Here is a 420089-nt window from a genome sequence, read left to right as displayed (position 1 = left end):
GCTTGACAGCCGTAGCCGCGCCGGTGGCTGGGGCATCTCAGGCATGGCTGCTCATCCAGGTGTCGCTCGGACTGATCTCGTGCATAACACGCTTGGTCGGCGAAGCTGGGAAGGGCTCGCAAGGACATTCATGGGGTTCCTGCTGCAGCCAGCATCACAGGGCGCGCTGCCTTCATTGTATGCGGCAACGTCTGTTCACGCGGTTGGAGGTGGCTACTACGGTCCCGACAGGCTCCGTGAAACCCGTGGGCACCCACACCCCGCGCGCATTCCCGCACAAGCACTCGATCTTGTTGCCAGGCAGAGGTTATGGGAAATATCGGAACGAATGACCCGGGCAGCGTTCTGAAGATCGTCGTCGCTAACAGCGAAAGCCAAACTCTAGCGGTCTTCAATTGGTGTCTGCTTAAGGCAACAGCCGCAACGTCAGGGGTCTGGATGGAAGGACACAATAACGCCGCAGGAGAGTTTGTGGCGTTAAACTGCTAGAGGGCGTCGAGAAACGACAACAGCTTGTCGTCAGCTTTAAACCTGCGGAAGGGCTGCTCATTAAGCGGCCCCACCTTCGCTAAGGCCGCCTCCTTTATCGCAAGATGTGCATGAAGGTACGCCTGGGTGGAACGGGAGGATTCGTGGCCTAGCCATAGCGAAATCACCGTGCTGTCGACGCCGGCATCCAGCAATTCCATAGCCGCGCTGTGACGACGGCAAGGACGATAGCCGGTGGCTCTTGACCGTCGGGACGGCCTGCGCGAGATCGAGTTCTATAACTCCCGCATTCCAGCAAAACTGCAGAAAGACCCGAAGTCTCGATGAAATGATCTTGGACGTCGCGGCTGTGTGGCGTTCGAATTGGCTGGCTAGATAGTCGCGAATATCATTGTTCTGGAGGTGAGCTATGCCTGACCCGTCGATCCATGAGGCGCGCAGAAATTGCTTGCTATACCTGATGTGCGCCGAAATCGTCGGTGCAGCGTAGCCTCTGCGACGGAGCTCAATGGCAAAACGGCCTGTCAGGTCATCGATTGGGTGAACGGCCGACGGTGCTTTGTATACCACGCCTGCCTCTATGAGTTTCGCCCTTAGATGCTGGATTGAACGGCGCTCTCCGTGTCGTAACGTGGCCGCAGCACGGCATTCGATAAGGCGGTCGATATCATCGTAGAGGACCACTGTCGGCTCGCCGTTCCGGCAATCCTTCTTCCACTCGACAAAGGCTGAAATGGTCTGGATCGTTGATCGAATGCTTTTGGCACTATAGCCTTGATCCATTATCATGTTGACGACGCATCGGGCGCAGTCCTGATGAGGCCAATCGTTGATAATTTGCGGGAGAATCGTGTTCTCCACCGGCAACGTCGTCATGCTCGTCTCCGCTTAATTGTAACAGCGGAGACTGGACATTATGCGGAGCTCGCCGTGCGACTTCACCTGAAATCCCGTGCTTTAGGAAACGGGCTCGGCATAGTATCCGGCTCGGGATAAGCTTGCGATCTGCTCAAATATCGTAGCTGAGCCCCGAATTCAGCGTCGAGATGAATTGTTTCGTCCGCTCCTGCGCGGGGTTGGAAAAGACGTTGCGCGACGAACCGGTCTCGACGATGTCGCCCGCTTCCAGGAAGACCACATTGTTGGCGATCTTCGAGGCCAAGCGCAGGTCGTGCGTTGCCATGACCATAGTCGTGCCCTCATTGGCGAGCTTGCCCAGCACGTCGACCACTTCGGCCGCCAGCTCCGGATCGAGCGCCGAAGTGGGCTCGTCGCAGAGCAGCACGCGCGGCGAAGGGGCAAGTGCCCGGGCGATGGCGACGCGCTGCTGCTGGCCGCCCGAAAGCGTCGAGGGCCAGGCATCCATTTTGTGCGCCATGCCGACCTTGGTCAAAAGCTCGACGGCGCGGGCGCGGGCCTTCTCCGCCGGCCAGCGCAGCACGGTCGTCAGGCCCTCCATGACGTTCTCGATGGCAGTGCGATGCGGGAAGAGCTGGAAATTCTGGAAGACCATGCCGGTCTGGCGGCGGATTTTCTGGATATCCTGCCATGCGGCGCGCTTGTTGGGCGTAAAGGAGACGGATTCCCCGCCGATGCGGATCGTTCCGGCGGTCGGGATTTCCAGAAGGTTGATGCAGCGCAAAAGCGTGCTCTTGCCGCCTCCCGAAGGACCGACGAGCGCCGTCACCGTTCCCTCCGGGATCATCAGGCTGATATCCTTGAGGATGACGTTGTCGCCGAAGCGCTTTTCGATGTGCGACAACTCGATCATGTCCGCGCCTCCAGCGTGCCGCCATAGCGGGCAAAGCGGCGTTCGAGGGAGCCCTGCAGCGTCGACAGGACGGTACTGAGCAAGAGATAGATCAGCGCCGCCTCGACATAGAGGATCAGCGGCTCATAGGTCGTTGCCACGATGCGCTGCGCGGCCTGGAACAGCTCCGGCACGGTAATGGCGGCGGCAAGCGATGTATCCTTGACCAGCGAGATGAAGGTGTTCGACAGCGGCGGCACGGCGACGCGGGCTGCCTGCGGCAGGATGGTGCGGCTCATGGCCTGGCGCCAGTTCATGCCGATCGAATAGGCGGCTTCCCACTGGCCCTTCGGCACGGAAGAGATGACAGCGCGGATGATCTCGGACGTATAGGCGCCGACGCTGAGGGTGAAGCCGATCACGGCGGCCGGAAACGCATCGAGCAGGATGCCGAGGCTCGGCAGGCCATAGAAAATGACGAAGAGCTGCACCAGCAGTGGCGTGCCCCGGATCACCCAGACATAGAAGCGGGCGACGGCCACCAGCGGCGGCGGACCGAACAGGCGCGTGACGGCGGTGAGCAGTCCAAGCAGGAGGCCGAGGACGAAGGTAATCAAGGTGAGCGGGATGGTGAAGACGAGCCCGGCCCAAAGCAGCGTGCCCAGTGACTCCCACATCAGTTGCAACCAATGCTGCACAGAGAAGCCTTTCGATAAGAGAATGCGTCCGGAAGTGACCCCGGACGCATCTTTTTCACAGTTTTATGTCGCTGCCTATGCCCTCTTACTTCGAAACATCCTGTCCGAAGTATTTCTTGGAGATCTTGTCATAGGTGCCGTCGGCCTTGATATCGGCCAGCGCCTTGTTGATCGCATCAAGCAGTTCCGGCTCGCCCTTGCGGATGATGACGGCGGAGAAATCGGCATTGGCCTGCTGCGCGACGATCTTCACCGGCGCATCGGGCTTGTGCTTCTTGAAATCGAGGAAGGAGAGGCTGTCGTTGATGGTGGCGTCGGCGCGGCCGGTCAGCACGAGCTGGATCGACTGGTCGAAACCGTCGGTGCCGACGAGATCGGCGCCAGCCTCGGTCGCGAGCTTGCCGAAGTTGCTGGTCAGCGATTGTGCCGCCTTCTTGCCCTTGAGACCGGGGAAATCCTTGATGTCGGTGTTGCTGTCCTTGACGATCAGCACGGCCTTGGAGGCGATATAGGGCTCGGAGAAGTCATACTTCTTCTTGCGGGCTTCGGTGACGCCGACTTCGTTGATGACGGCATCGTAGCGATTGGCATCGAGACCGGCGATCAGGCCGTCCCACTTGCCTTCCAGAAACTGCGCCTTGACGCCGAGCTTGCCGGCGATCGCTTCGGCGATCTCGACGTCGAAGCCGGTCAGCTTGCCGCTTTCGTCATGAAAGGTGAAGGGCGCGTAGGTGCCTTCCGTGCCGACCTTGAATATGCCGGCCGACTGGATCGCCTTGAGGTTTTCGCCGGCATGGGCGGGGAGCAGGAATGCAGCCTGCACGAGGGCGGCGGCCGCAACAGTCTTCAACCAGTTCATCGTTTTCTTCCGTTTCTGGAGCGTTCATTTAATGTTGCATACATCGCAGAAAAATCGCAGCGCGAAAGCGTAGAAAACTGCGAAAGAATCGGGCAATTGCGAATATTTTTCTCAAGAAATTGCGATCGGGCTGCTGAGAGAGCCGTCCACTTCCGTTCTCGGCAATAATTGCTGCTCGATGGTGCAGTGCGGCATAGTGACAATTCACAATGCTGCCCTATTTGTCCCAATGTTGCTCCATTTCTCTCAATGTTGCCGTAATGCGTCATGTGATTGTTGATTGGTGCAGCAGCGTTCGCGCAGGGCGTGCGCGCCATTATGTGTCCTGGTGGTTTGCCGGGAGATAAGGGCGGCAATCAAACTGCGATTCTACTTGAAAATTTATAGTGCAAAAATTGATCTGACGCAGCCCGAAGAGGTGATGAATTGCCCATCATTGCGCGCCGCCGGTCTTGGCCGGTCATGAGGTTTGATGTCGCGATTGCGTCTCTCTTTCTAGCTTTATGTACATTCATGCCGAGCTTCGCGGCGGAAACGATCGAGCGGCCGTCGAAATGGCTCGGCCGCGTTGCTGCCAGCGATGCGGCTTTCGGCTGGCCCGGCAGCGGCTTTGCGCTGCGTTTCGAAGGCATGTCGCTTTCGGTTACCCTCGTTGATATAGGGAAAAACAGCCTTGAGGTCGAGCTGGACGGCGTTCCCCAGCGCCTTGATCTGCAAGCGGGGCAGCACCGATACCAGCTTGCCGATGCTGTGCCGCAAGGCGCCCACGAGGTTCGCGTAACGCGTCGCACCGAGGGGTGGATCGGCGATACGATATTCGTTTCCGCCGAAACCGATGGGTCGTTCCTTCCCGCGGAAGTACCGACCGCAAAGCTGGTGGCAATCGGAGACTCCATTACCGCAGGCTATGGCCTCGAGGGTGCCGGTCCCGGATGTAAATTCAGCCCCGGAACGGAAAATCAATACCTGACATATGCCGCGGTCGCGGCACGCAGCCTCGGGCTGGAACTTACGACGCTGGCCGTTTCGGGAATCGGCCTTTCGCGTGCCGGCAAGAACGCGAAAACCATGCTTGATGTCATCGACAGCGTGACGCCGTTGAGAAAGGGCGCGCCTGCTCTTCCTGACGAGCGTGTTTCCGCAGTGGTCGTCAATCTGGGGACGAATGACTTTTCGGACAACAGGAATCCCAGCGATTTCATCGACGAATACGTCAAGCTCATCTTCAGGCTCAGACATCAGTTTCCAAAGGCGTATCTGTACGCCGCACTCGGTCCGATGATGTCCCAGAAGGACTTCGACGTGGCCGAGAAAGCAATCGAGGCCGTCGTCCAGGCGAGCGCCGCGAAAGGGGAAACTCGCCTGCGATATCTGAATTTACGCGTCAAACCGAAGGATTTCGGATGCGACTGGCATCCAAGCCGCAGCACCAATGCGGCAATGGCAACCTTGTTGGAACAAGCTATCAGAGCGGATTGGGGCCCCCATGACTAACGAGCAGATGCTTCCCATTCGGCGGTCAAACTCGAAACAATTGGATTCTCTCCAGTTTCTCCGGTTCGTGGCCGCTTTTTCCGTCCTTCTCTTCCATTTCGGAAGCGGCCTTGCGATCGAATACCATCTCGATCGCAATTATTTCTTCATGGGCGCGGCCGGCGTCGACGTTTTCTTCGTTCTCAGCGGCTTCATCATCAGCTACTCCTCCAATCCGGCGCGGGGACTCGTGTATTTCGCACGCAAGCGGATTGCCAGAATCGTTCCGCTCTACTGGCTGCTGACATTCGTGGTCGTCTTGATTGCGCTTGTGAAACCCAGCCTGCTCAATTCGACGATCGTGACCGTGGAGACGATCGTCAAATCTCTTCTTTTCGTCCCCTATCAGAAAAGCGGCGGCGCCGTGCAGCCGATCCTTTTCCTGGGTTGGACGCTTTGTTACGAGGTGTTCTTCTACATAATTTATGGCGCATGCCTGATCTTTGGCGCCAGGGCAACCTGGTTCGCCTCCGCGGCCGTCCTCTTCCTGATCGCGCTGCATGAGATTTGGCCGGAGGGATCCGTCGAATGGCGTTTCTATACAAATCCCATATTGATCGAATTCGTGCTCGGCATGATGCTTCATAAAGCCTACTCGGCATACAGTGCCTTCAGGAACGGATCGAATATCGCCGCCGCTCTGCTCGTTCTTCTGGCCTGCGGGGCTCATTTTTTCATCGTGACATTCGTCGGCCCCAGCCTTTTCGCCTCAAGCCTGCTTGCCGTCCTGCTCGTCTCGAGCTTCCTGCTCATGCGGGTGCCGTCCGGGAAAGCGTGGGCTATCCTGGTTCTCCTGGGAGACGCATCCTACTCTCTTTACCTCATCCACCCCTATACGCTGCAGCTTCCGCTCAAATTGCTGGGCAAGCACCTCTCCCTACCCGTTTTGACGGGAATATTGGCGGTGGTCGCGCTGTGCACGATCGGGATCTCGGTGCTGCTTCTCAAGTTCTTCGAGCGGCCGATGCAGGCTCTTCTGATGCGGCAGCCGAAACCCATCGAACCGACCGCCGCTCCGGTGGGGTAAAATTCAACGCCGTGGTACGGGCCGGAAGGATCGCTCGCCGGCCGGTTTGCGCTTGTGTCTGCGGGAAACGCATGGATCCGACTCAAGCCGCCGCCGGCCGCCGCTTCATCCGTTCGCTGATAATGATGATGAAACCCGCGCTCAGGATCAGGATGGCGCCGATGAAGGTGTTGGCGCCGGGGATGTCGCCCCAGATCAGGTAGCCGAGCAGGAAGGCCCAGACGAGAGACGTATATTCGAATGGCGCCAGCACCGAGACGGGCGCCTGGCGCATGCCTTCGAAAAGAGCGAGCTGGCCGGCGCCGGCAATGATGCCGGTGAGCGCGAGCAGGACGATCTGGAACGGTGTCGGCGTGTGCCAGTGAGCGATCGCCATGCCGGCGGTCAGGATGATGAACAAGATATTGGAGACGGCCATCTGGATATGGCTCTTCTCATGCAGCGCTGTCTTCCGCAACAGGACCATGCCGCTCGCCCAGAGGACGGCGGCCTGCAGCGCCAGGTAGACCGGCCAGGAGATCGACAGGCCGACGGGATTGGAAGCGATGACGACGCCGCAGAAGCCGACGCCGACCGCCATCCAGCGGGCGACGGTGACCTTTTCGCGCAGCACGATGGTCGCCAGGATAGTGCCGACGATCGGTGCGGCGTAATAGAGCGTCGTCACCTCGGCGAGCTGCAGATAGGAAGCCGCCGAATAATAGGAAATCCAGGCGATCAGGATGATGATGCTGCGCAGGATCATCGGCTTGATGATCGGCGAGCGCGCCACCTTGCGGACGAGCGAGGGGCCTTCGAAGACGAAACAGCCGGCAAGGATGGTGCAGCTTCGGATGAACAGAACCTGCCAGACGGGAATGGAGGCGACGAGCAGCTTCACCGCCGAATCGTGGGCGGTGAACAGCATGTAGGCAAACACCGTAAGCAGGATGCCATAGCTGATGGAGTTTTTCACGGGGATGCACCAGAGGATGACCCGACTTGGGCCGGCTGAAGAATCTTTCAGGCTTCAAGCGATAGGAGCCTGTTTTTTCGCCGTCAATAGGCCTTCTCGCCGGTGACGTATGGTCACGAATTATTTATTCGGGGTTGTGGCGTCTTTGCCTCCGTTCTACAGCGCCGCGCGTCATATATGACGCGCAAAGGTCGCTGTAGCACTTTAAAGCTGCTGCATAATTTTATCCTTAAATCGAGCTCGATTTAAGGAATTATGCAGTAACAGATGGAGACGAAATGTGACCGTTTCGGTTGTTTTCGATCGTTGCGATTTCAATCGATTTAAATAGACTGCGGCCACTGATTTGGAGGAATTTTCATGGACGATATGACGAGATTGGAGGGTCTTGAGGCGAAAAGGAGCGGATTCTTCACAAAACCGCGCGCGGCTGTCTCGTTGATGTTCCTGCTGAACGGCTTCATGGTCGGCTGCTGGGCGCCGAAAATTCCTGAGTTCGTCGAGCGGCTGCAGCTGACGAAATTCGAGCTCGGCCTGATGATCCTCGTCTTCGGCGTCGGCTCGCTCGTCATGATGCCGCTCGCCGGCGCGCAGATCGCGGTGCGCGGCTCGCGCATCGTCGTGCGGGCCTTTGCGGTGTTGCTGCTGCCGATGATTCTGGCGCTGACGCTGGCGCCGAATGTCTGGACGGCGGCGATCGCACTCTTCCTCTTCGGCGGCTTCATCGGCGCCATGGATGTGGCCATGAACGCCAATGCCGTCTCGGTCGAAAAATCCATGCGCCGGGCGATCATGTCCTCCTGCCATGCCTTCTGGAGCCTCGGCGGCCTCTTAGGCTCGGCGATCGGCGGGCTTCTGATCTTGCGCTGGGGCATTCTCGGCCATGCCGAGGCCTCCACCGCTATCGCCGTTCTTTTCCTGGTCGTTGCATGGCCGATGGTGCTTGGCGACCAGCCGCATCCGGACGAGGCCAAGCCGAAGGCGAAGCTGCCGATGATTCCGCTTCCTTGGCTACTCGGCATGGTCGCGCTGTTCTGTATGGTGCCGGAAGGCGCCGTGCTCGACTGGAGCGCGCTTTATCTCAGCCAGGAAAAGGGCGCGTCCGTCGTGCTTTCGGGCTTCGGCTTTGCCGCTTTCTCGGCCACCATGGCGACGATGCGTTTTGCCGGCGATTTCGTCCGAGACTGGCTCGGCGCCATCAAGACGCTGCGCGTCTGCACGGTCTTTGCCATCGTCGGCATGCTGACTGCCGCACTTGCGCCCAACGCGGAGATTGCGATCCTCGGTTTTGCGCTTTGCGGCATCGGCATTTCCAACATGGTGCCGATCGCCTTTTCCGCCGCCGGCAATATTCCGGGGCTGCAGCCCGGTATCGGCATCTCGGTCGTCACGACGCTTGGCTATTCCGGCATGCTGGTCGCGCCGTCGGCCATCGGCTTTGCCGCCGAGCATGTCGGCTTCTCGCCGGTCCTGATGGCGCTGCCGGTGCTGCTGCTCGTCGTGCTGGCCTTCTCGTCGCTTGCGCGTTACGCTGACGGCATCGGTGGGGGCGAGCATTAATTTCGTCGCTTTTGCTCGCTAACGGGTAGGTCCCGTCCGATCAAAAGAGATTGCCGCAGCGGTTGACAACGACCGTTTCGTGATCCACCTGAAAGGCACCCATTTTCGAGGCCTGCGAGAGCTTTCCATGTCGTCCGCCACCGATTTCGATCCAAAACCGCGCCGTTCCTCCGTTGCCGTCGATGTCGGCGGCGTGATTGTCGGCGGCGGTGCTCCCGTCGTCGTGCAGTCCATGACCAATACCGACACGGCCGATATCGATTCGACCGTGGCGCAAGTGGCGGCTCTTTACAAAGCTGGCTCGGAACTCGTGCGCATCACCGTCGATCGCGATGAAAGCGCAGCCGCCGTGCCGAAGATCCGCGAGCGGCTGCTGCGTCTCGGCATGGACGTGCCTCTGATCGGCGATTTCCACTATATCGGCCACAAGCTGCTGGCCGACCATCCCGCCTGCGCCGAGGCGCTAGCGAAATACCGCATCAATCCCGGCAATGTCGGCTTCAAGGACAAGAAGGACAAGCAGTTCGCCGAAATCATCGAGATGGCGATCCGCTATGACAAGCCGGTGCGCATCGGCGTCAACTGGGGTTCTCTCGATCAGGATCTCCTGACCGCGCTAATGGACAAGAACGCGGCCGAAGGCTCGCCGCTCTCGGCCCGGCAGGTGACGCGCGAGACCATCGTGCAGTCGGCGCTGATCTCGGCCGATCTTGCCGAGGAAATCGGCCTGCCGCGCAACCGCATCATTCTCTCGGCCAAGGTCAGCCAGGTGCAGGATCTGATTGCCGTCTATTCCATGCTGTCGGAACGCTCCGACCATGCGCTGCATCTCGGTCTCACCGAAGCCGGCATGGGCTCCAAGGGCATTGTCGCCTCGTCCGCCGCCATGGGCTATGTGTTGCAGCACGGCATCGGCGACACGATCCGCGTTTCCCTGACGCCGGAGCCGAATGGCGATCGCACGCGCGAAGTGCAGGTGGCGCAGGAACTGCTGCAGGTCATGGGCTTCCGCCAGTTCATCCCGGTTGTCGCTGCTTGTCCCGGCTGCGGCCGAACGACGTCGACGGTCTTTCAGGAGCTGGCGCAGAACATTCAGAACGACATCCGCAAGAACATGCCGCTCTGGCGCGAGAAATATCCGGGCGTCGAGGCGCTGAACGTTGCCGTCATGGGCTGCATCGTCAACGGTCCGGGCGAAAGCAAGCATGCCGATATCGGCATTTCGTTGCCCGGCACTGGCGAAACGCCGGCCGCCCCGGTCTTCATCGATGGCCAGAAGGCCATGACGCTGCGCGGCCCGAACATCGCCTCCGATTTCGAGGCGCTGGTAACCGACTATATCGAAAAGCGATTTGGCCAAAAGACCGTCGCGGCGGAGTGATCCGCCGCTCGAGCTAAGGCCGGATTATATATTGCTCGTCAGCAGCTTGATGCCGGCGAAGCAATAGAAGCCGGCCATGGCGCCCTCGATCCAGCGGCGCGCATTGCGATAGATTTTCAGCGCATGCGGCGTCGAAAACAGGATCGCATAGCCCATGAATACCACGAAACCGGTCACGCCGCAGACCGTGATGATCAGCATCGCGACCGAGCCCGGCGCGCCCTGCGGCATGCCAAGCGCGATGATGGCGAGCCAGGCGAAGATGGCCTTCGGGTTGGTGACGTGGATGCCGTAGCCGCGCAGGACCAGCGATTTGAAGCTGGGCGTTTTCGGGCCTTCGGCGGCCGTCGGCAGTTCTCCATTCGAGCGCACGGCGCGGAATGCCTTGTAGGCGAGATAAAGCAGATAGAGGCCACCGAAGATCTTCAGAACCTCCAGCGCCATCGCATAGGTCTGCAGCAGCGTGGCGAGACCCGCCGCTGCGGCAATCGCCCAGGTCAGCGAGCCGCCGAAGATGCCGAGCGCCAGGGTCATGCCGGCCTTGCGGCCATGGGTCATCGAGGTGCCGATGATGGCCATGATGGCGGGGCCGGGACTGATGACGGCAACGATGTAAGCGATATAGGCCGGCAGGATGTGTGGCAGATAGGAAAGCATTTCGCGCATTGAGAAGTTCCCGAAGGGATTGGCGGGGCCGCGGAGAATTCCGCGGCAACAGGCCAATACGGCACGGGAATGTGTCACAGAATGCAGGGGAAATCACCCGGCGACGCCATGGATTCTTGTGATGGTGACATTCCCGAACTGAATGGATAGCGGGCGTACGTCGCTATCCCGGCTGGATGGGTTTTTTTAGCACCATGAGCCGATGCGCAGCGGAAGATAAGCCGCCAGCGATCAGGCGACACCCTACCCGGTTACGCGGAACTCAGCTCTTGCGGTTTGCGACGAAGCGGGCGGTTTCCGTCAGGACGCTTGCCTTGTCGCCATAGCCGGACAGCAGGTCGGAGGCTTCCTTCACCAGCGTTGCGAGCGTCACTTCCGCCCATTCCTGGCCGTGGAGAGCCACCAGCGTGCCCTTGCCGCGGGCGGCATCCTTGCCGGTTGCCTTGCCCATGGTGGCGGCGTCGGCCGTCAGGTCGAGCAGATCATCGGCGAGCTGGAAGGCGAGGCCGATCTTTTCACCGAATGTCCGGAGGCGTTTGCGGTCTTCGACTGGGGCGCCTGAAATAATGGCGCCGGCCTCGCAGGCAAAGCGGATCAGCGCACCCGTCTTCATCGCCTGTAGCGTGGTGATGCCGTGTTCATCCGGCGCCTCCTTCTCCGCGGCGAGATCGAGCGCCTGCCCACCGGCCATACCGCCGATGCCGGCTGCGCGCGACAGCGCCAGCACGAGCGCCATTTTCCGGTCCGCCGGCAGCGCGGTTTCCGGGGCCGCGATGACGTCGAAGGCATAGGTCAGCAGGCTGTCGCCCGCCAGGATGGCCGTTGCGTAGTCGAAGGCGATATGCACCGTCGGCTGGCCGCGGCGCAGGTCGTCGTCGTCCATAGCGGGCAGATCGTCATGGACGAGGGAATAGCAGTGCACGCATTCGAGCGCGGCGCCGACCCTGAGCGCCGCCTCAGCATCGCCGCCGAGAAGGGCTGCGGATTCCATGACGAGGAAGGGCCGCAACCGCTTGCCACCATTTAGCACGCCGTGACGCATCGCGCTCAGGAGCCGCGCAGGGCGGACGATCTCGTCATTGAGGCTGGCATCGACCAGAAGCCCGTTCAACATGGCTTCGATCTTGCCGGCATTGTCCTTGAGACGGTGCTCGAATGAGGAATGGGTGCTGTCCATGGCCGCTGTTTGGCATGAGAGGCGGTTGCTGGCAACGAGAATTGTCAACAGCCGGGTGGGGAATGGCGCCGCGCTCTGGTCATCGCTTTGCGTAGACGGTATGACGGGTGCAGCATCAGAGCGTTTCCCGGATACATTAAGGGGTGTACCGGGATGGAGCGGCCGTGGACGTCAGACATTTGGACATATCGACGGACAATGAGGGGGAGGAAGCCGAGGTGCCGCAACGCTCCTCCCTGTTGGCGCGCTTCAGAGACCGTCCGTTCTGGCAGCGCATCGTCCTCGTCCTAATCGGCCTCTTGCTGCTGCCCTATTTCTTCATCGTCGCCTATGTGCTGCCGTTCATCCACCCCGTTTCCACTCTGATGATAGGCGATGCCGTCACTCTTCAGGGATATGACCGTCGCTGGGTGCCGCTGGACAAAATCGCGCCGGTGCTGGTGAAATCCGTCATGGTCTCCGAGGACGGACAATTCTGTTATCACGGTGGTGTCGATTGGGGCGAGATGCGGGTGCTGGTCCAGGAAACGCTGCGCGGCAAGTCCACGCGCGGCGGCAGCACGATCCCGATGCAGACGGTGAAGAACCTGTTTTTATGGAACAGCCGTTCCTTCGTCCGCAAGACGCTGGAATTGCCTTTGGCGGTCTCCGCCTCCGCCGTGTGGTCGAAGCGCCGGATGATCGAAATCTATCTGAATGTCGCCGAATGGGGGCCGGGCATCTACGGCATCGAAGCCGCGGCGCGCTACCATTTTAAGGTGCCGGCCTCCAAGCTCACGGCGCGTCAGGCGGCCCTTCTCGCCGTCTCGCTTCCCAATCCGATCGATCGGGTGGCGAGTAAGCCGGGGCGGGGGCTTGGCCAGCTTGCCTCGCTGATCCAGCGCCGCGCGAGGAATGCCGACGCATATATCAAATGCCTTTATGAATGAGATCAGAACTTGTCGTTCGATCGGCTTGTCGTCATCTGGCATTCTTGGCCGTGACATATGGCGGATGACCTGCCGATGACGATCGGACCGCCGGCCTCCCGCGCGTTCGAGGACATGAACCATTTCGAGGAACTCTTCCCCTTCGAGTTCCGACGCTAAAAAGGGAACTAGATCGTGAGCAAGCTGACCCTCTATATCGGCAACAAGAATTATTCCTCCTGGTCGTTCCGGCCGTGGATCGCGCTCGAAGGCTGCGGCATAGCTTTCGAAGAGGTGCTGATCCCCTTCGATTTTCCGGCGGGCAATCCAAACATTCGCGAGGTTTCGCCGACGGGCAGGGTGCCGATGCTGGTGCATGACGGCTTCAAGGTGTGGGAATCGCTTGCCATCATCGAATATGTGGCCGAGCTTTTCCCCGATGCCGGTCTTCTGCCCAGGGATCGGCAGGATCGCGCGCTGGCGCGATCCTATAGCATGGAGATGCTTTCGGGCTTCGGCGCCTTGCGCAATGCCTGCCCGATGCACATGCGTCGCCCCGTGAGCTCCCTCAACCTGCCGGAGGGGGTGATGGAAGACGTGGCGCGCATCGAAGCCATCTGGCGCGAGGCGCGTTCCCGCTCCGGCGGTCCCTTCCTGTTCGGGGCATTCTCCGGAGCCGATGCCATGTTCGCTCCGGTCGTCAGCCGCCTGGAACGGTATGATATTGCCGTCTCCGCCGATTCGAAGGACTACATGGCCGTCATGAAAGCCCTGCCTGCCTGGAAGAAATGGGAGGAAGCCGCGCTGAGGGAAACGTGGACGGTGCCGGAGGGCGAGGCCTGACCGCCTAATTCGGCGTCGATATGTCCGAATCAAGCGCGCCGGGAAAAAATGATACTAGGGACTGGTCAAAGCCCGGTAAGCCATGTATAAGCCGGCCCAATTTCCGAAATTGATGCATGTCTGTTTCGGCCGCCTTGCTGGCCGCGGATATGTTTAGTCCGTACATGGAGTAACGAGAATGGCTGTACCGAAGAGAAAAACGAGCCCGTCCAAGCGCGGTATGCGCCGCTCTGCTGACGCCCTGAAGGCTTCGACCTACGTCGAAGACAAGAACTCCGGCGAACTGCGTCGCCCGCATCACATCGACCTGAAGACCGGCATGTATCGCGGTCGCCAGGTTCTGACGCCGAAGGAAAGCGCATAATTTCAGCGCTGCCTTGGTGGCATGAATTAAAGGCTGGCGTTTCGCCGGCCTTTTTTCGTTGTGATCGGGGGGATGTGTGTGTTGGGTGAGTGAAAAGCCGACCGCTCGTCTGCCCGGACCTCTGATACCCCCTTGTGGGGGAGATGTCACGTCAGTGACAGAGGGGGGTAAATACTCTCGGCAAACTCATGGGCGCTTTCGTCCGCCGTCTTACCTCATAAGCTATCCAGCTTGCTCTGCATGGCGCGGAGCTGTTCCTTCAGCTCGTCGATATCCTTGGCTTCGGCCTTGCGGCTCTCCTTGGCCGGCGGCTTCATGAAGGGCGAGAACATCTGCATGGCCTGCTGGAACATTTCGGTGTTGCGGCGAACCTGCTCCTCGACCATCTGGATCGGCAGCTGAAGATTCTTGCCGAGCGGCGTTTCGCCGAAGGCGCGATTGATCTGCTCGCGCATCTGCGTCTGCTGCTCGGTGAAGGCGCGCATGGAATGCTCGAGGAAGCTCGGCACGACCATCTGCATCTGGTCGCCGTAATAGCCGATAAGCTGCCGTAGGAAGGAAATCGGCAACAGTGTGTTGCCGGTCTTTGATTCCTGCTCGAAAATGATTTGCGTCAGGACAGAATGCGTAATGTCTTCACCGCTCTTGGCATCCTGGACAGTGAATTCTTCGCCCTTTTTCACCATCTCCGCCAGGTCGTCCAGCGTCACATAGGTGCTGGTGCCGGTATTGTATAGGCGGCGATTCGCATATTTCTTGATTACGATCTGGCCCTCATTCTTTGCCATTATCAGTCTCCTGGCCCCGTCTGATTGTATGGAATACTCCTCCACCGCTGAGTGTAGACGCAAAAGAAGCTCGGTGACAATCGCTTTGTGCGATGCGGCAAGCCCAATCCTTTGATTGGATTTCTCACGGGCAATGACGGCTTCGTGAAATCTGTACGCGGGAAATTCTTGCAATTTGACTCCGGCGCAAAGCTTTGACAGTTTCGCCTCATATACGTTCATTTCCCGAGGAGGCTTCCATGAGCAGTTCATCCATCGTCGTCGCCAGCGCGGCCCGCACCGCCGTTGGCTCGTTCAACGGCGCTTTTGCGACCGTTCCGGCTCATGAGCTTGGCGCCACCGCCATCAAGGGTGCGCTGGAGCGCGCCGGCGTCGATGCCAAGGAAGTCGACGAAGTGATCCTCGGCCAGGTGCTCCAGGCTGGCGAAGGGCAGAACCCGGCCCGTCAGGCCGCGATGAAGGCCGGCATTCCGCAGGAAGCGACCGCCTGGGGCGTCAACCAGCTTTGCGGCTCCGGCCTGCGCGCCGTGGCGCTCGGCCTGCAGCAGATCGCAACCGGCGATGCGAAGATCATCGTCGCCGGCGGCCAGGAATCCATGTCGATGGCGCCGCATGCGGCAAACCTTCGCTCCGGCACCAAGATGGGCGACATGAAGATGATCGACACCATGATCAAGGATGGCCTGATGGATGCCTTCTACGGCTATCACATGGGCATCACGGCCGAAAACATCGCGCGGCAATGGCAGCTTTCGCGCGAGGAACAGGATCAGTTCGCCGTTGCCTCGCAGAACAAGGCGGAAGCCGCGCAGAAGGCCGGCCGGTTCACCAACGAGATCGTTCCCTTCACCATCCAGACGCGCAAGGGCGACGTCACGGTCGATGCCGACGAATATATCCGCCATGGCGCGACGCTGGACGGCATGGCGAAGCTGCGCCCGGCCTTCGACAAGGAAGGCACGGTCACGGCCGGCAATGCTTCCGGCCTCAATGACGGCGCGGCTGCCGCCGTGCTGATGACCGAGGCGGAAGCCTCGCGCCGCGGCATTCAGCCGCTTGCCCGCATCGTTTCCTGGGCAACAGCCGGCGTCGATCCGCAGATCATGGGCACAGGGCCGATCCCGGCCTCGCGCAAGGCACTGGAAAAGGCCGGATGGTCCGTCGCCGATCTCGATCTCGTCGAAGCCAACGAAGCTTTTGCCGCCCAGGCTTGCGCCGTCAACAAGGATCTCGGCTGGGATACCTCGATCGTCAACGTCAACGGCGGCGCGATCGCCATCGGCCACCCCATCGGCGCCTCCGGCGCCCGCGTCCTCAATACGCTGCTGTTCGAAATGAAGCGCCGCGGCGCCCGCAAGGGGCTCGCCACGCTGTGCATCGGTGGCGGCATGGGCGTCGCCATGTGCTTCGAGGCGCTCTAGAATCAAAGAAGTAGAGCATGATGTTGTCCGAAAACCGCTCACACTTTTCGGCATCATGCTCCAGGGCGTCTTGAAAGGAATTTTCCAGAAAAAGTGGTGAAAGCGAGCGGGCGACCCGACCTTCGGGCGTTACGCCTCCGCAGCAAAAAAGGGGAGTGGCACATGAGCAGAGTGGCATTGGTAACCGGGGGCACGCGCGGCATCGGCGCGGCTATTTCGATGGCACTGCACAATGCGGGTTACAAGGTGGCGGCGACCTATGCCGGCAACGACGAGAAGGCCCGCGCTTTCCACGATGTGACCGGTATCGCCGTTCATAAATGGGATGTCACCGATTACGAAGCCTGCGGCAAAGGCATAGCCAAGGTCGAGCACGATCTCGGCCATGTCGATGTCCTGGTCAACAATGCCGGCATTACCCGCGACGCCATGTTCCACAAGATGACGCCGCAACAGTGGCACGAGGTCGTCAATACCAACCTCACCGGCCTGTTCAATATGACGCACCAGGTCTGGCAGGGCATGCGCGACCGCAGCTTCGGCCGCGTGATCAATATCTCTTCGATCAATGGTCAGAAGGGGCAGATGGGGCAGGCGAATTACTCCGCCGCCAAGGCCGGCGATCTCGGCTTCACCAAGGCGCTTGCCCAGGAGGGCGCCGCCAAGAACATCACGGTCAACGCCATTTGCCCGGGCTATATCGGCACGGAAATGGTGCTGGCGGTGCCGGAAAAGGTGTTGAACGAGCGCATCATTCCGCAGATCCCGGTGGGGCGCCTGGGCGAGCCCGAGGAAATTGCCCGCATCGCGGTTTTCCTTGCCAGCGATGATGCCGGTTTCATTACGGGATCGACGATAACAGCCAATGGCGGCCAGTTTTTCGTCTAAAGGGATTCCAGAGCGGCTCAGCTTTTCACGGAAGTTCTGAACCGCTCCTGGCCTGAATTTGCCTGCTGTCGCTGTCGTGGCTTGAATTCCAGGATCACGGCTTCCAACGCCACCTGCCGTTTTTTCTCTTTGTCCCGCGCTCTTGCCGCGCTTCCAAGCGCGTAAAAAGTGGTGCCGATGAGCGCGAGTGCTGCAATGCTTGCGATGATTGCGGCCATGGTGCCGTTCCTTTCTCAAAACACTGCTCCCTTCCCGCGACCGATCGCGCGGGAAGAGGATTCTCTCAGAAACTCAGGCTTCAGGAGCCTGCCTCGAGGGCCGGATGTTCGCGACCGAGCCGCCGAAGCGGCCGGTCACAAGCGTTCAAGCCTTAGCGGCAACGAGCCTCGTAGCGATTGCCGTAGCGGTCGCGATAGATGCAATAGCCGCGGCGCTCATGGGAGCGTCCGATAAGATTGCCGACCACGCCGCCGGCAACAGCGCCGACTGCCGCGCCGCCCCAGCTATGGGTGGCCACGCCGCCGATCAGGGCGCCGGTGCCGGCACCGATGGCAGTCCCTTTTTCCGTTGCCGTGCACGACGCTAAAGCGCCGACAAGGGCGATCGCGACGATGATCTTCTTCATGGTGTTAGCTCCCTGGTGTTGTGAAGTTTGAACATTGACCCGCGGATCAGATCCGCCCCATCAATAATAAAATGAGGACAATGACAAGAACAAGCCCGAGACCGCCCGATGGACCGTACCCCCATGCCCGGCTGTAACCCCAGCTGGGCAGTGCGCCGATCAGCAGCAGAATCAGTATGACAAGCAATACGGTACCAAGCATGATGTGTCTCCTCCATGTCCATCGCTTGAATAGCGCCGGCAATCTCGCTCAATCCGGCACTACGCTCCAGCGGCTCCAGCTCGAATCGGTTTCCTAGTGGGCGGAGTTCCTCAATTCTGCAGATAGAAACTTGCGTCGCCGAAAATTGTTCCGGCTAAGAAATAAAAATGCCGGGATGCCGGCTACGGCGCATTCAGCCAGATGTTAACGCGACGGCGCGATGCGGGCATGGAAGGGAGAGGTCGCGACTTGCTCCTATGGTTAAAATACCGTTACAATACAATATGTTGCGGTGAACGAAACGAGAAAAGAAGCATGTCCGTGATTCGTCGGCGATTCGTTCTGCCTTTGGGCTTTGGTTAACGTTGGGGCCTTTCTATAGGTTGCCGACATGCAGTGGGAGCGAAGTTGAGTGGAAGGCAGATGTGCGGAGGAAGGCGCCTTCATGCGCCATTCGGTTCGCGTGGGATTGGCCTGCGAAGAGGTTCTGCCCTTGCCGCTTCCCATATTCCGATGCTGTCCTGGCGAAATACAAATATGTAGCCATGAAATCCCATTTGCGCCGGCCCCGGCCGATGTGCCGATAATCACATCTTTTGCGTGTGTTTACTGAATTATTATATTTGCGCTCGCTAAAAGATTGATCGCAATTCCTGATTCGGCCGGAATTTCGGGTTCAACCATTCAGAGTCCTGTATGTCTTGAATGCGGAAACGCTAGATATCGTATGGAACAAAAGCGGAATCGTGCGGAATTAGTGATTCGTCGCCGATTCGTTCCGGCTTTGACCCAGATCTTAACGAAAAAGATGCTGCTCAAAAAAATTGCATGATTTACAAATAATTAACCATAAAAAGTGTCGATTTTCGCCGGCTTCGGATTCACCACTCGACTCCTTTTCTCGTGGAAAAGACGCGGAAATGAGATTCAGCATTTGGTGTGAATCTTTTCATAGAAATCCATATGTTGTAGTGAACAAAAAAAGAACGACAGCGAGTAAGCGATTCGTCGCCGATTCGTTCTCAAGCTGTTCCCCAATCGTCGGGACTCGCATGAGGTGCAGGATTAATGTAGCTTACGGTTGAGGCCACCAATAATGAAATCGATTGTTGCCGTGGCTGTTTTTTTATTCAGGCCTTGCGTTTGTCGCATATGGTCGTCATCTCTTCGTTTCCTCCTTGGGGAACTTGCTGATCGAAAGACGGTGGTTTCTCGCCCATGCACGGACCAATGACACAGACTTCGCAGCCCATGATCCTGAGCGGACGCGGCGTGACCGCGGTGCTCGGACCGACCAATACCGGCAAGACCCATTATGCCATCGAACGCATGGTGGCGCACGGCAGTGGCGTGATCGGCCTGCCGCTGCGGCTGCTGGCGCGCGAGGTCTATACGCGCGTCGTCGAAAAGGTCGGGGCCCAGCATGTCGCGCTTGTCACGGGCGAGGAAAAAATATCGCCGCCCAATGCCCGCTTTTCCGTTTGCACCGTCGAAGCCATGCCGCGCGAGACGCGCGCCTCCTTCGTCGCCATCGATGAGGTCCAGCTTGCCGGCGATCTCGAGCGCGGCCATATCTTCACGGACCGCATCCTGCATCTGCGCGGTCGCGATGAGACGCTGTTATTGGGTGCCGGCACGATGCGGCCCATCCTCGAACAGCTTTTGCCCGGGATCACCGTCCTGGAGCGGCCGCGGCTGTCACACCTTTTCTATGCCGGACAGAAGAAGATCACGCGCTTGCCGCAGCGCACCGCGATCGTGGCTTTTTCCGCCGATGAGGTCTATGCGATCGCTGAGCTCATCCGCCGCCAGCGTGGCGGTGCTGCCGTCGTGCTTGGGGCGCTCAGCCCGCGTACCCGCAATGCGCAGGTAGCTCTCTACCAGGCCGGCGATGTCGAATATCTGGTCGCGACCGATGCGATCGGCATGGGCCTCAATCTCGATGTCGACCATGTCGCCTTCGCCCAGGACCGCAAGTTCGACGGTTATCAGTTCCGCAACCTCAATCCCGCCGAGCTCGGCCAGATCGCCGGCCGAGCCGGCCGCCACCTGAAGGACGGCACCTTCGGGGTGACTGGACAGGTCGATCCTTTCGACGACGAGCTGGTGCGCCGGATCGAGGGACACGAATTCGACATGGTCAAGGTGCTGCAGTGGCGCAGCAAGACTTTGAATTTTTCCTCGATCGCGGCGCTGCGCGCCAGTTTGGAAGACGCGCCGCGCGTGCAGGGGTTGACGCGGGCGCTGCCTGCGGTAGACCAGCAGGCGTTGGAATATTTGTCACGCGATCTGGAGATAGTCGATCTAGCCAGCAACCCGGCTCGGGTTGAGAAATTATGGGAGGCCTGCGCGCTTCCCGACTATCGGCGCATTACGCCTGCCCAGCACGCCGATCTCATTGCCGCCCTCTTTTCCGACCTGGTGCGCTATGGCACGGTGAAAGAGGACTTTCTGGCCGAACAGGTGCATCGCGCCGATCGGACGGATGGCGAGATCGACACGCTTTCGGCGCGAATCGCGCAGATAAGGACTTGGACCTATGTGTCGAACCGGCCCGGCTGGCTTGCCGATCCGACACACTGGCAAGAAAAGACGCGGGAAATCGAAGATCGATTGTCCGACGCGTTACATGAGAGGTTGACGAAACGCTTTGTTGATCGCAGGACATCTGTGCTCATGAAGCGCCTGAGAGAGAATGCGATGCTGGAAGCTGAAATCAGTGTGAATGGGGATGTCTTCGTCGAAGGGCATCATGTGGGACAGTTGACCGGTTTCCGGTTCACGCCTGTTGCGGGCACCGAGGGGCCGGATGCGAAGGCCGTCCAGACAGCCTCCCAGAAGGCGCTGTCGCTGGAATTCGAGGCGCGCGCCGCGCGTCTGCATGCGGCTGGCAACAGCGATCTTGCGATCAGCGCCGATGGCCTCGTGCGCTGGGTCGGCGATCCCGTGGCGCGCCTGTCGGGGAGCGATCATGTCATGCGTCCGCGCGTCATCCTGCTTGCCGACGAGCAGCTGGCGGGCAATGCGCGCGATCATGTCGCCTCGCGCATCGAGCGCTTCGTGAACCATCACATCAGCACGATCCTGAAGCCGCTCGACGATCTCCAGCGCGCCGAGGATCTGCAGGGCCTTGCCAAGGGGCTGGCTTTCCAGCTGGTGGAGAATCTCGGCGTTCTGTTCCGCCGCGACGTTACCGAAGAGGTGAAGTCGCTGGATCAGGATGCGCGCGCCTCCATGCGCCGCTACGGCGTCCGCTTCGGCGCTTATCATATTTTCGTGCCCGCATTGCTGAAGCCGGCTCCCGCCGAACTCATCACGCTGCTCTGGGCCCTGAGGAACGACGGCCTGGATAAGCCGGGCTATGGCGATCTGATCCCCGTTCTTGCCGCCGGCCGCACCTCGGTCGTCACCGATCCGGGCTATGAGCGCATGTTCTACAAGCTTGCGGGCTTCCGTTTCCTCGGAAAGCGCGCGGTCCGCATCGATATTCTCGAGCGCCTGGCGGATCTCATCCGTCCGCTCTTGCAATGGAAGCCCGGCCAGGCTTCGCGCCCGGAAGGCGCCTATGACGGCCGCCGCTTCACCACGACGACTGCCATGCTCTCCATCCTCGGCGCGACGCTCGAGGACATGGAGGAAATCCTTAAGGGTCTTGGCTATCGCGCCGATTCGGTGAAGGCCGAGGAGGCCACGGCCTTCCTTGCCCAGCAGGATGTGGCTGCGACACCAGCAGCTCCGGCTGCGGAAGCCACGGCCGAGAAGGCCGATCATGACGACGCCGATACTGCGGGCGACGAGCCGGCTAAGGAAACGGAAGCCGTCGCGCAAGAAGCAGCTCCCGCCGCCGACGCCTCGGCTGAACCGGTAGCGGTGGCGGCGGGAGCTGCCGAGACTGTCGACGCTGAAGCCGTTGCCGCGGAACCTGCCGAGCCGAAGCCAGTTCTGCTCTGGCGCCTGGGCGGCCGCAGCGACAATCAGCAGCGCCAGGGTGGCCGTGGTCATGGTGACCGTCGCGGCCAGCAGGGCGAGGGTCGTGGTCAGCAGGGCAATCGCCGTGGTGGTGGCGAGCAGCAGGCAAACGGTGGCGAAGGCAATCGCGAGGGACGCGACCGCCGCGATGGCCGTGACAACCGCAGCGGTGACAAGGGGCCGCGCAGCAACCGCGAGGGCGGCCGTCCGCAGCATCAGGGCAACCGTGGTGAGCGGGGTGACCGTCAGGAGCGTGGCGAACGCAACGACCGGAACGATCGCAACAATCGCGGTGCATCGCAGCCATTACGCTTCGAGGCCAAGCCGCCGCGCAAGGAAAAGCCGATCGATCCCGATTCTCCCTTCGCCAAGCTTGCTGCTCTCAAGGAGCAGATGAAGAAATAGCCCATGACGGATGAGAAACAGCCATTTTCCGGTTCGCGCCAGCGCATCGACAAATGGCTGTTCTTTGCCCGCATGGTGAAATCCCGCTCGCTGGCGCAGCTCTACGTTCAGAACGGCGGCGTGCGGGTGAATGGCGAGCGGATCGCGCAGCCGAGTTTCGGCGTCAAGGCCGGCGACCGTATCGAGCTCTCGCTGGAGCGCCGGGATGTCGTCCTCATCGTGCGTGCCCCCGGCGAGCGCAGAGGCCCTTTCGAGGAAGCCAGGCTGCTCTATGAGGACCTGACGCCGCCGCCGGATGAGACAAAACGCCTCACCCCATTCGAGCAGGCGTTGCGGGCGCCAGGGAGCGGAAGGCCCACGAAGCGCGATCGCCGTGCAATCGATCGCCTGATCCCGGACGACGATTAGAAAACTCTGCCTGTCTCAGGCTGCTTTCCAGATTGTTTGTCCTTGAAATTGGCGGATAAAGTCGATACCTCACCATCAACCTGCCGGTAACCAGCCGGGCGGCACGTTTGTGCGTGATGCATACGTTTGCCCGTTCGGCTCCGCGGGATGGTGCGACGTTCCAGGTTGCGCATCCGCGGAAGCTAGAGACATTCCTGGAGTGCTTCATGACATATGTCGTGACCGATAATTGCGTCCGCTGCAAATATACCGATTGCGTGGAAGTCTGCCCTGTCGACTGCTTCTACGAGGGCGAGAACTTCCTCGTCATCCATCCCGACGAATGCATCGATTGCGGCGTCTGCGAACCGGAATGTCCCGCCGAGGCGATCAAGCCCGACACGGAGCCGGGCCTCGACAAGTGGCTGAAGATCAATACCGAATATGCCGCCATCTGGCCCAACATCACGGTCAAGCGCGACCCGTTGCCGGAAGCCAAGGAGATGGATGGCGAAGAAGGAAAGTTCGAGAAGTATTTCTCGGCGAATCCCGGAAGCGGCGACTGATCGACGGCCGTGACAGGCCGTCGATAAAGGTGTAGTCGATATCGCAGAAAGCGAATCATTGCCGTTGGGTCGCATGGCGGTCAACGTGGCCTTTTTGGCGCGCGCGCAGCAAATTATTGATTTCCTCAGATTTTTGTGATAGGTTCCTCACACTGATCCACAGCGGCATTACGCATGCCCAAAACCATCACGAAAGCAAATCACCAATCCGTACGCGGTTTCCTTGACATATCAACCGTTTGTGTTGTCGGGTCCTAGATCGCGATGGGTGGGTTTCTGTTTGCATAAGTCTGGCTGGACCAGGATGAAGTGACCCGACGGTACGTCCGTCTCATCCGGGCCTGACTGACCCGGCACCCGGCCCAACCGGGCGCGTAACAGGGAGTTTTTGAAAAGAATGACGACCCAGCAGAAAAAACCTTCAGCAGCACGCCATGGCTTCAAGACTGGTGAAGCGATTGTTTATCCGGCCCACGGTGTCGGCACGATCACTGCCATCGAAGAACAAGAAGTCGCAGGCATGAAGCTCGAGCTGTTCGTAATCGACTTCGAGAAAGACAAGATGCGCCTGAAGGTACCGGTGGCCAAGGCCATGAGCATCGGCATGCGCAAGCTTTCCGAGACGGATTTCGTCGAGCGGGCGCTGAAGGTCGTGCAGGGCAAAGCCCGCGTGAAGCGTACCATGTGGTCGCGTCGCGCCCAGGAATATGATGCCAAGATCAATTCCGGCGATCTGCTTTCCATCGCTGAAGTGGTTCGCGATCTTTATCGCGCCGAGAACCAGCCGGAGCAGTCCTATTCCGAACGTCAGCTTTATGAAGCTGCGCTCGATCGCATGGCGCGCGAAATTGCAGCCGTCAACAAGATGTCGGAAACCGAAGCCGTTCGCCTTGTCGAGGTCAATCTCAACAAGGGTCCCAAGCGCGGCAAGGTCGTCGAGGAAGACGATTCCCAGGACGAAGCCGCATAAGGCCAGCGCGCAAATTCCAGCTTCAAAAAACCCGGCCTTCGTGCCGGGTTTTTTCTTTGGAACCTTTTTGCTTCTGCCGCGTTTAAGCCTCGTGTTAGCGGTCGGTGTGGGTGCTCTCCTGTGGGGAGGGGTTTCCAAGCAGGCCGTGTTTATCGACATTCACGAGGACCGGCCTATGCGTTTTCATCCGAAGCCCCCCGGCGATCTGAACATGCTTCAATCGCGAGATCCATTCGCTGAGACCGAACAAGACTAGTCATCGATTATCCGGCGAACCGGATATCGGTTTCCAATTTGAATTTCATTCATTGATTTCCATCCGAACAGCGATGTTCGGAAACGATGCTTGCTGCCCTTTTCGTCGACCGCGGCACTAAAGACGATTTGAGGCCGAACCTAGGAGATGCGTATGACGAACATGTCTGCAGATCGACGCATGATCAAAGTTGCGATGGCTGCTCCCTATCTCGCTCGCGACGAAGAGCATGATCTTGCCATACGCTGGAAGGATCACGATGATCGCGGCGCCCGCAACCAGATAGCAACCGCGCATATGCGCCTCGTCATTTCCATGGCGGGCAAATTCCGCAATTTCGGACTGCCGATGAGCGATCTCGTACAGGAGGGCTATGTCGGCCTCCTCGAGGCCGCCGCCCGTTTCGAACCGGAACGGGAAGTTCGCTTCTCGACCTATGCAAGCTGGTGGATCCGCGCTTCGATCCAGGACTATATTCTGCGCAATTGGTCGATCGTGCGCGGTGGCACGAGTTCAGCGCAGAAGGCGTTGTTCTTCAATCTTCGCCGCCTGCGCGCCAAACTCGCCCGCAGCAATTCGAGCGTTACCGTCCAGTCCATCCATGAGGAAATCGCGGTTGCGCTCGGTGTCAGCCTTTCCGACGTGCAGACCATGGATGCGCGCCTTTCCAGCAGCGATACGTCCCTGCAGGCGCCGTCGATATCGGGCGATTCCGAAAGTGCTGAGCGTATCGATTTTCTCATCAGCGACGAGCCGCTTCCGGACGAGCAGGTTTCCGACATGATCGACGGTGAGCGCCGTCGCATCTGGCTTGCCTCGGCGCTGAAGCATCTCAACGAACGCGAGATGAAGATCATCCAGGCACGCCGCCTCGTCGAAGACGGAGCGACGCTCGAGGAGCTCGGCGCCGATCTCGGAATTTCCAAGGAGCGTGTGCGTCAGATCGAAAGCCGCGCAATGGACAAGCTCCGCAACGCGCTGGTGGATGCCGACCCCCGCATGGCGAGCTATGCTTGAGACAGGTCTTCTCCCGTCCGGGAGAAGATAGGCCGATTGCTATTCCGAAATAATCTTGACTTTGTCGCCTGGCGCAATCGTTGCCCCGGTCGGTAGGGCGTTGATCAATTTGAACAGATCGAGCTTGCGGTCGGTGCCCATCATGCGGGCGGCAAGCGTCGTGATCGTGTCACCGGGCTTGACGGTGACGACGCGGACCCTGAGCGGCTTCAGCGAGGCCGCCTCATCCGGCGTCATGTGCCGGAAACTCGAGCGCAGCACGTCCGCCGTCTGGTTGAGCTGGGCGATGTTCCCCTTCGGTACGGCCGTCAGGAAACGGAAGATCTGCGTACGGTCGCGGATGACCGTGACATCGAAATCCCAGCGATCGGCGGAAGCGCGCGCGGTAGCGGCCGGCATGCCGTTGACGGTGATCGACTGGATCGAGGAGGGATCGAGGCCTGTCACCCAGCCGCTGGAAATATAGTTCGTCAGGTTCTGGTTCTGGCTGTCGGCAACGCCGTCGAAGCGGATGGCGATATCGCCGGGGCCGGTCGCCATGACGGCCTCGACCTTGTTGTCGATGCGGAAATCGGGCGGCACGTCGAAGCGGATGCCGAGACCGCCATGCAGGAAGGTCTGGCCGCGCACATAGCCTTCCTCGGGGCTGTCGCCATAGAGCAGGCCATCGATGCCGTTCAGGTAATAATCGCGGCCGATGTCGCCGACCTTGCCTTCCTCGCCGAATTCGCGGGCATGCGCCTTGGCGAGATCGATGCGCTGCGGCGTGCTCGGGTGGCTCGAAAGGAAGTCCAGGCTCTGGTCGGCATCGGAATTGGCCGACATAAAGCGGCTGTAGTCTTCCATGGCGTTCAGGAAGCGGGCGGCGGCATAGGGATCGTAGCCGGCCTGGCCGAGCGTGCGGATGCCGATCTCGTCGGCCTGGAGCTCCTGCTGGCGCGAGAAGGCGGCGAGGCGCAGCTTGCCGCGCGCGAGCGCCTGCTTGCCGGCAAGATCGCTCGACAGGACTTCCGAGACGACGCGGCTGGCGATGACTTCGGCTTCCTCCCGTTTCTGCCGCTCGATGCCGTGATTGGCTGTCACGTGCGCCATCTCGTGCGAGAGCACGGCAGCGACTTCGGAAGCATCATTGGCAAGCGCCAGAAGGCCGCGCGTGACGTAGAGATAGCCGCCCGGAAGCGCAAACGCGTTGATCGAGGGCGAATTGAGGATGGTGATGCGATAGGACTGCTGCGGATTTTCCGACACGCTGGTCAAGGCCCCGGCGATGCGGGCAACGAGGCGCTCGGTCTTGGCGTCCTTGTATTCGCCGCCATAGCTTGCGAGGATGCGAGGATGCTCGCGTGCACCCATTTGCGCGCGCGGATCGTTTTTCTGCACCTCGGAGACGATCTGCGGATTGGCGGAAGGCGAAACGCTCGGCTGGTAGGATTGGTCCATCACCGTCTGGCAGCTGTCCAGCACCATGGCGGCGACAAGGAGCGGGGCAAGGCGGCGCAAACGGGCTGCGACGGTCACGCTGATCCTTCGTTCTGCTCGTTCGCTCTGCTTCAGTACCAGTGTCCCACTCATTTCGCTGCCATGCCGGCTCGGCGCCAAATCCGGTTGATCGTTACCGGGCTGATCATCGCCGCGCGCCGATAGAGGTTGCTTGCATCCCTATCGATCCGCATCTGCCCGGACGGTCTCCAACCCTTGCTGTAGCCGATTTTGGCATCGGTTGCATAGCGAGACTCCGCTTAAATGTGGCGGCGTTGTATTTTAGCAAGCATTTCCCAGGACTTTCAGCCGCTTCGCACGACGAAATTAAGGCAAAGCCGACGCCGAGATGCTGCGGCGCAATCAATGCTGCAGAAATGTAGTCAATGCCGGAATGTCGCCCACCTTCAGGAAGGTCTCGATGGAGGCGGCAAGCCTGATCGCGCCGCCGTCGACGAAGACGGCATGGTCGGCAAGACGCCGCACCTCGGCGGGATCGTGCGAGACGATCAGCACCGTATTGCCGCTCTCGCTATGCAGGGTTTTCAAAAGTTCGACCATGCCGGAGCGCAGGCCAGGATCGAGGGCGGCGAAGGGTTCGTCCAGCAGCAGGATCGGCTTGTCGCGCACCAGCGCCCTTGCGAAAGCGGCGCGCTGCCGTTCGCCGCCGGAGAGCGTCCCCGGCTTGCGCTTCTCGAAGCCGGGCAGCCCGACGCGCGCCAGGGCGTCCGAGACCCTTTGCCGGTCCTGTACCGAAAGCTTCAATGAAGGGCTGATGCCGAGGCCGACATTGGTGAAGAGATCGAGATGGGCAAAGAGGTTGTTGTCCTGGAAGACGAGTGAGACCGGCCGTTCGGCGGGATGCAGGCCGGTCACGTCCTGTCCGGCAAGCAGGATGCGGCCGCGGTCCGGCTGTTCGAAGCCGGCCAATAAATTGAGAAAGGTCGATTTACCAGATCCCGACGGTCCGGCGATGGCGATGATCTTGCCCTGCGGCAACGCGCAATCGAAGCGAAAATCATGCGTGCCGAGGTGCAGCTCGACGCCGGCCATGGCAATGCCTTGTTCTTTCATGTCGTGGCCGTCAGTCATTTCCCTGGCTTTCATGATCGCGCATGCCCTGGCCGGCCGTACCGGCGATGGTCAAAAGAAGGCAGACCAGGCCAAGGATCAAGGCATATCCATCGGCGTCGTTGGTGCGATAGCTGCCAAGCTTGCTGTAGACCAGCCAGGGCAGGGTCATCAGGCTGTCCGAGCCGAAGAGCGCCACCGCGCCGAGATCGCCGAGCGACAGCGCCATGGCGAAGGAGAGCGCTGTGAAGAACGGCTTGCGCAGACCCGGCCAATCGACGAGGCGCAGGCGGGCAATGCCGTGAAGGCCGAGGCTCGCCGCCAGCCGTTCGGTGCGGCTGACATGGACCGCATAGGCCGGTTCGATGACGCGAATGACGAAGGGCAGAGCCATCAGCGCATTGATAACAACGATGAGGATGGCGGCGAAACGGCTGGGATCGCCCAATGGTCTCAGCGCCAGAAACCAGCCGGTTGCCAGTACGATCGGCGGGACCAGCAGGATCAGCGACGAGCTTCCGCTCAAGGCGAGCGCCAGGCCACGCAGGCTGAGGGTTCTGCGGCGATCCGCCGATATCGCCGATCGGGCGCGAATGATCGCAAAAGATATCAAGACCGCCAGAAGGCCGGCGGCGAGCGCGATTGCCAGGCTCGTCGCGGCCGCTTGCAGAAAGATCGGCTGGCTGGCGAGCTTCGGAAGGTTTGCCTCGAGGCCGGTCACGACGACGGAAGCGAGCGGCAGGCCGAGAAAGAGCATAGCGGCCGATAGCAGTGCGGCGTCGATCCATCGTGCGGCGGGCATCCGCCCATCGATGCGGTGAAGCGCGCGGCCGCTGGTCAACCCATGATCGTCAGGCGCGCGAAACAGCGTCATGGCGCCGAGGACGACGAGGGTGACGGCGATCTGCAGCAGCGACAGCATCACGGCGCGGCCGGGATCGAAATCGAAGCGGAGCGCCTGATAGATCGCCACTTCCAGCGTCGTTGCGGCCGGACCACCGCCAAGAATCAGGACCAGCGTGAAGCTGGTGGCACAGAGCATGAAGATCAGGCCGGCAATACCGGGTATGAGGCCGCGCAGGATGGGCCATTCGATGAAGCGAAAGACCGAGGCGGGCCGCATGCCGAGCCCGCCGGCCACAAGCCAATATTCCGCCGGCACGCGCTCCAGTCCGGCCAGCGTCAGCCGGCAGGCGAGCGGCATATTGAAGAAGACATGCGCCAAGAGGATGCCAGCGAGGCCGTAAATGCTGACGGGCTGCGACAGGCCAAGCGCCATAAGCGTCTGATTGATAAGCCCCTGCCGACCCCAGATGCCGAGCAGGCCGAGCGCGCCGATCAGCACGGGCAGGCCCATCGGGACGGCCATCAGCCGGAGCAGCCATAGCCTGCCGGAAAAATGGGGCTGTCGCGCCAAGGCGCGGGCGACAGGTATGGCGAGCACGACCGATAGCAGGGTCGAGAGTACCGCCTGCAGCAGCGTGAAGCGCAGGACGCGCAGCAAATAGGGATCTGTCAGGGGATTGTTGCCGCCGGATTCGATGCCGGCGGCCAAAAGGACGAGGACGGCGATCCCGACGAAGAGCGCGATGCCGGCGAGGCTGAGCGCCCCGCCGGAAATGGCGCGTCGTCTTTCGGGTGCCGTGAGCATGATCGGGGCGTCAATTGCCGCTGGTTGCGGCCAGCCATTCGTCGATCCAGGCCTTACGGTTCTTGTCGACGTCGGCGGGGCTCATCAGGAAGGTCTTCGACGGCACTACGAGCTTGCTGAAGGCGTCCGGCAGCGGCTCGGAAGTGGCCGAGGCAGGCATCATCCAGTTGCTTGTGGGAATGATATCCTGGAAGCCGGGGGAGATCATGAACCTCAGGAAATCGCGGGCAAGCTCCTTGTTCGGCGAGGACTTGATCAGGCCGGCGACCTCGATCTGGATATAGTGCCCTTCCGAAAAGGCGGCGGCCTGGTAGCGGTCGGTCTTGTCCTCGATGATGTGATAGGCCGGCGACGTCGTATAGGAAAGCACCATCGGCGCCTCGCCCTTGGTGAAGAGGTCGTAGGCTTCCGACCAGCCAGGCGTCACCGTCAGGATGCGGCCCTTGAGCTTCGTCCAGGCATCGGCGGACTTGTCGCCATAGATCGACTTGACCCAGAGCAGCAGGCCGAGACCCGGCGTCGAAGTCCGCGGATCCTCGATCACGATCTTCTGCGCGGGATCGCCCTCGACGAGATCCTTCATGCTCTTCGGCGGGTTCTTGACCGTCTGGCTATCGTAGACCACGGCGAAATGGCCGTAGTCATAGGGCACGAAGACGTCATCCTTGAAATCTCCGGGAACCTTGAGGGCCGAGGTGTCGACGCCGCTTGCATCGAAGAGGCCGGTATCCTTGGCTTCGTCGACGAGATTGGTGTCGAGGCCGAGAACGACATCGGCCTTGGTGCTGGCGCCTTCCAGCTTCAGGCGGGAGAGAAGCGCGACGCCATCAGTGACGCTGACATAATTGATTGTGCAGCCGCAGGTCTTCTCGAAGGCGGCCTTGACCTTGGCGCCGGGACCCCAATCGGCGGTGAAGCTCTCATAGGTGTAGATGGTCAGGGTCTTGTCGGCTGCCTCGGCCGTCTGGGCAGCAAAAGACGTTGCGCCGACGGCAAGAGCCAGTCCGGCGAAGAATGACAATAGCGATCGGTTTTGCACGACAGCGCCTCCTCCTAAGAGCCGGATGATTTTAGGTCTATCGACCTAAAATCAGAATCCGCTCTGAAATCAAATAATTAGAGCATGATGTCGCCCGAAAACCGTTTACACTTTTCGGCATCATGCTCTGGGTTTCGTCTTGAAGGGGAAAAGGGCGCTATGATTTCGTCACGCGTCTAATCCCTCCGCCGGTGTTAGCCGGATCAGGTTCCGCGGGTTGGCCGGTGAAAGCCTCTCAGCCAGATATCCTAGAGGACATCAGGCACCCCGTTAGAGCGTCGGCAGATTTAGCCTTGTGACGAAGGGATGACAAGGGAAATGATTCCCTTGCCGATTGTGGACGGAGACAGGTTACTCGGCGGCCTGCGCGGCCGCCGTCGTGTTGTTGTCGAATTTCTTCGCGGCACCCGGAAGCTGCACGTTCTTCAGCGTCAGTGCGGTCAGCAAACCGATGAAACAGATGCCCGCGGCCGTCATGAACAGCGGGCTGAAGGCGCTCGCATAGGCATTGGCGACAGCCTGGCGGGTTGCTTCCGGCAATGCGGCCATCATCTTCGGCGTCAGCTGCTCGATATCGGATACGCCTGATATCGAGATCCCGACATTGCCGAGCTTGGCGGCGATAATGGCACCGTAGATGGAGATGGCGATCGAGGCGCCGCCCATGCGCGAGAGCGTGACGGCTCCGGTCGCTGCGCCGACATCGCGGGCTGCCGCCGCGTTCTGCACGCCGATGACGGGAACCTGCTGCGCAAGGCCGATACCGATGCCGTGCAGCAGCATCAGCCCGCCGATGACGACGATGGGCGTGCCGGCTGGTAGGAAGGCAAGCGCGCCGAATGCGATGGCGCTGCAGGCAGCGCTCGCGACGGCGAAGGGCTTGTAGCGCCCTCTGGCTGCAATGAGCCTGCCGGCCGACAGCGAACCGCAGACGATGCCGCCGGTCAGGAGAATGAACAGCAGCCCGGCCATCGAGGGCGAAAGGCCCGTCGTCGTCTGCAGGAAGAGCGCGAAATAATTGACCATGCCGATGGCGACGGCACCGCTGGTAATCGAGATGATCAGCAGGAGGCCGAATGTCGGATTGCGGAACAGCGTCATCGGCACGATCGGCTCGGGGGCGCGGCGTTCGATGAAGACCCAGGCGATGGCGCAGATCGCGCCGAAGGCAATGATGCCGAGGCATTGCGGCGACAGCAGCGATCCGAAGAGTTCGGTGCCGTCGGCGGCCAGCACGATGCTCGTCGTCGTCAGCGCGAGAACGATCGCGCCGGCATAGTCGATCTTCGGCCGGCGGGCCGGCTTGCGGTAGGGGAGCATAGTGGCGAGACCCGCCAGCACGACAAAGCCGATCGGCACATTGACGAGAAAGATGGAGCGCCAGCCGAAGAGATCGCTCATCGTACCGCCGAGAACGGGGCCGATGGCGCCCGACGCCATCAGCACCAGGCTGGAATAGCTCTGGTAGCGGGCGCGCTCCCTCGGCTCGAACAAGTCCGCATTGACGGCAAAGATCGATACAAGGATGCCGCCGCCCCCGAGGCCCTGAAGGACGCGTGCGGCGATCAGCGTATCCATCGAGACGGCAAGGCCGCAGACAGCGGAGCCGATGGTGAAGATCGCGATCGCCGTCATCATCACATATTTGCGGCCGAAGAGATCGCCGAGCTTGCCGTAAACGGGCATGACGGCGGAGAGCGAGAGAAGATAGGCCGATCCAATCCAACCGAAGCGCTCCAGATGCCCGAATTCGCCGACGATCGTCGGAAGCGCCGTCGAGACGATCTGGTTGTCGAGCGTTGCCATGAACATGGCGGTCATCAGAAACAGGAAGAGGATAAGCCGCCGCTTATGATCCGCCACGAGCGGCGCGAACGTTGTCTGCATGTCCATGGGGCAAAAAATCCGAGCTTGGCCGAAACGCTGCGCGGTCGATCGAATGCGCGGGACGCCCCGGTTTTCATAGGTGATACATATGTGCCGTTAGCATATAAATGTCAACGACAGGTGAATGCTGTTTGCATGTTTTATTTCTTTGCCGCCTCTGGTATGGTGGAAAGATGACATCTGCGACGAATACACGTGAAATTGAAGCCCAGGCCCTGACCGACGACGCGAATCTCCTGCGTATCGGCCATGCGATGACGCGTATGCGTCTGTTGACAGGTCGCCGCATGATCGGCAGGCTTGCCATCCTGAGCGTTGCGCCGGGGCTCGAGCTTTCACATCTCGACGTGCTCGATGTCGTGCGGCGTGCAGAGTTGACGGGCGAAGTCACCGTCGGCACGATTGCCGAGATGCTGCGGATCGATCCGTCGCGAGCGAGCCGCATCGTTGCCGACATGGTGACGCGCGGCGTGTTGCGGCGCAAGGCATCGCAGGCGGATGCGCGGCGCATCGTGGTGATACTGACCACGCTCGGGCAGAGATTGCTGTCGGAGATCCAGGCGCAGAAATATTCCGTCATCGGCAGCATCTTCGCCGACTGGACGCAGGAGGAGATCGAGAGCTTCTCGCTACTGTTTGATCGTTATGTCAGCGGCTACGAGCAGGTTTTCCAGGCGCGCCTCAAGGAAACGGACGACTGAGCCGTCGTCGCGGCCGTTCTTGCCTATGCTGCTCTTCCCTAGGGACATGACTTTGCGCTATGGGCTTGCCTCATGAGCCAGTCCACTACCTTCACCATCCTGCTCGGCGGCGAGCTTCGCCTGACGGAGCGGTTGCGCGCCGCCATTTCCGGCAGCCGTTTCATCGCAGCCGATGGCGGCATGCGCCATGCGATCGCGCTCGGAGTGGAGCCGGAGCTGTGGGTCGGCGATTTCGATTCCACGCCCGCCGATTTGCAAGCTGCGTTTCCCGATGTGCCCAAGCAGCCCTATCCGACGGCGAAGGCGGCGACCGACGGCGAGATTGCCGTTTCGGAAGCGATTGGCCGCGGCGCTGTGCGGCTAATCCTTGCCGGCGCCATGGGTGGTGAGCGCTCCGATCATGCCATCCAGCACCTGCTTTATGGCATCCGCTTGGCCGAGAAAGGCTTCGATGTCCTGCTCACGTCCGGTGATGAGGAGGCGGTGCCGCTTCCGCCCGGCGATCTCACGCTGGCGCTGCCGGCCGGCTCGCTGTTCTCCGTCCTTGGGTTCAGCGATCTGACAGGCCTGTTCATTGAGAATGCCCGCTACCCCTTGCGCGATTTCCGTTTGCCCTTCGGCGCATCGCGCACCATTTCCAATGTTGCGGAAGGCGACGTGCGCTTCTCGCTCGGCAGCGGCAGGGCGATCGTTCTTGCCCGCCCTTATGATCTCAGCGGAGTCTGATCTTGGCCCCTCCCATTCTGAAACTCGACGACATCTTTCTGAGCTTTGGCGGCGCGCCATTGCTCGCCGGTGCCGCGCTGCAGGTGGAGCCGGGCGACAAGATCTGCCTTGTCGGTCGTAACGGTTCGGGTAAATCGACGTTGCTGAAGATCGCCGCCGGCCTTGTCGAAGCGCAATCCGGCGAGGTATTCCGCCATCCGTCTTCGACCGTGCGCTACCTCGAGCAGGCCCCGGATTTCGCCGGTTACAAGACGGTCGCGGCCTATGCCGAAGCCGGCCTTGGACCTGGCGATGATCCCTATCGCGTTACCTATCTTTTGTCCCATCTCGGCCTGACAGGCGAGGAAGATCCGAACAACCTCTCGGGCGGCGAGGCGCGCCGCGCGGCTCTGGCGCGCGTCATGGCGCCGGAACCGGATATCCTGCTGCTCGACGAGCCGACGAACCATCTCGACCTGCCGACCATCGAATGGCTGGAAGGCGAGTTGCAGAAGAGCCGTAGCGCGCTCGTGCTGATCTCGCACGACCGGCGCTTTCTCGAAAAGGTTTCGACCGCGACCGTCTGGCTCGATCGCGGTACTTCGCGCCGTCTGGACAGGGGATTCGCTCATTTCGAAGCCTGGCGCGACCAGGTGCTGGAAGCCGAAGAGCTGGAGCAGCACAAGCTCGGCAAGCAGATCGAGCGCGAAGAGCATTGGCTGCGTTACGGCGTGACGGCCAGACGCAAGCGCAACATGCGCCGGCTCGGCGAGCTGCAGGACATGCGCTCGCGCTATCGCGGCCACAAGGGCGCTTTGGGCACGGTGCAGGCGGCGGCTTCCGATGCGCAGGAAAGCGGCAAACTGGTGATCGAGGCAGACAAGATCACCAAGACCTATAATGAGCGTACCATCGTTGCGCCGTTTTCGATCCGCGTGCATCGCGGCGATTGCATCGGTCTCGTCGGCCCGAACGGTGCCGGCAAGACCACGCTGCTGAAGATGCTGACCGGTCAGCTGGAGCCGGATAGCGGCACGGTGAAGCTCGGCACAAATCTGGAAATCGCGACACTTGATCAGAAGCGCGAGGAACTCAACCCCGAAGACACGCTCGCCAACTATTTGACCGACGGTCGCGGCGAGAACCTGCTTGTTAATGGCGAGCAGCGGCATGTGACCGGCTATATGAAGGAATTCCTGTTCCAGCCGGAGCAGGCGCGCACGCCGATCAAGAATCTTTCCGGCGGCGAGCGTGCCCGGCTGATGCTGGCGCGCATCCTGTCGCGGCCGACCAATCTCCTAATCCTCGACGAACCGACGAACGATCTCGACATCGAGACGCTCGACCTGCTGCAGGAAATCGTGTCCGGTTTTTCCGGCACAGTCATCCTCGTCAGCCACGATCGCGACTTTCTCGACCGTACCGTGACCTCGACGATCGCGCCCGCCAATCCGGAAGAGCCTGATGGCCGCTGGATCGAATATGCCGGCGGTTATTCCGACATGCTCGCCCAGCGCAAGGGGGCGATCGAGGAGCGCAAGCGGGCGGAAAAGACGGCCGAAAAGCCGAAATCAGCCGAAGCTGCATCGCCGGCCGGCGAAGGCTCGAAGGGCAAGGGCAAGCTTTCCTACAAGCAGAAATTCGCGCTGGAAAATCTGCCGAAGGAAATGGCGAAAGCCGAAGCCGAGATTGTCGCCCGCGAGAAGAAGATGGCCGATCCGAACCTCTTTTCCAAGGATCCCGCAGCCTTCAATCGCCTTGCGGCGGAGATGGAAAAGCTGCGCGAAAGCCTTGTCAGCATGGAAGAGGAGTGGCTCGAGCTTGAAATGCTGCGCGAGGAGCTGGAGGGCTGATCACCTCGGCCAGCTCATCTTATGGGCGTCCTTCCATATAATGAAAACAAAAGGTTGCGTTTGGTCGCGACTGCTCCATTCCCTGTTGTCCAATTCGATAAACCGTTTATACATGAACGCGTGATGCCGGCCCCGATGGCTGGATGATACCCGGGCCCATGCGGGCCCGAGGCGCATGTTGGGGAAGTCCGAAGAGACCTGATTGCATTGCGCCTGATGGCGAGGGTCCTTCGCGGAAAGTTGCAGGCAAATTTTGTGAGCGCATACCGTGATAACGGCGCCTCTTGCCGTATGCGGTTTTTCGAAGGGGGCTTCATGCCGATGCTGCCGCGTGCCGTTTTGTTCAGCTGTGTTTTTGCCGTTTTCTCTGGCGCCCAGGCGCTGGCGCAGGGTGCGCCGCCGGCCGCGCCTGTGACGGTTGCCAAGCCTATCGTTCGCGATGTCGTCGACAGCGACGAGTTCATCGGGCGCTTCCAGGCGGTTGATGAAGTTTCCGTGCGCTCGCGGGTGGGCGGCTATCTGCAGGAAGTGCATTTCAAGGATGGCGCCATCGTCAAGCAGGGCGATCTGCTTTTCGTCATCGACCAAAGGCCGTTCATCACAACGCTGAACGAATCAACGGCCTCGCTCGAGGTGGCGAAATCTTCGCTGACGCTAGCCGATGCACAATTCAAGCGGACGGAATCCCTGTCGACGACGGGCAGCCAGTCGGCCTCGACCCTGGATGACCGCCGTCGCGACCTCCTTTCCGCGCAGGCGAATGTGCGTGGTGCGCAGGCAGCCGTCGATCGCGCTAATCTCGACATGGATTTCACCCGGATCACCGCACCGCTCGGCGGCCGCATCGACCGGCGGCTGATTTCGGTCGGCAACCTCGTGCAGGCCGATCAGACCGTGCTGACCACCATCGTCTCGCTCGACCCCATCGATTTCTATTTCGACGTCGATGAGCGCCGGCTGCTTTCCTATGCCGATGAGGCTCGTAAGAACGGTAGCGCCCTACAGCAGGGCGGCGGCGGGCTCGACGTGACCGTGACGATTGCCGATCAGCGGCAGAAGCCGTTTAAGGGCAAGCTCGACTTCGCCGAAAACCGCGTCGACAACGAGACAGGTACGATCCGCGTCCGCGCCCGCTTCCCGAATCCCGATCTCACCCTGCAGCCCGGCCTGTTCGGACGCGTTCAGGTGCAAGGCTCGAACAGTTATAAGGCGATCCTGGTTCCCGACGAAGCCATCGGCTCCGACCAGAATCAGCGTGTCGTCTATGTCGCCGATACAGCCGGCAATATCACGCCGAAGCCGGTGCGCCTCGGGCCGAAGCTCTATGGCTATCGCGTCATCCGCGACGGCATGACCGGTGACGAGACAATCGTCGTCAACGGGCTGATGCGCATCCGGCCGGGCGCCAAGGTGACGCCGCAGCTGATCGAACTGCCGCAGCAGGCGACGAATGACGAGCCGCCGGCCCAGGCCGATGTACAGGGAACGAACCAATGAGGTTTTCCCATTTCTTCGTCGATCGACCGATTTTCGCATCGGTTCTATCCATCGTGCTACTGATCGTCGGCGGCATCGCCTATTTCCAGCTGCCGGTGGCGCAATATCCCGAGGTTGCGCCTCCCACAATCGTAATTCGCACCTCCTATCCCGGCGCCGATGCGCAGACCATTGCCGATACGGTGGCGACTCCGATCGAGCAGGAAATCAACGGCGTCGAGGACATGCTCTACATGTCTTCCTATTCCAGTGCCGATGGCTCGATGTCGCTGACGATTACGTTCAAGCTCGGCACCGATCTCGACAAGGCACAGGTGCTGGTGCAGAATCGCGTCGCCATTGCAGAGCCGCGTCTGCCCGACGATGTCCGCCGCATCGGCATCACCACGGTCAAGAGCTCGCCCGACCTGATGATGGTCGTGCATCTCCTGTCGCCGAACAATCGCTACGACCAGCTCTACATCTCCAACTATGCGCGCACGCGCATCAGAGATATTCTCGTCCGACTGGACGGGGTCGGCGATGTGCAGCTCTTCGGCGAGCGGCAATATTCGCTGCGCATCTGGCTCGATCCGGAAAAGCTCGCGGCCTACGGCATGACCGCAGGCGATATCGTGCAGGCGCTTCGGGACCAGAACGTGCAGGTTTCGGGCGGTGCGATCGGCGGGCCGCCGGTTTCGGGCACCAATGCCTTCCAATACACGGTAACGACGCAAGGGCGCTTTTCCGATGCGCGGCAATTCCGCTACGTCATCGTCAAGGCGACAGGCAATGGCCGCCTCGTGCAGCTGCAGGATGTCGCCCGCATCGAGCTCGGCGCACAGGACTACGTCACCAATAGCTATCTGAACGGCAGCCCGGCGGTCGCACTCGGCGTCTTCGCCCGGCCCGGCACCAACGCGCTCGCCGCCGCTGCCGATATCCAGAAGACGATGGAGAGCCTGGCGCAGGATTTCCCGCAGGGGCTCGAATACCGCATCATCTATAATCCGACCGAGTTCATCGCCGAATCGATCCACGAAGTCTACAAGACCATCTTCGAGGCGGCGATTCTCGTCGCGATCGTGGTGTTGGTCTTCCTGCAATCGTGGCGGACGGCGATCATCCCGATCGTTGCCATCCCTGTCTCACTGATCGGCACCTTCGCCTTCCTGCTCGCCTTCGGCTTCTCGCTGAACATGCTGACGCTGTTCGGCCTCGTGCTCGCGATCGGCATCGTCGTCGACGATGCGATCGTGGTGGTCGAGAATGTCGAGCGCAACCTCGCGCTCGGCATGACGCCGAAGGAAGCGTCGCATGTGACGATGAACGAGGTGGGCACCGCCGTTCTGGCAATTTCGCTGGTGCTCATCGCCGTCTTCGTGCCGACCGCCTTCATTCCAGGCATCTCCGGGCAATTCTATCGGCAGTTCGCGGTGACGATTTCGGTCGCGACGGCGATCTCCTGCCTGAATTCGCTGACGCTCTCGCCGGCGATCGCCGCGATCGTGCTGCGTCCGCACAGCCACGAGAAATCCAACAATATCTTCGCGCGGTTCGGCCGTGCCTTGGGTGACGGGTTCAACCGGGGTTTCGAGCGGATGAGCCGCGGCTACTCCTGGATCGTCCGCCACCTCGTGACGACATGGGCGGCGCTCGCCTGCGCGCTTCTCGTTTTTGCCGGGCTTCTGGCGGGGACGTGGTACATGGGCCGGGTCGTGCCGCAGGGCTTCGTTCCCACAATGGACCAGGGCTATGCCATCGTCGTCGTCCAATTGCCTGATGGGGCCTCGCTTGCGCGCACCAATGCGGTCATCCAGAAGGCGACCGATATCATCAGCAAGACGCCTGGTATCGCCAATGCCGTCGCCTTTGCCGGCTTCAACGGCGCGACTTTTACCAATGCCTCGAATTCGGGCGTCATCTTCACGCCGTTCAAGCCGTTCGAAGAGCGGTTGAAAACCGGGGACTCGGCGACAAAGATCATCGGCCAACTCTTCGGCAACTTGCAGGGCATCCAGGAGGCCTTCATCATCGCCATTCCGCCGCCCTCGATCCGAGGCATCGGTAATTCGGGCGGTTTCAAGATGCAGATCATGGACCGGGAAAATCCGGACATGCGCCGCATTCTGCCGCTCGCCTACCAGATGATGGGCGTCGCGGCGCAGAACAAGGGCGTCAGCGGCGTCTTCACCACCTTCTCCGCCAACAGCCCGCAATATTTCCTGGCGATCGATCGCGACAAGGCGCGGGCGCTCAATGTGCCGATCCCGAATATCTTCGAGACCCTGTCGATCAATCTCGGCACGTCCTACGTCAACGACTTCAATGCCTTTGGCCGCGTCTACCAGGTGCGGGCGCAGGCCGATCAGCAATATCGCATGGATCGCGAGGACATTCTGGCGCTGAAGGTGCGCTCGGCGACCGGGGCCTTGGTGCCGCTCGGCACGCTGGTCGATATCCGGGATACGACCGGACCGACACTCGTGCAGCGCTACAACATGTATGTCTCGGTCCCCCTGCAGGGCAATCCGGGGCCGGGCGTTTCCACCGGTTCGGCCCTCGACATCATGGAGGGGTTGGCGAAGAACCTCTTGCCTTCGGGCACGACCTTCGAATGGACGGAACTCGCCTATCAGGAGAAGCATACCGGCAATACGGCGGTCTATATCTTCGCCCTGTCGGTCATCTTCGTCTTCCTGGCGCTGTCGGCGCAGTATGAGAGCTGGGTCCTGCCGCTTGCGATCATCCTCATCGTGCCGCTGGCGGTTCTGGCGGCGCTGATCGGCGTGTATCTGCGAGGGATGGACAACAATATCCTGACGCAGATCGGGCTCATCGTGCTGATCGGCCTTGCGGCCAAGAACGCGATCCTGATCGTCGAATTTGCGCGGCAGGCGCAGCTGGAGGGAAAAAACGCTGTCGAAGCAGCGATCGAGGCGAGCCATCTGCGCCTGCGTCCGATCCTGATGACGGCCTTCGCCTTCATTTTCGGTGTCGTGCCGCTGATGATCGCCACCGGCCCGGGCGCGGAAATGCGCCAGTCGCTCGGCACGGCCGTCTTTTCCGGCATGCTCGGCGTGACGCTGTTCGGCCTGTTCCTGACGCCGGTCTTCTACGTCGTCCTGCGGCGCCGACGCCGGCAGGCGGAGGCTGCTGCACAGGAGTCCTCGGCCACGGATGCGGCGGCACAGTGATGCCCAATAGAGCGGCCGAGCGTTTCACGGGAAACGCTCGGCCGATCCATTTTCCGCTTTTGCGTAATTAAATACGAAAAGCCGCCAAATACTTTAGAGATGCGGATTGCGCGGCCGGTATTTCTTGACCAGCCGCTGGTTGGTCTCCTTGGCGCCCGGCATGTTGGCGCTGAGGTAGACCGGCGGATCGCCATCCTTGCAGAGTTCGGCGGCGACGTCGGCGAAGATGGCGTTCAGCACAGTAGCGCCGACCGCCGTCGATGCCGGGCCGACTTTCAGGCCGGTGCCCGGCAGGTCGATCATGGCATCGCCCGGCGGCAGGCCGTTATCCAGCACGATATCGGCGATATCGGCGAGCTTCCTGCGCCCGTTGGCAATGGCGGCCGAATAGGCCAGCGAGGTGATGGCGATGACGGTGGCGCCGATTTCGCGGCCATAATCCGCTGCCTCGAGCGGCGCGGCGTTGACGCCGGAGTTGGAGGCGATGATCAGCACATCGCCCGGCTGCATGCCGTAACGCTCGAAGATCGGCCGGATGAGGCCTTCGGTGCGCTCATAGACCGAGCTGATGACGGCGCCTTCATGCAGCATGGCGGATCCCACGAGCACGGGGATGGTGAAGGCGAGACCTCCGGCGCGATAATGCACTTCTTCCGCCAGCATGTGCGAATGGCCGGTGCCGAAGACATAGACGCGGCGGTCGGCGCGGGCGGCTATGCAAATGGCGGCGGAAGCCTTGGACATGGGTTCGGCAAGCACCTCGCGCAGGGTTTCCAACCGGCCGATGAGGGCGGAGAAATAGCTGTCCGTGACTGCGCTCATGCCGCGCTTCCTCTTTGCGTGGTTCAGGCCGAAGGCTCGCCGGAGATCCAGGTTTCGGTGACTTCGATGCCGTCGTCGATGTGAACGAGATCGGCGCGCATTCCCGGCGTCAGGTGGCCGCGATCGGCAAGCCGAAGGAAGCGGGCGGGATAGGAGGTCGCCATGCGCAGGGCCTTGGCCAAAGGCAGCTCGAGGATATTGACGCCATAGCGGATCGTTGAGGCCATATCGACATCGGAGCCAGCCAGCGTGCCGTCGTCGAGCGTCAGCTTGGAGCAATAGCCGCCCTTGGTGCGATAGACCGTGCGGCCGTTCAGCGTGAAGCTCGGAAGATCGGTGCCGACGAGCGACATGGCATCGGTGACGAAGAACAGCCGGCCTTCACCGCGCTTGGCGCGCAGCGCGACCCTGAGCGCAATCGGCTCGACGTGATGGCCATCGGCGATGATGCCGCACCAGGGTGTGGGATGGTCGATCGCCGCGCCGACGAGACCGGGTGCCCGATGGCCCATCTGGCTCATGGCGTTGAAAAGATGGGTGACACCGCGCGCACCGGCATCGAACCGCGCATTGGCTGCTTCCGCCGTGCAATCGCTGTGGCCGATGCTGACGATGACGCCGCCTTCGCTGAGTGCCTGCACCTGCCGCTCCGTCACCTGTTCGGCCGCGATGGTGACAAGCAGCGTGCCGATCGCCTCGCGGGCGCGGATGAGGGTTCTGACGTCGCTGTCCTCGACCGGACGCATCAGCTCGGCGAGATGCGCGCCTTTGCGGGCCGGCGCCAGATGCGGACCTTCGAGATGCAGGCCGGCGACGCCGCGATTGGTCTTCACGGCCTCGACGGCCGCTTCGATCGCCGCCGTGGTCGTGGCTGCGACATCGGTGATGAGGGTCGGCAGAAGTGATGTCGTACCGTAGGGGCGATGTCCTGCGGCGATCATATACATGGATTTGGGCGAGGGCTCGTCGTTCAGCATGCGGCCGCCGCCGCCGTTCACCTGTGCATCGATGAAGCCTGGGGAGAGCACACCGCCCTTCAGCTGGATCGTTTCGGCGTTATCGGGCACATCGTTGACACCGGTGACGGCATGGATGCGGCCACTGCCGATGACAAGCGCGCTGTCTTCATGAAAGCGGTCGCCATCGAAGATGCGGGCACCGGTAAAGACCTTGTAGTCCATCACATGGTCTCCGTTACCTTGAGAAGATTAGCCGGCTTATCCGGGTCGAAGCCCTTGCGCCGCGTTACGGACTCGACGAGGCGATAGTAGCACAGCAGCGATACCAGCGGGTCGAGAAGGCCGTTGCCGGTGCTCGGCATGCGCAGGTTTATGCCGGCAAGCGGCGCGGTCGAGAAGGAGACGGCGGTCGCGCCGAGCTTCTGCAGGCGCTCCAGCGCCTGGGCATTGTTGGCGAAGGCGGCATCGTCGGGGGAGAAAGCGACGATCGGGAAGCCCGGCTGCACGAGGCGCATCGGGCCATGCATGAGTTCGGCCAGCGAAAAGGCTTCCGCATGCAGGCCGGCGGTTTCCTTGGCCTTCAGTGCCGCTTCGAGCGCGATGGCAAAGGCGGGGCCGCGGCCACCGGTATAGAGCGAGGAAGCGTTGAAAAGCACGTCCTCGGCAGCCTTGCTGTCGATGCCCGAGGTTGCGGCAAGCGCTTCCGGCAGCTTCGCGAGGCCGGCAGACAGCGCCTTATCCTGCGAAATCGTTGCGGTGACGCCAGCGAGCGCGGCGACGGAAGCGATGAAGGATTTCGTGGCCGCAACGCTCTTTTCCGGGCCGGCATTGAGGCCGAGCACGATATCGGCTTCATTGGCGAGCGGGCTGTCGGTGACGTTGACGACGGCGATCGTGGTTGCGCCGCCCTTCTTGGCAGCGGCCTGCAGCGCGATGATATCCGGGCTGCCGCCGGATTGGGATACCGTGAAGTGGATGCCACCGTTCAGATGAAGAGGCGCGCCATAGACGGAGGCGATCGACGGGCCGACGGAGGCGACCGGGATGCCGCAGGAGATTTCAAAGAGATATTTGAAGAAGGTGGCGGCATGGTCGGAAGAGCCACGCGCCGCCGTCGTGATCAGCGACGGGCGGCCCGAGGCGAAAAGCTTCGCAATCTCGGTAAAAGCGGGCTTTTCCTTTTCAAGCAGGGTCGCGACCACCTCCGGCGATTGTCCGGCTTCCGTCAGCATCAGGGATTGGGTCTCGCTCATTGGTCATCTCCAATTCTCAATTCAGCAACAAAATCATAGGCATCGCCGCGATAATGCGAGCGTGTGTATTCAACGACGCGCTGGTCCGCGAGGCGGGAGACGCGTTCGATCAGCAGCGCCGGCGCCCCGGCCTTGACGGTCAGGATCGATGCGGATGTCGGGTCTAGCGTCACGGCCGTCAACCTCTGCTGGGCGCGCACGGGCTTGAAGCCCCTGGCGGCCAGCGCATCGTAGAGCGATCCTTCGGATATGGCTTCTTCGCCAAGGAATTTGATGGGAACGACGGCGCGCTCGATGGCAAGCGGCTGGCCGTCGGCCAGGCGCAGCCGGTCGAGCCGCAGCACGGGCTCGTCGAGGCCGAGGCCGAGCAGGAAGGATTCCTCCGGCGCGGGTGCGCTGACGGTGCGCGAAAGAATGCGCGCTGCCGGTTCGCGGCCGCGCGAGCGCATATCGGCGGAGAAGGAAGAGAGGCGCCAGAGCGGCTGCTCGATGCGTTCGACATGCTGCGAGACAAAGGTGCCGCTGCCGTGACGAGATTCGATGACGCCCGAGGTGAGCAGGTCGCGATAGGCGGTGCGTACCGTGACACGGCCGATCTGCAGGGCGCCGGCGAGATCGCGCTCGCCCGGAAGCGCCGTTCCGGCCTTGAGCAGCCCTTCCTGGATGAGACCGGTCAGCGCCTGCGCCAGCCGCTTGTAAAGCGGCCCGCTCCCGGTCCCGTCGCTGAGGCCGCGGGTGTTCAATTCGGCGATCAAACTGGTTCTATCCATAGCTATCATATAGAACCTATTTAGAACCAATTCACAAGGTGAATCTGGTAGCAGGCAAAAAAGAATCGGCCGGGCGCTTTGGGCGCCCGGCCGACTTTTCAAGGGAGCAGGACATACCCTGCTCAATTCTTGGTGAAGATATAATCCGTTTCCTGCCGCAATACCTCGCCCGGGCGGAGCACGGCATTGGGGAAACCTTCGTGGTTGATGGCATCGGGCCAGATTTGCGTTTCCAGGCAAAAGCCGGCGAAGGGGCCGATCTTGCGGCCATCATGGCCCGGAACCGGCACGTCCAGCTTGAAGCCGGCATAGAACTGCACGCCCGGTTCGGTGGTGCGTACCTCCAGCGAGACGCCGGAATTGACGCTGCGGGCAAGCACGACGGAGCGCTTGGCTGTGCGCTCGCTCGACAGGCAGAAATTGTGATCGTAGAGCGCCTGCTCGCTTCCCTCGAAGCGCTTCATCGGCGCCATCTCGCGGAAATCGAAGACCGTACCTTCGACGGAGCGGATTTCCCCTGTCGGTATCTGCTTGTCATCCGTTGGAGTGTAGTGATCGGCGGCGATCATGATGTCATGGCCGAGAGCATCGTCGCGGCCGTCGAGGTTGAAATAGGCGTGCTGGCAGACATTGGCGAGTGTCGGCTGGTCGGTGGTCGATTCGTAGGTCACCGAGAGTTCGCCATTGCCATGCACCCGATAGGTCGCGTGGATGGTGCAATTGCCGGGATAGCCGGCACGGCCATCGGGATCGACGATCTTCAGGACGACGCGGTCGGTATCGTGTTCGACGATGGTCCAATTGCGCTTGGCGATATTGTCCTTGCCGCCATGCAGGTGGGTGACGCCCTTCTCGTTGAGCTCCAACTGGTACTGCTCACCGTCGAGCGTGAAGCGGCCAGCACCGATGCGGTTGGCACAGCGGCCGGGCGTGGCGCCGAAATAGGAGGAGTGAAGGGGATAATCGGCAAAATTGTCGAAGCCGAGCAGAAGCGAAGGCTCGTGGCCGTCAAGGCGCAGATCCTGGATGACCGCGCCCCAGGACATGATATGCGCCGTCAGGCCGCCACCGACGATCTTGACGCGATAGACGGTCTCTCCATCGGCCGTCGTCCCAAAATGTTCCCGCTGTAAATTGCTTTCCGTCATATCAGCTCATTCACTCCCTATCGAAATGCGAGGCCAGACCCTGCCCCCATTCGCCGCGATCCGCAACCGGTTCGATGGCGAAATTTAGGGGCGGGCAGAGGGGGATCAAGGCTCCGTCTGGCTATCGAGGCGCTACGCTGCACCGGAAGTATGCAATGCCTGTGACAGAACGGTCGATTCTGTAACGGCCCCTCACCCCAGCCCTCTCCCCGCAATGCGGGGAGAGGGCTGGGGTGAGGGGCCTGGTATGAAGATGCAGCAGGACAATGGTGTGAAAAATCCAGGTTAATCCGCTCAGCGCGACAATTCCTTTGTCGCCTTTTCCAGCCCGCCGAGCGTCAGGGAATACACGCGATCGGTCATCAGGCGGCGGATGACGGAGATGGAGGTCCTATAACTCCAATGGTTTTCCTGAACGGGGGTGGCCAGACGCATTTGCGTAGGTGCTTTGGTGTAGCGTGCCTTCACTGGAGGCACCGTGCTGCCAAGACTATTGTAGCTTACGCAGCGTGGCTTCGGCCTCTTTTTTCACATTCGGAGCGATGAACTGATCAGGAAAGGCGAGGGCGGCGTTATAGTCTGCTATCGCCTTCTTTGTGTTGCCAATTTTTGCAAAAGCACTCCCGCGAGCGGTCAGGCACTCGGGGCAGATCGGTCGAGTGGAGAGGGCAAGATCATATTGAGAAAATGCCGAATCGGTCATGTTTTTCTTCAAATATGCATTGCCAATCCCGATCATCGCATAAACATTATCTGGCTGCAGCTTAAGGCAATCTTGGTAGTCTTGGATCGCGCGATCTGGTTCGCCTCTGGTCAACAGGAGGTCAGCTCGTACACGCAGGGTGAGCGGCTTTACGAATTTGTCTTTCATCGCTTTGTCGAAATCCGCAAACGCCTCTTTGTCTTTGTTCAAAGCGGCGTAGGCCTGTCCTCGACTGACAAAATCCGTGCTGAGTTTTGGGTTTAAATCCAATGCCTTTGTATAGTCCTCAATCGCTAGCTCATATTTATTCATAGCAAAATATACATCGGCTCTGTTTTGGTAATATGTGGGGAGCATAACGCCGTCGGGTTCGGTGAGCTGTATGGCGCTAGCGTAATCGGCTACAGCCTTGTCATATTGCATCGCAAAGCCATATGCTCGCGCCCGGTTACTGAAAGCGTCTGACGATTTCTGCTTAGCGAGTTCAGCAGTGCATAGGGCAATCGCCTGTTCACCCCTTGCTGAAAAACACGTCGCTTCCGCCTCGGTTGTAGTGAGCGTAAGGCTGGAAGCAAACGTCATGTCCGGCCAGGTAGATAGCGCCAACATCATGATTATTGCTGTGAAAGCGTTGGTATTAACTTGCATTTGCCTGTTCGCTTTTTTCAAATTTCGTATCTAGCAGATAACGAAAGATCATCTTGATGAGACAGGATCAAGTTGGATAGGTTATGTAAGCTCAATTTTCCGCTGTTATATTGCGTCAATTTATGACGCTCAGCGCGACAATTCCCGTGTCGCCTTCTCCAATCCGCCGAGCGTCAGGGGATACATGCGATCGGTCATCAGGCGGCGGATGATGGAGATGGAGGTCGTATGGCCCCAATAGTTTTCCGGCACGGGGTTGATCCAGATGCATTTGCGGAAATGGCCGGTCATACGGGCGAGCCAGGTCTCGCCAGCCTCCTTGTTCCAATGCTCCACCGAGCCGCCGGGTTGAGTGATTTCGTAGGGGCTCATGGAGGCGTCGCCGACGAAGACGACGCGGTAGTCGGGGCCGAAGGTGCGGATCAGGTCCGTCGTCGCCGTGATATCGACACGCCTGCGGCGATTGTCCTTCCACACGCCCTCGTAAATGCAGTTGTGAAAGTAGAAATACTCCATGTGGCGGAACTCCGCGCGGGCGGCGGAGAAGAGTTCTTCGACGACGCGGATATGATCGTCCATCGAGCCGCCGACATCGAAGAACATCAGGAGTTTGACGGCGTTGCGGCGCTCGGGCCGCGTCTGGACATCGAGATAGCCATGCTCAGCGGTGGAGCGGATGGTGCCGGAGAGATCCAGCTCTTCCGCCGCGCCCTCGCGCACCCAGCGGCGCAGGCGCTTCAGCGCCACCTTGATGTTGCGGGTGCCGAGTTCGACGCCATCATCGAGGTTCCTGAAGTCGCGCCGATCCCAGACCTTGACGGCGCGGCGATAGCGCGAGGTTTCCTGGCCGATGCGCACGCCTTCGGGGTTATAGCCATAGGCGCCGAAGGGCGAGGTGCCCGCCGTGCCGATCCATTTCGAGCCGCCCTGATGCCGGCCCTTCTGTTCGGCCAGCCGCTCGCGCAGCGTCTCCATCAGCTTGTCGAAGCCGCCTAACGCCTCGATCTCTCGTCTTTCCTCTTCGGTCAGGTGCCGCTCGGCAAGTTTGCGCAGCCATTCGTCGGGAATGGCGGTCGGCTCCACCGCTTCTCCATCGGCATTGCCGCTAATCGCCTCGACACCGCGGAAATAATCGGCGAAGACCTGGTCGAACCGGTCGATGAAGCGCTCGTCCTTGATCAGCGTCGTGCGCGCCAGATAATAGAAGGCCTCGACGTCATAGTCGGCAATCCCTTCTTCCATTCCCTCAAGCAGCGAGAGGAATTCCCGGAGCGTTACCGGCACCTTCGCTTGCCTCAGCTTCAGGAAGAAGGGAATGAACAAGCCTCAAGTCCTTTCCTGGCCGATCTCCTCCAGATCATACGGCGTGGTCTGGTAGATCTCGTTGATCCAGTTGCCGAAGAACAGGTGCGCGTGGCTGCGCCACCGGTTCTGCGGGGGGATTTCCGGGTCGTTATGCGGGAAGTAATTGTGCGGCATCTTGATCGGCACGCCCGCATTCACATCGCGGAAATACTCGTCCGCCAGCGAGGTGGAATCATACTCCACGTGATTGAACATGTAGAGCCGGTTGCAGGCCTGTTCGTGCACGAGGCAGACGCCCATCTCGCTCGAATCCATCAGAATCTGCAGGCCGGGCACTTTTTCGATGTCGGCGCGCTTCACCTCTGTCCAGCGCGAGACCGGAATGGCGAAATCGTCGGAGAAGCCGTTGAGATAGACTGAGGAGGGCTTCAGGTTCTGGTGGCGATAGACGCCGAACGCCTTCTCCGTCAGCGTATATTTCGGCACCTTGTGGAAATGGTAGATCGCCGCCATCGCGCCCCAGCAGACGTTCAGCGTCGAATGGACATTGGTGGCCGTCCAGTCGAAGATCTGCTGCATCTCCTCCCAGTAGGTGACATCTTCGTATTCGAGCAGTTCGATCGGCGCGCCCGTTATGATGAAGCCGTCGAACTTGCGGTGCTTCACCTCTTCCCAGGTCTCATAGAAGGCGAGGAGATGCTCTTCGGAGGTGTTCTTGGCCTTGTGGGCGCCGATGCGCACCAGAGAAAATTCCACCTGCAGCGGCGATGCGCCGACCAGGCGCGCCATCTGGACCTCGGTCTTGATCTTGTTCGGCATGAGGTTGAGAAGCCCGATCTGAAGGGGGCGGATATCCTGACGGAACGCCACCGTTTCGGTCATCACCCGCACGCCCTCGTCCTGGAGGGTTTCAAACGCGGGTAGCGTATCGGGAATCTTGATGGGCATTGTTTTCACTCGACCAAATACAAAAAAACCGGCCGCGATCATGAATCGCTACCGGTCCGCACGCGGCCCTTTAGCGACTTATTTAACGTGGCTGCAAGCCGGCCGGCCAAATCACCACAAGGGAAATTTCATAAACCTGCTGATGCGACGGGTCAATGGGCTAACTCCAGGCGCAGGGGCTGCCTCGCCCTTCGAGGCCCTGGCCTTTGCGCTGACGCTTCAACGCCAGGGCACCTCAGGGTGAGGCGGAGAGGATTCGAGCCGAGGCGCAGCAGATCAGACCTCACTCTGAGGTGCGGAGGCTGAAAGCCGGAGCCTCGAAAGGCGAGGGCGGGTGGCCGGCCTATTTGTCATTTCGGAGAAAGGGCGATTGCATTCCCATATTCCAGCAAGTGGCACAGGTTATCTTGTTTGCCCGCGCGCCAAGAAGGCCAACCGTTCGAAAAGGTGCACGTCCTGCTCGTTTTTCAGCAGCGCGCCGTGCAGCTTCGGCAGTGCGCTCTTTGCATCGGCGCGCAACGTTTCGGGATCGACGTCGTCGGCGACCAGCAGGCGGATCCAATCGAGGGCTTCGGAGGTGGACGGCTTCTTCTTCAGCCCTGGCACGTCGCGGATCTCGAAGAATTGCGTCAGCGCCGCATGGACGAGCGCCTGCTTGATGCCGGGGTAATGAACCTCGACGATGCGCGCCAGCGTCTCCATGTCGGGAAAGCGGATATAGTGGAAGAAGCAGCGGCGCAGGAAGGCATCCGGCAGTTCCTTCTCGTTGTTCGAGGTGATGATGACGATCGGGCGGACGGCGGCCCGGATGGGCTCGCCGGTCTCATAGACATGGAACTCCATGCGGTCGAGTTCCTGCAGTAGGTCGTTCGGGAATTCGATATCGGCCTTGTCGATTTCGTCGATCAGCAGCACGCATTTTTGCGTTGCAGTGAAGGCCTGCCAGAGCTTGCCTTGCCTGATATAGTTGCGGACATCGTGCACCCGCTCGTCGCCGAGCTGGCTGTCGCGCAGGCGCGATACGGCGTCATATTCGTAAAGCCCCTGCTGGGCCTTCGTCGTCGATTTGACGTTCCATTCGATGAGGTCGAGCCCGAGGGCCGCGGCCACCTGACGGGCAAGCTCGGTCTTGCCCGTGCCGGGTTCGCCCTTTACCAGAAGAGGGCGCTCCAGCCTTATGGCGGCGTTGACGGCGACCATCAGATCCTTGTCGGCGATGTAGTCCGCAGTTCCTTGAAATTGCATCGGAGGGCTCTCTCAATCTTTCAAGGGCAAGCTAGTTGCAGACCTAATTCGGTTCAAGGCGCGAAACCGTGTATATACGAACGTGATCGCACTGATCTATTGCAAGGATGGACATGGGGGCGGGTGATGGTTAATTGACGGGATGTGCGTCGCAGGGAAGTGCTGATGGCAGTTGAAACGCAAGCCAAGCCGAATATCCAGGGGAACGAGCAGGTCGGATACGATTTGAGCCTCTTCTTTCGGCTGAGGATGATGTTTTCCGCTTTCTGGAATTCGCCCGTCCGCATCAAGATCATTTCGCTTACCGTCGCGCTCTTCGTGATCATCCTGGTCACGGCCTATGTCCAGGTTCTGCTCAACAGCTGGAACGCGCCCTTCTACGATTCTCTGGCAAGGCGTGATATCACCGCCTTCTTCCATCAGCTCGGCGTCTTCGGCATCATCGCCGGCTCGCTTCTGTTCCTCAATGTCGTCCAGGCCTGGCTCAACCAGATGACCGCGCTCTACATGCGCGAGGGCCTGGCGCGGGATCTGGTCAATCAATGGCTGCAGGCCAAGCGCGCGCTTCGGCTCGCCTCTTCCGGGCTGATCGGCGTCAATCCCGATCAGCGCCTGCATGAAGATGCCCGCAATCTCGCCGAAAGCACGACAGGGCTTGCCATCGGCCTGGTGCAGGCGACGATCCTGCTCTTGAGCTTCATCGGCGTGCTGTGGGAACTGTCCAGCGGCATGGTGTTCAAGGTCAACGGCGCAAGCTTTGCGATCCCCGGCTACATGGTCTGGGCGGCGATCCTTTATGCCGGCTCGGCCTCGTTTCTCAGCCAGTTCGTCGGCCGCCGGCTGGTGCGATTGAATGCGGACCGCTATTCGAAGGAGGCCGAGCTGCGCTTTGCGCTCATGCATGCCAACGAGCATATGGCGGCGATCACCATTGCCGGTGGCGAAGAGAACGAGCGGCGGCGGATCAATCTCGATATATCAGCCGTGCTTGGCGTCATCCGCCAGCTTGCCATCGCCAATACCAATCTGACCTGGGTCTCGGCAGGCTATGGCTGGCTGGTGCTGATCATTCCGATCCTCGTTGCCGCCCCCGCCTATTTTTCCGGCGGCCTGACCTTCGGTCAGCTCATGGTGGCCGTCGGTGCCTTCAATCAGGTCAATTCGGCATTGCGCTGGTATGTCGCCAATTTCGGCCCGATCGCCGAATGGCGCGCCACGCTGATGCGCGTCACCGATTTCCGCAAGGCGCTGACGGAAATGGACGACAAGACGCCAATGCCGCATACGCTCGTCTTCGCCAAGGCGGCGCCCGGCACAATGGTGTGGACCGATCTGGAAGTTTCCACCAAGACCAGTGATGAGGCCACGGAGAACGGTTTCTCGATTGCCGAGGGCACCGTCACCATCCATGCCGGCGAGCATGTTATGATCAACGGCGATCACGGCGTGAACCGCAGGCTGCTGTTCGAGGTGCTGGCGCATCAATGGTACAGCGGTTCCGGCACGGTGAGCTTGCCACCGATGGACGATATGCTGTTCATGCCGCATACGCCCTACGTTCCAAGCGGCACGTTGAGAGAGGCGATCTGCTTTCCCGAGGATCGCGACGCCTATGATGATGCCGCCGTCAACGCCGTCATGGAAAGGGTGGGTCTCGGTCGCCTCAAGAGTCGCCTCGACACGCAGGCCCGCTGGGATCGGTTGCTGGATACCGAAGAGCAGAAAGCCATTGGCTTTGCGCATCTGCTGCTGGCAAAGCCGAAATGGGTCATCCTGGATGATGCCCTGGAAGGGCTGGAGGCCGAAGTTCAGGTCAAGGCCTGTGCCTTGCTGGCCGAATTACCCGATGCGACCTTGATCTATATCGGCCGCTCTGAGGCCTTCATACAGGCCATGTCGCCGCGCCTCCTGCATTTGCAGACTTTGGCCCCGCATGAGCATAGCACCGATATGCAAACGCCTCCCGAAACTGCCAGTGTGGTGCAGAAGAATCAGAAAAAGGCCAGTGCGCCATAACGCGAACTTGTAATGTCGCGTCTTTACGAGTTCGATTTGATTTCCATCCGCCCGAAATGCAAAACGCCCCGTCGCGAGGACGAGGCGTTTTCTCATGCGATGATGCGGCTGACCGCTCAGTCCTTGGCACGCTCGACGTAGGAATTGTCTTCCGTGGCGATGACGACGCGGGTGCCGGCGTTGATGTGCGGCGGCACCATGGTGCGTACGCCGTTCGACAGCATGGCGGGCTTGTAGGAGGACGATGCCGTTTGGCCCTTGACGACCGGTTCGGTCTCGGTGATCTCGAGCGTGACGTGGCGCGGCAGTTCGAGCGCCAGCGGAATGCCTTCGTGGATCGATAGGACGCAGGTCATGCCTTCCTGCAGATAGGCCTTCTGGTCGCCCATGGTGTCGACGTCGACGACGACCTGATCGTAGTTGGACGGGTTCATGAAGTGGAAGCCTTCACCGTCTTCATAGAGGTACTGGAAGTTCACGTCTTCGACGAAAGCGCGCTCGACCTGCTCGGTGGTGCGCCAGCGCTCGGAGACCTTCACGCCGTCGACGATGCGGCGCATGTCGACCTGGGTGACCGGCGTACCCTTGCCCGGATGAAAGTTCGCGGCGGTAAGAACGACATAGAGCTTGCCGTCGACGTCGAGAACGTTGCCCTTGCGGACGGAAGAGGCGATGACCTTGACCATAAGACTTCCTTGTAACGCTGCGTTTTGCGTCGTAGAGGGACTGTCGAAATGCTCTCCGAGACGCAGCAATTGTTTGCTTGGGGGCGCAACTACCCTAAATTAATGGAAATTGCCACCCCTAAGGCGGCTGGTGTCCTGAAGAAAGCTAGGAATGAAACCGAAGACGAGCAAAGCGTCCCCCTGGTGGACCCGCAATGTCCATGCGGACCGGCGGCCGTTCCTCATCGGCCGCAATGCCATCCAGGCGGCGTTGCGGGCTTTCTTCGCGCGCAACGACTTCATCGAGGTGGATACGGCAACGCTGCAGGTGTCGCCTGGCAACGAGGCGCATCTGCATGCCTTCGGGACCGAGGCCCTGACGACCGACGGCAGGGCGTCGCCTCTTTATCTGCATACATCGCCGGAATTCGCCTGCAAGAAGCTCTTGGCAGCCGGTGAGAAGCGCATCGCCTGCTTCGCCCATGTCTACCGCAATCGCGAGCGCGGCCCGCTTCACCATCCGGAATTCACCATGCTCGAATGGTACCGGGCAGGCGAAAGCTACGAGATCCTGATGGCCGATTGCGCCGAGGTGCTGGGGCTTGCAGCCGAGGCGGTCGGGGCGAAGAAATTCAGCTATCGCGGCGCGGAGACCGACCCGTTCCTGACACCGGAGCGCATCAGCGTCGCGGCCGCTTTCGAACGTTATGCCGGCATCGATCTCTTTGCCTCCATCGGCCTTGACGGATCGACGGATCGCGAGCGCCTGGCGGCGGATATGCGCCGGGCGGGCATTCGCGTTGCCGCTGACGATCTGTGGCAGGATCTCTTCAGCCGGGTGCTGGTCGAGAAGATCGAACCCAATCTCGGCTTCGGCCGCGTCACGATCCTCGACGAATATCCTGTTTCCGAGGCAGCCCTTGCCCGGCCTTCGGCCAGGGATCATCGCGTCGCCGAGCGTTTCGAGCTCTATGCCTGCGGTGTCGAGCTTGCCAATGCTTTCGGCGAGCTCACCAATGCCGAAGAGCAGCGCCGGCGGTTCGAGATCGAAATGGCGGAGAAACAGCGCGTCTATGGCGAGACCTATCCGTTGGATGAGGAGTTTCTGGAGGCGCTTGCCGTCATGCCTGACGCGAGCGGCATTGCGCTCGGCTTCGACCGGCTTGTCATCCTGGCAACCGGCGCTTCGCGGATCGAGCAGGTGCTGTGGGCACCGGTCGCGGAGTATGACGCATGAATGTGATGCGTCCGATCCGGACCATTGGGGAGCTTGAGCGTGCCGGGCTGGTCGACGCCGATCAGGCGATGGCGCTCGAAGCGGTGGCGGAGCGCTATGCTGTTGCTCTGACGCCATCGGTCATGCGCCTGGTCGATCCGGCCGACCCAGCGGATCCCATCGCCCGGCAGTTCGTGCCTGATGCGGCCGAATTGCGCGTCATGCCCGAAGAGCGCGCCGATCCGATCGGCGATCACGCGCATAGTCCGGTCGAGGGCATTGTGCATCGCTATCCGGACCGCGTGCTCCTGAAAGCCGTGCATGTGTGCCCGGTCTATTGCCGTTTCTGCTTCCGGCGCGAGATGGTGGGGCCGCAAGGGCTCGGCACGCTGGATGGGGATGCGCTCGGTGGCGCCTTTGCCTATATCCGCGACCATAAGGAGATCTGGGAGGTCATTCTGACGGGCGGCGATCCGCTGGTGCTTTCTGCGCGCCGGCTGGAAGAGATTCTCAGGCAGCTTGCCGATATCGATCACGTGAAGATCGTCCGTTTCCACACCCGTATTCCGGTCGTCGATCCCTTGAAGGTCGATGCGGCGCTGATCGCGGCGCTGAAGGCGAGCGGCAAGACCATCTATGTGGCGCTGCATGCCAATCATCCGCGGGAGATGACGGAGGAGGCGCGCGCCGCCTGTGCCCGCCTGGTCGATGCCGGGATCGTGCTCGTCAGCCAGTCGGTTCTGCTGAAGGGCGTCAACGACGATCCGGAGGTGCTTGCGGCATTGATGAAGGCTTTCGTCGAAACGCGGGTGAAGCCTTATTACCTGCACCATCCTGACCTTGCGCCCGGCACCAGCCATTTCCGCCTGACGATCGACGAGGGGCAAGCGATCGTCGCGGCCCTGCGCGGCCGTATTTCCGGTCTCTGCCAGCCGACCTACATCCTCGATATTCCCGGCGGCTACGGCAAGGCGGATATCGGCAGAGGCTCGGTTCGTGCGCTGGGGGAAGGCTGTTATTCGATTTCGGACTATCGCGGCGGCGAGCACATCTATCCGCCGGAAGGCTAAAGCGCATTCCTGCAATCTTATACTTTTACTGACGCTCTGATTGTTATGACGTTTTTCGAATAAAACGTGGTGGCGAATTTTGGTACGTTAACCTTCTTTCACGTCTCAACATTCCAAAGATCGCCATTCCTTAATATTAGTGATTTTAGATATTTATGCTTGAGCCGCGAGTTAGATGGCTTACGCATGGTAAATTTCAATCAGGTAAGTATCGAATACAGCAATTTTCCATGAAGTATAAGTCGGTTGTATTTACCACGTCGCTTAGCGGAATGTTCTATTTTACCTGTTACTTCTTGGCCAACGATAAGACGGCATGACTTCGGTTGTGCTTGCCATTGCCAGAAGGGACTAGACTATGAACCAGACGATTCGCGATTTGCTGGCCAAGTTCGGCGCGCTTCCCGTTGCTGTCGACCAGATCGAAGACGATGCTGATCTTTATGCGACGGGATTGTCCTCCTTCGCTTCCGTGCAGTTGATGCTCGGCATCGAGGAAGCCTTCGACATCGAATTCCCTGACAACCTGCTGAATCGCAAGTCCTTTGCCAGCATCGCCGCGATCGAAAGAACCGTCGGCATGATCCTGGACGGCAGAAAGGTCGCGTAATGAGCGTGGCGGTCGCTTTACTCGAGGTTGGTACGGGTGACGGAGCGGCGGTGCGGGCCGCGCGCGTCGCAGCGATCGCCAGCCAATACGCCGATGCCGTCGATGCCGAAGGCCGGTTCCCGCGCGAGGCTGTCGACGCGATGCGCGCCGAGAAGCTGCTCTCCATTCAGATTCCCGTCGATCTCGGCGGCGAGGGCACGTCAATCACCGAGATTGCCGAGCTCTGCTCAATCCTCGCTCAGGCCTGTGCCGCCAGCGCCATGGTCTTCGCCATGCACCAGATCAAGCTTTCGAGCCTGGTCGAGCACGGCGCCGATAGTGAATGGCACCGCGACTTCATGCGCCGCATCGCTAGGGAACAGCTGCTGCTCGCTTCGGCGACGACCGAAGGCGGGATCGGCGGCAATCTGCGTAACAGCATCTGCGCCATCAAGATCGAAGGCGATACATGCACCCTCGAAAAGGATGCGACCGTCATTTCCTACGGCGCCCATGCCGACGCCATTCTGATTACCTCGCGCAGCCATGCCGAGGCGGCGTCTTCCGATCAGGTGCTGACCTGCTTCCTTAGGGATCAATACGATATCGAGCGCACGGTCGAGTGGAACACGCTCGGCATGCGCGGCACCTGCTCCGATGGTTTCCTGTTCAAGGGCGAGGCTCCGGCCAAGCAGATCCTGCCGAAGCCGTTTGCCGAAATTGCCGCACAATCGATGCTGGCAAGCTCGCATCTGCTCTGGAGCGGTGTGTGGTACGGCATTGCCGCCGACGCTGTTTCCCGCGCACAGGCTTTCGTTCGTGCCGCCGCCCGCAAGTCTCCCGGCGCACCGCCACCCGGCGCGCTGCGTCTGGCCGAAGCCTCCAGCATGCTGCAGATGGTGAAGTCCAACGTCGTCGCCGGGCTCAAAGCCTATGAAGAGGCGAAGCTCGATGCCGATCGCCTGTCGTCGATGGCTTTTGCCGTGGCGATGAACAACGTCAAGATCGCATCCTCGGAGATGATCCTGCCGATCATCAACCATGCAATGCTGATCTGCGGCATCATGGGCTACAAGAACGGTACGCCCTATAGCCTCGGCCGCCACCTGCGCGACGCGCACTCGGCGCAATTGATGATCTCGAACGACCGCATCCTCGGCAATACGTCGACCATGCTGCTCGTCCACAAACAAGATACCAGCCTGTTGGGGTAATCGTCATGGATATGCAGACCTCGTTTCTCGACCGTCTTTTCGAATCCGGTCTTCTGATCGACACCGGCGTTGACGGCCTCTATGGCCGCAGCGGCCAGTTCGAAGACGTCATTTCGGCCTTCGAGCGGCTGATCGATAAGTTCGGCGGCGCCGATGGTGCCGAAGCCATCCGCTTTCCGCCCGGCATGAACCGCGCCTTCTTTGAGACGAGCGGCTATATGAAGAGCTTCCCGCAGCTCGCCGGCACGGTGCACAGCTTCTGCGGTAATGAGCTCGACCATATGAGCCTGCTGAAGTGCATGGAAGTCGGCGACGACTGGACGAAGGATCAGCAGGCGACGGATATCGTTCTGACGCCGGCCGCCTGCTATCCGCTCTATCCGACGGTTGCCAAGCGCGGCGCCATTCCGGAAAACGGCGCGCTCTACGACCTGCAATCCTACTGCTTCCGCCACGAGCCCTCCAAGGATCCGGCCCGCCAGCAGCTCTTCCGCATGCGCGAATATGTCTGCATGGGCAGCGAAAAGCATGTGACGGATTTCCGCCAGAGCTGGATGGACCGCGGTGTAGAGATGATGAAGGCCGTCGGCCTCGACGTGACAATCGACGTTGCCAACGACCCGTTCTTCGGCCGCGCCGGCAAGATGCTTGCCAACAACCAGCGCGACCAGAACCTGAAGTTCGAGCTGCTGATCCCGATCACGTCCGCCGCCAAGCCGACCGCCTGCATGAGCTTCAACTATCACCAGGATGCCTTCGGCACGAAGTGGGGCCTGAACTTTGCCGACGGCAGCGTCGTGCACACGGCCTGCGTCGGCTTCGGCCTGGAGCGCATCGCACTGGCGCTGTTCCACACCCATGGTCTCGACGTCAGGGAATGGCCCGAGAGCGTGCGCAAGACGTTGTGGGGCTGATCGCTTCCATGGCTGCCGTGTTTCAGGGACTGGATCCCGCCGCCTACAAGCCACATGCGCTGCACGACAGCGAGCGCATGTGGCCCGAGACGAACTGCTATATCGATCTCTGGATCGAGGTGCTTTCGACCCTGAAGCTGCCACCGGAAGCCATGCTCGGCTTCACGGTGACACAGGATTTCGAGGGCGATCAGTTCACCTTCTTCAAAGTGCCGCTCGAGGACCTGGAAGCGCTCTACGGCGTGCGCTGCACCGAGCTTGCGATCTACGACAAGGTGCAGAACCACGTCGTCGGGCAGATCGGCCGCGGCCGGCTCTGCCTGGTCGAGATGGATTCCTTCTTCATGCCGGACACGCAGGGCGTCGGCTATCGCCGCGAACACGGTAAGACGACGGTGGCGATCAACCGGCTCGACATGGAAGGCCGCTCGGTCGAATACTTCCACAATGGCGGGTTTTTCAGCCTGTCCGGCGAGGATTTCGACGGGCTCTTCCAGCTGCACCTGACGGATGAGGACCTGCCCTTCCTGCCTTACACCGAATTTGCGAAATTCCCGGAGAAGGCGCCGAGCGAGGCTGCGATCCGTCAGACGGCGCGGCAACTTCTGTCTTTCCATTTTCGCCGTCGTCCGAAGGCCAATCCTATCCGTGCCTTCGCCGAGATTTTCCCCGTGCAGGTGGAAGCGGTCGCCGAGCGGCCCTTCGGTTTCTTCCATAAATATGCCTTCAACACGCTGCGTCAGCTCGGTGCCAATTTCGAACTGGCCGGCAGCCATTTCGACTGGCTTTCGGCCGATTTGTCCGATGCGGCGACAGAGGCGCGGAAAATTTCCGAGGCAGCGAAATCGGTGCAGTTCCAGCTCGCCCGCGCCATCACGCGCAAGAAATTCGAGCCGTTGCGCACTGCGCTTGATCCCGCCGCCGATGCATGGGATTCCATGATGAGCGAGCTTGAACGGAAGCTTTGACCGGCTTCCGTTCAAGCTCGATACGGCTGGGTCATTTCTGAAAATATTGGGGCGGGGTAATCCCCCGGAAGATGTCATGGGCGGGCGCTTGGCGGATCTCGGTGGCGGAATGCGGCTGAGCGAAGGTTGGAATCTGGTATTGACGGATGCAGGCACCTGCATCTCGCCATCCGATGTGCCGCTGACCTCTGGCTTCATCCCCGCGCCCGTGCCGGGCACCGTGGCGGAAGCCTTGGAAAAAGCCGGGCGTTTCGACCGGACGAAGCCGCAGCCTCTCCACGACCGCGATGCCTGGTATATCTGCCGTCTGGTGGATGCCGAGGCGGGTGACGCAGTTTTGCGGCTGGAAGGGCTGGCGACACTTTGCGAAGTCTTCCTGAACGGCCAGCAGATCCTTGTGTCCGAAAGCATGTTCGAGGCCCATGACGTCGACGTCACCCTGCTTGGCGGTGATGAGCTGGCGCTCTGTTTCCGCGCCCTGGAGCCGAAGCTTTCGGAACCTGGGCCGCGCGCCCGCTGGCGGCCGCAGATGATCACGCCGCAGGGCCTGCGGATGGTGCGCACGACGCTGCTCGGCCACATGCCCGGCTGGTGCCCCGAGATTCAGGCCGTCGGTCCATGGCGGCCGGTTTCGCTGCTGCGGCCGAGTGCGCCGGTCATCCGTGATCTCTCCTTGCGGCCGGACCTGCTCGAAAATGGCGAGGGCCGGCTCTATGCCTCGCTTTCGATCGAGGGCGATGTAGCAGAGCTAGTGTTGAAGTGCGGGGAGGCGGAACAGGCTTTCGAGAGGGCCGGTGCCGGCCGCTATACGGCCATCTTGAAAATGCCCGATGTGGTGCCGTGGTGGCCGCATACGCATGGTATGCCGCAGCTCCATGATGTCACGCTTGTCGTCGATGGCGTCGAGCATGCGCTCGGGCAGACCGGTTTTCGCCGGCTGTCGGTCGATCGTGCCGCCGATGGGCAGGATTTCGCTGTTATCGTCAATGGCGAGCGGGTTTTTTGCCGGGGTGCCGTGTGGACCACGGCCGATATCGCACGCTTGCCCGGCGGCCGGGAGGATTACGAGCGCTGGCTGCGGCTGGCGGCCGCGGCCGGCATGAACATGATCCGCATCGGCGGAACCATGGCTTATGAGACACCGGAATTCTTCCGCCTCTGCGACGAACTCGGCCTGATGGTCTGGCAGGATTTCATGTTCGCCAATTTCGACTATCCGAAGAACGAGAAGGCGTTCAATGCCCATGTCGAAACGGAGGTTTCGCAGTTTCTGAGCCGCACGCGCCTGTCGCCGTCGCTGGCTGTTCTTTGCGGCGGCAGCGAGATCCATCAGCAAGCGGCCATGATGGGCCTGCCCGAACAGTTCTGGAAAAGCCCGGTTGTCGAGGAGATCATTCCGCCGCTGGTGCAATCGCTTCGTTCGGATGTGCCCTATGTGGTCAATTCGCCCTCCGGCGGGCCGATGCCGTTTTCTCCGAATGCTGGCGTCACGCATTATTACGGCGTCGGCGCCTATATGCGCCCGCTCGCCGATGCGCGCCGCGCCGACGTTCGCTTTGCCGCCGAGAGTCTCGCTTTCGCGCATGTGCCGCAAGCCCGCACGCTCGGCCAGCATCTGCCGGTTCCTGCTGTCCATAGCCCGCTATGGAAGGAGCGCGTGCCGCGCGATCGCGGCGCATCCTGGGATTTCGAGGACGTGCGCGATCATTATCTTCAGGAGCTTTATGGCTTCGAGCCCAACCGGCTGCGACGGGAAGATCCCGATCTTTATCTCAACCTTTCGCGCGCCGTGACCGGCGAAGTCGCCGAAGAGATCTATGCCGAGTGGCGCCGCCATGGCTCCGGCTGCAACGGTGCGCTCGTCTGGACGCTGCAGGACCTGCTTCCTGGCGCCGGCTGGGGTGTGATCGATTCGACCGCGGAGCCGAAGCCGGTCTGGTACGGCCTGCGCCGCGCCTTCCGGCCAGTGCAGGTGCTGCTGATGGATGAGGGCACCAATGGTCTCGACGTGCATGTCATCAACGAGAGCGACGCGGCGCTAGACGTGACCGTCGAGATCTCCTGTCTGCGCGACGGCCGGCAGATCGTCGTCGGCGGTGGCCGTGATCTGGTGGTCGAGGCGCGCGGCAAACAAAAGATAGCCTGCACTGATCTTTTCGGAGCCTTCTTCGATACGACTTACGCCTTCCGCTTCGGACCGCCGTCGCATGATGTTACGGTCGCGCGGTTGACGGCATCGGCGACCGGCTCTGTCATCGCCCAGGCTTTTTACTTTCCGCTTGGACGCACTAAGGCGTTCCATGATGCCGAGGTCACGGCGTCTGCGGTGCAGGAGGGCGAAGACTGGTTCCTTGATCTCAGCACCGACCGGCTGGCGCAATCGGTGCAGATCGATCTGGAAGCCTACCGGGCCGAGGATGACTGGTTCCATCTTGCGCCCGGCAGCAGGCGGCTTCGGCTGCATCGGCGGGAGGGCGTTCCGGCCGATGTCATTCCATCAGGCCAGATCCGCACGATCGGCAGCCGCCGGATCGTTGAGGTTTGATTGGAGTGGCGGCAAATGCGGAGACCTATCTCGCCCCCTGGCGGGCGAGAAAGCAATTTCATTGGTTTAGGAATTGCGACATTGGAGGTTCGGCATGTCCAAAAGCTTAGCGCAATTTCTAAGCCATTGAAATTGCAAGAGAGGGGGTCCTTTTCTTGTGCCAATGAACCGGAGGCTGATTGCGTCCATGCCCACCCCCGCTCTTGTAAAAACTAAGAATTAGACGAGGGATGAACCCTCGCCTAATCCTAAGTTTTTACTTTCTCGCCCGCCAAGGCGAGATAGGCCCCACCTACGCTAGCCCCAACTACAAAGTCACACCATCCGGACCAAACAAATGGCAGCGCTCGGGATCGATGTGGATGCTGACCGTTTCGCCGGCGCGGATGCTTTGCTGATCCTCCAGCGCAACCGTCAGTGCCTGGCCGCCATGCAGCGTGACATAGAGGATCGTCTGGCCGCCGAGGTGTTCGACGAGATCGACGCGGGCATTGCCGAGCCCCAGACCACGATCGCCGACGTTCAGATGTTCCGGGCGGGCGCCGAGGGTGACGGGCTGTCCAGGCTGGAGACCGCCCAGCCGGCGTGGCAGCCGTACCGTCTGGCCGGCCAGATCGATGACGGCGGAGCCGTCGTCGGAGGCGACGATCTTCGCGTCGAGGAAGTTCATTTTCGGCGAGCCGATGAAGCCGGCGACGAACTTGTTCTTCGGCTTGTTGTAGAGCTCAAGCGGTGCGCCGACCTGCTCGATCTTGCCGCCGTTGAGCACGACGATCTTGTCGGCCATGGTCATGGCTTCGGTCTGGTCGTGGGTGACGTAGATCATGGTGTTGCCGAGCCGCTGGTGCAGGCGGGCGATCTCGACGCGCATCTGCACGCGCAATTCGGCATCGAGATTCGAGAGCGGCTCGTCGAAGAGGAAGATGTTGGGTTCGCGCACGATGGCGCGGCCGATCGCGACGCGCTGGCGCTGGCCGCCGGACAGCTGTTTCGGCTTGCGCTGCAGCAGCTGCTTGATCTGCAGGATTTCGGCCGCTTTTTCGACACGCGGCTGGATATCCTGCTTCTTCATGCCAGCGGTTTCAAGGCCGAAGGCTAGGTTCTTATAGACGGTCATATGCGGATAGAGCGCATAGGACTGGAAGACCATGGCGATGCCGCGCTTGGAGGCGGGGACATCGTTCATGCGGCTGCCGTCGAGATAGAGCCCGCCGCCGGAAATCGGCTCCAGCCCGGCGATCATGCGCAGGAGCGTGGACTTGCCGCAGCCGGAGGGACCGACGAAGACGGTGAATTCTCCCGGCTCGATTTCCAGATCGATCCCGTGAACCACCTGAAGCTCGCCATAGCGCTTGATAACCTTCTGCAGCGATACGCTTGTCGCCATGGGCGCTTCCTCCTTCTTGGTCCTGATGGCTCGCGGGGCAACGTTCATGACGGCCTCCAGCTCTTGTATTTCTTGGCTTCCGGCCCGACGGGAAAGCGGACTTCGGTGCGGGTTTCCGACGATTCATAGAAGGCCGTGACCAGCTCCAGCGCCTGGCGGGCATCGGCCGTCGTCACCGGCAGCGGTCCGCCCGACACCAGTGCGTCGTGGAACAGCCTCATCTGCGTGTTGAAACGGTTGGGGATCGGCGACCAGTTGGCCAGCAGCGCATCGATCTTCGCGCCGATCTCGTCATTGGCGGGGACGATCTTCCAGGGATCCTGGCCGGGGCTGTAGGGCTCGTGGTTGCTTTCGATCAGGACGTTTTCAAAGGCGAGGCGCAGGCGGCTGATCTGCTCCTGCGAGCCGAGCGTGGCGCTGATGGTGGCGAGCGCGCCATTTTCCATCAGCAGGCTGGCGCTGGCGCAATCCTCGACTTCGATATCGTTGACGCGGGTGGCAACGCGGCCGAAGAGACCGGCGATCGGTCCCATCAGATAGGTCAGCATGTCGTGCAGATGGATGGAATGCGTCATCAGCACGCCGCCGAGTTCGGTATCCCACTTGCCGCGCCAGGGGACTGCATAATAATCGGCGCCGCGCACCCAATGCGTCTCCGACGTGGCGACATAGGGCTTGCCGGCAATGCCTGAAGCGATGATGCGCTTGGCCTTTTGGATGCCGTCGCCATAGCGATACTGGAAGATCGGCATCAGCCGGCCCTTGGCCGTTTTCTCGGCAGCGATGACGGCGTCGACATCGGCGAGCGATCCGACGAGCGGCTTTTCGCAAACCACATGCTTGCCGGCGGCAAGTGCCTGCATGATGAGCTGGAAATGCGAGCCGGGCGGCGTGCAGATGTCGATGATGTCGATATCGGGCATGTTCAGGACTTCGGAGAAATCCTTGAGGCGCTTTTCGATGCCGAATTCGTCGCCGACCGCGTTCAGGCGTTCCTCGTTGAGATCGCAAAGGGCCGCAACTTCGTAGCGATTGGCGTGCGGCAGATAGCCTTCGGTGATGTGGGAGCGGCCGATGCCGAGGCCGATGATCGCGACTTTCTTGATGTCGGACATATCGCAATTACCTCTGAATGCTGTTGAGCGATGTAGCCTCGGCGAGCGCCTGCGCCTTCAGCGCCAACTCCATGGCCTTGAAGCAATGTTCCTGACCCATCGCCGTTTCGGTGCGGTCTCTTATGTCGGCGACAAGCTGGCGGCCGTAGGGCAGCTCAACTCCGCTGCAGTCGATATGCTGCATGCCCTTGCGGTCGGTGAGGAAGAGATGATCGGTGCCGGGGCGGCCGGCGACGTCGATATATTTGCGCAGCTCGATCGTGCCTTCGGTGCCCAGAATGAAGAGGCGGCCGTCGCCCCAGGTGGAGAGACCATCCGGCGTGAACCAGTCGACGCGGATGTAGCCGGTGACGTCAGGTGTCCTCACATGGAAATCGCCATAGTCCTGCAGGCCCGGTGTTTCCGGATTGGCGCGGTTGGACACCGTCGCCGACAGAACCTCTGCTTCGAGCGAGTCGGCGAAGAACAGGAACTGCTCGCATTGATGCGAAGCGATGTCGGCGATGATGCCGCCATAGCGCTTGCGGTCGAAGAACCAGTCCGGCCGGGTCGGCTTGCGCAGCCGGTGCGGGCCGAGGCCCGTCGTGTGGATGACCTTGCCGATGGCGCCGGCCTTTACCAACTCGCCGGCCTTGACCGTCGATGCCGTCTCGAAATGCTCGGAATAAAGAATGGAGACGATGCGCGTGGTCTCGGCCTGTACCTTTTTGACTTCTGCAAGCTGGTCCAGCGTCACCATGCCGGGCTTGTCGAGCATCACGTCCTTGCCGTGGCGCATGGCCTCGATGGCAAGGCCCGCTCGCTCGCTGGAGATTGCGGCGCTGACGATCAGCGCGATAGAATTGTCCTCGAGGATTTCTCTTCTGTCGGCGACGCGTTTAGCCTGCGGGAAGCGGCCGGCGAAGACGGCGGCGAGATCGTCCTCCTCGGCGTGAAAGGCGACGAGTTCGGCGCCGGCCCGCAGCATAACGTTGACCTGGCCGTAGATGTGATCGTGATTGAGGCCGATGGCGGCAAAGCGCAGCGCGCTCATGCGACATTTCCTTTCATAGGTTTGTTGGTTCGCAGCCCCGAATCTTGGGTATTCGGGACCGCGGGGTTCATAATCAACGCTTGAGGCCGGCGGTCGCGATGCCGTCGATCAGCAGCCTCTGGAAGAAGAGGAAGATCAGGAAGACCGGGATCAGCGACAGGCTCGACATGGCGAACAGGCTGCTCCAGTCGGAACTTCCGGTGGAATCCACGAAGGAGCGCAAGCCGAGCTGCACCGTGTAGGTGTTAATGTCGGAGAGGTAGATCAGCGGCCCGAAGAAATCGTCCCAGGTCCAGATGAAGGAGAAGATGGCGGCCGTCGCCAGAACGGGAAGCGACAGCGGCAGCATGATGCGCCAGTAGATGCGCCACGGGCTGCAGCCGTCCATCATGGCGGCCTCATCCAGTTCGCGTGGAATGCCGCGGAAGAACTGCACCATCAGGAAGATGAAGAAGGCGTCGACCGCGAGGAATTTCGGCACGACCAGCGGCAGCATCGTCTTCACCCAGCCGAGCTTCAGGAAGAGGATATATTGCGGGATCAGCGTGACGTGATAGGGCAGCATCAGCGTGCCCAGCATCAGGGCGAACCAGAAATTCTTGCCCCAGAAGTTCAGCCGCGCGAAGGCGTAAGCCGCCAGCGAGCAGGAAATCACGTTGCCGATGACCGAAAGCACGGCAATGACGGCCGAGTTCCAGACGAATTTGCCGAAGGTCACCTGGCCGCCGAACCAGCCGCGGGCATAAGAGCTGAAATCGAAGTGCGAGGGGATCAGCGATGCCGTGCCGAAAATCTCGTTCTGGTCCTTGATCGAGCCCGAGAGCATCCACAGCAGCGGATAGAGCATCACGATCGACGCGGCGACGAGCGCGACATGAATGAGGACGGAGAAGAACCAGGGGCGCTCGCGCGGCGGCTTCATGTCTTCGGCAAAATGGGTGAGCTTCGCGTCAGTCATCGTAATGGACCCAATAACGAGCGGAGAGGAAGGAGAAGGCGGTGAAGATCGCGATGATGATTACCAGGATCCAGGCCAGCGCCGAGGCATAGCCCATGCGGAAATAGCCGAAGGCTTCCTGGTAGAGGTAGAGCGTGTAGAACAGCGTCGAATCGATCGGGCCGCCGGTGCCGGATGAAATCACATAGGCCGGCGTGAAGGCCTTGAAGGCGTCGATCGTCTGGACCACCGCGTTGAAGAAAATGACAGGCGTCAGAAGCGGCAGGGTGATCTTAAAGAAGATTCGCGCCTTGGAGGCGCCGTCGAGGCTGGCGGCTTCATAGAGATCGGTCGGGATCTGGCGCAGGCCGGCGAGGAAGATGATCATCGGCGAGCCGAACTGCCAGATGGCCAGGATAATGAGCGTATAGAGCGAATAGTCGGGATTGGAGATCCAGCTTGGCCCGTTGATGCCGAAGGCGTACCAGAGCAGGGTGTTGACGATGCCGTCGGCATCGAAGATCTGCCGCCACAGCACCGCAATCGCGACGCTGGAGCCGAGTAGCGACGGCAGGTAGAAGATGGCGCGGTAGACCGGCAGGCCCTTGATGCCGCGGTTGAGCAGCAGCGCCACCAGCAGCGCGAAGGCGAGCTTCAGTGGCACGGAACAGACGACGTAGAACAGCGTCACCTTCATCGACGACAGGAACTTATCGTCCGCCGTGGCGATCCGCACGTAATTGTCCAGCCCGACCATGTTCGGCGCCTGGAGCAGATTATAGTCGGTAAAGGACAAATAGAGCGAGGCAATCGCCGGCCCGAGGGTCAGTCCGAAGAAGCCGATGAACCACGGCAGAAGGAAGAGATAGCCGGGTGCGTTGCGCGAAAACGCGCTCGGCGCCTTATAGGCGGTTTCCACGCGCAACGGCGCGCGCGCGCCGACGGCCAAGCCGCCGGCAACGCTCTTGCTGTTTGTACCCACGGTATCAGCCTCGCGTAATGTTTGCTGCTGCCTGTTCGGTGAATTTTGTGCCAGCGTCCTGTGTGCTGGATTTGCCGAAAGCGGCTTCCTCGGCGATCTTTTTCAGCAGGAATGCGTTCTCGCCGGCGCCATTCGGCGGAGACGGCGGCAGCGCTCCGACACGCGGCGTCAGCCGGCCGATGTAATCGACCACCTTCTTGCTCGTTTCATCCAGAGCCGGGGTCAGCAGATCGCGGATCTTCGGCGAGGCGGGAACGCCGCGCTCGACGCCGAGCGTCTTTGCGCCGTCCGGGTCTTCCACCAGGTAATTGATGAAGGCGACGGCGGCATCCTTGTTCGCGGATGTTGCCGAAACCGACATCAGCATCGAGGGTTTCAGGTACTGGCCGGGCTTGCCGCCGGCGTCGACCGGATAGGAGACGAGATCGATCTTCTCCTTGACCAGGCCCTGAATAGCGACGAACTGGTTGGAATGGGCGTAGCTGACGGCTGCCTTCTTGGTCACGAGCATGTCGGTTTCAAGGGTCTGCTGATCTAGCGCCTGGACGTCGGCCGGCACGCAGGCGCCGATCTTGCGCATATGGCCCCAGAAATCGAACCATTCGGCTGCATCCTTGGCCTCGAAGGCGAGCTTGCCGTCGGCCGTATAGAGCGCCTTGCCGCGCTGGCGCAGCCAGCATTCGAAAGCGGGCTCGCTAGCGCTTGCATCCGCCGTGCCGTAGAATCCGCGACGTTTCTTGGCGGCCGTGACCTTAGCACAGGCGTCGCCGAGCTGCTCCCAGCTCATGCCGTCTTGCGGCGGCTCGACGCCGGCTTCATTCCAGGCAGCCGTATTGACCACGACCATGGAGGAATTCACGCCGAGGCTGACGCCGTAGATCTTGTTGTCGACCTTGCCGGAATCGATGTTGGCATTACCGAAATCCTCGATCGCCAGGCTCTTGCCGAGATAGGGCGTCATGTCGAGCAGCGCGCCGCGGCGGGCATATTCGAAGATGTAGCGATAATCCATCTGGATGAGGTCAGGCGCGTTGCCGCCTCCGGTCTGCGTTGCCAGACGCGTCCAGTAGCTGTCCCAGCCGAAGGATTCGCCGGCGATGGTGATATCCGGGTTCTTCGCCTGATAGGCTTTCACGGCTGCAAACGTACGGTCGCTCCGCTCCTTCGATCCCCACCAAAGAAGGCGCATCGCGGTTGCCGCATTGGCGCGTGAAAGTCCCATACCGCTGAAGGCGAGTGTGGCTGCCATGCCGGCTAGCAACTGCCGGCGGTCGATCGTCAACGTCATCCTGGTCTCCTCCCCAGTGAACCGATGATTTACGAACTGCTTTGCATGATATAACTATTTGGTTACAAGTTGGATAGAAACGCGACCGCTGTCAAGCGCCAATCGCGTCACGATCAAAACGGGCCTATGCGCGGCGGTGGCATCCATTGCTGCAGCCCCGATCGGGAAGGAGATCGTCCATGGCGGCCAGGGCGCGGCAACAGACTGAAAATAAAGCAGAAGCCGACGCCGACAAGACCGAAAGGATGCGGTCGACGAAGGTATCGCGCAATCCGCAACGCACCCATGCCGCGATCCTGGAAGCGGCGACGGAGGAATTTGCCGCGCATGGTTTCGGCGGCGCCCGGGTGGATGCGATCGCGGCGCGGGCGCAGACCAACAAGCGGATGCTCTATCATTATTTCGGCGACAAGGAGGGGCTCTATCTCGCCGTGCTTGAGGCGACCTACGCGACGATCCGCGATGCCGAGAAGCAACTCGACCTCGCGCGTCGCCGTCCGGAGGAGGGAATGCGGGAACTCGCCTTGTTCACCTGGCGGCATTTTCTCGCGCATCCCGAGTTCCTAAGCCTGCTTGCCACCGAAAATCTGCATCACGCTCACTACCTGCAACGGTCCGAGAAGGTGTCGGTCATGCATTCGCACCTTATCGACGAACTTTCGGATGTGTTGCACCGAGGCGAGGCGGCCGGCATCTTCCGGCCGGCGGTCGATCCCATTTCCGTCTATCTCACGATCGCGGCGCTCGGTTTCTTCTATCTGTCGAACAGGCACACGCTGTCGACAATTTTTGCACGCAAGCTGACGGCGCCGGATGCGCTCAATGCCTGGGGTGAGCATATCGTTGCCGTCACGCTTGCTTCGATCCGGGTGTAGGTGATCCTGACGTGATGGTTTGAAGAAATTTTCAAAAGGCGATTGACAAGGCTGACGACAACGCGCGATCTTGTAACCATATGGTTACATTGCTTAGGTGGCCAAACATTTGCTTTTCCTGGTTCTGGAGGGAATCAGGCATGGAGGAAAATCATGAAGTCTGTCGTACCGACACGATCTATACCCTGCCAGAGGGCGATGCGATTGGCTGACGGTAAACTGCTTCTGCAATGAACTGAATAGCCCCTCACCCCGGCCCTCTCCCCGTTGAATCGGGGAGAGGGAGCGACAGAGCAAGCCAACTCGCTATCTGAATTTCGGGCTGGACATAGGCTGGAAGACTCCCTCGCCCCGCCTGCGGGGAGAGGGCTGGGGTGAGGGGCCATGCACGCTGGCACGCTATGCAAACAGACTAGCCTGACAATCATAGGAGCCGCCCAACATCATGACCGATCCATTGAAAATCAGGCTTGTCGAGGCCGAAGCGTTCGAGCGCCCGGTCAAATTGCGGCTTCCATTCCGTTTCGGGGCGGCGACCTTGCGGGAGGCGCGGCAGATTTTCCTGCGTGTGCGCATCGTGGATGAGCAAGGACGCTCGGCTGAGGGCATGGCCGCCGAGCTGATGGTGCCGAAATGGTTCGACAAATCGCCCGAGCTTTCCAATGCCGACAATGAAAACCAGCTGCGTCGCTCTCTGGCTCTGGCGCTTGAGGGGTTGAGGAATGCGGGCTCTGCGACGGCTTTCGGACTGCATGCAGCCGTCGAGGCCTCGCATCATGCCCGCGCGGCGGCGGAGAAGCTGAATGGCCTGGTCGCCTCCTTCGGTTTGGCGCTCGCCAATCGAGCTGTTCTCGATGCCCTCTGCCGGTTGGAGGGGCTGACTGTCGCGCAGGCGATCAAGGCGAACCGCCCCGGCATCGATGCTTCCACAGCGCGCGATCTCTCGGGCTTCGATCTCCCCGGCTTCTTGTCGACTTTGGAGCCGGCGGCACGCCTTGCCGCTCGCCATACGGTCGGCCTGGTCGATGCCATCGTGACCGGCGATATTCCGGCAAATGAGCGTTTGAACGATGGCCTGCCGGAGAGTTTCGAGGAGGCGATCGGCGCCTATGGCCTGACCTTCTTCAAGGTCAAGGTTTCTGGCGCGCTGGAGGCCGATATCGATCGTCTCTGCCGTGTCGCCGCTATCATCGATGCCAAGGTTCCCAATTACTCGGTGACGCTTGATGGCAACGAGCAATTTGCCTCCGCCGAGGCGGTGGCCGATCTGCTTGCCCGGGTGAAGGCGGAGCCGAGGCTCGAACGGTTTGCGGCATCGATCCTGTTCGTCGAGCAGCCGATCGCCCGTGCGCATGCCTTCGAGAAACCGGTGAAGGCGCTTGCCGCCTTCAAGCCGGTGGAGATCGACGAATCCGACGCCGACATCGATACCTTCGTCACGGCCAGAGGGCTCGGCTATACCGGCATCTCCTCGAAATCCTGCAAGGGTTTCTATCGCTCGCTATTGAACCGGGCACGCGTCGCCAAATGGAGTGCCGAGGACGGCATCCCCTATTTCATGTCGGCGGAGGATCTGACCACGCAGGGCGGCCTTGCCGTGCAGCAGGATCTGGCGCTAGCCTCGCTGATCGGCATGACGCATATCGAGCGCAATGGCCATCACTATGTCGACGGCATGGCGGGAGCGCCGGAGGCGGAGCAGGCAGCCTTCGCCGAGGCGCATTCCGATCTCTACCGTGTCAGCAATGGCCGTACGCGGCTGCGGATCGAGGCGGGGCAGCTTGCGATAGGCTCCGTTATCGCCGCTATCGGGCTTGGTTCGTCGGTCGAGCCGGATTGGGCGGCGATGGAGAGGTCGCGGACGTAGTATTTGGCCATGGTCATGAGGGTTTCACGTGGGCGCCCCGTCCTCGTGCCTGGCCCCTCACCCTAGCCCTCTCCCCGCGCGCGGGGAGAGGGGACGACGGAGCAAGGCATTTGAATTTGCCGCTTAGATTGCGCCACGGATTTGGCAAAGAAAGCACCCTCTCCCCGCGAGCGGGGAGAGGGTTGGGGTGAGGGGCCTTTGCCGAAGTAAATGAAGGCCGCCGAGGCCTCATTATCGTTGTTTGCAGATTGTGGAGGAGCAGATGCAGTCATCGAAGAAACGCTACGTTCTGGTCGGCACAGGAAACCGCGGCGTGACCATGTGGGGCAAGGATCTGGTCGAGCGCTGGAGCGACGAGGTCGAGCTTGTGGCGGTGTGTGATCTCAATGCCATGCGTGCGAAGCGGGCGCTTGAGTATATCGGCGCATCGGTGCCTGTTTATACCGACTTCGATGAGCTGTTGCGCGTCGAGAAGCCGGATCTCGTCATCGTCTGCACCCGCGATTCCACCCATGACGATCTGATCGTCAAGGCGATGGAGGCCGGTGCCAATGTCATCAGCGAGAAGCCGATGACGACGACAGTCGATAAGATCAAGCGCATCCTCAATGCCGAGGCGCGCACCGGCAAGCGGCTTGATGTCTCCTTCAACTACCGCTTTGCGCCGACGGCTGCGAAGATCAAGGAACTGATCAATTCCGGCGTCATCGGCGAGGTCACGTCGGTCGACTTCCATTGGTATCTCGACACCAGCCATGGTGCCGATTACTTCCGCCGCTGGCATGCTTACGTCGAGAATTCCGGCAGTCTCTTCGTTCATAAGGCGACGCATCATTTCGACCTTCTGAACTGGTATCTGGATTCCGATCCGGAAACGGTGGCAGCCTTCGCCGATCTCAAGCATTACGGCCGTAAAGGCCCGTTCCGCGGCGAGCGCTGTCGCACCTGTCGGTACAAGGACGAGTGCAACTATTATCTCGACATCAGCGAGACGCCGCTGCTCGAAAGCCTTTACGAGGAGCCTTCCACCGTCGATGGTTATGTCCGCGACGCCTGCGTTTTCCGCGAGGACATCGATATCCCTGATACGATGGTCGCTTCGATCCGCTATCGCAGCGGCGTCAACGTCTCCTATTCCCTGAATACTTACATGCCGATCGAAGGCCATCACATCGCCTTCAACGGCCACAAGGGCCGCATCGAGCTGCGCCAATACGAGAAGCAGAACTGGACGACGCCGCCGGCGGACGAGATAGTCGTCATGAAGAATTTCGGCGATGTCGAGCGCATATGGGTGCCGCATTCGTCCGGCGGGCACTATGGCGGCGACGACCGGCTGCGCAACATGATTTTGCGCTCCGGCCCGAACGACGAGCTGAAGCAGCGTGCCGGTTCGCGCGCGGGGGCAATGTCCGTTCTCTGCGGTATCGCAGCATTGCAAAGCAGCCGCACGGGCCAGCAGGTATCGGTTGCCGATATCTGGGGCGAGGATGGCGGGTTGAACTTGCTGGAGCCGCGGCCTTAGGGCCGCAGCGTTAAGCCTTCCGGTTTCGAGATCAGCTGCAGCTCGGCAGCTGCTGGGCGTAGATCCGCGTCATGCCGTTAAAGCGCTTGGCGCCGGCAAGAGCGGTTCCATTGCCGCGCCATGATCCCTGCAGATAGCCCTTGGCGCCGGAATAATAGGCGAGATAGAGATCGTAGGAATCGTTCAGCGCGATGCCGGTCTGCAGGTGAGTCTGGTAGTGATACCAGCCGACGAAGTCGATGGCGTCAGAGAAGTTGGTACGGCTTGCCGTCCAGTTGCCCGTCTCGCGCTTGTACTTATCCCAAGTGCCGTCGAGTGCCTGCGAATAGCCATAGGCGGTCGTCGGGCGCTTCCAGGGAATGAAGCCGAGCAGATAGCGTCGCGGCGGGCGTGCGCGCGGCCGGAAGCCGGATTCGGTGTAGATCGTCGCCATCAGGATCGGCACCGGCACGCCGTATTTGCGTTCCGTGCGTTCCGCTGCCCGCTGCCAGTTGTTGAACCAGCCGTCGCGCTGGTCGAAGATCGCGCAGATGTTGCGGGTGCGCGATGGTGCCGTGGCGCAGCCTGCCAGCACGCCAAGCAGCATAACGGCCAGAATGGAAAGGACGCGGGTACGCATTACTAGAACCTCTTCATTGCTGCGCCGCGCGTCTTCCAGGCGCGCAAAGGACGCAGCAACAACTTTGTTGGCGCATGATCCTTTGCAAAAATTCGAAGCCGGACTTTTGCGGTCATGCACATAGAGATTGCTAGCGGGGAATGATTAAAAACGAGTTGTTCGCTTGTGCCGAAATGGGGCGATTTCAGGGTGTTTTCATGGATTTGCTGCGTCGCGTCATGCCATCAGCGCCATGTCTTCGCGGCGGATCTCATAGAGCAGTGGCTTGCCTTCGATGAAGCGGATTGCCTCGTCGACTGCCATCTCGCCGAGGCGGGTCCGTTCCAGCCCGACGGCACCGGCGATATGCGGTGTCAGGAAGACGTTCGGCAGGTCATAGAAGGCCGATGCCGCCTCCGGAATTTCCGGATCGGTGACGTCGATGATTGCGTCGATGCGGCCGGTTTTCAGCACGGCAATCAGGGCCGTCTCATCGACCAGCGCGCCACGCGCGGTGTTGATGAAGGTTGCTCCGTCTTTCATCAGCGCAAGGCGTTGGGCATCGATCATGTGCCGCGTCGCCGGCAGCGAAGGCGCATGCAGCGAGACGATATCGGCTGATGCCATCAGGGCGTCCAACTTGGTTTTCTCTACGCCCAGCGTGGCCGCCTCGGCATCGCCGATCATGGGGTCATACAGCACGATGCGGTAATCGAAGGGCGAAAGCAGCTCGATCACGCGCCTTCCTATGCGAGAAGCGCCGATGATGCCGACGGTGCGGCCGTAATTGCCGATGGCCTCAGCCTGGATCGGCTGCGTCCGCTTGCGATTGCGATCGGCAACATAAAGATCACGAAACTGAAAGATCTTCTTGCCGGCGAAGATGATGGCGGCAAGCGTGAATTCGGCGACCGGCAGGGCATTGGCCTGGGCGGCATGACTGACGAAGATACCGCGATCGAACAGGCTGTCCCCCAGTAGACCCTTCACCGTGCCGGCGGCGTGGACCACCAGCCTCAGATGCGGCGCCTGCGCCAGTGCGGCGGCGTTGATCGTCGGCGACCCCCAGCCAGTGATCAGGATTTCGGTTTCCGCCAGCAGCTTGGCCGCGCGCGCGTCGTCGAAGCGCTGCATCGGCGCTGCATCGAGCACGTTACCGATTGCCCCAAGGCGCTGAATGAGCGCGTCCGGCAGCACATGCTGGGTGCGCGACGGCAGCATGGCAAAGGCGATGGCCGGGCGATCGGAAAAAGATTGCGTCATGGTAGGCGACCTGGCGCCTCGATGGCACTCACCCTGATGCCCTTGTCCTTTACGAGGGCGCGCAGAGCATCGATATCGGGCCTGGCAGGCGGCTTCGTCCAGGCGTGATCGACGGCGGACGTGTCCTTCTCTGCGAGCACGGCCGAGACGAGAATGGTCTCGCCCGCCGGAATCGTGCCACGCAACTGTGGCACCAAGGTCTTCGAGGCGATAAGATTGGTGTTCGGCGGCGCTTTCTGCGCGACACCTTCGCGCGTGATCGTCGAGCCGAGGTCGAGAATGCCGCTGAAATCCTCTTCGCCGATCGCATAAGCGGCACCGGTTACGGATGAAAGCGTGTCTGCTTCGAAATCACGTCTTGCGATGGCGAAGCCGCCTTCGGCCGTCTGCAACGGCCGTGGCGTGGTGATCTTGTGCAGGCGGACATGCCAGGGCGACGAGGGGATGAGCCATGTCTCTACCGACACGTCCGGGTAGGGCGACCATTTGGCGTAGAGCGTCTCGCCGGCGAGCTTTGCCTCTTCATTGGTCTCGCGCACGCGATAGTGCAGGCCGTCATCGGCGAAGGCGAGCATGCTGTCGAAGGCCCCGCCGGTAAAGATGCGCTCATCGCTTTCGACGCTGAAGCCGTAGCGGGCGGAATAGGCGAATTTCGAGTATTTCTCCGCGCCGAAGCGCATCTGCTGGTTTTCCTGGCCGCAGGAGAGAGCGACGACATCGGCCCTGCTGCGCATCATCACCATGCCGGGATGCTTTTGCGGGATGATAGCTGGCTCACTGTCTGGCAGCTTTTCTTCCGCTACCCAGAAGGGATGGGTTTCAGGCAGCGCCAGCGGCAGGAAGGCCTTGAAGGCCCAATAGGGAGAGCCGGCGGAATTATAGTTCTCCGACATCAAGAGGTTGGGATAGGCAAAGCCGATCGGCAGGGTTCCGTCGCGATGAGCAATCGGCTTGTCGGCCCACCAGCGCAGGTGACGGAGGCACAGGCCCTTGATTTCGCCCCATGGCAGCGCCTCGACATCGGCGAAGGCGAGCGCCGACCAGAAGCCGGCGCAGGCGAAGCGATAGGTCAGGCTGCGGCCGAAGGGAATAGTAGCGCCATCGGGCGTGAACCAATGGCGGAAATCCCTGGCGAAGAGGATTGCGCGTTCGCGATAGCGCTTGGCGCGATCGTCATCCACGAGCTTGGAGTAGATCAGCCCATAGAAATGCATGGCGAAGGGAATGTAGTGATCGATGCGGCGGACATTGCCGTCGCGATACCAGCCGTCAGCGATGTAGAAGCCGTCCAGCTCGTTCAGATAGGTTTCGGTCAAGCTGTGGTCGAAGGAGGCGCCGAGCCGGTCAAGCGCGATATCGACGAAGATGCGGAAGAATTTCCAGTTGTTGTCAGCGTAATCGAAGGTGCGCGCATGCTTGAGATAGGCGATCAGATTGTCGCGGGCGCGTTGATCGAGCGGCTCCCAGATCTTTTCCGGCACGAGGGCTAGCGCAAAGCCCAGGGCTGCCAGCTCGACCATGCGCTGGTCGCGGCCGTTGACCGTACCCCAATATTCCGGGTGCTGAGGATCGACACCGTTGGCGAGGCCTTCTGCATAGCGATCCCAATGGCGGAAATCGCCGCCGCCGGCGCCGAGCGGCGCCAGGCCCCAGAGCGGGCGGGCAAAACCTTCGAGATCGGCGGCGGCGCGATCAAAATGCGCGCCGGCGGCGTCGATGCGGACGCGGGCATTGCCTTCCGAAAAATAGGGCAGCAGCGGATCGAACAGGTCGGTCAGCGCGCGGCGCATGTCTGGGAGGGTCTTCAGCGAGTTGCCGGCGAGCGGATTGGTGCTGGCGGGGTCATAGATCATCGGTTGGCCTTCTCGATCGTTTCCGCGGCGGGATTGAGCTTCAGGTTTCGGGTGGCAGCGTGCCCCCGACGATCGGCGGGACGCCGTGGCAGATCTGACGCGCCGGCGCATCGCGGTCGCGGAAGCGCGCGATCATCAGGCCGATGGCTTCCCGGCCGAGCGCTGCGCGGTCGACGCGCATGGTTGCCAGCCGGGGGTTGGTCATCAGGGCGCAGGGCAGGTCGTCGAAGCCGACTATAGCGAAATCTTCCGGCACGCGCAGGCCGGCTTCGGTCACGGCGTCGAGCACGCCGACGGCAATGAAATCATTCATGCAGAAGGCGGCGGTGTAGCCGCTTTTCTCGGCGAGAATCGTAGTCGTGGTGTCATGGGCTTCCTGGCTGGAGCTGCCGCGAAAGTTCATCGGTACGATGCGGCCTTCTGCGCCCTCCACGGAAGCGATCGCCGCCTCGAAGCCACGGATGCGCTCGCGGATCGTCTGGCGATGCGAGCCGGTCAAATGCAGAATGCGGCGGTGGCCGGCATCGAGCAGGCGCTGGGTTGCATTGTAGGCACCGAAGAAATTCGAGGGCGAAACGCCGTCGAAGCGTAGCTTCGGGTCGGTGCCGTTGACGAGCACGGTCGGCGTGCTGCTTGCCTCAAGCCAGCGGCATAGCTCTTCCGAAGGGTCGATGCCGACGAGAAAGAGGCCTTCGGCGCCGGCGGCCTGAAGATATTCCTTCACCAGTTCCGGCTCGGTCCTCGCCTCGCGGACGAGGCGGATGTCGAAGCGCATGCCGCGCTCGGCGGCACCGGCGCGCAGGCCCTCCAGAATGCCTTCGTAGAAAACGCTCAAGCCCCCGGTGACGCTATCGCTCGCAATCAGCGCCAGTCCGCCTGCGGTCGTCTCGGCTGTTGTCTTCAGCGGATAGCCGAGATCGCTCGCGACCTTGAATATATGCTGGCGGATCGTCTCGCTGATGCCGGGTTCGTTGGTGAGGACCCGCGACACCGTCGACACGGAGACGCCGGCGGCAGTGGCAATGTCCGCCTGCCTGATGCGTTTGGAGCGAATATCGTTCATGGCGCAAACGCTATGCAAAATTATGCAAATTTGCAATAGAAAGATTTTTTATTGTGCAGTGCAAAGAAGTTGCATATCCTCGATCCACCTTGTCCGCGAAGGCGTCGGGGAGATCGCCGCGGATGACAACGCAAGAGAAGGAGGAATCTCATGCGCATGAATCGCCGTTCATTCATGGTCGGAGCTGCCGGAACCGCGGCGGGGCTTGCCTTCGGCGGGGGAGCGATGCCGGCATTTGCCGATGCGACGCAGCTCAGGGCAATGTGGTGGGGTTCGCCCGATCGCGGCAAGCGCACGGTCGCGGTGGCAGAACTGTTCCACGGCAAGAATCCGGATATCTCCGTCGTCGGCGAGAGCATCAGCGGCGAGGGCTATTGGGCCAAGCTCGCGACGGGAATGGCGAGCCAGAACATCGCGGACGTTTTCCAGCTCGAGCCGAGCACGATCTCGGACTATTCGAAACGCGGCGCCTGCATGCCGCTCGACCAGTTCGTGCCTTCGACGCTGGATATCGACAGTTTCGGCAAGGACGTGTTGAAGCTGACCACGGTCGACGGCAAGCTTTATGGCGTCGGCCTCGGCCTTAACTCCTTCGCGATGTTCTATGACGAGGACATGTTCAAGAAGACCGGCCTGACGCCGCCCGGTCCGACCACGACATGGGCCGAATATGCCGATCTTGCGGTGGAAATGACCAAGGCTGCCGGCAAGCGCGGCTATTGGGGTGGCCCTTATGGCGCGCGCTACAATTATGTGCTCGACGTCTGGCTGCGCCAGCGCGGCAAGAGCCTCTTTACGGAGGAGGGCGGGCTCGGCTTCGGTGTCGACGATGCCAAGGAGTGGTATAGCTACTGGGAAGACCTGCGCAAACGCGGCGGCACTGTCTCTGCCGATGTCCAGACGCTCGACCAGAACGTCATCGAGAGCAACTGCCTGGCGCTCGGAAAATCGGCGATCGGCATGGCCTATTCCAACCAGCTCGTCGGCTATCAGCTTGTGGTCAAGAGCAAGCTCGCCGTCACGACGTTGCCACGCGAGAAGAAGGACGGCCCCTCCGGCCACTACTATCGTCCTGCGCTGATCTGGAGCGTCGGTGCCACCAGCAAGAACGGTGAAGCGGCGGCGAAATTCATCAATTTCTTCGTCAACGATGTCGACGCCGGCAAGATCCTCGGCGTCGAGCGCGGCGTGCCGATGTCGCCCGCGGTGCGTGCCGCCATCCTGCCGACGCTCAATCCGGTAGAGCAGCAGACGGTGCAATATATCGAGCTGTTGAAGGATCAGGTCGGCACCTATCCCGTGCCGGCGCCGCTCGGCTCTCAGGAATTTGACGCGAACGTCGCGCGCCCCGTCGCCGACCAGCTCGCCTTCGGCAAGATCACGGTCGCCGAGGCGGCGAAGCGGCTGGTGGAGGAAGGTGCGACGAAATTGAAGCGGAAGGGTTGATTAATAGCTGGCTATGTGGATGACGGTCAGGCCAGTTCGGTTCTGCCTTGATTTTGTGCCTGGCCCCTCACCCCAACCCTCTCCCCGCAAGCGGGGCGAGGGGGTTATCGTGCCTCACTTAGCTTCAGTCTCTTTGACGATTGGCGGTTTCGCGATCGTCCCTTCTCCCCGCTTGCGGGGAGAAGGCTAGGATGAGGGGCCAGGCACAAAGGTCCCACGGACTTGAGCGCGCCTGACAATCACCCTCGAAAGACGTCTACTTCCCATCCCAGGGCTTCAGCGCATCCTGCTTCATCTTGCGCTGTTCTTCCGGCGGCAGCTTATAGTCCCCCTTGTAGGGTGCGCTTTCGAATGAGCCATAGGTCGGGTTGGCGACGGCGATCCAGTCGTGGCCGAAATGCGCCTTGTTGGCTTCGAAGACCTTCTGGCGCTCCTCGACGCTACCCTTGTAGTCGTCGGTGAAGTCGCCGAAATTATCGCCAAACATCAGCAGAACGCGGTAGTTCTTGGCGATGAAGGCGCGGCGCGTGCCCTTGGCCGAACCCCAGTCCGGTTGTTCCTTAGCGCTCAGGAAGGTATCGACATTGTCGCCCATTGGAAAACCGAAGCGCTTCATTTCCTCGACGGTCGGGCCTTCCTCATCGGCTGTACGATTGGTGACATAGAAGACCTTCACGCCTTTCGAAGCGGCATATTGGGTAAATTCTACCGCACCTGCGATCGGCTTGTCCTGCTGCGCATTAACATATTGCGTCCAGCTCTGCGGCGTGAAGCCGGTGCCGGCCGTGATATTGTGCGCCTGGTAGGACGAGGTGTTGAGGATGGTGTCATCGACATCGAGGATGATAGCAGGCGGAAAATCTTGGAAATTGCCCGTCTGCTCCACCGGTGCGGCGGTCCAGTTCTTGTCGGCCAATGCTTCGTCGAGCCTGATGCGGCCGAGCGTATAGGCGCCGAGCGCGTTAGCCTGCGCCTCGACCGATGTCTGGTCCCATAGAACGGCATTGAGATTGTCGTCTGGCAATGGTGCCGGCAGATCGGCACTGAGAGCCGGCAGGGCGGCGACAAGGCCAATGGCGGTGATGAGCGTCCTGCGCCCAAAATATCCGTTTCTCACGCTGTTCTCCTTATGCAGAAATCCATGAAATATATCAATGGGTTCTGATGTGTGTCGACATCATGATCCGGGTAAGGATAGTTCGTGCTCGCGAGAAATGTGTCAAGCCTGTGACAGTCATCGCAGCGTTATTTTTGCAAGACTTTCATCCGGACGAAAAATGCCGGAGCTCTTTCGAGCTCCGGCACCCATATAGCATCATGAACCTGGCTTATTTCTTCGCGTCGGCCCAGCTCTTGACCAGCTCGTCGTAGTTGACGGTGACTGGCTTTTCCTTCTCGTTGGCGATCTTCAGCTGTGGAGCGAGATGACCGTTCTTGACGGCGTCGGCGTTCCAATAGGCAAGATCGTGCTCTTCGGCGAGCTTCGGGCCGATATCGCCCTGAACGCCCGCGCGTTCGATGCGCTGCATTACCTTTTCCTGATCGGCGCAGAGCGCATCCATCGCTCCTTGAGCATCCTTGGCACCCGATGCGGCATCGCCGATCGCCTGCCACCACAGCTGAGCCAGCTTCGGATAGTCAGGAACGTTGGTGCCGGTCGGCGACCACTGCACGCGGGCCGGCGAGCGATAGAACTCGATCAAGCCGCCGAGTTCCGGTGCGCGCTTGGTGAAGCTCTTGTCGCGGATGGTGGATTCGCGGATGAAGGTGAGGCCGACATGGCTCTTCTTCACGTCCACCGTCTTCGAGGTCACGAACTGCGCATAAAGCCATGCGGCCTTGGCGCGATCGACCGGAGTCGATTTCATCAGCGTCCAGGAGCCGACGTCCTGGTAGCCAAGCTTCATGCCGTCTTTCCAGTAGACGCCGTGCGGCGACGGCGCCATGCGCCACTTCGGCGTGCCGTCGGAATTCATGACCGCAAGGCCGGGCTTGACCATATCGGCAGTGAAGGCCGTGTACCAGAAGATCTGCTGGGCGATATTGCCCTGCGATGGAACCGGGCCTGATTCCGAGAAGGTCATGCCCTGTGCTTCCGCCGGAGCATAAGCCTTCAGCCAATCGAGATATTTCTGGATCGAGTAGACGGCGGCCGGTCCGTTGGTATCGCCGCCACGCGCGACGCAGGAGCCGACAGGACGGGAGTTGGCATCGACCTTGATGCCCCATTCGTCGACCGGCAGGCCGTTCGGCAGGCCCTTGTCGCCGTTGCCGGCCATGGAGAGCCAGGCGTCGGTGAAGCGCCAGCCGAGCGACGGGTCCTTCTTGCCGTAGTCCATATGGCCGAAGACCTTCTTGCCATCGACATCGCGGCCGGTGAAGAATTGGGCAATATCTTCATAGGCCGACCAGTTGACCGGCACGCCGAGCTCGTAGCCGTATTTGGCCTTGAAGTCGGCCTTGTTCTTCGGGTCGTTGAACCAGTCGTAGCGGAACCAATAGAGATTGGCGAATTGCTGATCGGGAAGCTGATAAAGCTTCTTGTCCGGAGCGGTGGTGAAGCTGGTGCCGATGAAATCGGCGACATCGAGATTGGGATTGGTGACGTCCTTGCCCTCGCCAGCCATCCAATCCGTCAGGTTGCGCACCTGCTTGTAGCGCCAATGCGTGCCGATCAGGTCGGAATCGTTGACCCAGCCGTCATAGAGGTTCTGGCCGGTCTGCATCTGCGTCTGGATCTTTTCGACGACGTCGCCTTCCTGGATGACGTCGTGGGTGACCTTGATGCCGGTGATGGCGGTGAAGGCAGGTGCCAGAACCTGCGATTCATACTGGTGCGTGGTCAGCGTTTCCGAAGCGACCTTGATTTCCATGCCCTGGAAAGGCTTGGTCGCATCGACGAACCATTGCATTTCCTTTTCCTGCTCGGCGCGCGAGAGCGTCGAAAGATCACCGATCTCCTTGTCCAGGAACGCCTTGGCTTCACTCATGCCGGCGTTGGCCGTGCCGGCCAGGGCCAGCAGGGCGACAGCCGTCGTCGTCAAGAGATGTCTTCGCATATATTCCTCCCTACAGGTTGCGAATGCATTTCGGAACGGCCGGACCGCCGGCCGCCGTATCGGTTTGCTTCAGACCAGACGGAAGACGCCGACGGCGTAGACCACGGAAAGAGCAAGAGCCCACCACAGGCTGGGGCCTCCCAGGCCCAGCCAAGCGAGATGGATGAAGGCGGCGCCCAGCAGCGAGATGAACAGCCGGTCGCCGCGTGTCGTTTCGAAGCGCAGGATGCCGAGGCGCGGATTGCCGCCCGGCGAAAAATACTCCCAAACCGCCATGCCGATCAGCAAAAGCAGGATCGTCGCAAAGAACAGTACCGTCGGCAGCGTCCAGGCCATCCAGGAAAAGTCTGTATTCATGGCGGTTTTCCTTTAGACGCGGCCGAGCGCGAAGCCCTTGGCGATGTAGTTGCGGACGAAATAGATGACGAGTGCGCCGGGAACCAAGGTCAGCACGCCGGCGGCGGCAAGCAGGCCCCAGTCCATGCCGGCGGCCGAAACCGTGCGCGTCATGATGGCGGCGATCGGCTTGGCGTCGGTCGTGGTCAAGGTGCGGGCGATCAGCAGTTCCACCCAGGAGAACATGAAGCAGAAGAAGGCGGCGACGCCGATGCCGCTTGCGATCAGCGGAATGAAGATCTTGATGAAGAAGCGTGGGAATGAATAGCCGTCGATATAGGCCGTCTCGTCGATCTCCTTCGGCACGCCCGACATGAAGCCTTCGAGGATCCAGACCGCCAGCGGCACGTTGAACAGGCAGTGCGCCAGCGCCACGGCGATATGGGTGTCGATTAGGCCGAAGGCCGAATAGAGCTGGAAGAAGGGCAGAGCAAAGACCGCCGGTGGCGCCATACGGTTCGTCAGCAACCAGAAGAACACATGCTTGTCGCCGAGGAAGCGGTAGCGCGAGAAGGCGTAGGCGGCAGGCAGGGCGCAGGCGACCGAGATCACCATGTTCATGACGACATAGGTGATGGAGTTGATGTAGCCCTTGTACCAGGACGGATCGGTGAAGATGATCGTGTAGTTGCGCAGCGTCGGCTGGTGCGGATAGAGCGTCAGGCCGCTGACGATCTCCTCGTTGGTCTTGAAGCTCATATTGACGAGCCAATAGATCGGCAGCAGCAGGAAGACGATATAGATCGTCGGCACCAGCCAGGACCAGCGACCTTTTTCGCCATGGCGGCGGCTGACCCGCGCGCCCGTCGCCGTAACGGCATTTGCGGCGGCATTGGACGCTGCCATCTTGTGCATCGCGGCGTCATCGGCCGTGGTGGAGAAGGGTTTGCCGCTCATCGGCTTTCTCCCGCATCGTAATTGGTCATGACGGTGTAGAAGACCCAGGACAGCAGGAGCACGATCAGGAAGTAGATCAGCGACATGGCTGCTGCCGGGCCGAGGTCGAACTGGCCGAGCGCCACCTTCACGAGATCGATCGACAGGAAGGTCGTCGAATTGCCGGGGCCGCCGCCAGTCACGACGAAGGGTTCGGTATAGATCATGAAACTATCCATGAAGCGCAGCAGCACGGCGATCAGCAGGACGCGGTTCATCTTCGGCAGCTGGATATAGCGGAAGACGGACCAGCGGGAGGCGCCGTCGATCTTAGCGGCCTGGTAGAAGGCATCGGGGATGGAGGCGAGGCCGGCATAGCAGAGCAGCACGACGAGGCTCGTCCAGTGCCAGACGTCCATGACGATGATCGTCGCCCAGGCATCGGCGGGATCGGAGACATAGTTGTAGTCGATGCCGAGATTGACCAGCACATAGCCCATCAGCCCGATATCGCTGCGGCCGAAGACCTGCCAGATCGTACCGACGACGTTCCAGGGGATCAGCAGCGGCAAGGCCATCAGAACCAGGCAGACGGGAACGCCGATGCCCTTCTTCGGCATGTTGAGGGCGATGAAAATGCCGAGCGGCACTTCGATCGCCAGGATGACGAAGGAGAAGATCAGGTTGCGGATCATCGAATCCCAGAAGCGGCCGGAATGGAGGATCTCTTCAAACCACTGCGTGCCCGCCCAGAAGAAGACGTTGTTGCCGAACGTGTCCTGTACCGAATAGTTCACCACCGTCATCAGCGGAATGACGGCGGAAAAGCCGACGAGCAGCAGAACCGGAATGAGCATGAACCAAGCTTTGTTGTTCCAGGTCTTCTCCATCGTCAGGCTCCCATCTCGATGCGCCAGGAGTCGGCGTAGATATTGATGCCGGCCGGATCGAAGGCGATGTGCGGCTCGGCCGGCACCGTCTGGTCCTCGCCGATCACGGCGACGATATCCTGGCCGTCGAGCTTGGCGCGGACCACCTTGCGGCGGCCGAGATCCTCAACCTGGGTGACGGTGGCGGGCATGCCCTCGCGGCCGATGCGGACGAATTCGGGGCGGATGCCGAGCTCGGAACGGCCCGCGCGTCTTTCCAGCGGCGCGCCGGGCAGCGCGATCGTGCGGTTGCCTATGCGCGCGCTGCTGCCTTCGATTTCGACGGGCATGACGTTCATGCCGGGCGAGCCGATGAAATAGCCAACGAAAGTATGGCGCGGGCGCTCGAACAAATCGTTCGGCGTGCCGATCTGCACCACTTCGCCATTGTACATGACCACCACCTTATCGGCGAAGGTCAGCGCCTCCGTCTGGTCGTGGGTCACGTAGACCATGGTGAAGCCGAAGCGGCGGTGGAGCTGCTTCAGCTGCGAGCGCAGCACCCACTTCATATGCGGGTCGATGACCGTCAGCGGTTCATCGAACAGGATGGCGTTGACATCGGAGCGCACGAGGCCGCGGCCGAGCGAGATCTTCTGCTTGGCATCGGCTGTCAGCCCGCGAGCCTTGCGGTGGGCACTGTCGGAAAGACCGATCATCTCGATGATCTCATCGACCTTGCGCTTGACGTCGGCTTCCGGAACATGCCGGTTGCGCAGCGGGAAGGCGAGATTGTCGTAGACGGTCATCGTGTCGTAGACGACCGGGAACTGGAAGACCTGCGCGATGTTGCGCTCCTGGGTCGACAGCCGGGTTACGTCCTTGCCGTTGAAGAGGATACGGCCCTCGGAAGCCTGCACCAGGCCGGAGACGATGTTAAGCAGCGTGGTCTTGCCGCAGCCTGAGGGACCGAGCAGGGCATAGGCGCTGCCGTCTTCCCAGCTATGGTTCACTTCCTTCAGCGCATAGTCGGCGTCGGATTTCGGGTGGTCGTTGTAAGCGTGCCTGATGTGGTCAAGATCGATGCGGGCCATTGTCCCTCCTCAGGCGGCTTGTTGCAGGGCGGGAGTGACGGCGGCGCCTTCGATATCGAAGACCATGATGTGGCGCGGATCGATATAGACATCGATCATATCATCGACATCGATATCCTGCACGCCCTGGGTCAGCATCACCCAGCGCTGGCCGGAAACATCGATATGGATGAAGCTTTCCGAACCGGTGATCTCGGAGACGCTCACTGTTGCCGACGCGGCGACAGCTTCCGGCGTTTGCGGCGCCAGCGCCAAATGATGCGGCTGGAAAGCGATCGTGTAACGGCCATCCGGCCGGTCCTGAAGATCCTTCGGCACGGGCAGGCGGATATTGCCGTCGCGCACGAATTCGCTGTCGCGCTTGTCGAGCATGATCGTGTTCAGCGGTGGATCGGCGAAAGTGGTGGCGGTGATCAGGTCCTTCGGGTTGCGGAAGACCTCGATCGTCGGTCCGAACTGGGTGATGCGGCCTTCCGCCAAGGTTGCGGTATTGCCGCCGAGGAGCAGGGCCTCGGATGGCTCTGTCGTGGCATAGACGAAGATGGCGCCGGATTCGGCGAAGATTTTCGGCAATTCGGCGCGCAGCTCCTCACGCAGCTTGTAGTCGAGATTGGCGAGCGGCTCGTCGAGCAGCACCAGCCCCGCGTTCTTGACGATGGCGCGGGCAAGCGCCGTGCGCTGCTGCTGACCGCCGGAAAGGCTCAAGGGGAGGCGATCGAGAAAAGGGCCAAGGCGCAGAAGATCGGCTGCCTTCTTCACTTCCTTGTCGATGGTCGCGGCGCTTTTGCCGCTCAGTCGCATCGGCGAGGCGATGTTGTCGTAGACGGTCATGGCGGGATAATTGATGAATTGCTGGTAGACCATCGCGACGTTGCGGCGCTGCACCGGCTGACCGGTGACGTCGACGCCATCGACATGGATCGTTCCTGCGTTTGGCTTGTCGAGCCCGGCCATTAGCCGCATCAGCGACGTCTTGCCCGAAAGCGTCGGTCCCAACAGCACATTCAGCGTGCCGCGCTGCAGCGTCAGGTTCGTTTCTGCGATATGCGTCTCGCCGCCGACCGACTTCGATACGCCTCTAAGTTCAAGCACGATAAATTCCTTCCATGCGTCGCATATCGATGCTGCCGCGAGGATCGCGAAGAGACTAATCCGTCCGGAAATGCCGTCGCCGGGCGGTGTCTTTTGCTGAGATTATGGTTGTCGGGAGGTGGATTGTGCCGATCTGCCTGCGGAAACATCGCGTCGGCGAGAGTTGCGCCGCACGATGTCAGTGGCGGCGCGGCCGATGCCGCAAACCATGCCGTTTTCCGTATTGATCTGATTTTCGGACAATTATTCCTCCCCTTGTTTCGATTTGCATCCCTCACGCGAAAACCGAAACAAGAATGACGATAAATGAAGATAAAGGAATGTCAAACGAAAACTGGTCGCGTTTCAGCTTCGCTTCATGAATCTCGTCAGAGGCCTATTTTAGGGATAAATAACAAAACCGGTAACCGATTGATCGGCATTGGAAATGAAGCCAGGCGAGCCTTCCGTCGCGGCCCTGCCGTTCGGCCGGTCGAGGCGCATGACTGCTCCTCCGCGTCTGCGGCGCGCGTGTTCTGGCTCAGAGTTAGCCGCTGGGGGCGAGGCTGATAGTTTGGAATGTCTGGGAATGGGCTGAAAAGGGGGCTCGAAAGAACGAATGTCGTACGGTGTTTTCGCGAATGATTATCGCGGCGCTTGTCCGGTCTGCTCCGACTGCGATTTGCTCGAAGCAATGAGGCTGCGGCTGGCCGAGCCTCATAAGGATGCTTGCGCAGAGCCGCCCCTCAAAGGATGTGAGGAGCGGCTTTTTCGAAAGGGGCAGCGCTCAGCGTGCCGCCCAGTTGGCGCCGCGGCGGAAGATGGTTTTCATCTGCGGCACATCGAATTCCTTGGCCTGGTGGCCGAGCGAAGAATAGAAGACGCGGCCCTTGCCGTATTTGCGCTTCCAGGCGACGGGCATGACGACGCCGTCGATCCAGTAGGCATGGTCACCGGTAAAGGTCGTGGTCGCCAGCACCTCGTTCGATGGGTCGACATGCATGTAGTATTGCTCCGACGTGTAGGGGAAATCGGTGATCCCCTCCATGATCGGGTCGTCCGGCCGTGTGATGTTGACCGTATAGTCGATGATGTTGCCGGGATGGGCGACCCATTGGCCGCCGATGATGAACTGGTACTCGACGCTTTCGCGGAACGAGTCGCCTGCGCCGCCATGATAGCCGGCGATGCCGACGCCGCTTTCGATCGCGGCGGCAAGGTTCTTCACCTCTTCCTTCTCGATCTTCGACATGGTGACGATCGGCACGATCAGACTGAGATCGTGGATCGAGGGATCGGCGAAGGCTTCGGTGCTGTTTTCGAGGTAGACCTTGAAGCCGTCCTCTTCCAGCATGTCGCGGATGATGTGGGCGCATTCCTGCGGTTCGTGGCCGCTCCAGCCGCCCCAGACGATAAGTGCTTCACGCATGATAATCCTCCTGAAATTACTTGGTTAGCGGCCGATCTGCCCATCCACCAGAGATTCGGACAGCGGGGCCGGACGCTCCGTTTGCGTCGTGATGGTGACCGTGCGCCCGCTGTCGGAGGCCGCCTGAAAGGCTTCCATGACTTCGAGCACGTGCAGTGCGAGGCTGCCATTGGCGCGGTGCGGCCGGTTCGAGCGGATAGCGTGCGCCATGTCGGCGACGCCCAGCGAGCGGTAATTGCCGTCGGCATAGGGAGCGGTGATTTCGCGCTCGGCGAATTCGCCGCCCTTCTTCAGGAACTCCACAGGGCCGCCGAAACGGTTGGGATCGGGCACGATCAGCGTGCCTTCGGTGCCGTAGACTTCGAGCGGCACGTGCTTGTGGCCGGCAACATCGAAGCTCATGCCGATCTGGACGACGGCGCCATTGGCAAAGGCCATGACGCCAGCGACATGCGTGGGCACATGGACGAGGATGTATTCGCCGTTGCGCGGCTCGCTGGTGATGATGCGCTCCTTGCGCGGGGTAACGGCAAAGCCGGCAACCTGCGAAACCGGGCCGAGCAGGTTGACGAGATCGGTGATGTAATAGGGACCCATGTCGAGCATCGGGCCGCCGCCGACTTCATAATAGAAAACCGGATTCGGATGCCAGCGCTCATGTCCCGGACACATGAAGGTGGCGGTGCCGCCGACCGGGATGCCGATCGCGCCCTCGTCGATGATAGCACGCGCCGTCTGGTGGCCGCCGCCGAGGAAGGTGTCGGGGGCTGCGCCGATGCGCAGGCCCTTGGCGGCCGCGGCATCCGCAAGCGTCTTGCCTTCGGCGAAATTGATGCCGAGCGGCTTTTCCGAATAGGTATGTTTGCCGGCGTCCAGCGCCTGCAGGCCGACGGCGACATGCGCCTTCGGGATGGTCAGGTTGACGATGATCTCGATCGAGGGGTCAGCGAGCAGGGTGGCGATATCGACCGCCTTCAGGCCGAATTCGGCGGCCTTCGCCTCCGCGAGCTCGCGATTGAGGTCGGCCACGCCTTTGATATCGAGGATGGGAAAGGATTTCATGGCGGTGAGATAGGCGCCGGAGATGTTTCCGCAGCCGATTATGCCGATGCCGACCTTGTTCATAGATTTCCTCCAGATGAATTGTCTTTGCTGTCCCTGCGAAATCAGAGGGCCGGTGCCGGTCCCGTCGTTCCCCAGGGCGATTCGTAGAGTTCGCGCAGCGCGACGACCGCGGCGCCCTGCGCCCAGGTCTCGTCGGTCGACTGGTCGAAAACAAGTTCGGTCACGCCCTTGATCGATGGCGGGATCGCCAACGAATAGGCCTCCCGCAGGCTGTCGAGGAAGGGCTGGCCGAGCGCCAGGCTCGATCCGACAAGAATGACGCGCGGCGGGGCAAACAGGGTGACGATGTTGGCGAGCGCCGTGCCGCAGGCTTCGCCGGCACGGATTGCCGCGCTGATCAGCGAGATGTCTTCGGCATCGATCAGAGTCTTGGCATGCGCCATTCCCCGGCCGAGGCGGATGGCTTCGGCGAAGCGGCCGCCGCCTGGCTGATCGCCAAGAATGGCGCTTTCGCCGGCAAGGCTCGCCAATCTGACAGTGCCTTGCGGGCCAATGCCAAGCACGAGGTCGCCGAGATTATGGCTAAGGCCGCCGGCGCCGCGAAACAGCTGGCCGCCATGCAGAACACCGAGCCCCAGCGTCTGTTCCAGCGACACGAGCACCATGTCGTCCAAATCTCTCGCCTTGCCGAACCAGTGGTGCGCCAGTGTGATGGCATGTGCATCGCTTTCAACGATGGTGGTCACGCCCAGCCGCTCGGACATTTCCTTGGCGAAATCGACGCCCGCCTCGCGGAAGATCGGACTGGTGCGGACATGGCCGGTGCGGTGCTCGATGACACCAGGCAGGCCGAGGCAGACGGAATCGATCTCGTCGAGGGCCAGGTTGGCATCGACGACGCAGCGGCGCACGCCATCCTCGATCAGATCGGCAATGACGCCGATCGGCTGTCGGTCGACGCGCAGCGCCAGCGTCAGCGTAGAGAGAACCTCGCCGCGAAAGTCCGTGACGACGAAGACCATGCGGTTAGCGGCGATTTTCGCGCCGACGACGCGCGCGGCATCCGGATTGAGTTCCAGCATGACGCGGGGCCGGCCTCGTGCGGCCGCCTCGCGCAGGTCGCCTTCCGTGCGCGCCAGGATCAACCCGTCATCCAGCAGCGATGCCGTGATCGCCGACACGGTGGTGGTCGAAAGCTGGGTGCGGTCGCTGATTTCGATGCGCGCGATGGAGCCCGCCCGCCGGATCGTATCCAGCACATTGAAGCGGTTTATCGCCCGCATAAGCTCGGGATCTGCTGTTTTCATGAGAATGGCGCCGAATGATGGACCCGCTCGGCTGCGGCCTGGTATTTTTAACGGAATGCGAATTAAATAACCTATGGCCTTTGCCCAATGTCAAGCCATTTCGCGGGCAATCTGCCGAAAATTTAGCGATAGTGGTTGACATTTCGGCAAAGCTCCGTTGAATTATTCCGCATAAGGGAAAAAATATTGAGGCTCTTGGTTCCCTTGGGAGGAGAAAATCATGATCCATCTACGTGGGGCCAAGGCCCTTCGCATCGCAGCCGTTGCTGCGACGACCGGCTTGGCGATCCTGGCCGGCGCGACGGGCGCTGCCGCCGATACCGTCGTCAAATGGCTGCATCTGGAAACCGATCCGAACTATGTTGCCGTCTGGCGCAAGATCGCGGATCAGTACGAGGCCAAGCACCCCGGCACGAAAATCGAGATGCAGTTCCTGGCCAACGAGGCGTTCAAGGCGAAGCTGCCGACGCTCTTGCAATCGAAGGACGCTCCCGATTTCTTCTTCAGCTGGGGCGGCGGTGTCTTGAAGCAGCAGCAGCAGACCGGCACGCTGCTCGACCTGACCGCGGCGATGAACGCCAAGGATAGTGCCTGGCTGAAGAGCTACAATCAGGCGGCGGTGAAAGGCCTGACCTTCGACAACAAGATCAGCGCCGTACCCTACAAGCTCGGCACTGTTTCCTTCTTCTATAACAAGGCGCTGTTCGCCAAGGCCGGCGTCGATGCGAGCGTCATCAAGACCTGGGACGATTATCTGGCCGCGGTCAAGAAGATCAAGGCGGCCGGTATTGCGCCGATCGCCGGCGGCGGCGGCGAAAAGTGGCCAATTCACTTCTACTGGAGCTATCTGGTGATGCGCGACGGCGGTCAGCAGGTCTTCAACGACGCGAAGAACGGCAAGGGCAACGGCTTCAACGATCCCGCCATCATCAAGGCCGGCGAACAGCTAGCCGAGCTCGGCAAGCTCGAACCCTTCCAGCCCGGCTATCTCGGCACCACCTGGCCGCAGGCGCTCGGCGTCTTCGGTGACGGCAAGGCTGCGATGATCCTCGGCTTCGAAAATACGGTTGCCAACCAGCGCACCAATTCCGGTGACGGCAAGGGACTGGCGGCTGACAATATCGGCCGCTTCGCTTTTCCGGCCGTGACCGGCGGTACTGGCCTTGCCACAGATACGCTCGGCGGGCTGAACGGCTGGGCCGTCACCAAGAAGGCCCCGCCCGAGGCGCTCGATTTCCTCGCCTATCTGACCAATGCTGAAAACGAGCGCGCCATGGCGCAGGCCGGGATGATCATTCCGGTCGCCGTCGGCGCGGAAGACGGCGTCAAGGGTCCGCTGATGCATGACGCCGCCGACCAGCTGGCGCATTCGACCTGGCACCAGAATTTCTTTGACCAGGATCTCGGCCCTTCGGTCGGCCGCGTCGTCAACGATGTGGCCGTCGGTATCGTCTCCGGCCAGATTTCGCCAAAGGATGGCGCGCAGCAGGTCCAGGACGCCTTCGAACAGGACCAGCTCTAGCGGCATCCGGCGCCGGCCACTCCCTTGTGCCGGCGCCGGTTTTTCCTTGAATTGCAATCGTCGAGACCGCCCATGACCGATGTCAGCGCCACGACCGCCATGCCTTCCGTCGCAAGAGTAAGGCCCGTTGCGAAACGAAAATCGCCGGCCGCGCGCGGCCGCCTGCCCGTCATTCTGCTGTTCCTGCCGCCGGCGCTGCTGCTCTTTACCATCTTCGTCATCCTGCCGATGGGGGAAGCTGCCTGGTATAGCCTTTATCGCTGGAACGGCTACGGCCCGCCGACCGAGTTCGTGGGCTTGCGCAATTTCCAGGTTCTCTTCAAGAACGGCGCCTTCCTGACGTCGCTGAAGAACAATGCGCTCATCATCCTGGTGTCGATCGCCATTCAGGTGCCGCTTGCCATTTGGCTCGCGACGATGCTGGCGCACCGCATTCGCGGCGTCGTGCTCTTCCGGCTGATCTTCTTCCTGCCCTATGTGCTGGCCGAAGTGGCCGCCGGCCTGATCTGGCGCTTCGTCTATGACGGCGATTACGGCCTGTTTGCCGCAATCGCGCATTTCCTCGGCACCCCGACGCCCTATGTTCTCGCCGACAAGGATCTCGCGATGTATGCCGTGCTCGGCGTGATCGTGTGGAAATATTTCGGCTTCCACATGATGCTGTTCATCGCCGGCATGCAATCCCTAGACAAGAGTGTGCTGGAGGCAGCCGAGATCGATGGCGCCACGGGCTGGCAGAAATTCCGCTATGTGACGCTGCCGCTGCTGGGCTCGACGCTGCGTCTTTCCGTCTTCTTCGCCGTTGTCGGATCGCTGCAGCTCTTTGACATGATCATGCCGCTCACCGGCGGCGGCCCGTTCAATTCGACCCAGACGATGGTGACCTTCCTCTACAATTTCGGCGTTACCCGCATGCAGGTCGGCCTCGGCAGCGCCGTCGGCGTCGTGCTGTTCGTGATCTGCGTTACCCTCGCCTTCGGCTACAAACGGATATTTATGCGCAATGACTGATCTGGCTTCATCCGTTCGACTGACCACCGGCACGAAGATCTATCTCTACGTGGCGCTGACCGTCATCGCCGCCATCGTGCTGATCCCGCTGCTGACGACCGCGCTCGGCGGCTTCAAGACGCTCGGCGATCTCCGCACCAATCCCTTCGGCCTGCCGGCCGAGTGGCATTTCGAGAATTATACCGGTATCCTGTTCGGCGACCGCTACTGGCGGCAGATGATGAATTCCCTGATCATCGCCGTGCTGACGGTGTTCCTGACGCTGTCGGTCTCGGCCATGGCGGCCTTCGCCTTCGCGCATGTGAAGTTCTTCGGCTCGAACTTCTTGCTCAACTATTTCCTCATCGGCCTGATGTTTCCGGCCGCCACCGCCATCTTGCCGCTCTTCATCCGCATCCGCGATCTCGGCCTGCTCAATACCTATTGGGGTGTGGTGCTGCCGCAGGTGGCTTTCGGCCTCGGCATGAGCATCCTGCTCTTCCGGAATTATTTTCGAAACCTTCCGGAAGAATTGTTCCAGGCCGCCTTTGTCGATGGCTGCGGCTATATCCGCTTCTTCTGGCATATATCGCTGCCGCTTTCGCGGCCGATCATCGCGACCGTCAGCATCATCTCCTTCGTTGGCAGCTGGAACAGCTACATCCTGCCGTTGATCATGCTGAATTCGGACTCGATCTATCCCTGGCCGCTCGGCATGATGGTCTATAGCGGCGAATTCGGCACCGAATGGGAGCTGGTGCTCGCCTTCATCACGCTCACCATCCTGCCTACCGTCATCGTCTTCTTCCTGGCGCAGAAGCATATCATCGCCGGCCTTACCGCCGGTGCCGTGAAATCCTGAGCCTAGAGCGGTTCAGCTTTTCATGGAAACTCTGAACCGCTCTATCTTTTTGTTTTGACGCAATTCCGGACGGAAAACCGCTTCGCACTTTTCCTGGAATTGCTCTCATCGGAGCAAACAACATGGCATCCGTCGAACTGCACAACATCCACAAGGCCTATGGGGCGCTGACCGTCATCCACGATATCTCGCTTTCGATCGAGGACGGCGAATTCATCGCGCTCGTCGGCCCCTCGGGCTGCGGCAAGTCCACGCTGCTGCGGATGATCGCGGGGTTAGAAGAAATCACCGATGGCGACGTGTCGATCGGCGGGCAGGTGGTCAACGCCATGACGCCGCGCGAGCGCAACATCGCCATGGTCTTCCAGTCCTACGCGCTCTATCCGCATATGACAGTCGCCGAGAACATGGGTTTCAACCTGAAGCTCTCGGGCGAAACCAAGCCGGTCATCGAACAGCGGGTCAACGAGGCCGCGCGCATGCTCGATCTCACCAAGCTGCTCGACCGCAAGCCGGCGCAGCTCTCCGGCGGCCAGCGCCAGCGTGTCGCCATGGGCCGCGCCATCGTGCGCAATCCCGCCGTCTTCCTGTTCGACGAGCCGCTTTCCAACCTCGATGCGAAGCTGCGCGTGCAGATGCGCTCCGAAATCAAGGCGCTGCATCAGAAGGTGCAGACCACCTCGATCTATGTGACGCACGATCAGATCGAGGCGATGACGCTTGCCGACCGTATTGTGGTGCTGAACCAGGGCCGGATCGAACAGCAGGGCACGCCGATCGAGCTTTACCGCAAGCCGGCCAATCTCTTCGTTGCTGGCTTCATCGGCTCGCCGGCAATGAATTTCCTTGACGGCGTGGTCGAAGGCGTCGAGGGCGTTCCTGCCGTGCGGCTGAAGGACAGCACGCCGGTGCGCATTGCTGGGGAACGCAAGGTGAAGGCGGGCCAGAGCGTGACGATCGGCCTCAGGCCCGAGCATCTGAGCCTTGCCAGCGGCGGCTCACCGCTCACCGGCCAGACATTGCTGGTCGAGCCGACAGGCGCGCAGACGCATGTGCTGTTCGACCTTGCCGGCGAGCAGGTGACGGCTGTGGTCGATGGCGAAGCGCCGGTACGCTATGGCCAATCGTTGAATGTCTCGGTGAGCCCGGAGCAGGTCTACGTCTTCGATGCGTCGAGCGGCCTTGCCCTTTAAGCCTTCACGTTGATGGAATCGACACGATCCGGATAGAAGGCCATGTGGTCCTTGATCCGGCCGACGGATGCATATGGATTTTCATAGCTCCAGATGGCGTTCACGGAACGCTCGCCACCGGCGGGGATGCTGTAGTAGGAGCATTCGCCCTTGTAGGGGCAGTAGGTCTCGTGATTGGTCTTTTGCAGCAGGGATATGTCGACATCCTTGCGGGGAATGTAGAGCACGGCCGGATAGGATGCTTCCTTGAGCGATAGCGCATGATGCGTATCGGCAATCACCTTGCCGGCGACGGAGACGGTGACATGGGCATGCTTTTCCTCGATCGTGATGGGATGATCCGGACCGGGAATTTTAACTGGCCTTTCGGACATTCTTGCTCTCCTCAGCTTTGGTGAATCTCAGGTGGGTTTGGTTCTGTCGCAACCACATTAGCTGCGGCAGAACCAAACTCGCCTGACGATCTCAGTTCAAAGATATAGGAAGCATCCTTCCGATTATCAGGCCCCTTGTGGCCTCTGCATTTTCGGAGCACCCCAGCGCAATCCATCCATCAACAGGCGCACAAGACGCCGAGCGCGATCGTGCCATTCCGGCGAATTGGGCATGGAATAGGCCCCCGAGAGGGCATGCAGCACGTCCGTGCTGTCGACATCGGCGCGGATCGAGCCGGCGGTGACCGCTCTTTCGATCAGGCCGGCAAGTGCGATGGGCACCTTGCCGTAGCTGTCGGCGAAGAGCTTGGAGTTGCTGCTGACGAGAATGCGCAGGCTGTCGGCCATGCCGCGCTTGGTGGCGAGATATCCGACGAAGCGATGCATCCATTCCTCGAGGGCCTGATCGGGGGCAAGTTCGCCGGAGAGCGTCTCGGCCGCAGCACATAGCGCCTCGACTTCGTGACGATAGACCACTTCCACGAGATGCTCCCGGCTGGGGAAATGGCGATAGAGCGTTCCGATCCCGACATTCGCCCGCCGTGCTATATCCTCCAGCGAGGCGGCGGTGCCGTGGCTGGCGAAGGCCTGCGCCGCGACTTCGATCAGCGTGTCGCGGTTGCGCTGCGCATCGGCGCGCAGGCGCCTGCTTTCGCCTGGCAGCGTATCCTTCGGTTCCGGCAACGGCTTGCGCGCCAAAGTCTGCTCCTTGCGGATTGCCGTGGGACGATTTCGGCGTGCCTATTCACACGGCGCGGCGATATCGTCTCCATTGGCGATGTATCGGAGAATTGTTATCGCATTCGGCGCGGAGGCGCCATGACCAGCCCGCGCGGATTGCAAATGACCACGCAGGTTTCGGCTTACGGCGCGCCGAAATGGTTCGGCCCGAAGCTTGGTCCTAAATTCGGCCCCTGATCGAAGCTGGCGAAGGGCGTAGGCGAATTGTCGCGGGCCGGCGGAACGTCGAGGTAGCTCATGATGTTCTCGACGTGGCTGACCTGCGAGCGCAGGCTGTCGAGCGACTTGCCGGTGAGATTCGTGCCGGCCGGCAATTGCGCCGTCAGCGGGTTTTCATAACGGCCGTTGACGCGCAATTCGTAATAGAGATGCGGGCCGGTGGAGTAGCCCGTCGATCCGACATAGGCGATGATCTGCCCCTGCGTGACGCGCTGGCCGACACGCAGAGACTGCGGCGTTGCGGAGATATGGGCATAGGTGGTCTCGTAGCCGCCGTCATGACGAATGCGGACATATTTGCCGTAGCCGGTTTCCCAGGAAATCTTCTCGACGACGCCGTCGCCGGCCGCCTGAATGGGGCTACCCATCGGCGCGCGGAAATCGACGCCGTTGTGGAATTTCTTCACGCCGAGAATGGGATGGATGCGCCAGGCAAAACCATCGCCGAGCGTTCCGTTCGGCACGGGGCGGTGCACCAGCGACTTGGCGATCGAATGGCCGCTTTCATCGTAGAATTCCGAGGAGCCTTCGCTTCCGTCCTTATGCAGGTAGAAGCGATGCGTGTCGCCATCGGCGTGGAATTCGATGAACATCAGCTCGTTGCGGCCGTCATCGGACTTTCGGAAGAGAAGGTCGACGCTGTCGGGAGCATCCTCGAGGCTGGTCAGCGAAACGCCTTTGGCCTTGGCGAGCTTGATGAGTTGCAAGGCATATTCCTTGCTCAGGCCGGATCTCTCCAGCTTGGCGCTGACCGCAGCCTCGTCATTGCCGTCGACGTTTCTGAAATCGACCGCGGCTACTTCCGAAGAGGACGGCGCTTCGGCCTGGCTTTCGCTATAGAGCGTCGAAAACAGCCTGTCGTTGGCCATCGGCACAAAGCCGTTGGCATCGTCGCGGGCAACGACCCGCTCCGGCGTCTTGTCGCCGCTGAGACGGGCCATGATCAGTTTCGGGCGGGCGTTCGGTCCCGTCTTCTCGAGCAGCAGTTCCAGGCTGTCGCCGGGCGAAACCGTATCGGTCTCCAGGGCGCGCTGCAACTCGTCGCCGGCGTCGCTGCCGAGGCCCGCGGAAGCCAGGATGTCCTGCAGTTCCTGCTTGTCCTTGGGCATGGAGACCAGCCGGTGGAATTCACGGCCCTGCTCGCTGGTCGTCGCCCTCGATACGCTGACGTTCAGCGGTACGCCGCGAATGGGGAAGCGGGAGCGTCTGACGGCATCATAATGCGTGGTTTGCGGATAGATGCCGTTGCGGATATCCGAAAGCGACGGTGGTGAGAACACCAAATTGTCGGCACGCTCGCCGCCATAGGCGACATTGATGGCCTCGGCGCTGTTGCGCGCACTTCCGGCCTCGTCGGATTTGAAGACCAGTGTCGTGCGGTGATAGGTGAAGATGCGGGTTTCCCCGCTGGAGAGCTTTTCCGCGACCTGAGCGAAGCGGGCGCCGTCGAAACGCTGCTTTGCCGCCAACCGGCTGCTCTTGTGCATTGCAGGTTGTGGCCGCGCCAGCTCGGCCGTGCGCACAGGCACGGCTTGTTCGATCGTATGACGCGCCAGCAGCGGATAGAGCACAGTTGCCAGAAGGCCGAAGGATGCGGTGCCCGCCAGGCCGATCGCGATCAGGTGGCGCAGATGGGCAGAACGCGGCAAAAACGGAATGTGAAAATCATGATGCGGCCGCGCCTGCATGGCAGCCTCTGCAGGAAATTGAACGCGCAATGGACTTTCGGCCATGAAGTGAGGAACCCTGCAGATAGCGGTGGGCCCAAACTAGGGCAAATCGTGGCGAAATCTAGGCAAATATTACGAGTCGGTTAATTGTCGTGATCATCCACAGATCCAGATTCGCGCGTTCAAAATGATTCGTCAACCGAAGATGGTGTCGTAGAGCAGCTTGAAGTTCAGCAGCAGGATGATGGCCGCAACCGCCCAGGAAAGGATGGCAATGTTTCGGGATACGGTGAAACTGCCCATTTTCTCGCGATTCGTCACGAACTGAACCAGCGGGATGACCGCGAAAGGCAGCTGCATGGACAGGACAACCTGGCTCAGCACCAGCAGATTCGCCGTGCCTTTTTCACCATAGATGGCGGTTACGAACACAACCGGAATAATTGCGAGGCCGCGGGTCAAAAGCCGCCTTGCCCAATGCGGAATCCGCAGCCGGAGAAAGCCTTCCATGACGATCTGGCCGGCAAGCGTCGCGGTAACCGTCGAATTGAGGCCGGAGGCGAGCAGCGCCACCGCAAACAGCGTCGAGGCGATGCCGAGGCCGAGCAGCGGCGACAGCAATTCATACGCCTGGCCGATCTCGGCGACATCGGAGTGGCCGGTGGTGTGGAAGGCGGCGGCAGCGACGATCAGGATCGCGGCGTTGACGAACAGCGCCAGCATCAGTGCGACGGTGCTGTCGATGGTTGCCCATTTGATGGCGTCGCGACGTCCTTCTTCCGTGCGCTTGTAGGCCCGTGTCTGCACGATCGAGGAGTGCAGGTAGAGGTTATGCGGCATGACCGTCGCGCCGATGATGCCCATGGCGATGTAGAGCATTTCGTGATTGGTGACGATCGCTGGCGAAGGGATGAAGCCGTGTAGGATCGCGGCGACCGGCGGAGAGGCGGCGGCAATCTGGATGGCAAAACAGGTGGCGATGACGATCAGCAGCGCGATAACGAAGGCCTCGAGGTAGCGGAAGCCCTTGTTCATCAGGAGCAGCAGCAGGAAGGCGTCGAGCGCGGTGATCAGCGCGCCGCCGATCAGCGGAATTCCGAAAAGCAGCTGCAGCGCGATTGCCGTGCCGATGACTTCCGCGAGGTCGCAGGCGATGATCGCGAGTTCGCAGGCGAACCAGAGCGCCAGATTGACGGGTCGGGGATAATGATCGCGACAGGCCTGGGCGAGGTCGCGGCCGGTGGCAATGCCGAGCCTTGCCGACAGCGCCTGCAGCAGGATCGCCATCAGATTCGACAGCATGATGACGGTAAGCAGCGTATAGCCGAACTGCGCTCCGCCGGCGAGATCCGTCGCCCAGTTGCCCGGATCCATGTATCCGACGGAGATCATATAGCCTGGGCCGAGGAAAGCGATCAGGCGCCGGATCCAGCTGCCGGCATGGGGAACCTTAACGGTCGAATTGACTTCCGGAAGGCTGGGGCGGTCGTCCTCGTCATGGCTCGCGAACTTCCATGCGCGTTCTTGCGCGGCGGCTTCCTGAATTTGCGTCATGCGGGGCTCCGGGGAGGATCGGATTTTGAAGTTACTAAATAAATATGCCACATAACAAATTTATGCAATAGGCTATATTTCATGGTTTTTGCATCTCATGAGCTGAAATCGCGGCTTCATGCCGCCTTTCGGGAAGGCGCCATCGGTTTCCCGGCGCCGGAAGCGATCGGGTGATTTGCTTGATGAGAGAGGAGTATTGCGGATTTGACCGTTACGACCAGGAAGAAGATGTCCCCGTCGACCTGTGCGCCCATCGATTGCAGGCCGCATGCCCGGAAGGGACCGCGATCGCGACGCCCTTGGCGGCGTTTGCCAGGTGGGTGGAGGCTATCCAGCAGCCCAGGCCCGCAAAAGGCCCCCGCTGAAATCGGCGGCAGCGGAGGGCAGTTTCCAGTCAGCGCCTATTCGGCAGCGTCGTGGTTGGAAATGGAATCGCGGACGATGCCATATTCGCTGCCCCAGCGATCGGTCATCTCGGCGCGGATGTCCCAGAGGTCGGGAAAGAAGCGATGGCGGGTGCCGGCCTGCAGCAGTTCGACCGGGCGGCCTTTCAGCGATTTCGAGCCGAGCCCGATGGAGCGCTGGATCAGGTAGATATGGTTGGCGCGGAATTTCTGGAACAGCTCATCATATTCCACCAGCGCCTCGGCGACCACGTAGCTGTCGCCGTGATCATATTTCCCGTCATAAATGTCTGCGACCGTCAGGCCGGCGGCATCGAGATAGTTCGCCTTGAAGGCATGCCAGATGTCCGGCGGCATACGCAGCAGGAATTTGAAGCCGGGCGATTCCTGGCCGCTGCCATTGCCGAGCTGTAGGCGGATTTGCTGATATTCCTTCGGCGACATGGTTTCCAGGAGATCGAGCTGCGCGGTCATCATGCGCATGATCCGGTGCACGCGGCCCATCAGCGTGACGACGCGATGGGTGTTGCGCTCCTCCATGAAGGCGATGACATCGACCAGTGAGTAGGCCATGAGCTTCATCCAGAGCTCTTCGACCTGATGCACGATCTGGAACTGCAATTCGTCGCCATTGACCATGCCGCCAAGCGGCTTCTGGCAGGCAAGAAGCTTGTCGCATTGCAGGTAAACGCCGTAGTCGCGCATTTCGGGCGCTTCGATGCGCGCGTAATAGTCTTTCTTCTGCATCCTCGTTCCCTTTGTTCCGGTTCTCGGCCGTCAAGCATGTTTGCTCTTTCTGCAGAATACGAAATTTCGGCTCGAACATTGTTTCTATTTGTCATCCAAAATCGCAGAAATAGAGTACGATCGATAAATTTTTCTGCTATGGAGAGAACGATGGAATTGGACGCCCTGGATCACAAGATCATCGCCGCCCTCGAAGCCGATGCCCGCATCTCGTTTGCGGTCCTTGCCGATCTCGCCGGCCTCAGCAAGACGCCATGCTGGAAGCGCGTAAAGGCGCTGGAGGAAGCTGGCGTGATCAGGGGATACAGGACACTTCTCGATCCCGCCCGCCTCGGCTTCGGCCTGGAGGCTTTCGTGCAGGTCTCCATCGATGTCGAGCGCTTCGATGCTTTCGAAGCGGCCGTGCGCCGGCATCCGCTGATCTGGCGCTGCCATGCGACGACGGGGGAGGCGGACTATCTCCTCCATATCCTGGCCACCGACATGGCTGCTCTAGACTGGCTGTTGCGGCAGGAACTGAACAGGCTGCCCGGCGTCAGGCATACGGTGACCTCGATGTCGACGCGGGAAATCAAGTCGGACATTTCGCTGGCCGAGGCCATGCGGCATGCGAGCGCCTAATGAGCGGTTTCATCGTGCATGGAGCGGCGTCGTGCGGCTGGCGATCAGCAGCGGTGCAGGTTCGGCGAGCCGCCATGCCATCGGCACCGGCGTTATCGTCGGCATGCTGGCGGCAACCTTCATCGCCACCTTCTTCATCCCGATGTTCTACCGGCTGATCGCCTGGAAGCAGCCGAAGCCGGTTGAGGACGAAGCGATCGATCATCGTCCGCATGCACAGGCGGCGGAATAGGGTTTCCGTGTCACTTCAAGTTTCCGACGGGCTGATGAGCGTGACCGATTTGAAATAGGTCCGGAAGCGCTTCGTATCGCGTGTCAAAAGAGACAGACCGCTGACGGCTGCATGAGCGCCAATGAAGAAATCGGGTAGGACGCCGCCGCGCGTTCCGCCCGATTTTCTATATTGAGCGAAAACCTTGGCGGCGAGGAAAAGTGCTGCCCGCGGAATCGGCTCGATGCGAAGACCGGTCTCGGCAAGCATGTCGTCGAGATCCTCGACCCTGTCGTAACGGACAGAAACTTCGGCATAGACGATATCGTTGATGCACAAGGGGCCGAGAAGGCTTGCGGCATCGAGTTGCGCGAGCGACCAGTCGTACCACACCGGATCATTCGTAAGGATATCCAGCAATATGTTGGAATCGACGAAAATCACGTCAGTCGTCGCCGCGCGTCAACGCCATGATCTCGTCCGTGGTCATTCCTCTTCCGGCATGACCACGGAATTTGCTGAATCGGCTAACCTGCTCCTGCGCGTCCAACGGGACGACGACGATACTGCCATCAGGCATCCGGCGAAAATCGACCTGGCTTCCGGGGCGGATCCCAAGCATGTCGCGAACAGCCTTGGGAATCGTAACCTGTCCTTTTGCTGTTACCGTCGTGCTCATCCGTTCCTCGGTAATAACATTTCAATAAGAGGTATTACTTTTGGAGGTCGAGTTCAAGGCCGCGAGGCTGCTCGCAGCTCTCGCGGTTATCACATCGGCGGCACGGTGCCATTGAGGCCGACGGCGATGCGGTCGGCAGAGACTGTGGAATCGGCGTTGCGCTCGCCTGTGATGAAGACGCCGGCACCGGGCTTCAGATCGGCTTTCGTCGCCGATGTCAGCGTGACGATGGGCGTGCCCTTGGGGATGCTGATCTTGCGTTCGCCGCCCTTGTAGGTGAGCGTCAATGTCGGACCGTCGACGGAGGTCACGGCATTGGCGACCGTGGCGTTGGTCATCGAGCTGTTCGGCGCCGAATCCCAGGGGCGATCGCCTTCGCCGGTTCCCTTCATCGAGGCCGGAAAGATGACTACTTCCAGAGCGCCATTGATGCCGCTGTCGGTTGGCTGCGAGGCTATGCCGACGAAATCGCCCGGCTTGATGTCGCTGACGGCGGCCTGGACGACGCCGCCGACGTTCCGGTCGGATTTCAGCGCGACAGTCACGTCGCTGCCATCTCGGGACTTGACCTTAAGCGTATCGCCGTCGAGGCTTTCCACGGTGCCGCGCACTTTCACGAGCTCGGCGGCATCAGCGTTTTGCAGCGCGGCAAGCATGGCGACGGAAAGCGTCAGCGCAGCCGTGATCAGACGTTTGCGATGCATAGGCATTAACTCCCTTGATATACGGGCCGAGCGATCTATCGGTCGTCTTTGACATGGAGGATATGGAGGGTTGAAATTGATCGGCAGCAGGCCGCGCAATGCGTTTGCGCCATCTGCATCCCGATCCTAGGCGCCGCTTTCATCACTCGCTACTCAAACAAGCGTGAGATGATCGTGTCGTCCGGTACGGCCAGAAATTCTTGGAAAAGGCCTATTATTTCCCAGAACATCAAACAATGCTTAACTTTTACCGTTAGACTGCGCTGGTTATCTCGAATTCCCTATCGCGCTTTTGCGCTGGGCTGGGGAGATTGGAGAACGAAATGACCGCGATTCGTCCGCTTTTGATCGGAATCCTCCTGATTCTGGCATTGGTTCTGATTGCGCTCAGTATCCTGCTGGTCGATCCCGCCCAGCCTGTCCGTCAATCCGAAAGCCTCATTCCGCCGCCGACCGAGTCCCCGCAGCGCCCGTAAGAGCAATGCCGGGAAAAAACGGTCAGCTTGCCGGTGTAAAACGGGCGACTAGGCTGTGGCGATCCCCAGGATAGGTCAGGCGGACATGCGTGATCGGGCCGGCCGCGCTCCAAGTGCGTCGTTCGACCACGAGGCAGGCCGTGCCTTTCTGAACGTCGAGGTTGGCGGCAGTATCGCCCTCGACCGATACAGCGCGGATCTGGTGTTCGGCGGTGCTCCACGGCACCTGGTTGAGCAGCCAGGGGCCGGGCGGCAAGGTCTCGAAATCGGCCGTGGCCGCCTCCGGCACGGCAGAAAGATTGATGACGCGATCTTCCAGGCAGAAGGGGCGCGGGCCGGCATAATGGATGCAGGTGATCTCCACCACCGAGACCGAGCCGACGAATTGCAGCCGGTGCGCATCTTCAGGCCGTCCGCGCCGCTCCGCAAGCTTTATCAGCCTGTGTGAATAAGGCAGGTTGAGGGACAGGACCTCCGACTTGATGTCGTGGATCTCAAGCACGGCGGATTGCGCTTGCGGATGCGTGACGAAACTGCCCGAGCGCTTTCGCCGTTCGATCAGGCCGGCGCGCGCAAGCTGGGTCAGCGCCTTGTTCACCGTCATGCGCGAGCAATCATATTGATCCGCCAATTCCATCTCGAATGGAATGCGGTGCCCCGGCGGCCAGGCGCCGGAGACGATCTGGCCCTCGATATCGGTGAGGATGCGCTGATGCAGGGTTGCATCTTTGCTCGTGGTCATACCGCCCATCTGTTCCGTGTGAGACATGGAATTTCCCGCAAGTTATTTAGGGGCCAATCAATGGGAGGAAAAGCGATATTTAAGCAATGAGTTCAGCCATCGCCTTGCGGAATCGCACCGAGATTGCCTCCCGCTTGATGTGACGACCGCCTTCGACTTGCTTGCGGCCAAGCGCCCAGACTCCGTCAACCTTGACGCCGCCGGCAAATGTCCAGTGATCGAGAATGCGGTCGCCGGAGAGGTAGGGTGCCGCGCTGGTGTCGAGCGAAACGAGGTCGGCATGGTTGCCGACGGCAAGGCCCGCCGGTGCCTTAAGAGCCGCGCCGCCGCCTGCCAGTGCGCCGTCGAACAGCATACGGGCGGTGGAGCCGCCGGTCGCGGCGATGACGTTGCGGGCGCGCAGCGCCAGGCGCTGCGAATATTCAAGCTGCCGCAACTCCTCAGGTACCGAAATCAGGATGTTGGAATCCGAGCCGACGCCGTAACGGCCGCCTTCCTCCAGGAAGAGCGGCGCTGCGAAGACGCCATCGCCAAGATTGGCTTCGGTGATCGGGCAGAGGCCGCCAATCGCGCCGCTCCTTGCCATGCGCCGAGTTTCGTCCTCAGTCATGTGCGTGGCATGGATCAGGCACCAGCGATCGTTCGTCGGGGCGTTATCGAGCAGCCATTGCACCGGGCGGGCACCCGACCAGGCAATGCAGTCTTCCACTTCCTTCACCTGCTCGGCGACGTGGATATGGATCGGCCCGTCGCCGGCGATCGGCACGAGCTTTGCCAGTTCCTCCGGGGTCACGGCGCGCAGACTGTGCGGCGCGATGCCGAGTTCGGCGCCGGCAAGGCGGCTGGTGATCGTGCGGCAGCCGGCCATCAGCGCTTCGAAGCTCTCGATCGAATTGATGAAGCGGCGCTGGCCCTCGATAGGTGCGGCGCCGCCAAAGCCGGAATGGGCGTAGAAGACGGGCAGTAGCGTTAAGGCGATGCCGGTTTCGTCGCTGGCGGCGCCAATGCGCTCGGCCAGTTCGGCGATATTGGCATAATGGCTGCCGTCCTTGTCGTGGTGCAGGTAGTGGAATTCGCCGACGCGAGAGAAGCCGGCTTCCAGCATCTCCATATAGAGCTGTGCGGCAACAGCCTCGACATGATCGGGGGTCATCGACAGGGCGAACTTGTACATGACGGTGCGCCAGCTCCAGAAGCTGTCGTTCGCCGGGCCGCGGACTTCGGCTAGGCCTGCCATGGCGCGCTGGAAGGCGTGGCTGTGCAGGTTCGGCATTGCGGGAACGAGGATATCCTGTCGGTCATCGCCGCTTTCCGCCGCAACATCCGTTGCGATCTCAGCAATGCGACCGCCTTCGAGGGTCAATCGCACATTCTCGTGCCATCCGTCGCCAAGCAAAGCCGTGCGTGCATGAAGTATCGTCATGGTCTCACCCTTTCCTTTCGGACACGGAGTCCAAAATCCCTCTTGTCAGCCTTTCGATTATGTATATACATTATGAGCCAACGAGGAAAGGCGTAAAGCTGATGGGTGGGAACAATTTTTCCGAAGATGGCCTCAAAGATGGCAAGGAAAACGGCGCGGCAAGCCGCCTGTGGCGCAATGCGCGTCTCGCGACCTTGAAAGAGGGTGAGGCGCGGCTCGGCACGATCGAGAAGGGCGCGATCCTGACAAAGGGTGGCCGTATCGTCTTTGCCGGCAGCGAAGCCGATCTGCCCGATACCTCCGGCGCAGAAACGATCGATCTCGAAGGACGCTGGGTGACGCCCGGGCTGGTCGATTGCCATACGCACATCGTCTATGGCGGCAATCGCGCCCGTGAATTTGAGATGCGGCTGGAAGGCGCGAGCTACGAAGAAATCGCCCGCGCCGGCGGCGGCATCGTCTCCTCCGTCAATGCGACCCGCGCTCTCTCTGTCGATGAACTCGTTGCCGTCGCGCTGCCGCGGCTCGATACGCTGCTCGCCGAGGGTGTTACCACCATGGAAGTGAAGTCCGGTTATGGCCTGAGCATCGAATCCGAACTGAAAATGTTGCGCGCCGCGCGCAAACTGGCGCAAGTTCGTCCGGTACGCGTTGTCACGTCCTATCTCGGCGCGCATGCCACGCCGGCCGACTACAAGGGTCGCAATGGCGATTATATTACTGACGTCGTGCTGCCGGGCCTTAGCCAAGCCCATGCCGAAGGGCTCGTCGATGCGGTCGATGGCTTCTGCGAGGGCATCGCTTTTTCGACGGCCGAAATCGCCCGCGTCTTCGATCTTGCCAAATCGCTCGGCATTCCGATGAAGCTGCATGCGGAACAGCTCTCCAATCTCGGTGGCGCGAAGCTTGCCGCCTCCTATGGCGCGCTTTCTGCCGATCACGTCGAATATCTGGGTGAGGACGGCGTCAGGGCAATGGCCGCCTCCGGCACCGTTGCCGTGCTTCTCCCCGGCGCCTTCTATGCCATCCACGAAAAACAGAAGCCGCCGGTTCAGGCGCTGCGCGATGCCGGCGTGCCGATCGCGATCGCTACCGACTGCAATCCCGGCACGTCGCCGCTGACTTCGATGCTGCTGACCATGAACATGGCCGCAACGCTCTTTGGCCTCACCGTAGAAGAATGCATTGCCGGCGCGACGCGCGAAGGCGCCCGCGCGCTCGGACTGCTTGCCGAGACGGGTACGCTGGAGGCCGGCAAGTCGGCCGATTTTGCCATCTGGAATGTCGAAAGCCTGGCGGAGCTCGTCTACCGCATCGGCTTCAATCCCCTCCATGCCCATGTCTTCAAGGGAAAAAGGTTCAACCGATGACTATCGTTCTCCATCCCGGCTCCGTGTCGCTGCAGCAACTGGCGACAATCTACTGGACTGGTGAGCCGGCTAAACTTGACGCTTCTTTCGATGCGGGCATCGCCAAGGCGGCCGCGCGTATCGCCGAAATCGCCGCTGGCAATGCGCCGGTCTATGGTATCAATACCGGCTTCGGCAAACTGGCATCCATCAAGATTGACAGCGCCGATGTCGCGACGCTTCAGCGCAATCTCATCCTCTCGCATTGCTGCGGCGTCGGCCAGCCGCTGCCTGAGAACGTCGTTCGCCTCATCATGGCGCTGAAGCTGGTTTCGCTCGGACGCGGCGCGTCCGGCGTGCGGCTGGAGCTGGTGCGGCTGATCGAAGGCATGCTTGAAAAGGGCGTCGTGCCCGTCATCCCCGAAAAGGGCTCCGTCGGCGCATCGGGCGATCTTGCGCCACTCGCTCATATGACCGCCGTCATGATGGGCCATGGTGAAGCCTTTTATGCCGGCGAGCAGCTTTCCGGCGTGGCAGCGCTTGAAAAGGCCGGCCTGAAGCCGGTCATCCTCGCTGCCAAGGAAGGGCTGGCGCTCATCAACGGCACCCAGGTTTCGACGGCGCTGGCACTTGCCGGTCTTTTCCGCGCCCATCGTGCCGCCCAGTCCGCCCTCATCACCGGCGCCATGTCGACGGATGCGGCCATGGGCTCCTCGGCGCCATTCCATCCCGATATCCATACGCTGCGCGGCCATAAGGGCCAGATCGATACCGCCGCCGCCCTTCGCGGCCTGCTCGCCGGTTCCGTAATCCGCCAGAGCCATATCGAGGGCGACGAGCGCGTGCAGGATCCCTATTGCATCCGCTGCCAGCCGCAGGTGGATGGCGCTTGCCTCGACCTTCTGCGTTCCGTCGGCCGTACCCTCGAAATCGAGGCTAATGCCGTCACCGATAATCCGCTCGTGCTCTCGGACAATTCCGTCGTTTCCGGCGGCAACTTCCACGCCGAGCCTGTCGCCTTCGCCGCCGACCAGATCGCCATCGCCGTCTGCGAGATCGGCGCGATCGCGCAGCGCCGCATCGCGCTGCTCGTCGACCCCGCGCTGAGCTACGGCCTCCCCGCCTTCCTCGCCAAGAAGCCGGGCCTGAATTCCGGCCTGATGATTGCCGAAGTGACCTCGGCTGCGCTGATGTCGGAAAACAAGCAGATGTCGCATCCAGCCTCCGTCGACTCGACGCCGACCTCGGCCAACCAGGAGGACCATGTCTCCATGGCCTGCCATGGTGCCCGCCGCCTGCTTCAAATGACCGAAAACCTCTTCGGCATCATCGGCATCGAGGCGCTGACGGCCGCTCAGGGCATCGAGCTGCGCGCACCGCTGACGACCAGCCCGGAACTGACCCTTGCCATTGCTTCGATCCGCGCCGCCGTGCCTTCGCTGGAAGAGGACCGCTACATGGCAAACGACCTGAAAGCTGCCAGCGAGCTCATCGGCTCCGGCACCCTCAATGCCTCGATTTCAACCGACATCCTGCCCTCCTTGGAGATGTGACATGACCAACCCACGCCATAATATTCGCGAAATCCGCGCGCCTCGTGGTCCGGAGCTCAACGCCAAGAGCTGGCTGACCGAAGCGCCGCTGCGCATGCTGATGAACAACCTCGATCCGGACGTTGCCGAGAACCCGAACGAGCTGGTCGTCTATGGCGGCATCGGCCGCGCCGCCCGCACTTGGGACGATTTCGACCGTATCGCCGCGACGCTGAAGACGCTGAACGAAGACGAGACGCTGCTGGTGCAGTCCGGCAAGCCGGTCGCCGTGTTCCGCACCCACAAGGATGCGCCGCGCGTGTTGATTGCCAACTCCAACCTCGTGCCGCACTGGGCAACCTGGGATCACTTCAACGAGCTGGATAAGAAGGGCCTTGCCATGTACGGCCAGATGACGGCCGGCTCATGGATCTACATCGGCACGCAAGGCATCGTACAGGGCACCTACGAGACCTTCGTCGAAGCCGGTCGCCAGCACTATAACGGCAACCTGAAGGGCAAGTGGATCCTGACCGGCGGTCTCGGCGGCATGGGCGGTGCACAGCCGCTGGCGGCCGTCATGGCCGGCGCCTGCTGCCTCGCCGTCGAATCCGACGAAACCCGCATCGATTTCCGCCTGCGCACCCGTTACGTCGACGAGAAGGCATCGAGCCTCGATGAAGCGCTTGCTTTGATCGACAAGTGGACGAAGGCTGGCGAGGCCAAGTCGGTCGGCCTGCTCGGCAATGCCGCTGAAATCTTCCCGGAACTGGTCAAGCGCATGAAGGCCGGCGGCCCGCGCCCGGATATCGTCACCGACCAGACCTCGGCGCACGACCCGCTGAACGGCTACCTGCCGATCGGCTGGACGGTTGCCGAACACAAGGCCAAGCGCGAGAGCGATCCGAAAGCCGTCGAAGCTGCCGCCCGCGCTTCGATGAAGGTGCATGTCGAAGCCATGGTCGCCTTCTGGGATGCCGGCGTGCCGACGCTCGATTACGGCAACAACATCCGCCAGGTCGCCAAGGAGGAAGGTTTCGAAAACGCCTTCGCCTTCCCCGGCTTCGTGCCGGCCTATATCCGCCCACTCTTCTGCCGCGGCATCGGTCCGTTCCGTTGGGCTGCTCTCTCGGGCGATGCGGAAGATATCTACAAGACCGACGCCAAGGTGAAGGAACTCACCCCCGGCAACACCCATCTGCACAACTGGCTGGACATGGCGCGCGAGCGCATCGCCTTCCAGGGCCTGCCGGCACGTATTTGCTGGGTCGGTCTCGGCGATCGTCACCGCCTTGGCCTCGCCTTCAACGAAATGGTCAGGAATGGCGAGCTGAAGGCGCCTGTCGTCATCGGCCGCGACCATCTCGACTCCGGCTCGGTCGCTTCGCCGAACCGCGAAACCGAAGCGATGAAGGACGGCTCGGATGCCGTTTCCGACTGGCCGCTGCTCAACGCTCTGCTCAACACCGCATCGGGTGCCACCTGGGTGTCGCTGCATCACGGCGGCGGTGTCGGCATGGGCTTCAGCCAGCACTCCGGCATGGTCATCTGCGCCGACGGCACGGATGATGCCGCCAAGCGCCTAGAGCGCGTTCTCTGGAACGACCCTGCCACCGGCGTCATGCGCCATGCCGATGCCGGTTACGACATCGCGCTTGATTGGGCCAAGAAGCAGGGCCTGCGCCTGCCGGCCATCCTGGGGAACTAAGGCCTAGAGCGGTCCAGCGTTTCACGGAAATCTCTGAACCGCTCTATCTCTTTGTTGTCTCGCAATTCCGGACGAAAAACCGCTACGCACTTTTCCTGGAATTGCTTTAGACCAGCCGCACAAGACCGCCGTAGCTTGCGACGGTCTTGTCGGCGGTGATCAGGGAAATGCCTTCAACGAAGGCTTGAGCGATAAGAATGCGGTCGAAAGGATCTTTGTGAATATCGGGCAGATCAGCGACCGCGGCCGCGTGCTGTCCGAAAACCGGTAATTCTTCATATCCGTTTTCGAGCAGATTTTCGTAGAGCCTGCGGGCATTGACCGCAAAGTCGGGCCGCGCCAACCCTGCCTTGATCGCCACCTCCCATATGCTGGCGGTCGAAAATGCAATCGTATTGTCGAGGTCTTCAATCAAGTCGCGGGCTTTTTCCGGCAGTTGCTGGGAAGCGACCGTCGCCCAGAGCAGAATATGCGTGTCCAGGAGAAATCTCATCGATCTTTGATGCTTTTGAAATCATTGAGATTACCGTGAAACATCTCTTCGATTTCATCGGCCATCATGGTGTCGAAATCTTCGGGAACCATGATCTCGCCATCCATGAAACCAATGCGGCGCTTCTTTGGTGCTTCTTTCTCCTCAAGGGGAACAACTTTCACCATCGGCTTGCCCGCCTTGGCGATGATGAAAGCTTCGCCCTTGGCGGCCTTTTCGATCAGTCGCGACAAATGGGTCTTCGCCTCATGAATATTGACGGTTTCCATAGCAGGCTCCGAATGGACTTAGTCCACTAAACTTAGTCTACTGCGAATCGAATTGCAATGATGGGACAGGAATAGATGACAACGCCGAAAATCACGCTTCTCCGCCGCGATAGTCACCGTCGCATGCCCTGGAAAAACGGTGGCGGGGAAACGGTGGAGATCGCCGTTTCGCCTGATGGCGCCGGGCTTGCCGACTTCGACTGGCGCGTCAGTATGGCGACCGTTGCGACGGACGGGCCGTTCTCGGTCTTTCCGGGCATCGATCGCACGCTATCTATTCTCGATGGCGAGGGCATGACCCTCTTCATCGAGGGGCGCGCGCCGGAACGCCTGACGCAGGCAAGCGAGCCGCTTCCCTTTGCCGCCGACACGCCGACCTCAGCGACATTGATCGATGGCACGATTACGGATCTCAATGTCATGACGCGGCGGGGCAGTCATGCGCACAAGGTCACGCGAAATATTGTCGGCGACCACATGGAACTGCAGCTGGCCGCAGATACCACGCTGCTCCTTTGTGATGATGACAGGGGTCTTCGTATCGACGACGGAGACCTGAGCCTTGCGCTTTTCGCTCAGGATTGCGCCGTCATGAATGGTCCGAGGGGAAGGCGCATAAGACTTTCTGGCCCGGCGCGATTTTTCCTGATCGAAATCACAGCAATCTAGGCCGGAATGGGCTGCTCGGAGCTATTCTCGGCATTCCTCGCCCCCGGCTTGTAGGCGCGATAATAGAGATCGACCGCAACAGCAATATTCTTGAACTGCGTATCGAACTGGCCGCGGCGGATCAAAACCGGCCGCGGACGCTTCGATCTCTTCCAGATTTTTGCGACCAGGCCATCGCTCAGACTGCTCTTGCTTTCTGCGTTGACGAATATGGTCGCGGCCTTTGCCGTTCTTGGGTCCATGGTGGCGAAGATCACGCCATCCATATGCTCCCAAGGAATAAAACCGGTGGCAATCCGGATGTCCTGAATGCCCTGGGGACCGATGGTTATCACCGGAGTCATGAAGTCGCGGCGAAAATATTCGTACGCCGCAAAGGCGATGAAGAAAATCAACATCGGCAGCAGGATCATTGCAAGGAAGCGCGCCGGGCCTTCCTTGACCAGCATGGCTGCGAGCGCCGCTGCAAGGAAGCAATAGATCACCAAAATGATTCTGAAGCTGGATTTCGAGTACCTGATTTCGCGAACGGCTGTGATATCGGTATTCAAGCTTACCCCCTCGGCATGTTTGCCGAGCCATAGCATTGTGCTTGCTAAGATGCCATCGGTCGATAGATCAGTGCCCCGCCTTGACACCCACCCGGCTCCGCTATCCTATTTCCACTCCGCAGAGAGGATACCTGCATGAGCGACGACCAGATCCCCGCCGATAGCAAGCTTACGACCTCCAAGCGCCGCTGGGCGGAGGAGGGCAAGTTTCTGACGGGGCGTGTCAGCCGACCGGAGACGGAGCGGCTGCCGCCGGGGCAGCATCTCGTCAGGAACTGGCCGGTGCTCGATCTCGGCGTGCAGCCGCAGGTGTCCTTGTCGAGCTGGCGGCTCGATGTGATCGGCTTCGTGGAGACGCGGCTCAGCCTCGATTGGGCCGCTTTCCAGGCAATTGAGCAAAGCACCCGCGTCAGCGATATCCATTGCGTGACGACCTGGTCGCGCTACGACAATCGCTGGGAAGGGGTCTCGACACGCGATCTCCTTGATCTCGCCATGCCGACGCCCGAGGCGCATCATGTGCTGCTGACGAGCTATGACGGTTATACCACCAACCTGCCGCTATCAGATTTCGCGGCCGAAGATGCGATCCTTGCCACTACATGGGAAGGTCAGCCGCTGACGCGTGAGCATGGCGGCCCGATGCGTCTCGTCGTGCCGCATCTTTACTTCTGGAAGAGCGCCAAATGGTTGAACCGCATCGAGCTCATCGGTGCCGACAGGGCCGGATTCTGGGAGAAAAACGGCTATCACATGTATGGCGATCCCTGGCGCGAGCAGCGCTATTCGGACGATTGACGCCTGCAAGATGCTACCAAAGCAAATCCGGCGGAGATCGCGATTTCTTAATGTCGCCGTGCCAATTTTTGATGGCTCCGGCGCGGGTTTACGGCTTTGCAAGCCGCCATGATAGGCGTATTCAATGATCGTATGATTGCTGCCGGGAAGGCCCGGCTTCCCTTGAACGCCATTCTCCGAAATTTCTTGTCATGACCGTTGCCCGGACCACAGAAGAGCCTTCCGAAGCAAGCTTTGGCCGGCAGTCCCGCATCATCGCCCTGGTGGTTGCCGTCTCCTTTTTCATGCAGATCCTGGACGGCACCATCGTCACCACGTCGCTGCCGCAGATGGCGATAACTTTCGGCGTCGAGCCGGTGTCGATGAGCATCGGTATCACGGTCTATCTGCTCACCATGGCCGCCTTCGTGCCGCTGGCCGGCTGGGCGGGCGATCGCTACGGCGCGCGGCGGGTGTTCCTGGCGTCGATCGCCATCTTTACCGTGGCGTCGCTGTTTTGCGGTCTCTCGGGCAACTTGACCGAGTTCATCATTGCCCGCGCCGTCCAGGGCGTCGGCAGTGCGCTGATGACGCCTGTGGGGCGCATCATCGTGCTGAAGAACGCGCGCAAATCCGATCTGGTGCATGCCGTGTCGATGATCACCTGGCCGGCGCTAACGGCCCCGGTCATCGGCCCGGTGCTCGGCAGCTTCATCACCACCTATCTCAGCTGGCACTGGAACTTCCTGATCAATATCCCGATTGGCATTATCGGCCTCGGTCTCGTCCTGCGCTTCGTGCCGGATCAACGGGAGGAAAAGGTCGCGCGGCTCGATTTCATCGGTTTCCTGCAATCGGCGGCAGGGCTGACCTTTCTGCTCGCCGGTCTGGAATTGGTGGTGCAGGGGACGACGGGATTGGCGCCGAGCATTGCACTCATTGCTGCCGGCGTGGTCTTCTCAGTCATCGCCACCCGGCATTTCATGAAGGCCGATGCGCCCTTGCTCGATCTCTCCGCCTTCAAGGTGCAGACCTTCGCCATGTCGACGCTTTCGGCCGGCACGGCAAGCCGCGTCGCGATCAACGCCACGCCCTTTCTAATTCCCTTGCTCTTTCAGGTCGGTTTCGGGCGCACGGCGATCGATGCCGGCACCTATCTGCTGTTTTATTTCGCCGGCAATCTCGGCATGAAGGCGATCACGACGCAGATACTGAAGGTCTTCGGCTTCCGCAATGTGCTCGTCGTCAATGGCCTGATCTCGTCAGCCAGCATCGGCGGCTGTGCGTTCCTGTCGCCGGCGACGCCGGATCTGTTGATATATTGCCTGCTATTCATCGCCGGCCTTTCGCGATCGATGAACTTCACGGCGCTGAATACGCTCGGCTTTGCCGATATTCATGCCGCGCAGCGCAGTTCCGCCTCGACATTGTCAAGCATGCTGCAGCAGGTTTCGCTGCTGCTCGGCGTTGCCGTCGCTGCCGCCGTTCTTAATCTCTCGCGCATGATTCATGGTGGGGAAACACTCTCGCTCGTCGATTTTCGCTGGGCTTTCCTTGTCGTTGGGCTTATCGGTGCCATCTCCGCATTGCGTTTTGTCAGCCTGCCGCACGACGCCGGCGCAGAGGTATCCCGCCATAAAGTGAAGACCTGATCAAAACCTTCAAATTCTTAACGATATTGAGACGCAAGCCGCTGTAAAAATGGCTCGTCCGTTCCCATATGAATGTCGCTTCAACTCCCATAGGAGGCAGTCTTATGCTGCTCAGAACCCTCGCCATCTCCGCTCTCGTCCTCGGCATGTCCAGCGCCGCCATGGCGGAACAGGCCCATAAGCATCATCCCAAGCGCGTCAATGTCGAGGCGTTCCAGGCCGATGTCGGCAATGTCGATCATTCCAAGGACGCAATTCTCCCGGATGGCACGATCAATACCGACCCGTCGGTGACCGGCCCGATTCGCGCCGGCGACTCCATCTCCCGCCTGCAATGCGCCGCTGCCCCTAACTCCGTCGGCGCTCGTTCGAGCACGTATAGTGCAGGCTCCGCCTCGCTTTGCCCGTAACGGCTTGATGGCTCAAGCTGGCCTGAAGCGCGTCGCGATCTTTCAGATTCGCTTTTCACGCTTTAGGTCTTTGATTTTATGCATGTCGTTGTCGCAAAACCGCTGCACACTTTTACGCGACATGCTCTAGGCCAACTCGATATCCGTCTGCTTGAACTGGTCACTTTTCGACAATAGCGGCTGGCGATAATAACGAGCGCAGGCATAGGTCATGCAATCGTCAAGGCTAAGGCGCGCTGGATGGTCGCCTTGGCCATAACGCTCATAAGCTTCGGTCGTCAGGATGGCGGCGCGGGGCGGCACGGCAAGCAGCTGAATGTTCATGAGCTGCAGAAACGTGCGGACAGCTTCGCCGGCCTCGGTCGGCGACAATCCCAAGGTGTCGGAGAGCAGGATTGCGGCATTCGCTGCAACAAGCGGCGAGGTCATTCGCGCCGTTGCCGGCTGCATGCGGATGGCGAAGGCGCGGGCCTCCTCCTCGTCGGTCATCATCGCCGACAGCACCGAAGCATCGATAAACATCAGGCCTCTCCCGCCGTGCCGGCACTTGCACCTTTGTTGGTCGCTTTCTGCTTGAGATTGCGGCAGAAGGCGACGGCGACATCGGCCAAGGCCGGCTTGGTCAACTCCTCATCCAGTGCCTTCTGCAGCGCCAGCCGCACCGCCTCGGTTTTGGTGGGGGCCTTGGTCAGCGCCTGATAGCGTCGCGCCAGCCGGTCGATGGCATCGTCCTTGATGTAAAGCGGCATAGAATATCCTTTTCAGTTTTGTGGATATCCTTAGGGCGTATCCGTCATCAGAGCAATCGCGTCCCGCAGACCACTTTGCGCTCTTCCTTCACGATATTTAGATGACGAGCATCATCTAACATGATAGCAATGACAAACGAGGATACCGTTTGCTGACCGCGAGGAGATGTCATGCCCGCTATCGATCCCGTCGTTATCGTTTCCGCCACACGCACGCCGCTTGGCCGTTTCCAGGGAGAACTCTCGTCATTGCAGGCGCCAGAACTCGGCGCGCATGTCATCCGTGCAGCTTTGGAGCGTGCCGGTCTTTCGGCAGAAAGGGTGGATGAGGTTCTGTTCGGCTGCGTGCTGCCAGCGGGACAGGGACAGGCACCCGCCCGGCAGGCCGCCCGCGGAGCTGGCTTGCCGGATGCCGTCGGTGCCACCACCGTCAACAAGGTCTGCGGTTCCGGCATGAAGGCGACCATGCTGGCGCATGACCTGCTTCTCGCTGGTTCGGCCTCCATCGCAGTTGCGGGCGGCATGGAATCCATGTCGAATGCGCCCTATCTGCTTGCCAAGGCGCGGGGCGGCTATCGCATGGGCCATGACCGCATCTTCGATCATATGATGCTCGACGGGCTCGAGGATGCCTATGAGAAAGGCCGCTCGATGGGCGATTTCGGCGAGATGGCGGTCGAGGCCTATCAGTTCAGTCGCGACGATCAGGATGCCTATGCCGTGGAGACCCTGTCTCGCGCCCGCAAGGCGCTTGAGACGGGCGCTTTCGAGGCCGAAATCACCCCGGTTTCGGTGATGGCCAAAGGCGGTCCGGTGACGGTTGCCAAGGATGAACATCCGCAGAAGGTTTTGCCCGAAAAGATCCCGACGCTCAAGCCCGCCTTCCGCAAGGATGGTACGATTACGGCTGCCAGCGCCTCGGCCAATGCCGATGGCGCCGCGGCCCTGATCCTGACGCGCCGCTCGGTTGCCGAGCGTGAGGGATTGCCCATCCTTGCCGAGATCAAGGCGCATGCCACGCACTCCCAGGAGCCAGCCTGGTATACCACCGCGCCGATTCCGGCGATCCGCAAGGTGCTCGATAAGACCGGATGGAGGATCGGCGATGTCGATCTCTTCGAGATCAACGAGGCCTTCGCCGTCGTCGCCATGGCGGCGGCAAAGGAACTCGGCATTGCGCGCGATCGGCTCAATATCAATGGCGGTGCCTGTGCCCTCGGCCATCCGATCGGCGCCACGGGGGCGCGGCTGATCGTGACGTTGCTGCATGCGCTGGAGCGCCAGGGCGCGAAACGGGGGGTCGCAGCGCTTTGCATCGGTGGCGGCGAGGCGACGGCGATTGCTGTGGAGCGAATTGGCTGACTGGAGCGATAGAGAGGCTGGTCAGGCACGCCTATCGATATCGCGGTTGTGAGCATGGCCCCTCATTCTAGCCTTCTCCCCGCTCATGCGGGGAGAAGGGACGACCGCGCAAAACAACCAGCCTCTTCATTTTTCTCGAGGACTGTACAGGGCACTTTGAGAGCTCCCTCGCCCCGCTTGCGGGGAGAGGGCTGGGGTGAGGGGCCATGCACATCGTTCCGGCATCAAGGCATTCGCCTGACCTGCCGAAACAGCAACCTCACCCCTCCGACAATTCCTCCAAAATCGGGCAGTCCGGCCGCTCGTTGCCATGGCAGGCGTGGACGAGATGTTCCAGCGTGCGGCGTAGTTCCGTCAATTCCCGGATCTTGCGGTCGATCTCGGTGAGTTTCGTGGTGGCGATGTCCTTGACGTCGGCGCTGGCGCGGCTCTTGTCCTCGTAGAGTGCCAGCAACTGCCGGCACTCCTCCACCGAGAAGCCGAGGCTGCGCGAGCGGTGCAGGAAGCGCAGCTTGTGCACGTCATCGGCGCCATAATCGCGGTAGCCGTTGTCGCCGCGGTCGGGGCGGATAAGGCCTATATCCTCGTAGTAGCGGATGGTCTTGGCCGGCAGGCCGGAACGGCCCGATGCTTCGCCGATATTCATCTCTGTTCTCCCTATTTCGCCAGCCGCAGCCTCAGCGCATTGCCGATGACCGAGACCGAGGACAGGCTCATGGCGGCCGCCGCGATCATCGGCGACAGAAGCAGGCCGAAGACCGGGTAGAGCACGCCGGCTGCAAGCGGCACACCGAGCGCATTGTAGCCAAAGGCGAAGGCGAGGTTCTGCTTGATGTTGCGGATGGTCGCTTCCGACAGGCGGCGTGCACGGACGATGCCGTTGAGATCGCCCTTCACCAGCGTGATGCCGGCGCTTTCCATGGCGACGTCGGCGCCCGTGCCCATGGCGATGCCGACATCGGCTGATGCAAGCGCCGGTGCATCGTTGACGCCATCGCCAGCCATGGCAACGACGCGGCCCTTGGCCCGCAGTTCGTCGATCAGCGCCTTCTTGCCTTCCGGCAGCATGTCGGCGCGCACCTCGTCGATGCCGAGTTCTGCCGCGACGGCAGCGGCAGTCTTGCCGTTATCGCCCGTCGCCATGACGATCCTCAGGCCGCTTTCATGCAGCGCCTTGATGGCGGCGGCCGTGGTCGGCTTGATCCGGTCGGCGACGGCGACAAGGCCGGCCAGTTTCTTGTCGATGGCGACGAACATCACGGTCTTGCCTTCGCCGCGCAGACGCTCCGTCTCGGCCCTCAAGGCATCGGCCGCAACGCCAACATCGGCCATCATCGCAGCGTTGCCGAGGGCGATCGCGGTCTCGCCGACATGGCCTTCCACGCCCTTACCCGTTGCCGCCGCGAAACCGGAGATGTCGACGAATTGCGCTCCGCGTTCTTTGGCGCCCGTAACGATGGCTTCGGCGAGCGGGTGTTCGGAGCCGCGCTCTAGGCTGGCGGCGAGCGAGAGCAGCCGTGCCTCATCGACGCCCGTCGCGACAACGACGTCTGTGAGGTTCGGCTTGCCTTCGGTCAGCGTGCCTGTTTTGTCGACGATCAGCGTATCCACTTTCGCAAAGCGTTCCAGCGCCTCGGCATCGCGCACTAGCACGCCCTCGTGGGCGCCGCGGCCGGTGGCAATCATGATGGACATCGGCGTTGCCAGGCCAAGCGCGCAGGGGCAGGCGATGATCAGTACGGCGACGGCGGCAAGCAGCGCATGCGCCAGCCGTGGCTCCGGCCCGACGAAGGCCCAGACGGCAAAGGCGACGATGGCGGCCGCGACGACGGCGGGTACGAAGACGGCGGAGACGCGGTCGACCATCGTCTGGATCGGTGCGCGCGAGCGCTGCGCCTTGGCAACGAGCTCGACGATGCGCGACAGCGTCGTCTCGGCGCCGACCTTTTCGGCCTGCATGACGAGCGTGCCGTTCCTGTTGATCGTACCACCGGTCAAGGCGTCGCCCTTGGCTTTTTCGACCGGCAGGGGCTCACCCGTAATCATGGATTCGTCAATCGTGGATTGCCCTTCGACGACGGAGCCGTCCACGGGTACGCGTTCACCTGGACGCACGCGCAGCCGGTCGCCGGCCTGGATGTCGTCGACAGGTACATCGGTCTCGCTGCCGTCGGCGCCGATGCGCCGCGCCGTCTTCGGTGCAAGGTCGAGAAGCGCGCGGATGGCAGAGCCGGTACGTTCGCGGGCCTTCAATTCCAGCACCTGACCGACGAAGACCAGCGCGACGATGACGGAAGCCGCCTCGAAATAGACGGGCACGTTCTCGCCGTGCCCTCGGAAGCTCATGGGGAAAAGGCCGGGGGCAAGCGTGGCGATGACGCTGTAGAGATAGGCGGTGCCGACGCCGAGGCCGATCAGCGTCCACATGTTCGGGCTTCTGTTGATGAGCGAGTTCCAGGCACGGCGGAAGAAGGGCAGGGCCGCCCAAAGCACGACCGGCGTCGCAAGCACGAATTCGAGCCATGTGGCGATCGGTTCGCCGATCCAATCACGAATGGGCAGGCCGAGCATTGGACCCATGCTGGTGACAAGCAGCGGCAGCGACAGCGCGGCGCTGATCCAGAGCCGGCGCGTGAAATCGATCAGTTCCGGGTTCGGGCCTTCGTCGGCAGCGGGCACGCCCATGGGTTCCAGCGCCATGCCGCATTTCGGGCAATCGCCGGGATGGTCGCTGATCACTTCGGGGTGCATCGGGCAGGTATAGAGCGTACCCTTTGGTACCGGCTTCGGCGTGGGCTTATTGCCATTGAGGTAGGCCGATGGATCCGCCTCGAACTTGGCCTTGCAGCCGGCCGAGCAGAAATAGAATTTCTCGCCCTCGTGCTTCAGGAAATGGCGCGCGGTGGCGCGGTCGACCGGCATGCCGCAGGTGGGATCCTCGGCGGTGAGATAGCTTTCCGGCGCGGCCTCGAACTTCGTGCGGCAGCCATTGCAGCAGAAATGGAAAGTGCGGCCCTGATAGTCCAGCGATGGTTTGCCGGCGTTCGGATCGATCGTCATGCCGCAAACGGGATCGCGTGTCACTGCCTCCTGCGAGTGATCGTGATGATGATGACCATGGCCGTGATGGCCGTGATCATGTTCGTCATGCAATGTCATATCAAACTCCATTGCCCGGAATCAGGCGTTGGAAAGGTTTATGAACCTTCCCGTTACTGGAAGGTCAAGATAAAAAATAGTGATTGTCGTCCACAGTTCACAGAGCTCCTTTCCTATCGCATCACGCGGGGCGGTGATAAGTTCCGTAAGGCCGATTCAATGAAGCGATTCCAATGCGATATGATTTGACCACACTCCCGATACCGACGCTTCTGCCCGCCGTGGTCAAGGCGGAGGACATGCTGGCACGTCTGGACGAGCGTGTTCTGCGGCATGCCGTGGCGGACGGTTTTCGCGAGCGCGGGCATTTCTTCGATGCCGCGGGTGCCCTTTGGGTCAGCGGCGAGCTGGTGCATGTGGAAGATCTGGTCCTGCACGATGCGCGCATGGATACGCGCACGCCGACCCATGAGCTGACCATCGCTCACGCCGTGCTGCGGACGAGGCGGCGCCTTTGGACCGCCAATCCTTCCTGGGGGCTGGAGGCGACCGGCCTCGCGGTCCTGCGTGGCGACGTGGGGGAGGCTGAAGAGGCGATCGTGGTGCGCCCGACACCTACCGAAGCATCTGAGCCCGATGTGGGAGAGGATGAGGACGACGATTTCGGCGTCGATTTCGCCGAGATCGACGCCATCCTCGCCCGATCCGACAAAGTCCTGAATGGCGGTGTCCCGGAAGCCCGGCCGGCGACGGTCGATGTCCATGATCCGCTTGCACTCGTTCGCGACGAGGATTGGAATGAGGACGAGCGCCTGGAACGCTGGCGCGCCTCCATTCGCGATGCGGATCAGCTGCCGCCGGTTCTTGGCGCCGCCGTGCTTTTCGACGCCTGGGAGCGGATCGAACCGCTGCGCCGGCAGCACTGGCTCGGCGGTTTGCTGGTGAGTGCCTATCTGCGCAGCCGCGGCAAGATCACCTCGCATCTCTTCTGTTTGAATGTCGGCCTGAAAGCGGTCCGGCACGATCGGCGGCGCGCGTCGGACCGCATCACGCGCCTGACGGCCTTCCTGGAGGCCATGGCGCTTTCGGCCGAATCAGGCCTGAAGGAACTCGACCGGTTGTCGCTCGCCAAGCTGCAGATGGAATTGAGGCTCAAGGATCGGCGTTCCAACAGCAGCCTGCCCGAGGTCATCGATATCGTGCTGTCGCGGCCGATCGTTTCGGCGAAGATGATTGCGCGGCATGTCGGCGTTACCTCGAGAGGCGCGCTCAATCTGGTGGCCGAACTCGGCCTGCGCGAGATGACAGGTCGCGGGCGTTATCGCGGTTGGGGTGTGCTTTGACCCGGTCCATCGGCCAACACGCGAGCATATCTTATCTTTGCAGCTACAACCCTAGTTTTTGTCCAATGTAACAGTTTGTTACGCTAAGTCGCGCTAAAATGGACAAAATTTAATGGCCATACCAAATTCCTAAGCGGCTCGATGCAAGCTAGAGTCGCGCCATCGTTATCGGCGATCGCAGATCGCCGAAGGCTCTGAAGGAAGGTGTGTTGATGGCTCGGACGTTTCGGGTCGTAGTGTGGTTGGCGGTCATCGGCGCGGTTGGGTATGGCGCTTATGCGGCCCGCGACCGCTGGCTTGGCCCGGCGGAGAAGCTGCTCGGCTATCAGAATGCCGCAGCGCCTGCCGAGCAGGCGCAAGGCGAACGTCGTGGCGGCGGACGAGGTCAAGGCGGTGGCGGCGGGGGACGGCGTAGCCTTTCGCAGTTCAGCGGCCCCGTTCCGGTGCTGGCCGCCGACGCCAAGACCGCCGATGTGCCCGTCTATATCGATGGCGTGGGTTCGGTAAAGGCGTTGAACACCGTCACCGTGCGGGCGCAGGTCAGCGGCAAGATCGTCGAAATCGACTTCGTGGAAGGCCAGGATATCAAAAAGGGCGATGTGATCGCCCGCATCGACGACGGGGTCTATAAGGCACAGCGCGATCAGGCGGTTGCCAAGAAGGCGCAGGACGAAGCGCTGCTTGCCGGCGCTCAACGCGATCTCGCCCGCTTTCAGTTGATGGTGAAGAGCGCGTCCGGCACGCAGCAGCAGGTCGACACCCAGATCTCGCTGGTGGCGCAATATACGGCGCAGGTCCAGGTCGATGTGGCAGCCATCGAAAGCGCGCAGGCAACGCTCGACTATACGACGATCAAGGCGCCCATCGACGGGCGCACCGGCATCCGCAACGTCGATATCGGCAACCTCGTCAGCTCGTCGGATGCGACCGGCATCGTGACGCTGTCGCAGATCAAACCGATCTCCGTGCTGTTTTCCATTCCGCAGCAGCAGCTTGCCCGCATCAATGCGGCAAGCGCGGCCGGAACGCTCGCCGTGCAGGCCATGGGAAGCGATGGCCAGACGGTGGTCGACAACGGCACGCTGGCGGTGGTCGACAACCAGGTCGACCCGACCACCGGCACGGTCAAGCTGAAGGCGAATTTCCCGAACGATAAGCTGGCGCTGTGGCCGGGAGCCTTCGTCAATGCCCGCCTGCTGGTGGAGACGCTGAAGGGCGTTACCGTCATTCCGAGCGGCGCGGTGCAGCGCGGGCCGAACGGCACATTCGTCTATATCGTCAGCCAGGGCGAGACCGTTGCCATGAAGCCGGTCAAGGTGCGTCAGCAGGATGACACGCAGGCCGTCATCGCCGATGGCATATCGCCGGGCGACAAGGTGGTGACCACGGGCTTCGCACGGCTGCAGGACGGTTCGAAAGTGCAGATTTCGGCCAATCCGGATCAGGTGACGCCGAACGCACCGTCAACGGGCAATGGCGGGCAGCCGGTTGCGGAGAATGAGACGCAGAAGAGCCAGGACAAAGCCAATGGCGGCGAGCGGCCGCACCGTCGGCACAACGGCCAAGGTGGTCAAAGCGGCCATCGCGGCCAGGATGGTCAGCCTGCCGCGGGTGAGGGGCAGGGTGCGGATACGAGCGGCAATTCCGCATCCAACAATCCATCCGCCGCGCCGACGCAGCAACAATGAACGTTTCGTCACTCTTCATCTCCAGGCCCATTGCCACCTCGCTTCTCGGGGTCGCGGTACTGCTGGGCGGCATTCTCGGCTTTCTCTTCCTGCCGGTCGCGCCACTGCCGCAGGTGGATTTTCCGACGATCCAGGTGACGACGCAGCTTCCGGGAGCCGATCCCGATACGATGGCGGCGCTGGTGACCGCGCCATTGGAGCGGCCGCTCGGCCAGATCCCGTCGCTCGCCTCCATGACCTCATCGAGCGCCTTCGGCATCAGCCAGATCACGCTGCAATTCGATCTCGGCCGCGATATCGATGGCGCCGCGCAGGATGTCCAGGCGGCGATCAATGCCGCCGGCTCGACCCTGCCGCGCACGCTTCCCTATCCGCCGACCTATTCGAAGGTGAACCCGGCTGATACGCCGATCGTGACGCTCGCCCTGCGCTCCAACAGCTACTCGATCCGCGAGCTCAGCGATTTCGCCGATACGATGATGGCGCAGCGCCTGAGCGAAGTCTCGGGCGTTGGCGACGTCAATATCCAGGGCGGCGTCAAGCCCGCCATCCGCATCCAGGTGGATCTGCCGCGTCTCGCCTCCTATGGCCTGGCGCTCGAGGATATCCGCACCGCCATCACCAATGCCAGCGTCGCCGGCGCCAAGGGTGCGCTCGACGGCACGCAGCAGAGCTTCACGCTTGCCGCCAACGACCAGATCGTCGATCCCAACGTCTATAAATCCGTCATCGTCGCCTACCGCAATAGCGCGCCGGTGCAGTTGAAGGACGTCGCAACCGTTGTCGAGGGGCTGGAAAACAATCGCGTCGGCGCCTGGTATCAGGGGCAGCCCGCGGTCATACTCGACATCATGCGCCAGCCGGGCGCCAACGTCATTCAGACGGTCGAGAACGTGCTGAAGCAGCTTCCGAAGCTGAAGCAGGCGATGCCGGCCGGTATTTCGCTCGATATCGTCAATGACCGCACCGAGACCATCCGGGCTTCGATCCATGACGTGCAATGGACACTGGTCATCAGTATCGGTCTCGTCATCCTCGTGGTTCTGCTGTTCCTGCGGACGATGACCGCAACCTTCATTGCGGGCGTCGCGCTGCCGCTGTCGCTGATCGCGACCTTCGGCGTCATGTGGTTCGCCGGCTTCAGCCTCGACAATCTCTCGCTGATGGCGCTGACCATCGGCACCGGCTTTGTAGTCGACGACGCCATCGTGATGATCGAGAACATCGCCCGCCACATCGAGGAAGGCGAGAACCCGATGCAAGCGGCATTGAAGGGCGCCGGCGAGATAGGCTTCACCATTATTTCGCTCACCGTCTCGCTGGTTGCCGTCTTTATTCCGCTGCTGTTCATGACCGGGATCGTCGGGCGCATGTTCCGCGAATTCGCGCTGACGCTGACCATTGCCGTCGTCGTGTCAGCCGTGGTTTCGCTGACGCTGACGCCGATGATGTGCGCGCGCATCCTGCGCAAGCCCAAGGAGCGGCAAGGCGGTTTCCTGGCCGGCGCCGATCGCTTTACCGAGCGGCTGATCGAAGGCTATCGGCGCAGCCTCGTTTGGGCCGTGGATCGCAGCAGTCTCATGCTGCTGGTGACGGTGGTGACGCTGGCCGCGACGATCGCACTCTATGTCGTCATCCCCAAGGGCTTCCTGCCGGCTCAGGATACAGGGCTGATCACCGCTGTCATCGAGGCCGAGCCGACCACGTCCTTCGAAACGATGAAGCAGATACAGGCCGATGTCGCCGGCCGGCTGCGCAAGGATCCCGATGTCAGCGGCGTCGTCTCCGTCATCGGCACCAGCGCCAGCAATCTGACGCTGAACACGGGCAATCTCAGCCTCGTATTGAAGCCGAGAAACCGGCGTGAGGCTTCCGCCGATCAGATCATCGACCGCATGCGCGACGAGGTCGCCGGCATGCCGGGCATCCACGTCACCTTCCAGAGCGTGCGCGATATCTCGATCAGCACCCGGGCTAGCCGCGCGCCCTATCAGTACACGTTGACGGCGACGGATACGGCGACCGTGGTCGATTGGGCCGCAAAGCTGGCGCAGCGTCTGCAGCAGAGCCCGAAGCTCATCGATGTCTCCTCCGAGGTCGAAATGGGGGGAGGCCGCATTTTCGTCGATGTCGATCGCGAAACTGCTTCGCGCCTCGGCGTGTCGATGCAGGCTATCGGCGATACTTTGAACGATGCCTTCGGCCAGCGGCAGATCGCGACGATCTACGGCCAGGCCAACCAGTATCGCGTCATCCTGGAGGCTGCACCGCAATATCAGTCGGATCCGAAATCGCTCGACAAGCTCTATGTCGCCGGCGCCAGCGATACGCAGGTGCCGCTCAACGCCTTCACGACGGCGAGTTTCACGACCGCGCCGCTGGTCATCAGCCATGACGAGCAGTTTCCCGCCGTGACGCTCAGCTTCGATCTCGCCAAGGGCGCGTCGCTGAGCGATGCCGTGGCCGAGATCAAGGCGGCGGAGCTGGACATCGGCATACCAGACAATATCCAGCGCAAATATTCCGGCGATGCCGAGGAATTCGCCTCGTCGCTTGCGGGCGAGCCCTGGCTGATCCTGGCGGCTGTCGTGACGATCTACATCGTGCTCGGCCTGCTCTATGAGAGCGCCGTTCATCCGGTGACCATTCTTTCGACGCTGCCTTCCGCCGGTGTCGGCGCGCTGCTGGCGTTGATGCTGTTCGGGCAGGATCTATCGATCATCGCGCTGATCGGCATCGTGCTCTTGATGGGCATCGTGAAGAAGAACGCGATCATGATGATCGACTTCGCGCTGGAGGCGGAGCGCAAGGAAGGTCTCGAGCCGCGCGAGGCCATCCTCAAGGCCTCGATCCTGCGTTTCCGGCCGATCATGATGACGACGCTGGCGGCGCTCTTCGGCGCCTTGCCGCTGGCACTGGCTGAGGGTACGGGCGCCGAGCTGCGCATTCCGCTTGGGATCACCATCATTGGCGGGCTGGTGCTTTCGCAGCTCCTGACGCTCTATACGACGCCGGTGATCTATCTGGCTTTCGAACGCCTGCGTGCCCGGATCGTCGGCCGCACCAGCGGCATGCCAAGCACTGAAATGAACGAATTGGCGGGTGACGAGACATGAATATCTCCGAGCCGTTCGTCAAACGCCCGGTCGGGACGACGCTTCTGGCGATCGGGCTGATGATCCTCGGGATCGTCGCCTATCGCTTTCTGCCCGTCGCAAGCCTGCCGACCGTGGACCTGCCGACCATCGTCGTTTCCGCCAGCCGTCCCGGCGCCGATCCCGCCAGCATGGCGGCGAGCGTTGCAGCGCCCCTCGAGCGCCATCTCGGCACCATTGCCGGCGTCACGCAATTGACATCGGTCAGCTCGCTCGGATCGAGCACCATCATCGCGCAATTCGACCTCTCGCGCAGCGTCGATGGCGCCGCCCAGGACGTGCAGGCGGCGCTGAATGCGGCGGCGACCGACCTGCCGGGCGATCTGCCGACCTTGCCCTCGTTCCGCAAGATCAATCCGGCGGCAGCGCCCGTCCTGATCCTAGCGCTGACGTCGGACAATGTCCCTGCAAGCGCCATCTATGATGCAGCCGACACGGTGGTCCTGCAGCGCATCTCGCAGGTGGATGGTGTCGGCGGCGTTACCGTCAGCGGCGCCGACCAGCCGGCCATCCGCGTCAGGCTCGATCCCGACCGGCTCGCGGCCATGGGCCTTTCGCTCGACAGCGTCCGCACGGCAATCGTCAACGCCAATGTGCTCGGTCCCTTCGGTTCGATCGATGGAGCGGGCGGCGCCTTCTCCGTTGCCATGAACAGCCAGCTTCGCACGCCGGAAGCCTATGGAAGGATGATCGTGCAGAGCGGCGACGGGACAGCGGTGCGCCTCTCCGATATCGCCACGGTCGAAGCGGGTGTGCGCAACAGCCGTTCCGATGCCTGGTATGACGGCAAGCCGGCGGTGCTGCTCAATATCACCAAGCAAGCGGACGCAAATGTCATCGCCACCGTCGATGGCGTCAAGCAGCTGATCCCCGAGCTGCAGCGGCTCATCCCTGCCGGGGTGAAAATATCAATCCTTTCCGACCGCACCACGACGATCCATGCCAGCGTCAACGACATGCAATGGACGCTGCTTGCCACCATCTGCCTGGTCATGGCGGTGGTCTTTATCTTCCTGCGGCGCGCCACGCCGACCTTTGCCGCCGGCGTCACCGTGCCTCTGTCGCTTGCCGGAACCTTTGCTGCGATGTGGCTCTTCGGACTGTCGATCGACAATCTCTCCCTCATGGCGCTCGCCGTCTCCGTCGGCTTCGTCGTCGATGACGCCATCGTCATGATCGAGAACATCTATGCCAATCTGGAAACCGGCATGAAGCCCATGCGGGCGGCACTCGAAGGCGCGAAGCAGATCGGCTTCACGGTCATCTCGATCAGCCTGTCGCTGCTTGCCGCCTTCATCCCGCTGTTCTTCATGGGCGGCATCGTCGGCCGCTTCTTTCAGACCTTTTCGCTGACGCTCGGTTTTACGATCGTCGTTTCGACGCTGGTGTCGCTGACGCTGACGCCGATGATCTGCGGCCATCGCCTGCGCCCGCATGATATCGACGCGAAGCCTGGTCCATTCGGCCGCCTCGTCGAGGGCACATTGGGCGCGATTATCGGATTTTACGGCCGCACGCTGAAAGCCGTGCTGCACCATCGGATGCTTTCCGTACTTGTCATCATCGCCTGCGTCGTCATGTCGGGCTATCTCTACGTCAAAGTGCCGAAGGGCTTCATTCCGCAGGACGATACGGGTTTCATTCAGGGCGGAACCGAGGCGGCGACCGATATTTCCTATCCGGCCATGGTGAAGCTGCAACAGCAGGCGGCGGATATCGCCGCGAAAGATCCGGCGGTTTCCGGCATTGGCTCTTCCGTGGGTGGGGGAGGGTTCTCCAGCTCCATCAATCGCGGGCAGCTCTTTATCTCGCTGAAACCGGAAGCGGAGCGTGCGCCGACGGCCGAGGTCATCGAGCGGCTTCGCAAGCAGCTGATGGCTGTTCCGGGGCTCAGCACCTTCCTATTTTCGCCGGGCGATATCCGCGCCGGCGCGCGCCAGTCGCAATCGCAATATCAGTTCACGGTCTGGGGCGCGAACTATGACGAGCTGGTCGAATGGGCGCCCAAGGTGATGCAGCGCCTGCAGACCCTTCACGAGCTGACCGATGTCGCGACCGACAGGCAGCCCAATGGCTTGCAGGCGACCGTCAATATCGACCGCAGCATGGCCTCGCAGCTCGGCGTCAACATCCAGTCGATCGATGCGGCCCTGAACAACGCTTTCGCGCAGCGGCAGATCTCGACGATCTATACGCAGCGCAACCAGTATCGCGTCGTGCTGGAAGCGGATCCGAACTATGCGCTCGACCCCCATGATATTTCCAGGCTCTATGTGCCGGCCTCCGGCGGCAAACAGGTGCCGCTGAGCGCTGTCGCATCGATCGATCGAACGCTTGCGCCGCTGGTGGTCAACCATCAGGGTCAGTATCCGGCGGTGACCATTTCCTACAATCTGGCGCTCAATACGCCGCTGCAGGTGGCGAACGATGCCATCCAGAAAGCGGTGCTGGACATGCACCTACCCGATACGCTGCATGCGGATTTTGCCGGCGATGCCGCAAGCGTCACGCAATCGTCCGGCAGCCAGCCGCTGCTGCTTCTGGCGGCGCTGCTGACGGTCTACATCGTTCTCGGCATTCTCTATGAAAGTCTGGCGCATCCGCTGACGATCATCTCGACGCTGCCGTCGGCCGGTCTCGGTGCACTGCTGGCGCTTGCTATCAGCGGCACGGAGCTGACGCTGATCGCCTTCATCGGCATCATCCTCCTGATCGGCATCGTCAAGAAGAACGGCATCATGATGGTGGACTTCGCCCTGCAGGGCGAGCGCACTCTCGGCCTGTCTTCGGAGGAAGCCATCTATCAGGCATGCCTCAAGCGTTTTCGGCCGATCCTGATGACGACGCTCGCGGCGCTGATGGGCGCGATCCCGCTGATCATCGCCACCGGCCCGGGCTCGGAGCTGCGCCGCCCGCTCGGCATCACCATCGTCGGCGGCCTTGTCGTGTCGCAGGTATTGACGCTCTATACCACGCCGATCATCTACCTGATGCTTGCCAGGCTGCATGCAAGATGGTCGCCGAAGGCGCAGACTGCGGCGCCGGTTCCGGCTTCGTCGAGCTGACGAACGGATCGCGGATTGCGATCTCCAAAACGACTGGCCCCTTATCCGACCTCCTGAGCTTGTCGAAGGGTGGGCCACCTTCTCACCGAGGGGCAGGGCCATCCCATATGGAATGAGGCTGTTGCCGCATCCCCCTTCTCCCCTCGGGGAGAAGGTGCCGCCAGGCGGATGAGGGGTGCCTGCCAAGAGCACGAAAACTCCCGTATTCAAATCGGTCAGCCCCTCATCCGACCCTTCGGGCCACCTTCTCCCCGAGGAGAGAAGGAACTTGCGGCACCGACGTGCCTCGTATGCGATTGCCCTGCCAAGGGGAGAGGGAACTTATAATGCCAAAGGGCTCCCGCTTATCACGGGAGCCCTTTGATTCAATCGCGAGCGGGCAACCCGCTCGTTAGTGCGTGGCGCTGCCGCTGTCGGTTGCCGCCGCTTCTGGCGCCGTCGGCACGACCTTGCCCTTGAAGATGCGGCGCACCGAGACAAAGAGCAGCGGGATGAAGAAGATGCCGAGCACGGTTGCCGAGATCATGCCGCCCATGACGCCGATGCCGATCGAGTTCTGGCTACCGGAACCGGCCCCGTTGGCGATCGCCAGCGGCATGACGCCGAGGATAAAGGCGAGCGAGGTCATGAGGATCGGCCGCAGGCGCTGGCGCGATGCTTCCAGCGTGGCGTCGATCAGGCTCTTGCCCTGGTTCTGCTGCTCGATGGCGAATTCGACAATCAGGATGGCGTTCTTCGCCGCCAGACCTATGGTCGTCAAAAGGCCGACCTTGAAGTAGACGTCGTTCGACTGGCCAAACAGGGTTGCAGCCAAGAGCGCGCCGAAGATGCCGATCGGAACCGACAGCATGACGGCGAGCGGAATCGACCAGCTCTCATAGAGGGCGGCAAGCGCCAGGAACACCACCAGGATGGAGATGGCGTAGAGCTGGGTCGCCTGGTTGCCCGAGAGCTTTTCCTGGGCCGAGAGGCTCGTCCATTCGTGGCTGAAGCCCGGCGGCAGGGTCGCCATGATCTTGTCGATCTCGTTCATGGCGTCGCCCGAGGAAACGCCCGGCGCTGCTGAGCCCTGGATTTCGACGGCGGAGGAGCCGTTATAGCGCTCCAGGCGCGGCGAACCGTAACTCCATTCGCCGTTCGAGAAGGCCGAGAAGGGCACCATGTCGCCGCTGGAATTGCGCACGTACCAGCGACCGAAATCCTCGGGCTGCATGCGGAAATCCTTGTTAGCCTGTACGTAAACCTTCTTCACGCGACCGCGGTCGATGAAGTCGTTGACATAGGTGCCACCCCAGGCCGCCGACAAGGTCGTGTCGATGTCGGAGAGGGTGATGTTCAGTGCGCTCGCCTTTTCCTGGTCGATATTGACCGAATATTGCGGTGTGTCTTCCTGGCCGTTCGGACGGGTGCCGAAGAGCTTCGGATTCTTGCCGGCGGCCCCGAGCAACTGGTTGCGGGCGGCGATCAGTGCCGCGTGACCGGCACCGTTGATATCCTTGATGAAGAAGTCGAAGCCGCTCGAGCTGCCGAAGCCGGGGATGGCCGGCGGCGCCAGCGCGAAGACGCTGCCGTCCTTGATTTTCGAGAAGGCACCCATGGCGCGGCCGGCAATTGCCTGCGCCTTGGATTGCGGCGTCTTGCGTTGGTCGAAGTCCTTCAGCCGGACGAAGACGATACCGACATTCTGGCCCTGACCGCTGAAGCCGAAGCCGGCGACAGCGAATGCGCCTTCGACATAGTCCTTCTCGGTGTTGAGATAATAGTTCCTCACCTGATCGAGCACGGCCTTGGTGCGTAAATCCGTGGCGCCCGGCGGCAGCTGAATGGCGGTCAGCAGGATGCCCTGGTCTTCATCCGGCAGGAAGGAGCTCGGCAGGCGGTTGAACAGAGCAGCAACGGCACCGCCGATGAGGACGAATACCAGCAGGAAGACGATGCTGAGGCGGATCATGCCGTGCACGCCACGCTGATAGCGATGCGTCGCCCGCTCGAAGTTGCGATTGAACCAGCCAAACAGACCGCGCTCTCTGGCGCCATGCTTGGGCTTTCTCAAAATGGTGGCGCAAAGGGCGGGCGTCAGGATGAGAGCAACGATGACGGACAGCACCATCGCGGAGACGATCGTCACCGAGAATTGCCGGTAGATGACGCCCACCGAACCCGAGAAGAAGGCCATCGGGATGAAAACGGCCGAAAGCACGGTTGCGATGCCGATCAGCGCGCCGGTGATTTCCTGCATCGACTTGATCGTCGCCTCGCGCGGCGACAATCCCTCTTCCTCCATCACGCGCTCGACATTCTCGACGACGACGATGGCATCGTCGACAAGCAGGCCGATGGCGAGCACCATGCCGAACATGGTCAATGTATTGATCGAGTAGCCGAACAGCGCCAGCACGCCGAAGGTGCCGAGAAGCACGACCGGGACGGCGAGCGTCGGGATGAGCGTGGCGCGGATGTTCTGCAGGAAGACGAACATGACGATGAAGACGAGCACGATGGCTTCGAAGAGCGTCTTGACCACGTCCTCAATCGACAGCTTCACGAAGGGCGTCGTATCGTAGGGATAGACAATCTCTACGTTCGGCGGCAGCGTCTGGCTGAGATTGTTGATGGTCGTGCGGACGGCTTCCGCCGTATTGATGGCATTGGCGCCCGAGGCCAGCATCACGGCCAGGCCGGCTGAGGGATGGCCGTTATAGGTGCTCGACGTCGTATAGCTTTCGGCACCGAGCTCGACGGTCGCGACATCGTTGAGGCGAACCAGCGAGCCATTGGACTGGCTCTTGAGGATGATGTTGTTGAACTGCTCAGGCGTCTGCAGGCGGCTCTTGGCCGTGACGGTCGCGTTGAGCTGCTGACCCTTGCGCTGTGGCAGGGCACCGATCTGACCGGCCGAAACTTGCGAATTCTGCGACTCGATCGCGCTGGTGACGTCGCTCACCATCAGCTGATATTTGGCGAGTTTGTCGGGATCCACCCAGATGCGCATCGCATAGCCGGAACCGAAGATCTGCGTATTGCCAACGCCTTCGATGCGCTTCAGCGTGTCGTTGAGCGTGCTGGAAACATAGTCGGCGAGGTCATTCGAGTTAAGCTTGCCGTCGGTCGACACGAAGCCCACGACCATCAGGAAGTTCGACGTCGACTTGGAAACGGTGATGCCCGTGGATTGCACGGTCTGCGGCAGCTGTGCTGTGACGAGCTGCAGCTTGTTCTGCACCTGCATCTGCGCGACGTCGGCATCGGCCTTGTTGGTGAAGGTCAACGAGATCGAGGCCTGGCCCGTCGAGGTCGAGGTCGAGGTCATGTAGTCGAGGTTGTCGATACCCGTCATGCCCTGCTCGATGACCTTGGTCACCGAGTTTTCGACGGTCGCCGCGTCAGCCCCGGAATAGGTGGCGCTGATGCTGACCGTCGTCGGCGCGATTTGCGGATATTGCGAGATCGACAGGGTGAAGATCGACAGCGCACCCGCCAGCATGATGACGATGGCGATAACCCAGGCAAAGATCGGCCGGTCAATGAAGAAACGAGACATTGAACCACCTCACTTCTGAGCGCCGGAGGCGGCTTTGGTATCGGTCTTTTCCAGACCAGCCTGCTCCGTTGACGGCTTGCTGTCGGCGGCAGCCTGCTTTACCTCGCCGGTGGCATCGTCGATCGTCACCGGAGAAACCGTGACTTCCTGCCCGTCGCGGACGCGCTGGATGCCTTCGACGATGACACGATCACCATCCTTGACGCCTTCGGCGATAAGCCAGCTGTTGCCGATGCTGCGCTGAACTTTCAGCACCCGCTGCTGTACCTTGCCGTCGGTGGTCACGAACATGGCGATCGGTTCGCCCTTCGTGTTGCGGGTCACGGCGCGCTGCGGCACCACGAAGCTGTTTTCGGCAATGCCTTCCTGAATGGTGGCGCGAACATACATGCCCGGCAGCAGGATGCGATCCGGATTGGGGAAGACAGCGCGCACCGTGATGGTGCCGACGGTTTCAGCGACGGAGGATTCCGCAAATTCCAGCCTGCCGGTTTCCTTGTACTGGCTGCCGTCTTCGAGCGTCAGATGTACGGAGACATTGTCGCCGCTGGTCTTCAGCCGACCGTCGGCAATGGCACGACGGAATTCGAGCAGGTTGGTGCTCGACTGCGTGACGTCGACATTGATCGGATCGAGCTGACGAATGGTGGTCAGTGCTGTCGTTTGCTCGGCGGTGACGAGGGCGCCGACGGTGACTGCCGAAGCGTCGACGCGGCCGCCGATCGGCGCGCGCATCTTGGTGTAGTCGAGATTGATGCGTGCTGTTTCAAGGGCCGCTCTTGCGGACGCCACGTCGGCGTTCGCCTGAGCCAAAGTGGAAAGCGCGTCATCCAGATTTTGCTTGCTGACCGCGTCCTGCGCCGTCAGGCTCTTATAGCGATCTACCTTCGACTGTGCGCTCGGAACGGCCCCTTCCGCCTTCTGCAGGGATGCGGTGGCGCTGTCATAGGATGCCTGGTAGGAGGCAGGATCGATTTCATAGAGCACATCGCCCGCTTTGACCTCGCTGCCTTCCTTGAAATTGCGGCTGCGAATGATGCCGCCGACCTGCGGCCGCACTTCGGCAACGAGATAGGCGCTGGTGCGGCCCGGCAGTTCGGCGGTAATTGCGACAGATTGCGGATGCAGCGACATCGCGCTGACTTCGGTCTTGACGGCCGGCGCGTTGTTCTGGGCGGCTTTCTGCTCGTTGCAGCCGGCAAGCAGCACCGTCGCGGCGACACCTGCAGCGACTATCGCGACGCGGGTGGCCGGAAAACGGGAGGATACACTTGTGTATGCGGATGCGGAGGTGAGGGAGGCAAGCTTTCGCACGTTGCTATTTCCTGTTGCCTTATTTATAGTACCAACTCGTACAGAAAATATTTATACTGCTTCAAATGTCAATCGCATTCGGCTGTTGGGGTCGAGATGGAAGTGCTGACAAAAGAACGAGCAGGCAAGGCGGATCAGGCCGCCAAGCGACGACCGCGTGGCCGCCCGAAAACGGCGAATGACGACGCGCGCCGCGCGGAGATCGTCGGGGTGGCGCGCACTACTTTCTATGAACTTGGTTACGGCCGTACGACGATGGATCTCGTTGCCGCCAGATGCAGGATTTCAAAACAGACCCTCTACAAGTTGTTTCCGAGCAAGGCCGACTTGTTCACGGCGATCATTGCCGAACACCGAGCATCCATGCTGGCCCTCCCGCGCGATCCCGACGAGAATCTACCCCTTGCCGAGGCGCTTGAGCAGATCTTCATGATCGATATGGATGAAGGCCAGGAGCGCGAACGCGAAGTTTTCATCCATCTTGCCATCAGCGAAGCGCAGCAATCCCCGGAGATTGCGATGCTGTTGCACACCTATGGCGCCAAGCAATCGCAGCAAATGCTTGCCGACTGGCTCAGTCAGCAGCAAAGACGTGGCCTGATCGAGATTGCCGATGTGGCCAGCGGCGCGCGTATGCTGATGAACATGATCTTCGGTGCCATGCTTTCCAAGCCGGGTCATCCGAGCGACTGGCCGGACCGTGAAACGCGGCTGCGCCATCTGCGCCAATGCATCTCGATTTTTGTTGCGGGCGTGCAGCCGCGCAAGGACGCTCGGTAGCCCGTCTGTACGGTAATCTTCCTACACAAAATAACAATGCCGACATGGCGGGTTGAAACCATGTCGGCATCGTTCGAGATCCCGGCGGGAGCCGGAAGGGATTAGAGCGGTTCAGCTTTTCACGGAACATCTGAACCGCTCTATCGCTTTGTTGTCTCGCAATTTCGGGCGGAAAACCGCTATGTACTTTTCCTGAAATTGCTTTAGCTCAGTGTGCCACCACGTTTGCCATGTCCGTACCCTCGTCGAACGAGGGATTCGGCAAGCCATTCGCATACATTTCCTGCAGCACGGCCCCCAGCGCCAGATCCAGGCACCAGACCGGGAATTCCGCATTCAGGGTCTTGGCGCTCTGCCTTGCATAGGTGATGAGCCGAGCGATTGATGCCAGTTCCTTGAGCGAGTCTGGATCCTGGTGCGCTGCTCCGATCGAAAGTACTGCTGTCATTTCATGCCCTCTATTGCCCCGTTCCCGGCGGACGAATCGTGCCCCGTCCGGGAACATGAGCAAACCGTAACGGATGTTTTGCAGCTTGGCGCGTGACATGCAGCGTGACACGAGGCCTGATTGCGGCAAAATCTTGTCTTTGCAATTTCAGGGCGTGAAACGGTTTAAAACGCGAGCGGCGAAAGGGAAGGGCAAGAAATATCCCGGCGCCGGATGCCTGGCCCGATATGGCCTCGGCTGCCGCTGCCGTCCGCAGGACGGTTCGGCACCGGGCCAGAATGTCGGGCCTCACGGCGTGTTTCGGGCTGGCGCAGGTACTATGCCCGTGGCCCTTTTGTCAGGAGGCCGGAGCTCAGTTGCGAAGGCTTGCCGAGATGTTCGCTGTCTGAGGTATATGGTCTGTCAGGGAATCGGACGCATTTGCCAGCGACTTCACCAACATCAGCACAGACTGGCGAACGCTGGGATCGTTGATCTTCATGAACGCCTTGTTGAGGTTCAGGCCCTCTTTCGAGGTCAGGAAGTCCGACAGATCCTCGAGGCCGTTGATCGCGCCGAGGCCGTCCGTGTTCAGCGGCTGTGTATTGTCCTGCTGGAAGAAGAAGGCAACCGGCACGGCCAGCACGCCAGCGATCGCCTGCAGCCGGCTGGCACCGATGCGATTGGTGCCTTTTTCGTATTTCTGTACCTGCTGAAAGGTGACGCCAATCTGCTCAGCGAGCCGCTCCTGACTCATGCCGAGCATAAGTCGACGCGTGCGCACGCGAGAGCCAACATAGGCATCGATCGGGTTAGGTACTTTTGCACTCACTGCGCAATCTCCTCATCAAATAGGGGACCTAGCGGATATGACCTCACCCCAGAGACTCGGGAGTAAGATTCGGGTGCTCTATCTGCCCGCAAAATGTGCGCTAAATGTGGGTAGAATTCAACCAAGAGTCATTTTCTGTAATATTTTGTAATCCCATCGTCATATACCCACAGAAAAATCCGATGCGCATCAATGCGTATCAGCGCGCTAATGCGGATTGAAAATGGAAGACGATTTGCAGTTACGCACCGGGCAGAGGGGATTGTCTTTCGTCGGGATGGAGGCGCGTGCGGCATAGCCGCCCAAGCCACATTGGCCGTCGTCGGCGACGTACCGGTCATACAGCACGCTACGGCCGTCTCGCGAAGGATAGCGAAATATTGCGGCGCGCTCGCCGGCGATTAGCTGCTGCACGGACGCGCAAGTTTTGCCCGACGACTCGTAGCGCGAGATGGCCGATGCGGGTCCGGCCATCGAGATGGTCGCCAGAACTAAGGCTGTGGCAATGATCCTCATGGATGGTCCCCCGGTGAAAGCACTCAATCCAAAATAGTCGCGCTAAGGGAAATGCCAAGATGGGGCGACGCTTCTCGCTGTACGATGATCCGGCTTCTCGTTCGCAGATGTTCCCGTGCGGTTTGTGGATAGGGAAGGCTGCTTTCAGCTCAATGAAAGGTTGGATGTGCATGTCTTTCACGCTTCAGGAGGAAGCCCGCGCTGTATTGTCATCAATCGGCGCCGGTACACAATGGAGAGGAGGACTTCATGCGTGCATCAAGCATTCTTAAATATTCGACGGCGTTGTCCCTTGCGATAGCTGCGGCCGCGCTTGCGGCAACGGCGGCACAGGCGGCAGACAAGATTTCGATCATGGTGGGCGGTTACGAAAAGCAGATCTACCTGCCGGCCAAGCTCGCCGAAGGGCTCGGCTATTTCAAGGACGAGGGTCTGAACGTCGAGCTTCTCAATGAGCCTGCCGGCGTCGATGCCGAGAACGAAATGCTCGCCGGCGCCGTCCAGGGCGTCGTCGGCTTTTACGATCACTGCATAGACCTTCAGGGCAAAGGCAAGTTCGTCGAATCCGTCGTGCAGTTTAGCCAGGCGCCGGGTGAGGTCGAACTGGTGTCGGCCAAGCATCCGGAGATCAAGTCCCCCGCCGACTTCAAGGGCAAGAACCTCGGCGTCACCGGCCTCGGTTCCTCGACCAACTTCCTGACGCAGTATCTGGCCATCAAGGCCGGCCTGAAGCTCGGGGAATTCACCTCCGTTCCGGTCGGTGCCGGTCAGACATTTATCGCCGCCATGCAGCAGGACGCCATCCAGGCCGGCATGACGACGGAGCCGACGGTCTCTCGTCTCCTGAAGACCGGTGAGGCCAAGGTTCTGATCGACATGCGCACGATGGATGGAACAAGAGCCGCTCTGGGCGGGACTTATCCTGCCGCATCACTTTACATGCAGGAGTCGTGGGTCAAGAATCACAAGGAAGATGTGCAGAAGCTTGCGAATGCTTTCGTCAAGACGCTGCATTTCATCAACACCCATTCGGCCGCCGAGATTGCCGACAAGATGCCGAAAGACTTCTATGTCGGTGATAAGGAAGGCTACGTGAAGGCGCTCGAAAACGGCAAGGCCATGTTCACGCCTGACGGTGTGATGCCGGAGGATGGCCCCAAAACCGTCCTCGCCGTTCTCTCCGAGTTTTCCAAGAACGTCCAGGGCAAGTCGATCGACCTGTCGAAGACTTATACGACTGAGTTCGTCAAGAACGCTAAATAGCGCGTAGTATTGTTCCCGGCATTGACCGGGCGCTTCGGGTTTCTCGTCCGATCCCGAAGGTGAAGACAAGCACCGGCAGCCATATTTGTGCTGCCGGTGCCGATGAAATAAAATTGCAATGTCGCCTTATGGAGATCGTGCGCTGAAAGCTGACTGAAAGGTTGCCCACGTTAGGCTCGCTGAGCTTCGTGGAGGAAGCGCCTTTCTAAAGCGTCATGTGGCGCAAGAATTAAAACAGGAGGAGACATTGATGCGTCCATCGCGCGCGTTTTTTCATACCGTAGCCCTTTCCCTCGTCATGACAGCTGCTTCCCTTGCAGCCACGGCCGCCAATGCCGCCGACAAGATTTCCATCATGGTGGGCGGTTACGAAAAGCAGATCTATCTGCCGGCCAAGCTCGCCGAATCTCTCGGCTACTTCAAGGACGAAGGCCTCGACGTCGAGCTTCTCAACGAATCCGCCGGCGTCGACGCCGAAAACCAGCTGCTGGCAGGCGCCGTCCAAGGCGTCGTCGGCTTCTACGATCACTGCGTCGACCTGCAGGCCAAGGGCAAGTTCATCAAGTCCGTCGTGCAGTTCAGCCAGGCACCGGGCGAAGTCGAGCTGGTTTCGGCCAAATATCCGGACATCAAGTCTTTCGCCGACCTCAAGGGCAAGCGCGCCGGCGTCACCGGCCTCGGCTCGTCCACCAACTTCCTGACGCTCTATATGGCGTCGAAAGCCGGCCTGTCGCCGGCCGACGTCACGCCTGTTCCGGTCGGCGCCGGCCAGACCTTCATCGCCGCCATGCAGCAGGATGCCATCCAGGTGGGCATGACCACCGAACCGACGATCTCGCGCCTGCTGAAGACGGGCGAAGCCAAGATCCTCGTCGATCTGCGTACGCTGAAAGGCACCGAGGAAGCGCTCGGCGGCACCTATCCGGCCGCTTCTCTCTATATGGATGCCGCATGGGTCGACGCCCATAAGGAAGAAGTGCAGAAGCTTGCGAACGCCTTCGTCAAGACGCTGCGCTTCATCAACACCCATTCCGGTGCCGAGATCGCCGACAAAATGCCGAAGGATTTCTACGTCGGCGACAAGGACGGCTACATCAAGGCTCTCGACGCCGGCAAGGAAATGTTCACGGCCGATGGCGTGATGCCGGAAGATGGCCCGAAGACGGTTCTCGCCGTGCTCTCGCAGTTCTCCAAGAACGTCAAGGGCAAGACGATCGACCTGTCGAAGACCTACACGACCGAGTTCGTCAAGAACGTCAAGTAAGCAGTCATAACGCCGCTTCCGGCCGGTTCCGGAAGCGGCAGTCCACCGGGCTTTGCGTGCACGCCCCGAAGGCACGCGTCAGGATCAGCACCATGCAACAGGATGAACGCCGCACCCCGGCGATCGAGCTCATCAATGTCAGCCGCCGTTTCGTATCGCCGACGGGCAAGTCGCTGACCGCACTGCGCGATTTCAACATGACGGTCGAGCGCGGCGAATTCGTCGCCGTTGTCGGACCGACGGGCTGCGGCAAATCCACGACGCTCAATCTCGTCACCGGCCTTGCCAAGCCCAGTGCCGGCGAAGTCCGCCTGATGGGTGGACCGGTCAACGGCATCGACAGGCGTGTCGGCTTCGCCTTCCAGACGGATGCGCTCTTCCCCTGGAAGAATGTGATCGAAAACGTGATGTCCGGCCCGCTGTTCCGCGGCAAGTCGAAGGCCGAAGCGGAAAAGATGGCCAAGGACTGGCTTGCCCGCGTCGGCCTTTCGAAGTTCCTGCATCACTATCCGCATCAGCTTTCGGGTGGCATGCGCAAGCGCGTTTCTCTCGCGCAGACCTTTATCAACGAGCCGGAAATCCTGCTGATGGACGAGCCCTTCTCGGCGCTCGACGTGCAGACCCGCACGGTCATGCATGAAGAACTGCTGAAGCTCTGGGCCGAACGCCAGGCCTCCGTCGTCTTCGTGACGCACGATCTCGAAGAAGCGGTCGCGCTCGCAGACAAGGTTTACGTGCTGACCGCCGGCCCGGCCACGGTGAAATCGGTTTATACGATCGACCTGCCGCGCCCGCGCGTCGTCTCGGAAATCCGGTACGAGCAGAACTTCATCGATTATTGCAAGACGATCTGGGACGACCTTCGCGAAGAGGTCGAAACCAGCTATCGCCGTGCCGCGGAAGCGGCATAAGGGAGGATTGATCATGGCAAACACAGCTCTTGAAGCAGGCAATGCCCCGATCTTCCGCGCCGGCACCTCGGACGCGGAAATCGAAGCCGCAGCGCTGAAGGCGCTCACCCGCCGCAAGTATGTCGTCGTGGCCTGGCAGATCGGCATTCTGCTTGCCATCCTTGGCCTCTGGCAGCTCGCTTCCGACCTGCACTGGATCGATCCGTTCTTCTATTCCAGCCCCTATGGCATTGCACTGCGCCTCTGGGACTGGATCACCGAGGGCACCGAGAGCGGCTCTCTCTGGTACCATCTCGGCGTCACAATGGAAGAAGCGCTGATCGGCTTCGTCATCGGCTCGGTGACCGGCGTTCTCGTCGGCGTGGCGCTTGGCCGCAACAAGCTGGCTTCTGATATCCTGTCGATCTACATCAAGGCGATCAACTCGATCCCGCGCGTCGTTCTCGCGCCGATCTTCGTGATGATCATGGGCCTCGGCCTTGCCTCCAAGGTGGCGCTTGCCTTCATCATGGTATTCTTCGTCGTGTTCGCCAATGCCTTCCAGGGCGTCCGCGAGGCCGACCGCAACATGATCGCCAATGCCCGCATTCTCGGCGCGTCCAATTGGAAGGTGACCCGCAACGTGATCCTGCCCTCGGCAATGAGCTGGATTTTTGCAAGCCTGCACATCTCCTTCTCCTTCGCCATCATCGGCGCCATCGTCGGCGAGTTCGTCGGATCGCTGGCCGGTATCGGCTACCTGATCTCGATCGCCAAGGGCACCTATGACGCCGCCGGCCTCTATGCCGCGATCATCCTGGTGATGGTGGTGACGCTCGGCGCCGAATACGTGATGACGCTCATCGAGAACCGCATCACCCGCTGGCGTCCGCAGCAGAGCCTCGATACGCATTAAGCGTTGGTTTTCTGGCACCTCCCAAGGCCAGGGGCCGGGCGTTTTGCCCGGCCTTTTTTGTTTACCGGTAGAAGAAGCTCCCTCTCCCCGCAAGCGGGGAGAGGGCTGGGGTGAGGGGCCGCGGACTATCGATTTGAGGATGAGTAGCGATTGGTTTTGCATGGAAGCGTCGCGGGCAAGATGCTTCTATAAGTTTCGCGAATAGCCCCTCACCCTAACCCTCTCCCCGCTTGCGGGGAGAGGGGACTATCCCGCAACTGCCGCACTCGACAACCAAAGACAGTGACTTAACTTCGCCCTTCAAACAGCCGGCAGACGCACGCTGACCAGCAGCCCGCCACCGGTCGCCTCGCCAAGCGTGACCGAGCCGCCGGCGCCGTCGACAACTTCGCGGACGATGGCAAGCCCCAGGCCGCTGCCTTCCGGCTCCGTGCCCATGATGCGATAGAAGCGCTCGAAGACCTGGGCGCGTTCCGCTTCGGGAATGCCGGGGCCGTTGTCCTCGACCCATAGTAGCGCCGTATCGTCGTCGCGGCCGACGCCGACCGTCACGCGCCCGCCCGCCTGGGTGTAGCGCAGCGCATTGTCTACGAGATTGACCAGCATCTCGCGCAGCATGGTGCCGTCGCCTTCGATATGGACCGGCGTCTCAGCGGCCTCGAGCCCGAGGTCGATATTGCGGCGCAGAGCTTCTTCAGCGAGCGTTTCCAGCACACGGCGGGCGGTTTCCGCGAGATCGATCGTATCGTTTCGCGGTCGGCGGCTGCCGGGCTCGGCGCGCGAAAGCGTCAGGAGCTGGCTTGCAAGACGCGTCACCTGCCGCGTGCTGGAACGCAATGCGGTCAATGCCTCGTCGCGCCTGGCGTTATCGGCTTCGCGCGCCGCCACGCTCGCCTGCGTCGAAATCAGCGCAAGCGGCGTGCGCAGCTGATGGGCGGCGTTCGAGACGAAGCGGCGCTGCGCCGCCATCTGGTTCTGCACCCGCTCCATGTGGTCGTTCAGCGCATGGACGAGCGGGCGAAGCTCGTTCTGCACCATATGGGGATCCAGCGGATCCAGGCGCTGACGGCCGCGTGCGCGCACCGCGTCACGCAGCCGAAGCACGGGCGCCAGGCCCCGCTGCAGGCCGATAATGGTCACCACGCCGGCAAGAAGGACGAGGGCGAGCTGTTTGGTGAAGTCCGAGAGCCACAGCCTGCGACGCATCGCATATTGGCTGTTGTGCGTGACGGCGACTGCCACGGAGATCGTGCTGTCCCGATCGAGGCCGACGACGGGATGGCTCAACATGAGCACGCGGACGCCGTCGGTGCGAAACGTCCTGTCCTCGCCGATCAGATCCCGCTTCGGCCGCGGCAGGTCGGGAAAGCCGGCGACGAGATTTCCCCATGCGGTCACGACCTGATAGAAGACGCGGTCGCCATAGCCGGTGTCGAACATTTCCAAGGCTGCGGGCGGAATGTCGATCTGCACCGTGCCGCTGGCATCGACATGCACGGCCTCCGCGATCACACGGGCCGAGGCAAGCAGCGTGCGATCGGTGACGAGATCGGCTGTCGCATTGGCCGAACGGAAGCTGAGATAAAGGTTGATGCAGATGGCGCCGATCAGCGTCAGCACCACCCAGGCGAACAATTGCGCCCGAAGGCTTGTTGTCAGCGCGCCGGCGACACGACCCAGGATTCCTTTAGGCAGGGAAGCTTTATCACTGCGCATGGCGAAGAAGATAACCCAGGCCGCGCAGCGTCGCGATCTGTACCGTGCTGCCTTCGAGTTTCTTGCGCACGCGATGCACATAGATTTCGATGGCGCTGGTATCGGCGAGGTCGTCGAAGCCGAAGACGCTCTCAGACAGCGTGGTCTTGGTAACGGTCGTGCCGGCCTTCATGATGAGATGTTCGAGCACGGCATGTTCTCGCGGCGTCAGAGCCAGGGATTCTCCGGCCAGATAGAACTGCCGCGTTCCGCCATCGAACAGCAGGTCGCCGACGGCGATTTCGGGAGCGGCACGGTCATGACCGCGGCGAACGGCCGCCCGGATGCGTGCCTCGAGCTCAGCAATCTCGAAAGGCTTGGCGAGATAATCATCAGCGCCGCTGTCGAGCCCGGCGACCCGCCCATCGAGGCTGGCATTGGCCGTCAAAATGATGACCGGCACCTTGTTGCCGCTCTGGCGCAGGCGTTTCAGCAGCGTCAAACCATCCATCTTCGGCAGCGACAGATCCAGAATGACGACGGCATAGCCCGCAACCTTCAGCATATGCTCGGCATCCTCGCCGTCATAGGCGATGTCGACGGCATATTGCGCCTGACGCAGCGCTTTGCCGAGCCAGGACGCCAGTTCGCGGTTGTCTTCGACGATCAGGAGCCTCATGAAGCGACTATACAGTAAGTATCGGACGGGGTGCGAGCATTTCCGGCGGCTTTCCAGTCAGCGCGTTCGAGTCGGATGATTTTAGATCGAAACGACCTAAAATCTGAATCCGCTCTAAAATCAAAGAAGTAGAGCATGATGTCGTCCGAAAACCGTTCACACTTTTCGGCATCATGCTCTAGCGGCTGCCGAGCCGCAAACCCATCTCGCGGACCTCTCTCAGATAGACCTTGCGCGCATAGGGCGGGGTCAGGTTGTGGTCCGCTTCGGGAATGATGGTCAGGCGTATGTCCGGGAAGTATTTCAAGCCGGCGCCGTTCTCGCCGAACTGATCATGCAGATGATCGAGGCCGATATCATGGGCGCTGTAGATCAGCGACATGTCGACACCACGTTTGGCGAGTGTGCGGAAGCCGCCCAACACGGGTCCTTGCGCGGCGGCGAACAAGGGAAAGGCACCGAGCAGCCGGCGGCCCGCTCGCGCTACGCGCCGGCCGAGGCCCGTCGCCATGTTGAGGATGGCGCTTTTCGCATCGATCTGGCCGCCGAAGAGCCGCTTCAGCGTCTCCATCTGCAGGAGCTTTCGGCCATAGGTTTCCAGCGACCGGGGCGCGAAGCGCAGCGCTTCGTCGACCGATCGGCTCTCATCCCAATGGAAGCTGTAGGGATTGACGGTGATCAGGCCCCGGCACCGCGCTTCGCGCAGTGCCGCCTGGAAGGCAAGATAGCCGCCGCTGCAACGTCCCACGACATAGGCCGGCAGCAGATTCCGCTGCTCCAGAAGGTCCAGTGCCTCCTCGACATCCCGGTGCTGCTCGCGGGAATAGAGCACCTGCTCGGGAGCGCCGGAAAGCGGCGGGCTGTCGCCGACATTGGCCGTATCGAAACGCAGCGAGGCGATGCCGTCGCGAGCGAGCGCACGCGCCATGGTGACCGACATCCGGCCCCAGCCGGCATGCCTGTCATAGGCTGTTGTCAGCAGCAGTGCGGTCGCGCCGGCGCGGGCACCTTCGGGTTCGCAGAGAATGCCGAATAGGCGGTTTCCCTTGCCGAAACGCAGCGGCGTTTCATGAAAGCCGTCGCCGATGAGAGGTTCCGCGAGAGGCGAGGCGAGATCAGCCGATGCAGCCGTGCCCGGCTGCGTTGCGATCGACTGCACCCAGGCGACGATTTTTCGGCCGGCTGCGGTCGGCATGACGGCGATGGTGGGGTTCGATACGAGATCGTCATAGCCGTCATAGGCGGACTGCTCTACATCAGCGCCAAGCGTCTCGAGATGGCGCGCGAAGTCCGCATCTCCCGGGCGGCCAGGTCGTGCCAGCACAAGGCAGTTCGGCGTGGCGAGCCGGCCGAGCGTCATCAGGTTCAGCTTCTTGACCGCATCGGCGGCGCTGTCAGGCATGCGCAGGCTAGCGACGGTGACGCCTTCGGTCTGGCGCTGTGCTTCGGGCAGCCCCATGCTTTCGTCGATCATCTTCGACCAGACCGTCAGTTCGCGAAGATAGGCGCGGCCGGAGATAACGGGTGCAAGGAAGGCGATGCCGTCGATGCTGGGCAGGTGTTCGGCAAGCGTGGCGGCGATGGTGCCGCCAAGGCCCTGGCTGACGAGGATCAGGTGCTCGCAGCCGGAAAGCGCTCTCAGTTTCACGGCGGCGGCAAGCGCGGTTTCCTGCCACGGCGTCAGGCCATCGCCTTCTTCGGTGATATCAAGCGCGTCGCCGGTGCCGGCATAGTCGAAACGCAGGCTTGATATGCCGATGTCGGCGAGATCTTCCGCCAGAATGCGCCAGAACTTGCGGACGCACATTTCCTCGAAACCCCAGGGACTAAGAAACAGCACCGCGGTATTGCACGAGGATGCAACGGCCGGCGTAAACAGGCCGACCGTGCCGGCGAATGTTACCGGTGTCGCTGCCGATCTTATATGCTTGCCTTCATTCTCTTCTTCTTCGGCGGCTCCCCAACCAGCCATGATAGTCTCCTCACATCCGGCGTGGCGCCAATAGAGCCAAAGCCTGAGTGGCAATCGGATTGACACGGGCAGGCAGCCGCGCCGCGATCTTCTGCAACACCTCGATATCCTCGGCTGGAACGGCTTTCAGCAATCTGAGCGCAATGCCATAGGCCAGCGCGCCGGCAATGATGGCGCTTACAAGGCCTGCGACGCCGGTCAACGCCTGAACAAAACCATAGGCTGCAATCGCGCACAGAATGGCAGCAACCGTAACTTTTGCAAGGTTGATGAGCATCCCCCGCGTCGATCCTTCGAATTCCATGCGGCGCACCATCAGAAGGCACATGGCTGTAAAAGCCAGGAAGCGCACCAGCGCCGCACCTTCACCTCCGTAAAGGGGCACTGCGACCAGGCAGCCGATGACCATGACAAAGCTGGCAATGACGCCGATGACGGTGCGCTCGCGCACGCGATCGAGCGAATAGAGATATTGCGTGCAGATCTGCATGAAGACGTATGGTGCCGCGGTCAGGGACAGCAACGCCACCATGCCGCCGCTCGGAGCGAAGGGCTGGCCGAAGATCGTCACGACAAGCTCGGGCGCGATCGCCGCAAGGCCGAAGCTCATCGGCAGCGTGATATAGGCTATGCTGCGCGCCACGCCGGCGAAGACTTCGACGGGCAGCTTGTCCGATGCGCGCGCGTGCATCTGTTCGGAATAATAGGGCAGCAGGCTGCCGCTCAATTGTACGGGCAACTGCAGCGCCAGATTGGCGAGCGACAGGCCGACGGCATAAAAGCCGACCGCTTCTATGCCCCAGTAACGCTGCAGGAACAGCAGCTCGATGCGGTTGAGGAAGATCGAGCTGTTGATGAGTTCGATCGAGAGAACGAGCGACGAGCTGATGAGCGCGGAAAGGCCGACGCCGCAGCTGTTCTTGCGTGCGATCGCGATCCTGAGCGTTGCGATGAACATCGGCAGCTGGCCGATCGCATAGCCGGCAAGTGCACCGCTGACGCCGAAGAAAATGGCGCCCACGAGGACGGTCGCAAGCTGCAGCACCGAACTTGCCACCGTGATGCGCAGGAAGGCGCCGACCTGCTGCTCGCCGATCAGATAGTTCTTGCTGTAGGCGCCGAGAGATTGAAGTACGAAAAATACGCCTGTTATGGCAATGACTTCAGACGCATCGCCCGCCCAATGCAACCGCTCCGCATCCCAATAATAGGCGGCATAGCCGGCGAGCAGGATCACGGTTGCGAGGATCGTCGGCTGCAGGAGATAAGCGGCAAAGCCACGCCGTTCTTCGGCCGAATAGCCGTTTCCCTTCAATTGCGGCAGGATGCGCAGCAGGGTGACGCCGGCGCCAAGCTCGGCAATCAGCGCGCCCGTCGTCGTCAGCCACAAAGAGAAGGCGATGATGCCGTTGGCCTCCGGGCCGAGCAGCCGTGCGGCGATGATCGAACAGGCAAAGCCGGTGGCGAGCAGGGTCAATCCCGCCGCCGCGTTCAAAACCGAATTTGCCATTATGCTCTTCGTCATGAAGACTGACCGTTCCTCAAATTGCCGGAACCTATCGCATATATCCGGCTCTTCGTGGGGATACCGTCAGCTCTATTTCATATGCCTTAATATTTAGGGTTTAATGCTGCCCTAAGTTCATTTTTTACTTCGGCTAATATTCATTCCTTCTGATGTTGGTCGCCTGGGGCTTGTCCGGAGGGTTTCATTGTTCAGCCTCATCGTCTGTACGGTCGATCGCTTTGATCAGCTTGAGCGGCTGTTCCGTTCGCTGGTCGGGCAACGTCACCGCGATTTCGAGGTCGTCGTCGTCGATCAGAACGCGGACGATCGGCTGTGCGCGCTCATCGACAGCTTTTCTTCATCCTTCCCGATCCGTCATATCCGGTCGCCAAAAGGGCTTTCGCGGGCACGCAACAACGGCATCGCGGCTGCCGGGGGCGATTATGTCTGCTTTCCCGATGATGATTGCTGGTACGAGCCCGATACGCTTTCGACGGCTGCGGCGCTGTTTTCAGTCCATCCCGAACTGGCGATCGTCACGGGGCGCACGCTCGATGCCGAAGGTCTTGCCTCGGTCAGCCCGACGGGCGAGACGCGGCTGGCGCTGACGCGCTGGAATTATCTGAAATGCGGCAATTCCAACGGCATCTTTGTGCGCCGTGCGGCGCTTTCCGATATCGGCGGTTTCGACGAAGATCTTGGCGTCGGTTCGGAGTCACCCTTTCAGAGCGGGGAGGAGGCGGATTTTCTGCTGCGCGCGCTTGGCGTCGACAGACAAGCGATGTTCTTTCCCGACCTCATCGTCCATCACGATCAGGTCACCAGCGAATATGGCCCGCGGCAGGTGGAGCGCGCACGCAAATATGGGCGCGGCTTCGGCGCGCTGATGCGCAAGCAGGCCTTTCCTCTATATTATGTCTGTTATCGTCTACTGCGGCCGGTCGCCGGCTGGCTGGCGGCGCTGGCGCGCTTCAACCGCGATGCGGCTCGCTACAAGCGGGCCTGGCTCATGGGCATTCTGGAAGGTTATGCCACCTGGCCGCGCTGGCGCAGGAACTGAGGCGACTTGCCTTTCGGGGTCAGGGTTTCGGCATAGACATCCATGTAGCGCTGGGCCACTTCGTCCCACGCGTAAGCGCGGGCATCGCGCAGCAGCTCCTGCCGCAAGGTCAGATCGTCGGCCTCGAGGCGGTCGAACGCCGCGGTCAGCGTGTCGGCGGCCGCTTCCGGATCGGAAAAATCCGAGAGCATGAGAGCCGGATGGGTCTCCGCCATCGCTTTATAGGCCTCGTTGGCGTTCAGCACCGGCAGCAGGCCGGCGCTCATGGCTTCGATCGCCACTAGGCCGAAGCCCTCATATTCGGAGGCCGAGGCAAAGAGCGAGGCGCGCGCGATGATGTTGCGGATCGAGCCGTCGTCGATCGAGACATGCAGCGCGACATTGTGTTCGAGGTCGCGAGCGGCGATTTCCTTTTCCAGCGTCGCGCGATCGAGATCCGATTCGGCGCCGATGATATCGAGATGCCACTCTGTATCGCGGGCTGTCAGCACGATCATGGCGTCGAGCAGATGGTCGAGCCGCTTGTTGACCGAGAAGCGGCCGATGGTGACGATGCGGCGTCGCGCTTCCAGCGCAGCGCAGTTGGAAAATTTGCCGACGTCGGCGCCGTTTTCGATCAGCCGCACGCGGCTGTCGGCGATCTGCGAAAAGAGCCGCGCGTCGGACTGGCTGCAGCAGATAAGATAGTTGTAACCGAGAGCCGAAAGCCGCGTTGCCGTATTGAACCAGACCTTCTTGATGGCGGCATATTTCTGCGTGTGGAAGAAGCCGCCATGCGTGGTGGCAACCATGGGACGCCCATGCATCAGCTTGCCCCAGGCGAGTGCGTCGAAGAAGAAATCGATGGCGTGGACGTGAACGAGGTCGGCATCGGCCAGATGGCGGAAGACCTTGGGTGCCAGCGGATAGCGGCTGGAACCGGACCAGGGAATGCGCACGATCTCGATACCATCGATGGTTTCGCTTGCCGGGAGTTCGCGGCCGGGATCGGAAAACAGGCTGTTGCAGGTAACGACGCGCACGCGATAGCCGCGGGTGACCAGCTGGCGGCAGAGATTGGCAACGACGTCTTCCAGGCCGCCCTTGTTCGGCAGGAACTGGCGCACGACATGCACGATCAGCGGCCCGGCCTGCTTGTTTGGCTGAATATCCGCAACAGCCGATGTCATCGATCCACCTTCGACCCCTATGCCGCGCCACGCACCGGCAATCCGGCGCTGCAGCGCGCCGCTTGTTGATCAGTCGGCAAAGCAGATCATCGGGTCGGTTAAAAAGGGTTTAACTGCGGGCGGAAAGCCCAGCCGTTTCGGGCAAGAGGGTTAACGTCGGGGCGATATGCGAAGGGGGATGAGCTTGTCAGGGGAGTGTGGTGATGCTGGATCATTGTGCCATGCCCCTCACCCTAACCCTCTCCCCGCGCGCGGGGAGAGGGGACTGATTCGGTGTCTGCGGCGCGCTCGTGTCCATGCCACTAAACTCAATGAACCCCCTCTCCCCGTCAAAACGGGGCGAGGGCTGGGGTGAGGGGCAATTCCGAAAGAGATGATGTATTCCAGCCCGAAATCCGGATCTCTCAAAACGCCCGGAAGGTCAGCGTCGTCAGCGAGCGGACGATGCCAGGGATGTTGGCGATGTGGTCGTTGATGAACTTGCCGATATCCTGCTCTTCGGCGATGTAGACCTTCATCAGCAGGTCGTAATCGCCGCTGGTGGAATACAGCTCCGAAACCAGCTCCGTCTGGTAGATGGCGTCGGCGACCTCGTAGGTCTTGCCGGGGGCGCATTGGAGCTGAACGAAAATAGGCTTCATGAGAGTATCCTGCTTCTGTCCGCAGCCGCGGTGACGGCGTGCTTTTATTTTTCGGCCATGATCGCGGCCGGTCTTGTGCTCTATAATGGTCGAAAGCACCGCCGCCATGCAAGTTTTTCTCCAGAGCGGATGATTTTAGGTCTGTTCGACCTAAAATCTGAATCCGCTCTGGAACCAAAGACGTGGAGCATGATGTCGTCCGAAAACCGATCACACTTTTCGGCATCATGCTCTGTCCACCGGATGTCGCTGTAGCCGCTTCCGCAATTTCGAGCATGGCGCTAGATTGGCGTGATTATCTCTGTCGATTGGACCGATTTCATGCTGAATGACCCACGTTCCCATGGTCTTTGGGAAAAGACCGCTCCCCCGCCGCCGGCAACGACGCCGCTTTCCGGTGATGTCTATGCCGATGTCGTGGTGGTCGGCGGCGGCTATACCGGTCTTTCGACAGCGCTGCATCTGGCGCAAGCCGGTACCAGGGTGGTGCTGCTGGAAGCCAATGAAGTCGGCTTCGGCGGCGCCGGCCGCAATGTCGGCCTCATCAATGCCGGCATGTGGGTGATGCCGGATGATCTTCCCGGCGAACTTGGTCCGGTTCATGGCGAACGGCTTCTCGATCTGCTCGGCAATGGGCCGAAGCTTGTCATGGAGCTGATCGACGAGCACGGCATCGCCTGCGAGCTCGAGCGCAATGGCACGCTGCATTGTGCCGTCGGGCCGGAAGGGTTGAAGGAAATCGAGGAGCGCGCTCGGCAGTGGGGAAAACGCGGCGCGCCGGTCACGGTGCTCGACGCGCGGGAGACGGAGCGCCGGGTCGGCAGCTCGGCTTATGCGGGGGCGCTGCTCGACATGCGCGCCGGCACGCTGCAGCCGCTTGCCTATGCGCGTGGCCTTGCCCATGCCGTGGTGAAAGCCGGCGTTACCATTTATACCGGCAGCCGCGTGATATCGACGGAAAGAAGCGGGGCGAAATGGGTGGTTTCGACCGAGGGCGGCAAGGCCAGCGCCGATTGGATCGTGGTGGCCACGGATGCCTATAGCACCGGTCCCTGGGAGATGGTGCGAAACGAACAGGTGCATCTGCCCTATTTCAATTTCGCCACCGTGCCGCTCGGCGACAACTTACGCAAATCCGTTCTGCCAGGGCGGGAGGGGGCCTGGGATACAAAGGAAGTGCTCTCGTCCTTCCGCATGGATCAGGCTGGCCGGCTCGTCTTCGGCAGCGTCGGCGCGTTGCGTAACACCGGCCTTGCCATCCACAAGAACTGGGCGCGGCGGGCGATCAAAAAGCTCTTTCCGCAGCTCGGCGACATTCCCTTCGAATGCGAATGGTATGGCAAGATCGGCATGACTGACAATGCCCTGCCGCGCTTCCACAAGCTGGCGCAGAATGTCGTCGGTTTCTCCGGTTACAATGGCCGCGGCATCGCGCCGGGCACCGTGTTCGGCAAGGTGCTTGCCGGCCATATTCTCGGGCAGATCTCCGAGGCCGATCTGCCGTTGCCGGTGAGCGATATCGTCGAGCCGAGCTTCAGGGCAGCGAAGGAAATGTGGTATGAGGCGGGCGCCCAGGCCGCGCATTTTGTCGGCGCCAGAGTCTAAAGCAATTCGGGGAACCCGCATTCCGGGAAGAGGAAACAAGATGACCACGACATCAGATCTTGCTGCCGAAACCAAGGCCATACTGAGTGAAATCGGCGTATCGGCCGATCGCTACACCGGCGGAACGCTTACGGTCACCTCTCCGGTGACCGGCGCCGAAATCGGTCGGCTCAAGGAGCGCTCGGCCGAAGAGGCGAAGGCCGCGATCGCGGCGGCGCATGAGGCGTTTCTCTCCTGGCGTAATGTGCCGGCACCGAAGCGCGGCGAGCTGATCCGCCTGCTGGGCGAGGAATTGCGCGCCGGCAAGGCAGCCCTTGGCCGTCTCGTTTCGATCGAAGTGGGCAAGATCACCTCGGAAGGTCTTGGCGAAGTGCAGGAGATGATCGATATCTGCGATTTCGCTGTGGGACTCTCGCGCCAGCTTTATGGCCTGACCATTGCCACCGAGCGCTCCGAGCACCGGATGATGGAAAGCTGGCATCCGCTGGGTGCCATCGGCATCATCTCGGCCTTCAATTTCCCCGTTGCCGTCTGGTCGTGGAACGCAGCGCTTGCCATCGTCTGCGGCAATTCCACCATCTGGAAGCCGTCGGAAAAGACGCCGCTGACGGCGCTTGCCGTGCAGGCATTGTTTGAGAAGGCGCTGAAGCGCTACCTCACTGAGGGCGGCGAAGCGCCGGCAAATCTTTCGACACTGTTGATTGGCGGCCGCGATCTCGGCGAGCTGCTGGTCGATCATCCGCAGGTGCCGCTGGTTTCGGCGACAGGCTCGACCGCCATGGGCCGTGCGGTCGGTCCGCGTCTTGCCGGCCGGTTCGCCCGCGCCATTCTCGAGCTCGGCGGCAACAATGCCGCCATCGTCTGCCCGACGGCCGATCTCGACCTCACCTTGCGTGGCGTCGCCTTTTCCGCGATGGGCACGGCCGGCCAGCGCTGTACGACGCTACGCCGCCTCTTCGTTCACGAAAGCGTCTACGACCAGCTCGTTCCGCGTTTGCAGAAGGCCTATGGCTCAGTGACAATAGGCAATCCGCTTGAAGCCGGAACCCTCGTCGGCCCGCTGATCGACCGGCAGGCCTTTGACCGGATGCAGGCGGCTCTTGCCGCCGCGAAAGCGGCGGGTGGCAAGATCACTGGCGGCGAGCGCGTCGAAAACGGCTCTGCCGGGGCCTTCTATGTTCGCCCGGCTCTCGTCGAAATGCCCGCGCAGACCGGCCCTGTCGAGCAGGAGACCTTCGCGCCGATCCTCTATGTGATGAAGTACAGCGATTTCGACAGGGCGCTGGCGCTGCACAATGCCGTGCCGCAGGGCCTGTCGTCTTCGATCTTCACCAATGACATGCGTGAGGCCGAGACGTTCGTATCTGCGCGCGGTTCGGATTGCGGCATCGCCAACGTCAATCTCGGTCCCTCCGGAGCCGAGATCGGCGGTGCATTCGGCGGCGAGAAGGAAACGGGCGGCGGACGCGAATCCGGGTCTGATGCCTGGAAGGCCTATATGCGCCGGGCGACCAATACGATCAATTACGGCCGCACGCTGCCTCTGGCCCAGGGTGTCAAGTTCGACGTGGCATAGCGTCGAGATGAGCAAAGCAGCTTTGAGGCTCTGAGGTGATGTTGTCGGGTGAGTGCGTGTTTGCCGCTTTCACATACGGCCCCTCACCCCAACCCTCTCCCCGCAAGCGGGGCGAGGGAGTTATGGCGCAAAACAAGCCGCTACACGGATGAGAGGCTAGTTGGTTGACTCGATCGTCCCCTCGCCCCGCTTGCGGGGAGAGGGCTAGGGTGAGGGGCTAAGCGCGCGCCCCTACTACTCATGTTCGAGGTGCACCCGTGATCTTCAAATCACGCGATAGCGGGCGTGTCGTTCAGCCAGCCGCCGGTGAAGCCGGCGCGTTCCAGGCCGCCGCGGAGAATCGGCGACTTCCGCATCAGATCCCAGATCATGCCCGTGCGGGCGTTTTCGATCATCATGACCAGCAGGCCCTGGTCGATGGCGACCGAGCGGTCGTCCACCCAGCCTTCGGGGCCGGACCCCTTGATGTTCGGATTGAAGCCGCCGGGGAAACGGCCGTCGAGCAGCAGGTTGGGGTAGGTTGACAGCAGTGCCCTCGTGCCGTCGAGCGCGGCCTGACGGTCGAAAGCCAGGCAAGACAGTGGTCCCCAGGGGGCGATGGTGCCGTCATCGGGGCCGAGCGGAGCGCCGCGGGCGGCATAGCCGAAGACCTTTGGGGCATAGCGAAGGCTATGTTTGGTGCCTGAGGGGTTTGGACCATCGCAGGCAGAAAGACCCCAGATATCCTTCGTATAGCCGGTGAAATGGCCGGGATTGCGTTCCGTGTAATCGCGCTGCACTGATATCGCCGTCTGCGTATTGCGGAAGTAATCGGTATCCTTGTCGGCCACATGCTTGTCGCGGATGCCGCGGAAATCGATCCAGGCATGTGAGAAAAGATGGATGAACAGCGGCCCCGCATAGAGAAAGGGCGTCTCTTTGAACATCATCCAGGTATAGGTCGAGGCGAAGGCATCGTAGCTCGAGGACGGGATCGCATGCTTAGGCGAGGCGAGTGCCAGCACATAGAGGAAGATCGCCTCGTCATAGCCCTGATAGCGCCAGCGCAGGAAGCCGCTCGCGGGCTTCCAGCCCATGCTGATGGTCTGGCCCTTGTTCAGTGCCCAATGCCAGTCGCAACGTTCGTAAAGAAATTTCGCCTGCTTGCGGATATCGCGTTCGGCCTGGCTGGCACCATCGAAATAAGCGGCAGCCGTCAGGACGCCGAGCAGCAGCAGACCGGTGTCGATGGTCGAAAGCTCGCTGTTCCACGCGCGCTTGCCGGTCTCCATGTAGAGGAAGTGATAATAGAAACCGCGATGGCCGGTGGCACCGCGCTCGGTGCCCTGCTGGCTGTTGGCGAAGAAATCCAGGGCGGTCAGCACCCGTTTGGCGGCGTCGGCGCGGCTGATCCAGCCGCGCTCGACGGCGACCGGGTAGCTCGACAGCGCAAAGCCGACCGCGGCAATGCTGCAATGGCTCGTCTTGATGGAGGTATCCGCCACCAGTCCGTTTTCCGGATTGGTGTAGAGCATGAAATAGTCGAACGCCGAACGTTGCAGTTGATCGATCAGCGCATCGTCGATGTCGTGTACCTGTTGCAGCATCTTCTATCCGTCTCCTCGGCGCTCCCGTTCCCTGCTGAACATAGGAGCTTGGATAGTTGCAAATCAAACATGATTAACAATGCCACTCTTTTATGGAGGATTGTTTAAGAGATGGCGAAATGGTCACACCCATCGTTCGGCTACTACCGCCAGGGAGGTTGCTGGCGGTAGCGCGGTGGACTCGTCCCGGTGAGGAAGGAGGGCGTTCGATTTCAGACCTGAGCCTGGCCACCGTCGACGAAGAGCTCGGTGCCCGTGATGAAGCTTGAATCGTCGGAGGCGAGAAAGACGGCGGCCTTGGCGATTTCGTCCGGCTCGCCGACACGGCCGAGCGGCACCTGCGTGGCGAGATAGTCAAGCAGGCCTTGCTGGTTGACCGCGTCCGGGCCGGCGAGATCGACGAGGCCGGGTGTTTTCGTCGGGCCAGGGCTTAGCGTGTTGACGCGGATCTTGCGGTCCTTGAGATCCAGAATCCAGTTGCGCACGAGATTGCGGCTGGCCGCCTTCGAGGCTGCATAAACACTGAAGGCCGGCATCGCCGTGCTGCCGGCGGTCGAGCCGGTGACAATGATGGAAGCGCCATCGGAAAGCAGCGGCAGCGCTTTCTGCACGGTAAAGAGCACGCCTTTGACATTGCGATTGAACGTATCGTCATACTGTTCTTCGGTGATTGCGCCAAGCGGCAGCATCGATCCGCCTCCGGCATTGGCGACGAGCACATCGATCCGGCGTTTCTCAGCCTTCACCCTGGCATAGAGGTCGTCGAGATCGGAAAGGCTGGCCGAGTCGGCCTGGATGCTGGTCGCCTGCGAGCCGATGGCGGCAACGGCGGCGTCCAGCTCCGGCTTGCGGCGGCCGGTGATGATGACTTCTGCGCCTTCCCTGGCAAAACGCTTGGCGATGGCGAGGCCGATGCCGGTGGTGGCACCAGTGATGACGGCGATTTTTCCTTCGAGCTTAAGGGACATCTTCTTTCCAGTTCTCCTGTGTTCGGTTGGGCGGAGTGCCGAACGAAGAGGTATGGACGCCACCATCGTTTCGAAATAGAAAGAAACGCAAACTATCGTTGCAGGTTTGCCGATGTCGAAACGACCGGATTTCGAAGGACTGGCGATGTTCGCCAAGGTAGCCGAGGAGCGCTCTTTCGCGGGTGCCGCCCGAGCGATGAATATTTCCGTCGCCACCGTCTCGCGCGGAGTCAGTCGGCTGGAGGATAGTCTCGGCGTTAGGCTTTTGAACCGCACCTCCCGCCAGCTCTCGTTGACGGATGCCGGGCGGACGCTTGCCGAGCACGCCAGTCAGATCTATTGCGAGGCGGAAAAGGCGGAAAACGAGGCCCGTGATATGGCCGGCACGCCGCGCGGGCTCATCCGCTTTGCCGTGTCGATGTCTTTCGGATTGCACTGGCTGGCGCCGATATTGCCGGATTTTTTCAAGGCCTATCCGGATGTCTCGATCGACCTGCATCTGAGCGACGCTGTGGTCGATCTGGTCGCGGAAGGGTTCGATGCGGCATTGAGGATCGCGGTGTCGCTCCCGGACTCGTCATTGGCGATGCGCAAACTCACCGCTGTCTCCCGCTTCGTCGTCGCCTCGCCGGACTATATCGCCCGCCATGGACGTCCGGCGCATCCCAACGATCTGAACGAGCGTCATTGTCTTGGCTATGCCTATCGCCCCCGCCAGGACGTCTGGCGGCTCTTCAATGCCGATGGGGACGAGAAGGCGGTGACGCCGCGCGGGCATTTGAAAGCCACCAATGTCGACGCCTTGATCCCGATGGCGCTCTCGGGGCTCAGCATCGCGGAACTGCCGGAGTTCGTCGCTGCAGAGTATCTTGCCGACGGAAGACTGGAGCGGCTTTTGCCTGATTGGTCGTTTAGAGGCGGTGGTCTCTATTTCGTTACGCCATCGACTCGAGCGCGACCGGCGAAGATCGAGGCATTGGCGGAATTCCTGACCAAGAGCCTGTCGCAGCCATCCTGGCGCTGGCCGTGTTAACGCACCAGCGCAGCCTCCACGCGCTTCTTCAGCCTCTCCAGCATTCGCCCGAAAATCGTCTCGTCCCCCAGCGCCCTGGCGAGCGTCAACGCGCCCTGGATACCGACAACCGCTTCCTCGGCAAGCGCGCGTGCCTCGAGGCGCGGCAGGCCGGCCCTCTTCAGCGCGCCGGCGAGCGCTTCGATCCAGCGGTGAAAATAGCTCCGGATGGCGCTCGAAAAGCGATCGCGCGTCTCATCCAATGCGAAGGCACCGATCAGGCAGACGCGGCGGCCGGAGCGGAAATAGCTGTCCGTCGTCTCCCACATATTGAGAATGGCGGCGCGAGGTTCACCTTCCTCGAGTGGCTGGAACATTTCCGTGACGAACCAGCTGTCGATATGGGCCATGATCTCGGCCGCCATATCCTCCTTGCCGCCGGGGAAGAAGTGATAGAGGCTGCCTTTCGACAGTTTCGTGCGGGCGGTGATTTCGCTCATCGACGCCCCTTCGTAGCCAAGCTCGCGAAAGACCTCGGCGACAAGGGCAATGGCATCGGGTTTTTCGAAGACGGTGCGCACCATCTCAAAGGCCGAGTTCGGAGAGGCCCGGATGGTCGTCCGGCCGGCGGCCGAGCGGCCAATGGAATTTCCGGTCTTCCGCCTTGATCGGCATGTCGTTGATAGAGGCAAAGCGGCGCTGCATCAGGCCTTCGGCATCGAACTCCCAGTTCTCGTTGCCGTAGGAGCGGAACCAGTGGCCGCTATCGTCGCGCCATTCATAGGCGAAGCGCACCGCGATGCGATTGCCCTCGAAGGCCCAGAGCTCCTTGATCAGCCGATAGTCCAGTTCCCTTGCCCATTTGCGCGTCAGGAATTCGACGATCTCTTTGCGCCCGTGTGGGAATTCGGCGCGGTTCCGCCATTGGCTATCTTCCGTATAGACCTTGGAAACACGCTCCGGATCGCGGCTGTTCCAGCCGTCCTCGGCCATGCGGACCTTGGCGATGGCGGTTTCGCGGGTGAAAGGCGGGACGAGAGGGGTTGGCATGACGGGCTCCTTATAAACCGATTGGTTTCTAATAGACCGATCGGTTTATAAGGTCAAGCGGCAAGGCTTTTGCTCGGCTTGATGGCTCAGCGCGCGAATTTTCGGGCACCGGCGACACAGCCGACGACGGCGATCGTGACGGCGAGCATCGACCAGCTGACGCTTTCCTTGAGCAGTGCCGCCGCAAGCGCGAATCCGAAAAAAGGTTGCAGGAATTGCAGCTGGCCGACGGCCGCGATGCCGCCCTGCGCCAATCCTCGGTACCAGAAGACGAAGCCGATCAGCATGCTGAAGAGCGAGACATAGGTAAGACCGAGCCAGGCCGGGCGGCCGATGCCGTCGATGCTGTGCGGCATGGTCACGACGCAGAGCGCGATGGTAACAGGCAGGGACAGGACCAGCGCCCAGCAGATAACCTGCCAGCCGCCGAGCCGACGAGAGAGCACCGCGCCTTCGGCATAGCCAAGGCCGCAGACGAGAACGGCTGCAAGCATCAGGAGATCGCCGACCGGCGAGGCCGACACGCCCTGTGCCAGGGCATAGCCGCTGACGAGTGCGCTGCCGAGAGCGGAGAATATCCAGAAAGCCGGCCGTGGCCGCTCGCCGCCGCGCAGCACGCCGAAGATTGCCGTTGCCAGCGGCAGCAGGCCGATGAAGACGATCGAATGCGCCGAGGTGACGTGCTTCAGCGCCAGTGCGGTCAGCAGAGGAAAGCCGACCACGCAGCCGAGGGCGACGATGGCGAGCGCGGTGATATCGCCGCGAGCCGGGCGCTTCTCACGAAAGGCGAGCAGGAGGCAAAGACCCAGCAGGCCGGCGATCACGGCGCGCGCGACGGTCAGGAATAGCGGATCGAAATCCATGACGGCCACCCGCGTCGCCGGCAGCGAGCCGCTGAAGATGACCACTCCCGTCAAACCGTAGATCCATCCCGTTGTCGTTTTGTCCATCGCACATGCTCCTTCTTGATGTTCGCGGGTATCGGCGCATTTGCCTGCTCAATCCAGAGACGGTACAGTACAATTCGCGCGAACTGTTATGGTTGAAGGTGCAGTACGGATGGACAATATCTCGACAGCCGGCATTGGCGGAAGTACGCGGATCGAAGGGGTGATGGCGGCGATTTCCGACCGGATCGCCAGCCGCAGCCTGGCGCCGGGTGCGCGGCTCCCCTCCGTGCGTGGTTTCGCCAAGACGATGCAGGTTTCGGTTTCCACCGTGGTCGAGGCCTATGAGCGGCTCGCCGCAGAGGGCACGATCCGTTCGCGCCCGGGCTCGGGTTTTTACGTCTGCGGACCATTACCGCCGTTGTCGCTCACCGAGACCGGGACAAGATCGGATCGTAATGTCGATCCGCTTTGGATCTCGCGGCAATCGCTCGAGGTCGGCGACGATGCTTTGAAGCCGGGCTGTGGCTGGCTTCCCCCATCCTGGCTGCCGCAGACGGCCTTGCGCCGCGCGATGCGGACACTGGCGCGCGGCGATATGGGGGCGCTTGCCAATTATGGGACGCCGCTCGGCCTGCCGCCGTTGCGGCAGCTGCTCGCCAGGCGTCTCGGCGAACATGGCATAATCGCGCCTCCGGACCAGATCATGTTGACGGAGTCCGGCACGCAGGCGATCGATCTCCTCTGCCGCTTTCTGCTCGAGCCCGGCGATACCGTGCTGGTGGACGATCCCTGCTATTTCAATTTTCATGCGCTGCTGCGGGCGCATCGCGCCAATGTCGTCTCGGTGCCGTTCACCCCCACGGGGCCGGATATCGAGCTGTTCGGTCAGGCCCTCGAACGACATAAGCCCCGGCTCTACATCACCAATTCAGCCATTCATAACCCGACCGGTGCAGCACTTTCGCCCGTGACGGCGCATCGGCTGCTGAAGCTTGCGGATGCTTTTGGGCTGATCATCATCGAGGACGATATCTTCGCCGATTTCGAGACTGTTCCGGCGCCGCGTCTCGCCGCCTATGACGGGCTCGACAGGGTGATTCATATCGGCAGTTTTTCGAAGACCCTTTCGGCCTCCGTGCGCTGCGGCTTTATCGCCACCAAACCGGACTGGATCGACGGCCTCGTCGATCTCAAGGTCGCCAGCAGTTTCAGTTGCGGGCAATTGTCGGCGGAACTCGTTTATCTGGCATTGAAGGACGGCAGTTATCGCAAGCATGTCGAAGCCCTGCGGGTCCGGCTTGCAAGGACCATGGCCGAGGTGGCGGCACGCCTTGAGGCCATCGGCATCGTTCCCTGGCTCAAGCCGCAGGCGGGCATGTTTCTCTGGTGCCGGCTGCCCGAAGACCTGGATGCGGCCGATGTCGCTCGCGCCTGCCTTGCCGAGGGCATCATTCTAGCGCCTGGCAATGCCTTCAGCGTTTCCGACACAGCGAGCCGTTTCATGCGCTTCAATGTAGCGCAGGCGACCGATGCACGGATCTTCGCCGTGCTGGAGGCGGCCATGGGCAAGCTGAGGATGCGCGATCGGGCCGTCGATGCTATTGGTTCGACCGGGGTCTAGGCAACCAATAGGGGATATGGGCATCGCGCCGTGCCAAGGCCAGGGATGCCCATATCGCAAGCGCTGTGTGTCTATTTGGCAAACAAGCTGTTGATGTCGGCAAAGGCCTTCATCTCGATGGCGTTGCCGCTCGGATCCTTGAAGAACATGGTCGCCTGCTCTCCGGGCTCGCCGCGGAATCGGATATAGGGCTTGATGACGAAATCGATGTTGGCCTTCGTCAGCTTCTCGGCCGCCGCTTCCCATTCCTCCATAGACAGAACCACGCCGAAATGGCGGACGGGAACGCCGTGACCATCGACGGCATTCGCGGCCACTTCCCCGGTTTCGGCCGGCGCCAAATGGGCGACGATCTGGTGGCCGTAGAAATTGAAATCGATCCAGTCGGGCGAGCTTCGGCCTTCGGGGCAGCCGAGAAGGCCGCTGTAGAAAGTACGCGCCGCGGCAAGATCGTTGACGGGGAAAGCAAGATGAAACGGATGGAGGGGTGCTGCGCTCATGATCGTCTCCTGACGTGCGAACTTGATGCAGCAAAGGTAAGATACATTTTTTCTATGAAAAACTGTATATAGTGATGCTGAGGCATAGGAAAAATTATGAATCATGATTCCGGAACTTAAAACCTTGGTCGCGGTCGCCCGCTTTGGGACATTTGCCGCCGCGGGGGAGCGGATCGGACTCACCCAGGCTGCGGTCAGCGGCCAGATGAAACGGCTTGAGGAAAGGCTTGGCGTGACGTTGTTCGAGCGGACAGGCCGTTCCGCGATGTTGAACGCTGCCGGCTCGAGAACACTCGAGCGGGCCAAAACCATTATCGCGATGTTCGACCATATCGCCGATCCCGCCGATGACACGTCCGGTGGTCAACTCCGTATCGGCGCCATCGCCTCGGTTCAGTCCGCGATCCTTGCGCGATCCCTCGTGCCGTTTCGGCAGCGGTTTGCGAACACCCGCATTCGTATCGTTCCCGGCGTTTCTCTTCATTTGCTCGATTTGATCGATGCGGGCGAGCTCGATCTGGCGGTCCTCATCGAGCCGCCTTTCGGCCTGCCGAAGAACCTCGCATGGCAGCCTCTGCTGCGTGAGCCTTATGTACTGGCGGTTCCAGAATCGCTGGAGGGCGACGATTGGCGGACATTGTTGAGAGAACAGCCCTTCATCCGTTATGACCGCGGCTCCTTTGGAGGGCGGCAAGTCGATCGGTTTCTGCGGGCACACTCGATCGATCCCAACGAGGCGATCGAGATTGACGATATAGCCGGGATGTCGGCTCTGGTCGCATGCGGGTTGGGCGTGGCGCTCCTGCCGATCGTTGATGGCAGCCCGCCTCCTGCCGCGCCGGTGCGCGTGGTGTCGCTCGCCGGAGAAACCTTCTATCGCGAGATCGGCATATTGCAGTCGCCCGATCGAAATCCGGCCAAAATGCACCTCGCCGAATGCCTGATCGATGCACGGCTTTGACGTTGCCGGCAGGGTGATTTCGCCCTTCTGGCTTGCCGGCGCGTCGTCCGATGGGCCGACGGGCTTTTCTCGCGGCTCTTGCCAGGTGGAAATGATCCGTCATAGCTTTGCCACATGGCCGCTTCATTGCGGCTCACATCGGCTATGAAATTCGCTAAATGAGGTTGGTCGTGCGGGTTCTGCTTGTTGAAGACGACAATATCCTCGGATCATCGCTCAAGAAGGCCTTGGAAAAGCATGCCTACGGCGTCGACTGGATGCGCGACGGCGAGTCCGGGCTGGAGGCGGCGGAGAATTCGCATTTCGCGGCGATCGTCCTCGATATCAATCTGCCGCAGCTCAGTGGCATGGAAGTGTTGCGGCGCATCCGGCAGCGGGGGAATTCCGTGCCCGTACTGCTGCTGACGGCGATGGATTCCGTGCGCCAGAAGGTCGAGGGTCTCGACGAGGGCGCCGACGACTATCTGGTCAAACCCTTCGATCTCGATGAGCTGCTGGCGCGCCTGCGCGCGCTCATCCGCCGGCGCGACGGGCGCACCGAAAGCGTCATCCGGTGCGGCGAGGTGGAGGTCGATCCGTCGGCCATGGTCGCCCGCAAGGGTAGTGTTCAGGTACATACCACGGCCAAGGAATTCCATTTGCTGAAGCTGCTGATGGAGCGCAGCGGCCGCTACGTGACGAAGAACGATATCGAATATGCGCTTTACGACGCCGAAAATACCGTCGAGAGCAACACGATCGAAGTAACGATCTACAATCTGCGCAAGAAGCTCGGCACCGATTTCATCAAGTCGATCCGCGGCGTCGGCTACATGATCGAGCGATGAACAATTCCACGCTTACCCGCAAACTGTTTCTGCGCATCGCGCCCGTCGTCGTGGTGACGATCGTCGTGATCGCCGCCTTCGCCTTCAACAGCGCGACGCGGGAAATCGACAATATCTACGATGCCCAGCTGATCGACGATGCCAATGTGATCTGGAGCCTGCTGCGCCGGCCGTTGGAGAAAAATCCGAGCCACGCGGCAAAGCAGATCGACGACATCGACTTCAACATGGATAATCAGCTGGCTTTCAACGAAGACGCCGACGATTATGCGGATGCCCACATGTTTCGGGCCTGGGTCGACGGCAGCATCCGTTTCTACAGCAGCACGGCCTTCCTGTCCGACGTCCCGCAGCAGAAGGTCGGGTTCACGACCCTGACCTATGGCGGCGACGAGTGGCGCGTCTATTCGCTGCCGATCCCGAACACCACCATCGTGATCGAGCTTGGCGAGAAGATCGCGCTTCGCGAAACGCTCGTCTCCAACATCCTGCTCAATCTCTTCTTTCCGCTGCTGATGCTGGTGCCCGTCATCGCCTTTCTCATCTGGCTCGGCATCAACAGCGGCCTGCGCACGATCCACGGGCTCGTGCGGCAGATCCGCACGCGGTCGCCGGACGATCTCTCGGCCATTCCCGTGGAAGGCCTGCCGCGCGATCTGCTGCCGCTCGGCCGCTCGATCAACCAGCTGTTGGAAAAACTCGGCCAGTCGCTGACGTTGGAGCGCCGTTTCTCCGATCTTGCCGCGCATCAGCTGCGTACGCCGCAGGCAAGCGTGAAGCTTCTGCTGCGCATGCTCGAAAATAGCGACAGCGACCACGAGCGGCAGGCGATCATTTCCGATCTCGTCGCCAGCAACAACCGCACCATCCACCTGATCGAGCAGTTGCTTCGGCTTGCCAGGGTCAGCCATCATCCCCTCAATCTGACCTCCGTGACGCTTTACCATTGGGTCGCGTCGCTGATCGCCGAATTCGGCAATATCATCACGGACCGAGAGCTCGACGTGGTGTTGGAGGGGGACGAAAAGGTCCAGGTCAGGACCGATGAATCGCTGATGCGCATGATGGTGACGAATCTGCTTGATAACGCCATCAAATACACGCCCGTCGGCGGGGAGATCAGAGTTTCGATTTCATCGGAGGAGAGTTTTGGCCGCATCTCCATCAGCGACAGCGGTTCCGGCATTCCGCCGCATGAGAGGGAGGCCGTGTTCCAGCGCTTCTATCGGCTCAACACGCTTCATACGGAAGGGGCCGGGCTCGGCCTTGCCATCGTCGCGGATACGGCCGACCGCCTCTCAGCTGCGGTGGAGCTTTCCACGCCGCGTTGGGGGAATGGCCTTCAGGTCGATCTAAGATTGCCGTTGAGCTAAAAGCCAACACAACCCCGATTTTCATTTTCGCATCATTTTCCCCTCATGCACGGCTCATCTGAGGTTGTTAGACGCAACTCAGGATACGGCGAAAGGGTATTTCATGCGGGTGTTTTGCGATTTTGATGGAACCATATCCATCGAAGACGCGACGGATATGGTTTTGTCCAGTTTCGCCGGTGCCGAGTGGGAAGACATAGAGCGGCTGTGGAAACAGGGATTGATCGGCTCCGGCGAATGCATGCGCCGGCAGATCGCCCTCATCGACGCCACCAGATCCGAGCTCGACCAGTTTCTCGACACGCTGTCGATCGATCCGGGTTTCGAAGGCTTCCTGTCCTTTTGCCGCCGTAGCGACCTGCCCGTTACCGTCGTCAGTGACGGCGTCGATTATTTCATCCGACGCATCCTGGCACGCCACGGCGTAGACGGCCTGCCGGTCATCGCCAACGTACTCACCTGTAGCGTCTCCCAGGGCCGCGAATCCTATTCGCTGTTTCCGCCGTTTACGGCAACCGGCTGCGTGTCCGGTGCCGGTGTCTGCAAATGCCGCGTTGTCGATAGCAACGACCTGCAGGTCTACATCGGCGACGGGCGCAGCGACTTCTGCGTTTCCGACAAGGTCGACCTCGTTTTCGCCAAGGCCAAGCTTGTCGATTACTGCAAGGAAAACGGCATTCCCTATGTCGGTTTCGACGATTTTTCCGACCTGCTTCCAAAGATGGAAGCCGTTCTCCCGAGCGTCGAGCGACGCTCCCGTGCACTGCCGCATTTCAAGACGGCGTGAAACAGACCGAGAGGCATTGAATGAAAACGAATCTAGCCGAAGTCCTCAGCGGCGAGGCCGAGTCCGTCCGCTCCGAAGAAGAATTGCGCGCCCTCGAGGAGGCCTATTGCTCCCATGGCGATACGGTTCACTACACGGACAAGCCCAAGTTCTTCGAGGAATGCGAAGGTTCCTACGTCTACGATCGGACCGGCACCCCGTTCCTCGATCTGCAGATGTGGTACTCCGCCGTCAATTTCGGCTATCGCAACGAGCGCCTGAACGAGGCCGCGCATCGCCAGCTCGACCGTCTCCCGCAGGTCGCCTCGCAGTATCTGCATCGTGAAAAGGTCGAGCTTGCCGCGATGATCGCCCAGGACGCCGAGCGCAAATTCGGCCGCAAGGGCCGCGTCCATTTCAACGTCGGCGGTTCTCAGGCCGTCGAGGATTCACTGAAGCTCGTGCGCAATTACACCGGCGGCAAGAGCCTGATGTTCGCCTTCGAGGGCGGCTATCACGGCCGTACCCTCGGCGCCTCGGCGATCACGTCGAGCTATCGCTACCGCCGCCGCTACGGTCATTTCGGCGACCGGGCACAGTTCGTCGAATTTCCCTACTACTTCCGCGGCCCGAAGGGCATGTCGAAGGAAGAATACGGGCACTATTGCGTCCAGAAGTTCGCCCGCCTGTTCGAAAGCGAATATAACGGCGTCTGGGACCCGAAGGCCGGCAAGTCCGAATATGCAGCCTTCTATATCGAGCCGATCCAGGGCACCGGCGGCTACGTCATTCCGCCGATGAACTTCTTCGTCGAACTCAAGAAGGTGCTTGATGATCACGGCATCCTTCTCATCGTCGATGAAATCCAGATGGGCGTCTACCGCACCGGCAAGCTCTGGTCGATCGAGCATTTCGGCGTTTCGCCGGATGCGCTGATCTTCGGCAAGGCGATCACCAACGGTCTCAATCCGCTTTCCGGCGTCTGGGCCCGCGAAGAGATGATCAATCCGGAGATCTTCCCGCCTGGCTCTACGCATTCGACCTTCGCCAGCAACCCGATGGGGACCGCCGTCGCGCTCGAAACGATGAAGATGCTGGAAGAGCAGGATTTCGGCGCCGCGATCATGGAGAAGGGCGCGCATTTCCTCGACGGGCTGAAGCAGCTGCAGAAGCGCCACGCCATCGTCGGCGAAGTCGATGGTCTCGGCCTCGCGCTGCGGATGGAAATCTGCAAGGACGACAGCTATACGCCCGACAAGGCGACGATGGACTGGATGTGCGACGAGGGCATGAAGGGCGACATGCAGGTCGGCTCCAGGACCTACGGCCTCGTGCTCGATGTCGGCGGCTACCACAAGAACGTCATCACCTTCGCACCCAACCTGCTTATCACCCGCGAGGAGATCGATCTGGCGCTTGCGCTTCTCGACCAGCTCCTGACGCGCGCGGCCCGGAGATAAGACGGTGCAACTGCTGCTTCTTCATCTCGATGATGCTTTGGAGTTGCAGCCCGACTTCGTACGCGCGTGCAAATTCGCAGGCGCGTACCAGTACTTCGGCAAGAATGCCGGCCAGCAGGTTCGGCTGTGGGGCAGGCAGAGCGCCCTTGACGACCTCAGCCGGGAGATCGTCAAAAATGGACCGGCGATGCGCAAGGATCCGCAGCTGTGCTTCATGGGATCAGGCGATTTCCATCACATCACGGCATTGCTGCTGGAGGGCGCGCTGGAGCGTCACCCCGGCCCGGCGACGCTGATCCATTTCGACAACCATCCGGATTGGGTGAAATTCGATGGCGGCATGCATTGCGGCTCCTGGGTCAACAGGGCGCTTGCCAATCGCAATATCCAGAAGGTCATCACGATCGGCGTCTGCAGCAGCGATCTCCGCAGCCCGGAGCGCAAGGGCGCGAACCTGCATTGGCTCGGCGAAGGCAAGCTGGAACTCTACCCTTACGAACATCCGCCGAGCCGCGTGCTGGCCGATTACGGCAACGGCGCCAGCTATCAGCAGGAAAAGGGCGCGCTGCACTGGAAATCGATCGCCGAGATCGGCGAGGAGAATTTCATCGACCGCATGCTCAGCCGTATTCGCACCGAAGCGGTCTACGTGACGATCGACAAGGACGTGCTGGCCGCCGACGATGCCGTTACCAATTGGGATCAGGGCCGCATGCGATTGCCCTATCTCCTCTCCCTCATCAGCGAAATCGGCAGCCGTCACCGCATCATCGGCGCCGATGTGATCGGGGATTATTCGACCCCGAGTTATGCTGGCAGTCTTCGGACGCAGTTCATGAAGCGCGCGGAGATCTTCATCGATCAGCCGCGTATGCGTCAGGGCGCCGAAACGATGAGAAACATCAACAGCGCAGCCAATCATGCGCTGCTGGAGGTGCTGGCGGAGTACATGGAATGACTGGCAGCCTGACACTTCCCATGCTGGGACTGATCCTATTCTGCATACTCGCGGAGACGGCCCGCGAAGTTTGCTTCAAGCAGACGGCCGGCGAAGGCACCCTGCTTTCGGCGCTGGCCAAGCCGATCACCTGGCTCGGCATTCTGTTCTGGGCCGTGGAGCTTTTTGCTTGGACGGCCGTTCTGGAGCGCGTCCCCCTGACAATCGCCTTCCCGCTGATGGCGCTGAGCTATGTCGTCATCGTGCTCGCCGGCGCCGTCATCTTCAAGGAAAACATCAACCTGCGCCACGCGACGGGCGTGTTCCTCGTCACCGCCGGCGTGGCTTGTGTGGGAGTTACGGGACTATGAAAATCTTTGCGCACACCCGATGGGATCTCGCGCCGGTTCTGGCGGCCGTCGCTCATCTCGCCTTCGATGTCTATCTGATCGTCGGCTTCGAAAGCCGGCCGCTTTGGCTCTCGGCCGTTCTCGGCTGCCTTTATGCCGTTTCGATCTCCTGGAACATCAACAGCATATCGCACAATTTCATCCATACGCCCTATTTCAAGCCGCGCTGGATGAACTACGGCTTCAGCCTACTGGAGTCGGTCGCGATCGGCTTCTCGCAGACCTATTACCACTGGGTGCACATGCGCCATCATTCCGGCAACAGCGACCGGCCGGACGAGAAAGGCGATACTATCGATCTGCTATCGATCTATCGCCATGGCCGCGACGGCGAGCCGGAAAACGTCTGGTCCTACACGTTCCTGAGCTTCTTTCGCGACAGCCTCGGCGACATTCACAAAGCCATTGCCCGCAACCGTCCGTTCGACGCGGCCTGGGGTCGGTTCGAGCTTTACTTCTTCCTCGGTCTTGCGGCGCTTGCGCTGCTTTATGATTGGAAGGCGGTGCTGTTCTTCGTGCCCTTCTATTATATCGGCAACTGCCTGTCGTCGCTGAACGGCTATTACGAGCATCTGAACGGCGATCCGGACGAGCCGATCGCCTGGGGCGTTTCCAGCCACAAGTCCTTCTACAACTGGCTCTGGTTCGGCAACGGCTATCATGCGGAACATCATTATCGGCCGCGCACGCACTGGACGAAGCTGCAGGCGCTGCACGAACAGATCAAGGACGAGCAGGAGAAGAACGGTACGCATGTGATCAGCACCTGCCATGCGCTTGGCTTCATGGCCAAGGAAAACCGGCAGTCGGAGCTCACTCATGAAGCATGACGAATTGAGCTTCTTCATGGAGGGCTCAAACGGCAAAGGCGTTCTTCTCATTCACGGTCTGACGGGAGCGCCGGCCGAAATGAAGCTGGTTGCCCGTCACCTCAACCGCAGGGGCTACAGTATCTATGCACCGTTGCTCGCCGGCCATGGCGTCGATGCGAAGACCCTGCGCGGAACGCACTGGGAAGACTGGCTGGACTCCGTCGTCAGCGCATCGGAGTTTCTTGCGTCCAGAACGCAGGAAGTCTTCGCGGCCGGCATCTGCGTCGGCGGCAAGCTGGCGATGCTTGCTGCCGAACGGAAGCAAGCGATCAGTGCCGTGGCGATTTACTCTCCCTGCTTCAGTTATGATGGGTGGGACGTTCCCTTCTACTATCCGCTGCTGGCGTCACAGATCGGCTGGCTGTCGCGCATTCCCTTCCTCGACCGTCTGAGCTTCAGCGAGACAACGTCGCTGGGGATCAAGGACGAGCGGATGCGCCGGCTTGTCGAGGGCATGGCGGGCGAGGGCATTCTGGAAAAATTCCCAGGCAAAGGCCTGGTCGAAATGCATCGGCTGGGCCAGACCCTTCGCGGCATGCTGCCGAAAATGCAGACGCCGACGCTGATCCTGCATGCGGAGGAGGACGATCTCGCCAGTCCGAAACATGCCCGTTACATTTCCGAGCATATCGGCGCTCCGCACGAGTTGAAGTGGATCAAGGACAGCTATCACATGATCCATGTCGACCGGCAGCATCGCCAGGTGGCCGATTTCACCGCAGATTTCTTCGAGGCGCGCCATGTCGCAGCCGCTGCTTAAAGTGATGCCACAGCCGGCCGGCAAGCCGGTGGCCGAGGTTCATTTCAGCATCCGCGCCATCGGCCGGGATGCATGGAATGCCTGCTTCCAGGGCCACGTCGAGGACTATGACTGCCTGCTCGCCATCGAAGAGGCTGGTCTCGAAGGCTTCGAATGGCGCTACATCACCATCGTCGAAGATGGACGGGTCAGTGCCGCCATGCCGGCCTTTCTCTGCCTCTATGCGCTCGATACGACGCTGGAGGAGGGGGCTCTGCGGAGATCGGTGCGCAAGGTCCAGCGCTATTTTCCGAAGTTCCTGAAGCTGCGCCTTGCCTGCCTCGGGTCGCCGTGCACGGAAACCGGCGCGATCGGCTTTCATCCCTATGTCGAAGGCGAGCACCGCAGCGCCTTGCTGGCGGAGATGCTGTCCTTTTTCGAGCAGGTCGCCGCGACGGAGCATTGCGGGCTGATCGGCCTCAAGGACATTCCCGAGCCGACATCAGCCGAATTCGGCGCGTTGTTCGCCGCCCGCGGCTATGCCTCGATCGGCGGCCTTCCGACGGCCTGGCTCGATATCGATTTCAAGACGATCGACGAATATCTCGCCGGGCTTTCCTCCGGCACCCGCAAGGACATGCGCCGCAAGATGAAATCCTTCGAGCAGGTGAGGGTGGAGATCCGCACGGATTTCGGCGAGTTCTTGCCTGATGTCATGGCGCTTTATCACGATACGCGCAATCGCAGCGAATGGCAGTTCGAAGAGCTGACGCCGGACTATTTCCAGGGCATTCTCAGCGGCATGAACGGCCGCTCCTTCTGCGCCTTTTACTTCGTCGAAGACAGATTGCTGGCCGCCAATCTCATCGTCCACGACGAGCGCGTGGCGATCGACAAGTTCTTCTGCATGGATGGAGAAAAAGGTCGACCCTACAATCTCTATTTCCTGAGCTGGTTCACCAATCTGCGCTATTGCCTGGCTAACAACCTGAGCCGTTACCAGAGCGGCCAGGCCTATTATGAGAACAAGGTGCGTCTCGGCAGCAAGCTGACCGCCAATGCGATGTATTTCCGCCATCGCAATCCCTTCCTCCAGGGATTGCTGCGGCTGGTGTCGCCGATGTTCTCGACAGACGAGGCGGATGCGTGATGTCGATGCGCTTTTCCTGGCTTGCCGTGCCTGTGCTCAACACGCTCTTCCAATTCTTCATCAAGCATGGGGCGGAGCAACTCAGCGACGGCAGCGTCGAGGGTTGGCTCTGGCAGGCGCTCTCGTCCTACTGGATTCTGGCGGCCATCGCCGTCGAGATCGCCTGTTTCTTCATCTGGATGAACGTGCTTGCCGAGCTCGACCTCAGCCGCGCCTTTCCGCTTTCCGGCGTCAGCTATGTGCTGATCATCGCGACGGGCTGGTTCGTCTTCGGCGAGCGGATCATTGCCCTGCAGGTGATCGGCAGCGGCTTGATCCTCCTGGGGGTCTGGCTGATTGCAGGCGCCAATGTGGCGCCGGGAGAGCAGGATGACTGGCACGTTAAGCGCGATGGTCTGCATAGTGGTGTCGGCAAGGATGGATGATGCCCGGTTCTCACGCTGAAAATCGCCCCAGGGGCAATGCTGCTTTCTCCGGCCTGGCGGACTGGTGCGTGAAGCGCGCGCTGTCGTCGATCGTCACGCGGGGCACCCTGACCGTAATGACGGCGAGTGGCCGGGTGCTGGCATTCGGTGATGGCACCGGCGAGCCTGTTCGCGTCCGCTTCGCCGACGACCGTGCGCAATGGGCATTCCTTATCGATGCCGATATGCGGCTTGGTGAGCTCTATATGGACGAGCGCTTCATCGTCGAGCGGGGTACGCTCTACGATTTCGTGGCGCTGATGCTGCGCGAGGCACAGAACAGCACTCACCCGCTGATCGCCCGCATCATCGATCACGCCCGAACGAAGCTGCGGATCTTCCGCCATCGCAATCTGCCGGGACGTTCCAAGTCCAATGTCGCCCATCACTATGATCTCGATGGCCGGCTCTACGAACTCTTCCTCGATCCGGACCGGCAATATTCCTGCGCCTATTTCGAACATGCCGATCAATCGCTTGATGATGCGCAGGTTGCCAAGAAGCGGCATCTCGCCGCCAAACTCCAGATCAAGCCGAACAACAGCATCCTCGACATCGGCTGCGGCTGGGGCGGGCTGGCACTGCATATGGCCGAGCAGGCGCCGGGCGGCTATGTGCTTGGCGTCACCCTCTCCGAGGAGCAGCACGAATATGCCTCGAAGCGCTTGGCCGACAAGATCGGGGGAACGCCGGCGGAGGTTCAATTCGCGCTAAGGGACTACCGCAGCCTCACCGGCCTTTTCGACAGGATCGTCTCCGTCGGCATGTTCGAGCATGTCGGGCTGGCATCCTATCGCACCTTCTTCCGCAAATGCGCTGAATTGCTCGAGGATGACGGCATCATGGTGCTGCATACCATCGGCTGTTCGGCGACGCCCGGCTTCACGACGCCGTGGCTCGACAAGTATATCTTCCCCGGTGGCTATATTCCGGCACTGTCCGAAATCGTGCCCGAGATCGAGGCGGCCGGGCTCGCCATCACCGATGTCGAGGTGCTCAGGCTGCATTACGCAATGACGCTGGAGAACTGGCGGGCCCGATTCATGGCGCGCTGGGACGATGCCGCCAAGCTTTACGACGAACGCTTTTGCCGGATGTGGGAATATTATCTTTCGACGGCGGAAGCCGCCTTCCGCTTTGAGGATCTTGTCGTCTTCCAGATCCAGATGACCAAGCGAAACGACATCATTCCGCTGACGCGCAACTATATTGCCGAAAGCGAAGCGCACAGCGCCTCAGAAGTTGACGTTGAAGGTTCGGTTCAGCGTAAAGCCGATGATGTTCTGATTGGGTGAGCCGAAGCGCGAGGTGATCGGGCTATCGGCGGCATCGCCGACCAGGCGATTATATTTCTCATAGACCTGGACGCTCCAGGCGGGGGAGATCGTATAGGTCGCCGCCACGGTGAAACCGAGCGACTTCACACCGGCGCCAGCATCGAACGCGCTGATATGGCCATGTCTCGCAGCCTCACCCTCCGAGATGCCGAAATTGGTGCGCATATAGATGTCGTTTGCCATCGACAGCCGAGGTCCGGCCGACAAGAGCCATTTGTCGCCGACAGGCTGAAACCAGTCGAGGGCGAAATCGCCGACCAGGCCGTCTCCGCCCCAAAGCGACTGGCGCAGCTCCGTGCGAAACCGCAGCTTGTTTTCCATCAGCCAATATTGGGCGAAACCGCCGGCATCGAAATTCCAGCGCACTTTTCGCTGGCTCTGCAGGTGCAGGTCGTTGAGATCGAAGCGGTCATCGCGCAGGCCCACCACGGGACCGATTTCGAGGCCGCCGAGATCGAACAGCTGATAGTCGAAATTATCATCCGGAGCGCTGTATTCCTGGGCCTCCCCGAGGCGGTGGATATCGAAGGAAGGCAGTGCGCCGAAGGAATAGCGCTTCGATCCCTCATAATTGGGACCATATTCCACCGTCGCCCCAAGAGTCACGACCCATGTATCGGATGAGGATTTCGCGGCGTCTTCCGCCCTGGATGATGCCGGAAAAGCGCCGACTATGGACGCGGCCAGCAGCCCCATTCCAGCCAGCGTCGACAAGCGAGCGGAGAAAGATGTCCCAACACTTAACACTCTGACAACACCCGATCTCTGATCGCCCTGCCGCAGTACTAGCACAGCTCAAGCTTCCGAAAACAGCAAAAATTAACGAGCAATTATCGCGCTCAGCTTGCGGCCCTAGGACTTTTGCACCGCTTGTGCAAGCGTGGGTGCTGCGCTCCTTCGACCCCGCTGCCGCGTGAGCGAGACATACTGGCTGGGATAGATGAAAAACATGTCATGAACCTGAAGCGCTTGCCGCGCCAAACGCACGACGTTCGTTTTCAGCAAGGTTGGAAGCGACGAATTTTATTCCTAGATAGGCTTTGTCCCATTTTGGACTTTGACCCGTGAAAGAGGCGATGTGAAAGCACGACAGGCAGGTTTCAGCGCATGAAGAATCGGCCATTTGACACGTCGGGCATACCTGAATGGTTGAACCGCCACGAGCCTTTTCTGCTCTTAATGTTTGCTGCCCTTTCGGGCGGAATTCTCCTGTTCATCTATCTGACGGGCGAAGTTCTCGAAGGAAGCACGAGGGGGTTCGACGAGGCGATATTGCTGGCGCTTCGTCAGCCCGCGAACCTTTCCGTGCCGATCGGGCCGGGATGGCTCACCCATGCCGTCAAGGACATCACGAGCCTCGGCGGCACGACCGTGTTGGCGCTGATGACGGCTTTGGTGACGATCTATCTGCTGCTGGACCGCCAGCGGGCGATCGCCATCTTCATCCTCGCTTCGGTGCTTGGCGGATGGGCATTGAGCACGGCCTTGAAGTTCGGTATCGCGCGGCCTCGGCCCGACATCGTGCCGCATCTGGTCGAGGTGCAGGACCTGAGCTTTCCAAGCGGCCATGCGATGGTTTCGGCGGTGACCTATCTGACCCTTGCCGCGCTGATCTCAAGCACGCGCAGCTATCGGTCGACGCGCATCTTCACCGTCGCGGCCGGCATCCTGCTGACATTGATGATCGGCGCCAGCCGGGTCTATCTCGGCGTGCATTATCCGTCTGATGTTCTCGGCGGCTGGTGCGCCGGCGCGACCTGGGCGCTCGGCTGCTGGATCATCGCCCGCCGCTCCATAATGCTCTCGCAAAACGGTGAGGGTTTGCGAAACGATGCTCCGCCTTCAGAGTGAGGGACGGCGCCAGTTCCAGCGCGCCCAACGCAGGATCAGCAATCGACCTCCAGCCGTGTCGCCACGAGCAGCGAATAATCCGTGCCTTTCGGATCGCTGAAGAACATGCTTGTCAGCGCGGCCTGGTTCTCCGCCATGACTTCCTTGGGATTGGGCCTCACCACCTTGCGCTTGCAGCGGCCGAGAGCCGATCCCGAGACGACCATGTCGTTGTCAGTGGCGAAATCGACCGCTGTATAGAGCGTCTTGTCGTAGATTCCGAAGATCGTCGTTCCCTTGAGGAAGGTCTTCTCTTCCGGCTTCAGCGAAAAGGTGAGGATCAGCGAGCCATCCTTGTAGCTGGCCTCAATCGCCTCCGGCTTGGCCATCGGCACCGGTTTGCCGTTGCTGGTGACGTTCGTATAGTAAGCGTATTGCGCGAGTGAATCCCGGACCGTCTTGCCCACGGCCTTGAGTTCGCTCGCCGTGAGCGTCTGGTTGCCGCCCTTGTCGTAATCCAGAAGCACGGAAGAGGAGAATACCTCGTCGAAGTTCCAGACGTTGCGCAATTCGCTGATCGAGCCGTCGGGTGCTGAGACGACCTCGAATTTGGCGTCGATGAAAATATGCGGATGGGCAAGCACAGGCGCCGGCAGAAGCGACAGCATCGCAACCAGCAGGGAAATCTTTGTTTTCATGCGAGCAGCTACCGCGTTTCGTCCGTTTATCCGTTGCGCAGACCTGAACGTCAAATGGGACTGATTTGAGACCCAAGACGTGTTGGGAAAGCCATAGATGCCGGGGAAGAAAACAGGAATATGGAAAGTCGGCTTTTCAGCCAAAATCCAGCCTCCGGCTTGAGCCGTGGCTTCTTCCTATCAGAAAACAACTGAAAACTGGAGCGGGCGAAGGGATTCGAACCCTCGACCCCAACCTTGGCAAGGTTGTGCTCTACCCCTGAGCTACACCCGCTCATTCCCGTCGCGATCCGGGGTAGTGTGTTGGACCGCTGGGCGTCGTCTTGCGGCGACGGGCGCTATATGGCCTAACCGTTTTTCAAATGCAACAGGGAAATGACGAGTTCGCGAAGAAAAATTTCAGCACCCTTGCTGTGATTGGCGGAAAGCCCGGAAACGCCGGGCTTTGTCGTCTCAAAGATTGCAATGAAATTGTGGGCGACGTATCAGGGGCGAACCATTTTCGATTGCGAGACGTCATGACCGAGACCAGCCCGAAAACCCGCGACGATCTTTTCCGATTCCTGGATGGGCTCGGCATTGCCCATGCGACCAAGGACCATGCTCCGGTCTTCACCGTCGCCGAATCGGTGTCGCTGCGCGACGAGATCCCCGGCGGCCATACGAAGAACCTGTTCGTGAAAGACAAGAAGGACAATTTCTTCCTGCTGACCGTCGAGGAAAACGCGACCGTCGATCTCAAGACCGTGCACACGCTGATCGGTGCCGCGAGCAAGGTATCCTTCGGCAAGCCGGAAAAGCTGATGGAATATCTCGGCGTCGTTCCGGGCTCGGTGACGGCCTTCGGCGCGATCAACGATACAGCCAGCAACGTTACCTTCGTCCTCGATGCCGATTTGATGGCGTATGACATCGTCAATTGCCATCCCCTGTCGAACGATGCGACGACGTCGATTGCCAGCGCCGATCTCATTCGCTTCATGGAGGCGACGGGTCATGCGCCGCTAGTCTTGAAAGTCACGAGTTAAGGTACGATTTTAGCGCTAAGATATGGCAGGCGGCTTCTCTTTGGGCTGTCCGCGTGCTTTGACCATTCCATTCGGCGTGCCGCCAGGCGGACTTCATCGGTTCGTTTGGAAAGCATGCTCCTCACAAGACTAAGGATGCCGGCAGGCGGGAGACACTCATGAGCGGTCCGAACAATCCCTATAACGCTTCCTTCGGCGGACAGATGTCGGCCACGGCATCCTACGGCGGCGCGCCGGCCGCGGGCGGCGCTTCGCCGATCAAGGACACGACGACGGCGACTTTCGCCAAGGACGTTATCGAAGAATCGCGCAAGCAGCCGGTGCTCGTCGATTTCTGGGCGCCGTGGTGCGGTCCATGCAAGCAGCTGACGCCGGTTCTCGAAAAGGTTGTCACCGAAGCCCAGGGCCGCGTCAAGCTGGTCAAGATGAACATCGACGACCATCCGTCGATCGCCGGCCAGCTCGGCATCCAGTCGATCCCGGCTGTTATCGCTTTCGTCGACGGCCGCCCCGCCGACGGCTTCATGGGTGCGGTTCCCGAAAGCCAGGTTCGCCAGTTCATCGATCGTCTCGGCGGTCCCGCCGGCGGTGCCGACGATCAGGCGGCCGAGATCGCTGCCGTTCTCGAAGAGGCGAGCGGCCTGCTCGCCGCCGGTGACGTCAATGGCGCGGCCGAACTCTTCGGCGCGGTGCTGCAGGCCGATCCGGAAAATGCCAAGGCGCTTGCCGGCATGGCGGAATGCATGATCGCCGCCGGCCAGAGCCAGCGCGCCCGTGAAGCGCTTGCCGATCTGCCGGAGACACTCGCCAACGATGCCGGCATCCAGGCCGTGGTCAAGAAACTCGACCAGATCGACGAGGCCCGCAAGCTCGGCGATCCTGTCGCCATCGAGCAAGAACTGGCTGGCAATCCCGACAATCACGAGCAGCGCGTCAAGCTCGCCAAGATCCGCAATGTCGAAGGCAAGCGCGAGGAGGCGGCAGATCATCTTCTGACCATCATGCGCAAGGACCGCAGCTTCGACGACGACGGCGCCCGCCGCCAGCTCCTGGAATTCTTCGAGGTGTGGGGCCCGAAGGATCCGGCCACGATCGCGGCCCGCCGCAAGCTGTCTTCGATCCTCTTTTCCTGACGGGCCTGTTTCCCTGGTCGACCTGACGATCGTGCGAAACCTTCCGCGCGATCGGTTGTTAGACGATAGCTGCGGACGGCCGGAAGCATGAGGCATCGGCACCTGGCCACAATGTTCTTGTGTTTTCGGCAGATGAGCCCACATTGTCTGATAACGCGGCGCGGGATAGGCGCGACCGCGAGTGTGTCGTTCCTGTGCGGCCCACTGCGGCCGGCAGCGCGGTGATCTAGCGGGATGGAAAAGATGCAAGTCGGTAATGCCAGATATTTGAAGCCGGGCGATCTGCCCGAATCGGTGGTTGTCTTCCCCCTGTCCGGTGCGCTGTTGCTGCCCGGCGCGCAGCTTCCCCTCAATATCTTCGAGCCGCGCTATCTTGCCATGTTCGATGCTGCCATCGCCGGCAACAGGCTGATTGGCATGGTGCAGCCCGCTCTTTCCGAACCGGCCGAATCCTCCAATCTCTCGCATGTCGGCTGCCTTGGGCGCATCACGTCCATCGCCGAAACCGGAGACGGGCGCTATATCGCCGCGCTAACAGGCATATGCCGCTTCCGGCTGATGGATGAAATCACCGGACATCAGCCCTATCGCACATTCCGCATCACGCCCTTCATCTCCGACCTCAAATCCCATCATGAGGAAGGTACGGTGGATCGAACGGCACTACTTTCGGCTTTCCGGGCCTATCTGGAAGCCAACAAGCTCGAGGCGGATTGGGAAAGCGTCGAACGGGCCGACAATATGATGCTGGTCAATTCGCTGTCGATCATGGCGCCCTTCGATCCGGCTGAAAAGCAGGCTCTCCTCGAAGCGCCTGATCTGAAGACCCGCGCCGAAACCTTCATCGCCATCGTCAAGATCGTGCTGGCCGGCGCCGGCGACACCGATTCCATGATGCAATAGGAGCTTTCTCATGGATATCACCGTCAGCAAGGTGGATCCCAAACTGCTCGAACTGCTCGTCTGCCCGCTTACCAAGGGGCGGTTGAGCTATGACCGGGAAAAGAACGAGCTGATCTCGGAAAAGGGCCGCCTTGCCTATCCGATCCGCGACGGCATTCCGATCATGCTGATTTCGGAAGCGAGACGTATCGAGGATTGAGGCTGGTTCAGTTCGGGATGGTGGAGTAGGGGTAGGGGCCGGCCGTTCCTCTCGGGGATCAATGGAGTGGCAACTTTGCGTCTCCTTCTCGGACAATCGCTTATAAATCGCTAAATCCCGATAGCTGCCATCCAGGCGCCAGCGGTGTTGCACCCTGGCTCCGTCAAATTGTTCGACAAGATCCTGTCCGGTTCTTAAGGGACTGCTCCACAGCCGCGCTTTCGGTCTTCAAATCTTCATGTGCTTTCTTAAGACGTGGATGAATGAGGCGACCTTGGGTTTTCGAAAGGCCGATGGCAACTGGACGGCTTGAATCGCGATCGTTCTTGACGGAAAAGGGATGAGAAGTTGGACCAGCCTTTCCTCCCTGAAGTCGTCAGTTAGAAAGACGTCGGGGCAGATGAAGATACCCTTTCCCGCGCGCGCGGGCACAAGGCATGCAGGAGGGCTATTGGAGATGAAGGGACCAGTCACCGGGACGTGAATCTGCTTTCCTTCAACTAGGAAGGGCCAACGGTTAGGGTCAGGATTGTTTGCATCGCGAATGCAAATGTGACTGGACAATTCGGCAGGATGTTCGGGTTTACCGTGGCGTTGAATATAGGATGGAGCGGCGACAACCAAAAGCTTTGCCTCTCCCAGCTTTCGAGTCATCAAGCTTGAGTCTTTCAACGTGCCGATGCGCACGGCCAGATCGAAACCTTTTTCAGCAAGGTTGACGTATTCATCGGACAAATCCAGCTCGACCGTGACATCAGGATGGGTCACCATGAAATCGAGAGCGGCGGCAGCGACGACCGTTTCGCCAAAAGTCAGCGGCGCCGCGACACGCAACGTGCCCTTCAGGCCGCTTGATGCCTCAAGGGTCATGTCCAGCAAATCGAGTTCGTTTAAAACGCGCCGGCATCCCTCAAGATAGATACGACCATCATGCGTCAATGACATAGATCGGGTAGTGCGATGAAGCAAACTCATTCCCAAGTCGGCTTCGAGTTTTGCGATGTACTTACTGACGAGTTTGCCAGAAATGCCCAGACGAACGCTCGCGGCCGCAAATGATCCCGACTCGACCGCAGCGACAAAGGTTCGCATCCCGTCAATTTTATCCATCCCAATTGCCTCCATTTTGGCGAGACTGAGACGCCATAATCGCCGTTTCGGCGGATAATCGCCAGTGCTAAATTCTGAGAGCAATTAGTTCTGAAGTGCCGCTTTTCGATAGAGGGAGTGCTCCCGGTGGCAAGCAACTCCGATGGCCTATCGATTTTCTTGGAGCGATTTCATCGGCTCTTTGCCGAGTTGTCGTTGGCGTGAACTCCACAGTTTCTATGGCGAGTTCCCGCGCCACCTAGCGCTTACCCAATGAAAGGAATTCGAAATGAGCCCAAAAGAAATAGTGCAGAGCGCAGTAGTGGCGCTGTTCACAGACTTTGATCCACAAGCCGCAGGTCACCTTCTCAAAGAAAACTACATTCAGCACAACCCCGCTGTACCGACAGGTGCCGCTCCTATCCTCGGGTTCCTGCCCGCGCTGAAGGAAACTGGCCTGACCGCTACTACCCACCGTATCCTGGCAGAAGGAAATTTGGTGGTTCTGCATTCGACCTACGACAATGCACAGGCCTTCGGGGGCCAAACCATGGTCGCATTTGACGTGTTCCGTGTCGAAAACGGCAAGGTCGCTGAACACTGGGACAATCTGCAAGCCGCCGTGCCGGCGTCGAAAACGGCAAGTGGCAATTCGATGACAGACGGCGCGACCGACATCCGGGACCTCGCTAAAACCGCCGCAAACCGTGCGCTCGTCGAAAACTTTGTTCATGACGTGCTCATCGGCACGGCGCCGCAGAAGATCACAGATTATGTCTCGACCGAGACCTATATCCAGCACAATCCGATGGTGGGCAACGGATTGGAAGGTTTGGGCGCGGCGCTGAAGGCAATGGCTGCTGCCGGCCAGTCAATGGCTTACACCGAGGCGCATTTGATCGTTGCCGAGGGCAACTTCGTGTTCACCGCTTCGGAGGGCAGCTTGGGTGAAACGCCAACCGCCTTCTTCGACCTCTTCCGCATAGAGAATGGGAAAATTGTCGAGCATTGGGATACGATTTCCGCAATCCCGGCTCAGATGGCCCATAACAACGGAAAGTTCTAGGGAGGGTGCGATGAAATTCCTTCTGTCCATTTCCTTCTTATTTCTGCTTTCAATGTCTGGTGTTGTAATGGCTCAAGAGAAGCATGTCGTCGAAGTGGTGACGATGAACTTGAAGGATGGCGTGTCAGCGGACACGTTCGCGAAAGTCGACAAAGCCATCGAAGATCAGCATGTCAGTAAGCAGCCCGGTTTCATTTCGCGGGAAGTCGCGATAAACGGCCGTCAATGGCTCGTGATCGTGCATTGGAAATCCGCCGAAGCGGCACAAGCATCCATGGACACCTTCGCAACTGCACCCGCAGCATCGCAGTTCATGGGAATGATCGACGCGTCAACAATGACGATGACTCGTTATGACATCGTGAAGCGCTGAACTCGTCGCCCAGACGCGGCTCACCCAACGACTGTTGGGTCGGCCGGTCAGCGTCGTGTTATATCTGGTCGCAGATTTTCTGACACAGCTGGGATCACAAATTGCGGTGTCTGTGAACCACTGTCCTTGGGCACTTTCACCCGGCATTTTCGCGAAGCCTTCGGCGTTGCTGTCTATTCCTATGCTTAGGGGCTGCGCCTCGATCGGGCTTGGCACTTAGTCCAAAACCTTTCCGTACCGCTTGCGCAGGTGGCGGTATCATGCGGATTTGCCGATCAGGCACATCTAACACGGCAGTTCGCTCGCCGCTTTGGCGGCACGCTCGGTCAATTTCGGCGGCAGCTCGTTTGAACATGTCTCGTCGGCCCCCGTTGACAAGCACAATTCTAAAGCCTGCTATCGACAGTCCTTTCGCCAACAGCCGCCATTCCGCTTCCGGCCCTTTCGCAGACATCTGCGGCGAACTACACTCCTCCCATTTTCCCGCACTCAAATCGCCTCGCCAGCCAGCAGCCGCGGATTATCCCTAGCGGTCGTGCCGGCAGCCTGGCCGATGAAGAAGGATTTGAGGTTTGGCAGGCGGTCGACGATCCCAAGCCCGAAGTCGCGGGCGATGCGAAGCGGCGTATTGTCATTGGAGAACAGCCGGTTCAGCACGTCGGTCGTCACCCCCATGCGGAAGGTGTCGAAGCGGCGCCAGGTCTGGTAGCGCTCGAGGATATTGATCGAGCCGATATCGAGGCCGAGGCGATCCGCCTCGACGATGGTTTCGGCGAGCGCCGCCACATCCTTGAAGCCGAGATTGAGGCCCTGGCCGGAGATCGGGTGGATGCCGTGGGCGGCGTCGCCCGCCAGCGCGAAGCGCGGCGCGACGAAGGCGCGGGCAAGCGTCAGGCCGAGCGGGAAGGCGCGGCGCTCGCCGACGGCGTGCAGTGCGCCGAGCTTGTGGCCGAAGCGGCGTTCCAGTTCCTCTTCGAAGAGCAGGTCGTCGGAGGCGACCAGCCGTTCGGCGTCAGGGGTGCGCTCCGTCCAGACGAGCGAGGAGCGGTTGTTCTTCAGCGGCAGGATGGCGAAAGGGCCGGAGGGCAGGAAATGCTCCTCGGCGCAGCCGCCATGCGGCCGCTCGTGCTCGACGGTGACGACGATGCCGGACTGGCCGTAGTCCCAGTTGACCGTCTTGATACCGGCCATGTCGCGCAGCCTGGAACGCACGCCGTCGCAGGCGACCAGGAGCCGCGTTTCCAGCGTGCTGCCATCCGAGAGGGTGAGGGTTGTCTTGGCGTCGTCAGTGACGAATCCGGTGGCGCTGAGGCCATGCTTGATCGTGATGCCGAGACGCTCGCAAGCGCCGCGGAGCGCCCCGACCATGGTCAGATTCGGCACCATATGGGCGAAGGGCTGGCCTTCGGCGACTTCGCCGTCGAAGGTGAGGAAGACGGGGCGCACGGGATCGCTGGTGCGCGAATCGGTGACGATCATGCGGGTGATCGGCTCGGCCTCCGGCGCGATCTCGTCCCAGATGCCCAGGACATCGAGCATCTTCGAGGCGGCCGCGATGACCGCCGATGCCCGCATGTCCTTCTTCCATGCGGTTTCGGGCGCCGCTTCCACGATCATGACGTCGAGGTGGGGAGCTGCCTGCTTGACTGCGACCGCTGCGGCAAGACCCACATATCCGCCACCCACTACCAGCATGTCCAACATAATACTTCCCCGTGTCTTACTGTCACTTCCTGCTCTATATAGAACATCCTGTTCGTGGTTCCTACCATTGGAGTTCAAGCAAAATGTCGCGAGAGACCGAGAAGCTCACCCCGATGGAAACCGTGCTTGCGACGCTTGATCTGGAAACGATCGAGATGAACCTGTTTCGCGGCAACAGCCCGCAGGTCGGCTGGCAGCGCGTCTTCGGCGGGCAGGTCATCGGCCAGGCGCTGATGGCGGCGCAGAGAACCGTGGATGGCGATCGCTTCGCGCATTCGCTGCATGCCTATTTCATGCTGCCAGGCGACCCCTCGGTTCCAATCCTCTATCAGGTCGACCGCCTGCGCGATGGCTCCAGCTTCAACACGCGGCGGGTGCTCGCAGTCCAGCACGGCAAGGCGATTTTTGCGCTGACGGCATCCTTCCAGCTCGACGAGCCGGGCTTCGATCATCAGGGCGACATGCCTGATGTGCCGATGCCGGAGGAGCTGATGGACGAGGAGCAGGTCAAGCAGCGTTATCTCGCCCACGCGCCGGAGAATGTGCGCCGCTACTGGGAACGCAAACGGGCGATCGAAATCAGGCCCGTTTCGATCGAGAGCTATTTTTCCCGCTCGCAGCCAAGCCAGCGGCAGAATATCTGGATCCGCCTGACCGGGCCGGTGCCGGACGACCGGCTCTACCAGAATGCCGTGCTTGCCTATCTCTCCGACATGACGCTGCTCGATGTTGCCCTCAATGCGCATGGCACATCGGTTCTCGACCCAAACGTCCAGGTGGCGAGCCTCGACCATGCCATGTGGTTCCATCGCCCGTTCAAGCTCGACGACTGGCTGCTCTATAGCCAGGAAAGCCCCAGCGCTTCCGGCGCACGCGGATTTACCCGCGGCAGCCTGTTTACGCGATCCGGTGTCCTGATTGCGTCCGTGGCGCAGGAAGGCCTGATTCGTAAAAAGGCAAATGATTAAATAAAGTGCAAATTTGTAAATTTGCACTTTATTTATGCGACAACCGCGCCGCGAGCTGCCGCTTTATTGGCTTCCTGTAATAAATCCGTTATATTTCAATATCTTATAAATGTGTCACGAATCTGGCACGCCCCTTGAATGTGTATACCCGGTCGCTGCTGAAACAATCGTCGGCGGCAAGGAGAGTCGGCTCCATGCCGAGGGTAAACAAAGGATGGGAAACCAGATGAAAATTGTGATGGCCATTATCAAGCCGTTCAAGCTCGATGAGGTCCGTGAGGCCCTCACGGCTGTCGGCATCCAGGGCCTGACTGTGACCGAGGTGAAAGGCTACGGGCGCCAGAAAGGGCATACCGAGATCTATCGCGGCACCGAATACGCCGTCAGCTTCCTGCCGAAGCTCAAGATCGAGGTCGCGGTCGCATCCGAAATCGTCGACAAGGCCGTCGAGGCCATCGCGGCGGCTGCCAAGACCGGCCAGATCGGCGACGGCAAGATCTTTGTCTATTCGATTGACCATGCCGTGCGCATCCGTACCGGCGAAACCGATTCCGAAGCTCTGTAAGACACGGCTGATCAGGGAGTTATTTGCATGTCATTTTCCAAGCTTTCCTCCACCTTGACACGGGTGGGCGCTCTTTCTGCGGCCTTGCTCGCGCCGGCGATCGCGTTTGCGCAGGAGGCCGCTCCGGCCGCAGCCGCTGCGACCGCTGCCGCTCCGGTTCCGGATAAGGGCGACACCGCCTTTATGTTCATTTCCACCATTCTGGTGCTCTTCATGCTCGTCCCGGGTCTGGCGCTGTTTTACGGCGGTCTCGTCCGCGCGAAGAACATGCTCTCCGTGCTGATGCAGTGCACGATGATCGGCGCGGTCGTGATGATCATCTGGGTCCTCTACGGCTACTCTTTTGCCTTCGGCGGCGGCACCAGCCCTTATTGGGGCGGCACGGCCAAGATGTTCCTGTCGGGCGTCTCGACCTCGACGACGGCTGCGACCTTCTCCAAGGGCGTCGTCATCCCTGAATTCATCTTCATGCTGTTCCAGATGACCTTTGCCGCCATCACGCCGGCCCTGATCATCGGCGCCTTCGCCGAGCGCATCAAGTTTGGCGCGGCCGTGCTCTTCTGCGCACTGTGGGCGACCTTCGTCTACTTCCCGATCGCTCACATGGTCTGGGATTCCAACGGCATGCTCTTCAAGATGGGCGCTCTCGACTTCGCAGGCGGCACCGTCGTTCACATCAATGCCGGTATCGCAGGCATCGTCGGCGCCATTCTCGTCGGCAAGCGCGTCGGCTTCGGCAAGGACATGATGGCTCCGCACTCCATGACGCTGACCATGGTCGGCGCATCCATGCTCTGGGTCGGCTGGTTCGGCTTCAACGCCGGCTCGAACCTCGAAGCATCCGGCGGCGCAATGCTCGCAACCGTCAACACCTTCATCGCAACCGCGGCCGCCATCATCTCTTGGTCGCTGGTCGAAACCTTCACCCGCGGCAAAGCCTCCATGCTCGGTGGCGCTTCGGGCATGGTCGCTGGCCTCGTCGCCATCACGCCTGCCGCCGGCATCGCCGGCCCGATGGGCGCGATCGTCATGGGCCTCATCGTTTCGCCGCTTTGCTACTTCTTCGTCTCGGTCGTGAAGAACAAGTTCGGCTATGACGATACGGCTGATGTCTTCGGCGTACACTGCATCGGCGGCATCTTCGGCGCCATCGCAACCGGCATCTTCGCCAGCGCCTCGCTCGGCGGCGTCGGCTATGCCGAAGGTGTCACCATGAGCAGCCAGGTCATCGTGCAGCTGACCGCCGTCGTCACCACCATCCTGTGGTGCGGCATCGGCTCCGCCATCCTCTACAAGGTCGTCGACGTCATCATCGGCCTGCGGGTTGCTCCGGAAGCAGAGCGCGAAGGTCTCGACCTCGCCTCCCACGGCGAAGCCGCATACCACAATTCCTGATCGGAGCTTGCGATGCCGGGGCAAGGCCTCCGGCATCGCTGAACGTCCCGTCGCGACCTGTTTCATTGCAAATAGGCCGCTTTTGGCCCGAACCCCGGTTCGGGCCCTTTTTGTTTGTACAGCTCAGCGCGCCGTAAAAATCGGCGATTCGTAGGCTCGGGGCGCATGGTTAACATGCCATTAACTCTCCTCTGATTAGGTAGAGCTAACCTGCCGGCGAGTGGGCATAGACCGATTCGCTTGCGCTATCGACAAGGAACGGGGCTGGATATCATGGGCAGAAGCAATTCGGCGGCGTTGAGCGGTCGGCCAGACCGTTTATCGCTATCGAGTGTCGTTTGGCGTCAGGTCAAGGGCCTGACGGGCTTCGCATTGCTGTTCCTATTGGCGCTCGCCGTGGCGGCGCTGGCGACCTGGAACGTCATGGATCCCAGCTATTCCTACGCAACCGCCAATGCGCCGACCAATCTTCTCGGTTTTCCTGGTGCTGCCTTTGCCGACATCATGATGCAGTCGCTCGGCCTTGCCTCGGTGCTGGCGCTGCTGCCGATCGTCGCCTGGGCCTTCGCGCTGATTTCCAATCGCAAGCTTCATCGCGTGCCCTCACGGCTCGGCGCCTGGTTCGGCGGCTGCGTCGTCGCGGCCGGCTCGATCGCCTGTTTTCCGGCGCCGCCGACCTGGCCGATCCCGAACGGCATCGGCGGCGTGGTCGGCGATCTTCTCCTGCGCTTTCCCGCCTTGTTCATCGGCACCTATCCGAGCGGCGTCGTGGCCACCATCATCGGCTCGCTTCTTGCCATTCCGGCCATCTGGCTCATGCTCTTCGCCTCCGGCGTAATCGGCGAAAGCCTGGTCGAGGATGAAGAGGGAGAGGAGGATTACGAGGAAACGCGTAGCCGCGCGCGCCGGGTGGGCGATGAAGACGAGGATGACGACTGCGGCGGCTTCCTTAGCAATTTCCTCGCCTTCGGTGCCGTCATGCATGCTTGGTACAATGCCCAGGCCCGCCTTCGCCGCTTGTTCGGCATGGGTCCGCGCAAGCGCCGCGACCACGCATTCGATGCGCCCTATGATTTCAACGACGACGAATTCGGAACCCTGAACGAACCTGTGCGCGCCAAGGCGCCGGTTGCTCGCGGCGATCGTCTCGAGCCCTCCATGGATGGTGCTGCAGCGCGCCGCGTGGTGTCTGCGCCATCGATCAGCCTCAGCGATGACGAGGATGAAGACGAGGATTCGATCTATGAACGAGATCCGCCGCGCCCGGCCGGCATCCTGCCCGATGACGAAGACGATGACTGGCCGTTGACCGCCACCTCACCGAGGGGAGCGGCTGCCGGCCATCGCGTCACCCCGGCCGCGCCGCGCCCGAAGCCTGGCGCGCGGGCCGAACGCGAGGCGCAAACCTCCTTCATCCGCCCCTATGGCTTCCAGCTTCCGGCCGTCCACCTGCTGGCCGAGCCGAAGGCCGTCGCCCGCGATGCGACACTCTCGGCCGACGCGCTGGAGCAGAATGCCCGCATGCTCGAAGGCGTGCTGGAGGATTTCGGCGTCAAGGGCGAGATCATCCATGTCCGTCCCGGCCCGGTCGTGACGCTTTACGAACTGGAGCCGGCGCCCGGCATCAAGTCCTCGCGGGTCATCGGCCTTGCCGACGATATCGCCCGCTCGATGAGCGCGATCGCCGCCCGCGTCGCCGTCGTTCCCGGCCGCAATGCGATCGGCATCGAACTGCCGAACTCGACGCGCGAAACGGTCTATCTGCGCGAGCTCATCGCCAGCCGCGATTTCGAGACTTCCAAGGCCAAGCTTGCGATGTCGCTCGGCAAGACGATCGGCGGTGAGCCCGTGATTGCCGATCTCGCCAAGATGCCGCATCTGCTCGTGGCCGGTACCACCGGCTCGGGTAAATCCGTCGCGATCAATACCATGATCCTATCGCTGCTCTACCGCATGACGCCGGAGCAATGCCGCCTGATCATGATCGATCCGAAGATGCTGGAACTCTCCGTCTATGACGGCATTCCGCATCTCTTGTCGCCTGTCGTCACCGACCCGAAGAAGGCCGTCGTCGCGCTCAAATGGACCGTCCGCGAGATGGAAGAGCGCTACAAGAAGATGTCGAAGATCGGCGTGCGCAACATCGACGGCTTCAACAGCCGCGTCGAGCAGGCGGTTGCCAAGGGCGAGGCGATCAGCCGCACGGTGCAGACCGGCTTCGACCGGCAGACCGGCGAAGCGATCTACGAGACGGAAGAATTCGACCTGAAGCCGATGCCCTATATCGTCGTCATCATCGACGAAATGGCCGACCTGATGATGGTCGCGGGCAAGGATATCGAAGGCGCGGTGCAGCGCCTGGCGCAGATGGCGCGTGCTGCCGGCATCCACGTCATCATGGCAACGCAGCGTCCGTCGGTCGACGTCATCACCGGCACTATCAAGGCGAACTTCCCGACCCGCATCTCCTTCCAGGTGACCTCGAAGATCGATAGCCGCACCATCCTCGGTGAGCAGGGTGCGGAGCAGCTGCTCGGCATGGGCGACATGCTCTACATGGCCGGCGGTGGGCGCATCCAGCGCGTCCACGGCCCCTTCGTCGCCGATGGAGAGGTGGAAGATATCGTCGCCTATCTGAAGACGCAGGGCGCGCCGCAATATCTCGATGCGATCACCGCTGATGACGACGAGGATGATGACGGCCACGGGCCGGCGGGCACCTCCAATCTTTCCGATTCGGAGGACCCCTACGATCAGGCGGTCGCAATCGTCCTGCGCGACGGCAAGGCTTCGACCTCCTATATCCAGCGCCGCCTCGGCATCGGTTACAACCGCGCCGCCTCGCTCATCGAGCGCATGGAGCAGGAAGGCGTGATCGGCCCGGCCAATCATGCCGGCAAGCGCGAGATTCTCGTTCCCACCGAGGCCGATATTCTGGATCGCTGAGGCCACAGGTCCTTTTCGCACCGCATATCCTGGCTACGCTCAGGGAAATTTGATTGTGGCCCACAACCACACATGGGCCGCCGCCGCGCCATGAAGACGCCGATTTTGCGCGCCATGGACAAAGCATGAAGGAGAATTCGATGACCAAGTTTGATGCGCAGCCGTCCAGCCGACTTTCCCTGACCCGCCGGCATTTCCTCGGCGCGGTGATCGCGGTCGGCGCGGCAGGCGCTCTGCCGGTTTCGGCCCTTGCGCAGGCACAGGCCGAAACACAGGCACAGCCAGCGGCAGCCGCCCTCAATCCCGGCATTGCCCAGGCTATTGCCGATCACTTCTCGTCCATCAAATCGATGAAGGGCGGCTTCCTGCAGATCGGCCCGCGCGGCGATCAGATGAGCGGCACATTCTTCATCCAGCGGCCCGGCAAGATGCGCTTCAACTACGATCCGCCGTCCCGCATGCGCGTCATCTGTGACGGCAACAACGTGCAGGTCATCAACGACCAGACGCAGACGCGAAACATGTATCAGCTGTCGAAGACGCCGCTGAGCCTGCTGCTGGCCAACAAGATCGATCTTTCCGCCGACATGGTTCGCGATGTCGATTCCAAGCCGGATCTCACCAAGATCACCCTCGGCAACCGCACCGTCTTCGGCGATTCCACCATCACGATGATTTTCGATTCGAAGAGCTACGACTTGCGCCAATGGACCGTGATCGATCCGCAGGGCAAGACGACCGACGTCATCATCAACAATGTGAAGACCAATGTCGCCTTCGACGACAGCGTTTTCCGCATCGATTATACGCGCTGATCGCTCTCTCTATATTCTGCCGCAGGTAAGTGCCGAATGGCGCTTTCCTTTCCGTTGCTGCCGGTCTAAAGCCTTAGCCTGACTGGGGCGTTTCGCGGAATCGCCGAACCACTCCAGCTGTCTGTTTTGACGCAATTCCGGGCGGAAAACCGCTGCGCACTTTTCCTGGAATTGTTCTTAGGGAAGGGCTTGGGCATGGGTTTATCGATCGCGACCTGGAACATCAATTCGGTGCGGCTGCGCATGCCCATCGTCGAGCAGTTCGTCATGCTAGCCCGGCCCGACATCCTCTGCCTGCAGGAAACCAAGGTTCCGAACGAGCTTTTTCCGTATGCTCCCCTCCGCGCCCTCGGCTATGAACACACTATCGTTCACGGCCAGAAGGGCTATCATGGCGTTGCGATCGCCTCGCGCATCCCGCTGAGCGAGGATCACCGGCAGGATTATTGCAATGTCGGCGATAGCAGACATATTTCGGCGATCTTCGAGCGCGGCGGCCGGCGCGTGCGCCTGCATAATTTCTATGTTCCGGCTGGCGGCGACGAGCCGGATCGCACCGTCAATCCGAAGTTCGGCCACAAGCTCGATTTCATCGAGGAAATGAAGCGGCTGCATGCCAATGCCGAGCAGAACACCTCCGCGATCCTCGTCGGCGATCTCAATATCGCGCCGCTGGAGCATGACGTCTGGTCGCATAAGCAATTGCTGAAGATCGTCAGCCATACGCCTGTCGAAACCGACGGGCTGATCGAGGTGATGAAGCGCGGCGCCTGGCTCGACCTGATGCGCCAGCACGTGCCGGAAAACGAAAAGCTCTATACGTGGTGGAGTTACCGCGCCAAGGATTGGGAAGCTGCCGACCGCGGCCGCCGCCTCGACCACATCTGGTCATCCTCCGATCTCGGCCCGCTCCTGCAGCGGATCGAGATCCTCAAGGCGGCGCGCGGCTGGGATCGTCCGTCCGATCATGTGCCGGTCATGGCGCATTTCAACCTCTGAAAAGGTTCGGCGATACTTAAGAAAATCGGCCGAGAAGCGCAGCCGCCTGCTTCGCTAGGGCGGCGAAGTTTTCACGGATGCGGTTCTGGATCAGCAGGCCGGCGTCCGGATATTCTTCGATCAGCCGATGGAAAAGGGCACGCGTGATGCGGATCACGTCGGATTCCTCGGCGGCAACGGCCGTATATTTCCGCTCTACCAGCGTTACCAGCGCCAGCTCTGAAAGCATGGTGCCAGCCTGGACCACTGCTTCGACCTGCGATTGCCCGCCCGCATCGATGGTGCTCAGCTCAAAACTGCCACGTGTGACGACATAGGCGCATTCGGCGGGAGATTTTTCCCTGAACAGCGTCTGACCTTCGTTCACATGGCGGCGATCGGCACCGAAGGCGATCAGCCGCAGCGGCTCATCGCCCATGCCGTGGAACAGCGGCAGTTGCGACAGCAGTCGGATATCGTCGTTCAGTGCCATGTGTGCGGCCTACGGAATGATCTTGTAGCCGCCGTTTTCCGTCACCAGAATCTCGGCATTGGAAGGGTCACGCTCGATTTTCTGACGGAGGCGGTAGACGTGGGTTTCGAGCGTATGGGTGGTGACGCCGGAATTATAGCCCCAGACTTCTTCGAGAAGGATATCGCGGGTCACGACCTTCTGGTCGGCACGATAGAGATAGCGGATGATGGCGGCTTCCTTTTCCGTGAGGCGGATCTTCTGTCCGTCTTCGGTCGTCAGCAGCTTCTGGCTCGGCTTGAAGAGATAGCGGCCGACGGTAAACGTCGCGTCTTCACTCTGCTCGTGCTGGCGCAGCTGCGCGCGGATGCGGGCGAGCAGCACGGCAAAGCGGAAAGGCTTGGTCACGTAATCATTCGCACCGGCTTCCAGGCCGAGGATAGTGTCGGAATCGGTATCATGGCCCGTCAGCATGATGATCGGTGCCTTGAAGCCGTTCTTGCGCAGCAGTTTCACGGCTTCGCGGCCGTCCATATCGGGCAGCCCGACATCCATGATGAGGAGATCGACAGGCACGGTGCGCGCAGTCTGCACACCCTTTCCGGCGGTGGCTTCCTGCAGGACGTTGAATTCCTCGTAAAGCGACAATTGCTCGACCAACATCTCGCGAAGGTCGTTGTCATCGTCCACCAAGAGAATGGTGCGTGCGGTCATGCCGTTCGGATCCTCGTTCTAATCCCACCTAAGTCCTACGCCAAATTGCATTTTTAGCAAGTCGCGACACGGCTCAGGCTTGGTCGTTTGATTGAAACTGCTATGATTTCAAATGAAATCACACGCAAAGCAAAAACATGTGAGGAAAATGGAAAAGACAAGGGCGGCGGCCAGGCGGACCGCTTCCACCATCGTCGTGCGCCCGGCGCCGGGTCAGAACACGCGGGCGCTGGTGCAGGTGGGGCCACTCACCATGCCGGCGGCAATCGGCAGATCGGGGCGCAGCATCTTGAAGCGGGAAGGAGACGGTGCGACGCCGATTGCTTGCATGAAGCTGCTCTACGGCTTCACGCGCGGCGATCATGTCCGCTTCCTGAAGACGGCCCTGCCGATGCGCCGCATCCGCAAGGACATGCTCTGGTGCGACCAGCCTGACAATGCCAACTACAACAGGCTGGTGAAGGCTCCCTTCAAGCCGGCCCACGAGGAAATGCGGCGGAGCGACGGCCTCTATGACATATGTCTCGTGCTCGACTGGAACGTGACTTCGCGCCGTCGTCATCGCGGCTCGGCGATCTTCTTTCATCTGATCAGGCCGGGCTACCAGCCGACGTCAGGGTGCGTCGCGATCAGCCTCCGCGACATGCGGCGCATCCTTCCCTTGCTGCGTAAGGGGACGATTATCCGGGTTGTCTGAGCGGCAATCCGGGAGTTAAAATGGCAACATCCTCGACTATATAGGTTTTACCGGCGCGCCCGCGCGGGCTTGGCCCGGATCCTTTCTTTCCGAATTTAAAATCACGCCTCATTCCACCCGCCTCTCATCCTTTGGAGACTTATCGTGACCACGCAACCGACAATCACGTTCAATGACGGCAATTCCATTCCGCAGGTCGGCCTTGGCGTCTGGCAGACGCCGGAGAACGTCGCTCCGATGGCGGTCAGCACGGCGCTGAAAGCCGGCTACCGCCATGTCGATACCGCGGCCATTTATGCCAACGAGGATGGTGTCGGCGAAGGCATGCGCCAGTCCGGCGTCGCCCGCAAGGACATCTATCTGACCACCAAACTCTCGAACGAGGATCAGGGCTTCGATTCCACGCTGAAGGCCTTCGACCAAAGCCTGAAGCGCCTCGGCACTGACTATGTCGATCTCTACCTCATCCACTGGCCGTCGCCGCACCGCAACCGCTATCTCGACACCTGGAAGGCTTTCGTCCGCCTCAGGGAAGAAGGCCGCGCCCGCTCGATCGGCGTTTCCAACTTCGCCAAGGAGCACCTCGATCGCATCATCGGCGAAACCGGCGTGACGCCTGTGCTCAACCAGATCGAGCTGCACCCGACCTTCCAGCAGAAGGCGCTTCGTGAAGTGCATGACAAGCTCGGTATCAAGACGGAATCCTGGAGCCCGCTCGGCCAGGGAAAGCTTCTTACCAATGCCGTCATCGGCAAGGTCGCCGCCAAGCACGGCCGCACGCCGGCGCAGGTCATCATCCGCTGGCATATCGACAACGGCCTGATCGTCATCCCGAAATCGGTGACACCGAGCCGTATCGAGGAAAACCTTACGGTTTTCGATTTCAAACTCGATGGGGACGATCTGGCCGAGATCACCAAGCTCGATTCGGCCAGTGGCCGCATCGGCCCGGACCCGATGACGGCAAGCTTCTGATATCGGGCTCACGCGCTGATAATCTGTGGTCTAGAGAAAGCCCGGCGTACAGCACCGGGCTTTCATCTTCCCGGCGGGGGCATGTCCTAACGCTTTTGGCTATCCGCATCGCTGCAGCTAAGCTGCAAGCTTCTTGCGAGAAACTCGACGACCGCGCGCACGCTCGGCAACTGGCCGCGTCGGTGAGTGGTCAGGATCGTGGTGGTGACGCTTCCTGCCGTCCAGCCCGGCAGAACCCGGACGATCTGGCCGTTCTCGATTGCCGACTTGCAGCTCGCTTCCGGCAGGCAGGTGACACCGAGGCCTGCGATCGCTGCCCGCAGCAAGACAAGTGTCTCGTCGGCGACGAAGCGTGAGCGAGGAGAAATGGCGATAGAGCCGCGTTCGGAGTGCTGAAGCTGCCACGTCTTCGCCGTCTGCGAGACGAGCAGGCCGTCATGATCCTGCAACGCCTGCGGATCGGCCGGTGAAGCATGCCTTTCAAGATAGGCGGGGGCGGCCACCAGAATCACGTCGTCAACCGAAACCTGCCTTTGAACCAGTTCGGAATCCGGCAGCGGCGAGAAGTGGCTGCGCACGGCGATATCGAAGCCTTCCTGAACAAGGTCCACGAAGCGGTCGGTGGCATGGAGCTGCAATGTCAGCTTGGGATAGGCAACGGCAAGCGACGGAAGATGATCCGCGAGCACGAATTGGGCTGTAGGCACGGAGGCCGTGATACGAACGATGCCGCTCGGCTCGGCGTGGCGTTGCCGCACTGCGCTTTCAGCCGCCTCGGCCTCGATCAAAGCGGCTGTCGCGTGCTCATAAAAATCTCGCCCCGGATCGGTGAGCATGAAGCTGCGTGAGGTACGGTGGAGCAATCGCGTGTCGAGATCGGCTTCCAGCGTGGCAATGCGTTTGCTGATCGTCGATTTCGGCATGCCCAGCCGCCGTGCGGCTGCAGCAAAGCCGCCATTGTCTACGGCCTGGACGAAGATCTGTAGATCGTTGAGGTTAAGCGCCATCGCAATGTCCACATAAGGAGACTTTTGGTTCGAATTTAATGATCTACCCGATCAAAGTCTACAAATCCATATTGCTGGCATCGAGGTTTGGTCTCGTTACGTCAGGAGAAAATATGGAACCAATACTCTTTTACGGTGTCCCTTCGGGATGCTCCTTCGGATCGATCGTTGCGCTCGAATGGCTCGGAAAGCCCTACAGGCTGTCCCGCGTCGAGATGGTCAAGGAGGATTTCATGAGCGGCGGCTATCGCTTCATCAATCCCGTCGGCGAGACGCCTGCCTTGATCACGAGCAATGGCGCCGTGCTGACGGAAAGCATGGCGATTCTCAATCATCTTGGCGCGGGCGGCATCGATACGGGCTTGGCGTTTGCGCAGGGAACTGAGGAGTTCGACAGGCTCAACCGGATGCTCGCCTACCTCAACACCAGCTTCTTCAGCTCATTCGCTCCGCTCTGGTATGTGTACGAGCATGGCGGAGACGAGGCGGCAAAGGCGGCATTGCGCGCGTATGGAGGCTTCAAAGTGCGCAAGGCCCATGCGGATCTCGACAGGATGCTGGGTGACAAGCCATGGCTGCTGGGGGATCAAAAGACGCTGGCCGACGCTTATTTCCTCGGTATCGCCCGCTGGACCGAGTACCACGACGTAGTGGAACGCGCCGATTATCCCAATATCGCGCGGCTATACCGGCAGCTGGAGGAGGACCCGGCCGTGAAATTCGCGCATGCGATCGAGGACGAGAAGCCGGTGACTTCGGCCGGCGGCTATCTCGGCAATATCGGCGTCGACGATGCGCTGAAGCGCATTCGGCTTAACGCCTGAATTTTTGGAAAGCCGGAAGTCGATGCTTCCGGCTTTTTCTTTGATCGTCGGTCCGGCTTGAAAGAGAGAGCGGTCGTTTCCATCCCAGCGGAACAAGTCGTCACCATAGGCTCTCTGACATTGCCGAACCTAAACAGGGCAGAGGCCTGCACTCGCCGCCCTACCTCCGTTTCCTTTCATGATACTTCTTCAAGAAGGCTGGCGCGTCGCGCGAAGGCAAGGCCCGCGAGTGCGACGCCAAGGGTCGCAACGATCAGAAGAGCGGCGATGATGAAGGTTATCTGCATTCCGGCCGCCACCGCCTCGGCATGCGCCGCTGTGATGTCGGCAACTCCGGAGGCGAATGTGAAGACTGCGCCCATGACGGATGCGCCGGTGATCAGGCCGAGATTTCGCGACAGGTTCAGCATGCCCGAAATGACGCCCCGCTGCTCGGGCTGGATATCAGTCATGATCATGGTGTTGTTGGCTGCCTGGAACAGCGCGTAGTTTGCCGTGACGATGGCGATCGGCCCTATATAGCCAGCCGCCCCGAACCTGCCTTGCATTGCCGAGAGCAGGAAGAGGCCGGCTATCATGCCGACGAGGCCTGTGATCGTCATACGGTGAGTGCCAAAACGGTCGACGATACGGCCTGCCGGTACGCCCATCAACGCCGCAACCAGTGGACCCGCCGACATGATGGCGCCGACTTCAGCCGCGTCGAAACCGAGCGCGGAAGAGAGGTAGAAGGGGCCGACCACCAACGTCGCCATCATCACGGTCGAGACCAAAGTGCTCATCGCAAGGCCTGCCGTCAGCGTCGAATCGCGGAACATGGAAAGGCGCAGCAGCGGTGATTTCACTTTGGCTTGTGCAAGCAGGAACAGTGCTGCTCCGAATGCTGTGGCCAGCAGCAGGCCGATATTTACCGCGCCGAAGCTGCCGCGCCCCATGGTCATTGCCAGCGCATAGGCGGCAAGCGTCAGCGCCAGCAGCAGGGTGCCGATCGCATCCGGTCGTCCCTGCATGGTTTTTGCGTTCGGACGATCCGCCGGCAGGAAATGGGCGGCGAGCAGGAGGTTGGCAATGCCGAGCGGCACGTTGACAAGAAAGATGGTTTCCCAGCCGAAGCCCGCGATCAGGATGCCGCCGAGCGACGGGCCGAGGGTAGTGCCGATCGCGGACATGGTGCCGAGCAGGCCCATGGCGCTGCCCGTCCTTTCCTTTGGCACTGTTCCGCCGACCATCGCCACCGTCAGCGCCATCATCATGGCAGCGCCGAGGCCCTGCAAGCCTCTGGCGGCGAGCAGGAGCGAAAGCGTCGGGGCTATGCCGCAGAAGAGCGAGGCGAGCGTGAAGAGGCTTATGCCGATCAGCAGCAGGCGCCGCCGGCCGAAAATGTCGCCCAACTTTCCGACGCTGACGATCAGCGTGGTGATGGCGAGCAGATAGGCGAGCACGATCCATTGCACCTGCTGGAAGGAGGCACCGAATGCCTGCGCGAGCGTCGGCAGAGCGATATTGGCAATGCTGGTGCTGAGCGAGGGCATCAGCATGGAGAGCGACAGGCTCGCAAGCGCCCAGCGAACCGGGGCAGCGGCTTTGATATGTCCGGATCCGGTCTCGTTCGGCTTTTCAATGATTGGTTTCAACAGCAGCTCCATTTCTGGCGATGTAATAAAAGTCCCGGCAGAAAGGTAGCTTTGCTGGCGATGTGGCGAAAGACGCACCATTTGCACTTCATTCGTGCGTTTGACGCTATATCGGGAAAAACCATGCTATGGTCGCGCCATGTCCACACCCGATCTCAATCTGCTTGTCACTCTGAATGTCCTGCTTGCGGAGGGCAGCGTTGCACGCGCCGCCCGGCGGCTACGGCTCAGCCCATCCGCCATGAGCCGGCAGCTTGCGCGGCTGCGTGAGACGACAGGCGATCCGCTGCTGGTCAGGGCCGGGCGCGGGCTTGTGCCGACGCCGCGGGCGCTGGAACTGCGCGAGAGTATCGGCCGGCTCGTGCAGGAGGCGGAGGCGGCCCTGCGGCCGGCCGAAACGTTAAATTTGAAACAGCTCGCCCGGACCTTCACCATCCGCACCCGCGAGGGTTTCGTGGAGAATTTCGGGCCCGCGCTTATCGCCCGCATCGCCGAGCAGGCGCCCGGCGTGCGGCTCAATTTCACGCAGAAGCTGGACAAGGACAGCACACCGCTGCGGGATGGCACGATCGATATGGAGACTGGCGTCGTGGGCGACGACACTGGCCCAGAGCTGCGGACGCAGCCTCTGTTCCGCGACCGCTTCATCGGTGTGGCGCGCAATGGCCATCCGTTGGGTGCCGATGTGATAACGCCGGAGCGGTATGCTGCCGGCCAGCACATCCTCGTCTCGCGGCGCGGCCTGCAGAAGGGTCAGATCGACGAGGCGTTGGAAGAGTTAGGACTGGAGCGTCAGATCGCAACGATCGTCGGCAGCTTTTCGGCGGCGCTGGCTTTGGCGCGGGCTTCCGACCTGATCGTCAGCGTTCCCGAGCGATATACGGGCAATCTGCGCCTCGACATGCACAGTTTCGCGCTGCCGGTGCCGACGTCGGATGTCATGATCTCGCTGCTCTGGCATCCGCGGATGGACGCGGATTCGCCGCATCGCTGGCTGCGGGGCTGTATCCGTGATATCTGCGCCGAGCGGCGTGCCGGCTAGGTGCGAGGCTCGAAGTCGGCTAGATAATTGCGTAGCAGGCGGTCAAGAGCCTTTCGTTCGCCTTCCGAAAGGGTCGAGATTAAACGTGTCTGCGTTTCGACATGCGCCGTCACCGCTGCGTCGATCAGGTCGAAACCCTTTGGTGTCAGGGATATCAGGAAGCCGCGGCCGTCATTCGGGTTCTGGCTGCGAGCGACGAGACCGGCCCTTTCCAGCTGATCGATACGATTGGTCATCGTGCCCGACGATACCATCATCGTTTCCATCAGGTCGCTGGGGGAGAGCGTATAGGGCTCGCCCGAGCGGCGCAGGGTCGCCAGCATGTCGAAGTTCGCCGCGTTCAGGCCGAAGCGGCCGAAGGTCTTCTCCATCTCGCGCGAGAGATGCAGCGCGAGATTGCGCAGGCGCCCGAAAAGGCCCATCGCCGTGGTGTCGAGGTCCGGCCGTTCGCGGCGCCACTGCTCAAGAATTTTGTCAATGCGATCCATGGCGAAACCTCGCCACAAATTTATCTTGACGTCAAGGTATTTCGTATTATCTTGAGGTCAAGATAAATTTCGAGATCAAGGCCATGAACCGTAATTTCGACCTGATGCTCACCGCCATCGCGCCGGCGATCTGGGGCAGCACCTATCTGGTGACGACGCAATTGTTGCCGGCCGGCTATCCGCTGACGGTCGCCATGTTGCGCGCCCTGCCGGCCGGGTTGCTGCTGCTCGTCATCGTGCGGCGGCTGCCGCACGGCGTCTGGTGGCTGAAGTCGCTGGTGCTCGGCGCCCTGAATTTCTCCATCTTTTGGTGGCTGCTGTTCATTTCGGCCTATCGGCTGCCCGGTGGCGTGGCGGCGACTGTCGGCGCCGTGCAGCCGCTGATCGTCATCGTGCTGGCGCGGTTGCTGCTGGGATCGCCGATCCGCAGTCTTTCCATCATCGCCGCCATTGCCGGCATCGGTGGTGTCGCCCTGCTGATCCTGACGCCGAATGCGACGCTCGATCCTATCGGCATTGTTGCGGGGATTGCCGGCGCCTTCTCCATGGCAGCCGGAACCGTGCTCAACCGCCGCTGGCGGCCGGATGTTTCGCCGCTGACGTTTACGGCATGGCAGCTGACGGCAGGCGGCTTGCTGCTGCTGCCCGTCGCGCTGCTGCTCGAGCCGCCGCTGCCGCGTCTGACCGGCGCAAACATTCTCGGCTTTACCTATCTTGGGCTGATCGGCGCGGCGCTCACCTATATTCTCTGGTTCCGGGGCCTGTCGCGGCTCGAACCGGCAGTGGTCTCGCCGCTCGGCTTCCTCAGCCCGACGACGGCTGTGATCCTGGGGTGGGTGGTGCTTGGCCAGCAGCTCAGCCCGATGCAGATGTTCGGCATCGCCGTCGTGCTCGGCAGCGTCTGGCTGAGCCAACGGGCGCAGCAAAGTCCTGCGACAGGACGCTCTGCACTGGCCGGGAGCCAGCCTGCCACATCGAAACGATAGGGCGATCGCGTTCATCTCTGCAAACAAAAAGGGCGGCTCTGAAGCCGCCCTTTGTCATTCATGCCTTCGAGCAGATCAGTTCCACTCGCGGATATCGACGAAGTGGCCGGCGATGGCGGCGGCTGCGGCCATGGCCGGCGAGACCAGATGCGTGCGGCCCTTGAAGCCCTGGCGGCCTTCGAAGTTGCGGTTCGAGGTGGAAGCGCAACGTTCGCCCGGCTTCAGGCGGTCGTCGTTCATGGCGAGGCACATGGAACAGCCGGGCTCGCGCCAGTCGAAACCAGCCGCCTTGAAGATCTTGTCGAGGCCTTCGGCTTCGGCCTGTTCCTTCACGAGGCCGGAACCCGGAACGATCATGGCATCGACCGTAGAAGCCACCTTCTTGCCTTCGACGACCTTGGCGACGGCGCGCAGGTCTTCGATGCGTCCGTTGGTGCAGGAGCCGATGAAGACGCGATCGATGTTGATCTCGGTTATCGGCGTGCCCGGCTTCAGGCCCATATAGTCAAGCGCACGCCACTTGGAGGTACGCTTGGTCTCGTCCTGGATTTCGTCCGGGTTCGGGACGATGCCCTGAACGGAAATGACGTCTTCCGGGGACGAGCCCCAGGAAACGATCGGCGGCAGGCTTGCGGCATCGAGCTTGACGATGCGGTCGTAATGCGCGCCTTCGTCGGACTTCAGTGTCTTCCAGTAGGCGATCGCCTGCTCCAGCGCCTCGCCCTTCGGCGCGCGGGGCTTGCCCTTGATGTATTCGAAGGTGATCTCATCCGGAGCGATCAGGCCAGCGCGGGCGCCGCCTTCGATCGACATGTTGCAAATGGTCATACGGCCTTCCATCGACAGCGAGCGAATGGCTTCGCCGGCATATTCGATGACGTAGCCGGTGCCGCCGGCGGTGCCGATCTCGCCGATGATGGCGAGGATGATATCCTTGGCGGTGACGCCCGGCGGCAGCTGGCCGTCCACCTGCACCAGCATGTTCTTTGCTTTCTTCTGGATCAGCGTCTGCGTGGCGAGCACATGCTCGACCTCGGACGTGCCGATACCATGGGCGAGCGAGCCGAAGGCGCCGTGGGTCGAGGTGTGGCTGTCACCGCAGACGATGGTCATGCCCGGCAGGGTGAAGCCTTGCTCGGGGCCGATGATGTGGACGATGCCCTGGCGCTTATCGTTTTCGGAATAATATTCCACGCCGAATTCGGCGGCGTTCTTGGCGAGCTGCTCGACCTGGATGCGGCTTTCCTCGTTCTTGATGCCGAGGTGGCGGTCGGGCGAAGTCGGAACGTTGTGGTCGACGACAGCCAGCGTCTTCTGCGGGGCGTGAACCTTGCGGCCCGTCATGCGCAGGCCTTCGAAGGCCTGCGGCGACGTCACCTCATGAACGAGATGGCGGTCGATATAGAGAAGACAGGTGCCGTCGTCCTGGGCGTCGACCAGATGGTCATCCCAGATTTTATCGTACAGTGTGCGTGGAGCGCTCATAGCTACAGATCCATATTGGCATTATCGAAAAGGGGAATAGACGGATCAGGACCGCCGGCCTCGGGTGTGATCAGCGAAGTCGGCTGTTGAGCGCGCCCGAAATCATCGCAAAGAAGCGTGCCGGCAGGCGCTTGTGGTCCTGCAGCACGAAAGCCGTGACGTATCGTCCGTCTCTGCTCATGATCTTACTCATGGCCATGCTCATATCAATTTTCCAAACCTTCGGCAATGGCGACGATAGGCTGTATCGGTACGGCCGGCGCTACAGCGCTGTTGCACTTTTAATCTGCTGCATAATTTTATCCTTAAATCGATCTCGATTATAAGGAATTATGCAGTAGGCCGCACCAATCACACTTGCGCGCCCGGCGGCTGGCCCGCCGCCAAGCGGGGGAAGGCGGAGCGATCGCTGCCCGAACGCCGGCGCATCCAGGCTTCGAGCTGCCTCAGCAACAGTGACAGGCCGATCGTCAAAAGCAGGTAGATGAAAGCGAGGATCGACAGCGTTTCGAAATAGCGGAAATTGGCCGAATAGTAGAGCTTGGCGAGCTGGCTGATATCGGCAACCCCAAGGACTGAAACCAGCGAACTGTCCTTCACCATGGCGATGAAATCGTTCGACAGCGGCGGCAGGATGACGCGGATCGCCTGGGGGAAGACGACAAGCCGGAAGCGCTGGAAACGGCTGAGGCCCAATGCCTTTGCCGCCTCGATCTGACCTTGGTCGACCGCCTGGATGCCGGCGCGGAAGATCTCGGCGATGAAGGATGAATAGGCGATCGTCAGCGCGATGATCGTGCGCCAGACGAAGGGCACGTCGCGGGTGATGAGCGGGCTTGCCCAGCCGGCGGAAACCAGCGGGGAGATGATGACGTTGTAAACGGCGACGAAGGCCGGGGTGCCGACAAAGGCAATATAGGCGAGCAGCACTAGGATCGGGATGCCGCGCACGATCTCGATATAGAAGCGCGCGAGCTGCCGCAGCACGAGAAAATCCGACAGGCCGAGCAGCGCAAGCCCAAGGCCGAGCAGCATCGCGAGCGTAAACGCCACCAGCGTCACGAAGATCGTGACGCCGATGCCGTTCAGCAGAAGAGAGAAAATCTGGGCATAGAGGCCGTTCGCCGCAATTGCGAATGAGGCGGCGATGCCGAGGATAGCGAGGGCGACCAGCCACCAGGGAAAGTCTTCCTTGCCGCGGTGCCCGCCCGGACCTGCCAAAGGTGCCATCAGAGCGGGCTTCCAATATATCGGTCTGCGGGGTTCATTGGCCCATCTTGTAGTCGAGAAACCACTTCTTGTTCAGCGCGTCGAGCGTGCCGTCCGCCTTGAGGCTGGCGATGGCGGCATTGATCGGGGCGACGAGATCGGAGCCCTTCTGGAAGATGAAGCCGAAATCCTCGGAGCCGAGCGGGCCGCCGATCAGCTTCAGGCCGCCGTTGGAAGCATCGACATAGCCCTTGCCGGCCGTGCCATCGGTCAGCACCATGTCGACGTCGCCGGTCTTCAGTGCCTGCACGGTGGCGCCGAAAGTTTCGAAGGTCTTGATGCGCGGGTTCTGCTCGTTGCCGTCGAGGACCGAATAGACGGCGGTGTAGAAGGGTGTCGTGCCCGGCTGTGCGCCGATCAACCCGTCCTTGAAGGCGGCGAAGCTCTTGGCATCGGTGAAGCGCTTCTCTTCACCGCGCACCAGCATGAACTGTTCGGAGCGCATGTAGGGATCGGAGAAATCGACCTTCTGCTTGCGGTCGTCCTTGATGGTGATGCCGGTCATGCCGATGTTGTACTGGCCTTCCGAGACGGCCTGGATCATCGCATCCCAGCTGGTGTTCTGGTACTCGACCTTGAAGTTCAGGCGCTTGGCGATCTCGTTCATCGCGTCATATTCCCAGCCGATCGCCTTGTTCGTCTTTGGGTCGATGAACTGCAGCGGCGGATAGGCATTCTCGGTAACGACGATAACGGTCTCGCCGTTGAGGTTCGGTAGGTCGGCCGCAAAGGCGGCGAAAGGTGCAAGCACGAGGGCGCCGAGGCCCAGAAGGAACGAACGACGGAATGCCATGGAAATCTCCCCGATTAGAGCATGATGCCGAAAAGTGTGAGCGGTTTTCGGACGACATCGTGTTCTACCTATTTGATGCTAGCGCGGATTCAGATTTTAGGTCGATTCGACCTAAAATCATCCGACGCTAGCGTGGCGGAAAACTGTCATATTTACAAAGAGGATGGCAAGGCTATTGCCACGGAAGCGATCATAAAAATGGAAAAGCAACTCTAAAGCGGGCCGCGAATTGAGAAATATTCTTTTCGCTCGGTGCCGACAGCAGACAGCAAAAAGGCGACCCGAGGGCCGCCTTCACGCTTTGCGATCCGTGTGGATCGAAAATTATTCCGCTGCCGGCTCGGCTGCTGCGGCTGCAGCAGCTTCTGCAGCTGCCTTTGCTTCTGCGGCTTCAGCTGCGGCCTTTTCAGCTGCGAGCGCCTGAGCGGCTGCAACCTTCTCGGCTTCGATGCGTGCCTTCTCTTCGGCGAGAGCCTGGCGCTCAGCGTCGTTGAGCTTGCGGGCGCGGGTGCCGGTGTTCTCGACGATACGGGCAGCCTTACCGCGCAGGTCGCGCAGGTAGTAGAGCTTGGCGCGACGGACCTTACCGCGGCGAACGACTTCGACGCTTTCGATCATCGGGGAGTAGACCGGGAATACGCGCTCGACGCCTTCGCCGTAAGAGATCTTGCGAACCGTGAAGTTTTCCTGCAGACCGCCGCCGGAGCGGGCGATGCAAACGCCTTCATAGGCCTGAACGCGGGTACGATTGCCTTCCGTGACCTTCACGTTGACGCGAACGGTGTCGCCAGCGGAAAATGCGGGGAGCGTGCGCTTGGCTTCGATCTTGGCAGCCTGTTCGGCTTCCAACTGCTGAATGATGTTCATAGTATCAACCTCGTTGTTGCTTCAACAGCCAGAGCGCCCTGAACGATCTCTATCCCTGGTCGGACCTTCAAGGTCTCGTCTCGGATATATGCCTGTTACGGCAGGGGCGGATACGTCTGCTTTTCTTTGGTGGTTGATGGGAAATTTCCCATGCCGGGCGCGCACATACCCTATTGTCACGCCTTTGTCACCCCTTGCGGCCGAATTAAGTGGCGTTTGTTGCGGGATCGGGGGCTTGCAGAGGGAATTTATGGTCCGCCGCCGCCTATCGCGCGGGGATCAGGATTTCCTGGGCTTTTTCTTTGACACCGCGTTGAGTGCGGCTGCCGCGCGAACAAGCGCCTTCAACGCCTCGCCATCGATCTCTTCGTTTTCACTGATATCGATTGCCCGTCTCGTATTGCCCTCGAGGCTGGAGTTGAACAGGCGAGAGGGGTCTTCCAGCGAAGCGCCTTTCGCAAAGGTCAGCTTCACAACGCTTTTATAGGTCTCGCCGGTGCAGATAATGCCGTCACGCGACCACACCGGAACACCGCGCCATTTCCATTCCTCAACGACCTCGGGTTCTGCCTGTTTGATGAGTGCGCGGACATGCGCAAGCGTCTTGCCGCGCCAATCGGCCAGTTCCTGAACTCTCTCGTCGATCAGCCGAGAGGCCGACGCTGTCTGCTCCGCTTCGGTCGCGTTGTCTTTTGCCATCCCATTGGCCCTCCTCCGTATCGCTGAACTCAAGACTTATAGTGATATTGGGCCTGCCGATATAGGCGCGATATCGGCAGCGTATTCAAAAACCGCTATGATCCTGCACCTTGCGAGCCAAAACCTGCAACTCCCTGACCTGATCCGCCGCCAAGATGCGCTTCGGTATGAGCCTGTAGAGACGCCGGGATTCATAGAGCAGAATGCAGTGCCGATCCTGGCGGGCCATCAGGAAATCGCTCCATTGCAAACGCGCCTCGCCGAAATCGCTGCTGAAATGCACGCCGTCTTCGCTCCATGAGAGATGGACGGGTTTATGCAGCGTTTTCTGTTCGCGATAGGTTTTTCGGGCTGCTCTGCCACCGAACGTATAAACGGTGAGAAAGGGGATACCGACGATTCCTATAGGTAAGGCGACCGAAAACGTCAGAATGGGAATGATGGCGTCACTGGTATCGACGGCGCTTGCAAGGATAAGCCCGCAGGCGACTACTGCCAGCGCCCACAGCATAACAAGGCGAATGATAGCTGATCGGCTTCTGATATGCTGCCGAAAATGCAGACGAAGAGCAAGAAGCAAATCCTGCGGCGTCAGCTCATAAACGAGCTCTGTCCGCTGCTGATCGTCTTGTCTCAGTTCAGACATGAAGTTTCCTCGATCGCGATACAGCCGATCCGTCCATCAGCGTGATCCGAGGTTGGGTCGCAATTCGGCGGTGATCTTTTCGAGGTTCTTTGGCGTTACCTGCCAGCGCAGCGGATTGTCATATTCGAAATCGGCATTGAAGCGCCGTGTTTCCCGGTTGAACTGGAAGAGCATCTTGATGAAATCGCCACGATGTTCGCGCTTGAGCCATTCCCGATAGGATTTTACCTCCTGTTCGACAGCGTCAGTGAGGAAGGTAACGGCATGGGGAATGCCGCTCCTGTCATAGGCATATCCATAGCTCTCGACCACATCGCCATCGGCATCGATGCCGAAGATCGCCGAAACCTCGACCCAATCAATATTGTCGAGCTTGCCGGAATTGACCATCTCGCGGGCTATCCCATCCATCTGTCCTGTATTTTGAGGCGCCACTTGCGCGGAAGCGGGAGCCGACATCGCGATCGCGACGAGGCCAGCCGGGATCAATCGCGAGAACAGATTTCGCAGCTTCGATGCCATTTTCCCCTCAGTTGACGGTAGTCCACCCATCGCCAATGGATGGAGCAAGGATATGTAGAATAATCTGCACGAACAACTCGCGCTAGGACTGCATAGGAGATAGTGCAGCTTCTCAAAAAGCACATAGGTTCGCAGCCATTATGCTCGAGGGGCGGCTGGTTTTTAAGCTCGAATGCCGAGGAGGGCCGGTGCAACCAGAGCTGGGCGGGTGGTCCCCGGCTTATTTCCCTGATTGCTTGTCCAGCAAATCCGGCCGGCGCTCGCGTGTCAGCTGCTCAGCCTGCTCCCTCTGCCATTTGGCGATCGCCGCGTGGTTGCCCGAGGTGAGGATGGCCGGAATCTCATGGCCTTCCCAGATCTGCGGGCGCGTATAATGCGGATGTTCCAGCAGGCCGCCCTCGAAGCTTTCGTGCAGGCCCGAGAGGTCGTTGCCCATGACGCCGGGCAGGATGCGGACGATGGCATCGAGCAGGATCAGGGCGGCCGGCTCGCCGCCCGAGAGGATATAGTCGCCGATGGAGACTTCCTCGAGGTTGCGGCCGTCGATGACGCGCTGGTCGACGCCTTCGAAACGGCCGCAGACGATGATGACGCCGTCGCCGGCGGCCAGTTCGCGCACGCGCTTCTGCGTCAGCGGCTTGCCGCGCGGGCTCATCAGCAGGCGAGGGCGGCTGTCGTTTTCGCTGGCATGGTCGATGGCGCGGGCAAGCACATCCGGCTTCAGCACCATGCCGGCGCCGCCGCCGGCCGGCGTGTCGTCGACGGTGCGATGCTTGTCGGTGGCGAAGTCGCGGATCTGCACGGTGTCCAGCGACCATTGCCCGCGTTCCATCGCCTTGCCGGCGAGCGACGTGCCGAGATGGCCGGGAAGCATCTCGGGATAAAGCGTCAGTATGGTCGCCCGGAAACTCATGGCGCGGTCACTTCCCAATGAGGGTCACTTCTTCGTCTTGTCCTGCGGCTTTTCCGGCTTGCCGATGAGGTCGTCGGGGCTGTCGATCAGGCCGGCGGCGAGCGGATCGATCAGGAGCTTGCCGCCCTCAAGGTCGATTTCGAGCACGGCGGCTTCGGAAAAGGGGATCAACACGGGGCGCTTGCCGGGACCTTTCAGTTCGAGCAGGTCGCCGGCGCCGAAATCATAGACGCCGGTAACGGTGCCGTAGCCGGTTCCCTGGTCGTCGACGGCTTCGAGCCCTTCGAGATCGGCGTAGAAGAATTCGTCGTCGTCGAGCTCGCCATCAGGCAGGTTGTCGCGCTCGATGTAGAGTTCCAGGCCGTTCAGCGCCTCGGCGGCATTACGGTCGTTGATGCCGCGGAAGCGCACCACGACGACGTTCTTGGCCTCGCGAATCTCAAGCACTTCGAAGCTGCGGCCGTCCTTGCTGTGCAGGTGGCCGTAATCTCCGAGCGCGGTCGGGTCCGACGTATAGGCGCGCGCACGCACCTCGCCTCTCAGGCCCTGTGCCGCACCGATGGTGGCCATCAATACCGGATTTTGCAGTTTCGTCATGGTCTCTTCGCCGATTGCCGGGATTATGCAGCAGATCCAAAATGCTCCAGCGACCTTTGTGTGTGACACGCGGCGCTGTAGTTGGTTCTCTCATAGGCTGAACATTTGCCGATGGGAAACAAAAAACGGGCGGCATGTCGCCATGCCGCCCGTTTTCGACAGTCACAAGGACTGCTTATTCAGAAGCAGCGGCAGCGGCGTCAGCAGCCTTCTGTGCCTTTTCAGCAGCGCGTTCCTGAGCGCGCTTGCCCGGCTTTGCCTTTTCCGGGTTGTTCTTGGCGTCGCGCGTTGCGATGCCAGCTTCGGCGAGGAAGCGCAGAACGCGGTCGGTCGGCTGTGCGCCGTGGTCGAGCCAATGCTTGATGCGCTCGGCCTTGAGTTCAACGCGCTTGGCGTCGTCCTTGGCGAGCATCGGGTTCCAGGAGCCGAGGGTCTCCAGGAAACGGCCGTCGCGCGGCGAGCGGGCGTCGGCAACGACAACGTGGTAGTACGGGCGCTTCTTGGAGCCACCGCGGGCGAGACGAATTTTCAATGCCATGTTCATTCTCCTTAGGCTTTTCGTGACCGCTTCGTTGTGCGGTATGGTTACGTCGCGCTGCTTTTCTCGTGCTGCGTGATCCCTGTTGAAAGCGTCCTGCGTTTTCGGGATCATGCGGCCGGGGGTTACCCTTTGAAATCCGCAGCGATCTGTTCATGATGCCGGATGACTTCCTTGATGACGAAGTTCAGGAACTTCTCGGCGAAATCCGGGTCCAGATTTGCGTCCTTTGCCAGGCGGCGCAGGCGCTCGATCTGAAATTCTTCGCGCGCCGGGTCGGCCGGCGGCAGGTCGTACTTGGCCTTCAGCACGCCCACTGCCTTCGTGCAGCGGAAGCGTTCGGCCAGCATATGCACCAGTGCGGCATCGATATTGTCGATCGACTGGCGGTAGTTGCCCAATTGGGCTTTGACGTCTGGATCAATCATGGGGGTCAACGATCCTTCTCACTTCTTCTTCGGCAAACCGGAGAGGCCCGGGAAACCACCGCCAAGGCCGGGCAGCTTGGCGCCACCAAGCCCTGGCAAACCGCCGCCGCCGCCCAAGCCCGGCAAGCCACCCGGCAATCCGCCGGGACGACCGAGGCCGGCGGCTTCGGCCTGCTTCTGCAGGGCTTCGAGCTGCTTGGGTTCCATGTTCGACAGGTCGGGCATACCACCCATACCGCCGCCGAGGCCCATCTTGCCGGCAAGGCCGCCCATCAGCTGCTTCATCATGCCGCCTTTGCCCTTGCCGCCCATCATCTTCATCATGTCCGCCATCTGGCGGTGCATCTTCAGAAGCTTGTTGATGTCGGAGGCGTCGGTGCCGGAGCCGCTGGCGATGCGCTTCTTGCGGGAATGCTTGAGGAGATCCGGATTGGCGCGCTCGGCCTTGGTCATCGAGGAGATGATGGCGAGCTGGCGCTTGAACAGGCGGTCGTCGAGGCCGGCGGCCGCCATCTTGTCCTTCATGCCGGACATGCCGGGCATCAGGCCCATGATGCCGCCCATGCCGCCCATCTTCTGCATCTGGCCGAGCTGGTCGGCGAGATCGTTCAGATCGAACTTGCCCTTGGCCATCTTGGCGGCCATGGCGGCCGCCTTTTCGGCGTCGATATTCTCAGCCGCCTTTTCAACGAGCGACACGATGTCGCCCATGCCGAGGATGCGGTCGGCGATACGGCGGGGATGGAATTCCTCCAGCTCGCCCATCTTTTCGCCGACACCGATCAGCTTGATCGGCTTGCCTGTCACGGCGCGCATCGAAAGGGCCGCACCGCCGCGGCCGTCGCCGTCCATGCGGGTCAGCACGAGGCCGGTGATTCCTACGCGCTCGTCGAAATTGCGGGCGAGGTTGACGGCGTCCTGACCGGTCAGGCTATCGGCGACCAGCAGGATTTCGTGCGGATTGGACTTCTTCTTGATATCCGCCATCTCGACCATAAGCGGCTCGTCGATATGCGTGCGGCCGGCGGTGTCGAGGATGACGATGTCGTGGCCGCCGAGCTTGGCGGCCTGCACGGCACGCGCGGCGATATCGGTCGGCGACTGGCCGGCGATAACAGGCAGCGTGTCGACACCCGTCTGCACGCCGAGCTGGCGCAACTGCTCCTGTGCGGCTGGGCGGCGCGTGTCGAGCGAGGCCATCAGGACCTTCTTGCGGTCGCGGCTCGTCATGCGGCTGGCGATCTTGGCAGTCGTGGTGGTCTTACCGGAGCCTTGCAGACCGACCATCATGACGACGACCGGGGCCGGCGCGTTCAGATCGATGCCCACGCCTTCGCCGCCGAGCATCTCGATCAGCTCGTCATGGACGATCTTGACGACCATCTGGCCCGGCTTGATCGACTTCAGGATTTCGGCGCCGACGGCCTTTTCGCGGACGCGATCCGTAAAGGAGCGAACCACATCCAGCGCCACGTCGGCTTCGAGTAGCGCGCGGCGAACCTCGCGCAGCGCTGCGGAAACATCGGCTTCCGAAAGCGCGCCGCGGCCTGTCAGTCCATTCAGAATGGAACCAAGACGGTCCTGGAGGTTTTCAAACATCGCTTCTTCCTTATCGATCGCTTGGGATTAGACTTGGCGCAACTTGCGCGGTTCCTCGCCCGAAAACGTCGTGCTTTTCCATGACGAAAACAAGACGCAAAGCCAAAAAGCACCCGAGGGCGCATCGCGCTGTCGGGTGTTGACCTCCGGGATCTCTTTATACCTTTATGGGTCCCGGTCGGTGGCTCGGAGGCTTGTGCTCGTCGCAGATTGCGGGCGATAAACAGGAAAAGGCCGGCAAAGTCAACCCAAGGCGGGCCGAAAAGCCTGAAATGCACGGATGACAGCGTTATATCAATGTCGATTTGACCGTACCATCCTCTTCCAATTGTTATATCGATCCCCGCCATCAAGTGATTCCCCGAGATAGTTCCGAATGAATGATGCAGCCCTGACCGATCTTCTCGCCGCCTGCCGTGCTTACGCCGGTGGTCGCGTCGATGCGCAATTCAATGCGGCGGCGCAGGCCTTCTACGCGAGCGCAATGGCGCAGCCGAAGATCATGGCGCGGGCGGCGCGCGAGCTCAGCCGCCTGCCGCCGCCTGGAGCCGCAATCCTTGCGAATATGCTCGGCACCATCGTCGAAAAGGGTGGGGCGGTGGACCGCAGCGGTGCCGCCGTGTGGGAGCTTTACATGGCGTGGCTGCCGCAGATCCATCGCGGCTTTGCCGGCCGCAAGGAACTGAGCCCGAAGCAAAGGCAGCTGCTCGACGCTTTCCAGCTGCTCGGCCAATCGGCGGTTTCGCATCTTGCCGCCATGCCGCGGGAACGCGAGCTTGCCGCCGGCGACAAGGAGCTGATGGCGCAGCTTGGCGGGCTGCAGGACTACACGCCGGGTGCGGCCTGGGTCCGCCAGATGCTTCTGGGCCGAAGCGACGCCCTGCTGGTGCTGTATCTGCCGAGCCGCCAGGGCTTTCGCCTGCGCTATCAGAATATCGTCAATTGTTTCCATCTGTTCACACTGATCCAGGCGGCATTCGGCGAGACGCTTCCCGGCGGCCGCGCGCCCAACAGGTTCATCATCGACATGGCGCGCTGCGTGACAGTGGCCGAAGATGGCAATGACGAGCCCTGGTGGCGCTATGAGACGGTGCAGCCGGATGAGCGGGGGCTCGTCGAGATTTCCGGAGAGGCATCCGTCGAGACGATTGCCCGCATCGACGGCCGGCAGGTCATCCTGCTTTCACCGCTGGCCGAGGGTGCTGCGTTGTGGGATACGAGCTTTTTCACGCCGCAGCTTTTTGCCATGCCGGCGAACGTCGTGCTGGAGGAGACGCTGACGGCGCTTGAGGTCGAGGAGTGGCTCGGCAGGATCGGCTTATCGGCCGGCGAGGCGACAAGCGCGCAGGGGGTGGACAAGCCATGACCAGCTCATCCGGCTCAGCCAGGAAGAATCCCTATTATCAGGGGCCGGTTTCCGATCATTTCGACGGCGTGCGCTTCTTCAATCCCGGCGGCGTCGAGCCGGGCAGTGCATTCGATCTTTTGCGCTGGCAGTTCGGCGGCGGCCGGGTGCGCTGGCCCAATCCTGTCATCAGCGCCTTTCCTCCGGCAAGGCCGGACCGGCATGTGTTCGGCGAGCAGATGCGGGTGACCATGGTCGGACATGCTTCGATGCTGGTGCAGATTGCCGGGCTGAACATTCTGACGGATCCGGTCTGGTCGGAACGGGTCAGCCCTTTCCGATCCGTCGGGCCGAAGCGCGTGGTGCCGCCCGGCATCCGCTTCGAGGATCTGCCGCATGTCGACGTCGTCCTGGTGACGCATAATCACTACGATCACCTCGATCTCGCAACACTTGCCCGCCTGCAGCAAGCGCATCGGCCTAAGATCGTGACACCCCTCGGGAACGACACGATCATTCGCCGCGCCGTTCCAGACGCCGATATCACCATTGTCGACTGGGGCGATCGCATCACCGTTAAGGCTGATGTGACGATCGATGCCGAGCCCTGCCATCATTGGTCGGCGCGGGGCCTGGGCGACCGGCGTATGGCGCTATGGGCGGCGTTTGTGTTCACCACGCCAGCGGGCAAGATCTATCATGTTGGTGACACCGGCTTTCACGATGGCATCAACTACGAGGCGGCCGCCCGCAAGCATGGCGGCTTCCGCCTTGCGATCCTGCCTTTCGGCGCCTACGAGCCGCGTTGGTTCATGAAGGGCCAGCACCAGAATCCGGAAGAAGCGGTCAAAGGCATGAAGCTCTGCAAGTCGGCCTACGCCGCCGGGCATCACTTCGCGACCTTCCAGCTGACGGACGAGGGGATCGATGCGCCCGTGCAGGCGCTGGATGCAGCGCTGAAGGCCGAGGGCGTGGAGCCGGATCGGTTTCGACCCCTCAGGGCAGGGGAAGTTTTCGATGTTCCGGTTGTGTGAGCATTGATGCAACAAAAACCCCTTCTCCCCCGGGGGGAGAAGGGGTTGCGCGGAGGTCTTGGGGGCATCGAGCCTTACTGCGTAATCTCAGGCTCGACGAGCTTTGCCAGATTGATCAGCGATTCCTGCCAGCCGAGATAGCAAGCCTCCGGAGGGATGACGTCCGGTATACCCGCCTGGGTGATGTTGACCTCGGTCCCGACCAGCACCTTTTTCAACGTCACCGTCACTTCCATTTGGCCGGGCAGGTTGGGGTCGTCGAACCTGTCTGTGTAGCGCACCAGCTCGCCGGGAACGAGCTCGATATATTCACCGCCGAAGGCATGGACTTCACTGGTCGTAAAATTGCGGAACGACATCTTGAACGTGCCGCCGACGCTCCCTTCGAAGTGATGCACGGTGCAGGCAAAGCCGTTCGGCGGCAGCCACTTGGCAAGCGCATCCGCTTCGATGAATGCGCGATAGACCTTTTCCGGGCTGGTGGCGAGGACGCGGTGCAGGCTTATGGTATTCGGCATGGTCATAATCCCTATGGTTTGACGGAGTGGACGAGCCTAGGACGGGCGAGATTTCGGCAATCCGACACTCGGATGATTTTTTCTCAAAATAAATTGTGTCAAGGCTGCTCGGCGGGGTTTTCGTTGCGGTCATAAGGACGGGCCACCCGTCCTCGTGGTTCGAGACGGCCCTTTGGGCCTCCTCACCGTGAGGACTACCTCCTACCCGGCTCGCAACTCGCTCCACCCTCAGCCTGAGCCTGGCGAAGGATCAGCGCGGCCCGGATGGCCCCGGCCAATCTTGAAAGGTGCCATCCATCACGCCCCACTGGTAATTCCCCCGCAATTCCGCCATATACAGCTCGAAAACACTGACGGACATGGCATCATGAGCAATACGGTCGAATTCGCGAGGATGAACGGGCTTGGAAACAAGATCCTGGTCGTCGACATGCGCGGCCGCAAGGATGTGGTGACGGCGGCGGCGGCGATTGCGCTCAGTGCCGATCCGGCGACCCAGTTCGACCAGATCATGGCGATCCACGATCCGAAGATTGAGGGCACCGATGCCTGGATCGATATTCTGAACTGCGACGGCACGAAGGCGCAGGCCTGCGGCAACGGCACGCGCTGCGTCGTCCAGGCGCTTGCGGCCGAAACCGGCAAGAAGGCTTTCACCTTCCAGACCGTCGCCGGCATTCTGAATGCCAGGGAGCATGAGGACGGCACGATCTCGGTCGATATGGGCACGCCGGTCTTTGCCTGGGACAAGATCCCGCTTGCCGAGGAATTTGCCGATACCAGCCGCATCGAGCTGCAGATCGGGCCGATCGACAATCCCGTCCTGCATTCGCCCTCCGCCATGTCGATGGGCAATCCGCACGCGATCTTCTGGGTCGACAAGAACCCGATGGCCTTCGATCTCGATCGCTTCGGCCCGCTGCTTGAAAACCACCCTATGTTTCCCGAGCGCGCCAATATCACGCTGGCGCAGGTGCTTTCGCCGTCGTCGCTGCGCACCCGCACCTGGGAACGCGGCGCTGGCCTGACGCTTGCCTGCGGTTCGGCCGCTTGCGCCGCCGCCGTCAGCGCCGCACGCACCGGCCGCACCGGCCGCAAGGTAACGATCGAGGTCGCCTCTGCTCCCGCGCCTGGCAAACTCACCATCGAATGGCTTGAGAGCAACGATCATGTCGTGATGACGGGTCCTGCCGAATGGGAATGGTCCGGTACCGTCGATCCGGTCACGGGCAGCTTCTCGCGCGATCCGGAGCAGGGGGCTCAGGCGCGGTGAGCGGGGTCGAAGTCATTACCTTCGGCTGTCGTCTCAACACCTATGAATCCGAAGTGATGAGGTCGCAAGCGGAAGCCGCCGGGCTCAACAATGCCATCCTGGTCAATACCTGCGCCGTGACGGGCGAGGCCGTGCGTCAGGCGCGTCAGGCGATCCGCCGCGCGCGGCGCGACAATCCGCATGCGCGCATCATCGTCACAGGCTGCGCCGCGCAGACGGAGAAGCAGACCTTCGCCGAAATGGTCGAAGTGGATGCCGTTCTCGGCAACGAGGAGAAGCTGAAGAGTGCTTCTTACCGCGCTTTGCCGGATTTCGGCGTTTCGGCCGAAGAGAAGCTGCGCGTCAACGATATCATGAGCGTGCGGGCGACGGCGCCGCAGATGATCCGGCATATCGATGGCCATGTGCGCGCTTTCATCCAGGTGCAGAACGGCTGCGACCATCGCTGCACTTTCTGTATCATCCCCTATGGCCGCGGCAATTCGCGCTCGGTGCCCATGGGTGCCGTCGTCGATCAGGCGCGCAATCTGGTCGAGAGCGGCTATCGCGAGATCGTGCTGACCGGCGTCGATGCCACAAGCTATGGCGCCGACCTGCCGGGAACGCCGACGCTCGGGCTGCTTGCCAAGACGCTATTGAAGCAGATCCCGGAAATCCGCCGGCTGCGGCTTTCTTCGATCGACAGCATCGAGGCCGATCAGCATCTGATGGATCTCATCGCCGACGAGCCGCGCTTCATGCCGCATCTGCACCTCTCCCTGCAGCATGGCGACGATATGATCCTCAAGCGCATGAAGCGGCGGCACTCGCGCGCCGATGCTATCAGTTTCATCGAAGATGTGCGCCGTCTGCGCCCCGAGACGAGCTTCGGCGCCGATATGATCGCCGGCTTCCCGACGGAAACGGAAGACATGTTCGCAAATGCCGTCGGCCTGGCGGAGGAGGCCGGCATCGCGCATCTGCACGTCTTCCCTTACAGCCCGCGCCCCGGCACGCCCGCCGCTCGTATGCCGCAGCTCGATCGCGGCCTGATCAAGGAGCGATCCGCCCGCCTGCGCGAGGCTGGACAAAGATTGCATCAGGCCCATCTGGACAAGATGGTCGGCACGCGGCAATGGCTGCTTGTGGAGAATGGCGGACTGGCGCATACGGAAAACTTCACGCTTGTCGCCGCCCCCGGCCTTCGCCCGCGCGACCTTGTGCAGGTCGCAATCACCGGCCACAATGGCAAGCACCTCGACATGCAACTTCTGGCCGCCGACGCGGCCTAATGCTTCAACGGACACTTCATGGCGCTCGGTTTCATCAAAAAAGTCTTCACCTTTGGCCGCGAAAAGCCGGCTGAGGAGCAGGCGCCTGCGGAGGATTTGGCCAGGGTTGAAGCGCCTGTTGTAGATGTTTCGCCGGCTTCCGAGTTTGTTGAGCCTGTGTCACCTCCCTCTGTCCCTTCGGGACATCTCCCCCACGAGGGGGGAGATTGGTTGGAGGATGCCGCGCCGGCTGAGCAAGAGCAAAAGGCTGAAGTTCAAGTAGATACTATTGAAGTAAATGAGCCCGAGGTTGCTGACTCAGATACAGACGACGAAGTCGCAGATTCTTCTGAGCAAGCCGTAAGCGCTGAAATTCATGGGACGTCCGAAGAGCGCCCCATCGAACCGATCTCCCCCCTTGTGGGGGAGATGTCCGACAGGACAGAGGGGGGTGACGAAGCTCCCGCAAGCTCGGAGCCTTCGTCGAAAGACTCCGAACCCTCCTCTGAAACCACCGACACCCCGGCCGAAGCTCCCAACCTCCCCAAGGGCTTCTCCACCGCCGCCTCGGCTCCTGCGCCTGTTCCGGAAGCCCCAAAACAGAAACTCTCCTGGTTTCAGCGCCTGCGCGCCGGGCTTGCGCGTACCTCGTCGCAGCTGACCGGCCAGATTGCGGCGCTCTTCACCAAGCGCAAGCTCGACGATCAGACGCTGCAGGATCTGGAGGATCTGCTGATCCAGGCCGATCTCGGCGTCGAAACGGCGATGCGCGTCACCGATACGCTTGCCTCCGAGCGCTACGGCAAGGATGTCACCGGCGAAGACGTGACCCGCATCATGGCGCAGGAAATCGCCAAGGTACTGAAGCCTGTGGCAAAGCCGCTGCAGCTCGACCTCAGCCACAAGCCGCATGTCATTCTCGTCGTCGGCGTCAACGGTACCGGCAAGACGACGACGATCGGCAAGCTGGCGGCAAAGCTTTCGGGTGCGGGGCTGAAGGTCATGGTCGCTGCCGGCGATACGTTCCGCGCCGCCGCCATCGAGCAGCTGAAGATCTGGGCTGATCGCACCAAATCGGAATTCATCGGCACGAAACTCGGCGCCGATGCCGCCGGCCTTGCCTTCGATGCCTTCCAGCAGGCCAAGGCCAACAAGAGCGACGTGCTGATCATCGATACCGCCGGCCGCCTGCAGAACAAGGCGGAGCTGATGGCCGAGCTCGAAAAGATCGTGCGCGTGCTCGGCAAGCTCGATCCGGATGCGCCGCATACCGTGCTGCAGACGCTCGATGCGACCACGGGCCAGAATGCGCTGAACCAGGTGGAAATCTTCCGCAATGTCGCCGGCGTCAATGGGTTGATCATGACAAAGCTTGACGGCACGGCGCGCGGCGGCATTCTCGTCGCCATCTCCGCCAAGCACAAGCTGCCGGTCTATTTCATCGGCGTCGGCGAGGGTGTAGACGATCTCGAGCCGTTCGAGGCCGAGGATTTTGCCCATGCCATTGCCGGTACGGGGGCTGTAAACAGCCAATGAATGACAAGAACAAATTCGATGACAAACGTGACGACAGGGAAAGTGCCGCAATGACGACCAGCGACAGCGATCTCACCCCAAGTGCGGCCGACAAACATCACCCCATGCTGAAGCTGGTGCTGGAACTCGGGCCTTTGCTGGTGTTCTTTTTCGGCAATCTGCGTGGGGAATGGCTGGTGCAGCATTTTCCGCAGCTGGCAGCCCTCGGCGGGCCTCTCTTCGTGGCCACCGGCCTGTTCATGGCAGCAACCGCGATTTCGCTTATCGTCTCGAAGGTGATGCTGGGCCATCTGCCGCTGATGCCCTTCGTCTCCGGTATCGTGGTGCTGATCTTCGGCGCGCTCGGCATTTACCTGCAGAACGAAACCTTCATCAAGATGAAGCCGACCATCGTCAATGCGCTGTTCGGCGTCGCGCTGCTCGGCGGCCTTGCCTTCGGCAAGTCGCTGCTCGGCTATGTCTTCAATGCCGCCTTCCAGCTTGATGCAGAGGGCTGGCGCAAACTGACGCTGCGCTGGGGCATTTTCTTCTTCGTTCTGGCCGTGCTCAACGAAGTCGTCTGGCGCGGCTCGAACTGGTATTACCTGCCCGACGCCAAGGCTGCGGATAATCTCTGGGTGAACTTCAAGGTGTGGGCGACGATGCCGATCACCATCCTTTTCACCCTGTCGCAGATGCCGTTGATCATGAAGCACACGATCGAGCCGCCGACGGAAAGCGGGAAATGAGCGAAGCCATCGACGCTCAAAGCCGATACCGGCAGCAAAGTTTCTGGTTCATCGCCTGTGCCGTCGTCCTGCTCGTGCAGATCGTGGCTGAATATATGATGGGCCGCGTGCCGATCTGCACCTGCGGCTACGTGAAGCTGTTCGAGCCGGTGGTGAAATCGAGCGGCAACTCGCAGCATATCGCCGACTGGTACACGCCGTCGCATATCATCCACGGCTTCCTCTTCTTCGGGCTCACGCATCTGATCATGCGCGGCAAGCCGCTGTCGATGCGGCTCTTCGTTGCCATGCTGATCGAATCCGGCTGGGAGATTCTGGAAAACTCGCCGATCATCATCAATCGCTATCGGGCGGCAACGATCTCGCTCGATTATGTTGGCGACAGCATCCTCAATTCGTCGATGGATGCCGTGTTCATGGTGGTCGGTTTCCTGTTTGCCCGGCGCGCTCCGGTGTGGGTGACGGTCGCCATCGCCATCTTCTTCGAGCTGCTCACCGGCTACCTGATCCGTGACAATCTTACGCTCAACGTACTGATGCTGGTCTGGCCGGTCGATGCGATCAAGACGTGGCAGGGCGGGATTTAGCTTTTCCCCCTCATCCGCCCTTCGGGCACCTTCTCCCTGAGGGGGAGAAGGGATTAAAGCGCCGATTTCCCCTGCGCCTTCGCTATGGCCGGATAAAGCCCTTCCTTCAGGCTGGTCGGCGTAAAGGGGCCGACCTGCTTGTAGAGGATCGTGCCGTCGGGGGAGACGAGGTAGGATTCCGGAATACCGTAGACGCCCCAGTCGATGGCGGCTGAGCCATTCGGGTCGATGCCGATGGCGTTATAGGGATTGCCGAGCTCGCCGAGGAAGCGGAGCGCGTTCTCGTTCGTGTCCTTGTAATTGATCGCCACGATGTTGAGCTCACCGCTCTTCGCTAGTTCCTTCAACACTGGATGCTCGTCGCGGCAGGGGATGCACCAGGAGGCGAAGACGTTGACGAGCGTCAGCTTGCCCTTGATGGCGTCATCGGTCAGCGCCTGAAGGTTGGAGCCTGCAAGAGGTGCGAGCGCAAGCTTCGGCGCCTTGGTGCCGATCAGGGCCGAGGGAATGGCCGAGATGTCGGTGCCGTGTACTTCTTGGTCATACATGACCTTGCCGACGGCAAAGGCGATGCAGGCAAAGACGATGAGCGGGATCAGCGCCAGCAGATAGCGCGCGGTGCCGCTTGATTTTACGCCATTCTTGTTGTCGGCATTGGCCGTCATTTCGTCTCGCCTTCGGGCATGCGCTGCGAGCGGCGGCGGATGCCGGATGCTTCCAGCTCGGCGAGTTCGCGACGGCGCAGGCGCCCGTCGATCCATGTCCAGGCGATGATGGCGAGGATCATGATCGCGGCAAAGCCATAGGAGCCGTAGACGTAGAAGGGATGCGTCATGCTATTCCTCCCGGCTTGCCATGCGCGCGGCGATGCGGCGCTGCGCGGCGATGCGGCGGCGCCAGATCTCGTTGCGGATCGCCATCAGATGCAGCGCGAAGAACAGCAGCGTGAAGGCGAGCGCCATGATGAGGAGCGGCCGGAGGAATTCCGCGTCGATGGCCGGGCCATCCATGCGCATGATGCTTTCCGACTGATGCAGCGTATTCCACCAATCGACCGAAAACTTGATGATCGGAATATTGATGAAGCCGACCAGGGTCAGGATGGAGGCGACGCGGGCGGCTTTTGATGGGTCGTCCATGGCGCGGTTCAGCGCGATCAGGCCGAGATACATCAGAAACAGGATGAAGACCGAGGTCAGGCGCGCATCCCAGACCCAATAGGTGCCCCACATCGGCTTGCCCCAGAGCGAGCCGGTGACGAGCGCGATCAGCGTGAAGGCGGCGCCGAGCGGGGCGGCGGTCTTGCCGGCGACATCGGCCAGCGGATGGCGCCAAACGAGCGTGCCGATCGCCGACATGCTCATGATCGTGTAGCACATCATCGAGAGCCAGGCCGATGGCACGTGAATATACATGATGCGAACGGTATCGCCCTGCTGGTAGTCGCCCTCGGTCGTGAAGGACAGATAGAGGCCGATCGCGAAAAGCACGGCCGAAATAATGGCCAGCCAGGGAATGAGACGCGCCGAGAAGGCCAGAAACCGCGTGGGGTTGGCGAGGTCGGAAAATCGGCTGATCGCAGGACTGATATCGCTCATGCGGCTTGTTTAACCCGATATGGCTTTTCCGGCAATCGACCGCATTGTCTCAGATCGACGAAACAGTATCTCCGTTAGAGCCTTTCCGCTTTTCTTCGAAACGCGAAAACGCTCTATCCTTTTGTTGTTACGCAATTCCGGACGGAAAACCGCTTCGCACTATTCGTGGAATTGCTCTGATCAATCAGTCGTGTTCCGCAAGGCAAGGGCGGCGGCGGCCGGGCCGATGACGGCGAAGAACAAAGTGAGCGCGGTGAGGATCAGGAACGGCGGCAGGAAGGGTTGCGGTCCCTCGACGGCGGCGTATGTCGCGCTGACGCCGAAGATCAGCACGGGAATGGTGAGCGGCAGAACCAGAATGGAGACCAGCAGCCCGCCGCGCGGCAGCGCCACCGCGACGGCAGCACCGACCGCGCCGATGAAGGTGATCGCCGGCGAGCCGACGAGCAAGGTCAAGGCAGTCGCGCCGATCGCCGTCTCGTTCATATTCATAAAGAGACCGAGCAGCGGCGAGGCAATGACGAGGGGCAGGCCGGTCGCCACCCAATGCGCCGCGCATTTGATGAACACCGTCAGCACGAGCGGCGTTTCCTGCATGACGAGCAGATCGAGCGAACCGTCGTCGCGCTCCGCCTGGAACAGCCGGTCGAGGCCGAGAAGGCTCGCCAGCAGCGCGCCGATCCAGACGATGGCCGGACCGATGCGCGAGAGAAGCTTGAGATCCGGGCCGACGCCGAAGGGAATGACGGCGACGACGGTGAGGAAGAAGAGAATGCCGATCAACGCCCCGCCGCCGGCGCGCACCGAAAGTTTGAGGTCGCGGAGGAAGAGGGCGGTCATGGATGGCACCGAGTATGACGCACGATACCCCCCTCTGTCCCTTTCGGGACATCTCCCCCACAAGGGGGGAGATTGGTGGCCCGCGGCCCCCATCTACCCTGATCAAAAATCGAATTTGCAGAAACTGTGTTGATTGGTTTTGCAAGACGGTGCCGCGAATTCCCAATGATCTCCCCCCTTGTGGGGGAGATGTCCCGAAGGGACAGAGGGGGGTAGCGAAGGTTCGGTAAATTCAGCACCATCGAGCTCATCCCCATACCCCCTCACTCACCTCGGCAAATCCCCTCATCCGCATCTCCTGCGCATTCTCCAATCCCAGCGGCTGATGCGTGGCCGCAAGAACGATGCCGCCATTCTTCTGATGCGCCGTGATCAGCTCCGCAAACAGCCGGTCGGCGGAGCTGTCGAGCGCCGCCGTCGGTTCGTCGAGGATCCAGATGGGGCGGTGGGCGACCAAAAGTTTTGCAAATGCGATTCGCCGCTGCTGGCCGGCGGAGAGGTAGCCGAAGGGAAGATGGGTGATGCCGGCGAGCCCGACGGCGTCAGCGGCTTTATCGACAGTGAGGCCGAAACCGCCCCCCATGTCGCCGAGGAAGGTTTTCCAGAAGGTCAGGTTTTCGGCGACCGTAAGCTCGGATTTCATCGCATTGCGGTGGCCGAGATAGTGGCTGGCTTCGCCCGCAGGCCGGCTCGATTCGCCGTCATTTCCGGTGAATGTGACACGGCCTTTTTCCTGCCTGAGAAGGCCTGCCACAACACGCAGAAGCGTGGATTTTCCCGAGCCGTTGCGCCCGGTCAGGATGAGGGCGTCGCCACCTGCCAAGTTGAAGGAAACATTCGAGAAAATCAGGTCTTCGCCCCGCCTTGCCGCCAGATTTTCAGCGCATAGATGCATTCGCTCAGACTTTCCCCGTTGTCGTTGCCGCAGCGCGCAAAAAATTGTCCAAATTTGCGCTTTGTCACTCTGGCAAGTCTTTACGAAATTATCTATAAGACCTGCAACCACGCCAGCGGTCGGCGTGAATTTCATCCTTGCGCCGAACATAAGGTTTTCTGCCTTACGTGCGGACAGCGGAAATGGCCGCACCCGCATCCTGATGTGCATAAAGTGCATAGGCGTTCGCACGACTGTGTTGGCTATCAGAAACGGGGTATCTCGTGTCTAAATCTCTTGACAGTTTCAATTGTCGTTCCACGCTGACCGTGGGCGGGAAAGACTATGTCTATTTCAGCCTTCCTAAGGCTGAAGCCAATGGTCTGCCCGGCGTTTCCAAGCTGCCTTACTCCATGAAGGTGCTTCTGGAAAACCTGCTGCGTTTTGAAGACGGGCAGTCGGTCACCAAGGACCATATCCTTGCCGTCGCCGAATGGCTGACCAACAAGGGCACCGTCGAGAACGAAATCGCCTATCGCCCGGCGCGCGTGCTGATGCAGGACTTCACCGGCGTTCCGGCCGTTGTCGACCTCGCCGCCATGCGCGACGCCATGGTCTCCCTCGGCGGCGATCCGGAAAAGATCAATCCGCTCGTTCCCGTCGATCTCGTCATCGACCACTCCGTCATCGTCGACGAATTCGGCACTCCCCAGGCTTTTGCCAAGAACGTCGAGCTGGAATACCAGCGCAACGGCGAGCGCTACCGCTTCCTGAAGTGGGGCCAGCAGGCATTCAAGAACTTCCGCGTCGTCCCTCCCGGCACCGGTATCTGTCACCAGGTGAACCTCGAATATCTCGGCCAGACCGTCTGGACCAAGGAAGAGGACGGCGAAACGATCGCTTATCCCGACACCTGCGTCGGCACCGATTCGCACACGACCATGATCAACGGCCTCGGCGTTCTCGGCTGGGGTGTCGGCGGTATCGAAGCTGAAGCCGCCATGCTCGGCCAGCCGGTCTCCATGCTGCTGCCTGAGGTCATCGGCTTCAAGCTCACGGGCAAGCTCAAGGAAGGCGTCACCGCGACCGACCTCGTTCTGACCGTCGTGCAGATGCTGCGCAAGAAGGGCGTCGTTTCCAAGTTCGTCGAATTCTTCGGCCCCGGCCTCGACAACATGCCGCTCGCCGACCGCGCCACCATCGGCAACATGGGTCCGGAATATGGCGCGACCTGCGGCTTCTTCCCGGTCGACAAGGAAACGCTGCATTATCTCAACATGTCCGGCCGCACAAAGGACCGCATCGCACTCGTCGAAGCCTATTCGAAGGCTCAAGGGATGTGGCGCGACAATGATGGTTCCGATCTCGTCTTCACCGACACGCTGGAACTCGATCTCGGCGACGTCGTTCCCTCGATGGCCGGCCCGAAGCGTCCGGAAGGCCGTATCGCGCTGGAAAACATCGCTTCCGGTTTCGCGACCTCGCTGGATACCGAATACAAGAAGCCCGGCCAGCTCTCCAACCGCTATGCGGTCGAAGGCACGGATTTCGATATCGGCCATGGCGACGTTGCCATCGCCGCCATCACTTCCTGCACCAACACTTCCAACCCTTCGGTGCTGATCGCCGCCGGCCTTCTCGCCCGCAACGCCGTTGCCAAGGGTCTGAAGTCCAAGCCGTGGGTCAAGACATCCCTGGCACCGGGATCCCAGGTCGTCGGCGAATATCTCGCCAAATCCGGCCTGCAGGCCGATCTCGACAAGCTCGGCTTCAACCTGGTCGGCTTCGGCTGCACCACCTGCATCGGCAATTCCGGCCCATTGCCGGCGCCGATCTCGAAGACGATCAACGACAAGGGCCTGATCGTATCTGGCGTGCTCTCGGGCAACCGCAACTTCGAAGGCCGCATCTCGCCCGACGTCCAGGCAAACTATCTCGCTTCGCCGCCGCTCGTCGTCGCCTATGCGCTCGCCGGTTCGGTGCAGCTCGACCTGACGAAGGAGCCGATCGGCGAAGACCAGAACGGCAAGCCTGTTTATCTGAAGGACATCTGGCCGACCTCGCAGGAGGTGCAGGAATTCATCCTGAAATACGTCACCCGCGAGCTCTATGAGAGCAAGTATGCCGACGTCTTCAAGGGCGATGCCAACTGGCAGGCCGTGCAGGTTCCTCCGGGCCAGACCTATGCCTGGGACGACAATTCGACCTACGTGCAGAACCCGCCCTACTTCGTGGGCATGGGCAAGAAGGGCGCCGGCGTCTCCGACATCAAGGGTGCTCGCGTTCTCGGCCTCTTCGGCGACAAGATCACCACCGACCACATTTCTCCGGCCGGTTCGATCAAGGCTGCCTCGCCGGCCGGCTCTTACCTCATTGGCCATGGCGTCGGCGTTGCCGACTTCAACCAGTACGGCACGCGCCGCGGCAACCATGAAGTCATGATGCGCGGCACTTTCGCCAATATCCGCATCCGCAACCACATGCTCGGCCCGAACGGCAAGGAAGGTGGCTACACCATCCACTATCCGTCCAAGGAAGAGACGTCGATCTACGATGCGGCCATGCAGTACAAGGCCGAGGGCGTTCCGCTCGTCATCTTCGCAGGCGTCGAATACGGCAACGGCTCGTCGCGCGACTGGGCTGCCAAGGGCACGAACCTGCTCGGCGTGCGCGCCGTGATCGCCCAGTCCTTCGAGCGTATCCATCGTTCGAACCTGGTTGGTATGGGCGTCATCCCCTTCGTCTTCGAGGAAGGCACCACTTGGGCCAGCCTCGGCCTGAAGGGCGATGAACTCGTCACCATCGAAGGCCTGGAACACATCAAGCCGCGCGAGCGCAAGATCGCCAAGATCACCTATGGCGACGGCTCGGTGAAGGATGTTCCGATCATCTGCCGCATCGATACGCTGGATGAGGTCGTCTACGTCAACAATGGCGGCATTCTGCAGACGGTTCTGCGCGATCTCGCCGCCTGATAGGCGTCTGAACTTCTCTTGCACGCCGCCGGGAAACTCTCCCGGCGGCGTCTTGTTTTTCACGGTGATGTGTACGGCGAGACTTCCGGCTCACCCCGGCCTCACCCCATCGTGACTTTGCGTCATCGCGCTAAACTATTATCTCTTGTTTCAGATTTTTCGGGCTTGATGTGGTCTGGTCGCCCCAAGAAGCGCGAGTTGCAGAGCCCGTGTAGGCAGACGGCGCTCGAGATTGGATGCAGAGGTAAGATGGAAATGCGCCTTCGATTTTCGGTTCCACTTCTGGCAGGCATCGCGCTCGCAAGTTCGCTGCATGCGCAGGAGGCGTCGAAGATCAAGGGCGTCGTCGAACTCTTCACCTCGCAGGGCTGTGCCTCCTGTCCGCCCGCCGATGCTGCGTTCCGCAAGCTGATCCGCCAGGGCAATGTCGTCGCTCTCGCCTATCACGTCGACTACTGGAACTATCTCGGCTGGAACGACACCATGGCGTCCAAGGACAATACGGCGCGCCAATACGCCTATGCCCGCACGATGGGCCGCAGCGGCGTCTATACGCCGCAGGCGATCGTCAATGGCAGGGACCATATGAACGGCGCCGATCTCGACGCCATCAACGTCAAGATCGACGATTTCCAGCGCCACGGCGAGGGACTGATAGTTCCGGTGAATGCCGCTACGAAGGGCGACGAACTCGAGATCAAGATCGGCGCCGGTGACGGCAGGGCCAATGTGGTCGTCGTCTATTTCGACAAGGAGCAGATGGTAGCTCCGAAAGGCGGCGAAAACACCGGCCAGCAGATCGCCTACATGCATGCCGTATCGGACGTCGAGACCGTGGGCATGTGGGATGGCAAGGCCATGAACCTCGTGTTGCCCTCCACCGTGCTTGAAAAGGCCGGTCGAAGAGGCCTTGCCGTTCTGCTGCAATCGTCGACGCCTTCGGGCGATCCTGCAGCCATTCTTGGCGCAACGGTTCTGACCATCGGCCCGGACGGCTGAACGGTATTTCTGAATTTCGGCTGACGCCGAAAGGTTCTCTATTTTGGCTGGCGCCAAAAAGGCTCCCTATTTTGGCTGATGCAAAAAGGCTCCCTATTTTGGCTGGCGCCAAAAAGGGGAGGTGCCCGGCGGGGACGCATTCGGGGCTGGGGTTTAATCGACGCGCCCCGGCCGGGCCGTTTGACGCGGCGGCGCCAAACGGCTGCCTATACTTCCTGTAAATTGGGCGTCGTTTTGTCTGAAATGCGGCGCTGCCGAGATGCTTTCGGGCATGGGAAAGAAATTGTGAGCCGTCGGCCATCTTGCAATTTGGCGTGGCTGAGGCAAACTGTCATTCTCCTGTCATGAGATAACCCTTGGGGGATTGATGACTGATCAGCCGGATTTGCGACACGGCGAACACCGTTCCGCCGATACTAGTTCCTCCGTCGTCGATCTCAGAGAATACAAACAAAGCAAGGATCCGCTACCGGTGACCTTCCATCGCCGGGAGCTGGATGCGATTTTGTGGATCTACGGCCGCATGGTCGGCGAAGGCGAATGGCGCGACTACGCCATCGACCATCTGAAAGAGAAGGCGGTTTTCTCCGTCTTCAAGCGCTCCGGCGAAATGCCGCTCTTCCGCATCGAAAAGAATCCGAAGCTCGCCGCCAAGCAGGGCGCCTTTTCCGTCGTCAACACCAACGGCATGATCTTGAAGCGCGGCCACGAGGTACAGCAGGTTCTGAAGGTGTTCGACAAACAGCTGAAGCTGGTGGAGAAGTAGGTTTTCTTCGTTGGGCGCGTGTTCGTGGAGGGTGCTTCACCCCCCTCTGTCACTGTCGTGACATCTCCCCCACAAGGGGGGAGATTGGTTGCTCGCGATACGCTCTCGCCTCAAGCGAACATCGAATCCGCTGAAAATGTAGTTTGTTGATTTGGAAGCAGCGAACGGCAAACTCCCAACGATCTCCCCCCTTGTGGGGGAGATGTCAGCGAAGCTGACAGAGGGGGTATCAGAGGTGCGACATATGCAAAACTCGCGCTATTCCCCAAACAACGTCCCAGGATAAATCGAAGGATCCGGATCGGTGCCGTCGCCTTCGCCCAACGCCTTCTGCATCAGCATGGTATCCAGCCATCGGCCGTGTTTGTAGCCGGTGCCTTTCAATAGGCCGGTTTCAGTGAAGCCAGCAGCGCGATGCACGGCGACGGAGGCGGGATGGGCGCCGCCGATGACGGCGATCATCTGGCGGAAGCCGAGCGCCTCGCAGCGTTCGACGAGCGCATCGAGCAGCAGCCTGCCGACGCCGCGCCCACGGGCCTCGGGTGCCAGATAAATCGAATCCTCCACCATCCAGCGATAGGCCGGCCGCGTGCGGAACGATGAGGCATAGGCATAGCCGAGAAACGCGCCGGTCTCGTCTTCGGCGACGATATAGGGATAGCCCTTTTCACGGATTGCCTGGAAGCGGCCTGCCATCTCTTCCTGGCTCGGCGGCGTGATTTCGTAGCTTGCCGTGCCGTTGAGGACGGAATCTCTGTAGATAGCGGTGATATGGGAAAGATCGTCTGGGGTTGCGCTGCGAAGGCTGACGGACATTGTTTCTGTTGCCTGATCTGCGGATTTGCGACGGCAGTTATCAAATCGCAGCGCCTGTGGCCAGGCAAATAAAAAGGCGGCCGAAGCCGCCTTTCCGGTGCTCATTCATGCTGCGCGATTAACGGCGGTTGCCCATAAACTGCAGCAGGAACATGAATAGGTTGATGAAGTCCAGGTAGAGCGACAGGGCGCCCATGATGGCCTTGCGGCCAGCCACCGTGGCATCGTCGGCGGTGTAATACATTTCCTTGATCCGCTGCGTATCGTAGGCGGTGAGGCCGGCGAAGATCAGGACGCCGATCACCGAGATCGCGAACTGCAGGGCGGACGAAGCCAGGAAGATGTTCACGAGCGTCGCGATGATCAGGCCGAAGAGACCCATCATCAGGAACGAGCCCATCGCGGATAGATCACGCTTCGTCGTATAGCCGAAGAGCGACAGCGCGCCGAAGGAGGCGGCGGTCACGAAGAAGGTCTGTACGACGCTCTGGCCGGTGTAGATGATGAAGATCGACGACAGCGACAGGCCTACCAGCGCGGCGTAGACCCAGAAGGTCGTCGTCGCGGCAGCCACGCTCATGCGGTTGATCCTGAAGCTCAGGAAGAAGACCATTGCCAGCGGGGCGAGAATGACAACCCACTTCAGCGGGCTGAGATAGATCGCCTGGCCGAAGGCCGTGATCTGTCCGTTTGCAAAGGCGAGCGAGAAGGAGAGATAGGCGGCAACACCCGTGATCGCCAGACCCAGCGCCATCAGGTTATAGACCTTGAGCATGTAGGCTCGAAGGCCCTCGTCTATCATCGCACCGGATTGCGCACCGCTCTGCGCCCGGTTTTGGTAATTGCGGAAGTCAGCCATGTTTTCCTCTTTCAAGCTCCGATGTGAGTACGGTGTCGGGTCTTTCAAGCCCAGGCGCCGCTGCGGAGCTCCAGCATGCCTGCACAGAATATGAGGCTTTCGTGCCTCATACACAAGGGTCAAGCGCTCCGGCGCATGTTAAATCGATGTAATATCGAGCCGTTTCGCCGGCTTCTGGTTCATCTCCGTAATGAATCAGAGCTCGCGCAGAACGGGCGCCGCCTTCTGGCCGAGGATGCGCCAGGTACCGATCAGGCCGATGCCGACGGTCAGCACCAGGGCGATGATCAGCGTGGAGAAGGCGACGTCGGGCAGGAAGGCCGATGGCAGGCGCATGATGCGGCTGACGATATACCAGGCGGATGCCGAACCTGCGATCAGCGCGAAGACGGCGGTTGCCGCGCCGAGGATCAGATATTCGTAGCTGAAGGCGCGGATCAGCGTCGCACGCGTCGCGCCGAGCGTCTTGAGGATGACTGCGTCATGCGTGCGGGCGCGATTGCCCGCCGCTAGCGCCCCCGCCAGCACGAGCACGGATGCGATGACCGCCACGGAGGCGGCGGAGCGGATGGCGGTCGCGAGCTGCCCCACCAGCGTGTTGACGACATCGAGCGCGTCCTTGACGCGGACGCTTGTGATGGTCGGGTAGCTATTGGTGACCTTCCGGAGGATCGCGGCTTCCTGAGCGGAGGTGGCCGAAGCGTCGGTCAGCGTCGCCAGCCAGGCATGCGGGGCACCCTTGAAGGTATTGGGCGAGAAGATCATCACGAAATTGATCGACAGCGACTGCCATTGCACCTTGCGGAAGCTGGCGATCTTGGCGGTGACGTTGCGGCCGAGCACATTGACGGTGACCTTGTCGCCGAGCTTCAAGCCCAGCGCCTTACCCTCCTCTTCGGAAAAGGAGACCAGCGGTTCGCCGCTATAGTCCTTGTCCCACCATTTGCCTTCGGTGACTGAGGCATTTTCCGGTACGGTTTCGGCATAGGTGATGCCGCGATCGCCGCGCAACACCCATTGGCCTGCCGCCGGCACCTTCATCTTGGTGACATCCTCGCCATTAAAGGCGACGATGCGGCCGCGCAGCATCGGCGCCTCGACGAGCTTGCCGTTCGGATCCTCGGCGAGCACGATCTTGCGGAAGCCTTCCAGCTCCGGCCCCTGAATATCGACGAAGAAGAAGTTCGGCGCCTGCTCGCTCATACGACCGGTCAATTCGCGGCGCATATTGCCGTCGATCAGCGTCAGGGTCACCAGCAGCGCCAGGCCAAGGCCGAGCGACAGCACGACGGATGAGGTCAGCGCGCCCGGCCGGTGGATATTGCCGATTGCCAGGCGCAAAGCGGGGGAGTGCACGCGGGGGCTGCGGCGGGCAAGCCAGGAGAGAGCGGCGGCAACGGCGCGCAGCACGACGAAAGCCCCGGCGATCGAGATGACGAAGACGACCGCGATGAAACGGTCATAGGCGGTGACGATCGCGAGAGCGGCAAGGGCCGCCATCAGCACGCCGGCGGCCAGCAGATAGGGCCAGCCAGGCAGGCGGCGCGCCTCGAAGCCCTGTTCGCGGAACAGCGCCGTTGCCGGCACCTCGCGGGCATGGCCGAGCGGAGGAATGGCGAAGGCAAGCGTCGTCAGCAGGCCGAAGACGGCAGCAAGCGTCAGCGCGCCCGGGTAGAGCTGCGGTGCGGTTGAAATCGGCAGGAATTCGGCCATGAACTGCGACGCGATCACGGGAGCGATGGCGCCGAGAACGAGCCCGACCGCGATGCCGGCAAATGCAATGACGGCAATCTGGATGAGATAGATCAGCACCACCACGAAGGCCGGCGCGCCCAAGCACTTGAAGGTGGCGATGGTCGTACGCTTCGAATCGAGGAAGGCGCGCACCGCATTGGCAACGCCGACGCCACCGACGATGAGAGCGGCCAGACCGACGAGGGTCAGGAACTGCGAGAAACGCGTGACATTGTCGGCAAGCTGCGGCGCTGCGCGATCGCTGCTGCGGATCGACCAGCCGGCTTGCGGGAAGGCGGCATTGGCGCGGTCGCTGAGATTGCGGATGCCGGCTGCGGGATTGTCCATGCGGATCCGGTAGGCCTGCTCGACGAGGCTGCCTGTCGTGATGAGGCCGGACGCAATCAGGGCGTCGCGGCTGGTGAGCAAGCGCGGCGCAAAGCCGAAGCCTTCGGAGACGGCATCCGGCTCGCTCTCAACCGTGCCTGATATGCGCAGCCTGGTATTGCCCAAGAGCAGGGCATCGCCGATCTTGAGGTTCAGCCGTTCTAGCAGCAGGGGGGCGACCACGGCGCCATAGGTGCCGTCCGTTGCGGCGAGGAGCGTTGCGAGCGGCTGATTGGGGTCGGCCTTGAAGGCGCCGTAGAGCGGGTAGGCATCGTCGACGGCCTTGACCTCGACCAGCGCCTGGTCGGAGCCATCGGGCAGACGCGCCATGGAGCGCAGTCCGGTGGAGCGGGAGACTTTGCCCAGGCTTTGGAGGTAGGCGAATTCCTCCGACGACGCCTCGCGGTTGCGCAGTTCGAACCGTGCATCGCCTGACAGCAGCGATTGCCCCTGCGTCGCGATGGCATCGGTGATCGAGCGGGATACGGAATTGACGGCTGCAATCGCGCCGGTGCCGAGCGCGATGCACGCGAGGAAGATATAGAAGCCGCCAAGCCCCCCGCGCAATTCGCGCAGGGCAAGGCGGAAGGCGAGCGTCAGGCGAAATCCCGCCGCGCTCATGCAATCGCCGCCTGGTTGGCACGCGTGCGGGCGCTGTCGTTCTCGATCTCGCCGGAACGGACGCGGATCTGGCGCGAGCAGCGGGCGGCAAGCGCCGGATCATGGGTGACGAGCAGCATGGTCGTGCCGCGCTCTGCCTGCTGGGTGAAGAGCAGGTCGGCGATCTGGCGACCGGTATCGGTGTCGAGGTTGCCCGTGGGTTCGTCGGCGATCAGGACGGCGGGCGAAGGCGCCAGCGCGCGGGCGATGGCGACGCGCTGCTGCTCGCCGCCGGAAAGCTGGCCAGGATAGTGATTGAGCCGCTCGCCCAGTCCCACCGCCTCGAGCTCCCGCCGAGCGATGTCGAATGCATCGCGGACATTGGCAAGTTCCAGCGGCACGGCGACGTTTTCGAGCGCCGTCATGTTGGCGATGAGATGGAAGGACTGGAAGACGATGCCGATATTGCGGCCGCGGAAATCGGCGATGCGATCCTCGCTGAGGCTGTGCAGGGGCGTGTCGCGGATCAGAAGTTCGCCGCCGTCGAGCTTTTCGAGGCCGGCCAGCACCATCAGCAGGGTCGACTTGCCGGAGCCGGACGGGCCGACGATGCCGACGGCTTCGCCTTCCATGACGGTGAGGTCGATGCCCTTCAGCACATGGACCGAGGCGGCAGCACTGCCGAGCGTCAAATCCGCCTTCTTCAGCTCGATGATGGTTTTTGCCAATGCGAACGCCCTATATATCAGAGAACATCAGAGATAATGGCGGGCGCGACAGGCCCGAGCAGCGAATTTAGGGAATGGATCATGGGTTTTAAAGTTGCTGCGCTTCACTTCGCTGTCATCACTTTCGGTCTTTTGTTTGGCGCGGCGGGCGTTGCGCAGGCCCGGACGATCCAGCTGGTCGGCTTCGGTGACAGCCTGATGGCGGGTTACCAGCTGCCGCCCGGCGACGGATTTCCCGCCAAGCTGGAAGCCGCGCTGAAGGCCAAGGGGCTGGATCTCGCCGTCGCCGATGCCGGCGTCTCCGGCGATACGACCTCGGGTGGGCTCTCGCGCATAGACTGGTCGGTGCCCGATGGAACCGACGGCGTCATCCTCGAGCTCGGCGCCAACGACGCATTGCGCGGCATCCCGCCGGAGCAGACGGAAAAGAACCTCGAGACGATGATCGAGCGGTTGAAGGGCAGAAAAATTCCGATCCTTTTCATCGGCATGCTGGCGCCGCCGAACATGGGGCCGGATTATGCCGACAAATTCAACCCGATCTACAAGCGCCTTGCCGACAAATATAAGCTTGCGCTCTATCCGTTCTTCCTCGACGGCGTCGCCACGCATGCGGATCTGCAGCTCGCCGATGGCATGCATCCGAGCTCCAAGGGCGTGGATGTGATGGTCGAGCATATGTTGCCGGCTGTTATCAGTTTTGTAGGGACGATTGACGCAGGTGCGAAATAGGTGCTTGCACCGACTGCAAATGCGTGATTCCCTACTCGTACCTGCAAGAGATTCGGGGAGTGCTCGTCATGCCGAGACTTTTTACCGCCCTCGAAATTCCGCGCAATGCGGCCATGAGCCTGTCATTGTTGCGCGGTGGTCTCCCGGGAGCCAGGTGGATCGACGTCGAAAATTATCACATCACTCTGCGGTTCATCGGCGATGTCGATGGCCGCACAGCCGATGAGATCGTCGACCGCCTGGACCGGATAGATCGACCTGAATTCCAGCTTCGGCTGGAGGGCATCGGTTCTTTCGGCTCCAAGAAGCCGCACTCGGTGTGGGCCGGCGTATCGCAGACGCCCGACATGTTCGCCCTTCAGGGCGAGATCGAGCGCATCTGCCAGCGCATCGGCCTGCAGCCGGATCCACGCAAGTTCACGCCGCATGTCACGCTCGCCAGATTGAAATCCTCGCGGGTCGATGATGTCGTGCACTATCTCTCCGGGCGCGGCAACTTCTACACCGCGCCGTTTGCGGTCGGGCGTTTCGTGCTTTTGTCCTCGCGGGAATCGGTTGGCGGCGGGCCCTATCTCACCGAAGAGATATTCCCGCTTCACGAGCCGCGCAGCACCTTCCCGGCTTTGGGCAATAGTGCGCTGCAGCCCGCCAAGAGCATGGTATAAACCGTCTCGAAATCTTCGCGGTCGCCGTAGTAGGGATCGGGAATGTCCTGGTTGCTGCCGAGCGCCAGGGCATTGAAGAGATGCAGTTTGCTAAGCGCATCGGCGGATGCCGCCTTGCGCAAGTTCTTCAAATTGTCTTGATCCATTGCCAGAATCAGGTCGAACCTGCCGAAATCGGCAGGTTCGATGCGCCGGGCGCGCTGATCCGAGATATCGATTCCGTGGCTGGCCGCAACCGCGATCGAACGCCGATCCGGACGTTCGCCCTGATGCCAGCCGCCGGTGCCGGCCGAATCGATTTCAAATTCAGCCGCGCGGCCCGCCTTGCTTGCCAGGTGCCTGAATATGCCTTCGGCAAGGGGTGACCGGCAGATATTGCCGGCGCAGACGAAAAGAATCCTGTGACGACCCATGCTATCGTTCAACCGCTAGAGAGGAGTGATGTGTCATGAAATACGAGAAGCTGGACCGGGCGGCAATCGATGAAAATCTTGCGCAACTTGCGGGCTGGGCGCTTGCGGATGACGGCCTTTCGATTGCGAAGACCTTCAAATTCGGCAATTTCGTCGAGGCCTTCGGCTTCATGACGGAAGCCGCCCTTGCTGCGGAAAAATTCAACCATCACCCGGAATGGTTCAACGTCTATTCCCGGGTCGAGGTGAAGCTGACGACGCACGACGTCGGCGGCCTGACCGACCATGACGTCAAGCTGGCAAAGGCGATGGAGAAGGCGGCCGCGCGCCGGCTCGATTGAATCGCGGCAAGCGATCACCATATGTTTACCCGGCCCGGGCGACGGGCCTCGCTAGAGGTGAATGGAATGGATGACATCAAGTATGGGGAAATCCTGATGCCTGGTGATGAAGAGACCCAAAAGGAGCAGGAGAAATCGGTGCGCAGCAAATTCTGGCCGACCTTGCGGAAGGCAGCTCGCCATATTCCCTTTTCCCGCGACGTCGTGGCCGCCTTCTATTGTGCGTTCGACCCGCAGACGCCGACGCGCGTTCGCGGCATCCTGCTGGCGGCGCTCGGCTATTTCGTCATGCCGGTCGATATTATCCCCGATTTCTTTGCCGTCATCGGCTTTTCCGACGATGTCGCGGTACTGACGCTCGCTTTCAGCATGATCAGAGGCCATATCCGCCAGGAACATTACGACGCCGCCGACCGCGCGCTGGAGAACGAGCCCGAGTCCGTGAAGACGGCCTGATGCTCGTTTTGCGGAGCCGATCTGAATCCTCTCGGGTTTCCAGAGATTTATGAGACGTCCCTGATTTTAGCGAGGTCAAATTCTTGCCCGAATCTTTCTGTCTTAAATCGAACCTGCAGGGTGGTACTTCATCATCCGGGTTTTCCAATTCCTTCTGATGCGTTTCAAGCTTTGCGCGATAACTGGATTGAAATGGCACGGAGCCGGTGGCGGCAGCGCTCCGTTGACGGTTTGGTAACCTGAATAAAGTCAAAATAAGGCAGCTCACGAGCACAGGCGTGCGTCAATCGAATCGCCATGAGCTCTGGATCGCAAGAAATCGGCAGGAAACCATGTTTGTAAAAAGCTTCGCAATCGCCCTCTCGCTCGTTCTGGCCGGAACCGGCATCGCGTCCGCGCAGACCAAGAAGCAGAAGCAGACGCAGCAGGCACCGGCAGCAACAGCCGCAGCGCCGGCAGCTCCCACGCGCATCCAGCAGTTCGACGCCTGGGGCGCTTATTCCTATCAGTCCGCCGGCGGCAAGGTCTGCTACGTTCTTTCCGTGCCGACGGCCAAGGCGCCGACGACGGGCATCGACCATGGCGACAATTTCTTCATCGTGTCGCAGCGCCCGGGCCAGAATATTTCCTATGAGCCGCAGGCGATGATGGGCTATCCGCTCAAGGAGAATTCCAAGGTCGACGTCGTCATCGACAACAAGACCTTCGTGATGTTCACCAAGGACAAGGCTGCCTGGGTCGAAAATGCCGCGCAGGAGCCGGCTCTGGTCGCGGCGCTAAAGTCCGGACATTCGCTGAAAGTTTCGGGGACCTCGAAGAAGGGCACCGCGACCTCCTACACCTATTCGCTGAAGGGCGTCAGTGCCGCGCTCAAGCAGATCGAAAACTGCAAGTAAGATCGAAGGCTGAGGGATCACGGAAACGTGATCGCCCTAACGCCGCGACCGTAATGACAAGGCCGGTCAATTCGACCGGCCTTTTGCTTTTGAGGGCCAACCTTCGCTTTTCAGGGAAAGGGATGACGCGAGCGGAAATTAATGCTAAAGGCCGCGCCAACAGCAGGTGTCCGGCCGACAGCTTGTCCCGCCACCGCATGAATCTTCAGATTTCCGTGCCTTGCCCGCATCCGCAGCTATCGTCAGCTTTTGCGGCATCGCCGATGTGAACCGTTGGAATGATCCTATGTCCGCCACCGATGTCATAACCCCCTCCAGGCTCAAGCCGATGCCGGTATCGCAGCCCGTCGAGCTTTCGCCCAAGCCGTCGCTGATCGGCATGACGCGCGAAGAAATGGGCGCCGCCCTCAAGGAAAAGGGTGTCGCCGACAAGCAGATCAAGATGCGCGTCAGCCAGCTCTGGAACTGGATCTATGTGCGCGGCGTCTCCGATTTCGATGCCATGGCGAATGTCTCGAAGGACATGCGTGAAATGCTGAAGGCGCATTTCACCATCGCCCGCCCCGAAATCGTGGAGGAGCAGGTCTCCAATGACGGCACCCGCAAATGGCTGCTGCGTTTTCCGCCGCGCGGTGCCGGCCGGCCCGTCGAGATCGAGGCCGTCTACATTCCGGAGGAAGGTCGCGGCACGCTTTGCATTTCCAGCCAGGTCGGCTGTTCGCTCACCTGTTCCTTCTGTCATACCGGCACACAGCGTCTGGTGCGCAACCTGACGGCGGAGGAAATCCTGTCGCAACTGCTTCTGGCGCGCGACCGCCTCGGCGATTTCCCGGACCGCGAAGCGCCTCAAGGCACGATCATGCCGGCCGAGGGCCGCAAGGTCAGCAATATCGTCATGATGGGCATGGGCGAGCCGCTCTATAATTTCGACAGCGTCAAGACGGCGCTGCTGATTGCTTCCGACGGCGACGGCCTTTCTCTTTCCAAGCGGCGTATCACGCTTTCGACCTCGGGTGTCGTTCCGGAAATCTATCGCACGGGCGAGGAGATCGGCGTCATGCTGGCAATCTCGCTGCACGCGGTGCGTGACGATCTGCGCGATATGCTGGTGCCGATCAACAAGAAATATCCGCTGAAGGAGCTGATGGACGCTTGCCGCGCCTATCCCGGCCTCTCGAATGCGCGACGGATCACCTTCGAATATGTGATGCTGAAGGGCGTCAACGACAGCCTCGAGGATGCCAAGGGACTGATCCAGCTCCTGAAGGGCATTCCGGCCAAGATCAATCTGATCCCCTTCAATCCCTGGCCGGGCACGAACTATCAGTGTTCCGACTGGGAGCACATCGAGAAGTTTGCCGATTTCATCAATTCGGCCGGCTATGCCTCGCCGATCCGCACGCCGCGCGGGCGGGACATTCTTGCCGCCTGCGGTCAGCTGAAGTCAGAGTCGGAGCGCATGCGCAAGACGGAGCGATTGGCTTTCGAAGCAATGATGATCGCCAATCACGGCGAGGATTGAGATTGATGCTTCTTGGACTGCGCAAGCCGATACGCCTCTTGTGGGGCTATGTCGCCGCTTGCGTTCTGATGGGCTTCGTGCTGGCCTGCGCTGCCGTATGGACAGTGCCGGAGACTGCGGCGCCCGAGCTTTTCGTTCTGACCGTCGGGCTGACGAAGGTCGCCATGATCGTCAGCATCCTGCCGTCCCTGGTCGTGATCCCCATCCTCGAATGGCGGCGGGTTCGTCGCTGGTACGGCTATGCGATCTACGGCGCCAGTCTGTCTGCCGTAGCTTCCATACTGATTTCCGGCGGTGTCGAAAGACCGCAGACCCTCAATCTGATCACCATTGCGGTCTGCTTCGCATTCCTGGGCATGGCCAGCGCCACCGTCTATTGGTGGATTGCCGGCCGGTTTGCCGGTCGCTGCCCCGTTCTCAGCGAGCCTGAGTGAAGAAAATCTTCGCCGCGAAGATCGAAAAGACGCCGGCGAAGGTATAATCGAGCCCGCGCAGGACGCGGCGATTGTTCTGCAGCCAGGACGACAGCTTGTCGGCGGCCAGAACGACGATGATGTTCACCGGCACGCCGACGATGATGAAGAAGAAGCCTAGGAATAGCAGTTTGTGCGTGACGGCGGGATCGCCGGTAGTGACGAATTGCGGCAGGAAGGTCATGAAGAAGATGATGACCTTTGGGTTCAACAGATTGACCCAGAAGCCGGTGGAAATATTGGCAAGCGGCGTTCCCTTGGCTTCATCCATCTTCTTGACCGATAGGCTGGAGCCGAAGCGGATCGCCTGGATCGCCAGCCACAGCAGATAAGCAGCACCGCCGGTCTTTAGGATGGTGAAGGCAACGGGCGAGGCGGTGATCAGCGCCGAGATGCCGAAGGCCACCAGGCATGTGTGGACGATGACGCCAAGGGTGGTGCCGAGGACTACGAAAAGCGCGGCTCTCTTTCCCTGCACCAAGGCACGGCTGATCGACAGCGTCAAATCCGGACCAGGGGTCATCGCAAGAAGCAGTGTCGCGACGGAAAAAGCGAGAAGAGTCGATAGGCTGGGTATGAAGTCCATTGGGGCAGCTCCGAAAGCCGGATGGGATCAGTGTCTTCTATCCGGCTTGCGGTTGATTGCAAATCAATCCTTCTTTTCGAGGAAGGCCTTGAATTGATCGGCATAGTCTGGGTGCCAGCGTGACAGCGGCGGCCGGTTCTCGACGATATCGCCAGCGGCCCAGAGCATGCGCCGCTCATCGACGGGTCGGGCGACATCGTTATCAGGGCAAAGAATGTAGAAATCGCCGCGTTTTAGGCTTTCCGCCATGAAATCGACAGTCTGCTCCGGCGTCCAGGCGCCGGCAGGCTTTTCTTGGCGCTCGCCCTTGGTAAGACCGGTGAAGACAAAGCCCGGAATGAGGAGGTGGGCCGATATCTTCGCGCCCTCCGTATTGCGCAGTTCGTGCTGCAGCGCTTCGGTAAAGACCTTCACGCCGGCCTTCGAGACATTGTAGGCGGGATTGCCTGGAGGCGTGGTGATGCCTTGCTTCGAGCCGGTGTTGATGATGACACCCGGTTCGCCATGCGCCAGCATGCCGGGTCCGAAGGTGCGCGTGCCGTTGATGACGCCGAGCAGATTGACGCCGAGTATGGCATCCCAGCCGGCCTGCGCGCTGAAGATCGAGGTCTCCGGACCGATGCCGGCATTGTTCATCAGCACGTGCACGCGGCCGAAGCGCTGCAGGACGGCGCGCTGCAATGCTTCCAGCGCCTCCTTGCTTGCGACATCGGTCTCCACGGCCATGACATGCTCTTCGCCGGTGATCGCCTTGAGCTCCGAGGCTGCTTGGGCCAGCCGGTCGCCGCCGAGATCGGCGATGACGACGCTCATGCCCAGCGAGGCGAAATATTTCGCCGCTGCAAAGCCGATGCCGGATGCGCCTCCGGTAATGACGGCAACATTGGATTTCTTGAAAATCTCTTGAATATCGGTCACGAGCGGTGCCCTCCTCAGGCATTGTTCGGTCGCCGCCGAATATGGTACTTTCGGCAATCAAGTCAAACGCTGGAGGTCGCGCCCGTGACAAAGCATGTGTCCGTAGAAATCGACGAGCAGATGGATGCGTTCATCGGCGAGCAGATCAGCCACGGCAACTACGGTTCGCCAAGCGAGGTCATCGATGCCGCGCTGAAATTATTGCGCAGCCGGGCGGAAATAGAGGCGATTGCGGCGGCGATTGCCGAGGGCGAGGCCTCGGGCGAGCCGGAGGAGTTTGACTTCAATAAATTTATCGAAGGAAAGAGAAAGTTGCGCAATCAGCGATGAAGAAATTAGTCTTCTCGCCGAGCGCGACGTCCGACATCGATCAAATCTACGACTATACCGAGGAGAAATGGGGCTACGAGCGAGCGGACGATTATGTATTCGCTCTCCGTGATCGTTGTCATGCTTTGGTGAAGGGCATCGCACGTGGTCGCAAGGTCAACGGTATCAAACGAGATTATCTCGCTCTCGCCTCCGGCTCACATTTCATCATCTATAAAGACGGCGCTCAAACGGTCACGATCATCCGTATCCTGCACCAGCGAATGAATATCGTTGCGCATCTCTGATGTTGTTCTTGGGAAACAGCTGCTCGCGCGCTTCCCCTTGCGCCACACGATAATCTCGCTAAAAGTTCCGCGATACAGGTTTGCGGGCCTTTTCTCTGGTCCGCCTTGAAACGGAACTCATCATGGCATCACATAAAGACGTGAAGAAAGTCGTTCTCGCCTATTCCGGCGGTCTCGACACCTCGATTATCCTGAAGTGGCTGCAGACGGAGCTGGGCGCTGAAGTCGTCACCTTCACCGCCGATCTCGGCCAGGGCGAAGAGCTGGAGCCGGCGCGCAAGAAGGCCGAAATGCTCGGCATCAAGGAGATTTATATCGAGGACGTGCGCGAGGAATTCGTGCGCGATTTCGTCTTCCCGATGTTCCGCGCCAATGCCGTCTATGAAGGCGTCTACCTGCTCGGCACCTCGATTGCCCGTCCGCTGATCTCCAAGCATCTGATCGAGATCGCCAGGAAGACCGGCGCCGACGCCATCGCGCATGGCGCGACCGGCAAGGGCAACGACCAGGTTCGTTTCGAGCTTTCTGCCTATGCGCTGAACCCGGATATCAAGATCATTGCGCCCTGGCGCGACTGGTCGTTCAAGAGCCGCACCGACCTGCTCGAATTCGCCGAAAAGCACCAGATCCCGGTTGCCAAGGACAAGAAGGGCGAAGCGCCTTTCTCCGTCGACGCCAACTTGCTGCACTCCTCGTCCGAAGGCAAGGTTCTGGAAGATCCGGCCCAGGAAGCGCCCGAATACGTGCATATGCGCACGATTTCGCCGGAAGCCGCTCCCGACAAGGCCACGATCATCAAGGTCGGCTTTGAAAAGGGCGACGCCGTTTCGATCGACGGCCAGCGCCTGAGCCCGGCGACGTTGCTTGCGAAGCTGAACGAATACGGCCGCGACAACGGCATCGGCCGTCTCGACCTCGTCGAGAACCGCTTCGTCGGCATGAAGTCGCGCGGCGTCTACGAAACGCCCGGTGGCACGATCCTGCTCGCAGCCCATCGCGCCATCGAATCCATCACGCTCGATCGTGGCGCCGCGCACCTCAAAGACGAGCTGATGCCGCGCTATGCCGAGTTGATCTATTACGGTTTCTGGTTCTCGCCGGAGCGCGAGATGCTGCAGGCTCTCATCGACAAAAGCCAGGAGCATGTCGAAGGCGAAGTGACGCTGAAGCTCTACAAGGGCAATGTCATGACCATCGGTCGCGAAAGCCCGAAGTCGCTCTATTCCGACAAGCTCGTCACCTTCGAGGACGACCAGGGCGCCTACGACCAGAAGGATGCAGCCGGCTTCATCAAGCTCAACGCGCTGCGCCTGCGCACGCTCGCCAAGCGCAATCTGTCGAAATAATCGACATCTCCCGATGCTGAAAGGCCCGCTTCCGGTCGCCGGAAGCGGGCTTTCTTATGTGGAAAGTGGCGGCCGGAGTTAATCGACCGGCCTCAATTCACGTTCGACTTCGGCAGGCGCTTCGGCCTTCTGCAGATTGCTGCGGAAGACGCAGAGTGCGTCATGCAGCTGAACTTGAAGGTCTTTGTCGAAGCCTTGCGTCGCGTTGCGTTCGACTTCGCAGATCTCCCTGTCGATCTGCTTCAGCTTGGCGTCGGCAGATTCCGAAAGCACGATCCGCTTGGCGCGGCGATCGAGCGGATCGGGTTGGCGTTCGATCAAGCCGCGCGCCTGCAGCTTGTCCAGAAAGGCGCTGACCGTCATCGGCTCCAGCCCCATCCGGGAGGCGATGTCGAGCTGGCGACTGCCGTTGATGGCGGCAACCTGCATCAGTGTCCGCGCTTCGCCCGCCGTCAGTCCGAGCCCGGCGACAAGAATACGTCGCTCGAAGGCCGCCCTGATCAGTCGGGCGCAGTCGGTCACAAGAAAGGCAAGTGAATCCGTATTAATCCTGCTGCTCATAAGCGCTTCCCTACCTACGCTCTTTAATTTTTAGGCCCCACAACGTTCTTATTGTTTTCGTCCTATGAACACAACGGCTTCTGTCCGAAAACGCGCTGCTGCTTGACCGGGTTCCGCAGATTGCTACTCTCGCGCGATTAACAGCGGGAACACCCAATCATGACGCAATCGCTTGTTGTCGGCGCCTTTCTGGCCGCGCTTTTCTATGTCCTCATTCCCGGCCCTGCATTCCTGGCGCTGCTCGGCATCGGTGCAGGGCAGGGGCGCAAGGCGGGTGCATTCTTCGTCAGCGGCCATCTGTTCGGTGATCTCGTCTGGTCCACGCTTGCATTGGTCGCCATCGTCGGCGCAAAGACCATCGGCACCTTCGTCTTCGATCTGCTGGGATTGTTATGCGGCTTCTATCTTGCCTGGATCGGCTGGAGCGCCGTGACCGCCAAGCCGAAGGGCGAAGGCAAGTCGCTCGTCAACGTCGAGCGGCCCTTCCGCCGTGGACTGATTTTCGGCGTCACCAATCCGAAGGGATATCCCGTGGCGCTGGCGACCTTCACGGCTCTTGTCGCAGGCTCCGCCGGCGCGCTGACCTTCAGCGCGCTGCCTCTGCTGCTCGCCGTTTCCCTTGCGGGCTTCATCACTGCCGACCTTATCCTGATCAGCATCATCGGCGCCAGCGCGGTTCGGCGTTTCTATCGCGCCCACGAGCGGCTGATCGTGCGCTGCTCGGGCGTGCTCTTCATGGGCTTTGCGGCGCAGGCGCTCTGGCATGCCACGCCCGGCCTGCTCGGCTGGCGCAAAGTCTGACCGTCCCCATTCAATTTGTTCGCCCCCGCGCCATACCAATTCGGCGGGAGTAGCCTTATATCGTGCTTCGATCAGATGTCTGTCGAAAGGATGCCTTGCATGTCTTCCCTTACCGCCGTCAATCCTGCGCTCACCGAATGGACCGGACATCAGGGGCTGCCGCGTTTCGATGCGGTGAAGGATACGGATTTTGCCGCTGCCTTCGACGCAGCGATCGCCTCGCACGAGGCTGAGATCGATGCGATCGCCGGGAATAGCGAGGCGCCGACCTTCGCCAATACGGTTATCGCGCTCGAAATCGCCGGCGACGAGCTGTCGCGCATCTCGGCGCTTTTCTGGAACAAGGCCGGTGCCCATACGAACGAGACGATCCAGGCGCTGGAGCGCGAGATCGCGCCGAAGATGTCGCGGCATTACTCGAAGATCGGCACGAATGCGGCGCTCTTTGCTCGTCTTGATGCTCTCTGGGAAGGCCGCGAAGCGCTTGGGCTGACGCTCGAAGAGACCCGCGTGCTGGAGCGGCACTGGAAAGGCTTCGTCAAGTCGGGTGCCAAGCTGCCGAAGACCGAGCAGGAGCGGCTTTCTGTCATCAACGAGACGCTTGCGGGCTTGGGGGCGCAGTTCGGCCAGAACGTGCTGGCGGATGAGAAGAACTGGGCGATGCTGTTGTCGGAGGAGGCCGATCTTGCCGGTCTTCCTGACTATCTGCGTGATGCGATGGCGGCGGCGGCCCGCGAACGCGGCGACGAAGGCAAATATGCCGTCACGCTGTCGCGCTCGATCATCGAACCGTTTCTCGCCTCGTCCGAGCGCCGCGACTTGCGCGAACAGGCCTTCAACGCCTGGGTGGCACGCGGCGCCAATGGCGGCAAGACCGACAACCGCGAGATTGTTAGTGAGACGCTGGCGCTCCGGGCAGAGAAGGCAAAGCTGCTCGGCTACGCCAATTTCGCGGAACTCAAGCTCGACAATACCATGGCAAAGACGCCTGATGCGGTGAACGATCTGCTGATGACCGTGTGGGCGAAAGCAGCCGTGCGAGCCGCAGAGGAAGAAAAGGACATTGCCGGACTGATCGCCGAGGAAGGCCGCAATCACGAGGTCATGCCCTGGGACTGGCGGCATTATGCCGAGAAGATCCGGACGCGGAAGTTTGATTTCTCCGAAACGGAACTGAAGCCTTATCTGCAGCTCGAAAAGATTATTGCCGCCTGCTTCGATGTCGCCGGCCACCTCTTCGGCATCAAGGCCGTCGAACAGAAGGGCGTTCCCGCCTATCATCCCGACGTCCGCGTCTTCGAAATCCGCGACCACTCCGACAAGCTCGTTGCCTTGTTTCTCGGCGATTATTTCGCGCGCAGCTCCAAGCGCTCCGGCGCGTGGATGAGTTCGTTCCAGTCGCAACACAAGCTGCCGCTAAAGAACGGCGAGGTCGGTGAGCTGCCGATCATCTACAATGTCTGCAATTTCGCCAAGCCGGCGGAAGGAAAGCCGGCGCTGTTGTCGCTCGACGATGCGCGCACGCTGTTCCATGAATTCGGGCATGCGCTGCACGGAATGCTTTCCGATGTCACCTATCCCACGGTATCAGGCACCGGCGTTTCCCGCGATTTCGTCGAACTGCCGTCGCAGCTCTACGAGCACTGGCTGACCGTGCCCGCCATCCTCAAGCAATATGCCGTCCACTACGAGACCGGCGCGCCGATCCCGCAGGCGCTGCTCGACAAGGTTCTGGCGGCCCGCACCTTCAATGCCGGGTTCAACACGGTCGAGTTCACCTCCTCGGCCCTGGTGGATATGGCCTTCCATACCCGTGGCGCGGTCGAAGATCCGATGGCGGTGCAGGGGGAAGTGCTTGCCGAGATCGGCATGCCGAAATCGATCGTCATGCGCCATGCGACGCCGCACTTCCAGCATGTGTTTTCCGGCGACGGCTATTCGGCCGGCTACTATTCCTACATGTGGTCGGAAGTGCTCGATGCCGATGCCTTCGCGGCCTTCGAGGAAACCGGCGACGCCTTCAATTCCGACATGGCCGCAAAACTGAAGGCCAACATCTACTCCGTTGGCGGTTCGATCGACCCGGAGGATGCCTACAAGGCCTTCCGCGGCAAGCTGCCTAGCGCGGATGCGATGCTGAAAAAGAAGGGGCTGGCGGCCTGATACCCCACCTTCGGCGTATCGCAAGGTCAGTCGCGGAAGGTCAACTTTCGCGACCGATTTGTGCGACCGTATTTGGTTCGGATCGATTTCGCCTTACAGATCAGGATTTGCGCGAAAGCACAGCTAACAGCTCGGCCAGCTGATCGGCTTGAGCATTATCCAGCTTGTCGCCCACGTGGCGCTGAAGCGCCGAGGCATAAACGGTCCATATGCGGTTCCGCATAGCACTTCCCGCCTCGGTGATAACCACCCAGCGGCCTCGTCCGTCCTCGGAAAAGACCTCACGATGAACAAAACCAGCCTTTTCCATCCGATCGAGAAGGCGCGAGAGATTATGCTGGGCGAGCAGCGTGCGCTCCTCGATCTCATAGGGCCGCAATCTGCCGTCCGTGGCCCGCGATAGCTCCAGCAGTACGTCATACCAGCCAAGCGGCGGCAGGTCGGCCGCCTTCAAGTCCCGCTCGATTGCCGCGAGGGTGATTTGCTGAGCGCGCATGAGGTGCACCCATGCTCGCGTGATGGCAAGGGAGGGCTTTGTTGGGATGGTATCTGAACAATCGGACATGGATGCAATTACATCTATATTGACGACTGTGGCAAGTCTGGATATAGATGCAATTACATCTACATGAAACGGAGCCTCTGGGAGATTTGACCATGTCCGACGGAAAGCTGATCCTCGTCAGCCACTACCTCTGCCCCTACGTCCAGCGAGCGGCCATCACACTTGCTGAAAAGACCGTGCCATTTGAAATCTGCTATGTTGATCTGTCGGCAAAGCCCGACTGGTTTCTTGCCATTTCTCCGCTCGGCAAGGTGCCCCTCCTGATCGTGCGGCAGGGCGATGGGTCAGAAACGGTATTGTTCGAAAGCGCGGTGATCTGCGAATATCTCGAGGAAACCCAGTCTGGCGCTCGGCTTCATCCGGCCGATCCGCTGGCACGTGCCCGGCATCGCAGCTGGATGGAATTCGGTTCTTCCATCCTTTCGGACCTGTGGGGATTTGAGACCGCCAAGGATGAGGAAGCCTATGAGGCCAAGCGGAAAGCGCTGATCGAGAAGTTCAGTCGTGTCGAGACCGAGCTGAACGACGGGCCGTTTTTCGCGGGCGAGGCGTTCAGCCTGGTCGATGCGGTCTTCGCCCCCATCTTTCGTTATTTCGAAGTGTTCGATGCCATCACGCCGACGGGAATATTCGATGCGCTGCCGCGGGTCATGGCATGGCGCGCGGAACTGGCTTCACGGCAAAGCGTGCGAGATGCGGTGACGCAGGACTACCCCGATCGCCTCAAGGCCTTCCTGGTGAATCATGATGCGTGGCTGCTGAAGCAGGCTGCCTGACGAGGGCAAAAAAACCCGGCTAAGGCGCTGCATGCAGCTTATGTTGGCGGCATGGGGCAGCGAAGGCTTTGCTGTCGGCCAGTACGAGATTGATGTATTCGTGGGGCGTAAGGGCAAGCTTTCAGCCCCTTTCTTGCCTCCCCCCTTTCGCAATCGCGAAAAAAAGGCTATGAGCGCGCCAAATGCAATTGGCGTGTTTCCTAGACACTGCGCCCCAGCCTCAGAGATTAAGACATATGGCACTTCGCAACATCGCGATCATCGCGCACGTTGACCATGGGAAAACCACCCTCGTCGACGAGCTTCTGAAGCAGTCCGGCTCCTTCCGTGAGAACCAGCGCACCGTTGAGCGCATGATGGATTCGAACGATCTGGAAAAAGAGCGTGGCATTACCATTCTCGCCAAGGCGACTTCGGTCGTCTGGAAGGGCACGCGCATCAACATCGTCGACACGCCCGGCCACGCCGACTTCGGCGGCGAAGTGGAGCGTATCCTTTCGATGGTGGATGGCGCGATCGTGCTGGTCGATTCCTCGGAAGGCCCGATGCCGCAGACCAAGTTCGTCGTCGGCAAGGCACTGAAGGTCGGCCTTCGCCCGATCGTCGCGATCAACAAGATCGACCGTCCGGACGCTCGCCACGAAGAAGTCATCAACGAAGTCTTCGATCTTTTCGCAGCTCTCGACGCCACCGACGAGCAGCTCGATTTCCCGATCCTTTACGGCTCGGGCCGCGCCGGCTGGATGAACTATTCACCGGAAGGCCCAGTTGAAGATGGCCTTGGCCCGCTTCTCGACCTCGTGCTGAAGCATGTGCCGGAGCCGAGTGTCGGCGAAGAAGACGGTGCGTTCCGCATGATCGGCACGCTGCTTGAATCCAATCCCTTCCTCGGCCGCCTCATCACTGGCCGCATTCATTCCGGCTCGATCAAGCCGAACCAGGCCGTCAAGGTTCTGGGCCAGGATGGCAAGCTGATCGAAACCGGCCGCATTTCCAAGATCCTCGCTTTCCGCGGTATCGAGCGTACGCCGATCGACGAAGCCCATGCAGGCGATATCGTCGCTATCGCCGGCCTGTCCAAGGGTACGGTTGCCGACACATTCTGCGATCCATCCGTTACCGAGGCGCTGCATGCCCAGCCGATCGATCCGCCGACCGTCACCATGTCCTTTATCGTTAACGACAGCCCGCTGGCCGGCACCGAAGGCGACAAGGTTACCTCGCGCGTCATTCGCGACCGCCTGTTCAAGGAGGCCGAAGGCAACGTCGCGCTGAAGATCGAAGAAGCCGAAGGCAAGGATTCATTCTACGTTTCCGGCCGCGGCGAATTGCAGCTCGCCGTTCTGATCGAAACCATGCGCCGCGAAGGCTTCGAGCTTGCCGTATCGCGTCCGCGCGTCGTCATGCACAAGGACGAAGCCACCGGCCAGATGCTGGAGCCAATCGAAGAAGTCGTCATCGACGTCGATGAAGAACATTCCGGTGTCGTCGTTCAGAAGATGTCCGAGCGCAAGGCCGAAATGGTCGAGCTTCGTCCGTCCGGCGGCAATCGCCTGCGCCTGAAATTCTTTGCGCCGACCCGCGGTCTCATCGGCTATCAGTCGGAACTGCTGACTGATACGCGCGGCACCGCCATCATGAACCGTCTGTTCCACGATTATCAGCCCTATAAGGGCGCGATCGGCGGCCGCACCAACGGCGTCCTGCTCTCCAACGCTTCCGGCGAAGCCGTCGCCTATGCGATGTTCAACCTGGAAGACCGCGGTCCGATGATTATCGAACCGGGTGAGAAGGTCTATGCCGGCATGATCATCGGTATTCATTCCCGCGACAACGACCTCGAAGTCAACGTGCTCAAGGGTAAGCAGCTGACCAACATCCGCGCCGCCGGCAAGGATGAAGCCGTGAAGCTGACGCCGCCGATCCGCATGACGCTCGACCGCGCGCTTTCCTGGATCCAGGACGACGAGCTGATGGAAGTCACGCCGAAGTCGATCCGCCTGCGCAAGATGTATCTCGACCCGAACGAGCGTAAGCGCTTCGAAAAGGCGCGTACTGCCTGATAGGCTGTTTCGCTTCGAGCCATTCGACCCCGGCCATTGTGCCGGGGTTTTATTTTGCGTGTTCGATTTTTGAGCCCTTGTCCTAAAGGTTAAAAAGTCGTTAATTTTTGTTAATGATCCACGGATAAAGCCTGTGGGCAAGTTCGCCATCTTTATGAATGAGGATGGTTAATTCGCGTAGGTAAGACCAGAGTAGACGTTATGAAGACGTTGTCGATCGATGTTCGGCGGGCAGAACCCCATGATGCCCGGGCCATTTCGGAGGTGCACCGCCAGTCGTGGCAGTACACCTATGCCGGCATCATTCCACATCGCGCCCTCGGCCAGATGATCGAGCGTCGCGGCGAAAACTGGTGGCGCAAGGCGACCAGCGGTCCGGCAACGCTCCTGGTTCTGGACGTTGCCGGCGAGATCGCAGGCTATGCGACGCTCGGCCTCAACCGTGCCCGCGCGCTGCCGCAGGAAGGCGAAATCTACGAACTCTACCTGCGCCCGCAATATCAGGGGCTTGGCCTGGGGCGCATGCTTTTCGGCGAGGCGCGCCGGCTGTTGAAGTCGCTCGGCTGCAAGGGGCTGGTTGTCTGGTGCCTCGAGGAAAATGAAAATGCCTACCGCTTCTATCGCGGGCAGGGCGGCGCTGATTTCTGCGAGGGCATCGAGACGTTCGATCACAGGCAGCTTCGCAAGATCGGTTTCGTCTGGCCCTGAGCGGCACCTACAGCGCCATGCGTCACATATATGACGCGCAAAAGGTCGCTGTGGCGCTTTAAATTACGCAGTAAATCCGCCAGTTTCCCGATGCGTTGTTGCGTTGCGGCATGATTCCTATTATTTGGCTGGCGGCAACCATCCTTATTAGGGGAGAAGCATGCGTATCGACGCGATTTCCATTGGCAAGAACCCGCCCGAAGATATCAACGTCATCGTTGAAGTGCCGGTCGGCGGCCATCCGATCAAGTATGAAATGGACAAGGAAGCCGGCACGCTCGTCGTCGACCGTTTCCTCTATACGCCGATGACCTATCCGGGCAATTACGGCTTCGTCCCTCACACGCTCTCCGATGACGGCGACCCGATCGACGTGCTGATCGCCAACACTCGCCCGCTGGTGCCGGGCTGCGTCATCAATGTCCGCCCGATCGGCGTGCTGATGATGGAAGATAATTCCGGCAAGGACGAGAAGATCATCGCTGTTCCGTCGCCGAAGCTGACGATGCGCTATGACAAGGTCAAGGAATATACCGACCTGCCCGAGATCACGGTGAAGCAGATCGAGCATTTCTTCGAGCACTACAAGGATCTCGAGCCCGGCAAATGGGTCAAGATCTTCGGCTGGAAGGGCTCGAAGGAAGCCGGCGAGCTCATTCTCGAAGCGATCGAACGCGCCAAGAACACCAAGGCCTGATCAGCGGCCTTCGGTTACGGCGCAAAGCCTTCCTATCAAATCCTCCGGTTCGCCCTCGATCCGGAGGATTTTTTTGCGCGCCGTGTCGCCGCTGATGAGGGTAAGCGAAGATTTTGGAATGCCGAGGCTTTTTGAAAGCAGCACGATCAGTGCCTTGTTGGCCTTGCCCTTTTCCGGCGCGACCGAGACGCGCGCCTTCAGATAGCATTCGCCGTCGCTGCCGGCTTCCAGCCCATCGATCGCATCGCGCCCGCCATTGGGCGTAAGCCGCACGGAAAGCCTGACGTGATCGGGAAAGGCCTGCCAGGGCTTGTTCACCGCAGGAACAGGGGGACGATCGAATTCCACATCAGCGAGCGGATGAAGAAGATGATCAGCAGCAGGATGACCGGCGAGATGTCGATGCCGCCGAGATCCGGCAGGATGCGGCGGATCGGGCGCAGGGCCGGCTCGGTGACAGCATAGAGGAAGTTGCCGACGGAATTGACGAACTGATTGCTCGAATTGATGACGTTGAATGCATGGAGCCAGGAAAAGATGGCGCTGGCGATCAATATCCAGGTATAAAGATTCAAAGCCAGATCAATGGTTTGAAATAAGGCGAGCATGTCCGTCTCCAAATTCGCGGTTGACAGACATGTAGACATTGGCGACTAAACGGGCAAGTCCCATGCTCCGAAGCATGTTGAATCATGTTTAAAAAGGCTGGCGTCTCGCTCGCCGCCGCGTCGGAAAGTCTCGTCCCATGTCGTTCGCTGCCAGCGGAGACCGGTTTGCCGCCTTCAGGCACGTTGCCTATACTTATTTCTTCTTCGCGCGGTTTTTGACGGCTTTTGCCACGCAGGTCGTCAGCGTATCCGTCGGCTGGCAGATGTATGAGCACACCGGCCAACCGATCTATCTCGGTCTGATCGGCCTCGTGCAGTTCCTGCCGTCGCTGCTGCTGATCCTGGTGACGGGCACGGCTGCGGACCGCTACAATAGGCGGCGGATTTCCGCGATCTGCATTTTCGTTGGCACCCTCTGTGCGGCTGCCCTGCTGTTCCTGACCGTATCGGGCACCTTCGCGCCGCTGCCGGTATTTCTGATCCTCACGGTCTTCGGCATAGAACGCGCCTTCATGACGCCGGCCATGCAGTCGCTGGCGCCCAATCTGATCCCGCCTGAAAACCTGACGAACGCCATCACCTGGAACTCGATGTCATGGGATGCGGCCGCCATCCTCGGCCCCGTTGCCGGCGGCCTGCTTTACGGCGTCGGTGCCAACGTCGCCTATTTGGTGGCCGTGCTTTTCTTTGCGGCCGGCTCGGTGCTGACCTTCCTGATCCCGAAGCCGCAACAGCGCATCGCGCATGAGCGGCGAAGCCTCAATGAAATGCTCGCCGGTTTCCGTTTCATCTGGTCGGAAAAAGTGGTGCTCGGTGCGGTCTCGCTCGATCTTTTCGCAGTGCTGCTCGGCGGCGCGGTCGCGCTGATGCCTATCTACGCGCGCGATATCCTGACGCTCGGGCCATGGGGTCTCGGCATGCTGCGCGCAGCGCCAAGCTTTGGCGCGATCGCCATGGGCCTTTTCCTGGCAACCTATCCTATCCGCAATCGTGCCGGTATCTGCATGTTTGCCGGCGTCGCCATGTTCGGTGTTGGAACCCTGATCTTCGGCATCTCTCATACGCCGTGGCTGTCAATAACGGCTCTCGCCATCATGGGCGCATCCGACCTGATCTCTGTCTATGTCCGCGAAACGCTGATCATGCTCTGGACGCCGGATCACGTGCGCGGCCGCGTCAATGCCGTCAACATGGTCTTCGTCGGTGCGTCGAACGAGCTTGGCGAATTCCGCGCCGGCACCATGGCGCATTATTTCGGCGCGATCCCCGCCGTTGTCATCGGAGGACTTGGCACGTTGAGCGTCGCCATCCTCTGGGCCACAGGTTTCCCGCAGCTGCGCCGGATCGACAGCCTCAACGCGCCCGACCGCGAGAACGAGCCACAGCCGGCTTGAAGGATTGCGCGATGACAAGGAAGCCGGATCGGTACACTTCGTTTTCGGCGCTTCGCGAGCATGAAACCGATGGCGTCGACTATCGCATCCATATCGAGGATCGATCATCGAATGTCGCCGTCATCGCTCCCCATGGCGGCTTCATCGAGCTTGCCACATCCGAGATAGCGCTGGCGATCGCGGATGAGAGGCTCTCCCTTTATCGTTTCGAAGGGCTCGATGCGGCGAGGCTCCATCATGAGCTGCACGTCACCTCCGAAAATTTCGATGAACCGATAGCAAACGGCTTGGTGGCCAATTCGCCGATCGTCGTCGCCGTTCATGGGCGCACGGATCGGGATGATCCGCTGACGAGTTGGATCGGCGGTCTCGACACATCGCTTCGCGACGGGATCGTCAGGGCATTGCGGCTCAATGGCTTTGCGGCGGCCGCGAGAGTGAAAGGGGAGGCGCTTGCGGGAGCTTCTGCCGCCAATATCTGCAATCGCGGCAGGAGGCAGGCCGGAGTCCAACTCGAAATCCCGAGAGGCGTGAGGGATATTCTCATGAGTGATGCGGAAAAGCTGAAGCAATATGCGAAAGCGATCCGCGGCGCGATCGATGAATTCGATCGTGTGCTTTCGTCAGGCGAGGGCCTTTAGGCGGCCATTGCCTGCTTGCCCTCGAAGACGAGATCGAGGAATTCCGACAGCCAGGCTTTGAGGGCCGCGTCGAAGATCATGCGGCCTTCCAGATGCTCGCGGCCCTGCTGGGCGTTGGGCATGCAGAAGCGATGTTCGCCGTGGACGACCCAACGCTGCATCATGGCGCGGGTGAGCTCGGCATGGAACTGCAGACCCCAGGCATTGGCACCATAGCGATAGGCCTGGTTGGGATAGGTCTCGGCCGTCGCCAGAAGATCGGCGCCATGCGGCAGCTCGAAGCCTTCGCGGTGGAAATGATAGACCATCTGCGGCCAGTGCATCAGCAGCCGGCCCTTTTCCGTCGGCTGCAGAGCATACCAGCCGATCTCGGTCTTGCCGTCGTCGCGGGCCTTTACCTTGGCGCCGAGATGGCGGGCGAGCAGCTGCGCGCCAAGGCAGATGCCGAGATAGGGCCGGTTCTCCTTGAGGGGAACCTTCAGCCAGTCGGTCTCGGTCCTGATGAAGTCGTCCGGGTCGTTGGCGCTCATCGGGCCGCCGAAGACCACGGCGCCGGCATGGGCCTCAAGTGTGGAAGGCAAGGTATCGCCGAGGACCGGGCGGCGGATATCGAGATCGTAGCCTTTCTCCAGCAGCATCTGGCCCACGCGGCCGGGGCTGGAGCGCTCCTGATGCAGGACGATCAATATCGGGCGGCCGGCGTTCCTCGGCGCTTCAATCATCATTGCCTGTCTCCACCCTGGAACCGGGTGCGCGTGCGGCTGCTTCCTGGCGCTTCATGATGCGCTCGCGGTCGGAAATGCCCATGAGGTCGGCGATGCGCCAGATCGCGTGGTCTTCCATCTCGCTGCGCTCGCCATCGGCGTAGACGATATCCCAGAGGATGCCGAGCAATTCCAGCCGCTGGGTGCCGTCGAGATGGCGCTTCAGATCCGAGGTGAAGCGATAGTAATCGACCGCCTCGCTTTCGGCTTCCTCGCCGGCGGCGATCAGTGCGTCGAGCTGGCGGCCGTCGAGACCATATTGCTCCTTCAGGAGCTTGCGCAGCCTTTTCTTCTCGCTGTTCTCGATCTTGCCGTCCGCCTCCATCACTTGGATACAGAGAGCCGCCACCGCGACACGCGGGTCGTCGGGTGCAAAACCGGATCTGGGATGGTCTTGGGTCAGGTTATGAAGAAATTCCTGAAAGCGTTCGAACATGCGTTTCCATTCTCAAAGCCAGCCGAGCAAGATGCTTGGGTCACCATGCCCCTTCGTTTTGTCTTCACGCAATTCCGCTTTTCTTCGAATCGCGGAAATGCTCTATCCCTTTGTTTTACGCAATTCCGGACGGAAAACCGCTACGCACTTTTCCTGGAATTGCTCTAGAACAACTTGAGCCGTGTCTTGGGTTCCGGTTCAAGTTTGCGATCCTTGACGCCCGGATCGTCCGGCGCGCCGCCGAAGAAAGGCCGAGGTTCCGCATCCTGCTGCGCCGGCTGCGGCGCTGCTCCGGGTGCACTCGGCGCGGGCTTCGGCGCGGCGGGCTCCAATTCCATGACATAAGTATCGCGCGCCGGCGATGCAACTTTCGGTGAACTTGGCTTCTCCGCCGAGGTTGCGGTCCCGGCCGCGCGCACCGGCGGCAGCGATTTCAGCGCCGCATCGACCGAAACGGTCGAACCCTCTTCCACCGGGCCTTCGATCTGGCCGAAGGGCGCCTTCCACTCGAAGGCGTCGAGACGGCCCGTGACCGGAGACAGCGGCAGCCATTTGTCCGAGACGAAACCGTCGGCGACCCAGGCCGGATCGCGCGGCGCGCGCAATGCCTGCGCCATCCAGTGCCGGACGCGGCCCTGGTCGCCGGTTTCGGCCTCCTCGATGTCGGCGAGGAGCAGGAAGGCGCCTTCGCGCGCATCGATCCGCGCGGCGGCTTCGGCCTTGGCGCGGGCCTTGCCGAAATCGCCGGCGTCCATCGCCGCCTTTGCGGTCAGCAGCAGGGCTTCGACATTGTTGGGTCGGATGGCTTCCAGCCGTTCGGCGCGCTTCAGGCGGTCGGTGACGGAATCGCCGCTGCGGGCGCGCACGTAGGCCCTGCCGATCTCGGGATGCGGATGCGCCTTCCAGACCTGCTCGAGCATGGAGGCGGCCTTGCGCACCTTGTCTTCTCGGAAGAGCGCCTTGGCCGCGATCAACGCTGCGGGCACGAAATCGTCCACGAGCTTCAGTGCCGCCAGCGCATCGTCGCGCGCGCCGGCCGGATCGCTCTCCAGCCTGTCGTCGGCGCGGGCCGTCAGCAGTACGGCGCGTTGACGATTGGCCGTCGTCTTGTCGACGACATGGGCGACCTTCTGCTGGTCCAGCAGCTTGATGGCATCATCCCAGCGGCCGGCCTGGCTGCGATATTCCAGCGTCGCCTGTGCTGCCCAGGGCAGATAGGGAGCCTGGTCGGCCGCCTTCTCGGCATATTGTCGCGCCGCCTCATGTGCGCCGAGGCGCTTGGCTTCGAGATAGAGACCGCGCAGCCCGAGTTCGCGCGTTTCGGGATCATTGGCCATCTGCTCGAATTTCTGGCGAGCCTCGTCATGCTTGCCTTCGATCAAGGCGGCCTGGGCTTCGAGCAGATTGATGAGCGGCTCCTGATCGGCGCGGATGAGGCCGCGGGTGCGAGCCGCCATTTTCCGGGCGAGCAAGGCATTGCCGGCGCCGGCTGCAATCAGGCCCGTCGACAGCGCCTGATAGCCGCGATCCCGCTTGCGGGCGCGGAAATAGCGGGTAACCGAGTGAGGCGAGGTCCAGATCAACCGCACGAACCACCAGAGGATCATGACGGCCGCGACGAGCGCAATCAGGATCGCGGCGGCGACGATCAGCTTGGTCTGGTAAAGCTGGCCTCCCCAAACCAGTGACAGATCGCCGGGACGATCCGCGAGCCACGAAAAACCATAGCCGAGAGCCAGGACGAGAATGGCGAAGATAAGCAGTCTGATCATTGCTGCGCTCCGTCATTAGAGCCGGCTGATTTTAGATCGAAACGATCTAAAATCTGAATCCGCTCTAAAATCAAATAGGTAGAGCATGATGTCGTTCGAAATCCCCTAACACTTTTCAGCATCATGCTCTAATTCTGTTTCCCGGTATTGGCGATTGCCTTCGACAGGGCGTCGCTCACCAGATCCTCGACTCGGATGCGGGCCTCCAGCGATTGCTTGAAGGCGGCCGAAGCCGATTTGGCGGCATCGGGCAGGCTGTTCCACTCGGTCACCGCGCCCGGCAGATCACCGTTCCTAACCTTGTCCTCGAAGCGGGCGGCGATGGCATCGATGCTGTCGCCGGGCACGTTGCCGACGGGTCGGACCTGCACCAGCGACTTGGCGCCCGACATCAGGCGGCTGCTCCAGCTCTGGTTCGGATCGTCGGTCTGTGCCGTTGCGACGATTGCGGTTGCAACATCGGAGACCTGACGGATCAGGTCGGCGCGGGAGGGAACGCCGGTCTGGGCGAAGTTCTTGAGATCGGCAACGGCTGGATCGTCCGGCGCGACATTGGCGAAGGTGTCAAGCTCAGGCTGGAAGGGGCCGCCGCGGTCGATCGCCGCCTTCAAGGCAGCTGCGGCAATGGCGCGGGCAACGGCGCTTTCCTGGCTCGGTCCGCTCAGTTTCTTTTCGGCGTCGTCGAGACGCTTGCTGACTTCGGCATCGGAAGTAGCCTGGCTCTGGGTCGCCTTGCTGAGATCCGCCTTCAGCTGCTCGACTTCGCCGGTCAGCGAGGCGATATTCTGATCGAATGCCGTGCTTGCAGCCTCGCCCGATCCGCCCGCAGGCGTGCCGTTGGCCGCGCGCGTCTCAAGCGCTGCGACGCGGGCCGCAAGCGCCTCGTCGGGTTTGGCCGCCGGCGCGGCGGCGAGATTGGCGATGCTCTGCTTGAGCCCGTCGATCTCGGCATTCAATGCGGCTATATCGGCGGAATTGTCTTTGGCGGCGCGGCCGCCAGGCAGAAGACCGGCATATTGCAATGCGCCGGCGCAGACGAGGGCGATCAAGCCGCCGACAATGCCGGCCGCGATGAGGCCCGAGGTCGAGCCTTCGCGCGGCGGCTGCTGTGGCTGCCCAGCATGAGGAAGCTCAGGCTCTGCCTGCTGTGTCGTGGTTTGCCGTTCTTCCGGGGTAGAAGCGAAGACCGACTCCTGCGGTTCCTCGGGAAGCGGCTCCTTGTCCGTTTCGAGCGGCATTTCCACTTCATTGGCGGAGGAGGAGCCAAGTTCATCATGACTGCGCTCCGTCACGTCTTCGGGAGCTGCGTCCTGCGCTGTTTTTTCGGCTTCCAGGTCGATCGTGACCGGTTCGTCGTTGGGCTTCGAATGGTTAGGCGGTTTTCGCGATACCATGAGGTCCTCTTTATCATGCGCTGCAACGAAGTTAGACAGACAAGACGATTATGGAAAGGCCTTAGATCAAAATTGCGGCGTTACGCCTGGATCAGGAGCGACAGAAGCCGGTCTTCGTTCGGCATGTCGGCGATGTCGGTCTGGGAATGCATCCGCGCCGGAACAGCTTCGGCGATCGCCTCGCTCAGGCAGAGGAATCGCGTTTCGGCGAAGGCTTCGGGATTTTCCTGGACGAAGGGTAGGCCGAAAAAGCGCTGCGCCGTTTGATGGGAGTAAAGCAGCACGGCATCCGCCCGGGCGCCTGTGAAAAGCCGGCGAAGAACGGCATTGTCGGGAACAATATCCCGCATCCGATAGCATTCCAGGGTGACGAACGGCAGACGCAGCTCCGTCAATCCGGCTTCGAATCCGGCGGCACGCGGAAAGCCGGCGAGATAGAGGAGAGGGCCACTATTCAGATCGGTCGGATGGCTTGATATCAAGGTGGCAAGCTCGGTGCCACCACCTTCGGATATGCTGATACTGCTGAATCCGAGATCAGCCGCCTCCTTGGCTGTCGCCTTTCCTACAGTAAAGAGGTGGCGACCTAAATGCGGCGCCAGGTCCGCATCTAATGTTGCAAGCGCTCGGATTGCTTCGGCACTGGTGACGGCGATGGCGCCCTGCGTACTCCGAAGCGCACGCCCTGCTTCTGCGACATGATGCACGGGTTCCGCGAGCGGCAGCAGGAAGGCCTCGTGTCCCATCTGCGCCAGCCGCCGCATGGTGCGTTCACCCGAATGCTGGGGGCGGGTGACGACGACGCGCATCTTTCGTCAGGTCCAGTCTTCGAAGAAGGTGCTGCCGGCCTCGGCGCGAATCGCCTGGCCGGCATTGATGCCGAGTGCCTCGGCATCGCGCCGGTGGCCCTCGATGGTGGTCGTATGCACCTGCTTGCCGTCCGGAGTGAGGATCATGCCGAAGAAGCGCAGATGGTCGCCTTCGCAGATTGCGTAGCCGGCTATCGGCGTACGGCAGGAGCCGTCGAGCGCGGCCAGGAAGGCGCGCTCGCAGGATACCGCGTCGAAGGTTGGTCCGTCATTGACGGCGGCAAGCAGGTCGTTCATCCTGATATCGTCGATCCGGCTCTCGATGGCGATTGCGCCTTGTGCGGGTGCCGGCGGGAATTCGTCCGGATCGAGAATATCAGTGATGACCTCGACCATGCCGAGCCGCTTCAGGCCGGCGAGCGCCAGCAAGGTCGCGTCGGCCTGTCCTTCTTCCAGCTTGCGGAGCCGGGTCTGGACCGAGCCGCGAAAGGTGATGACATTGATATCGGGGCGCAGGCGGCGGATCAGCGCCTGGCGGCGCAGCGACGCCGAGCCGACGGTTGCGCCGTGCGGCAGCTCGATCAATTTCGGCGCGGTGCGGCCGATGACGGAATCGCGGATGTCCTCGCGCGGCAGATAAGCGGTGAGCGCCAGTCCCTGCGGCAGCTTCGTCGCCATATCCTTGGCCGAGTGCACGGCGAAGTCGAGATCGCCCGAGGTCAGCTTCTCTTCCAGCTCTTCCGTGAACAGACCCTTGCCGCCGATTGCCGCCAGAGAGCGGTCGGTGATGCGGTCGCCCTTGGTAGTGAGAACGACGATTTCGAACATCTCCTCCGGAAGGCCGTGGGCCGCCATCAGGCGGTCGCGCGCTTCTCGCGCCTGGGCGAGCGCCAGTGGGCTGCCGCGCGTGCCGATCCGGAAAGGTTTTGTTTGCATCCGCTTTGATCCGTTGTTACCGACAGTTCCCGTAACCATATTTCCGCTTTACCGCAATCGACCTGTAGGCAACGAACTTTCTCCATGGCATCCGTTCTTCGCATTCTCGGTATCGAAACAAGCTGCGACGAAACCGCTGCGGCCATTGTCGAGCGACGGGATGACGGCACGCCGACGGTCTGTTCCGATGTCGTTCTCAGCCAGCTGGACGAGCATAGCGCCTATGGCGGCGTCGTGCCGGAAATCGCTGCGCGGGCGCATGTCGAGGCGCTGGATACGCTGATCGACGAGGCATTGAAACGCGCCAATGTGTCGCTCTCAGACGTCGATGCCATTGCCGCCACATCCGGCCCGGGCCTTATCGGCGGCCTGCTCGTCGGGCTGATGACCGGCAAGGCGATTTCGCGCGCCACCGGCAAGCCATTATACGCCATCAACCATCTGGAAGGCCATGCCCTGACGGCGCGGCTGACGGACGGACTTGCATTTCCCTACCTCATGCTGCTCGTCTCCGGCGGCCATACGCAGCTGATCCTGGTGCGCGGTGTCGGCGAATACGAGCGCTGGGGCACGACGATCGACGATGCGCTCGGCGAAGCTTTCGACAAGACGGCGAAGCTGTTGGGATTGCCCTATCCCGGCGGCCCGGCAGTGGAAGCTGCCGCGAAAAACGGCAATCCGGACCGGTTCGATCTGCCGCGGCCGCTGGTCGGCGAGACGCGCCTCGATTTTTCCTTTTCTGGCCTGAAGACGGCGGTGCGGCAAGCCGCGACGGCGATCGCGCCCGTCACGGAGCAGGATATCGCCGATATCTGCGCCTCATTCCAAAAGGCGATTTCGCGCACGCTGAAGGATCGGATCGGCCGCGGCCTGCAGCGCTTCAAGACGGAATTTCCGAAGACTGAGGAAAGGCCGTCACTGGTGGTGGCGGGCGGTGTCGCCGCCAATCTCGAGCTGCGCCGCACGCTGCAGGAACTTTGCGATGCCAACGGTTTCCGCTTCATCGCGCCGCCATTGAGATTGTGTACGGACAATGCGGTCATGATCGCCTGGGCGGGACTGGAGCGCATGGCAACTGGGGCGGCGCCTGACGACCTCGATGTGCAGCCGCGCTCGCGCTGGCCGCTGGATCAGAAGGCGGAAACCCTGCTCGGACACGGCAAACGAGGAGCAAAGGCATGAGTGGCAACGAGCAGATCGCAGTCATCGGCGCCGGCGCTTTCGGCACGGCGCTCGCAGCCGTCATCGCATTGACCGGCCGCAGCGACGTCACCCTCGTCGGGCGGAAAGCCGGGTTGATGGCGGATCTTGCCGCCGATCGCATGCATGATGCCGTGCTGCCCGGGATCGAGCTGCCGGATTCGCTACGGTTTTCGGCCGAGGCGGATGCCGTTTCCAACGCCGGCATCGTTCTCTTCGCCATGCCCTCGCAGGCACAGGCCGATGCTGCCCGCCATTATGGGCCTTATCTCGCCAAGGATGCCGTCGTCGTCACCTGTGCCAAGGGTATCGACAAGGTTTCCGGCGATCTCCTGACCGACATGCTGGAGCGTGAGCTGCCGGAGCATGCCATCGCCGTTCTCTCCGGGCCGGGCTTTGCCTCCGATATCGCCAACGGGCTGCCGACAGCCATGGCGATCGCCGCCGCCGACATGACTGTCGCCGAAAGGCTTGCGCAGGCGATTTCCGGCCCGACCTTCCGTCTCTATGCGTCGGATGACCGCATCGGCGTGCAGCTCGGTGGTGCCTTGAAGAATGTTCTCGCGATTGCCTGCGGCATCGTCGAGGGACGGGGCATCGGCGATTCTGCGCGTGCCGCGCTGATCAGCCGCGGCCTTGCCGAGATGTCGCGCTTCGTCGCGGCCAAGGGCGGCAAGGCTGAAACCGTGCGCGGGCTTTCCGGCCTCGGCGACCTCGTGCTGACGGCCACCAGCCATCAATCCCGTAACCTGCGATTCGGTATCGCGCTGGGTGAAGGCAAGGCTGCCGATCCGACGCATGGCGCGCTGGTCGAAGGCGCCTATGCCGCTTCCGTCGCCGCGCGGCTCGCCGACGAACTCGGCATCGACATGCCGATCACCGACGCGGTTTCCGCCATCATCGACGGCAAGCTCGACATAACGACCGCGATTGGGCAATTGATGACGCGGCCGATCACCACGGAATAACTTGAATAGTGGTGCTGCTCTGGATATATTACTGGATATACAGGAGGCAATGATGAGCAGTTCGCAAAAGCGCGCAGTCGAGAACTACCGCACCCGCCTCGGCGAGCGCGGTCTGGCGCGATTCGAGGTGCTGGGGCTCGATGAGGATAAGGCGCTCCTTCGATCGCTGGCACGGCATTTGGCAGAGGATGGTGCCGAAGCGGCCCGTATTCGTGATGTCGTTACTAAGACGATCTCGAAAGAGCCTTCAAAAAAGGGCGGCGTCATTGCCGCGCTCAGAAGTTTTCCTCTCGAAGATGCTGAACTGGATCTCGAACGGCTGCGGACCGAGCCGCGCGAGATCGATCTGTGACGCGCTACTTGCTGGATACCAACATTGTTAGCAATGCGATCAAACCGGAGCCTTCGAAGGCGCTTCTGGTATGGTATGCGGAGCAAGCGGATGATGATTTATTTGTTCCATCTCTCGTGGTGGCCGAGATTCGACGCGGTATTTTGATCATGCCGGTGGGTCGCAGGCGTAGTTTGCTGGAAGCATGGTTTTCAAGCTCTGCAGGGCCGCAGGCAGTATTTTCCGGGCGAATCCTTCCTTTTGACGAGCGCGCTGGATTGATCTGGGCACAACTCATGGCCGAAGGGCGGTCGATTGGGCGCCCAAGAAACGCCTTTGATATGATTATTGCCTCTATAGCGGTCGTGAATGACTGTGTTTTGGCCACGGACAACGAAAAAGACTTTTGGGGTCTGGATATCATCAACCCTCTTCGCGCAGAAACGAGATGACGTCCCGCAAGTAAGGCCTTATCCATCGCCATCAATATTTCGACTTTCTTGGGAGAATTAAACCATGCTTTTCGCCTTTGTCTGCAAGGACAAGCCCGGTCATCTGAATGTTCGCATGGAGACGCGCCCTGCGCATCTGGAGCATCTGAACAAGCTCAATGTCGAAGGAACGCTGAAGATGGCAGGTCCGTTCATGGACGCCGAAGGTAAGCCGAACGGCAGCCTCGTGGTCGTCGATGCCGAGAACATCGAGGTGGCCAAGACGATTGCCGATGCCGATCCCTACACGAAGGCCGGCTTGTTCGAGAGCGTCGAGATCAAGCCGTTCAATTGGGTCTTCAACAATCCGGAGGCATGAGAGATGGCGCACTGGCTTTATAAATCCGAGCCGTCCTCCTGGTCCTGGCAGCAGCAGAAGGATGCCGGCGCAAAAGGCACCGAGTGGACCGGCGTGCGCAACTATCTCGCCCGCAACAACATGCGGGCCATGCAGATCGGCGACAAGGGTTTCTTCTATCACTCCAATGACGGGCTGGAGGTCGTCGGCATTGTCGAGGTCTGCGCGCTGGCGCATCCGGATTCGACCGCCAAGGACGATCCGCGCTGGGAATGCGTCGACATCCGCGCCGTGCGTGACATGCCAAATCCGGTGACCCTCAAGGATATCAAGGCCAATCCGAAGCTTTCGCAGATGGCGCTCGTCACCTCCATGCGGCTTTCCGTGCAGCCGGTGACGGATGAGGAATGGCTCGAAGTCTGCCGCATGGGCGGTTTGGACAATCCACCGGTCTGATCCGGCTAAAGGACCTCGTGAAAACCGATCCTGAGAGTTTCATCCGCAACAATACCAGTCTGATGGCCCCGCCGCATGTACCGGAAATCCGCCTGCATCTTGCAAGCGAAGCGCATGAACTGTGGCTAAGGACGGAGGACGAGCTGGAAGAGATCGGCCTGCCGCCGCCGTTCTGGGCCTTCGCCTGGGCCGGCGGCCAGGGCCTGGCGCGCTATATTCTCGACCATCCGGAAACCGTGACCGGCAAAACCGTGCTGGATTTTGCCAGCGGTTCCGGGCTTGTCGCTATTGCGGCCAAGCGCGCGGGCGCAAGCCATGTATTGGCCGTCGATATTGATCCCTGGGCGGGTACGGCGATCCGGCTCAATGCCGTTGAAAACGGCGTCACCATCGATTTCTCCGGCGATGACATTATCGACCGCACTGTGGATGCGGACGTCATCCTTGCCGGCGACGTCTTCTACGATCGCGATTTTGCTGCGAGCCTCGTTCCCTGGCTACGGCAACTGGTCGGTGAGGGGAGGCTGGTTCTGGTCGGAGATCCCGGCAGGGCCTATCTTCCGAAGGACCGCCTGGAGGCGCGGGCAATCTATCAAGTGCCCGTCACGCGCGCGCTCGAGGATAGCGAAGTCAAGAAAACGACGGTTTGGCGATTTCTTGCCGGTTAAAGACCGTCAGTGCCGGATAACGCAGACGCCCGCTTCGTATGAGCAGGGGTTGTCGGCATAGCGGACATCGATGACTTTCGCCTTCGGCTTCAGCTGGGCCGTGGCGGGGCGGGCATAGGGATTATAGCCGCCATAGCCCAGCACATAGGTTCCTCCATTGGCCTGGTAGACATCCGCCGTGCCGGCATAGGTGCCGGCGCTTGCCGCTTCATGCCGTTCCATGAAAATGATTCTGTCCGGCTGCTGCTGCCCGGTACGCTGCGGGGTCGAAATCTGGTTCAGGCGCACGATGCCGGAATGGTTGCGGTGATGCCACTGGCGGTAGTCGCCCGCCGAGGCCGGCGCGAAGGAAAGAGTGGCTGCCGCTAAAACGAGCACTGCTGCCTTGAAAAGATGCGGCTTCATGATCGCTCCGCTTCGGTCGGTTAATGAAAACTTAACGACAGATTGCGCCAAGATCGCAGCGAAGTCCACGCAAGGGTTGATGAAATGGTAAATGCCCGGATTGGAAAGCTCGTCTCTGCATACTCGCTAAAGTGCAGAGCGATCCGAATCGATTAAATTCGAAGCAGGCATCAATTGTGCTTGTCGATAGGCGTCTGGGTGATTAATGGTCGCAATGATGCAACGCACACTGCATGTCCCTGTGCGCGCGTTGCCCCGGATCACCGGGTTCTAAGCGTATCGTAACGCCGCGAGGTTCTGATGGCGAACGTCACACAAAACCGGCCTCTGTCGCCGCATCTGCAAATCTACAAACCCATCCCCACCATGGTCATGTCGATCGTCCACCGCATCACCGGTGGCGCGCTCTACTTCGGCACGCTGCTGGTCGCCTGGTGGCTGATCGCCGCGGCGACGGGCCAGGGCTATTTCGAGCTGGTCAACTGGATCATGGGCACGATCATCGGCCGCATCATCCTGCTCGGCTACACCTGGGCGCTGCTGCACCATATGATCGGCGGCCTGCGCCATTTCGTCTGGGACCTCGGGTACGGTTTCGATCCCGCCGTCTCGACGAAGATGGCCAAGGCCACGCTCATCGCTTCGATCTGTCTGACCGCGCTGGTCTGGATCATCGGCACCGTCATACGGCTGGGTTGATTGGCATGATCGTTCCCGGAAGCGCTTAGGCGCCTTTCGGGGTCATGCTTTAAAGGATATTTCTCATGGATATGCGCACTCCTCTGGGCAAAGTCCGCGGTCTCGGTTCCGCCAAGGAAGGCACCGATCATTTCTGGCGCCAGCGCCTGACCGCCGTTGCCAACGTTCCGCTCTTTCTCTTCTTCGTCATCTTCTTGATGATCTATGCCGGCGCGCCCTACGCCGAAGTCGTGCATGCGATCTCGAACCCGCTCGTCGCCGTCATCTTCGGCCTGATGGTGATCTCCGCCATCATCCATATGAAGATCGGCATGCAGGTCATCATCGAGGACTATGTCCACGGCGAATTCGGCAAGATCGTCCTTCTCATGCTCAACACGTTCTTCGCGGTCGTGGTGGCGGGGCTCTGTCTTTTCGCCATTCTGAAGATCGCGTTCGTAGGATAATTGCATCATGGCACCGAACTCTTCTGCTCAGAATGGACCCGCTCAGAACGGGAAAGCCTATAAGTATATCGACCACTCCTATGACGTGATCGTCGTCGGGGCCGGCGGCGCGGGTCTGCGCGCCACGCTCGGCATGGCCGAACAGGGCTTCCGCACCGCCTGCATCACCAAGGTCTTCCCCACCCGTTCGCACACCGTCGCAGCCCAGGGCGGCATTGCCGCCTCGCTGCAGAACATGACGCCGGACAGCTGGCAGTGGCATCTCTACGATACCGTCAAGGGCTCCGACTGGCTCGGCGACGTCGATGCCATGCAGTATATGGTCATGGAAGCGCCGAAGGCCGTTTACGAGCTCGAGCACTACGGCGTGCCCTTCTCGCGTAACGAAGAGGGCAAGATCTATCAGCGCCCGTTCGGCGGCCATATGCAGAATTTCGGCGAGGGACCGCCGGTACAGCGCACCTGCGCTGCCGCCGACCGTACCGGCCATGCCATCCTGCACACGCTCTATGGCCAATCGCTGCGCAACAACGCCGAATTCTTCATCGAATATTTCGCGCTCGACCTCATCATGTCCGATGATGGCAGCCGCTGCACTGGTGTCGTTGCCTGGTGCCTCGACGACGGCACGATCCATCGCTTCGCCGCCAAGATGGTGGTGCTGGCGACCGGCGGCTATGGCCGCGCCTATTTCTCGGCGACCTCGGCTCATACCTGCACCGGCGACGGCGGCGGCATGGTGGCCCGTGCAGGCCTGCCGTTGCAGGACATGGAGTTCGTGCAGTTCCATCCGACCGGCATCTACGGTTCGGGGTGTCTCATCACCGAAGGCGCGCGCGGGGAAGGCGGCTATCTCGTCAATTCCGAGGGCGAGCGCTTCATGGAGCGCTATGCGCCTTCGGCGAAGGACCTTGCCTCGCGTGACGTCGTTTCGCGCTGCATGACGCTGGAAATCCGCGAGGGACGCGGCGTCGGCAAGAACAAGGACCACATCTTCCTGCATCTCGATCATCTCGATCCGGCCGTGCTGCACGAGCGCCTTCCCGGCATTTCCGAGAGCGCCCGCATTTTCGCCGGCGTCGACGTGACCCGCGATCCGATCCCCGTGCTTCCGACCGTTCACTACAATATGGGCGGCATTCCCACGAACTACTGGGGCGAAGTGCTCAACGCCGACAGCAACAATCCCGAGCGCGTGCTGCCGGGCCTGATGGCCGTCGGCGAAGCCGGCTGCGCATCGGTGCATGGCGCCAATCGCCTCGGTTCCAACTCGCTGATCGACCTTGTGGTCTTCGGCCGTGCCGCCGCCATCCGCGCCGGCCAGGTCATCGACCGCAACAGCCCGGTTCCACCGGTCAATGTCGCTGCCTGCGACAAGATCATGGAACGCTTCGACCGCCTGCGCCACGCCAGCGGCTCGACGCCGACGGCAGCACTGCGCGAGAAGATGCAGCGCGCCATGCAGGAAGACGCGGCCGTGTTCCGCACCCAGGAATCGCTGGAATCCGGCTGCCGCCGCCTTTCGGAAATCTGGAAGGAAATGCCCGACATCAAGGTCACCGACCGCTCGCTGATCTGGAATTCCGACCTCGTCGAAACGCTGGAACTGCACAATCTGATGGCCAACGCCATCACGACGATCTATGGCGCCGAGGCCCGCAAGGAAAGCCGCGGCTCGCACGCCCGCGAGGACTATACCGAGGGCAAGTTCGCCGGCCGTAACGACGAAATCTGGCGCAAGCATACGCTTGCCTGGGTCAACGAGGCAGGCGACGTGAAGCTGGACTACCGTCCCGTTCACACCGACCTGATCGCCGAAGGCATCGATCCGCACAAGATCGAGCCGAAGGCACGCGTGTACTGATCTGAGAGGAACTGACCATGGTTGAACTCGCTCTCCCCAAGAACTCTCAGATGCGCGAAGGCAAGGTCTGGCCGAAGCCGGTCGGCGCCAAGAATACGCGCGAATTCCGCGTCTATCGCTGGAGCCCGGATGACGGCCAGAACCCGAGCATCGATACTTACTATATTGATATCGACGATTGCGGCCCGATGGTGCTCGACGGCCTGCTCTATATCAAGAACAAGATCGATCCGACGCTGACGCTGCGCCGCTCCTGCCGCGAAGGCATTTGCGGCTCCTGCGCCATGAATATCGACGGCACCAACACGCTCGCCTGCACCAAGGGGCTGGACGAGATCAAGGGCACGGTAAAGATCTATCCGCTGCCGCATATGCCCGTCGTCAAGGACCTCGTGCCGGATCTGACGAATTTCTACGCCCAGCACCGCTCGATCGAGCCCTGGCTGAAGACGGTATCGCCGCCGCCGGCCAAGGAATGGAAGCAGAGCCATGAGGACCGCCTGAAGCTCGACGGTCTCTACGAATGCATCCTGTGCGCCTGCTGCTCGACCTCCTGTCCGAGCTATTGGTGGAACGGCGACCGCTATCTCGGTCCGGCCGTCCTGCTGCAGGCCTATCGTTGGCTCATCGACTCCAGAGACGAAGCCAAGGGTGAACGCCTCGACAACCTCGAAGATCCCTTCCGCCTCTATCGCTGCCACACGATCATGAACTGCGCCCAGACCTGCCCGAAGGGTCTGAACCCGGCCAAGGCGATCGCCGAAATCAAAAAGATGATGGTCGAGCGGCGGGTCTGACCTGCCGTTTCCGTCCATTTGACCGCGAACGAGGAGAGAATGCTTCGGCAGATTTGCCGAAGCGCCCGCGTGGCCCTCCAGGCGAGATGAGATATCGTCCCGTCTCGGATGGGATCGGCGAGGATGCCGAAATTTGCCACTTGCATCCATTTTGGGCGAGGCTGGCGGATTAGCCTTGAAACCACCCGATTCTTGCCCAGCTATCGCCTACGGCAATTTGTAGCGGTATCGACTTGATTAACCAAAGTGAAATACGATAATTCGGACATCATTAAACATGACTTCGCAGATGTCAGCGGTGGACAATCAACTAGGAGTGTGATGATGCAGTTTAGATATGCAGTGACGGCTGCGGCGATTGGCCTGTCGCTTGCCGGTTGCCAGCGCACGGCATACAACAATGACAGTTATTCTGCCCCGCCACTGCAGGCCCAGCCGGTTCCTTCCGTACAATCCAGCCAGCTTCCGCCCGCAGGCGCCGGCAACGGTTCGCAATTCCCGGCTGCTCCGACGAGCGTGCCGAATGCGGCCAATCCGCAGCAACAGCAGGCAATGGCGGCTTCCGCCATGGATGTCACGAAGGAATCGATGGTCGGTAGCTGGAAGGTCAGCAATGGCGGATCGAGCTGCGACATGTTCCTGACGCTGACGAACCTCGGCGGCGGCTCGCGCGGCGGTACGCGTGGTTGCGCGGGCGAACTGACCGCGATGGGTTCATGGGAAGTTTCCGGCAAGCAGGTTCTCCTGAAAAATCGTGACGGCTCGACGATCGGCACGGTCTACAAGACAGCCGATTCCCGCTTTGACGGCTCGACCGCCTCCGGCCAGCCGCTCAGCCTCAGCCGATAAGCTTATTTGAAGGGGCAGCATCCCTTGGATGCGCCCCCATTTGCACAGGCGGATATTTCCCCATGCAGCCCATGCCAGATTACTCGCTCAGCGTCTGCGAACAGCTAAAGGCGCTGACGGCGTCCGGATCCCTCCAAGTGGATTCGGCGCAGATGGATGTGGCGAAAATGCTGGACCGCGTGCTTGCCGATCTCAAGCGGAAGCGGCCCGCGGCCAAATCCAGCGCGCTCGGCTGGATGTTTGCTGCGCGCAAGAAGTCCGCCGAGACGATCAAGGGCCTCTATATTCACGGCAGCGTCGGGCGCGGCAAGACCATGTTGATGGACATGTTCTTCTCCATGGCGCCCTGCCAGAAGAAGCGCCGGGCGCATTTTTTCGAATTCATGACCGATGTGCACAACCGCATCGCGGCACAGCGGCTGAAATTCAAGAACGGCGAGACGAAGCAGACCGATCCCATCCCGCCCGTTGCCGCCGATCTTTATGCCGAAGCCGAACTGCTTTGCTTCGACGAATTCACGGTCACTGACATTGCCGATGCGATGATCCTGTCGCGGCTGTTTTCCGAGCTGTTTTCGCTCGGCTGCGTGCTGATCGCGACCTCGAATGTCGAGCCGGACAATCTCTATCGCGACGGGCTCAATCGCGGCCTCTTCCTGCCCTTCATCGATCTGTTGAAGAAGCATGTCGATATCGCGACGCTGGATTCGCCGACCGATTACCGCATGGAGAAGCTGAACAGCCAGCCCGTCTATCTCACCCCGCTCGACCAGCGTGCCGAGATGGCGATGGATGCCTCCTGGATGCAGGCATTGCACGGGCGCAAGGCGCAGCCGATGGAAATCCCGATGAAGGGGCGCTCCATTCAGGTGCCTCTGGCCGTCGACCGCATGGCGCGCTTTTCATTCGCCGATCTCTGCGACGCGCCGCTCGGGCCTGCCGATTTTCTCGCCATAGCTGAACGCTTCGATACGATCTTCCTCGATCGCGTACCGAAGCTTGGGCCGGATAAGCGCAATCAGACCAAACGTTTCATTATTCTCGTCGACACGCTTTACGATCATAATATCCGCCTTTACGTCTCCGCGGCGGCCATGCCGGAGGAACTGCTGGAAGAGCGGCGGGGCACGGAAGGCTTCGAATTCGACCGCACGGCATCGCGGCTTTTCGAAATGCGCAGCGCAGAATATCTGGCCCAGACTCCGGCCAGGCGTGCCGCCGAGTAACAATTCGGTGACAGAATATCTTACGTTTACGTAAGACATTTTCGATCTAACCGATTGAAATTCCTGATCTCAAAATAATCAATTGCCAATTTCACCCTTTGGGTCTATGCGATTGGCGGCTATTGTGGATGCCTTTCACGGTGTCCCGCCACGGATTTTGATCGCAAAGGATACACCGAAATGGCGCGCAACAAGATCGCACTTATTGGTTCTGGCATGATTGGTGGCACGCTGGCGCATCTCGCCGGCCTGAAGGAACTGGGCGACATCGTCCTGTTCGACATCGCGGACGGCATTCCTCAGGGCAAGGGTCTCGACATCGCACAGTCTTCGCCCGTCGAAGGCTTCGACGCCAATCTCACCGGCGCCAGCGACTATTCCGCGATCGAAGGCGCCGACGTCTGCATCGTCACCGCCGGCGTTCCCCGCAAGCCGGGCATGAGCCGCGACGATCTTCTCGGCATCAATCTCAAGGTCATGGAGCAGGTCGGCGCCGGCATCAAGAAATATGCCCCGAACGCTTTCGTGATCTGCATCACCAACCCGCTCGACGCCATGGTCTGGGCCCTGCAGAAGTTCTCGGGCCTGCCGGCCAACAAGGTCGTCGGCATGGCCGGCGTGCTCGACTCGTCGCGCTTCCGCCTGTTCCTCGCCAAGGAATTCAACGTATCAGTCGAAGACGTCACGGCTTTCGTTCTCGGCGGTCACGGCGACTCGATGGTGCCGCTCGCTCGTTACTCGACCGTTGCCGGCATCCCGCTGACCGACCTCGTCACCATGGGCTGGCTCACCGCCGAGCGCCTCGAAGAAATCATCCAGCGCACCCGTGACGGCGGCGCCGAAATCGTCGGCCTGCTCAAGACCGGTTCCGCTTACTACGCTCCGGCTGCTTCCGCCATCGCGATGGCCGAATCCTACCTCAAGGACAAGAAGCGCGTGCTGCCTTGCGCCGCTCACCTCGATGGCCAGTATGGCGTCAAGGATATGTATGTCGGCGTTCCCACCGTCATCGGTGCCGGCGGCATCGAGCGCGTCATTGAGATCGACCTGAACAAGGCCGAAAAGGAAGCCTTCGACAAGTCGGTCGCAGCCGTTGCCGGCCTCTGCGAAGCCTGCGCCACCATCGCGCCGTCGCTGAAGTAATTTCCGCCTTCCAACAGGGATAGACCCATGAACATTCATGAATATCAGGCCAAGGCTCTGCTGAAGACCTATGGCGCACCCGTCGCGGACGGCGTTGCCATCTTCTCCGCCGACGAAGCCGCCGCAGCTGCCAAGCAGCTTCCGGGGCCGCTTTACGTCGTCAAGAGCCAGATCCACGCCGGCGGCCGCGGCAAGGGCAAGTTCAAGGAACTCGGCCCGGACGCCAAGGGTGGCGTTCGCCTCGCCAAGTCGGTTGACGACGTTGTCGCCAACGCCAAGGACATGCTCGGCAACACGCTGGTGACCAAGCAGACCGGCCCGGCCGGCAAGCAGGTCAACCGCCTCTACATCGAAGACGGCGCCGACATCGACCGCGAACTCTATCTCTCGATCCTGGTCGACCGTTCCGTCGGTCAGGTTGCTTTCGTCGTTTCGACCGAAGGCGGCATGGACATCGAGACCGTCGCGCACGACACGCCGGAAAAGATCATCACCGTCGCCATCGATCCGTCGACGGGTGTGACGGCTGCCAACACGGCTGCCCTTTCCGACGCGCTGAAGCTCGAGGGTGCTGCCCGCGAAGATGCCGCCAAGCTCTTCCCGATCCTCTACAAGGCCTTTGTCGAAAAGGACATGGCGCTCCTCGAAGTCAACCCGCTGATCGTCATGACCAACGGCCGCCTGCGCGTTCTCGACGCCAAGGTTTCCTTCGACGGCAACGCGCTCTTCCGTCATGAAGACGTCCGCGCGCTCCGCGACACGTCAGAAGAAGACGAGAAGGAAATCCAGGCGCACGAATATGATCTCGCCTATGTCGCCCTCGACGGCAACATCGGCTGTATGGTCAACGGCGCCGGTCTCGCCATGGCAACCATGGACATCATCAAGCTCTACGGTGCTGAGCCGGCGAACTTCCTTGATGTCGGCGGTGGCGCCACCAAGGAAAAGGTCACGGCCGCCTTCAAGATCATCACCGCCGATCCGGCTGTCCAGGGCATTCTGGTCAACATCTTCGGCGGCATCATGAAGTGCGACGTCATTGCCGAAGGCGTGCTTGCAGCCGTCAAGGAAGTCGGTCTGAAGGTTCCGCTCGTCGTTCGCCTCGAAGGCACCAATGTCGAGCTCGGCAAGAAGATCATCAACGAATCCGGTCTCAACGTCATCTCCGCCGATGACCTGGACGATGCCGCCCAGAAGATCGTGAAGGCAGTCAAGGGCTGATCGAGATGGCTGCTTCCTTCGTTCCAACGGCTGCTCATTTCCGCCTCGGTGCCTTTGCCGGCACCTGGGGAGGGGAAGAGCGCGTCGCGGCTTCGGCCTGGACGAAGGAAGGTACGGCAACCGCGCAGCTCACGGCCGAGTGTTTGTTCGGCGGATTTTTCGTCGAACAACGCTACGTGCAGACGCGGGACGGCAGCACATCGTTCGAAGCCCGGAACATTCTCGGCTTCGACGCTGCGGATCAGGCCTACAAGCTCTATCAGTTCGATACGGTGGGCTTTACGCCCGCCGCGCCGGCTTCCGGCGAATGGATCGACGACAAGCTTGTGCTGACCAAGGTCTCGCCGCGCGGTCAACAACGCACTCTCTTCCAGTTCGAAAATGAAGACTGCTACCGTATGGGCGTCACTTTCTCGCCCGCCGGCAGCGATACATGGCAGGAGGTCGTCAGCGGCGTCTATCGTCGCGTTGCCTCCGCGTCTTCCAACCTCTCGTAACAAAGGCCTCGCATGTCCATTCTGATTAACAAAGACACCAAGGTTCTGGTTCAGGGCCTGACCGGCAAGACCGGTACCTTCCACACCGAACAGGCGCTTGCCTATCACGGCACGAAGATGGTCGGCGGTATCCACCCCTCCAAGGGCGGTGAAACCTGGACCGGCAAGGACGGCGAAAAGCTGCCGATCTTCAAGTCCGTCGCCGAAGGCAAGGACGCGACCGGCGCCAACGCTTCGGTCATCTACGTACCGCCGGCAGGTGCCGCGGCCGCGATCCTCGAAGCGATCGAAGCCGAGATCCCGCTGATCGTCTGCATCACGGAAGGCATTCCGGTTGCCGACATGGTCAAGGTCAAGGATCGCCTTCTGAAGTCGAAGTCGCGTCTGATCGGGCCGAACTGCCCGGGCGTTCTGACTCCGAACGAATGCAAGATCGGCATCATGCCGGGCTCCATCTTCAAGAAGGGCTCCGTCGGCGTTCTCTCGCGTTCCGGCACTCTGACCTATGAAGCTGTGTTCCAGACCACCAATGAAGGCCTCGGCCAGACGACGGCTGTCGGCATCGGCGGCGACCCGGTCAAGGGCACCGAATTCATCGACATCCTGGAAATGTTCCTCGCCGACGACGAAACCAAGTCGATCATCATGATCGGCGAAATTGGCGGTTCGGCTGAAGAAGAAGCAGCGCAGTTCCTCAAGGACGAAGCCAAGAAGGGCCGCAAGAAGCCGATGGTCGGCTTCATCGCCGGCCGCACGGCACCTCCCGGCCGCACGATGGGTCATGCCGGCGCCGTCATTTCCGGCGGCAAGGGTGGCGCGGAAGACAAGATCGCAGCGATGGAGGCGGCGGGCATCCGCGTGTCGCCGTCGCCGGCGCGTCTCGGCAAGACGCTGGTGGAAGTCCTGAAGGGCTGAGCCTACCTATAGCAAGGCCGGACGGGGCGGCAGCTGTCTGTCCCGTCCGGTTCCGACATTCGCAAGTGCATACCTTTGGCCTTGATGGCCGCGAACGAAATACGGTCGCCGGGGACCCGAAAACCGGCAATGCAAACAAGTTGGGAGACGGGCGAGAGCGCCCGCAGATTCACCATGGCAAGGCAAGAAGCCAACGAGCAGTTTCAGATCACCTCGTTCCTGGATGGCGCCAACGCTGCCTATATTGAGCAGCTTTATGCGCGCTACGAGGACGATCCTTCATCGGTCTCCGACGAATGGCGGTCTTTCTTCAAGGCGCTCGAGGATAGCCCCGACGACGTGAAGAGGGCAGCCAAGGGCGCCTCCTGGCAGCGCAAGAACTGGCCAATCCCGGCAAAGGGCGATCTCGTTTCCGCGCTCGACGGCGACTGGGGCGTTGTCGAAAAGGTCATCGAAACCAAGCTGAAGGCGAAGGCTGAAACTGCTGGCGCGCCGGCCGACGCGACCGACGTCCTGCAGGCGACGCGGGATTCCGTGCGTGCCATCATGATGATCCGCGCCTATCGCATGCGCGGCCATCTGCACGCCAAGCTCGACCCGCTCGGCATCGCCGCCGCCGTTGAAGACTACAAGGAGCTGTCGCCGGAAGCCTATGGCTTTACCGATGCGGACCTCGACCGGAAGATCTTCATCGACAACGTGCTCGGCCTCGAATTCGCGACCATTCGCGAGATGATCGAGATCCTTGAGCGCACCTATTGCTCCACCCTCGGCGTCGAATTCATGCACATCTCCAACCCGGAGGAAAAGGCATGGATTCAAGAGCGCATCGAAGGGCCGGACAAGGGCATTGCGTTCAATCCCGAGCGCAAGAAGGCTATCCTGCAGAAGGTCATCGAAGCTGAAGGCTACGAGCAGTTCCTCGACGTCAAGTTCAAGGGCACCAAGCGCTTCGGCCTCGATGGCGGCGAATCACTGATTCCGGCGCTCGAACAGATCCTGAAGAGCGGCAGCCAACTTGGTCTGAGGGAAGCCGTCTTCGGCATGGCCCACCGCGGCCGCCTGAACGTGCTGTCCCAGGTCATGGGCAAGCCGCACCGCGCGATCTTCCACGAGTTCAAGGGCGGCTCCTACGCGCCGGACGAAGTCGAAGGTTCGGGCGACGTCAAGTATCACCTCGGCGCATCCTCGGATCGCGATTTCGACGGCGCCAAGGTGCACGTCTCGCTGACGGCAAACCCGTCGCATCTGGAAATCGTCAATCCCGTGGTCATGGGCAAGGCCCGCGCCAAGCAGGACATGGGCGCCACCCAATGGGATGGCGACATCATTCCGCTCTCCGAACGCGCCAAGGTCGTGCCGCTCTTGATCCATGGTGACGCGGCTTTCGCCGGCCAGGGCGTGGTTGCCGAAATTCTCGGCCTCTCCGGCCTGCGCGGCCATCGCGTTGCCGGCACGATGCACGTGATCATCAACAACCAGATCGGTTTCACCACCAATCCGGCCTTCTCGCGTTCGTCGCCTTATCCGTCCGACGTCGCCAAGATGATCGAAGCGCCGATCTTCCACGTCAACGGCGATGATCCTGAAGCCGTCGTCTATGCGGCGAAGATCGCGACCGAATTTCGCATGAAGTTCCACAAGCCTGTGGTCCTCGACCTGTTCTGCTACCGCCGCTACGGCCACAATGAAGGCGATGAGCCGTCCTTCACGCAGCCGAACATGTACAAGGTCATCCGCGCGCACAGCACGGTCCTGCAGATCTACTCTCAGCGGCTGGTCAGCGAAGGCGTGCTGACCGAAGGCGAAGTCGAAAAGATGAAGGCCGATTGGCGCGCCCATCTCGAGCAGGAATTCGAAGCCGGCCAGTCCTACAAGCCGAACAAGGCCGACTGGCTTGACGGCGAGTGGTCCGGCCTGCACACGGCCGACAACGCCGACGAGCAGCGCCGCGGCAAGACCGCCGTGCCGATGAAGTCGCTGAAGGAAATCGGCCGCAAGCTGTCGGAAATCCCGGCTGGCTTCCATGCGCACCGCACCATCCAGCGCTTCATGGAGAACCGCGCCAACATGGTGCAGACTGGCGAGGGTATCGACTGGGCGATGGCGGAAGCCCTGGCCTTCGGTTCGCTCGTCGTCGAAGGCCACAAGATCCGCCTGTCCGGTCAGGACTGCGAACGCGGCACCTTCTCGCAGCGTCATTCGGTTCTCTACGATCAGGAGACCGAAGAGCGCTACATTCCGCTTGCCAATCTGTCGCCGACCCAGGCCCGCTACGAAGTCATTAACTCGATGCTGTCGGAAGAAGCGGTTCTCGGCTTCGAATACGGCTATTCGCTTGCCCGTCCGAATGCGCTGACCCTCTGGGAAGCCCAGTTCGGCGACTTCGCCAACGGTGCGCAGGTCGTCTTCGACCAGTTCATCTCGTCGGGCGAACGCAAGTGGCTGCGCATGTCCGGTCTCGTCTGTCTGCTGCCGCATGGCTATGAAGGCCAGGGTCCGGAACACTCCTCGGCTCGCCTGGAGCGCTATCTGCAGCTCTGCGCCGAAGACAACATGCAGGTCGCCAACGTCACGACGCCGGCGAACTACTTCCACATCCTGCGCCGTCAGCTGAAACGCGACTTCCGCAAGCCGCTGATCCTGATGACGCCGAAGTCGCTGCTGCGCCACAAGCGCGCCGTGTCGACGCTTGCGGAGATGGCGGGCGAAAGCTCGTTCCACCGCCTGCTGTGGGACGATGCGGAAGTGATCAAGGACGGCCCGATCAAGCTGCAGAAGGACAATAAGATCCGTCGCGTCGTCATCTGCTCGGGCAAGGTCTACTACGATCTCCTGGAAGAGCGCGAGAAGCGCGGCATCGACGATGTCTACCTGCTGCGCATCGAACAGCTCTACCCGTTCCCGGCCAAGGCTCTCATCAACGAGCTCAGCCGCTTCCGCAATGCGGAAATGGTCTGGTGCCAGGAAGAGCCGAAGAACATGGGCGCATGGTCCTTCATCGATCCCTATCTGGAATGGGTGCTTGCCCATATCGATGCCAAGTACCAGCGCGTTCGCTACACCGGCCGTCCGGCCGCCGCCTCTCCGGCGACGGGCCTGATGTCCAAGCATCTGTCGCAGCTTGCGGCGTTCCTCGAGGACGCGCTCGGCGGTTGAGGGGTTGCGCGATGACGCGTTTTCGTTTGAAAATCGCGTCGTCGCGCTCCAGCCTTCCGCATGATGCGACGGGGGAGAAGATGGCCGTCATGCAGCAACATGCAGCCTATCGCCACGATCAAGCAAAAGCCCGGTCGACCGCTATCGTTGTCCGGACGCCAGCGCTGCGGCGTATCACCCGTCCGCCGGCCCTCTGTCGCCGGAATTCCATCTAACTCATAATGACGAAAATCAGGATTTGAACAATGGCCACTGAAATCCGCGTTCCTACCCTCGGCGAATCCGTCAGCGAAGCGACCGTCGGTACCTGGTTCAAGAAGGTCGGCGATGCCATCAAGGCTGATGAGCCGCTTCTCGAACTCGAAACCGACAAGGTCACGATCGAAGTTCCGGCGCCTTCCGCTGGCACGCTTTCCGAAATCGTTGCCCAGGCCGGCGAAACCGTAGGCCTCGGCGCGCTGCTCGGCCAGATCTCCGCCGGCAACGGCGCTGCCGCCGCTCCGGCACAGGCTGCGGCTCCGGCTGCTCCGGCACCGGCCGCTGCCGCACCGGTTGCAGCGCCCGCCGTTTCCGCTCCGGCTTCTTCCATGCCGCCGGCACCGGCCGCAGCCAAGCTGCTTGCCGAAAACAATCTCTCCGCCGATCAGGTTGAAGGCAGCGGCAAGCGCGGCCAGGTCCTGAAGGGCGATGCCATCGCCGCTGTCGCCAAGGCTGCTTCGGCGCCTGCCGCCGCACCGGCCGCACCCGTTGCCGCTCGCGCCCCGACCGCCGTCGAGGACGTCAGCCGCGAAGAGCGCGTGAAGATGACGCGCCTGCGCCAAACGATTGCTCGCCGCCTCAAGGATGCGCAGAACACCGCCGCCATGCTCACCACCTATAACGAGGTGGACATGAAGGCTGTCATGGACCTGCGCAACAAGTACAAGGACATCTTCGAGAAGAAGCATGGCGTGAAGCTCGGCTTCATGGGCTTCTTCACCAAGGCCGTTACCCACGCGCTGAAGGAACTGCCGGCTGTCAACGCCGAGATCGACGGCACCGACATCATCTATAAGAACTACTGCCACATCGGCATGGCGGTCGGCACCGACAAGGGCCTGGTCGTTCCTGTTATCCGCGATGCCGACCAGATGTCGATTGCCGAAGTCGAGAAGGAGCTCGGCCGTCTGGCGAAGGCTGCTCGCGACGGCACGCTGTCGATGGCCGACATGCAGGGCGGTACGTTCACCATCACCAATGGCGGCGTCTACGGTTCGCTGATGTCCTCGCCGATCCTCAATGCGCCGCAGTCGGGCATTCTCGGCATGCACAAGATCCAGGAGCGTCCGATCGCCATCGGCGGCCAGGTCGTCATCCGCCCGATGATGTATCTGGCGCTCTCCTACGACCACCGCATGGTGGACGGCAAGGAAGCGGTTACCTTCCTCGTGCGCGTCAAGGAAAGCCTGGAAGATCCGGAACGTCTCGTTCTCGATCTCTAAGGGGAGCGTTGGATCATGTCGACATGGCCCATGCGGACGCTGCGCGGATTGATGTGCGCCGTCGCCGCATGGGTGCCAGCGTCCGCTGAAGCGGCCGAACTCGACATTTCCAAGCTCAGCAGCAATCTCGATCTGGCGTCGCTTAGCGACGCCGATCTTGCGACCCGCTCGATCAACGTCCTGCGCATCGGCAAGGTCGAGCTGACCTCCGGGCGCATCGTCGCCAGCGATCCGCTCGTCGGGCCTGACCGTACCGCGCTCACTCGTGCTGTTTCCCCAGGTGATTATCCCGTCACTCTCTATCAGGCTTTCGGCCGCATCGCCGCAGCCGGTATGCGCTTCGCCGAGGGCAAGCCGGTGCGCTGGGAACTGGCCGTGATCCCCGGTCAGGATATCAATTCGCTGAAGAATGACGAATTCTTCGGCTATCCGGTCGATGCCGGTCTCGGCTGCTACATGGATGCCGATACCTATGCGCTGATCCAGGAACGCGAAAAGCAGGTCCAGCTGGAGAAGGCGTCGTCTGACGTCAATTACTATGATGATGTTCTGGCGTCCGAACTCGGCGCCAACAGCGACAACTATGTCATGCATCGGCCGATATCCGGCAAGCGCGGCAACGTCGCCATTTTCTGGAGCGGCTGGGGCGACGGCTTCTATCCGGTTTTCTGGGGACTCGATGCCAGCGGCCGGCCGCTCGTTCTGTTTACCGATTTCGGCGTGATCGAAAATGCCGATGGCCGGCATGAGCCGGGAGGGGAATGACCATGCCGGCTCAGAACATGATGGCACGGCTGGCCTCGATGCCCTTGATAACATTCGCCTGCGCGGTGGCTCCCGCCGCAGTTCATGCGGAGGAATGCGTGCAGGAAAAGGCCGTCTACGTCGATATGGACAATGCCTACGAGTTGCGGTTCGAGCCGATGGGGTCGGAATCTGCCGTCAGCAACAGGTTCAAGCTCGCCGTGCGCAACACCGCCATCGTGGCCGAAGGCATCGTCATGCGCAGTGACGATCAGCTGCGCGCCGATGGCCGGATCATGTTCGAATGCCCCGAGGGCGATGTCACCGGCGCGGATCTTCGGGCCTGCACCGTCTGGCAGGGCATGGTCTACGCCTCCGATCTGAAGGGCCATATCCGGGCATTGCCGGCGGAAGGCGAGAGCGCGGCGGACCGGCTGTTCCTGCCGGCGCTTGGTCCCTCGATCCAGAAGTCGTCGCTGTGGGGCAAAGGGAAAGCGACTGTCGCACCCTGGGACGTCCTCAGCCTGAAAGGATGCAATCAATGACCGACGAAGTACCTGTTCTTCTCGTGACCGGCGGCAGCCGCGGCATCGGTGCGGCGGTTTGCCTGGCCGCCGCCCAGCATGGCTGGGCCGTGGCGGTCAATTATGCGTCAAACAAGGATGCGGCAGAGGCTGTGGTGGGGACGATCGTTGACGCCGGCGGCGAGGCGATAGCGATCGCCGGCGATGTCGGCAAGCCCGAGGATATCAAAGCCATCTTCGCCAAAGTCGACGCGCATTTCGGCCGCGTCGACGGGCTCGTCAACAATGCCGGCATCGTCGACACTATCCAGCGCCTGGACGAGATGACGCCGGAGCGGCTCGACCGCATGTTCCGCATCAACGTCACCGGCTCGATGCTGGCCGCCGCCGAAGCCGTGCGCCGCATGTCGACCCGGCATGGCGGCAAGGGCGGGGTGATCGTCAATGTTTCCTCGATGGCGGCAACGCTCGGCGGCGGCGGACAATATGTCGACTATGCCGCCTCCAAGGGCGCGATCGATACGTTCACCGTGGGGCTTGCGCGTGAAGTGGCGGCGGAAGGCATCCGCGTCAATGCCGTGCGGCCGGGGATCATCGATACGGATATCCACGCGGCCGCCGGCCTGCCGGATCGGGCGCGCGATATCGCGCCGCAATTGCCGATGAAACGAGCGGGAACGGCCGACGAGGTCGCCGACGCCATCCTCTACCTTTTGAGCCCGCACGCATCCTATATAACGGGTGCCGTGCTCGATGTGAGCGGCGGTCGCTGATCGGAACGGATAGGTGACATGCAGTATATTCTCGAATTTCTCGGCCTGATGGCGGTGTTCTCGATCTTCATCGTCGTTCCGGGCGCTGATTTTGCCGTGATCCTGCGCCAGAGCATCGTGCATGGCCGCCGCGCCGCCATGATGACCGGGCTCGGCATGGGCTTCTCGCTGCTCTTCCACATCAGCTATACCATTCTCGGCCTTGGCCTGATCGTGTCGCAGTCGCTCGTCCTGTTCAGCTTGATCAAATGGGCCGGCGTTCTCTATCTCGTCTATCTGGGCATCAAGTCGTTCCGCGAACCGGGCTTCAAGGTGAAGGACGTCGAGATCACCGAGGAGGACCGCAAGCCGGTCTCCGCCTGGCGCTGCCTGGCGACGGGCTTCGTCACCAATGCGCTGAATCCGAAGCCGGTGCTGTTCTTTCTGTCACTGTTTTCGACGCTCGTGCATCACGATACGCCGGCGCTCATCCAGTTCAGCTACGGCATCGGCATGGCGGCGGCGCTTGTCGCCTGGTTCGCAGGCGTCTCCACCTTCTTCACCGTCAAGCCGGTCCGCGATCGCTTCATCGCATCAGGCAAATGGTTCAACCGCATCACCGGAGCGGCGCTCGTCGGCTTCGGCATCCGCCTCGCCTTGGCACGGGCGACTGACTAACAAAGATACAAAACAAGGAAATCAAACATGTCCTACGATGTGATCATTATCGGAACCGGCCCCGGCGGCTATGTCTGCGCAGTCAAGGCAGCGCAGCTCGGCCTGAAGGTCGCGGTCGTCGAAAAGCGCGCGACCTATGGCGGCACCTGCCTCAATGTCGGCTGCATCCCGTCCAAGGCGCTGCTGCACGCTTCCGAAGTGTTCCATCATGCCGGCCATGGCATGGACGCCCTCGGCGTCGAAGTCGCCGCACCGAAGCTGAACCTCGGCAAGATGCTGGCGCACAAGGATGCGACCGTGAAGTCGAACGTCGATGGCGTGGCCTTCCTCTTCAAGAAGAACAAGATCGATGCCTTCCAGGGCACCGGCAAGATCGTCTCCGCCGGCAAGGTCGCCGTCACGGCCGACGACGGCAAGGTGACCGAGATCGAGGGCAAGAACATCGTCATCGCCACCGGCTCCGACGTTGCCGGCATCCCGGGCGTGCCTCTCGAGATCGACGAGAAGGTCATCATCTCCTCCACGGGTGGCATCGCGCTCGACAAGGTGCCGGGCAAGATGATCGTGGTCGGCGGCGGCGTCATCGGCCTCGAGCTCGGCTCGGTCTGGTCGCGTCTCGGCGCCACGGTTACCGTCGTCGAATATCTCGACACCATCCTCGGCGGCATGGACGGCGAAGTCTCCAAGCAATTCCAGCGCATGCTTGCCAAGCAGGGCATCGAATTCCATCTCGGCGCCAAGGTCGTCGGCGTCGAAAAAACAGGCAATGGCGCGAAGGTTACCTTCGAACCGGTCAAGGGCGGCGACAAGGTCGTGCTCGATGCCGATGTCGTTCTCGTCGCCACCGGCCGCAAGCCGTACACGGCAGGCCTCGGCCTCGAAGAAGCCGGCGTCGTGCTCGACAATCGCGGCCGCGTCGAGATCGACGGCCACTTCAAGACCAATGTCGCCGGCATCTATGCCATCGGCGACGTGGTGAAGGGTCCGATGCTGGCGCACAAGGCGGAAGACGAGGGCGTGGCGCTCGCCGAAATCCTCGCAGGCCAGGCAGGTCACGTTAATTACGACGTCATCCCGAGCGTCGTCTATACGCAGCCGGAAGTCGCCTCCGTCGGCAAGACCGAGGAAGAGCTGAAGGCCGCAGGCATCGCCTACAAGGTCGGCAAGTTCCCGTTCTCGGCTAACGGCCGCGCCCGCGCCATGCTGGCGACGGATGGTTTCGTCAAGATCCTGGCCGACAAGGAAACGGATCGCGTTCTCGGCGGCCATATCGTCGGCTTCGGCGCCGGCGAGATGATCCACGAAATTGCCGTGCTGATGGAATTCGGTGGTTCGTCGGAAGATCTCGGCCGCACATGCCACGCGCATCCCACCATGTCGGAAGCCGTCAAGGAAGCCGCGCTCGCGACCTTCTTCAAGCCGATCCATATGTAAGATCGGACGGTCCCGGCGAGACAAGCGCCGGGATTGCAATGCTTGCCTGATGATGCGATGTACGGGGCTCCCGTGCATCGCATCATCCAATCCTTCTCATCAACAAAGCAAGCATGTCACGCCAAATCCCCGCCGCTTACCTATCCCTGAAACTTGCCGTTGCGATTGCGCTCGCACTCCTCGCTACCGTTGCGGCGCCTGTGCATGCCGAAGCGCCGGCCGCGGGCTGGCCGCAGGCGGTCAGCGACCTGCCGGTGGAGCAGGGGATCCGCTTCGGCACGCTGCCGAACGGCATGCGCTTTGCCGTCATGCACAATGCGACGCCGACCGGTCAGGTGGCGATCCGCTTCCGCATCGGCGCCGGTTCGCTGCAGGAGCGTGACGACCAGCAGGGCCTGGCGCATTTCCTCGAGCATATGGCCTTCAAGGGCTCGACCCATGTTCCTGAAGGCGAGATGGTGCGCATTCTTCAGCGTCTCGGGCTGGCCTTCGGCGCGGATACGAACGCTTCCACAAGCTATGGCGAAACCGTCTATGCGCTGGATCTTCCCGAAGCCAATCCCGAGACGGTTTCGACCGGATTGATGCTGATGCGGGAGACGGCCAGCGAGTTGAAGCTCGACGCGGGCGCCTTCGACCGCGAGCGCGGAGTGATTCTCTCGGAAGAGAAGCTGCGCGACACGCCGCAATATCGTGGCGGGATCGGCTTCCTCACGCAGCTGCTGCCAGGTCAGCTCGTGCCGCAGCGCACGCCGATCGGCAAGACCGACATCATCAGCAATGCCCCGGTCGATCTCGTACGGGACTTTTACCGCAGCTATTATCGTCCGGATCGCACCACGCTGATCGTCGTCGGTGATATCGATGCCGCCGCCATCGAAGCCGATATCCGCAACCGGTTCGGCAATTGGGCCGCCGCCAGCCCGGCGCCGATCGATCCTGATCTCGGCACGCTGGAAAAGCATGGCGAACGTGTCGGTACGGTCGTCGTGCCCGGCGGTGCTACGCGTGTACAGCTCGCCTGGACGCGCCCCTATGATGCTTCGCCGGATATGGTCGCCAAGCGTCGCGCGCAGCTGATCGAGGATATCGGTTTCGCCGTTCTCAACCGGCGCCTGTCCCTTCTGGCGCAGCAGCCCAATCCGCCCTTCGTCAACGCGCAGGCCGGTGCGCAGGACTTCTTCAAGTCAGCCCGTGTCGCGTTGATTGCTGCCGATAGCGATTCAGCCAAATGGCAGGCAGCGCTTGCCGCCGTCGATCAAGAACAGCGACGTATTGCGCAATTCGGCGCCGATCAAAGCGAGATCGACCGTGAGATCGCTGAATATCGTTCCACCCTGCAGGCGGCAGCGGGCGGGGCGGCGACACGTACCAGCCCGGATATCGCCGGATCGCTTGCCTGGAGCGTCGGCGAGAACCTGGTTTTCACCTCGCCTGCGGATGATCTTTCGCTATTCGACGCCGCGATGAAGGGGCTGAGCGCGAGCGAAGTCAATCAAACTCTTCAGCGTGTTTTCTCCGGCAACGGCCCGCAGCTCGTACTGCAAATCCCGCAAATGCCCGAGGGCGGCGATGCCGCCGTCGAGAAAGCCTACGCCGAGTCGCGTGCCGTCGCGGTCAGCGCGCCGGAGCAGGCGGCCGCAGTCGCCTGGCCCTATACCAATTTCGGGCAGCCGGGGACCATCGTCGAACGGCGATCGGTCGATGATCTCGGCATTACCATGGTTCGCTTTGCCAATGGCGTCCGCCTGACCGTGAAGCCGACCAAATACCGTCAAGACGAAGTGTTGGTGCGCGCCAATATCGGCCATGGCCGGCTGGATCTGCCGCGGGACCGTCCGTTGCCGATCTGGGCGGCGCCGGCGCTGCCGCTGTCCGGCCTGAATGCCATCAGCTATGACGATATACAGAAGGCTTTTGCCGAAAAGGTCGTCGGCAACGATTTTGCCATCCAGGATGCCGCCTTCAAATTCGAGGGTGCCACGCGGCCGCGCGATTTGGCGGCGCAATTGCAGCTTCTGACGGCCTATGCTTCGGATCCGGCCTACCGTCCGGACGTCTTCAAACGGGTGCAGCAGGCCTATCTGAACAGTCTCGACCAGCTTCAGGCGACGCCGGGCAGCGTGGTCGGTCGCGAATTGCCCGGTCTCCTGCACTCCGGCGATCCGCGCTGGGTATTCCCGAACCGGTCGCAACTGCTCGATGCCAAGCCGGAGGATTTCGAGACGTTGCTGCAACCGCTCCTTTCCAAGGGACGGATCGAGGTCATCATCGCTGGCGACGTCGAGGTCGACGATGCCATCCGCATGACGGCTGAAACCTTCGGCGCGCTGCCGCCGCGCAGCGACGTGCAGGGTCAGGTGGATGGCGCCGATGTGCATTTTCCCGCGCCGACCGTGGAACCGGTCATCCGGCTTCACGACGGTCGAAGCGACACTGCCGGCGCGGCCATCGCCATGCCGATCGGCGATTTTCTCTCGGATCTGCCGAGAGCCGCGGCCGCCAATGTGACCGGGGCGATCCTGCAGAATCGCCTGATCGACCAGTTCCGCCTCGCCGAGGGAGCAACCTATAGTCCGCAGAGCGAGGTCGATCTGTCGAGATCGATTCCGGGCTATGGCTTCGCCTACGCCTATGTCGAGACGACGCCGGCCAAGCTGGATCACTTCTTCGATCTGGTCGACAAGATCGCCGGCGATCTGCGCGGCGGAGACGTCTCGCCGGATGAGCTGACGCGCGCGAAGGCTCCGATCATCGAGGAGGTCAAGCGGTCGCAACAGGCCAACAACTACTGGCTTCAGAATCTGCAGAACGCCCAGACGGACCCGCGTCGCCTCGAACGGATTCGCAGCGGCATCAGCGGTTATCAGGCCGTGACCGCACAGGATGTCCGCGCCATCGCGACGACTTATCTGAAGCCGGAAACCTCCTGGCGGATGAAGATATTGCCGGCCGACGGATCGGCGGTTCGCTGACCTGCCATCTGCCGGCCAAATTGCCGCAGCCGGCGTTTGCCGATCGGGTAGCATCGCAATGTGTGGTAGCCTGCAGACGTCGAATAAGGACGGATGAAACCATGTCTGCAAGGCCTTTAATGGTGAAGCCGCTTATGCCGCATCCGGCGTTGCCGGATGCCGATTGGGCCGACTGCTTCGAACTGAAGATCCCGAACTCGGATCTGACGGCAATTGCCGCCGCCCGAACGATGCTCAGCCGCTTTCCGTTTTGGGTGCGGCTGCTGATACGAGTGCGCGATGCGGTAACAAGCTTGTTCGGCTTGAGATCCAGCAGCGACCATCAGGCGGACGAGCTGGAAAAGATCGGCTTCTTTCCCGTCGTCAGCAAGTCCGACAATCAGGTCGTGCTCGGGTTCGACGATCGGCATCTCGATTTTCGGGTCGTCATCGACGTGCGGAGTGATGATCAGGGGCGTCGGCTGGTCGATGCGACGACGCTCGTCAGGCGGAAAATATTGCTTGGCTGGATCTATCTCGCAATCATCACGCCATTCCACCGGCTGATCGTCGCGACGACGCTTTCCAATTTGGGCAAGCGGATGCGAGCGGTCAGTTCGCTGCCGTGACAGTAAAACCCTGCTTTCGCAGCAGCGTCACCAGTCCCTGGTCGCCGACGAGGTGCAGTGCGCCAACGGCCATGAAAGCATTACCTTTGTCGAGAACCGGCGCGGCGCGTTCGGCCATCACCTTGTTGCGATCGAGGATGATGCGCTGCTCGAAGGCGGCGGTATCGTCGTCCGTGATCTTCTGGTCCGGCTCGATCACCTTCAGCATCGGGATCATCGCGCCGATATTGCCGGCGAGATAGAGGCCGGTCATCGTTTCATTGACGTCGTTGATCTTGTTGCCCAGTTCGAGGGTTTGCATCAGCGACTTCAGATGCAGCGCGATCGGCAGATCGCTCATGGCCTTGGCCTGCTCGGCCAGCGTTTCGAGGCCCACGACCTTCTTGCCCTCGGCGGCGGCATCGCCTGCCAGCTTCTGGTCGAGGAACTTTGCGCCGGTCGCCTTGCGGCGAACCTCGCAGCCGGTCATTTCGAAGGAGCTGGAGATCAGCCAGGGCTGCATGCGCGAGACGGCGGCGAGCGTCAGGCCGCGCTCCTTCAGGCCGGCTTCCAGCCGGGTATTGTCTTCGGGCGACAGATGCTCGCTGATCGTTGATCCGTCGGTCAGCATCGTCAGGGAGGGATTGGAAAAAAGCGCAAGGGCTGCCTTCTTGTCATCCAGGATCTCGTCGGATTCAACGATGATCGCATCGGCTGCCGCAGCGGCGTCGGTAGCACCCTTCGGCATGGTGAGCACGCGCGAATCCGAGACATGCATTGTGCCGAGCAGCCATGACGGCTTCAGGCCGGGCTTTTCGATCTTCCAGAAGATACTCTTGCCATTCTCGACCTTATCGCCGGCGGCGATGATGGAGGCATATTTGGCCGGATCGGTCTTTTGAAGTTCGGCCATGAGATCCCTGCCACCGCAGCTATCTGAGACTGCGCCTTCCGCATGCGCCGGCTGCAGCGTCAGCATCGTCGCGATCAACAGGATCGCCAGCATCAACGGAAAGGCCGTGGCAAGCCAAAGCAGGATATCGCCGAGCGCCGGCTTCGTCGACCGCATCGTCCTGGATCCGAGGGCAGAAATCATCAAAATCTTCCGTTCGCAGAGGGCGCAATCCCTAACGCTCGAAAGCGGCTTTCGGGAGGCATGCCGAGACATGGTTCTGCTTTATGCGCACGAGACGGAGATTTCCTTAACGCAAGGAGTTAATCTTTTCTTACACGCACGAATGAGCCTTACGCCCGCACGCGCGAATAGCCTTACGCGCGGGGATGGGCGCGGTCATAGACCTCGAGCAGGCGCGAGGAATCGACGCCGGTATAGACCTGGGTCGTCGAGAGGCTCGCATGGCCGAGCAGTTCCTGGATAGTGCGCAGGTCGCCGCCTCCGGCGAGCAGATGGGTGGCGAAGGAATGACGCAGGGCATGGGGCGTGGCCGTATCCGGCAGGCCGAAGGCGCTGCGCAGCTTCTGCATGCCGTGCTGGATGATGCCCGGCTGCAGTTTGCCGCCGCGCGCGCCGCGAAAGAGCGGGCCGTCCGCATCGAGATGGTAAGGGCAAATCGCCCGGTAGTGGTCGACTGCTTCGACAACGATCGGCAGCAGCGGCACCAGCCGTGTCTTGTTGCCCTTGCCGGTGATGCGCAGCGAGGTTGCGCCCGGCGGAAAATCCTGCGGCTTCAGATCCAGCGCCTCGGAAATGCGCAGGCCGCAGCCATAGAGCAGGGTCAGCACCGCCGCATCACGCGCGGCGATCCATGGTTCGTCGTGCAGCTGCGATTCGTCGCTGACGACGGTGATCGCCTGCTTATCGGAAAGCGGCTTTGGAAGCGATTTCGGCTGCTTCGGCGAGCGTACCGCGGCAGCACCGGCGGCGTTGACCAAACCCTTCTTTTCCAGGTAGCGCAGCAACGAACGAAGGCCGGCAAGATTGCGCCCGAGCGAACGCGCGCCGGCTCCATCTTTTCGGCGCGCGGCGAGAAAGGCGCGGAAGTCGGCGGGGCGCAGGTCGTGAATATCGGCGATCGTCGCCGGACCGCCGAGATGGCCGGTAAGAAACGTCAAAAACTGCCGCGTATCGCGCTCATAGGCATTCAATGTGTGGGCGGCGAGTCGCCGTTCCCGGCCGAGCGCGTCGAGCCAGCGGCCGCGCTCCGCCATCAACCCTGAGTCGGCGATGATCAACAATTCGTTCAGTGGAAAACCCCTTGAAATTCGGATTCCTTCTGCCACTTTGAGGGAAGGAAGGTTATGGAATCGCTAACTTTCCAGCCGCTCCAGGCATGTTTCCGCATGTGCCGGGGATGCGGCTACACACAAAACGGCATGCAGGCCTGCTTCCAGATCTCCGGTGGTTCGGTGGCTGCATGCGAGGCGCTTGTCATGCTTCGATCATATTCGATTGCGATAGAATATTTCCCAACCATTCAGGACACTTCATGGCACGCCGCGGGTCGATAACTGCACTGGGACAGCTTGCAGAAGCGATCGCTTTGGTGTCCCAGGGCCAGCCCGGGCATATTGTCGATACGTTGATCGCCGAGCGCGGGCAAAAAATCGTGCGCAATCCGCTCTGGCCGTTGATGCGTCCGTTTCTCTACACGCTGCTGCGCTACAACAAGGCGATCGAATTCGCCGATGATGTCGCCAAGCTTTCGGGTTTCCAGTGCTTCGAATATATGAGCGATCTGCTCAGACTCGATATCGGTGTCACGCATGCCGACCGGATTCCCGCCTCGGGCGGTTTCATTCTCGTCAGCAATCATCCGACTGGCATTGCCGATGGCGTTGCGGTCTTCGATCTTCTGAAATCGCGCCGGCCCGACATGATGATCTTTGCCAATCGCGATGCGGTTCGTGTCAATCCGCGCTTTGCCGAAATGATCATCCCGGTGGAGTGGCGCGAGGAATATAAGAGCAAGCCAAAGACGCGAGAAACGCTTCAACTCACCAACCGTGCTGTCGCCGACGGCAAGGTGACTGTGTTGTTTCCCTCCGGCCGCATCGCCTATTGGGCGAACGGCAAGCTCAACGAGCGCCCGTGGAAGACATCGGCGGTGGGCCTGGCGCGCAAATACAATCTGCCGATCCTGCCGGTTCACCTGACGGCGCGCAATTCCGGCCTGTTCTACTGGTTCGCCAAATGGTCGACCGAGTTGCGCGACATGACGGTCTTTCACGAACTGCTCAACAAGCGCGGCGACCGGTTCGATTTCCTCGTCGGCAATCTCATCCCGGTCGAACATCTGGACGGCGATGTCAACGAGGTGACGAGTGCGCTGGAGAAGCATACGGTCTTCGATCTTGCGGCAGACGGTAATGCTACCTTCTCGCCGCTTGTTCCCCCGAGACAGGACGAGGCCCTGGTTTTGCATTCTCTTTAAGACGGGAATCGGCTAAACCCCGGCCATGCAGCTACGCTCCATGTTTGCCCGGAATTATCGCTCCCTGCGCTCGATCCGCATGGATCTCTCCGATGTCAATCTGTTCATCGGCGAGAACGGCGTTGGCAAGTCCAACCTCTACCGCTCGCTGCAGCTGGTGCAGGCCGCGGTTCGCGGCAGGCTGGCGCATGAGATATCCGGCGAGGGCGGCATGTTTTCGGCCATGTGGTCGGGCAAGCGTCGCTCGCATGAGTCGGCGCGCATCCGCTTCGATGTCGAGCTGCTCGACATGGAGCGTGCGGCGACCTTTCGTTACTGGATCGAGGCCGGCATGCGGCCGCCCTGTGCCTCCGCCGGCTTCCCATTGGAGCCGCAAATCAAGGCAGAGGAGCTTTCCGTCGAGGCCGGGCGGCGTCCGGTGACGATGATGAAGCGCGATGGCCCCGGCATTTCCGTGCGCGGCGAGAGCGGCCGCATGCAAGCCCATCCCGAGAACGCCCTGACCTCCGAAACGGCGATCGCGCTGCTGGGCGATGCCGGCTATTTTCCGGAGATCGGCACCTTCCGCCGGGCCGTCGATGCCTGGCGGTTCTACCACGGCTTCCGCACCGATCACGGCTCGCCGCTGCGCGCACCTTGCCTTGCGGTAACGTCACCGATGCTGGATGAGGATGGCGCCAATATCGCTGCCGTTTTCGCGACCCTCGTCCACACGCGCGAGGACACCGTGGAGCTGGACCGGGTTCTTGCTGCAGCGCTCGGCGGGGGGCGGCTCGTCGTGCCCGAACCGCAGGAAACGGCGGATTTCGGGCTGATGCTGCCCGAATTTCCCAATCGCGTCTTCCAGCCGCGCGAATTATCGGACGGCCAGATCCGGTTCCTCGGTCTTGCCGCGGCCCTGATGTCCTACCGCCTGCCGCCGCTGATCGCGCTCAACGAGCCGGAGGCAAGCCTGCATCCGGATATGCTGCCGCCGCTTGCCGACATGATCGCTGAGGCCGCAAGGACCAGCCAGATCTGGATCGTTACCCATTCCGAGGTTCTGGCGCAGGCCGTGCGCGAGCGTTGCGGCGCCAAGCCGCGCCGGGTGATCCGGGAGGACGGGTCCACCTGGATCGACGGCATGCGGCTGACCGGCGAGATCGATGATGACGATGAATAGCGGCTCCGATCTCGTTGCCTGCCCTTTATGCTGTTTCACGAATTCTCTGGTACTCGCGGAATTTGGCGGCAGATGCGACCGGTTTGGGTGGAGGTTCGCGCCAGAAGCGGTCACCAGCTTGTTAAGTCAAACAACCTATCCGGAAACATGGGGCAAGCCCGCTCATGCCGTGTGATGGGAATGTTATGATCTCATCTGCGTCAACATGGCTGATGTTGTGTGCAGCAATTTTGAGGTAGTGCTCCCTCACGATAGATAGCATCAATAGTAGCCTGGAAATATCCGAAATGTGGGATTGGTTCCCTATAGTCTTCTTTCCGCTCAAGCTTCTCGTGTTAGGCACGGGCATGTTCTTCGCCATCAAGTGGCATCGCGATCAAGAGAAGAAGAAATAACGAAACGAGCGGACCGTAAGCGCCCGCCGATTAGAGAAGCGTCGCCCATTTAGTCCGCTTAGGGCGGATAGCGATCATTGATGACGCTGTAGCATAACGCCGGACATTGCCGGCATCAGCAAGCCGTCCGCATTTTGCGAGCGATCGGGTGCCTCTCCCGGGTTTCCTTTTGCGTCCGTCCGGGGCATGGTCTGGCGCAATGAGCAAAGATTCTTCCGATCTGTTCGGTGCGCTTTTCGAGGTCGCGCCCGCAAAACCTGTGATGAGCCGTACGGTTCCCGTTCTCGTGCCGATGCCGGCGCCGAGGGCCTATTCCTATGCCGTGCCCGAGGGCATGGCGGTCGAGCCTGGTTCGGTCGTGCAGGTGCCGCTCGGGCCGCGGCAGGTCATCGGCGTCGTCTGGGACGGCGATGACGATGGCGGGGTCGATCCGAAGAAGCTTCGACCGATCAGCCATGTGTTCGATTGCCCGCCGCTCGGCAAGCACATGCGCGATTTCATCGATTGGGTTGCCACCTATACGCTGTCGCCGCCGGGACTGGTGGCGCGCATGGCGCTGAGAGCGCCGGCTGCCTTCGACCCCGAACCGATGATCGAGGGCTTGCGCTTCGTCGGCGGCCAGCCGGAGCGGATGACGCCGGCCCGCGCCAAGGTGATGGAGATTGCCGCCGATGGACTTTCGTGGACGCGCACCGGGCTTGCGCATGCGGCGGGCGTTTCCACCAGCGTCATCGACGGGCTGATCTCGCAGGGCATTTTCGAGACCATCTTCCTGCCGCCGCCGCCCGTAGTTGCCAAGCCCGATCCGGAATTCACCGCGTCGCGGCTGCAAGGGCCGCAGAAGGATGCCGCCGACGAAATCCTGGCCGATGTGCGCAAGGGCGAATTCGCTGTTTCGCTGATCGATGGCGTCACCGGCTCCGGCAAGACGGAAGTCTATTTCGAGGCCATCGCCGAAACACTGAGGCGTGGCAAGCAGGTGCTGATCCTGCTGCCGGAAATTGCGCTGACCGCAAGCTTCCTCGAGCGCTTCCAGGATCGCTTCGGCGCCAAGCCGGCCGAATGGCATTCCGATCTTGCGCCGCGCATGCGCGAAAAGGTCTGGCGTCAGGCCGTGACAGGCGAGGTGCGGGTCGTGGCCGGGGCGCGTTCTGCGCTCTTCCTGCCCTTCGAGGATCTCGGGCTGATCATCGTCGACGAAGAGCATGACCCCGCCTACAAGCAGGAGGACCGCGTCTATTATAATGCGCGCGACATGGCCGTCGTGCGCGGCCGCATCGGCGATTTTCCCGTCGTGCTGGTGTCGGCCACCCCTTCGGTCGAAAGCCAGGTCAATGGTCAGAGCGGGCGCTACACGACAATCCACCTGCCGACACGCTATGGCGATGCGGCACTTCCCGATCTGCATCTGATCGATATGCGCCGGCATGCGCCGGAGCGCGGCGGTTTTCTTTCGCCCGTCATGATCCGGGCGATCGGCAAGACGGTTGCCAAGGGCGAGCAGGCGCTTTTGTTCCTCAACAGGCGCGGCTATGCGCCGCTGACGCTCTGCCGCGTCTGCGGCCACCGGTTCCAGTGCCCGCAATGTTCGAGCTGGCTGGTGGAGCACCGCTTCCGCAATCAGATCCAGTGCCATCAATGCGGCTATGCCGAGCGCACGCCGGAGGCCTGTCCCGAATGCGGCACGCTCGATCATCTCGTCGCCTGCGGGCCGGGCGTCGAGCGTATCGCCGAGGAGGTGGAGCGGCATTTCCCCGAGGCGCGGACGATCGTGCTCTCCTCCGACATCATGGGCGGCGTCAAGCGGCTGAGGCTGGAGCTCGATGCGATCGCCAAGGGCGAGGCCGATATCGTCATCGGCACGCAGCTCGTCGCCAAGGGGCACAATTTTCCGCTGATGACGCTGGTCGGCATCGTCGACGCGGATCTTGGCCTTGCGAATGGCGATCCGCGCGCCGCCGAGCGGACCTTCCAGCTTTTGTCTCAAGTGACGGGGCGCGCCGGGCGAACCGGTCTCGAGAGCCACGGCTTGCTGCAGACCTACCAGCCGCAGCATCCTGTTATGCAGGCGATCGTCTCGGGCGATGCCAGCGCCTTTTACGAGCGCGAGATTTCGGAACGGGAGAGGGCCATATTGCCGCCCTTCGGTAGACTCGCCTCGATTATCGTCTCGGCCGACACGAGGCAGGATGCGGAGACCCATGCGCGCGGCATGCGCAATGCGGCGCCGCAGGTGACCGGCATTTCGGTGCTCGGCCCGGCCGAAGCGCCGATCGCGCTGGTGCGCGGCCGCCACCGCTTTCGCTTGCTGGTGCACGGCAGGCGCAATTCCGATATGCAGGGGTTCCTGCGGACGATGCTGGCGCAGTCCCCAAAGGAGCGCGGTTCCGTGCAGGTGCAGCTCGATATCGATCCGCAAAGCTTTCTGTGATTGATGTGGCAGATATCCCGGCTGCGCCTTCCCCTTGCAACCCGGATCATGCCATAAGTCGGCCGTCTCAACTGCATGATTTGTGTACTGGCTGATTTGAGGGCGATGATGGAGCTTTATTTTCCGACCGAATTCGGTGAACGGCTTGCCTATTGTTCGGCTGCGGTCACGGCGCTGATCGGTCTCTTCCTGATGTTCGCGCCGGGTTACACCTACCGCTTCCTCAAGCTGCAGGTGAAGGAAGGGCGATCCGAAGCTTATGCCGAAGCCCGGTCGGCCGGCGGCTTCATGGTCGGCTTCGGACTGGTGGCGATCCTCTTGGCGCAGCCGATGATCTATCTCGCGCTCGGTGCTTCCTTTTGCGTGGCGGCGTTCGGTCGCATCCTGTCGCTGATGTCGGATCGTGGCAGCGTGTTTTTGAGTCTTCTCCTTCTGGTTGTGCAGGCTGCACTGGCTGCGCTACCTTTTCTCTATGGGCTAGGCTATATTTGAACCGAAAACAGCTCCGGCGCGGCCATTTTTGCCGGCGCTGTCCCCATGCTTTTCGAATTTTGCCATCATAAATTCGCCCGAATGGCGTATTCGTCGAATACGCGTGTTGCGAGTCTCAATATCCTATGTTAGACGAACCCCGAATTTCGGATGAGGCGGGAGAGCACTCCTGCTGATTTCTGGGGGAAATCAAAACGAATTCAAGGACATGTCGCTTCCGTCACCCGGAAGTTTGGTTCTTGGGTTGAAATCAGGGAATTTTGTGCCCGTGGCAGACACATCCCAGCATGTTTCTGGCGTTGCAGAACGATATGCCTCGTCGCTGTTCGAATTGGCCCTTGAAGAGGGTACCGTGCCGGCAGTGACCGCCGATCTCGATCGGTTCCAAGCCATGCTCGACGAGAGCGAAGATCTGAAGCGCTTCGTCCTCAGCCCGGTCTTTTCGGCCGAAGAGCAGGTCGGCGCGATCCGGGCGCTGGCAACGAAGGCAGGCTTCGGCGCTTACGTCACCAATTTTCTGAAGCTTGTGGCCAGCAACCGGCGCCTTTTTGCGCTGCCGGGCATGATCAAGGCTTTCCGCATCATCGCCGCCCAGCATCGCGGCGAAATTTCCGCCGAGGTCACCTCGGCCCATGCGCTCACCCCCGCGCAGGAAGATGAATTGAAGGCGGCGCTGAAGGGCGTCACCGGCAAGGACGTGACGATTGTCGTCACAGTCGATCCGTCGATCCTTGGCGGCCTGATCGTCAAGGTCGGTTCGCGTCAGATCGATACGTCCCTTCGCACCAAACTCTCCACCCTTAAGCTTGCATTGAAAGAGGTCGGCTGATGGATATCCGCGCCGCGGAAATTTCCGCAATTCTGAAAGATCAGATCAAAAACTTCGGCAAGGAAGCTGAAGTCTCCGAAGTCGGCCAGGTTCTCTCCGTCGGTGACGGTATCGCCCGTGTCTATGGTCTGGACAACGTCCAGGCCGGCGAAATGGTCGAATTCCCCGGCGGCATCCGCGGCATGGCGCTGAACCTCGAAGCCGACAATGTCGGCGTGGTTATCTTCGGCTCCGACCGCGACATCAAGGAAGGCGACACCGTCAAGCGCACTGGCGCGATCGTTGACGTTCCGGTCGGTCCGGAGCTGCTCGGCCGCGTTGTCGACGCGCTCGGCAACCCGATCGACGGCAAGGGCCCGATCAATGCGACCCGCCGTTCGCGCGTCGACGTCAAGGCTCCCGGCATCATCCCGCGCAAGTCGGTTCATGAGCCGATGTCGACCGGCCTCAAGGCCATCGACGCCCTGATCCCGGTTGGCCGCGGCCAGCGCGAGCTGGTCATCGGCGACCGCCAGACCGGCAAGACCGCCATCATTCTTGATACGATCCTGAACCAGAAGGCCATCCACGATGCCGGCCCGGACAGCGAAAAGCTGTACTGCGTCTACGTCGCCGTCGGCCAGAAGCGTTCGACCGTCGCTCAGTTCGTCAAGGTTCTCGAAGAGCGCGGCGCACTGAAGTACTCGATCATCGTTGCCGCGACCGCTTCCGATCCGGCTCCGATGCAGTTCCTCGCGCCGTTTGCCGGTTGCGCCATGGGCGAATACTTCCGTGACAACGCCATGCATGCTCTGATCGGCTATGACGACCTTTCCAAGCAGGCTGTGTCCTACCGCCAGATGTCGCTTCTGCTGCGCCGCCCGCCGGGCCGCGAAGCTTATCCGGGCGACGTTTTCTACCTGCACTCGCGTCTCCTCGAGCGCGCCGCCAAGATGAACGACGACAAGGGCGCCGGTTCGCTGACCGCTCTTCCGGTCATCGAAACGCAGGGCAACGACGTTTCGGCCTTCATTCCGACCAACGTGATCTCGATCACCGACGGCCAGATCTTCCTCGAAACCGACCTGTTCTATCAGGGTATCCGTCCGGCCGTTAACGTCGGTCTATCGGTTTCGCGCGTCGGTTCGTCCGCTCAGATCAAGGCGATGAAGCAGGTTGCAGGCTCGATCAAGGGCGAACTCGCCCAGTATCGCGAAATGGCCGCCTTCGCCCAGTTCGGTTCTGACCTCGATGCCGCAACGCAGCGCCTGCTGAACCGCGGTTCGCGTCTGACGGAACTCCTAAAGCAGCCGCAGTTCTCGCCGCTGAAGACGGAAGAGCAGGTTGCGGTGATCTTCGCCGGCGTCAACGGCTACCTCGACAAGCTGCCTGTCAACCAGGTCGGCAAGTTCGAGCAGGGCCTGCTGTCCTACCTCCGCTCGGAAGGCAAGGAAATCCTCGACACCATCCGTACCGAAAAGGCCATCAGCGACGCGACGAAGGGCAAGCTCACCGCTGTTCTCGACAGCTTCGTCAAGTCTTTCGCGTAATCGGGCCCAAGCTCTAGGACGGACCAAGGATGCCTTCACTCAAGGATCTGAAAAACCGGATCGCCTCCGTCAAGGCGACGCAGAAGATCACCAAGGCGATGAAAATGGTCGCCGCGGCGAAGCTTCGGCGTGCGCAGGAGGCGGCCGAGGCCGCCCGGCCTTACTCGCAGCGCATGGCCGCTGTTCTGGCCAACATTTCGGCTGCTGTCAGCGATGCTGACGGCGCGCCGTTGCTCATGACCGGAACTGGCAAGAGCGATGTGCATCTGCTCGTCGTCTGCACGGCCGAACGCGGCCTTTGCGGCGGCTTCAATTCGCAGATCTCGCGTTTCGCCCGCGACCATGCCCGCAAGCTTCTGGCCGAAGGCAAGACGGTGAAGATCTTCACCGTTGGCAAGAAGGGTTATGACGTGCTTCGCCGCGAATACGCATCGTTGATCGTCGAGCGCAAGGAACTGCGCGACGTCAAGCGTATCGGCTTCGACAATGCCGACGCCATCGGCAAGCGCATCATCGAGATGTTCGAAGCTGGCGAATTCGATGTCTGCACGCTGTTCTACTCCGAATTCAAGTCGGTGATCAGCCAGGTGCCGACGGCGCAGCAGCTCATCCCGGCTTCGGCTCCGGCCATCGTCGAAGAAGATGCGGCCCATAAGGGCGCCGTCTACGAATACGAGCCGGATGCGGCTTCGATCCTCGCGGACCTGATCCCGCGCAACATCTCCGTCCAGATCTTCCGCGCGTTGCTCGAAAACGTCGCCGGCGAGATGGGCGCCAAGATGAGCGCGATGGACAATGCGACGCGCAACGCTGGTGAGATGATCAACAAGCTGACGCTGAACTACAACCGTCAGCGCCAGGCACAGATCACCAAGGAATTGATTGAAATCATTTCGGGCGCGGAAGCGCTCTGAGGTTAGGAAAAGAGGGTAAGAATATGGCTGACGCAGCTACCCCCGCAGGTTCTGTCGGTAAGGTTACGCAGGTTATCGGCGCCGTTGTGGACGTTGCTTTCGACGGCGAGCTCCCGGCGATCCTGAACGCGCTTGAAACCGACAACAACGGCAATCGTCTGGTTCTCGAAGTCGCACAGCACCTCGGCGAAAATTCCGTCCGCACCATCGCCATGGACTCGACCGAAGGTCTGGTTCGCGGCCAGCCGGTCAAGGACACGGGCGCGCCGATCTCGGTTCCGGTCGGACATGAGACGCTTGGCCGTATCATGAACGTCATCGGTGAGCCGGTCGACGAAGCAGGTCCGCTGAACACGTCCAAGAAGCGCGCCATCCACCAGGATGCTCCGTCCTATGTCGAGCAGTCCACGGAAGCGCAGATCCTCGTCACCGGCATCAAGGTCGTCGACCTCCTCGCTCCTTACGCAAAGGGCGGCAAGATCGGCCTGTTCGGCGGCGCCGGTGTCGGCAAGACCGTTCTCATCATGGAACTGATCAACAACGTCGCCAAGGCGCATGGTGGTTACTCGGTGTTCGCAGGCGTGGGTGAACGTACCCGCGAAGGCAACGACCTCTACCACGAAATGATCGAATCGGGCGTCAACAAGCATGGCGGTGGCGAAGGCTCCAAGGCCGCACTCGTCTACGGCCAGATGAATGAACCGCCGGGCGCCCGCGCTCGTGTTGCTCTGACCGGCCTGACCGTTGCTGAAAACTTCCGCGATGAAGGCCAGGACGTTCTGTTCTTCGTCGACAACATCTTCCGCTTCACCCAGGCTGGTTCGGAAGTGTCAGCTCTGCTCGGCCGTATTCCTTCGGCCGTGGGCTATCAGCCGACGCTCGCCACCGACATGGGCCAGATGCAGGAACGCATCACCACGACGACGACGGGCTCGATCACCTCGGTTCAGGCCATTTACGTTCCGGCCGACGACTTGACCGACCCGGCACCGGCAACCTCGTTCGCCCACTTGGACGCAACGACGGTTCTGTCGCGCTCGATCGCTGAAAAGGGCATCTACCCGGCCGTCGACCCGCTCGACTCCACTTCGCGCATGCTCGACCCGCTGGTTGTCGGCGAAGAGCACTACGAAATTGCTCGTAAGGTTCAGTCGACGCTGCAGCGCTACAAGGCCCTGCAGGACATCATTGCCATCCTGGGCATGGACGAACTTTCCGAAGACGACAAGCTGGCCGTTGCCCGCGCCCGCAAGATCGAGCGCTTCCTGTCGCAGCCGTTCTTCGTCGCCGAAGTCTTCACTGGCTCGCCGGGCAAGCTCGTTGCGCTCGAAGACACGATCAAGGGCTTCAAGGGCCTCGTCAACGGCGAATACGATCATCTGCCGGAAGCTGCCTTCTACATGGTCGGCTCGATCGAAGAAGCGATCGAAAAGGCCAAGAAGCTGGCTGCCTGATAAGGCCAATCCATCGGCGCGCGGCATTGCCCGCGCGCCCTTGCCTTGCGAATAAGACAATCGAGAAGTGACGGGCCATGGCTGACAATTTCAATTTCGAACTGGTTTCTCCGGAGCGCCTGCTGCTGTCGGAACAGGTCATCGATGTCGTCATCCCCGCGAGCGAAGGCGAGATGACCGTCATGGCGAACCATGCGCCGACCATGACCACGATCAAGCCGGGCGTCGTCAAGGTGCATTCGGCTTCGGGCAAGAAGCAGGATTACGTCGTTTTCGGCGGCTTCGCCGATATCCTGCCGACCGGCTGCACGCTGCTTGCCGAATCCGCCGTTCCGGTCGAGGACATGAGCCGCGACGAGCTGGACCGCCGCATCAATGCCGCCAAGGCCGAACTCGAAGATGCCGAACATCACGAGCACAAGTCGCGCCTGGAGCACTTCATCATGGAACTCTCGCATCTGCGCGGCTCGATCCCGCAGGATTGATGCGATCCGGATAGTGATGAGTGAGACGAAAGCGGTCCTATGGGCCGCTTTTTTGTTGGAAGCAGGAGGTCATCCCCTTCGAGGTTTCGGCTGCTTACTTCAGGGTGAGGCGGGGCAAATCACAGGGTTGGGTAACATCCGGCGGGAACCCCGGGCCACCTCGTGGTTCGGTGCATCGCCGTTTTCGCTCCGCTTAACGGCGTTGCACCTCACCATGAGGTGGGGCAAGCCCTATGGTGAGCCACGCAAGAGCCCCGCGGAGAGGCACGCAAGACCAGTCCTCACGGTGAGGCGCGAAAGCGCCCTGAGCTTTTCGAAGGGCGCTGCAGCCTCGAACCACGACGACGGGTGGTGAGCGACTGCAACTCCCACCTCTCAAAGCGGAGGCGGTGAGGCGCTTCCTCCCGTCGTCTCACCAAACCTGCTGTCCATTCAACAGAAAGCGGTGAAGCTGTGCCGCCTCGGGAGAGAGCGAGCGGAAGCGCGGGGCGCCGAGATAGTATCCGAATCCGCTCTCGACACGATCGTTGCCGACGGTGACTAGCGCGCCCGACTGCAGATACTCTTCGATGAGGCCCAGGCTGCCGAGCGCTATCCCTTCGCCCCGAAGCGCTGCTTCCACCGCCATGATATAGGTCGAAAAGGATAGGCGCGGTCTCGGCGGCTTGCCCTTCAAGGGGTCGCCGATGCGGCCGAACCATTGGCGGAAGCTGATCCAGTGGGCGTTGGCGCGCTCGTAATCGATGAGATCGAGCCCGGCGATATCGACCGCCGTCAGCGCCTGTGGATCGAGACCGCGGATCGCCAGATAGTCGGGCGAGGCGATCGGCACCAGCACTTCCTTCATCAGTGGTGTCAGGCTCCAGCGGGGATGTTCGCCGGTGGAATAAATGATGATGAGATCGTTGTTCTCCGAGGCGAGTTCGGAATGGACGTCCGTCGTCAGCAGGCGCACGGAGATGCCGGGGCTTTCCTTGCCGAAATCCCTCAGCCGTTGCCCGAGCCAGAGATGCGAGATCGAGCCGCTCGCCGCAATCGAGATGATCTCCCCTGTGCCGGCGCGAAATGGTTCCAGGCTTTCCTCCAGATATTCCAGCGTGGCGCGTACGCGCTGGAACAGCCGTTCGCCATCCGGCGTCAGCGCCAGGTTCCGGCCGCGCCGGGTAAAGAGCGTCGCGCCAAGGTGATCCTCCAGCCCCTTGATGCGGCGGCTGACGGCGGCCTGGGTGATGTTCAGCTCCCGGCCGGCGCGGGAAAAGTTCATCGCGCGCGCGGCCGCGTCGAACACGCGGAAGGCCTCCAGCGGTATTTTCTCCAGCATTGGCGCTCCATAACTTCAGATCATCAATATTCCCGATAATTGCCCGGATTTGAAGATCTGAAATTGTGATGCAGGATTGTGGCATCATTTTCGGCCGCTTTTCCAAGGGGATCCCGCGTGTCCTTTTCCATTTCCGCCATTCCAGACATTCGTTTCGGCGAGGGTGCGCTCTCCGGTCTTCCCGCCGCGGTCAAATCCTTCGATGGCGTCGGCACCGTTCTGCTCGTGATCGATGCCTTCCTGGCGCAGTCGGGCCTTGCCGCCAGGATAAGCGGTGAGCTCGCCGAGGCGGGTGTAAATACGCAGGTCTTTTTCGATTTTGCCGGCGAGCCGAAGCTTGCGCATCTGCATGCAGCGATCGAGGCAGGGCAGGGCGCGGATATGGTGATCGGCATCGGCGGCGGCTCGGCTCTCGATATCGGCAAGATCGTGGCTTGCTGCATCGCCTCCGGTGAGGATCCGATGCATTATGCGCTGGCGGCCAACCCGCTGCCGAAAAACCCGTTGAAGAAGATCATGATCCCGACCACGGCCGGGACGGGTTCGGAGACATCGGCCACGAATATCTTCGCGGGACCTGAAGGCAAGAAGCTCTGGATCTGGGGGCCGGAGACGAAGGCGGATCTCGTCATCCTCGATCCGGCGCTGACGAAGACCTTGCCCGCCAACCTGACGGCATGGTGCGGTCTCGATGCCTTCATCCACGCGTTTGAAGCCGCGACGAACCGGAACACGCATCGCGGTGCGCAATTCTACGCGCATCAGGCGCTGCGGCTGCTGACAGGTGCGCTGGAAACGGCGGTCAAGCAGCCCGACGATATGGCCGCCCGCGGCGACGTGCTGCTCGGCTCCTGCTTTGCCGGCATTGCCATCGACAATTGCGGCACGGCGATCGCGCATAATGTCAGCCATGCGCTGGCGGGCCTTGGGCCGGTCCATCACGGTCTTGCGACCGCGCTCGGCTTCGAAGTGACGCTTGGCTGGCTGGTCGAAGCCGATACTGCGGATCTCAATGCAGCGGCCAAGGCCTGCGGCGTCGAAAATGCCGCTGAGCTGCCGGCTTTTGTCTCCGACTGGATGGACCGCTGCGGCATCGTGCGCTCGCTGCCGGCTGCCTTCAAGCCGTTCGATGAAAGCGATCTCGCCCGCGAAATGCGTGCGACCGAAAACCAGCCCATGCGGCGCTCGACGATCCGCGACGTGACGGATGCCGATATCGACCGATTTGCCGCCGCCGTCATGGCGCTGCCGAAAGGAATTTGAGATGACCAAGAACTACACGCGCGATTATTGGGAAAGCGTTCTCTCCGGCCTCAAGCCCGAAGGACGGCACTTCATCGACGGCGCCCATCGTGCCGCGGCATCCGGCGAAACCTTCATCCGCATCCGGCCGATGGATGGCAAGCCCGGTGCTGAACTTGCTCGCGGCAATGCCGCTGATGTCGATGCTGCCGTCGCCTCCGCCCGCACAGCCTTCGAAAGCCGTGTCTGGCGCAAGAAGGAGCCGCTGGAAAAGAAGAAGATCATGCTGAAATGGGCCGAGCTCATCCGCACCCACGGCGACGAGCTGGCCATGCTTGAGACCATCGATGTCGGCAAACCGGTCATGGCGTCGCTTGGTGTCGATGTTCGCCTTTGCGCCGACGGCATCCAGTTCTATGGCGAAATGATCGACAAGATGTATGACGAGATTGCGCCGACCGGCCCGAATGCCCGGGCGCTGGTGCGCAAGGTGCCGCTCGGTGTCATCGGCGCGATCACCCCCTGGAATTATCCGATGATCATCGATGCCTGGAAGCTGGGACCGGCGATCGCAGCCGGCAATTCCGTGGTGCTGAAGCCGGCGGAGCAGTCCTCGCTTTCGGCGATCCGCCTTGCCGAACTCGCGATTGAAGCCGGCCTGCCCGCGGGCGTCTTCAACGTGGTGACGGGCTATGGCGAAGAGACCGGCAAGCCGCTGGCGCTGCACATGGATGTCGACATGATCGCTTTCACCGGCTCCACTGAAGTCGGCAAGCTGATCATGGGCTATGCGGCGCAATCGAACGTCAAGCGCGTGGCGCTGGAGCTTGGCGGCAAGTCACCGCTGGTCGTGTTCGAAGATGCCGATCTCGATGCCGCCGCCGTCGCGGCCGCCTGGGGCTGCTTCTATAATTCCGGTGAGACCTGCCATGCCTCGACCCGCCTGATCGTGCAGCGGTCTGTGCAGGACAAGTTGATTGCAAAGATCGAGGCGGTCACCCGTTCCGATATCGCGCTCAAGCATCCGCTCGATCCCTCGGCGCAGATCGGCGCCCTGATCGAGGAAGAGCACATGAACAAGGTGCTGGCAATGATCGCAGCCGGCGAAAAGGAGGGCGCGCGCTGTGCCTTCGGTGCCGAGCGGGTCTTGAGCGAAACCGGCGGCTACTATGTGTCGCCGGGTGTCTTCGTCGACATGACCAACGACATGAGCCTGGCACGGCGGGAAATCTTCGGCCCGGTATTGGCCGCTATTCCCTTCGATACCGAAGAGCAGGCGCTCGAGATCGCCAATGATACGATCTATGGGCTGGCCGGTGCCGTCTTCACCAAGGACATGGACCGCGCCCACCGCTTTTCCGAAGAGATCCATGCGGGTACGGTGTGGATCAATACCTACGATATGTCGAACTTCGCCACACCCTTCGGCGGCTTCAAGCAGTCCGGCTTCGGCCGCGACCGTTCGGTGCATGCGATCGATAAATATTGCGATTACAAGACGATCTGGCAGCAGTTCGGTTGAGGTTTGCGGGGAGGTATGACCATGAGCAAGATTGTTTCCATCGAAATCACCCATCACCGCCTGCCGCTCGATCCGGCGTTCAAGGCGAGCTGGGATGGCCGTCCACGCCGGCATTTCGATGCGACCATCGTGCGCGTCGGGGATGACGAGGGCCGCGAGGGTATCGGCTCCGGTGATCTGATGAAGGGCTTCGAGGGACATGAGGACCTGTTCATCGGACAGGACCCCCGACACGTCGAACGCCACTATGAAGTCCTGTCGCATATCAACTTCCACTATGGCCGCTGCTGGCCGATGGATCTGGCGCTGTGGGACCTCTCCGGTAAGATCACCGGCGAGCCGGTCTGGCGGATGCTCGGCGGGCGTGCCAGCCGGGTGCGGCTCTATGCATCCTCCGGCGTTCTGCGCGAACCGTCTGCCATGGCCGATCAGGCTGAGCGCTATATCGACGAAGGCTTTCCGGCCATGAAGGTGCGCTTCTCCTCGTCTTCGGGCGGCCGCGGCGGCTGGCGGGAGGACGTCAAGGCGCTGGAAGCGATCCGCGCCCGCGTCGGCGACCGGCTGGAGCTGATGGTCGACTGCAACCAGGGTTGGCGCATGCCCTGGGATACGACCTTGCCCTGGACCTTCAAGGATGCGCTTGCTGTCGCCAAGGAATTGGAGCGGCTCGGCATCTACTGGATGGAGGAGCCGCTTCACCGCTCCGACCGCAAGGGCATGAAGGAATTGAAGCAGGCGACCTCGGTCAGGATTGCCGGTGGCGAGATGACGCGCGAGCTCTACGAGTTCCGCGATATCATCGAGGAGCGTGCCTTCGACGTCATCCAGCCTGATGTCGCGCTGGTCGGCGGTATCACCGGGTGCAGGCGGCTGGTCTATCAGGCCCGTGAGGCGGGCGTGCAGTTCACGCCGCATTCCTGGACGAACGGCATCGGCGTTCTCGCCAACGCGCATCTGACCGCCGGGGTGGGGGATGCGGCCTGGCTCGAATACCCCTATGACAATCCGGAGTGGAGCGAGGCCCGCCGCGACTATCCGATGGCATCGCCGCTCAAGCATGATGCCGGCTGGCTGGATCTCGGCGTTGCACCGGGGCTCGGGATCGTTCTCGATGAAGAGCGCCTGAAGGCGACACGCATCTAGAGCAGTTCCAGCAAAAGTGCGAAGCGGTTTTGCGTCCGGAACTGCGTAAAAACAAGAGGATAGAGCGTTTTCGCGATTCGAAGAAAAGCGGAAATGCTCTAGGAACCTGCAGCTTGTGCCTTTCCTTGTGGCCCGTCACGCGGTGACGGGTCGCATTACTTTGTTTTCCCGTGTCCGCGCCCACTGAATGACGGGGCGTTCGAGCAGCACATAGCTCAGCGTGCCGATGGCGAAGATGATGGCGGTTGCGATGAGGCTTGAAATTATCCAGCCGCTGAGAACGTCGTTAGAGCCTGCGCCGAAGGATGAGGGAAAGAGCTGCGGCATCAAGGTCAGCACGATATCCTGCCAGATGTAGACACCGAAGGAGACGGTGGCGATGTAGCGGATGAGGCCGTTGTCGAGCAATCTTGCCAGCAGCAGCGATTGCGGCAGCGCGCAAAGCGCGATCGCGGCCGCCAGCGGAAGCAGCGGGAATTGATAGGGAATGCCGAGCCAGGCATAGCCTTCTCCCGCCCCGCCGATCGACTGCGGCAACTGCCACGCGCCCATGATGATCGCGAGTGCTCCGATGATGTCGTAGATCGCCGAGCGGCGCGCCGGTAGGATGGTTTGGATTCCGGCTGCGAGCGCGCCGATGGCGAATATCGCGAAAAAGCCGATGGGGTTATAGCGCGGCATCCATTCCTTGGCGCCGCCCTGGAAGCCATGCAGCCATCCCCGCCCGATGTTGTCGGTCGGAAAATAGGTGACGATAAGCCAATGGCCGATCAATGAGACCGCGATGATGCCGATCCAGAGCAGGCGGCTGACCAGCGCGGAGCGTAACCCCGCTTTCGCGTGGAACAGCAGCAGGAAGCCGATCGGCAGAAGAACATAGCAGGTCGTCTCGAAGGGGATCGACCATAAGGGACCGTCCCCCTGTACCGGGAAAAAGGTGCGCCAATGCCATTGGCTCATCAGGAAGAAGCCGGCGATGTAGCGGCCGACCAGTTCTGCATCCAGCGGAAAGCTGTAGACTGTGAAGCTGATCAGGAAGCCGACCGTCAGGGCAAACCAAAAGCCCGGCAGGATGCGCGCGGCGCGGCGCATGGCGTAGACCTTCAAAGACGGTGGGGGCTTGGCTCCATCCAGCGCCAGCCAGAAGGGCCGCGCAAGCAGAAAGCCGCTGAGGACGAAGAAGACCGAGACGCCGTGATTGCCGAAGCGCGCCAATATGAAGGTCAGATCCAGGTTCGGCGGGATTTTGTAGAAATTCATGCGAAGCACGAGATGGTGAACAAGCACCATCAGACATGCGACGGCGCGCATGAAATCCGCTCCTCCCAGACGTCTTTCGTTCTCCATTCCCGTATCCGCCGAAACTCCCTCTGCACTGGGTTAGGTCATCGCGGCGGTTTCGGCAAGGCGGATACTCGAAAGCACGACGCCCGAACCCATCGTACAAGATCCGGGCGTCGAACCGATCTCCCGTACCTGCCAGAAACGAGAGACCGGGTTCGGATGTTGGAAAAAGGAATCAGGCGGCGATGGAGCGATAGGGGCGCGTTGCGCGCGCCGGCTTCAAGGCGTTGCTCCACCAGTTCAGCCGCGCAATCAAGAGCACCAGCGATTTCCGGGCGTCCAGCGGATTTTCCAGCGTGCCATCCTCGGCAAACCTGCCCCACGGATTGGCGAAGCTGACCGTATCGCGCACGGTGACGGCATGCAGCTCGGCAAAGACGAGCCGCAGCTGCTCAACGGCGCGCAGGCCGCCGGAAATGCCGCCATACGAGACGAAGGCGACGGGCTTGCCGTGCCACGGCTCATAGACGAGATCGAGCAGGAATTTCAGCGAGGCGGTGAAGCTGTGATTGTATTCGGGCGTGACGACGATGAAGGCATCCGCCTCCGAAAGCCGTGCTGTAAGCGCGGCGACGCCGGGATGCTCCCGATCGTGCTGGAAGGGCAGGTCGAATTCGAGGGGATCGATCAGATCGATGTCGATGAGGGGATAGTGTGCCAGTTCCCGAGCGACCCAGTTGACCACCCGGTCACACAGGCGGCCGGGGCGGGTGCTGCCGTAAATGATCGCCAGCCGGGTTCTTTCTGTCATGTCTTGCTCCTACTTTACGCGGTTTGGAGCTCGGGTTATAAAACCTCAAGTAAAGTTGAGGTCAATAGCGTAAAATGGGAAAAATCGAGCCCGGTCAATTTTCCAGGCAGCTGACGGTCGGCGAGGTGGCGGCGCGTAGTGGCGTTGCGGTCTCCGCGCTGCATTTCTACGAGGCGAAAGGGCTGATCGAGAGCCATCGCAGCCGCGGCAACCAGCGGCGATATCCACGCGAGGTCCTGCGCCGGGTTGCGATCATCAAGGTGGCGCAAAGGGTCGGCATCCCACTTGCCGAGGTCCAGGCGGCGCTGGAAGCCTTACCCCAGGGACGCACGCCGACGGCGGCCGACTGGAAGGCGCTCTCGGAAGTGTGGAAAGACGATCTCGACGCTCGCATCGAACGCCTTCGGGGGCTTCGCGACCAGCTGGACAGCTGCATCGGCTGCGGCTGCCTGTCGCTCGACAGCTGTCCCTTGCGAAATCCCTGGGATCAGCTTTCCGAGGAAGGGGCGGGACCGCGACTGCTCGATCCCGCAGAGTGAATCGCACGCTCAGGCGTGAACGCGGCTTTCGGCCATGTAGCTTTCGAGAGCGGCGGCTTCTTCCTTTGAAAGGTAGAGCCCTTTCTTGGAGCGGCGCCAAAGAATATCGGCGGCACTATAGGCCCATTCCTGTTCGACCAGGTAACGCACCTCAGCCTCGTAAAGATCGCTTCCGAAGCAGCGGCCGAGATCGGCAATCGTCTTCGCGTCGCCAAGGATCATCGCCGCCCGCGTGCCGTAGCGCCGGATGAGGCGGCGCGCATGCTGGTCGGCAAGGAAGGGGTAGCGCGATTTCAGCTTGGCGATTTCGGCGTCATAGCCGCGAGCCGGGAAATCGCCGCCTGGCAGCGAGCTCTTGGCAGTCCAGGGCGTGCCTTTCAGCCCGATGGCCTCGCCGATCTTTTCCAGCGCATGCTCGCTCAGGCGGCGATAGGTGGTGAGCTTGCCGCCGAAGACATTGAGCAGCGGAGCCTGGCCTTCATCGCCCTCCACCTTCAGCACGTAGTCGCGTGTCGCCTCCTGCGCCTTGGACGCGCCGTCGTCATAAAGCGGGCGCACAGCCGAGTAGGTCCAGATGATATCCTCGGGTCGCACCGGCTCCTTGAAGTATTCGCTGGCGGCGTTGCACAGGTAGGCGGTTTCCTCCTCTGTGATCTTCACGTCCTTCGGATCGTCCTTGTAGTCGCGATCCGTGGTGCCGATCAGCGTGAAATCCTGCTCATAGGGAATGGCGAAGATGATGCGGTTGTCGGGATTCTGGAAGAAATAGGCGCGCGGATCGTCGAACTTCTTGCGCACGACGATGTGGCTGCCCTGAACCAGGCGGACATTGTGGACCTGGTTCTTGCCGAAGGCACCGGACAAGACATGATCGACCCAGGGGCCGGCGGCATTGACCAGCATGCGCGCGCGAAACCGGCGCTTCTGACCGCTGATCGCATCTTCCGTTTCGATCGCCCAGGTGGCGCCGTCGCGGCGGGCTGAGATCACCTTCGTCCGCGGCATGATCGTCGCGCCGCGATCGGCTGCATCCCTTGCATTCAGCACCACCATGCGGGCATCGTCGACCCAGCCATCGGAATATTCGAACGCCTTGGTGAAGAGCGCCTTCAAGGGCTTGCCGGCCGGATCCTTCTTCATGTCCAGCGTTGCCGTCGGCGGCAGCAGTTTTCGGCCGCCGAGATGGTCGTAAAGGAAAAGGCCGAGCCGGATGAGCCAGGCCGGCCGGATGCCGCCCTTATGATAGGGCAGGACGAAGCGCATCGGCCAGATGATATGCGGCGCCATAGCCCAGAGCACTTCACGCTCCATCAGCGATTCGCGAACGAGGCGGAATTCATAATGCTCGAGATAGCGCAGGCCGCCGTGGATGAGCTTGGTGGCACCGGATGATGTGCCGGAGGCAAAGTCGTTCATCTCGGCGAGCGCGACCTTGTAGCCGCGTCCCGCGGCGTCGCGGGCGATGCCGCAGCCGTTGATGCCACCGCCGATAACGAAAATGTCGTAGACCTGCTCGCTCACCCGCCCCTCCGCAAAGGTCAGCCATCCCCTGAAGATGGAAATCGAAACTAATCCATCTAAAGCGAAACAGATACGAATGTCAAACGAACGTTTCTTGACAGAAACCGAGCCGCTCAGGCCGGCCGGCGGTCGGTTTCGATGAGGCGCACGTCATGTTCCGCAGCGATGGATCGCACGGATTCAATGCTGCATTCGTCGGTGACGAAGGTGTGAACTTGCGATAGGTGGCCGATGCGGACCGGGGCGGTTCGTTCGAACTTGGTGCTGTCGGCGACGAGAATGACGTGCCGGGCATTGGCAATGATGGCTTGTGCCACTTTCACTTCGCGAAAATCGAAATCGAGAAGCGCGCCGTCGGGATCGATCGCGGAGGCGCCGATGACGGCGTAGTCGACCTTGAACTGCCTGATGAAATCGACGGCGGCTTCGCCGACGATGCCGCCATCCGAGCCACGTACGACGCCGCCGGCAATGACGACTTCGATGGATGGGAAAATCCGCAACTTATTGGCAACATTGATATTATTGGTGATGACCATCAGCTCGTGATGGCCAAGCAAGGCTTCGCCGACCGCTTCCGTCGTCGTGCCGATATTGATGAAAAGCGAGCTGTTGTTGGGGATCATGCTGGCGGCGGCGCGGCCGATCGCCTGCTTTTCGGGTGCGGCGATCGAGCGGCGCGCCTCGTATTTCACGTTCTCGGTTCCGCCGGGAAAGATCGCGCCGCCGTGCACGCGCGACAGCACGCGGCCATCGCAGAGATCATTGAGATCCTTGCGGATGGTTTGCGGCGTGACCGAAAAGCGCGACGCCAGCTCCTCCACCAGCACGCGGCCTTCCGCCTTGGCGATCTCGAGGATTTCGGTCTGGCGTCCGGATAGGAACATGGTTTTCGCTCCCTTTCTTTCGTTTTTTCGTCATCATATGATAAAGTGAAAATTCCGCAATTACCGACGCGCGAATTGAGTGCGGTTTAGGAGGTTATCGTGTTTCATCCGAAGCTATTCGAAAATCGCAACGTCGTCGTCACCGGCGCCGGCCGCGGTATCGGGCTGGAAGTCGCGAGGCAGTTTCTCGATTGCGGCGCGCATGTGCTTGTCCATATCGGCCGCAATGCCGATCGTGAATTACCTGATTTCCTGATGGAGGCGGAAGCCGACCGCCGCGCCTTCCTTATTGCCGGCGATTTCGCGACCGGCCACGGCACGCGGGATTTCGTCAGCGCCGCCGGCGAGCGTTTCGACCGCGTCGACGTCCTGGTCAACAATGCCGGCACCATGGTCGGGCGCTTTCCGGCCGGTGAATTGACGGACGAGCAGTATGAAGGGATCGTCCATCTCAATCAGACCTCCGTCATGGAGGTAACGCGGGGATTGCTGCCGCTGCTGCGGGTTGCCGAGCAGGCGGCGATCGTCAACACCGTTTCGATTTCCGCGCTCACCGGCGGCAGTCCCGGCTCTGCCATCTATTCCGCTTCCAAGGCCTTCGTCTCGACCTATTCGAAGGCGTTGGCGCGCGAGCTGGCACCGGACGGCATCCGGGTGAACTGTGTCTCGCCCGGCACGATATCGACCGACTTTCACGAGCGCTATTCGTCCAGGGAGAAGCTGGAGCAGACGCGCAAGTCGATCCCGCTGCAACGCTTGGGCACATCGGAGGATTGTGCGCCCGCCTATCTTTTCCTCGCGGCGCCGACGTTGTCCGGCTACATCACCGGGCAGGTGATCGAGATCAATGGCGGCCAGCTTATCTGCTGATAAAACGGACCTTTTTTGGTTTTCCGTATCTTTTCTGAATCAGCTTTTGGTTTGATAATATTATAAGCATTTCCCTGTATGAGTTCTCACGAGAGGCCGTGATATGTTGTCGTCTCCACCGCAAGGCGGTGCCGCAGAGCATGATGTCGAGGAAATGACTGACAGGGCTCGAAAGGCGAGCGCCCTGCTGAAAGCACTCTCCCATGAAACCCGTCTGGCGATCCTCTTCATGCTCGCCAAGCGGGAAAAAACAGTGATGGAACTCGAGGCTCTTCTCGATCTGCCGCAGGCCGTCGTTTCGCAGCATCTGGCGCGCCTTCGCCTGGACAAGCTCGTCGATACCCGCCGCGAAGGGCGGCTCATTCACTATGCCGTTGCGCATTCGGAAATCTGCGCCGTGGTCGATTCGTTGCGGAAGGCATTCTGTCAGGGCGAATGTTGAGGTCTGAAACAGCCTTGCATGTTGCGTTCACCGGGCTGCCGGTCTAACTCTTTCGCTTCGGGAGAGCGGGATGATCGACAAGCTGGAATTCTTCATCGCGCTGGCGAATCAGAAGCATTTCGGCCGCGCGGCCGAGGAGTGCGGCGTAACGCAGCCGACCTTGTCGGCGGCGATCAGGCAGCTGGAAGACCAACTGGGCGTGATGCTCGTCAGCCGCGGCTCCCGCTTCCAGGGACTGACGCCCGAGGGGCAGCGCGTGTTGGAATGGGCCCGCCGCATCGTCGGCGACAGCCGCACCATGCGCGAGGAGATGCGGGCTGCGCGCAAGGGTCTTGCCGGCCACATCCGGATTGCGGCGATTCCGACAGCGCTTGCCATGGTGCAGAAAATCACCACGCCTTTCCAGGAAAGGCATCCGGACGTTACCTTCTCCATTTTATCGCGCAATTCGCTGCAGGTTTTGAGCCTGCTTGAAAATCTCGAGATCGATGCCGGTATCACCTACCTGGAAAACGAGCCGCTCGGCCGCGTCACCAGTGTGCCGCTCTATGCGGAGCGCTATCATCTGATCACGGCGGCCGGCAGCCCGTTTGCCGAACGCGAGACCGTCACCTGGAAGGAAGTCGGCGATCTTCGGCTTTGTCTATTGACCGCCGATATGCAGAATCGTCGCATCATCAATCGGCATCTTGCCGAAGCGGGCGCAACGGCCAGGCCGACGCTGGAATCCAATTCGATGATCGTGCTGTTTTCGCATGTTCAGACCGGGCGGTGGGCGAGCATCATGCCGAAGAATATTGCCGATTCCTTCGGTTTTCCGGCCGATATTCACAAGATCCCGATCACCGAGCCTGACGCCGAGCATCTCGTCGGCCTGGTCGCCACGCACCGCGAACCCTTTACCCCCCTTGTCTCCGCCTTGTTGCACGAGGCGCGATTGCTCGCGGAAGAGAATAAGAATCGATAGAAAACTCCTATCGAACGACGGGACTGCCTTATTGATCCTTTGCCGTCTCCCTGCGAGCTTATCGTTGTGGCGTGTCGATCGCACGCCAGGAGGAAATGCCGCATAAGCCTTTTTCGAAGATTCGCCTTCGGTTTTCGGAAGCTATGCGCGGGAGGCTGCTAATGAATTTGAATCAGGCCGCGGGCGATATCGCAACCCGGGCCGGCACCATCATCGATCGCATGAAATCGATGGAGGGGCCGCTTTTGCCGATCCTGCACGGGATTCAAGAGGAATTCGGCTACGTACCGCAGGATGCGCTGCCGCTGATCGCCAAGGCGTTGAACCTCTCGCGCGCCGAAGTGCATGGCGTCATGACCTTCTATCACGACTATCGCGATCATCCCGCTGGCCGGCATGTCCTGAAGCTCTGTTGCGCCGAGGCCTGTCAGTCGACGGGCGGTGATGCGATCGCAGAGCGTATCAAGCAGCTCCTGGGCATCGATTTCCATCAGACCACGCTCGATGGCAGCGTGACGTTGGAGCCTGTCTATTGTCTCGGGCTTTGCGCCTGCGCTCCGGCTGCGATGCTCGACGGCGAACTCTATGGCCGCCTCGACGATGAAAGCGCGGACGACCTCGTGAAGGAGGCGCGCCAATGACGCTCACCATCTATATCCCCCGCGATGCCGCTGCACTTTCGCTCGGCGCGGAGAAAGTGACGCAAGCCGTCACGCAGGAAATTGCCAAACGCGGCTTGGATGCGCGCATCGTACGCAACGGCTCGCGCGGCATGTTCTGGCTCGAGCCCCTGGTCGAAGTCGAGATCGATGGCAGGCGCATCGGCTATGGACCGGTGAAGGCCAAGGATGTCTCTGCATTGTTCGATGCCGGGCTCGCCGAAGGCGGCGAGCATCCGCTCTGTCTTGGGGAGGTGGAAAACCTCCCATTCCTCAAAGAACAGACCCGCCTGACCTTTGCCCGCTGCGGCATCACCGATCCGCTTTCGCTGCAGGATTACGAAGCCTATGGCGGTCTAAAGGGACTGCGCCGCGCAATCGACATGGCGGCTGGCGACATCGTCAAGGACGTCACCGATTCCGGCCTGCGCGGGCGTGGCGGTGCAGGCTTCCCGACCGGCATCAAATGGAAGACGGTGCTCGATGCGCCGGGTGACCGCAAATATATCGTCTGCAATGCCGACGAGGGCGACAGCGGCACTTTCGCCGACCGGATGATCATGGAGGGCGATCCCTTCGTGCTGATCGAAGGCATGGCGATCGCTGGGCTGGCGACCGGCGCGACCAAGGGTTTCGTCTATACGCGCTCGGAATATCCGCATGCGATCGCCGCGATGACCGAAGCTGTCGAAATCGCCCGAAAGGCCGGCATTCTCGGCGCTTCTGTGCTTGGTTCCGGCAAGGCGTTCGACATGGAAATCCGCACTGGCGCCGGGGCTTATGTCTGCGGCGAGGAGACGGCGCTGCTGAACAGCCTCGAGGGCAAGCGCGGCATCGTGCGCGCCAAGCCGCCGCTGCCGGCGCATAAGGGCCTGTTCAACTGTCCCACCGTCATCAACAACGTGATTTCGCTCGCCTCCGTCCCCGTCATCCTGGACAAGGGCGCTGCTTTCTACCGCGATTTCGGCATGGGCCGGTCGCGCGGCACGATCCCGCTGCAGATCGCCGGCAACGTCAAGCATGGCGGCCTTTACGAAACGGCCTTCGGCCTTTCGCTCGGCGACATCGTCGACAGGATCGGCGGCGGCACGGCGACGGGGCGGCCGGTCAAGGCGGTGCAGGTGGGCGGCCCGCTCGGGGCCTATTTCCCCCGCGCCTTGTTCGACACGCCATTCGACTACGAAGCCTTTGCGGCCAAGGACGGTCTGATCGGCCATGCCGGCATCGTCGTTTTCGACGATACCGCCGACATGTTGAAGCAGGCGCGTTTCGCGATGGAATTCTGCGCGGTCGAAAGCTGCGGCAAGTGCACCCCCTGCCGTATCGGCTCGACGCGCGGCGTCGAGACGGCCGACAAGATCGCGCAGGGAATCGAGCCGGAGAAGAACCGGGTGCTGCTTGCCGATCTCTGCAACACGATGAAGTTCGGCTCGCTCTGTGCACTCGGCGGCTTTACGCCCTATCCCGTGATGAGCGCAATGACCCATTTCCCGGAGGATTTTTCTCCGGCTCCCTTGATTGAAGCGGCGGAGTAAGATCCATGTCCCTCGTTCCAGAAATCGATTACGGCACGCCGGCCTCCACCTCCGAAACCATGGTGACGCTGACCATCGACGGGCGTGAGATCAGCGTCCCCGAGGGGACGTCGATCATGCGTGCCTCGATGGAAGCAGGCATTCAGGTGCCGAAGCTCTGCGCCACCGATATGGTCGATGCTTTCGGCTCCTGCCGCCTCTGTCTCGTCGAGATCGAAGGCCGCAATGGCACGCCGGCCTCGTGCACCACGCCTGTGGCACCCGGCATCGTCGTGCATACGCAGACCGGCCGGCTGAAGGACATTCGCCGCGGCGTGATGGAGCTCTATATCTCCGACCACCCGCTCGACTGTCTGACCTGCGCCGCCAATGGCGATTGTGAGCTGCAGGATATGGCCGGAGCCGTCGGCTTGCGGGATGTGCGCTACGGCTACGAGGGCGAGAACCACGTCAAGGCGCGCAACAACGGCGACATCAATCTGAAATGGATGCCGAAAGACGAGTCCAACCCCTATTTCACCTATGATCCTTCGAAGTGCATCGTCTGCTCGCGCTGCGTGCGCGCCTGCGAGGAAGTGCAGGGCACGTTCGCGCTGACCATCGAGGGCCGCGGCTTCGGCTCGCGCGTTTCGCCCGGCATGCACGAGAATTTCATCGACAGCGAGTGCGTTTCCTGCGGCGCCTGCGTGCAGGCATGCCCGACCGCGACGCTGACCGAGAAATCGGTGATTTCGATCGGCCAGCCGGAACATTCGGTGGTCACGACCTGCGCCTATTGCGGCGTCGGCTGCTCCTTCAAGGCGGAGATGCGCGGCGAGGAGCTGGTGCGCATGGTGCCCTGGAAGGACGGCCAGGCCAATCGCGGCCATTCCTGCGTCAAAGGCCGCTTCGCCTATGGCTATTCGACCCACAAGGACCGCATTCTCAACCCGATGGTGCGCGAGAAGGTGACCGATCCCTGGCGCGAAGTGACCTGGGACGAAGCCTTTGCCCATATCGCCACCGAGTTCAAGCGGCTGCAATATCAGTATGGCCGCGATTCGATCGGCGGCATCACCTCCTCGCGCTGCACCAATGAGGAAACCTATCTGGTGCAGAAGCTGGTGCGCGCCGGCTTCGGCAACAACAATGTCGATACCTGCGCCCGCGTCTGCCATTCGCCGACTGGTTACGGCCTCGGCCAGGCCTTCGGCACCTCGGCCGGAACGCAGAATTTCGACAGCGTCGAGCATTCCGATGTCGTCATCGTCATCGGCGCCAACCCGACGGACGGTCATCCGGTCTTCGGCTCGCGCCTGAAGAAGCGGTTGCGCCAGGGCGCCAAGCTCATCGTCATCGATCCGCGCCGCATCGACCTGGTGCGCACGCCGCATGTCGAGGCGAGCTATCATCTGCCGCTCAAGCCCGGCACCAATGTTGCCATGATGACGGCGCTGGCGCACGTGATCGTCACCGAAGGCCTGTTCGACGAGAAGTTCATCCGCGAACGCTGCGACTGGTCCGAATTCGAGGACTGGGCCGCCTTCGTTTCCGAGCCGCAGCACAGCCCGGAGGAAACGGAAAAATATACCGGGGTTTCTCCGGAACTCGTTCGCGGTGCCGCTCGCCTCTTTGCGAAGGGCGGCAATGGCGCGATCTATTACGGCCTCGGCGTTACCGAACACAGCCAGGGCTCGACCACGGTCATGGCGATCGCCAACCTCGCCATGGTCACCGGCAATATCGGCCGTCCTGGTGTCGGCGTGAACCCGCTGCGCGGCCAGAACAATGTGCAGGGCTCGTGCGACATGGGCTCCTTCCCGCATGAGCTGCCGGGCTATCGCCACATCTCCGACGATGCGACCCGCGATATCTTCGAAAAGCTCTGGGGCGTGAAGCTCAACAACGAGCCGGGCCTGCGCATCCCGAACATGCTGGATGCCGCCGTGGAAGGCACGTTCAAGGGCATCTACATCCAGGGTGAGGACATTCTCCAGTCCGACCCGGATACCAAGCATGTCGCAGCCGGCCTTGCGGCGATGGAATGCGTCGTCGTCCACGATCTCTTTCTGAACGAGACCGCCAATTATGCGCATGTCTTCCTGCCCGGTTCGACCTTCCTCGAAAAGGACGGCACCTTCACCAATGCCGAGCGCCGCATCAATCGCGTGCGCAAGGTCATGACTCCGCGCAACGGCTATGCCGACTGGGAGGTAACGCAGAAGATGGCGCAGGCCATGGGGCTTGGCTGGAATTACACACATCCCTCCGAGATCATGGACGAGATTGCCGCGACGACGCCGAGCTTCGCGCTCGTCTCCTACGATTATCTGGAGAAGATGGGCTCGGTGCAGTGGCCCTGTAACGAGAAGACGCCGCTCGGTTCGCCGATCATGCATGTCGATGGCTTCGTGCGCGGCAAGGGCAAGTTCATCCGCACGGAATATGTCCCGACCGACGAGCGCACCGGCCCGCGCTTCCCGCTGTTGCTCACGACCGGGCGCATCCTCAGCCAGTACAATGTCGGCGCCCAGACGCGGCGCACCGAGAATGTCGTCTGGCATGCGGAGGATCGCCTGGAAATCCACCCGCACGATGCCGAGCAGCGCGGCATCCGTGAGGGCGACTGGATCCGGCTCAGCAGCCGCTCCGGCGACACGACGCTCAGGGCTTTGATTACCGACCGCGTTGCCCCCGGCGTCGTCTACACGACCTTCCACCATCCGGATACGCAGGCAAACGTCATCACGACGGACTATACCGACTGGGCGACGAACTGCCCGGAATACAAGGTGACGGCCGTACAGGTCTCGCCGTCGAACGGTCCATCGCAGTGGCAGGTCGATTATGACGAGCAGGCCCGGCAGTCGCGTCGTATTGCCGGGAAGATGGAGGCAGCGGAGTGAGTTTGAGCGTGGGGAAAGATACCCCCCTCTGTCACTTCGTGACATCTCCCCCACGAGGGGGGAGATTGGTGACTCGTGGTGCGCTCCCAATCCAAGCAAACTTCGAGCCCGTAGAAATAGCAGCTGATTGTTTCGCGAGGAATGAGCCGCAAACTCCGAACAATCTCCCCCCTTGTGGGGGAGATGTCGCGATAGCGACAGAGGGGGGTATTCCACGCCCCGTCATGCAATGACCAAATTCACGCCCACCACCACCGTCCCCGAAACTGCCCGCCGCAATGGCCTGGTGCGCTCGGGCACCCGCATCGTCCCCGAGGAAGTGCCGATCGCCTTTTCCTATGGCGGCACCTCGCATGCGGTCATGATGGGCACACCCGCCGATATCGAGGACTTCGCCGTCGGTTTCAGCCTGACCGAGGGGATCATTACCGATATCGCTCAGATCGCGGCCGTTGAACCGATCGAGGACGAGCAGGGGATCGACGTGCAGATCACTCTCGTCGATGATGCTGCGGATGCCTTGCGGCTGCGCCGCCGCCATATGGCTGGCCCGGTCGGCTGTGGCCTCTGCGGCATCGAATCGATCGAGCAGGCCGTGCGCAAGGTGCCTGACGTTTCCAAGATCGCCCTGACTCTGACGCAGAAGGATATCGTCAGCGCGATCGCGCTTCTGAACGACGCCCAACCGCTGCATCGCGAGACTCATGCCATTCACGGTGCGGGCTTCTATACCCCGTCCGAGGGCCTGCTTGCCGTGCGCGAGGATGTCGGCCGGCACAATGCGCTCGACAAGCTCTGCGGCGCGGTCATCCGCTCCGGCCGCAGGGGTGGCGAGGGTATCGTGGCCGTGACCAGCCGACTGTCGGTCGAGATGGTGCAGAAGGCGGCGATACTGGGCAGTTCCGTGCTTGTCGCCATCTCCGCGCCGACGGCGCTTGCCATCCGCACAGCCGATGAAGCCGGCATGACGCTGGTAGCGCTGGTGCGCGGCGACGATTTTGAGATTTTCACCCATCCGCATCGCATCATTCCGGGGAGCATCGCCGATGTCGCCTGACGAAACGCCGCATGGCAAGACCGAAACAAGGCTCATCTATATGGCGAACCAGATCGCCACTTTCTTCAAGACTCAGCCCGCAGGCGAGGCGGTTCAGGGCGTTGCCACGCATATCAACAAATTCTGGGAGCCGCGCATGCGGCGCCAGCTTTTCGCGATCATCGATCATGGAGATAGCGGGTTGAGCCCTTTGGTCCTGGAAGCAGCGCCGCTGATCCACAAGCCCGCGCCGGCCGAAGAAATTAAGCCGGCTTAATACTAACATTGATGGTGCATTGGGGTGGAGAGTGGAGGCTCCATCTTCGAATGCGATTCCCGTCGAGGGAAGGGGTGCCGGTCTTTGAGCCAAGGAGGAGTTGTTCATGACGGCTGCTGATACGAATATTTCCGCGAGAACGGCAACGGTGGGTCTGCTCGACCGCGAGCGCATCATCGCCAAGCCGGGCTTCAACCGATGGCTCGTGCCGCCTGCTGCGCTGGCAATCCATCTCTGCATCGGCATGGCCTATGGCTTCAGCGTCTTCTGGCTGCCGCTCTCCAAGGCGCTCGGGACTTCGACGCCACCTCCGGCCGAATGCGCAAGCCTCAATCTCCTGACCGCCCTGTTCACGACGAGCTGCGATTGGCGCGTCAGCGATCTTGGCTGGATCTATACGCTGTTCTTCGTGCTGCTCGGCTCCTCCGCCGCCATCTGGGGCGGCTGGCTGGAGAAGGTCGGGCCGCGCAAGGCCGGCGCGGTTGCCGCCTGCTGCTGGTGCGGCGGTATCGTGATCGCGGCCATCGGCGTCATTTTCCACCAGCTCTGGATCATGTGGATCGGCGCCGGCGTCATTGGCGGCATTGGTCTCGGCCTCGGATACATCTCGCCGGTTTCGACGCTGATCAAATGGTTTCCCGATCGGCGCGGCATGGCGACCGGCATGGCGATCATGGGTTTTGGCGGCGGCGCGATGATCGGCGCGCCGCTCGCGAGCCTTCTGATGAACAGCTTCCGCACCGATGGTTCGGTCGGCGTCTGGCAGACCTTCATCGTCATGGCGGCGATCTATTTCGTCTTCATGATGGGCGGCGCTTTCGGCTATCGCCTGCCGCCGGCCGGCTGGCGTCCGGAAGGCTGGATGGCGCCCGCCGCCAAGAGCTCGATGATCACGACGAAGCATGTGCATCTCCGCGACGCCCACAAGACCAAGCAGTTCTGGCTCATCTGGGCGGTGTTGTGCCTCAACGTCTCGGCTGGCATCGGCGTCATCGGCATGGCTTCGCCCATGCTGCAGGAGATCTTCGGCGGCTCCCTGATCGGCCTGCCCGACGTGAAATTCGCCGATCTCAGCAAGGATCAGGTCGCCACCGTCGCTGCCATCGCCGCCGGCTTTGCCGGTCTGCTGTCGCTCTTCAATATCGGCGGTCGCTTCTTCTGGGCGTCGCTCTCCGACAAGATCGGCCGCAAGAACACTTATTATTGCTTCTTCGTCATCGGCATCGCGCTCTATGTCCTAGCTCCCTGGGCGGCCGGCATCCATAGCAAAGTGCTGTTCGTCGGCGCGCTCTGCATCATCCTCTCGATGTATGGCGGCGGCTTTGCCACGGTTCCGGCCTATCTCGCCGATATCTTTGGCACGCAGTTCGTGGGTGCCATTCATGGCCGGCTGCTGACGGCCTGGGCGACGGCCGGCATCATCGGGCCGGTGGTTGTCAACTATATCCGCGAAGCGCAGAAGGCGGCGGGCGTGGAAGGTGCCCAGCTGTATACTTTCACCATGTATATCCTTGCTGGCATGCTGGCGTTGGGCTTGATTGCCAATTCGCTGGTCAAGCCGCTCTCGGACAAATGGTTCATGTCGGACGAGGAGGTCGCCGCGCTGCGGGCAAAGACCGCTGCCGCCAATGCCAGCCCCACCGGCTCCTTTGGCATCGGCACGGGCGGCTTCGACGGCAAGGCGCTGATCGCCTGGGCGCTCGTCGGCATTCCGCTGCTCTGGGGCGTGTGGGTGACGATCAAGAGCACCTACGCTCTCTTCGGCTAAGCAATCCTTTGGAAAAGGACGAAGCCGCCCCGAAAGGCCGGAGCGGCTTCTTTAAAAAAATCGGCCTGCAAAGTTACGCGGCGAGTTCGTCCGTTTCGTTTTCCTTGAACATCTTGGCAAGGTTCAGGAAGCAGATCATTCCATTCTCTGTCGCGATGATGCCTTCGCAATAGGCGCGATCGAAGGATGCCGTGACTTCCGGAACCGGCTGCACCTGGCTGGAGGCGATCGTCAGAATGTCGGAGACGCGATCGACCAGCATGCCGATGACCATGTTGTGCACTTCGGCGACGACAATGGCGCTGCGCTCGTTGGCAACCGTGCTCTGCATGCCGAGCTTGTAGGCAAGGTCGATGATCGGGATGACCGAGCCGCGCAGGTTCATGACGCCGATGACATCGGCCGGGGCATGCGGAATTGGCGTGGACGGTGCCCAGCCCCGGATTTCACGGATCGTCGTGGTCTTGACGCAGAATTCCTGATCATGCAGCCGGAAGGCAATGATCTCCAGAGTCTCGCCGCTGAAGCTGGTGGAATTGATCGTGGCCATGAACGTTCTTCCCGTTGAACCGTGACGCCGAATCCGACGTGTTCATGCCACGATAGAGCAAGAAGATTGCTCAAACATAAATCTATACAAGCGGTTTCGACTGGACAGGCTTCCAGGGAAGCGGGGACCGCCCTCAGGCGGCCCGCGTCGGGCGATCGAAGATGCGACGGCCGAAGAGGCTTGCGGCCATCTCCACTAGGACGCGGGCGCTCTTGCCGCGGTCGTCGAGGAAAGGATTGAGCTCAACGAGATCGAGCGACGAGACGAGATTGCTGTCGGAGAGCATTTCCATGATGAGATGCGCCTCGCGATAGGTGGCGCCGCCCGGTACGGTCGTGCCGACGCCCGGCGCGATGTCTGGATCGAGGAAATCGACGTCGAAGCTCACATGCAGCAGGCCGTTGGCTTCGCTGACGGCATCGAGCACCTTGCGCATGATGGCGGCCACGCCCTGCTCGTCGAGCGAACGCATGTCAAAGACGTTGACGCCGTGCTCGCGGATTTCCTCGCGCTCGCGCGGATCGACGGAGCGGATGCCGACCTGGAAGACCTTCGTCGGGTCGACCAACGGACGGCCGGCCGGCAGAACGCCCTCTATCTCGGCTTCACCGCAGAAAAAGGCGACGGGCATGCCGTGAATATTGCCTGATGGCGAGGTGGCCGGCGAATTGAAATCGGAATGCGCGTCCAGCCAGAGTACGAAGAGCGGCCGGCCGGCCTCCGCGGCATAGCGCGCCATGCCGGAGACGCTGCCCATGGACAGGCTGTGATCGCCGCCGAGGATCAGCGGAAAGCCGCCCGATGATGCAACGTCATAGACCTTTGCTTCCAGTGCGCGCGTGAAAGCGCCGACGATCTTCAGATTATGGGCCTGTGGATGCTCCGGAAGGTCCGCTGCCGGAACGGGATGCAGGTCGCCGCTGTCGGTGACGCGATGGTCAAGCTCGATCAGCGTGGTTTCGATGCCGGCGATGCGGAGCGCCCTCGGACCCATGCCGGCGCCGCGGCGGCCGGAGCCTTCTTCCAGGGGAACGCCGATCAGGGTAACGGGGGTGGATTGCGTATTCATCGGCATTGCTCCGAGGGTTAGAGCGATTCCGGAAAAGCCAGCAGCGGCTTTGCCCGGGACGGCATGAAAACAATGAGATAGACCAGTTCGGATAGTCCATGAAGAGCCGAACCGGTCTGAATTACGTTGGCGTGCATTATCAATTGTCTGGATGACAGCAAAAAGATGGAAAATTGTCCAAAATCAACTGAGTTTCGACAGATTGATCAGTCTGATTGCGCAGAATGACTAGCATATGGACGATCTTAATGCGACCGTGCCTCCTTCGACGAGACGCTGCGCCGGATCAGGCTCATCAACGGCATCAATACGACCGAATCCAATATCCCGCTGAAGACCAGCAAGATGGGATTTTGACTGTCGTTTCCAGATAGATGCCACCCGCTCTGGTGCTTCGAGGCGTCGGCCCCTTCGACAAGCTCAGGAGTTCAAAGGGCGAGGTGGCCTCTGGCTTGAGCAGATGCTGCGTGATCACCTCAATATTCATGCTCGTAGACGACGCCGGCTTCGCCGGCGCCGTCAGATCCCGCCGCGCCGCGGAGCTTCACGCCGCGTCCGACATTGAAATTGATGATGGCCTTGGTGTTGTTGGAGGCGCCCTGCTGCAGCTCGATATAGGTGCGCTTGTTGATATACTTGCCGGCGCCGACCTGCGCCTGGCCGTTCGCATCGGTCGAGATGTCGAGATCGTCGACGCCGAGATGGCTGCGCAACCCTTCGAACAACGATGTGGAGCGTCCGCCGGCGAGCTGGCTTGCGGCGTCGGCAAGCTGAGCGATCTGCATGGCTGATAGTTTCGACATGGACTGGCCGAAGATCAGCTGCGCCAGTACTTCATCCTGCGGCAAGGCAGGTGAGGAGGAAAAGCCGATCTGCGGATCGGTGGCGAGACCGGTGACATCGACGGTGATGGTGGTTGAGCTCACCGACGATGTCGCCTCCATATTGAGTGCGGGCGTCAGGTCACCGCCGAAGGTGATCTTGCTCGAATCCGTGAAATCCAGCCGGCGGCTGAGGATGGTCAGGCGTCCGCGCCGCATGGTGAAGCCACCGGATACCACAGGCTCCGCCGCCGTGCCGCGCACCGTGATGCTGCCGCCGAGTTCGGCGTCGATGCCGCGGCCGCGCACGAAGATCTGCGAGGGTGCATCGAGTTGCAGGTCGATGCCGAGGGTGGTCGATTTGCTGCGCGGTCCCTCTGGTTTCTGATCCTTGAACTGGGCGTTGACCGCAGCCGGGGCGTTCTTGTGCTTGATGTTGATCTCCGAGAGCGACGCCGGCAGCTTTTCCGGCACCGTGATCGATGCCTTGTTGATCCTCAGATTGCCCGTCAGCATCGGCGCGGTCATCAGCGGACCCTTGACGCCGAGCGTGCCGTTGATGGTCGCCGCCACCAGCGTCCCGTCGACATAGGTCGCGTTGTTGAACTTCATCTGGATATCGGCCGGGAAGCCGCTATCCGGGGCAATGCCGACCGTGCCGCTGCCCGAAATGCTGCCGCCGCTCGTCAGGTTGCCGCTGAGCCGAGAGATGACGGCCTGCTTGCCGTCGAGGCTCACCGTCACGGCAAGGCCGTTGAGGGTCAGGTTCCGGCGGACATCGACCAGCTTAGTGCCGTCGGTGGTGATCGTGCCGGTGACGGCAGGTGCCGCCGTCGTGCCACCGATCTGTAGGTCGATCTTCGCCGTTCCCGTCATGACCAGGCCCTGGGCGGCGAGCTGGCCGGCAAGGGCATCGAAAGGCACGCTGCCGGAAAACTTCAGCGCCATGGCTTTGTCGCCCGCGATGGCGACAGTACCGCCGCCGTTGAGTGCGAGACCGCTCTGGCCGGTCAGGTTGGTGTTGATGGTCACGACGTTGTCGGCGAATTTGCCGTCCGCCTTGATGCCGAGTGCGGCGAGGCCAGCGGATTTCGTCTGGCTCGTCACGGCACCCGACCAGTTTGTCTGGAACACGACGGCGGGCGAGGTCGCCTTGCCGGTGACCGCTACCGTTCCGGAAATGACACCTTCTGCCCCAAGGGTGGGCGCAAAGACATTGGCGAGGCTCGCCGGCAGATTGGCGATCTTGGCGTTGATGTTTAATGTCTGACCGGCGGTGCCGTCGACGGTCACCGAGCCGCCGCCCGTCTGAAGTGTCAGGCCATTCAGCGACGCGGTCCCATCCTTAATGACAATCTTGGTCGGCGATGCCAGCTTCACCGGTATGGTGCGCGGGGCGCCGGCAAATGAGTCGAGGCTCACCGTCGTCTGACCGCCTGACGTCTCGACGCTGCCGTGCGTCGTCAGCGGCGCGTCGTCATAGGTGGACTTCAGATCGAAGTCCGTGCGGCTGCCCTGCTGGGTGAAGGTCAGGCCGAGACCAGTGATGCGGTTGGCGCCGGAGGCGATGATATCCGCCCGGATGCTGCCATTGGCGGAGAAGGCTTTGAGGTCGTCGACGGTGAGCGCGACAGCCGGCTTGCTGATGACGAGATCGTCACGGCGGATGCCATTGCCGCTGGCGTTGATCTTCAGGCCGGTCTTTCCATTGGTGCTGGCGATATCGACCGAGCCCTTGAGATCGCCCTCGGCCTTCTGTCCGGCGAGGGCCGCAAGGAGGCTCAGATCCGGCAGATCGAATGTCAGCGCGCCCGACGGTTCGAAACTCGGCGACAGGTCCAGCTTGCCTTGCAGCTTGTTCGTGCCGATCTCGGCCGATAGCGACGGGATGCTGGTGCTGCCATCCTTTGAAACGGCGGCGGCGGCGATGCGGATCGGCTTGCCGTCGATCGCTCCGCTCGCTTGCACCTTGGCCTGCGGCGCCTTGGGATCTGCGGTTCCCGTTACACCGATATCAAGCGTATCCAGAAGCCGACCCGCCAGCTTGACGTTGACGGCCTTGACGGTCGCGTCGATACCGAGGGCGGTCAGCGGTCCCTTGGCCTTGAGGCCGATATCGGCCTGTCCCTCGGCGTTTGGAATGAGCTTGGAAAGGTCGAGCAACTTGCCTGACAGATCCGAGGTCAGCGACTGGTCGTTGAGCGCGAGATTGCCGTTGATCTCGGCAATATTGGATTTCACCGCAAGATTGGAGAGCGTCATCTTGGCCGGCACCGTGCCGGCGACCTGACCCTCTAGAGAAATCGTGCCCTCGAACTTGTCCGAGACGCCGTCCGGCAGCACGCCGGGCAGGGCGAAGAGCTTGAAATTGCCCGTCAGCGCCTTCGAAGACAGCGTATATTTGCCGTTGACGGTGCCGCCGATGCTGGCGCTTTCCAGCGTCGTATTGTTGAAGCCCATCGTGTCGGGCGAGAGCTGCAAAGGCGCGGTCAGCGCGATCGGCGCCCGGATCAGACGGTTGAGATCGGCGCTGAGGAAGGCGGTCTGGCCGACGACCAGGCGGAGCTGCAGCGGGCCGGACATGGCGGCCAGATTGAAGGCGTCGCTTCTGGCACTAAGGTTTACTTGACCGATCTGCCCCTGCGGTGTGCTGGCGCTGTCGAGAGCTGCCTTCGCATCGATCTTCACCGATTGGGCAGCACCCGTCAGTGCGATATCGACGCGCGAAATCAGGGCGCGGACCTCGCCGTCCTCCATCGGCCAGCGGAAGTCGACGGGGCCGGAAGTGCCGAGCAGATTGGCGTTGAGGCTGTTATTGCCATTGGGATCCAGCGTGCCGGAGGCGGCAAGCACCGCGCTGCCGGTGGCAAGATTGCCGGTCTGGATGTCGATCTTGCCCTTGCCGTCGAAGGTTGCCGAGAGATCGATGGTGGTCTGTCCGGCAAAGAGCGGCCGCATGGTTGGCGGGAGCAGCGAGTCGACGTTGCCGCCGCCCTTGACCTCAATATGATGCAGGCCGTCGGCCGAGAGGCTGTGACGGCCGTTGATGGCGACCGTCGGCTTGCCGTCGAGTGCTGCCTGCAGCTTACCGGCCCAGTCGGATAGCGGACCTTCGCCCGACAGATCAATGTTGATCGCCGGGCCGCCCGGCAGATGCAGAAGGCCCGCCAGCATGCCGTCGCGCGGCTCGGATATCTGCGTCTTCAGCTTCAGCTGGTTCTCGGCCGGCGCAAAGGCGATATCGGCGGAAAGCTTGGCGTCGGGGACATCACGGCGGCTGGCATTCAGCACGAGGCCCATGCTGCTGCTGTTTGCCTTGACGCTGCCATCGGCGGCCAGAACGAAATCCTGTCCGGCGACCGCCTGGCCAATACGAAGATCGGGCAGCGCGATTGCGTCGATATTGACGGCAATGGGCAGCGAAAGGCCGCTGCCGCCCGCCGTTTGCGTTTCCTGCGCGGGTGCCGCCGTCGAAACCGGCAGGCGCTGGAAATCGACCACATCGGCGGCGATACGATCGGCGTGGAACGTGCCCGTCAGCAAGGACAGCGGGGACCAATCCACGGCAAGGTTCTGCACCTTGGCATAGACGCCCTTCGTGTCCGCCACCGTAATAGCACCAACCCTCAGGTTTCCGTCGAGCAGCCCGGAAGGCGCTGCGATGGTAATGGTGCGGTCGGGTGTCGAGGCGAGCCTTGCCACCTGGTCGACGGCATAGGTTGTCGCGGAGGGGACGAGGCCGACAACGAGCACACCCGCGATCACGAGCAAAAGGATCGCCACGACCGCGTAAGCGATCCCGCGCACCAATCTCCCGAGGATTCGAATCAATATGCTCATGAAAGCGACAGTAACCCCAATTTTGTAACCGTGTGCTGAAACGTCCGCGACAACTATACGGCTTGTCAGAAGGCCTGACCGATGCCGGCATAGATGCCATAAGATGTGCCGTCGTCATATTTCTTCAATGGAACAGCGACATCGAGCCTGATCGGACCGAAGGGTGTAGCGTAGCGCAGGCCGACGCCAGCGCCAATGCGCAGATCGGAAAAGTCCGGGAAGGCGGTGTCGGTAACGCTTCCCATGTCGACAAAGGGTACGACGCCGATCGTATCGGTGATCTTCACGCGGGCTTCGAAAGAGGCGGTCACATAGGAGCGTCCGCCGGTTTCGTCGCCGTTGGAATTGTAGGGCGAGATCTCCTGATAGCCATAGCCGCGCACCGAGCCGCCGCCGCCGGCATAGAAGCGCCGGGTGGCTGCAATATCCTCGATATTGTTCGCGCCCAGCAGCGAGCCGGCAGCAAGCTTGCCCGCAAAGACGACGTTGTTGTTGGCGCCGATGCCCTTGTAGCCGGTGATCGAACCCTCGAACGAGCTGAAGATCGTACCGCCCATCGCTTCATAGCTCGGCTTGGCGCCGACAGAAGCGCGATAACCCTCTGTCGGGTCCAGCTTGTTGTCACGCGTGTCGCGAATATATTCGAGCGGGATCGCGACCGTCAGATAGTTGTGCTTGCCGAAGGCGTCGGTGGTATCCGATTCATAGGATATCTCGCCGCCGGCGGAGACGGTATCCTGATCATTGATTTCATAAGCAAGACTGCCGCTTGCCGTCGCGGTATTGGCGTCGTAGGCGTCCGGATGTAGGCTCTGCATCTTGAGGCCGGCCGTGAAGGTCGCCGAAGGATAGAAGGTTGCGGGCCTGACATAGGTGATGCCGGCCGTGTAATCGAACTGGCCGACATCGGTCGTCTCGCCGATGCGGGAGACGGAGCCCTCGATCCGCAGCGAATCCGCGCGGCCGGTCAGGTTGCGGTGTCCCCAATAGCCCTGCAGGCCGAAGCCGTCGATGGTGGAATATTGCGCGCCGACGCCGAAGAAGCGTTGCTTGCCTTCCGAGACTTCAATGGTCGTCGGGATGCTGCCATCAGGCGCCAGCTTGTCGGCCTCGCGGATGGTGACGCTGGAAAAGACGCCGAGTTTTCTCAAGCGGTCCGACGCTTTCTTCAATTCGTCGGGAGAGTAAGGCTTGCCTTCATTGATGCGGGCATAGCGCTTGATGAAATCCGGGTCGACCGATTTCTGGCCAGTAACGCCGACATTGCCGAAGGGAGAGACGGGGCCGCTTTCGACCTTCAGCGATACGTCGACGGTGTTGGTCGCATGGTCGGCGATGACGTCGCGCTTGTCGAGCCTGGCGAGCGGATGTCCCTCGTTCTTGAAATCGGCGACCATCTTGTCGCCGGCCTTCAGGATCGTCAGAGAGCCGGCATCGCCGCCCCGCACGAGCCCGTAATTCGCCGGATCCAGCCTGGCGGCGTCGCCCTGCAGGCTTACTCTGCCGAGCTTGAAGACAGGGCCGGGATCGACGCTGATGGTGACGGCAACGGGCTTTGCGCGGCTGAAGGTCGGCGTCGGCGGCAATGCATCGAGCGGGGTGCCATTGATGGTAATGGTGACCACGCCGCCGTAACGAGCCTTTTCATAGAGGACGGCAATCAGCCGGTCGCGATCGTCACGCGCCTTGACGACGACGCCGAGATCGCCGGATACAGGCTTCTTCTCGTCGGCAATCAGCATCGAGCTGTCGTTCAACGCTTCCTTCAGATCCTTGTCGAGATTGTCGGCCTTGAAATCGACCGTATAGCGAACGGGATCGGAAACCTGGTCCGCCGTTTCGTCCTCGCCCCAGAGCTTTATCCCGAAAAGTTTAAACGCAAAGGCGTTTCCGGCATAGATCGGACCGAGCGCAAGCACTGCCGCAACCGCTGCCACGGTTCCTGCCCGCCGATACGCAATACTCTTCCTCGGTTCAGTTCTTTTATGCATACGCCGCTTTACGGTTACATGAGAACTTACTCAGTTTGACGTTTCCCGGGAGTTAACGCGCGGCCACCATAGAGGCAAAAATCTCTCAGGTGTACCTTTTTGAAGTCAAAAACGTAGAAAATATGCCCATTATTGGGTGAAACGCCAATGTTTCCGCCAGAGCTCTCATGTATTCGAGCGTTCTGAAAAATAGCGTCCAAGGGTTGTCCGGCCATGCGCCAAGCGGGTTTGGCGCCGTTACCACAGCTATTTATCGGCCGGAATCAAAAAGTCCCGGACTTGCGGTCCGGGACTTTCGAAAACTTCGGACTGGGATCGATCAGTAGCCGCCGTAACCGCCGCCGCGCGGGCAATCGTCGATGTAGCGACGACCGTAGCGGTCTCGGTAGTAGCACTGGCCGGGCTGCTCCCGGACGCTGCCGATGACGGCGCCGGAAACGCCGCCGATGGCTGCGCCGACCGCGGCGCCGCGGACGTTGCCGGTGACTGCGCCGCCGATGATGGCGCCGGATGCCGCACCGATGCCTGCACCCTGTTCGGTCGGCGTGCAGCTTGCGATAGACAAGCCGACCAATGCGAGCATAAGAACTTTCTTCATTGACTCTCTCCAACGTTAGTTAAGCCGAACCCCGGCCAACGTCGTCCCATTCTTTTCAGCTCCACCACGATGGGCTGTCTTGCAGTCCTGCAATGATAGAAAATATCGTGCAAAATATGATTGTCCATCGGCTGCCAATGGTTTTTTTGTTGCCGAACAAAGGCTGCTTCGTATCCGGAGAATAAAACGACGGGCGCGAAGCAGAAAATCCGCGACCGCACTAAAGTAGAGGTTGATTGGACTGCAAAAAAGTCAAATGATGCCGCTTGCCTCTGGAGGAGAGGCGAGGAGGAAAATATGGCAAAGGTGACTTTGACGGTGAACGGCCGTTCGGTCAGCGGCGAGTGCGAGGATCGCACGCTGCTTGTCCATTTCATCAGGGAAAAACTCGGCCTGACCGGAACACATGTCGGCTGCGATACCAGCCAGTGCGGCGCCTGCGTGATCCACATGGATGGCAAGTCGGTGAAGAGCTGTTCGATCCTGGCCGTTCAGGCTTCCGGCTCCAAGATCACAACCATCGAGGGTCTGGCCGCCAATGGCGAGCTGCATCCGGTCCAGGCCGCCTTCAAGGAGCATCATGGCCTGCAATGCGGCTTCTGCACGCCGGGCATGGTGATGGCATCGGTCGACATGATCAACCGTCACGGCGGCAAGCTGGACGAAAAGATTGTTCGCAGCGAGCTCGAAGGCAATATCTGTCGATGCACCGGCTATCACAACATCGTCAAGGCGGTGCTTTCAGCCAATGCCGAGATGAATGCCGCCAAACAGGCGGCTGAATAGAGTTTCACCGAGACCGTCTGGCAAACGCCAATGATCGTCGTCTTGGCGTGGTGCCAGGCCCGCAACCCCGATGGGAGGATGTGATGGGCGTGGAAGGCATTGGTGCGCGCGTGGCGCGCAAGGAAGATAAGCGATTTCTTACGGGCAAGGGGCGCTACACCGACGACATGGTGACGCCGGGCATGAAATATGCCTATTTCGTCCGTAGCCCGCATGCACATGCAAAGATCAAAAGTATCGATACGACCGCGGCTTTGGCCATGCCTGGCGTAATCGGCGTGCTCGACGGTAAGCAGTTGCTCGCCGATGGCATCGGCAACCTGATCTGCGGCTGGATGATCCATTCCAAGGATGGGACGCCGATGAAGATGGGTGCCTGGCGGCCTCTGGCGGCCGATACGGTGCGCTATGTCGGAGATGCCGTTGCCATCGTCGTCGCCGACAGTCTCGGTGAGGCGCGCGACGCCGCGGAGGCCGTAGCGGTCGATTACGAAGAGCTGCCTGCCGTTGTCGAGGCGGTGGATGCGCTGAAAGCGGGAGCGCCGCAGATCCATCCCGAAGCGCCGGACAATCAAATTTTCGACTGGGAGCTCGGCGATGCGGCGGCGACCGACAAGGCGATTGCCGAAGCCGCCCATGTCACCGAGATCGAACTCCACAACAACCGGCTTTCGCCGAATGCCATGGAGCCGCGCGCCACGCTCGGCATCTATGATGCTGCCGAAGACCATTATACCTGCTACACGACAAGCCAGAACCCGCATGTGGCCCGGCTGGTCATGAGCGCCTTCTACAATGTCGCCCCGGAAAACAAGCTGCGCGTCATCGCGCCCGACGTCGGCGGTGGCTTCGGCTCGAAGATCTACATCTATCCGGAAGAAATCGTCTGCCTCTGGGCATCGAAGAAGACCGGCGTGCCTGTGAAATGGACGGCCGACCGCACGGAAGCGTTCCTGACCGACGCTCATGGCCGCGATCATGTCTCCAAGGTCAAGATGGCCTTCGATGCGGAGAACCATATCACGGCGCTGAAGGTCGATACGATCGCCAATCTCGGCGCTTATATGTCGCTGTTCTCTTCGTGCGTGCCGACTTATCTTTATGCGACGCTGTTGTCAGGCCAATATGCGATCCCGGCGATCCATGCCAATGTCCGCACGGTCTATACCAACACCGTGCCGGTCGATGCCTATCGCGGGGCGGGGCGTCCGGAGGCGACCTATCTTCTGGAGCGTACGGTCGAGACGGCGGCGCGCGAACTCGGCGTCTCGCCGGCGGAATTGCGGCGGATCAATTTTGTCCGCACCTTCCCTCACCAGACGCCTGTCATCATGAACTACGACGCGGGAGACTACGAGGCCTCGCTCAATGCTGCCATGCAGCAGGCGGATTGGGACGGTTTTCCCACCCGTAAGGCAGCGGCCGCCGCCCGCGGCATGAAGCGCGGTATCGGCATGAGCTGTTATATCGAGGCCTGTGGCCTTGCGCCGTCGCAGGCCGTCGGCGCGCTCGGTGCCGGCGTCGGCCTGTGGGAATCCGCCGAGGTGCGGGTGAACGCAGTCGGGACCATCGAAGTGCTCACGGGCTCGCACAGCCACGGCCAGGGACATGAGACTACCTTCGCGCAGCTCGTCGCCGACCGGCTCGGCGTATCGATCGACAGCGTGTCCATTGTCCATGGCGATACTGACAAGGTGCAGATGGGTATGGGCACCTATGGTTCCCGCTCGGGCGCCGTCGGCATGTCCGCCGTGGTCAAGGCGCTCGACAAGGTGGAGGCGAAGGCAAAGAAGATCGCCGCCCACCTGATGGAGGCCGACGAAAGCGATATCGTCATCGAGAATGGTGAAGTGAAAGTGGCGGGCACCGATAAATCTCTGCCCTGGTTCCAGGTGGCGCTGGCGTCCTACACCGCGCACAATCTGCCCGCCGGCATGGAGCCGGGCCTGAAGGAAACCGCCTTCTACGATCCGGCGAACTTCACCTTCCCGGCCGGCTGCTACATCTGCGAGGTCGAGGTGGATCCGGAGACCGGCAAGACCGAGATCGTGCAGTTCGTCGCGGCCGACGACTTCGGCAACATCATCAATCCGATGATTGTCGAGGGGCAGGTGCATGGCGGCATCGCACAAGGCATCGGCCAGGCGCTGCTCGAGGCCGTGCATTATGACGAGAACGGCCAGCTGCTGACGGCAAGCTTCATGGACTACACCATGCCGCGCGCCGACGATCTGCCGTCGTTCCAGCTTTCGCATCAGAACACGCCCTGCCCGAACAATCCGCTGGGTGTGAAGGGATGCGGTGAGGCGGGTGCCATCGGCTCGCCGCCGGCGCTGATAAACGCCATCACCGATGCGATCGGTAACAACGCGCTGACCATGCCGGCGACCCCGCTCAAGGTGTGGGAAGCGGCGCGGGCTGCTGGCTGAGAGGAGGACAGGACATGTACGCAACGAATTACCATCGCGTCTCTTCGGTCGACGAAGCTGTCAAGCTGCTGTCGAACACGGACGAAGGCAAATACGTCTCCGGCGGCATGACGCTGATCGCCACCATGAAGCAACGCCTGGCATCACCGAGCGATCTCGTCGATCTCAGGCATATCCCTTCCATCAAGGGAATCCGCGTCGATGGCCGCAGGGTCACGATCGGGGCGGCGACCACCCATGCGGAGGTTGCCTCTTCGGCGGCGATCCGCGCCGTTTGTCCGGCGCTCTGCGAGCTTGCTGGCATGATCGGCGATCCGCATGTCCGGCATATGGGTACGATCGGCGGGTCCGTCGCCAACAACGATCCGGCTGCGGATTACCCGTCGGCGATGCTGGCGCTGAATGCCACTATCGTCACCGATCGCCGCCAGATCTCGGCCGACGACTTCTTCCAGGGCCTGTTCGAGACGGCGCTGGAAGGTGCCGAGCTGATCACGTCGATTGCCTTCGACGCGCCGGAAAGGGCGGGTTACGCCAAATTCCCCAATCCGGCCTCGCGCTATGCGATGACCGGGGTCTTCGTCGCCAAGGGCGAGGGAGGCGTGCGCGTTGCTGTCACGGGCGCCGGTGCGGACGGCGTGTTCCGCCAGGGCGACATGGAGCAGGCGCTTGCGGCGAACTGGCTGCCGGACGCGGTTACGGGCGTGACGGTCGATCCGTCATCGTTGCTTTCCGACCTGCATGCAACGGCGGAATATCGCGCCAACCTGGTTAAGGTCATGGCCAAACGCGCCGTGGCTGCCGCCTAGATTCGCCATGAACAAGCCCGGAGCGGCGGGTTTACCCGCCGCTCCGGGGAGAGTGTTTCCAGCACGGTTTCGATTGTCAAATTGATGTGATTGGTTATTCTTGTCTGGAATTGTTCAAAATTAGGGGCCATTTGCCGCAGCGGGCGCGAAAGCAATGCGGAGGGGTTGACGTGTGAACCGGCATTCTCGAAAACGGTCGCACGGTACTGGAGCAGATGATGGATTTCGAAGCATTTTTTAAGGGCGAGCTGGAAGGTCTTCACAATGAAGGCCGCTACCGGATCTTCGCAGATCTGGAACGCCGCCGTGGCAATTTCCCGCGGGCAATCCGGCATACGGCCAATGGCCCTCAGGAAGTGACTGTCTGGTGCTCCAACGACTATCTCGGCATGGGCCAGCATCCGAAAGTGATCGAGGCGATGAAGGAAGCGATCGATCACTGTGGCGCGGGTGCGGGAGGCACCCGGAATATTTCTGGCACCAACCACTACCATGTCCTGCTCGAGCAGGAGCTCGCCGATCTGCACGGCAAGGAATCGGCGCTGATCTTCACCTCGGGCTACATCTCCAACTGGGCGACGCTCGGCACGCTCGGCGCGCGCATTCCCGGCCTCATCATCTTCTCGGATGCGCTCAACCACGCATCGATGATCGAAGGCATTCGCTATGCGAAGTGCGACAAGGTCATCTGGAAGCATAATGACCTGCACGATCTCGAAGCCCAGCTGAAGGCGGCCGATCCCAAGGCGCCGAAGCTGATCGCGTTCGAGAGCGTCTATTCCATGGATGGTGATATCGCCCCCATCAAGGAGATCTGCGACCTCGCCGACAAGTACGGCGCGATGACCTATCTCGACGAAGTGCATGCCGTCGGCATGTACGGTCCGCGCGGCGGCGGCATTGCCGAGCGCGAGGGACTGATGGATCGCCTGACCGTCATCGAAGGCACGCTCGGCAAGGCATTCGGCGTCATGGGCGGTTACATCGCCGCTTCGACCGCACTCTGTGATTTCATCCGGTCCTTCGCGTCCGGCTTCATCTTCACGACCTCGCTGCCGCCGGCGCTGGCTGCGGGTGCCGTCGCCTCTATCCAGCATCTGAAGGTCAGCCAGTTCGAACGCATGCGCCATCAGGATCGCGTGCGCAAGCTGCGTGCGCAGCTCGATGCAGCAGGCATTCCGCACATGCCGAACCCGAGCCATGTCGTGCCGGTCATGGTCGGCGATGCGGCCAAATGCAAATGGATTTCGGATCTGCTGCTCGACGCCGGCGTCTATGTCCAGCCGATCAACTATCCCACCGTGCCGAAGAAGACCGAGCGCCTGCGCATCACGCCGACGCCGCTGCATTCGGATGGCGATATCGAGCAGCTCGTCGGCGCGCTGCACGCGCTCTGGTCGCGCTGTGCGCTTGCAAGGGCTGTCGCGTAAGAGGAGGCGGCTTTCTCTTGGAGCAGTTCCAGCAAAAGTGCGAAGCGGTTTTGCGTCCGGAACTGCGTAAAAACAAGAAGATAGAGCGTTTTCGCGATTCGAAGAAAAGCGGAGATGCTGTGGAGCTGTGCCACTGCACGGCTTCTGCCGAGAATCGGACGGCTGGTGAGCCAGGCTTGCTGTCAAGCTGCTATAAATTGTAAGTTTCTACTTACGCGTTACGCTGCCTTGTCGCGTTTAGCGACGAGTACGGCGGCACGGCTGCGCGCCTCGGCGTCCGCGGCAAAGACGGCATCCATTGTTTCGGCGCTGCCGGTCGCGATCATCTCGTCCATGACGGCTTCGGCGATATCGGCCATTTCCAGGAAGCCGATGCGGCCATCCACGAAGGCGTGGAAGGCGATCTCTTCGGCTGCATTCATGATCGCGCCCTGCAGGCCGCCGCGCTGCAGCGCCGTGCGGGCAAGGCGCAGTGCCGGGAAGCGAACCTCGTCCGGTGCTTCGAAATCCAACCGCGCGAGCTTGGCAAAATCCAGCCGGTCGACGCTGAGCTTGGTGCGGGCGGGGTAAGTCAGCGCATAGCCGATGGCCGTGCGCATGTCGGGACAGCCGAGTTGCGCCAGAACGGAGCCATCCGTATAGCCGACCATCGAGTGAATGACGGATTGCGGGTGGACCACGACTTCGATCTGATCGGGGCGCACGTTGAACAGGTGCTTGGCCTCGATCATCTCCAGCGCCTTGTTGAACATCGAGGCGCTGCCGATGGAGATCTTGAAGCCCATCGACCAGTTGGGATGGGCACGCGCGATCGCCGGCGTGACATTGGCCATCTGCTCGCGCGTCCAGGTGCGGAAGGGGCCGCCGGACGCAGTCAGGATGATGCGCTCCACCGCATGCTGCTGATCGTCCTCCAGTGCCTGGAAAATGGCGCTGTGCTCGCTGTCGACCGGGATCAGCCGGCCGCCGCCTTCGGTAACGGCGCGCACGAAAAGATCGCCTGCCGAGACGAGGCATTCCTTGTTGGCGAGTGCGATATCGGCGCCGCGACGCGCGGCCGCCAACGTCGGCGCAAGGCCGGCGGTGCCGACGATCGCCGCCATGACCCATTCCGAGGGCATCGAAGCGGCTTCGATCAAGGCGTTCTTGCCCGCGCCGACGGCGACGCCAGATCCTGCGAGCGCATCCTTCAGCTCCTGATAGCGCTCTTCGTTGGCGGTGACCGCGAAAGCGGCGCCGCAGGCCTTGGCCTGCTCGGCCAGCAGGCCGATATTGTCATGACCGGTGATCGCGGCGACATCGAAAGCGTCGCGCCCGCCAAGCTGGGCAATGACGTCGAGCGTATTCTGGCCGATGGAGCCGGTCGAACCCAATATCGTCAGGCGGCGACGCGCCTTGCTGCCGGTGTTCATTCAGGTATTCCGCATTTGCTGCTGTTCCCCCAAGGCTCTACAGGGGATTGCGTAGAGCGGCAAGTCCGCAGCCATGCAACCACGTCCCGTCGCGGATGCCCGCAAAAGGCGAAATCGTCGATTTAGTAATATTTTTTGCGGTTTCGTTGAACCAAATGCAAAGTGCCGCGTTTTCCGACCACTCGAACGCGGAGGGTGACGGATGGTTTTCAAGGCAGCAACGTTTCACGGCATGGAGCTCTATCTGGAAAACGAACAGGCCAGACGCTCGGCCCTGGAATCCGCCGTTGCCAATGCCCTCGCGGTTGCGGGCGGAATCGATGCTTCCGATGTCACAGTGACTGCGGCGGGCCAGGAAATCCGCCTGGATGGCTCTGTCGCAACGCAGCAGGAGGTGCGGCGCGCAACGGCAGTCGCCGAATCCATTCCCGGTGTCCGGCTGGTGAGGAACAGAATCGCGGTGGGGTGATATCCGGGCTTTAAGTTCGCATTCACGCTGCGCCCGATGGGGGCTCACGGCAGGGCGATCTTCTACGCGGCGCTGACCGGCAGCCTGGGGAGCCTCCGGACGCGTTCAATTACAAGTAAGTCGGCAGATCGAAGAATAGCTTCGATACGGTTGGAGAATCCGATGCGTGGGTGCCTGTCCGGCAAAGCACGCCTCCCGCTTTCTCGATAACGCGTTTGGAGGCGAGGTTATCTTCGTTGCAGACGATGCTGATACTGGCAAGGCCAGCCTTCCTTGCGATCGGCAATAGAAGCCGAAGTGCTTGCGTTGAATACCCTCGACCTTGTTTCCAAGGGACGACCGAATAGCCCACATGACCCGGCACGTGTAAGGGCAGTTGGGTGGTTCCGGCCAAATAGCGTAATGCAATATAGCCACAAAAGCCCCCATCCCAGATCCAGAACCGGCGGGCAACAAGGCACTGCGGTTCCCGATTCGATACCGCTGTGGCGACGATTTCATTCGATATAGTACGGGCGAGGAAAGCCGATCTGTCTTCCCTGAGTGTCGTCAGTTCGGTTTCGATAAAGGACTTATCATGCTGGCGCCGTGGATCGGGCGACCATCCGCGTATGAGCGCTTGTTCAAAGCCCCGTAAGTTGAGCAGGCTTGGCTCAACAAGGGACAAATCCTTTGCACGCGTTGAAGTTTGATGTTCTTCCAATCTCGATCACGCGATCATCATTTAAGCTGAAAAATGGTGATCTCGACGCGATTCGAACGCGTGACCCTCAGATTAGGAATCTGATGCTCTATCCTGCTGAGCTACGAGACCACTCGGCATGATCCATACAAAAGCAAAGGCCCGAAGCCAAGCCCTTTTGCGTTGCGGAGACAATCTGCTTTCGCAGCGTCCCGCGCGCTGGCTTGCCGCGCGGGACATAAAAGCGAAGCCTCAGGCGTTGAGGCGCTGTTCGGCGAGGCGCACCCAGTAGGAAATGCCGTGGGCGATGGCTTCGTCGTTGAAGTCGTAGGCCGGGTTGTGCAGGCCGGCGCTGTCGCCGTTGCCGACGAAGATGAAGGCGCCGGGGCGGGCCAGCAGCATGTAGGAAAAATCCTCGCCGCCCATCATCGGATCGATGTCCGGGATGACATTGTTAGCCCCCGCGATTTCCTTGGCGACCGCGATCGCATGGTCGGTCTCGTCGGCATGATTTGATGTAACCGGGTAGTTGCGCTGGAACTCGATCTCGGCTTCGGCGCCGTGGGTGGCGGCGATGCCGGAGACGATCTGCTTGAAGCGCTGTTCGGCCAGGTCGCGCATCTCCGGATCGAGCGTGCGCACCGTGCCGGCAAGGCTTGCATCGTTCGGGATGACATTATGCGCGTTGCCGGCATTGAACTTGGTGACGGAGACGACCACCGATTTCAGCGGATCGGCGCTGCGGGAGGCGATGAGCTGCAGGTTGGAAACGATCTGGGCGCCGATGGCGATCGGATCGATCGTCTTGTGCGGCATGGCGGCATGGCCGCCGAGCCCCTTGATGGAGACGGTGAATTCGTCGGTCGCGGCCATGATCGGGCCTTTGCGGATGGCGAAATGGCCGACGGGCAGGCCCGGCATGTTGTGCATGCCGTAGACTTCGGCGATCTCGAAGCGCTCCATCATGCCGTCCTTGACCATGGCGTCGCCGCCGGCGCCGCCTTCTTCTGCCGGCTGGAAGATGACGGCGATATTGCCGTTGAAGGTGCGGTTTTCGGCGAGGTATTTCGCAGCACCCAAGAGCATGGCGGTGTGGCCGTCATGGCCGCAGGCATGCATCTTGCCTGGCGTTTCGGAAGCATAGGGCTTGCCGGTGATCTCGGTCAGCGGCAGGGCGTCCATATCGGCGCGCAGGCCGATCGTGCGACCCGCACCCTTGCCGCGGATCAGGCCGACGACGCCGGTGCGGCCGATGCCGGTCACCACTTCGTCGACGCCGAAGGAGCGCAGTTTCTCGGCCACGAAGGCGGCCGTATTCTCAACGGCATAGAGGAGTTCCGGATGTGCATGGATATGGCGGCGCCACTCGGTCACTTCGCCCTGGAGTTCTGCGGCCCTGTTCAAGATCGGCATGCTGATTTTCCTGCTGCTCAATATCGATTCTGGTTCAACTCACGGATCCGTCGCACGGCCCTATCCAGCTTATCGCGGCCTTTGCGGTGTGCTAACGGGAAATAAAGTCGTCAATCGCCTTTGCCTTCTCATAGCCATATAGGTTAAATAGACGAAGCTTTCGAGAAAATTCCGGACTCCTGAAGGATTGATCGTGCCGACGAAGCAGAATCGTTTGTATGCCGCCCTGCGGCTCGCTCCTATAGCCGCAGCAGCATCCATGCTTTTCCTGTCGACCGCGCAGACGGCCGCAGCCAATCCGCATATTCTCGTCGATGTCGGCACCGGGCGCGTCCTCGACCAGCAGGAGGCGTTTCGCCGCTGGTATCCCGCTTCGCTCACCAAGCTGATGACGACCTATGTGACCTTCCGGGCTATCCAATCCGGCCAGGTCAGGCTCGACACATCAGTCGTCATGTCGAAGCTTGCAGCGGCGCAGCCGCCGGCGAAGATGTATTTCAAGCCGGGCCAGAAGATGACGCTCGACAATGCCATGAAGATGATGCTGGTCAAATCGGCCAACGATCTTGCCATGGCCGTTGCCGAGACAGTCGGCGGCTCACAGCAGGGCTTCGTGGCGCGGATGAATGCGGAAGCCGACCGCCTCGGCATGCGCGACTCGCATTTCATCAATCCGAACGGCCTTCCCGGCAAGGGGCAATATACGACGGCGCGCGATCTTGCGATCCTCAGCGTGGCGCTGCGCCGCGAGTTCCCGCAATATGCCGGCTATTTCTCGCTGGAAGGCTTCACCAACGGCGTGAAGCAGGTGCCGAACATCAATATGCTCATCGGCCGCTTCGAAGGCGCCGACGGCATGAAGACCGGCTTCATCTGCGCTGCCGGCTTCAACCAGATCGCATCGGCGACTCGCAACGGCCGCACGCTGATCTCGGTCGTGCTCGGAACCGACAGCCTGGCGGCGCGCGCCGACGATTCCGCCAATCTCCTGGAAAAAGGATTCCAGAACCAGCTGTCTACCCGCGACACGCTGGCGACCCTCAGACCCGACGCGCCGCTTGCAGCCGATGTCGCCGATGTCACCGCCGACATCTGCAGCACCAAGGGCGCGCAGGCGCGCAGCGAGACCCGCGATCCGTTCGGCCGCACCAAGGTACAGTCGCCCTATATTCATGAAATGGATCACGAGCCCAATTTCGTCTATGCCGGCCTGATCGGCGGCCAGGATGTCGCGACGGCCGCCAAGGGCGACAAGGACGATGTCGCGGCAAGAGGCGACAAGGCGACCAGGGACAGCAAAATCGCCATTTCCGGCGGCGCATCCGGTGTGCCGATCCCGATGCCGCGTCCTACTTTCTAGAGCGATTCAGCTTTTCACGGAGTCTCTGAACCGCTCTGTCTCTTTGTTTTCACGCAATTCCGGACGGAAAACCGCTACGCACTTTTCCTGGAATTGCTCTAGTATCGGATACCGCCCATGAGCGTTTCGCAGCGAAGAGTACCGGTTGCCATCCTGACCGGCTTTCTGGGAGCGGGTAAATCGACCTTGCTCAACCGCATCCTCAAGGACGAGGCCATGCGCGATGCGGCCGTCATCATCAACGAATTCGGCGATGTCGGCATCGATCACCTGCTGGTGGAAAGCTCCGGCGATTCCATCATCGAGCTTTCCGATGGCTGCCTGTGTTGCACGGTGCGCGGCGAGCTGGTGGATACGCTGGCGAACCTGATGGACGCCATGCAGACCGGCCGTATCCGGCCGCTGAAGCGCGTCGTCATCGAAACGACCGGCCTTGCCGATCCTGCTCCCGTCATGCAGTCGATCATGGGCAATCCGATCATTGCGACCAATTTCGACCTCGATGGCGTCATCACCGTCGTCGACGCAGTCAATGGCTTGCAGACGCTCGACAATCACGAAGAGGCACGCAAGCAGGTAGCGGTTGCGGACCGCCTGATCGTGTCCAAGACCGGGATTGCCGGTGCCGTGCCCGAGGGTCAGCTGGAGAGCCGGCTGAAGGCGCTCAATCCGCGTGCGCAGATCCTGAATGCCGATAGCGACGAGGCGGGACGCGCCGCCATTCTCGTCAACGGCCTCTACGACCCGGCTTCGAAGATCGCCGATGTCGGCCGCTGGCTGCAGGACGAGCTGGAGGCGGACGACGCTCATCGTCACCATCATGATGATGATCACGATCACCACGACCATGATCATGACCACCATCACGGCGATCATGGGCACCACCATCACCATCATGCGCATCACCACGGCCACCGGCATCAGCACGCCCATGACGTCACGCGGCATGACGGCTCGATCCGGTCGTTCTCGATCGTCGAGACGCAGCCTATCGATCCGGTGGCGCTGGAGATGTTCATCGATCTGCTGCGTTCGGCGCATGGCGAAAAGCTGCTGCGGATGAAGGCGATCGTTGCCGTGTCCGACCGGCCGGAGCGCCCCGTCGTGCTGCATGGGGTACAGAACATCTTCCATCCGCCGGTGCGGCTGCCGGCCTGGCCCGATCCCGAAGACCGCCGCACGCGCATGGTGATCATCACCAAGGATCTGCCTGAGGATTTCGTGAAGGGTCTGTTCGACGCCTTCCTCAGCAAGCCGCGCGTCGATACGCCCGATCGGGCGGCGCTGCAGGACAATCCGCTGGCTGTGCCGGGGATGCGGTTCTAGTTTCAGCCTTTGAGGTCTGGCAACCCGCCTCGCCCCGGAAGCTCCTTCTCTCCAACGGGGAGAAGGAGGGCATGATTTAAGCTCATATGCGATTGCCCTCATGGTGAGGTGGGAGCGTAGCGACCCTCAAACCAAGAGGATGGCCACCAAGTTTCGCCCATCAGCCCTTGCGGATCACGAAGCGATGGCCGCCATCCGTCTTCTCGTTCGCAAGAAGCGTGTGGCCTTTCTCGTTGCAGAGATGCGGGATATCGATGGCCGCAAGCGGGTCGGTCGTCTCGACGGTCAACGTCGCGCCGCTTTCCATGCCGCGCAGGCGCTTTTCCGTCTTGATCGCCGGGTAGGGGCATTTCAGCCCGCGCAGATCATAGATCCCGTTATCCGAGCTATTCACTCTTGGCCCAGAACTTCCAGAAAGGCGGCTTCTTGGCCTCGGTCTGCGCGGTCTCGACGGGCGGAGGCGGCGCATAGGCGAGCGGATTGACGGCCTGGTTCATCGGGTTCGCCATCGGGATCGGCACATTGGCCGGAATATTGGCCGCTACCACGGGGCCGCTCGGCTGCTGGGCGGTCGCCTCGGGAGCAGCACTCGCCACGCGGATGCTTGCAGTCGACGGATTGGCCATCGGGCTTGCCACCGTGCCGCCCCGCGCAATCTGCTGCGCCGATTGGTTGGATACCATCGATTCCAGATCGGCAACCTTCATCATCTTGCCGGCGGCAAGGGCGGTGCCTGTGGGAGCATAGGCAAGATCGTGACCCTTGCGCTGCTTGGCGACGACGGCCTTGCGCTCGGCTTCGGTCGGATCGTACCAGGCCATGCCGTCATACTTCTTCGTGGCGATGGCATAATCAGCCTGATATTGCTTGTCGTAAGTCGCAAGCGCCACCTGCAGGGCTGGCGGCGTGGTCATGACCGGGCATTTGCCGCCGGCGTTGAACGGCTCGCTGGCCTGCTGGTTGAAGACGTATTTCTTCTCGCAGACCTCGACCTCGGGCGGTCGCTTGGTGACCTCGAAATTGTCGTAGCCGACCTTCAGCATCTTCCAGAAATCAATATTGGGGCTGAGGCGATGCTTCCACATATTCTCCGCTGTCATGCGGAAGGGGAAGGCTTCGAGCTGGATCGCCTTCTGGCCGCCTTTGAAGGCGTCGCGCGCGAAGGCGTAGATTTCCAGCACCTGCTGGTCGGTCATCGAATAGCAGCCGGATGACGAGCAGGCGCCATGGATCATCAGATTGGCGCCGCTACGGCCATTGGCGGCGTCGTAGCGGTTCGGGAAACCGGTGTTGATGGCGAGGTAATATTTCGAATTCGGGTTCAGGTTGGCAGGCGTCAGCATGTAGAAGCCTTCCGGTGCCTGCCGGTCGCCTTCCTTCACTTTCGGGCCGAGACGGCCGGACCAGGCGCAGATCTTGTAATCCGCGATAACTTCGAAGCGATTGTTCTGGTTCGCCTTCAGGATCTCCATCGCACCTTCTTCCTTGAAGATGCGGATCATGATCGGCGAATTGCGGTCCATTCCCTTCTTGGCCATATCGGCAAGGATACGGCTCGGAAGAGGCTGCTCGACCTTGTTCTTGACTGTCGACAGGTCGACCGACGCCGTGTCCAGAGCGTCGTTGCAGCCGGCGAGTGACAGCGCCATCAATGAGACGTAGGCAAGGTGACGGATGCGCATTCTGACTTAGCCCATAAATGCGAAGAGCGGCAGCTTGATCTGTTTCGCCACTCCCCTCGAAGCATGAAACGGAATCATAGACGGCTTATACTTGAAAATTCCTTACCAGCCTATGACCTGCCCGCAGCGCGTCGGCAAGCTTTTCTTTGCCATAATAGCTTCGATAACGGAAATGTGGCCAAGGTTTGGCCTCATTCCCGTTTTTAGCGATCATTTTTTTCGAATACGATTTAGAGATTGCGACCCATGGAAAGGAATTTTTGGCGCCGGTCGTTGCGCAGCTGTTCGCCCGAACGGCTGGAAAGTTCGCCGAGTGCGTTCGCAATCGTATCGCCTGCGGAGGCTATTACCGTGTTGGGATCACGGTGCGCGCCGCCGAGGGGCTCGGGGATGATGCCGTCGACAATGCCGAGGCCCTTCAGGTCTTCGGCGGTGATCTTCATATTCGTGGCGGCTTCCTTCGCACGCGTTGAATCGCGCCAGAGGATCGATGCCGCGCCTTCGGGCGAAATCACGCTGTAGATCGAATGTTCGAGCATGTAGACGCGGTTGCCGACGGCGATCGCGATGGCGCCGCCGGAGCCGCCTTCGCCGATGACGATCGAGACGATTGGCACTTTCACGCCAAGACACATTTCGGTGGAGCGGGCGATCGCTTCTGCCTGGCCGCGCTCTTCCGCACCGACGCCGGGATAGGCGCCTGCCGTGTCGACAAGCGTGATGACGGGCAACTGAAAGCGGTCGGCCATTTCCAGGACACGGATCGCCTTGCGATAGCCTTCCGGCCGGGCGCTGCCGAAATTGTGCTTCAGGCGGCTCTTAGTGTCGTTGCCTTTTTCCTGGCCGATGAGGGCGACCGGCTGTCCGCGGAAGCGGGCGAAGCCTGCCTGAATGGCGGCATCCTCGGAGAATTTGCGGTCGCCGGCCAGCGGCGTGAATTCGGTGAAGAGGGTGCTGGCGTAATCGACGAAATGCGGGCGCTGCGGATGGCGGGCGACCTGCGTCTTCTGCCAGGCATTGAGCTTGGAATAGATATCGGCCATCGCCTCGCGGACGCGGATTTCAAGCCGCCCGACCTCGTCCGATGTGTCGATGCTTTCGTCTTCGCTCGCCAGTTTCTTGAGCTCGTGAATCTTGCCTTCGAGATCCGAGATGGGTTTTTCGAAGTCGAGATAATTGTGCATGAGGTGCGTTTCCGATCCTTTTGCCCGTGACGAGAGACGGCGGCTTCAGCCTGTAGCCGGTCCTAATCCTGTTTTTTTGCCTGTTTGGCAAGGGGGTGATGCGTTTGCACAAGCTGATGAAGGCGTTCTTCCAGTACATGTGTGTAGATTTGCGTGGTCGAAATATCCGAATGGCCGAGAAGTTCCTGCACCACGCGCAGGTCCGCGCCATTGGCCAGAAGATGGCTCGCGAAGGCATGGCGCATAACATGCGGCGAGATCATCGAGGGTGTCAGGCCGGCCCGAATGGCAAGATCCTTGAGATCGCGCGCGAAGACCTGACGCGGCAAATAGCCTTGCTTGGAGGCCGCTGGAAAGAGCCACGGGCTTTCCGGTGCGGGCTGCTTGGCATTCGCCGCAATCTCCGTCTGCAATCGTCCATAGGTTTTCAGGGCCGAAATGGCCGACTGCGACAGCGGCACCAGCCGTTCCTTGTTTCCCTTGCCGCGGATCATCAGGAAGCGGCCCTCCTGATCCAGCACCTTTGCCGGCAGGGAGACGAGTTCGCTGACGCGCATGCCGGTGGCATAAAGCATTTCCAGAAGCACCAGCATGCGCAGGCGCTGCAGCCGGTCTGGTCCTTCGACGGCTGCCTCCTGCTCGGCCTGGGTCAGAAGCCTCGTCACCTCGTCGATGCCCATGGTCTTCGGCAGGGCGCGGCCTTTCTTGGGCGCGTCGAGAATTCCCGTTGGGTCGTCCGTGCGCAGGCCTTCGGCATAAAGGAACTTATAGAACTGCCGCATGGCGGAGAGCCGCCGCGCCTGCGACGAGGGTTTGAAGCCTTGGCTCGACAGGCTGGAAAGATAGGAGCCGAGATCGTTGGCGCCGGCCTCCGTCAGACGGACACCCTGCCCGGACAGGAAGGAATGGAGATCATCGAGATCGCGCTGGTAGGATTGCAGCGTGTTGACGGCAGCACCCCGCTCGGCGCTCATCATCTCCAGGAAGGCTTCCAGGTGCACTCGCCCCAGATCACGCGCGCCGGTTTTTGCGTTCATGGCAGGTGTGTTCATGGTTTCAGCGAGCCAGTGGTCGGCGGGTTGAGGCGCTCCGGCGGAATGCGGATGGTCACATCGCGCGGCTGCGGATCGACAAAGAGCACGAGTGCCCACATCGCTCCATATATCGATCCGGCGATGACCGCGCAGATGACAAGGAAGCGAAACAGGGTTGGCATTCGAAAACTCTCCTTCTCTCCTTCATTTGCCCGGCGATGAGCAATATTATGTCCGCCAAGCGTTAGCTGAAGGATATTGCAGACATGTTTACGATAGCGGCGTCTTGACGCTACCAGCGCATTTGACGATACCGTTTCCAAAGAAATTGTGAATGGGCCGATGAGTGAACAAGTCCTGACCCTTGCCGAAAGCCTCAAAGACAAGGCGCGCGCTGCGCTGGGTCAGCGCAATCTTGTCCTCGTGGGATTGATGGGTGCGGGCAAATCCTCGGTCGGCCGGCTTTTGGCACAGCAGCTCGGCATTCCCTTCGTCGATACGGATGTCGAGATCGAGCGCGTGTCGCGCATGACGATCGCCGAACTGTTTGCCGCTTATGGCGAGCTGGAGTTCCGGGCGCTGGAAACGCGCGTCATTAAGCGGCTCCTCAAGGGCGGGCCGCGTGTCGTTTCGACGGGTGGCGGCGCCTTCATCAACGAGAGCACGCGCCTGCATGTCAAGCGCGGCAGTCTTTCCGTCTGGCTGAAAGCCGATCTCGACGTATTGTGGGACCGCGTCAACAAGCGCGATACACGGCCGTTGCTGAAGACCGAGAATCCGAAACAGACCCTCGAGAACCTGATGAATGCGCGCTACCCCATCTATGCGGAAGCCGATCTTACGGTTCTCTCCCGCGACGTAAGCAAGGAAATCATGGTCAAGGAAGTCCTTGCCGCCATCGCCGAGGGAAAGAAAGCAGAAAGCAAAGTACCATGAATGCGATCTCACCGGCCCCAGCAGAGCGTCTCGTGCGCGTGCCTCTTGGCGAGCGTGCCTATGACATCCTGATCGGCCCCGGCCTGATTGCCCGCGCGGGGCGTGAGATTGCCGCACGGCTGAAGGGCCGCAAGGCCGCCGTCATTACTGATGAAAACGTCGCGCCGCGCTATCTCGATGCGTTGGTCGCCAGCCTAGAGGCTGCGGGCATCCAGGCCTCCAGTCTCATCTTGCCGGCCGGCGAAAAGACCAAGAGCTTCGAGCATCTCATGACCGTTTGCGACGCGGTGCTGACCGCGCGCGTGGAGCGCAACGATGCGGTGATCGCGCTCGGCGGCGGCGTCATCGGCGACCTCGCCGGCTTTGCCGCCGGCATCGTGCGCCGCGGCGTTCGTTTCGTCCAGGTGCCGACATCGCTGCTGTCGCAGGTGGATTCGTCGGTCGGCGGCAAGACCGGCATCAACACCCATCACGGCAAGAACCTCGTCGGAGTCTTCCATCAGCCGGATCTCGTCCTTGCCGATACCGATGTGCTGAATACGCTCAGCGAACGTGAATTCCGCGCCGGTTACGCCGAAGTCGCCAAATATGGCCTGATCGACAAGCCGGATTTTTTCGCCTGGCTCGAGGCCAACTGGAGGCAAGTTTTTGCCGGCGGCGCAGCCCGCATCGAGGCGATCGCTGCGAGCTGCCAGGCGAAATCCGATGTCGTCGTTGCCGACGAGCGCGAAAACGGGCCTCGCGCCCTGCTCAATCTCGGCCACACCTTTGGCCACGCGCTCGAAGCCGCCACCGCCTATGACAGCCGCCGGCTGGTGCATGGAGAAGGCGTCGCGATCGGCATGGTGCTCGCGCATGAATTTTCCGCGCGCCTCAATCTGGCAAGCCCGGACGACGTAAAGCGCGTCGAGGCACATCTGAAGGCCGTCGGCCTGCCGACCCGAATGGGCGATATCCCCGGCGAGCTGCCGCCGGCCGAAGCGCTGATGGATGCGATCGCGCAGGACAAGAAGGTCAAGAGCGGCAAGCTCACCTTCATCCTCACGCGCGGCATCGGCCAGTCCTTCGTTGCCGACGACGTGCCGTCCTCGGAGGTCTTGAACTTCCTGAAGGAAAAGCATCCCTGATGACGATCGAAGGCACGCTGGCTGTATTGTTCGAATATTGGCCCGAGATCGCCTCGATCGTCGTGCTCGTGCTGCTATCGGCATTCTTCTCCGGTTCGGAAACGGCGTTGACCGCGGTCTCCCGCAGCCGGATCCACACGCTGGAAGCCAATGGCGACGAAAGCGCAGGCATCGTGCGCCGCCTCATCGAGCGCCGCGACCGCCTGATCGGCACCTTGCTCATCGGCAACAATCTCGCGAACATTCTGTCGTCGTCATTGGCGACCAGCGTGTTCCTCGGTCTGTTCGGCAATTCCGGCGTGGCGCTGGCGACGGCTGCAATGACCGTCATCCTCGTCATCTTCGCCGAGGTGCTGCCGAAGAGCTGGGCGATTTCGACGCCGGATCGCTTTGCGCTCAACGTGGCCGCGCCGGTGCGGCTGTTTGTCGCTGTCGTCGGTCCGGTATCGAGCTTTGTCAACGCTATCGTTCGCTGGATTCTCGGCATTTTTGGCATCAACCTCTCCAAGGAAGTGTCGATGCTGTCGGCGCATGAGGAGTTGCGCGGCGCCGTGGACCTGCTTCATCGCGAGGGATCGGTGGTCAAGGCCGACCGCGACCGCCTCGGCGGCGTGCTCGATCTCGGCGAGCTGGAGCTTTCCGACATTATGGTCCACCGTACGGCGATGCGCGCCATCAATGCCGATGATCCGCCCGATGTCGTCGTGCGGGCCATTCTCGACAGCCCCTATACGCGCATGCCGCTCTGGCGCGGCACGATCGACAACATCATCGGCGTGGTGCATGCCAAGGATCTGTTGCGGGCGCTGGCGGAACGAAATGTCGAGCCAGAAAATCTCGATATCGTCAAGATTGCGCAGAAACCCTGGTTCGTGCCCGACAGCACCAACCTCGAAGACCAGCTCAACGCTTTCCTGCGCCGCAAGCAGCATTTCGCCGTCGTCGTCGACGAATATGGCGAGGTGCAGGGCATCGTCACCCTGGAGGACATTCTGGAGGAGATCGTCGGCGATATCGCCGACGAGCACGATCTCGACATCCAGGGCGTCAGGCAGGAGGCCGACGGCTCGATCGTCGTCGATGGCGTCGTGCCGATTCGCGACCTCAATCGCGCGCTCGACTGGCACTTGCCCGACGAAGAAGCGACGACGATTGCCGGTCTCGTCATCCACGAATCGATGACCATCCCGGAAGAGCGCCAGGCCTTCACTTTCTACGGCAAGCGCTTCATCGTCATGAAGCGGGAAAAGAACCGCATCACCAAGCTGCGCATCCGCCCCGCCGAGACGGAAGAGGTGAAGGCTCCGTAGGAACTATCTCATCGATGACTACCAACGGACCGCTTCGCCGGGTGCTGCCGGCTCCACTGCCAGCGCGTGCAAGCCGGCATCCAGTTCCGGCTTCAGCAATTCGTTGATCGCCCTGTGGCGCGCCAGGCGCGGCATGCCCGTGAACTTGGCGGAAACGATACGAATTCTTATATGGGTCTCGCCGGTTCCCGTCATGTCGGGCTGATGGCCGGCATGCAGGTGGCTTTCATTGATGACGGCAAGGCGCTCAGGCGCGAAGGCGTCGCTGAGCTTCCGCTCAATGCGGGATTGCAGTGTCGTTTCCATATTCCCGCGTCGACCTCGCTCACGAAAAAAGCTCCCACAAAGCCTATAACATTCCTGTTTGTCAATTCTTGTTGTGGGGTAACCAAGGCCCCATAATTAGGGCGCCATGAGACTTGATTCAAAATATTTCGATCGCATTCGCACCCGCCGTAAGCGCGCGCAGGAGCCCGAGCAGGGTCCGCCGACGTGCCAGTGGGACGGCTGCGACAAGCACGGTACGCATCGCGCCCCGGTCGGGCGCAATGCGGAAGGGCAATTCTTTTTGTTCTGCTTCGAGCACGTCAAGGAATACAACAAGGGCTACAATTATTTCTCCGGCCTCTCGGACGGGGAGATCGCGCGCTACCAGAAGGAAGCCATCACCGGCCATCGTCCGACCTGGACGGTCGGGGTCAACAAGGCTGCCCGCAACAGCCCGCTTCAGTCCGATATCCGCTCCGGCTCCTATTCCCGCGTCCGCGATCCCTTCGGCTTCGTCAAGGAAGGGGAGGGACAGGGCCGAGGTCCGCGTTTCCCGCAGCAGCGCAAGCTGAAGACGCTGGAGGCGAAGGCCTTCGATACGATGGGACTTGGCGCCACCGCCACGGCGCCGGAAATCAAGCGCCGCTACAAGGAATTGGTGAAAATGCACCATCCCGATGCCAATGGCGGCGACCGTGGGTCGGAGGAACGTTTCCGAGCGGTCATTCAGGCTTATCAATTATTGAAACAGAACGGTTTTTGTTAATTCCTGTCCTTGCTCTCCGCCTTCAATCAGGTATGGTCCAAATCGGCTGAAGCTGCGGGCAACCGCGGCAAGGTGCGCATTTGGCTGGCTGCACCTCGGTCAACTTTCCGGACGCGGCGTTTCTTGTCCGGGACTCTGTTCAAGGATGCTCGCAAGCGATCATTTCATCGCGCCGAGATTTTGCTTTAGTCCCGGAGAAGTATCGCCGCTGTTCCGACCGAACGGATGCGGGCAACAAAGCTGCGGCGTTTCGGAAAAATCGGCTGAGTTTGATATGGCAAGGTGAGAGCCACCCGCCCCGGAGACATGATGAGCAAGATTGACCTTGATATTTCCGAAGTTCCCGACACCACCGTTTCGGTCCGTGAAGTCTTCGGCATTGATTCCGACATCCGCGTTCCGGCCTACAGCCAGGGCAGCGCCTACGTACCCGATCTGGATACGGACTATCTCTTCGACCGCGAGACAACGCTCGCCATTCTCGCCGGCTTTGCTCATAACCGCCGTGTGATGATCTCGGGCTATCACGGCACCGGTAAGTCCTCGCATATCGAGCAGGTCGCCGCGCGCCTCAACTGGCCTTGCGTGCGTATCAATCTCGACAGCCATGTCAGCCGTATCGATCTCGTCGGCAAGGATGCGATCGTCGTCAAGGATGGCCTGCAGGTTACCGAATTCAAGGACGGCATCCTGCCCTGGGCCTATCAGCACAATGTCGCGCTCGTCTTCGACGAATACGATGCCGGCCGTCCGGACGTGATGTTCGTCATCCAGCGCGTGCTGGAATCCTCGGGCCGCCTGACCCTGCTCGACCAGAGCCGCGTCATCCGTCCTCACCCGGCCTTCCGCCTGTTTGCGACCGCCAACACGATTGGCCTCGGCGATACCACGGGCCTCTATCACGGCACGCAGCAGATCAACCAGGCGCAGATGGACCGCTGGTCGATCGTGACGACGCTGAACTACCTGCCGCATAACAACGAAGTCGATATCGTGCTGGCGAAGGTGAAGTCCTTCCGTACCGAGAAGGGCCGCGACACCGTTTCCAAGATGGTGCGCGTCGCCGACCTGACGCGTGCGGCCTTCATGAACGGCGATCTCTCGACCGTCATGAGCCCGCGTACGGTCATCACCTGGGCCGAGAATGCGGAAATCTTCGGCGATGTCGCCTTTGCCTTCCGCGTCACCTTCCTCAACAAGTGCGACGAGCTGGAGCGGCCGCTGGTCGCCGAGCATTATCAGCGCGCCTTCGGCGTCGAGCTGAAGGAAAGTGCCGCCAATATCGTGCTCGAAGCCTAAGGAAAAGCCGACACATCATGTCAGGTCGCGGAGATAATTCCAAAGCGAAGCCGGGTGCTCCGGTGGACATGGAGCCGTTGCGCCGGGCGATCACCGGCTGTGTCCGCTCGATCGCCGGCGATGCCGAGGTCGAGGTGGCCTTTGCCAATGAACGCCCGGGCATGACCGGCGAGCGCATCCGCTTGCCGGAGCTTTCGAAACGGCCGACGCTGCACGAGCTTGCGGTGACGCGGGGCCTCGGCGATTCGATGGCCCTTCGGCTTGCCTGTCACGATGCCCGCGTGCATGCCGTCATGGCGCCGCAGGGCGCCGACGCCCGCTCGATCTTCGATGCGGTCGAGCAGGCGCGCGTCGAATCGATCGGCTCGCTGCGCATGAGCGGTGTTGCCGCCAACATCAACTCGATGAATACGGAGAAATACGCCAAGGCGAATTTCTCCGGCATCGAACGGCGCGAGGATGCGCCGGTCGGCGAAGCCATGGCGATGATCGTGCGCGAGAAGTTGACCGGCCAGAAACCGCCGGAAAGCGCCGGCAAGGTGCTCGATCTCTGGCGCCCCTTCATCGAGGAAAAGACCGGCGGTCAACTCGAGAACCTGCTCTCGACCATCAACGACCAGCAGAGTTTTGCCCGTGTCGTACGCAACATTCTGACGGCCATGGAAATGGCCGAGGAATATGGCGACGAACAGTCCGAGCCCGACAGCGATGAGCAGCCGAGCGAAGAGGACAAGCCGAACGGCGAAGACCAGGATAACGACGACGTCAAGGAAGACGAAGGTTCCGATGCGGCACCGGCGGAGGACAGCGAAGCCTCCGACGAGCAGATGGACGACGGCGCGACCGAAGACGGCGGCGAAATCTCCGACGACGACATGAGCGAAGAGGGTGATGAAGACTCGGAAACGCCGGGCGAAACCCGCCGTCCGAACACGCCCTTCGCGGATTTCAACGAGAAGGTCGACTATCACGTCTATACCGAGGAGTTCGACGAGACCACGACGGCACAGGAACTGTGCGACGTGGCGGAACTCGAACGCCTGCGCGCCTTCCTCGACAAGCAGCTTGCGCATCTGCAGGGTGCCGTTGGCCGGCTTGCCAACCGTCTGCAGCGTCGCCTGATGGCGCAGCAGAACCGTTCCTGGGACTTCGATCTGGAAGAAGGTTATCTCGATCCGGCCCGCCTGCCGCGCCTGATCATCGACCCGACGCAGGCGCTGTCCTTCAAGATGGAGCGCGACACGCAGTTCCGCGATACGGTCGTGACGCTGCTGATCGACAATTCCGGCTCGATGCGCGGACGGCCGATCACGGTTGCCGCCTCCTGCGCCGACATCCTGGCGCGCACGCTGGAGCGCTGCGGCGTGAAGGTCGAAATCCTCGGCTTCACCACCAAGGCCTGGAAGGGCGGTCAGGCGCGCGAGAAGTGGCTTGCCAGCGGCAAGCCGCAGACACCGGGCCGGCTGAACGACCTGCGCCACATCATCTACAAGTCCGCCGACGAGCCCTATAGACGCTCTCGCAGCAATCTTGGGCTGATGATGCGCGAAGGCCTGCTCAAGGAGAATATCGACGGCGAGGCGCTGATATGGGCGCATAACCGCCTGCTCGGACGCCGCGAGCAGCGCCGTATCCTGATGATGATCTCGGATGGTGCGCCGGTCGATGATTCCACGCTGTCGGTCAATCCGGGCAATTACCTGGAGCGGCATTTGCGCGCGGTGATCGATCAGATCGAGACGCGTTCGCCGGTGGAATTGCTGGCGATCGGCATCGGCCATGACGTGACGCGCTATTATCGTCGCGCCGTCACCATCGTCGATGCCGACGAATTGGCCGGAGCGATGACGGAGCAGCTTGCCTCGCTGTTCGAAGATCAGACGAGCATGCCGCGCTCGCGCATGCGCCGCGCCAGCTGAGCCCGCTTCGGCGTCCCATGGCATCGGCCTTATGGCCGGTGCCCTCTCCATCCGGCGCCGCCGGCTCTGGGGGCTTGCTGGCCGCTGGGAGATCCGCCTGCGTGATAGCCGCGCTTGCCGGCCTGCTCGCCGGCTGCAGTTTCGCAAGCGATCCCGACGAGGCCGGTCCCGCTGCCATTCAGGCAAGGTTGATTTCTACCTTCAGCTCCGGTTCCGATCAATCACGCTTTGGTGCGCTGGAGTTCCTCGGCGGTCTTGAGCTCAGTTCGGATAATCCGCTTCTCGGCGCCATCTCGGCCATTCGCTTTCGCCCCGACCAACGGCATTTCATCTCGGTGCTCGATACCGGCCACTGGCTCACCGGCGCTGTCGAGCGTGACGAGGCGGGCCGGTTGAAGGGCATCGGTGATGTGCGGATCTCGCCGATGATCGACCGTGACGGCGGAACAGATACCGGTAAAGGGGATTTGGATGCCGAGGGGCTGGCGTTGCGCGGCGACCACGTCCTTGTCAGCTACGAGCAATATCATCGTGTCGATATCTATCCCGATCCGGGCTTCGAGATTTCGCCGCCTGACGGCACCATCCCACTGCCGATCCCGAGAGGGCAGCTGCGCGCCAATCGCAGCCTCGAGGCGCTGATGATCGCGCCAAAGTCGAGCCCGCTTGCGGGAGGCGCCGTCGTCGTTGCGGAAGACAGTCTGGACGATCAGGGCAACATGCTGGCCGCCGTCCTGGATGGGCCGCTCCAGGGCCGGTTTGCCGTTCGGCATTATGGCGACTTCGGTGTCAGCGACGGCGTCTTCTTGCCCGACGGGGATCTGTTGCTGCTAGAGCGGCGTTTCGGGCTGATACATGGCCTTGGCGTGCGTATCCGCCGCATCGCCGGCGCGGATATCAAGCCGGGCGCCGTTGTGGACGGTAATGTGATCTTCGAGGCGGGGAGCAGAGATCAGATCGATAATATGGAGGGCATAGACGTCTTCCGCGCCGCCGATGGCTCCCTGCATCTCATCCTGGTCTCGGATGACAATCATTCGATCCTGCAGCGCAGCCTGATGCTGGAATTTCGCCTGCACGACGAAAATCTTCTCAGCCAGAACTGAAACATGTCGTCGCGCACCGATGCCGGCGCGCTTCGAATCATCTCCGTCAAGCGGTCGGAGCCTGCGACATCGGCTTCAGCACATTCATCAATGCGCCGTAGGGCAGCAGCATGACGAGGCCGACGGTCGTCTTGACCGCGAAATCGCCGATGGCCCAGGAGATCCAGCGCGGCGCTGACGAAGAGAAAGCGCCGAGGACCGGAGCCCATTCGATCGCGAAGGGATCGTTCGGTCCGAAGAAGACGAAGAAGGGCGCGAAGGCGAAGGAGAAGAAGATCAACGTATCGAGCATCGAGCCGATGAGCGAGCCGAACAGTGGAGCACGCCACCAGGCCATGCGTCGCAGGCGGTTGAAGACCGAGATATCGAGCAACTGGCCGGCGAGATAGGCCGAACCGGAAGCGATCGCGATGCGCGGCTGCGCCGTATAGAAGGACAGGGCGACGCCGACGACGAAACCGGCAAAGACAACCTTGCGCGCGGCCTTCGGGCCGAACTGGCGGTTGGTCAGATCGGTAATGAGGAAGGCGACCGGATAGGTGAAGGCGCCCCAGGTGAGGATATCCGCAAGATTGATGCCGGCGAGCGTGGCCTGCAGCGGATACTGCACGAGGATATTGGAGGCGACGACGACCAGCGTCATCAGCAAAACATAGATAATGGTATGGCGTGCCGTCAGCATTTTTTTATCCTGGGTGATGCCACCAGTTGAAGGAAACCGGACATGGAAAAAGGCTTGTCCGGAGATGATCCGTGCAAGCCTTCTAGCCCGTATGATATCGCGAAGCGCTAGAGCTTAGGCAGCAGCGACTGCAGCTTCAGCGGACTTCTTGACGATCTGACGACGCAGCAGGCGTGCGCGCATGCTGAGTTCGTTTTCGCTTGCCTTGATGAGGAAAGCGTCCAGACCGCCACGATGTTCGACCGAGCGGAGCGCTGCAGCGGAAACGCGCAGGCGGTAACGCTGGCCGAGAACGTCGGAGATCAGAGTAACCTGGCAGAGGTTCGGCAGGAACCGACGCTTGGTCTTGTTGTTGGCGTGGCTGACATTGTTGCCCACGAGGACGGCCTTGCCGGTCAATTCGCACATGCGGGACATGGTACACCTACTTTTTGTTTTTCTCGGCCATCGGATAGACGTCTCGGGCAAAGCCCGACGCGCAATCCAACAGGCCATAATTGGAAAGTTGCGGTTCTATAGTCAGAGAGGCCGGCCGCGTCAAGCCAAACCTTGTCTTTTCCCGCAATTCCGTCAAAAAGCTGCTGTTGTCTGACGCTCGCAGCAGGCGAGCAAAGCAACTATATAACTTGCCTGATCCTCGTTGAAGGCCTTGATCATGGTTCAAATTCGGAAGTGGCTTCTCATTTCAGCGATCGTCGCGTCGATGCCGTCGATGGCATTGGCCGATGTGCTGCGGCATGAAACGCGCTATCGCGTTTCGCTGGCCGGCCTGCCGATCGCCAGGGCGGATTTCAAAACGGAAGTCACCGGCAAGCAGTTCACTATCCGCGGCGATATCACGTCCGCGGGCCTTGCCGATCTCGTCACCTCCATCGACGCCAGGACTGATGTGACCGGCGTCGTCAACGACAGCAAGCTGCAGGCGACGCACTACACGCTTTTCTACAAGAGCGGTAAGAGGGAGCGCACTTACGATGTCGCCTATACCAACGGCAATGTGACGTCGAACACGATCACGCCCGAACCGGAACGACCGGACACCTGGGTTCCCATCACGGAAGGCGACCTGAAATCCGTGCTCGATCCGATTTCCGGCATGATCTTTCCGATCACGCCCAGCCTCGACCTCTGCAATCAGACGCTGGCCGTGTTCGATGGCGAGATGCGGATGGATTTGAAGCTGTCGCCGAAAGGATCTCACCCGTTCTCGACTGAAGGCTTCAAGGGCAAGACGGTTGCCTGCGGCGTGCGGTTCACGCCAAAGAGCGGCTATAAGAGCACGCGCAAGGACTACCTCTACCTTGCCAAGAGCGACGGCATGGAGATCTGGTTTGCCAAGGCCGACACCATGAATGTTTACGCTCCCGTCTACGTCCGCATACCGACGCAATACGGGACCGTGACGATTACGGCCGTAAAATACGGCAGCTAGACCACGCTGCTGCTTCACAGAAACGCTTGACGGTTCTCACCATTATTCCTACGCAATTGCTGGTGGAAAACTGCTGTGCATTTTTCGTAAGATTGCTTTAGCGGGCAGGAGATGTCCGCGGCGACAAGCTGGGGGCAGCGATGAAATTTCGTGCGACATTGACGGGCTTTTCGGCCATTGTGATGTGGTCGTTTCTGGCGCTTTTGACGGTGGCCTCCGGCAAGATGCCGCCCTTTCAGTTGCTTGCCATCTGCTTTGCCATCGGCAGCATCCCCGGCATCGTCGTGCTCCTGCTGAGACCGGAACGCCTGCAGCTCCTGCGTCAGCCGGCCAAGGTCTGGATTACAGGCATTGCCGGTCTGTTCGGCTATCATTTCCTTTATTTCACCGCGTTGCGCCATGCACCAGCGGTGGAGGCGGGCTTGATTGCCTATCTGTGGCCGCTGTTGATCGTCGTCGGCTCGGCGCTGCTGCCAGGCGAGCGGCTGCGCTGGTATCATATCGTGGGCGCCTTGATGGGGCTTGCGGGCACGGTTCTGATCGTCGGCCGCAACGGTTTTCACTTCGAGAGCGCCTATGCGGTCGGCTACGGCGCCGCCTTTCTCTGCGCCTTCACCTGGTCCGGCTATTCGCTTATCACGCGCCGTTTCGAGGCCGTTTCCACCGATGTCGTTACCATATTCTGCTTGGCGACAGCGGTTCTCTCCTTTTTCTGCCACCTTGGTCTGGAGGAGACCATCTGGCCCGAGAACGCGGCGCAGTGGATTGCCGTCCTCGGACTGGGTCTTTTTCCGGTGGGCGCAGCCTTCTACGCCTGGGACCACGGCATCAAGAATGGCGATATCCAGATCCTCGGCGCGGCAAGCTATGCCGCACCGCTGCTGTCGACGTTGATCCTGACGCTTTTCGGCTTTGCCGCGCCGAGCTGGGGCATTGCGCTTGCCTGTCTGCTGATTACCGGCGGCGCCGTGCTGGCCGCGCATCGTATGATCTTGCGCCAAGATCGTGCTGAAGGGGCGCAGGCGGAAGCGGCGGAATAGCTCCGCCGCAGTCGCAGCCAGTTCCTTCCTCATTGTCACAGCATTGCGTTCAGCTGAGTTCTTGGGCGAGTCCGATGAGAAGCCCTTCAGGTCCGCGGATGTAGCAGAGCCGATACGCGTCCTTATACTGGACTACTTCGCCTACGAGCTGCGCGCCGTGCGTGCGGAGCCTTTCAAGCGTCTCGTCGACGTCGTCAACGGCGAACATGACGCGGAGGTAGCCGAGAGCGTTGACCGGAGCATTGCGGTGATCCGCGACGACAGGGGGCGTGAGGAAGCGGGAGAGCTCGAGCCGGCTTTGGCCGTCCGGTGTGCGCATCATGGCAATCTCGACACGCTGATCGCCCAGTCCAGTGATACGCCCGGCCCATTCTCCTTCGATCGTGGCCCGCCCTTCGAGCTCGAGACCAAGTTCGCGAAAGAAATCAATCGTCCCTTCGAGGTCTTCGACGACGATTCCGACGTTGTCCATCCGCTTGAGTGCCATGTTTCCCCTCTCCAGAGCGTCGCTTGGGCCTTAAACTCGTAAAGTTGCTAGCTGGAGCATTTTCGCTTTTCTTCGAATCGCAAAAACGCTCTATCTTCTTGTTTTGCTACGCATTCCGAACGGAAAACCGCTTCGCGCTTTTCACGGAAATGCTCCAGGCGAGCAAGACTTATGAGGAGTCTACGGCCAAATCTGGCTGCTATTTCTTGAAGACCTTTTCCAGGAAGGTCACGAGCGAGGGCCGCCAGACATCCATCTCATGCTGAAGGTCCGGATATTCATGATACTCGTGCTCGATCTTTTTCTCGCCCAGCGTTGCCTTCAGGCCGGCGACATCCTTGCCGACGACCTGATCCTTGCTGCCGACCGTCACGGTGAAATTGCGCAAAGCCTTGTTGATCTTGCCCGGCTCGTTAAGCACTGCGTCTACGGTCTTGCTCGGAACGGTCGTCGTGCTGACGCCGCTGAAGGTTGCGACCCAGCCGAAGGTGTCGAGATGCGAGAGGCCTGACACGAGGGCTTGATATCCGCCCTGTGACAGGCCGGCAACGGCACGGCCATCGGTGTCGTTCCGCACCCGGTAATGCTTCTTCATGTACGGAATGAGATCTTCGGTCAGTTCGCGATCGGCCGCCTCGGCATTTGCCGGATAGAAATTCGCGCGGCGGTCGGCGGCGGGGAAGTTCTCGGCGATCGCATTCGGCACGTCGGTTTCCGTATCGGGAATGACGACGATCATCGGCTCGATCTTCTTCTCGGCAAGGAGATTGTCGAGGATCTGCGGTGCGCGGCCCTGGAGAACCCAGGATCCCACAGTATCGCCGAAGCCGTGATAGAGGTAGAGCACCGGCAGCGGCTTGGAGGAATCAGTATAGCCGGGCGGCGTATAGACATACATCTGCCGTTCCGAATCCAGCGCCTTGGAATGCAAGGTCACCAGCCGCAGGTCGCCATGCGGCACGCTGCGGGTATCGAGAATACTGCCGGGCACCAGGATCAGGCTAGTGTTGACCTGCCGTTGCGGCTTCGGCGCATTGGTGCCGGTGTCGATGCTGCGGAAACCGTCGATATTGAAATAATACTCATAGAGATCGGGCTTCAGGACCTCGGATTTGGCACTCCAGGTGCCATCGTCGCCGCGTTGCATGGCGATCGCATCGTGTGAGCCGAGGACGACGGAGACGGCCTTTGCCGAGGGTGCATAAAGGCGGAAGGTGATCGAACCGTCCTTTTCGACGGAGGTGACGAAGTTTTTCAGGGGCTGGGCGGCCGGCGGCGAAGCCGGCGCATCGAGAGCAAGGGCAGGAACGCTCATGACACAGCCTGCCGCGACGAGTAAAGGAAACAACAAACGCACGAAAAAACCTCCTCCAGATGAATCAATTTTCACTCCCCCCGTGTAAAGTTGACGCAGCGCAACGCTTTTTCAAGGCTGGTGCTGCGCGCCGTCTGGCCGCATGCTGCGTGATGTCAATGAAAGGTAAAGGAGGTTCAGCCTGAGGCGGGCTTCCAGTCGGGGGCGGCCATCTCGAAGCTCGAAAATTCGAAGCCGGGCGCGACCGTGCAGCCGACAAGCGTGAATTGTCCGAGGCTTTCGGCCGACTGCCACCAGTTGGCCGGAATGATCGCCTGCGGGCGCTCGCCCTTTGCCAGGTCGATGCCGAGAACCAACTTTTCACTGGCCTTGCCGTCGGCCGAGCGATGCAGGACGAGCGGTGCGCCGGCATAGTAGTGCCAGACCTCGGCGGCATCGTGCACCCGATGCCAATGCGAGCGATCGTCGGCCTCAAGCAGATAGTAGATCGCCGTTGAATGGCCGCGTGCGCCGCCGCTTTCGTCGCGAAACGTCTGCACGTACCAGCCGCCTTCGGGATGCCGCTGCATGGAAAGCGCTTCGATAATCTCCTTTGCCTGCATCAGAAATTATCCTTGCGCTTGCGGATCTCTGCAAAGACCTCGTCATTGCTGCGGCTTTCCATCAAAAGATGGCGGCGGATCGCGGGATCGGCTGCGCGCAGGAACGGGTTCGTTTCCTTCTCCAACGCCAGTGTCGTCGGAATGGTGAACTTGCCTTCCGTCCTCAACGCCTCGATATCGGCGGCGCGCGCCTTCAGCCGCTCATTGGTGGGATCGATGGTCAGCGCGAAGCGGGCGTTGGAGAGGGTATATTCATGGCCGAAATAGACGGCTGTTTCATCCGGCAGAACCGCAAGCTTCTGCAGCGAGGCCCACATATCCGTTGCCGGCCGTTCAAACAGGCGGCCGCAACCCAGCGCAAACAGCGTGTCGGCGGCAAAGAGCAGCTTGTCGTCGGCAAAGTGATAACAGACATGGCCGGCGGTGTGGCCAGGCGTTTCAATGACATTGACCGTGTGGCCGGCAAACTCGAACGTATCGCCGTCGGCGACGGCGCGATCGAGGCCGGGAATGGCGACGGCCTCGTTGATCGGGCCGATGATCTCGCAGCCGAACTGCTCCTTCAGCGCCAGATTGCCCTCGACATGATCGGTGTGATGATGGGTCGTCAGGATATGGCTGATCGTCCAGCCGCGGCGCGCGGCCGCTTTCAGGATCGCATTCGCCTCCGGGGCGTCGATCGATGCCGTCAAGCCGCTTTCGGGATCGTGGACCAAGACGCCGTAATTGTCGGAACGGCAGATAAATATCTCTAATTCCAATGGTTTCATAATTGAAATCATCCTCGTCTTTTCCGTTGGTACAGAATGTAAGCCGTTCGGCCTTGAAGTCCAACGTTCGGCTGATAACATTTGTTTCGATGCATACCGATATTGTCGATCTCCGCCAGTTTTATCATTCCGAGCTCGGTCGCTTGGCGGAGCAGTCGATTGCCATGGCGCTTTCCTCCATCTGGTCGCGTATGCCGGAGGAGCGGCTTGTCGGCCTCGGCTATGCCGTTCCCTATCTCGACCGTTTCCGCGCCGATACCGAGCGCACCTTCGCCTTCATGCCGGCGGGGCAGGGCGCGGTGAACTGGCCAATGGGCTCGGCCTCGTCGACGGCGCTGGTCTTCGATGAAGAGCTGCCGTTGCCGGATAGTTCGATCGATCGCGTGCTGATGGTGCATTCGCTTGAATTCGCCGAAAGCCCGCGCGAGACCTTGAAAGAGCTTTGGCGGGTGCTGGCGCCGGGTGGGCGGCTTGTCATTGCCGTGCCGAACCGCCGCGGCGTCTGGGCGCGCATGGAGCACACGCCGTTCGGCTCCGGCCGGCCCTATTCGCGCGGCCAGCTGACGTCGCTGCTGCGCGAGACCAATTTCACGCCGGGTGCGACGGCCGAGGCGCTGTTCTTCCCGCCCTCCAAGCTGCGCGCCGTGCTGCGGTTGCGCCGGGCTTTCGAGCGGGTCGGCCGTACCCTTTGGCCCGCTTTCTCCGGCGTCATCATCGTCGAGGCGCAGAAGCGGCTCTATCAGGGGCTGCCGGTTGCCGTTCGCGCCTCGCGCCGAGTCTTCGTGCCGGTGCTGGCACCGCGCGGCATACCGACGACGCGTGATGGCGCGTGACGCTTTCGCCGTGGCGGCACACTCGACAAATTTGTCAATCCGCATTAATGCGACGGGGTGTCATAAACCGGAATTTTCCGGTCCTTCCCAAGGTCGATCCCATGAGCATGGAAATGAGCAAGCCCGTCCCGCGTCCCGGCATTCTCGATATCGCTGCCTATGTGCCGGGCAAGGAGCATGCGCCGGGCGTTGCGCGCGTGTTCAAGCTCTCCTCGAACGAGACGCCGCTCGGCGCCAGCCCCAAGGCGATTGAAGCCTTCCGCGGGGCTGCAGAGCATCTCGAGCGCTATCCGGACGGACAGGCCAAGGAATTGCGCCAGGCGATCGCCGATGTGCATGGGCTGAATGTGGCCAACATCCTCTGCGGCGCCGGCTCGGACGAGCTGCTCGGCCTGCTCTGCCACACCTATCTCGGCACTGGTGACGAAGGCATCATCACCGAGCACGGCTTCCTGGTCTACAAGATCCAGATCATGGCCGCCGGCGCGACGCCTGTCACGGTCAAGGAAAAGGATTGCACCGTCGATGTCGATGCGATCCTCGCCGCCGTCACGGAGAAGACCAAGATGGTCTTCATCGCCAACCCCGCCAATCCCACGGGAACCTATGTCCCGGTCAGCGAGATCCGCCGCCTGCAGGCGAGCCTGCCGAAACATGTCATCCTCGTGCTCGACGCCGCCTATGCCGAATATGTCCGCCGCAATGACTATGAGGCGGGTCTCGAGCTCGTTTCGGCAAACCAGAACGTCGTCATGACCCGTACCTTCTCGAAGGTTTATGGCCTTGCCGCACTTCGCATCGGCTGGATGTACGGACCTGTCGATATCGTCGATGCGATCAACCGCGTGCGTGCCCCATTCAACATGAACACGGCTGCCATCGCCGCGGGTGCTGCTGCCATTCGCGATCAGGCTTTCACGGAGAAGGCCGTCGCGCACAATACGCTCTGGCTCGAGAAGGTGACTGCTGCGCTTGAGGCGATAGGGCTCAGGGTCACGCCATCGGTCGCGAATTTCGTTCTCGTCCATTTTCCGGATAGTGAGGGTAAGCGCGCCGCCGAGGCCGACGATTTCCTCACCAGCCGAGGCTATATCGTGCGGGCTGTCCGGGCCTATGGGTTCCCGAATTCGCTGCGCATGAGTATCGGGACGGAAGAGGCCAATCTCGGCCTCATCGACACACTGACAGAATTTATGGGACGCAAGGTATGAGCGCGATCCAGTTCGACCGTATCGCACTGATCGGCATCGGCCTGATCGGTTCCTCCATCGCCCATGACATCAAGCGGCTGGGCCTTGCCAAGGAAGTGGTGATCTCGACGCGCAGCGCCGAAACGCTGAAGCGCGCCAAAGAGCTGCAGCTTGGCGACCGCTATACGCCGTCCTCGGCCGAAGCAGTGAAAGACGCCGATCTTGTCATCGTCTCCGTGCCGGTCGGCGCCTCCGAAAGCGTCGCCAAGGAAATCGCTGCTCATCTGAAGCCTGGTGCCATCGTTACCGATGTCGGCTCCACCAAGGCGTCGGTCATCGCGCAGATGCAGCCGCATATGCCCTCCAACGTGCATTTCATTCCGGGCCATCCGTTGGCAGGTACGGAGAAATCCGGACCGGATGCGGGTTTCCCGGGGCTGTTCAAGGGGCGCTGGTGCATCTTCACGCCGGTTCCCGGCACCGATGAAGCCGCGATCAAGACACTTCGCGATTTCTGGGAAACGCTGGGCTCCCGTGTCGACGAGATGGATCCGGAGCATCACGACAAGGTCCTGGCGATCGTATCGCATCTGCCGCATCTCATCGCCTACAACATCGTCGGGACCGCCGACGATCTGGAGACGGTGACCGAATCGGAAGTCATCAAATATTCGGCTTCCGGCTTCCGCGACTTCACGCGCCTTGCCGCTTCCGATCCGACCATGTGGCGCGACGTCTGCCTGCACAATCGCGATGCCATTCTGGAGATGCTGTCGCGCTTTTCCGAGGATTTGGCATCGCTGCAACGTGCGATCCGCTGGGGCGACGGCGACAAGATCTTCGAACTTTTCACCCGCACCCGCGCCATCCGCCGCTCGATCGTCGAGGCGGGCCAGGATGTCGACGTCCCGGATTTCGGCCGTCATGCCCTGGATACGAAGGAATAGGCCGCCCTTTTACTTTTTCTTCCCTTGATGAGAAGGTTTCAGGCTTCAGATTGGCGGGATCTTGCCGAGCGGGATGAAGCCGCTGAGCGAGAGGCGGCCGCGATCGGCGGTGAGATCGACGGAGACCTTGTCGGCGCCGTTGGCAAGGGCCTTCAGCATCTTCGTGGCCGTCTTGATGATGTTCTTGGCGGCGGGGAGCGTCGTGGTCAGGCTATCGCCCCAGGGGCCGATCTGATTGATCTCCAGCTTGAACTGACCGGACAGGAAGCCTTCATCGTCGAAATTGAAGGGGCCGGAAAGCGTCATGATACGGCCGTCGCCGATATCGATGACGGCCTGATGCAGCACGCCCGCGCTGCCGCGAAGCCCCTCGCGGTCGCTGCCGTCAAGCAGGCCGGCTTTACCTGATAGCGTCACCTTGGCGCTGGTCGATGCGGTCGGCAAGGTCTGCGGAAAGTCCTTGATGACGGCATTGGCGTTTTCGACGCCGATGGCGAAATCCAGGTCGCTGCCGTTCTGGCTGGCATGCATCTCGGTATGGGCGGCGGTGACATTGACGCTCTGGCCGGTGACGGCGGAGACGATGCCCGCCTTCAGTCCATTGATAACGGTCTGAGTCTGCGCAACGCCGCGGCCTTTGGCGACGAGATTCGATTGCAGATCGGTCCATTCCGCCGATACGGTCAGGCCCCCGGTGGTGCGCAATTCGGCGGGAGATTTCAGGCTCCAGCTCACATGGTTGGGCTGAAAGACTGGAGCCGAGGCACTGAGCCTGTCGAAATTGGTGGAGACGCCCCGCGTCTGGTTATCGACCGTTACCGTGTCGCAGGTCAGACCAATGGAGAAGGGGAAGCCGTTGAAGGCCATGTTCTCGCATTTGCCGGCAACGCCGGCGCTGTTCTGCTGGCCAAGCGCCTTCAGGACATTGGTCCTGACGAAACTGGTCGCGTAATACCATCCGCCGGTGTAGAGGCCGGCCAGGACCACCACCAGCCCCAGCAGGACGAGCCACAGACGCTTGCCTCGACCGGTCGTTACGCTCTGGCTTGACGCTGCCATGTTGTTCTCCAATGGTTGTACTGAAGCTTCACAGTGATTTGGCGTTGGATATGGACGAATTTTGGGTGTTTGGCTACGGATCCCTCATGTGGAATCCGGGCTTTGCTTATGACGAACGGGCCGAGGCCCTTATTTTCGGTTACCGTCGCTCACTCTGCGTCCGTTCCTGGGTCCATCGCGGCACAGAGGCGAGCCCTGGCCTGGTCCTCGGCCTCGATCGTGGTGGTTCCTGCCGCGGCATGGCCTTCCGTGTCCCGGCCTCCGATTGGGACGAGGTACTGGCCTACTTGCGCGAGCGTGAACTCGTCACCAACGTCTATCTCGAAAAGACGCTGCCGATCCGGCTCGCCGACGGACGGCGCGTCATCGCCGTCACCTATGTCGTCGACCGCGCGCACAGGCAATATGCCGGCGCGTTGGATGCGGTCGAGGCGGCCCATGTGGTGGAAGCCGCCAACGGGCGCTCCGGGCCGAACGATGCCTATGTCTTCAATACGCTGACGCATCTGCGTGACATGGGCATCCGCGATCACTGGCTTGAACAGGTCGTCGGTGAAGTGGAGCGGATGCGAAAAGCTTCCTAGAGCAACTCCAGGAAAAGTGCGTAGCGGTTTTCCGTCCGGAATTGCGTAACAACAAAAGGATAGAGCGTTTTCGCGATTCGGAGAAAAGCGGAAAGGCTCTAGCCATTCCCTGCCATGCGGGCCGTCGCAGGAGCTCAAACCGCTGCGGTCACCGGCTTCGCCTTACCGAGGTCCGCCAGGCGCTGGGCTGCGGTTGGCGGAATGGGCAAATGCGGGTTTTCGGCGATCGTTTCGACCAGCAGTTCGTCGCTCGCCTTTTCAGTTTCTTCGATCAAACGCGCGAAGAAGGCATCCGGATCCAATCCGGGCTCGATCGGCGGCAGGATGCGTACCTTGAAGTGGCCCGGATACTTGCGGAAGGTCCGGCGCGGCCAGAACAGGCCGGGATGCATGGCAACGGCGACGACGGGTATTCCAAGGTCGCGATACATGCGGGCGATGCCATATTTGTAGACGGGTTCGGCGCCCGGCGGGCGGCGGGTTCCCTCGGGGTAGATGATGAGCTGGCGGCCGGTGGCGAGCTCTTCCCGCGTGCGCTTCAAGACGTCGAACATCACCTTGCCGCGCGCGCTGCGGTCCACCGGGATCATGCGCTGCTTCTTCGCATACCAGCCGAAGAGCGGAATCCACATCAGCTCGCGTTTCAGGATATAGACCGGGTCTTCGAGATAGGGCAGCAGCGCGAAGGTATCCCAGAAGGACTGGTGTTTGGGGGCGAAGATGTAGCTGCCCTTCGGAATGTTCTCCAGGCCCTCGATCTCGAAGGTGGTGCCGACGATCTTTTCCATCAGCCATGTGCTCGATTGCGCCCACGCCTTGGGAATTGCGTAGGCCGCCTTGCGCGGCATCAGGAAATAGATCGGCGTCAGCACGATCATGCGTATGATCAGATTGGCATAGAAGACGGTATTGAACAGTACCGAACGCAAGATAATCATTGAGGCTTTCCCAGCGCACCGGCTTGGCACCGGCATTCGAAGGTCTGCCTACACGATTACGGCGTCAATAAAAAGTCGGTGCGTGGTTTCACTTCGACCTTAGTCATCGTCATCGCTCGGCTGCCGCGAGCGCAAGCCGAGCGGTCGCCCGAGGCCGGTCAGATTGCGGGCGCCCGCGAGCAGCACCTTGGCATATTCGGAGATCATTGTGCGCAATGCATTCGGATCCGTGAGCCAGTTCTTGGTCTTGAGATCGGAGTTGACGACCGGATAGGCGATGAAATCGGTCGACGGATCGACATATTTCAGTTCCGCGAGGCTGCGGGGCATGTGGTAATTGTTCGTCACCACCAGAACGCTCTTATAACCCCTGGCATGGATCCATTTTGCCGCTTCGCGCGCATTGCCGATGGTATCGAGGGCATCATAGCCGATGTCGACGCAGCAGTTGAACAGATTGACGGAGCTCTGCGTCAGCTTGCGGATCTGCGACGGCGTCGTGGTCGGGTGCGCGCCAGATATTAGCAGGCGGTTGCCTGCACCGCTGCGCAGCAACTCGACCGCCTGATCGATCCGCTGATAGCCGCCGGTCAGCACGACGATGGCATCGGCCTTCGGGTCCGGCGGTGGCTTCAGAGTGGTGATCGAATCGGCGAAATGCAGGAAGCCGCCGAAAACGATGGCAACGAGGAAAATGAAGGCGAACCCGCCCCAGCGCAGGAGACGGCGAAACAAACTGCGCCGCACGGCCCTACCGCTGCGGGATTGCTCCTGCAACGGCTGCGAACTCACGGTCTTGCGAGTCGTCAGATCCATGCTCATGATTCGGTACTATACGCCAATTGCGGCAAGGAACGGGCTGGCGGACGGTAAAAAAACATCGCAAAGCGTCAATTCTGGACACTATCCGTCCTGCCGGGATCGGAACGGATCAGATCGATTTCGTAGATCGTGCGCATGACGGTGAAACGCGCGGTCAGCGTTGTCAGCAAGGCGATGATGATCATGGTGGCGAGGATGCCGATATAGCCAAGCGCACCGACGGAGAATGTTCCGAACAGCGCGGTTGCCTGATCGGTCTGCGGTGTGGCGATCGTACGGCTCTGCAGAAGACCGGCGGTCGCGAAGAACAGGGCGGCGAGCGCGCTGCCGGCCGCAGACCCTTTCAGGCTGATCTTCAGGAAATGCTTCTGGAATTCGTTGGCGACGAAGGTGCTTTCGGCGCCGACGAAATGCAGCACTTCGACGATGTGGCGATTGCCTGACAGCGCGCCGCGCGTGGCGAAAACCACCGTCAGCACCATGGCGGTGAAGACCAGCAGCAGCACGCCGGTGCCGATGAGGACCGTCGTATGTGCCATGGAGACGAGCCGGTCGACCCAGGTGCGATGATCATCCAGTGACGCCTGCGGGATCTGCGCCTTGAGCAGGCTGCGCATCGCCTCGAAATCCGGCGGATGGGTCTCGTCGATGGTGATGATGACGAGGCGCGGCACCGGCAGTTCCTTGATGTCGAGACCGGCGCCGAGCCACGGCTCGAGCAGGCGCGCCGTCGCCGCCTCGTCGACGATCTGGCCGGACTTGGTGCCGACGAAGCTCAGCGCGATATCGCGGGCGCTTGCCAGCGTCTTTTCCATGTCGAGATTGTCGTCCGGCTTGATCTGTATGGTGATCTCACGGGAAATCTGGCTCTCCCAGCTTGCCGCCGTCGAGCGCACCATGCTGACGGCGCCGAGCGTCAGGCAGGCGAGAAAGGCCATGATGGCGATGACGACGATCAGCGCATTGCCCTGAATATTGGAGGACGGCACGATCGGCCCGGTCGGGCGCACGCGCATCTCCGGGCGCTTGCGTTCCGCAGGCGGTGTACCTGGCGCTTGCCGTGTTTGCGCAGTGCTAGTGCCTTGAGCTTTTCTGCGAGGGGCGGGCTCAGTCATAGATATCGAGATGCCCCCCCGATAGAATCATGCGCCTGGCCTCGATCTGGTCCATCAGGGCGAGATCGTGCGTGGCAATGACGACGGCGGTGCCGAGGCGGTTGAGTTCCAGAAAGAGATTGAGCAGGCGGCGCGCCATCGGCGGGTCGACATTGCCCGTGGGTTCGTCGGCGAGCAGGATTTCCGGGCGATCGATGAGGGCGCGCGCGATCGCCGCGCGCTGCTTCTCACCGCCCGACAGCACCGGCGGCAGCACATTGATACGTTCGCCCAGGCCCACCCATTTCAGCAGTTCCAATACGTCGGTGCGATAGGAGCTTTCATCCTTGCCGCGCACGCGCAGGGGCAGGGCGACGTTTTCGTAGGTGGTGAGATGTTCCAGCAGCCGGAAATCCTGAAAGACGATGCCGACGCGACGGCGCAGCAGCGGCAATTCATTGCGCGGGATCGAGGAAATCTCCCGGTCGAACATGCGGATCAAGCCACGCGTTGGCTGCAGCGACATGAAGAGCAGCCGCAGCAGGGTCGTCTTGCCGGCGCCGGAAGGGCCGGTCAGGAATTGGAACGATTTCCTCGGTATGTCGAAGCTCAGGTCACGGAGGATTTCCGGACCCATGCCGTAGCGCAAACCGACGTTCTCAAAGTGAATCAACGGGCAGTCCAGTCTTCCGCAGGGTTCAATCAGGCGACTTGTTAACCAACGGCGTTAACAGCCGGTAAACTTTTCTGGAAAGGCGCCCTATTCATGGCGATCTTTGCGAAGCATTAACCATTAAAATTTACGACTGGGCAGGATTCGTTTCAATGCCCAGATTGGCAATGGGCGTCGAAACCATGTGGATCACCGCAAAGGGAGGTCATCATGGGCGCTTTTCGCCACCGTCAACAGCAGGCGGGGATGGTTTATGACCTCATTCCGCCCGAACGCGGATCGGGATCCGGCCAAGCGCATCGCTTCATGCCGAAACCCGATATCGTCGATGCCGAATTCGTGACCGTCTCCGGCGCGCGCGGCAGAACCGCGTCGGGTATCAACATGCGCTATGGCGGTCACCCGCAATCGCGGCCGAAGCCAGCGACGCGCAAGAATGCTCTTGCGCGCATCCTATCTGTCCTGCGCGGTGCGGAAGAAATCCTGCAGCAGGCATCGCGGCGCAGTTTCGTGGCGCTGATCGTCTCTCTCGCCATATTGATCTTCGGCCTTTCAGGCGGTTTTTCGGGTCTGTCCGGCGCGCCCGCCGAGGAAGCTGCCGAACCGCTTCAATTCTCGCATGTGACGTTGACGCCGCGTGACGAGAACGGACTGCAGGTGCTGAAATTGAACGCCATCATCGAAAATGCCAGCGGCGCCACGCTTTCGGTTCCCCAGGTGCGGGCCGATCTTTTCGCCGGCAATCAGCTGGTCAGAAGCATCGTCGTGGATACGCCGATCGATCGTCTCGGACCGCATGAAAGCCGCGGATTTTCGACGCGATTGCAGCATCCCGGTGGAAAAACGCCGGATGTTCGGCTTTCCTTCATGCCTTAGGGGGTGTGTCTGGCCTGCTGAGTGTGCTACGGGCTAAGGCTCGATCGGCGGCCAAGGGCCGCCGCAGCCATGGAGCATGCCAAGCAATGCCTGTCGTACGCGGGAAGAATATCGAGCCGCTTTTCACTGCCGAGCAGATTGCCGAGCGCAATCATGCCATGGCGAAGGAAATCGCCAGCGGGCCGACGAAAGATCTCCTCGTCATTGCCATCCTCAAGGGCTCGTTCATCTTCGCGGCGGACCTGCTGCGCGCACTGCACGACACGGGACTGGCACCCGAAGTGGAATTCATCACCCTTTCGAGCTACGGCGCCGGCACGGTTTCCCAGGGCGTGCGCATCGTCAAGGATATCGACAGCGACGTTAAGGATCGTGACGTCCTGCTGATCGACGATATCCTGGAATCGGGCCGCACCCTGCGTTTTGCCAAGGAGCTGCTTTACGAGCGCGGCGCCCGCAATGTCACGCTGGCCGTTCTGCTCGACAAGAGCGTCAAGCGTCAGGAAGAGCTGGAGGCTGATTATGTCGGCTTCGAGTGCCCCGATTATTTCGTCGTGGGCTATGGCATGGATGTCGCCTACGCTTTCCGCGAACTGCCCTTCGTCGGCGTCGTCACGGGCGACGCCGAGGCCTGATCCTAAGTTAATGCAGGCGGCGTGCCCGCCTGTCCCATTCTGCTCCAGCGATGACGAACCATTAACCACGGAGCCTGATCGCCTGTCCGTCGTTTACCTATCGCAAACGGAATTCTGGTGATTTCGTTCGCGGAACATGACGGACCACGGAGCATAGACCATGGCAAAAATTCTGATCACGGAAGACGAAGACTCGCTTCGCACCTTCGTCGCTCGCGCCTTGCGCTTGGACGGTCACGAGACCGAAGAGGCGGCCGATGGCGCGGAAGGTCTGGAGAAACTGAAGCAGGGCGGCTACGACCTCTTGCTGTCGGATATCCGCATGCCCGTGATGGACGGCATCGAGCTCGCGCATCAGGCACATTCGACCTGCCCGGGCATGAAGATCCTGCTGATGACCGGCTATGCCGAGCAGCGCGAGCGCGCCGACGACCTCATGGAAAAGATCGTCGACGTCGTCGCCAAGCCCTTCGCACTGCCCGATATCCGCAAGGCCGTCGCCCGCGCACTGGCCGCCTGAAGGCTGTCGCCGGTCAGCACAAAGGGTTTGTGCTGGCTCTTTCTCCCGGCCACTTGCGGACGGGTCCGAGATGGCTCTATTGACCCAGATTCAGCAAACGCTCCAGATAGCGGCGTTCTTCGCCCAAGGACGGATTGTTGCTCAGACGTTCGCGAATGGCATCGAGAATTTCGCGGGCACGTTGGGCATCGATGATCTTCGGCACCATGTTTTCATTTGCGCTATCCATAAAGCCACCGCCGTCGCGTGATCGACCAAGTGGGTCGCGGCCGTTCTGATTGCCCTGCCCCATTTGTCCGGGCATTTGCCCCTGACCCTGGCCTTGCCCCTGCTGCTGCATCTGCGCCATGAGTTGGTTCATCATTTCGCGCGTGCCTTTGCGCAGGGCATCCAGCGCCTGTCCTTGGTTCTGCACGGCGCCTTCGCCATTGCCCTCAGAGAGCCGGCCTGATGCGCCCTTCATCTCCTGCTGCGCCTTGCCGTAATTCTGGTTCGGTTTCATGCCCAGCGAGCCCAGGTCTTTCTGCAGCTCGCCGAGCTGTTTGCCGAGATCGTCCTGCTGTTTGCGCAACTCTTTAAGGGCGTCGCGCAGCTGATCGGCTGTCATGTTGTCGGCCGGGTCGTTGCTCTTCTGACCTTGCTGATTTTGGCCCTGCTGATTCTGGCCTTGCTGCCGATCCTGTTGTCCCTGATTTCGCTGCCCCATATCCGGGCGCATCCGATCGTTGAGGCCGGGCATCGGCTGATCCATCAAGCCGTCGCCATCCTCGTTGGGATCGCCGCGCTGCATGCGGTCGCGCATGGCCTGATCGAATTTGAAGGTCTGATCCATCAGCTTCTGCTGATCGCGCATGATGCGGCCGAGCTTGTCCATCTGCTCACGCATCTTGTCGTTGGCTTCGCCTTGCTGTTGCTGCTGTCCGCGCTGCGGCCGACCGGCCTGGAGGCTGTTCATCAGCTGCTGCAGCTCTGAGAGCATCTGCTGCGCGGCCTGGCGATTGCCGGAGCGAGCCAGATTCTCGATCTGATCCATCATGCGCTGAAGGTCCTGCTGGCGCAGGATATTGGCGGCGCGCTGGTTGGGCTGAGCCGGCATGTTGCGCATACGCTCGGCCAGCTCCTTCATATAGGCGTCCATCGCCTTGCGCAGCTCATCGGTCAGCTTCTTGATCTCGGCGTCGGAGGCATTGCGCTGCAGGGCATCGGAAAGCTTCTGCTGGGCATCCTTCAGGGCCTTTTCCGCATCGGTCAGCTGCGCGTCTTCCATGCCGAGTGCGATCTGCCAGAGATAATCGGCAGTATCCTTCAGCGAGGCCTCGTTGCTCGCGAGCTTCATGCGCGTCAAAGCGGATTTGACCACGAGATAATTGCCGAGATCGGGAATCGTCTCTTCCGGCCGGATGGTCAGCGACTTGTTGAGCTCGATCGCCTCCGGCATCTTGCGGGTATCGAGCGCGAAGACCTGGCGCTCCTCGGCCACGGCCGCGGCAAGCGGCTGGCTGAAATTGCGCGATGGCAGCACCATCTCGTAGGGTGAGCTGCGGCCGGTCTGGCCAGCTCCGTCCTTGGCAACCAAAGTAATGCGGACGCGTTTGCCGGCGAGTGGATCCTGCGTCAGATCATGACTTGCCAGAGCCTTGCCGTTGCGACGGTCGCGGCGCGGCATCTCAAGCTTGTATTCGGGCAGGCCGTAAAGAGGGGTTGCCGCGGAATCGGATTCGACCGGTACGATCTCCGCATGCGCTTCCTCGACGCCGTAATCGTCCGTGACCCTGAAGCCGAGCTCCAATGCGCCGTTGGCCGTTGCGTGCGGGATGCCGTCAAAGGTAATTTCCGGTGGCTTGTCGACCACGACGTTGAAGGACCAGGACTTGCCGTTTACGGTCAGCTCGCCGTCCTTTTCAAGCTTGAGGACGTGGGTGCGGGCAATCATTCCATCCGCACCGGGCGCGTTGGCCGGAGCGGGGATACTGGCATTGCTGTTTGCCGCAGGCTGCGCCGCCGGGATTGCTGCCGGTTTGGCGCCCGCCGGGACTTGCTTGCCGGCATCGGCGGCCTGTTCGGGAATTTCGGTACCCTTGTCGCTGCCGACTGCCTGGAACAGCACCTTTTCATCCCCCGACGCGCCCGTGACACGCACCGTGAGTTCGGAGAATTGCGGCACGTTGAGGTTATTGCCGGCGTTGGCGACATTACCGGTCAGATAAACAGGCGCTTCGCCGGTATAATAGGGCGGTGTAACCCAGGCATCGACGCGAAGATCCGGATTGCTCGATGTGGAAGGAGACACCGTGAAGGCGTCGCTGAGTGAGCCGCCGCTATTGGACATGGAAAAGCTGAAGGCCGTCACCAGCAGCAATGCCGGGATGGCGCGCAATGCAAAGCGGTCGTAGCGGGCGATATCCGGTCGCGGCAGGCCGGCATCCAATGCGGCGATGCGCTCGGCCATGCGGGTCTGGTGCTCGCGCCAGAGAGCGCGGGCAAAGGGCGTGTCGAGCGCCGGCTCGTCCTCCTGCACCGTGACGGGCTGGTGGACGAGGCCATTTCTCTCTTCCAGCAGGCGGTCGGCTTCGGTGGTATTCGGCCAACGCAGGCGCCGCAGCGGATAGAGCGAGATGACGAAACCGACGGCGAAGACGGCAAGCATCAGGAAGCGGAGACTATCCGGCGCAATGCGGAAAATGCCGAACCAGGCGACAGACAGGAACAGCGCCAGAATGGATGCCGGCAGCAGGAGCCGCGGCAGCAGCTGCTCCGAGACCAGCACGATCCGAGCAAAGAGACGCTTGACCGCAACCATGCGCGCCAGCGCCGGACGGGTGGCGAAAGCGCCCTTTTTGGAGTTGCTGGGACTGGTCATCGGTCCGGTCTTCTCCCGATCTGACGTTGATGGCCGGAGCACGATGCCGAAAAGTGTAAGGGGATTTCGGACGACATCATGCTCTACTTCTTTGATGCTAGAGCGGATTCAGATTTTAGGTCGATTCGATTTAAAATCATCCGGCTCTGGTAGCCCTTTGGCGCTGGCGCGGCGTCCCACACGCCCGCGCGCGGCGCCCGGCGAGACGCCAATCAACCAAAGATAACATTCTTTGTGGCGAAGACGAGGGCAATGGGCGCGAAAGGCTGTTTTTTCATCGGACTTCGCCGAAACGTGATCGATCGGGCAGGACGGGTATTTTGGCTGCCCTGCCCGAAATTCACGAATCGAAACCGATTATCCCTCGAGCCAAGCCGGGATCGAATCCAGGCCGATTAGCTCCTCATGGGTCCCGCGCGGGCGGATGACATGGAATTCATCGCCCTTGACCAGTACCTCCGGAACCAGGAGCCGGCTGTTGTAGGTGCCAGCCTGCACGGCGCCATAGGCGCCGGCGGAGCCGACGGCGAGAAGATCGCCGGGCTTGGGAAGCGCCATGTCGCGGTCAAGGGCCAGATAATCGCCCGTCTCGCAGACCGGGCCGACGACATCGGCCTTGATGCGCGTGATATCGGCGGCGGCGATCGAAACCGGCCGGATCTCGTGATAGGCCTCGTAGAGCGTCGGGCGGATCAGATCGTTCATCGCGCCGTCGACAATGACGAAGCTCTTGCTGCCGCCATCCTTCACATAGATGACCTCTGTTACCAGGATGCCGGCATTGCCGACGATCAGGCGGCCTGGCTCGGTGACGATCCTGCAGTTGAGGCCGCGCAGCTGGTTCTTGACGATCTCAGCATAGGCGTCGGGCAGGGGCGGAGGATTGTTATCGTCGCGGTAGGGGATGCCGAGACCGCCGCCGATGTCGACGTGGTGGATATCGTGACCGTCGCCACGCAGGGTCTCCACGAGATCGCGCAGCAGCTTGAAGGCATCGTCGAAAGGCTGCAGCTCGGTGATCTGGCTGCCGATATGCATGTCGATACCGGTGACCTTGATGCCCGGCAGACCGGCGGCGCGGCCATAGACGACACGAGCGCGCTCCCAGGAAATGCCGAACTTGTTTTCCTTCTTGCCCGTCGAAATCTTCGCATGCGTGCGAGCATCGACATCCGGGTTGATGCGGAAGGAGACGGGCGCCACCTTGCCGGCGCGAACGGCACGCTGGTTCAGCACTTCCAGTTCCGGCTCGGATTCGACATTGAAGCAGTAGATGCCGGCTTCGAGCGCGACATCCATTTCCTGCGCCGTCTTGCCGACGCCGGAAAACATGATGCGGCTTGCCGGAATGCCTGCTGCCAGCGCGCGGCGCAACTCGCCGACGGAGACGACGTCGACGCCGGCACCCAGCCGGCCGAGCGTCTTCAGCACCGCCTGGTTGGAATTGGCCTTCACGGCATAGCATACCATGGCATCGACATCGCCGAAGGCTTCCGCGAAGACGCGATAATGGCGCTCCAGGGTTGCCGTCGAATAGACGTAGAAGGGAGTGCCGACCGCCTTGGCGATCTCGGGAACCGGCACATCCTCGGCGTAGAGGATGCCGTCGCGATACTGAAAATGGTTCACGGTCGCTGCCTAATCAGAGAAGCGGATCGAGGAGGAACTTCTTGTCTTCGGCGCCCGGCTCCTTCGTCGGCTTGGAGACGTCGCCGCCCTTGGTCGCGTGCGCACTCGGCGGATCGAGAGGGCCTTTGCGGCCACATCCGACCACGGCAAGGCCGACGACCGAAAGCACGACGGTCAGGCGGATGATGTGCGGCATGTTGATCTGCATCGAAATCCTCTTGGGCGGCAAACGCGGAAGTCACTCTTCTTAGCGAAGTTTCCGGGCCTTGTGCACCCTGATTGTTGATTGTGATTTTCGCCGATTTTCTCAGTTGCGGGCGCGCCAGAAGGCGATCTGCTTGCGCACTTCCGAGGGCGCCGTGCCGCCAAAACTTTTGCGGCTGGCGACCGAGGCCTCGACCGTCAGAACGTCGAAGATCTTGTCGGTGATATCGGGGTGGATTGCCTGCAGGTCTGCGAGCGACAGCTCCGCCAGCTCGCAGGATTTGCTTTCGGCAAGCGCCACGGCGCGCCCCGTCACATGATGGGCGTCGCGGAAGGGCAGGCCGGCTTCGCGCACCAGCCAGTCGGCAAGGTCGGTGGCGGTGGAATAGCCGGAGCCGGCGGCGGCCTTCATGCGGGCGGTGTTGATCGTCACGTCGCGCATCATGCCGGTCATGGCGGCAATCGCCAGTTCCAGGCTTTCGGCGGCGTCGAACACCTGTTCCTTGTCTTCCTGCATGTCCTTGGAATAGGCGAGCGGCAGGCCCTTCATGATCGTCAGCAGCGCCACCAGCGAGCCGTTGATGCGGCCGGTTTTGGCGCGCACGAGCTCTGCCGCATCCGGGTTCTTCTTCTGTGGCATGATGGAGGAACCGGTGGAGAAGGCGTCGGACAGGCGCACGAAGCCGAATTGCGGCGTCGACCAGATGACGATCTCCTCGGCAAGCCGCGACAGGTGCATGCCGGCGATGGCGGCGATCGACAGGAATTCGAGGGCGAAATCGCGGTCGGAGACGGTGTCGATCGAATTACGGGTCGGCTCGCGGAAGCCGAGCGCCTTGGCCGTCATGTGACGGTCGATCGGGAAGCCGGTGCCGGCAAGGGCGGCGGCGCCGATCGGCGATTCATCCATGTGCTCGATGGCGTGGCGCACGCGCGAGCGGTCGCGGCCGAACATTTCGACATAGGCCATGCAATGATGGCCGAAGGTGACGGGCTGCGCCGTCTGCAGATGCGTGAAGCCAGGCATGACGCTGTCGGCATGTTCCTCGGCACGGTCGAGGAAGGCAGAAATGAGCTCGGTCAGCGCCTGCTCGCATTTCTGCAGCTCTTCCTTCACCCAGAGGCGGAAATCGAGCGCCACCTGGTCGTTGCGCGATCGGGCCGTATGCAGACGTCCGGCAGCCGGACCGATCAGGGTCGCAAGCCGCGCCTCGATGTTCATGTGGATGTCTTCGAGGCGGCGGGAGAACTCGAAATTGCCGCTTTCGATCTCTGACAGGATCGTGTTCAGGCCGTGAACGATCTTGTCTTTATCCTCGGCTGAAATGATGCCTTGATGGGCGAGCATGCCGGCATGCGCGATTGAGCCGCGGATATCCTGGGCAAACAGCTTCTTGTCGAAATCGATCGAGGCATTTATCTCCTCCATGATCGCCGCGGGGCCGGAGGCGAAACGCCCGCCCCACATCTGGTTGGAGGATTTGGTGTCCGTGCCGTCAGTCATGAGATGCCCACCTGGAGAATGTAATGACAGCAAAGAAGCCGTTTGGTCTGCCGTCCATGAAACTCGTTCTGCTCGCCGCCGTCGCTGGGGTCATTGCCGGTGCGGCAGCGGTATACGTGAAGGAGGCGGGGTATGGCAATGGTATTGGTGAAACGGCCTCGGCCGATCAATGCGGGTCGGCAAGGGATCGTGCTGCTGCCCTGACGCCCTTCACCAAGGGTCAGGTCGCCGCCATGAGCGTGCCGCCGGCACCGATCTCGCTGAAGGATATCTCCTTCAAGGGTGCCGAAGGGCAACCGCTGTCGATCAACAGTTTCGCCGGCAAGACCGTGCTCTTGAACATCTGGGCGACCTGGTGCGTGCCGTGCCGCGAGGAAATGCCGGCACTCAACGCGCTCGAGAAAAGCGTCGGCAACGACAAGTTCGAGGTGGTCGCCATCAACATCGACACGGGCGACGAGGAGAAGACGAAGGCTTTCCGTACCGAATACGCGATCGACAAGCTCGGCTACTACCGCGACAACACCATGGGCGTGTTCAACGTGCTGAAGAAGCAGGGCCTGGCCTTCGGCCTGCCGGTGACGCTGCTCATCGACGACAAGGGCTGTCTGCTGTCAGCCATGAACGGTCCGGCGGCCTGGGACAGCGAGGATGCGAAGAAGCTGGTGAAGGCGGCGGCGGGGATTTAGGCGGTTTGGGTGTTCTTCACCCGCCCTCGCCCTTCGAGGGTCGCCCTTCGATAAGCTTAGGGCTCCCACCTTTGGGTGAGGGCTAATCTATTGCGTTCGCTAACTTTTCACTATTTTCAAATGTGCTTGGTTGGTTAAGCACGGGTTTTGTTCCGCCCTCATGGCGAGGTGCCGTGGCGCCAAAGCGCAGCTGCGGCGGCAGGGTCTCGAACCAAGAGGGTCGGCCCGGAGACCCCGAATGCGATTACCGCGTCGGAATCGGCACTTCGCCGCGGTAGTCATAGAAGCCGCGGCCGGATTTGCGGCCGAGCCAGCCGGCTTCGACATATTTTACCAAGAGCGGGCAGGGACGATACTTGGAGTCGGCGAGCCCGTCGTGCAGCACCTGCATGATCGACAGGCAGGTGTCGAGGCCGATGAAATCGGCAAGCTGCAGCGGGCCCATCGGGTGATTGGCGCCGAGCCGCATGGCGGTGTCGATGGCATCGACGGTGCCTACGCCTTCATAGAGCGTATAGATCGCCTCGTTGATCATCGGCAGCAGGATGCGGTTGACGATGAAGGCGGGGAAGTCCTCGGCGACGGTGATCGTCTTTTCCAGCGAGGTGACATAATCCTTGGCGGTGGAGAAGGTCGATTCATCGGTGGCGATGCCGCGCACCAGCTCCACCAGCTTCATCACCGGAACCGGGTTCATGAAGTGGATGCCCATGAAGCGCTCGGGACGGTCGGTGGCGGAAGCAAGGCGGGTGATCGACAGCGACGAGGTGTTGGTGGCCAGCAGCGCCTCCGGCTTCAGCACCGGACACACCTGCGCATAGATCTTGCGCTTGACGCTTTCGTCTTCGGTCGCCGCCTCGATGGCGAGATCGACCTGGGCGAGATCGTTGAGATCGGCAGAGCCGGAGATGCGCGAAAGAGCAGCCTTGCGTTCCTCGTCGGTCGTCTTGCCTGACGCGACCTGGCGGGCGAGGTTGCCGTTGATGGTGGCAAGTCCGCTTTCGATGCGATCCTGCGCCAGATCGTAAATATGGACCTTGTAGCCGGCCATGGCGGATACATGGGCGATGCCGCAGCCCATCTGGCCGGCGCCGATAATACCGATCGTCTTCAGCGAACTCATTGCCAACTCCCCGGCGGCGCGCTCTTGGCGGTGCGCTATGCTCTTACCCACAAATTTGCCGGGCCATTTCTAGCCCGGCAAAGATTGATAGACCTATAAGAGACGATTTTCCAGTCTCTCGCAACTGCGAGAAAGTCAATCGGCGCGATCACAGCGCCTTTTGCAATTCCGGCAGCGCTTCGAAGAGGTCTGCGACGAGGCCATAGTCGGCGATCTGGAAGATCGGGGCTTCCTCGTCCTTGTTGATGGCGACGATGACCTTGCTGTCCTTCATGCCGGCCAGGTGCTGGATGGCGCCGGAGATGCCGCAGGCGATATAGAGCTGCGGCGCCACCACCTTGCCGGTCTGCCCTACCTGCCAGTCGTTCGGCGCATAGCCGGCATCGACGGCCGCACGCGAGGCACCGACGGCCGCACCGAGCTTGTCGGCAACCGGAAGGATGACCTCGCGGAACTTCTCCGCCGAGCCGAGTGCACGGCCACCCGAGATGATGATCTTGGCGGAGGTCAGCTCCGGACGATCTGAAGAGGACAGCGCATCGCCGACGAAGGTGGAGAGCGCCGGATCGGCAGCAGCCGACACTGTCTCGATCGCAGCCGAACCGCCTTCGGAGGCGGAAGCAAACGAGGCCGTGCGCACGGTGATGACCTTCTTGGCATCGCTCGACTGCACCGTCTGGATGGCATTGCCGGCATAGATCGGACGCTTGAAGGTGTCGGCAGACACGACTTCGATGATTTCCGAAACCTGGGCGACATCGAGCAGGGCGGCGACGCGCGGCAGCACGTTCTTGCCGACCGACGTGGCAGCCCCGATGATCGTGTCGTAGGAACCGGAAAGCGATACGATCAGCGCTGCCAGCGGTTCGGCGAGATTGTTGGCAAGGCTTGCATCCTCTGAAACCAGGACCTTGGAAACACCGGCAAGCTTTGCCGCCTGCTCGGCCGCAGCCTTGGCACCAGCGCCCGCAACAAGCACATGCACATCGCCGCCGATCTTGGTGGCAGCCGTCAGCGCCTTGGCGGTCAGGTCGGAGAGGTGGGTATTGTCGTGATCAGCCAGAAGAAGAATGGCCATGATGTCTAACTCCTCGTTCGGACTGGATTACAGGACGCCGGCTTCGGTCTTAAGCTTCTCGACCAGCTCGGCAACCGAAGCCACCTTGACGCCCGCCTTGCGGCCGCTAGGCTCTTCAGTCTTCAAGACCTTCAGGCGCGGCTCGGTCGACACGCCGAAATCGGCAGGCGACTTCTTGTCGAGCGGCTTCTTCTTCGCCTTCATGATGTTCGGCAGCGAGGCATAGCGCGGCTCGTTCAAGCGCAGATCGGTGGTGACCACCGCCGGCAATTTGACCTCGATCGTCTGCAGGCCGCCATCGACTTCGCGGGTGACCTGAGCTTTTCCCTCGCCAATCTCGATCTTCGAGGCGAAGGTCGCCTGGGCCGTGCCCAGAAGCGCCGCCAGCATCTGGCCGGTCTGGTTCGAGTCGTCATCGATCGCCTGCTTGCCGACGATGATGAGGCCCGGCTGTTCGGCATCAGCGACACCTTTCAGGATCTTGGCGACGGCGAGCGGCTCGACGGCGTCATCTGTCTCGACCAGGATGGCGCGATCCGCACCCATGGCAAGCGCCGTCCTCAGCGTCTCCTCGGCCTTGGCCGGGCCGATCGACACGACCACCACTTCCTCGGCCTTGCCGGCTTCCTTCAGGCGCAGTGCCTCTTCGACCGAGATCTCGTCGAACGGGTTCATCGACATCTTCACGTTCGAGAGCTCGACACCGGAACCATCCGGCTTCACGCGGATCTTGACGTTATAGTCAACGACCCGCTTAACGGGAACGAGAATCTTCATGGAATCCTTCCTTCAACATGACCGCCCGAGAACATGCGCTGTTTAGCGCCATTCCGTTTGTCGAATGGCGACATGGATACGCGTTTTTCCCCCAATTACAACGCTTCCAGGCCGCCCGAGAGACGAAATGCTTGAAAGGCATAAATAACGTTTACGTCAACGTCAATATACAGCGTCTCGCCTGAATGATTTGTGCCGCTACCGATTCTTGCCGGGAACCCAGAGCACGTCGGCGCGGCCGCGATCATTGGCATGCCGCGCTGCGACAAAGAGAAAATCGGAAAGGCGGTTGATATATTTCAGCGCCGTCGGGCTGACGCGTTCGCCTTGCCCACGCGATAGCGCCACCATGAGCCGCTCCGCGCGCCGGGCAATGGTGCGGGCAAGGTGCAGATGGGCGGAAGCCGGGCTGCCGGCCGGCAGAACGAAGGACCTCAGCGGCTCGAGATCGGCGTTGAGCAAATCGATATCACGCTCGATGCGTTCGACCTGATGGTCGATAATGCGCAGCGGCTCATAGGCCGGCGGTTCGTCCGGTTCAGGTGTGGAAAGATCGGCGCCGAGATCGAAGAGATCATTCTGGATACGCATCAGCATGGCGTCGAGATCGGGCAGCTCAATAGTATGCAGCCGGGCAACGCCGATGGCCGAATTGGTTTCGTCGACGGTGCCGTAGCTTTCGACGCGCAGGTCATGCTTCAGCCGCCTCGGGCCGGCGACGAGGCCCGTGGTGCCGTCATCGCCGGTCTTGGTGTAGATCTTGTTGAGCTTGACCATCGTGTTCCCGTGGTTAGAGCCTTTTCGGACGACATCCGGCTCTATTTCTTTGATTCTAGAGCGGATTCAGATTTTAGGTCGATTCGACCTAACATCATCCGGCTCTAGGCGGGGCGGCCGCCGCCCGTCAGCCAGAGCGTCAGCATGATCAGAATGATCGCGACTGCCTGCAGCAGGATACGCAATTGCATCAGCCGGTTCGAAAGGTTCGGATTGTCGCCCTTCATCATGTTCCACAGACCGCGAACGAGAACGATCGCGACAAGTCCCATGACAATGATGGCGGCGGTATAGGTAAAGGTCGACATGGCTCCTCCATCCTCGTCTTCAAAGCGGTTCAACCTTTGACGAATTTGCGAGCCGCTTTATCCCGTTGCTTTTCGCAATCCCGGCGGAAAAACGCTGCGCACTTTTCCTGAGGATTGCTCTAGTCCAGCCGGCGCATCAGACGATAGAAAAGGTTAGCCGGCAATAGCCTTTTCAAGAGGACGCCCTGCTTGGCGGGCGTCGTTACCAGATAATGTGGGCGCGGGCTCCTCACATTCAAAGCCAATTTTAGCACATCATAGACCGCTTCTGGACCCAATTTATGCTTGTTGATCGGGCCGGAGCCGTCCAGTCGCCTGAGTTGCCTGCGGTATTCCACCGCATGCGCCGATCCCTCGAGGTCGATATGTTCGCGGATCTTGGCGAGCGCATTGGCGGTAAAGCGCGTCGCGATCGGGCCAGGCTCGATGAGGCTGACATGGATGCCGCTGCCCTGCAGTTCCATCCTGAGCGTGATCGTCAGCCCTTCGAGCGCGAATTTGGAGGCGGTGTAGGCGCCGCGGAAGCGGTAGGGGACCAACCCGAGAATGGACGAGCAATTGACGATGCGGCCGTGACCCTGGCGGCGCATCAGCGGCAGGATTTGGCGCGTCAGCTCATGCCAGCCGAAGAAATTCGTCTCGAACTGTTCGCGCAGCACATCGGTCGTAAGGTCCTCGACGGCGCCAGACTGGCCATAGGCGCCATTGTTGAACAGGGCGTCGATGCGATCGCCCGTTCGCTCCCTAACCGTTGCAACCGCAGCGGAAATCGTCTCCGGGCGGGTGTAATCGAGGAGAAGCGCTTCGATGCCGTCGGACGCGAGCGGGGCGAGATCGGCTTCGTTGCGCACGGTCGCGAAAACGCGCCATCCGTCGTCGCGCAACGCCCTGGCGCAATAAGCGCCGATCCCGGAGGAGCAACCAGTCAGCAGGATAATGCGTTGTTCCGTCATGGGAAGATGTTTCCTGTACAAACCGGAACTCGTTTCCCATATTCAGGAACCCGATACAATCGACAAGCGGCGGTATCAGTCGGATGAATGCCGACGTTAAGCGGAGATGGAATGCCGACAGCCCTGCGCACGATTTACAAGGTGATTTACGACGCAGTGTTCCATTTCGTCGAGGATGACGGGTTCGCCATGGCGAGCCATGTCGCGCTTTCGACGCTGCTGGCGGTTTTCCCTTTCCTGATCTTCGGCACGGCGCTGGCAAGCTTTCTCGGCGCCAGCCAATTCTCCTCGACGGCGGTGCATCTGATCTTCGACACATGGCCGGAGGCGATCGCCAAGCCGCTCGCCGATCAAGTGGTGCAGGTGCTGACCATTCCGCGCGGCGGCCTTTTGACGATTTCGGTGCTTGCGGCCGCCTATTTCGCCTCGAACGGTGTCGAGGCGCTGCGTATATCGCTGAACCGCGCCTACCGCGTTCCGGAAAACCGGCCGTGGTATTTCAACCGCCTCGCCAGCCTTGGCTACGTGCTGATCGCCGTGCTGATCTTCGCAATCCTCAGCATCCTGCTCGTCGCCGTGCCGCTGGCGCTGAATTACACACGGCTATGGCTGCCGCGGCTCGCCGATATCCTCGAGATCGTCTTCAGCTGGCGGATCTACGGCACGATCTTCCTGCTGCTGGCCGGGCTCATGATCCTGCATCTCTGGCTGGCGGCCGGCCACAGGCGGATCTTCGACGTCATTCCCGGCGTGCTGCTGACCTTGGTCTTCTGGTCGATCGGCGCCGTGCTTTTCGCCTATTATCTCTCGACCTTCGCCAATTATACCGCCACCTATGCCGGTCTGGCGTCCGTGATGATCGTGCTCATCTTCCTCTACATGCTGGCTGTGATCTTCATAATAGGGGCGGAGATCAATGCGGCGCTGATGAAGTTCCGCGTGCGCCGTCTGCTGTTCGGCAAGGTGGCGAGCCGTGCAGCCATCGGGGTGCCATCGGAAACGATACTCTCTGAACCAAGCCCCGAACCAGGGGCCAAACCGGGGCCTGAATCAGAGGCCGATCCGGCGGCGAAGCTCCACCGGTGAGAAACCCTGACGGCGCCATTCGGCAATGCCGGTATCGCCCATGCTCTTGGAAAGCTTTTTGCCATCGCTGCCGACGACGAGGCGGTGGTGATGATAGAGCGGTTCCGGCAGGCCGAGAAGGGTCTGCAGCAGGCGATGGATCGAGGTGGCGTAGAAGAGGTCGAGCCCGCGTACTATATGGGTGATGCCCTGCACGGCGTCATCGACCACGACCGAGAGATGGTAGCTCGAGGGCGCATCGGAGCGCGACAGCACGACATCGCCCCAGGCGACGGGATCGGCGAGGATGGTGCCCGTTTCGCCATCGCCGCTTTCCTGCCAATGGAACTCTCCACCCGCTGCCGCGAGCGCCTTTTCCATGTCGAGGCGCCAGGCATGCTTCACGCCGGATGCCAGCAGGCGCTGCCGCTCGGCATCGCCGCGCTCGCGATCGTCGGGCGGATAGAGCGGCGTACCGTCCGGATCGCGCGGCCAGGGACTGCCCTCGGCTTCGAAGGCGGCGACGCGGGCCTTGACCTCGCCGCGTGTCAGGAAGGCAGGGTAAACGAGGTCGCGCTCGATGAGGGCCTGCAACGCCTCCTGATAGGCTGGGAAATGTTCGGACTGCCGCCGCACCGGCTCCGGCCAGCGAAGGCCAAGCCAGGAAAGATCTGAAAAGATGCCGGCTTCGAAATCGGGTGTGCAGCGCGTCTGATCTATGTCTTCGATGCGCAGCAGGAAATCGCCGCCGGCTTCCGCCGCCATGTCGTGATTGAGAATGGCCGACAGCGCATGGCCGAGATGCAGCGGGCCGTTCGGGCTCGGGGCGAAACGGAATTTCGGCTTTTGACGGGGAATCTCGATCATGCTTTCTTCTGCCACGAATTTGAACCGAGGACTACGAGACGCCATGCAGATCATTCGCGACGAGCGCGATATCGAACGGGGGCTTACTGCCCTGCTGAAGCTCGATCCGCGCCTGCGGCCTGTTGCCGCAGAGGCGGGCACCTTGCCGTTGCGCCTGCGCGAACCGGGCTTCGAAGGACTTGCCCATATCATCGTTTCGCAGGTCGTTTCCCGTGCCAGCGCTGATGCCATCTGGGGGAAGATGATCGCCGGGATGGGGGAAGTGACCGCCAAGGGCTATGCCGGCCTGGAGCCGGAGGGATGGCGGACCTTCGGCCTGTCGCGAATCAAGCACGAGACGCTGGCGCGCGTTGCCGAAGCCGTCGCCGGAGGCAGCCTCGATCTTCACACGCTCAGCGCCGAATCACCTGATAAAGCGCTTGCCGAGCTGACCTCCATCAAGGGAATCGGCCCCTGGACGGCGGAAGTCTACCTGATGTTTTGCGGCGGTCACGCAGATGTGTTTCCGGCCGGCGATGTGGCGCTGCAGGCGGCCGTCGGCATGGCTTTCGGCCATGAAGTCAGGCCCTTGGCCAAGGCAATTGCCCGGGAAGCGGCGGTTTGGGCGCCCTGGCGCTCGGTCGCGGCACGGCTTTTCTGGGCCTATTACGCGGTGAAAACACGCCGGGATGCGCTGCCTATCGTTTAATCGGCGGTCTCCCCGAAATCGCCTTTATGCACTGAATTTATTGGACTTCACAATCCTGTAACAACCGGCCTAATATACAGGTGCAGATGCCGAATCGATCAGGAGGGTTCCTTGACGATTGCAGTTTCCCCGCAGTCCTTGCCGGCGCTCGTGCTGAACGCCGACTACAGACCGCTGAGTTACTATCCCTTGTCGCTCTGGTCCTGGCAGGACGCGATCAAGGCGGTTTTCCTTGACCGTGTGAACATCATCGCGGAATACGATCAGTGCGTGTCGTCACCGAGCTTCTCGATGCGGCTGCCGAGCGTCGTGTGCCTGAAGACCTATGTGCAGCCGTCCCGCAATCCCGCCTTCACCCGCTTCAACGTCTTCCTGCGCGACAGGTTCGAATGCCAGTATTGCGGCTCCCATGACGACCTGACCTTCGACCACGTAATCCCGCGCGCCCATGGCGGCGAGACGACTTGGGAGAACGTCGTGGCCGCCTGTTCGCCGTGCAACCTGCGCAAGGGCAGCAAGCTGCCGAAGCAGGCCGGCATGTTCCCGGCGCAGAAACCATACCAGCCGACAGTGCAGGACCTGCACAATAACGGCCGCCTGTTTCCGCCGAACTACCTGCACGACAGCTGGCTCGACTATCTCTATTGGGATTCGGAACTGCAGCCGTAAGGGCTTTTTGTTGGTGTGAGTGTCGCCTCCGCGGCTTCATGCGAGGAGAGTGCGGCACCCCCCTCTGTCCCTTTCGGGACATCTCCCCCACAAGGGGGGAGATTGGTAATTCGCTGCACTCCTTCACCTCAAGCAAGCATCGAGTCAGCTGCGATTATCGTTTGTTGTTTTATGGGGATGAGCAGCGGCAAGCTCCCACCAATCTCCCCCCTTGTGGGGGAGATGTCGCGACAGCGACAGAGGGGGGTAATCAGAGCCACCTCATATGAGAGGGCTGCCGCTCGCCCGAAAAATCAACCTGCCTTCTTCGCACCCACAAAAGCAATAGCAGCCAGGATCACGCTGGCGATCACATTCCACCCGGCCATCGACAGGCCGAGAATGCGCAGTGCTGCTTCCGTGCAGGAGGGGCCTTTGATGGTGTTCAGCTGACCGAGCAGGTCGCCGGCATTCTGCGTGACGCTGGCGGCCGAGGTGGAGCAGGTGGTCGGGCCTTCCCAGAAGTGCCATTCGACGCCGGCGTGATAGATGCCGATGCCGCCGCCGACCACCATCATCAGGCCGGCGATGATGAGCAGTCCACGGGTAATCCAGGAGGGCAGGCCGGCGACTGCCGTCAGCACGGCGATGATGGCGACGGGGATGCCGTAATAATAGGGCTGGCGCTGCTCCAGGCAGAGCGCGCAGGGGATATAGCCGCCGATATGCTCGAAGCCGAGCGCCGAGCCGATGACGACGATCATGCCGACCGTCAGCAATAGGCCGTAGCCGAGGCCGGCGCGGGAAGAGGACGAAGTCATGGACATGCGTTGGGGGCTCCTTGGTCAGCTCGCCAGGGCAAAATGGAAGACGGCGTATAGGGCGATGAGAATGGCGGCGGCTGCCATGGTGATCTGGCCGAGGCGCTTCTCGATGAAATGGCGGATGGATTCGCCATAGCGGCGCAAAAGGAAGGCCAGGAAGAAGAAGCGCGCGCCGCGGGCGACGATGGCCGAGATGATGAACAGGCCGAGATCGATATGGGCGACGCCGGAGAGGATCGTCACCACCTTGATCGGCGGCAAGTGCGCGAGACCCGATGTGACCAGCAGCAGCAGGATCCATTCATAGGTGATGCCGGCGCTCATCTGGTTGAAGGCGTCGAGCTTGCCGTAGAATTCGAGGATCGGCTTGGCGATGGTCTCAAAGGCGTAATAGCCGAGCGCCCAGCCGGCAATGCCGCCAAGCACGGAGGCGACCGTCGCCGTCAGCGCATAGCGCCAGGCACGCTCGGGCTTGGCAAGCGACATCGGCAGGAAAAGCACGTCCGCCGGAACGAGAAAGATGGAGCTCTCGACGAAGGCGATAACGGCCAACCAGATTTCCGCCGATTTGCGGCCGGCAAGCGACATGGTCCAGTCGTAAAGTCTACGAAGCATAAGGCCCCCTTTTTGCTGCGTTGCAAACCTTTAGGGGGCAGGATTATGGCTGTAAATGGTCGGGGAGTGACGGAAATGGCGGAAAGGCAAAATTTTTCGTGATGGTGTGAGTTCACGGGCTACGCGCTTCTTTGCTTCGACGAGTTGCAAACCGCTGCCTTACCCATGTCGCACGGTTGATATGGAGGGCAACCTGATGTAGGGGTCCCTGCCATCGTAAGAGAATTTGGGTATTCCCTTATTTCCTGTGATTAAGTTCGGAAGTAAGTGCCCCTGAGGTCCGAACATATAATCACCTCCTGCGCACAGATGCGCGAGAGCCTGATAATCAAAATATTTAAAACGCTCGTCCGCCAGAAATGCGGTCTCTCGATACCTGTCACCTGTGATCTTTCCGTAACCGGACGTTTTCAAAAATAGATTCCCGACAGCAGTATTGGTTTTAGCACCCTCACACATGGTGCCGACGATACCGCCCAACTTATAGATTCGCAGGATTTCCGCATCGGCATCCGGCAAACGTTTCATGGCTTCAGACAGATACCAATTCGTGGAAGGGTCATTGGTCATGGTCTTCCGCCAAAATGCGGGAATATCCTCCGCGAAGCAGTTCCATGCTGAAAGAGTCAATATAAGTCCGAGAATGGGAATATGCCTTATTGTTCTGATCATGCCGTGCTCCCCCAGAGATTGCATGTACCAAACATTGATCAACCGTTTCTCGGAGGAAAACACAATACTTCGATGGCTCTTTGAGAGCTTTTATTCACCCAAAGTTCGAGCTCACGACGGGCAAGACAACCAAGCGCGCTCCAGTTCGACCGACGGGTCAGCCGCGAACTCTAAAGGAGATGTAAAATGGGAGCTCGGACTTTGGATATGACCAGCTTTGATGATCTGAGACTTCAACAGGCTATGTTTGAAGTGGTGCCCCATGCCGGAGTCGAACCAGCACTTCTTTCGAAACTCGATTTTGAGTCGAGCGCGTCTACCAATTCCGCCAATGGGGCAACGGGGTACTGACGAGGCGGCTGTCTAGCATGTGACCGGCGGGGCGCGCAAGCCGGGTTGGCAGATATTGCGAGTGTTTCCGCAGGGTTGCGGTTTGGCCCATGGCGTGGGTGGACGCCATGGGCTTTTTGCCGTTTGAGGCTCAGTGAGCCATGGCCGGGCCTTTGCTGGTGGAGCCGGACTTTTGCAGGGTGATCGCCAGGATGGCGGCGAGCAGGCAGAAGGCGCCGGCGACGAAGAAGGCGGGCAGGTAGGTGTTGAGCTCCGTGCGGGTCAGGCCGGCGCCATAGGCAGCCGTGGCCGCACCCAGCTGGTGGCCGGCGAAGACCCAGCCGAAGACGAGGCCGGCTCTTTCGCGGCCGAAACGGTCGGCGGCGATCTTGACGGTCGGGGGCACGGTGGCGATCCAGTCGAGGCCGTAGAAGACCGCGAAGATCGACAGGCCGTAGAAGGTGAAGTTGCTGAAAGGCAGGTAGACCAGCGACAGGCCGCGCAACCCGTAATACCAGAAGAGCAGCCAGCGATTGTCGAAACGGTCGGAGAGCCAGCCGGAGCCGATCGTGCCGAAGAAATCGAAGATGCCCATGACGGCGAGCACGCTGGCGGCTGCGACCGGCACGATGCCGAAATCGCCGCACAGGGTGACGAAGTGCGTCTGGACCAGGCCGTTCGTCGACAGGCCGCAGATGAAGAAGGTGGCGAACAGGATCCAGAAGGTCGAGGTCGTGGAGGCCTCCCGCAGGATCGCGATCGGCGAGGCGAGCGCGGCCTTCAGGTTTCTGGTGGCCGGCGGCGGAGGCGTGATGTGGATCTCACCGACCAGCGGCAGGTTGACGTCCGAAGGACGGTCGCGCATCAGCAGCAGCACGATGAGGGCGGCAACGACGATCATGCCGCAGACGAAGAGCACCGTGGTGCGCCAGCCATAGCGCGTCGTCAGCTCCGCCATCAGCGGCAGGAAGACGAGCTGTCCGGTCGCCGAGCTGGCGGATAGCATGCCGATGACGAGGCCGCGATGCTTGGTGAACCAGCGGGTCGAGACGGTGGCGGCGAGCACCATGGCTGTGAGACCGGTGCCGAAGCCGATGATGATGCCCCAGCACAGAAGCAGCTGCCAGACTTCAGTCATGAAGAGCGAGCCGATGAAGCCGACGGTAATGGTCGCCAGCGCGAAGACGATGACCTTGCGCACGCCGAAATGGTTCATGAAGGCGGCGGCGAAGGGACCCATCAGGCCGAATAGCAGCAGCCGCACGGCAAGCGCCGAGGAGATGGACGAGGTGCTCCAGCCGAACTCGTCCTCCAGCGGCTTGATGAGCACGCCGGGCGCGCCCATGGCGCCGGCCGTGACCAGCATGGTGAGGAAGGTGGCGGCGACCACGACCCATCCATAGTGAATGTTGCGCCGGGCGAGCGTCGAAGCAAGGGCAGTTGAGACCATGAGGGGCGTTCCAATAGGGTTGCGTGTCTTGGCGTCGGGATCGGGAGAGCTTGAGAAAACGCTCGATCGCGGACGGCCAGGGGTAACCGTGCCCACTTCTAGCGTCATGCCGCTCTTCCGGCTTGAACGTTTGTGTAAAGGCATTTACATGATTGCTATCATATTTGTTGCGTATTGATGATGGTCATCATATAAATTGTCAATACAGATTTATTGATGCTCTGATGGAGTTTTTTGATGAGAGTTAGCCGGGAGAAATTCGCCGAGAATCGCGAGAAGATCCTTGCCGTGGCAGGCGAGCTCTTTCGCGAGAAGGGTTTCGACGGCATCGGTGTCGCTGAGATCATGAAGGCGGCCGGGCTCACGCATGGCGGTTTCTACGGCCATTTCGATTCGAAGGACGAGCTTGCCTGCGAGGCGAGCAAGGCTTTGGTGACGCGCTCGCTGGAGCGCTGGAAGGAGGTCGCGGCAAGCTCGCCCGACCAGCCGCTGGAAGCGCTGCTGGCCCATTATCTCTCGCATCGCAATGTGGTCGAGCATGCGACCGGCTGTGTCTTCGCGGCGCTGACGCAGGAGGTCAGCCGTCATGGTCCCAAGATGCAATCCACCTTCACGGGCGGGCTGATGGGGCTGGTCGAGGTGCTGGAAGAGATCGTTCCCGGCGAAACGCCGGAGGAGCGCCGTCGCAAGGCTTTTGCCAGCCTCTCCGCCATGGTCGGCGCCGTCATCCTGGCGCGGGCCATGGACAGTTCCGAACTGTCGCAGGAGTTCCTGTCGGCGACCCGGCAGGAGCTGACGCCGCTGCCGGATGAAAGCAACGGCTGACCTTCGCCTAGTCGCGAAATGCAAGCAACCCGTTCGCCTCGACGATCTCCTTGAACTTGCCGTCGGGCGCGACCGCCAGCAGTTCGGCGCGCAGGGCCGCTTCGAAATCGGCCGCCTTGTCGCCGAGCGCCTGCGGCGAGGTCGACGACATCGAGAAGATGCGGCCGACGATCTCTTCGATATCCCTTGTATATTCCGAGACGATGCCGATCCGTTCCAGATTGCGGAAGGGGGAGGCGAGCAGCATGGCTTCATGCGGCGTCCATTCCTTGCCCCTGCGCATCTGCCGCTCCGCGCTGCGCTCGGGCGAATAGGTTTCCATCAGCGGCTCAAGGATGCCGCGCCAGTTCGGCTCCGCCAGAATGCCCTTATCGTGGAAGAGGACGACGGCGCCGCCGGGCTCGATCAGCCTATCCAGTGCTTCCAGCGTTGCCGGCCTGTCCATCCAGTGAAATGAGCGGCCCATGACACAGAGGTGCAGCTTGCCGATATCCGGGCCGAGATCGTAGGAGGAGCCCTGACGAATGGTGATATCGACGCCGGCCATCTTCGCGCCGGCCTCGACCTCGGCGAGCATTTCCGGCTCCGGGTCCATGGCGGTGACAGCCGCTCCCTGCAGCCGCGCGAAGGCGATGCCGAGCTGGCCGGGACCGCAGCCGAGATCCAGTACATGGCCACCGGGTTTCAGGCCGCTACGCTCGGCGACGCGCTCGATCAGCCTGTCCGGATAGGGGATGCGATAACGCAGGTAATAGGCCGCGGTCGACTGAAAGCGCCGCGCCTCGAAGGGAACCGTGATCATTAGATATCATCCTCGGGGGTAAGGAACCCTGACCTGTTAAGCCTCAACTGTGACCTGCTCGTGAAGTCACTTTTGCGCGATTTGCCGCGTGGCCAATCGGCTTCAGAGGGTGTGAGTGCCCCTCACCCTAGCCCTCTCCCCGCTTGCGGGGAGAGGGGACGATCGAGCAAAACACTCGCGGTCACCGTGGACGGGACGTGGATTTGGCAGGCCCCCCCCTCTCCCCGCATAGGCGGGGAGAGGGGGGTGAGGGGCCAGGCAAGCAGGTGCGGCATCACCAGCGTAACCTGACCAGCCGCAAATCCCAGATCACTTAAATCCAGCAACCCCATGCGGGACATAAGGGCTCTCCAGCGCCTCGATTTCCTCCGGCGTCAATTTCACCTCCAGGGACGCGACGGCATCGGTGATGTGGCCAGGCTTAGAGGCGCCGATGATCGGCGCGGTGACGGCGCTCTTCTGCAGGATCCAGGCGGTCGCCACCTGCGCGCGCGGGATGCCGCGTGCCTTGGCGATCGCGCCGACGGCATCGACGATCTTGCGGTCGGCTTCGAGCGCTTGCGTATAGAGCGTCTTGCCGAATTCGTCGGATTCCGTGCGGGCCGTCGCCTCATCCCAATCGCGGGTGAGCCGGCCGCGGGCGAGCGGGCTCCAGGGGATGACGGCGATTTTCTGGTCTTCGCAGAAGGGCAGCATCTCGCGCTCCTCCTCGCGGTAGAGCAGGTTCAAGTGGTCCTGCATGCTGACGAACTCCGTCCAGCCGTTGAGGCGGGAGGTGTAGATCGCCTTGGCGAACTGCCAGGCATACATGGAGGAGGCGCCGATGTAGCGGGCCTTGCCGGCCTTGACGACATCATGCAGCGCTTCCAGCGTTTCCTCGATCGGCGTCGTATAGTCCCAGCGATGGATCTGGTAGAGATCGACATAGTCGGTGCCGAGGCGGCGCAGGCTGTTGTCGATCTCGTCGAAGATCGCCTTGCGCGACAGGCCGGCGCCGTTCGGGCCGGGGCGCATACGATTGAAGACTTTGGTGGCGAGCACGATATCGTCGCGGCGGGCGAAATCCTTGATGGCGCGGCCGACGATCTCTTCCGAGGAGCCGTTGGAATAGGTGTTGGCCGTATCGAGGAAGTTGATGCCGGCCTCGATCGCCTGGCGCAGCAGCGGGCGGCTCTCCTCCTCCTTCAACGACCAGGCGTGCGTGCCCTTGTTGGGATCGCCATAGGTCATGCAACCCAGGCAGATGCGTGAAACTTCCAGACCGGTCCGGCCAAGCTTTACGTATTCCATCGATATTCTCCGTCCATTCGATTATCCGGCGCAAAGAGGCCCGCCGCCCCGAGGGCGGCGGAATGCGTGCGTCACCAAATTAATCCGGCGGCCAGGCTTGCCGCCGATCGGTGGGTCCGTTCGTGAAGAGCTTCGAAGTATTCTTCAATAAATAAGGCAAATCGTTCGGCAGGGAAGACGGCAATCTCAAATGTTTCCTTGAACCCTGCGGGCGACAGGTGTTAGCTGCACCGCACCATTTTTGGAATTCTGCATGAAATTGCCCCCGCGTGATACTTATGATGCCCTCTATCGCGACTTTCGTTGGGAGATTCCGGCGAAATTCAACATAGGACATGCTGTTTGCGATGCTTGGGTCGAGGGCGAGCCAGATCGGGTCTGCCTCCAGCATTTCAATCCTGACGGCAATCACTTTTCCATGACCTATGGTGAGTTGCGCGATCGTTCCGCCTCTTTCGCCAATGCGCTTACAGCACTTGGCGTGGATCGAGGAGATCGGGTGGCGCTGCTGTTGCCGCAGAGTTTCGAGACGGTCGTGGCGCATGTCGCTATCTACAAGATGGGGGCGGTCGCTCTGCCTCTGGCTTTGCTGTTCGGCGCCGAGGCGCTGGAGTACCGGCTGAAGGCATCAGGCGCATCGGCGATCGTGACCAACCGGTTCGGCCTCGAGCGGCTTCGTCCGATCCGGCACCGGCTGCCTGAACTTGCGCAAGTGATCAGCATCGACGGCGCTGAAGAGGGCGTTGCCGGCTTTGCCGATCTGGTCGCGGCGCATCCGCCCTTGTTCGAGGTGGCCGACACCGGCCCGGACGATCCGGCATTGATGATCTTCACCTCGGGCACGACCGGGCCGCCCAAGGGCGCGCTGCATGGCCATCGCGTGTTGCCGGGGCATATTCCGGGCATGCAGTTCGCCCATGAGGGCTTTCCCAAAGCCGGTGATCGGCTCTGGACGCCATCGGACTGGGCCTGGGCCGGCGGCCTTCTGAATGCGCTGCTGCCGAGCCTGATGCTCGGCGTTCCCGTCGTTTCCTCGCCTGCGCAGAAGTTCGATCCGCACATGGCGTTCCGCATCATGGCCGAAATGGAGGTGCGCAATGCCTTCATCCCGCCGACGGCGCTGCGGCTTTTGAAGGCTGTCGACAATCCGCGGGCGCGTTACGACCTCAAGCTGCGCACGATAGGTTCGGCGGGTGAGGCGCTCGGCCGCGAAACCTTCGAATGGGCGCGGTCGGCGCTCGGTGTCAGCGTCAACGAATTCTTCGGCCAGACGGAGTGCAATTTCGTGCTCTCTTCCAGCGAGGCCTTAGGGGTCAGCCGTGCCGGGGCGACCGGCAAGCCCGTGCCCGGCCATCGTGTCGCGATCGTCGATGCCGATGGTGTCGAAGTTCCGATCGGGGAGAGCGGGCAGATTGCGATCAAACGGCCCGATCCGGTGATGTTCCTCGGCTACTGGCAGAACGAGACGGCGACCGAGGCGAAATTTGCCAATGATTGGCTGCTGACCGGTGATATCGGCCGGCAGGATGCGGATGGCTATATTTCCTTCGTCGGGCGCGACGACGATGTCATCACCTCGTCCGGCTATCGCATCGGCCCGAGCGAGATCGAGGATTGCCTTGGCGGCCACCCGGCCGTGCAGCTTGCCGCGGCGGTTGGCAAGCCGGATGCGGTCAGAACGGAAATCGTCAAGGCCTATGTCGTTCTCATACCAGGCCGCGAACCGAACGAAGCATTGGCGGCCGAGATCCGTGAGTGGGTGAAGACCCGGCTTTCCATGCATGAATATCCGCGCGAGATCGAATTCGTCGACGCGCTGCCGATGACGACGTCGGGCAAGGTGATCCGCCGCCTGCTGCGTGAGCGGGCGATTGCCGAGAGTCTCGGTTCTAACGCTTCGTAAGCGACAGGATCTTTTCGCGTAGCAGCTTCGCCATGTTGCGGGTGCTGCGATACATATGCAGTTGCGCGGTTACCTGGCGGACGTCACGGTCGCCATTCGGCGTCAGGCCGACGATCAGCGTGCCCATATCCTCGCGCTCATGCCAGAAGCGGCTCATGATCGGATGATCCGGTACGGCGCAGGAATCGGAGCGGACGACGTTGGCGTCGTCGAGATGCCATTCCGTCAGTTCGCCCATCAGCAGCTTGCCCGGCGAAAAACGGGCATAGGCCTCGTCATAGGCGGTCTTCCACGTATAGGCCTCGCCGCCCATAATGAGCACGATCATCGAGGCAATGGCCCTGCCGTCGAGATCGATGGTGTGGATGCGCACCGCGTCGATGGCTGCAAGATTGGAAATCGCTTCGCGGGCAAAGGCGGCATGATGGCGATCGGTGACGAGCGCCGAGCGCTTCTTGCCCTTCCAGCCGCTTGCCTCGATTGCCAGGAATTCTTCCATGCGCCTGTGCACGTCGCCCGGCTGACGCGCGACGTTGTAGCTGACCTCGCCCTGATTTTCCAATAAACGCCATTGCCGGCGCATTTCGCGCAAATGCGCGTTTGAGATCGTCCGCTTGAGATAGGCGAGCGCATCGTCGTTGCTCTGAAGCATCGGGCGCTGGAAAGGATTGGCGACCGCGATTGGCAGGTTCCGGCCGATGGCGATGACCTTCGCCATTTGAACGAAGCGGCCGTTCAGGCGCACATCCGGCAGCACCAGCGTCGTCGGCAGGTGCAGTTCCTGCCGGGAGAGCGCTTCGAAGAGATTATCGAGCGTCTCGCCCGCATCCTCCGCATCGACGAGCGGCGTGCCGAGCGGGCCGAAGGAGTTGGACCAGACGCGGATGATCGACGGGCCGATCGCAAAGCCCGGCTTGTCGACGGTGAAGGGCATCAGCAGACGCATGCGGCTGCGCGTGCTGCTGTTGTCGCGCATCAGCGCCAGGCGCACCTGCCGGTCCTCCAGCCGCGGCATGGCGGGCGCCAGAAAACGGCCGGAGAAGAAGACGTTCGGCTCCATGGCGCGGTTGGACAGGAAGTCCAGCTCGTCCTGCAACTCGTAGCCGAGCTTGCCGGGATAGAGGCAGAGTTCGCGGCCGGGGCGGCCGATCTCGACCCGGGCCTCGGCCTTCGGCGTTTCGAAGTGCAGCGCCGCGAGCGTATGCGTCAGGGCATTCACTTGGCTGTCGGTACTTTGGGTGTAGGGAGGGCGTGCCATGATCAGAGAGCCCTCGTTGCCGGTGGCGTTGCGGGGCGCCGGATGAGGGCGAACAGGGTGATGCCGAGCGCGTGGCGGACCGCGATGTGCAGAAGCAGAGCCTCGATCGCCATGGCGGCGGCGCCGGCAATGGCTGCTCCTTCGATGCCGAGATGTGGGATGAGGATGACGTTCAGGCCGATATTGGTGACAAGTGCTGCTGCATAGAGATAGACGCAGAGCATCTGCTTGTCGGCCATGGTCAGAAGCACTTCGGCAGGGCCGACCAATGCCCTTGCGAGGATGCCGGCAAGCAGGATTGCCATGACGATCTGACCATCGGTGAAGGACGCGCCGAAGAGCGACAGCAGGAACTGGCCAGCGGCGAGCACGGCAAGACCGATGGCAAGCGCGGGAAAGAAGGTCCAGCGCGTTGCATCGGCTGCGAAGGCGGCGAGCTTGCTTCGGTCACCTTCCGCCAGGATGGCGGCAAAGCGCGGGCCGATCGCGGCCTTGACGGCAAAATAGACGAAGTGAACCAGCGCCATGGTTTTGGTGGCGGCAAAATAGACGGCGACCTGATCTGGATCGAGGAAGATCCCGACCACCACGACGTCGGAATTGGTGAGGAGGTAGCCCACGCCTTCGACAAGAAAGATCGGAAAGGCGACGGTGAACCACGCGTTGAATTCCGTGGCTTTCGGGCCGCCCGGATAATGGCGGCGCAGGCGGAGGGTCACAACCAGATATTGCAGCAGGACACTGGTAAAGGCACCGGCCAGGGCTGCCGTCATAGCGGTAACCGCATCGCGCGGCGCTCCGCCAAGGACAGCGCCGACCATGAAGAGCAATATCAGCGTCGGACGGATCAGGAAGGTCGGGCTCAAGGCCATGACCGGCCAATGCTTGGCACGTGCCGTCCCGTCGAGAACATCGCCGAGCGCAATCATCGGCACAGCAATCAGCCCGAGGAAGATCGGCAGGATGTAATAGACTTCGATCATGCCGCGGAAGACATAGATCAGGAACGCGCCGATCAGGGCCAGCGTACCCGAGACGGCCACCACGAACAGGCGCGCCGTCGCGTTCAGGCCGCGAATGGCATCGTGATTGCCGCTGGCATCATATTGCGGCAGGAAGCGGATGATGGCGGTCGGGAAGCCGAGACAGGCAAGATTGCCGAAGAGGATCATCAACACCCAGACGAAAACGAAGACGCCGTATTCAAACCGGCCCATCAGGCGGGCAAGGATGATCTGCGACAGGAAGGCGAGGGCGGCGCCCGCGATGCGGATCGTGAAGGCGATCAGCGCCATGCGCTGCGAAACGGCCTTTTCGTCCTGACCAGCAAAGATGGCAGCGAGTTTGCGCAGATACGGCGATAGCGCGGTCCGCAATGCGGACGGCAACATTCTCTCCGCTGTTTGAAAGACCGCCATGATCGATACGCAATACTTTAAGTATGATCCCAACCTCGCGGCAGTCTTGGCAGAGGAGGGTTAAGAATCGGTTCTTTCCGCATGCAAAAATCATCCGTAAGCTGCGAAGAATTGTTCGCTGAGGGGATTCGAGGCAACCTTGGGATGCTGCGGCTCTTAGGGGTGCGATACCGCGCCCCGCTGCAGGAAACGGGTGGCGGACATTTAGCCGAGATGTAGAATCGATCGCATGCCAACGGAGGATCCCATGCTCACGCTCTATGATTATCTGCCATCGCAGAATGGCTGGAAGGCCAGGGTTTTGTTCGGGCTGCTCAATATTCCATATCAAACCCGCCTGGTGTCGATTTTCGAAGGCGAGGGACGCACGGATGCCTTTCTCGCTCTCAATCCGGCAGGCGGCATTCCCGTTCTCGAACTGGAGGATGGGCGCGCGATCGCCGAATCGAATGCGATCCTTACCTATGTCGCCGAAGGCACGCGATTTCTTCCGGCGGACCGCTATCAGCGCGCCAAGGTCATGCAGTGGCTATTCTTCGAGCAATATCATGTCGAGCCGGTCATCGGCACGCTGCGCTTCTGGACCTTGACGGGGCGGCTCGAGCTCAATGCCGTCATGACGGAGGCCAAGCGCGCGGGAGGCCTTCGTGCGCTTGCGGCGCTCGAGCGCGGGCTGAAGACCACGCCATTTCTCGCCGGCGAGGAGTTTTCGATCGCGGACATAGCGGTTTATGCCTATGCCCATCGGGCTGCGGATTGCGGCTTTGATCTCGCCGGTTATCCCGCGTTCACGGCTTGGTCCGATCGTGTGCTTGACGCCATCGGCCCCGGCTATCCGATCCATCTCTACAGTGAAGATCCGCACTCCGCCATCTGAGCACGATCGACCGCTGCCGCCCTGGCTTGGCGTGATTCCTGATTGTCGCAAAAACAAAAATGCCGCCAAACTGGCGGCATTTTGTCATTGCTATCAACCGATAAGGCTCAGACGACTTCGCTGCTCTCGAAGGCGCCGTGGCAGTGCTTGTACTTCTTGCCGGAGCCGCAGGGGCATGCCTCGTTGCGGCCGACGCGGCCCCAGGTTGCCGGGTTGCGCGGATCGCGATTTTCTGGCGCTACAGCGCTCTCACTTGCTAGAGCGAAGGGGGAGAATTCGTCCTCGCCGGTCGTTGCGTCGATGTGGCGGGCCTGCATCGGTGGCGTTTCCGGCTCGGCCGGCTGCTGCACGAGTTCGACGCGCGAGAGCTGGGCCGTCACTGCTTGGCGCAGATTGTTCAAGAGTGCCTGGAACAGCTCGAAAGCCTCGGCCTTGTATTCCTGCAGCGGATCGCGCTGGGCGTAGCCGCGGAAGCCGATGACCGAACGCAGATGGTCGAGATTGACGATGTGCTCGCGCCAGAGATTGTCCAGCGTCTGCAGCACGATGGAGCGCTCGACATAGGTCATGATCTCGGGTCCGAAGCGTTCGGCCTTTTCGGCCGCTGCCTTTTCGGCGGCTTCCGTCAGGCGGGCGCGGATATCGTCTTCGGCGATACCTTCTTCCTTGACCCAGTCATGGATCGGCATGTCGAGATCGAAGAAGTTGGCGACACCAGCCTTCAGCCCATCGGCATCCCATTGTTCGGCATAGGCGCGCTCGGGAATATGTCTTGAAACCAGGTCCTCGATGACGCCGTGGCGCATGTCACCGACGAATTCGGAGAGGTCCTTCGATTCCATCAGCTCGACGCGCTGCTCGAAGATGACCTTGCGCTGGTCGTTCAGTACGTCGTCGTACTTCAAAACGTTCTTGCGGATATCGAAGTTACGGGCTTCGACCTTCTTCTGGGCGCGTTCCAGAGCCTTGTTGATCCAGGGGTGGACGATGGCTTCGCCTTCCTTGAGGCCCAGCTTCTGCAGCATGCCGTCCATGCGGTCGGAGCCGAAGATGCGCATCAGGTCGTCCTGGAGCGACAGGTAGAACTTGGAGCGACCCGGGTCGCCCTGACGGCCGGAACGACCGCGAAGCTGATTGTCGATACGGCGGCTTTCATGGCGCTCGCTGGCGATGACGTAGAGGCCGCCGGCGGCCAGAGCCTGTTGCTTCAGTTCCTTGATTTCCTCGGCGATCCTGGCAATGGCCGCATCGCGCTCGGGACCGGGCTCCACCTCGTGCAGATCGCGCTCGACGCGCATTTCGAGGTTGCCGCCAAGCTGAATATCGGTACCGCGGCCGGCCATGTTGGTGGCGATCGTCACGGTGCCGGGAACGCCGGCCTGGGCGACGATATAGGCTTCCTGCTCGTGATAGCGGGCATTCAGCACTTGGAAATTGGAGAAGCCGCGCTTGCGCATGAGATCGGCGAGAAGTTCGGACTTCTCGATCGACGTCGTGCCGACCAAGACCGGCTGGCTGCGCTTATGCGCATCGAGGATCTCGTTGATGATCGCGTTGTACTTCTCAGTATGCGTACGATAGACCTCGTCGTCCTCGTCGATACGCTGGATCGGCAGATTGGTCGGCACTTCGATGACGTCGAGGCCGTAGATGTTGCCGAATTCTTCCGCTTCAGTCGATGCCGTGCCCGTCATGCCGGCAAGCTTATCGTACATGCGAAAATAGTTCTGGAAGGTGATCTGCGCCAGCGTCTGGTTTTCCGGCTGGATCTGTACGTGTTCCTTGGCTTCCAGGGCCTGGTGCTGGCCGTCGGAATAGCGTCGGCCCGGCATCATGCGGCCGGTGAATTCGTCGATGATGACGACTTCGCCGTTGCGGACGATATAGTCCTTGTCGCGCTGGAACAGCTTGTGCGCCTTGAGCGCATTGTTGATGTGGTGGACGATCGCGACGTTTTCGATGTCGTAGAGCGATTCACCCTTCAACAGGCCGGCATCGCGCAGCATGTTTTCCAGCTTCTCGGTGCCGTCTTCGGAGAAGTTGGCGGACCGCTGCTTTTCGTCGATCTCGTAATCGTCCTTCGAGAGGCGCGGAATGAAGGCGTCGATCGCGTTGTAGAGATCGGAACGGTCGTCGAGCGGGCCGGAAATGATCAACGGCGTGCGCGCCTCGTCGACGAGGATCGAGTCCACTTCGTCGACGATCGCGAAGTTATGGCCGCGCTGTACCATCTGGGCGCGTTCGTACTTCATATTGTCGCGCAGATAGTCGAAGCCCAGTTCGTTGTTGGTGGCGTAGGTGATGTCGCAGGCATAGGCTGCGTGGCGTTCTTCGTCCGACAAGCCGTGGACGATGACGCCCGTGGTCAGGCCGAGGAAACCGTAGAGACGGCCCATGGTACCGCTATCGCGCTGTGCCAGATAGTCGTTGACCGTGACGACGTGCACGCCCTTGCCGGCAAGCGCGTTCAGATAGACCGGCAATGTCGCGACCAGGGTCTTGCCTTCACCGGTCTTCATTTCGGCGATGGCGTTGGAATGAAGGATCATGCCGCCGATAAGCTGCACATCAAAAGGTCGCATGCCGAGAACGCGGCGCGACGCTTCGCGGGCAACGGCAAAGGCGGGTACGAGAAGATCGTCGAGCGTCTTGCCGTCTGCGAGCTGCTGGCGGAACTCAACCGTCTTTGCGGCCAGAGCTTCATCGGACAGCGCGCGCATCTGCTGCTCGAGCTCATTGATTGCGGCTACTTGCGGCTGGAACGATTTGACCCTGCGGTCGTTGGACGAGCCAAACAACTTGCGGGCAATTCCACCTAGGCTGACCATGTGACTGGTCCTTTCTGAGATTTCATCCGGCCGTTTCCTGCTTTATCCAATCCCAAAAAAACGGGAGTATAGCACAAAACGGCCGGAAACTGTTCTGGACGCGAGGTTGCGTGACAGATAAGAGGGGGGTCGATTGATGTCAACGGGATTTGGCCGATACAGAAAGGCCACATTCTCCTGCTGAAGGCTTTTTCACGCCGGAATCACATCTGTCGAGCCGGTCGAGATCACCGAAGGGTTATTTTATGTTGAAGTATAACAAGCTTGCTGCGGTTGCTTTCGCAACAATCGTTACCTTTCAGGCTCCGGTATTCGCAGCCGATGCCAAGGACCCCGTTGTCGCCAAGGTCGGCGATGTCGAAATCCATCAGTCCGAACTCAATCTGGCGATCGCCAACCTCGATCCGCAGCTCGGCCAGCTTCCGGACGACCAGAAGAAGGTCGCAGCGCTCTCGGCTTCGATCGACGTGAAGCTGCTGTCGCAGCAGGCCGCCACCGAAAAGCTCGACCAGACGCCGGACTTCCAGGCCCACATGGCCTATCTGCGCGACCGCGAACTGCACAATGCCTTCTTCAAGGCGCATGTCGCCGACAAGATCACGGATGACGAAGTCAAGGCCCGCTACGACAAGGAAGTCGCAGCCCTGCCGAAGCAGGAAGAAGTTCACGCCCGCCACATCCTCGTAAAGACCGAGGACGAGGCCAAGGCGATCATCAAGGAACTCGACGCCGGCAAGGACTTCGCCGCACTCGCCAAGGAAAAGTCGACTGACCCGAACAAGGCCGACGGTGGCGATCTTGGCTATTTCGGCCATGGCCGCATGGTCAAGGAATTCGAAGACGCAGCTTTCGCTCTTCCGGTCGGCACCTACACGAAGACCCCGGTCAAGACCGATTTCGGCTGGCATATCATCAAGGTCGAAGACAAGCGTAATGCTCCGCCGCCGCCGTTCGACCAGGTCAAGGACCAGGTTCGTCAGCTCGTCATGCGCGACAAGTATCTTGAGCTCCTGAACAAGGCCAAGACGGACACGAAGGTCGTCATCAACGACCCGGCGCTCAGCAAGGCCTATGACGATGCGCAGAAGCAGCAGGACGCGGCACCGGCCGATGACGCCGTCGCACCTGCGGATGGTGCGGCAGCGCCCGACGCCCAGCCGCAGCAGTAAGTCACAAGCAGTTAAACCATCAGGGCCCGGTTTTCCGGGCCTTTCACTGGAGCCGGATGATTTTAGGTCGCATCGACCTAAAATCTGAATCCGCTCCAGAATCAAAAAACAGAGCATGGTGTCGTCCTAAAACCGCCTACACTTTTCGGCATCATGCTCTATCAGGTGGCTCTCATGTCCGGTTCCGTCTCTCCGCTCGCTCCCAAAACCTTCACGGCCATGCCCGCTCTTCGCGGCGTGCGCATGACCACGGCGTCCGCCGGCATCAAGTACAAGAACCGGACCGACGTCCTGCTGATGGTCTTCGACAAGCCGGCTGCCGTCGCCGGCGTCTTTACCCGTTCGAAGTGCCCTTCGGCTCCGGTCGATTTCTGCCGCCAGAACCTCGCGCATGGCAGCGCGCGTGCCGTCGTCGTCAATTCCGGCAATGCCAATGCCTTCACCGGCCTGAAGGGCCGCCAGGCGACGGAACTGACCGCCAAGTCTGCGGCTGCGGCCGTCGGCTGCGGTGAAAACGAGGTCTATCTCGCTTCCACCGGCGTTATCGGCGAGCCGCTTGACGCCACCAAGTTTGCCGGCGTGCTCGACACGATGGCGAAGGATGCCGTCAGCGATTTCTGGTTCGAGGCCGCCAAGGCGATCATGACCACGGATACCTATCCGAAGGTCGCGACCCGCACCGCCGAGATCGGCGGCGTCAAGGTCACGATCAACGGCATTGCCAAGGGTGCGGGCATGATTGCGCCCGACATGGCGACGATGCTCTCCTTCGTCGTCACCGATGCCGATATTTCCTCTGCCGCGCTGCAGACGCTGCTGTCCGACGGCGTCGGCCCGAGCTTCAACTCCATGACGGTCGATAGCGACACCTCGACCTCGGACACGTTGATGCTGTTTGCCACGGGTGCCGCCGCAGCTGACGGGCAGGCGCATATCGATCGCGCCGACGATCCCAAGCTTGCAGCCTTCCGCGCGGCGCTCAACGAGCTGCTCAAGGATCTCGCCATTCAGGTCGTTCGCGACGGTGAAGGCGCCACCAAGATGCTCGAAATCACCGTGACAGGCGCTGAAAATGACGCTGCCGCCAAGCGCATCGCGCTTTCGATCGCCAATTCGCCGCTGGTCAAGACCGCGGCCGCCGGCGAAGACGCCAATTGGGGCCGTGTCGTCATGGCGGTCGGCAAAGCCGGCGAAATGGCGGATCGCGACAAGCTTGCCATCTGGTTCGGCGATGTCCGCGTCGCCGTCAATGGCGAGCGCGACGCTTCCTATTCGGAAGAAGCCGCCTCGAATGTCATGAAGCAGCAGGATATTCCCGTGAAGGTCGATCTCGGCCTCGGCAATGGTTGCGCAACGGTCTGGACCTGCGACCTGACGAAGGAATATGTTGCCATCAATGGCGACTACCGGAGCTGATATTTAGCTGATGCATGCGCAGTCCACGATAAACAAGCTGCCCTTGGTGCGCAGGCTCGAAGCCGTCGGCTTCCGGGCCTGGCCTGCATCGTCAGTGCAGTATGACGGCAGCTGGCAGGTGCGGCTGACGGCCGGGCACCCGTCGAAGCGGTTGAATTCGGTCGTGCCGCTCGATCCCTCGGATCACCGCGATCTCGAAATCCGCCTGGCGAAGGCGCAGCGCAAGTTCGAGGCTTACGGCCGGCCGATGGTGGTGCGCGAGACGCCGCTCGCTTCGCCGAAGCTTATAGACCTTCTGCGGGAGCGCCGCTGGACGCGCTTCGACGAGACCATCGTCATGATCGCCGATCTCGTCGATCTCGAGCTGCCCGATATGCTGGATCATCTGCCGAGCCATGATGTCGGCCGTTTTGTCGATGCGAGCCTCATTGTCGACGAAGCCGACCCCGCTTTGAAGCCGGCGCTGGCGGATGTGGTAAGCAACATCAAGCCGCCATCGGGTCTCTTCGTCATCGAGGATGCCGAGGCCGGGCCGCTGGCGACGACGCTCTGCGTGCAGGACAACGATCTTGCCGGCGTGATGTCGGTTGCGGTGTCGCCGCAGCATCGGCGCAAGGGCCTGGGCATCGAGATCCTGACGTCGGCGTTGCGCTGGGCGCGCATGCGCAGCGCCAAGACCGCCTGGCTTCAGGTCAGTGCCGACAACGCGCCGGCTCTGGCGCTCTATATCCGCTTTGGCTTCCGCGAGGCCTATCGCTATTGCTATTGGCAACCGCCGGGGGGCGCATGAGCGAGGCAGGCCGCAAGATCGTTCTCGTTGCCGCCTGCGCGCTCATCGATGCGGATGGCCGCATTCTTCTGGCGCAGCGCCCCGAAGGCAAGTCGCTTGCCGGTCTCTGGGAATTTCCCGGCGGCAAGGTCGAAGCCGGCGAGACGCCCGAGGAGACGCTGGTGCGCGAGCTCGAGGAAGAACTCGGCATCCAGACGAAGATCGCCTGCCTTGCGCCGCTGACCTTTGCCAGCCACACCTACGAAACCTTCCATCTGCTGATGCCGCTCTACATCTGCCGGCGCTACGAAGGCATTCCGCACGGCCGGGAAGGGCAGGCGCTGAAATGGGTGCGGCCGCAGGGTCTGCGCAACTACCCGATGCCGCCAGCCGACGAGCCGCTGATCCCCTTCCTGCAGGACCTGCTTTAGATTTTGACGGCGCTGCCCCGGAAGCTGCTCCGCTCTTGGACGGAATTCCGCCAGTCTCAGATATCCTTGAATCCGAAGTTTGACTTGGTGAGCTAATTGAGGCTGTTCGCCTCTGACGCTCTCCTATCCGATCACGCTGATCTGTGCCCATTGCGATTGCAATTTTTGCTTGTAAACACGATTGCTTTTTGCTTGTGGCTGTGTTCTTGACGCGGTTTTCGATGACGCGGTCAGAGAAAAGGATTTTTGCAACCTTTTCCTGAAGACCGCCAGTGCGTCCGAGGGCGGCGCATTGCAAACATGGTTAACGAAAATTAGCCATGTAATATCAGGCTTATAGCCCGAATCAGGCCGTGTGCCAGAATTTTACGTCTCTTTAGTTTGCATGTGGATATTAAGGGATCGTTTATGACCTTCTGGCATTGAATTCTCTCAATCAAGCGATTGTTGGGTGCGTTAAAGAAGGCTTGACATAATGGACGACGATTTCTGGAAAGCTGTTCAAGAAAAAGAGCAGTCATATTCCGCGTCGCGCAAAACGGGCGCGTTGAATATCGCTCTGCTGTTCGGGACAGCGGCGGTTGCGCTTTCGCTCATCCTCACGCCGATGCTCTCCGACAAATCGAAGTCACGCGTGCTTGCAAGCGCGCCTGATATCGACAATGTTACCACCGGCTCGATCCCGCAGACGGAAAACGGCAAGCGTTATACCATCCGCCGCAGCGTGCTGCAGCAGGAACCGGGTTCGGTCTGCATCGTCCAGGGTTATGGCGCCGATAGCGGCTGCCAGTAGAGCATTTCCAGGAAAGCGCGCAGCGCTTTTCCGTCCGGAATGCGTGAGGGAACAAAAGGATAGGGCGTTTTCGCGATTCAAAGGAAAGCGGAAATGCTGTTATGCATGAGCATAGCCTGCCGGATGCCATGATGAGCATCGGATTCATCTGTTGTCCAATGCTGGGAGCCCCGAGCTTATGCGTTCCGTATGGCGTATTTTCAATGACAAGACCGGTGCGACGGTCATCGAATATGGTTTGATTGCCGCACTGATGTCGGCGGCGATCATCAGTGGCGTCGGCGCTTTCGGCGGCAGCCTCTCGGGCGTGTTCAACACGCTCTCCAATACGATGCAGAATTCGGCCGCATCGGAAAACTGAGTTAGCTATCGACGGGGCCAGCCAGGATCGCCGGCTATTGCTTCAACTTGTGCTCTTCGACTTTGAGCGCATCCGCCAAGCGCGTCTTGGCGGAACCCGGCCGCAGCGGCTTCTGCTGGCTTTCGTGCGGCGTCCAGCCTGAGACGTAGATGATAGAGAATGTCGCCCTGATCCGGCCGTCCGGATCGGAATAGCGTTCGGCATAGAGTTCGGCCGCACGCAGGAAGAAGGCGCGCGTCAGCGGCTTGCGGCTGCGATCGACCAGCGGATTGGTCATGCCCATGGCGCGCAGGTCGCGCATCAGGGCAAAGAGATTGTCGTAGCGCACTGTGTAATTTTCGGCGTCGATGACGGGCAGGGTGAAGCCGGCACGCTGCAACAAGCCGCCGACATCGCGGACGTCGGCAAAGGGGATGACGCGCGGGCTTGCGCCGCCCGTCAATTCGATCTCGGTCGCGAGCAAGATCTCGCGCAGCTCCTGAAGGGTGCCGGAACCGGGGATCGCCGCCAGGAACAGGCCGTCGGCCTTCAGCGCCCGGCGGATCTGGATGAAGACGCCGGGCGTGTCGTTGGTGACGTGCAGGCTGAGCGGTGAAAGCACGAGGTTTACAGACTCGGCCTCCAGCGGCAATTCTTCCAGCGGGGCCTCGATAAGGGTCTCGCCGGGGGCGGCAAAGCCCGGCTCGTTTTCGATCCTTATCAGATGACCGATCTTCCCGGTCGCCAGAGCCAGGCGTGCGGTAATGCCGGTCGCGCCATGCAGTTCTACGGCTTCGTCGAAATGGCGTTCGGTGACGCCAAGCCGTTCCGCCAGTTCGCCGGCGGCAATATCAAGCAGGAACGCCGCTTTCGGGTCGCCTTGTCTCAAGGCCCGGCGCTTGCGGGCTGCAAGCAGCGATTGGTCGAACACGATTTCCATGGCGGTTTCCTGCGATATCATCAATTCGGCGGGGCGTGGCGGACACGCGCGTTTTCCTTCGCAAAGCCTGCGGGAAAAAGCTAGAGACGAGTTCGGCGCTTCATGGTTGAACTCGTTTTCCAGCGTTTCTCTTGCGCAATTCCGGACGGAAAACCGCTATACACTTTTCCCGAAATTGCTAGTCTCAATCATATGGGGATGATGGGACGCGAAATCACCTTATCTATGCTGGGTGCCGGGCTGAAAAAGCCTTGGGTGGCACTCGCCGATCTCGTCTATCCACCCGCCTGTCCGGGTTGCGGGGTCTCGGTCGGGGCGCATCGCGGTCTATGCCCGGCATGCTGGTCGGGCATTCGCTTCATCGAGCGGCCCTATTGCGAGATTCTGGGCAGCCCATTTTCCCATGATCTCGGTGCCGGCATTCTCAGCGCCGAAGCGATAGCCGATCCGCCTGTCTTTGACCGCCTGCGCTCCGCCGCCGTCCATGATGGTATCGTGCGCGATCTTGTCCTCAGCCTGAAATATCGTGACCGCACCGATCTCGCGCCGATGATGGCCGGCTGGATGCTGCGCGCCAGCGACGGATCGGTTGCCGCCTGCGACGCGGTCATTCCAGTGCCGCTGCACCGGGCGCGGCTGTTTGCGCGTAAATATAATCAGGCCGCCGAACTCGCCCGCCACATCGCCCGCCTTTCGGGCAAGCCGCTGTTTGCCGCAACGCTTCTGCGCGTCAAGCGCACGAGCCAGCAGGTCGGTCTCGGGGCCAAGGCACGGCAAGACAATGTGCGTGGTGCTTTCGCCGTCTCCGAACACCGGGCCGCCGATATATTCGGCCGACGTATCGTTCTCGTCGACGACGTCTATACGACCGGCGCCACGGTCGCAGCGGCGACGCGCGCCCTGAAGAAAGCAGGTGCTGCCGATGTCACGGTTTTGACCTTTGCAAGGGTCGTCGACCATCTTATATGACAATCACTATAGGCTTTTCCGGAGTGGATCATGGCATCCGTCGTTATCTATACGCGTGAATTCTGCGGCTATTGCGCCCGTGCGAAGTCACTGCTTGAATCCAAGGGCGTCGACTATGTCGAGCACAACGCCACCTATTCGCCCGAGATGCGGCAGGAGATGATCGCCAAGGCAAACGGCCACTCGACCTTTCCGCAGATTTTCATCAATGGTGAGCATGTCGGCGGCTGCGATGATATCCATGCGCTCGACCGGGCCGGCAAGCTCGACCCGATGCTGGCTGCCTGATCCATATTGACGAAGGAGAAACCGATGAGCTTCAAGGCTGCCGCCATCCAGATGTGTTCCGGTGTCGATCCTGTAAAGAACGCGGCTGACATGGCGCGCCTCGTGCGCGGCGCCGCCTCGCAGGGTGCCGTCTATGTGCAAACGCCGGAGATGACCGGCGCGGTGCAGAAGGATCGCCCGGCCATGCGTGTCGTCTTGCGCGACGAGGCGAACGATATCATCGTCAAGACGGCGTCCGAGCTGGCGAAAGAACACGGCATCTACCTGCATATCGGCTCGACCGCGATTGCGCTCGATGACGGCAAGATCGCCAACCGCGGTTTCCTCTTCGGTCCCGACGGCAAGCTCATCAACCGCTACGACAAGATCCACATGTTCGACGTCGATCTCGACAATGGCGAGAGCTGGCGCGAAAGCGCCGTCTACCGGCCCGGATCGGAAGCGCGCATCGCATCGCTGCCCTTCGCCGAGCTCGGCTTTTCCATCTGCTACGACGTGCGCTTTCCGCAGCTCTTCCGCGCCCAGGCCGTTGCCGGCGCCGAGGTGATGACGGTTCCCGCCGCCTTCACGAAGCAGACGGGCGAAGCGCATTGGGAAATCCTGCTGCGCGCCCGCGCCATCGAAAACGGCATGTTCGTCATTGCCGCCGCTCAGGCCGGCAAGCATGAGGACGGCCGTGAAACCTTTGGTCATTCGATGATCATCGATCCCTGGGGCAAGGTGCTGGCATCCGCCGGCGGCACCGGCGAGGCAGTCGTCATCGCCGAGATCGACATTGCCTCGGTGAAATCGGCCCATGACAAGATACCGAACCTGAAGAATGCGCGTGAATTTTCGCTGGAGAAGATCGCGACGCCGGCGTCTGGAGGCGTCGCTGCTTGATCCGTTATTCGCTTCATTGTGACAATGCCCATGAGTTCGAGGGCTGGTTTTCCGAAAGTGCCGATTTCGATCGCCAGCTCGCAAGCGGCTTTCTCACCTGTCCGGTCTGCAATTCGGCCGCGATCTCCAAGCTCCTGATGGCACCTTCGGTTTCGACGGCGCGCAAGAAGGATGAGCTACAGACGCTTGCCATGGATGCCGCGCGCAAGCAAGCGATGACCAAGCTCAAGGAAGCGGTCGACGCCATCAAGGCCAATGCCGAGGATGTCGGGACGAAATTCCCTGAAGAGGCCCGCAAGATCCACTATGGCGAGGCGGATGCGCGCGGGATCATCGGCAAGGCGACGCCGGACGAGGCACAAGCTCTCGTCGAGGAAGGCATCGAGATTGCCGCCATCCCCGTATTGCCTGACGATATCAACTGATGCCGGCCGACGCCGGCAGGCATCTCGCCATGTATAATTTCGGGCTGCATGTTTCGGCCTATGAAAGCCCTGCCGTGGAGGGTTTTCGTTTGCGCGAAGCGGCGAATTTCGAGGCGGCTGCGCGTGCGAGTGGCTTCATCGGCCGTTCCGGCTATCCAGGTGAGCAGCAACCCTCCTGTTGGGGCGAACAGGTCTTTCCACGCTTCATCGGAGGCAGCGGTTTTACCACGGCACCATCATCGCTGTCGCTCTGGGCCGATATCGAATCGCTGATGGCATTCACCTATAGCGGCGTGCATGCCGATGCCTTGAAACATGCGCGGCACTGGAATGTCAGGCAGAGCTGGCCGCCGTTGGTCCTCTGGTGGGTGGATGCCGGGGACGTTCCGGAATGGAAAGATGGCGTCGAACGGCTGGAGCATCTTCACGATCATGGAGCGAGCCCAACGGCCTTTTCGTTCAAGCAGTCCTACGGGCCTGATGGCCGGCCTCAGGAGATCGATCGCTTGCGTATTAAGGAGATCGTTGCTCGCAACGCAGCGAGCCAGAGCGAGTTGCTGGCGCATGTGCTGACGCTGAAGGTCTGAGGCACGTTCACAGATGCGCGATCAGCTCGGATTTGTCCGCTTCGCCAGCAGCATGTAGTTGACATCCATATCCTTCGAGAGGTTCCAGCGGTCCTGCAGCGGCGAATAGAAGACGCCGGTGCGGGCGATGATTTCCAATCCATCGGCGGCAAGCGGCTTTTCGATCTCTTCCGGGCGCACGAGCTTCTCATATTGATGGGTGCCGCGCGGCAGCCAGCGCAGCAGGTTTTCGGCAGCGAAAATAGCAAGTGCTGCGGCCTTCATGGTGCGGTTGATGGTCGCAACGAACATCAGGCCGCCGGGGCGCACCATTTTCGCGCAGGTCGACAGGAAGAATTCGACGTCGGCAACGTGCTCGACCACTTCCATGTTCAGCACGATATCGAAGGTCTCGCCGGCCTCGGCCAGCTGCTCGGCGGTGACGGCGCGGTAGTCGACCGTAACGCCCGAGGCCTTTGCGTGCGTCGAGGCAATGCCGATGTTCTTTTCCGAGGGGTCGGCACCGACGACATCGGCACCCATGCGGGCCACCGGCTCGGACAGCAGGCCACCGCCGCAGCCGATATCAAGCACGCGGAGACCTTCCAGCGGTCGGCCGCTCTTCGGATCGCGGCCGAAATTCTCGCAGGCGCGGTCGCGGATGTAGGCGAGGCGCACCGGATTGAACTTGTGCAAGGGCTTGAACTTGCCGGTCGGGCTCCACCACTCGGCCGCCATGGCGGAAAAACGGTCAACTTCGCTCTGGTCGATCGTGCTCTTTGCCGTTTCGCTCATGGTTCACTCCGTGATCTGCGCCGTGCGCATGTTCCGGGGCCTATGTTCCGGGCGAGCGCAAGCAACAATATTTCTCCGTGTGAAGTCGGACGATCGCTGCGCGATGTCAAGGGCTGCAGCCATCGATCGCCTGTGGGGTGTGTCGATCGGCAGCAGCGAATTGCCATCCCGAGGTTGACATGGAGGTATCTTATGGCCGATCAATCGCCGGGCTTGAAATGGACTTTCAGAACCGGAATCGATTTCGATCGACCGGCGTATACAGGAGTTCCTCATGAGACCATTCCGTCTCGCGACGGCTATCGCCATGGGTTGCCTTGCTATTGGCCATGCAAATGCCGGGGACAGCAAGGGGTTTCGCCTGACGATCGATGGTGTCGTGGTGAGTATCAATCCTGGCGACACGTTCGAAGTCACCATGAAGGATGGCCGCAAGGTCCCGGTAGAGCTGCAGCGCAGCGATACGGTGACGTTCACGGGCGGCAAGTTCTCCTTCGATCACGATGGCAAGTTGACCGTCGCAAAGACGGATCTGGGCGATGGCGTGCAGCAATATGCGCTGATGACGCCGATCGGCACCGGTATCATCGTGCAGGCCTATAAAGGCCTCAATCCGTCGAGCAATACCGACCTCGTGCTGCAGCAGATGGTGCAGGAAAGCCTCAACGGCGGCGCCAAGATAACCAAGCAGAGCGCGCAGCGTACGCTCCCGAGCGGCAGCGTCCTGAAGGGCGTGAAGGCGGAAACCACCACGGATGACGATGTGATGGAATATGAGATCGTCGCGACCGGCCGGCCGGAAGGCGGCATACTCGTCGCCACTTTCCTCAACAAGGAAAACATCGACAAGGAAGGCGGAATTCTCGACAAGCTCTGGTCGACTTTAAAAGTTGATTATTAAAGTATAGTTTTGTCGCGCCGGGTGCGTCCCGCTATTGCACCCGTCCGACAAACTCGCTAAGAGACGGCCCCATTGAGATCACGCTTTTCCGGCTACCGAACCGGGAGGGCGATTTTGCATGTCGGGCTTTCCGCATTTCGGCCGCCTGGCGCAGGGTACTGGTAGAGGCACATGGCACGCATCGTGATGAAATTCGGCGGAACCTCCGTCGCGGATCTGGACCGTATCAAGAACGTCGCACGCCATGTGAAACGCGAAGTCGATGCCGGCCATGAAGTGGCCGTCGTTGTTTCCGCCATGTCCGGCAAGACCAACGAACTGGTCGGCTGGGTTCAGAATATGCCGAAAGTCACCGGCGCCGATCATTCCATCTACGATGCGCGCGAATATGATGCGGTCGTCGCCTCTGGCGAGCAGGTCACGTCCGGCCTGCTGGCGATCGCGCTGCAAGCCATGGGCATCAATGCCCGCTCGTGGCAGGGTTGGCAGATCCCGATCCGCACCGACAATGCGCATGGCGCTGCCCGCATTCTCGACATCGATGGCGAAGACATGATCCGCCGCATGAAGGAAGGGCAGGTCGCAGTCGTTGCCGGGTTCCAGGGGCTTGGTCCGGACAATCGCGTCGCGACCCTCGGCCGCGGCGGCTCCGACACCTCGGCAGTCGCGCTTGCCGCTGCCGTCAAGGCTGACCGTTGCGACATCTACACGGATGTCGACGGCGTCTACACGACCGATCCGCGCATCGAGCCGAAGGCACGCCGCCTGAAGAAGATCGCCTTCGAGGAAATGCTCGAAATGGCCTCTCTCGGCGCCAAGGTGCTGCAGGTGCGCTCGGTCGAACTGGCCATGGTTTTTAAGGTCCGCACCTTCGTGCGCTCTTCTTTCGAGGATCCCGATGCTCCGGGCATGGGCGATCTGCTCAACCCGCCCGGAACGCTGATTTGTGACGAGGATGAAATCGTGGAACAGGAAGTAGTCACCGGCATTGCTTATGCCAAGGATGAGGCTCAGATCTCGCTGCGCCGTCTTGCCGACCGGCCGGGCGTTTCCGCCGCGATCTTCGGGCCGCTGGCCGAAAACCACATCAATGTCGACATGATCGTCCAGAATATTTCCGAGGACGGCTCCAAGACCGACATGACCTTCACCGTCCCCTCCGGCGATGTCGACAAGGCGCTCCGCGTTCTTGGCGAAAACAAGGAAAAGATCGGCTACGATGTCGTCCAGAGCGAATCAGGTCTGGTCAAGGTATCGGTCATCGGCATCGGCATGCGCTCGCATGCCGGCGTTGCCGCGACCGCTTTCCGGGCACTTGCCGAAAAAGGTATCAACATCAAGGCCATTACGACGTCAGAAATCAAGATTTCCATCCTGATTGATGGTCCTTACGCAGAACTCGCAGTCAGGACTTTGCATTCCTGCTACGGTCTGGATAAGAGTTGATTCAGGACTGCTGACAACGGACCGTGACGGAGGCGAGTTTCGGCCGGCCCTGACGTGGGCAAGACAGGCATGACATCTTGATTCGGGAGCTAGTGGCGCAATGAGAGACCTTTCCGGCGGTCCACGCGTTCTGCTCAAGCGGCTACGCGAGTTGATGGCGGAGCCGCTGGAGCCACAGGAGCGTCTTGACCGGATCGTCAGCCAGATTGCCAGCAATATGGTCGCCGAGGTCTGCTCGGTCTACGTGCTGCGCGCAGACGGCGTCCTCGAACTTTATGCCACCGAGGGTTTGAACAAAGAGGCGGTCCACCTTTCGCAACTGAAGATGGGGCAGGGCCTTGTCGGTACGATTGCCGCCTCCGCCCAGCCGCTGAACCTTTCGGACGCGCAATCGCATCCCGCCTATCGTTACCTGCCGGAAACCGGCGAAGAGATCTACCATTCCTTCCTCGGCGTCCCGATCCTGCGCACGGGGCGATCGCTTGGCGTTCTCGTCGTTCAGAACAAGGCGAGCCGCACCTATCGCGAGGAGGAGCTGGAGGCGCTCGAAACGACGGCCATGGTGCTGGCCGAAATGATCGCCACGGGCGAGCTGAAGAAGATCACCAAGCCCGGCCTGGAGCTCGATCTTACGCGCTCGGTCACTATTGACGGCGACACCTATAATGAAGGCATCGGCCTCGGCTATGTCGTCCTGCACGAGCCGCGCATCGTCGTCACCAATCTGCTGAACGACGATGCCGACAAGGAGATCGGCCGCCTGGCCGAAGCGCTCGGCTCGCTGCGCATCTCCATCGACGACATGCTGTCGCGACGTGACGTCTCGATGGAGGGCGAGCATCGCGAGGTGCTTGAAACCTACCGCATGTTCGCGCACGACCAGGGCTGGGTGCGCAAGCTCGAGGAAGCCGTCCGCAACGGCCTGACCGCTGAAGCCGCGGTCGAAAAGGTGCAGAGCGACACCAAAGCGCGCATGATGCGCCTGACCGATCCCTATCTTCGCGAGCGCATGCACGATTTCGAAGATCTAGCGAACCGGTTGCTCCGGCAGCTCATCGGCCATTCGGGCCGCACCAGCGCCGAGGGCTTTCCGAACGATGCGATCATCTTCGCGCGCGCCATGGGCGCGGCGGAACTGCTCGATTACCCCCGCGCCAACATTCGCGGCCTGGTCTTGGAAGAGGGCGCGGTGACGAGCCACGTCGTCATCGTCGCGCGCGCCATGGGCATTCCCGTCGTCGGGCAGGCGGCAGGTGTCGTCGCGCTGGCGGAAAACGGCGATCCGGTCATCATCGATGGCGACGGCGGCCATGTCCATCTGCGGCCGATGGCCGATCATCAGCGTTCCTATGAAGAGAAGGTGCGGTTCCGTGCCCGCCGGCAGGAGCAGTTCCGTGCCCTGCGCTCCGTCGAGCCGGTCACCAAGGACGGGCAGCGTATTTCGCTCTTGATGAATGCCGGCCTGCTGGTGGATCTGCCGCAGCTTGCCGAATCCGGCGCCGAGGGCATTGGCCTGTTCCGCACCGAGCTGCAATTCATGATCGCCTCGACCATGCCGAAGGCGGAGGAGCAGGAAGTCTTTTATCGCAATGTGATGAAGCAGGCAGGCGGGCACGTCGTTACCTTCCGGACGCTTGATATCGGCGGCGACAAGGTCGTTCCCTATTTTCGCGCGCATGAGGAAGAGAACCCGGCACTCGGCTGGCGTGCTATCCGGCTCTCGCTCGACCGCCCTGGCCTGCTGCGCACGCAGCTCAGGGCGATGCTGAAAGCAGCCGCCGATGCCGAGTTGAAGATGATGGTGCCGATGGTCACGGAGGTCTCCGAGATCAGGGCGGTGCGCGAGCTCCTGCAGAAGGAAGTACAGCACCTTTCACGCTTCGGACACGGCCTGCCGCGCAAGCTGCAGTTCGGCGCCATGCTGGAAGTGCCGGCGCTGCTGTGGCAGCTGGACGAGCTGATGGCGGAAGTCGATTTCGTCTCCATCGGCTCCAACGACCTGTTCCAGTTCGCGATGGCGGTGGATCGCGGCAATGCCCGCGTTTCGGATCGCTTCGATCCACTCGAGCGGCCGTTCCTGCGCATCCTGCGCGATATCGTGCGCGCCGGCGAGCGTAACAAGACACCGGTGACGCTGTGCGGCGAGCTGGCCGGCAAGACGATTTCGGCGATGGCCCTGCTCGGCCTCGGCTTGCGCTCGGTTTCGATGTCGCCTGCCTCGATCGGCCCGGTCAAGGCGATGCTGCTCGGGCTCGACCTCAAGGCCCTGTCTGATGTCATGGAGACCGCGCTCGATGACAGGCAGCCAACAAGTTCCATGCGGGATATCCTTGTGCGCTTTGCCGAGAGCCACAATATTCCGCTTTAGCGCGATCCTGAAAAGCACGAAGCGGTTTCCAGGCAGGATCATGCGCACCATATCAAAGCAGACATAATAAGAAGAATTGGAGTAGAGGGTGGCGAAGCTCCCCGTTGAAAAAATGCGCGAATTGGAACGCCGTTTCGGCGAGATCGAGGCGCGTATGTCCGCAGGCCCGGCCGCGGATGTCTATGTGAAGCTTGCTTCCGAGTATTCCGAACTGCAGCCGGTCGTCACCAAGATCCGTGACTATGAGCGCGCTCTCGCCGAGGCTGCCGATCTCGAGACCATGCTCTCCGACAAATCGGTCGACCGTGACATGCGCGACCTTGCGGAGATGGAGCTGCCCGAGGTCAAGGAGCGCATCGAGACGCTGGAAAAGGATATTCAGATCGAGCTCCTGCCGAAGGATGCGGCCGACGAGAAGAGCGCGATCCTGGAAATCCGCGCCGGCACCGGAGGTTCCGAGGCGGCACTTTTCGCAGGCGATCTCTTCCGCATGTATGAGCGTTTCGCGGCCGCCAATGGCTGGAAGGTGGAGGTTCTCTCCGCCAGCGAGGGCGAAGCGGGCGGCTACAAGGAAATCATCGCGACGATCAGCGGCAAGGGCGTGTTCTCCCGGCTGAAGTTCGAATCAGGCGTGCATCGCGTACAGCGCGTGCCGGAAACCGAGGCAAGCGGCCGCATTCATACTTCTGCGGCGACCGTCGCCGTGCTGCCGGAGGCCGAGGAAATCGATATCGAAATCCGGCCCGAGGATATCCGCATCGACACCATGCGCTCTTCGGGCGCCGGCGGCCAGCACGTCAATACGACCGACTCGGCCGTGCGCATCACCCATCTTCCGTCGGGGATCGTTGTCACGAGCTCGGAAAAGTCACAGCACCAGAACCGCGCCAAGGCAATGCAGGTGCTGCGGTCGCGGCTGTTCGACATGGAGCGCCAGCGTGCCGACAGCGAGCGTTCCGCCGACCGCAAGAGCCAGGTCGGTTCCGGCGACCGGTCCGAACGCATCCGCACCTATAATTTCCCGCAGGGGCGCGTCACCGATCACCGCATCAACCTGACGCTCTACAAGCTTGACCGGATGATGATCGGCGAGATCGACGAGGTGGTCGATGCGCTGCTGGCGGACTACCAGGCGAGCCAGCTCGCCCAGCTCGGCGAACAGGCATGAGCGGCGGGCAGGGGCCGACAGTTTCCGGACTCCTGCAGGAGGCGCGCGCCCGCTTTGCCGAGGCCGACCTCGACGATCCCGCGACGGAAGCACGCATTCTTGTCGGCGGCCTCCTTCGTCTTGCCGCCACCGAGCTCGTGACGCGAGGTTCCGAGGCGGTGTCTGCGAAGGATGTGGCGGCGGTGCGGGCGGCGATCGCCCGCCGGCTCAATCATGAGCCGGTCCATCGGATTCTTGGCGAGAGGGAGTTCTATGGCCTCTCCCTGCGGCTCTCGGCGGCGACGCTCGAACCGCGGCCCGATACCGAAATTCTCGTCGATACGATGCTGCCATACCTGCGGCGTCTTGAATCCAAGGTCGGCAATATCCACATACTGGATGTCGGAACGGGAACGGGAGCCATTTGCCTGGCTCTGCTTCACGAGTGCCCCAAAGCGACGGGTGTTGGTTCCGATATTTCCGGCGAGGCGCTGGAAACCGCTCGCGGGAACGCGGAGCAGAATGGCCTGGCGGCGCGGTTCAAAATCGCGCATGGAAGCTGGTTTGACGCCATCCACGAATGTTTTCACGTGATTGTCTCAAATCCGCCCTATATTGCGTCCAGTGTCATTTCCACTCTCGCTCCAGAAGTAAAGGATTTCGATCCTCCCGCGGCCCTCGACGGGGGCCTTGATGGGCTGGATGCATACAGGGCGATCGCAAAGGATGCGGCGCGGTTTCTACTCCCGGACGGCATGATAGGAGTAGAGATCGGTTACGATCAGCGTGAAACGGTGACTTCGATTTTTGAAGGAGCAGGATTTTCCCTTGTCGAGGCGGCTCGTGACTACGGCCAGAACGACCGGGTTCTTGTGTTTGAATTTCAACATTAACGCGACGTTTTGCAGCGGATTTGTGGAACCCCTGTTGTTATCGCAAAGAAAAAGCTTGGATTTCCTGAGGAAGCAATATAGGTTGCGCTCACGCGTTGGGCGGCTGGGAATAGGCGAGACGATTCGTTTATCTTGGACAGCCTCGGGGATCCGCTCTTTGGTAAGAGTGTCAAAGGTTGAAGATAACCCAATGCGTGATCAGTTTAATCTGACGTAGTCGAGCGGCAGACCGGCGCTAAAGCGCAGTTTGCTTGCGGCACGCAAGCCTTGGTTCGGGAGTGTCCGAACCGCGGCGGCAGGTGTCGTGTATGATTTTTATCCCAACGAAGAGAATTCAGGTGAAGGATCTATGAGGCCAGGACAGCAGAACAAGCGCGGTCGGGGGCGTGGTAACAACAACAACGGCGGCGGTGGAAATAACAACAATAATTTCAACCGCAAGGGCTCGAACCCGCTGACCAGGACTTACGACAGCTCTGGTCCCGATGTGAAGATCCGCGGAACCGCACAGCATATCGCCGAGAAATACTCGGCCTTGGCTCGCGACGCCCAGAGCTCCGGCGACCGCGTTATGGCTGAAAACTACCTGCAGCATGCCGAACACTACAATCGGATCATTGCCAGCGCCCAGGCGCAGATGCAGGAGCGCTATCAGCGCGACGATCACCACAATTACAACGATCGCGACACGGGCGACCGTGACATCGACGATATCGATGCAAACGAGATCGATGACCAGCCGCAGATGGCGCCGCCTCCAGCTCGTCCGCAGCAGGCAGCTCCAGCGGCCGCTGCTGCAGCTCCGGCTCCCGAGCCGGAAGCTATCAACGGCACAGGCCCGCAGCCGGTAATCGAAGGCATCCCGGCCGAAGTGGCGATCGAGGAAGAAACTCCGGCAGTGGCCGCCACCGAGCGCCAGCCGCGCCGTCGCAATGCAGGCGGCAACCGCCCGCGCCGCCAGCCGCGCCGCAGTGCCGCAGCCGATGGAGAAGGCGAGGGCGAAGCCGCTTCGGGCGAAGCGCCGGCCCTGGCGGACGCTGCCTCGGAATAAGTCGCTCCACTGGAGCGAACTAGGCTAATGACGCGAGAATGCGGAAATGGCGGCGAAAGCCGCCATTTCTTTTTGTATGGCGGGAAGCTCCTTTCGGGCTAATCGGCGCTTCTTCAATTACAGAAGCGGATGGAGCCGCTCCAATTACAGAAGCGGATGGAGCCGCTCCGGCCGGTTTTTCCATTCCGCAACCCTTTAAACTCTTCAAATATCCTCCCATATTCTCCCCAGTTGCCTTGCCGCAAATCTCAATGGCGGAAAGGCGGGGCCTGCCTCTTGAGGGGGCTCAATCTCAATCATCGGTCTGCGCCGGTCAGGGCAGAGCGATTCATGGAGGTCTCATATGAATATTGAAAAATACTCCGAGCGGGTACGCGGTTTCCTGCAATCCGCCCAGACCTATGCGCTTGCGCAAGGTAACCAGCAATTCGCTCCCGAACATGTGCTGAAGGTGCTACTGGACGACGATCAGGGCATGGCCGCCTCGTTGATCGAGCGTGCCGGCGGCGACGCCAAGGCCGCCCGCCTTGCCAATGATGCTGTTCTTGCTAAGCTGCCGAAAGTTTCCGGCGGTGATGGCCAGATCTATCTCTCGCAGCCGCTCGCCAAAGTCTTTGCCGCTGCTGAGGAAGCTGCGAAGAAGGCCGGCGACAGCTTCGTCACCGTCGAGCGTCTGCTGCAGGCCCTGGCGATCGAGCCCACCGCCTCGACCTCGGCCACGTTGAAAAAGGCCAACGTAACCCCCGTTGCCCTCAATCAGGTCATCAACGATATCCGCAAGGGCCGCACCGCCGACTCTTCCAATGCGGAGCAGGGCTTCGATTCCCTGAAGAAATATGCTCGTGACCTCACTGCCGAGGCGCGCGAAGGCAGGCTCGACCCGGTGATCGGCCGCGACGATGAAATCCGCCGCACCATCCAGGTCCTCTCCCGCCGCACCAAGAACAATCCCGTGCTCATCGGCGAGCCTGGCGTCGGCAAGACGGCCATCGTCGAAGGCCTGGCGTTGCGCATCGTCAATGGCGACGTGCCGGAATCGCTGAAGGACAAGAAGCTGATGGCGCTCGACATGGGTGCCTTGATTGCCGGCGCGAAGTTCCGTGGCGAATTCGAAGAGCGGCTGAAGGCGGTGCTCAACGAGGTACAGTCGGAAAACGGCGAGATCATTCTGTTCATCGACGAAATGCACACGCTGGTCGGTGCCGGCAAGGCCGATGGCGCCATGGATGCGTCCAATCTTCTGAAGCCTGCGCTTGCGCGCGGCGAGCTGCATTGTGTCGGCGCGACCACGCTCGATGAATACCGCAAGCATGTCGAGAAGGATCCGGCGCTCGCCCGTCGCTTCCAGCCGGTCATGGTCGAAGAGCCGACGGTCGAAGACACGATCTCGATCCTGCGCGGCTTGAAGGAAAAATACGAGCAGCATCACAAAGTGCGCATCGCCGATGCCGCGCTGGTAGCCGCCGCGACCTTGTCGAACCGCTACATCACCGACCGCTTCCTGCCTGATAAGGCCATCGACCTGATGGACGAGGCCGCAGCTCGCCTGCGCATGCAGGTGGATTCCAAGCCGGAAGAGCTCGACGAGCTTGATCGCCGTATCATTCAGCTGAAGATCGAGCGCGAGGCGCTGAAGAAAGAAACCGACCAGGCCTCGGCCGACCGGCTGAAGCGGCTGGAAACGGATCTTGCTTCTCTGGAAGAGGAAGCCGATGCGCTGACCGCGCGCTGGCAGGCCGAAAAGCAGAAGCTCGGTCTTGCCGCCGACCTGAAGAAGCAGCTCGACGATGCCCGCAACGAACTGGCGATCGCCCAGCGCAAGGGTGAATTCCAGCGCGCCGGCGAGCTCGCCTATGGCGTGATCCCCGATCTGGAGAAGGAACTCCACGCCGCGGAAGAGCAGGATAGTGCCCGTGATTCCATGGTGCAGGAGGTCGTCACCGCCGATAACATCGCCCAGGTCGTTTCCCGCTGGACCGGGATTCCCGTGGACAAGATGCTGGAAGGCGAGCGCGACAAGCTGCTCAGGATGGAAGACGAGCTGGCAAAGTGGGTCGTCGGCCAGGGCGATGCCGTTCAGGCTGTTTCGCGTGCCGTCCGTCGCTCGCGTGCCGGCCTGCAGGATCCGAACCGGCCGATCGGCTCGTTCATCTTCCTCGGCCCGACCGGCGTCGGCAAGACCGAGCTGACGAAGGCGCTTGCCCGTTTCCTCTTCGACGATGACACCGCGATGGTACGTCTCGACATGTCTGAGTACATGGAGAAGCACTCCGTGGCCCGACTGATCGGCGCGCCTCCCGGCTATGTCGGCTATGAGGAAGGTGGGGCGCTGACCGAAGCCGTCCGTCGCCGGCCCTACCAGGTCGTACTGTTCGACGAGATCGAGAAGGCGCACCCGGATGTCTTCAACGTCCTGCTCCAGGTTCTGGATGACGGACGCTTGACGGACGGGCAGGGCCGCACGGTCGACTTCCGCAATACGATGATCATCATGACCTCCAACCTGGGTGCCGAATATCTGACCCAGCTGAAAGAGGGCGATGACAGCGATCTGGTGCGTGAACAGGTGATGGATGTGGTTCGGTCGCATTTCCGGCCCGAATTCCTGAACCGTGTTGACGAGATCATCCTGTTCCACCGTCTGAAGCGCGATGAGATGGGAGCGATCGTCGATATCCAGCTGGAGCGGCTGTTGAAGCTGTTGTCGGAGCGCAAGATCACTCTTGATCTCGATGACGACGCCCGCCATTGGCTGGCCAATAAGGGTTACGATCCGGTCTATGGCGCGCGGCCGCTGAAGCGGGTGATCCAGAAATATGTTCAGGATCCGCTCGCCGAACAGATCCTTTCGGGTCAGATTCCGGATGGATCGCTCGTCAAGGTCACCAGCGGTTCGGACCGGTTGCTGTTCCGTCCGCGCCAAGCGGTGCACGAAGCGGCCTAAGCTGCGGCGGGTGAATACATGCCGTGGCGGTCTTCGGGCCGCCATTTTGCTATTGGTCGTTGCCGATACCGCCGAGGCGGCAACAGATCAGTATGAAATTGGCGGCGCGGCCGAGCTATTTGCTGGCGATCTGCTTCGACTTGTCGTCGGTCAGCAGCGTATCGATGCGCTTGCGCTCTTCCTGGAACTTGGCGAGCGCATCGCCTTCCAGCGACTTGCCGCCGGGAAGGCGAATGCGCAGCGGATCGACCTTTGTGCCGTTGACGATCAGCTCGTAGTGGAGGTGGGGTCCGGTCGCGAGACCCGTCGAGCCGATAAAGCCGATCACTTGACCCTGCACCACTTTCGCGCCTGGCACGATACCCTTGGCGATGGCGCTCTGGTGATTGTAGGAGGAGACGTAGCCGTTCGCATGGCGAATGAGGGTCTGATTGCCGAAGCCGCTCGAATCCCAACTCGCCTTTTCGACGACGCCGTTGCCGGCCGCGATGATCGGCGTGCCGCGGGGCGCTGCCCAATCGACACCGGTATGCATGCGCGCGAAGCCGAGGATCGGGTGGCGGCGCATGCCGAAGCCTGATTTGAAGACGCCCGTCGGGACAGGGTTGCGCAGCAGGAATTGCCGGATGCTCTTGCCGTTTTCGTCGAAATAGTCGATCGAACGATCGGTCGGATCCTCGAAGCGATAGAAGCGCGTGACCGTATCGCCGAACTTGGCATTGACGTAGAGCAGCTCGGAATCGGCCGTCGCCTGTCCCTCGTCGTCGGTGACCGAGAAGAACGCTTCCAGGGAATCCGTCGGCTTCAGCTGTGCCTGGAAATCGACATTGCTTGCAAGCAGCTTGACGATCTGCGCAACCATCTCCTCGCTCATGCCGTAGGAAAGGGCCGCGCGATAGATGCCGTCGTAGACGCTCGGCAGATCGCGCCCGGCCGTCAGCGTGGGCGCGTCATTGTCGAAAGCGGTGGCGATGGCATCGAGCATCGGCGGCGCACTGCCGGCGACGAAATCGCCATGGTCGTTCTGTGCGATAGTGAGAAGATGTTTCGTGCCGCGGTAGAGGCTGGCGCGGATGATCTTGGCCTGCTCGCCCTTCTGAAGGATGCCGATGCGCAATACGTCGCCCCTCGAAACATTGGCCGAGCCAAAGAGCGGCTGGATCTTCGCGGTGATGTCGTCTGCGTCGGCCTTGGGGTAGCCGGCATTGGTCAGCGCCGTGGCGATCGGCATATTCTCGCGGATCGGTATGATGTCGTCGGCAAATTCTTCCGTCTGCGCGGTCACGGCTTCCGGCGCCGAGACCGACATGTTCTCCTCGACGATGCGCGCGGCAAGGCCCGCCGTCAGGTCGACATCGGAATCGTCATTGGCGAAACGGCCCGGGTCGACATAGTAGAGCGCCGAGAGCTGGGTATTGCCATCTGCCAGAACCGAGCCGTTGGAGCGGACATTCTCCTCGACCTCTTCAAGCGACATGGAGCCGGCAAGCTGGAAGGGGATATCCTTGGTCGGAAAGGCCACCGTCTTCAGGCTGACTTCGGATTCCACGTCCGATCCGTAGATGGCGCCGGTCTTGTTGGCCGGCGGCGGTATGTTCTCGTCGGCGGAAAAGATCGCCAGCGGATCGAAGGGCGGGTAGCTTTCGTTGGCGATGCGGTTGGTGGCGAGCGCGATCTTCACATGGGCGAAGGGCTGGCGGCGCACCACCTCCTTGTCGCCGTCGCGCACGACCGTCGATACTTCGAGAATATTGCGGTCTGATGGTTTCGAGGCGATCGCGGTGGAAATCAGGCGGGCACCGCGGATGACCTGATCGTCGGAAGCGTGGTGGCTGTCTGTTGTCGCATAGGCTTCCGCCGGAATGGCTAGCTGCTGGCGGCCGTCGAGTGCGGCAAACAGCGCGACACCCATCAGGATGCTTGAGGTGAGGCCAGTCAGGAAGGTGCCGGAGAGCCAGCGCAGCGAAACTTCGCGCCGGTCCGGCGCCCGCCTGCCATCGGCCAGGATTGGCGGCTCGTTACCGAGCGATCGGAGCATCATCTTGTCCGTCATCATGCCAATCGAGATCCGCTTCCTTATATGCGAGCCGCAGGCTTGGGGGCGAAGATGTGCATATTTATGACAAGGGTGTCAAATCGAGCGGCCGCTTTTTGCAGCGGCGGAGACCCTGTTTCCCGCAAAATACCGAGGCGGGCGCGGCCCGCCGGATGGGCAAAGGCGCCGGTTCATGGCCTGTTTCGCCATCCCAGAACCAGACTCTGCGCTTCCGCAGGGATATCTGTGGGTGTTTTGCAGCGCATTTGTGGCGCCCACAGAGATGTTCATAAATCTCTCATAAGAATCAATCAGTTATTTGTTTTTTGATTTTTTTGAAAATCGGCTGTTGACTTGGTTCGGAGGTA

General features: G+C 61.0%; 397 protein-coding genes, 3 tRNA genes, 2 pseudogenes and 2 riboswitches. Of the genes and pseudogenes, 216 read left to right on the top strand and 186 right to left on the bottom strand.

Going from position 1 to position 420089, the window contains the following annotated elements; genetic code table 11:
* Positions 1-485: 485 nt before the first annotated feature.
* From FP026_RS18830 to FP026_RS30280, 5 genes are all read right to left on the bottom strand, one after another.
* Positions 486-689 (bottom strand): hypothetical protein, encoded by a 204-nt coding sequence (locus FP026_RS18830; RefSeq protein ID WP_246665381.1) that lies wholly within the window; start codon positions 687-689, stop codon positions 486-488.
* Between the two features lie 809 nt (positions 690-1498).
* Positions 1499-2260, bottom strand: coding sequence for an amino acid ABC transporter ATP-binding protein (locus FP026_RS18825; RefSeq protein WP_149636137.1), 762 nt, complete (start codon positions 2258-2260; stop codon positions 1499-1501).
* A complete protein-coding gene (locus tag FP026_RS18820; protein ID WP_149636136.1) occupies positions 2257-2937 on the bottom strand; it encodes an amino acid ABC transporter permease in 681 nt (226 codons plus the stop codon). The genes FP026_RS18825 and FP026_RS18820 overlap by 4 nt, the downstream gene beginning before the upstream one ends.
* 85 nt (positions 2938-3022) lie before the next feature.
* A complete protein-coding gene (locus FP026_RS18815) occupies positions 3023-3796 on the bottom strand; it encodes an amino acid ABC transporter substrate-binding protein (RefSeq protein ID WP_149636135.1) in 774 nt (257 codons plus the stop codon).
* Between the two features lie 356 nt (positions 3797-4152).
* Positions 4153-4428 (bottom strand): hypothetical protein, encoded by a 276-nt coding sequence (locus FP026_RS30280; protein ID WP_188112627.1) that lies wholly within the window; start codon positions 4426-4428, stop codon positions 4153-4155.
* Here FP026_RS30280 and FP026_RS18810 point away from each other — a divergent pair.
* Both FP026_RS18810 and FP026_RS18805 read left to right on the top strand, forming a co-directional pair.
* Positions 4310-5290: an SGNH/GDSL hydrolase family protein gene (locus FP026_RS18810; protein ID WP_188112623.1), complete on the top strand. Its 981-nt coding sequence runs from the start codon at positions 4310-4312 to the stop codon at positions 5288-5290. The genes FP026_RS30280 and FP026_RS18810 overlap by 119 nt on opposite strands.
* Complete coding sequence (locus FP026_RS18805) at positions 5229-6356, top strand: acyltransferase family protein (RefSeq protein ID WP_149636133.1); 1128 nt, start codon at positions 5229-5231, stop codon at positions 6354-6356. Before FP026_RS18810 ends, FP026_RS18805 begins: the two co-directional genes overlap by 62 nt.
* Positions 6357-6438: 82 nt before the next feature.
* Here the strand turns inward: FP026_RS18805 and FP026_RS18800 are convergent, their stop codons facing one another.
* Entirely contained in the window at positions 6439-7311 is an 873-nt protein-coding gene (locus FP026_RS18800; protein WP_149636132.1) for a DMT family transporter, read from the bottom strand.
* A gap of 360 nt (positions 7312-7671) precedes the next feature.
* Between FP026_RS18800 and FP026_RS18795 the strand changes: the two genes are divergently transcribed.
* Complete coding sequence (locus tag FP026_RS18795) at positions 7672-8871, top strand: MFS transporter (RefSeq protein WP_149636131.1); 1200 nt, start codon at positions 7672-7674, stop codon at positions 8869-8871.
* A gap of 127 nt (positions 8872-8998) precedes the next feature.
* Positions 8999-10252: a flavodoxin-dependent (E)-4-hydroxy-3-methylbut-2-enyl-diphosphate synthase gene (gene ispG / locus FP026_RS18790; RefSeq protein ID WP_149636130.1), complete on the top strand. Its 1254-nt coding sequence runs from the start codon at positions 8999-9001 to the stop codon at positions 10250-10252.
* A 24-nt stretch (positions 10253-10276) separates the two neighbouring features.
* Here the strand turns inward: ispG and FP026_RS18785 are convergent, their stop codons facing one another.
* The gene (locus FP026_RS18785; RefSeq protein ID WP_149636129.1) at positions 10277-10918 is read right to left on the bottom strand and encodes a LysE family translocator; all 642 of its coding nucleotides are present in this window, start codon (positions 10916-10918) and stop codon (positions 10277-10279) included.
* Positions 10919-11180: 262 nt separating this feature from the next.
* Positions 11181-12095: a polyprenyl synthetase family protein gene (locus tag FP026_RS18780; protein WP_149636128.1), complete on the bottom strand. Its 915-nt coding sequence runs from the start codon at positions 12093-12095 to the stop codon at positions 11181-11183.
* Between the two features lie 179 nt (positions 12096-12274).
* On the opposite strand from FP026_RS18780, the gene mtgA reads away from it, so the two are divergent.
* The 3 genes from mtgA to rpmF all read left to right on the top strand — a co-directional run bounded on the left by mtgA (position 12275) and on the right by rpmF (position 14210).
* Positions 12275-13024 carry a monofunctional biosynthetic peptidoglycan transglycosylase gene (gene mtgA / locus FP026_RS18775; protein WP_432444133.1) on the top strand — a complete coding sequence of 250 codons (750 nt, stop codon included), beginning with the start codon at positions 12275-12277 and terminating at the stop codon, positions 13022-13024.
* A 174-nt stretch (positions 13025-13198) separates the two neighbouring features.
* Positions 13199-13846 carry a glutathione S-transferase family protein gene (locus FP026_RS18770; RefSeq protein WP_149636127.1) on the top strand — a complete coding sequence of 216 codons (648 nt, stop codon included), beginning with the start codon at positions 13199-13201 and terminating at the stop codon, positions 13844-13846.
* Between the two features lie 178 nt (positions 13847-14024).
* Positions 14025-14210, top strand: a complete 186-nt coding sequence (gene rpmF / locus FP026_RS18765) for a 50S ribosomal protein L32 (RefSeq protein WP_006724402.1) — start codon at positions 14025-14027, stop codon at positions 14208-14210.
* Between the two features lie 215 nt (positions 14211-14425).
* Here rpmF and phaR read toward each other — a convergent pair whose 3' ends face one another.
* The gene (gene phaR / locus FP026_RS18760; RefSeq protein ID WP_149636126.1) at positions 14426-14998 is read right to left on the bottom strand and encodes a polyhydroxyalkanoate synthesis repressor PhaR; all 573 of its coding nucleotides are present in this window, start codon (positions 14996-14998) and stop codon (positions 14426-14428) included.
* 239 nt (positions 14999-15237) lie between these two features.
* On the opposite strand from phaR, the gene FP026_RS18755 reads away from it, so the two are divergent.
* Together FP026_RS18755 and phbB are read left to right on the top strand one after the other, a co-directional pair.
* Positions 15238-16419: an acetyl-CoA C-acetyltransferase gene (locus FP026_RS18755; RefSeq protein ID WP_149636125.1), complete on the top strand. Its 1182-nt coding sequence runs from the start codon at positions 15238-15240 to the stop codon at positions 16417-16419.
* A gap of 162 nt (positions 16420-16581) precedes the next feature.
* Complete coding sequence (gene phbB, locus FP026_RS18750) at positions 16582-17307, top strand: acetoacetyl-CoA reductase (protein ID WP_149636124.1); 726 nt, start codon at positions 16582-16584, stop codon at positions 17305-17307.
* Between the two features lie 17 nt (positions 17308-17324).
* Here the strand turns inward: phbB and FP026_RS18745 are convergent, their stop codons facing one another.
* The 3 genes from FP026_RS18745 to FP026_RS18735 all read right to left on the bottom strand — a co-directional run bounded on the left by FP026_RS18745 (position 17325) and on the right by FP026_RS18735 (position 18134).
* The gene (locus tag FP026_RS18745; protein ID WP_149636123.1) at positions 17325-17525 is read right to left on the bottom strand and encodes a hypothetical protein; all 201 of its coding nucleotides are present in this window, start codon (positions 17523-17525) and stop codon (positions 17325-17327) included.
* 152 nt (positions 17526-17677) lie between these two features.
* On the bottom strand, positions 17678-17932 hold the full coding sequence (locus FP026_RS18740) for a YMGG-like glycine zipper-containing protein (protein ID WP_149636122.1): 255 nt from the start codon (positions 17930-17932) through the stop codon (positions 17678-17680).
* Between the two features lie 46 nt (positions 17933-17978).
* Positions 17979-18134 (bottom strand): DUF3309 family protein, encoded by a 156-nt coding sequence (locus tag FP026_RS18735; protein ID WP_075853478.1) that lies wholly within the window; start codon positions 18132-18134, stop codon positions 17979-17981.
* Positions 18135-19364: 1230 nt separating this feature from the next.
* Between FP026_RS18735 and FP026_RS18730 the strand changes: the two genes are divergently transcribed.
* The 5 genes from FP026_RS18730 (at position 19365) to FP026_RS18710 (ending at position 25704) form a co-directional block, all read left to right on the top strand.
* On the top strand, positions 19365-22508 hold the full coding sequence (locus tag FP026_RS18730; RefSeq protein ID WP_149636121.1) for a helicase-related protein: 3144 nt from the start codon (positions 19365-19367) through the stop codon (positions 22506-22508).
* Between the two features lie 3 nt (positions 22509-22511).
* Positions 22512-22916 carry an RNA-binding S4 domain-containing protein gene (locus FP026_RS18725; RefSeq protein ID WP_149636120.1) on the top strand — a complete coding sequence of 135 codons (405 nt, stop codon included), beginning with the start codon at positions 22512-22514 and terminating at the stop codon, positions 22914-22916.
* Positions 22917-23122: 206 nt separating this feature from the next.
* Entirely contained in the window at positions 23123-23461 is a 339-nt protein-coding gene (gene fdxA, locus FP026_RS18720) for a ferredoxin FdxA (RefSeq protein WP_149636119.1), read from the top strand.
* Positions 23462-23858: 397 nt separating this feature from the next.
* The gene (locus FP026_RS18715; protein WP_149636118.1) at positions 23859-24431 is read left to right on the top strand and encodes a CarD family transcriptional regulator; all 573 of its coding nucleotides are present in this window, start codon (positions 23859-23861) and stop codon (positions 24429-24431) included.
* Positions 24432-24840: 409 nt separating this feature from the next.
* A complete protein-coding gene (locus FP026_RS18710; RefSeq protein WP_149636117.1) occupies positions 24841-25704 on the top strand; it encodes an RNA polymerase factor sigma-32 in 864 nt (287 codons plus the stop codon).
* Positions 25705-25743: 39 nt separating this feature from the next.
* Here FP026_RS18710 and FP026_RS18705 read toward each other — a convergent pair whose 3' ends face one another.
* From FP026_RS18705 to FP026_RS18685, 5 genes are all read right to left on the bottom strand, one after another.
* Positions 25744-27171 carry a M48 family metalloprotease gene (locus FP026_RS18705; protein ID WP_112341736.1) on the bottom strand — a complete coding sequence of 476 codons (1428 nt, stop codon included), beginning with the start codon at positions 27169-27171 and terminating at the stop codon, positions 25744-25746.
* 375 nt (positions 27172-27546) lie between these two features.
* A complete protein-coding gene (locus tag FP026_RS18700; RefSeq protein ID WP_149636116.1) occupies positions 27547-28275 on the bottom strand; it encodes a thiamine ABC transporter ATP-binding protein in 729 nt (242 codons plus the stop codon).
* Positions 28268-29905, bottom strand: coding sequence for a thiamine/thiamine pyrophosphate ABC transporter permease ThiP (gene thiP, locus FP026_RS18695; protein ID WP_188112621.1), 1638 nt, complete (start codon positions 29903-29905; stop codon positions 28268-28270). Before thiP ends, FP026_RS18700 begins: the two co-directional genes overlap by 8 nt.
* 10 nt (positions 29906-29915) lie before the next feature.
* Positions 29916-30908 (bottom strand): thiamine ABC transporter substrate binding subunit, encoded by a 993-nt coding sequence (thiB, locus tag FP026_RS18690; protein WP_246665387.1) that lies wholly within the window; start codon positions 30906-30908, stop codon positions 29916-29918.
* A gap of 199 nt (positions 30909-31107) precedes the next feature.
* Positions 31108-31224, bottom strand: a riboswitch (TPP riboswitch).
* Positions 31225-31295: 71 nt separating this feature from the next.
* Positions 31296-32837: an MDR family MFS transporter gene (locus tag FP026_RS18685; RefSeq protein WP_149636114.1), complete on the bottom strand. Its 1542-nt coding sequence runs from the start codon at positions 32835-32837 to the stop codon at positions 31296-31298.
* A 167-nt stretch (positions 32838-33004) separates the two neighbouring features.
* On the opposite strand from FP026_RS18685, the gene FP026_RS18680 reads away from it, so the two are divergent.
* The 5 genes from FP026_RS18680 to FP026_RS18660 all read left to right on the top strand — a co-directional run bounded on the left by FP026_RS18680 (position 33005) and on the right by FP026_RS18660 (position 40763).
* Complete coding sequence (locus FP026_RS18680; protein ID WP_149636113.1) at positions 33005-33532, top strand: MarR family winged helix-turn-helix transcriptional regulator; 528 nt, start codon at positions 33005-33007, stop codon at positions 33530-33532.
* A 72-nt stretch (positions 33533-33604) separates the two neighbouring features.
* Positions 33605-34258 (top strand): thiamine diphosphokinase, encoded by a 654-nt coding sequence (locus FP026_RS18675; protein WP_149636112.1) that lies wholly within the window; start codon positions 33605-33607, stop codon positions 34256-34258.
* A gap of 2 nt (positions 34259-34260) precedes the next feature.
* A complete protein-coding gene (locus FP026_RS18670) occupies positions 34261-36090 on the top strand; it encodes an ABC-F family ATP-binding cassette domain-containing protein (protein ID WP_149636111.1) in 1830 nt (609 codons plus the stop codon).
* Between the two features lie 315 nt (positions 36091-36405).
* Positions 36406-37587, top strand: a complete 1182-nt coding sequence (locus FP026_RS18665; RefSeq protein WP_149636110.1) for an efflux RND transporter periplasmic adaptor subunit — start codon at positions 36406-36408, stop codon at positions 37585-37587.
* Entirely contained in the window at positions 37584-40763 is a 3180-nt protein-coding gene (locus tag FP026_RS18660; protein ID WP_149636109.1) for an efflux RND transporter permease subunit, read from the top strand. Before FP026_RS18665 ends, FP026_RS18660 begins: the two co-directional genes overlap by 4 nt.
* A gap of 93 nt (positions 40764-40856) precedes the next feature.
* Here the strand turns inward: FP026_RS18660 and FP026_RS18655 are convergent, their stop codons facing one another.
* The 10 genes from FP026_RS18655 to FP026_RS18615 form a co-directional block, all read right to left on the bottom strand.
* Entirely contained in the window at positions 40857-41585 is a 729-nt protein-coding gene (locus FP026_RS18655; protein WP_149636108.1) for an SIS domain-containing protein, read from the bottom strand.
* A 23-nt stretch (positions 41586-41608) separates the two neighbouring features.
* Positions 41609-42766 carry an N-acetylglucosamine-6-phosphate deacetylase gene (gene nagA, locus FP026_RS18650; RefSeq protein ID WP_149636107.1) on the bottom strand — a complete coding sequence of 386 codons (1158 nt, stop codon included), beginning with the start codon at positions 42764-42766 and terminating at the stop codon, positions 41609-41611.
* Entirely contained in the window at positions 42766-43797 is a 1032-nt protein-coding gene (locus FP026_RS18645; RefSeq protein ID WP_149636106.1) for an SIS domain-containing protein, read from the bottom strand. Before FP026_RS18645 ends, nagA begins: the two co-directional genes overlap by 1 nt.
* On the bottom strand, positions 43794-44567 hold the full coding sequence (locus FP026_RS18640; protein ID WP_149636105.1) for a GntR family transcriptional regulator: 774 nt from the start codon (positions 44565-44567) through the stop codon (positions 43794-43796). Before FP026_RS18640 ends, FP026_RS18645 begins: the two co-directional genes overlap by 4 nt.
* 122 nt (positions 44568-44689) lie before the next feature.
* Positions 44690-45715 (bottom strand): aldose epimerase family protein, encoded by a 1026-nt coding sequence (locus FP026_RS18635; protein WP_149636104.1) that lies wholly within the window; start codon positions 45713-45715, stop codon positions 44690-44692.
* A 294-nt stretch (positions 45716-46009) separates the two neighbouring features.
* Positions 46010-46183 (bottom strand): hypothetical protein, encoded by a 174-nt coding sequence (locus FP026_RS30275; RefSeq protein ID WP_188112620.1) that lies wholly within the window; start codon positions 46181-46183, stop codon positions 46010-46012.
* A gap of 22 nt (positions 46184-46205) precedes the next feature.
* Positions 46206-47087 carry a tetratricopeptide repeat protein gene (locus tag FP026_RS18630; protein ID WP_149636103.1) on the bottom strand — a complete coding sequence of 294 codons (882 nt, stop codon included), beginning with the start codon at positions 47085-47087 and terminating at the stop codon, positions 46206-46208.
* A gap of 108 nt (positions 47088-47195) precedes the next feature.
* Positions 47196-48389 (bottom strand): vWA domain-containing protein, encoded by a 1194-nt coding sequence (locus FP026_RS18625; protein ID WP_149636102.1) that lies wholly within the window; start codon positions 48387-48389, stop codon positions 47196-47198.
* A gap of 3 nt (positions 48390-48392) precedes the next feature.
* A complete protein-coding gene (gene metA, locus FP026_RS18620) occupies positions 48393-49319 on the bottom strand; it encodes a homoserine O-acetyltransferase MetA (protein WP_149636101.1) in 927 nt (308 codons plus the stop codon).
* A gap of 50 nt (positions 49320-49369) precedes the next feature.
* A riboswitch (SAM riboswitch) is annotated at positions 49370-49447 on the bottom strand.
* A 274-nt stretch (positions 49448-49721) separates the two neighbouring features.
* Positions 49722-50564, bottom strand: coding sequence for an AAA family ATPase (locus FP026_RS18615; RefSeq protein WP_149636100.1), 843 nt, complete (start codon positions 50562-50564; stop codon positions 49722-49724).
* A gap of 165 nt (positions 50565-50729) precedes the next feature.
* On the opposite strand from FP026_RS18615, the gene FP026_RS18610 reads away from it, so the two are divergent.
* Positions 50730-52580, top strand: a complete 1851-nt coding sequence (locus tag FP026_RS18610; protein ID WP_149636099.1) for an ABC transporter ATP-binding protein/permease — start codon at positions 50730-50732, stop codon at positions 52578-52580.
* Between the two features lie 116 nt (positions 52581-52696).
* Here FP026_RS18610 and efp read toward each other — a convergent pair whose 3' ends face one another.
* On the bottom strand, positions 52697-53266 hold the full coding sequence (efp, locus tag FP026_RS18605) for an elongation factor P (RefSeq protein WP_149636098.1): 570 nt from the start codon (positions 53264-53266) through the stop codon (positions 52697-52699).
* A gap of 151 nt (positions 53267-53417) precedes the next feature.
* Between efp and epmA the strand changes: the two genes are divergently transcribed.
* From epmA to FP026_RS18570, 7 genes are all read left to right on the top strand, one after another.
* Positions 53418-54482 (top strand): EF-P lysine aminoacylase EpmA, encoded by a 1065-nt coding sequence (epmA, locus tag FP026_RS18600; protein ID WP_149636097.1) that lies wholly within the window; start codon positions 53418-53420, stop codon positions 54480-54482.
* On the top strand, positions 54479-55531 hold the full coding sequence (locus FP026_RS18595) for a lysine-2,3-aminomutase-like protein (RefSeq protein ID WP_149636096.1): 1053 nt from the start codon (positions 54479-54481) through the stop codon (positions 55529-55531). The genes epmA and FP026_RS18595 overlap by 4 nt, the downstream gene beginning before the upstream one ends.
* A gap of 358 nt (positions 55532-55889) precedes the next feature.
* On the top strand, positions 55890-56141 hold the full coding sequence (locus FP026_RS18590) for an acyl carrier protein (RefSeq protein WP_149636095.1): 252 nt from the start codon (positions 55890-55892) through the stop codon (positions 56139-56141).
* Positions 56141-57334, top strand: coding sequence for an acyl-CoA dehydrogenase family protein (locus FP026_RS18585; protein WP_149636094.1), 1194 nt, complete (start codon positions 56141-56143; stop codon positions 57332-57334). Before FP026_RS18590 ends, FP026_RS18585 begins: the two co-directional genes overlap by 1 nt.
* A gap of 5 nt (positions 57335-57339) precedes the next feature.
* Complete coding sequence (locus FP026_RS18580; RefSeq protein ID WP_149636093.1) at positions 57340-58248, top strand: amino acid--[acyl-carrier-protein] ligase; 909 nt, start codon at positions 57340-57342, stop codon at positions 58246-58248.
* Between the two features lie 8 nt (positions 58249-58256).
* Positions 58257-59216, top strand: a complete 960-nt coding sequence (locus FP026_RS18575) for a DUF1839 family protein (RefSeq protein WP_149636092.1) — start codon at positions 58257-58259, stop codon at positions 59214-59216.
* Between the two features lie 76 nt (positions 59217-59292).
* Complete coding sequence (locus tag FP026_RS18570; RefSeq protein WP_149636091.1) at positions 59293-61761, top strand: glycoside hydrolase family 2 protein; 2469 nt, start codon at positions 59293-59295, stop codon at positions 61759-61761.
* 307 nt (positions 61762-62068) lie between these two features.
* Here FP026_RS18570 and FP026_RS18565 read toward each other — a convergent pair whose 3' ends face one another.
* The 6 genes from FP026_RS18565 to FP026_RS18540 all read right to left on the bottom strand — a co-directional run bounded on the left by FP026_RS18565 (position 62069) and on the right by FP026_RS18540 (position 68503).
* Positions 62069-63148 (bottom strand): ABC transporter ATP-binding protein, encoded by a 1080-nt coding sequence (locus FP026_RS18565; RefSeq protein WP_149636152.1) that lies wholly within the window; start codon positions 63146-63148, stop codon positions 62069-62071.
* 44 nt (positions 63149-63192) lie between these two features.
* A complete protein-coding gene (locus FP026_RS18560) occupies positions 63193-64263 on the bottom strand; it encodes a Gfo/Idh/MocA family protein (protein ID WP_149636090.1) in 1071 nt (356 codons plus the stop codon).
* Positions 64264-64270: 7 nt separating this feature from the next.
* Positions 64271-65296 (bottom strand): Gfo/Idh/MocA family protein, encoded by a 1026-nt coding sequence (locus FP026_RS18555; RefSeq protein ID WP_149636089.1) that lies wholly within the window; start codon positions 65294-65296, stop codon positions 64271-64273.
* 73 nt (positions 65297-65369) lie between these two features.
* Positions 65370-66254 carry a carbohydrate ABC transporter permease gene (locus FP026_RS18550; protein WP_149636088.1) on the bottom strand — a complete coding sequence of 295 codons (885 nt, stop codon included), beginning with the start codon at positions 66252-66254 and terminating at the stop codon, positions 65370-65372.
* The gene (locus FP026_RS18545) at positions 66247-67158 is read right to left on the bottom strand and encodes a carbohydrate ABC transporter permease (RefSeq protein WP_246665385.1); all 912 of its coding nucleotides are present in this window, start codon (positions 67156-67158) and stop codon (positions 66247-66249) included. The genes FP026_RS18550 and FP026_RS18545 overlap by 8 nt, the downstream gene beginning before the upstream one ends.
* 61 nt (positions 67159-67219) lie before the next feature.
* Positions 67220-68503, bottom strand: a complete 1284-nt coding sequence (locus FP026_RS18540) for an ABC transporter substrate-binding protein (RefSeq protein WP_149636086.1) — start codon at positions 68501-68503, stop codon at positions 67220-67222.
* A gap of 179 nt (positions 68504-68682) precedes the next feature.
* Between FP026_RS18540 and FP026_RS18535 the strand changes: the two genes are divergently transcribed.
* The 3 genes from FP026_RS18535 (at position 68683) to FP026_RS18525 (ending at position 72770) form a co-directional block, all read left to right on the top strand.
* Entirely contained in the window at positions 68683-69378 is a 696-nt protein-coding gene (locus FP026_RS18535) for a TetR/AcrR family transcriptional regulator (RefSeq protein ID WP_149636085.1), read from the top strand.
* A gap of 445 nt (positions 69379-69823) precedes the next feature.
* The gene (locus FP026_RS18530) at positions 69824-71245 is read left to right on the top strand and encodes a mandelate racemase (RefSeq protein WP_149636084.1); all 1422 of its coding nucleotides are present in this window, start codon (positions 69824-69826) and stop codon (positions 71243-71245) included.
* A 262-nt stretch (positions 71246-71507) separates the two neighbouring features.
* The gene (locus FP026_RS18525) at positions 71508-72770 is read left to right on the top strand and encodes a Gfo/Idh/MocA family protein (RefSeq protein WP_149636083.1); all 1263 of its coding nucleotides are present in this window, start codon (positions 71508-71510) and stop codon (positions 72768-72770) included.
* Positions 72771-72801: 31 nt separating this feature from the next.
* On the opposite strand, the gene FP026_RS18520 is transcribed toward FP026_RS18525, so the two are convergent.
* From FP026_RS18520 to FP026_RS18505, 4 genes are all read right to left on the bottom strand, one after another.
* A complete protein-coding gene (locus tag FP026_RS18520; RefSeq protein ID WP_149636082.1) occupies positions 72802-73389 on the bottom strand; it encodes a transglycosylase SLT domain-containing protein in 588 nt (195 codons plus the stop codon).
* Between the two features lie 216 nt (positions 73390-73605).
* Positions 73606-74631, bottom strand: coding sequence for a hydroxyacid dehydrogenase (locus tag FP026_RS18515; protein WP_149636081.1), 1026 nt, complete (start codon positions 74629-74631; stop codon positions 73606-73608).
* Complete coding sequence (locus tag FP026_RS18510; protein ID WP_149636080.1) at positions 74628-76484, bottom strand: DUF2264 domain-containing protein; 1857 nt, start codon at positions 76482-76484, stop codon at positions 74628-74630. The genes FP026_RS18515 and FP026_RS18510 overlap by 4 nt, the downstream gene beginning before the upstream one ends.
* Positions 76485-76524: 40 nt before the next feature.
* A complete protein-coding gene (locus FP026_RS18505; RefSeq protein ID WP_149636079.1) occupies positions 76525-77547 on the bottom strand; it encodes a LacI family DNA-binding transcriptional regulator in 1023 nt (340 codons plus the stop codon).
* A 150-nt stretch (positions 77548-77697) separates the two neighbouring features.
* Here FP026_RS18505 and FP026_RS18500 point away from each other — a divergent pair, with 150 nt between their 5' ends.
* Complete coding sequence (locus FP026_RS18500; RefSeq protein ID WP_149636078.1) at positions 77698-78993, top strand: ABC transporter substrate-binding protein; 1296 nt, start codon at positions 77698-77700, stop codon at positions 78991-78993.
* Between the two features lie 256 nt (positions 78994-79249).
* On the opposite strand, the gene FP026_RS18495 is transcribed toward FP026_RS18500, so the two are convergent.
* The 10 genes from FP026_RS18495 to FP026_RS18450 all read right to left on the bottom strand — a co-directional run bounded on the left by FP026_RS18495 (position 79250) and on the right by FP026_RS18450 (position 90159).
* Positions 79250-80110 carry a 5'-nucleotidase, lipoprotein e(P4) family gene (locus FP026_RS18495; protein WP_149636077.1) on the bottom strand — a complete coding sequence of 287 codons (861 nt, stop codon included), beginning with the start codon at positions 80108-80110 and terminating at the stop codon, positions 79250-79252.
* 211 nt (positions 80111-80321) lie between these two features.
* A complete protein-coding gene (locus FP026_RS18490) occupies positions 80322-82052 on the bottom strand; it encodes an ABC transporter substrate-binding protein (protein WP_149636076.1) in 1731 nt (576 codons plus the stop codon).
* 69 nt (positions 82053-82121) lie between these two features.
* Complete coding sequence (locus FP026_RS18485) at positions 82122-82409, bottom strand: DUF2160 domain-containing protein (protein ID WP_112341527.1); 288 nt, start codon at positions 82407-82409, stop codon at positions 82122-82124.
* Positions 82410-82421: 12 nt separating this feature from the next.
* Positions 82422-83294, bottom strand: a complete 873-nt coding sequence (locus FP026_RS18480; RefSeq protein ID WP_246665384.1) for a carbohydrate ABC transporter permease — start codon at positions 83292-83294, stop codon at positions 82422-82424.
* A gap of 47 nt (positions 83295-83341) precedes the next feature.
* Positions 83342-84214, bottom strand: a complete 873-nt coding sequence (locus tag FP026_RS18475) for a carbohydrate ABC transporter permease (RefSeq protein WP_149636075.1) — start codon at positions 84212-84214, stop codon at positions 83342-83344.
* Positions 84215-84216: 2 nt separating this feature from the next.
* Complete coding sequence (locus FP026_RS18470) at positions 84217-85287, bottom strand: ABC transporter ATP-binding protein (RefSeq protein ID WP_149636074.1); 1071 nt, start codon at positions 85285-85287, stop codon at positions 84217-84219.
* Positions 85288-85296: 9 nt separating this feature from the next.
* Positions 85297-86379, bottom strand: a complete 1083-nt coding sequence (locus FP026_RS18465; protein WP_149636073.1) for an ABC transporter ATP-binding protein — start codon at positions 86377-86379, stop codon at positions 85297-85299.
* Positions 86380-87145: 766 nt separating this feature from the next.
* A complete protein-coding gene (locus FP026_RS18460) occupies positions 87146-87787 on the bottom strand; it encodes a ThuA domain-containing protein (protein WP_015341580.1) in 642 nt (213 codons plus the stop codon).
* A 24-nt stretch (positions 87788-87811) separates the two neighbouring features.
* Positions 87812-88912, bottom strand: a complete 1101-nt coding sequence (locus FP026_RS18455; protein ID WP_149636072.1) for a Gfo/Idh/MocA family protein — start codon at positions 88910-88912, stop codon at positions 87812-87814.
* 41 nt (positions 88913-88953) lie between these two features.
* Positions 88954-90159: an ROK family transcriptional regulator gene (locus tag FP026_RS18450; protein ID WP_149636071.1), complete on the bottom strand. Its 1206-nt coding sequence runs from the start codon at positions 90157-90159 to the stop codon at positions 88954-88956.
* A gap of 220 nt (positions 90160-90379) precedes the next feature.
* Here FP026_RS18450 and FP026_RS18445 point away from each other — a divergent pair, with 220 nt between their 5' ends.
* The 4 genes from FP026_RS18445 to FP026_RS18430 all read left to right on the top strand — a co-directional run bounded on the left by FP026_RS18445 (position 90380) and on the right by FP026_RS18430 (position 94726).
* Positions 90380-91681, top strand: a complete 1302-nt coding sequence (locus FP026_RS18445; protein WP_149636070.1) for an ABC transporter substrate-binding protein — start codon at positions 90380-90382, stop codon at positions 91679-91681.
* Between the two features lie 72 nt (positions 91682-91753).
* Positions 91754-92692 carry a carbohydrate ABC transporter permease gene (locus tag FP026_RS18440; RefSeq protein WP_149636069.1) on the top strand — a complete coding sequence of 313 codons (939 nt, stop codon included), beginning with the start codon at positions 91754-91756 and terminating at the stop codon, positions 92690-92692.
* Positions 92685-93533, top strand: a complete 849-nt coding sequence (locus FP026_RS18435) for a carbohydrate ABC transporter permease (protein ID WP_149636068.1) — start codon at positions 92685-92687, stop codon at positions 93531-93533. Before FP026_RS18440 ends, FP026_RS18435 begins: the two co-directional genes overlap by 8 nt.
* A gap of 122 nt (positions 93534-93655) precedes the next feature.
* Complete coding sequence (locus FP026_RS18430; protein WP_149636067.1) at positions 93656-94726, top strand: ABC transporter ATP-binding protein; 1071 nt, start codon at positions 93656-93658, stop codon at positions 94724-94726.
* On the opposite strand, the gene FP026_RS18425 is transcribed toward FP026_RS18430, so the two are convergent.
* The 5 genes from FP026_RS18425 to FP026_RS18405 all read right to left on the bottom strand — a co-directional run bounded on the left by FP026_RS18425 (position 94723) and on the right by FP026_RS18405 (position 100495).
* Positions 94723-95100, bottom strand: a complete 378-nt coding sequence (locus FP026_RS18425; RefSeq protein WP_149636066.1) for a DUF427 domain-containing protein — start codon at positions 95098-95100, stop codon at positions 94723-94725. The two genes, FP026_RS18430 and FP026_RS18425, sit on opposite strands and share 4 nt — an antisense overlap.
* A gap of 126 nt (positions 95101-95226) precedes the next feature.
* Positions 95227-95859 (bottom strand): TetR/AcrR family transcriptional regulator, encoded by a 633-nt coding sequence (locus FP026_RS18420; protein ID WP_149636065.1) that lies wholly within the window; start codon positions 95857-95859, stop codon positions 95227-95229.
* 164 nt (positions 95860-96023) lie between these two features.
* Entirely contained in the window at positions 96024-97838 is a 1815-nt protein-coding gene (locus tag FP026_RS18415; RefSeq protein WP_246665380.1) for a M23 family metallopeptidase, read from the bottom strand.
* Between the two features lie 147 nt (positions 97839-97985).
* Positions 97986-99344 (bottom strand): Nramp family divalent metal transporter, encoded by a 1359-nt coding sequence (locus FP026_RS18410; protein WP_149636063.1) that lies wholly within the window; start codon positions 99342-99344, stop codon positions 97986-97988.
* Positions 99345-99745: 401 nt separating this feature from the next.
* Positions 99746-100495, bottom strand: coding sequence for a tryptophan 2,3-dioxygenase family protein (locus FP026_RS18405; protein ID WP_149636062.1), 750 nt, complete (start codon positions 100493-100495; stop codon positions 99746-99748).
* A gap of 150 nt (positions 100496-100645) precedes the next feature.
* On the opposite strand from FP026_RS18405, the gene FP026_RS18400 reads away from it, so the two are divergent.
* Both FP026_RS18400 and FP026_RS18395 read left to right on the top strand, forming a co-directional pair.
* On the top strand, positions 100646-101116 hold the full coding sequence (locus FP026_RS18400; protein WP_149636061.1) for an Lrp/AsnC family transcriptional regulator: 471 nt from the start codon (positions 100646-100648) through the stop codon (positions 101114-101116).
* 25 nt (positions 101117-101141) lie between these two features.
* Positions 101142-101348 (top strand): annotated as a pseudogene (locus FP026_RS18395) (efflux RND transporter permease subunit); the annotation flags it as partial.
* Between the two features lie 15 nt (positions 101349-101363).
* Here the strand turns inward: FP026_RS18395 and FP026_RS18390 are convergent.
* The 3 genes from FP026_RS18390 to FP026_RS18380 form a co-directional block, all read right to left on the bottom strand.
* Complete coding sequence (locus FP026_RS18390; protein WP_149636060.1) at positions 101364-101771, bottom strand: type II toxin-antitoxin system VapC family toxin; 408 nt, start codon at positions 101769-101771, stop codon at positions 101364-101366.
* 1 nt (position 101772) lies between these two features.
* Positions 101773-102006, bottom strand: coding sequence for an AbrB/MazE/SpoVT family DNA-binding domain-containing protein (locus FP026_RS18385; RefSeq protein ID WP_149636059.1), 234 nt, complete (start codon positions 102004-102006; stop codon positions 101773-101775).
* Between the two features lie 89 nt (positions 102007-102095).
* Positions 102096-102710 carry a DUF5666 domain-containing protein gene (locus FP026_RS18380; RefSeq protein WP_149636058.1) on the bottom strand — a complete coding sequence of 205 codons (615 nt, stop codon included), beginning with the start codon at positions 102708-102710 and terminating at the stop codon, positions 102096-102098.
* A gap of 323 nt (positions 102711-103033) precedes the next feature.
* Here FP026_RS18380 and FP026_RS30270 point away from each other — a divergent pair, with 323 nt between their 5' ends.
* Positions 103034-103186, top strand: a complete 153-nt coding sequence (locus tag FP026_RS30270; RefSeq protein WP_167376678.1) for a hypothetical protein — start codon at positions 103034-103036, stop codon at positions 103184-103186.
* Between the two features lie 22 nt (positions 103187-103208).
* On the opposite strand, the gene hutC is transcribed toward FP026_RS30270, so the two are convergent.
* Both hutC and FP026_RS18370 read right to left on the bottom strand, forming a co-directional pair.
* A complete protein-coding gene (gene hutC, locus FP026_RS18375) occupies positions 103209-103928 on the bottom strand; it encodes a histidine utilization repressor (protein WP_149636150.1) in 720 nt (239 codons plus the stop codon).
* 79 nt (positions 103929-104007) lie between these two features.
* On the bottom strand, positions 104008-105351 hold the full coding sequence (locus tag FP026_RS18370) for a formimidoylglutamate deiminase (protein ID WP_149636057.1): 1344 nt from the start codon (positions 105349-105351) through the stop codon (positions 104008-104010).
* A 101-nt stretch (positions 105352-105452) separates the two neighbouring features.
* Here FP026_RS18370 and hutI point away from each other — a divergent pair, with 101 nt between their 5' ends.
* The 3 genes from hutI to hutU are packed head-to-tail and all read left to right on the top strand — an operon-like array spanning position 105453 to position 109940.
* A complete protein-coding gene (gene hutI / locus FP026_RS18365) occupies positions 105453-106721 on the top strand; it encodes an imidazolonepropionase (RefSeq protein WP_149636056.1) in 1269 nt (422 codons plus the stop codon).
* The gene (hutH, locus tag FP026_RS18360) at positions 106718-108253 is read left to right on the top strand and encodes a histidine ammonia-lyase (RefSeq protein WP_149636055.1); all 1536 of its coding nucleotides are present in this window, start codon (positions 106718-106720) and stop codon (positions 108251-108253) included. The genes hutI and hutH overlap by 4 nt, the downstream gene beginning before the upstream one ends.
* Position 108254: 1 nt before the next feature.
* Positions 108255-109940 carry a urocanate hydratase gene (gene hutU, locus FP026_RS18355; RefSeq protein ID WP_149636054.1) on the top strand — a complete coding sequence of 562 codons (1686 nt, stop codon included), beginning with the start codon at positions 108255-108257 and terminating at the stop codon, positions 109938-109940.
* 106 nt (positions 109941-110046) lie between these two features.
* Here hutU and FP026_RS18350 read toward each other — a convergent pair whose 3' ends face one another.
* Together FP026_RS18350 and FP026_RS18345 are read right to left on the bottom strand one after the other, a co-directional pair.
* Positions 110047-110433 (bottom strand): type II toxin-antitoxin system VapC family toxin, encoded by a 387-nt coding sequence (locus FP026_RS18350; RefSeq protein ID WP_149636053.1) that lies wholly within the window; start codon positions 110431-110433, stop codon positions 110047-110049.
* The gene (locus tag FP026_RS18345; RefSeq protein ID WP_149636052.1) at positions 110430-110702 is read right to left on the bottom strand and encodes a type II toxin-antitoxin system Phd/YefM family antitoxin; all 273 of its coding nucleotides are present in this window, start codon (positions 110700-110702) and stop codon (positions 110430-110432) included. Before FP026_RS18345 ends, FP026_RS18350 begins: the two co-directional genes overlap by 4 nt.
* 75 nt (positions 110703-110777) lie before the next feature.
* Between FP026_RS18345 and FP026_RS18340 the strand changes: the two genes are divergently transcribed.
* Entirely contained in the window at positions 110778-111371 is a 594-nt protein-coding gene (locus FP026_RS18340; RefSeq protein ID WP_246665379.1) for a HutD/Ves family protein, read from the top strand.
* Here FP026_RS18340 and FP026_RS18335 read toward each other — a convergent pair.
* Positions 111368-111784 carry a hypothetical protein gene (locus FP026_RS18335; RefSeq protein WP_149636051.1) on the bottom strand — a complete coding sequence of 139 codons (417 nt, stop codon included), beginning with the start codon at positions 111782-111784 and terminating at the stop codon, positions 111368-111370. The two genes, FP026_RS18340 and FP026_RS18335, sit on opposite strands and share 4 nt — an antisense overlap.
* A gap of 273 nt (positions 111785-112057) precedes the next feature.
* Here FP026_RS18335 and FP026_RS18330 point away from each other — a divergent pair, with 273 nt between their 5' ends.
* The 3 genes from FP026_RS18330 (at position 112058) to FP026_RS18320 (ending at position 114761) form a co-directional block, all read left to right on the top strand.
* Complete coding sequence (locus tag FP026_RS18330) at positions 112058-112720, top strand: sulfite oxidase-like oxidoreductase (RefSeq protein ID WP_149636050.1); 663 nt, start codon at positions 112058-112060, stop codon at positions 112718-112720.
* Positions 112721-112911: 191 nt separating this feature from the next.
* Entirely contained in the window at positions 112912-114351 is a 1440-nt protein-coding gene (locus FP026_RS18325; RefSeq protein WP_149636049.1) for an MFS transporter, read from the top strand.
* A 104-nt stretch (positions 114352-114455) separates the two neighbouring features.
* On the top strand, positions 114456-114761 hold the full coding sequence (locus tag FP026_RS18320) for a hypothetical protein (protein WP_112341489.1): 306 nt from the start codon (positions 114456-114458) through the stop codon (positions 114759-114761).
* 126 nt (positions 114762-114887) lie between these two features.
* Here the strand turns inward: FP026_RS18320 and FP026_RS18315 are convergent, their stop codons facing one another.
* Both FP026_RS18315 and FP026_RS18310 read right to left on the bottom strand, forming a co-directional pair.
* Positions 114888-115283, bottom strand: coding sequence for a type II toxin-antitoxin system VapC family toxin (locus FP026_RS18315; RefSeq protein WP_149636048.1), 396 nt, complete (start codon positions 115281-115283; stop codon positions 114888-114890).
* Positions 115283-115510: a type II toxin-antitoxin system VapB family antitoxin gene (locus FP026_RS18310; protein ID WP_149636047.1), complete on the bottom strand. Its 228-nt coding sequence runs from the start codon at positions 115508-115510 to the stop codon at positions 115283-115285. The genes FP026_RS18315 and FP026_RS18310 overlap by 1 nt, the downstream gene beginning before the upstream one ends.
* Positions 115511-115681: 171 nt before the next feature.
* Between FP026_RS18310 and FP026_RS18305 the strand changes: the two genes are divergently transcribed.
* Entirely contained in the window at positions 115682-116872 is a 1191-nt protein-coding gene (locus FP026_RS18305) for an acetyl-CoA C-acyltransferase (RefSeq protein ID WP_149636046.1), read from the top strand.
* Between the two features lie 259 nt (positions 116873-117131).
* Here FP026_RS18305 and cueR read toward each other — a convergent pair whose 3' ends face one another.
* Complete coding sequence (gene cueR / locus FP026_RS18300; RefSeq protein ID WP_149636045.1) at positions 117132-117518, bottom strand: Cu(I)-responsive transcriptional regulator; 387 nt, start codon at positions 117516-117518, stop codon at positions 117132-117134.
* An 11-nt stretch (positions 117519-117529) separates the two neighbouring features.
* Complete coding sequence (locus FP026_RS18295) at positions 117530-120031, bottom strand: heavy metal translocating P-type ATPase (RefSeq protein WP_149636044.1); 2502 nt, start codon at positions 120029-120031, stop codon at positions 117530-117532.
* Between the two features lie 173 nt (positions 120032-120204).
* On the opposite strand from FP026_RS18295, the gene FP026_RS18290 reads away from it, so the two are divergent.
* The 4 genes from FP026_RS18290 to FP026_RS18275 all read left to right on the top strand — a co-directional run bounded on the left by FP026_RS18290 (position 120205) and on the right by FP026_RS18275 (position 129222).
* Positions 120205-121314 carry an RHE_PE00001 family protein gene (locus FP026_RS18290; RefSeq protein ID WP_149636043.1) on the top strand — a complete coding sequence of 370 codons (1110 nt, stop codon included), beginning with the start codon at positions 120205-120207 and terminating at the stop codon, positions 121312-121314.
* Between the two features lie 212 nt (positions 121315-121526).
* Positions 121527-123002 (top strand): efflux RND transporter periplasmic adaptor subunit, encoded by a 1476-nt coding sequence (locus tag FP026_RS18285; RefSeq protein WP_149636042.1) that lies wholly within the window; start codon positions 121527-121529, stop codon positions 123000-123002.
* A complete protein-coding gene (locus FP026_RS18280; RefSeq protein WP_149636041.1) occupies positions 122999-126118 on the top strand; it encodes an efflux RND transporter permease subunit in 3120 nt (1039 codons plus the stop codon). The genes FP026_RS18285 and FP026_RS18280 overlap by 4 nt, the downstream gene beginning before the upstream one ends.
* Positions 126115-129222 carry an efflux RND transporter permease subunit gene (locus tag FP026_RS18275; protein WP_149636040.1) on the top strand — a complete coding sequence of 1036 codons (3108 nt, stop codon included), beginning with the start codon at positions 126115-126117 and terminating at the stop codon, positions 129220-129222. The genes FP026_RS18280 and FP026_RS18275 overlap by 4 nt, the downstream gene beginning before the upstream one ends.
* A gap of 391 nt (positions 129223-129613) precedes the next feature.
* Here FP026_RS18275 and FP026_RS18270 read toward each other — a convergent pair whose 3' ends face one another.
* A complete protein-coding gene (locus tag FP026_RS18270; RefSeq protein WP_149636039.1) occupies positions 129614-132763 on the bottom strand; it encodes an efflux RND transporter permease subunit in 3150 nt (1049 codons plus the stop codon).
* A 9-nt stretch (positions 132764-132772) separates the two neighbouring features.
* On the bottom strand, positions 132773-134077 hold the full coding sequence (locus FP026_RS18265) for an efflux RND transporter periplasmic adaptor subunit (protein ID WP_149636038.1): 1305 nt from the start codon (positions 134075-134077) through the stop codon (positions 132773-132775).
* Between the two features lie 96 nt (positions 134078-134173).
* Between FP026_RS18265 and FP026_RS18260 the strand changes: the two genes are divergently transcribed.
* Positions 134174-134857, top strand: coding sequence for a TetR/AcrR family transcriptional regulator (locus FP026_RS18260; RefSeq protein ID WP_149636037.1), 684 nt, complete (start codon positions 134174-134176; stop codon positions 134855-134857).
* 208 nt (positions 134858-135065) lie between these two features.
* Here the strand turns inward: FP026_RS18260 and FP026_RS18255 are convergent, their stop codons facing one another.
* The 3 genes from FP026_RS18255 to FP026_RS18245 all read right to left on the bottom strand — a co-directional run bounded on the left by FP026_RS18255 (position 135066) and on the right by FP026_RS18245 (position 136632).
* Positions 135066-135305 carry a hypothetical protein gene (locus tag FP026_RS18255; protein WP_149636036.1) on the bottom strand — a complete coding sequence of 80 codons (240 nt, stop codon included), beginning with the start codon at positions 135303-135305 and terminating at the stop codon, positions 135066-135068.
* A 352-nt stretch (positions 135306-135657) separates the two neighbouring features.
* Positions 135658-136116: a helix-turn-helix domain-containing protein gene (locus FP026_RS18250; RefSeq protein WP_149636035.1), complete on the bottom strand. Its 459-nt coding sequence runs from the start codon at positions 136114-136116 to the stop codon at positions 135658-135660.
* Positions 136117-136323: 207 nt separating this feature from the next.
* Entirely contained in the window at positions 136324-136632 is a 309-nt protein-coding gene (locus FP026_RS18245; RefSeq protein ID WP_149636034.1) for a hypothetical protein, read from the bottom strand.
* Positions 136633-136881: 249 nt separating this feature from the next.
* On the opposite strand from FP026_RS18245, the gene FP026_RS18240 reads away from it, so the two are divergent.
* The 4 genes from FP026_RS18240 (at position 136882) to FP026_RS18225 (ending at position 140965) form a co-directional block, all read left to right on the top strand.
* Positions 136882-137895, top strand: coding sequence for an ABC transporter substrate-binding protein (locus FP026_RS18240; RefSeq protein WP_149636033.1), 1014 nt, complete (start codon positions 136882-136884; stop codon positions 137893-137895).
* A gap of 250 nt (positions 137896-138145) precedes the next feature.
* Entirely contained in the window at positions 138146-139159 is a 1014-nt protein-coding gene (locus tag FP026_RS18235) for an ABC transporter substrate-binding protein (protein WP_149636032.1), read from the top strand.
* 92 nt (positions 139160-139251) lie between these two features.
* Complete coding sequence (locus FP026_RS18230; RefSeq protein ID WP_149636031.1) at positions 139252-140070, top strand: ABC transporter ATP-binding protein; 819 nt, start codon at positions 139252-139254, stop codon at positions 140068-140070.
* Positions 140071-140083: 13 nt separating this feature from the next.
* On the top strand, positions 140084-140965 hold the full coding sequence (locus FP026_RS18225; protein WP_149636030.1) for an ABC transporter permease: 882 nt from the start codon (positions 140084-140086) through the stop codon (positions 140963-140965).
* A 300-nt stretch (positions 140966-141265) separates the two neighbouring features.
* Here FP026_RS18225 and FP026_RS18220 read toward each other — a convergent pair whose 3' ends face one another.
* The 4 genes from FP026_RS18220 to FP026_RS18205 all read right to left on the bottom strand — a co-directional run bounded on the left by FP026_RS18220 (position 141266) and on the right by FP026_RS18205 (position 146836).
* Positions 141266-142681 carry a sensor histidine kinase gene (locus FP026_RS18220; RefSeq protein WP_149636029.1) on the bottom strand — a complete coding sequence of 472 codons (1416 nt, stop codon included), beginning with the start codon at positions 142679-142681 and terminating at the stop codon, positions 141266-141268.
* Positions 142671-143339: a response regulator gene (locus tag FP026_RS18215; protein WP_112341471.1), complete on the bottom strand. Its 669-nt coding sequence runs from the start codon at positions 143337-143339 to the stop codon at positions 142671-142673. The genes FP026_RS18220 and FP026_RS18215 overlap by 11 nt, the downstream gene beginning before the upstream one ends.
* Positions 143340-143517: 178 nt before the next feature.
* Complete coding sequence (locus FP026_RS18210) at positions 143518-145311, bottom strand: alpha/beta fold hydrolase (RefSeq protein ID WP_149636028.1); 1794 nt, start codon at positions 145309-145311, stop codon at positions 143518-143520.
* A gap of 10 nt (positions 145312-145321) precedes the next feature.
* Positions 145322-146836, bottom strand: a complete 1515-nt coding sequence (locus FP026_RS18205) for a lipopolysaccharide biosynthesis protein (RefSeq protein ID WP_149636027.1) — start codon at positions 146834-146836, stop codon at positions 145322-145324.
* Between the two features lie 187 nt (positions 146837-147023).
* On the opposite strand from FP026_RS18205, the gene FP026_RS18200 reads away from it, so the two are divergent.
* Entirely contained in the window at positions 147024-147878 is an 855-nt protein-coding gene (locus tag FP026_RS18200; protein WP_149636026.1) for a glycosyltransferase family 2 protein, read from the top strand.
* Here FP026_RS18200 and FP026_RS18195 read toward each other — a convergent pair.
* Both FP026_RS18195 and FP026_RS18190 read right to left on the bottom strand, forming a co-directional pair.
* Positions 147845-149047 (bottom strand): glycosyltransferase family 4 protein, encoded by a 1203-nt coding sequence (locus tag FP026_RS18195; RefSeq protein WP_149636025.1) that lies wholly within the window; start codon positions 149045-149047, stop codon positions 147845-147847. The two genes, FP026_RS18200 and FP026_RS18195, sit on opposite strands and share 34 nt — an antisense overlap.
* A gap of 404 nt (positions 149048-149451) precedes the next feature.
* Positions 149452-149688, bottom strand: a complete 237-nt coding sequence (locus FP026_RS18190) for an Lrp/AsnC ligand binding domain-containing protein (RefSeq protein WP_015341532.1) — start codon at positions 149686-149688, stop codon at positions 149452-149454.
* 321 nt (positions 149689-150009) lie between these two features.
* Between FP026_RS18190 and FP026_RS18185 the strand changes: the two genes are divergently transcribed.
* A complete protein-coding gene (locus tag FP026_RS18185) occupies positions 150010-151293 on the top strand; it encodes an NAD(P)/FAD-dependent oxidoreductase (RefSeq protein WP_149636024.1) in 1284 nt (427 codons plus the stop codon).
* 40 nt (positions 151294-151333) lie between these two features.
* Positions 151334-152869, top strand: coding sequence for an L-piperidine-6-carboxylate dehydrogenase (gene amaB / locus FP026_RS18180; RefSeq protein WP_149636023.1), 1536 nt, complete (start codon positions 151334-151336; stop codon positions 152867-152869).
* Between the two features lie 269 nt (positions 152870-153138).
* On the opposite strand, the gene FP026_RS18175 is transcribed toward amaB, so the two are convergent.
* Entirely contained in the window at positions 153139-154455 is a 1317-nt protein-coding gene (locus FP026_RS18175; RefSeq protein ID WP_149636022.1) for a glucoamylase family protein, read from the bottom strand.
* Positions 154456-154667: 212 nt separating this feature from the next.
* Positions 154668-155423: an SDR family NAD(P)-dependent oxidoreductase gene (locus FP026_RS18170; protein ID WP_149636021.1), complete on the bottom strand. Its 756-nt coding sequence runs from the start codon at positions 155421-155423 to the stop codon at positions 154668-154670.
* A gap of 112 nt (positions 155424-155535) precedes the next feature.
* Between FP026_RS18170 and FP026_RS18165 the strand changes: the two genes are divergently transcribed.
* A complete protein-coding gene (locus FP026_RS18165) occupies positions 155536-156456 on the top strand; it encodes a LysR family transcriptional regulator (protein ID WP_149636020.1) in 921 nt (306 codons plus the stop codon).
* Here the strand turns inward: FP026_RS18165 and FP026_RS18160 are convergent.
* From FP026_RS18160 to FP026_RS18150, 3 genes are all read right to left on the bottom strand, one after another.
* Positions 156453-157019, bottom strand: coding sequence for a TetR/AcrR family transcriptional regulator (locus tag FP026_RS18160; protein ID WP_149636019.1), 567 nt, complete (start codon positions 157017-157019; stop codon positions 156453-156455). The two genes, FP026_RS18165 and FP026_RS18160, sit on opposite strands and share 4 nt — an antisense overlap.
* 1 nt (position 157020) lies before the next feature.
* The gene (locus FP026_RS18155; protein WP_149636018.1) at positions 157021-157485 is read right to left on the bottom strand and encodes a DUF1348 family protein; all 465 of its coding nucleotides are present in this window, start codon (positions 157483-157485) and stop codon (positions 157021-157023) included.
* Positions 157486-157571: 86 nt separating this feature from the next.
* Complete coding sequence (locus tag FP026_RS18150) at positions 157572-158435, bottom strand: DMT family transporter (RefSeq protein WP_149636017.1); 864 nt, start codon at positions 158433-158435, stop codon at positions 157572-157574.
* A 109-nt stretch (positions 158436-158544) separates the two neighbouring features.
* Here FP026_RS18150 and FP026_RS18145 point away from each other — a divergent pair, with 109 nt between their 5' ends.
* Positions 158545-159996 carry a PLP-dependent aminotransferase family protein gene (locus tag FP026_RS18145; protein WP_149636016.1) on the top strand — a complete coding sequence of 484 codons (1452 nt, stop codon included), beginning with the start codon at positions 158545-158547 and terminating at the stop codon, positions 159994-159996.
* A gap of 71 nt (positions 159997-160067) precedes the next feature.
* On the opposite strand, the gene FP026_RS18140 is transcribed toward FP026_RS18145, so the two are convergent.
* Positions 160068-160496 (bottom strand): VOC family protein, encoded by a 429-nt coding sequence (locus FP026_RS18140; protein ID WP_149636015.1) that lies wholly within the window; start codon positions 160494-160496, stop codon positions 160068-160070.
* Between the two features lie 103 nt (positions 160497-160599).
* Between FP026_RS18140 and FP026_RS18135 the strand changes: the two genes are divergently transcribed.
* The 12 genes from FP026_RS18135 (at position 160600) to FP026_RS18080 (ending at position 171750) form a co-directional block, all read left to right on the top strand.
* Positions 160600-161457 (top strand): LysR family transcriptional regulator, encoded by an 858-nt coding sequence (locus tag FP026_RS18135; RefSeq protein WP_149636014.1) that lies wholly within the window; start codon positions 160600-160602, stop codon positions 161455-161457.
* Between the two features lie 170 nt (positions 161458-161627).
* Entirely contained in the window at positions 161628-162284 is a 657-nt protein-coding gene (locus FP026_RS18130; protein WP_112341725.1) for a response regulator transcription factor, read from the top strand.
* Positions 162281-163657, top strand: a complete 1377-nt coding sequence (locus tag FP026_RS18125; protein ID WP_149636013.1) for a sensor histidine kinase — start codon at positions 162281-162283, stop codon at positions 163655-163657. The genes FP026_RS18130 and FP026_RS18125 overlap by 4 nt, the downstream gene beginning before the upstream one ends.
* A 103-nt stretch (positions 163658-163760) precedes the next feature.
* Positions 163761-164444: an MtnX-like HAD-IB family phosphatase gene (locus FP026_RS18120; protein ID WP_149636012.1), complete on the top strand. Its 684-nt coding sequence runs from the start codon at positions 163761-163763 to the stop codon at positions 164442-164444.
* Positions 164445-164464: 20 nt separating this feature from the next.
* Positions 164465-165883, top strand: a complete 1419-nt coding sequence (locus FP026_RS18115) for an aspartate aminotransferase family protein (protein WP_149636011.1) — start codon at positions 164465-164467, stop codon at positions 165881-165883.
* A gap of 4 nt (positions 165884-165887) precedes the next feature.
* The gene (locus tag FP026_RS18110; protein WP_149636010.1) at positions 165888-166841 is read left to right on the top strand and encodes an arginase family protein; all 954 of its coding nucleotides are present in this window, start codon (positions 165888-165890) and stop codon (positions 166839-166841) included.
* Positions 166838-167191 (top strand): EamA family transporter, encoded by a 354-nt coding sequence (locus tag FP026_RS18105; RefSeq protein WP_132719996.1) that lies wholly within the window; start codon positions 166838-166840, stop codon positions 167189-167191. The genes FP026_RS18110 and FP026_RS18105 overlap by 4 nt, the downstream gene beginning before the upstream one ends.
* Positions 167188-168060 carry a fatty acid desaturase family protein gene (locus FP026_RS18100; protein ID WP_149636009.1) on the top strand — a complete coding sequence of 291 codons (873 nt, stop codon included), beginning with the start codon at positions 167188-167190 and terminating at the stop codon, positions 168058-168060. Before FP026_RS18105 ends, FP026_RS18100 begins: the two co-directional genes overlap by 4 nt.
* The gene (locus FP026_RS18095) at positions 168050-168862 is read left to right on the top strand and encodes an alpha/beta hydrolase (protein WP_149636008.1); all 813 of its coding nucleotides are present in this window, start codon (positions 168050-168052) and stop codon (positions 168860-168862) included. The genes FP026_RS18100 and FP026_RS18095 overlap by 11 nt, the downstream gene beginning before the upstream one ends.
* Entirely contained in the window at positions 168843-169991 is a 1149-nt protein-coding gene (locus FP026_RS18090; RefSeq protein WP_149636007.1) for a GNAT family N-acetyltransferase, read from the top strand. The genes FP026_RS18095 and FP026_RS18090 overlap by 20 nt, the downstream gene beginning before the upstream one ends.
* Positions 169991-170416 (top strand): EamA family transporter, encoded by a 426-nt coding sequence (locus FP026_RS18085; protein ID WP_432444130.1) that lies wholly within the window; start codon positions 169991-169993, stop codon positions 170414-170416. The genes FP026_RS18090 and FP026_RS18085 overlap by 1 nt, the downstream gene beginning before the upstream one ends.
* On the top strand, positions 170416-171750 hold the full coding sequence (locus FP026_RS18080; RefSeq protein WP_149636005.1) for an SAM-dependent methyltransferase: 1335 nt from the start codon (positions 170416-170418) through the stop codon (positions 171748-171750). Before FP026_RS18085 ends, FP026_RS18080 begins: the two co-directional genes overlap by 1 nt.
* Here the strand turns inward: FP026_RS18080 and FP026_RS18075 are convergent.
* The gene (locus tag FP026_RS18075) at positions 171691-172539 is read right to left on the bottom strand and encodes a MipA/OmpV family protein (protein ID WP_149636004.1); all 849 of its coding nucleotides are present in this window, start codon (positions 172537-172539) and stop codon (positions 171691-171693) included. The genes FP026_RS18080 and FP026_RS18075 overlap by 60 nt on opposite strands.
* A gap of 360 nt (positions 172540-172899) precedes the next feature.
* Here FP026_RS18075 and FP026_RS18070 point away from each other — a divergent pair, with 360 nt between their 5' ends.
* Positions 172900-173643: a phosphatase PAP2 family protein gene (locus FP026_RS18070; protein WP_149636003.1), complete on the top strand. Its 744-nt coding sequence runs from the start codon at positions 172900-172902 to the stop codon at positions 173641-173643.
* 35 nt (positions 173644-173678) lie between these two features.
* On the opposite strand, the gene FP026_RS18065 is transcribed toward FP026_RS18070, so the two are convergent.
* A complete protein-coding gene (locus tag FP026_RS18065; protein ID WP_149636002.1) occupies positions 173679-174320 on the bottom strand; it encodes a DUF1007 family protein in 642 nt (213 codons plus the stop codon).
* A 199-nt stretch (positions 174321-174519) separates the two neighbouring features.
* A tRNA-Gly gene (locus FP026_RS18060) sits at positions 174520-174594 on the bottom strand.
* Between the two features lie 244 nt (positions 174595-174838).
* Here FP026_RS18060 and FP026_RS18055 point away from each other — a divergent pair.
* The 4 genes from FP026_RS18055 to FP026_RS18040 all read left to right on the top strand — a co-directional run bounded on the left by FP026_RS18055 (position 174839) and on the right by FP026_RS18040 (position 177583).
* Positions 174839-175348, top strand: a complete 510-nt coding sequence (locus FP026_RS18055) for a prolyl-tRNA synthetase associated domain-containing protein (RefSeq protein ID WP_149636001.1) — start codon at positions 174839-174841, stop codon at positions 175346-175348.
* A gap of 158 nt (positions 175349-175506) precedes the next feature.
* Entirely contained in the window at positions 175507-176481 is a 975-nt protein-coding gene (gene trxA, locus FP026_RS18050) for a thioredoxin (protein ID WP_149636000.1), read from the top strand.
* Positions 176482-176724: 243 nt separating this feature from the next.
* Positions 176725-177384: an LON peptidase substrate-binding domain-containing protein gene (locus FP026_RS18045; protein WP_149636148.1), complete on the top strand. Its 660-nt coding sequence runs from the start codon at positions 176725-176727 to the stop codon at positions 177382-177384.
* A gap of 10 nt (positions 177385-177394) precedes the next feature.
* On the top strand, positions 177395-177583 hold the full coding sequence (locus tag FP026_RS18040) for a Trm112 family protein (protein WP_149635999.1): 189 nt from the start codon (positions 177395-177397) through the stop codon (positions 177581-177583).
* A gap of 228 nt (positions 177584-177811) precedes the next feature.
* Here the strand turns inward: FP026_RS18040 and FP026_RS18035 are convergent, their stop codons facing one another.
* On the bottom strand, positions 177812-178693 hold the full coding sequence (locus FP026_RS18035) for a LysR family transcriptional regulator (RefSeq protein ID WP_188112616.1): 882 nt from the start codon (positions 178691-178693) through the stop codon (positions 177812-177814).
* Between the two features lie 268 nt (positions 178694-178961).
* Here FP026_RS18035 and FP026_RS18030 point away from each other — a divergent pair, with 268 nt between their 5' ends.
* From FP026_RS18030 to FP026_RS30960, 3 genes are all read left to right on the top strand, one after another.
* Complete coding sequence (locus tag FP026_RS18030; protein ID WP_149635997.1) at positions 178962-179738, top strand: nuclear transport factor 2 family protein; 777 nt, start codon at positions 178962-178964, stop codon at positions 179736-179738.
* Between the two features lie 10 nt (positions 179739-179748).
* Positions 179749-180111, top strand: a complete 363-nt coding sequence (locus tag FP026_RS18025) for an antibiotic biosynthesis monooxygenase family protein (protein WP_149635996.1) — start codon at positions 179749-179751, stop codon at positions 180109-180111.
* Positions 180112-180303: 192 nt separating this feature from the next.
* The gene (locus FP026_RS30960) at positions 180304-180462 is read left to right on the top strand and encodes a helix-turn-helix domain-containing protein (protein ID WP_149636147.1); all 159 of its coding nucleotides are present in this window, start codon (positions 180304-180306) and stop codon (positions 180460-180462) included.
* 138 nt (positions 180463-180600) lie between these two features.
* Here the strand turns inward: FP026_RS30960 and FP026_RS18015 are convergent, their stop codons facing one another.
* Positions 180601-181815 (bottom strand): ubiquinone biosynthesis hydroxylase, encoded by a 1215-nt coding sequence (locus FP026_RS18015; RefSeq protein WP_149635995.1) that lies wholly within the window; start codon positions 181813-181815, stop codon positions 180601-180603.
* An 83-nt stretch (positions 181816-181898) separates the two neighbouring features.
* Here FP026_RS18015 and tesB point away from each other — a divergent pair, with 83 nt between their 5' ends.
* From tesB to FP026_RS17985, 6 genes are all read left to right on the top strand, one after another.
* The gene (gene tesB / locus FP026_RS18010) at positions 181899-182783 is read left to right on the top strand and encodes an acyl-CoA thioesterase II (protein WP_149635994.1); all 885 of its coding nucleotides are present in this window, start codon (positions 181899-181901) and stop codon (positions 182781-182783) included.
* Between the two features lie 214 nt (positions 182784-182997).
* Entirely contained in the window at positions 182998-183348 is a 351-nt protein-coding gene (locus FP026_RS18005) for a P-II family nitrogen regulator (RefSeq protein ID WP_184704411.1), read from the top strand.
* 27 nt (positions 183349-183375) lie between these two features.
* Complete coding sequence (locus FP026_RS18000) at positions 183376-184743, top strand: ammonium transporter (RefSeq protein ID WP_149635992.1); 1368 nt, start codon at positions 183376-183378, stop codon at positions 184741-184743.
* Positions 184744-185016: 273 nt separating this feature from the next.
* Positions 185017-187689, top strand: coding sequence for an FtsK/SpoIIIE family DNA translocase (locus tag FP026_RS17995; RefSeq protein ID WP_149635991.1), 2673 nt, complete (start codon positions 185017-185019; stop codon positions 187687-187689).
* Between the two features lie 140 nt (positions 187690-187829).
* A complete protein-coding gene (locus tag FP026_RS17990; protein WP_149635990.1) occupies positions 187830-188504 on the top strand; it encodes an outer-membrane lipoprotein carrier protein LolA in 675 nt (224 codons plus the stop codon).
* Positions 188505-188699: 195 nt separating this feature from the next.
* Entirely contained in the window at positions 188700-189503 is an 804-nt protein-coding gene (locus FP026_RS17985; protein ID WP_149635989.1) for an exodeoxyribonuclease III, read from the top strand.
* A gap of 16 nt (positions 189504-189519) precedes the next feature.
* On the opposite strand, the gene FP026_RS17980 is transcribed toward FP026_RS17985, so the two are convergent.
* Positions 189520-189975, bottom strand: coding sequence for a cyclic nucleotide-binding domain-containing protein (locus tag FP026_RS17980; RefSeq protein WP_149635988.1), 456 nt, complete (start codon positions 189973-189975; stop codon positions 189520-189522).
* A 9-nt stretch (positions 189976-189984) separates the two neighbouring features.
* Positions 189985-190668, bottom strand: coding sequence for a response regulator transcription factor (locus FP026_RS17975; protein WP_092717256.1), 684 nt, complete (start codon positions 190666-190668; stop codon positions 189985-189987).
* Positions 190669-190816: 148 nt separating this feature from the next.
* Here FP026_RS17975 and FP026_RS17970 point away from each other — a divergent pair, with 148 nt between their 5' ends.
* Together FP026_RS17970 and FP026_RS17965 are read left to right on the top strand one after the other, a co-directional pair.
* Positions 190817-191365, top strand: coding sequence for a L,D-transpeptidase family protein (locus FP026_RS17970; protein ID WP_149635987.1), 549 nt, complete (start codon positions 190817-190819; stop codon positions 191363-191365).
* Between the two features lie 144 nt (positions 191366-191509).
* A complete protein-coding gene (locus FP026_RS17965; RefSeq protein ID WP_149635986.1) occupies positions 191510-192340 on the top strand; it encodes an aldo/keto reductase in 831 nt (276 codons plus the stop codon).
* Between the two features lie 86 nt (positions 192341-192426).
* Here the strand turns inward: FP026_RS17965 and FP026_RS17960 are convergent, their stop codons facing one another.
* Entirely contained in the window at positions 192427-193347 is a 921-nt protein-coding gene (locus FP026_RS17960; protein WP_149635985.1) for a LysR family transcriptional regulator, read from the bottom strand.
* Positions 193348-193460: 113 nt separating this feature from the next.
* Between FP026_RS17960 and FP026_RS17955 the strand changes: the two genes are divergently transcribed.
* The gene (locus FP026_RS17955) at positions 193461-194171 is read left to right on the top strand and encodes a glutathione S-transferase family protein (RefSeq protein WP_149635984.1); all 711 of its coding nucleotides are present in this window, start codon (positions 193461-193463) and stop codon (positions 194169-194171) included.
* Positions 194172-194347: 176 nt separating this feature from the next.
* Here FP026_RS17955 and FP026_RS17950 read toward each other — a convergent pair whose 3' ends face one another.
* A complete protein-coding gene (locus tag FP026_RS17950; RefSeq protein ID WP_432444132.1) occupies positions 194348-195817 on the bottom strand; it encodes an MFS transporter in 1470 nt (489 codons plus the stop codon).
* A gap of 127 nt (positions 195818-195944) precedes the next feature.
* On the opposite strand from FP026_RS17950, the gene FP026_RS17945 reads away from it, so the two are divergent.
* Positions 195945-196847 (top strand): LysR family transcriptional regulator, encoded by a 903-nt coding sequence (locus FP026_RS17945; protein WP_149635982.1) that lies wholly within the window; start codon positions 195945-195947, stop codon positions 196845-196847.
* Here the strand turns inward: FP026_RS17945 and FP026_RS17940 are convergent.
* The gene (locus FP026_RS17940) at positions 196844-197335 is read right to left on the bottom strand and encodes a MarR family winged helix-turn-helix transcriptional regulator (RefSeq protein ID WP_149635981.1); all 492 of its coding nucleotides are present in this window, start codon (positions 197333-197335) and stop codon (positions 196844-196846) included. The two genes, FP026_RS17945 and FP026_RS17940, sit on opposite strands and share 4 nt — an antisense overlap.
* 83 nt (positions 197336-197418) lie before the next feature.
* On the opposite strand from FP026_RS17940, the gene FP026_RS17935 reads away from it, so the two are divergent.
* Positions 197419-198321 carry an EamA family transporter gene (locus tag FP026_RS17935; protein ID WP_149635980.1) on the top strand — a complete coding sequence of 301 codons (903 nt, stop codon included), beginning with the start codon at positions 197419-197421 and terminating at the stop codon, positions 198319-198321.
* A 75-nt stretch (positions 198322-198396) separates the two neighbouring features.
* On the opposite strand, the gene leuC is transcribed toward FP026_RS17935, so the two are convergent.
* The 13 genes from leuC to ffh form a co-directional block, all read right to left on the bottom strand.
* Positions 198397-199806, bottom strand: a complete 1410-nt coding sequence (leuC, locus tag FP026_RS17930) for a 3-isopropylmalate dehydratase large subunit (RefSeq protein ID WP_149635979.1) — start codon at positions 199804-199806, stop codon at positions 198397-198399.
* A gap of 70 nt (positions 199807-199876) precedes the next feature.
* Complete coding sequence (locus FP026_RS30765) at positions 199877-199999, bottom strand: hypothetical protein (protein WP_281408599.1); 123 nt, start codon at positions 199997-199999, stop codon at positions 199877-199879.
* A 158-nt stretch (positions 200000-200157) separates the two neighbouring features.
* Positions 200158-201036: an amino acid ABC transporter permease gene (locus FP026_RS17925; protein ID WP_149635978.1), complete on the bottom strand. Its 879-nt coding sequence runs from the start codon at positions 201034-201036 to the stop codon at positions 200158-200160.
* Positions 201037-201070: 34 nt separating this feature from the next.
* Positions 201071-201868 (bottom strand): transporter substrate-binding domain-containing protein, encoded by a 798-nt coding sequence (locus FP026_RS17920; RefSeq protein WP_149635977.1) that lies wholly within the window; start codon positions 201866-201868, stop codon positions 201071-201073.
* A 324-nt stretch (positions 201869-202192) separates the two neighbouring features.
* A complete protein-coding gene (gene rplS, locus FP026_RS17915; RefSeq protein ID WP_015341481.1) occupies positions 202193-202735 on the bottom strand; it encodes a 50S ribosomal protein L19 in 543 nt (180 codons plus the stop codon).
* 279 nt (positions 202736-203014) lie between these two features.
* A complete protein-coding gene (locus FP026_RS17910) occupies positions 203015-203434 on the bottom strand; it encodes a DUF1801 domain-containing protein (RefSeq protein ID WP_149635976.1) in 420 nt (139 codons plus the stop codon).
* An 85-nt stretch (positions 203435-203519) separates the two neighbouring features.
* On the bottom strand, positions 203520-204080 hold the full coding sequence (locus FP026_RS17905; RefSeq protein ID WP_149635975.1) for a YcxB family protein: 561 nt from the start codon (positions 204078-204080) through the stop codon (positions 203520-203522).
* A gap of 36 nt (positions 204081-204116) precedes the next feature.
* The gene (locus tag FP026_RS17900; RefSeq protein ID WP_149635974.1) at positions 204117-204602 is read right to left on the bottom strand and encodes a hypothetical protein; all 486 of its coding nucleotides are present in this window, start codon (positions 204600-204602) and stop codon (positions 204117-204119) included.
* A 220-nt stretch (positions 204603-204822) separates the two neighbouring features.
* Positions 204823-205515 carry a tRNA (guanosine(37)-N1)-methyltransferase TrmD gene (trmD, locus tag FP026_RS17895; RefSeq protein ID WP_149635973.1) on the bottom strand — a complete coding sequence of 231 codons (693 nt, stop codon included), beginning with the start codon at positions 205513-205515 and terminating at the stop codon, positions 204823-204825.
* Positions 205516-205539: 24 nt separating this feature from the next.
* Positions 205540-206112, bottom strand: coding sequence for a ribosome maturation factor RimM (gene rimM, locus FP026_RS17890; protein ID WP_149635972.1), 573 nt, complete (start codon positions 206110-206112; stop codon positions 205540-205542).
* Between the two features lie 175 nt (positions 206113-206287).
* On the bottom strand, positions 206288-206650 hold the full coding sequence (rpsP, locus tag FP026_RS17885) for a 30S ribosomal protein S16 (protein ID WP_092717295.1): 363 nt from the start codon (positions 206648-206650) through the stop codon (positions 206288-206290).
* Positions 206651-206775: 125 nt separating this feature from the next.
* Positions 206776-207078, bottom strand: coding sequence for a chorismate mutase (locus tag FP026_RS17880; protein WP_149635971.1), 303 nt, complete (start codon positions 207076-207078; stop codon positions 206776-206778).
* 18 nt (positions 207079-207096) lie between these two features.
* Positions 207097-208677 (bottom strand): signal recognition particle protein, encoded by a 1581-nt coding sequence (gene ffh / locus FP026_RS17875; RefSeq protein WP_149635970.1) that lies wholly within the window; start codon positions 208675-208677, stop codon positions 207097-207099.
* A gap of 376 nt (positions 208678-209053) precedes the next feature.
* On the opposite strand from ffh, the gene FP026_RS17870 reads away from it, so the two are divergent.
* Together FP026_RS17870 and FP026_RS17865 are read left to right on the top strand one after the other, a co-directional pair.
* Positions 209054-210043 carry a hypothetical protein gene (locus tag FP026_RS17870; protein ID WP_149635969.1) on the top strand — a complete coding sequence of 330 codons (990 nt, stop codon included), beginning with the start codon at positions 209054-209056 and terminating at the stop codon, positions 210041-210043.
* Positions 210040-211056, top strand: coding sequence for an MBL fold metallo-hydrolase (locus FP026_RS17865; protein ID WP_149635968.1), 1017 nt, complete (start codon positions 210040-210042; stop codon positions 211054-211056). The genes FP026_RS17870 and FP026_RS17865 overlap by 4 nt, the downstream gene beginning before the upstream one ends.
* Before the next feature lie 74 nt (positions 211057-211130).
* Here FP026_RS17865 and FP026_RS17860 read toward each other — a convergent pair whose 3' ends face one another.
* Positions 211131-211574, bottom strand: a complete 444-nt coding sequence (locus tag FP026_RS17860) for an SRPBCC family protein (RefSeq protein WP_188112615.1) — start codon at positions 211572-211574, stop codon at positions 211131-211133.
* A 367-nt stretch (positions 211575-211941) separates the two neighbouring features.
* Here FP026_RS17860 and dapF point away from each other — a divergent pair, with 367 nt between their 5' ends.
* From dapF to FP026_RS17835, 5 genes are read left to right on the top strand one after another with little or no spacing between them, the layout of a single operon-like run.
* Complete coding sequence (gene dapF / locus FP026_RS17855) at positions 211942-212847, top strand: diaminopimelate epimerase (RefSeq protein WP_149635966.1); 906 nt, start codon at positions 211942-211944, stop codon at positions 212845-212847.
* Positions 212844-214118 (top strand): tRNA (N(6)-L-threonylcarbamoyladenosine(37)-C(2))-methylthiotransferase MtaB, encoded by a 1275-nt coding sequence (gene mtaB, locus FP026_RS17850; RefSeq protein ID WP_149635965.1) that lies wholly within the window; start codon positions 212844-212846, stop codon positions 214116-214118. Before dapF ends, mtaB begins: the two co-directional genes overlap by 4 nt.
* Positions 214119-214136: 18 nt before the next feature.
* Positions 214137-215633 carry a signal recognition particle-docking protein FtsY gene (gene ftsY / locus FP026_RS17845; RefSeq protein ID WP_149635964.1) on the top strand — a complete coding sequence of 499 codons (1497 nt, stop codon included), beginning with the start codon at positions 214137-214139 and terminating at the stop codon, positions 215631-215633.
* The gene (locus FP026_RS17840) at positions 215630-216361 is read left to right on the top strand and encodes a septation protein A (protein WP_149635963.1); all 732 of its coding nucleotides are present in this window, start codon (positions 215630-215632) and stop codon (positions 216359-216361) included. Before ftsY ends, FP026_RS17840 begins: the two co-directional genes overlap by 4 nt.
* Positions 216358-216948, top strand: coding sequence for a DUF2585 domain-containing protein (locus FP026_RS17835; protein WP_149635962.1), 591 nt, complete (start codon positions 216358-216360; stop codon positions 216946-216948). Before FP026_RS17840 ends, FP026_RS17835 begins: the two co-directional genes overlap by 4 nt.
* A 53-nt stretch (positions 216949-217001) precedes the next feature.
* Here FP026_RS17835 and FP026_RS17830 read toward each other — a convergent pair whose 3' ends face one another.
* The 5 genes from FP026_RS17830 to ccmA form a co-directional block, all read right to left on the bottom strand.
* Positions 217002-217613: a DsbE family thiol:disulfide interchange protein gene (locus FP026_RS17830; protein WP_149635961.1), complete on the bottom strand. Its 612-nt coding sequence runs from the start codon at positions 217611-217613 to the stop codon at positions 217002-217004.
* Positions 217610-217783: a heme exporter protein CcmD gene (ccmD, locus tag FP026_RS17825; RefSeq protein ID WP_149635960.1), complete on the bottom strand. Its 174-nt coding sequence runs from the start codon at positions 217781-217783 to the stop codon at positions 217610-217612. The genes FP026_RS17830 and ccmD overlap by 4 nt, the downstream gene beginning before the upstream one ends.
* A gap of 1 nt (position 217784) precedes the next feature.
* Positions 217785-218546 (bottom strand): heme ABC transporter permease, encoded by a 762-nt coding sequence (locus FP026_RS17820; protein ID WP_149635959.1) that lies wholly within the window; start codon positions 218544-218546, stop codon positions 217785-217787.
* Between the two features lie 180 nt (positions 218547-218726).
* On the bottom strand, positions 218727-219386 hold the full coding sequence (gene ccmB / locus FP026_RS17815) for a heme exporter protein CcmB (RefSeq protein WP_149635958.1): 660 nt from the start codon (positions 219384-219386) through the stop codon (positions 218727-218729).
* 247 nt (positions 219387-219633) lie between these two features.
* Positions 219634-220281: a heme ABC exporter ATP-binding protein CcmA gene (gene ccmA, locus FP026_RS17810; RefSeq protein ID WP_149636146.1), complete on the bottom strand. Its 648-nt coding sequence runs from the start codon at positions 220279-220281 to the stop codon at positions 219634-219636.
* A gap of 263 nt (positions 220282-220544) precedes the next feature.
* Here ccmA and acnA point away from each other — a divergent pair, with 263 nt between their 5' ends.
* The 3 genes from acnA to FP026_RS17795 all read left to right on the top strand — a co-directional run bounded on the left by acnA (position 220545) and on the right by FP026_RS17795 (position 225000).
* The gene (gene acnA, locus FP026_RS17805; RefSeq protein WP_149635957.1) at positions 220545-223235 is read left to right on the top strand and encodes an aconitate hydratase AcnA; all 2691 of its coding nucleotides are present in this window, start codon (positions 220545-220547) and stop codon (positions 223233-223235) included.
* Positions 223236-223490: 255 nt separating this feature from the next.
* Positions 223491-224234, top strand: coding sequence for a DUF1223 domain-containing protein (locus FP026_RS17800; protein ID WP_149635956.1), 744 nt, complete (start codon positions 223491-223493; stop codon positions 224232-224234).
* A 367-nt stretch (positions 224235-224601) separates the two neighbouring features.
* Positions 224602-225000 carry a DUF2794 domain-containing protein gene (locus FP026_RS17795; RefSeq protein WP_149635955.1) on the top strand — a complete coding sequence of 133 codons (399 nt, stop codon included), beginning with the start codon at positions 224602-224604 and terminating at the stop codon, positions 224998-225000.
* A 258-nt stretch (positions 225001-225258) separates the two neighbouring features.
* Here the strand turns inward: FP026_RS17795 and FP026_RS17790 are convergent, their stop codons facing one another.
* From FP026_RS17790 to FP026_RS17775, 4 genes are all read right to left on the bottom strand, one after another.
* Entirely contained in the window at positions 225259-225816 is a 558-nt protein-coding gene (locus FP026_RS17790) for a GNAT family N-acetyltransferase (RefSeq protein WP_149635954.1), read from the bottom strand.
* 118 nt (positions 225817-225934) lie between these two features.
* On the bottom strand, positions 225935-226675 hold the full coding sequence (locus tag FP026_RS17785; protein ID WP_149635953.1) for a Bax inhibitor-1/YccA family protein: 741 nt from the start codon (positions 226673-226675) through the stop codon (positions 225935-225937).
* A 195-nt stretch (positions 226676-226870) separates the two neighbouring features.
* The gene (locus FP026_RS17780; RefSeq protein WP_149635952.1) at positions 226871-229417 is read right to left on the bottom strand and encodes an ABC transporter permease; all 2547 of its coding nucleotides are present in this window, start codon (positions 229415-229417) and stop codon (positions 226871-226873) included.
* Positions 229414-230124, bottom strand: coding sequence for an ABC transporter ATP-binding protein (locus FP026_RS17775; protein ID WP_149635951.1), 711 nt, complete (start codon positions 230122-230124; stop codon positions 229414-229416). The genes FP026_RS17780 and FP026_RS17775 overlap by 4 nt, the downstream gene beginning before the upstream one ends.
* Before the next feature lie 81 nt (positions 230125-230205).
* On the opposite strand from FP026_RS17775, the gene FP026_RS17770 reads away from it, so the two are divergent.
* Both FP026_RS17770 and thpR read left to right on the top strand, forming a co-directional pair.
* Complete coding sequence (locus tag FP026_RS17770) at positions 230206-230856, top strand: arylesterase (RefSeq protein WP_149635950.1); 651 nt, start codon at positions 230206-230208, stop codon at positions 230854-230856.
* 68 nt (positions 230857-230924) lie between these two features.
* Positions 230925-231521, top strand: a complete 597-nt coding sequence (gene thpR, locus FP026_RS17765) for an RNA 2',3'-cyclic phosphodiesterase (RefSeq protein WP_149635949.1) — start codon at positions 230925-230927, stop codon at positions 231519-231521.
* On the opposite strand, the gene FP026_RS17760 is transcribed toward thpR, so the two are convergent.
* A complete protein-coding gene (locus FP026_RS17760) occupies positions 231452-231934 on the bottom strand; it encodes a low molecular weight protein-tyrosine-phosphatase (protein WP_149635948.1) in 483 nt (160 codons plus the stop codon). The two genes, thpR and FP026_RS17760, sit on opposite strands and share 70 nt — an antisense overlap.
* Positions 231935-231969: 35 nt before the next feature.
* On the opposite strand from FP026_RS17760, the gene FP026_RS17755 reads away from it, so the two are divergent.
* From FP026_RS17755 to FP026_RS17735, 5 genes are all read left to right on the top strand, one after another.
* The gene (locus FP026_RS17755; protein ID WP_149635947.1) at positions 231970-232275 is read left to right on the top strand and encodes a 4a-hydroxytetrahydrobiopterin dehydratase; all 306 of its coding nucleotides are present in this window, start codon (positions 231970-231972) and stop codon (positions 232273-232275) included.
* Between the two features lie 66 nt (positions 232276-232341).
* Positions 232342-232731, top strand: coding sequence for a YkvA family protein (locus FP026_RS17750; protein ID WP_149635946.1), 390 nt, complete (start codon positions 232342-232344; stop codon positions 232729-232731).
* A gap of 332 nt (positions 232732-233063) precedes the next feature.
* Positions 233064-233627, top strand: coding sequence for an invasion associated locus B family protein (locus FP026_RS17745; RefSeq protein ID WP_149635945.1), 564 nt, complete (start codon positions 233064-233066; stop codon positions 233625-233627).
* Between the two features lie 286 nt (positions 233628-233913).
* Entirely contained in the window at positions 233914-235149 is a 1236-nt protein-coding gene (gene rlmN / locus FP026_RS17740) for a 23S rRNA (adenine(2503)-C(2))-methyltransferase RlmN (RefSeq protein WP_149635944.1), read from the top strand.
* A 5-nt stretch (positions 235150-235154) separates the two neighbouring features.
* Complete coding sequence (locus tag FP026_RS17735) at positions 235155-235583, top strand: hypothetical protein (protein ID WP_149635943.1); 429 nt, start codon at positions 235155-235157, stop codon at positions 235581-235583.
* Here FP026_RS17735 and FP026_RS17730 read toward each other — a convergent pair.
* On the bottom strand, positions 235567-236208 hold the full coding sequence (locus FP026_RS17730) for a LysE family translocator (RefSeq protein WP_149635942.1): 642 nt from the start codon (positions 236206-236208) through the stop codon (positions 235567-235569). The two genes, FP026_RS17735 and FP026_RS17730, sit on opposite strands and share 17 nt — an antisense overlap.
* 63 nt (positions 236209-236271) lie before the next feature.
* On the bottom strand, positions 236272-237126 hold the full coding sequence (locus FP026_RS17725; protein WP_149635941.1) for an SDR family NAD(P)-dependent oxidoreductase: 855 nt from the start codon (positions 237124-237126) through the stop codon (positions 236272-236274).
* 96 nt (positions 237127-237222) lie between these two features.
* On the opposite strand from FP026_RS17725, the gene FP026_RS17720 reads away from it, so the two are divergent.
* The 3 genes from FP026_RS17720 to FP026_RS17710 all read left to right on the top strand — a co-directional run bounded on the left by FP026_RS17720 (position 237223) and on the right by FP026_RS17710 (position 239089).
* The gene (locus FP026_RS17720) at positions 237223-237456 is read left to right on the top strand and encodes a type II toxin-antitoxin system ParD family antitoxin (RefSeq protein WP_281408593.1); all 234 of its coding nucleotides are present in this window, start codon (positions 237223-237225) and stop codon (positions 237454-237456) included.
* Positions 237453-237743, top strand: a complete 291-nt coding sequence (locus FP026_RS17715) for a type II toxin-antitoxin system RelE/ParE family toxin (RefSeq protein ID WP_149635940.1) — start codon at positions 237453-237455, stop codon at positions 237741-237743. The genes FP026_RS17720 and FP026_RS17715 overlap by 4 nt, the downstream gene beginning before the upstream one ends.
* A gap of 122 nt (positions 237744-237865) precedes the next feature.
* On the top strand, positions 237866-239089 hold the full coding sequence (locus FP026_RS17710) for an argininosuccinate synthase (protein WP_149635939.1): 1224 nt from the start codon (positions 237866-237868) through the stop codon (positions 239087-239089).
* Positions 239090-239167: 78 nt separating this feature from the next.
* Here FP026_RS17710 and FP026_RS17705 read toward each other — a convergent pair whose 3' ends face one another.
* A complete protein-coding gene (locus FP026_RS17705; protein WP_149635938.1) occupies positions 239168-239650 on the bottom strand; it encodes a MarR family winged helix-turn-helix transcriptional regulator in 483 nt (160 codons plus the stop codon).
* A 159-nt stretch (positions 239651-239809) separates the two neighbouring features.
* Between FP026_RS17705 and FP026_RS17700 the strand changes: the two genes are divergently transcribed.
* Both FP026_RS17700 and FP026_RS17695 read left to right on the top strand, forming a co-directional pair.
* The gene (locus tag FP026_RS17700; RefSeq protein WP_149635937.1) at positions 239810-240451 is read left to right on the top strand and encodes a LysE family translocator; all 642 of its coding nucleotides are present in this window, start codon (positions 239810-239812) and stop codon (positions 240449-240451) included.
* Between the two features lie 99 nt (positions 240452-240550).
* Positions 240551-242614: a M3 family metallopeptidase gene (locus FP026_RS17695; RefSeq protein ID WP_149635936.1), complete on the top strand. Its 2064-nt coding sequence runs from the start codon at positions 240551-240553 to the stop codon at positions 242612-242614.
* Positions 242615-242714: 100 nt separating this feature from the next.
* On the opposite strand, the gene FP026_RS17690 is transcribed toward FP026_RS17695, so the two are convergent.
* On the bottom strand, positions 242715-243179 hold the full coding sequence (locus FP026_RS17690; protein WP_149635935.1) for a MarR family winged helix-turn-helix transcriptional regulator: 465 nt from the start codon (positions 243177-243179) through the stop codon (positions 242715-242717).
* A 92-nt stretch (positions 243180-243271) separates the two neighbouring features.
* On the opposite strand from FP026_RS17690, the gene FP026_RS17685 reads away from it, so the two are divergent.
* The 4 genes from FP026_RS17685 to ppa all read left to right on the top strand — a co-directional run bounded on the left by FP026_RS17685 (position 243272) and on the right by ppa (position 247423).
* Positions 243272-243955 carry a glutathione S-transferase family protein gene (locus FP026_RS17685; protein WP_149635934.1) on the top strand — a complete coding sequence of 228 codons (684 nt, stop codon included), beginning with the start codon at positions 243272-243274 and terminating at the stop codon, positions 243953-243955.
* 236 nt (positions 243956-244191) lie between these two features.
* Positions 244192-246018: a translational GTPase TypA gene (gene typA, locus FP026_RS17680; protein ID WP_149635933.1), complete on the top strand. Its 1827-nt coding sequence runs from the start codon at positions 244192-244194 to the stop codon at positions 246016-246018.
* Between the two features lie 201 nt (positions 246019-246219).
* Positions 246220-246726, top strand: coding sequence for a GNAT family N-acetyltransferase (locus FP026_RS17675; protein ID WP_112341386.1), 507 nt, complete (start codon positions 246220-246222; stop codon positions 246724-246726).
* Positions 246727-246886: 160 nt separating this feature from the next.
* The gene (ppa, locus tag FP026_RS17670; RefSeq protein WP_149635932.1) at positions 246887-247423 is read left to right on the top strand and encodes an inorganic diphosphatase; all 537 of its coding nucleotides are present in this window, start codon (positions 246887-246889) and stop codon (positions 247421-247423) included.
* On the opposite strand, the gene FP026_RS17665 is transcribed toward ppa, so the two are convergent.
* Both FP026_RS17665 and FP026_RS17660 read right to left on the bottom strand, forming a co-directional pair.
* On the bottom strand, positions 247424-247741 hold the full coding sequence (locus tag FP026_RS17665) for a DUF167 domain-containing protein (protein WP_149635931.1): 318 nt from the start codon (positions 247739-247741) through the stop codon (positions 247424-247426).
* Positions 247738-248031: a YggT family protein gene (locus FP026_RS17660; protein ID WP_149635930.1), complete on the bottom strand. Its 294-nt coding sequence runs from the start codon at positions 248029-248031 to the stop codon at positions 247738-247740. Before FP026_RS17660 ends, FP026_RS17665 begins: the two co-directional genes overlap by 4 nt.
* 137 nt (positions 248032-248168) lie before the next feature.
* Here FP026_RS17660 and FP026_RS17655 point away from each other — a divergent pair, with 137 nt between their 5' ends.
* Positions 248169-249425 (top strand): MFS transporter, encoded by a 1257-nt coding sequence (locus FP026_RS17655; RefSeq protein ID WP_149635929.1) that lies wholly within the window; start codon positions 248169-248171, stop codon positions 249423-249425.
* Between the two features lie 11 nt (positions 249426-249436).
* Positions 249437-250066 carry a poly-gamma-glutamate hydrolase family protein gene (locus tag FP026_RS17650; RefSeq protein WP_149635928.1) on the top strand — a complete coding sequence of 210 codons (630 nt, stop codon included), beginning with the start codon at positions 249437-249439 and terminating at the stop codon, positions 250064-250066.
* On the opposite strand, the gene FP026_RS17645 is transcribed toward FP026_RS17650, so the two are convergent.
* From FP026_RS17645 to hemC, 6 genes are all read right to left on the bottom strand, one after another.
* Entirely contained in the window at positions 250063-250788 is a 726-nt protein-coding gene (locus tag FP026_RS17645) for a glutamine amidotransferase (protein ID WP_149636144.1), read from the bottom strand. The two genes, FP026_RS17650 and FP026_RS17645, sit on opposite strands and share 4 nt — an antisense overlap.
* Complete coding sequence (locus FP026_RS17640; protein WP_149635927.1) at positions 250781-251266, bottom strand: TerB family tellurite resistance protein; 486 nt, start codon at positions 251264-251266, stop codon at positions 250781-250783. The genes FP026_RS17645 and FP026_RS17640 overlap by 8 nt, the downstream gene beginning before the upstream one ends.
* 164 nt (positions 251267-251430) lie before the next feature.
* Positions 251431-253038 (bottom strand): heme biosynthesis protein HemY, encoded by a 1608-nt coding sequence (locus tag FP026_RS17630; RefSeq protein ID WP_149635925.1) that lies wholly within the window; start codon positions 253036-253038, stop codon positions 251431-251433.
* Positions 253039-253166: 128 nt separating this feature from the next.
* A complete protein-coding gene (locus FP026_RS17625) occupies positions 253167-254432 on the bottom strand; it encodes a COG4223 family protein (RefSeq protein WP_149635924.1) in 1266 nt (421 codons plus the stop codon).
* A gap of 80 nt (positions 254433-254512) precedes the next feature.
* Positions 254513-255241: a uroporphyrinogen-III synthase gene (locus tag FP026_RS17620; protein WP_149635923.1), complete on the bottom strand. Its 729-nt coding sequence runs from the start codon at positions 255239-255241 to the stop codon at positions 254513-254515.
* A 6-nt stretch (positions 255242-255247) separates the two neighbouring features.
* Positions 255248-256177, bottom strand: a complete 930-nt coding sequence (gene hemC, locus FP026_RS17615; RefSeq protein WP_149635922.1) for a hydroxymethylbilane synthase — start codon at positions 256175-256177, stop codon at positions 255248-255250.
* An 84-nt stretch (positions 256178-256261) separates the two neighbouring features.
* On the opposite strand from hemC, the gene tsaD reads away from it, so the two are divergent.
* From tsaD to FP026_RS17580, 7 genes are all read left to right on the top strand, one after another.
* The gene (gene tsaD, locus FP026_RS17610) at positions 256262-257359 is read left to right on the top strand and encodes a tRNA (adenosine(37)-N6)-threonylcarbamoyltransferase complex transferase subunit TsaD (RefSeq protein ID WP_149635921.1); all 1098 of its coding nucleotides are present in this window, start codon (positions 256262-256264) and stop codon (positions 257357-257359) included.
* Positions 257356-258345, top strand: coding sequence for an NAD(P)H-dependent glycerol-3-phosphate dehydrogenase (locus FP026_RS17605; protein ID WP_149635920.1), 990 nt, complete (start codon positions 257356-257358; stop codon positions 258343-258345). Before tsaD ends, FP026_RS17605 begins: the two co-directional genes overlap by 4 nt.
* Positions 258346-258397: 52 nt before the next feature.
* Positions 258398-258697, top strand: a complete 300-nt coding sequence (locus FP026_RS17600; protein ID WP_149635919.1) for a hypothetical protein — start codon at positions 258398-258400, stop codon at positions 258695-258697.
* Positions 258694-259128 (top strand): PIN domain-containing protein, encoded by a 435-nt coding sequence (locus tag FP026_RS17595; protein WP_149635918.1) that lies wholly within the window; start codon positions 258694-258696, stop codon positions 259126-259128. Before FP026_RS17600 ends, FP026_RS17595 begins: the two co-directional genes overlap by 4 nt.
* 64 nt (positions 259129-259192) lie before the next feature.
* The gene (locus tag FP026_RS17590) at positions 259193-259486 is read left to right on the top strand and encodes a YciI-like protein (RefSeq protein ID WP_149635917.1); all 294 of its coding nucleotides are present in this window, start codon (positions 259193-259195) and stop codon (positions 259484-259486) included.
* Positions 259487-259489: 3 nt separating this feature from the next.
* Entirely contained in the window at positions 259490-259921 is a 432-nt protein-coding gene (locus FP026_RS17585) for an EVE domain-containing protein (protein ID WP_069613377.1), read from the top strand.
* A gap of 17 nt (positions 259922-259938) precedes the next feature.
* The gene (locus FP026_RS17580) at positions 259939-260589 is read left to right on the top strand and encodes a class I SAM-dependent methyltransferase (protein ID WP_149635916.1); all 651 of its coding nucleotides are present in this window, start codon (positions 259939-259941) and stop codon (positions 260587-260589) included.
* Positions 260590-260595: 6 nt separating this feature from the next.
* Here the strand turns inward: FP026_RS17580 and FP026_RS17575 are convergent, their stop codons facing one another.
* A complete protein-coding gene (locus FP026_RS17575) occupies positions 260596-260994 on the bottom strand; it encodes a hypothetical protein (RefSeq protein ID WP_149635915.1) in 399 nt (132 codons plus the stop codon).
* Positions 260995-261294: 300 nt separating this feature from the next.
* Between FP026_RS17575 and sdhC the strand changes: the two genes are divergently transcribed.
* From sdhC to FP026_RS17475, 19 genes are all read left to right on the top strand, one after another.
* Positions 261295-261693 carry a succinate dehydrogenase, cytochrome b556 subunit gene (sdhC, locus tag FP026_RS17570; RefSeq protein WP_149635914.1) on the top strand — a complete coding sequence of 133 codons (399 nt, stop codon included), beginning with the start codon at positions 261295-261297 and terminating at the stop codon, positions 261691-261693.
* Positions 261694-261758: 65 nt separating this feature from the next.
* Positions 261759-262139 carry a succinate dehydrogenase, hydrophobic membrane anchor protein gene (gene sdhD / locus FP026_RS17565; RefSeq protein WP_149635913.1) on the top strand — a complete coding sequence of 127 codons (381 nt, stop codon included), beginning with the start codon at positions 261759-261761 and terminating at the stop codon, positions 262137-262139.
* Between the two features lie 7 nt (positions 262140-262146).
* Positions 262147-264003, top strand: coding sequence for a succinate dehydrogenase flavoprotein subunit (gene sdhA, locus FP026_RS17560; protein ID WP_149635912.1), 1857 nt, complete (start codon positions 262147-262149; stop codon positions 264001-264003).
* Positions 264004-264020: 17 nt separating this feature from the next.
* Positions 264021-264800: a succinate dehydrogenase iron-sulfur subunit gene (locus FP026_RS17555; RefSeq protein WP_047630647.1), complete on the top strand. Its 780-nt coding sequence runs from the start codon at positions 264021-264023 to the stop codon at positions 264798-264800.
* Between the two features lie 324 nt (positions 264801-265124).
* Positions 265125-265649: a protease inhibitor Inh/omp19 family protein gene (locus tag FP026_RS17550; protein ID WP_149635911.1), complete on the top strand. Its 525-nt coding sequence runs from the start codon at positions 265125-265127 to the stop codon at positions 265647-265649.
* A 62-nt stretch (positions 265650-265711) separates the two neighbouring features.
* Positions 265712-266875: a cell division protein ZapE gene (zapE, locus tag FP026_RS17545; RefSeq protein ID WP_149635910.1), complete on the top strand. Its 1164-nt coding sequence runs from the start codon at positions 265712-265714 to the stop codon at positions 266873-266875.
* Between the two features lie 180 nt (positions 266876-267055).
* A complete protein-coding gene (gene mdh / locus FP026_RS17540) occupies positions 267056-268018 on the top strand; it encodes a malate dehydrogenase (protein WP_149635909.1) in 963 nt (320 codons plus the stop codon).
* A gap of 27 nt (positions 268019-268045) precedes the next feature.
* Complete coding sequence (gene sucC / locus FP026_RS17535) at positions 268046-269239, top strand: ADP-forming succinate--CoA ligase subunit beta (RefSeq protein WP_149635908.1); 1194 nt, start codon at positions 268046-268048, stop codon at positions 269237-269239.
* A gap of 5 nt (positions 269240-269244) precedes the next feature.
* A complete protein-coding gene (locus FP026_RS17530) occupies positions 269245-269736 on the top strand; it encodes a DUF1579 family protein (RefSeq protein ID WP_149635907.1) in 492 nt (163 codons plus the stop codon).
* A gap of 12 nt (positions 269737-269748) precedes the next feature.
* Positions 269749-270651: a succinate--CoA ligase subunit alpha gene (gene sucD / locus FP026_RS17525; protein WP_120665619.1), complete on the top strand. Its 903-nt coding sequence runs from the start codon at positions 269749-269751 to the stop codon at positions 270649-270651.
* Positions 270652-270825: 174 nt separating this feature from the next.
* Positions 270826-273810, top strand: coding sequence for a 2-oxoglutarate dehydrogenase E1 component (locus FP026_RS17520; RefSeq protein ID WP_149635906.1), 2985 nt, complete (start codon positions 270826-270828; stop codon positions 273808-273810).
* A 245-nt stretch (positions 273811-274055) separates the two neighbouring features.
* Positions 274056-275291 (top strand): 2-oxoglutarate dehydrogenase complex dihydrolipoyllysine-residue succinyltransferase, encoded by a 1236-nt coding sequence (odhB, locus tag FP026_RS17510; RefSeq protein ID WP_149635905.1) that lies wholly within the window; start codon positions 274056-274058, stop codon positions 275289-275291.
* Between the two features lie 15 nt (positions 275292-275306).
* A complete protein-coding gene (locus FP026_RS17505; protein WP_149635904.1) occupies positions 275307-276056 on the top strand; it encodes a DUF4241 domain-containing protein in 750 nt (249 codons plus the stop codon).
* A gap of 38 nt (positions 276057-276094) precedes the next feature.
* Positions 276095-276580 (top strand): hypothetical protein, encoded by a 486-nt coding sequence (locus FP026_RS17500; protein WP_432444131.1) that lies wholly within the window; start codon positions 276095-276097, stop codon positions 276578-276580.
* Complete coding sequence (locus tag FP026_RS17495) at positions 276577-277332, top strand: SDR family oxidoreductase (RefSeq protein ID WP_149635903.1); 756 nt, start codon at positions 276577-276579, stop codon at positions 277330-277332. The genes FP026_RS17500 and FP026_RS17495 overlap by 4 nt, the downstream gene beginning before the upstream one ends.
* Positions 277333-277350: 18 nt before the next feature.
* Positions 277351-277989, top strand: coding sequence for a LysE family translocator (locus tag FP026_RS17490; RefSeq protein WP_149635902.1), 639 nt, complete (start codon positions 277351-277353; stop codon positions 277987-277989).
* Positions 277990-278016: 27 nt separating this feature from the next.
* The gene (gene lpdA / locus FP026_RS17485) at positions 278017-279423 is read left to right on the top strand and encodes a dihydrolipoyl dehydrogenase (protein WP_149635901.1); all 1407 of its coding nucleotides are present in this window, start codon (positions 278017-278019) and stop codon (positions 279421-279423) included.
* A 113-nt stretch (positions 279424-279536) separates the two neighbouring features.
* Positions 279537-282398: a M16 family metallopeptidase gene (locus FP026_RS17480; protein ID WP_149635900.1), complete on the top strand. Its 2862-nt coding sequence runs from the start codon at positions 279537-279539 to the stop codon at positions 282396-282398.
* Positions 282399-282499: 101 nt separating this feature from the next.
* A complete protein-coding gene (locus FP026_RS17475) occupies positions 282500-283006 on the top strand; it encodes a DUF2867 domain-containing protein (RefSeq protein WP_188112613.1) in 507 nt (168 codons plus the stop codon).
* Here the strand turns inward: FP026_RS17475 and FP026_RS17470 are convergent.
* Together FP026_RS17470 and FP026_RS17465 are read right to left on the bottom strand one after the other, a co-directional pair.
* Positions 282990-284081 carry a TraB/GumN family protein gene (locus FP026_RS17470; protein ID WP_149635899.1) on the bottom strand — a complete coding sequence of 364 codons (1092 nt, stop codon included), beginning with the start codon at positions 284079-284081 and terminating at the stop codon, positions 282990-282992. The genes FP026_RS17475 and FP026_RS17470 overlap by 17 nt on opposite strands.
* A 173-nt stretch (positions 284082-284254) precedes the next feature.
* Positions 284255-285190 carry a tyrosine recombinase XerC gene (locus tag FP026_RS17465; RefSeq protein ID WP_149636141.1) on the bottom strand — a complete coding sequence of 312 codons (936 nt, stop codon included), beginning with the start codon at positions 285188-285190 and terminating at the stop codon, positions 284255-284257.
* Between the two features lie 242 nt (positions 285191-285432).
* Between FP026_RS17465 and FP026_RS17460 the strand changes: the two genes are divergently transcribed.
* The 9 genes from FP026_RS17460 (at position 285433) to FP026_RS17415 (ending at position 296068) form a co-directional block, all read left to right on the top strand.
* On the top strand, positions 285433-286377 hold the full coding sequence (locus FP026_RS17460) for a GNAT family N-acetyltransferase (RefSeq protein ID WP_149635898.1): 945 nt from the start codon (positions 285433-285435) through the stop codon (positions 286375-286377).
* A gap of 25 nt (positions 286378-286402) precedes the next feature.
* Complete coding sequence (locus FP026_RS17455) at positions 286403-287539, top strand: AAA family ATPase (RefSeq protein ID WP_149635897.1); 1137 nt, start codon at positions 286403-286405, stop codon at positions 287537-287539.
* A gap of 594 nt (positions 287540-288133) precedes the next feature.
* Positions 288134-290365: a primosomal protein N' gene (locus tag FP026_RS17445; protein ID WP_149635896.1), complete on the top strand. Its 2232-nt coding sequence runs from the start codon at positions 288134-288136 to the stop codon at positions 290363-290365.
* 108 nt (positions 290366-290473) lie between these two features.
* Complete coding sequence (locus tag FP026_RS17440; protein WP_149635895.1) at positions 290474-290857, top strand: DUF4345 domain-containing protein; 384 nt, start codon at positions 290474-290476, stop codon at positions 290855-290857.
* Positions 290858-291119: 262 nt separating this feature from the next.
* Entirely contained in the window at positions 291120-291686 is a 567-nt protein-coding gene (locus tag FP026_RS17435; RefSeq protein WP_149635894.1) for a F0F1 ATP synthase subunit delta, read from the top strand.
* Positions 291686-293215 carry a F0F1 ATP synthase subunit alpha gene (gene atpA / locus FP026_RS17430; protein ID WP_149635893.1) on the top strand — a complete coding sequence of 510 codons (1530 nt, stop codon included), beginning with the start codon at positions 291686-291688 and terminating at the stop codon, positions 293213-293215. Before FP026_RS17435 ends, atpA begins: the two co-directional genes overlap by 1 nt.
* Before the next feature lie 29 nt (positions 293216-293244).
* Entirely contained in the window at positions 293245-294129 is an 885-nt protein-coding gene (locus tag FP026_RS17425; protein WP_149635892.1) for a F0F1 ATP synthase subunit gamma, read from the top strand.
* A gap of 23 nt (positions 294130-294152) precedes the next feature.
* Positions 294153-295583 (top strand): F0F1 ATP synthase subunit beta, encoded by a 1431-nt coding sequence (gene atpD, locus FP026_RS17420; protein ID WP_113231543.1) that lies wholly within the window; start codon positions 294153-294155, stop codon positions 295581-295583.
* Positions 295584-295660: 77 nt separating this feature from the next.
* On the top strand, positions 295661-296068 hold the full coding sequence (locus FP026_RS17415) for a F0F1 ATP synthase subunit epsilon (RefSeq protein WP_095436050.1): 408 nt from the start codon (positions 295661-295663) through the stop codon (positions 296066-296068).
* Between the two features lie 412 nt (positions 296069-296480).
* On the opposite strand, the gene FP026_RS17410 is transcribed toward FP026_RS17415, so the two are convergent.
* A complete protein-coding gene (locus tag FP026_RS17410; protein WP_149635891.1) occupies positions 296481-297389 on the bottom strand; it encodes a LysR substrate-binding domain-containing protein in 909 nt (302 codons plus the stop codon).
* Between the two features lie 117 nt (positions 297390-297506).
* Between FP026_RS17410 and FP026_RS17405 the strand changes: the two genes are divergently transcribed.
* The 3 genes from FP026_RS17405 to FP026_RS17395 are packed head-to-tail and all read left to right on the top strand — an operon-like array spanning position 297507 to position 301296.
* Positions 297507-298652, top strand: a complete 1146-nt coding sequence (locus FP026_RS17405) for an iron-containing alcohol dehydrogenase (RefSeq protein ID WP_149635890.1) — start codon at positions 297507-297509, stop codon at positions 298650-298652.
* Between the two features lies 1 nt (position 298653).
* Complete coding sequence (locus tag FP026_RS17400) at positions 298654-300153, top strand: aldehyde dehydrogenase (RefSeq protein WP_149635889.1); 1500 nt, start codon at positions 298654-298656, stop codon at positions 300151-300153.
* 21 nt (positions 300154-300174) lie between these two features.
* Complete coding sequence (locus tag FP026_RS17395; RefSeq protein ID WP_149635888.1) at positions 300175-301296, top strand: mandelate racemase/muconate lactonizing enzyme family protein; 1122 nt, start codon at positions 300175-300177, stop codon at positions 301294-301296.
* 135 nt (positions 301297-301431) lie between these two features.
* On the opposite strand, the gene FP026_RS17390 is transcribed toward FP026_RS17395, so the two are convergent.
* Both FP026_RS17390 and FP026_RS17385 read right to left on the bottom strand, forming a co-directional pair.
* The gene (locus FP026_RS17390; protein ID WP_149635887.1) at positions 301432-302643 is read right to left on the bottom strand and encodes an acyltransferase family protein; all 1212 of its coding nucleotides are present in this window, start codon (positions 302641-302643) and stop codon (positions 301432-301434) included.
* 172 nt (positions 302644-302815) lie between these two features.
* Entirely contained in the window at positions 302816-303391 is a 576-nt protein-coding gene (locus FP026_RS17385) for an NADPH-dependent FMN reductase (protein WP_149635886.1), read from the bottom strand.
* A 74-nt stretch (positions 303392-303465) separates the two neighbouring features.
* Between FP026_RS17385 and soxR the strand changes: the two genes are divergently transcribed.
* Positions 303466-303930, top strand: coding sequence for a redox-sensitive transcriptional activator SoxR (soxR, locus tag FP026_RS17380; RefSeq protein WP_149635885.1), 465 nt, complete (start codon positions 303466-303468; stop codon positions 303928-303930).
* Between the two features lie 9 nt (positions 303931-303939).
* Here the strand turns inward: soxR and glpD are convergent, their stop codons facing one another.
* The gene (glpD, locus tag FP026_RS17375; RefSeq protein ID WP_149635884.1) at positions 303940-305451 is read right to left on the bottom strand and encodes a glycerol-3-phosphate dehydrogenase; all 1512 of its coding nucleotides are present in this window, start codon (positions 305449-305451) and stop codon (positions 303940-303942) included.
* Positions 305452-305564: 113 nt separating this feature from the next.
* A complete protein-coding gene (locus tag FP026_RS17370) occupies positions 305565-306338 on the bottom strand; it encodes a DeoR/GlpR family DNA-binding transcription regulator (RefSeq protein ID WP_149635883.1) in 774 nt (257 codons plus the stop codon).
* 99 nt (positions 306339-306437) lie between these two features.
* Between FP026_RS17370 and FP026_RS17365 the strand changes: the two genes are divergently transcribed.
* From FP026_RS17365 to FP026_RS17325, 9 genes are all read left to right on the top strand, one after another.
* Positions 306438-307208: an SDR family NAD(P)-dependent oxidoreductase gene (locus FP026_RS17365; RefSeq protein ID WP_149635882.1), complete on the top strand. Its 771-nt coding sequence runs from the start codon at positions 306438-306440 to the stop codon at positions 307206-307208.
* Between the two features lie 103 nt (positions 307209-307311).
* Positions 307312-307650, top strand: a complete 339-nt coding sequence (locus tag FP026_RS17360; protein ID WP_149635881.1) for an ArsR/SmtB family transcription factor — start codon at positions 307312-307314, stop codon at positions 307648-307650.
* A 70-nt stretch (positions 307651-307720) separates the two neighbouring features.
* Positions 307721-308617, top strand: coding sequence for a LysR family transcriptional regulator (locus FP026_RS17355; protein ID WP_149635880.1), 897 nt, complete (start codon positions 307721-307723; stop codon positions 308615-308617).
* A gap of 161 nt (positions 308618-308778) precedes the next feature.
* Positions 308779-309258: a formate dehydrogenase subunit gamma gene (locus tag FP026_RS17350; protein ID WP_149635879.1), complete on the top strand. Its 480-nt coding sequence runs from the start codon at positions 308779-308781 to the stop codon at positions 309256-309258.
* A complete protein-coding gene (locus FP026_RS17345) occupies positions 309255-310811 on the top strand; it encodes a formate dehydrogenase beta subunit (RefSeq protein WP_149635878.1) in 1557 nt (518 codons plus the stop codon). Before FP026_RS17350 ends, FP026_RS17345 begins: the two co-directional genes overlap by 4 nt.
* A 5-nt stretch (positions 310812-310816) precedes the next feature.
* Entirely contained in the window at positions 310817-313696 is a 2880-nt protein-coding gene (gene fdhF / locus FP026_RS17340; protein WP_149635877.1) for a formate dehydrogenase subunit alpha, read from the top strand.
* Positions 313697-313925: 229 nt separating this feature from the next.
* Positions 313926-314753 (top strand): formate dehydrogenase accessory sulfurtransferase FdhD, encoded by an 828-nt coding sequence (fdhD, locus tag FP026_RS17335; protein WP_149635876.1) that lies wholly within the window; start codon positions 313926-313928, stop codon positions 314751-314753.
* Positions 314743-315009 (top strand): formate dehydrogenase subunit delta, encoded by a 267-nt coding sequence (locus FP026_RS17330; RefSeq protein WP_149635875.1) that lies wholly within the window; start codon positions 314743-314745, stop codon positions 315007-315009. The genes fdhD and FP026_RS17330 overlap by 11 nt, the downstream gene beginning before the upstream one ends.
* A gap of 106 nt (positions 315010-315115) precedes the next feature.
* Positions 315116-316777 carry an OFA family MFS transporter gene (locus tag FP026_RS17325; protein WP_149635874.1) on the top strand — a complete coding sequence of 554 codons (1662 nt, stop codon included), beginning with the start codon at positions 315116-315118 and terminating at the stop codon, positions 316775-316777.
* A gap of 73 nt (positions 316778-316850) precedes the next feature.
* Here FP026_RS17325 and FP026_RS17320 read toward each other — a convergent pair whose 3' ends face one another.
* Positions 316851-317327, bottom strand: a complete 477-nt coding sequence (locus FP026_RS17320) for a chemotaxis protein CheW (protein ID WP_069612887.1) — start codon at positions 317325-317327, stop codon at positions 316851-316853.
* Between the two features lie 133 nt (positions 317328-317460).
* Complete coding sequence (rocF, locus tag FP026_RS17315; protein WP_149635873.1) at positions 317461-318396, bottom strand: arginase; 936 nt, start codon at positions 318394-318396, stop codon at positions 317461-317463.
* A 252-nt stretch (positions 318397-318648) separates the two neighbouring features.
* On the opposite strand from rocF, the pseudogene FP026_RS17310 reads away from it, so the two are divergent.
* Positions 318649-318753, top strand: a pseudogene (locus FP026_RS17310) (AsnC family transcriptional regulator); the annotation flags it as partial.
* A gap of 119 nt (positions 318754-318872) precedes the next feature.
* On the opposite strand, the gene FP026_RS17305 reads toward FP026_RS17310, so the two are convergent.
* From FP026_RS17305 to FP026_RS17295, 3 genes are all read right to left on the bottom strand, one after another.
* Positions 318873-323057: a translocation/assembly module TamB domain-containing protein gene (locus tag FP026_RS17305; protein WP_149635872.1), complete on the bottom strand. Its 4185-nt coding sequence runs from the start codon at positions 323055-323057 to the stop codon at positions 318873-318875.
* A gap of 65 nt (positions 323058-323122) precedes the next feature.
* A complete protein-coding gene (locus FP026_RS17300) occupies positions 323123-325048 on the bottom strand; it encodes an autotransporter assembly complex protein TamA (RefSeq protein WP_149635871.1) in 1926 nt (641 codons plus the stop codon).
* Between the two features lie 319 nt (positions 325049-325367).
* The gene (locus FP026_RS17295; protein WP_149635870.1) at positions 325368-325646 is read right to left on the bottom strand and encodes a YMGG-like glycine zipper-containing protein; all 279 of its coding nucleotides are present in this window, start codon (positions 325644-325646) and stop codon (positions 325368-325370) included.
* A gap of 297 nt (positions 325647-325943) precedes the next feature.
* Here FP026_RS17295 and FP026_RS17290 point away from each other — a divergent pair, with 297 nt between their 5' ends.
* The 4 genes from FP026_RS17290 to hemA all read left to right on the top strand — a co-directional run bounded on the left by FP026_RS17290 (position 325944) and on the right by hemA (position 331100).
* Complete coding sequence (locus FP026_RS17290) at positions 325944-326432, top strand: (2Fe-2S)-binding protein (RefSeq protein WP_149635869.1); 489 nt, start codon at positions 325944-325946, stop codon at positions 326430-326432.
* An 83-nt stretch (positions 326433-326515) separates the two neighbouring features.
* A complete protein-coding gene (locus tag FP026_RS17285) occupies positions 326516-328861 on the top strand; it encodes a xanthine dehydrogenase family protein molybdopterin-binding subunit (RefSeq protein ID WP_149635868.1) in 2346 nt (781 codons plus the stop codon).
* Between the two features lie 14 nt (positions 328862-328875).
* On the top strand, positions 328876-329670 hold the full coding sequence (locus FP026_RS17280; protein WP_149635867.1) for an FAD binding domain-containing protein: 795 nt from the start codon (positions 328876-328878) through the stop codon (positions 329668-329670).
* Between the two features lie 218 nt (positions 329671-329888).
* On the top strand, positions 329889-331100 hold the full coding sequence (hemA, locus tag FP026_RS17275; protein WP_149635866.1) for a 5-aminolevulinate synthase: 1212 nt from the start codon (positions 329889-329891) through the stop codon (positions 331098-331100).
* A 218-nt stretch (positions 331101-331318) separates the two neighbouring features.
* Here the strand turns inward: hemA and dxr are convergent, their stop codons facing one another.
* Entirely contained in the window at positions 331319-332512 is a 1194-nt protein-coding gene (gene dxr / locus FP026_RS17270; RefSeq protein ID WP_149635865.1) for a 1-deoxy-D-xylulose-5-phosphate reductoisomerase, read from the bottom strand.
* Between the two features lie 202 nt (positions 332513-332714).
* On the opposite strand from dxr, the gene FP026_RS17265 reads away from it, so the two are divergent.
* On the top strand, positions 332715-332981 hold the full coding sequence (locus tag FP026_RS17265) for a BON domain-containing protein (RefSeq protein ID WP_149635864.1): 267 nt from the start codon (positions 332715-332717) through the stop codon (positions 332979-332981).
* 109 nt (positions 332982-333090) lie between these two features.
* Here the strand turns inward: FP026_RS17265 and FP026_RS17260 are convergent, their stop codons facing one another.
* The 3 genes from FP026_RS17260 to FP026_RS17250 all read right to left on the bottom strand — a co-directional run bounded on the left by FP026_RS17260 (position 333091) and on the right by FP026_RS17250 (position 335076).
* Positions 333091-333684, bottom strand: coding sequence for a GNAT family N-acetyltransferase (locus FP026_RS17260; RefSeq protein ID WP_149635863.1), 594 nt, complete (start codon positions 333682-333684; stop codon positions 333091-333093).
* A 34-nt stretch (positions 333685-333718) separates the two neighbouring features.
* A tRNA-Arg gene (locus FP026_RS17255) sits at positions 333719-333795 on the bottom strand.
* Between the two features lie 120 nt (positions 333796-333915).
* The gene (locus FP026_RS17250) at positions 333916-335076 is read right to left on the bottom strand and encodes a M20 aminoacylase family protein (protein ID WP_149635862.1); all 1161 of its coding nucleotides are present in this window, start codon (positions 335074-335076) and stop codon (positions 333916-333918) included.
* A gap of 193 nt (positions 335077-335269) precedes the next feature.
* Here FP026_RS17250 and FP026_RS17245 point away from each other — a divergent pair, with 193 nt between their 5' ends.
* Both FP026_RS17245 and FP026_RS17240 read left to right on the top strand, forming a co-directional pair.
* A complete protein-coding gene (locus FP026_RS17245) occupies positions 335270-336436 on the top strand; it encodes a D-alanyl-D-alanine carboxypeptidase family protein (protein WP_149635861.1) in 1167 nt (388 codons plus the stop codon).
* A 117-nt stretch (positions 336437-336553) separates the two neighbouring features.
* A complete protein-coding gene (locus FP026_RS17240; RefSeq protein WP_149635860.1) occupies positions 336554-337762 on the top strand; it encodes a CobW family GTP-binding protein in 1209 nt (402 codons plus the stop codon).
* Between the two features lie 160 nt (positions 337763-337922).
* Here FP026_RS17240 and FP026_RS17235 read toward each other — a convergent pair whose 3' ends face one another.
* From FP026_RS17235 to FP026_RS30265, 5 genes are all read right to left on the bottom strand, one after another.
* Positions 337923-338156: a sulfurtransferase TusA family protein gene (locus tag FP026_RS17235; protein WP_149635859.1), complete on the bottom strand. Its 234-nt coding sequence runs from the start codon at positions 338154-338156 to the stop codon at positions 337923-337925.
* Complete coding sequence (locus FP026_RS17230) at positions 338149-339444, bottom strand: L,D-transpeptidase family protein (protein WP_149635858.1); 1296 nt, start codon at positions 339442-339444, stop codon at positions 338149-338151. The genes FP026_RS17235 and FP026_RS17230 overlap by 8 nt, the downstream gene beginning before the upstream one ends.
* A gap of 230 nt (positions 339445-339674) precedes the next feature.
* Positions 339675-340628 (bottom strand): acetyl-CoA carboxylase carboxyltransferase subunit alpha, encoded by a 954-nt coding sequence (locus tag FP026_RS17225; protein WP_149635857.1) that lies wholly within the window; start codon positions 340626-340628, stop codon positions 339675-339677.
* 62 nt (positions 340629-340690) lie between these two features.
* Positions 340691-341665, bottom strand: coding sequence for a site-specific tyrosine recombinase XerD (xerD, locus tag FP026_RS17220; protein ID WP_149635856.1), 975 nt, complete (start codon positions 341663-341665; stop codon positions 340691-340693).
* 11 nt (positions 341666-341676) lie between these two features.
* Positions 341677-341844, bottom strand: a complete 168-nt coding sequence (locus FP026_RS30265; RefSeq protein ID WP_162943920.1) for a hypothetical protein — start codon at positions 341842-341844, stop codon at positions 341677-341679.
* Positions 341845-342004: 160 nt separating this feature from the next.
* On the opposite strand from FP026_RS30265, the gene FP026_RS17215 reads away from it, so the two are divergent.
* From FP026_RS17215 to FP026_RS17205, 3 genes are read left to right on the top strand one after another with little or no spacing between them, the layout of a single operon-like run.
* Positions 342005-342598: a shikimate kinase gene (locus FP026_RS17215; protein ID WP_149635855.1), complete on the top strand. Its 594-nt coding sequence runs from the start codon at positions 342005-342007 to the stop codon at positions 342596-342598.
* The gene (aroB, locus tag FP026_RS17210) at positions 342595-343725 is read left to right on the top strand and encodes a 3-dehydroquinate synthase (RefSeq protein ID WP_149635854.1); all 1131 of its coding nucleotides are present in this window, start codon (positions 342595-342597) and stop codon (positions 343723-343725) included. The genes FP026_RS17215 and aroB overlap by 4 nt, the downstream gene beginning before the upstream one ends.
* A complete protein-coding gene (locus FP026_RS17205; RefSeq protein WP_188112611.1) occupies positions 343725-345035 on the top strand; it encodes an HlyC/CorC family transporter in 1311 nt (436 codons plus the stop codon). Before aroB ends, FP026_RS17205 begins: the two co-directional genes overlap by 1 nt.
* An 18-nt stretch (positions 345036-345053) precedes the next feature.
* Here FP026_RS17205 and FP026_RS17200 read toward each other — a convergent pair whose 3' ends face one another.
* Positions 345054-345341 (bottom strand): BolA family protein, encoded by a 288-nt coding sequence (locus FP026_RS17200; RefSeq protein WP_149635852.1) that lies wholly within the window; start codon positions 345339-345341, stop codon positions 345054-345056.
* Between the two features lie 106 nt (positions 345342-345447).
* Between FP026_RS17200 and FP026_RS17195 the strand changes: the two genes are divergently transcribed.
* The 4 genes from FP026_RS17195 (at position 345448) to FP026_RS17180 (ending at position 350392) form a co-directional block, all read left to right on the top strand.
* Positions 345448-346068 (top strand): J domain-containing protein, encoded by a 621-nt coding sequence (locus tag FP026_RS17195; RefSeq protein WP_112341312.1) that lies wholly within the window; start codon positions 345448-345450, stop codon positions 346066-346068.
* Between the two features lie 309 nt (positions 346069-346377).
* Positions 346378-347367 (top strand): cobaltochelatase subunit CobS, encoded by a 990-nt coding sequence (cobS, locus tag FP026_RS17190; RefSeq protein ID WP_149635851.1) that lies wholly within the window; start codon positions 346378-346380, stop codon positions 347365-347367.
* A gap of 17 nt (positions 347368-347384) precedes the next feature.
* Complete coding sequence (gene cobT, locus FP026_RS17185) at positions 347385-349286, top strand: cobaltochelatase subunit CobT (protein WP_149635850.1); 1902 nt, start codon at positions 347385-347387, stop codon at positions 349284-349286.
* A gap of 101 nt (positions 349287-349387) precedes the next feature.
* On the top strand, positions 349388-350392 hold the full coding sequence (locus tag FP026_RS17180) for an esterase-like activity of phytase family protein (RefSeq protein WP_246665376.1): 1005 nt from the start codon (positions 349388-349390) through the stop codon (positions 350390-350392).
* Between the two features lie 46 nt (positions 350393-350438).
* Here FP026_RS17180 and FP026_RS17175 read toward each other — a convergent pair whose 3' ends face one another.
* Both FP026_RS17175 and rpmB read right to left on the bottom strand, forming a co-directional pair.
* The gene (locus FP026_RS17175; RefSeq protein WP_149635848.1) at positions 350439-351074 is read right to left on the bottom strand and encodes a queuosine precursor transporter; all 636 of its coding nucleotides are present in this window, start codon (positions 351072-351074) and stop codon (positions 350439-350441) included.
* A gap of 114 nt (positions 351075-351188) precedes the next feature.
* Entirely contained in the window at positions 351189-351491 is a 303-nt protein-coding gene (rpmB, locus tag FP026_RS17170; protein WP_149635847.1) for a 50S ribosomal protein L28, read from the bottom strand.
* 238 nt (positions 351492-351729) lie between these two features.
* Between rpmB and FP026_RS17165 the strand changes: the two genes are divergently transcribed.
* On the top strand, positions 351730-352506 hold the full coding sequence (locus tag FP026_RS17165; protein ID WP_149635846.1) for a DUF3108 domain-containing protein: 777 nt from the start codon (positions 351730-351732) through the stop codon (positions 352504-352506).
* 140 nt (positions 352507-352646) lie between these two features.
* Entirely contained in the window at positions 352647-353546 is a 900-nt protein-coding gene (gene yddG, locus FP026_RS17160) for an aromatic amino acid exporter YddG (RefSeq protein ID WP_149635845.1), read from the top strand.
* Positions 353547-353595: 49 nt separating this feature from the next.
* Here yddG and FP026_RS17155 read toward each other — a convergent pair whose 3' ends face one another.
* The 4 genes from FP026_RS17155 to gloB all read right to left on the bottom strand — a co-directional run bounded on the left by FP026_RS17155 (position 353596) and on the right by gloB (position 356720).
* A complete protein-coding gene (locus FP026_RS17155; RefSeq protein WP_149635844.1) occupies positions 353596-354033 on the bottom strand; it encodes a VOC family protein in 438 nt (145 codons plus the stop codon).
* Positions 354034-354232: 199 nt separating this feature from the next.
* Positions 354233-355348 carry an esterase gene (locus tag FP026_RS17150; RefSeq protein ID WP_188112610.1) on the bottom strand — a complete coding sequence of 372 codons (1116 nt, stop codon included), beginning with the start codon at positions 355346-355348 and terminating at the stop codon, positions 354233-354235.
* Positions 355349-355524: 176 nt separating this feature from the next.
* A complete protein-coding gene (locus FP026_RS17145) occupies positions 355525-355950 on the bottom strand; it encodes a cupin domain-containing protein (RefSeq protein ID WP_149635842.1) in 426 nt (141 codons plus the stop codon).
* Positions 355950-356720: a hydroxyacylglutathione hydrolase gene (gloB, locus tag FP026_RS17140; protein ID WP_149635841.1), complete on the bottom strand. Its 771-nt coding sequence runs from the start codon at positions 356718-356720 to the stop codon at positions 355950-355952. The genes FP026_RS17145 and gloB overlap by 1 nt, the downstream gene beginning before the upstream one ends.
* A gap of 53 nt (positions 356721-356773) precedes the next feature.
* Here gloB and FP026_RS17135 point away from each other — a divergent pair, with 53 nt between their 5' ends.
* The 3 genes from FP026_RS17135 to FP026_RS17125 all read left to right on the top strand — a co-directional run bounded on the left by FP026_RS17135 (position 356774) and on the right by FP026_RS17125 (position 359690).
* A complete protein-coding gene (locus FP026_RS17135; RefSeq protein WP_149635840.1) occupies positions 356774-357553 on the top strand; it encodes a class I SAM-dependent methyltransferase in 780 nt (259 codons plus the stop codon).
* A 101-nt stretch (positions 357554-357654) separates the two neighbouring features.
* Positions 357655-358764: a histidinol-phosphate transaminase gene (hisC, locus tag FP026_RS17130; protein ID WP_149635839.1), complete on the top strand. Its 1110-nt coding sequence runs from the start codon at positions 357655-357657 to the stop codon at positions 358762-358764.
* Entirely contained in the window at positions 358761-359690 is a 930-nt protein-coding gene (locus FP026_RS17125; protein WP_149635838.1) for a prephenate/arogenate dehydrogenase family protein, read from the top strand. Before hisC ends, FP026_RS17125 begins: the two co-directional genes overlap by 4 nt.
* Before the next feature lie 45 nt (positions 359691-359735).
* On the opposite strand, the gene FP026_RS17120 is transcribed toward FP026_RS17125, so the two are convergent.
* On the bottom strand, positions 359736-360749 hold the full coding sequence (locus FP026_RS17120) for a DUF2125 domain-containing protein (protein ID WP_149635837.1): 1014 nt from the start codon (positions 360747-360749) through the stop codon (positions 359736-359738).
* Between the two features lie 11 nt (positions 360750-360760).
* On the opposite strand from FP026_RS17120, the gene FP026_RS17115 reads away from it, so the two are divergent.
* Positions 360761-361333, top strand: a complete 573-nt coding sequence (locus FP026_RS17115) for a gamma-glutamylcyclotransferase (protein ID WP_149635836.1) — start codon at positions 360761-360763, stop codon at positions 361331-361333.
* Between the two features lie 134 nt (positions 361334-361467).
* On the opposite strand, the gene FP026_RS17110 is transcribed toward FP026_RS17115, so the two are convergent.
* From FP026_RS17110 to ftsE, 4 genes are all read right to left on the bottom strand, one after another.
* On the bottom strand, positions 361468-362271 hold the full coding sequence (locus tag FP026_RS17110) for a lysophospholipid acyltransferase family protein (protein ID WP_149635835.1): 804 nt from the start codon (positions 362269-362271) through the stop codon (positions 361468-361470).
* A gap of 99 nt (positions 362272-362370) precedes the next feature.
* Positions 362371-363093, bottom strand: a complete 723-nt coding sequence (locus FP026_RS17105) for a YdcF family protein (protein ID WP_149635834.1) — start codon at positions 363091-363093, stop codon at positions 362371-362373.
* Between the two features lie 68 nt (positions 363094-363161).
* Positions 363162-364208 carry a cell division protein FtsX gene (locus FP026_RS17100; protein WP_188112608.1) on the bottom strand — a complete coding sequence of 349 codons (1047 nt, stop codon included), beginning with the start codon at positions 364206-364208 and terminating at the stop codon, positions 363162-363164.
* Complete coding sequence (gene ftsE, locus FP026_RS17095) at positions 364201-364860, bottom strand: cell division ATP-binding protein FtsE (protein WP_015341323.1); 660 nt, start codon at positions 364858-364860, stop codon at positions 364201-364203. The genes FP026_RS17100 and ftsE overlap by 8 nt, the downstream gene beginning before the upstream one ends.
* A gap of 210 nt (positions 364861-365070) precedes the next feature.
* On the opposite strand from ftsE, the gene FP026_RS17090 reads away from it, so the two are divergent.
* The 3 genes from FP026_RS17090 to FP026_RS17080 all read left to right on the top strand — a co-directional run bounded on the left by FP026_RS17090 (position 365071) and on the right by FP026_RS17080 (position 366891).
* Positions 365071-365736: a hypothetical protein gene (locus FP026_RS17090; protein WP_149635833.1), complete on the top strand. Its 666-nt coding sequence runs from the start codon at positions 365071-365073 to the stop codon at positions 365734-365736.
* 86 nt (positions 365737-365822) lie between these two features.
* Positions 365823-366371 (top strand): hypoxanthine phosphoribosyltransferase, encoded by a 549-nt coding sequence (gene hpt, locus FP026_RS17085; protein ID WP_112341294.1) that lies wholly within the window; start codon positions 365823-365825, stop codon positions 366369-366371.
* A gap of 160 nt (positions 366372-366531) precedes the next feature.
* Positions 366532-366891: a response regulator gene (locus FP026_RS17080; RefSeq protein ID WP_069612925.1), complete on the top strand. Its 360-nt coding sequence runs from the start codon at positions 366532-366534 to the stop codon at positions 366889-366891.
* Positions 366892-366967: 76 nt separating this feature from the next.
* Here the strand turns inward: FP026_RS17080 and FP026_RS17075 are convergent, their stop codons facing one another.
* The 4 genes from FP026_RS17075 to argH all read right to left on the bottom strand — a co-directional run bounded on the left by FP026_RS17075 (position 366968) and on the right by argH (position 373088).
* Positions 366968-369751 carry a TIGR02302 family protein gene (locus tag FP026_RS17075; RefSeq protein ID WP_149635832.1) on the bottom strand — a complete coding sequence of 928 codons (2784 nt, stop codon included), beginning with the start codon at positions 369749-369751 and terminating at the stop codon, positions 366968-366970.
* Positions 369752-370108: 357 nt separating this feature from the next.
* Positions 370109-371380 carry a diaminopimelate decarboxylase gene (lysA, locus tag FP026_RS17070; RefSeq protein WP_149635831.1) on the bottom strand — a complete coding sequence of 424 codons (1272 nt, stop codon included), beginning with the start codon at positions 371378-371380 and terminating at the stop codon, positions 370109-370111.
* Between the two features lie 13 nt (positions 371381-371393).
* Positions 371394-371588 (bottom strand): LPS translocon maturation chaperone LptM, encoded by a 195-nt coding sequence (gene lptM / locus FP026_RS17065; protein WP_149635830.1) that lies wholly within the window; start codon positions 371586-371588, stop codon positions 371394-371396.
* A 99-nt stretch (positions 371589-371687) separates the two neighbouring features.
* A complete protein-coding gene (gene argH, locus FP026_RS17060) occupies positions 371688-373088 on the bottom strand; it encodes an argininosuccinate lyase (RefSeq protein WP_149635829.1) in 1401 nt (466 codons plus the stop codon).
* Positions 373089-373111: 23 nt separating this feature from the next.
* Between argH and tlpA the strand changes: the two genes are divergently transcribed.
* Positions 373112-373777 carry a thiol:disulfide interchange protein TlpA gene (gene tlpA / locus FP026_RS17055; protein ID WP_149635828.1) on the top strand — a complete coding sequence of 222 codons (666 nt, stop codon included), beginning with the start codon at positions 373112-373114 and terminating at the stop codon, positions 373775-373777.
* Between the two features lie 244 nt (positions 373778-374021).
* Here tlpA and FP026_RS17050 read toward each other — a convergent pair whose 3' ends face one another.
* The 6 genes from FP026_RS17050 to FP026_RS17025 all read right to left on the bottom strand — a co-directional run bounded on the left by FP026_RS17050 (position 374022) and on the right by FP026_RS17025 (position 378793).
* Positions 374022-374900 (bottom strand): 3-hydroxybutyryl-CoA dehydrogenase, encoded by an 879-nt coding sequence (locus FP026_RS17050; RefSeq protein ID WP_149635827.1) that lies wholly within the window; start codon positions 374898-374900, stop codon positions 374022-374024.
* Positions 374901-375048: 148 nt separating this feature from the next.
* The gene (locus tag FP026_RS17045) at positions 375049-375978 is read right to left on the bottom strand and encodes an electron transfer flavoprotein subunit alpha/FixB family protein (protein ID WP_149635826.1); all 930 of its coding nucleotides are present in this window, start codon (positions 375976-375978) and stop codon (positions 375049-375051) included.
* A gap of 27 nt (positions 375979-376005) precedes the next feature.
* Entirely contained in the window at positions 376006-376755 is a 750-nt protein-coding gene (locus FP026_RS17040; protein ID WP_149635825.1) for an electron transfer flavoprotein subunit beta/FixA family protein, read from the bottom strand.
* A 198-nt stretch (positions 376756-376953) separates the two neighbouring features.
* Positions 376954-377532 carry a cob(I)yrinic acid a,c-diamide adenosyltransferase gene (locus tag FP026_RS17035; protein WP_149635824.1) on the bottom strand — a complete coding sequence of 193 codons (579 nt, stop codon included), beginning with the start codon at positions 377530-377532 and terminating at the stop codon, positions 376954-376956.
* A gap of 104 nt (positions 377533-377636) precedes the next feature.
* A complete protein-coding gene (locus FP026_RS17030; protein ID WP_149635823.1) occupies positions 377637-377840 on the bottom strand; it encodes a twin transmembrane helix small protein in 204 nt (67 codons plus the stop codon).
* A 119-nt stretch (positions 377841-377959) separates the two neighbouring features.
* On the bottom strand, positions 377960-378793 hold the full coding sequence (locus FP026_RS17025; RefSeq protein ID WP_149635822.1) for an SDR family oxidoreductase: 834 nt from the start codon (positions 378791-378793) through the stop codon (positions 377960-377962).
* 111 nt (positions 378794-378904) lie between these two features.
* On the opposite strand from FP026_RS17025, the gene FP026_RS17020 reads away from it, so the two are divergent.
* On the top strand, positions 378905-379879 hold the full coding sequence (locus FP026_RS17020; protein ID WP_149635821.1) for a YihY/virulence factor BrkB family protein: 975 nt from the start codon (positions 378905-378907) through the stop codon (positions 379877-379879).
* On the opposite strand, the gene gluQRS is transcribed toward FP026_RS17020, so the two are convergent.
* Positions 379844-380725: a tRNA glutamyl-Q(34) synthetase GluQRS gene (gene gluQRS, locus FP026_RS17015; protein WP_149635820.1), complete on the bottom strand. Its 882-nt coding sequence runs from the start codon at positions 380723-380725 to the stop codon at positions 379844-379846. The two genes, FP026_RS17020 and gluQRS, sit on opposite strands and share 36 nt — an antisense overlap.
* Between gluQRS and FP026_RS17010 the strand changes: the two genes are divergently transcribed.
* Together FP026_RS17010 and FP026_RS17005 are read left to right on the top strand one after the other, a co-directional pair.
* Positions 380724-381413, top strand: coding sequence for a DNA-3-methyladenine glycosylase family protein (locus FP026_RS17010; protein WP_188112607.1), 690 nt, complete (start codon positions 380724-380726; stop codon positions 381411-381413). The two genes, gluQRS and FP026_RS17010, sit on opposite strands and share 2 nt — an antisense overlap.
* A 111-nt stretch (positions 381414-381524) precedes the next feature.
* A complete protein-coding gene (locus FP026_RS17005) occupies positions 381525-382082 on the top strand; it encodes an HNH endonuclease (RefSeq protein WP_149635818.1) in 558 nt (185 codons plus the stop codon).
* A 293-nt stretch (positions 382083-382375) separates the two neighbouring features.
* Here the strand turns inward: FP026_RS17005 and FP026_RS17000 are convergent, their stop codons facing one another.
* The 5 genes from FP026_RS17000 to FP026_RS16980 all read right to left on the bottom strand — a co-directional run bounded on the left by FP026_RS17000 (position 382376) and on the right by FP026_RS16980 (position 385952).
* Entirely contained in the window at positions 382376-382888 is a 513-nt protein-coding gene (locus FP026_RS17000; RefSeq protein ID WP_149635817.1) for a disulfide bond formation protein B, read from the bottom strand.
* 18 nt (positions 382889-382906) lie between these two features.
* Positions 382907-383500, bottom strand: a complete 594-nt coding sequence (locus FP026_RS16995) for a YqaA family protein (RefSeq protein ID WP_149635816.1) — start codon at positions 383498-383500, stop codon at positions 382907-382909.
* Positions 383501-383659: 159 nt separating this feature from the next.
* Positions 383660-384172 carry a hypothetical protein gene (locus tag FP026_RS16990; protein ID WP_246665375.1) on the bottom strand — a complete coding sequence of 171 codons (513 nt, stop codon included), beginning with the start codon at positions 384170-384172 and terminating at the stop codon, positions 383660-383662.
* A gap of 253 nt (positions 384173-384425) precedes the next feature.
* Positions 384426-384510, bottom strand: a tRNA-Leu gene (locus FP026_RS16985).
* A 143-nt stretch (positions 384511-384653) separates the two neighbouring features.
* Complete coding sequence (locus FP026_RS16980; RefSeq protein ID WP_149636139.1) at positions 384654-385952, bottom strand: MFS transporter; 1299 nt, start codon at positions 385950-385952, stop codon at positions 384654-384656.
* 237 nt (positions 385953-386189) lie between these two features.
* Here FP026_RS16980 and FP026_RS16975 point away from each other — a divergent pair, with 237 nt between their 5' ends.
* Positions 386190-386777 (top strand): TetR/AcrR family transcriptional regulator, encoded by a 588-nt coding sequence (locus tag FP026_RS16975; RefSeq protein WP_149635815.1) that lies wholly within the window; start codon positions 386190-386192, stop codon positions 386775-386777.
* A 7-nt stretch (positions 386778-386784) separates the two neighbouring features.
* Here FP026_RS16975 and FP026_RS16970 read toward each other — a convergent pair whose 3' ends face one another.
* Positions 386785-387579, bottom strand: a complete 795-nt coding sequence (locus FP026_RS16970) for a class I SAM-dependent methyltransferase (protein WP_149635814.1) — start codon at positions 387577-387579, stop codon at positions 386785-386787.
* Between the two features lie 309 nt (positions 387580-387888).
* Entirely contained in the window at positions 387889-388869 is a 981-nt protein-coding gene (locus FP026_RS16965; protein ID WP_149635813.1) for an aldo/keto reductase, read from the bottom strand.
* 253 nt (positions 388870-389122) lie between these two features.
* On the opposite strand from FP026_RS16965, the gene FP026_RS16960 reads away from it, so the two are divergent.
* Positions 389123-390772 (top strand): AMP-binding protein, encoded by a 1650-nt coding sequence (locus FP026_RS16960; protein ID WP_149635812.1) that lies wholly within the window; start codon positions 389123-389125, stop codon positions 390770-390772.
* Here the strand turns inward: FP026_RS16960 and FP026_RS16955 are convergent.
* Entirely contained in the window at positions 390759-392030 is a 1272-nt protein-coding gene (locus tag FP026_RS16955; RefSeq protein WP_149635811.1) for a GNAT family N-acetyltransferase, read from the bottom strand. The genes FP026_RS16960 and FP026_RS16955 overlap by 14 nt on opposite strands.
* A 2-nt stretch (positions 392031-392032) precedes the next feature.
* The gene (locus tag FP026_RS16950; RefSeq protein WP_149635810.1) at positions 392033-393448 is read right to left on the bottom strand and encodes an oligosaccharide flippase family protein; all 1416 of its coding nucleotides are present in this window, start codon (positions 393446-393448) and stop codon (positions 392033-392035) included.
* A gap of 247 nt (positions 393449-393695) precedes the next feature.
* Between FP026_RS16950 and FP026_RS16945 the strand changes: the two genes are divergently transcribed.
* Positions 393696-394325: a glutathione S-transferase family protein gene (locus FP026_RS16945; RefSeq protein WP_149635809.1), complete on the top strand. Its 630-nt coding sequence runs from the start codon at positions 393696-393698 to the stop codon at positions 394323-394325.
* Positions 394326-394432: 107 nt separating this feature from the next.
* Here the strand turns inward: FP026_RS16945 and secA are convergent, their stop codons facing one another.
* Positions 394433-397153 (bottom strand): preprotein translocase subunit SecA, encoded by a 2721-nt coding sequence (gene secA / locus FP026_RS16940; protein WP_149635808.1) that lies wholly within the window; start codon positions 397151-397153, stop codon positions 394433-394435.
* Positions 397154-397398: 245 nt separating this feature from the next.
* Between secA and FP026_RS16935 the strand changes: the two genes are divergently transcribed.
* The 6 genes from FP026_RS16935 to FP026_RS16910 all read left to right on the top strand — a co-directional run bounded on the left by FP026_RS16935 (position 397399) and on the right by FP026_RS16910 (position 402092).
* The gene (locus FP026_RS16935) at positions 397399-398322 is read left to right on the top strand and encodes a peptidylprolyl isomerase (protein ID WP_149635807.1); all 924 of its coding nucleotides are present in this window, start codon (positions 397399-397401) and stop codon (positions 398320-398322) included.
* Positions 398323-398496: 174 nt separating this feature from the next.
* The gene (gene argJ / locus FP026_RS16930) at positions 398497-399738 is read left to right on the top strand and encodes a bifunctional glutamate N-acetyltransferase/amino-acid acetyltransferase ArgJ (RefSeq protein WP_149635806.1); all 1242 of its coding nucleotides are present in this window, start codon (positions 398497-398499) and stop codon (positions 399736-399738) included.
* A gap of 10 nt (positions 399739-399748) precedes the next feature.
* Positions 399749-400528 carry a GNAT family N-acetyltransferase gene (locus FP026_RS16925; RefSeq protein WP_149635805.1) on the top strand — a complete coding sequence of 260 codons (780 nt, stop codon included), beginning with the start codon at positions 399749-399751 and terminating at the stop codon, positions 400526-400528.
* A complete protein-coding gene (mutT, locus tag FP026_RS16920; RefSeq protein ID WP_149635804.1) occupies positions 400525-400938 on the top strand; it encodes an 8-oxo-dGTP diphosphatase MutT in 414 nt (137 codons plus the stop codon). Before FP026_RS16925 ends, mutT begins: the two co-directional genes overlap by 4 nt.
* 475 nt (positions 400939-401413) lie before the next feature.
* Positions 401414-401731: a hypothetical protein gene (locus FP026_RS16915; protein WP_112341266.1), complete on the top strand. Its 318-nt coding sequence runs from the start codon at positions 401414-401416 to the stop codon at positions 401729-401731.
* 178 nt (positions 401732-401909) lie between these two features.
* Positions 401910-402092, top strand: a complete 183-nt coding sequence (locus FP026_RS16910; RefSeq protein WP_149635803.1) for a Flp family type IVb pilin — start codon at positions 401910-401912, stop codon at positions 402090-402092.
* A 34-nt stretch (positions 402093-402126) separates the two neighbouring features.
* On the opposite strand, the gene FP026_RS16905 is transcribed toward FP026_RS16910, so the two are convergent.
* Positions 402127-403011 (bottom strand): methyltransferase domain-containing protein, encoded by an 885-nt coding sequence (locus FP026_RS16905; protein ID WP_149635802.1) that lies wholly within the window; start codon positions 403009-403011, stop codon positions 402127-402129.
* A gap of 192 nt (positions 403012-403203) precedes the next feature.
* Between FP026_RS16905 and FP026_RS16900 the strand changes: the two genes are divergently transcribed.
* Genes FP026_RS16900 through FP026_RS16880 form a run of 5 tightly spaced genes read left to right on the top strand, consistent with a single transcriptional unit; the run spans position 403204 to position 406162 of the window.
* A complete protein-coding gene (locus FP026_RS16900; protein WP_149636138.1) occupies positions 403204-403980 on the top strand; it encodes a ComF family protein in 777 nt (258 codons plus the stop codon).
* Between the two features lie 30 nt (positions 403981-404010).
* On the top strand, positions 404011-404268 hold the full coding sequence (gene grxC / locus FP026_RS16895) for a glutaredoxin 3 (protein WP_149635801.1): 258 nt from the start codon (positions 404011-404013) through the stop codon (positions 404266-404268).
* Positions 404269-404292: 24 nt separating this feature from the next.
* A complete protein-coding gene (locus FP026_RS16890) occupies positions 404293-405150 on the top strand; it encodes a carbon-nitrogen hydrolase family protein (RefSeq protein WP_149635800.1) in 858 nt (285 codons plus the stop codon).
* The gene (locus FP026_RS16885; RefSeq protein WP_149635799.1) at positions 405147-405575 is read left to right on the top strand and encodes a DUF1178 family protein; all 429 of its coding nucleotides are present in this window, start codon (positions 405147-405149) and stop codon (positions 405573-405575) included. Before FP026_RS16890 ends, FP026_RS16885 begins: the two co-directional genes overlap by 4 nt.
* On the top strand, positions 405575-406162 hold the full coding sequence (locus FP026_RS16880) for a DUF3291 domain-containing protein (RefSeq protein WP_149635798.1): 588 nt from the start codon (positions 405575-405577) through the stop codon (positions 406160-406162). The genes FP026_RS16885 and FP026_RS16880 overlap by 1 nt, the downstream gene beginning before the upstream one ends.
* 21 nt (positions 406163-406183) lie before the next feature.
* Here the strand turns inward: FP026_RS16880 and ubiG are convergent, their stop codons facing one another.
* Complete coding sequence (ubiG, locus tag FP026_RS16875) at positions 406184-406936, bottom strand: bifunctional 2-polyprenyl-6-hydroxyphenol methylase/3-demethylubiquinol 3-O-methyltransferase UbiG (RefSeq protein ID WP_149635797.1); 753 nt, start codon at positions 406934-406936, stop codon at positions 406184-406186.
* Positions 406937-407210: 274 nt separating this feature from the next.
* Here ubiG and FP026_RS16870 point away from each other — a divergent pair, with 274 nt between their 5' ends.
* The 7 genes from FP026_RS16870 (at position 407211) to clpB (ending at position 417686) form a co-directional block, all read left to right on the top strand.
* On the top strand, positions 407211-407837 hold the full coding sequence (locus FP026_RS16870; RefSeq protein WP_149635796.1) for a hypothetical protein: 627 nt from the start codon (positions 407211-407213) through the stop codon (positions 407835-407837).
* 171 nt (positions 407838-408008) lie between these two features.
* Positions 408009-409283 carry an aspartate kinase gene (locus tag FP026_RS16865; protein WP_149635795.1) on the top strand — a complete coding sequence of 425 codons (1275 nt, stop codon included), beginning with the start codon at positions 408009-408011 and terminating at the stop codon, positions 409281-409283.
* Between the two features lie 100 nt (positions 409284-409383).
* Positions 409384-411651: a phosphoenolpyruvate--protein phosphotransferase gene (gene ptsP, locus FP026_RS16860; protein ID WP_149635794.1), complete on the top strand. Its 2268-nt coding sequence runs from the start codon at positions 409384-409386 to the stop codon at positions 411649-411651.
* An 88-nt stretch (positions 411652-411739) separates the two neighbouring features.
* On the top strand, positions 411740-412819 hold the full coding sequence (prfA, locus tag FP026_RS16855; protein ID WP_149635793.1) for a peptide chain release factor 1: 1080 nt from the start codon (positions 411740-411742) through the stop codon (positions 412817-412819).
* Entirely contained in the window at positions 412816-413691 is an 876-nt protein-coding gene (gene prmC, locus FP026_RS16850) for a peptide chain release factor N(5)-glutamine methyltransferase (protein ID WP_149635792.1), read from the top strand. Before prfA ends, prmC begins: the two co-directional genes overlap by 4 nt.
* 349 nt (positions 413692-414040) lie before the next feature.
* Positions 414041-414742 carry a DUF4167 domain-containing protein gene (locus FP026_RS16845; protein ID WP_149635791.1) on the top strand — a complete coding sequence of 234 codons (702 nt, stop codon included), beginning with the start codon at positions 414041-414043 and terminating at the stop codon, positions 414740-414742.
* A 343-nt stretch (positions 414743-415085) separates the two neighbouring features.
* Positions 415086-417686, top strand: coding sequence for an ATP-dependent chaperone ClpB (gene clpB, locus FP026_RS16840; protein WP_149635790.1), 2601 nt, complete (start codon positions 415086-415088; stop codon positions 417684-417686).
* A gap of 115 nt (positions 417687-417801) precedes the next feature.
* Here clpB and FP026_RS16835 read toward each other — a convergent pair whose 3' ends face one another.
* A complete protein-coding gene (locus FP026_RS16835; protein WP_149635789.1) occupies positions 417802-419742 on the bottom strand; it encodes a M23 family metallopeptidase in 1941 nt (646 codons plus the stop codon).
* Positions 419743-420089 lie beyond the last annotated feature (347 nt).

Source organism: Martinezella tropici (assembly GCF_008370325.1).
In the GTDB taxonomy this organism is placed as follows: Bacteria; Pseudomonadota; Alphaproteobacteria; order Rhizobiales; family Rhizobiaceae; genus Rhizobium; species Rhizobium tropici_B.
Note: the sequence above shows the minus strand (reverse complement) of the source record. Positions and strands in the feature narration are given on the sequence as shown.

Bases quoted from the DNA above. Each gene is read 5' to 3' on its own strand.
- FP026_RS18830 (WP_246665381.1), bottom strand. From the start codon at position 689: ATGGAATTGCTGGATGCCGGCGTCGACAGCACGGTGATTTCGCTATGG.
- FP026_RS18825 (WP_149636137.1), bottom strand. From the start codon at position 2,260: ATGATCGAGTTGTCGCACATCGAAAAGCGCTTCGGCGACAACGTCATC.
- FP026_RS18815 (WP_149636135.1), bottom strand. From the start codon at position 3,796: ATGAACTGGTTGAAGACTGTTGCGGCCGCCGCCCTCGTGCAGGCTGCA.
- FP026_RS18810 (WP_188112623.1), top strand. From the start codon at position 4,310: ATGCCGAGCTTCGCGGCGGAAACGATCGAGCGGCCGTCGAAATGGCTC.
- FP026_RS30280 (WP_188112627.1), bottom strand. From the start codon at position 4,428: ATGCCTTCGAAACGCAGCGCAAAGCCGCTGCCGGGCCAGCCGAAAGCC.
- FP026_RS18805 (WP_149636133.1), top strand. From the start codon at position 5,229: ATGCGGCAATGGCAACCTTGTTGGAACAAGCTATCAGAGCGGATTGGG.
- FP026_RS18795 (WP_149636131.1), top strand. From the start codon at position 7,672: ATGGACGATATGACGAGATTGGAGGGTCTTGAGGCGAAAAGGAGCGGA.
- ispG (WP_149636130.1), top strand. From the start codon at position 8,999: ATGTCGTCCGCCACCGATTTCGATCCAAAACCGCGCCGTTCCTCCGTT.
- FP026_RS18785 (WP_149636129.1), bottom strand. From the start codon at position 10,918: ATGCGCGAAATGCTTTCCTATCTGCCACACATCCTGCCGGCCTATATC.
- FP026_RS18780 (WP_149636128.1), bottom strand. From the start codon at position 12,095: ATGGACAGCACCCATTCCTCATTCGAGCACCGTCTCAAGGACAATGCC.
- rpmF (WP_006724402.1), top strand. From the start codon at position 14,025: ATGGCTGTACCGAAGAGAAAAACGAGCCCGTCCAAGCGCGGTATGCGC.
- phaR (WP_149636126.1), bottom strand. From the start codon at position 14,998: ATGGCAAAGAATGAGGGCCAGATCGTAATCAAGAAATATGCGAATCGC.
- FP026_RS18755 (WP_149636125.1), top strand. From the start codon at position 15,238: ATGAGCAGTTCATCCATCGTCGTCGCCAGCGCGGCCCGCACCGCCGTT.
- phbB (WP_149636124.1), top strand. From the start codon at position 16,582: ATGAGCAGAGTGGCATTGGTAACCGGGGGCACGCGCGGCATCGGCGCG.
- FP026_RS18745 (WP_149636123.1), bottom strand. From the start codon at position 17,525: ATGGCCGCAATCATCGCAAGCATTGCAGCACTCGCGCTCATCGGCACC.
- FP026_RS18740 (WP_149636122.1), bottom strand. From the start codon at position 17,932: ATGAAGAAGATCATCGTCGCGATCGCCCTTGTCGGCGCTTTAGCGTCG.
- FP026_RS18735 (WP_075853478.1), bottom strand. From the start codon at position 18,134: ATGCTTGGTACCGTATTGCTTGTCATACTGATTCTGCTGCTGATCGGC.
- FP026_RS18730 (WP_149636121.1), top strand. From the start codon at position 19,365: ATGACACAGACTTCGCAGCCCATGATCCTGAGCGGACGCGGCGTGACC.
- FP026_RS18725 (WP_149636120.1), top strand. From the start codon at position 22,512: ATGACGGATGAGAAACAGCCATTTTCCGGTTCGCGCCAGCGCATCGAC.
- fdxA (WP_149636119.1), top strand. From the start codon at position 23,123: ATGACATATGTCGTGACCGATAATTGCGTCCGCTGCAAATATACCGAT.
- FP026_RS18715 (WP_149636118.1), top strand. From the start codon at position 23,859: ATGACGACCCAGCAGAAAAAACCTTCAGCAGCACGCCATGGCTTCAAG.
- FP026_RS18710 (WP_149636117.1), top strand. From the start codon at position 24,841: ATGACGAACATGTCTGCAGATCGACGCATGATCAAAGTTGCGATGGCT.
- FP026_RS18705 (WP_112341736.1), bottom strand. From the start codon at position 27,171: ATGGTGCTGGACAGCTGCCAGACGGTGATGGACCAATCCTACCAGCCG.
- FP026_RS18700 (WP_149636116.1), bottom strand. From the start codon at position 28,275: ATGACTGACGGCCACGACATGAAAGAACAAGGCATTGCCATGGCCGGC.
- thiP (WP_188112621.1), bottom strand. From the start codon at position 29,905: ATGCTCACGGCACCCGAAAGACGACGCGCCATTTCCGGCGGGGCGCTC.
- FP026_RS18685 (WP_149636114.1), bottom strand. From the start codon at position 32,837: ATGGACATGCAGACAACGTTCGCGCCGCTCGTGGCGGATCATAAGCGG.
- FP026_RS18680 (WP_149636113.1), top strand. From the start codon at position 33,005: ATGACATCTGCGACGAATACACGTGAAATTGAAGCCCAGGCCCTGACC.
- FP026_RS18675 (WP_149636112.1), top strand. From the start codon at position 33,605: ATGAGCCAGTCCACTACCTTCACCATCCTGCTCGGCGGCGAGCTTCGC.
- FP026_RS18665 (WP_149636110.1), top strand. From the start codon at position 36,406: ATGCCGATGCTGCCGCGTGCCGTTTTGTTCAGCTGTGTTTTTGCCGTT.
- FP026_RS18660 (WP_149636109.1), top strand. From the start codon at position 37,584: ATGAGGTTTTCCCATTTCTTCGTCGATCGACCGATTTTCGCATCGGTT.
- FP026_RS18655 (WP_149636108.1), bottom strand. From the start codon at position 41,585: ATGAGCGCAGTCACGGACAGCTATTTCTCCGCCCTCATCGGCCGGTTG.
- nagA (WP_149636107.1), bottom strand. From the start codon at position 42,766: ATGGACTACAAGGTCTTTACCGGTGCCCGCATCTTCGATGGCGACCGC.
- FP026_RS18645 (WP_149636106.1), bottom strand. From the start codon at position 43,797: ATGAGCGAGACCCAATCCCTGATGCTGACGGAAGCCGGACAATCGCCG.
- FP026_RS18640 (WP_149636105.1), bottom strand. From the start codon at position 44,567: ATGGATAGAACCAGTTTGATCGCCGAATTGAACACCCGCGGCCTCAGC.
- FP026_RS18635 (WP_149636104.1), bottom strand. From the start codon at position 45,715: ATGACGGAAAGCAATTTACAGCGGGAACATTTTGGGACGACGGCCGAT.
- metA (WP_149636101.1), bottom strand. From the start codon at position 49,319: ATGCCCATCAAGATTCCCGATACGCTACCCGCGTTTGAAACCCTCCAG.
- FP026_RS18615 (WP_149636100.1), bottom strand. From the start codon at position 50,564: ATGCAATTTCAAGGAACTGCGGACTACATCGCCGACAAGGATCTGATG.
- FP026_RS18610 (WP_149636099.1), top strand. From the start codon at position 50,730: ATGGCAGTTGAAACGCAAGCCAAGCCGAATATCCAGGGGAACGAGCAG.
- efp (WP_149636098.1), bottom strand. From the start codon at position 53,266: ATGGTCAAGGTCATCGCCTCTTCCGTCCGCAAGGGCAACGTTCTCGAC.
- epmA (WP_149636097.1), top strand. From the start codon at position 53,418: ATGAAACCGAAGACGAGCAAAGCGTCCCCCTGGTGGACCCGCAATGTC.
- FP026_RS18595 (WP_149636096.1), top strand. From the start codon at position 54,479: ATGAATGTGATGCGTCCGATCCGGACCATTGGGGAGCTTGAGCGTGCC.
- FP026_RS18590 (WP_149636095.1), top strand. From the start codon at position 55,890: ATGAACCAGACGATTCGCGATTTGCTGGCCAAGTTCGGCGCGCTTCCC.
- FP026_RS18585 (WP_149636094.1), top strand. From the start codon at position 56,141: ATGAGCGTGGCGGTCGCTTTACTCGAGGTTGGTACGGGTGACGGAGCG.
- FP026_RS18580 (WP_149636093.1), top strand. From the start codon at position 57,340: ATGGATATGCAGACCTCGTTTCTCGACCGTCTTTTCGAATCCGGTCTT.
- FP026_RS18575 (WP_149636092.1), top strand. From the start codon at position 58,257: ATGGCTGCCGTGTTTCAGGGACTGGATCCCGCCGCCTACAAGCCACAT.
- FP026_RS18570 (WP_149636091.1), top strand. From the start codon at position 59,293: ATGGGCGGGCGCTTGGCGGATCTCGGTGGCGGAATGCGGCTGAGCGAA.
- FP026_RS18565 (WP_149636152.1), bottom strand. From the start codon at position 63,148: ATGGCGACAAGCGTATCGCTGCAGAAGGTTATCAAGCGCTATGGCGAG.
- FP026_RS18560 (WP_149636090.1), bottom strand. From the start codon at position 64,263: ATGTCCGACATCAAGAAAGTCGCGATCATCGGCCTCGGCATCGGCCGC.
- FP026_RS18555 (WP_149636089.1), bottom strand. From the start codon at position 65,296: ATGAGCGCGCTGCGCTTTGCCGCCATCGGCCTCAATCACGATCACATC.
- FP026_RS18550 (WP_149636088.1), bottom strand. From the start codon at position 66,254: ATGACTGACGCGAAGCTCACCCATTTTGCCGAAGACATGAAGCCGCCG.
- FP026_RS18540 (WP_149636086.1), bottom strand. From the start codon at position 68,503: ATGACGTTGACGATCGACCGCCGGCAGTTGCTAGCCGGCATGGCAGCC.
- FP026_RS18535 (WP_149636085.1), top strand. From the start codon at position 68,683: ATGGCGGCCAGGGCGCGGCAACAGACTGAAAATAAAGCAGAAGCCGAC.
- FP026_RS18530 (WP_149636084.1), top strand. From the start codon at position 69,824: ATGACCGATCCATTGAAAATCAGGCTTGTCGAGGCCGAAGCGTTCGAG.
- FP026_RS18525 (WP_149636083.1), top strand. From the start codon at position 71,508: ATGCAGTCATCGAAGAAACGCTACGTTCTGGTCGGCACAGGAAACCGC.
- FP026_RS18520 (WP_149636082.1), bottom strand. From the start codon at position 73,389: ATGCGTACCCGCGTCCTTTCCATTCTGGCCGTTATGCTGCTTGGCGTG.
- FP026_RS18515 (WP_149636081.1), bottom strand. From the start codon at position 74,631: ATGACGCAATCTTTTTCCGATCGCCCGGCCATCGCCTTTGCCATGCTG.
- FP026_RS18510 (WP_149636080.1), bottom strand. From the start codon at position 76,484: ATGATCTATGACCCCGCCAGCACCAATCCGCTCGCCGGCAACTCGCTG.
- FP026_RS18505 (WP_149636079.1), bottom strand. From the start codon at position 77,547: ATGAACGATATTCGCTCCAAACGCATCAGGCAGGCGGACATTGCCACT.
- FP026_RS18500 (WP_149636078.1), top strand. From the start codon at position 77,698: ATGCGCATGAATCGCCGTTCATTCATGGTCGGAGCTGCCGGAACCGCG.
- FP026_RS18490 (WP_149636076.1), bottom strand. From the start codon at position 82,052: ATGCGAAGACATCTCTTGACGACGACGGCTGTCGCCCTGCTGGCCCTG.
- FP026_RS18485 (WP_112341527.1), bottom strand. From the start codon at position 82,409: ATGAATACAGACTTTTCCTGGATGGCCTGGACGCTGCCGACGGTACTG.
- FP026_RS18480 (WP_246665384.1), bottom strand. From the start codon at position 83,294: ATGGCAGCGTCCAATGCCGCCGCAAATGCCGTTACGGCGACGGGCGCG.
- FP026_RS18475 (WP_149636075.1), bottom strand. From the start codon at position 84,214: ATGGAGAAGACCTGGAACAACAAAGCTTGGTTCATGCTCATTCCGGTT.
- FP026_RS18470 (WP_149636074.1), bottom strand. From the start codon at position 85,287: ATGGCCCGCATCGATCTTGACCACATCAGGCACGCTTACAACGACCAC.
- FP026_RS18460 (WP_015341580.1), bottom strand. From the start codon at position 87,787: ATGCGTGAAGCACTTATCGTCTGGGGCGGCTGGAGCGGCCACGAACCG.
- FP026_RS18455 (WP_149636072.1), bottom strand. From the start codon at position 88,912: ATGAACAAGGTCGGCATCGGCATAATCGGCTGCGGAAACATCTCCGGC.
- FP026_RS18450 (WP_149636071.1), bottom strand. From the start codon at position 90,159: ATGAAAACAGCAGATCCCGAGCTTATGCGGGCGATAAACCGCTTCAAT.
- FP026_RS18445 (WP_149636070.1), top strand. From the start codon at position 90,380: ATGATCCATCTACGTGGGGCCAAGGCCCTTCGCATCGCAGCCGTTGCT.
- FP026_RS18440 (WP_149636069.1), top strand. From the start codon at position 91,754: ATGACCGATGTCAGCGCCACGACCGCCATGCCTTCCGTCGCAAGAGTA.
- FP026_RS18435 (WP_149636068.1), top strand. From the start codon at position 92,685: ATGACTGATCTGGCTTCATCCGTTCGACTGACCACCGGCACGAAGATC.
- FP026_RS18430 (WP_149636067.1), top strand. From the start codon at position 93,656: ATGGCATCCGTCGAACTGCACAACATCCACAAGGCCTATGGGGCGCTG.
- FP026_RS18425 (WP_149636066.1), bottom strand. From the start codon at position 95,100: ATGTCCGAAAGGCCAGTTAAAATTCCCGGTCCGGATCATCCCATCACG.
- FP026_RS18410 (WP_149636063.1), bottom strand. From the start codon at position 99,344: ATGACGCAAATTCAGGAAGCCGCCGCGCAAGAACGCGCATGGAAGTTC.
- FP026_RS18405 (WP_149636062.1), bottom strand. From the start codon at position 100,495: ATGCAGAAGAAAGACTATTACGCGCGCATCGAAGCGCCCGAAATGCGC.
- FP026_RS18400 (WP_149636061.1), top strand. From the start codon at position 100,646: ATGGAATTGGACGCCCTGGATCACAAGATCATCGCCGCCCTCGAAGCC.
- FP026_RS18385 (WP_149636059.1), bottom strand. From the start codon at position 102,006: ATGAGCACGACGGTAACAGCAAAAGGACAGGTTACGATTCCCAAGGCT.
- FP026_RS18380 (WP_149636058.1), bottom strand. From the start codon at position 102,710: ATGCATCGCAAACGTCTGATCACGGCTGCGCTGACGCTTTCCGTCGCC.
- FP026_RS30270 (WP_167376678.1), top strand. From the start codon at position 103,034: ATGACCGCGATTCGTCCGCTTTTGATCGGAATCCTCCTGATTCTGGCA.
- hutC (WP_149636150.1), bottom strand. From the start codon at position 103,928: ATGACCACGAGCAAAGATGCAACCCTGCATCAGCGCATCCTCACCGAT.
- FP026_RS18370 (WP_149636057.1), bottom strand. From the start codon at position 105,351: ATGACGATACTTCATGCACGCACGGCTTTGCTTGGCGACGGATGGCAC.
- hutI (WP_149636056.1), top strand. From the start codon at position 105,453: ATGGGTGGGAACAATTTTTCCGAAGATGGCCTCAAAGATGGCAAGGAA.
- hutH (WP_149636055.1), top strand. From the start codon at position 106,718: ATGACTATCGTTCTCCATCCCGGCTCCGTGTCGCTGCAGCAACTGGCG.
- hutU (WP_149636054.1), top strand. From the start codon at position 108,255: ATGACCAACCCACGCCATAATATTCGCGAAATCCGCGCGCCTCGTGGT.
- FP026_RS18350 (WP_149636053.1), bottom strand. From the start codon at position 110,433: ATGAGATTTCTCCTGGACACGCATATTCTGCTCTGGGCGACGGTCGCT.
- FP026_RS18345 (WP_149636052.1), bottom strand. From the start codon at position 110,702: ATGGAAACCGTCAATATTCATGAGGCGAAGACCCATTTGTCGCGACTG.
- FP026_RS18340 (WP_246665379.1), top strand. From the start codon at position 110,778: ATGACAACGCCGAAAATCACGCTTCTCCGCCGCGATAGTCACCGTCGC.
- FP026_RS18335 (WP_149636051.1), bottom strand. From the start codon at position 111,784: ATGATCCTGCTGCCGATGTTGATTTTCTTCATCGCCTTTGCGGCGTAC.
- FP026_RS18330 (WP_149636050.1), top strand. From the start codon at position 112,058: ATGAGCGACGACCAGATCCCCGCCGATAGCAAGCTTACGACCTCCAAG.
- FP026_RS18325 (WP_149636049.1), top strand. From the start codon at position 112,912: ATGACCGTTGCCCGGACCACAGAAGAGCCTTCCGAAGCAAGCTTTGGC.
- FP026_RS18320 (WP_112341489.1), top strand. From the start codon at position 114,456: ATGCTGCTCAGAACCCTCGCCATCTCCGCTCTCGTCCTCGGCATGTCC.
- FP026_RS18315 (WP_149636048.1), bottom strand. From the start codon at position 115,283: ATGTTTATCGATGCTTCGGTGCTGTCGGCGATGATGACCGACGAGGAG.
- FP026_RS18310 (WP_149636047.1), bottom strand. From the start codon at position 115,510: ATGCCGCTTTACATCAAGGACGATGCCATCGACCGGCTGGCGCGACGC.
- FP026_RS18305 (WP_149636046.1), top strand. From the start codon at position 115,682: ATGCCCGCTATCGATCCCGTCGTTATCGTTTCCGCCACACGCACGCCG.
- cueR (WP_149636045.1), bottom strand. From the start codon at position 117,518: ATGAATATCGGCGAAGCATCGGGCCGTTCCGGCCTGCCGGCCAAGACC.
- FP026_RS18295 (WP_149636044.1), bottom strand. From the start codon at position 120,031: ATGACATTGCATGACGAACATGATCACGGCCATCACGGCCATGGTCAT.
- FP026_RS18290 (WP_149636043.1), top strand. From the start codon at position 120,205: ATGCGATATGATTTGACCACACTCCCGATACCGACGCTTCTGCCCGCC.
- FP026_RS18285 (WP_149636042.1), top strand. From the start codon at position 121,527: ATGGCTCGGACGTTTCGGGTCGTAGTGTGGTTGGCGGTCATCGGCGCG.
- FP026_RS18280 (WP_149636041.1), top strand. From the start codon at position 122,999: ATGAACGTTTCGTCACTCTTCATCTCCAGGCCCATTGCCACCTCGCTT.
- FP026_RS18275 (WP_149636040.1), top strand. From the start codon at position 126,115: ATGAATATCTCCGAGCCGTTCGTCAAACGCCCGGTCGGGACGACGCTT.
- FP026_RS18270 (WP_149636039.1), bottom strand. From the start codon at position 132,763: ATGTCTCGTTTCTTCATTGACCGGCCGATCTTTGCCTGGGTTATCGCC.
- FP026_RS18260 (WP_149636037.1), top strand. From the start codon at position 134,174: ATGGAAGTGCTGACAAAAGAACGAGCAGGCAAGGCGGATCAGGCCGCC.
- FP026_RS18255 (WP_149636036.1), bottom strand. From the start codon at position 135,305: ATGACAGCAGTACTTTCGATCGGAGCAGCGCACCAGGATCCAGACTCG.
- FP026_RS18245 (WP_149636034.1), bottom strand. From the start codon at position 136,632: ATGAGGATCATTGCCACAGCCTTAGTTCTGGCGACCATCTCGATGGCC.
- FP026_RS18240 (WP_149636033.1), top strand. From the start codon at position 136,882: ATGCGTGCATCAAGCATTCTTAAATATTCGACGGCGTTGTCCCTTGCG.
- FP026_RS18235 (WP_149636032.1), top strand. From the start codon at position 138,146: ATGCGTCCATCGCGCGCGTTTTTTCATACCGTAGCCCTTTCCCTCGTC.
- FP026_RS18230 (WP_149636031.1), top strand. From the start codon at position 139,252: ATGCAACAGGATGAACGCCGCACCCCGGCGATCGAGCTCATCAATGTC.
- FP026_RS18225 (WP_149636030.1), top strand. From the start codon at position 140,084: ATGGCAAACACAGCTCTTGAAGCAGGCAATGCCCCGATCTTCCGCGCC.
- FP026_RS18220 (WP_149636029.1), bottom strand. From the start codon at position 142,681: ATGCGCAGTGATAAAGCTTCCCTGCCTAAAGGAATCCTGGGTCGTGTC.
- FP026_RS18215 (WP_112341471.1), bottom strand. From the start codon at position 143,339: ATGAGGCTCCTGATCGTCGAAGACAACCGCGAACTGGCGTCCTGGCTC.
- FP026_RS18210 (WP_149636028.1), bottom strand. From the start codon at position 145,311: ATGGCTGGTTGGGGAGCCGCCGAAGAAGAAGAGAATGAAGGCAAGCAT.
- FP026_RS18205 (WP_149636027.1), bottom strand. From the start codon at position 146,836: ATGACGAAGAGCATAATGGCAAATTCGGTTTTGAACGCGGCGGCGGGA.
- FP026_RS18195 (WP_149636025.1), bottom strand. From the start codon at position 149,047: ATGACATCGGCTGTTGCGGATATTCAGCCAAACAAGCAGGCCGGGCCG.
- FP026_RS18190 (WP_015341532.1), bottom strand. From the start codon at position 149,688: ATGAAGCCTATTTTCGTTCAGCTCCAATGCGCCCCCGGCAAGACCTAC.
- FP026_RS18185 (WP_149636024.1), top strand. From the start codon at position 150,010: ATGCTGAATGACCCACGTTCCCATGGTCTTTGGGAAAAGACCGCTCCC.
- amaB (WP_149636023.1), top strand. From the start codon at position 151,334: ATGACCACGACATCAGATCTTGCTGCCGAAACCAAGGCCATACTGAGT.
- FP026_RS18175 (WP_149636022.1), bottom strand. From the start codon at position 154,455: ATGCTGCAACAGGTACACGACATCGACGATGCGCTGATCGATCAACTG.
- FP026_RS18170 (WP_149636021.1), bottom strand. From the start codon at position 155,423: ATGTCCCTTAAGCTCGAAGGAAAAATCGCCGTCATCACTGGTGCCACC.
- FP026_RS18165 (WP_149636020.1), top strand. From the start codon at position 155,536: ATGTCGAAACGACCGGATTTCGAAGGACTGGCGATGTTCGCCAAGGTA.
- FP026_RS18160 (WP_149636019.1), bottom strand. From the start codon at position 157,019: ATGGTGCGCACCGTCTTCGAAAAACCCGATGCCATTGCCCTTGTCGCC.
- FP026_RS18155 (WP_149636018.1), bottom strand. From the start codon at position 157,485: ATGCCAACCCCTCTCGTCCCGCCTTTCACCCGCGAAACCGCCATCGCC.
- FP026_RS18150 (WP_149636017.1), bottom strand. From the start codon at position 158,435: ATGGACAAAACGACAACGGGATGGATCTACGGTTTGACGGGAGTGGTC.
- FP026_RS18145 (WP_149636016.1), top strand. From the start codon at position 158,545: ATGGACAATATCTCGACAGCCGGCATTGGCGGAAGTACGCGGATCGAA.
- FP026_RS18140 (WP_149636015.1), bottom strand. From the start codon at position 160,496: ATGAGCGCAGCACCCCTCCATCCGTTTCATCTTGCTTTCCCCGTCAAC.
- FP026_RS18135 (WP_149636014.1), top strand. From the start codon at position 160,600: ATGATTCCGGAACTTAAAACCTTGGTCGCGGTCGCCCGCTTTGGGACA.
- FP026_RS18125 (WP_149636013.1), top strand. From the start codon at position 162,281: ATGAACAATTCCACGCTTACCCGCAAACTGTTTCTGCGCATCGCGCCC.
- FP026_RS18120 (WP_149636012.1), top strand. From the start codon at position 163,761: ATGCGGGTGTTTTGCGATTTTGATGGAACCATATCCATCGAAGACGCG.
- FP026_RS18115 (WP_149636011.1), top strand. From the start codon at position 164,465: ATGAAAACGAATCTAGCCGAAGTCCTCAGCGGCGAGGCCGAGTCCGTC.
- FP026_RS18105 (WP_132719996.1), top strand. From the start codon at position 166,838: ATGACTGGCAGCCTGACACTTCCCATGCTGGGACTGATCCTATTCTGC.
- FP026_RS18100 (WP_149636009.1), top strand. From the start codon at position 167,188: ATGAAAATCTTTGCGCACACCCGATGGGATCTCGCGCCGGTTCTGGCG.
- FP026_RS18095 (WP_149636008.1), top strand. From the start codon at position 168,050: ATGAAGCATGACGAATTGAGCTTCTTCATGGAGGGCTCAAACGGCAAA.
- FP026_RS18090 (WP_149636007.1), top strand. From the start codon at position 168,843: ATGTCGCAGCCGCTGCTTAAAGTGATGCCACAGCCGGCCGGCAAGCCG.
- FP026_RS18085 (WP_432444130.1), top strand. From the start codon at position 169,991: ATGTCGATGCGCTTTTCCTGGCTTGCCGTGCCTGTGCTCAACACGCTC.
- FP026_RS18080 (WP_149636005.1), top strand. From the start codon at position 170,416: ATGCCCGGTTCTCACGCTGAAAATCGCCCCAGGGGCAATGCTGCTTTC.
- FP026_RS18070 (WP_149636003.1), top strand. From the start codon at position 172,900: ATGAAGAATCGGCCATTTGACACGTCGGGCATACCTGAATGGTTGAAC.
- FP026_RS18065 (WP_149636002.1), bottom strand. From the start codon at position 174,320: ATGAAAACAAAGATTTCCCTGCTGGTTGCGATGCTGTCGCTTCTGCCG.
- FP026_RS18055 (WP_149636001.1), top strand. From the start codon at position 174,839: ATGACCGAGACCAGCCCGAAAACCCGCGACGATCTTTTCCGATTCCTG.
- trxA (WP_149636000.1), top strand. From the start codon at position 175,507: ATGAGCGGTCCGAACAATCCCTATAACGCTTCCTTCGGCGGACAGATG.
- FP026_RS18045 (WP_149636148.1), top strand. From the start codon at position 176,725: ATGCAAGTCGGTAATGCCAGATATTTGAAGCCGGGCGATCTGCCCGAA.
- FP026_RS18040 (WP_149635999.1), top strand. From the start codon at position 177,395: ATGGATATCACCGTCAGCAAGGTGGATCCCAAACTGCTCGAACTGCTC.
- FP026_RS18035 (WP_188112616.1), bottom strand. From the start codon at position 178,693: ATGGATAAAATTGACGGGATGCGAACCTTTGTCGCTGCGGTCGAGTCG.
- FP026_RS18030 (WP_149635997.1), top strand. From the start codon at position 178,962: ATGAGCCCAAAAGAAATAGTGCAGAGCGCAGTAGTGGCGCTGTTCACA.
- FP026_RS18025 (WP_149635996.1), top strand. From the start codon at position 179,749: ATGAAATTCCTTCTGTCCATTTCCTTCTTATTTCTGCTTTCAATGTCT.
- FP026_RS18015 (WP_149635995.1), bottom strand. From the start codon at position 181,815: ATGTTGGACATGCTGGTAGTGGGTGGCGGATATGTGGGTCTTGCCGCA.
- tesB (WP_149635994.1), top strand. From the start codon at position 181,899: ATGTCGCGAGAGACCGAGAAGCTCACCCCGATGGAAACCGTGCTTGCG.
- FP026_RS18005 (WP_184704411.1), top strand. From the start codon at position 182,998: ATGGGAAACCAGATGAAAATTGTGATGGCCATTATCAAGCCGTTCAAG.
- FP026_RS18000 (WP_149635992.1), top strand. From the start codon at position 183,376: ATGTCATTTTCCAAGCTTTCCTCCACCTTGACACGGGTGGGCGCTCTT.
- FP026_RS17995 (WP_149635991.1), top strand. From the start codon at position 185,017: ATGGGCAGAAGCAATTCGGCGGCGTTGAGCGGTCGGCCAGACCGTTTA.
- FP026_RS17990 (WP_149635990.1), top strand. From the start codon at position 187,830: ATGACCAAGTTTGATGCGCAGCCGTCCAGCCGACTTTCCCTGACCCGC.
- FP026_RS17985 (WP_149635989.1), top strand. From the start codon at position 188,700: ATGGGTTTATCGATCGCGACCTGGAACATCAATTCGGTGCGGCTGCGC.
- FP026_RS17980 (WP_149635988.1), bottom strand. From the start codon at position 189,975: ATGGCACTGAACGACGATATCCGACTGCTGTCGCAACTGCCGCTGTTC.
- FP026_RS17975 (WP_092717256.1), bottom strand. From the start codon at position 190,668: ATGACCGCACGCACCATTCTCTTGGTGGACGATGACAACGACCTTCGC.
- FP026_RS17970 (WP_149635987.1), top strand. From the start codon at position 190,817: ATGGAAAAGACAAGGGCGGCGGCCAGGCGGACCGCTTCCACCATCGTC.
- FP026_RS17960 (WP_149635985.1), bottom strand. From the start codon at position 193,347: ATGGCGCTTAACCTCAACGATCTACAGATCTTCGTCCAGGCCGTAGAC.
- FP026_RS17955 (WP_149635984.1), top strand. From the start codon at position 193,461: ATGGAACCAATACTCTTTTACGGTGTCCCTTCGGGATGCTCCTTCGGA.
- FP026_RS17950 (WP_432444132.1), bottom strand. From the start codon at position 195,817: ATGGAGCTGCTGTTGAAACCAATCATTGAAAAGCCGAACGAGACCGGA.
- FP026_RS17945 (WP_149635982.1), top strand. From the start codon at position 195,945: ATGTCCACACCCGATCTCAATCTGCTTGTCACTCTGAATGTCCTGCTT.
- FP026_RS17940 (WP_149635981.1), bottom strand. From the start codon at position 197,335: ATGGATCGCATTGACAAAATTCTTGAGCAGTGGCGCCGCGAACGGCCG.
- FP026_RS17935 (WP_149635980.1), top strand. From the start codon at position 197,419: ATGAACCGTAATTTCGACCTGATGCTCACCGCCATCGCGCCGGCGATC.
- leuC (WP_149635979.1), bottom strand. From the start codon at position 199,806: ATGAGCGCTCCACGCACACTGTACGATAAAATCTGGGATGACCATCTG.
- FP026_RS30765 (WP_281408599.1), bottom strand. From the start codon at position 199,999: ATGAGTAAGATCATGAGCAGAGACGGACGATACGTCACGGCTTTCGTG.
- FP026_RS17925 (WP_149635978.1), bottom strand. From the start codon at position 201,036: ATGGCACCTTTGGCAGGTCCGGGCGGGCACCGCGGCAAGGAAGACTTT.
- FP026_RS17920 (WP_149635977.1), bottom strand. From the start codon at position 201,868: ATGGCATTCCGTCGTTCGTTCCTTCTGGGCCTCGGCGCCCTCGTGCTT.
- rplS (WP_015341481.1), bottom strand. From the start codon at position 202,735: ATGAACATCATTCAGCAGTTGGAAGCCGAACAGGCTGCCAAGATCGAA.
- FP026_RS17910 (WP_149635976.1), bottom strand. From the start codon at position 203,434: ATGGCAAAAGACAACGCGACCGAAGCGGAGCAGACAGCGTCGGCCTCT.
- FP026_RS17905 (WP_149635975.1), bottom strand. From the start codon at position 204,080: ATGTCTGAACTGAGACAAGACGATCAGCAGCGGACAGAGCTCGTTTAT.
- FP026_RS17900 (WP_149635974.1), bottom strand. From the start codon at position 204,602: ATGGCATCGAAGCTGCGAAATCTGTTCTCGCGATTGATCCCGGCTGGC.
- trmD (WP_149635973.1), bottom strand. From the start codon at position 205,515: ATGAGTTTCCGGGCGACCATACTGACGCTTTATCCCGAGATGCTTCCC.
- rimM (WP_149635972.1), bottom strand. From the start codon at position 206,112: ATGACGAAACTGCAAAATCCGGTATTGATGGCCACCATCGGTGCGGCA.
- rpsP (WP_092717295.1), bottom strand. From the start codon at position 206,650: ATGGCATTGAAAATTCGTCTCGCCCGCGGTGGCTCCAAGAAGCGCCCG.
- FP026_RS17880 (WP_149635971.1), bottom strand. From the start codon at position 207,078: ATGATTGATCCAGACGTCAAAGCCCAATTGGGCAACTACCGCCAGTCG.
- ffh (WP_149635970.1), bottom strand. From the start codon at position 208,677: ATGTTTGAAAACCTCCAGGACCGTCTTGGTTCCATTCTGAATGGACTG.
- FP026_RS17870 (WP_149635969.1), top strand. From the start codon at position 209,054: ATGAATGATGCAGCCCTGACCGATCTTCTCGCCGCCTGCCGTGCTTAC.
- FP026_RS17865 (WP_149635968.1), top strand. From the start codon at position 210,040: ATGACCAGCTCATCCGGCTCAGCCAGGAAGAATCCCTATTATCAGGGG.
- FP026_RS17860 (WP_188112615.1), bottom strand. From the start codon at position 211,574: ATGCCGAATACCATAAGCCTGCACCGCGTCCTCGCCACCAGCCCGGAA.
- dapF (WP_149635966.1), top strand. From the start codon at position 211,942: ATGAGCAATACGGTCGAATTCGCGAGGATGAACGGGCTTGGAAACAAG.
- ftsY (WP_149635964.1), top strand. From the start codon at position 214,137: ATGGCGCTCGGTTTCATCAAAAAAGTCTTCACCTTTGGCCGCGAAAAG.
- FP026_RS17840 (WP_149635963.1), top strand. From the start codon at position 215,630: ATGAATGACAAGAACAAATTCGATGACAAACGTGACGACAGGGAAAGT.
- FP026_RS17835 (WP_149635962.1), top strand. From the start codon at position 216,358: ATGAGCGAAGCCATCGACGCTCAAAGCCGATACCGGCAGCAAAGTTTC.
- FP026_RS17830 (WP_149635961.1), bottom strand. From the start codon at position 217,613: ATGACGGCCAATGCCGACAACAAGAATGGCGTAAAATCAAGCGGCACC.
- ccmD (WP_149635960.1), bottom strand. From the start codon at position 217,783: ATGACGCATCCCTTCTACGTCTACGGCTCCTATGGCTTTGCCGCGATC.
- FP026_RS17820 (WP_149635959.1), bottom strand. From the start codon at position 218,546: ATGAGCGATATCAGTCCTGCGATCAGCCGATTTTCCGACCTCGCCAAC.
- ccmB (WP_149635958.1), bottom strand. From the start codon at position 219,386: ATGACCGCCCTCTTCCTCCGCGACCTCAAACTTTCGGTGCGCGCCGGC.
- ccmA (WP_149636146.1), bottom strand. From the start codon at position 220,281: ATGCATCTATGCGCTGAAAATCTGGCGGCAAGGCGGGGCGAAGACCTG.
- FP026_RS17800 (WP_149635956.1), top strand. From the start codon at position 223,491: ATGCGCCTTCGATTTTCGGTTCCACTTCTGGCAGGCATCGCGCTCGCA.
- FP026_RS17795 (WP_149635955.1), top strand. From the start codon at position 224,602: ATGACTGATCAGCCGGATTTGCGACACGGCGAACACCGTTCCGCCGAT.
- FP026_RS17790 (WP_149635954.1), bottom strand. From the start codon at position 225,816: ATGTCCGTCAGCCTTCGCAGCGCAACCCCAGACGATCTTTCCCATATC.
- FP026_RS17785 (WP_149635953.1), bottom strand. From the start codon at position 226,675: ATGGCTGACTTCCGCAATTACCAAAACCGGGCGCAGAGCGGTGCGCAA.
- FP026_RS17780 (WP_149635952.1), bottom strand. From the start codon at position 229,417: ATGAGCGCGGCGGGATTTCGCCTGACGCTCGCCTTCCGCCTTGCCCTG.
- FP026_RS17770 (WP_149635950.1), top strand. From the start codon at position 230,206: ATGGGTTTTAAAGTTGCTGCGCTTCACTTCGCTGTCATCACTTTCGGT.
- thpR (WP_149635949.1), top strand. From the start codon at position 230,925: ATGCCGAGACTTTTTACCGCCCTCGAAATTCCGCGCAATGCGGCCATG.
- FP026_RS17760 (WP_149635948.1), bottom strand. From the start codon at position 231,934: ATGGGTCGTCACAGGATTCTTTTCGTCTGCGCCGGCAATATCTGCCGG.
- FP026_RS17755 (WP_149635947.1), top strand. From the start codon at position 231,970: ATGAAATACGAGAAGCTGGACCGGGCGGCAATCGATGAAAATCTTGCG.
- FP026_RS17750 (WP_149635946.1), top strand. From the start codon at position 232,342: ATGGATGACATCAAGTATGGGGAAATCCTGATGCCTGGTGATGAAGAG.
- FP026_RS17745 (WP_149635945.1), top strand. From the start codon at position 233,064: ATGTTTGTAAAAAGCTTCGCAATCGCCCTCTCGCTCGTTCTGGCCGGA.
- rlmN (WP_149635944.1), top strand. From the start codon at position 233,914: ATGTCCGCCACCGATGTCATAACCCCCTCCAGGCTCAAGCCGATGCCG.
- FP026_RS17735 (WP_149635943.1), top strand. From the start codon at position 235,155: ATGCTTCTTGGACTGCGCAAGCCGATACGCCTCTTGTGGGGCTATGTC.
- FP026_RS17730 (WP_149635942.1), bottom strand. From the start codon at position 236,208: ATGGACTTCATACCCAGCCTATCGACTCTTCTCGCTTTTTCCGTCGCG.
- FP026_RS17715 (WP_149635940.1), top strand. From the start codon at position 237,453: ATGAAGAAATTAGTCTTCTCGCCGAGCGCGACGTCCGACATCGATCAA.
- FP026_RS17710 (WP_149635939.1), top strand. From the start codon at position 237,866: ATGGCATCACATAAAGACGTGAAGAAAGTCGTTCTCGCCTATTCCGGC.
- FP026_RS17705 (WP_149635938.1), bottom strand. From the start codon at position 239,650: ATGAGCAGCAGGATTAATACGGATTCACTTGCCTTTCTTGTGACCGAC.
- FP026_RS17700 (WP_149635937.1), top strand. From the start codon at position 239,810: ATGACGCAATCGCTTGTTGTCGGCGCCTTTCTGGCCGCGCTTTTCTAT.
- FP026_RS17695 (WP_149635936.1), top strand. From the start codon at position 240,551: ATGTCTTCCCTTACCGCCGTCAATCCTGCGCTCACCGAATGGACCGGA.
- FP026_RS17690 (WP_149635935.1), bottom strand. From the start codon at position 243,179: ATGTCCGATTGTTCAGATACCATCCCAACAAAGCCCTCCCTTGCCATC.
- FP026_RS17685 (WP_149635934.1), top strand. From the start codon at position 243,272: ATGTCCGACGGAAAGCTGATCCTCGTCAGCCACTACCTCTGCCCCTAC.
- typA (WP_149635933.1), top strand. From the start codon at position 244,192: ATGGCACTTCGCAACATCGCGATCATCGCGCACGTTGACCATGGGAAA.
- FP026_RS17675 (WP_112341386.1), top strand. From the start codon at position 246,220: ATGAAGACGTTGTCGATCGATGTTCGGCGGGCAGAACCCCATGATGCC.
- ppa (WP_149635932.1), top strand. From the start codon at position 246,887: ATGCGTATCGACGCGATTTCCATTGGCAAGAACCCGCCCGAAGATATC.
- FP026_RS17660 (WP_149635930.1), bottom strand. From the start codon at position 248,031: ATGCTCGCCTTATTTCAAACCATTGATCTGGCTTTGAATCTTTATACC.
- FP026_RS17655 (WP_149635929.1), top strand. From the start codon at position 248,169: ATGTCGTTCGCTGCCAGCGGAGACCGGTTTGCCGCCTTCAGGCACGTT.
- FP026_RS17650 (WP_149635928.1), top strand. From the start codon at position 249,437: ATGACAAGGAAGCCGGATCGGTACACTTCGTTTTCGGCGCTTCGCGAG.
- FP026_RS17645 (WP_149636144.1), bottom strand. From the start codon at position 250,788: ATGATTGAAGCGCCGAGGAACGCCGGCCGCCCGATATTGATCGTCCTG.
- FP026_RS17640 (WP_149635927.1), bottom strand. From the start codon at position 251,266: ATGTTCGAACGCTTTCAGGAATTTCTTCATAACCTGACCCAAGACCAT.
- FP026_RS17630 (WP_149635925.1), bottom strand. From the start codon at position 253,038: ATGATCAGACTGCTTATCTTCGCCATTCTCGTCCTGGCTCTCGGCTAT.
- FP026_RS17625 (WP_149635924.1), bottom strand. From the start codon at position 254,432: ATGGTATCGCGAAAACCGCCTAACCATTCGAAGCCCAACGACGAACCG.
- FP026_RS17620 (WP_149635923.1), bottom strand. From the start codon at position 255,241: ATGCGCGTCGTCGTCACCCGCCCCCAGCATTCGGGTGAACGCACCATG.
- hemC (WP_149635922.1), bottom strand. From the start codon at position 256,177: ATGCAAACAAAACCTTTCCGGATCGGCACGCGCGGCAGCCCACTGGCG.
- tsaD (WP_149635921.1), top strand. From the start codon at position 256,262: ATGGCATCCGTTCTTCGCATTCTCGGTATCGAAACAAGCTGCGACGAA.
- FP026_RS17605 (WP_149635920.1), top strand. From the start codon at position 257,356: ATGAGTGGCAACGAGCAGATCGCAGTCATCGGCGCCGGCGCTTTCGGC.
- FP026_RS17600 (WP_149635919.1), top strand. From the start codon at position 258,398: ATGAGCAGTTCGCAAAAGCGCGCAGTCGAGAACTACCGCACCCGCCTC.
- FP026_RS17590 (WP_149635917.1), top strand. From the start codon at position 259,193: ATGCTTTTCGCCTTTGTCTGCAAGGACAAGCCCGGTCATCTGAATGTT.
- FP026_RS17585 (WP_069613377.1), top strand. From the start codon at position 259,490: ATGGCGCACTGGCTTTATAAATCCGAGCCGTCCTCCTGGTCCTGGCAG.
- FP026_RS17575 (WP_149635915.1), bottom strand. From the start codon at position 260,994: ATGAAGCCGCATCTTTTCAAGGCAGCAGTGCTCGTTTTAGCGGCAGCC.
- sdhC (WP_149635914.1), top strand. From the start codon at position 261,295: ATGGCGAACGTCACACAAAACCGGCCTCTGTCGCCGCATCTGCAAATC.
- sdhD (WP_149635913.1), top strand. From the start codon at position 261,759: ATGGATATGCGCACTCCTCTGGGCAAAGTCCGCGGTCTCGGTTCCGCC.
- sdhA (WP_149635912.1), top strand. From the start codon at position 262,147: ATGGCACCGAACTCTTCTGCTCAGAATGGACCCGCTCAGAACGGGAAA.
- FP026_RS17555 (WP_047630647.1), top strand. From the start codon at position 264,021: ATGGTTGAACTCGCTCTCCCCAAGAACTCTCAGATGCGCGAAGGCAAG.
- FP026_RS17550 (WP_149635911.1), top strand. From the start codon at position 265,125: ATGCAGTTTAGATATGCAGTGACGGCTGCGGCGATTGGCCTGTCGCTT.
- zapE (WP_149635910.1), top strand. From the start codon at position 265,712: ATGCAGCCCATGCCAGATTACTCGCTCAGCGTCTGCGAACAGCTAAAG.
- mdh (WP_149635909.1), top strand. From the start codon at position 267,056: ATGGCGCGCAACAAGATCGCACTTATTGGTTCTGGCATGATTGGTGGC.
- sucC (WP_149635908.1), top strand. From the start codon at position 268,046: ATGAACATTCATGAATATCAGGCCAAGGCTCTGCTGAAGACCTATGGC.
- FP026_RS17530 (WP_149635907.1), top strand. From the start codon at position 269,245: ATGGCTGCTTCCTTCGTTCCAACGGCTGCTCATTTCCGCCTCGGTGCC.
- sucD (WP_120665619.1), top strand. From the start codon at position 269,749: ATGTCCATTCTGATTAACAAAGACACCAAGGTTCTGGTTCAGGGCCTG.
- FP026_RS17520 (WP_149635906.1), top strand. From the start codon at position 270,826: ATGGCAAGGCAAGAAGCCAACGAGCAGTTTCAGATCACCTCGTTCCTG.
- odhB (WP_149635905.1), top strand. From the start codon at position 274,056: ATGGCCACTGAAATCCGCGTTCCTACCCTCGGCGAATCCGTCAGCGAA.
- FP026_RS17505 (WP_149635904.1), top strand. From the start codon at position 275,307: ATGTCGACATGGCCCATGCGGACGCTGCGCGGATTGATGTGCGCCGTC.
- FP026_RS17500 (WP_432444131.1), top strand. From the start codon at position 276,095: ATGCCCTTGATAACATTCGCCTGCGCGGTGGCTCCCGCCGCAGTTCAT.
- FP026_RS17495 (WP_149635903.1), top strand. From the start codon at position 276,577: ATGACCGACGAAGTACCTGTTCTTCTCGTGACCGGCGGCAGCCGCGGC.
- FP026_RS17490 (WP_149635902.1), top strand. From the start codon at position 277,351: ATGCAGTATATTCTCGAATTTCTCGGCCTGATGGCGGTGTTCTCGATC.
- lpdA (WP_149635901.1), top strand. From the start codon at position 278,017: ATGTCCTACGATGTGATCATTATCGGAACCGGCCCCGGCGGCTATGTC.
- FP026_RS17480 (WP_149635900.1), top strand. From the start codon at position 279,537: ATGTCACGCCAAATCCCCGCCGCTTACCTATCCCTGAAACTTGCCGTT.
- FP026_RS17475 (WP_188112613.1), top strand. From the start codon at position 282,500: ATGTCTGCAAGGCCTTTAATGGTGAAGCCGCTTATGCCGCATCCGGCG.
- FP026_RS17470 (WP_149635899.1), bottom strand. From the start codon at position 284,081: ATGATTTCTGCCCTCGGATCCAGGACGATGCGGTCGACGAAGCCGGCG.
- FP026_RS17460 (WP_149635898.1), top strand. From the start codon at position 285,433: ATGGCACGCCGCGGGTCGATAACTGCACTGGGACAGCTTGCAGAAGCG.
- FP026_RS17455 (WP_149635897.1), top strand. From the start codon at position 286,403: ATGCAGCTACGCTCCATGTTTGCCCGGAATTATCGCTCCCTGCGCTCG.
- FP026_RS17445 (WP_149635896.1), top strand. From the start codon at position 288,134: ATGAGCAAAGATTCTTCCGATCTGTTCGGTGCGCTTTTCGAGGTCGCG.
- FP026_RS17440 (WP_149635895.1), top strand. From the start codon at position 290,474: ATGGAGCTTTATTTTCCGACCGAATTCGGTGAACGGCTTGCCTATTGT.
- atpA (WP_149635893.1), top strand. From the start codon at position 291,686: ATGGATATCCGCGCCGCGGAAATTTCCGCAATTCTGAAAGATCAGATC.
- FP026_RS17425 (WP_149635892.1), top strand. From the start codon at position 293,245: ATGCCTTCACTCAAGGATCTGAAAAACCGGATCGCCTCCGTCAAGGCG.
- atpD (WP_113231543.1), top strand. From the start codon at position 294,153: ATGGCTGACGCAGCTACCCCCGCAGGTTCTGTCGGTAAGGTTACGCAG.
- FP026_RS17415 (WP_095436050.1), top strand. From the start codon at position 295,661: ATGGCTGACAATTTCAATTTCGAACTGGTTTCTCCGGAGCGCCTGCTG.
- FP026_RS17410 (WP_149635891.1), bottom strand. From the start codon at position 297,389: ATGCTGGAGAAAATACCGCTGGAGGCCTTCCGCGTGTTCGACGCGGCC.
- FP026_RS17400 (WP_149635889.1), top strand. From the start codon at position 298,654: ATGACCAAGAACTACACGCGCGATTATTGGGAAAGCGTTCTCTCCGGC.
- FP026_RS17395 (WP_149635888.1), top strand. From the start codon at position 300,175: ATGAGCAAGATTGTTTCCATCGAAATCACCCATCACCGCCTGCCGCTC.
- FP026_RS17390 (WP_149635887.1), bottom strand. From the start codon at position 302,643: ATGGAGAACGAAAGACGTCTGGGAGGAGCGGATTTCATGCGCGCCGTC.
- FP026_RS17385 (WP_149635886.1), bottom strand. From the start codon at position 303,391: ATGACAGAAAGAACCCGGCTGGCGATCATTTACGGCAGCACCCGCCCC.
- soxR (WP_149635885.1), top strand. From the start codon at position 303,466: ATGGGAAAAATCGAGCCCGGTCAATTTTCCAGGCAGCTGACGGTCGGC.
- FP026_RS17370 (WP_149635883.1), bottom strand. From the start codon at position 306,338: ATGTTCCTATCCGGACGCCAGACCGAAATCCTCGAGATCGCCAAGGCG.
- FP026_RS17360 (WP_149635881.1), top strand. From the start codon at position 307,312: ATGTTGTCGTCTCCACCGCAAGGCGGTGCCGCAGAGCATGATGTCGAG.
- FP026_RS17355 (WP_149635880.1), top strand. From the start codon at position 307,721: ATGATCGACAAGCTGGAATTCTTCATCGCGCTGGCGAATCAGAAGCAT.
- FP026_RS17350 (WP_149635879.1), top strand. From the start codon at position 308,779: ATGAATTTGAATCAGGCCGCGGGCGATATCGCAACCCGGGCCGGCACC.
- FP026_RS17345 (WP_149635878.1), top strand. From the start codon at position 309,255: ATGACGCTCACCATCTATATCCCCCGCGATGCCGCTGCACTTTCGCTC.
- fdhF (WP_149635877.1), top strand. From the start codon at position 310,817: ATGTCCCTCGTTCCAGAAATCGATTACGGCACGCCGGCCTCCACCTCC.
- fdhD (WP_149635876.1), top strand. From the start codon at position 313,926: ATGACCAAATTCACGCCCACCACCACCGTCCCCGAAACTGCCCGCCGC.
- FP026_RS17330 (WP_149635875.1), top strand. From the start codon at position 314,743: ATGTCGCCTGACGAAACGCCGCATGGCAAGACCGAAACAAGGCTCATC.
- FP026_RS17325 (WP_149635874.1), top strand. From the start codon at position 315,116: ATGACGGCTGCTGATACGAATATTTCCGCGAGAACGGCAACGGTGGGT.
- FP026_RS17320 (WP_069612887.1), bottom strand. From the start codon at position 317,327: ATGGCCACGATCAATTCCACCAGCTTCAGCGGCGAGACTCTGGAGATC.
- rocF (WP_149635873.1), bottom strand. From the start codon at position 318,396: ATGAATACGCAATCCACCCCCGTTACCCTGATCGGCGTTCCCCTGGAA.
- FP026_RS17305 (WP_149635872.1), bottom strand. From the start codon at position 323,057: ATGAGCATATTGATTCGAATCCTCGGGAGATTGGTGCGCGGGATCGCT.
- FP026_RS17300 (WP_149635871.1), bottom strand. From the start codon at position 325,048: ATGCATAAAAGAACTGAACCGAGGAAGAGTATTGCGTATCGGCGGGCA.
- FP026_RS17295 (WP_149635870.1), bottom strand. From the start codon at position 325,646: ATGAAGAAAGTTCTTATGCTCGCATTGGTCGGCTTGTCTATCGCAAGC.
- FP026_RS17290 (WP_149635869.1), top strand. From the start codon at position 325,944: ATGGCAAAGGTGACTTTGACGGTGAACGGCCGTTCGGTCAGCGGCGAG.
- FP026_RS17285 (WP_149635868.1), top strand. From the start codon at position 326,516: ATGGGCGTGGAAGGCATTGGTGCGCGCGTGGCGCGCAAGGAAGATAAG.
- FP026_RS17280 (WP_149635867.1), top strand. From the start codon at position 328,876: ATGTACGCAACGAATTACCATCGCGTCTCTTCGGTCGACGAAGCTGTC.
- hemA (WP_149635866.1), top strand. From the start codon at position 329,889: ATGGATTTCGAAGCATTTTTTAAGGGCGAGCTGGAAGGTCTTCACAAT.
- dxr (WP_149635865.1), bottom strand. From the start codon at position 332,512: ATGAACACCGGCAGCAAGGCGCGTCGCCGCCTGACGATATTGGGTTCG.
- FP026_RS17265 (WP_149635864.1), top strand. From the start codon at position 332,715: ATGGTTTTCAAGGCAGCAACGTTTCACGGCATGGAGCTCTATCTGGAA.
- FP026_RS17250 (WP_149635862.1), bottom strand. From the start codon at position 335,076: ATGCCGATCTTGAACAGGGCCGCAGAACTCCAGGGCGAAGTGACCGAG.
- FP026_RS17240 (WP_149635860.1), top strand. From the start codon at position 336,554: ATGAGCGTTTCGCAGCGAAGAGTACCGGTTGCCATCCTGACCGGCTTT.
- FP026_RS17230 (WP_149635858.1), bottom strand. From the start codon at position 339,444: ATGCGCATCCGTCACCTTGCCTACGTCTCATTGATGGCGCTGTCACTC.
- FP026_RS17225 (WP_149635857.1), bottom strand. From the start codon at position 340,628: ATGCACAATTATCTCGACTTCGAAAAACCCATCTCGGATCTCGAAGGC.
- xerD (WP_149635856.1), bottom strand. From the start codon at position 341,665: ATGAACGCAAAAACCGGCGCGCGTGATCTGGGGCGAGTGCACCTGGAA.
- FP026_RS30265 (WP_162943920.1), bottom strand. From the start codon at position 341,844: ATGCCAACCCTGTTTCGCTTCCTTGTCATCTGCGCGGTCATCGCCGGA.
- FP026_RS17215 (WP_149635855.1), top strand. From the start codon at position 342,005: ATGAGTGAACAAGTCCTGACCCTTGCCGAAAGCCTCAAAGACAAGGCG.
- aroB (WP_149635854.1), top strand. From the start codon at position 342,595: ATGAATGCGATCTCACCGGCCCCAGCAGAGCGTCTCGTGCGCGTGCCT.
- FP026_RS17205 (WP_188112611.1), top strand. From the start codon at position 343,725: ATGACGATCGAAGGCACGCTGGCTGTATTGTTCGAATATTGGCCCGAG.
- FP026_RS17200 (WP_149635852.1), bottom strand. From the start codon at position 345,341: ATGGAAACGACACTGCAATCCCGCATTGAGCGGAAGCTCAGCGACGCC.
- FP026_RS17195 (WP_112341312.1), top strand. From the start codon at position 345,448: ATGAGACTTGATTCAAAATATTTCGATCGCATTCGCACCCGCCGTAAG.
- cobS (WP_149635851.1), top strand. From the start codon at position 346,378: ATGAGCAAGATTGACCTTGATATTTCCGAAGTTCCCGACACCACCGTT.
- cobT (WP_149635850.1), top strand. From the start codon at position 347,385: ATGTCAGGTCGCGGAGATAATTCCAAAGCGAAGCCGGGTGCTCCGGTG.
- FP026_RS17175 (WP_149635848.1), bottom strand. From the start codon at position 351,074: ATGCTGACGGCACGCCATACCATTATCTATGTTTTGCTGATGACGCTG.
- rpmB (WP_149635847.1), bottom strand. From the start codon at position 351,491: ATGTCCCGCATGTGCGAATTGACCGGCAAGGCCGTCCTCGTGGGCAAC.
- FP026_RS17165 (WP_149635846.1), top strand. From the start codon at position 351,730: ATGGTTCAAATTCGGAAGTGGCTTCTCATTTCAGCGATCGTCGCGTCG.
- yddG (WP_149635845.1), top strand. From the start codon at position 352,647: ATGAAATTTCGTGCGACATTGACGGGCTTTTCGGCCATTGTGATGTGG.
- FP026_RS17155 (WP_149635844.1), bottom strand. From the start codon at position 354,033: ATGGCACTCAAGCGGATGGACAACGTCGGAATCGTCGTCGAAGACCTC.
- FP026_RS17150 (WP_188112610.1), bottom strand. From the start codon at position 355,348: ATGAGCGTTCCTGCCCTTGCTCTCGATGCGCCGGCTTCGCCGCCGGCC.
- FP026_RS17145 (WP_149635842.1), bottom strand. From the start codon at position 355,950: ATGCAGGCAAAGGAGATTATCGAAGCGCTTTCCATGCAGCGGCATCCC.
- gloB (WP_149635841.1), bottom strand. From the start codon at position 356,720: ATGAAACCATTGGAATTAGAGATATTTATCTGCCGTTCCGACAATTAC.
- hisC (WP_149635839.1), top strand. From the start codon at position 357,655: ATGAGCATGGAAATGAGCAAGCCCGTCCCGCGTCCCGGCATTCTCGAT.
- FP026_RS17125 (WP_149635838.1), top strand. From the start codon at position 358,761: ATGAGCGCGATCCAGTTCGACCGTATCGCACTGATCGGCATCGGCCTG.
- FP026_RS17120 (WP_149635837.1), bottom strand. From the start codon at position 360,749: ATGGCAGCGTCAAGCCAGAGCGTAACGACCGGTCGAGGCAAGCGTCTG.
- FP026_RS17115 (WP_149635836.1), top strand. From the start codon at position 360,761: ATGGTTGTACTGAAGCTTCACAGTGATTTGGCGTTGGATATGGACGAA.
- FP026_RS17110 (WP_149635835.1), bottom strand. From the start codon at position 362,271: ATGATTATCTTGCGTTCGGTACTGTTCAATACCGTCTTCTATGCCAAT.
- FP026_RS17105 (WP_149635834.1), bottom strand. From the start codon at position 363,093: ATGAGCATGGATCTGACGACTCGCAAGACCGTGAGTTCGCAGCCGTTG.
- FP026_RS17100 (WP_188112608.1), bottom strand. From the start codon at position 364,208: ATGACTGAGCCCGCCCCTCGCAGAAAAGCTCAAGGCACTAGCACTGCG.
- FP026_RS17090 (WP_149635833.1), top strand. From the start codon at position 365,071: ATGGGCGCTTTTCGCCACCGTCAACAGCAGGCGGGGATGGTTTATGAC.
- hpt (WP_112341294.1), top strand. From the start codon at position 365,823: ATGCCTGTCGTACGCGGGAAGAATATCGAGCCGCTTTTCACTGCCGAG.
- FP026_RS17080 (WP_069612925.1), top strand. From the start codon at position 366,532: ATGGCAAAAATTCTGATCACGGAAGACGAAGACTCGCTTCGCACCTTC.
- FP026_RS17075 (WP_149635832.1), bottom strand. From the start codon at position 369,751: ATGACCAGTCCCAGCAACTCCAAAAAGGGCGCTTTCGCCACCCGTCCG.
- lptM (WP_149635830.1), bottom strand. From the start codon at position 371,588: ATGCAGATCAACATGCCGCACATCATCCGCCTGACCGTCGTGCTTTCG.
- argH (WP_149635829.1), bottom strand. From the start codon at position 373,088: ATGACTGACGGCACGGACACCAAATCCTCCAACCAGATGTGGGGCGGG.
- tlpA (WP_149635828.1), top strand. From the start codon at position 373,112: ATGACAGCAAAGAAGCCGTTTGGTCTGCCGTCCATGAAACTCGTTCTG.
- FP026_RS17050 (WP_149635827.1), bottom strand. From the start codon at position 374,900: ATGAGTTCGCTGAAGACGATCGGTATTATCGGCGCCGGCCAGATGGGC.
- FP026_RS17045 (WP_149635826.1), bottom strand. From the start codon at position 375,978: ATGGCCATTCTTCTTCTGGCTGATCACGACAATACCCACCTCTCCGAC.
- FP026_RS17040 (WP_149635825.1), bottom strand. From the start codon at position 376,755: ATGAAGATTCTCGTTCCCGTTAAGCGGGTCGTTGACTATAACGTCAAG.
- FP026_RS17035 (WP_149635824.1), bottom strand. From the start codon at position 377,532: ATGGTCAAGCTCAACAAGATCTACACCAAGACCGGCGATGACGGCACC.
- FP026_RS17030 (WP_149635823.1), bottom strand. From the start codon at position 377,840: ATGTCGACCTTTACCTATACCGCCGCCATCATTGTCATGGGACTTGTC.
- FP026_RS17025 (WP_149635822.1), bottom strand. From the start codon at position 378,793: ATGACGGAACAACGCATTATCCTGCTGACTGGTTGCTCCTCCGGGATC.
- FP026_RS17020 (WP_149635821.1), top strand. From the start codon at position 378,905: ATGCCGACAGCCCTGCGCACGATTTACAAGGTGATTTACGACGCAGTG.
- FP026_RS17010 (WP_188112607.1), top strand. From the start codon at position 380,724: ATGCTTTCTTCTGCCACGAATTTGAACCGAGGACTACGAGACGCCATG.
- gluQRS (WP_149635820.1), bottom strand. From the start codon at position 380,725: ATGATCGAGATTCCCCGTCAAAAGCCGAAATTCCGTTTCGCCCCGAGC.
- FP026_RS17000 (WP_149635817.1), bottom strand. From the start codon at position 382,888: ATGTCCATGACTTCGTCCTCTTCCCGCGCCGGCCTCGGCTACGGCCTA.
- FP026_RS16995 (WP_149635816.1), bottom strand. From the start codon at position 383,500: ATGCTTCGTAGACTTTACGACTGGACCATGTCGCTTGCCGGCCGCAAA.
- FP026_RS16990 (WP_246665375.1), bottom strand. From the start codon at position 384,172: ATGATCAGAACAATAAGGCATATTCCCATTCTCGGACTTATATTGACT.
- FP026_RS16980 (WP_149636139.1), bottom strand. From the start codon at position 385,952: ATGGTCTCAACTGCCCTTGCTTCGACGCTCGCCCGGCGCAACATTCAC.
- FP026_RS16975 (WP_149635815.1), top strand. From the start codon at position 386,190: ATGAGAGTTAGCCGGGAGAAATTCGCCGAGAATCGCGAGAAGATCCTT.
- FP026_RS16970 (WP_149635814.1), bottom strand. From the start codon at position 387,579: ATGATCACGGTTCCCTTCGAGGCGCGGCGCTTTCAGTCGACCGCGGCC.
- FP026_RS16965 (WP_149635813.1), bottom strand. From the start codon at position 388,869: ATGGAATACGTAAAGCTTGGCCGGACCGGTCTGGAAGTTTCACGCATC.
- FP026_RS16960 (WP_149635812.1), top strand. From the start codon at position 389,123: ATGAAATTGCCCCCGCGTGATACTTATGATGCCCTCTATCGCGACTTT.
- FP026_RS16955 (WP_149635811.1), bottom strand. From the start codon at position 392,030: ATGGCACGCCCTCCCTACACCCAAAGTACCGACAGCCAAGTGAATGCC.
- FP026_RS16950 (WP_149635810.1), bottom strand. From the start codon at position 393,448: ATGGCGGTCTTTCAAACAGCGGAGAGAATGTTGCCGTCCGCATTGCGG.
- FP026_RS16945 (WP_149635809.1), top strand. From the start codon at position 393,696: ATGCTCACGCTCTATGATTATCTGCCATCGCAGAATGGCTGGAAGGCC.
- secA (WP_149635808.1), bottom strand. From the start codon at position 397,153: ATGGTCAGCCTAGGTGGAATTGCCCGCAAGTTGTTTGGCTCGTCCAAC.
- FP026_RS16935 (WP_149635807.1), top strand. From the start codon at position 397,399: ATGTTGAAGTATAACAAGCTTGCTGCGGTTGCTTTCGCAACAATCGTT.
- argJ (WP_149635806.1), top strand. From the start codon at position 398,497: ATGTCCGGTTCCGTCTCTCCGCTCGCTCCCAAAACCTTCACGGCCATG.
- FP026_RS16925 (WP_149635805.1), top strand. From the start codon at position 399,749: ATGCATGCGCAGTCCACGATAAACAAGCTGCCCTTGGTGCGCAGGCTC.
- mutT (WP_149635804.1), top strand. From the start codon at position 400,525: ATGAGCGAGGCAGGCCGCAAGATCGTTCTCGTTGCCGCCTGCGCGCTC.
- FP026_RS16915 (WP_112341266.1), top strand. From the start codon at position 401,414: ATGGACGACGATTTCTGGAAAGCTGTTCAAGAAAAAGAGCAGTCATAT.
- FP026_RS16910 (WP_149635803.1), top strand. From the start codon at position 401,910: ATGCGTTCCGTATGGCGTATTTTCAATGACAAGACCGGTGCGACGGTC.
- FP026_RS16905 (WP_149635802.1), bottom strand. From the start codon at position 403,011: ATGGAAATCGTGTTCGACCAATCGCTGCTTGCAGCCCGCAAGCGCCGG.
- FP026_RS16900 (WP_149636138.1), top strand. From the start codon at position 403,204: ATGGGGATGATGGGACGCGAAATCACCTTATCTATGCTGGGTGCCGGG.
- grxC (WP_149635801.1), top strand. From the start codon at position 404,011: ATGGCATCCGTCGTTATCTATACGCGTGAATTCTGCGGCTATTGCGCC.
- FP026_RS16890 (WP_149635800.1), top strand. From the start codon at position 404,293: ATGAGCTTCAAGGCTGCCGCCATCCAGATGTGTTCCGGTGTCGATCCT.
- FP026_RS16880 (WP_149635798.1), top strand. From the start codon at position 405,575: ATGCCGGCCGACGCCGGCAGGCATCTCGCCATGTATAATTTCGGGCTG.
- ubiG (WP_149635797.1), bottom strand. From the start codon at position 406,936: ATGAGCGAAACGGCAAAGAGCACGATCGACCAGAGCGAAGTTGACCGT.
- FP026_RS16870 (WP_149635796.1), top strand. From the start codon at position 407,211: ATGAGACCATTCCGTCTCGCGACGGCTATCGCCATGGGTTGCCTTGCT.
- FP026_RS16865 (WP_149635795.1), top strand. From the start codon at position 408,009: ATGGCACGCATCGTGATGAAATTCGGCGGAACCTCCGTCGCGGATCTG.
- ptsP (WP_149635794.1), top strand. From the start codon at position 409,384: ATGAGAGACCTTTCCGGCGGTCCACGCGTTCTGCTCAAGCGGCTACGC.
- prmC (WP_149635792.1), top strand. From the start codon at position 412,816: ATGAGCGGCGGGCAGGGGCCGACAGTTTCCGGACTCCTGCAGGAGGCG.
- FP026_RS16845 (WP_149635791.1), top strand. From the start codon at position 414,041: ATGAGGCCAGGACAGCAGAACAAGCGCGGTCGGGGGCGTGGTAACAAC.
- clpB (WP_149635790.1), top strand. From the start codon at position 415,086: ATGAATATTGAAAAATACTCCGAGCGGGTACGCGGTTTCCTGCAATCC.
- FP026_RS16835 (WP_149635789.1), bottom strand. From the start codon at position 419,742: ATGATGACGGACAAGATGATGCTCCGATCGCTCGGTAACGAGCCGCCA.